Raw genomic sequence first — 461,373 nt, forward strand, 5'->3', positions numbered from 1 at the left:
CTCCATTGCTGACAAAAAAGAACCGGTCCCTCCCCGACGGGAAGAAGGAGAAGAACCAGCAAACCAAAACAAAATATTGGCACTGACATTCATCGACACACTGTTGAGTTCTCAAAGAACACGCACACACCACCACCACCCACACGAAGCAGGAGGATCCGGGGCAACCGTTCCAGCCTAGCCAGCCGCACGGAGCCGAGTCAAGACTCGAACTCTTCGGTGACCAGGATGCCAGATGATCTACGGAGCCGGTGATCGAGGCCTTGCGGTCTCGGTCCGTGTCCGTGTCGCTCTGACTCGACAAAAGTTACGCGACGGATAACAGTGCGTCAAATCCGCAGGTCGGCCACACGACGGGCTTGCGACCATGCAGGTCAGCGCGCCGCTCCGGCGCCTCGCGGGCCTTCGAGTGCTCGAACCCCGACTGTGACCCCGCGCACGCGTGGCTCACACCGAGCGCCGTACGCCGGCCATGTTCTTCTTACCCCGACGCAGCACCAGCCACTCACCGTGCAGGAAGTCGTCCGCGGAGGGAGTCCAGTCCTCGGCAGCGATCTTCTGGTTGTTGACCGACACTCCCCCCTCCTTCACCACACGACGGGCGGCGCCCTTCGACTCGCACAGCGACGTGTCGACAAGAAGGTCGACGATCGTGCGCTCCTCCCCTGCCGGCAGCTCGGCGACGTCGGTCTCCGACAGCGCGGCCGACAGTGTCCCCGCGTCCAGGTCGCGAAGCTCTCCCCGGCCGAACAGGGCGGAGCTGGCAAGTTCGACGGCCGCGGTGTTGTCCGCGCCGTGCACCAGCGTCGTCATCTCCGCCGCCAGTCGCTTCTGCGCCGCGCGGGCCTGGGGTCGTTCTGCCGTCGCCGCCTCGAGTTCCGCCAGCTCGTCACGATCGAGGAACGTGAACCAGCGCAGGTACTTCACGACGTCGGCGTCGGCCGTGTTCACGAAGTACTGGTACCAGGCGTACGGCGACGTCATCTCGGGGTCGAGCCACAGGCTTCCGCCACCGGTGGACTTACCGAACTTCGTGCCGTCCGCCGCAGTGACCAGAGGAACGGTCAGCCCGTGCACGGCGTCGCCGTCCATACGTCGGGTGAGATCGATGCCCGCGACGATGTTGCCCCACTGATCCGATCCGCCGACCTGCAAGGTGCATCCGTGCTGCCGATGCAGGTGTAGGTAGTCCTGCGCTTGCAACAACATGTAGCTGAACTCGGTGTAGGACATCCCGTCCGATTCGAGGCGCTTCTTCACCGTGTCCCGCGCCAACATCACGTTGACGGAGAAGTGCTTGCCGATGTCGCGGAGGAAGTCGATGGCCGACAGCGACGCGGTCCAGTCGAGGTTGTTCGCGATGACCGCAGCGCCGGCACCCTCGAAGTCGACGAAGCGAGAGAGCTGACCCTTGATGCGATCGGCCCACTCGGCCACCGTGTCGCTCGAGTTCATGACGCGTTCGCCGACGTCACGCGGATCACCGATGAGTCCGGTGGCTCCGCCGGCCAGCACGATCGGACGATGACCCGCACGCTGGAAACGTGACAGGACCAGCAGCGGAACGAGGTGCCCTGCGTGCAAGCTCGGTCCCGTCGGATCGAATCCCGCGTAGAGGGTGATCGGGCCGTCCGCGGTGGTCGCCGCTGTCAGTGCCTCGATGTCTGTCGACTGGGCTATCAGTCCACGCCAGGTCAGGTCCTCGATGATGCTCACACCGCTGATTCTTTCGCATGCACGCACGTCACCCGACGGCGCCCTCAGGCCTGAGTACCGGGCTCCCCGGCGGGGTCTGTCGGAGCTCGCGGGTTCCGTCTATAGGCAGACACGGCCACCGAGGGAATCCAGAAACGCCACGGACGGTCGGGAGCGGTGGACACGCCGACACGAGGACCTGACTGTACCGGTGATGCCGTCTCGTCCGACAGCGTCACCGACACTTCCGCGCTCTCGGCGAAGACACGAACACCGTTGTGGGCCAACGACAGTGCGAGAACACTCCCGACGTTGCCAGGTCCGCGCGCCATACCGAACTCCGGTGCGCGGGGCCTCCGCGTCCTGGCGACCGCGAGACCGTCGACGACCTCACCCGCGCGGATCAGGACGGCGCCGGCCGTTCCGTCAGGACCACAGACGATGTTCGCGCACAGATGCATCCCGTAGCTGAGATAGACGTACAGGCGACCGGGCGGCCCGAACATGACCGAGTTGCGCGGTGTGGGGCCTCGGAACGAGTGCGCCGCGGGGTCGGGCCAGGGTCCGCCGGGATCTCCGCCGTACGCCTCCACCTCGACGATGCGCAGCGTGACGCCGGCGCAGGTCAGACTGGCGCCGAGCAGACGCGTCGCCGCGTCGACGGGAGTCGCGGACCCGAGAAGTCGTTCGGACGGCAGTACGGGGCCGGTCATGTCGGCGATCGACGAGTCGCAGTCGCTCCCGTCACTCCGCGATCGGAGCGGGCGCGGTCGCCCGGGCCAGAATGTCCTCGTGCTCGGCGTCGGTGGCGTCACGCGCATCGTCGATGAGCAGCACCGGAATGCCGTTCTCGATGGGGTAGACACGGCGCAGCCGGGGGTTGTAGAGCAGCTCGTCCTGGATCAGCAGAAGCGGACCCTTGTCCTGCGGGCAGGCGAGAATGCTGTGCAAGCGAGCATCGACGCTCAAGAGGACTCCTCGTTCCGTCGTCGCGTCGGTCTTCCGACGCGGTCTCACCCTACTGATGCGCGGTGAAGCGCTCCGCCGCCACTGCCTTCGTCATGCGCTTGTACTCGCCGGACGTCGACGCCAGATACCAGGTCTTGACCCCCGGACCGGGCAGTCCGGCAGCGCGCAGCGTGTCGTCGAGTGGTCGGAACGCGCGGCTCAGCGGGATGTCCGCGACCACGTGCACGACGTCGGGTCGCTCGGCCGGATCCAACACCAGCAGCGCGTCCGACACCATCGATGCCGTGAGGTTCTGACCCGCCCGCACGGTCACCGCGCACACCGACCACTGGTCACCGTGCTCCCCGATGCCGTACGCCACGGCCAAGTCCACCGGCTCCGCCTCGCCGATCGCGTCGGCTATCGGCTGCGGGTAGACGGGTCCGCGTGCGGTGGTGATCACCGAGCGCTTGTGCCCGAGCAACCAGTAGTCACCGCCCTCGTCCCGGCGGAACAGCAGGTTGGTCGGAGTCCACACGTCGCCGGCACTGAAGACACCACGCATGAACGCGCCGCTGGAGTCGTCCAGTCCGGGGCGGCCGAGCAACAGGCCGGGTTCGCCGGTCTCACAGTGTCGGACGAATCCCTGCTCGTCCACGAGGTACCGACCCGAGACGGCGTCGTATGCCGCGAGTTCCACCCGTGCACTGCCCGGCAGCGGGCGACCCTTTGCCCCGATCTTCGTTCCCGCCACGTTCGCGAGGACGACGTCGCCCTCGGTGGACGCGTAGAACTCGAGTACCCGCGCAGGTGCCAGTCGTTCGAGCGTGTGCCGCCACAGGTTGGTGGGCATGCCCGATCCGATGAGGAGCCGTACGGCGTGCTGTCCTCGGTGCGGAAGGGACTCCGACGTCAGGATGTCCCGCATCATGGTCCACGTGTAGGACACGACCGTGACGCCGTAGCGCTGCACCTCGTCCGCGAAGCGCTCGGGCTCGACACCGCGCGACAGCGCGATGCGGGACCCGCCCGCCAACGCGCCGCCCACCGCCACGAGCAGTCCGGCCGAATGGTGCAGCGGCGCCAGGCAGTACACGGTGTCGCCGCGGGACAGACCTGCGGAGCTGGCCGTACCGAAGGCCGACAGAGCCCAGCGGTAGTTGGTGATGAACTTGGCATCCAGGGTGTCGTCGTTCCCGCTGAACAGCACGAAGGCGAGTTCCCGTGCGCGCCCGGGGTTGGGGACGTACCACCCCGGCAACTCCACCGTCGACGGGTCGACCTGCTCGAGATCCACGACCAGGTCGGAGTCCTCGATGTCGAGCGAGCGGGACTCGCCGCCGCCCAGGACCAGCACGTCCAGTCCGTGGTCGACGGATCCGGCCAGATTGTCGGGGTCGACGATCAGCAGTTCGACGCGCCCGAGTCGCAGCGACGCCGAGAGATCGCTGGTGGGCTGCAGCATGACGGCCACCGCACCGATGCGGGACAGTGCGGCGACGGCGGCGAGTGCGCTCGGACGTGTCTCCATCAGCACGCCGACGTGCATCGCGGGGCGTACACCGTTGACGATCAGGCCGCGCACCACGTTGTCGATGCGCTGGTCCACGGCGGCGTAGGAGTACACACGGTCGTCGAACACGAAGCACTCACCGGCACTCGCGCGCCGAGCCTGCTCACCGAGCAGACGACCGAGGGAGACCTGCGAATGAGGTTGCAGCTGGCCGAGTCTGGCGAGACGGGGCAGTGTGCGAGCGGCCTCGGACGAGATCTCACGAGACCCCTTCACGGCCCCGGCCGCCGCCGAGGCGATGCCGCGACCGAGACCCAGGCCGACCTCGGCGATGGTGGCCGCGGTGTGGACGAGACGATTTCCCACCGACACGCCGCTCTCCGAGGCCGGGTGCTCGTCGTACCCCATGGCGTGCACCTCGACCGGCCGCGGCCCCAGGCCCTCGCGCCACCGGATCCACCCCGCCGTGCTCGGCCACGTCTGCGTGGCCGCGGTGCTCCCCACCACCAGTCCGAAGTGCCCGGCGCGGAGCCCTGCTTCGTACACCTTGGCCCGCGGAGCCGCCTTGCGGATGCCGCGCACCGCGAGCGGTTGGCCGATGTCGTCGACCTCCCCCACGAACGCGAGGATCGGCATGGTCAGTTCCGCGAGCGAGACGACCTTGCCGCGGATGGAGAACCCACCCGTCATCATGCGGTTGTGCACGACGAACTGCGTCAACAGTTCCGCGACCGCCGGGCCCGACCAGGCGACCCACCCGTCCATCGCGAGGAACCGGCGCTGGGACTCGCGGGGCAGGAGCGCGTCCCGGTCGTGGAGCTGGAGCAGGAAGTCGATGCTGCGACTTGACGGTCTTGGCCGGGTCGAGCAACTGGAACCCGGTGCGGGCCATCCAGTCGGTCACCGCGAGACGCGTGAACACGTGCTCGGCGAGGAACTCGGCACCCTTGGTGGCCACGTTCGCCGGGATCCCGAGAGGGAGCGCCGCGAGGGTGTCCACCGGACTGCCGAACGTGATGATGCTGGCGATGTCGCGACTCGAGCGGTACGCGGCGGCCTGGTAACAGAACATGCCGCCCTGCGAGTACCCACCGAGGTGGACCTCGCGACCCGTCCGCTCGGCGACGATGTCGATGATCTCGCTGATCGCGACGATGTGGTCCGCCAGCGTCCGGTTCCACCCGCCCTCCTCGGTGGCCGGCGAACCGAAGTCGACCACCCAGGGGTCCATCCCCGCCTCGTGCAGGATGCCGACGCCGCCCTGGTCGCGGGTGACGTCGTAGACGTCGGCCGACATCATCATCGGCGGTACGAGCACGACGGGCGGACCCGTCTGCTCGGACTCCGGGAAGTACCGACGCAGCCGGTACATACGGTCGCGCGCGACCACCGAGAAGGGAGACGGAACGGCATCCGTCTCGAGTCCCCCGAGACGGATGACCTCGAGCCCGTTCTGCGCCGTGGCGACCACACGCCGCAACGACGTCGCGACCGACCCGGTGTCGATTCCCAGCAACTGCACTCCTCGAAGGCGGCATCGATTCGGTCGGTGTGGTCCACGACTCGTCGACCGATGAGGACACAGCGTCTCACATCACTCCGACCGCTCGGATCGGGTCGTCCCGTCAGGCCGTGATCCACGTCCTGAGCTCGCCCGCGGTGCGCTGGACCACGATGATCTGCTCCGCCACCCGCGCGGGCGCGGTACCGCCGCGGCTGTCCCGCGAGCCGATGGAACCGTCGACGGTGAGCACCGAGCGGACCTCCGGCGTGAGCGCCGGGTCGATCGTCGCGAACTCCTCGTCGGTCAGTTCGTCCAGACCCACACCGCGCGACTCCGCACGTCGCACGCAGTCGCCTGCCACCTCGTGGGCGTGCCGGAACGGCACACCGTTGCGGACGAGCCACTCGGCGATGTCCGTCGCCAGCGTGAATCCCGCCGGCGCCAGCTCGCGCAGCCGGTCGGTGTGGAAGGTGAGGGTGGACACCAACCCGGTCAGGGCGGGCAGAAGCATCTCGAGCTGGAGCACCGAGTCGAAGACGGGCTCCTTGTCCTCCTGCAGATCACGGTTGTACGCGAGGGGCTGAGCCTTGAGCGTCGCGAGCAGACCGGTGAGATTGCCGATCAGTCGCCCGGTCTTGCCGCGCGTGAGCTCCGCGACGTCCGGGTTCTTCTTCTGCGGCATGATCGAACTGCCCGTCGACCATGCGTCGGCGAGTGTCACGTAGCCGTACTCCGGGGTGCTCCACGACACGATCTCCTCGGCGAGACGCGACAGGTCCACGGCAGTCATGGCCAGGACGAACGCCGCCTCGGCGGCGAAGTCGCGCGAACTCGTCGCGTCGATCGAGTTCTCCGCGGAACCGTCGAACCCGAGCTCCGCGGCGATCTTCTCCGGGTCGAGTCCGAGCGACGAGCCCGCCAGGGCGCCCGAACCGTAGGGCGACACCGCGGCGCGGCCGTCGAAGTCCCGGAAGCGCTGCACGTCCCGCAGCAGCGGATGGGTGTGTGCGAGCAGATGATGCGCGAGCAGGACCGGCTGCGCGGCCTGCGAGTGCGTCTTGCCCGGCATCGCCGCGTCGGGATGTGCCTGCGCCTGCGCGGTGAGGGCCTCGACCACGTCCAGCACGCCCGCCGACACCCGCCGCACCGCGTCCCGCAGCCACATCCGGAACAGGGTCGCGACCTGGTCGTTGCGCGACCTGCCGGCACGCAACCTGCCGCCGAGCTCGGGACCGACCCGGTCGATCAGCCCGCGCTCGAGTGCGCCGTGCACGTCCTCGTCGGACTCTGCGGGACCGAACGCACCCGAGTCGACGTCGGCGGCGAGCTGATCGAGGGCCGGTGAGCATCGCCTCGAGATCGCCCGCCGTCAGTAGGCCGGCCGAGTTGAGCACACGTGCGTGAGCCTTGGAGGCACGGACGTCGTACGGGGCGAGCACCCAGTCGAAGTGGGTCGACTTGCTCAGCGCCGCCATGGCTTCCGCGGGACCCGACGCGAAGCGCCCACCCCACAGAGCGCCCGCGTTGGTGCCGTGAGCGGGTGACGTCACAGGTCCGACTGTCCCTGCGCCGCCACCGCGCCACGGTCACGGCTGGCGGCGATCTTGGACGACAGGCCGTGCAGCTGCACGAAGCCCTTGGCCGACGACTGATCGAAGGTGTCGCCCGCGTCGTAGGTCGCGAGGTTGAAGTCGTACAGCGACTCCCCGCTGCGACGACCGTTCACGACGACGGTGCCGGCGTGCAGCACCAAGCGGATCTCGCCGGACACGTGCTCCTGGGTGTGCTGGACGAAGGTGTCGAGTGCACCCTTGAGCGGCGAGAACCACAGGCCGTCGTAGACCTGCTCGGCCCACTTCTGGTCCGTGTGCCGCTTGTAGCGGCCGAGCTCGCGTTCGAGGGTGACGTGCTCGAGCTCCTCGTGGGCACGGATCAGGACCATGGCGCCGGGAGCCTCGTAGACCTCGCGGCTCTTGATGCCGACGAGCCGGTCCTCGACCACGTCGAGGCGGCCGACACCCTGCTTGCCCGCACGGGTGTTCAGTTCCTGGATCGCCTGCAGCACCGACACCGGGCGGCCGTCGATGGCGGTCGGACGTCCCTTGTCGAATGTGATGACCAGCTCGTCCGGCGCGTTGAAGTTGGCCGTCGGATCCTCGGTGTAGTCGTAGACGTCCTTGGTCGGGGCGTTCCACAGATCCTCGAGGAACCCGGTCTCCACGGCGCGACCCCACACGTTCTGGTCGATCGAGAACGGCGACTTCTTGGTGACGTTGATGGGGATGCTGTTCTCCTCGGCGAAGGCGATGGCCTTCTCGCGGGTCCAGGCGTAGTCGCGCACGGGGGCCAGCACCTCGAGCTCGGGCGCGAGCGTGTTGAAGCCGACCTCGAAGCGGACCTGGTCGTTGCCCTTGCCGGTGCAGCCGTGAGCCACGACGGTGCCGCCGTGCGAGCGCGCATTCTCGACGAGGTGCTTGACGATGAGGGGACGGCTGATGGCCGACACCAGCGGGTAGCGGTCCATGTAGAGGGCGTTCGACTGGATGGTCGGCAGGCAGTACTCGTCCGCGAACTCGTCCCGAGCGTCGACGACGACGGCTTCGACAGCGCCGCAGTCGAGTGCGCGCTGCCGGATGACCTCCATGTCCTCGCCACCCTGGCCGAGGTCGATCGCCACGGCGACCACCTCCTTGCCGGTCTCGCGGCCGATCCAGCTGATGGCGACAGAGGTGTCGAGACCGCCGGAGTAGGCGAGGATGACGCGTTCGGCCATGGGGTGTGTGCTCCTTCGTGTGATTCGGACGTTCTGGGATTCGGACTGGTGGTTCAGCGCGCGAGATTCTCGATGCGGTCGGCGAGCTCGCGTCCGGACAGCGGATCGCGGGCAATCACGAAGATGGTGTCATCCCCCGCGACCGTTCCCACAATCTCGGGCAGTGCCGCCCGGTCCAGTGCACTGGCGAGATAGTGCGCGGCTCCGGGCGGCGTGCGGAGAACGGCCATCGTGGAGCTGGCGTCGGTGGAGACGAGCAACTCGCCGAGCAGCCGGGAGAGCCGATCGGTGCCGCCCGCGACCCCTCGGACCGGGCTGCCGTCCTCGGGAACGACGTAGACGCCCGCACCGCCGTCGGCGGCGCGAAGTTTGACGGCGCCCAACTCGTCGAGATCGCGGGAGAGAGTGGCCTGGGTGGCCTCGATCCCCTCCGCCGCGAGCAGCGACTGGAGTTCCTGCTGCGATCGGACCTGGTGGGTGGAGAGCAGGGCCACGACGCGCGCCTGGCGCCCGGCGCGCGTCGACGACGTCACCGGGCCCTGCGACTCGGCGATCACGGCGTCCGTCGTCCCGATGCCGCCTGCTCGAGTAGCCACACCAGGACGGCCTTCTGTGCGTGCAACCGGTTCTCGGCTTCGTCCCACACGACGCTGCGAGGGCCGTCGAGCACCGTGTCGCTGATCTCCTCGCCGCGGTGGGCCGGGAGGCAGTGCAGGACGAGTGCCTCCGAGTCGGCACGGTCGAGCAGCGACTCGTTGATCTGGAACGGGCGGAGGGGTCCGACGCGGTCCAGGCCGTCGTTCTCCTGTCCCATCGATGTCCACGTGTCGGTGACCAGCACGTCGGCTCCGGTCGCGGCGGCGATCGGATCGTTCGTGACGGTCACGCTCGCTCCCGTCCGCTCACCGCGCTCCTGCGTGGCAGCCAGCACCGACGGGTCCGGCACGAAGCCCTCCGGGGCGGCGATCGTGACGTCGACGCCGGCGGTGACGGCGCCGAGCATGAGGGAGTGCGCCATGTTGTTGGCACCGTCGCCGAAGTACGAGAGGCGCAGACCTCTCAACGATCCCTTGCGCTCGGCGAGCGTCTGGAGATCGGCCAGCACCTGGCAGGGGTGGAAATCGTCGGACAGCGCGTTGACGATGGGCACGCTCGCCCCCGTCGCCATCTGCTCGAGGCGCTTCTGCCCGAACGTGCGCCATACGACGGCGTCGACGTAGCGGGACAGCACGCGCCCGGTGTCCTGCAGCGTCTCCTCGCGTCCGAGCTGCGTGCTGCGGCCGTCGACGACCACTGCGTGGCCGCCGAGCTGCGCGATGCCCATCTCGAACGAGAAGCGGGTGCGCGTCGAGTTCTTCTCGAAGATGACGCCGACGCCGCGCGGACCCTCCAGCGGGCGCCGCGAGAACGGTGCCTTCTTGAGTTCGGCTGCGAGAGCGAGGATCTCGGCCTGCTCCTCGGGGGAGAGATCGTCGTCTCGAAGGAAGTGCCGCAGTGTCACGAGGTCGCCTCTGCTGTCGGCCGCGCCTCGTCGAGGACCGCGGGAAGTGCACGGACGAACGATGCTGCCTGCTCGTCCGTGATGATCAGGGGCGGCGCCAGACGCAGGACGTTCGCCTGCGCCGCGTTCACCAGGAAGCCTGCGTGGCGGGCCGCGGTCTCGACATCGGCCGCCACCGGCTCGGTGAGGACGATGCCCAGCAGAAGGCCCGCACCCCGTACGTGATCGACGAGGGGATGTCCGAGCGCCTCGATGTCGTGTCGCAGGATCTTGCCCAGCCGGTCGGCGTGCGAGAGCAGATCCTCGGACGCGAGAGTGCGCAGCACCGCCAGGGCCGCCGCCGAACACACCGGGTTGCCACCGAACGTGGTCCCGTGCTTGCCCGGGGTGAGCATGGCGGCTGCCGGGCCGATGCCGATGCAGGCGCCGATGGGCAGTCCCCCGCCCAGCCCCTTCGCCAGGGTGATGACGTCCGGGACGATGCCGAACCGCTGATGGGCGTAGAACCACCCCGTACGGCCGATGCCCGTCTGGACCTCGTCGAGGATCAGCAGGGCGCCGTGGCGCGCAGTGATCTCGCGCGCTGCGGGCAGATAGCCCTCCGGCGGGACGACGACTCCGCCCTCACCCATGATCGGTTCGAGGAAGACGGCGGCCGTGTTCTCGTCGACCGCCGCCTCGAGCGCGGCGATGTCGCCGTAGGGAACGTGCGACACACCGGCGGGCATGGGCTCGAACGGAGCCCGCTTGTCCGCCTGCCCCGTGAGCGCGAGGGCTCCCATGGTCCGACCGTGGAACGCGTTCTCCGCCGCGATGATGTTCGGTCGACCCGTGAGACGCGCGATCTTGAAGGCGGCCTCGTTCGCCTCGGTGCCGGAGTTGCAGAGGAACACCCGAGCATCGCCGCCGGCCGCGTGACCGAGGTGCTCGAGGAGGTGCTCCGCCAGTTCGATCGACGGCGGCGCCGCGTAGAGGTTGGACGTGTGGCCCAGCGTCGTCAGCTGGGCGGAGACCGCCTCGACGACGGCAGGATGTCCGTGGCCGAGGATGTTGACCGCGATCCCGGCGAGGAGATCGAGGTACTCCTTGCCGTCGGCGTCCGTCACCACGGCTCCCGAACCGCCGACCAGCGCCACGCGCGGCACGCCGTAGTTGTTCATCAGCGCATTCGAGAAGCGTTGCTGCAGTTGCTCCGTGCTGGTCATGCCCGTCCTCTCGTACTGCCGTCGTGCACCATCGTGCCGATGCCCTCGCCGGTGAACAGTTCCAGGAGCACGGAGTGCTCGAGTCGACCGTCGATGACATGGGCGCTGGGAACTCCCCCGCGCACCGCGCGCAGACACGCCTCCATCTTGGGGACCATGCCGGCGTCCAGGCCGGGCAGCAGTTCGGCGAGGACGTCCGCCTCGATCTCCGAGACGAGCGACCCGCGGTCCGGCCAGTTCGTGTAGAGCCCCTCGACGTCGGTGAGGACGACGAGCTTCTGCGCGCCGAGCGCCTCCGCGAGGGCCGCGGCCGCGGTGTCCGCGTTGATGTTGTGCACGACGCCGTCCGCGTCGGGAGCGATAGTCGAGACGACCGGGATGCGCCCGGCCTCGATGAGGTCGTGCACCGCAGCGGGATTCACCGTCGTCACGTCGCCCACCAGACCGATGTCGGTGGCGACACCGTCGACGGTCACGGTGCGTCGAGTCGCCGTGAACAGGTGCGCGTCCTCGCCGGAGATGCCGACAGCGTAGGGGCCGTGCGCGTTGATCAGTCCGACCAGCTCGCGACCGACCTGCCCGAACAGGACCATGCGCACGACGTCCATCACTTCGGGCGTCGTCACGCGGAAGCCGCCGCGGAACTCCCCCACCAGTCCGAGTCGAGTGAGCATGGCGGTGATCTGGGGACCGCCGCCGTGCACGACCACCGGGTGGATACCGACGGTGCGCAGGAACGCCATGTCGGCCGCGAACGCGGCCTTGAGTCGATCGTCGATCATGGCGTTGCCGCCGTACTTGACCACGACGACCTTGCCCGTCCACTGCTGGAGCCACGGGAGGGCGCCGGCGAGGATGCGTGCGGTGTCGTGTGCGGACACGGGCTCGGACGACGTCATGACGAGTACGCCGAGTTCTCTTCGACGTAGGCGTGCGACAGATCCGTGGTCCTGATCGACGCCGACGCGGAGCCGACACCGAGGTCCACCTCGACCGTGATGTCGACGGCCGAGAGATCGACCTCACGAGCGCCGGGCACACCCATGCTGTCGACGCACACGGGATTGCCGTTGAACGACACGACGATGCGATCGGGATCGAGCGCGACCGGCGCGATGCCCACAGCGGCGAGAACGCGGCCCCAGTTGGGATCGGAGCCGAACAGCGCCGTCTTGACGAGGGAATCGCGTGCGATGGTTCGCGCAGCCATGAGTGCGTCCTGTTCGGACTCGGCACCACCGACCCTGACGATGATCCGCTTGGTCACGCCCTCCGCATCGGCCATCAGCTGATCCGCGAGGTCGTCGCACACCGCGAGGACAGCGGCGTCGAGTTCCTCCTGTGTCGCCTCGATGCCGCTGGCACCGGACGCGAGGAGCAGCACCGTGTCGTTCGTGGATGTCGCGCCGTCCACGTCGAGTCGGTCGAAGGACTGTGCCGTCGCGTGCCGGAGAGCGCGATCGAGCTGATCGGCGCTCGCCACGGCGTCCGTGGTGACGACACACAGCATCGTCGCCAGCGAGGGCGCCAGCATGCCGGCGCCCTTGGCCATGCCGCCCACGTTCCAGCCGTTCTCGTGGTGGATCGCGGCCTGCTTCGGCCGGGTGTCGGTCGTCATGATCGCGTAGGCCGCATCGGTGCCGCCCGAAATGCCTCCGGCGAGCTCGTGCACCACCTCGGTGACACCGCCGAGCACCTTGTCCATGGGCAACCGGTCGCCGATCAGTCCGGTCGAACACACGGCGATCTCGCCGGCGCCCGTCTCGGTTCCCCAGTCGCTGAGGGTCGATGCGAGGTGCTCGGCGGTACGGTGCGTGTCCTGGAATCCGGGCGCGCCGGTGCAGGCGTTGGCGCCGCCCGAGTTCAGGACGACGGCGCGGAGCCGACCGGAGGTCAGCACCTGCTGCGACCACAGGACGGGCGCAGCCTTGATCTTGTTCAGGGTGAAGACACCGGCCGCTGCCAGATCGGGGCCCTCGTTGACCACGAGGGCGACGTCGAGGCCCCCCTTGGCCCGGAGACCGGCCTCGACCCCGGCGGCCCGGAATCCCGCTGCCGACGTCACACCCTGTGTGCGGACGAGAACCCCGGGAGCGCGCGTGGGGGCGCCGGGAGAGGACTGGCTGTGGTCGGTCATGGTGCTGTTCCCACCGTGGAGAGTCCGGCGCTCTCGGGGAGTCCGAGAGCGATGTTCATCGATTGCACCGCGGCACCGGCGGTGCCCTTCGTCAGATTGTCGATGGCGGCGAGGACCACCAGCAAGCCCGCGTCCTCGTCGACCGCCACCTGCAGGTGGACCGCGTTGGACCCGAGCACCGACCCCGTCTGCGGCAGCTGCCCCTCCGGGAGAAGGTGGAGGAAAGGTTCGTCGGCGCAGTACTTCTCGTAGACCGCACGCGCCTCGGAGGCCGACACTGTCGTCGGAGCGGTGCACGTCGCCAGGATGCCGCGCGGCATCGGAGCCAGCACAGGAGTGAACGACACGATCACGTCGGTGCCGGCGATGGCGGAGAGGTTCTGCGTGATCTCCGGCGTGTGGCGATGCGCGCCGGCGATGCCGTAGGCACGGACCGACCCCATGACCTCGGAACCCAGCAGGTCCGGCTTCGCCGCGCGACCGGCGCCGGAGGTGCCGCTCACGGCCACCACGGTCACGCGGGGCTCGACCATGCCGGCAGCGAACGCGGGCGCCAGAGCCAGCGACGAGGCGGTGGGATAACACCCCGGGACCGCGATGCGCGTCGCTCCGACCAGGGCGTCCCGACCACCGGGCAACTCGGGCATGCCGTAGGGCCAGTGTCCGGCGTGCTCCCCGCCGTACCAGCGATCCCAGGCGGCGGCGTCGGTCAACCGGAAGTCGGCACCGCAGTCGATGATCAGCGTGGAGTCCGACAGCTGTTCGGCGAGGGCGGCTGACTTCCCGTGCGGGAGCCCGAGGAACACGACGTCGTGCCCCTCCAGGGCCGCGGCGTCCGTGTCCACCAGCACGCGGTCCGCGAGCGGAACGAGATGCGGATGGTGTTGCCCCAGCGTGGTTCCGGCGTTTCCACCGGCCGTCAGGGCGCCGATGGTCATCCGGCCGTCGAGCACTGCCGGGTGTCCGAGCAGCAGACGCAGGATCTCGCCACCCGCGTAGCCACTGGCGCCCGCGACGGCCACCCGGGTGCCCGTCGATGTCGATGCACTGTCCATACGATGATTATGCATGACGGTGCAAGCTCATTCAAAAGCGGCGCACCGTCAGTGTCGGAGCTCGGCTCCCACCGCCGTCGCCGCTGCCGCGACGGCGGCATCGCGAGCGGCACTCGCCTCGTCCTCGGTCAACGTACGGTCGGCCGCTCGGAACCGCAGGGCGAAGGCCAGCGACTTCCGGCCGGAACCGACCTGATCGCCGGAGAACACGTCGAAGACACGAATGTCCTCGAGGAGTGGGCCCGCCCCCGACATCAGAGCCGACTGCACGGCGGCGGCCGGGACGGACTCGTCGACGACGACCGCGACGTCCTGCAGCACGGCGGGGAACGGCGAGATGGACGGCGACGGCAGCGGCTCGCGGGTGGGAACGCGATCGAGGTCGATCTCCACCGCGCAGGTCCGCGGCGGCAGACCGGCGCGCTCGAGGACACCGGGATGCAGCTCACCCGCGTGCCCGACCACGACACCGTCGACAACGACTTCGGCACACCGGCCCGGATGCCACGGAAGGTATTGGGCGGACCGGAGTTCCACCTCGACACCGGACGCGCTCGCGATGGTCCTCGCTGCGCTGAAGGCATCGGTGGCGTCGGCAGGACGGCCGGCGCCCCACGGCCCGGGTGCCGTCACCGCACCGGTCAGCACGACGGCGGCGTGCAGCGGCTGCACCGGCAACGACTGCTTCAGAGCGTCGATCTCGTCCTCGGTGGGACGACGGTCGACGGCGAGCGCATCGATCGGGCGCGTGCCCTCGCCCGGTTCGACGACCTGCGCGACGGCGAACAGCGCCAGATCCCGCTGTCCGCGCGAGACGTTGCGCTGGGCGATCTCCAGGAGACCCGGGACGAGAGTGGTCGCCAGTTCGGGTCGGTCCGCCTCCAACGGATTGAGCACCCGCGTGGTCACCCGGCGCGGATCGTCCGCGTCGAGTCCCCAGACGTCGAAGACCCCGGCCGGCAGGAACACGGGAGCGAGGACCTCGACGTGCCCCGTGTAGGCCAGTGCCCGACCCACCGCCCGGCGACGACGCTGGGCGGCGGTGAGTCCGCGGCCCGCGGGAGCGTGCGGCAGGACGGACGGAATGGACTCCAGTCCCTCGAGTCGCAGCACCTCCTCGACCAGGTCGGCGGCCTGACGAAGGTCGGGACGCCACGTCGGCGGCGTCACGACTGCCACCCCGCGCCCGGCCTCGGACACGTCCACGACGACCTCGCACCCGACCTGGGTGAGGCGGCGCACCGCGGTTCCGCTCGGATAGGTCACACCCGCCACCCGGTCCGGCAGGTCGAGATCCATGGTCACGGTGTCGGACACCGTCGGTGCACCGATGTCGGTGAGCAGCGGCTCCACCCGGCCGCCCGCGATCGAGGCCAGCAGTGCGGCGGCACGGTCGAGCGCGCGCACCGGGAGAGCGGAGTCCACCACTCGTTCGTAGCGACGGCTGGCCTCACTGGGCAGCCGGTGACGGCGCGCGGTGCGGAACACGGCGAGCGGGCTCCAGATGGCCGCCTCGAGCAGGATGTCGGTGGTCTCGTCGCCCACCTCGGTGGACGCGCCACCCATGACACCGGCCAACGACACCACGCCGGACTCGTCCGCGATGACGACGTCCTCCGGGTCGAGGGTGCGCACGGTGTCGTCGAGGGTGCGGAGCGTCTCCCCCGCCTCGGCCCGGCGGACCACCAACCCGCCCGAGAGCGCGGAGGCGTCGAACGCGTGGAGCGGTTGGCCCAGTTCGAGCATGACGTAGTTGGTGACGTCGACCGCGGGCGAGATGGGTCGCACCCCGGACAGCAGCAGCCGCCGCTGGATCGTCCAGGGGGTCACCGCCGCCGGATCGATGCCCACGACGCGGCGCGCGGCGAAACGGGTGGCACCCGACTCGGAACGGACGTCGACGGGCCACGCCTCGCCCTCGGAGGCGGCCGCGGACACGACGGGCTGCGGGGCGTCGGCGGGATCGACGAAGTCCACGTCGAAACCGCACGCCAGTTCGCGGCCGAGACCGCGCACGCTCAGGGCGTATCCGCGATCGGGCGTCACATTGACGTCGAACACGGTGTCGTCCATGCCCAGAACGGCGAGTGCGTCGTCGCCGGGCTCGGCCGTGCCGGCAGGCAGCACGAGAATGCCGGAGTGATCCGAACCGATACCGAGCTCGGACACCGAGCAGATCATGCCGTCGGACGTGCGCCCGTACGTGGACCGCGCGGCGATGGCGAACCCGCCGGGCAGAACGCTGCCGGGAAGTGCGGCCACGATGAGGTCGCCCTCCGCGAAGTTCCGTGCACCGCACACGATTCCGCGGGGCTCCGCCTCGCCCACCTCGACCAGGCAGAAGCGGATCGGCTTCTTGAACTCGGTCAACTCCTCGATGGACTGCACACGGCCGACGACCAACGGGCCCGTGATCTCCGGAAGAGGGATGACGTCCTCGATCTCGAAGCCGACGGACACGAACCCCGCGTCGAGCTCGTCAGCAGTGACGCTCCACTCGGGAGCGGCCTTCCGGACGACCTCGGTCAACCAGGACTGGGGCACTCGCACGACTTCTCCACTCTCTCTGTCTGAATGCTTGTCTGCAGGGGCCGAGCGTCAGCCGGCCACGCCGAAGGGCAGGCTGAACCGCACGTCGCCCTCGACGATGTCGCGCATGTCGGGAATGTCGTTGCGGAACTGCAGCGTTCGCTCGAGGCCCATACCGAAGGCGAACCCGCTGTAGATCTCCGGGTCGACGCCACAGGCGCGCAGCACGTTCGGATTCACCATGCCGCAGCCACCCCACTCGACCCAGCCCGCTCCACCCTTCTTGCGGGGGAACCACACGTCCACCTCCGCGGACGGCTCGGTGAACGGGAAGTAGTTGGGGCGCATACGGGTCCGCGTCTCCGGGCCGAACAGCGCACGCGCGAACGCGTCGAGCGTGCCGCGGAGATTGGCGAGCGTGAGCCCCTTGTCCACGGCGAGTCCCTCGACCTGATGAAAGACGGGCGTGTGCGTCGCGTCGAGTTCGTCCGTACGGAACGTACGCCCGGGGCACACCACGTAGATCGGCAGGTCGCGCTCGAGCATCGACCGCACCTGCACCGGCGAGGTGTGCGTGCGCAGCACCTGACGAGACCCCTCGGGCGCGACGTGGAACGTGTCCTGCATCGTCCGCGCGGGATGGTCTGGCAGGAAGTTGAGCGCGTCGAAGTTGAAGTGCTCGGTCTCCACCTCCGGGCCCTCGGCCACCTCCCACCCCATCGCCACGAAGACGTCGGCGACCTGATCGGCGATGACGGTGATGGGATGGCGGGCACCCACCGGGCGGCGGACGGACGGCAGGGTCACGTCGATCGCCTCGGCGACGAGCACGGCCGCGTCACGTTCGGCGAGCAGCACCTCACGACGATCGTCGAACGCGATCCGCACGCGGTCACGCGCCACCTTGACCCGCTTGCCGGCGTCGGCCCGCTCGGTCTTCGGCAGCGAGCCCAACGCGCGCTGTGCGAGCGCGAGGGGCGCCTTGTTCCCGATGTGGTGGATCTTGGCCTCGGACAGAGCGTCGATGTCGGACGCGGCGGCGAAGGCGGACTCGGCCTCGGTGACGGCTGCGTCCAGCGCCGCGTCGGTCAGCGCCTCCGCGTCGGCAGCGGCCTGATCGGCCTGCGCTTCACCCTCGTTGCGCTCCACGTCCACACACTCCATCGTCTCGATCGGCGAGCACCTCTGTCGCGGTGCTCCTCGCGGTCGCCGGGCAGAACCCGGCGGGGAAAGCCTAGGCGGTGCCCCCGCGGCGCTGCACCCGCGCACCGGCGTACAGACACACGGCGGCCGCGGTGGCGAGGTTGAGACTCTCGGCGCGGCCGTGGATGGGAATGCGCACCCGGTGATCCGCAGCAGCCGCGACCTCGCGGGACAGCCCGTGCGCCTCGTTGCCGAACACCCAGGCGGTGGGCCCGGCCAGCGCGTCGTCGGCGTCGTCGAGGTCCAGTTCACCGTCGACGGTCGTCGCCAGCAGACTGGCGCCGGTCGCACGGACCGCGTCGAGTACCGCCGTCACCGAACGCTCCCGTGCGACGGGGAGATGGAAGAGACTTCCGGCGGACGCGCGGACGCTCTTGCCGTTCAGCGGATCGACACTGTCCCCGGCGAAGATCACAGCGCCGGCGCCGGCGGCGTCCGAGACGCGCAGGATGGTGCCCGCGTTGCCCGGCTCGGAGATGTCGACGACGACCGTCACGAGTGACGGGTTCGCGGCCAACGCCTCGGCCAGGGAGACGACGACGGACGTGCACACGGCCACGATTCCCGGCGGCGTCACGGTGTCCGACAGCGATTTCGCCGCGCGCTCGGTCATCAGCTGCGGCTGCGCACCGGCCGCGGCCGACGCCTCGAGCAGTCCGCGGTGCTCGTCGAACCAGCGCTCGGTGGCGAACACCTCGCGCACGACACCGGCGGCGACCGCCTCGGTCACCGCGTTCTCGCCCTCCGCGAGGAAGAGGCCGGTTCGCCGACGTTCGACGCCGCGCTGCAGCTTGACAGCCGAAACGACCCGCGGAGTCCGCTCGGTGAGCGGCGCCGCGGGTCGTGACGGAGTGTCGTCGAAGCGCCTGATCAGGCTGCTTCTCCGGCCGGTGCGTTGATGTCGGCAGGCAGTGCCGCCTTGGCGATCTCGACGAGTGCGGTGAACGCCGCAGCGTCGGAGACCGCGAGCTCGGCGAGGATCTTGCGGTCGACCTCGACCTCGGCGATCTTCAGACCCTGCACGAAACGGTTGTACGTGATGTCGTTCGCCCGAGCTGCCGCGTTGATACGCGTGATCCACAGCTTGCGGAAGTCACCCTTGCGAGCGCGGCGATCGCGGTACGCGTAGGTGAGCGAGTGGAGCTGCTGCTCCTTCGCCTTGGTGTAGAGACGCGAACGCTGCCCGCGGTATCCGCTGGACGCCTCGAGAATCGAACGACGCTTCTTCTGGGCGTTGACCGCCCTTTTCACGCGTGCCACTGGTGAATCCTGTCGTAGTGGGGCCTAGGGCCCGAGTGGGAAAGAGATCAGAGACCGAGAAGCCGCTTGACGCGGGGAACGTCGTTGGGGCTGACGACGGCCTTGCCGTCGAGGCGACGCGTCACGCGCGAGGACTTGTGCTCGAGCAGGTGGCGGCGGCCGGCCTTCTGGCGCAGGATCTTTCCGCTACCGGACACCTTGAATCGCTTCGCGGTGCCGCTGTGAGTCTTCGACTTGGGCATGAGTCCTCAGTTCTGTTACTTCGGTCGGTGGTGCTGGTGGATCCGAACGCTCAGGCGCTCGGTGTGGCTGGTGCCTGCGGCGTCGCCGGCGTCTGCGGAGCAGCGGGTGCCGGCGGTGTCGCCTCGGCGGCGGGTGCAGCAGTCGGCGCGGAGGCCGGCGGCGGCACGGTGGCGCGCGGTGCGTTGGACGCCTCCGCTGCCTTCGCCCTGGTCTTGGCGCCCTTGTGCGGAGCCAGGACCATCGTCATGTTGCGGCCGTCCTGCTTGGCCGAGGTCTCGACGAAGCCGTGCTCGGCGACGTCGGCGCCCAGGCGCTGCAGGAGGCGGTAACCGAGTTCGGGCCGCGACTGCTCGCGTCCACGGAACATGATGGTCACCTTGACCTTGGACCCGGCCTCGAGGAAGCGGACGACATGGCCCTTCTTCGTCTCGTAGTCGTGGTCGTCGATCTTGGGACGAAGCTTCTGCTCCTTGATGACCGTGAGCGTCTGGTTCTTGCGCGACTCACGAGCCTTCTGCGCGGCTTCGTACTTGAACTTGCCGTAGTCCATGATCTTGCAGACCGGCGGACGGGCGTCGGGTGCGACCTCGACGAGGTCGAGATCGGCTTCGACAGCCAGGCGGAGTGCATCTTCAACACGCACGATCCCCACCTGTTCACCGCCAGGTCCGACGAGTCGGACTTCGGGAACTCGGATGCGATCGTTGATGCGGGTCTCAGTGCTGATGGGGCCTCCTCGGTAGTGCGGTGACGGATGGTGGTGCTCGACCCGATGCGGTGCGCCGTCCTACGCGCTCCACACCGGCGCTCGTGCTCTCCGTCTACCTCGACACCGTGGCCACCCGATTTGTTCCCGCGGGAACCTTCCGAACGACGAAAACCCCGTCGCTCACGATCGAGATCGCGAGCAGCGGGGTCCGGTACCGACCGGTCGACGGATGTCACCATCCGCGGGCCACCTCGTCTCGTCGACGAAGCGCACCACTTCCCGATGTGGCTGGGAAGGACCGGAACCACTGCCCGGCGAACCGTGCGGTGGTGGGAGTCGGACTCCACTTGCTGCCTCCGGGTTCCGCATCCGTGCCCGGCACTCACGCGCCGACACGGACACACCTGAAGGCGGTCGTGGAAAAAGAATAACACCAGGTGCCCTCGCGGACCGAATCCGTCCGGTCACGCACCGGGCGGGGACGTCGGTGTCGGCGCATCGTGGCATCGTCTGATGTCATGACGACCCCCGATGATGCCGTTCAGGCCGGTGCTCCCCAGGTGGAGGGCGATGCGCCGCAGCTCGAGCCGGACGTGCGTGAACTGGCCGACGTCCCTGCGATCGAGGTCATCAGCCGCGCCGCGGTGATGCTCATGAGCTCCGCCGCCGAGAAGCTGGGACTCTCCGACGCGGATCCGTCCGACAGCCCCCACCTCGACCTCGACGAGGCGAGACGCGTGATCACCGCACTCGCCGGACTGGTCACGGCCTCCGTGGAGTACCTGGGGCCGCACGCCGGCCCCATCCGCGAAGGGCTGCAGGCACTGCAGAAGGCGTTCCGCGAGCAGTCGGCACACCCGGACGCGCCCGGCGCCGGGCCCGGCGAGAAGTACACCGGGCCCGTCCACTGACCGTCACGCGACGGCCCGGTCAGGAGACCGCGACAGGCTTGCGCTTGCGGGTCCGCTTGACCGGGACCGGTGGGGTCGAGGCGGCGTCGAGAGACTCCTGCAGGAACTTGCCGGTGTAGCTCTCGGGCACGGCGGCGATCTGCTCGGGAGTGCCCTCGGCCACCATCGTTCCGCCGCCGGATCCGCCCTCGGGTCCCATGTCGATGACCCAGTCGGACGTCTTGATGACGTCCAGGTTGTGCTCGATGACGATGACGGTGTTGCCCTTGTCCACCAGACCGTTGATCACCAGCAACAGCTTGCGGATGTCCTCGAAGTGCAGACCCGTGGTCGGCTCGTCGAGGATGTACACCGTGCGTCCCATGGAGCGCTTCTGCAGCTCTGCGGCCAGCTTCACACGCTGCGCCTCGCCGCCGGACAGCGTGGTGGCCGGCTGCCCCAGACGGACATAGCCCAGGCCCACCTCGTTCAGCGTCTTGAGGTACCGGTGGATCGAGGTGATCGGTTCGAAGAAGTCGGCCGCCTCCTCGATGGGCATGTTCAGCACCTCGGCGATGGTCTTGCCCTTGTAGTGGACCTCGAGCGTCTCCCGGTTGTACCGGGCACCGTGGCACACCTCGCACGGCACGTAGACGTCCGGCAGGAAGTTCATCTCGATCTTCAGGGTGCCGTCACCCGAGCACGCCTCGCACCGGCCGCCCTTCACGTTGAAGGTGAACCGACCCGGCTGGTAGCCGCGGATCTTGGCCTCGGTCGTCGCGGCGAACAGTGTCCTTATCTTGTCGAACACCCCGGTGTAGGTAGCCGCGTTGGACCGCGGCGTACGGCCGATGGGTGACTGGTCGACCCGGACCAGCTTGTCCAGCTGGTCGAGGCCGTTGACGCGGGTGTGCCGACCGGGTACCTGACGAGCGCCGTTGAGCTTGTTCGCCATCACCGTCGCCAGGATGTCGTTGACCAGCGTGGACTTGCCCGATCCCGACACGCCCGTCACGGAGGTGAGCACTCCCAGCGGGAAGCTGACGTCGATGTCCTGCAGGTTGTGCTCCCGGGCACCGATCACGGAGATCTTGCGCTTGGGATCGATCGGGCGACGTACCGCCGGGACCTCGATGGCCGAGCGACCCGAGAGGTACGCCCCGGTGAGGCTCTCCGCGTTGGTGAGAAGCGTCTCGTAGGTTCCGCTGTGCACGACACGTCCGCCGCGTTCACCGGCGAGCGGGCCGATGTCGACGACCCAGTCGGACGTGCGAATGGTGTCCTCGTCGTGCTCGACGACGATGAGCGTGTTGCCGAGGTTGCGCAGCCGCGTGAGCGTGTCGATGAGCCGGCGGTTGTCCCGCTGGTGGAGGCCGATGGACGGCTCGTCCAGCACGTACAGAACTCCGACGAGACCACTGCCGATCTGCGTCGCGAGGCGGATGCGCTGCGCCTCGCCGCCCGACAGCGTTCCTGCCGCGCGCGACAGCGTGAGGTACTCGAGTCCCACATCCAGCAGGAAGCCGAGGCGGGCCTGGATCTCCTTGAGCACCTGGCCGGCGATGGCCTCCTCACGCGGACCGAGCGTCAGCGTGTTGAGGAAGTTCGAGCACTCCGAGATGGACAGTGCACACACGTCGGCGATGGACTTGTCCCCGAAATCGCCCGCGGCGATGGTCACGGACAGGATCTCGGGGCGCAGGCGGGCACCCTCGCACACCGGGCAGTCGACCTCCCGCATGTAGCCGTCGTAGCGCTCTTTCATCTGCTCCGACTCGGTCTGATCCATCCGACGGTGCAGGAAGGGCATGACGCCCTCGAACTCGGCGTAGTAGGACCGGGTGCGTCCGTACCGGTTCTTGTAGCGGACGTGCACCTGATGCTCGCTGCCCTCGAGGACGGCACGCTTCACCTTGGCCGGCAGCTTCCGCCACGGGGTGTCGATGTCGAAGCCCATGGCGTCGGCGAGCCCGGACAGCAGCCGGCCGAAGTACTCGGACGTCTGGCCCATGGACCACGGCGCGATGGCGCCGTCCGCCAGGCTCAGATCGGGGTCCGGAACCACCAGTTCGGGGTCGACCTCCTTGCGGATGCCGAGTCCCGCACACTCGGGGCACGCGCCGTAGGGCGAGTTGAACGAGAACGCGCGGGGTTCGAGTTCGTCGACGGACAGCGGGTGCCCGTTGGGGCACGCCAGACGCTCGGAGAACCGGCGCTCACGGTCGGCGGCGTTCTCCTCGCGGTCGACGAAGTCGAGCACCAGGATGCCGTCGGCGAGGCGCAGCGCGGTCTCCACCGAGTCGGTGAGCCGCTGCTTGGACGACGCCTTGACGGTCAGGCGGTCGACCACCACCTCGATGTCGTGCTTGTCCTGCTTCTTCAGCTTGGGCGGATCGGTGAGCTGGTGCACGGTGCCGTCGACGCGGATACGAGAGTAACCCTGCGTGTTGAGCTGCTCGAAGAGATCGACGAACTCGCCCTTGCGGGTGCGCACGACAGGAGCGAGCACCTGGAAACGCAGGCCCTCCTCCATCGCGAGCACCTGGTCGACGATCTGCTGGGGCGACTGCTTGGCGATGCGCTCACCGCACTGCGGGCAGTGCGCCGTGCCGGCGCGTGCGTAGAGCAGGCGCAGGTAGTCGTAGACCTCGGTGATGGTGCCGACCGTGGACCGCGGGTTGCGGTTGGTCGACTTCTGATCGATCGAGACCGCGGGCGAGAGGCCCTCGATGAAGTCGACGTCCGGCTTGTCCATCTGGCCCAGGAACTGGCGCGCGTAGGCCGAGAGCGACTCGACGTAGCGGCGCTGACCCTCGGCGAAGATGGTGTCGAACGCCAGGCTCGACTTGCCCGACCCGGACAGACCGGTGAACACGATGAGACTGTCCCGGGGCAGATCGATGTCGACGCCCTTGAGATTGTGTTCGCGTGCGCCCTGCACTACCAGGCGATCCGCCACGGTTGTCCTCTCCTTCGTCACGGCCCACGGCCGTGCAACGTGCTGCGTCGACTCTCTCGTCGACCGCGTGAACTGCCCACTCTTCGTCGGACATGTCGTGTTCGGACACGACAGGCTTCGACGACCATATGCCCGAGGTCCGACAGACTCGACCGGCCGACGGGCTCCGCGCCCGGCTCACGACCGGTCGTCGTGGGTAATCTCACGCTCATGACCGAGAATGCACCGACGATCTCCGACGACTACACCGGCGAGGTGTCCGTGGGGACGGGCTCGCAGCGCCGGACCCTGTCGCACGCCACGATCGTGAAGACCTCGGTGGGCCCGATGGACAACAACGCCTACCTCGTCATCTGTTCCCGGACGGGCCGATCGCTGCTCGTCGACGCCGCGAACGACGCTCCGACGCTGTGCGCCGTCGTCGACCACGTGGCACCCGAGGTCTCGCTGATCGTCACGACGCACCAGCACTTCGACCACTGGCAGGCACTCGAGGACGTCGCATCGGCGACGGGCGCCCCGTCGGCGGCACATCCGCTCGATGCGGAACCGCTCCCCGTCGCCCCCACCCGCCTGCTCGACGACGGCGACTCCGTGCAGGTCGGCGACGTCACCCTCGACGTGATCCACCTCCGCGGCCACACTCCCGGGTCGATCGCGCTGGCGCTCACGGACCCCGAGAGCGGCGTCGTGCACCTGTTCACCGGCGACTCGCTCTTCCCCGGCGGCGTCGGCAAGACCGACGGAGAGGCGAACTTCGTGTCGCTGCTGGAAGACGTGGAATCGCGGATCTTCGGTCGCTACGACGATCGAACGGTCGTCTACCCGGGCCACGGCAAGGACACGACGCTGGGCTCGGAACGTCCTCACCTTCACGAATGGCGGACCCGCGGCTGGTGATCCGTCACCACGATCCGGTCCCCCGCCCGCCCCGCGATTCAATCGCCGGGGCGGGGGGTATGGATACAGTTCGAGAGCGTCACATGCATGTCATGGGCGTGAACAACCGCACTCGTGCAGCCAGAGCAGTCCCCCACACCACAGCCGCAACGCAGGAGGCTCAGTGATTGTCCGCCGGATCGCCCGACCGATGCTCGCATCCATCTTCATCGCAGGAGGCGTGGATGCGCTGCGCAACCCCGCCGGAAGGGCTCAGGCCGCGAAGCCTCTGATCGAGAAGAGCCAGGACGCCCTTCCCGACGAGGTGACGCAGAACGTTCCCTCCGACCCCGAGACGCTGGTCAAGATCAACGCCGCGGTGCAGATCGGCGGCGGATTCCTTCTCGCGACCGGTCGGGCGCCGCGCCTCGCGTCCACCGTGCTCGCGGGCAGCCTCGTCCCGACGACCCTCGCGGGTCACTCCTTCTGGAACGAGACGGACCCGCAGGCGAAGGCGCTGCAGCGCACCCAGTTCATCAAGAACGTCAGCCTCCTCGGCGGCCTGCTCATCGCCGCCGTCGACACCGAGGGCAAGCCGTCCGTCGCCTGGCGCGGTCGCAAGGCGGCCAAGTCGGCCAAGGTCGCCGTCGCCGGCGCCCTCCCGCTGGTGTCCTCCTCGGACAGCTCCGAGACGCTCGCCCACGCCGGCGAGCGCGCCAAGGAGCTCGCGGGCGTCGCCGCCGAGCGCGCACAGCCGCTCGTCGAGATCGCCTCGCAGCGTGGCGCCGAGCTGGCGGACGTCGCCCAGGATCGCGGCGGCAAGCTCGCCGAGCTGGCCAAGGAGCGCAGTGCCAAGTGGGCCGATCTGGCCGCTGCACGCGCATCCGAGTTCGCCGACGTCGCCCAGGATCGCGGCAGCAAGTACGCCGAGATAGCCGCGTCCCGCGGTGCCGAGCTGGCCGAGAAGGCCAAGGCCGACGGCAGCGACCTGGCGGACAAGTACGGCAAGAAGGCTCGCAAGCAGGCCAAGAAGTCCGGCAAGGACGCGCGCAAGCAGTTCGACGCCGCACGCAAGGAGTACAAGAAGCAGTACAAGTCCACCAGCAAGGACGCACAGAAGCAGCTGCAGTCGTCGCTGAAGGACGCCGAGAAGCGCGCCAAGGAGGCACGGGCCCGCGTCGAGGGCACGGTGCACCAGTACCTCTGACCTTTTCCCACAGCACACGGCCGGTGTTCCCGAGAGATCGGGGGCACCGGCCGTTGCCGTCGGGAGCCCGTAGACTTTTCTGGCGCTTCCGTGCGCCGACGAGAGGTGCACGACCACCCTCGTCACCCCGCCCCACTCGCGTACAGGAGACCATGTGCCGGATCAGGGCACCCCGACAGATCTGCACGACGCCGACCTCGATCAGGAACAACAGCGCGTCACCCTGCTCTACGACCGCCTCGACGCTCTGCGGACCTATGCACGGTCCCGGCTGAGCGCCGTCCTGCTCCAGACGGGCGGGACACCGCAGGCGCGCAGCGAACGCGAGTCCTACTCGGCTCTCTACAACGACGACATCGCGAAGTACGACGCGTCCGAGAACGGTCTGTGCTTCGGCCGGATCGACGTCGAGGACGACGCGCCGCGCTACATCGGTCGTGTCGGCATCCTCGACGAGGACGACGACTACCAGTCGTTGCTCTACGACTGGCGCGCCCCGCTGGCCCGCCCGTTCTACCTGGCCACGCCCGCCGCCCCCGAGGGCGTCGTACGCCGTCGCCACATCCGGACGCGCAGTCGTCGCGTCACCGGGGTGGCGGACGAGTACCTGGACCTGCGGACGGCGCAGGACGCCGGCGTCGCCACCGGGTCGGACGGTGTGGCCGGAGAGAGCGCTCTGCTGTCCGCGCTCAACGCCGCGCGCACGGGACAGATGAACGACATCGTCGAGACGATCCAGCGCGAGCAGGACGACATCATCCGGTCCACGCATCGCAGCGTCCTGGTGGTGCAGGGTGGTCCCGGTACCGGCAAGACGGCGGTGGCCCTGCACCGCGCCGCCTACCTGCTGTACACGTACCGCAAGCAGCTGGACAAGAGCGGCGTGCTGATCATCGGACCGAACAGCACCTTCCTCGACTACATCGGCCAGGTGCTGCCCTCCCTGGGCGAGACGGGGGTGCTGCTGTCGACCATCGGGGATCTGTACCCGGGTGTCGACGCGAGCCGCGAGGACTCCGCGCGCGCGGCGGAACTCAAGGGCTCCCTCGACATCGTCGACGTCCTGATCGCCGCCGTGCGCGACCGTCAGGAACTTCCGTCGGAGCCGGTGTCGGTCGACTTCGACACCTACACATTGCGGATCGACCGCAAGATGGTCACGCGCGCACGGGGACGAGCGCGGTCCTCGCGTCGACCCCACAACCTCGCTCGACCGATCTTCGTGTCCACCATGATCGATCTGCTCGCCGACCAGTTCGCCGCCATCGTGGGCGGTGACGTGCTCGACGGGTCGAATCTGCTGAGCCGTGACGACATAGCCGATATCCGCGACGAGATGCGGGAGAGCCCCGAACTGATGGGTGCGATCGGCGCGCTGTGGCCGGAGCTGTCCGCCCAGGACGTTCTCGCCGGGCTGCTGGCCTCGGCCGAACGGCTGCGGACGGCCGCACCGGGGTGGGACCCCGAGGACCGTGCCGCCCTCGAACGGTCGGACGACGGACGCTTCAGCGGTGCCGACGCTCCCCTGCTCGACGAGCTCGCCGAGCTCCTGGGTATCGACGACGCTGCGGAACGCGAACGGGAACAGCGTCGCTGGCGCGCCCAGATCGAGGACGCCCAGGGCGCTCTCGACATCCTGACCGGATCGGCACCGCAGGATCTCGAGGACGAACTCGATCCGGAGATCCTCATGGCGTACGACCTCATCGACGCCGACAGACTCGCCCAGCGTCAGGGGCACGGACGCCGGTTGACGGCGGCCGAACGCGCGGCCGGCGACCGCACGTGGACCTACGGCCACGTCATCGTCGACGAGGCGCAGGAACTCTCGCAGATGGCGTGGCGGATGGTCATGCGCCGCATACCCAATCGATGGATGACCCTCGTGGGCGACGTGGCCCAGACGGGCGACACGGCGGGTGCCTCGTCCTGGCAGGACGTCCTGGGCCCCTATGTGGCGCAACGGTGGAAGCTGACCGAACTCACCGTGAACTACCGCACCCCCGCGGCGATCATGGAGATCGCCCGGCGAGTTCTCTCGACGCTCGACCCGGCCGCATCGATCCCGCGGTCGGTGCGGGACAACGGTGAGACGCCGTGGGCGCATCGAGTCACGGAGGACGATCTGGTGTCGGCGGTCGAACGCCACGTCGCCGCGCATCCGCGCCCGGGGATGTCGGCGGTGCTGGCACCCGCGGACATCGCCGCGCGGCTCGCACACCTGGGGGCCGACGACGTCCGGGTGTGCACGGTGCGCGACGCGAAGGGACTCGAGTTCGACTCGGTGCTCATCGTGGAACCCGCACGGATCGTGGACGACTCGGCCCGCGGCCTGAACGATCTGTACGTCGCGCTCACGCGCGCGACACAGCGGCTGGGAATCGTCCACACATCGCCGCTACCGGACGTGATGGGACCCATCGCCCCCGTGACGCAGTGATGCCGTCACGGCACGAACGGATCGTGCCGTGACGGCATCCAGCGGTGGTTCGAGCGTCAGTGCGTGGTGTGCACGATCAACACGTCGCAGCGCGCCTTGCGAGCCGCATCGGACGGAACCGAGCCGAGCAGGCGGCCGGTGAGCGAGTTCAGTCCACGGTTCCCCACCACGAGCAGATCCGCCTTCACCTCGCCGACGAGCTCGAGCAGCGAGTCGACGGGGTTGCCCACCACGGGACGCTCCTCGATCGACGAGGCGCCGGCCGCCACCGCACGCTCCCGCGCGACACGCAGAATCTCCTGTGTCGGAGCGGATCCCGTGATCTGGTACGCGTCGTCCTTCAGTGCGTCCGCGTCCTGCGAGGACGCCTTCGAGTCCGCCGGGTAGTACGCACACGCGATGTAGAGCGTCGCGGCGGAATCGCCCGACAGCGCTGCCGCCTTCTCCACGGCCCGCAGTGACGAATCGGAGCCATCGGTTCCGACGACGACGTTGCGGTAAGCGCTCATACATTCCTCCAGTGGTCATGTCCCGACGATCATCGAGTGTCGATTCGAGACATTAGTCGCAGCGGCGACCGCCCGACGCGGCTTCCGGTCGAAAGCACGTGTCTCTCCCCTCGCATACATTGAAGTAATGCCACGACCCCGATTCCGGTTGCCCGGACGCGCCTCGACGCTCGGACGACCGGTGATCGTCGTCGTCGCGGTGCTCGTCGTCCTCGCCCTCGCCGTGGCGTCGTTCGCACTTCTGCGCGACTCGAACGGTTCCGCGTCGTCGGTGCGGACCGAGGACGCCGTCCGCACACTGCCGGAGAGTCCGGGCAGCAGTGCCACCGTCGACATCGACACGACGCTGTACCTGCCGGACACGGACGGGCCCGTACCGGCGGTGTTGTTGGCCCACGGCTTCGGCGGCGACAAGAACTCGGTGGCCGCCCAGGCACGGGATCTCGCGTCGCGAGGGCTCGTCGTCCTCGCGTACAGCGCGCGCGGCTTCGGCCTCAGCACCGGCAGCATCGGCCTCAACGATCCCGATCGTGAGGTGGCCGACGCTCGCGGGCTGATCGACTACCTGGCCACTCGCCCCGAGGTGCAACTCGATTCCCCGGGTGACCCTCGGGTCGGCGTCGCCGGTGGTTCCTACGGCGGCGCGCTCGCGCTCATGGCGGCCGGAACCGATCCTCGCATCGACGCGGACGCCGCCTCGATCACGTGGAACGACCTGAACCAGTCCCTCTTTCCCAACTACTCGGTGGCCGAGCCGTCGTCGCAGGCACCGACACCCGCCGTGTCCGAGGGCAGCGACGCCGGCGTCCTGAAGCGCGGCTGGGCCGGCATCTTCTTCGGCGCCGGTGCGGCCCCCGTTCCCGGTGGAGCCGGCGACGCTCCGACATCGACCGCCCCCGCTGGAGCATGCGGCCGGTTCGCCCTCCAGGTGTGTCTCGCGTACGCGGAGTCCGCGGTGAGCGGACAACCGTCCGAGGCCACCAGCGAACTGCTGCGTGCGCGCTCGCCCCGGTCGTTCGCCTCCTCGATCACCGCACCCACCCTGCTCGTGCAGGGCCAGCGCGACACCCTCTTCGGACTCGACCAGGCCGACGCCACCGCGCGGCAGATCGCGGCGGCCGGTGGCTCGGTCCAGGTGCGGTGGTTCGACGGCGGCCACGATGCCGGCGGGACCGACTCCACCGCGGACGGTGCGGTCGCGGACTTCCTGGTGCAGCATCTGATCGGGGACGGGACCGACTCCCCGCGCGCCGATTCGGCGTTCACGTACGCGTTGGCGGGCGATCCGACCGACCAGGGCGATCGGGCTCGCGAGCTCACCGCCGCCGCATATCCGGGGCTCTCGGACGCCACTCCGACCGAACGCCAGGACTTCCCGCTCACCTCGGCCACCGGCAACGACACTCAGACCGTCGTCCGGCCGCCCGGTGGGTCCCCGGCTGCTCTCACGTCTCTGCCCGGGGTCGGCTCCGCCTCGGTCCTCGGCGGCGCCGCGGCCGGGCTCGGCGGGGCCGCGAGCGCACTCCTGACGGGCGACATCCCGGGACAGACCGCGTCGTTCGTCACGGAGCCGCTCGACTCGTCGTACACGATCGTCGGTACGTCGTCGGTGTCCGTCACCGTCGGTCCGACCACCTCGCCGAGCGGCACCGTGCTCTTCGCCAAGCTGTACGACGTGTCCGACGACGGTCGACGCACTCTGCCCAACGGCCTGGTGTCCGCGGTGCGGGTCCCCCCGTCCGACCAGCCCTCCGCGGTGAACGTCACGTTGCCGGGCATGGCATACCAGGTCGCCGCCGGGAATCGCGTCGAGGTGGCGTTCTCCACCACCGACCAGGCCTACGCCGTCCCGCTCGAGCCCGCGGCGGTGTCGGTCACACTCTCCGACGCCACGCTCGCGCTGCCCGAGGTACCCGCCGAGAACGCGGAGTCGACGTTCCCGTGGGTCCCCGTCGTGGGCATCGCGGGGCTCGCCGTGCTGGTCGCCGCCCTCGTCGCTCTCGCATCGTTCATCTCCCGGCGTCGCACCGTCGCCGAGGTGGACGAGTCGCTGGTGGACGTCCCGCTGGTGATCACCGATCTCGCGAAGAGCTACTCCAACGGCTTCCGCGCGGTGGACGGCGTGTCGTTCCGCGTCGGCGCGGGGCAGGTGCTCGGGCTCCTCGGCCCCAACGGCGCCGGCAAGACCACCACGCTGCGCATGCTGATGGGCCTCATCACGCCCTCCAGCGGCGAGATCCGGGTCTTCGGGCACCTGGTCTCTCCGGGGGCGCCGGTCCTGTCCCGACTCGGTTCCTTCGTCGAGGGGTCCGGATTCCTTCCCCATCTCTCGGGGATGGAGAACCTGGACCTGTACTGGAAGGCGACCGGCCGACCGGCGGAGGACGCCCATCTCGAGGAGGCACTCGAGATCGCCGACCTCGGCACGGCGATCCACCGCAAGGTCCGGTCGTACAGCCAGGGCATGCGGCAACGGCTCGCCATCGCGCAGGCGATGCTCGGACTCCCGGACCTCATGGTCCTGGACGAACCCACCAACGGGCTCGACCCGCCCCAGATCCGCACCATGCGTGACGTCCTCATCCGCTACGCACAGACGGGACGCACGGTCCTGGTCAGCAGCCACCTGCTGGCGGAGGTCGAGCAGACCTGCACGCACGTCGTCGTCATGAACAAGGGCGTCGTCATCAGCTCCGGGACGGTCGACGATCTGATCGGCGCGAGCGGTCCGCTGGAGTTCCGTGTCGATCGGCCCGCCGATGCCGTCTCGGTGCTGCGAGGCATCGACGGCATGGGCGAGGTCGTCGAGGCGGAACCGGAGGGCGCGATCAAGGCGCAGCTCGGAGTGCTCGATCCCGCGATGGTGGTGCGGACGTTGGTGGGCGCCGGTATCGGCGTCTCCTCCGCGTCGCGATCGACACGACTCGAGGACGTCTTCCTCGACCTCGTGCACGACGACACCGACCGACTCCGTCATGCGGCGGAAGCATCCTCGGGGAACGGAACGACCACATGAGCGCCGACAGTCGACCGACGACCACCACCGCGGCGCATCCGGACGGCCGGGTCGCGGGGTACACCCCCGCGGGCACGCTGTCGCTACGGACCGAGCTGACGCGGCAGTTCACGCGGCGGAGAACCCAGTTGTCCCTGGGCTTCCTCGCGTTGCTGCCCGTCATCATGGCCATCGCGTTCACGGTGGGCGGGTCGGACTCCGACACCGCCAGCGGGAGCCTCATCGACCTGGGCACGCAGAGCGGGGTGAACTTTCTCGTCTTCGCCCTGTTCGTGTCGGTGGGATTCCTGCTGATCGTGGTGGTGGCGCTGTTCTTCGGCGACGCGATCGCCAGCGAGGCATCGTGGTCGAGTTTGCGCTACCTGCTCGCGGTTCCTGTTCCGCGAGGTCGGCTGCTGCGACAGAAGGCCCTGGTGTCGGCGATCCTGTCGCTCGCCGCGCTGCTCACGCTCGTGGGGGTGTCGCTCATCCTGGGCAGCGTGCTGTACGGCCTGGGGTCGCTGGTGTCACCCTTCGGCGATGCCCTGTCGTTCGGGCTGTCGATCGGGAGGCTCGCGATCGGCGTCGTCTTCATCGCGATCAATCTGACGTGGGTGGCCGGGCTGGCACTCGCCCTGTCGGTGTCCACCGACGCGCCCCTGGGCGCGGTCGGCGGCACGGTGATGGTGTCGATCGTGGCCCAGATCCTCGATCAGATCACGGCACTGGGATCACTGCGCAACCTGTTGCCCGGCCACTACTCGACGTCGTGGACGGGCGTGCTGTCACCGACGCTGTCGTGGAACGACCTGCTCGACGGCGCCTTCTCCTCGCTCGCGTACGCCACGATCTTCGGCATCATCGCGTGGCGACGATTCGCGACGAAGGACATCACGAGCTGACGACGAGGCCCGGCACCGTGTCCGTCGGTGCCGGGCCTTCTCGTGTGCGAGGACGGGTCAGGACAGGCCCGCGGCGTCCATCCCGCGCAGCTCCTTCTTGAGGTCCTGGATCTCGTCGCGCAGACGGCCTGCCAGCTCGAACTGAAGTTCGCGCGCCGCGTTCATCATCTGATCGGTGAGCTGCTTGACCAGGTCTGCCAGCTCGGCGCGCGGCATGGTCGAGACGTCGCGCCCCTCCACGACACCGCTGCTGCCGGCTCGTCCCGCCTCGCCGGGCGCCCGCCGGCCACGGCTCGCGTTGCGGCCCGATCCACCGATGTCCACGGTGGCCTCGGTGTCCTCCGCCTCCTCGTACACCTGGTCGAGGATGTCGGCGATCTTCTTGCGCAGCGGCTGCGGATCCACACCCATCTTCTCGTTGTAGGCGATCTGCTTGGCGCGGCGACGCTCGGTCTCCTCCATGGCGTACTGCATCGAGTCGGTGATCTTGTCGGCGTACATGTGCACCTGGCCGGACACGTTTCGGGCCGCACGGCCGATGGTCTGCACCAGGCTGGTCCCGCTGCGCAGGAAGCCCTCCTTGTCGGCGTCCAGGATCGCGACGAGGGAGACCTCCGGGAGGTCCAGACCCTCACGGAGCAGGTTGATGCCGATGAGCACGTCGTACTCGCCGAGCCGGAGCTGACGTAGCAGCTCGACGCGTCGGAGAGTGTCGATGTCGGAGTGCAGGTAGCGCACCCGGATACCGAGCTCGAGGAGGTAGTCGGTGAGATCCTCCGCCATCTTCTTGGTCAGCGTGGTGACCAGGATGCGCTCGTCCTTCTCGGTGCGCTGGCGGATCTCGTGCACGAGGTCGTCGATCTGGCCCTTGGTGGGCTTGACGACGATCTCGGGGTCGACCAAGCCGGTCGGGCGGATGACCTGCTCGACGACCTCACCGCCGCTCTGTCCCAGCTCGTACTTGCCGGGGGTGGCCGACAGGTACACCGTCTGCCCGATGCGCTGCGTGAACTCCTCCCACGTCAGGGGGCGATTGTCGGTGGCCGACGGCAGCCGGAAGCCGAACTCCACGAGGTTGCGCTTGCGCGACATGTCCCCCTCGTACATGGCACCGATCTGGGGCACCGTCACGTGGGACTCGTCGATGACGAGCAGGAAGTCGTCCGGGAAGTAGTCGATGAGTGTGGCCGGCGCAGTCCCGGCAGGTCGCCCGTCGATGTGGCGCGAGTAGTTCTCGATGCCGGAGCAGAAGCCGACCTGCTTGATCATCTCGAGGTCGTACTGCGTACGCATGCGCAACCGCTGGGCCTCGAGCAGCTTGCCCTTGCCCTCCAGATCGGCGAGCCGCTCCTCAAGCTCGGCCTCGATGTCCCGCACCGCACGCTCCATGCGCTCGGGCCCGGCGACGTAGTGGGTCGCCGGGAAGATGCGCACGCTGTCGACCTGGCGCACCACGTCGCCGGTGAGGGGGTGCAGGAAGTACAGCGCCTCGATCTCGTCACCGAAGAACTCGATACGGACGGCGAGTTCCTCGTAGGACGGGATGATCTCGACCGTGTCGCCGCGCACACGGAACGATCCGCGGGTGAACGCCATGTCGTTGCGGGTGTACTGCACGTCGACGAGCAGCCGGAGGAACTTGTCGCGCGGGACCTCCTGCCCCACCTCGAGATGCACCGACCGGTCCACGTAGGACTGCGGTGTGCCGAGACCGTAGATGCACGACACCGAGGCGACCACCACGACGTCGCGACGGGACAGCAGATTCGCCGTCGCCGAGTGACGGAGCCGCTCGACGTCGTCGTTGACCGACGAGTCCTTCTCGATGTAGGTGTCGGTCTGGGCGATGTAGGCCTCGGGCTGGTAGTAGTCGTAGTACGAGACGAAGTACTCGACGGAGTTGTTGGGCAACATCTCTCGCAGTTCGTTGGCCAACTGCGCAGCCAACGTCTTGTTGGGCGCCATGAGCAACGTGGGCCGTTGCACCTGCTCGATCAACCACGCGGTGGTGGCCGACTTTCCGGTGCCGGTGGCGCCCAGGAGCACGATGTCCTTCTCGCCCGCCTGGACCCGCTTGGTCAGCTCCGCGATGGCCGTCGGCTGATCGCCCGCAGGGCTGTACTCGCTGACCACCTCGAAGGGACGATCGCTGCGCTCGATGTCGCCCACGGGACGGAACTCGGAGTGCGCCAGGACGGGTTGTTCAGCTGCAAAAGCCATACCACCAGAGTAGGCCCGACCACCGACACAGTCGCCGTTCGGCGGGTCACACGACCCGGCCGCGGGTACACCGACCGTCGCTGTCGGACCTGCGCGTCACAATGGGCCCATGCTGCTCGCACGCGTCGTCGAGACCTCGGCCACGGTGGCCGCCACCCGGTCCCGCAAGGCCAAGGTCGTGGCGCTCGCCGCGCTGCTGTCCGAGTGCGCTCCCGAGGAGGTCGCCCTGGTGACGCTCTACGCGTCCGGCACTCTGCGTCAACGCCGTACCGGCCTGGGTTGGCGCAGCGTCGCCACTCTTCCCCCGGCCGCCGACGCACCGACGCTGACGGTCGCCGCCGTCGACGCGGCGTTCGACGCCGTCTCGACGATGGCGGGTCCGGGATCGCAGGCAGCACGCGCGGCGGCGGTGTCCGCTCTGTTCGGCGGCGCCACCGACACGGAACAGACTTGGCTGCGCGGCGTGGTCACCGGTGAGGTCCGCCAGGGTGCGCTCGACGCGCTGGTCCAGGAAGCCGTGGCGGCCGCGGCCGACGTCCCGCTCCCCGAGGTGCGCCGGGCCGCGATGCTGTCGGGATCCACGGTGACGGCCGCGACGGCCGCGTTCACCGGCGGGTCTGCGGCACTCGCGGAGCTGGGACTGACCGTGGGCAGAGCAGTGCTCCCCATGTTGGCCTCCAGCGCCCCCACCGTGGCCGAGGGTGTGGCGAAGGCGGCCGGTGGCGCCGCCGGCGCCGTGGCGCTCGACACCAAGCTGGACGGCATCCGTGTGCAGGTCCACCGTCGCGGTGGAGACGTCTCGATCAGCACCCGCAGTCTCGACGACATCACCGCACGCCTGCCCGAGGTCGTCGAGTTCGTGCGCGCCCTGCCGCTCACCTCCGTGGTGCTCGACGGCGAGGCACTGGCCCTGGACGAACAGGGACGTCCGCGGGCCTTCCAGGAGACGGCGTCCCGCACAGCGCAGTCGACGGGTGTGGCCGTGACGCCTTTCTTCTTCGACATCCTGCACCTGGACGGTGAGGACCTGCTGGACCGTGCGCTGCACGAGCGGCTGGCCGTTCTCGACGCTCTGATCCCGGAGGGCAACCGTGTGCCGCGGCTGGTGACGGCCGACCTCGAGGCCGCGGACTCGTTCGCGGCGTCGGCGGTCGCGTCCGGTCACGAGGGTGTGGTCGTCAAGAACCTCGATGCGCCGTACGACGCGGGACGGCGCGGCGCCGCCTGGGTCAAGGTGAAGCCGGTGCACACGCTCGACCTGGTGGTGCTCGCAGTCGAGTGGGGATCCGGTCGCCGGTCCGGTCTGCTGTCCAACATCCACCTGGGCGCAGTGGATCCTGCCGGCGGGTTCGTGATGCTGGGCAAGACCTTCAAGGGCATGACCGACGAGATGCTCGCCTGGCAGACGGAGCGGTTCCTGGCTCTCGAGACGGGACGGACCTCGCACGTGGTGCACGTGCGGCCCGAGCAGGTCGTCGAGATCGCGGTCGACGGACTGCAGCGTTCCTCGCGCTATCCGGGCGGCATCGCACTCCGATTCGCGCGCGTGGTCCGCTACCGCGACGACAAGGTGGCTGCGGACGCCGACACGCTCGACGGCGTGCGCAGCATGTTCGCGCCGCCCGCTCCGTGACGGTGCGCGGTACGGTGCGGACCATGACGGGTCTGGCACACGTGCACCCACCGAAGGTCGAGGTGTTCGACGTCGCGGGACGCACCAACACCGATCCGAAAGGTGTCGTCCGCCCGGTCGACGTGTACGAGACGACCGACTGGGGGCTCTACATGGCCCGTCCGTCGGACCATCCGTCCTTCGACTACCTGGAGTCGTGGATCGTCCCCAGCCTGGGTATCCGCGCGTCGATCTTCCACTACCTGCCCACGCATGTCCGCGACCAGAATCACTACGTCGACATCGGCGAGTTCGTCCGCGACGGGAACGTGTGGCACTCGGTCGACCACTACCTCGACATCGTCGTCCGTACCGGCCGCGACGCCGAGCTCCTGGACGTCGACGAGTTGCTCGTCGCGCACAGCACCGGGGTGCTCGACGCGCGGACGACGGAGGCCGCCATCCGTCGGGCGTCCGACGCCGTGGACGGAATCGCGGCGGCGAACCACGACGTCGACGGATGGCTCGCCGCTCTCGGCATGACGACCCACTGGGCGGATCGCTGAGGAGCGATCAGTCGGCTTTCCACCCCGTCCGAGCCGCCCATTCCACGACCTCGGGATACACAGTGTCGAAGTACGGCGCCTTCTCCCCCACGTACGCCTCGATGGCCTCCACGTACTCGCCGTGTTCCGCGGCTCGCGAGGCAGCACGGGTCTTCACGTCGAGGTACGCCTCCCGAGCGCCGGGGTCGGCGCGAAGCCGGTCTCGGAACATGAGCGCGAAGACCTGTCCGGGGTACCCGTCGACCCGGAGGTGGATGTTCACCGGTCTGCCCGGGTCGGCTGCGCCGTGCAGACGCTTCTCCCACAGTGCAGGATCGGCTTCCCCCGGCACCGCCGACGGCTTCGGGTCGTCGGCCGTGATGTGTTCGATGCGCGGAAAGGTGGCCGCCGTCAACGGATCGCGCAGTGCGTCCGCGGTGGCGAGATCCGCCACCGTCACCTGGATGTCGAGGACGTCCTTCGCCGGGAAGTCGGGAACCGCGGTGGATCCGATGTGGTCGATCCGTAGCGCTCGGTTGCCGCAGGAGAGGCGCACACGATCGATCACGCGCTGTGCCTCGGCGGGCCACATCGGGTCGGCCGGCACCACGCGGGGGGCGGTCCGGGCCACGGTCTCCGAGCGGAGGTTGGCCGCGAAGAGCTCGAGACGATCGGCCCAGAGTTCACGGACGGTGGCCTCCAACGCCTCCGGTGTCCCGGAATTGTCGAGCCACACGTCGGCGGCGGCGCGGCGCTGCTCGTCCGTCGCCTGGGCTGCGATGCGGGCGCGGGCGTCGTCCTCGTTCAGTCCACGCGAGGCCACCAGCCGTCGCACCCTCTCCTCCGCCTCGACGTGGACGACCACGACGAGGTGAAAGGCTGCGGCGGTGCGAGATTCGACGAGCAACGGGATGTCGTGCACCAGGACGCAGTCCGGCGGAGCGCTGTTCACGAGTTCGGTCGTGCGCTGCCCGATCAAGGGGTGCAGGATGCCGTTCAGAGCGAGGCGGGATTCCTCGTCCCCGAAGGCCTTGGCCGCCAACGCCGGTCGATTCAGGCTGCCGTCGTCAGCCAGGATGTCCCCGCCGAAGCGCTCGACGAGGGCGGCCAGTCCGGGCGTGCCCGGTTCCACGACCTCGCGCGCGATCTTGTCGGCGTCCACCACCACGGCGCCGAGGTCGGCGAGGGTGCGTGACACCGTCGACTTCCCCGCGCCCATTCCACCGGTCAATCCGATTCTCAACACGCACCCAGTGTCGCCGAGTCCGGCGCGCAGCGCATCAACACGCCGCGAATCACCAGTCTCAAATGCACCATGTTTCCCAACCTGTCGGTTATCTTCGAGGCGCACAACAGGCTTTCGTATTTTCTCCGGAAGGCTCCGCGAGACGGTACTCGACAGGTAAAGGACGGGCATGAACACCATTGCGGGAGAGGGAGTCGGTCGGATGCAGTCCGGACGGCACCGCCTGGGCATGTCCGACGGCGTCCACTGCATCCTGATCCCTCAGGTCGCCGATGCGCTGGCGGAACATCGCCGCAACTGGTTCACCTCGCTCATCAGCCCTGCTCGCCACAGCTTCGCGTCCATGCGCAAGCGCGGCGTGCAGATGGGCACCGGCTGGAGTGCAGCCGCAGCGAGCTGACCCACCGCACCACCGACCACACGAGAGAAGGCCCGATCCTGCGCGGATCGGGCCTTCTCTCGTGTGTGGAGCCGGTCGGGTGCCGGTGCCACGAACGGGAGAAGCCCCGAACCTGTGCGGTTCGGGGCTTCTCTCGTTCAGCGGTCGATCAGCGGATCATGCTCCGCCGGGTCGGCGAATCAGGCTCCGCCGGGTCGGCGAATCAGGCTCCGCCGGACAGCTTCTCGCGCAGAGCGGCGAGCTGAGCGTCACTGGCGAGCGATCCGCCGGTGGACTCGGGAGCTGCTGCCGCCGGTGCACCCTGTGCGGACGGGGTACCGGTCTCCGAGGAGTAGCCGGCCGCTGCGTTGGCAGCTTCCTGCGCCTCGTCGGCTGCGGTCTTCTCCATCTGCGCGGTGTGCATCTTGTGGCGACGCTCCGCCTCGGCGTAGCGGCCTTCCCACTCCTCGCGCTGCTTGTCGAAGCCCTCGAGCCATTCGTTGGTCTCGGGATCGAAGCCCTCGGGGAAGACGTAGTTGCCCTGCTCGTCGTACGAGTCGGCCATGCCGTACTTGGACGGATCGAACTCGGCGCTGTAGTCCTCGTTGGCCTGCTTCAGCGACAGCGAGATGCGGCGACGCTCGAGGTCGATGTCGATGACCTTGACGAGCGCGTCGTCGCCCACGGTGACGACCTGGTCCGGGACCTCCACGTGGCGCTCGGCCAGCTCGGAGATGTGGACCAGGCCCTCGATGCCCTCTTCGACGCGCACGAACGCACCGAAGGGAACCAGCTTGGTGACCTTGCCCGGGACGATCTGACCGATCGCGTGGGTACGGGCGAACTGACGCCACGGGTCTTCCTGCGTCGCCTTGAGCGACAGGGAGACACGTTCGCGGTCCAGGTCGACGTCGAGAACCTCGACCGTGACCTCGGTGCCGACCTCGACGACCTCGGACGGGTGGTCGATGTGCTTCCAGGACAGCTCGGACACGTGGACCAGGCCATCGACTCCGCCGAGATCGACGAACGCGCCGAAGTTGACGATGGAGGACACGACGCCCTTGCGGACCTGGCCCTTCTGGAGCTGGTGCAGGAACTCGCTGCGCACCTCGGACTGCGTCTGCTCGAGCCATGCACGGCGCGAGAGGACGACGTTGTTGCGGTTCTTGTCGAGCTCGATGATCTTGGCCTCGATCTCCTTGCCGACGTACGGCTGGAGATCGCGGACACGACGCATCTCGACGAGCGACGCGGGAAGGAAGCCACGGAGACCGATGTCGAGGATGAGTCCACCCTTGACGACCTCGATGACGGTGCCCTTGACGGCCTCGTCCTTCTCCTTGAGCTCCTCGATGGTGCCCCAGGCGCGCTCGTACTGTGCGCGCTTCTTCGACAGGATCAGACGACCCTCTTTGTCCTCCTTGGTGAGGACGAGAGCTTCGACCTCATCGCCCACGGAGACGACCTCGTTGGGGTCGACGTCGTGCTTGATGGAGAGCTCGCGAGAGGGGATGACGCCTTCGGTCTTGTAACCGATGTCGAGCAGGACCTCGTCACGGTCGACCTTGACGATCGTGCCCTCGACGATGTCGCCATCGTTGAAGTACTTGATCGTCGCGTCGATCGCGGCGAGAAAATCCTCGGCGGAGCCGATGTCGTTGACGGCTACCTGCGGCGAGGTGACGGTGGATGAGGCCATGTGGTGAGTTGCTCCGGACGGGTTGGGGTCGGTGGATGGATGTTCGGTCGGACAGACTCGTTCTTCCTGCGGACAGGACACGCGTGCTGCCGTATCTTGAGCGCTGGGAGACGAGACACGACGCAGTCCCCCCGGACACGCCACGGACCCTCGCCGACGAGCGGGAATCCGACCACGTGCACGCGAAGACAGACATTCGCGTATCGAAGACTACTCGGTGCCCCGCGCACCGAGCAAACCCGGTTACCGTGTTGCGCGTGTCCACAGAAACCCCCGGCGATCTCGGTGTTCCGGCACGTCCGACCGGGTCCACGCCCGGCCACGCTCCGGCCGCCGACGCGGCCCCCGCGGAGCCGCTGCCCGGTCGCCGCCGCGTCGACTCCCGATCCTCCGAGCGGGCGTCCCGGTCCTGGTGGGACCAGGATTCCGACGAGTACCACCGCACCCACGGCGACTTCCTCGGCGTGACGAGCGAGGCCGGCGAGTTCGTGTGGTGCCCCGAGGGTCTGCACGAGGGTGACGTGCACCTGCTCGGTGACGTCGAGGGGCGCGACGTGCTCGAGATCGGATGCGGATCCGCACCCTGCTCGCGCTGGTTGGCCAGTCACGGTGCCCGCGCGACGGGCCTCGACATCTCGGCCGGAATGCTGGCGCACGGCGCTGCGGCGATCGCGGCCCGCGAGGCATCGTCCCCCGGCAGTGCGTCACCCGCACTGATCCAGGCCTCCGCGGAGAACCTGCCGTTCGCCGACGCGTCCTTCGACGTGGTGTGCTCGGCCTTCGGCGCGATCCCGTTCGTCGCCGACTCCGCCGGAGTCATGCGTGAGGTCCGGCGCGTGTTGCGCCCCGGCGGACGGTGGGTGTTCTCGGTCAACCACCCGATGCGGTGGATCTTCCCGGACGATCCGGGCCCGGCCGGGTTGACCGCCACCATCCCCTACTTCGACCGCACGCCGTACGCCGAGTTCGATCCTGACGGCACCGCCACCTACGTCGAGCACCATCGCACGGTGGGCGACCGCGTTCGCGAGATCGTCGCCGCCGGGCTGACTCTGGTCGACATAGTCGAACCCGACTGGCCGGAGTGGCTCGATCGCGAGTGGGGTCAGTGGTCGCCGTTGCGTGGAGAGCTCTTCCCCGGCACCGCGATCTTCTGCTGCACCGCCTGACCTGTCAGAGACCACGCACCACGTGGGCGTCGACCGTCTCGAGGAACTCGCTCGTGGACGCGAGTCCCCCGATGTCCGCGGTACCGACTCCCGAGGCGATCGTCGCCTCGACCGCTGCGCGGATCCGCTCACCCACCCGTGCGTGATCGGCGGGCCCGGGTCCCGCCGCGAGGTGCTCGAGCATCGCGGCCACCGACAGCAGCAGCGCCGTCGGGTTGGCGCGGTTGCGGCCCGCGATGTCGGGGGCCGCGCCGTGGGCGGCCTGAGCCATCACCTTGGTGTCCGAGGCATTGATCGACGGTGCCGTCCCGAGCGACCCCGCCAACTCGCCGGTGAGGTCGGACAAGATGTCTCCGAACATGTTCTCGGCCACCAGGACGTCGAAGGTCTCCCCCGACCGCACGAGCTTCGCCGTGAGGGCGTCGATGTGCTCGTGGTCCACCTCGACGTCCGGGTGCCGCTCGGCCACCTCCATGCACACGTCCTTGAACAGCCCCGTCGTCAATCGCAACACGTTCGTCTTGTGCACCACGGTCACGTGACGCCGACGAGTCTCCGCGAGGGCGAACGCCTTCTCGGCGATGCGTTCGCACGCTCGACGGGTGAACACCGCCACGGCCAGGGCGACGTCGGGAGTGGGCATGAACTCCCCGGATCCGACGGCCATGTTGCGGTCGGCGTAGAAGCCCTCGGTGTTCTCCCGGACGACGACCAGGTCCATGTCCGGACTCGTCGCCCGCACGCCCGGCAACGCGCGTGCCGGCCGGATGTTCGCGTACAGATCGAACTCCTTGCGGATGCGACCACCCGGCGTCAGCTGCCCCCGCGTCTCCTCGGGGTAGGACGCGCTGTCGTGCGGTCCGAGGATCCAGGCGTCCAACTCTGCCAACGCGCTCAGGGTGCGCGGCGGTACCGCGTCGCCGAACTCGTCGAGTGCCGCACGACCGAAGGGCAGCTCCACCCACTCGACGGGCGTGGCACCCAGGGCCTGCACGGCCGCATCGACTATCTGTACGGTCCCGGGCATGATCTCGGTGCCGATGCCGTCGCCGTGCAGGACACCGATGCGGTGCGGTGCGCGGCGCGAACCGGCACCGGAGTCGTCGGACCGTGAGGCCCCGGGATGCGCTGCACTCGTCATGGCCGCCATCATTACCCATCATGGTGCAGTCGGTGGAACTCCTCCTGGACGAGCGCAGCGACGATGCGATCCGGCGCGAGTGGAACTACCTCGCCGAGCTGGGCCTGCCGAGTCAGGCTCGGCACGCGGGGGCGTCCAACCGTCCGCACGTCACCATCGCGGTCGCGTCGAGGATCGACGACGTCGCCGAGCGCCGGCTCGCCGCTCTGATCGCCGACGGACGAGACGCCGGGTCGTGGCGGTTCCCCGAGTCGGTACGCCTCGGCGGGTTGGTGGTCTTCGGCGGATCGCGGGCGGTCCTGGCCCGCTCCGTCGTGCCGACCGCGGCTCTCCTGGATCTGCACGCGCGGGTGTACGAGGCGCTCGCCGACTCGCCCGGCATTCCCCCGCATCTCGAACCCGGGCACTGGACTCCGCACGTGACCCTGGCGATGCGCGCGCGTCCCGAGGACATCGGTTCCGCAGCATCGCATCTCGTGACCGATCTTCAGGACGTCGACGCCGAGGTGTCGGCCGTCCGTCGCTGGGACGGCGACGCGAGAGCCGACTGGCTCATCGGGTGACCGGCGGCGCGGCCACCGAGGCGGCTCGGCGCCTCGTCGTGACCACCACCCCGACGATGATGAGCGCGGTACCGAGCACCGCGTTCGCGGTGACCGACTCGTCGAGCACGAGGGCGCCGAGCGCGATGCCGACGACGGGACTGAGGTACGTCACGGTCGACGCGGCGGACGGTCCCCATCCCGTCACGACGTTGGTGTTCCACAGGAAGGCCAGCCCGGTGCCGGCACAGCCGAGCGCGAGCATCGACGCGACGACGGGCACGTCGAGACGCACCGCGTCGCTCGCCACCACGGGTGCCGCGACCAGCATCATCATCGCGGCGAGACCGATCTGCATCGTCGCCACCGCCAACGACGGCACACCCAGCGGGATGACGAACCGACGCAGGTACACCAGCGCGACACCGTAGGACGCGGTGGCGCCGAGGCACGCCAGCTGCGCACGCGGGCTGCCACTCAGACCGCTCTCCCACGGCGCGAACACCACGACGATGCCGGCGAAACCGATCAGGAGGCCCGCGGCGCGCAGCAGAGTCGGCCGTTCGGCGGGAAGAACGGCGAAGGCCAGCACCGTCGTCATGAGCGGCGTCGTCGCGTTGACGATGGATGCCGTGGCCGAGTCGATCTCCTGCTCCGCCCACGCGAACAGCAGCCACGGGAGGATGCACTGCACCACCGCGAGGAACGTCGAGTGGAGCCACACGACTCCTCGCCGCGGGAGTCGAACATGCATGGGACGCAACAGGATCAGCAGTGTGGCCGCACCGAGGACGAGTCGCGCCAGCACCACCTGGACGAAGCTCAGCCCCTCGAGGCCCACCTTCATGAACAGGAAGCTCGCGCCCCACACCGCTGCGGTGGCCAGGAACTGCAGTACGAGCACGATCAGAAACGGTAGTCGCCGTGGCGGGTCACCTCGGCATGGGTGTCGGGTGTCCGATCCGCGAGTGCGAGGGCGGCCAGGACAGTGAGGAGGAGCAGGACTGTCGCGAGAACGAGGAAGAAAGTCATGCGAGAAATACGCCGTCGCAGCGGATTCCACCAACAGTGGCAGTAATGACATATTTCGTCGTTTTCCTGCCATACTGGGCGACATGCTGACGAAGGTGGTCGTCCCGCTCCTGCCGTTGACCGAGGCGTTCGAACTGGGTGTCGCGTGCGAGGTCTTCGGATTCGACCGGTCGGACGACGGACTGCCGGTCTACGACTTCTCGCTGATCGCGGCCGTCCCCGACCCGATCCGCACTCGGTTCGGCTACTCCATCGACGTCCCGTACGACCTCGATCGACTCGACGACGCGGATCTGATCATCATGTCCGCGGGTGGTACCGCGACGGCGCCGGACGGCACGTTCGCCTGCGGCACCGGTGACGGCCACGACCTCGAGCCGCTGGCCGAGAAGTTGCGCGCTGCCGTGGCGAGAGGCGCGCGCGTCGCGAGCCTGTGCACCGGCGCCTTCGTTCTCGGCGAGGCGGGACTGCTGGACGGACGTCGATGCACGACCCACTGGCGCCATGCGGCGCGCCTGGCCGAGCGCTTTCCCGGCGCCACGGTCGACTCGAACGTGCTCTACGTCCAGGACGGCAACGTCTACACCAGCGCGGGAACCGCTGCCGGGATCGACCTGTGCCTGCACATCGTGCGGTCCACACAGGGCGCCGCGGTGGCCAACGGCATCGCACGACGCATGGTGGTGCCCCCGCACCGTGACGGCGGCCAGGCCCAGTACGTCGCGGTGCCCGTCCCCACCTGCGACTCGGACACCCTCGCCCCGCTCATCGACTGGATCGCCGAGAACCTGCGCGAGGACCTCACCGTGGACGTCCTGGCAGCACGCGTCTCGATGTCGCCCCGCACCTTCGCTCGCCGATTCCAGGCGGAGACGGGCACGACCCCGGCACGCTGGATCAGCGATCAGCGCGTTCTCGAGGCGCAGCGACTCCTCGAGTCAAGTGACCTGTCGGTGGACGCCGTCGCGGACACCGTGGGATTCGGTTCCGCGGCGGTGTTGCGCCAGCACTTCCTGCGGCTACGCCGCACCACACCGCAGTCCTACCGGCGCACCTTCCGGGCGGCGCCCGTCTCGGTCTGATCGAATTCGGGAATGACGGCGCGGGTCCGCCTGTTGACGGTGGACAGAACACCATGCCGGAGCCCACGCGAGGTGGGTCGGCACTCACGACGAAAGGATCCTCGTGGCAACGCAGACCCTCACCCAGCAGAACTTCGACGAGACCGTCACCGGTAACGACGTCGTTCTGGTCGACTTCTGGGCCGACTGGTGCGGACCGTGCAAGCAGTTCGCCCCGACGTTCGAGAAGTCCTCGGAGCAGCACCCCGACGTCGTGTTCGGCAAGGTCGACACCGAGGCGGAGCAGGGACTCGCCGCCGCCGCGAACATCCGCTCGATTCCCACGCTCATGGCGTTCCGCGAGGGCGTCCTCGTCTTCGCGCAGCCCGGCGCACTTCCGCAGGCGGCGCTCGAGGACCTGGTCGGCCAGATCAAGGGCCTGGACATGGACGACGTCCGCAAGCAGATCGCGGAGCAGCAGGCCGCGGCCGAGTGACCACCGCGGGCTGACACCCGCACCACGACGGCGGGCGACGGAAGAGATTCCGTCGCCCGCCGTCGTCGTCGTGTGGTCGCCTCAGTGTGCGGCGTCGTCCCAGGTGCGACCCGTTCCCACGGAGACGTCGAGCGGCACCGACAGCTCGATGGCGTGCGCCATCTTGTCTCGGACCAACGCCTCGACCTCGGCGCGTTCGGACTCGACGACCTCGAGCACCAGTTCGTCGTGCACCTGGAGGAGCATCCGCGAGGTGAGCCCGGCCTCGACCAGTCCGAGCTGGACGTCGATCATCGCGACCTTGATGATGTCGGCCGCGGTGCCCTGGATGGGGGCGTTGAGGGCCGCGCGCTCGGCGACCTCGCGGCGCTGACGATTGTCGCTCGTGAGATCCGGCAGGTAGCGGCGACGTCCGTAGAGAGTCGAGGTGTAACCGACCTTGCGCGCCGCCTCCACGACCTCGTGCAGATAGTCGCGCACCCCACCGAACCGGGAGAAGTACGCCTCCATCTGCTCCTTGGCCTCCTCGGTGGAGATCTTGAGCTGCTGGGAGAGGCCGTATGCACTGAGCCCGTACGCCAGTCCGTACGACATCGCCTTGACCCGGCGGCGCAACTCCGGAGTCACCTCGTCGATGGGCACCCCGAAAGCGCGCGACCCGACGAAACTGTGCAGATCCTCGCCGGTGTTGAAGGCCTCGATGAGCCCCTCGTCCTTGGAGACGTGCGCCATGATCCGCATCTCGATCTGGCTGTAGTCCGCCGTCATCAGCGAGTCGTAACCCTCGCCGACGACGAAGCCCTCCCTGATGCGACGGCCCGCGGACGTCTTGACCGGAATGTTCTGCAGGTTGGGCTCGGTGGAGGACAGCCGACCCGTCGCGGCGATGGTCTGGTTGAACGTGGTGTGGATGCGCCCGTCGTCGCTGACCGACTTGAGCAGACCGTCGACCGTCACCTTGAGCCTCGTGGCGTCCCGGTGATCGAGTAGGTGCCGGAGGAAGGGATGCTCGGTCTTCTCGAACATCGACTGCAGCGCTTCGGCATCGGTGGTGTAGCCGGTCTTGGTGCGCTTGGTCTTGGGCATGTCGAGCTCGTCGAACAGGACCACCTGCAACTGCTTGGGTGACCCGAGGTTGATCTGCTTGCCGATCACCGCGTAGGCCGCCTCGGCGGCGACGCTCACCTCCCCGGCGAACTGGCTCTGCAGGTCGTGCAGATGATCGAGATCGATCGCGATGCCGGTGTTCTCGACGGTGGCGAGCACGCCGAGCAGCGGCAGCTCCATGTCCGAGAGCAGCGGCGCGGACTCGATCTCGTCGAGCTCACGGTCCAGCGCGTCCGCGAGATCCAGCACCGCCTGCGCTCGCAGGATCTCCCCCTCGGCCACCGCTGCCTGCGTCTCGTCCTCGCTGTCGAGCAGGGACAGCTGGGCGTCGCCGGCGTCCTCGATGCGCAGCTCGCGCTTGAGGTACCGCAGCGACAGGTCGTCGAGCGCGAAGCTCCGCTGCCCCGGGCGGACCAGGTAGGCCGCGAGTGCGGTGTCGCTGGTCAGCCCCGCGACGGGCCATCCGCGACCGCGCAGCGCATGCAACGCCCACTTGGCCTCGTGGAGAGCCTTGGGCCGCGACTCGTTCGCGAACCAGGCCGCGAGTGCCTGCTCGTCCTCGGCGGTGAGCCCGATGGTCTCGACGTAGGCGCCCTCCCCGTCCGCCGACGCGAACGCGACGGCCGACGCGTCACCGTCGAACGGGGACCGCGTCCCCACGACGGAGAGCCCGGTGCGGACACCGTCCTGCGTGTGCGCCTCGAGCCACTCGGCGAGCTCGCCCGGTTCGAGCGCGCGGCCCCGCACCTCGAAGCCCTCCTCCGCCTCCGGCTCGGTCGACGAGAGGGTGGCGAAGAGCCGATCGCGCAACACACGGAACTCGAGATCGTCGAACAGCGCGTGCACGCGCTCGCGGTCCCACGGCGCCAGCTGCAGCTGATCCGGTGTGTACGGCAGAGGGACGTCGCGCACCATCTCGGTGAGTTGACGATTGAGGACGACGCTGGAGAGATTGGCGCGCAGCGCGTCGCCGACCTTGCCGCGCACGGTGTCGACCTTGTCGACCAGGTCCTCGAGGCTGCCGTACTCCCGGATCCACTTGGTGGCGGTCTTCTCACCTACCCCCGGGATGCCGGGAAGATTGTCGCTGGGGTCTCCGCGCAGCGCCGCGAAGTCCGGATACTGGGCCGGGGTGAGTCCGTACTTGCTCTCGACCTCCGCCGGCGTGAACCGCGTCAGGTCGGAGACGCCCTTGCGCGGGTAGAGGACGGTCACCTGGTCGTTGACCAACTGCAGCGAGTCCCGGTCGCCGGTGACCACCAGCACCCGGTACCCCGCCGCGACCGCCTGCGTGGTGAGGGTGGCGATGATGTCGTCCGCCTCGAAGCCCGGCTCCGCCATCACCGGGATGCCCAGTGCTCCGAGGACGTCCTTGGTGATGTCGATCTGGCCCGCGAACTCGTCGGGGGTCTTGATGCGGTTGGCCTTGTACTCCGGGAACTTGTCCGCTCGGAAGGTCTGGCGAGAGACGTCGAAGGCCGCGCCGACGTGCGTGGGCGACTCGTCCCGCAGCAGATTGATGAGCATGGAGGTGAACCCGTACACCGCGTTGGTGGTCTGCCCGCTGGTGGTCTTGAAGTTCTCGGCGGGCAGGGCGTAGAAGGCGCGGTACGCCACCGAGTGACCGTCGATCAGCATCAGGAGGGGCGAGGACTCGGTTACTGGACTCACGCAGGTCAGTCTAGGGAGGCGTACCGACACGGGCGTGGTCGGCGGTCGACCGCTTCGAAACAAGACTGAAACATCGAAGAAATCGAAGCGGCCGTTCTCGATACCCGGAGCCCGATAGAGTCCGACAATTGCAAGCAGAGCCGAGATTCCTCGGCGTTAGTCGACCGTCCGAGAGGACCCCCGTGCCCCCCTCGAGTCCTCGACGGCCCGGACGAACGACGGCCACCGCCGCCCTCGTCCGCGCGCTCGTCGTCGTACTCCTCGGCCTCATCGCCGCAGCCACCTTCGGTGGAACGGCCCTGGCCCAGGAACCCACTCCGTCCCCCACTCCGAGCTCGAGCTCCCCACCCGCGAGCGGCTCCGAGTCCGACTCCGCTCCACCCGCCGACGCGGTGAACGTCAGCGGCAGCCTGAACAACGCCGGTGAACGCCTCGTCGGCGTCGACGTCGTGGCCCTCGACTCCGGAGAGTCCGAGGTGGCTCGCACCACGTCGGAAACCGGTGGGCGATGGACACTTCCGGTCTCACCCGGCAGTTACACGTTCCGCGTCGACCCCGAGACCCTGCCCGACGGTGTCTCCGTGCAGGGCGACGTCGAACGCACCGTGGAGGCAGGTCGCGCCAACACCGTCATCTTCAGTTTCGGTGAGGAACGCAGCGCCACGGTCGTCCCGTTCTACGAGAAGTTCCTGCGCACCACCATCGACGGGCTGCGCTTCGGACTGGTCATCGCGCTCGCCGCGATCGGTCTGAGCCTCATCTTCGGCACCACCGGGCTCACCAACTTCGCCCACGGCGAGTTGGTCACGCTCGGCGCCGTCGCGGCATGGGTCTTCAACCAGAAGCTCGGGATCCAGCTGATCCCGGCGACCGTCCTGGCGGTGATCGTCGGTGTGGCGGTCGGCTGGGCGAACAACGCCGGACTCTGGAGACCGCTGCGCAGACGCAAGACCGGCCTCATCGGCCAACTCGTCGTCTCGATCGGTCTCGCGATCGCCCTGCGGTACCTGATCCTCATCTTCTTCTCCGACCGCGCCGAGCCCTACAAGGACTATCAGGCGCAGGTGCAGCGTGAGTGGGGGCCGTTCGCCATCACCGACGTCAACCTCGCCTGCATCGTCATCAGCGTCGTGGTGCTCGTGCTCGTCGCGCTCATGCTGCAGAAGACCCGTATCGGCAAGGCCATGCGCGCCGTCGCCGACAACCGCGATCTCGCCGCGTCGTCCGGCATCAACGTCGAGCGCGTCGTGACCTTCGTCTGGTGCATGGGCGGCGGTCTCGCCGCTCTGGGCGGCGTGCTGTTCGGGCTCTCCGAGCTCGGCGGACGCGTCCAGTGGGAGATGGGCTTCAAGCTCCTCCTGCTCATGTTCGCCGGCATCACCCTCGGTGGCCTCGGTACGGCGTACGGCGCCCTGCTCGGCTGTGTCATCGTCGGTCTGCTGGTGCAGTGGTCGACGCTCGTGATCAACCCCGACCTCAAATACATCGGAGGATTGCTCGTCTTGATCGTCATCCTCATCGTCCGGCCGCAAGGCATCCTGGGCTCGCGGCAAAGGATCGGCTGACCATGGACATCATCGGAGCAATCCAGGTATCGCTGGCCCAGCTCGTCGGGCCCTCCGCGATCTTCTACGCACTTCTCGCCATCGGACTGAACCTGCACTTCGGCTACGCAGGACTGCTCAACTTCGGTCAGATCGGCTTCGCCCTGCTGGGCGGATACGGCGTCGGCATCATGACCATCACGTACGAACAGCCGCTGTGGCTCGGCATCCTCGTCGGACTCGCGGCAGCCGGTCTCCTCGCGCTCGTGCTCGGTATCCCCACCCTGCGACTGCGGGCGGACTATCTCGCCATCGTCACCATCGCGGCGTCGGAGATCCTGCGACTGGTCTTCCGGTCCACCGCGTCGAACGGTGTCACCGGATCGACCAACGGCCTCTTCGGTTTCGCCGATCCGTTCACCAACCTCAGCCCGTTCGACTCGGGCAAGCAGTACTCGTTCGTCGGCGTGAAGTTCTACGGCGACGACCTGTGGGCCATGGTGGTCGGATGGTCACTGGTGCTGATCCTGTGCGGACTCGTGTACCTGCTCACGCACAGCCCCTGGGGACGCGTCCTCAAGGCGGTGCGCGAGGACGAGGACGCCGCCCGCTCGCTGGGCAAGAACGTCTTCGTCTACAAGATGCAGGCCCTCGTCCTCGGTGGCGTCATCGGCGGTATGGGCGGCGTGTTCAACGCTCTGCAGACCAAGTCGATCAACCCCGACTTCTACTCGACGGCGCAGACCTTCTTCGCCTTCGGCGCACTGATCCTCGGCGGTGCGGCCACGGTCTTCGGTCCGGTCGTCGGAGCCATGCTCTTCTGGTTCTTCCTGTCGATCCCCGACGTGCTGCTGCGTCAGGCCGCCGCCGGCGACGACCCGCTCATTCCGATGACCGAACAGCAGGTCGGCGCCACACGATTCGTCCTCCTCGGCATCCTCATCGCGGTGCTGATGATCTTCCGCCCGCAGGGACTGCTGGGCAACAAGCGGGAGGTACAGCTCGATGCCAAGTAACACCATCGCGGCACGCAAGCCGCTCAGCGCCGAGGTGCGCGCGGCGTTGTTCGCCGACGTCGCGAACACCCCCGGCGTCGCCAAGCCCGACCCGACCATGGTGGTCGACGGCGTGTCCCGGACCTTCGGTGGCCTCAAGGCCGTCGACGTGGCACACCTCGAGATCCAGCGTGGCTGCATCACCGGTCTGATCGGCCCGAACGGCGCCGGCAAGACGACCTTGTTCAACCTGCTCACCGGGTTCGACCAGCCGGACACCGGGTCCTGGTCGATGGACGGCAAGTCGCTGGGCAGGATGACGCCGCACCAGGTGGCGCGCCACGGCGTGGTGCGCACGTTCCAGCTGACGAAGGCACTGTCGAAGCTGACCGTGCTGGACAACGTCCGGCTCGGTGCCACGGGACAGAAGGGTGAGCGGATCTTCAACACGCTCATGCCGTGGACGTGGAAGGCGCAGGAGCGGGAGGTGACCGAGCGTGCGCGGGAACTGCTCGCGCGATTCAAACTCGACGCGAAGTCCGAGGACCTCGCGGGATCCCTCTCCGGCGGACAGCGCAAGCTGCTCGAGATGGCGCGAGCGCTCATGACCGATCCCGCCGTCGTCATGCTCGACGAGCCCATGGCCGGCGTGAATCCCGCACTGACGCAGAGCCTTCTGGGCCACATCAAGTCGCTGCGCGACGACGGCATGACCGTCGTCTTCGTCGAGCACGACATGGACGTCATCCGCGACATCAGTGACTGGGTCGTGGTCATGGCTCAGGGCAGCGTCATCGCCGAGTCCGCGCCCGCGCAGTTGGCGGACAACGAGGCCGTCGTCGACGCGTACCTGGGAAGCCACCACGATCAGGCGCTCGAGTTCGACGCCGACGGAAATCCTGTGGGCGCCACGGCAGAACTGGCCGAGGCGCTCGAGCAGGCCGAGGTCGAGACACTCGAGTCGGGCGGAGATCTCTCCGCGGCCGAACCCGAGATCGGGACGGACAAGAGGACCACGACATGACCGAATCCGGAGCGACCACATCCGGGGGAACCGGGCTCACCGCAGCAGAATTCGCGGCGACACCGGACGAACACCGCCGCCTGGCCACCGACGCGCTCGTGCGTGCCGACGACCTGGTGGCCGGATACATCCCCGGCGTGAACATCCTGAAGGACTGCAACTTCTATCTGAACGACGGCGAGATCGTCGGCATCATCGGCCCCAACGGTGCCGGCAAGTCGACGTTGCTCAAGGCACTCTTCGGTCTCATCCCGATCCGCAGCGGATCCGTCACGCTGCGCGGCGACACCATCACCTCCGCCGAGGCACACGTGCTCGTGACGAAGGGCGTCGGTTACGTTCCGCAGACCCAGAACGTGTTTCCCTCGCTCACCATCGAGGAGAACCTCGAGATGGGGATCTACCTGCGGCCGAAGAAGTTCCAGGAACGGTTCGACTTCGTGAGCGAGCTTTTTCCCGCTGCTGTCGGAGCGTCGCAAGATCAAGGCGGGCGCACTGTCCGGTGGCGAGCGGCAGATGGTCGCCATGGGCCGCGCGCTGATGATGGAACCGTCCGTGCTGCTGCTCGACGAGCCGTCGGCCGGACTGTCTCCGATGTTCCAGGACGAGGTCTTCATCCGCTGCAAGAAGATCAACGCGGCAGGCGTCTCCATCATCATGGTGGAGCAGAATGCTCGCCGGTGCCTCCAGATCTGTGACCGCGGCTACGTGCTGGATCAGGGCAAGAATGCGTACACCGACACCGGCACGAACCTGATGAACGACCCCAAGGTCATCGAGCTGTACCTCGGCACGTTGGCGGGGAGCAAAGAGAAGAAGTAGTACCCGCGCACACCGACAGGGGCGCTCCGAGTTCGCTCGGGGCGCCCTTCTCGCTGTCTGCGGCCCCTCACCCTCGGCGAGTACGTCCGAAGTGCCGTGCAACGAGCCGTATTCACAGCACTGTCGACGTACTCGCGGACGGGGAGCCCCGAGCACGACAGCAGAACGGGCCCGACTCCGGTGGAGTCGGGCCCGTTCCGGGTTACTGCAGATCAGCCGCCGACGACGATGTAGTCCTCGGTGGTGAGCTTGTTGTCCGGTCCGAAGACCAGCTTGCCGTACGAGCCGACGGACGGCTCACCGCCGTCGGTGAACGCGAGCTCACCGGTGACACCGTCGTAGTCGATGTCGGTTCCGGCCTTCACCAGCGGCAGGCACTCCTGGAACGTGGTGCACTTCGTTCCGTCCTTGGTGACGGAGTTGATGTTCGCCGCGATGTCGACACCCGCGGTGGACTTCGCCTGCTCCGCGGCCAGGGCGGAGATCACGACGGCGTCGTAGGACTCACCGGCGTAGTTGAAGTCGACCAGAGCCGGGTTGACGGCCTTGAGACGGTCCTGGAAACCGGCGCCCACGTCGGTGAGCGGCGTGGTGCCACGCATGGTGTCGAGCAGGCCGGGTCCGACCGACTCGCCGAGGGCGTTGCCCATGTTGCCGTCGACGCCGTAGACGGCGGTGCCGTCCGACGGTCCGATGCCGATCTCGTGCATACGGGTGATGATCTTCGCCGACTCCTCGAAGCCGATGATGGCGACGGCGTCCGGGTTGAAGTTCTTCACCTGGTCCACCTCGGCGTTGAACGACTGCGCGTTGGGGTCGTAGATGATCTTCTGGATCTGGTCGGACGCGATGCCGGCGTCCTCGAGGTTGGTGACAGTGTTGCTCGCCAGGCCCGTACCGTACGGGTCGTTGAGCGCGAGGATGGAGACGCGCTGGCCGCCGTCCTCGGCGATGAGCTGCGAGAGCGCCTGTGCCTGAAGCACATCGGTCGGTGCCGTGCGGAAGTACTGGCCCTTGTCCGCGTAGCAGACGAACTGGTCGGAGGTGTTGGCCGGCGAGATCTGCACGACGCCGGCGCTGGCGATCTTGTCGATGACCTTGAGGGACACCGAGGACGACGCTGCACCCAGGATGACACTGACGCCGGCCGCGAGCTCGCGGTCGACGGTGCTGTTCGCGGTGTCCGTGGTGGTGTCGCCCGAGTCGCCGGGGATGAGCTCCATCGGCTGGTCGAGAACGCCACCGGCGCCGTTGACGTCGTTGACTGCGAGCTGCACGCCGGCGACCTCGGGCGGGCCGAGGAAGGCGAGGCTACCGGTCTCGGGAAGCAGTGTGCCGAGCTTGAGCGGAGTGGTCACCGGCGTCGCGCCGGCAGTTGCCTGCTCGGGTGTGCAGTCGGTGTCCACGGTGGCCTCCGCAGCTGCGGAAGAGCCGCCGGCAGCGCTGGTTTCGCTGCCGGAACTCGAATCGTCGCTCGAGGAACAGCCGAACAGGGCGAGCGAAGCGACGCTCACCACCGCAGCCGTCCGAACGATGGTTCGTCTTGCCATCTGTCGTCTCCTAGAAATATGTGCGTCACGCACCCGATACCGTGACGCTCGTGAAGGAGAACCTATCGCTCCCCGACGGTTCGCGACCCGTGGAACAAGCCCTGTGACCTTACTGTGACGTCTACGCAGCCAGTTTTAACGCAGCCGTAGCCTGGCACAGTCTTCGAGGCCGGATCACGGCACTCGGTGTCACGCGACGGGGGCGTCTCCGAGCGTCTCGATGACGACGGAGGCGACCGCTTTCATGGTGGTGCGTCGGTCCATCGCGGCCCGCTGGATCCACGTGAAGGCCTCCGGCTCGGAGAGCGACTGGGACGTCATCAGCAGACCCTTGGCGCGCTCGATGAGTTTGCGCGTGTCGAGGCGGTCGTGGAGATCCGCGATCTCGGTCTCCAGCGCGGAGATCTCGGTGAACCGGCTGGCGGCCAGTTCCACGGCGGGCACCAGGTCCGCCTTCGTGAAGGGCTTCACCAGATACGCCATGGCGCCGGCGTCGCGGGCCCTCTCGACGAGTTCGCGCTGGCTGAAGGCCGTCAGGATCACGACCGGAGCCAACCGAGCCGCGGCGATCTCGGAGGCCGCGTCGATACCGTCTCGACGCGGCATCTTCACGTCCATGATCACCAGATCCGGAACCAGGGCGCGGACGAGGTCCACCGCTTCCTGACCGTCCGCGGCCTCGCCGACGACGTCGTACCCCTCCTCGCGCAACATCTCCACGAGGTCCAGCCGAATGAGTGACTCGTCCTCCGCGACCACCACACGACGTGGCTGTGACGGTGCCGGTGTGTTCACGCTGACTCGCCCTCCCTCGATGCACTGCTCCCCCGCGGCGGCGCCGTTCTCGACGCTGCGCCCGGGCCGTCGTCAGGGTACCGGTGCACCGCATCCGGCACCGATCTTCTACACTCGGTGACCGCACCAGCTCGCCCCGCGAGCGGTTCGCCCTCGTATCCCAATTGGCAGAGGAAACGGATTCAAAACCCGTGCAGTGTGAGTTCGAGTCTCACCGAGGGCACCAGTACATCTCCCCCGCAGCCGCTCAGGCCATCGATCGAACGTCCAGCGAGAGCGCGAATCCCGGATCGGCCGCCCCCGTCGTCAGGCGCAGCACGTGGCGCCCCACCCGTCGGCATGCGAAGGAGATCGGGAACGCCACAGCCTGCTGCTCCCCCTCGAGGTGACCGGCGACGGGCAGTTCGAACACGTGCAGAGGCTCGTCCTCGCCGTCCGTGATCTCCACCCGTACCCGCTCACCCGACACGTCGTCGGGGCCACGCTGCAGCAGGACCACCAGGTAGGCCTCGACGGGCTGCGCGAGGGACGGGACCACACACCAGTCCCAGATGCCGCCGAGCACGTCGAGCTTCTGGTCCGACTGGCGCGCGTAGTCGGCGAAGAAGGCACTCGTGACGATCATCGGACGACCCCGGCGGTGGGCACCGTGATCTGATGGGACGACAGAACCGCCGCATCATCGAAAGGCTCCGTCGTGTCCGTTCTGCTCTCCGCCGCCGTCGTCGCGGCGGGTGTCGGTTCCGCTGCGGTGGCCGGCGTCCTGCTGGCCTTCTCCATCGCCGTGATGCCGGCGCTGGGCGTACAGCCCGCGTCCGCCGCCACGGCGGTGATGACGCGCGTGAACGTGGTCATCGTCGCTCCCGTCTTCATGGTCCTGCTGTTCGGTACCGCGGCGGCATCGGTCCTCGCCGCCGTCACCGCGTTCCTCGAGCCTGGCACACCCGCCGTTCTCGTCGCAGCGGCGGCGGCGCTCTACGTCGCGGGCTGCCTCGGCGTGACCGTCGCCGTCAACGTGCCGCTCAACGATCGGCTCGCTGCCGCGGAGGACGTGTGGCCCGAGTACCTCACTCGGTGGACCCGGTGGAACCACGTCCGCGTGGTCGCAGGACTGGGTGCGTCGGTGCTGTTCGTCGTCGCCGGTGTCGCAGCATGACGGTGGTGCACGGCTTCGCCCCGCTCGTCGGCGACTCGCCGCACACGCTGGTGCTCGGTTCCATGCCGGGGGTCGCGTCGCTGACGGCCGAGCAGTACTACGCCCATCCGCGGAATGCGTTCTGGCCCATCATGACTCACATCTTCCACCTACCCGGGGATGTCGGTTACGCGGAGCGCGTGCGCGCACTCACGGCCGCGGGCGTCGCGGTGTGGGACGTTCTCGAACTGTGCACTCGCGAGGGCAGTCTCGACTCGGCCATCGAGAGCGACACGGTGGTGCCGAACGACATCGACGCGCTGCTCACGGCCCACCCCACCCTGGACCGCATCGTGTTCAACGGCGCCGCGGCGGCGCGGCTGTTCGCTCGCCACGTGGCGCTGTCCCGGCCCGTCGAGACGTTCCGTCTGCCGTCCACCAGCCCTGCCCATGCCGCCCTGAGCGCGGCGGCGAAGGTCGACGCCTGGCGCATCGTCGCGAGGGAAGACCGGTGACCGCGACGGCCTCGAGTCTGCGCTTCGCGCTCCTCGTCACCGCTGCGAGCGGGTTCCTCGATGCCTACACCTACGTCAGCCGAGGCGGCGTCTTCGCCAACGCGCAGACGGGCAACGTGATCTTCCTGGCGATCGAGGTGTCGCGGACGCACTGGCGGGACGCGGCCCAACACCTGTGGCCGATCCTCGCGTTCGTGGTCGGTGTCTCGATCGCCAACGTCATCAAGACGGGACGCGCCGAACGCCGAGTGCACCGGCCGATCCGGTGGTCCATCGCGGCGCAGGCAGCCATCCTCGCCGTGGTGGGCTTCGTACCCGCCACGGTGCCGAATGCGCTGGTCACCGTGCCGATCTCGTTCATCGCCGCGCTGCAGATCGCCCTGTTCCGGAACATCGGCGATCTCAACTACATCGCGATCGCGATGACCGGAAATCTGATGCGCGTGACCGAGGCCGGCTTCGCTGCGATCGTCGACCGCGACTCCGCCGGCCGACGGGCGTTCGGTGTCTACAGCGCCGTGATCGCCGTGTTCGTCCTCGGCGCACTGGCCGGCGCCGCCGCGACCGGGTCCGTCGGCGTCCGCGCCGCGTGGATACCGGCCGCGGTGTTGGCGGCGACGCTCGCGATCTTCGTCATCGACGAGCGCACGCCCTGAACACCCCGGTCAGTCGTGGCTCACCGGTGACCCCGATGCGACCATGCCCCGCGCCAACTCGAGTCGACGTCGGACGGCCGTGATCAACTCGTCGTCCGTCAGCGCGGCGGCGCTGGCGGCCAACTCGATCGACGCGTCGACTTCTCGAGGCTCGAGGTAGCGCGCGACGACGAGCGCCTCCACCGGATTCCGACCGAAGTGCCGTGCGACCGCGATCACGCGATCCGCACTCGGCGTGTTCTTCCCCAGTTTCCATCTCGAGACCGACGCGGGGTCCACCCCTGCAGCCCGCGCGATCTCCACTTGTGATGCTCTGTCTGTGACGCGGTTCAGATACTCCCACCACGTCTCCCCCACCCCGGACGTCTGATCCATGGCGCGAACACTACTGACACGGACGCAAGTTCACGCGCAGTGTGTCGATTGCCCGCCCGCCAGTGCATGTGTACCTTTCGTCTCGTGCGCGCAACGAGCGCGACACGATCGATCACCGGGGGGAATCGATGGCGAATCTCGAGCTGGACCGCGACGGGCTGGAACGACTACGGCGCTTCGCTCACATCACGACCGACGGGCAACTGGCCGAACGCATCGGGGTCGACCCGGCCACGGTCTCCCGCATTCTCAGCGGGAAGTGCGCGCCCGGAACGAAATTCATCGCCGGCCTGCTCTCGGAGTTCGGGACCGACCGCTTCGACGACGTCTTCGTGGTGACCGACGACCGCGTCATCGTGCCGGGAAATGGCGGATGAGCCCTTCCTGCACCACGGTCGCCACCAATTCTCCTCCGCGCGAGAAGAATCGGCCGGTGGCCAGTCCGCGGGACCCCGCGGCGACCGGCGACTCGGTGGCGTAGAGCATCCACTCGTCGAAGCGGAACGGACGGTGGAACCAGATGGAATGGTTCACCGTCGCGGCCACGATACGGTCGAAACCCCAGGACAGGCCGTGTGTGGTGATGATCGAGTCGAGCACCGTCGTGTCCGACGCGTATCCCATCGTGGCGACGTGCAGAGCGGGATCGTCGGGCAACGGTCCGTCGGACTTCATCCATACCCTGTTGTGGTTCGACCGTTCTCCGGTGCCCTTCATGATCCAGGCCGGATCATTGGCGTACCGCATGTCGATCGGCTTCAGCGCGTCCACGAACATCTTCAGACGGTCCTCGTACCCGTCGAAGTGGTTGCCCAGCGGCGGCAGCGATTCCGGGTACTCCACCTCGGGCCACTCGACGCTGTGCTCGAGGCCGCCGCGCGAGTCCTGGTAGGCGGCGAGCATGACGAACAGCTCCTCGTCACCCTGGTAAGCCGTCACCTGACGGTTGGCGAAGGCGCGGCCGTCACGATGACGTTCCACGCGGAAAGTGATGTCTCGCTTGACATCTCCGCCGCGAATGAAGTGTGCGTTGATGGCGTGGATCGGCCTCGCCCCGCTGACGGTGCGGCCGGCCGCGACCAGCGCCTGGGCGACCAGCTGTCCGCCGAACGTTCTGCTCCCGACCTCTGCCGGGTGCCGGCCGACGTAGGTGTTCTCGTCGACCTCCGTGAGGTCGAGGATGTCCAGCAACACGTCGAGGTCGCGTGAGCGCCCCGCCGTGGCGAACGGCGCGTCCCCCCGACGCGCCGATTCCGGTCTGTCGACCGTTCCCCCCAGTTCGGTCACTTACCGGTCCTCTTCTCCGATTCGGTGCACGTGGATCAAGTTGGTGGAGCCTACAGTGCCGGGAGGCGCACCGGCGACGATCACGACCTGGTCGCCGCGGTGATAACGGTCGAGCTCGAGCAACGACTTGTCGACCTCACGCACCATGCCGTCGGTGGTGTCGACGAACGGCACCAGGAACGTCTCGGTGCCCCAGGTCAGAGCGAGCTGACTGCGCACCTCGGGGATGGACGTGAAGGCCAGCAGCGGCAGCCGCGAATGCAGACGCGCCATGCGCCGCACGGTGTCACCGGACTGCGTGAAGGCGACGAGAGCGCGTGCGTCGAGCCGCTCTCCGATGTCGCGAGCCGCGTAGGAGATGACGCCGCGCTTGGTGCGCGGAGTGTGGGTGAGCGCCGGAACCGCGTCGCCCTCCATCTCGACGGTCTCCACGATGCGTGCCATCGTGCGCACCGTCTCCATGACGAACTTGCCGACGGAGGTCTCGCCGGACAGCATGACGGCGTCGGTGCCGTCGAGCACCGCGTTCGCGACGTCGGACGCCTCCGCGCGGGTGGGACGCGAGTTCTCGATCATCGACTCGAGCATCTGCGTGGCGACGATGACAGGCTTGGCGTTGGCGCGCGCGATCTGGATGGCGCGCTTCTGCACCAGCGGCACCTGCTCGAGCGGGAGCTCGACACCGAGGTCACCACGCGCGACCATCACCGCGTCGAACGCGAGGACGATGGCCTCGAGGTTGTCGACCGCTTCCGGCTTCTCGATCTTGGCGATGACGGGGACCCGGCGGCCCACCCGGTCCATGATCGCGTGCACCAGCTCGACGTCGGCCGGCGACCGCACGAACGACAGTGCGATGAAGTCGACTCCCAGGGCCAGAGCGAACTCGAGATCCTCGGTGTCCTTGTCCGACATGGCGGGAACCGACACGTCCATGCCGGGGAGGGACACGCCCTTGTTGTTGCTGACGGGGCCGCCCTCGGTCACGCGGCAGAGGACGTCGTTGCCCTCGACACCGGTGACGACCAGACCGACCTTGCCGTCGTCGACGAGGAGGCGATCGCCTTCCTTGGCGTCCTGCGCGAGTTCCTTGTAGGTCGTGGAGACCCGATCGTGGGTGCCCTCGCACTCCTCGACCGTGATGCGGATCAGCTCACCGTTGGCCCAGGTGGTCTTGCCCTCCTTGAACCGGCCGAGCCGGATCTTCGGACCCTGCAGGTCGGCGAGGATGCCCACGGCCTTCCCGGTGGCGTTCGACGCCGCACGCACCCGCTTGTAGTTCGCCTCGTGGTCGGGGTAGTCGCCGTGGCTGAAATTCAGCCGAGCCACATCCATTCCGCTCTCGACGAGTTCCTTGATTCTCTCGTCGGTGGCAGTCGCCGGTCCCAGGGTGCATACGATCTTCGTCCGTCGGGTCACGGGCGCAAGCCTAGTCCCCGCCGGACCCGATTCCTATCGACGACGCCGCTCTATGTCCTGACAATTGGGCTACTGGCCAGTAGTTAACCGGGAGGTCGTTCAGGGTTTGAGAAGTCGGCCGTTCCCGTCGCGGACCTTGCTCACGAGCATCACGATGCCGTCGGCGAGGCACCACAGCCAGACGGCCGCGTAGAGCGGGATACCGATCAACGCGCCGATGATCGTCACGGTCAGCAGGACGCTCACGATGAACGACACGAGCTGCGCGACGCCGAGCACCGTCGAGCCGATGTAGAACCGGCCGATGCCGAGCGGCAGACCGAAGAGCAGCGGGGCCAACTGGAGAACGCCTGCCGTCACCTTCGACTTGTCGCCGAACGGTTCACCCGTCCCCATGTCTCGACCGAACGGCGCCATCGGATCGACGCCGTGGCCGCCCGCGAACGGTGGCTGCCCGTACTGCGGCTGCTGACCGTACTGGGGCTGCCCGTACTGCGGCTGGGCGTACTGCGGCTGGGCGTACTGGGGCTGACCGTACTGGGGCTGGGCGTACGGGGTGTCCGCGGCCGGCCGTGCGGACCAGTCCGTCGACTCGGGCTCACGATTCCAGGAGCCGTACTCGCCGACCGGGTAGCCGAAGGCAGCCGTGTCACCGGCCGACGGTTCGGGGTACGTCCCGGGCGACGGGTAGGACGGGTAGGCGCCGGAACCCGGACCCTCGCCGAAACTGGCGTTGGTGTTCCACCCCGGACCGGGAGTGCTCCCGGTGACGTCGTCGGACCCCACGGGGTCCGAGCCGGTCGACTTCTTCGTCAGGTCAGGCTTGTCCGGATCGGTCACGTCCCTCGTCCTCACTCGTCGTCGGGGTGGTCACCTCGTCGGTGGATCGGTCCTCGTCCTTCGCCGGAGCATCGGCGTCCGCCTCGTCCGTCACCTCGCCGTCAGGCTCGACCTCGTCGGTCCGGGTGCGCAGCGTGGCCGGTTCCTCACGACCCTTGGGCGCGAGGACGACGTACGCCAGCGCGAGCAGGAAGACGATGCCGGAGGTGAACGAGTTGACGCGGATGCCGCCGATCAGCGTCGCGAAGTCGCTGCGCATCAGCTCGATGACGAAGCGTCCGGCGCAGTAGCCCGCGACGTACAGGGCGAAGATGCGGCCGTGTCCGAGGCGGAAGCGACGGTCGACCAGCACCAGGAGCACGACGACAACGACGTTCCACAACAGTTCGTACAGGAACGTCGGATGCACGACCCGCTCGACGATTCCGGTGGAGACGCCGGCGAGGGAGTCGACCCGACCGTTGGCGTCGACGCGTTCGTAGATCTCGAGGCCCCACGGCAGGGTGGTGTCGCGTCCGTAGAGCTCCTGGTTGAAGTAGTTGCCGATGCGGCCGATGGCCTGCGCGAGGAGGATGCCCGGCGCGACGGCGTCGCCGAAGGCCGGGAGCGGTATCCCGCGTCGCCTGCAGGCGATCCACGCGCCGACACCACCCAGGAAGACGGCGCCCCAGATGCCGAGACCGCCCTGCCAGATCTTGAGGGCGTCGATCGGATTGCCACCCTCGCCGAAGTACGTCGGCGCGTCGGTGATGACGTGGTAGAGCCGACCGCCGATGAGACCGAACGGCACGGCCCACACGGCGACGTCGAGGACGGTCCCCTTGTCGCCGCCGCGGGCGACCCAGCGGCGGTCACCCCACACGATCGCGACGACGATGCCGACGATGATGAAGAAGGCGTACGCCCGCAGTGCGAGCGGCCCGACGTACCAGACGCCCTGCGGCGGACTGGGGATGTAGGCGAGCACGGCGGTGTTCGCCGCGAGCATCACGACGCGGCCTTCGCCGACCGCACGCCCTCGGCGAGTTCTGCGGTGAGCGCGGAAACGGCGCCGACACCCTGGTCGACGGCGGAGACGAGCGCGGATCCGACGATGACGGCGTCGGCGTACGCGGCGATCTCCGCGGCCTGGGCACCGGAACGCACCCCGAGGCCGATGCCGATGGGGATGTCGGAGTGCACGCGGATGCGGGACACCAGTGCGGGCGCGGCAGAGGACACCGCATCGCGGGCACCCGTCACGCCCATGGTCGACGCGGCGTAGACGAAACCGCTGCTCGACTGCACGGTGCGCGAGAGACGCTCCTCCGTCGACGACGGTGCGACGAGGAAGATGCGATCGAGCCCGTGCTCCTCGGAGGCGCCGAGCCAGTCGCCGGCCTCGTCGGGGATCAGGTCCGGCGTGATCATGCCGAGGCCGCCCGCCGACGCGAGATTCGCGGCGAACTCGGTCACGCCGTACTTCATGACCGGGTTCCAGTACGTCATGACGACGGCCTTGCCACCGGCGTCGGCGATGGCCTCGACCACGGTGAAGACGTCGCGGACGCGGGCGCCGTTGGCCAGGGCGCGCCCTGCGGCGGCCGCGATGGTGGGGCCGTCCATGACGGGATCGGAGTACGGGACGCCGACCTCGATGATGTCGCAGCCGCTGTCGACGAGCGCGCGCACGGCGTCGATCGACTCGGGCACCGTCGGGAACCCGGCGGGCAGGTAGCCGACGAGGGCCGCGCGGTGCTCACCGCGGGTGTGGTCGAAGACCGGGCCCAACCGCGACGGACCGGAGTGCACCGGGATGGGGGTGGGGGTGCTCACGTCACGTTGCCCTTCTCGTCCAGGATGCCGAACCACTTCGCGGCGGTGTCGACGTCCTTGTCTCCGCGACCGGAGAGGTTGACCAGGATCATGGCGCCGTCACCGAGTTCACGGCCGAGCTTCACGGCACCCGCGATGGCGTGCGCGGACTCGATCGCCGGGATGATGCCCTCGGTCTTGCACAGCAGAGTGAAGGCCTCCATGGCCTCCGTGTCGGTGATGGGTCGGTACTCGGCTCGCCCGATGTCGTTGAGGTACGAGTGCTCCGGTCCGACGCCCGGGTAGTCGAGCCCGGCGGAGATGGAGTGCGAGTCGATGGTCTGACCGTCCTCGTCCTGCAGCAGGTACGAGAAGGCGCCGTGGAGGGCGCCGGGCGAGCCCGCACCGATGGTCGCGGCGTGGCGACCCGTCTCGATGCCGTCGCCGGCTGCCTCGTACCCGATCAGCCGGACGTCCGCGTCGTCGATGAAGGCGTGGAAGATGCCGATGGCGTTCGACCCGCCGCCGACGCACGCGGCGATGGCGTCGGGAAGCCGGCCGTGATCGTGCAGCATCTGCGCGCGTGCCTCCATGCCGATGATGCGCTGGAAATCGCGGACCATCATGGGGAACGGGTGCGGTCCGGCGACGGTGCCGAAGCAGTAGTAGGTCTCGTCCGCGTTGGTCACCCAGTCGCGCAGCGCCTCGTTGATGGCGTCCTTGAGTGTGCGCGAGCCGGACGTCACCGCGACGACGTCGGAACCGAGGAGCTTCATCCGGGCGACGTTGAGGGCCTGACGCTCGGTGTCCACCTCGCCCATGTAGACGAGGCACTCGAGGCCGAGCAGCGCACAGGCCGTGGCCGTGGCGACGCCGTGCTGGCCGGCGCCGGTCTCGGCGATGACGCGGGTCTTGCCCATCCGCTTGGCGAGCAGCACCTGGCCCAGCACATTGTTGATCTTGTGCGAACCGGTGTGGTTGAGGTCCTCGCGCTTGAGGAAGATGCGGGCCCCACCGGCCTGCTTCGACAGATTCGCCGCCTCGAAGATCGGCGACGGGCGACCGGTGTAGTCGCGCTGCAGACGATCGAGCTGGTCGAGGAAGTCTCGATCTCCGCGCGCCTTGGCGTACTCGGTGGTGACTTCCTCGATGACGCCCATGAGCGCCTCGGGCACGTAGCGGCCGCCGTACTTACCGAAGTGTCCGCCGAGGTCGGGGTCGTGATCGGTGCGATCGGTGATGCCGTCGCTCGAGTTCGGAAGATAGCTGGTAGTCACGGTGTCGAGTCTGCCCGATGACACACCGGGACGACGAGCCGGGTGGAGCCTGAAATCAGCGCGCAGGCTTCGGGCAGGAGGGGTGCGTTCCGGCCGCGACCAGGTCACGCACCGCGGACCGCGGGTCGCCGCTGGTGACCAGTCCCTCACCGACGAGAACCGCGTCGGCACCCGCTCCGGCGTAGGCCAGGAGATCGGCGGTGCCGCGGACGCCGGACTCGGCGACCCGGATGATGTCCGACGGCAGGCCGGGCGCGATGCGGGAGAAGGTGTCCGGGTCGACGTCGAGTGTCTTGAGGTTGCGGGCGTTGACGCCGATGACCTTGGCGCCGGCCTCGAGCGCGCGGTCCGCTTCCTCCTCGGTGTGCACCTCGACCAGCGGGGTCATGCCGAGCGACTCGGTGCGGTCGAGCAGGGACGCGAGGGCGTCCTGCTCCAGAGCCGCGACGATCAGCAGGATCATGTCGGCGCCGTGGGCGCGAGCCTCGTGGATCTGGTAAGGCCCGACGATGAAGTCCTTGCGCAGCACGGGGATCTCGACGGCGCGACGCACGGCGTCGAGATCGTCCAGCGATCCGCGGAAGCGGCGCTCCTCGGTGAGCACGCTGATGACGCGCGCTCCGCCCGACTCGTAGGCACCCGCGAGCACGGCGGGGTCCGGAATGTCGGCCAGCGCACCCTTGGAAGGGCTGGCGCGCTTGACCTCTGCGATGACGGCGATGCCCGGCTCGATGAGCGCGGCGGCGGCGTCGAGAGCCGGCCGCGCGGCGGCGGCGGCCTTCTTGACGGAGGCGAAGTCCACCACGGATTCACGGGCCTGCGTGTCGGCCCGTACACCGTCGAGGATCGAATCGAGAACGGTCATCGGTGTCCCCCGCGTCCTTCCGCCAGAGTGGTGAATGTCTGCTCGACATCGCAGTGGATGTGTGGCGCTGCTCATCCGGTGCGCTCAGAGTAGAGGCCGGAGTAACACCACCGACTAGCGGGTCTCACCGCCGCGGGGTCGGTCGTCGACACCGGTGGCGTCGTCGGTCACGGTCGGGTCGGCACCGGAGTCCAGCGCGTCCCAGATGGCCCGCTCGCTCGGTTCCTCGTCGGCGTCCACGGCGGCAGACCGAACGTCCTGTTCGGCGCGCTCACGGCGCACCGCGGGACTGTCGTACCGGGCCGACAGGCCGGCCTTGGAGCGGGACGTGCGCGCGACCACGACGGCGGCGGCCAGCGCGAGCAGACCGCCCAGGAGCGCGAGTGCGGCGGGCGCGCGGCTCGCCTCCGCGGAGAGGACCTCGGCACGACCGGGTAGTTCCGCCAGCGCGCCGGCGCGCTCCGGATCCACGCCCGAGACGATCAACTGCACCGCGGGAACGGCGGCTCCGACACCGACGAGCGCGACGAGCACCGCGAGCAGCACCGTCCACCGTCCGCGGATCGCGAACAGAGCCGCCACCGCAGCGATGGCCGCGATGGCCAACGGCGTGGTCGCCGCGGCCCACGTACCCCCGACGAGCGAGGACGTCTGCTGCTCCCCCAGCCCGTCCGAGCTGACGACCCGGACCCAGGTCATCCGCGACGACGCCCACAGCGCCAGCGCCGCGAGAGCCAGGAGCAGCGCGGCGAGACCGACGCCCCCGCGTTTCACTCGGCGCCTCCGACGGTGGTCACCGTCTCCGCTGCGGCCACCGCGCTGAGCACCGCCATCGCCTTGTTGCGCGCCTCGGTGTCCTCGTACTCGGCGACCGAGTCGGCCACCACGCCGGCACCCGCCTGGACGTACGCGGTGCCGTTCTTGATGAGGGCGGAGCGGATGCAGATCGCCGTGTCGGCGTCCCCGTCGAAGTCGAGGTATCCGACGATGCCGCCGTAGACGCCGCGGCGGGTCGGTTCGAGTTCCTCGATGAGCTCCATCGCCCGCACCTTGGGAGCGCCCGACAGCGTGCCCGCCGGGAAGCAGGCGCGGACGGCGTCGAGTGCGTGCCTGCCCTCGTCGAGCCGACCCGTCACCGTCGACACCAGGTGCATGACGTGGCTGTAGCGCTCGACGTGGCGGTACTCGGTGACCTTGACCGTGCCCGGCTCGCAGACCCGCCCGAGATCGTTGCGTCCGAGGTCCACCAGCATGAGGTGCTCGGAGTTCTCCTTCTCGTCCACGAGGAGGTCCTTCTCGAGCAAGAGGTCGTCCTCCTCGGTGGCGCCGCGCCACCGGGTCCCGGCGATCGGGTGCGTCGTCGCGACACCGTCGGCGACCGTCACGAGGGACTCGGGGCTCGACCCGACGATCGAGAACGCGGTCTCGCCGTCCGCGCCGGGGACGTGCATCAGGTACATGTACGGGCTGGGATTGGAGCGTCGGAGCATGCGATAGACGTCGAGCGGCGTCGCGGTGGTCTCCATCTCGAAACGCTGGGACAGCACCACCTGGAACGCCTCGCCCGCCTCGATCTCCTCGACCAGGCGGTGCACGTCGGCGCCGAACCCCTCGGAGGTCCGCTGGCGCCGGAACTGCGGCTCGGGTCGCGAGAACGACGCCACCGTGGACTCCGCGGCGGACGACAGTGCGAGGGTCATGCGGTCGAGCCGTGCCACCGCGTCGTCGTACGCCTCGTCGACCCGCTCGTCGGTGCCGTTCCAGTTCACCGCGTTGGCGATGAGGGTGATCGCACCCTCGTGGTGGTCCACCGCGGCCAGATCGGTCGCGAGGAGCATCACCATCTCGGGGATCTGCAGATCGTCCTCGGTGAGTTCGGGCAGTCGCTCGATGTGGCGCACCGCGTCGTAGCCGAGATACCCCACCATCCCGCCGGTGAGCGGGGGCAGGTCCGGCAACCGTTCGGAGCGGAGCAGCTCGATGGTGGCTCCGAGTGCGTCCAGCGGATGGCCACCCGACGGGGCACCCGCCGGCGTCTCCCCCATCCACGCGGCCTCGCCGTCCACGACCGTGAGCGCACTGGGGCTGCCCGCACCGATGAACGACCACCGGGACCACGACCGCCCGTTCTCGGCGGATTCGAGCAGGAACGTGCCGGGCCGGTCCCCGGCGAGCTTGCGGTACGCCGACAGCGGAGTCTCGGAGTCCGCGAGAACCTTGCGGACGACAGGGACCACGCGATGGACGGCGGCCAGTTGGCGGAACTGCTCCCGGGTGGTGGTTCCGGGTGCCGGGTCCTTCTGCGAATCCATGGGTGTCATCTTCCCGGGTGCCGTCCCGCCGGGTTCGGGAGGTGCCGAACGCGGTGGTCGCACGGGCGGTGGGACACTCGACGAGTCGGAAACCGAACTGGTCGGTCGTGATCCGGCACGAGGAGAGGAACGCGCACCCGATGACCGCGACACCGCCGTCCGAGACGCAGCCGGATGAGATGCGCTGGCTCACACCGGCACAGCAGGACGCCTGGCGCGTGCTGGTCGCCTTCGTGACCCGGTTGCCCGCCGCGCTGGACACCCAGTTGCAGCGTGACTCCGGACTGACGCACTTCGACTACTTCGTGATGGCGACGCTGTCCGAGGCTCCGGATCGTCGGCTGCGCCTACGTGACCTCGCGGACTTCGCCAACGCGTCGCTGTCCCGGCTGTCGCACGTGATGACCAAGCTCGAGCGCGCCGGATGGGCCCGGCGGGAGAGCATCAGCGGCGGCCGCGGCTCCCACGCCGTTCTCACGGACGAGGGGTACGCGAAGGTGGTCGCCACGGCTCCCGGCCACGTCTCCACGGTGCGGTCACTCGTGTTCGACGGGCTGGACGACGAGCAGGTCGAGACGATGCGAGCGCTCGCCGAGGTCATGGTCACCAACCTCGACGCCGGCATCGCCCGCGACGGCGGTGGCTGACCGCCGGTACTCACGCGGTCGGGGGCTCGCTCAGCAACACGTCGGCGTCGAAGCACGAGTGATCACCGGTGTGGCACGCGCCGCCGGTCTGATCGACCGTCAGCAGGATCGTGTCACCGTCGCAGTCGAGGCGGACCTCGTGGACGTACTGTGCGTGTCCGGACGACTCGCCCTTGACCCAGTACTCCTGCCGTGACCGCGACCAGTACGTGCCCTTGCGCGTCGCGAGCGTCATGGCCAGGGCCGTGTCGTCCATCCACGCGACCATGAGCACGTCACCGGTGCCGCGTTCCTGCGCGACGGCGCACACCAGTCCGTCGTCGGTGCGCTTGAGACGGTCGGCGATCGCCGGATCGAGAACGGGGGCGCTCATCGAACCTCCACACCGTCCGCGCGCAGAGCGCCCTTGACGTCGCCGATGGTCATCTCGCCGAAGTGGAAGACGCTGGCCGCGAGAACGGCATCGGCACCCGCGGCCACGGCGGGCGCGAAGTGCTCGACGGCGCCGGCGCCGCCACTGGCGATGACCGGGACCCGGACGGCCGCGCGGACAGCGGTGATCATGGCGATGTCGAAGCCGGCCTTCGTGCCGTCCGCGTCCATCGAGTTGAGCAGGATCTCGCCCACCCCGAGTTCGGCCCCGCGGTGTGCCCACTCCACGGCGTCGACGCCGGTACCGCGGCGGCCGCCGTGCGTGGTCACCTCCCAACCGGACGCCGTCGGCGCCTCGCCCTCGGGCACCGTCCGGGCGTCGACCGACAGCACGATGCACTGCGATCCGAATCGAGAGCTCAACTCGCGCAACAACTCCGGTCGCGCGAGCGCTGCCGTGTTGACGGACACCTTGTCGGCGCCCGCTCGCAGGAGCGTGTCCACGTCCTGCACGGTGCGGACACCGCCGCCCACGGTGAGCGGAATGAACACCTGCTCCGCGGTGCGGGTCACCACGTCGAGCATCGTGGCGCGACCACCGGACGACGCGGTGACGTCGAGGAAAGTCAGCTCGTCGGCACCTTCGGCGTCGTACTTCGCGGCGAGCTCGACCGGGTCACCCGCATCGCGCAGATCGGCGAAGTTGACACCCTTGACGACGCGACCGGCATCGACGTCCAGGCACGGGATGACGCGTACGGCGACACTCATCTCCGGACTCCTTCCCGCGCGCGCGATGTCGGTGTGTACGTGGACGGCTCGCCGACTCCGGCGAGCACCTGCAGCAGTTCCTCGTGCACGCCGGGGGCTGCGGCGAGCACCGACGTCGAGGTCACCGTCCACGGCTCCCCCGCCAGATCGGTGACGATTCCGCCGGCGGCGCGGACCAGCATCGCTCCGGCGGCGTTGTCCCACGCATGGTGGCCGAACACGATCGACGCACCGAGTGTTCCCGCCGCGGTGTACGCGAGGTCCAGTCCGGTCGACCCGTGCATCCGGATGCGAGACGAGACGCGGCTGATGTCCGAGAGCACCTGTACCCGATAAGCGCCGGGCAACCGGCCGCGGCTGTCGATGTTGAACGCACCGAATCCGACGATGGAGGAGGCGAGTGCGGAGGTGGGCAGCGCGGGGAGCGCCTCCCCGTCCCGGTGCACGGGTCCGCCCTCCACCGCCCAGAAGCGTTGGCCGATCAGCGGAAGCCACGTCAGACCGATGACCGGGCGCCCGTCGACGAGCAGCGACAGCAGGGTGCCCGCCGTGGGCAGCCCGAACGAGTAGTTGAAGGTCCCGTCGATCGGATCGAGCACCCACACGGTGCCGGACTCGACGGGTGGCCCGCCGAACTCCTCGCCGTGCACGGGGATCTGGGTCTGCTCCTGCAGTTCCTCGACCAGCCGACGTTCGAGCTCGAGGTCGACCGCGGTGGCGAAGTCGTCCGGCCCCTTGGCCACGGCGCTGGGCGCGCCGGTGCCCGCGACGAACCGCTCGTGGGTGCCGTCGAGCAGGGTGCGCGCGGTGGCCGCGAGAGCGTCCAGGTCCACGGCGGTCACGTCGCCGACGATGCGCTGTCCGCGACGGCGGCGAGGGCCTCCGGCAGCGTGAAGCGGCCGGCGTAGAGGGCCTTGCCGACGATGGAACCCTCGACGCCCTTGTCGGTCAGCGTGGCGATGGCGACCAGATCCGCGACGGTGGACACTCCGCCGGACGCGATGACCGGCGCGTCGGTGACAGCGCAGACCTGTTCGAGCAGTTCGAGATTGGGGCCGGTCAGAGTGCCGTCCCGCGTGACGTCGGTGACCACGTATCGCGAGCACCCGTCGCGGTCGAGCCGCTCCAGCACCTCCCACAGATCGCCGCCGTCACTCACCCAGCCGCGACCGCGCAGGCGGTGCTCACCGTCGACGATGCGCACGTCCAGTCCCACGGCGACACGATCGCCGTACTCACCGATGGCGCGGCGGCACCACTCCGGATCCTCGAGTGCGGCGGTGCCGAGGTTGACGCGCGCGCAGCCCGTCGCGAGCGCTGCCCGCAGGCTCTCGTCGTCGCGGATGCCACCGGACAGCTCGACCTTCACGTCGAGTTCCCCCACCACGCTCGCGAGGAGGTCGCGGTTCGAACCGCGGCCGAAGGCGGCGTCCAGATCTACCAGATGCACCCACTCGGCGCCGTCGTTCTGCCAGGCCAGCGCGGCGTCGCGCGGAGAGCCGTAGGCGGTCTCGCTGCCTGCCTCTCCCTGCACGAGACGAACAGCTTGACCATCGGCGACATCGACTGCGGGGAGAAGTACCAGGCTCACGTTCGACGAGGTTACCGGCACGATCCGCGGCGACACCGGGCAGGGCGGCGCGTCAGTCGGACGGCTCGGACCCGTCGGGCTCCTCGCCGAAGGATCGGCGAACGGACGCCTTCGCCACCAGCGACGCGCAGACGCCCGTGGCGACGAGTCCGACGGCCACCACCAGCAGCCCCACCGGACCACTCGGCTGCAGCAGCCAGAGGACGAGGGTGGTCGCAGCGAGCATCAGGGTCGCCGCACCGAGGACGAGCCCGGTGTGGCGACCCAGTGAGAACTCGCGGGGCTCGCTCATCCGAGGGTGCGGAGCCAGTTCTCGAGCAGCGTGGCGCCGGCGTCGCCGGACTTCTCCGGGTGGAACTGTGTCGCGGACAGAGGGCCGTTCTCCACCGCCGCGAGGAACTCGCCGCCGTGATCGGCCCACGTGAGAACCGGAGCGGCAAGCGACTCGCTCGGTGCCATCTCCCAGTCCTGCACGCCGTACGAGTGCACGAAGTAGAAGCGCGTGTCGGGGTCCATGCCCGCGAACAGCACCGAGTCCTCGCCCGGGCGCACCGTGTTCCAGCCCATGTGCGGGAGCACCTCGGCCTGCAGCTTCTCCACGGTGCCGGGCCACTGGCCGCAGCCGGTGGCGGGCACGTCGAACTCGACGCCGCGGTCGAACATGATCTGCATGCCGACGCAGATGCCGAGCACGGGGCGGCCCCCGGCGAGCCGCTTGTCGACGAGCTCGTCGCCGCGCACCGACAGCAGACCGTCCATGCATGCGCCGAACGCGCCGACACCGGGCACGACCAGTCCGTCGGCCTGCAGCGCGACGCGGTGATCGGACGTCACCGTGACGTCGGCGCCCACACGTTCGAGTGCGCGCTGCGCCGAGTGCAGATTCCCCGAACCGTAATCCAGCAACGCGACAGACTTGCCAGCTCTTCCCGGCCGGCCTCCGGCCTTCCCGCCGATCTCCGGCCGGCCTCCGGCCTTCCCGCTGCTCACAAGCTTCCCTTCGTCGACGGCACTCCCGTGACCCGCGGATCGGGCTCGACGGCCGCGCGGAGGGCGCGAGCGACGGCCTTGAACTCGGCCTCGGTGACGTGGTGCTGGTCGCGTCCGTACAGCACCCGGACGTGCAGGGCGATACGCGCGTTGGACGCGATGGATTCGAAGACGTGGCGGTTGATCACCGTGGCGTACGGGGTTCCCGGGTAGCCGCCGATGATCGCGTGCAGCATGTGCTCCGGTTCCCCGGTGTGCACGCAGTACGGCCGACCGGACACGTCGACCGAGGCGTGTGCCAGCGTCTCGTCCATCGGAATGAACGCGTCACCGAAACGGCGAATTCCCTTCTTGTCGCCGAGTGCCTGGCCCAGCGCCTGTCCGAGGACGATAGCGGTGTCCTCGACCGTGTGATGCGCCTCGATCTCGATGTCGCCCTTCGCGTGCACCGTGAGGTCGAAACTCGCGTGCGTCCCGAGCGCGGTGAGCATGTGGTCGAAGAACGGCACACCGGTGGACACGTCGACGATGCCGGTGCCGTCGAGATTCAGCTCCACCGTGATGGACGACTCCTTGGTGGTCCGCTCGATGCGCGCGATGCGGTTCGGGGTCATGATGCTGCTCACTGGTCGGATCCTCTGTTGGGGTTCAGGTGGCGGGGGCGGACGAGTGGACGACGTCCTCGGACAGGTCGGCGCTGACCTCGAGGAACCGATCGTTCTCGGCCTCGGTGCCGATGGTGACGCGGAGATGCCCCGCGATGCCGACGTCGCGGATGAGTACACCCTGATCGAGGTACCGCGACCACACCGCGGGCGCATCGTCGAACAGGCCGAACAGCACGAAGTTGGCGCTGCTGGGCACCACTCGGTAGCCCAGGACGGCGAGCCGGGCGACGACGCGATCACGCTCGGCCGCCAGCTCGGCCACCGAGGCCAGCGTGTCGTCGGCATGGCGCAGTGCGGCGCGCGCAGCAGCCTGCGTGAGCACCGACAGGTGGTACGGCAGCCGCACCAGGAGCAGTGCGTCCACGACAGCCGGAGCGGCCACCAGGTACCCGAGTCGCCCACCCGCGAACGCGAAGGCCTTGCTCATGGTCCGGCTGACGACGACTCGGCTGGGGAACTTGTCGATGAGGTCGACCGCGCTGGGCGCCGCCGAGAACTCGCCGTACGCCTCGTCGACGACGAGGATCCCGGTGGTCGCGGAAGCGAGACGCCGGAGGTCGTCGAGCGAGAGACTGTGTCCCGTCGGGTTGTTGGGGCTGGTGACGAACACGACGTCCGGCGTCATCGACTCGATCGCGGCCACGGCCGCGTCGACGTCCAGCGAGAAGTCGTCACGCCGATGCAGATCGAGGAACTCGGTCTGGGTGCCCGCCGAGATGATGGGGTGCATCGAGTACGACGGCACGAATCCCAGCGCCGTGCGTCCCGGCCCCCCGAATGCCTGCAGCAGTTGCTGCAGGATCTCGTTCGATCCGTTCGCGGCCCACAGGTTGTCGACGGTGACGGGCACCCCCGTACGGGCCGCCACGTACGCGGCGAGATCCGTGCGCAGTGCGACGGCGTCCCGATCGGGATAACGGTGCAGCGACGCTGCCGCCTCCCGCACGGAGCGGGCGACGTCCTCCACGAGCGCTGCCGACGGTGGGTGCGGGTTCTCGTTGGTGTTGAGCTGCACCGGCACCTCGAGCTGCGGCGCACCGTACGGAGACTTCCCGACGAGCGAGTCGCGCAGCGGCAGGTCCGACAGTGCGGTCCCGGCGCCGGGGGCGGCCGTCACGATCGGCTCTCGAACCGCACGCGGACGGCATCACCGTGCGCCGGCAGATCCTCCGCGTTCGCGAGGGCGACGACGTGCTTCGCGACGCCGTCGAGAGCGTCGCGCGAGTAGTCGACGATGTGGATGCCGCGCAGGAACGTCTGCACCGACAACCCGGACGAGTGACGGGCGCATCCGGCCGTCGGCAGGACGTGGTTGGACCCGGCGCAGTAGTCGCCGAGGCTCACCGGCGACCACGGTCCGACGAACACCGCTCCGGCGCTGCGGATGCGGCCCGCCACCTCGGAGGCGTTCTCGGTCTGGATCTCGAGGTGCTCCGCGGCGTAGGCGTCGACCGTGCGGATGCCGTCGGCCAGCGTGTCCACCAGCACGATGCCCGACTGCTCACCGGACAGCGCCGTCGCGACGCGTTCGGAGTGCTTGGTGGTGAGCGTGCGCTCGGCGACCTCGCGCGTGACGGCGTCGGCCAGGGCGACCGAGGTGGTGACGAGCACGCTCGCCGCCAGCACGTCGTGTTCGGCCTGCGAGATCAGATCGGCGGCGACGTGCACCGGGTCGGCGGTGTCGTCGGCCAGGATGGCGATCTCGGTGGGCCCGGCCTCGGAGTCGATGCCCACCGCTCCACGGCACAACCGCTTCGCCGCGGTGACGTAGATGTTGCCCGGGCCGGTGATCATGTCCACGGGCTCGAGCGGCGCTCCGTCGGTGTCCACGCCGCCGTAGGTGAGCAGTGCGACGCCCTGGGCACCGCCGACCGCCCAGACCTCGTCCACGCCGAGCAACGCTGCCGCCGCCAGGATGGTGGGGTGCGGGAGGCCGCCGTAGTCCGCCTGCGGCGGCGAGGCGACGACGAGGCTGCCGACGCCGGCGACCTGCGCGGGGACAACGTTCATGACGACGGACGACGGGTACACGGCGTTGCCGCCCGGTACGTACAGTCCGACTCGCTCGACCGGGACCCACTTCTCGGTGACGGTTCCACCGGGGACGACGGTGGTCACGGTCTCGGACCGACGCTGATCCTCGTGCACGATGCGCGACCGCTCGATGGACACCTCGAGTGCCGCCCGCACGTCAGGATCGAGCTGGTCCAGAGCCTTCTCGAGCTCGGCGGCCGGGACTCGCACGGAGTCGGGACGCACGCGGTCGAACGTCTCGCTGTACTCGAGCGCCGCGTCGGCGCCGCGCTCACGCACCGCCTCGACCACCGGGGTGACCAGATGCAGCACCGAGTTCACGTCCACTCCACCCCGTGGGAGAACCGCGCGCAGCTCGGCGGTGGACGGAGAGCTGCCGCGTAGATCCACGCGTCGCAACTCGGTGCGGGCAGTCATGGGTGATCCTCTCGGGTCGAGCAAGGGCGCGCCGGTCGGCGCACGTCGATTATCGCTCGAGCCCCGACCGGCGCCCCGAGGGGGACGATCCAGCTGGTCCCACCGACCGGCCTCCGGCCTGCCCGCACCATGGTCTCAGGAGTAGCGGGCTGCCAGCTTCTCCAGCGTCTTCGTGATGCCGTTCGCGTTCTGTGCCGTCTGCTTGGTCACCTCGAGCATCTTCGGGATCTTCGCCGTTCCGTAGACGAACGATTCCGTCACCTCGGTGGACGAGGGGCCCACCGCGACGAACTCCCAGCGCCACTTGTGGCCCAGCGGGTGCTGCCACTCGATCACCTTGGTGTCCCCGGTATCGGTGAACTCCGTGACGGTGCTGGTGATGCGGTAGGGCACGCCGAACTGCTTCATGCCCACCGAGAACTTCGCTCCGCGCGAGAGCGTCGTCGGACCCTTCACCGTGTCCTTCACCGTTCCGGAGCCGTCCAGCTCGCCGTGCCGGTGCGGATCCGCCACCTGAGCGAAGAGGTCGTCGGCAGGGGCGTTCACGGTCACGCGGCGGGCGATGACCCGATCGCCGCGGTCCACAGTGCTCACAGATGTCATGTGCGGTCCTGTGCCCGGATCCCGCTCACGCGAAACGTCACTCGAAGTCGAGCCCCAGGTCGAGCACCGTCACGGAGTGGGTGAGCGCGCCGACCGCGAGGAAGTCCACACCGGTGCCCGCGTACTCGGCGGCCGAGTCCAGGGACAGCCCGCCGGACGATTCGAGCTTCGTCGCGGGAGCTGCTCGATCCCTACGTTGCACCGCCATCTGCGTCTGCCACAGCGGGAAGTTGTCGAGCAGCACCAGGTCGACGCCCTCGGCCAGCACGTCGTCGAGCTGCTCGAGAGTGTCCACCTCGACCTCGCACGCGATGTCCGGCGCCGCGGCTCGGACGGCGCGCAGAGCCGCCACCACCGAGCCCGCGGCGACCACGTGGTTGTCCTTGATCAGTGCCGCGTCGCCGAGGCCCATGCGGTGGTTCTGCCCGCCGCCGGCACGCACGGCGTACTTCTGCAGTGCACGTAGCCCGGGCAAGGTCTTGCGACTGTCCCGTACGACGCATCCCGTGCCGGACACCGCGTCGACCCACGCCGCGGTCGCGGTCGCGATGCCGGACAGGTGGCAGAGAATGTTGAGCATCGTCCGCTCCGCGGTGAGCAGGGCCCTGGTCGGTGCCTCCACCGACAGCACCACGTCACCCGGCTCGACCCGGGTGCCGTCGGCGATCCGGGAGAGCACGACGTGGTCGCCGATCACCTCGTCGAGCACCGCCAGCGCGGCGTCGAGGCCCGCCACGACGCCGTGTGCCCGCGAGACGACCGCGGCGCGGGTGCGCGCGCCCTCGGGCACCGTGGCGAGGCTCGTCACATCGGGCCCGTATCGGAGGTCCTCCTCCAGCGCGCGGCGCACGACGAGGAGGATCTCGTCCCGATCGACGGGGTCGAGAGCAGCGGCGGGTGTGGTCATGAGACTCCTATCGGGCCGACCTGGTCGGCGCTGCGGGCATTCCGCACGATCGCGAGGCTGCCGTCGTCGGCCAGCCGGAAGACGGTGCTGCGGCGCTGTGCGTCGTCGGACCGGGGGTGATCGGCGCGGGTGTGCGCACCCCGCGTCTCGGTGCGGGCGAGAGCTGCCGAGGCGGTCGCGGACGCCAGCAGTGTCAGTGCGGCGTCCTCGACGTCGTGGGTCGACGTGAGCTCGCGCGGGACAGCGGCTCCCACGATCGCCGCTGCCTCGCGCAGACCCGTGTCGTCGCGGACGACGCCGACGTGACGGGTCATCGCGGACTGGAGGACGTCCCTGTCGAGTCGGGGCGCCCGGTGTCGCGCAGACGGATCGCCGGACGTCAGGGAGCGGACGGACACCCGGTCTCGGGCGCTGCGAGCCACTCGGGTCCCCAGCACCACGCCCTCGAGCAGCGAGTTCGACGCGAGACGGTTCGCTCCGTGCAGTCCTGTGCGGGCCACCTCGCCCGCGGCGTGGAGCCCGGCGACGCAGGTGCGGCCGTACTCGTCGGTGACGACACCGCCGCATGCATAGTGCGCTGCGGGGGCCACCGGGATCGGCTGCTCCGTCGGGTCCACGTCCTGAGCGAGGCAGGCCGCGGTGACGGTGGGAAAACGCAGGGCCATGTCGGGCACGGACCGCGCGTCGAGAAAGACGTGATCGGCGCCGCTCTCGGCCAGCCGAGCAGCGATCGCCCGGGACACGACGTCGCGGGGAGCGAGATCACCCAGCGGGTGCACGCCCGCCATGATCGAGCGGCCGTCCGCGTCGACGAGACGCGCGCCCTCACCGCGGACCGCCTCGCTGACCAACGGGAGCCGCCCGCGGCCGCCGGGGCGGAACAGCACGGTCGGGTGGAACTGCACGAACTCGACGTCCGCCACGTCCGCGCCCGCCCGCAGTGCGAGAGCGAGGCCGTCGGCCGTGGCGCCGGACGGGTTCGTGCTGGCCGAGTACAGCATTCCGGTGCCACCGGTGGCGATCAGCACGGCGGGTGCGTGCACCACGCCGAGGTTCGCGTGGAGATCGTCCGGCGAGAGCGAGACGAGCACGCCCGCCACACCGCGGTCGCCGACCAGGACGTCGAGCACGGTCGCGCCGTTGACCGTCGCGGGCGCCGCGGACGACAGAGCGCGCTGGATCTCCCGCCCCGTGGCGTCGCCGCCCGCGTGCACGATGCGGCCGACCGAGTGGCCGCCCTCACGGGTGCGGGCCATGGAGCCGTCCGCGCCGCTGTCGAACCGAGCACCGATGCCGGTGAGCACACTCAGCGGCGTCGGCGCCGGCCCCGACGATCGAGCGCACCGCGGCCTCGTCGCACAGACCGGCGCCCGCGACGATCGTGTCGCGCACGTGGGCCTCGATGTCCTCGCCGATCGCGACGGCCATGCCGCCCTGGGCGTACTGCGTCGCCGTACCCGCCGCGTCCTTGCTCAGCACCAGCACGCTCAGCCCGGACCGGGTCGCCTCGATCGCCGCGGCGAGACCGGCGACTCCCCCGCCGACCACGACGAGATCGGCCGCGGCCTCCCAGCCCGGAGCGACACTTCCGCCCGGAGCGGCAGCGACACGTGCGCCCGGAGTGGCCGCAGTGGTCACTCGCCGCCGCCGGGCGAGCCGATGGCGATCATCCGCTCGACGGACGCGCGTGCGCGTTCGGCCGTCGCGACGTCGACGTGCACCTCGTCCTTGCCCTCCGTGAGGCACCGGAGCAGCGCCGCGGGGGTGATCATCTTCATGTACGGGCAGGACGCGCGGTCGTTCACGGCCTGGAAGTCGACACCGGGCGCCGCCTTGCGCAGCTGGTGCAGCATGCCGATCTCGGTGGCGACGAGAACCTGCTTCGCACCCGTGGTGCGCGCCGCGTCGAGCATGCCGCCGGTCGAGAGGATCTTGACGCGGTCCTCGGGCACGAATCCCTCGCCGGCGAGGTAGAGCGCGGACGTCGCGCAGCCGCACTCGGGGTGGACGTAGAGCTCGGCCTCGGGGTACGCCTGCGACCGTGCGGTGAGCTCGTCGCCGTTGATGCCGGCGTGGACGTGGCACTCACCGGCCCAGATGTGCATGTTGGTGCGACCGGTCTGCCGACGGACGTGGGCCCCGAGGAACTGGTCCGGCAGGAAGAGCACCTCGCGGTCCGGGTCGATGGACTGCACGACCTCGACCGCGTTGGACGAGGTGCAGCAGATGTCCGTCAGTCCCTTCACCTCGGCGGTGGTGTTCACGTACGACACGACGACGGCGTCCGGGTGCTCGGCCTTCCACTCGCGCAGCTGGGCCGCGTCGATGGAGTCGGCGAGAGAGCAGCCCGCCCGCTCGTCGGGAATGAGGACCGTCTTGGACGGCGCGAGGATCTTGGCCGTCTCGGCCATGAAGTGCACGCCGCAGAAGACGATGGTCTCCTCCTGCGCCTCGGCGGCGATGCGCGAGAGCGCGAGCGAGTCGCCGACGTGGTGGGCGATGTCCTGGATGGCGGGCAGCTGATAGTTGTGCGCCAGGATCGTCGCGTTCTTCGCCTCTGCCAGGCGCAGGATCTCCTCGGCCCACTCCGGGCCGGCATCGACGCCGGCGTAACCCGTCGGTCCGTCGAAGACCGCGGAGTTCCCGCCGAATCGCGTGGTGGTGATCGCCATGTCGTGCTCCTCGCGTGCGTCCAGCGCTCGCGTGCGCCGGTGCCGATCCGCCGGAATGGACCCGACGGGGTTTTCGACTTATGATCGAAAACGTGATTCATCGTAGCACCGCCGCCGACGGACCGACCGGAAGTGCCCCCGATCCGGCCACCCGACCGGTGCACGAAGTGCTGTCCGTCGTCTTCCAGGTGCGCGAGCTGCAGCCCCGCGAGCCTGCCGAACTGTGCGTGCTGCTGTGGCAGCGCGCACTCGCCCCGGCGCGCGGAACCTGGTCACTCCCCGGCGGGCTCCTCCGGAACGACGAGAACCTGACCGACTCCGCGCGACGTCAGCTGGCGGAGAAGGTCGACGTGCGCGAGGTACGCCACCTCGAGCAGCTGTCCGTCTTCTCCGATCCCGGGCGCGTCCCCGGCGATCGCCGCATCGCCTCGACGTTCCTCGGTCTGGTCCCCATCGTCGGGGACCCGCGACTTCCCGTCGACACCGCGTGGCACCCGGTCGCGACGCTCCCCGAGACCGCGTTCGATCACGGCACGATGGTGGCGCACGCCCGCGCGAGACTGGCGGCCAAACTGTCGTACACCAACATCGCCTTCGCGCTCGCGCCCGTCGAGTTCAGCCTGTCGACCTTGCGCGACATCTATTGCGCTGCACTGGGTTACCAGGTCGACACCACCAATCTCCAACGGGTGCTCACCAGGCGGGGCGTCATCGAGTCCACCGGCCACACCGCTCCCCCGGGCCCGTCCGGAGGACGTCCCGCCGCGCTGTACCGCTTCCGGGACAGCGCACTACGTGTGACCGACGAGTTCGCCGCGCTCCGACCACCTACGTGAGAGTGCCGTAGCCGACGACGGCATCGCCGCCGTCCGCCTTGGCGGAATACATCGCTCGATCGGCACAGATGAGGAGCACCTCCACGTCGTGCGAGGTGACGACCCGCTCCTCGCGAGCGACCCCGATGCTCAGACTCGACTCGTGGTCCGACCGCGCCGTGTAGGCGCTGCGCAGCCGCCGCGCCCGGTCGAGCACCTCGTCCATCGGCAGCGCGGTCACGACGGCGAATTCCTCCCCGCCGGTGCGGGCCGTGATCGACGGAGACGGGAACATCTCGTCGATGGTGTCCGCCGTCCGACGGATGACGAGGTCACCGTGGTGGTGTCCGAAGCGGTCGTTGATCGACTTGAAGCGGTCGATGTCGATGACCACCGCGACGAGACCGTTCCGGGTGCCGAGCAGTTCGCCCGCCGCGACGGTGAGTCCCCGCCGGTTGCGCAGGCCGGTCAGCGGATCCACGTACGCGGCGGTGACGTCGCCGCGTTGCAGGAACTGCAGGCGGTAGATGGAGATCGGTGCGAGGAAGAGAACCATCACGATGAGCAATCCGTAGGTGACGGCGAGCGAGGTGCGCGCCGCTCCGAGCACGGACTCCGAGCCGATCGCTCGGACGAACAACCCGACGCACACCACCACGGTGAGGGAATGGTGGACGGCGAACACCCGCGGCGTGTGGAACGTCGCCACGTAACTGCTCGCGACGCCGAACAGGATCGCGCAGGGCAGCACGGCGAGCGGGTCGGACAGCGAGAGAAGCACCACGGAGAGTCCGACGTCTGCGTACACGACGAAGGCCGTCGACATCCGGCGTGAGGGCCACGGTCCGCGGATCCAGGCGAGCCCGACGCCGGCGGTCCCCACCGCGTTCACGAGCACGATCGTCAGTGCTGCTCCCGTCGGCGCGGTCGGCGGGGCGAGTCCGGCGACGACGTACAGGACGGAGAACAGGAGGCAGGACAGACCGATGAGGACGCGGGTCGAGCCGAGCGCGGTGTTCGTCTCGAAGTAGTGGACGGTCCACGCGTAATCGACGGGTCTGGTCAACCACCGCCGAATGGTGTTCGCCACGTCCTGGAGACCCTCGCCGTTCGAAGAGGTCGGCCCCCGCCCGCGGCCCGTCGTGGGCCGCCCTGAGAGCGCTCATTCAAGCAGACGAATCCGGCGTCCGAGACCCGAACGGATCACTCCTCGGGGGACTCGTCCCGACCCAGATCGTCCGACGGCGACAGCGCCGTGACGAGAACGAGCGTGACCGCCGCAGCCAGAGGTTGCGCGAGCAGAGCCAGCCACGTCGAGACACCGGGGGCGAGTGCGACGACATCGCCGCGAAGGGCGCCGTCGGCACTCGGATACCGCACCGCGCCCACGGCGAGGCCGGCACCGATCGCCGCGGCGGACGCCAGCGCCGACGCCACCACGATGTCGAGGACCAGACGCGGTCCTCGCTCGGCCACGCGAGCCCAGACGGCGACCGTGGTCAGCACCCCGGCCGCGGCGGTCACGCAGAGGAACAGAGCCAGTGCGTCGAAGCGATGATCGCTCTCGCCGGTCAACACGATCGCGCGGCCGTCACCGACGGCGGCGACGTGCTCCACGGGCGCGAGCAGAGCCCACAGGATCCCGAGGACGGCACCGACCACCGCGGTCGCGAGCACGATCCGGATCGAACGCCGGGTGAACGCGCCGCGCGACGGCCGACCCGCATCGCCGATCCCGGGTGCGGTCGAGGCGAACCCCGTCGTGTCGACATCACTCACGTCGGCCAGCCTAGGCTGTCGCTGCGTGGCCGACGGGCCCGCGACACGAGTCGGGAGAGGTGCGGAATGCAGTTGCGCAGAGACGACGTCGTCGACGGCGCACTGACCATTCTCGACGACTACGGTCTCGCCGACCTCACGATGCGCCGACTGGCAGGCTCGCTCGGTGTCGCGCCGGGCGCGCTGTACTGGCACGTCGCGAACAAGCAGGCGCTGCTCGGCGCGGTGTCCGATCGCATCCTGAGCCGCCTGGACACCGTGCCCGCTGCCGTCACCTCCGATGTGCTGGACGCCGTGCGCGGCCGCGCTCACGGACTTCGAGACGCTCTCCTGGCTCACCGGGACGGCGCCGAGGTGGTCGCCTGCAGCCTGGCCGCCCGCACGGTGACGCACCCCGTGCGGACCACGGTCGTCGACGATCTCCGCGCCACCGGGCTGACCCCGGAGGACGCCGGACACGCCGCGGACGCCCTGCTCTACTACGTGCTGGGTGCGACGAGCGACGAACAGTCCCGGCTGCAGATGGAGTCCGCGGGTGCGCTGGCCGCGGATCGACACCTCGACGACGGTGACCTCGATCGAGATGCCACCGCTCGGTTCGATTTCGGCCTCGAACTCTTCGTCGACGGCGTTCGGAGCCGCGTCCGTACGCTGAACGAGTGACCTCCTCGACCTCTCCCGTCACCGTCCTCGGAGCCGGTATCGCCGGTGCCGCGTGCGTTCGCGTGCTCCGCGACGCCGGTGTCCCGTTCGTGCTGCGTGACCGGGGCCGCGCCGTCGGCGGTCGGATGTCGTCCCCCGAGTTGCACGGACGCCGAGTCGATGTGGGCGCCGGCTACTTCACCGTCCGCGACGACGGGTTCCGGGACGTCGTGTCCGACTGGGCCTCTCGCGGTCTCGTGCACGAGTGGACAGACACCTTCACGGTGGTGCGGGCCGGGGCGGAGCCGGAACAGAAATCGGGACCCACGCGGTGGGGAACGCCGGCGGGCCTGCGATCTCTGGTCAAGGACCTGCTGTCCGGCATCCCTGTCGACGCCACCGAGGCTCGGGCGTTGCCCGACGGACACGTGGTCCTGGCCATGCCCGACCCGCAGGCCTCCCGCCTGATGACCGTGCCCGACGCCGTCGACTACGACCCCGTCGTCGCGGTGGTCCTCGGGCTCACCGACGACGACGCCGCCGGACTCCCCTTCCCCGACGCCGCCTTCGTGTCCGACGACGCGGACGTCGAGTTCCTCGCGCGCGACGGCGCACGCCGGGGCGACGGAGCCGCGGTCCTGGTCGCCCACACGTCCGCGCAGCGCGCCCGGCGACACCTCGACGATCCCGCCGGTGCGATCCCCGCCGTCGTCGACGCCGTCGCCGCGCTCACGGGCATCGGCACTCCGATCTGGACGCACGCCCACCGCTGGACCTTCGCCAAGCCCGCCTCCCAGCACGACGCGAGCCACGACATCGTCTCGCACGGAGACCGTCTGGTCGGCTTCGCCGGGGATCAGTGGTGCCCGGAGGGCTCGCCCCGCGTCGAGAGCGCCTGGCGATCGGGCACCGACCTCGGGCACGCGCTGATCGCACGACTGGGCTGAGCCCGGGCGGCCGACGCTCCGGCCTGCGACGGACCTCGCCGACAGGTGTCCTTCGCCGCTGCCGGGATAGGGTTCCGAGCATGTCCGTCGACCATGCACACGAACCATCGATCCAGGTATGGCCCGGCAGCGCGTATCCCCTGGGCGCCACCTACGACGGCGCCGGAACCAATTTCGCGCTCTTCTCCGAGGTCGCCGAGGCCGTCGATCTCTGCCTCATCGACGCCGACGGTCACGAGACCCGCGTCCGCCTCGAAGAGGTCGACGGGTACGTCTGGCACGCCTACATCCCCCAGGTCCAGCCCGGCCAACGGTACGGCTACCGCGTGCACGGCCCGTGGAATCCCGGAGCGGGACAGCGGTGCGACGCGAGCAAGCTGCTGCTCGACCCCTACGGCAAGGCGTTCGTCGGATCGTTCGACGGTGACCGCTCGCTCTTCAGTTACGACATCGACATCCCCGAACGTCCCGTGCCCGCAGCGCAGGAGAGCGACGACGCCGTGCATCCCGGCGAGGCGCACGTCGCCGGCCCCGCGGGATCGGCCACCGCATCGCGCACCGTCGACGCGACCCGCGCCAACGTCGCGACTGCCAGAACCGTTGCACCCGAGCCTGATCCAGAGCCCGAGCCCGAGCCCGAGAACCACTTCCCCCAGCACGACTCGCTGGGACACACGATGACGACGGTCGTCGTCAATCCGTTCTTCGACTGGCAGAACGACCGCTCGCCGCGTCGCCCCTACAACGAGACCGTCATCTACGAGGCCCACGTCAAGGGCATGACGATGACCCACCCGGACATCCCGGAGGATCTGCGCGGTACGTACGCCGGTCTCGGCCATCCGGCCGTGATCAGCCACCTGGAGAAGCTCGGCGTCACCGCCATCGAACTGATGCCGGTGCATCAGTTCATGCAGGATCAGACATTGGTGGACAAGGGACTTCGCAACTACTGGGGCTACAACTCGTTCGGTTTCATGGCCCCGCACAACGAGTACGCGTCCTCCCCCATGGCCGGTTCGGCCGTGTCGGAGTTCAAGACGATGGTGCGCTCGTTCCACGAAGCCGGCATCGAGGTGATCCTCGACGTGGTCTACAACCACACCGCCGAGGGCAACCACATGGGTCCGACCATCGCGTTCCGCGGCATCGACAACGCCGCGTACTACCGGTTGGTCGACGACGACCCGTACTTCTACATGGACTACACGGGCACGGGTAACAGCCTGAACGTCCGTCACCCGCACACCCTGCAGCTGATCATGGACTCCCTGCGCTACTGGGTCACCGAGATGCACGTCGACGGCTTCCGCTTCGACCTCGCATCGACCCTGGCCCGCGAACTGCACGACGTGGACAAGCTGAGCGCGTTCTTCGACCTGGTCCAGCAGGACCCGGTGGTGAGCCAGGTCAAGCTGATCGCCGAGCCGTGGGACGTCGGTGAGGGCGGCTACCAGGTCGGCAACTTCCCCGGTCTCTGGACCGAGTGGAACGGCATGTACCGCGACACCGTCCGCGACTACTGGCGCGGTGAGCCGGCGACACTCGGCGAGTTCGCGTCGCGGCTCACCGGATCCTCCGACCTCTACGAGGCGACGGGTCGCCGCCCCGGTGCGAGCATCAACTTCGTCATCGCGCACGACGGCTTCACGATGCACGATCTGGTGTCCTACAACGACAAGCACAACGAGGCCAACGGCGAGGACAACAACGACGGCGAGAGCCACAACCGGTCCTGGAACTGCGGTGTCGAGGGGCCGACGGACGACCCCGAGGTGCTGTCGCTGCGCGCCCGTCAGATCCGCAACATGCTGGCGACGCTCATGCTCAGCCAGGGCACGCCGATGCTCGCGCACGGCGACGAGATGGGCCGGACCCAGCAGGGCAACAACAACGTCTACTGCCAGGACTCCGAACTGGCCTGGATGGACTGGTCGCTGGCGGAGACGAACGCCGATCTGGTCGAGTTCACGTCCCGCGTGATCGCACTCCGCAACGACCACCCGGTGTTCCGTCGACGACGCTTCTTCGAAGGCCGGCCGATCCGCAAGGCGGAGCAGACGCGCGACATCGCGTGGCTCACCCCGACCGGCGAGGAGATGACCGAGGAGGACTGGGACAGCGGCTTCGGCAAGTCGCTGGCGGTGTTCCTCAACGGCGAGAACATCCCCGAGCCCGACAACCGGGGCAACCGGGTCGTCGACGACACGTTCTACCTGTGCTTCAACGCCCATCACGAGCCGATCGACTTCACCACACTGGACGGCAAGTACGCCGACGAGTGGACCGTCGCGCTCGACACCGCCTCGGCCACCGGAGCCGACGATCGAGTCATCGTCGCCGGCACCGCTGTCGAGGTGCAAGCACGGTCACTGTTGGTGCTACGGAAAACGGGGTAAGGAAGCGACATGAGCCACGCGATCACCTCGACCTATCGATTCCAGCTACGGGGTGATCGCTTCACTCTCCGCGATGCCGCGTCGCTGGTTCCCTATCTCGCCGAACTCGGTGTCTCCCACGTCTATCTGTCGCCGATCCTGACGGCGGCCGAGGGCTCCACCCACGGGTACGACGTCACCGATCCGCGCACCGTCTCCGAGGCACTCGGTGGTCGAGCCGCTCTCGAGGACCTCGTCGCCGAGTGCCGGTCCCACGGCCTGGGCGTCGTGGTCGACATCGTGCCCAACCACCTCGGTGTGGCCACGGCGCGGGAGAACCCGTTCTGGTGGGACGTGCTGAGACACGGACGCGCATCGCAGTACGCCTCGTGGTTCGACATCGACTGGGCCGGTGCGGAGCGCATCGCGCTCCCCGTGCTGGGCGACGATGCCGACGTGAACGAACTCTCGGTCGACCGGTCGGGAGACGAGGCCACGCTGGCCTACTACGAGAACCGCTTCCCGGTGGACCCTGCGACCGACGACGGCGGGGACGACGCGAAAGCACTGCACGACAAGCAGTCCTACGAACTGGTCGGATGGCGCTCCGGGCGCATCGGGTACCGCCGGTTCTTCTCCGTCAGCGACCTGGCCGGTCTCCGTCAGGAGGACCCCGCGGTCTTCGCCGCGACGCACGCCGAGGTCGGCAGCTGGTTCCGCGACGGTCTCGTCGACGGTGTGCGCGTCGACCATCCGGACGGGCTCACCGCACCGGCCGAGTATCTCGCTCGCTTGCGGGGCGTCGTCGGACCCGACTCGTGGCTCGTCGTCGAGAAGATCCTCACCGCCGAGGAGCCGCTCGACGTCACCCTTCCCGTCGACGGAACCACCGGGTACGACGCTCTCGCCGATCTCGGTGGGGTGTTCCTCGACCCGTCGGGCGAGGAGCCGCTGACGCGACTGTCGTCGGACGTCACCGGCCACGCGGGGGACGCACACTGGGTGCACGAGGCCGAGCGGACCATCAAGGCCGACACGGCGAGCACACAGCTCGCTCCCGAGGTGCGGCGCCTGGTAGCGGCGATCGCCCGCGACACCGGAACGTCGTTCGACGCCGACCTCGCCCGCGAGGCCGTGACCGAGATCGTCGCCCGCATGCCGGTGTACCGCTCCGACTACGCGCCGCTGGCCGGCATGCTGCCCCGCCTGCTCGGCGACGTCGCCGCGGATCGCCCCGAACTGGTTCCCGCCCTCGATGTCGTCGCGGCCGCCGTGGCCGCACGCGGCGAGGCGTCGGGACGTCTGCAGCAGGTCGCGGGCGCCGTGATGGCGAAGAGCGTCGAGGACTGCATGTTCTACCGCACGTCGCGGCTGGTCTCGCTCCAGGAGGTCGGCGGTGACCCGTCCCGCTTCGGTCGGTCGGTGCCGGAGTTCCACCTCCGCCTGTCCGAGCGGGCCCGGCTGTGGCCTGCCGCGATGACGACCCTCTCGACACACGACACCAAGCGCGGCGAGGACGTTCGGGCGCGCATCGGCGTGCTGTCCCAGGTGCCCGACCTGTGGCGCGCATGCCTGAGCGACTGGGAGGAGCAGGCTCCGTCGCCCAACGGGTCCACCGGACTCTTCCTGTGGCAGAACATCGTCGGCACCTGGCCGACCGACGGCGTGGTCACGGACGAGTACCGCGAGCGACTGCACGCCTACGCCGAGAAGGCCATCCGCGAGGCGGGCTCGTACACCGGCTGGAACGACGTGGACGAGGACTTCGAGACTGCCGTCCACACGTGGATCGACGGCATCGTCGACGGAGCGGTGGGTCCCTCGCTCACGACGTTCGTCCAGCAGATCGCTCCGCACGCGTGGAGCGATTCGCTCGGACAGAAGCTCCTCCACCTGGCGGGTCCCGGCATCCCGGACATCTACCAGGGCACGGAGCTGTGGGAGGACTCTCTCGTCGACCCCGACAACCGCCGGGACGTGGACTACGACGCCCGCAAGGCTCTGCTGGACATCGACGGGACGCCGGCGCTCGACGCGAGCGGCGCCGCCAAGTTCCACGTGACCCGGTGTGCCGCACGGCTGCGTCGCGACCGTCCGGACAGCTTCGTGGGCGGGTCCTACGTTCCGGTGTTCGCGACCGGCGCCGCCGCCGACCACGTCGTGGCGTTCGGTCGTGGACCTGCCGACGGTGATGCCGACGTCGTCGCCGTCGCCACGCGGTGGTCGATGCGCCTCGGCGAGGCAGGATGGGGTGACACCTCGCTGGCGTTGCCGGACGGTGAGTGGACCGACCTCGTGAATGGTGGGTCGTTCAGCGGAACGGTCACCGTGTCCTCACTGCTCTCCGCGCTCCCGGTCGCGCTCCTCGTCCGACGGTGACCTGATCTCGAGGTGAACCGGTCACGCGCGCAGACCACCCCTCCTCGGGGCTGCGTGCGTGACCGGAAGTCGGGCCCGCTCAGGCCTTGCGGGGCGGGAGCGGAACGAAGTAGCTGGTGCGCTGCTGGTACTCGCGATATCCGGGCCGCTCCGCCATGTGCTGCTCGAGCAGCCGCGCACCCGTAGCGAACACGAGGAAGTACGTCATGGCGACCGGCGAGAGCACGGTCAGCACACCGGGCCAGTGCGCCGCGGAGACAAGGAAGATGCCCCACCAGACACAGGCGTCACCGAAGTAGTTGGGGTGGCGCGTGTACCGCCACAAGCCCCGGTCCATGATGGTGCCCTTGCGGGACGCGTCCGCCTTGAAGGCGTCCATCTGACGATCCCCCACCGTCTCGAAGACGATGCCCAGGACCCACAGAGCGACGCCCACCGCAGTGACGACGCCGAACGATCCGTCGGACACGGCGGCGACCTGCACCGGCAGCGACACGAACCACAGCGCGACACCCTGCGTGAGATAGATCTTGCGGATCGCGTACACAGCGGGGCTGCCCGACGCGTTCGACAGCATCTTCTCGTACCGCGGGTCCTCGCCCTTGCCCCGCGAGCGGCGGAACATCGAGACCGCGAGACGGGTGCCCCAGGCTCCGACGAGCACCAGCATCAGCACTCGCCGCCACCCGTCGCCGGACCCGGCCAGTGCTGCGGCGATCGCCACCGCGACGAAGCCTGCTCCCCAGCTCACGTCGACCACGTTGTGCCGACCGATGCGGAAGCCGACGACCGCGGTGACGGTGAGGACAACGACCACCGCCAGCAGGGAGACCGCCGACACGACGGCCAGATCGGACCAGGAGAAGTCCGTCATCCGTGTGTCCGGACCAGCGGCATCGAGGACACGCCGCGGTCGTCCGGGCGGACGGACAGGATCTGGTCGACACCCATCCGGCCGTCGCGGAACGCCATTCCGCCGCCCACGAGGTACAGGCGCCACACCCGCGCCACCTCGTCTCCGACGAGTGCGACCAGATCGTCCCAGCGGCTCTCGAAGGTCGCGTACCAGGCGTCGACGGTGCGGACGTAATGCTCGCGCAGGGCGTGCACGTCGCGGACCTCGAGACCCGACTCCTCGATCATGGCGACCGTCGCACCCACGGGCCGCATGTACATGTCGGGGGCGATGAACGACTCGATGAAGGCACCGCCGCCCGGGTTGTCCCCCGCCTTGCGCGACATCTGCTGCACCAGCACCCGGCCGCCGGGCACCACGTTGTCGTGCAGCGCCTTCGCGTAGATCGGATAGTTCTTCTCGCCGACGTGCTCGCCCATCTCGATGGACGCGACGGCGTCGAAGGGGCCGTCGGGCACCTCGCGGTAGTCCTGGATGCGAATCTCCACCCGGTCCTGCAGGCCGCGGTCCGCGATGCGCTTGTCGATGAAGGCCTTCTGCTCGCGGGAGATGGTGACGCCGACGACCTGCGCGTCGAAGTGTTCCGCCGCGTGCAGGCTCAGCGACCCCCATCCGCACCCGACGTCGAGGAACCGCATTCCGGGGCGGCCGAGGCCGATCTTGCGGCACACGAGGTCGAGCTTGTCGCGCTGCGCGTCCTTGAGGCCGTAGTCGGGCGAGTCCGACGTCCAGTAGCCGCTCGAGTACGCCATCTGCGGGTCGAGCACCATCTCGTAGAACTCGTTCGACAGGTCGTAGTGGTGGCTGATCGCCGCGCGATCGCGCACCAGCGAGTGCAGCCGACCCTTGATGACCGCCTGCGAGGCGGGGGCGGGAAGAGGGCGGGCCTGCTTCACCCCGACGACACCGAGCGACGCCGCGGTGCGGACGAGCTCGACGATCGCCTTCGGGCTGGGCCGCACGGCCGTCAGCCGACGGGTGCGCACCACGTCCCACACGTGCGTCAGCGCCTCGTCGAGGTCACCTTCCACGTCGAGTTCACCGGTGACGTACGCCTGAGCAGCACCCAGTTCCCCCGGGCTCCACAGCAACCGTCGCAGGACGTTCGGGCTGTACAGCGTCACCTTCGGCGCGTCGGTGGGGCCGGCGGTCGAGCCGTCCCACGCAGTCAGGTGCACCGGCAGCGCGCCGCCGACGAAGGGGGCGATCAGGTCTTCGAGCCGTGCGGCCACGGTGGGGGTGCCGGTCATCGGTCGCTCCTTCGTTCGAGCAGGATCTGCTGGACATCGATGTAGCCGGAGCCGAAACCGGCCTCGGAATAGCAGAGGTAGAAGTGCCACATGCGGGCGAACACGTCGTCGAAGCCCAGCATCCGGGCCTCCTCGGCGTGCGCGTGGAAGCGCTCGTCCCACAGGCGCAGGGTGCGGGCGTAGTGATCGCCGATGGACAGACGCTCACGCACGCGCAGCGTCGTCTCCTTCTCGGTGATGCTCTCGATCGCGCGGATCGACGGGAGGAACCCGCCGGGGAAGATGTACTTGTGTACCCACGTGTACGTGTTGCGCGTGGCCAGCATGCGCTCGTGCGGCATGGTGATGGCCTGGATCGCCACCTTGCCTCCGGGGGCGAGCAACGAGTCGATGGTGCGGAAGTACTCGCCCCAGTACTGGTGTCCCACGGCCTCGATCATCTCGACGGACACGATCGCGTCGTACTCGCCGTCGACCAGTCGGTAGTCCAGGAGATCGACCTGGACCCGGTCGGCGTGGCCGGCGGCGTCGATGCGCTTGCACGCGAGTTCCAGTTGCTCGGTGGACAGGGTCACCGACCGCACCGTGGCACCGCGTTCGGCGGCGCGGATGGCGAGTTCGCCCCAGCCCGTGCCGACCTCCAAGACGCGTGTTCCCGCGGTCACCCCGGCGCGATCGAGCAGTCGATCGATCTTGGACCGCTGCGCGGCGGCGACGTCGTCCCATCCGGGCTGCGGGGTCAGCGACGGGAACAGCGCGCTCGAGTAGGTCATGGTCTCGTCCAGGAACAGTTCGAACATCTCGTTCGACAGGTCGTAGTGGCGCGAGATGTTCGAGCGCGTGTTGCTCGTGGTGTTGGTCTCGGAGACCGGCTGCTTGGGGATGTACAGGCCGCGCAGGCGTTGCAACCACTTCGGGATGAGGGTCGCCATGCGTTCGGCGAAGACACCGAGTGCCGCCGTGAGGTCGGGCGCGTCCCAGTCGCCGGCCATGTAGGCCTCACCGAATCCGATGAGCCCACTCTCCCCCACGCGCGCCGCGAAGTCGCGTGGGCGGTGGATCGTCATCACCGGGGCGGTGGGATCGTTCGCGCCACCTCCGATGACGACGCCGTTCGGCATCTCGACCCGGATCGCGAGATGTTCTGCCGCCCTGCGGAAGAGAGCGTCGGCGACGGGCGCGGCGAGGCGCGCCTTGACGGTGACCGGCGCCGTCGCGATGGAGGGCCAACGTTCGGCGTCGACGGTCGATGCCACGGCGTACTGAGTCATCCTGGTGCCTTCTGATCGAGGGGGTACTGCCGAGCCGAGCGGAGTGGAGAGCGGACCGTGCCGGTCCACCACGGCGGGTACGTCGCCGCGCACCGGCGGACGCGTAACCGTGCGGAGCCCACGCGCCCACAACCCGATTCCCTGACGCCGGATGCGCGCGGTGACCACGTGCGGGGCGAGGGGGGCTCGTGCGAGAACGCCCAGGACGCGGCCCGTCGTCGCGGGGCGTCCGGTGCCGGACATGACCGCGACGAACGGGGGGTGCCCGTCCCGGAGCAGCGTGATCGACAGGGCGAGGGAGCCGTCGGGCTCCGGGAGCCGCATCGCGTACTCCCCGCTGACGTCGTTGAACGGCGAGACGTAAAACTCCTTGGGTGTGCGCGCCGCCCCGCGCGCGTCCGTGTCCAGCAGGTAGCGGTGACGTTCGCCGTAGGTGTTGTGCACCTCGGCGACCACGTGCTCGACGCGGCCGGTGCCATCGTGCAGCCAGTAGACCGTCAGGGGGTTGAAGACGTACCCGAGAACACGAGCGTTGGTCAGCATCGTGATCCGCCCCGCGACGGGTACCCGGCCGTGTGCCCGGAGGAAGTCGTCGAGGTTGGCCCGCAGCGTCGCCGACGGATCGCCCACATGGTCGGCGGCGTCGATCTTCGCGAACGGCGCGAGCGGACCGGGCAGCGACGGGAGTGCGTCGATGTCGACGAACCACGAGTAGCTGCGATACGTGAACTCGTTCTCGATCGGCTCGCGCCGCACGTGCCTGATGGAGGTCTCGTAGATCATGGCGGTGCGAGTACCGGCAGCGGCGCGGGTGTCGACGGCGGTCATGCCCAGACCCCGCCCAGACGTTCCGCCGCGCGCAGGCCCGAGGCCGCACCGTCCTCGTGGAAGCCCCACCCGTGGTAGGCGCCCGCGAAGGCGACCAGGTCGGTGTCGAGCTCCCCGAGTCGCGCCTGCGCGGCGACCGACTCGGACGTGTAGAGGGGATGCTCGTACCGCATCGTCTCGAGCACGGCGGACGGGTCGAGTGCGGCACCCTCGGCCGTGGGATCGTCCTCGTCGCCCAACGTCACGAGGTACCGGGAGCCGGTGTCGGGCAGCCGCTGCAGCCGTGACATGTCATAGGTGACCACCACTCCGCCCGGCGCCGCATCGCACGCCGGCATGCGGTAGTTCCACGAGGCGCGGGCACGCCGCAGACGCGGGAGCACGCTCTCGTCGGTGTGGAGCCGAGCAACGTTGGGCGAGTACGGCATGGCACCGAGAACGAGGTGCTCCGTCGAGGTGGGCTCGGCGAGCATCTTCAGCGCCTGCTGGGGATGCGTCGCGACGACGACGGCATCGACCGTCTCCGTGTGCCCGGAGGCGTCCTCGATCTCGACCGACCGGTCGCCCCGACGGATGGCGGCCACCGGTGTGCCCGAACGGATGTCGGCGATCGTCTCGGCGACACGCTCGACGTAGCGGGCGGATCCACCGGTCACGGTGCGCCAGGTCGGCGAACCTCCGACGCCGAGCATCCCGTGATGCTCGAGGAACGAGAAGAGGTACCGGGCCGGGTAGTCGAGGGCCCGAGACGGCTCGCACGACCACACGGCGGACACGAGGGGCGTCATGAAGTGCGATTCGAAGTACTGCGAGAACTCGTGCCGGGCAAGCACATCGGCGACCGTCGCATCGTCGTCGCCGGACGCGAGCAGCGCACGGGCGACACGGTGAAAGCGGGTGACCTCGAGCAGCATCCGCAGGTAGCGACCGCGGACCACGCTGCCGGGGCCGGGGATCAGCCCGGAGAGGCCCTGCCCACCCGAGTACTCGAGCCCGCATCCGTCGCAGCGGATCGACATGCTCATGTCCGATTCCTGTGTCGGAATGTCCAATTCGCGAAACAGTCGCTGCAGTGTCGGGTATGTCCGGTCGTTGTGGACGATGAAGCCCGTGTCCACGGGCAGATCACCCTGCGGGGTGGACACGACGTGGGTGTCCGCGTGACCGCCGAGACGGCCGTCGGCCTCGTACAGCGTGACGCGAGCAGTCTTCGACAGCACGTACGCTGCCGTGAGGCCGGCGACGCCGGCGCCGACCACGGCGATGCGCCGGTCGGTGTGAGCATCGTGAGCCATGTGTCTTCTCCCTACGTGATGCGATCGGCCGGCCGCTGTGCGTCGGACCGCTCGCAGTGTCACTCGGGTTTCGTAGACGACACCTCGCGCGATTGGTCGACGACGAACTCCCGTACCCGCCGCGACCATGTCCGCGGTGATCGAAGCATGAAGTGACCCGCTCCCGCCATCGGAACGAACAAAGCGTCGACACCGCGCGCGGCGGCGCGTTCGGTCGCGGCGCGGGACGCGACGGGGTCGGTCCACCACGCTAAGACTTGTATGGATCCTCGGGACCGCCGATATCCGCCCTTTCGTCGGGAAGGCTGAGCCCGAATGGTCTTTCGAGTTTGTAGATTCGTCGGGCGTTTGACCAAATCCACCGGCTCGACAGCAACATTAATTTGGGGCCCACAAGATATAAGGCTCCAACCACGCCGGCTCGGGACTTTACGGACAGAGGAGTCGAAGTCTTGAAGGTGTGCGTACACTATTGACTGACAGCATCGCAGATACTTCAACAACCGCGGAGTTTGAATGGAAATCTCGTCGAAAACCCGGAATATTCGCTCATGCTTCCTTGAGTGCCTATATGAAATACCGAACTTTCAAAGACCATACAGCTGGGGAAACGATCAATTAGAAGACTACTGGAATGATGTTGCGCTCGGGGGTAGCGACTTTTTCTTCGGCACGACCGTGACCTGGGTGAGCGCGAAGCGTGAACTATTTCGGAACACGTTCTCACTTATAGATGGGCAACAACGCATTACTACAAGCGCAATCGCGCTGTCAGTAATCCGCGACTTTTTTAGCCAAATCGAGAAGGGTCTTGATTTGACAGAAGGTGCGGAGCACAAGCAAGCGGTCAGGGAGCAAGTCTCCACCACACAAAACTATTTGGTAGCAAAGGACGACGACTCAAAAGAATACGCCGTGCTTTCCCACACCGAAGAGAAGTTCTGGGAAGTCATACAAAAACCGGGATCAATACCATCCGGCGTCGATTGGGGCAGCAATGGATTCTTGGTCGGCGCTGCACGCAGCTTTTTCGAGGAGAGAATTCAACACCAACTGATCGAAGACGACGCGACTGATACAAAAGTGGAAAAACTCAAAGCGCTCAGAAACAACATTCTGCAAGCGCGGGTGATTCAGGTAGAACTAAGCTCTGAAGAAGATGCCTTCCTAATCTTCGAAACCTTGAATACCCGAGGAGCCGATCTACTTCTATCAGACCTAGTCAAAAACATGCTCGTACGTGGGATATCTGAAGATCCCACTGACCGAGTCGCGGTCACTAAGCGGTGGCTGACCGTAGTAGACGATGTCACCGCCAAAGGCATCAATTCCGACGCCATGAACAGATTTATCTGGCAATCCTGGAACTCGCGTAGAGACGCAGTCAAGGAGCCTGAGTTGTACAAACAACTTAAAGTCTTGGTTAACAACACTCAGTTGACACACGCAGAATATCTTGCGGAACTGGAATTTGACTCCCGCGTTTACACCAACCTGGAAGCCGATTACAAGCAGTTTCCGCCGAAGATGTCCAGGGTACGCAACGCATTGTCGATACCGGAGGTGCAAGACGCAATCAATGGCCTGAATATCTTCAAGGTAACTGTTGCTAACTCTGCGATAATCGCCCTAGTAAGAAAATTCGATAATACAAACTTGATTACAGAGCGACAAGTAAAGCGTACTATTCGAGCTATCGAGAGTTTCCATTTTCAGTTCAATGCAATGGCCAATAGTGGTTCAACAGGAGGGACGCGCGGACGTTACAACCGGTTTTCCGTCTCTCTAGAGAAAGCCTCGACCAAAGTGGAAGTAACCGCCGCAATCGACGACTTCGTTGCGCGGCTAAGGGGTAGCTTACCAAGTCGAAATACGGTGGTTGATGCATTCAGCGGTTTGGCGTACGCACCAAAGCTTAAATTGACCAATGCTCAGCGTAATAGTGGTTCAACGGATTTAATTCGGTACATCCTAGTCACAATCGCGCAAAGAATGGGCCAACTTCCTCCCGCGCAGCACGCATCAAACTGGACAATTGAGCACATCGCGCCGCAAAGTACGGCGACTTCATCGTTCGAGGATCCGCTGTACTCCATCGGTAATTTAACGCTCCTAAGCGAACAGGCTAACTCAAGCCTAGGAGACGAGGCGTTTCGCAAGAAGAAAAGTGTCCTGAAAAGATCGGCTGTTCCCAAGGACGCGACGTTAGAATCTTGGACACGTAAGGCGGCGGGATTTGAGCCAAACGCCAATGATGTCGTTAAGCGCGCTAAAGCACTAGCGGAACTCGCAGTCACCGAAACCTGGAAAATTCTGTAATTTATCGATCAAGCAAGGACGGTAATGCCTTTCGCTACTCACGCTGAAAGTGGTCGACGAACTCCCGTACCCGCCGCGACCATGTCCGCGGTGATCGAAGCATGAAGTGACCCGCTCCCGCCATCGGAACGAACAAGGCGTCGACACCGCGCGCGGCGGCGCGTTCGGTCGCGGCGCGGGACGCGACGGGGTCGGTCCACCGGTCGACGGTGCCGTGCAGGACCAACAGGCGCTGATCGGCGCGCAGGGTGTCGGTCTCCCTGCCATCGGGCCACCACGGCGCCAGCGCGACGAGAGCCACCACGTCGGGGTGCCCCGCGATCGCTGCTGCCGTGCGACCGCCCATGGAGTGACCGAGCACGGTGATGGGAGTTCCCGGTCCGTACGTGTCGCGGATCTGCTCGCACGCCCACCACGCGTCCGCGACGGGACTGCGGTCGGCGCCGTTCCAGCCGCGATACCGGTACTGCAACTGGGTCACCGCGACCGATGGCCCCGTCGCGCGCCGGAGCATGCGAGTGAAGGGGACCATGCGCAGGGCCGACAGCTGCCACGGACGGGCACGGTCGTGGCTGGTCACTTTGCCGCCGTGCAGAACCAGCACCGCGGAGTCTGCGGGCCCGGACCGGAGCCCGTGCAGAGTCGGGGCCGCGACGTCGTCAACACTCATGGTTCTTGATTCGGGGCGCTCCGGCCGCTGGATGCCTGGCAGTGGCGAACGTCGCGCCCTCACTGCCGGACGTCAGGGGGGTGACACGACGACGGCCGGACACCTGATGGTGTCCGGCCGTTCGGTGGAGCTGCCGGGAATCGAACCCGGGTCCTGTGTCGGTTTGCCAGGGCTTCTCCGTGCGCAGTCTGCTAAGTCTCTACTCGGATCTCCAGATCTCGCAGACAAGCCTGGATGACGATCCCAGCCACTGTTTGATGTCCCACATCACTCCGTGACCGAGTGACCAGGTGAGCCCTCTAGCTGATGCCAGTACCCGACCCGAGGGCAAGATCGGACTGACAGACACGCAGTCGCTACTTAGGCAGCGAGTGCGTAGTCGCGCTGATTGGAATCGGCGCTTATATTTTTGCGATGACGCTTGCGGTGGTCTCTCGCCTGCACCGGCACGCTTCCCCTGACTAGACGCACACAGTCGAAACCGTTCAGCCCCTTTCCTCCGCTGTGGCGAAGTCTCGTCCCACCGGTCTTCCCGGTGGACACATCAGTCTAACGTCATCCGACGCGGGTTTCATCCCGTTTGTCACCGGTGTCGGCCGCGCGTTCGGCCTTGCCCGTGATGTTCTCGAGCATGCCGCGGAAGATCACACCGTGGAACGGCATGATGGCGAACCAGTACAGCCGTCCGCCCAGCCCCCGCGGGAAGAAGATCGCGCGCTGCTCGTAGCGGGAGCGGGTCCCGCCGTCGCGCGGAAGGACGCGCAGTTCCAGCCAGGCACCGCCCGGCGCCTTCATCTCGGCGCGCAGACGCAGCAGCGACCCGCGCTCGATCTCCTCGACGCGCCACCAGTCGAGCGCCTCGCCGTTGACCAACCGACGCGGATCCCGACGGCCGCGCTTGAGTCCCACGCCCCCGACGATCTTGTCCATCCAGCCGCGGATGACCCAGGCAGCGGGGAACGAGTACCACCCGTTCTCACCACCGATACCCTCGACGACGTCCCACAGCAGTTCCGGTGGCGCGTTGCAGTCCTGCGCGCGTTCGTCGACGTACACCACCTCGCCGGCCCAGTCCGGGTCCGACGGCAGCGGATCCGATGGGGCGCCGGCATCGGTCGCGTTGGACCACGTGGTCTCCACCTCCCCGTCCTCGATGCGCCGCAGCGCGAGGTGCACGGAATCGGCGAAGGTGGTCAATCCACCCTCCGGCGGTGGGACGACCGTGTCGATGTCCTGTTCGTGGGCGATGGCGTCGTACTGCAGTGACTCGATGAGGGGCATGGCCAGTCCGCGTGGGATGGGCGTGACCAACCCGATCCAGTGACCCGCGAGTCGGGGCGTCAGCACCGGCAACACCAGCATGCGACGCTTGCGCAGACCCGCCACACTCGCGTACTCGTTCATCATCTCGCCGTACTGCAGGACGTCCGGCCCACCGATGTCCCAGGTACGGGACGTCTCGAACGGAGCGGTCGCCGACTCGATCAGGTAGTGCAGCACGTCGCGGACGGCGATCGGCTGGATCTGGTTGTGCACCCACTTGGGGGTCGTCATGACGGGCAGTCGATTGGTGAGGTGCCGAATCATCTCGAACGACGCGGATCCGGAGCCGATGACGACACCCGCCTGCAGCACCACGGTGAAGACGCCGGACTCGATGAGGATCCGGCCCACCTCGGCCCGCGATTCGAGGTGCGGGGACAACGCGCCGGTCACCGGGTGGAGGCCGCCGAGATACACGATGCGCTGCACTCCGGCGGCCTTCGCCGCTTCGGCCACGTTCTCCGCACTTCGACGCTCCGCCTCGGCGAAGTGGTCGGATCCCCCCATGGAGTGGACGAGGTAGTAGACGACGTCGACGTCCCGGAACGCATCGTCCAGCGACTCGCGATCACTCAGATCGCCCTGCACCACCTCGACGTCCGCAGCCCACGGCACGTCGCGAAGCTTCTGAGGCGACCGGGCGAGGACGCGAACCCGGTAGCCGGCCTCCGTCAGTCGCGGGGCGAGTCGACCGCCGATGTAGCCCGTCGCTCCGGTGACCACGACACGGGCGCCTGCTTCGGTGTTCATGCATTCCATTCGTAGCAGAGGAGCACCTCGAGTGTGGCGCCCACCCGGAGCGCGACCACCGCCAGGTGGTCAGGCACCCGCGGTGATCAGCCCGACCGCGCCCAGGGCGATGACCATGCCGACGATCTGCACCTTGGCCACCCGCTCCCCCAGCATCACCATGGCCAGCAGCACGGTCGCGGCGGGATACAGCGAGGCGATCACGCTGACGAGGGACAGCAGCCCACCCTGGAAGGCATAGAGCAACGCGGCGTTGGCGGCGACGTCCAGAAGAGCGATCCAGGCGGCCAGCTTCAGAACGCCGCCACGGGGGAACGAGAACATGCCGGTGCCGAGGGCGACCGCCCACACGAGGGCGGTGGCGGTGACCCGGTTTGCCAGCAACGGCCACAGACCCGCGTCGTCCTCCCCGGCCCGGTCGAGAAAGATGAACGTCAACGCGAATGCCAGACCGGAACCGACGGTCAGCCATGCCACCCGGGGCGTGAATCGCAGAGTCCGTCCGCCGGCCACGTCACCTGCGGCGTCGTCGGGTGACTCCTTGCTGACCATGAGCACGGCCACCAGCGCCAACGCGATGCCGATGTATGCCAGGACGCCGGGTCGCTCGCCCAGGACGAGCCCGACGCCGACCGGTACACCGGCCACCAGAACGGCCGTGATCGGCGACACGACGGCCATCGGCCCGGCGGCGAGTGCCAGGTAGAACCACCACACGGCGACACCGCCGGCCAGTCCGGACAACGCACCCCACACCACGGACGACGCGGTGAGAGTGCCTCCGACGAACGGCATCACCGCCGCCACGACGAGTACCGAGACCGGGTACGAGACGATCACCACGCGCAGCGCGGCGACGCGTCGGGACGCGACTCCTCCGACGAAGTCGCTGACGCCGTACCCGAGCGCCGCGATCAGCGCGAGGACGATCGCGGTCAGCGCATTCCCTTTATGCGACGACCGAGTTCACGGGTGACCTCGCGTTCCGCCGTTCGGCGAGCCAGGTCCTGACGCTTGTCGTAGTCCTGCTTGCCCTTCGCCAGGGCCAGCTCGACCTTCACCTTGCCCTCGTTGAAGTACATGGAGAGCGGTACCAGCGTCATGTTGCCCTCACGCGTCTTGCCGATGAGGACCTCGATCTCCCGCTTGTGCAGCAGGAGCTTGCGGTTGCGCCGCGGCGCGTGGTTGGTCCAGCTTCCCGCCATGTACTCGGGAATGTGCAGGCCGCGCAGCCACACCTCGCCGTCGTCGACGGTGGCGAAGGCATCGGCCAGCGACGCCTTCCCGTCACGCAGGCTCTTGACCTCGGTGCCGACGAGGGCGACTCCGGCCTCGTAGACGTCGAGGATCGTGTAGTTGTGTCGCGCTTTGCGATTGGTCGCAATCGCCTTGCGACCTTTCTCCTTCACAGCTGGAACTCCTTCGGGCGCGGGTGGACGTGACTTCTGACAACCATAAGGACTCCGTCCACCCGTTTGTTCCGGGTGCCGGGTGCGCTACTGCCGGACGTACAGGCGCAGGGTGATGTAGGAGGTGATCGTGGCCATGCCGACGCCGACCAGAAGCAGGATCGGCGAGACCAACAAGACGTCGCTCGTCGTCACCCGAGCCAGGATGTTGGCCTGGTACAGGTCGTCCAGCACCGAGTCGATGAACGCCGCCTTGGCGGTGAACAGTCCGGCGATGGCGAGCACCGCACCCACCAGCGATGCCGCGATGGCCTCGAGCAGGAAGGGCAGCTGCGTGTACCACCGCGTGGCGCCGACCAGGCGCATGATGCCCACCTCGGTCCGACGGGTGAACGCGGCGATCTGCACCATGTTGGCGATCAGCAGGACCGCCGCGACGGCCTGGACCACAGCCACCGCGAACGCGGCGTTGCGGACGCCCGCGAGGACGCTGAACAGCCGGTCGACCAGTTCGCGTTGGTTGAGCACGCTCTGCACACCCGGCCGCGCCCCGAACTCGTCGTTGATCACGCCGAACCGCTCGGGATCGCTGAGCTTCACCTTGAACGACGCGGGGAAGCTCTCGGGTGACACCAGGGACGCCAGCTCCGGCTGATCCTTGAAGACGCGATCGGTGGCGTCGGCGACGGCGTCCTCCCGGTTGAGGTACTGCACCGACACCACGGACGGCGTCGATTCGAGGTCCGTGCGGAGGCCGGCGCAGATGCCCGAGGTGCAGTCCGGGTCGGTGGTCGAGATGTCGTCGGTCAGGAAGATCTGGACCTCGACGCGATCCAGGAAGATCTGCTGCGTCTTCCCCGCCATCTGCACGACCAGCAGGCCACCACCGAACAGACCGAGGGAGATGGCGGTGGTCAGCACCATCGCGATGGTCATCGTGATGTTGCGGCGCAGTCCGGTGAGAACTTCGCCGAGAAGGAAACTAGCGCGCACGGTTCACACACTTTCTTCGAGAGGTCGTTGCGCCGAGGCGCGAGGAGGGGACGGAGCCGAGAGCGGGATCTAACGACCCACGCCGTACACCCCTCGTGCCTCGTCGCGGACCACCCGGCCGTTGTCGAGCTCGACGACGCGGCGACGCATCGAGTCGACGATGTGGTTGTCGTGAGTGGCCATGAGGATGGTGGTGCCCGTGCGGTTGATGCGCTCGAGCAGCAACATGATGTCCTGGCTGGTGTCGGGGTCCAGGTTGCCGGTGGGCTCGTCCGCGAGCAGCACGAGCGGCCGGTTCACGAAGGCGCGGGCCACGGCGACTCGCTGTTGCTCGCCGCCGGACAGCTCGGACGGCAGACGATCCGCCTTGCCGGACAGGCCGACCAGCTCGAGCACCTCCGGCACCGTCCGCTCGATCACCCCGCGCGGCTTGCCGATCACCTCGAGGGCGAACGCGACGTTCTCCGACACCGACTTGTTCTGCAGCAGGCGGAAGTCCTGGAAGACGCATCCCATGCTCTGCCGCAGCTTCGGCACGCGCCGCCCGGCGAGCTTGTTCACGTGGAAGTCCGCCACCGTGATGTCGCCCGAGGTCGGCATCTCCTCGCGCAAGAGCAGGCGCATGAAGGTCGACTTGCCCGAGCCCGACGGCCCGATGAGGAAGACGAACTCGCCCTTCTCCACCTTCACCGACACCTTGTCCAGCGCGGGTCGAGTCGAGGACTTGTAGGACTTCGAGACGTTCTCCACGCTGATCACGGGTCGCCAGTGTAGCCGCGCGTCCCGACGGTGCCGCTACAGCGACGCGCGGGTCAGTTCGTTCCGCTCGGCAACGGCAGACCGGGGATGGTCGGCAGCTGGAACCCGGGCGCGCGTGTCGTCGTGCCGGTGGTGGTCGTGGGCGCCGGCGCGGTCGTCGTTACACCGTCCTGCGGCGAGGCCGGATCGGTCGTGGTCGGCACGGGCGTCGTGGTCGACCGGAACGTGTTGGTCGTCGGGGCGTAGGTCTCCGCCGGGGGCGGCGCCTCGGACGACGACGGTGCGGGCGGAACGTACACCGGCGAGTTCTCGTTGAGGGTCGGGTCGAAGCGCACGTTGTTCCACAGCACCAGTACTGCCAGGAAGGCGAGCACCATCACCACGGTGGTCGTGCGGAAACGGCCGAGGATGCGCGCCGGTATGCGCGACATCCACCCGGGGCGGAACGTCGATCGCGGAGCGTCCGGGTGCTCGGTCGCCGGGCTCTCGGGTTCGTTCGAGGTCACTGTTCGCCTCCCACGGGACGGTCGGCGGAGAGTTCGGGCGAGACGGTGATGCCGTCGTTGCGCAGTGTCAGAGCGATGCGCGCCCGGAGCTCGCGTCCCACCTCGAACTGCTTGCCCGGCAGGGTGCGGGCGACGAGGCGCAGGTTGACCTGGTCCACCTCGATGCTCTCGACACCCATGACGGTGGGCTCGTCGAGCAGCAACTCGGTGAGCCGACCGTCGCGATAGGCCTCCTCGCCCACCGACTTCAACAGCTCGGTGACGCGGGACAGGTCCGCGGACGGCGGCACCGGTACGTCGATGACCGCGCGCGCCCAGTCCTTCGACAGGTTGACCGCCTTGACGATCTGCCCGTTGGGCACGGTGATCACCTCGCCCTCGGCCGACCGCACCCGCGTGACGCGCAGCGTCACGTCCTCGACGGTGCCGATCGCGTCGCCCGCGGTGCCGGTGATCGCGAGTTGGACCACGTCGCCGTACCCGTACTGACGCTCGGTGATGATGAAGAACCCGGACAGGATGTCCTGGACGATGCGCTGGGCACCGAAACCGAGCGCGGCACCGAGCACGGTCGCCGGAGCCACGAGGCTGGTGATCGGGAAGCCGAGGCGCTGCAGGACCCGGATGGCGACCAGCACGTAGATGAGTGCCACGACCACCCAGGTGACGACCTGCGCCACCGAGTGGCGGTGTTTCGCCGCCTCGGTGCGCACGAGCGCGTCGGTCTGCTGGTAGGTCCGGTCGATGCGGCCGGTGATCTTGCCGCCGGCCCACCCCACCGCCCGCGCCGCGAGCATGCCGCCGAGGATCCACAGGATCATCTCGAGGAAGTTGTTCTGGAGCCAGAAGACGAAATCGGGAGGCAGTGGCCAGAAGGCGCTCACCTGTTACTCCTGCTCTGCACGCATACGCCAGCGGATGCCCGACTCGATGAAGCCGTCGATGTCACCGTCGAGCACCGAGGACGGGTTGTTGACCTCGTACTCGGTCCGCAGATCCTTCACCATCTGGTACGGGTGCAGGACGTACGAGCGCATCTGGTTACCCCAGGAGCTGCCGCCGTCGCCCTTGAGGGCGTCCATCTCGGCGCGCTCCTCCTTGCGCTTGACCTCGAGCAGCTTGGCCTGCAGCACGCGCATGGCGGACACCTTGTTCTGCAGCTGCGACTTCTCGTTCTGGCAGGTGACGACGATGCCGGTCGGAATGTGTGTGAGCCGCACGGCGGAGTCGGTGGTGTTGACGGACTGACCACCCGGTCCCGACGAGCGGTACACGTCGACACGGATGTCGTTCTCGGGGATCTCGATGTGATCGGTGGTCTCGACGACCGGCAGCACCTCGACCTCGGCGAAGGACGTCTGGCGGCGACCCTGGTTGTCGAAGGGGCTGATGCGCACGAGACGATGCGTGCCCTGCTCGATCGACAGAGTTCCGTAACTGTAGGGCGCCTTCACCGCGAAGGTGGCGCTCTTGATGCCGGCCTCCTCGGCGTACGAGGTGTCGTAGACCTCCACGCCGTATCCGTGCTTCTCGGCCCAGCGGATGTACATGCGCATCAGCATCTCGGCCCAGTCCGCGGCGTCGATCCCGCCGGCGCCGGACCGGATGTTGACCAGCGCGTCACGCTTGTCGTACTCACCCGACAGCAGGGTCCGCACCTCGAGCAGCTCGACGTCGGTGTGCAGGGAGACGCGCTCGGCGTCCGCCTCCGCGAGCGCCTCGGCGGCGGCCTCGCCCTCTTCCGCCTCGGCGAGCTCGTACAGCACCGGAAGATCGTCGAGCCGCTGGCGCAGCGCCTCGACCCGCCGCAACTCGGTCTGCGCGTGCGACAACGCGCTGGTCACCTGCTGGGCGTGGTCCTGGTCGTTCCACAGCTCGGGGTCGGCAGCCTGGTGTTCGAGCTCGTCGATCCGGCGACGGAGTTCCTCGATGTCGAGCACCGACTCCACGGTCTTGAGGGTGGTGTCGAGTTCGGCGATGTCAGCGGATACGTCAGGATGCACGCGCCCGAGGTTACCGGCAACGACCGACGGGCCCGCACCGCAGTAACGTCCTGTGCCGTGACCGACCTCGCCGACGATCTCACCCTCGCCCTCCGTCTCGCGGACGCGGCCGACGCCATCACCACGGCGCGATTCCTGGCCGTGGACCTGCGCATCGAGGACAAGCCGGATCTCACACCCGTCTCGGACGCGGATCTGGCCGTCGAGACCGAGATCCGGCGGCTGCTCGGCGAGGTCCGACCGGGCGATGCGGTGTTGGGCGAGGAGTTCGGCGGCGACGCCGTCCTCTCCGGGCGTCAGTGGGTGCTCGATCCCATCGACGGCACCAAGAGCTTCGTCCGCGGTGTGCCGATCTGGGCGACGCTGGTCGCGCTGCTCTCCGACGGCGTGCCGGTCGTGGGAGTGGTCAGCGCTCCCGCTCTCGCGCGGCGATGGTGGGCGGCCGACGGGCTGGGAGCGTTCGCACGCTTCGGTGCCGGCGAGCCGCGACGGTTGTCGGTGTCGTCGGTGGCGTCTCCGTCCTCGGCGAGCCTGGGATTCTCCAGCCTCAGCGGGTGGAAGGACGCCGGTCTGCGAGAGAACTTCCTGGATCTGACCGACGAGGTGTGGCGCGTCCGCGGCTACGGCGACTTCCTCTCGTACTGCCTGGTCGCCGAGGGATCGATCGATGTGGCCGCCGAGCCCGAAGTATCACTGTGGGACCTGGCTCCGCTCGACGTGCTGGTACGGGAGGCGGGCGGCCGTTTCACCGCTCTCGACGGTGCGGCGGGGCCGCACGGAGGCAGTGCGGTGGCGTCGAACGCGCTTCTGCACGACGCCGTCCTCGGGCGCCTGACGCGCCGACCTTACTCGACGGTAGACACCGAACTTACTGGCGAGTAAGATAGGTCCCGTCCACGACCGAACACCGAGAACAGCTGGGTGATCATGACGAAGAACGACAGCGCCCCCACGACCAAGACCGATGCGTCTCGGCGCCCGGTGCGCGACACGTCAGCGGTCGGGCTCAACCCGATCCGACGCGACGCCATCGGAACCGCGATGCGCGTGCTCACCAAGCTCTCCGGCTCCGACCTGGCCGAGAAGTACAACCTGCGCCAGACGATCGACCGTGTCACGTACGAGAGCACGAAGACCGGCTTCAAGACGCTCGGTGCCGCCACCCGGACCTTCTCCAAGGTGTCCGGCGGAGGCAAGCCCGAGCGTCTGCCCGAGTCCTCCACCAAGGGACTCGACTACTTCGACCTGACTCCCGACGACGAGCAGAAGATGATCGTCGAGACGGTGCTCGAGTTCGCCGAGGAGATCATGCGCCCGGCAGCGCACGACGCCGACGAGGCCGCGGCATCGCCGGACGACCTCGTCGCTCGCGCCGCCGAACTGGGCATCACCCTCATCAACGTCCCCGAGAACCTCGAGGGCGCGGCCAGTGAGCGCGGCGCCGTCACCAACGCCCTCGTCGCCGAGGCGCTCGCGTACGGAGACATGGGCCTGGCCCTGCCGATCCTCGCCCCCAGCGGCGTGGCGGTGGCGCTCACGCAGTGGGGCACCGAGACTCAGCAGAAGACGTACCTGCCGTCCTTCACGGGTGAGAAGGTGCCCAGTGCGGCTCTAGTCGTGAACGAGCCGCGCGCGCTCTTCGACCCGTTCGCGCTGCAGACCAAGGCGGTCCGCTCCCCCAGCGGCTACAAGCTCACGGGCGTCAAGAGCCTCGTGCCGTCGGCCGCCGCCTGCGAGCTGTTCATCGTCGCCGCCGAACTCGACGGCCGTCCCGCGCTCTTCATCGTCGAGTCGGACAGCGCCGGGTTGAGTGTCGAGGCGGACCCCAGCATGGGTCTGCGTGCAGCGGGCATCGGTCGACTGCATCTCGACGGCGTCGCCGTACCCGAGGCCAACCTGTTGGGCGACGGCGACGCGGACGCCCACGTGTCCGACTACACCGACGCCATCCGGCTCGCGCGTCTCGGCTGGGCGTCCATGGCCGCCGGCACGTCGAAGGCCGTCCTGGACTACGTGGTCCCCTACGTCAACGACCGCACCGCGTTCGGCGAGCCGATCAGCAACCGTCAGGCCGTCGCCTTCATGGTAGCCAACATCGCGATCGAGCTCGACGGTCTGCGCCTGGTCATCCAGCGTGGTGCGTCCCGTGCGGAGCAGGGACTGTCCTTCGCACGCGAGGCCTCGCTCGCCCGACGACTCGCGACGGACAAGGGCATGCAGATCGGCCTCGACGGTGTCCAGCTTCTCGGCGGACACGGTTTCACCAAGGAGCACCCGGTCGAGCGCTGGTACCGCGATCTCCGCGCCGTCGGCGTTGCCGAGGGCATCGTCCTGATCTGATCCGACACCCCACCTTTCGATTGGAACTCTCATGATCAATCTCGAACTTCCTCGCAAGCTCAGGGCGTCGGCCAACCAGGCTCACCAGGTCGCGGCCGAGATCATGCGCCCCGTGTCGCGCAAGTACGACCTGGCGGAGCACGCCTACCCGGTCGAGCTCGACACCATGGCCGCCATGATCGAGGGCATGAGCGACGCCGGCGGTGAGATCGGCGGCGCCAAGGGCGGCCGTGAGGCCAAGGGCGACGCTCCGAAGCCGAGCAAGACCGCGAATGCCAACGGCGGCAACATGTCCGCTCTGGTCAACGTCATCGAGACCTGCTGGGGCGACGTGGGTCTGACCCTGTCCATCCCCTACCAGGGCCTCGGCAACTCCGCCATCGCCGCCGTCGCCACCGACGAGCAGCTCGAGCGCTTCGGCAAGGTGTGGGCCTCGATGGCCATCACCGAGCCCTCGTTCGGTTCCGACTCGGCCGCCGTGAGCACCACCGCGGTACTCGACGGTGACGAGTGGGTCCTGAACGGCGAGAAGATCTACGTCACGGCCGGCGAGCGCTCCACGCACATCGTCGTGTGGGCCACCGTCGACAAGACCAAGGGCCGCGCCGCGATCAAGTCCTTCGTCGTCCCGCGGGACGCGCCGGGCCTGTCCGTCGCACGCCTCGAGCACAAGCTGGGAATCAAGGCGTCCGACACCGCAGCCCTGCTCCTCGACAACTGCCGCATCCCGAAGGACAACCTCCTGGGTTCCCCGGACGTCGACACGGACAAGGGCTTCGCCGGCGTCATGCAGACGTTCGACAACACCCGTCCTCTGGTCGCCGGCATGGCCATCGGAGTCGCCCGTGCAGCGCTCGAGGAGCTCCGGTCGATCCTGACCGACGCCGGAGTGGTCATCGATTACGACGCTGCCACCTACAGCCAGTCGGCCGCTGCTGCGGAGTACATCCGGCTCGAGGCCGACTGGGAGGCTGCTTACCTGCTCGCTCTCCGCGCTGCGTGGATGGCGGACAACAAGGAGCCCAACTCGCTGCAGGCGTCGATGTCCAAGGCGAAGGCAGGCCGTAGCGCCACCGACATCACGCTCAAGGCGGTGGAACTGGCCGGCACGCTCGGCTTCTCCGAGCACCTGCTGCTCGAGAAGTGGTCACGCGACTCGAAGATCCTCGACATCTTCGAGGGCACCCAGCAGATCCAGCAGCTGATCGTGGCTCGCCGCGTGCTCGGGAAGACGTCCGCCGAGCTGAAGTGACGGTCACACGACCCTGAGAAAGGCCCGGCACATGTGCCGGGCCTTTCTGCTGTTCTGGCAAGCTGGAACGGACGAAGCACGGCGAACACGAGGGAGACTGCCATGTCGGACTGGGCGAAGAAGATCGAGGACAAAGCCAAGGGCCTCGTCGCGGAGGCCGAGGTGGGCCTCACCCACCTCGAGGGTGCGGACGCCGTCGATCTGGACGGGACGGACGACTCGGGGGACCGTACGGACGCCGGCGGGGACGTCGACGAGAACGACGCGCCCAGCACGGGCATGACGTCGGCGGATCCAGACATCTCTCACTGAGCACGAGGCACCGACGTCGCTCTGATCCGATCGAGTCGACGCCGGTGCCCGCGGCAACGCGAAAGGCCCGACAGTCTGAGACTGTCGGGCCTTTCGTGGTGGTAGCGGGGACAGGATTTGAACCTGCGACCTCTGGGTTATGAGCCCAGCGAGCTACCGAGCTGCTCCACCCCGCGTCAGCATCGAGAACCTTTCGGCTCCGTCTGCGGTGCAAGCTGTACTGCGTTCTTGCTGAACAAGAAGTTACCGGACGGCGTCGGTGAATTGCAAATCGCCTGCTGAGCAACGAGATCGAGCCTCGGAGGGTGACCGCGGTCTCTTTTCACCCGTGTTCCCCCTCACATAACGATGGGGTCACGAAGAGGACACGAGACGGTTGTCATCCGTCATGACCTGCAGAGATGTCACGAACCCACCATCTCGCCCGTTTCCGACCTCACCAGAGGGCCGGGTGACGGCTCGTGATTGTTTCGTTACCGTCGCGCTCGGCCCGAAACAAGGGCCAGGCCGACCCGCCGCTGGATTCTTCTGCCCCGCGGGATCGGAGACCCGACTCGATGGGGGCAGGGATTCGAGCGAATGCAGGCGTCACTCGCCTGCGCGCTCACGTCGACCAGCGCTGAGAGGATCTACCCCGCATGACCACTGCACGTAACTTCACCACCCGCGCGCTCGGATGGGCCGCCGTCACCGGCGCCGTCGTCGCCGCACCGCTCGTCCTGAGCACCGGAACCGCCTCCGCAGCACCCGCCCACAACTGGGACGGCGTCGCACAGTGCGAGAGCGGCGGCAACTGGGGCATCAACACCGGCAACGGCTACTACGGTGGCCTGCAGTTCTCGCAGAGCACCTGGGCGGCCAACGGCGGCTCCGGCACCGCGTCCAGCGCCTCCAAGGCCGAGCAGATCCGCGTCGCCGAGAACGTTCTCGCGACCCAGGGCGTCGGCGCATGGCCCACCTGCGGCCAGTACCTCTCGTCGGGCACCACGTCGGTCGCCGAGGCGCCCGCACCGGCACCCGCTCCCGCGCCTGCTGCACCCGCCGCACCGGCACCCGTGCAGTCCGTCGTCGAGCAGGGCGCAGCACTGGCCCAGCAGTACGGCGTCGGCCAGCAGTACCAGGACTTCGTGGCCGCCAACTCCGGCGTCCTCGCGGGACTCGCTCGCTAGAGCATCCTCTCGAACGTCCGAAGCGGGCGCACCCGATCACCGGGTGCGCCCGCTTCGTCGTGTGCGGTGGGTGCGTGCTGTCGCGCCACCACGCACCGGCACTGCACGGGGTGTGCACACCCCCTCCGCGCACCGCACACCCCCAGCAGCCGACTAGAAAGGGTGTGCGGCCACCACAACAGGTGTGCGCTCGGCCGGATCGGGCGGCGCGCCCTCGCCGAGCCGCCGCGCACCGGCACTGCACGGGGAGCACATACCCCCTCCGCGCACCGCACACCCCCAACAGCCGACTGGAAAGAGTGCGCGGCGACCACAACAGGGTGCGCGCGCAGCCAAGCCGCCACACAGCGACGCCCCGCCCTCGTGAATCGAGGGCGGGGCGTCGCGTGGTGCAGAGCCGACTAACCGCCGGTGCTGTTGTACTGGTCGATCGCGCGCTGCAGGTTGTCGAACGCGGTACCGAGCTGGGCGAAGTCACCCGACTGCTGCGCGGTCCGCACTGCTGCCAGCGCACTGTTGAGGTTGTTCACCGCCGCCGTCCGGTCGACGGGCGCAGCGGGTGCGGCCGACGTGGACGGAGGCGTGGTGGCAGACCCCTCGGTGGGTGCCGGGGTGGTGCCGGTCGACGAGCCGTTGTCCGGCTGCGGCTCTGTCGCCTCACCGCCCGGCGCGGTCGCCACGCTGCCCGTACCCGAGCCGAACACCTGGTCCAGTGCCTCGGCCAGCGTCGCCGCGTACCCGACGCGGACACCCCCGCCCGCACCCGGCTCGCGATAGCTCACGAGTACGCGGGACAACTGCGGGAACGTTGAGGTGTTCGTCGTGTTGCGCTCGGTGTACAGCGGCTCGACGTACAGGATTCCGCCGTTGGCGATGGGCAGTGTCAGCAGGTTGCCGTACTGGATCCTGTTGGACTGCTGCAGCAGCGTTCGGTCCGACGCCACACGGGTGTCCGACGTCATCGAGTTCTGCGCCTGCTGCGGACCCTGAGTCTGCGTGTCGGTGGGCAACTGCAGCACCGTGAACTCGCCGTAACCCTCCGGATCGGAGCGCACGGAGATGTACGCGGACAACAGCTCTCGGTTGAAGCCCACCATCGCACTGGTCAACCTGAACGACGGCTGGCCCGTGTCCGGATCACCGATCAGGACGTAGTACGGCGGCTGGTTGAGGTTGGTGCCACCCTCGACGGTCGGGTCGCTGGGGACCGACCAGAACGCGTTGTTGGTGAAGAACTCGCCGGGATCGTTGACGTGGTACTTGGCGAGCATCTCGCGCTGGACCTTGAACAGGTCCTCGGGGTAGCGGAAGTGCTGACGCAGTTCGTCGGAGATCGCCGACTCGGGCTGGACCGCACCCGGGAACGCGCCCATCCACGCGGCGAGGACGGGATCGTTGTCATCCACCTGGTACAGGTTCACCGACCCGTCGTAGGCGTCGACGGTGGCCTTGACCGAGTTGCGGATGTAGGACACCTCGTCACGCGGAAGCAGTCGACCGGTGTTGGCGTCGATGCTGTCCTGCACCAGTCCCTCGAGCGAACTGCGCTGCGCGTAGGGGTACTGGTCCAGCGTGGTGTACGCGTCGACGATCCAGACGATCTTTCCACCGACCACGGCCGGGTAGGAGTTGCCGTCCGCGGTCAGCCACGGTGCGACCTTCTGCACGCGCTCACGAGGATCGCGGTTGAAGATGATCTTCGAGTCGTCGCCGATGGCGCCCGAGAAGAGGATGTTGCGTTCGGTGTACTTCGCCGCGAACGCCAACCGGTTGAACCAGTTGCCGATGCCGACGCCACCCGAACCGGTGTAGGTGTAGCGCGAGGTGTCGGTGTCGTACTCGCGGCCGTCCGAGCCTTCGCTGCCACCAACGATGGCGTAGTCGGGGTTGGACGACGCGATGACCTCGCCGTAGTAGATGCGGGGCTGCTCCACCGGAATGACCTGGTCGTCCGCGGCCTGCGACGCGAGGTCGCTGACGGTGTAGATCGGGTACCCGGAGTTGCTGTTCGACTCGGTGCTCGTCGCGTCCTGCACGGCGGCGTTCACGCGGTTGGCCGGGGCCGCCACGAAACCGTTGCCGTGCGTGTACACCGTGTGGCGGTTGATCCAGTCGGTCTGGTTACCGGTGAGGCTGTTGGGGGACAGCTCACGCGCCGCGACGATGTAGTCCTGGAGCTGCCCGTCGATCTCGTAGCGGTCGACGTCCAACGTGGACGGGAACCCGTAGAAGTTCTTGAGCTGCTGCTGCTGGGTGAAGGTGCGCGAGAGCACGTTCGGATCGAGCAGACGGGTGTTGGCGATGGTGGTCTGGTCCGCGGGGACGTCCCGAGGCGATGCGGAACCGACGCCCGTGTAGTCCTCGTAGGTCACGGTGTCGTCCGTGATGCCGTAGGCGGCTCGGGTGGCCTCGATGTTCCGTTCGATGTACGCCCGCTCCTTGTCTGCAGCGTTGGGTCGCACCGAGAACTGCTCGACGACCAACGGCCAGACGGCGCCGACGAGAATCGACGACAGGACGAGAAGCGCAGTGGCGAGTGCCGGGATCCGCAGATCGCGCAGGAAGATCGCCGCGAAGAAGGCACCCGCACAGATGACAGCGATGGCCAGCAGGATGAGCTTCGCGGGCAGGACGGCGTTGATGTCGGTGAAGCCGGGGCCCGTGAACGTGGGCTCCTTACGGCTGCTCGACAAGAGTGCGTAACGATCGAACCAGTACGCCACCGCCTTGAGGACGACGAAGGTGCCGGCGAGCACGGCCAACTGGATGCGCGCCGACTTGGTCAGCGCACCCTCGCGGCCGCTGAGGCGCAGGCCGCCGAAGATGTAGTGCGTGACCAGTGCCGCGAAGAAGGCGATGACGACGGCGACGAAGAGCCAGTTGAGGATCGACCGGTAGAACGGCAGATCGAAGGCGTAGAAGCCGACGTCCAGGTTGAACTGCGGATCCTGCACGCCGAAGGATCCACCGTGCAGGAACATCTGCACCGTGACCCAGTTGCCTTGTGCGACAAGGCCGGAGAGCAGGCCGATGACGACCGGGATGCCGATACTGAACACGCGCAGACGCGACATGACGGTGGTGCGGTAGCGAGCGATGGGATCGTTCGGTCCGGCCGTGGGTACGAAGACCGGACGCGACCGGTAGGCGACGGTGAGAGCACCGAACACCGTGCCGCCCACCAGCAGAGCGACGACGAGGAACGTGATCACGCGAGTGAGGAGCACCGTCGTGAAGACGTTGCGGAAGCCGACCTCCCCGAACCACAACCAGTCCGTGTACGTGTCCACCAACCGGGGACCGATGAGCAACAGCGCGGCCAGAACCAACGCCAGGACCAGTAACGTACGGCTCCGTCTCGACAACGACGGTAAACCGGTTGGGGGCCTCATGCCCACGTGCCACACTCCAAGATCTCGCGCGCCGTCGCCTCGTGACACCACCGTGACGACACCACATGTCCGTTTTCGACCACTGTACGGACACCCTCGAACGCGGAGTGTCCCGCCGTGGCGACGTCCACGACTCTAGCCCTCGATGCGAGGATGGAGCGGTGAGTGACAACGAGGATGCATCGTGACCGGGAGCGAGTGGTTCGATCCCGAATCCGGGGACGCCCGCGCCGAACGCGCCCTCGCCCGCTGCGTGCGCGAGGTCGTCGACTACGTGGACGCCGGCGGGTGGGACCAGGGGCCTCAGTTGTTCGCGTTGGTCCCGACCGAGGATCTGGCGGCCGCGGAGCCTAGCCTGCTCGACCAGCTCGAGGACGGCGCCGACCTGACCCCTGTCGCCCAGGAGCGGCTGCCCGCCGACGTCGCGGGCGGATCGCACGCGCTCGACGAGTTCCTCGGCACGACCACCTGGCCGGCCTCGGTCGCCGGGTGCGCACTGGTCGAGGAGATCGTCGTTCTGCCGCCCGAGGCCGAATCGGATCTCGACAGCGCCCTCGCTCCGCTCCTGGCGGATCGCGACGCGGCGGACCAGGCCGCGCGCCTCACGGCCGAGGAGCACCCCGACCGGCGCGACGGGCGGCTCATCGTCGCCGTACTTCGGGACGGTCCGTCCATCGCCCTGCTGCAGCTGCGTCCCGAGAACGAGGACGACAGCAGTTTCGACGAGGCGCCGGATCTACTGACCTACGAGAACCTGGCGCCGAACGTCGTCGCGGCGCTGCACGCCACGCTCGACGCGGATCCCGAGGACGAGGACTACTGACGTTCGCACCCGGATCGTCACGAGCAGGACGGGGCGTCTCCCCCACCGGCCAGAGCGTCGAGCGACCCGATCGCATCGTCCAGGCTCGTGACCTTCACCAGGCGTAGCCCCTCCGGCGTCCGCGGCGCCGCCTCGGCGCAGTTGTCCGCGGGAACGAGGAAGATCGTCGCGCCGGCCTCGCGTGCGGCGACCAACTTGTACGGGATGCCGCCGATGGGACCCACAGCGCCGTCGGCGTCGATCGTTCCCGTGCCGGCGACGAAGGCACCGCCGCTGAGGTCGCCGGGACTGAGCTTGTCCACCACCGCCAGCGAGAACATCAGTCCGGCGGACGGGCCGCCGACGTCGGCGAGATTGAACTCCACGGTGAACGGCACGTCCGGTGTCTCCTCCGGGGTGATGCCGAGATAGCCGCGCTCGGCGTCGTCCGGACGGGCGGCGACGGTGACGTTCTCCGTCGTCGTCGCGCCGTCCCGCGTGACGTCCACCGAGATGGTCCAGCCGGGATTCACGGCACCGACAGCCTTCTGGACGTCGGCCACAGTGGACACGGGCGCGCCGTCGATCGCGGTCACTCGGTCACCCTCCTCGAGGACGCCCGCCGCGGGGCTGTCGTCGCCGATCTGCGCGACCGTGAGCACCGTGGGCAGTCCGAGGTGATCCAGGGCTGCGAGTTCCGCACTGTCCTCGGATTCCGCGAAGTCGGCCTGGTTGGCGTTCTCGACCTCTTCTCGGCTGCGATCGGGCGGGTAGATCTCGTCGCGCGGGACCAGCCCCTGCCTGCCGCTGAGCCAGAGGCCGAGGGCGTCGAACACCGTCAACTCGTCCCGCACCGCCACGGTCGTCATGTTCAGGTGGCCGGACGGCCGATCGACGTCGGTGCCCTGGACGTCGACGACGGGCTTGCCGTCCACCTCACCGAGGGTGTCGAACGTCGGTCCGGGCCCGAGGGCCGCGAACGGAACGGTGACCGCAGATCCCAGAACTCCGAGGACGACCACCGGCAACAGAGCGACCAGGAGCGTCGCGATCCTTCGATTCACGTCACCACAGTAGAGAACGACACCGTCAGCGCTGTCGGGGAGACGCGTCGACGTCGCCCGTGGCGTCGCTGTGTTCGCGCTCGGCGCACGCGGCATCGCCGCCGAACCCGTGTTCGGCTTGTACCGTTGAACCATGACCAACACGCCTTTCGGATTCTCCAATTCCGACGACGACCCGGACAAGAACGAGGGGTCGAGCGGCGGCTCCGGCACGCCCGGAGGTGGTGCCGGCGGATTCGGTTTCGGCGCCGAGGGTTTCGATCCGGCGGCGCTCGGCCAGATGTTCACGCAGATGGGTCAGATGTTCAGCGGGATGGGTTCCGGTGCCACGTCCGGACCGGTGAACTACGACCTGGCGAAGAAGCTGGCCCTCCAGCAGATCGGGTCCACCACCCCCGTGCGGGAGGGATCGAAGTCCGCCGTCGTCGACGCGGCGCACCTGGCGGAGCAGTGGCTGAACGAGGCCACCATCCTCCCGGCCGGCGCGGTGCGCACCGAGGCGTGGACTCCGCAGGAATGGTTGGACAACACGCTCGACACGTGGAAGCGGTTGTGCGATCCCGTCGCCGAGCAGATCTCCGGCATGTGGACCTCCGCGTTGCCGCCGGAGGCGCAACAGATGGTCGGTCCGATGATCGGCATGCTCGGTCAGATGGGCGGCATGGCGTTCGGCTCCCAGCTGGGCCAGGCATTGGGCCAGCTGGCCAAGGAGGTCCTCACCTCGACCGACATCGGCCTGCCGCTCGGCCCCTCGGACACTGCGGCGCTGCTTCCCGACGCCGTCGCGGTGTTCAGCGAGGGCACCGAGCTGCCCGAGCGCGAGGTGCTGGTGTTCCTGGCCGCGCGAGAGGTCGCCCACCACCGTCTCTACTCGCACGTGCCGTGGCTGCGTCAGCGCGTTCTGGCCACCGTCGAGGAGTACGCGCGCGGCATTCGGATGGACTTCGGTGCCATCGAGGAGGCGGCCCGCGGTATCGATCCGTCCGCGCTCACCGACCCGAGCCAGCTGGAGAAGATCCTGCAGCAGGGTGCGTTCGAGCCGCAGACGACCCCGGAGCAGAAGGCGGCCCTGGAGCGCCTCGAGACACTGCTGGCCCTCGTCGAGGGGTGGGTGGACACGGTGGTGACCACCGCTCTGGGCGAGCGGCTGCCGGGAGCGTCCGCGCTGTCGGAGACGATGCGGCGCCGTCGCGCGTCCGGCGGCCCGGCCGAGCAGACCTTCGCGACGCTCATCGGCCTCGAATTGCGGCCGCGCAAGGTGCGTGAAGCAGCCGATCTGTGGCGTCGACTGACCGACGCTGCGGGTATCGACGGCCGCGACGGTGTGTGGGCCCACCCCGATCTGCTGCCCGACACCGCGGACCTCGACGACTCGTCGTCCTTCATCGATCGCATCGTGGGCGGGGACACCGGGTCCTTCGACGACCCCATCGCGCAGCTCGAGGAGTTCGAGCGCAAGCGCGCGGCCGAGAAGAAGGCCGAGGGAGACGACGAGGGCCCCGCCCCCGTCTGATTCCGCCGACCTGGGACTTCCCGGCGCCCGCGTGACTGCGTCGCAGCTCTGAGCGTCGTACGCCTGTGGACAAACGGCCCGAGACACCCCCGTCCGCAGTGTGGGGCGTGCCATCGTCTGCGGATGACGGAGACACGCCACGCGAGCTCGCCCGAGATCGCCCGCACGCGCGCCGACCGGGACGGCCTCCCGCACCTGGCCGAGTCGGTCACGCTCCTCGTGCGCCGAGACGGTCGGCTGCAGGTCGGCTGGCATCCCGAGCGCCGGGTGGTCCTCACCCCGCCGGACGGCGTGACGCCGGCCGTCATGGCCTCGGTGCTGCGTCTCCTGGACGGACGACGGTCGATACCCGACGTGTACTGGCGTGCAGCCGAACTCGGCGTGGACGCGGCAGTGCTCACCGCGGTGCAGGCCGAACTCGAACGACTGGGCGTGCTCGGACGTCGTCGTCCGCGGTCGTCCGCCGTCCGCACGGTCCTCGTTCTGGGACGCGGTCCCCTGTCGGATGCGGTGTCCATCGGGTTGTCCCCGACGGGCCGCGTCCAGCGCCGGCACGTGTCGCTCCCCCACAGACACGCGGACGTCGACTGCGTGGTCGTGGCGGACACCGTGCTCTGTGCCCCCGAGGTCTCCCGGGTGCTCATGGACGACGGCATCCCGCACCTTCCCGTGCGGCTGCGCGACGGCGTCGGCGTGGTGGGTCCGCTCGTCCTGCCCGGACACACGCCCTGCCTCGAGTGCGTCGAGCTGACGCGGTGCGACTACGACCGGGAATGGCCGCACCTCGCCGCGCAGCTACTCGGCACCGTCGGGTCCGCGAGCGGCGCCACCATCGCCGCCACCGCGGCGTTCGCGGTCGCACAGGTCACCGAGTTCCTCGACGCACACGCGGACTCGCCCGCACCGATGACCGTCGGGCACAGCCTGGAGGTGGACCTCGTCGCCGCGGCCACCCGCCGTCGACGATGGCCGCGTCACCTGTTGTGCACCTGCGCTCGTCGGTGACGGACGGTGTGACGTGTCACGGATGCGCGGCCGGGTCTCGGCCGTCGCGGCGCGTCGGCCGATCGTCAGACATGATGGAGTCATGCCCGACATCCCCCGCAGCAGTTCCGCCCGGACAGCCAAGCTGGCCAGCATCCCCCTCGGGATGGCAGGCCGCGCAGCGATGGGCTTCGGACGCAAACTCGCGGGCGGAAATCGTGCGGAGATCGACGCCGAACTCAGCGCCAAGGCCGCCCAGCAGATGTTCGCCGTCCTCGGCGAACTCAAGGGCGGAGCGATGAAGTTGGGGCAGGCTCTCAGCGTCATGGAGGCGGCCGTACCCGAGGAGATGGCAGAGCCCTACCGCGAGGCGCTGACCAAGCTGCAGGCCGAGGCGCCCCCGATGCCGATCGCGACGGTCCACCGGGTGATGGATCAACAGCTCGGCACCGGGTGGCGCTCGCGCATCTCCGACTTCGACGACACGGCCACCGCGTCGGCCTCCATCGGGCAGGTGCACAGAGCGACCTGGTCCGACGGTCGCGACGTGGCGGTCAAGATCCAGTACCCGGGTGCGGACGAGGCACTGAAGGCCGACCTCAAGACGCTGTCGCGTTTCGTCGGCATCCTCGGCACCATCGTGCCGGGTACCGACGTGAAGGCCGTCCTCGACGAGATGTCGGCGCGCACGGAGGAGGAACTCGACTACCGGATCGAAGGCGAGAACCAGCGTGCGTTCGCCGCGGTCTACGACGGGGACGAGAGATTCGCCGTGCCTCGTGTCGTGGCGAGTGCTCCCAAGGTGGTCATCACGGAGTGGATGGAAGGAACGTCACTCTCCTCCGTCATCGCCACCGGAACCGCGGAGCAGCGCAACACCGCCGGCGAGAACCTGGCCCGCTTCCACTTCGAATCGGCGGAGCGCGTCCGCCGCATCCACGGCGATCCGCACCCCGGCAACTTCAAATTGCTCGCCGACGGCAGGCTCGGCGTCATCGACTTCGGTGCGTGCCTCACTCTCCCCGACGGTCTGCCCCCGGAACTCGGTCGGATGGTGCGACTCTCGCGCGACGAGGAGTTCGACGAGCTGACGGAACTGCTGCGCGAGACGGGATTCGTGATTCCCGGCCGCGAGGTCACCGAGCAGGAGATCGCCGACTATCTCCGCCCCTTCACCGATCCGATCAAGACCGAGTCGTTCCACTTCACTCGAAAGTGGCTGCAGGGCACGGCAGGCAAGGCCGCGGACTTCAACGGTCCGCAGTTCCGTACGGCCCGGTCCCTCAATCTGCCGCCGCGGTACGCGGTGATCTTCCGCGTTCTCCTGGGATCGGTGGGCATCTGCGCCCAGCTCGACGCGAATGCTCCGTACATGGCGATTCTCACCGAGTGGATGCCCGGGTTCGCCGAGTAGCCGGGCGACACCCGCACCGACCGTCAAGCACAGACGACGGACGGTGCGGGTGTGACCGGGTACTTGCGGGGACGGCCGCGAGACCGCTTGCGCGCGATGACGACTCCCTGATCGAAGATCTCGCCGCCCCACACTCCCCACGGCTCGGCACGATCGAGCGCCGCGTCGAGGCACCCCGACCTGATGGGGCAGTGTGCGCACAGCTGCTTGGCGCGTTCGAGACGGTCGGGCGACTCGGCGAACCAGAGATCCGGATCGGCTCGGCGGCACGGCAACTGATCTGCGACGAAGTCGTCGATGGCGGCCACGGACCGGTCGGTCGTGGTGTCGTCGGTGCGGCATGTCGTCCGGGTGGTGGCGGGTGACACGTCGTTCTCCTCTTCTGCTGCGTTTCACGGTGGTGTCGAACTCGACAGATCTGGCGAGATCCGTGAACGGCGTCGAGGGGTGTCCCACGACGAAGGCCACGGTTCGCAGGTGCGAATCCGTGGCCTTCGACGAAGGAATGCTGTGCGGTGCCTATCGAGTGATGTCCCGATCGACTCCGGTGCCCACGGATGCGCGATGCGCCCAGTGCTCGCGGTGACGGCGCGGCAAGGGTGCCACTCCGAAACCGGTCGTGCTCAGTGCGATTGCTTCGGCGACTGCGCCTGCGCCGGCTTTGTCCATGCCGGTGCTGCAGACGGCAGACTTCTGCTGCAGAAGCGCTGCGGTGGTGTAGATCTCCACGGGTGACACCTCCTTCGGCGGCGAGTCGGAATCGAGCAGGTCACGCACCGGAAACCCTCACGGGGCGCGCGGTACGAAATACACAGTAAACGGCTGCCTCAGACCGCACAACCCTTTTTCGACCTGCGGAGATGCGCTCACTCGGTGGCGGAGAGACGGGCGTCGACGAGCGCCAGGACGTCGGCTCCGAACCGCTCGAGCTTCTTCGCCCCGATACCCGGGATCGCGACGAGCCCGCGATCGTCGCGTGGCCGTTGCTCCGCGATGGCGGTCAGCGTGTTGTCGCTGAAGACCACGTAGGCAGGAACCTTGAGCGCCTTCGACGTCTCCGACCGCCAGGTCCGCAGGGATTCGAGCAGAGCGATGTCGACGTCGGACGGGCAGTTCTCACACCGGCCGAGCATGGTGGCCACCGTGCCGATGACGGGCTTGCCGCACACACGGCAGACCGGCCGCTTCTTGTGGACGGTGGGTGCGGCGATGCGCGATGCGGGCGACGACTCGGGAACCAGGTCGACCAGGAACCGCGAACGCCGACGCGACTTGCGACCGCCCTCGTTACGGGCCAGCGCCCAGGACAGTTCGAGGTGCTCCCTGGCGCGCGTCACACCCACGTACAACAGGCGACGCTCCTCCTCCACCGCGGCCTCGTCGGGCGACGAGTTGTTGTCTCCCAGAGCGTGACTGATGGGCAGCGTGCCGTCGGTGAGACCGACGAGGAAGACCGCGTCCCATTCGAGTCCCTTGGCGGCGTGCAGTGACGCCAGCGTCACCCCCTCCACCACCGGAGGGTGCCGAGCCTCCGCGCGCATCGCGAACTCACGCACCAGTCCCTCGAGATCGAGATCGGGTACCTGGACGACGAGATCCTCGGTCAGCGCGACGAGAGCCCGCAACGCAGCCCACTTCTCCCGCGCCTGAGCACCGTTGGGTTCCGTCGCCGACAGTCCCAGTGGAGCCAGCACCGCCTCCACGAGCCGCGGCAGGCCGGCCCCGCTGCGTGCGTCGGACGGCAGGTCGTCCCGGGCGGCGCTCGATCGAACGGCGGCGACGGCCGACCGGACGTCCTGCCGCTGGAAGAAGCTCTCGCCGCCGCGGATCTGATACGGAATTGCCAGATCCGTCAGCGCCTTCTCGTGCGCCTCGGAATGAGCGTTGATGCGATAGAGCACAGCGATCTCGGACGGCGCCGTGCCGGTACGGATCAACCGTTGAACGGTGCGCGCGACTCCCGCTGCCTCGGACACCTCGTCGTCGTACTCCACGAAGGTGGGGTCCGGTCCCGCCGCGCGCTGTCCGATGAGCTGGAGCCGTGTCCCCGCGATGCGCCCCTTCGCCGCGCCGATGACCTTGTTGGCGAGCCCGACGACCTCCGGCGTGGACCGGTAGTCGCGCTCCAGGCGCACCACCGTCGCCTCCGGGAACCGCCGCGAGAAGTCGAGCAGGAACCGCGGTGTGGCCCCGGTGAAGGAGTAGATGGTCTGGTTGGCGTCGCCGACCACCGTCAGGTCGTCCCGATCGCCCAGCCAGGCGTCCAACACACGCTGCTGCAGTGGAGTGACGTCCTGGTACTCGTCGACGACGAAGCACCGGTACCGCTCGCGGAACTCCTGTGCGACGGACGGGCTGTTCTCGAGCGCCGCCGCCGTGTGCAGCAGCAGATCGTCGAAGTCGAGGAGCACAGCATCGGGATCGCGGTTCTTGAGTTCCTCGTAACCCTCGTAGACCGCGGCGACACGATCCGCGTCGGTCGGCGTGTCGCGGTGCAGCCGTGCGGCGGCGGCCGGATAGTCCTCGGGCGCGATCAGCGAGGCCTTGGCCCACTCGATCTCACCCGCCAGGTCGCGGACACTGTCGGTGGACGTCGAGACGCCGGCAGCGGAGGCGGCCTGCCCGACGACGCCGAACTTGCGATCCAGCAGACGCCAGTCCGTGTTTCCCACGACCTGCGGCCAGAAGTACTTGAGCTGCCGCATCGCGGCGGCATGGAACGTGCGCGCCTGCACCTGCCCGTCGGACGACTGCCCCCGGATACCGAGGACGCGGAGCCGTTCGCGCATCTCCCCCGCAGCCCGCGCGGTGAACGTGACGGCGAGGACCTGACTCGGCTTGACGTGCCCGTCCGCGACGAGGTGGGCGATGCGACGGGTGATCGTCCTGGTCTTGCCGGTTCCTGCACCCGCGAGCACACACACGGGGCCTCGCGGAGCGAGCACGGCGGCCGACTGTTCGGGGTCGAGACCCTCCACCGCATCCCTGTCGTTCACGTGGCCATCATGTCAGCCCGCACCGACACCGCCGGCGCGCCCACCGCCCGATCGGAACAACCGTCGATGACTCCGCGTTGAGAGTTGCGTGACCACAGCACAGCAGAAAGACACAGCCCACGTGCCCGCAGTGACGATGTACTCGACGACCTGGTGCGGCTACTGCCGACGTCTCAAGACGCAGCTCGACGAGAACGGCATCGCCTACACGGAGATCGACATCGAGAAGGATCCCGCGTCCGCCGAGTTCGTCGGGAGCGTCAACAACGGAAACCACGTCGTGCCGACTCTGAAGTACGCCGACGGTTCCACTGCGACCAACCCCAGCCTCGCGCAGGTCAAGAAGGCCATCGGCCTGAACTGAGGCGTGGGCGCTCGCGTTCGTCAGGACTCGAGCGCCGCCCACGACTCCACCATCGCGCGGGCGATGGAGATGCTTCCCGGAAGCAGGAGCGGAGCGTCCTCCGAGGCGCTCCAGTCCCCGGCGGCGAGGGCGGTGCGCACCTCGTCACGGGTGAACCATCGCGCCTCCGCGATCTCACCGTCGTTGAACGACAGCGGTTGTGAGGCGTTCGCGCGCGCCGCGAACCCGATCATCACCGAGCGCGGGAACGGCCAGGGTTGACTGCCGAGATAGGTGATGTCAAACACGTCGAGACCGACCTCCTCGCCCACCTCGCGGCTCACGCACGTCTCGAGCGACTCCCCCGCCTCCACGAAACCGGCGAGCACCGACATCCGACGCTCCGGCCACATCGGCTGGCGTGCGAGGAGGACGCGGTCCGCCCCGTCGTGCACGAGGACGATGATCGCCGGGTCGGACCGAGGCCACTCCTCGTGGCCCGTGAGGGTGCTGGTGCGGGACCACCCCGCCGACGAGAGCACGGTCGGTGATCCGTCGCGCGCACTGAACGCCGCTGACCGGTGCCAGTTCAACAACGCCACCGCCGTCACGACCAGCCCCGCCGACGACTCCGTGAGGACGTCGCCGAACGACCGCAGATCCGTCACCTCGCCGGTGAGTGCGGAGACGGAGACCGCCCAGACGTGGTGGTCGTCGACGACTCCCAGGAACACCGCGTCCTCCGGCGGCGAGTCCGCCGTGTCGACGGCCGGTACGAGCGCCACTCGACCGTCCTCGACCGGCACGCGACCCTGACTGTCCACGCGCAACAGCCGTGCGGTGGGCCACCCTGCGGCGAGTGCCGCGTAATCGCGACGCAATTCCTCGGCGCGGTCGATCGGGGAACGCGAGAGCATGGGCTCGGACAGAAGTCGGAAGGACACGTCACGACCCTACTGACCGGGTCCGACGGCGGCAGATCCGGTGCACCGCAGTGCGGCTGGTCAGTTGGAGACGCGTCGGATGTAGAGCAGTCTGTCGTCCGCCTCGATCGCATCGACCTCGGGCGAACCGACCCGCACCAGGCGACCGTCACGGACCACACCGAGCACGATGTCCGACAGGTGGCGGGGCGATCCGCCGACCTCGTCGCGTTCGACCTCGCGCTCGGCGATCGCGAAGCCCGCCTCGGGGGTCAGCAGATCCTCCATCATCTCCACGACGCTCGGCGTGGTCGTCGCGATACCCAGCAGTCGCCCGGCGGTCTCCGAGGAGACCACCACGGAATCGGCGCCCGACTGGCGCAGGAGATGCACGTTCTCCGCCTCGCGCACCGCGGCCACGATCTTCGCCTTGGGCGCGATCTCCCGCGCCGTGAGCGTCACCAGCACGGCGGTGTCGTCCCGGTTGGTCGCGACGATGATCGACGCGGCGTACTGAGCACCGGTCAGGCGCAGGACGTCCGACCGGGTGGCCGAGCCCTGCACGGTCACCAGGCCCAGGTTGCTCGCCGCGTCCAGGGACGACTGATCGGTGTCGACGACCACGATGTCCGAGGCCGACACCCCGTCTCCGAGCATCGCGGCGATCGCGGTGCGACCCTTCGTGCCGTACCCGACGACCACGGTGTGATTGCGCACGTTGCGCCTCCATCGCTGAATCTTGAACGCCTGGCGCGAACGTTCGGTGAGCACTGACAGGGTGGTGCCGACGAGCAGGATCAGGAAGAAGACGCGCAGCGGCGTGATGACCAGGATGTTCACCAGGCGCGCGGACGGGGTGATGGGCGCGATGTCGCCGTAGCCGGTGGTCGACAGCGACACGGTCGTGTAATAGAAAGCGTCGAGGAAGGACAGCTGATTGTCCTGGTTGTCGGCGTACCCGTCCCGGTCCACGTAGACGACCATGGCGGCCACGAAGAGCGTGGCGAGCGCGATGATGATGCGCTGGTAGATCGCCCGCCAGGGGCTCTGCTCGAACTCCGGGATCCGCAGGACACCCACCAGTGCGAAGTCGGGGCGATCCGTGAGTCCGGTGTCGGTGTTCAGCAGCCGATTCCGCAACCGTCCTGCCATGAATGTGGTCCTCGTCCGTCGCTCGTGGTCGTCGATCCGCCTCGTCGGCTGCCGTGACTGTATCGGAGCATCGAGCCGCCGACCCCCATCAGTCGCTGCAGAACTCCGGTGCTCCACCGTCCTGTTGGCAACGAGCAGACGATGGTGCAGGCTGCGACCATGACGCTCCGCACCCTGCCGCTGCTCGATTCCGTTCGACTCCCGTCGCGCCGACGGGCGGCGGACAGGGCGGCGCAGCGACTCGCGGTCCTCCTCGGCGGAGCCGGTGTCCTGCACTTCGTCACACCGGCGCCGTTCGATTCCCAGGTGCCGCACGTGCTCCCCGGATCACCGCGGACGTACACGTACGTGTCGGGAGTGGCGGAGCTCGGACTGGCGGCCGGACTGATCGTTCCCCGCACTCGTCGCCTGACCGGCGCCGCGGCCGCCGCCTTCTTCGTGGCCGTGTTCCCGGCCAACCTGCAGATGGCCGCGTCGTGGTTGCAGAGCGAGAAGACCTCGACCGCGATGAAGGTGGGGGTCGTGGCTCGACTGCCGCTGCAGATCCCGCTGATCACGCAGTCCTGGAAGGTGTACCGCGACGCGCGCTGATCACGTCGCCGGGTCCGCGCCCGCCGTGGAGATGATCTCCGCCAACCGTTCCGCGTCCGGGAGATCCGTCGGAGAGACGGTGATTCCCGATCGCACGTAGTGGAAGGCCGCCCGCACCGTGGTGAGGGGCACCGGCTCGGAGCGGGTCGCCGACATCAGCTCCGCCCAGGCGAGCCGGTAGGCGGCGAGCTGGATCGCCACAGCACGTTCCTCGGCCGGTGTCGGCTGCGCGCCGGTCTTCCAGTCCACCACCGTCCAGCCACCGTCGGAGTCCGCGAACACGGCGTCCATCCGTCCCCGCAACACGACTCCACCGACCGACGTCTCGAACGGGACCTCCACCTCGACGGGACTGCGCAACGCCCACGGTGACGCGTCGAACGCACGCTGCAGCTCCTCGAGGTCCGTGTCGGCGGCCGAGGCGCCGTCCGCCGCGCCGGGCAGCTCGTCCAGGTCGAGCAGGCGGGTCGCCCCGAAGCGTCGTTCGACCCAGGCGTGGAACGCGGTGCCGCGACGCGCCAAGGGGTTGGGCGCGAACGGGACCGGTCGCCGCAGCGTCGATGCCAGGGCGTCCGGATCCGCGACGAGGTGGACCACCTGGCTCACCGACATGGTGTCGGGCACGACGACGTCGGTTTCCGGCCGCGACACCGCATCACGTTCGGCGAGAAGCAGTTCGACGTCACGCGCCCACCCGTCGGGATCGTCGTCGTCCGGATTCTCGGACGACGATTCCTCGACCGATGCCGACTCGACGAGTGCGGCGCGCACGGCTGCAGACCCCATGATCACGTCCTCACGGCGGGCACCCAGCGGATCGGCCGGCCAGAGTGCCGTCAGTTCGACTGTCGCGTAGGGGTTGTCGGCTCCGTCCGGCGGAGTGGGTTCCCAGTGCTGCACGGTCCCGATCTCCGCGCCGCCGATCGCCGAGGTGGTCTCGACGAGGCCGTGCAGTTCGGCGAGGAACGACGAGGGACCCTTCGGCGACGAGGCGCCGGGAGCCCAGTGGTGCGCCGAGACCAGCAACACCCGCTCGGTGCGCGTGAGGGCGACGTAGAACAACCGTCGGTCCTCGTCGAGTCGGCGACGTGCGAGCGCAGCCTTGTGTTCGGCGACGGCGTCGGCGATGTCGCCGCGGTGAGTCGCGCCCTCGAGATCGAGAACGGGGACGCCCCCGGCGTCGTCACCCGGAATCGCCCTGTCACCGCGCAGGGACGGCGGTAGCTCGGCCACCGAGCCCAACCAGGACGCGGACGACCTGGTGGACGGGAACACGCTCTCGCAGACGTGCGGTACCGCCACGACCTCCCACTCCAGACCCTTCGCGGAGTGCACGGTGAGCACCTGCACCCGGTGCGGGTCGACGTCGACCTCGCCGGGCGCGAGGCCGTCCTCCACGGACTCGGCGGCGGACAGGAAGGACAGCAGTCCGGTGAGAGTCGCCGTTTGCTGATCGCCGTACTCGGCGACCACCTCGGCGAAGGCGTCGAGATGCTCGCGCCCGCCCGCGTCCCCCGACGGACGACGCGCCCCCGCCTCCACGTCGATCCCGAGCACTCGCTCGACGTCGGCGACCAGATCGGGAAGTGGCTGACCGAGCCGGTGGCGCAGTGACTGCAGTTCCCCGCCGAGGGCGAGGATGCGCCGATGTCCCGCCTCGGAGTAGCGCGACGGGTCGCCCGGATCCGCCAGGGCGTCCACCAGCCCGGACTGTTCCGATCGCTCCCCGGGCATGCCGTCCTCGAGCGCGCGCCCCAACTCCTCGGCGTCGGTGACCGTGCCCGTCCGCCCGCGGCCGGTGTGCGCCGCGATCTCCCGCGCTCGCCTCCACAGGGCACGCAGATCGGCGGCACCCAGTTGCCAGCGCGAGCCGGTGAGAACGCGCATGGCGGCGCTGCCGGCCAGCGGGTCGCTCACCAGCCGCAGCATCGCCACGAGGTCGGCGACCTCGGGCGTCCGGAGCAGCCCACCGAGTCCGACGACCTCGACCGGCAGGCCTGCGCCGCGCAGAACCTCGGCCATCGGCCCCGCATCGGCGTTGCGCCGCACCAGGACCGCCGCGGTGGGCGGAGTGCGCCCGTCCTCCCGCGCCGTGCGGTACTCCCGCGCGATCGCCTCGGCGATCCACCGGCGCTCGTCGTCCACCGTGGTGGTCAGCGCGAGCCGGACATCGCCGGGCACCGCACCGGGACGCGCGCGCAACTCGTCCACCGCGACACCGCGCATGCGCAACGGGGCAGCCACCGCATTGGCCAGCACGAGCGCCTCGGGCGGGTTGCGCCAGCTGGTCGACAACTGACGCACCGGGGCCGGGTAGCGCGCCGAGCGTGGGAAGTCGGTACCGAACCGGGGCAGGTTGGCGGCGGACGCACCGCGCCAGCCGTAGATCGACTGCATCGGGTCGCCGACGGCCGTCACCGTCAGAGTGGAGTCACGGCCACCCCCGAACAGCGAGGACAGCAGGACGCGCTGCGCGTGACCGGTGTCCTGGTACTCGTCCAGCAGCACCAGCCGGCACCGCGTGCGCTCGTCGCGGCCCACGTCCGGGTGGTCCGCCGCGACACGGGCGGCCAGGGACATCTGCCGCCCGAAGTCGAGCAGTCCGTCACGGGTCATGACCTCGTGGAGCCGCGCCACCAGGGGCAGCAGATCGAGCCGGTGTTCCTGCACCTGCAGTATGCCCAGCAGGTCCTTGGTGGGACCGCCGCTCTTCTGCTTCGGGCCCGGTGGCAGATGGTGGATCAGCTTCTCGAGCTCTGTGTGGGCCTCTCCCAGGTCGCCCGGTTCGACCAGGTGCTCGGCGAGCTGACCGGACAGGGCGAGCACGGATTCCGTGATCGACGCCGGTGCCCGGTCCAGTGGGACGTCGCCGTCCCATGCGGCCACCACGCGGTGGGCCAGCTGCCACAGCTCGGTCTCCGACACGAGGGTCGTGGACGGTTCGAGCGGCAGCACCATGCCGTGGCGTTGGAGTAGTCGGCCCGCGTACGAGTGGTACGTGCTCACCTCGGGCTCGCCCGACAGGACGGTGCGCCGCAGCTCACCGGACGCATCGAGACGCCGCAGCAGGTCGGACCCGGCCAATCGGGCCAGCCGTTGGCGAATGCGCGTGGTGAGCTGCTGGGCGGCCTTGCGCGTGAAGGTCAGGCCCAGCACCTCCTCCGGCCGGACCAGACCGTTGGCCACCATCCAGACCACTCGCGCCGCCATGGTCTCCGTCTTGCCGGCGCCGGCGCCGGCGACGACCAGCAACGGACCGCGCGGAGCCGCGATGATCTCCGACTGCTCGTCGGTGGGCGGGAACTGGCCGAGAGCGACGGCGACCTCGGCGGGGCTCACTCGGGCCACGTCTCTCATCCTTCGGTCACCTGCCTGCCTCTGTCCTGTGCCGGGCAGGACGACGCTATCGGGCAGTGCCGACAGCCGTCGTTGACGCGAGCCTCGAACACCGGGCCCCGCGTGGCACGCGCCGCGTCGACGACGACGGTGCGCCACTGCTCGAGGGTTTCCCCCGTGAGTGCTGCCTGCGCTCGTTCGGTGGCACCGGTCCTGGTGTGCGGCTTGGCGACGTAGACCAACCGCCCGCCGCCGGGACTGCCGGCCGGTTCGCCCTCGACCGCACCGGCGGCGAGTGCCACCTGATACGTCGCGAGCTGCGCGTGCTCGGCCGTCGCCGCGGCCGTCGCCGCGTTCTTACCGGTCTTGACGTCGACGACCACGGGTCGTCCGTCGGGGTCACGTTCGAGCCGATCGATCCGTCCGCGCAGCGCGACGGCGGGCTCGTCCGGCGTGCGCGGTTCCAACACCCCGTCCACCGGCACCTCGACACCGGCCTCCGTCAGCTCGCCGCGTGAGCGTGACATCCACTCCTGGAACGTCTCGATCATGGTGGCGGTACGTGCGAGCTCCTTGCGCGAGAACCACGCAGACCCGAGATCGACTGCCACCCAAGCTTTCTCCAGCTCTCTGCGCACCTCGTCCGGCGGCACCCGACCGGCCACTGCCTGCACCAGCGTGTGCACCAGCGTTCCGGTGACCGCGTGCACGGTGTCGCCGTCGGTGCCCCCGTTGCGTTCGAGAGCCCACCGCAGCGGGCACGCGGTGAGCACCTCGACCGTGGACGGCGACAACGACACCGGCCCGTCCGCCGGATCCCACAGCGGCATCTCGGTACTGGTTCCGGACAGCCCGTACCACTCGTCCGGGTGGGCGCCGCGCACCCCTTCCCTCGCCAGTCGCGCCAGGTGCCGTGCGGCGCGCGCATGGCGGTCGGGGTCGTTCTCCGCGACACGACGGTCGCACACGACCGCACGCAGCTCGGCGACCAGAGCGGGCAACGCGAGCACCCGGCCGAGAGGCGCGGTGGGGCCGGCGCCGGAGTCGCTCTCCTCGACGTCCGAGTACCGCACGGCATCGGACGCGAGCAGGTCGTCCACGAACCTCGACCGCACGGTGTCCGCGCCACCGGTCACCGAGTCGACGGCGGTGACGAGCAGGCTCGACCGTGCGCGGCTGCACGCCACCAGGAACAGGCGACGTTCCTCCGCGAGCAACGGTGCGGTCCGCGAGACCCGATCGTCCAACTCGCGATCGCCGTCGGAGACACCCGCGGCGAGATCCACCAGGGCCTCGACCCCGAGCAGCGATCCGCGCGGGCGCAGCGCGGGCCACAGTCCCTCCTGTACGCCCGCCACCGCGACGACGTCCCACTCGCGCCCGACCGCGGCATGGGCACTCAGAATCCGCACCGCGTCGGGAACGATCGCGGGACGCCGCCCGTCGCCCACGGGAACCTCCTGGTCGGTGACGTACTCGACGAACCCCTCCAGGGTGCCGCGCGGGAGTGCGTCGACGTACGCGGCCGCGGCGTCGAACAGCGCGACGACGCTGTCCAGATCCCGATCTGCCTGCACGCCGAGAGGCCCACCCCGGGCGGACGACGCCACCCACCGGCGTTCGAGCCTGGTGGCACGCCACCCGGCCCAGAGTGCGTCCTCGACGCGACGACCGGCCGGGCCCACCGCCTTCGCGATGGCCGTGACCACGGCACGGACGCGGGTGAGCGGTGCCTTCTCGACGTCGGACAGACGTGCGACGAGCGGGTCGACCGAGGAGCCGATCATCGCGGCGCGCAGCAGCACGGACGAGTCCCGCTCGCCGCCCTCGGCCACATCGCCCCGCCGTAGCCCGCGACGCAGTCTGCGGACGGCGAGCGGATCCGCCCCTCCGATGGGACCTTCGAGCAATGCCAACGCAGCGTCGTCGGAGAACACCGCCGCCGACCGCTCGGGCGCGCACCGGGCAGCGGCGACCGCACGCATCGCGAGCAGCAGGGCAGCCGCACCACGGTGCCGATGCAGGGGCACGGCCGTGGCGGACGACACCACCGGCACCCCCGCGGCGTGCAGCGCGCGACGCAGGGACGGCAGCGACCGCGGAACGGAGCGGACGACGACGGCCATCTCCGACCAGGGCACGCCGTCGGCGAGATGCGCGCGGCGGAACGTGTCGGCGATGGCGGTGGCCTCCTTCGCCGTCGAGGACGCGACGACCACCCGCACCGGCGGAACCGCGCGGGTCTCCTCCTCGGCCGACGGGTGTTCGTCCTCCGCCCTGTCGTCGCGGAACTGCGTGCCGACACGGTGTGCGACCCGACCGGACAGGTGCGCGGTGATCGCCCGCTGCACCGAGCCGACACCGGAGTCCGAACGGTGGTTGCGGGACAACACGACACGACGACCACCGTGCCCGTCGTCCAGATCGGTGAGGAAGTGCGCGTCCGCGCCGCGGAAGGAGAAGACCGCCTGATCGGGATCGCCGGCGACGACGGTGGACGACGCACCGGCGGAGAGCAGCCGCACCAGCTGGGCCGCCTGCGGATCGAGGTGCTGGGCATCGTCCACCAGCACGTGGCGGATGCGGCGACGTTCGGAGACGAGCAGGTCCGGATCCGTCGCGAACGCCGTGAGCGCTGCACCCACGAGCTCGGCCGCGTCCAGCCCGGGCGACGTGGCCTCCGGAGTCTCGACGCCGACCGATCCTCGAAGCAACATCGCCTGTTCGTACTGTGCGGCGAACTTGCCCGCAGCTACCCACTCGGGCCGAGAGTGCTTCCGCCCCCACGCGATCAGGTCCTCCGGACCGAGCCCGCGTTCCGCGGCGCGCAGGACGAGATCACGGAGCTCGGACGCGAAGCCCACCAGTCCGAGCGCCGGGCGCACGCGCTCCGGCCACCGGGCGGCGCCGTCCGCGATCTCACCGCGGAGCATCTCGCGGATCACGGAGTCCTGCTCCGCGTTGGTGAGGAGACGCGGCGGCGGATTGCCGTAGGCGGACGCCTGCAACCGCAGCACGGCGAAGGCGTACGAGTGCACCGTGCGTACGAGTGGCTCGCGTGTCGCGCGGGGCTCGGAGGACACGCCCAACAGCCCGGCGGTGATCTGCTCGCGCATGTCGACGGCCGCCTGACGCGAGTGCGTGAGCACCAGGACCGACTCCGGATCGCTTCCCGGCGCCGTCATCCGCGCCACCGCCACATCGGCCACGAGCGCGGTCTTCCCGGTGCCCGGACCGCCCAGAACCTGCCACGGCCGGGAGTCGCCGGGCTCACTCGGCGCGACCAGCGGCGCACACTCCTGCGGCCACGTGCGCACCTGCGCGACACGGTGCGTCCGGCGCACCAGCCGGATACCGCCACGGGTGACAGCCGCGTCTCCGGTGGTGCCCGCGCCGTCGTCGTTCATGAGGCGCATTGCATCATGGGAGTCCGACACACCCCCAGTTCCCACACAGCCCCCTCTCCGAGACCGACTCGGTTCCGCCACCGCGTCGACACTCGACCGCTCAGGAGACCCCATGCCGACGACCTCCGAATCCCCCGCCCCCACGACGGATGCCGACGACGTCGCCGTGTACGGCCCGGCGTCCGGACCGGTGGTCCTGGCGATCCACGGCATGACCGGCCACGGCAGGCGCTGGCAACGGTGGAGCGAGCACCTGCCCGAGGCCCGCGTCGTCGCTCCGGACCTGGTGGGTCACGGCAGGGCACCGTGGACTCCGCCGTGGTCGATCGAGCGCCAGGTCGATCGGCTGGCCGCCGTCCTACGGGCCCACTCGGCCGGGCCCGTCGTCGTGGTCGGCCACTCCTACGGGGGCGCGCTCGCGATCCATCTCGCGAGGTCGTTCCCGTCGCTCGTCGCGGGACTGGTGCTGCTCGATCCCGCCATCGGCCTGTCGCCGGACTCGATGCTGGAGACGGCGCAGTCGACGGTGCTGTACGACGACTACACCGATGCCGCGGAGGCACGCTCGGAGAAGCTCCACGGCGCGTGGTCCGACGTCCACCCGGCTCTCGTCGACGAGGAGATCGCCGAACACCTGGTGGACACCGACGACGGGCGAGTGCGATGGCGGACGTCGACGGCCGCCGTCGTCGCGTCGTGGGGCGAGCTCGCGCGCCCGTTCGTGCTGCCGCCCAGTGACATTCCGGTCACCGTCGTGCGCGCCGCGCGGGTGGACCCGCCGTACCTCACACCGGAGTTCCGGGACGCACTCGTCCGCTCGTCGCCGGACGTGCGGATCGTCGACCTGGACTGCGACCACATGGTGCCGCAGGCGAAGGGTCCCGAATCGGCCGCTCTGGTCGACGAGATGATCCGACGCGTGACGACGTCGTGAGCCGCATCACCGACGAACAGGTCGAGGCCGTGCGCGCCGTCGTGGCCGCAGTCCCCCCGGGCAGTGTCACCACGTACGGCGACATCGCCCGGGTCGTCGGACTGCCCAGCCCACGCATCGTCGCGTGGATCATGCGGACGGACTCCTCCGATCTGCCGTGGCACCGGGTCATCCGTGCCGACGGCCGCCCGGCTCCCCACCTCGTGACACGTCAGCTCGCGGCGCTGGCCGAGGAGGGGGTGTCGTCCGTCGACGGCCGCATCGCTCTGGCCTCGGTCCGGTACCGCCACGAGCCCTGATCGAGTGTCAGACCATCGCTTCGGGGACGGCGTGCGACGGAACGCTCTCGCGGGGCCCGGCATCGACTCCCGCTCCCACCAGTTCCGCCAGGACGGCGACCGCGTCCTCGATCTCCTCGGGGCTGCGGGAGAACGGGATGCGTTGGCACTCGTCGAAGGCGTATCCCGTCCCGAAGCGTGACCCCGGGGGCGAGCAGCAGTCCGCGCCCGCGGGCCGATTCCACCAGGTCCGTCGACCGGACACCCGGTGGCAATGTGCACCACAGCGACAGTCCGCCGCGCGGCCGGTGGAAGGTCCAGCCCGGCAGCGACCGCGTCACGGCCGCCATCGCCGCGTCGCGACCCGCCCGCAGCTGATCGGCGCGGTGCGTCACCACCGCGTCGTACTCGCCGAACAGTTCCACGGCCGTGTACTGATCCATCATCGACACCGAGAGCTGCCGCCTCGCGTAGGTCGTGGCCACGCGCGCCAGGTGCACCGGGTCCGCGCGCACCCACCCCACCCGCAGCCCGCCCCAGACGGTCTTGCTCAACGATCCGACCGTGATGCAGGCGCGGTCCGGGACCGGTGCGCCGAACGGCTCGACGTCGGCGTCGCCGTCGAGACGGAGGTCGGCCGACGCCTCGTCCACCACGGTCACCACGGCGTGCCGATGCAGCGTGGCCGCGAGCCGACGCCGGGACGTCTCGGGCAACACCGCTCCGGACGGGTTGGAGTGGTCGGGCATCAGGTAGGCCAGTACCGGATCATGTTGCCGCGCAGCCCTGTCCATGTTCTCCACGAACGTGTCGGGATCATCCGGATCGATGGCCACCGGAACGCACTTGCCACCCACGGCTCGCACCATGTCGATGGCACCCGGGTAGGTCGGGTGTTCGGTCAGCACACGATTGCCCTGTTCGACGAAGGTGTCGATCACGGCGTGCAACGCATCGCTGGCGCCCGCGGTCACGAGAATCTGGTCGGCGGTGGTGGGAAGGCCGCGGGCGGAGTAGTACCGGGCGATCGCCTCGCGCAGTCGGCCCACACCGGTGGGCACGTAGCCGACGTGCAGGCCCGTCGTGCTCAGCGCGCGGGCAGCAGCGTCGTAAGCGGGTCCCAGCAGGGCCGAGGCCGGCGGTGCGGCGTTGACGAACTCGAGCACGCCCGGTTGGGTGCCGCGCAGGATGCCGCCCCACGGCTGACTGTCCCCGCGCGGAACGACGAAGGTGCCCGCCCCGTGCACCGACACCGCGATGCCGTGCTCACGGAGTTCGCGATAGGCCGACGCGACCGTCACCCGGCTGACCCCCAGCACCGACGCGAGGACGCGTTCCGCGGGCAGGCGGGCATCGGCGGCCACCGCGCCTTCCTCGACGAGACGGTGCAGTTCCTGCGCGAGTCCGAGGTACAGGGACCGACTGTCCCTCGCGACGGCGGTCATGTCGATCGCGGCAGCGAGTGCGCGCGCCGACAACCCGTCGCGCAGCCGTGCGGGAGTGGATGCCATGCCGCCACTATGCCACAGTCCACTCGAGTCCAGTGGACTGCTCTATCAGGCCTTTCGCCGGTCGAGACTCTGTCCATGATCGTCATCGGAACACTTCTGGCCCTGTCCACTCTCAGCATCGGGTTCGGCGCCGTCGCCGTCGCGGGCGGCGGTCGCCACTCTCTCGAGGGCCCACCGCGCAGTCGGCCCGTGTCCACCACCGGTCGATGAGGCTGCCGCGTCGCCTCCACTACTGTGGATCACATGTCGGGACGCACAGCGCGCACGGACGCGCTGATACTCGCCGGCGGACGCAGCTCACGGATGCAGGGAATGACCAAGCCTGCCGCGCTCGTGGACGGAGTCACCCTCGTCGATCGGGTGCTGGGAGCGACGTCGTTCTGCACGGTCACCGTCCTCGTCGGACCGGACGACGTGACTGCCGACCCGCCGGGACCGAGGCGTGTCCGCCGCACCCGCGAGGACCCGCCGTTCGGAGGCCCGGTACGTGCGTTGGCGGCCGGGCTGGCCGTCACCGTCGACAACGGTGACGGTCCGCGGGAGAACGACGTCGTGTTGACCCTGTCCGCCGACCTGCCGTACATCACCGAGCCTGCACTCCGACTGCTCGTGCGAGAACTGCTGCGAGACACGACAGTCGAAGCAGTGTTCGGAACCGACTCGACCGGTCGCACCCAGTACCTCGTGGGCGCCTGGCGTCGCGACGCCCTCGTTCGAGGCGTCACCGCCGCGCTCGCACGCTGTCCGGCGGACGCCGAGCGCGGCCCGTCCATCCGCGACGCCCTGCCGGACGTCGTGGGCACCGTGGCGCTCACCGGCATCGACGACGTGGACACGCCCACCGAACTCGCGGCCGTCCGCACCGCGTCGAGACGCCCCTCCGTCGAGGTGGCGCGCGTCCTCGTGGGGAGCAGACTCACCGCGATCACACCTCGTACCGCGTCCCTGGCCGACAGCCTCGGCGGCACGCTCGCGGAGCCGCTGATCGCCGCACGCCCGTTTCCGAGCTTCGTCACGTCCGCGATGGACGGCTACGCCGTGCGCGGCGACGGACCCTGGCACGTCGACGACGCCGTGGTGGTCGCCGGCGCCACCGACGACGTCGTCCTCGACACCGGCCACGCGGTGCGCATCGCCACCGGCGCAGCGGTTCCGGCGGAGGCGGGCGTGGTACGCGACGAGTTCGTCGTTCTCGACGACGACGGTCTGCTCCACCGGTCGGATGGCGCACCCGTGCGCGACGACGCCCGCAGTGTCGCCGAGGACTGGGACGGCGGAAGCGAACTCGCGCCGGCGGGCACCGTCATCTCCCCCGCCGTCGTGTCGGCCGCGCTCTCTGCCGGCGTGATCCGGGCGTCGACGCGCCCCGCCCCGACCGTCCGACTCGTCCTCACGGGCGACGAGATCGGCGACGACACCGCGCCGGTGGCCGGGCGCATCCGCGACACCATCGGGCCGGTCATGCCGACGTACCTACGGTCGTGCGGGTTCGCACTCGCCGACGTCGCGCACTGCGCCGACACCGACGATGCCTTCGACGCGGCGATCCACGGCGGTGCGGACTCCGCACCGCCGGACGTCGTCGTCATCATCGGCGCGACCGGCGGCGGCGCCGCGGATCGACTGGACGACGCACTTCGACGTGCCGGAGCACACCGTGTCGTCGACGGACTCGCCTGTCGCCCCGGCGGTTCCGCCTCCGTCTCGGAGCTGCCCGATCATCGCGTGGTCCTGGGTGTTCCCGGCAATCCGTATGCCGCCGTCACCACGGTGATGCTGCTCGGGCCCGCCATCGCCGCGGCCTTGACCGGACGGTCCGTCCCGATACCGCTGACCGGAACACTGGCCACCGAGGTCGATGCCGGTGACGTCACTCGAGCCCTGCCCGCGTCCTACCTCGGTGCGGGTACCTGGCGGTGCGAGAGCTCCGTGCGTACAGCACATCTCGCGGCGCTGGTGGGCCGTGACGGCATCGCCGTCGTCACTGCGGGCCGGAGTCCGGGCGCTCCCGTCGAGATCGTGCCGCTGCCGCAGAGATGACGTCGGCACCCTCGCGGTAGCGATCGACGAGCAGCTGCACCACTCCCCCGTGCAGCCCCAGCGGTTCGGTGACACCGTCCGCTCCAGCGGACTGCAACCTCGTGTGAAAGAGGCCGGGCGCCAACAGGTACGAGGCGACGAAGACCTTCTCCCCGGTGGCCTTCAGAGTGGGGACCAGGTCCGCCGCGCGCGGCTCGCCCGTGGCGACGTAGGCGACGGTGACCGCCGATCCGGTGACGGCGGCGAGCTGATCCGCCGCGGTGTGCACGTCGTCGAGGGCCCGCACGTCGGAGGAGCCCGCCGCGGCGAGGACGATGCGATCGCCGGTCGTCCATCCGATCTGCTCGAGCCTGTCACGCAGTACCCGCGCGAGGTCGAGATCCGGGCCCAGTGCGCGGGTGACGTGGACGTCGTCGTGACCGCTCTCGGCGATTTCGCGGGGCACGTCCGCATGCACGTGATAGCCCGAGGCCAGGAAGGCGGGCACGACCACGACGGGACCGTCGACATCGCGCAGAACCTCCGACGGAGTGGGTCCGAGCACGTCGACGAAGGCGACCCGCACCGGGCCCACGTGCGAAGCCACGGCGTCGGCCAGCGCGGCGATCACCTCGACGCCCGCGGGGTTGCGCGTGCCGTGTGCGACGAGGACGAGTCGAGGATCGCTCACGACGCCTCCCCCGTCCGGCCGAGGCCGCCGCCCGGAACACTCGACACGGCGTCGATCAGGTCGTCCGCGCTGTCGTCGACGGCGAGGCGGTATCCCCGCTTGACGACGGTCTGAATCGCTCTGGGTGCGCCGAGCGCGGACCGCACTCGCGCCATGGCCGTCTCGACGGCATGGGTGTCGCCGCCCCCACCCGGCAGAGCGGCGAGCAGGTCCTCGCGGGAGACCACCTGTCCGGGACGGCGAGCGAGAGTCTTCAGCACGGCCATGCCCGCGGGTGACAGAGCCTTGGGTGTGCCGTCGACGACGACGCACGCGCCGAGAACGCGCAACTCGTGACCGCCGGCCCGGACGATGCCCGCTCGACGCGGAAGTTCGTCGGCGACGTGGCGCACGAGAGCTCCGACACGCGCCCGCGCGGGCGCCGTCGTGGGAACACCCAGTACGTCGAGCGGAGCAGAGGTCACGGGCCCGACGCACACGGCGAGCACCCGATCGCGGAACGACTGCAGCATCGGTTCCAGCACACCGTTCTCCTTGGCGCGCATCAACATCGAGGCCACGGCGGGGGCACTGGTGAAGGTCACCGCATCGAGGTCACCACATAGCACGGCCTCGATCATGCGGTCCATCGGTGCCGAGTCGTCGGGTTGCACCCAGCGGTAGACCGGAACCGGGATGACCGTCGCGCCGGCCTGCCGCAGCACCTCGCAGAAGTCCGGAACCGGCTCCCACTCGGTGGTGGCGCCGTGCAGTTGCACCGCGACGCGGACGCCGTCCACGCCCTCCGCCAACAGATGTTCCAGCACCTCCGCGGACGACTCGGACTCCGGTGACCACTCCTCGCGCAGACCTGCTGCACGGATGGCTCCCTTGGCCTTCGGTCCACGGGCGAGGATGCGGGTGCCCTCGAGAGCGCGAGTGAGCTCCTCGGCGTCACCCCACCCGTCGGCGGCCTCCATCCAGCCACGGAAACCGATGCCCGTGGTGGCCACGGTGACAGCCGGCGGAGACTCGATGATCTCGCGGGTACGACGACCGAGCTCCGCATCGTCCGACAGCGGAATGATCCTGATCGCCGGGGCGTGCACGACGTTCGCTCCGCGCCGTACCAGCAGCGAGGCCAGTTCGTCGGCGCGTCGAGCCGCGGTGACGCCCACGGTGAACCCCGCGAGGGGAGCGTCGGACGAGGTCGGCTGATCGATCACGGGGATGTCGTCTCCGTTCCACTTCTCGGCCGGACGGATGTGCCCGAGGTCTGGGTCGATGCGCCCGAGGGCTGGGCGGACACTGCGACGACGCCGTCGATCACGGTGACCTCGTGTACCGCCAAGGTCGTGTCCGGGTCGTCGAGGCAACGGCCGTCCACCAGCGAGAATACCTGCTTGAGCAACGGCGACGCGACGGTCGGCTCGCCGCCGCGGTCCCCGACCAGTCCGCGCGACATCACGGCGGCCCGTCCGAAGGGGTCGATGTTGCTCACGGCGAACAGCTCCTCGTCGCTGGTGCGGAACAACGCCACCTGCGCCCCGGAGGGCAGCAACACGGCGACTCCCCGACCCGGAGTGAGTTCCGAGAGTGCGAGCGCGGTGATCCACTCGTCGGTGTCGCCGCTGGTCACGGTCGTGGAATGGCGAGGTGCTGAGTCGATGACAGTCATGATGGTCCTCCCTGGGGACAGTTCTACGGGGCTGGTGTTACTCGGCCGTTACGGCGACATGACGGGCCACATCTCGGCCGGCCTCCGGCCTTCCCGGCCACATCTCGGCCGGCCTCCGGCCTTCCCGGCCACTCACCCGACCGGAACGGACGGCATCCCCATCAGGACCGGAACCTTGCGGGCACCGGACTCGTCGAACGAGACGGTGGGGTCGGACTCCTCCGGGGCGTTGACGAACGAGACGAAGCGCGCGAGCTTGGTCTCGTCCTCCAACACACCCCGCCACTCGTCCCGGTAGCCCTCGACGTGCGACGCCATCGCTGCCTCGAGGTCCGCGGCGATACCCAGGCTGTCCTCGCACACGACGGCGCGCAGGTGGTCGAGTCCGCCCTCGAGACTCTCGACCCACGGCGCCGTGCGCTGCAGGCGGTCCGCCGTGCGCACGTAGAACATGAGGTACCGGTCGATGTACCGGACGAGGGTGGTGTCGTCCAGCCCCGACGCGAGGAGTTGCGCGTGCTTGGGCGACTGCCCACCGTTGCCGCCGACGTACAGGTTCCACCCACTCTCGGTGGCGATGATGCCGACGTCCTTGCCGCGCGCCTCGGCGCATTCGCGGGCGCAGCCGGACACACCGAACTTGATCTTGTGCGGGGACCGCAGACCCCGGTAGCGCTTCTCGAGGTCGACGGCCATGCCCACGGAGTCCTGCACGCCGTAGCGGCACCACGCGGACCCAACGCAACTCTTCACGGTGCGCAACGACTTCCCGTAGGCCTGACCCGACTCCATGCCGGCGTCGACCAGTCGCTTCCAGATGGCGGGGAGCTGCTCCACGCGCGCGCCGAACAGGTCGATGCGCTGACCACCCGTCACCTTGGTGTACAGACCGAAGTCGCGTGCCACCTCACCGATGACGATCAATTGTTCGGGAGTGCACTCCCCACCCGGCATCCGCGGCACGACGGAGTAGGTGCCGTTCTTCTGGATGTTGGCGAGGAAGTGATCGTTGGTGTCCTGCAGGGCAGCCTGCTCACCGTCGAGGATGTGTTCCGAGGACGTGGACGCCAGGATCGAGGCCACGACCGGCTTGCAGATGTCGCAACCGGCGCCGCGGCCGTGAGCGGCGACGAGACCGGAGAACGTGCGGATGCCCGCGCCGGCGACGATCTCGAACAACTCGCGCCTCGACTGGGAGAAGTGCTCGCACAGGGCCTTCGACATGACCACGCCCGACGCGGCGAGCAACTGCTTGATCGTGGGAAGACAGCCACCGCATGTGGTGCCGGCGTCGGTGCAGGACTTGACCGAGGCGATGTCGCAGGCGCCCCGCAGCGATGGCCGAGCAGATGGTCCCCTTGTCCACACCGTTGCACGAGCACACCTCGGCATCGTCGGGAAGCGCTCCGGCGCCGAGCTTCTCGCCGCTCGGCGAGATCAGTGCAGCCGGATCGCCCGGGAGTTCGCGGCCGACGAGCGGGCGCAGCGTCGCGTACGCCGACGCGTCCCCCACCAGGATGCCGCCGAGCAGAGTCCTCGCGTCGTCCGACAGCACGAGCTTGGCGTAGGTGCCCTTCGCGGCATCGTTGAGCACCACCTCGAGTGCGCCCTCGGTGGCGCCCATCGCGTCTCCGAAACTGGCGACGTCGACACCGAGCAGTTTGAGCTTGGTCGAGAGGTCCGCGCCCGGGAACTCGGCGGTACCGCCGACGAGCCGATCGGCGACGACCTCCGCGCTGGAGTACCCCGGAGCGACGAGGCCGTAGCACCGGCCCTCGATGGCCGCACACTCGCCGATGGCGTAGATCGCGGGATCCTCGGTACGGCAACCGATGTCGGTGAGGATGCCACCACGCTCGCCGACCGGGAGGCCGCTTGTACGGGCGAGAGCGTCCTGCGGGCGGACACCCGCCGAGAACACCAGCAGGGCGGCGTCGATGACGCTGCCGTCCGCCAGAGTGACGTCGATGCCGTGATCGTTCTCGGCGATGGCCGAGGTGCCGACACCGGCGTGGACGGTGACACCGAGCTCGGTGACGAGCTTCGCCAGGACCGCACCGCCGCCCTCGTCGACCTGCAGCGGCATCAGTCGCGGCGCGAATTCCACCACGTGCGGCGTCATGCCCATCTGCTTCAGGGCGTTCGCGGCCTCGAGACCGAGCAGGCCGCCGCCGACGACCACTCCCACTGCGCCGGGGCCGGCCGCGTCGGCGCAGGTGCGGATGCGATCCAGGTCGTCGATCGTGCGATAGACGAAGCAGCGATCGAGGTCGTGCCCTGCGATGGGCGGGACGAACGGGTAGGACCCCGTGGCCATGACCAGCGCGTCGTACGGCACCACCGCACCGTCCGAGGTGGTGACCACCCGAGCGTCGCGGTCGATCGACTCGGCCCGCACGCCGGTACGCAGGGTCACCGCGGTGTCCCCGACATAGTCGTTGCCCGCCAACGCGAGTTCCTTGTGGTCCCAGGCGCCGACGTAGGACGAGAGCCCGACGCGGTCGTAGGCGGGGAGGGCCTCCTCGCAGAGGACGGTGACGGACCACTCGCCGGCCGTGTCGCGTGCGCGCAGCGCCTCGACGAACCGGTGGCCCACCATTCCGTGTCCCACCACCACGGCTGTGCGGTGAGCGGTCTGGTCGGTCATGACAATCTCCTCGGGAAACGGTGAACGGGTGGTGTGACTCGGGTCGGTCATGCGGTGACCGGGAAGGCCGGAGGCCGGCCGTTGTCGGGAACCGGGAAGGCCGGAGGCCGGTCGTTGTCGGGGACGGGATCCGCTCGGTGCAGCCAGTCGCAGAGGCCGTCGACGACGCCCACGCAGCTACCGCAACCGGTGGTGGCGCGGGTCTTCTCGGCCATGGCCTCGGGGGTGTGGGCACCGCCGCGCCACGCGCTGACCAAGTGCTTCTTGGTGACGGTGTTACAGCGGCAGATCACGGCTGCGTCGGGCATGGTCGACGGGTTGGCGCTCTCGGTGGGGCCACCGACGAGGTGCCCGAGCAGCAGGGTCATACGGTCGACGGGGACCAGCGATCCGCCGTCGAAATACTGGCTGAGCGTTCCGACGACTTCCGGGTTGCCGAGCATCACCGCGCCGACCAGGCGGTCCTTGCGGACGACGACCTTCGCGTACCGGCCGCGGGTGGGGTCGCTCATGACCAGGACCTCGGACTCGGTGTCGTTCGGGTCGACGTCGATCTCGCCCATCGAGGCGAGGTCGACGTCGTGCGCCTTGAGGCGGGTGATCTGCGCGGTGCCGTGGTACTCGGCGCGGGACGCGCTGCCGCACAGCTGGTCCGCGACCACCCCGGCCATTTCCCAGGCGGGCTGGACCAGGCCGTAGACCTCACCGCGGTGCTGGGCGCACTCGCCGATCGCGCGGATGTGCGGGTCGGAGGTGCGCAGGTCGTCGTCGACGACGACAGCGCGGTCGACGTCGAGCCCGGCCGCGACGGCGAGGTCGATGTTCGGACGGATCCCGGCCGCGACGACGACCAGGTCGGCGGGCAACGCGCTGCCGTCGGACAACACGAGTTCGCGCGTGCCGTCGGGCGCGGTACGCAGAGCCTCGGCCCGAGCGCCCAGCGCCACGTCCATCCCCAGCTCTCGCAACACTCGGGTCAGCACGGCGCCGCCACCGGCGTCCATCTGCTTCTCCATCGGATACGCGCGGGGGTGGACGATGGTGACGTCCGATCCGCGCATGAGGGCGCCGCGTGCGGCTTCGATGCCGAGAAGCCCGGCGCCGATCACGACGACGCGGGAACCGGGTCCCGTTGCTGCGGTGATGGCGTCGCAGTCGGCGAGAGTGCGAAACGCCACCACACCGTCCGCGGGGTGACCGTCCGCATCGGTCATGCCGGGCGCGGGCGGCAGGAAGGACCGCGAGCCGGTGGCGAGGACGAGCGTGTCGTAGGTGTCCGTGGACCCGTCCGAGCGCGTGATCGTGCGGCGCTCGCGATCGATCGACGTGACCGCGACCCCGATGTGCGTCTCCAGACCGTTGCGCTCGCACCAGTTCTCGGGCTTGATTCGAGTGTCCCTCGGGGTCAGGTGCCCGGCGACCACGTTGGAGAGCAGGATGCGGTTGTACGCGGCGTGATTCTCGTCGCCGTAGACGACCACCTGGACGCGGGCCGCATCCGAGTCGCGTCGGTGGATCTCCTCCTGCAACCGGGCACCGGCGAGGCCGTTCCCGACCACGACGACGCGATGAGGTGCACTCATGCCGTCTCCCCGTCCGTCGCGCCGACCAGGTGCGCGGCGATGCGCACCGCGCAGACCTTGAACTCGGGCATCCGGCTGGTGGGATCGAGTGCCGGGTTGGTCACGAGGTTGGCGCGCGCCGCATCGGCGAAGTGGAACGGCAGGAACACCGTGTCGAGCCGCATCGACGCGTCGCACCGCACGCGGGCGACGACCGTTCCGCGGCGCGAGACGACGTCCGCGTCGTCGCCGTCCTCGAGCCCCGCGCGACCGGCGGTGTCCGGGTGGACCTGGACGAACATCGGGCCTGCCGCCTCCGACAGGGACGGCACGCGCCGGGTCTGCGCACCGGACTGGTAGTGCGTGAGCACCCGCCCCGTCGTCGCGAGGAGAGGAAAGTCGGCGTCGGTGGGTTCTGCGGGCCCGACCTGGTCGACCGTGACGAAACGCGCTCGCCCGGTGGGTGTCTCGAAACGATCCAGGAACAGTCTCGGTGTGCCGCCGTGCGTCTCCGACGGTACCGGCCAGTGCAGCGCCTCCCCGGCGTCGAGACGCTCGTAGGTCACGCCCGAGTAGTCGGCGATGCCACCGCGGGACGCTCGGCGCAACTCCTCGAACACCGTCCGTGCGTCGCGGGGGAAGCGGTCGGCGGGCTGGCCCAGGCGAACGGCGAGATCGGCGAGGATGTCGAGCTCCCCGCGCGCGCCCTCGGGAGCGTCCACGGCCCTGCGCCGGCGCAGGATGCGGCCCTCGAGGGAGGTCATGGTGCCCTCCTCCTCGGCCCACTGCAGCGTCGGCAGCACCACGTCGGCCATCGCGGCAGTCTCGGAGAGCACGAAATCGGTGACGACGAGCATCTCGAGTGAGGCGAGCCGATCGACGACGTGACCGGCCCGCGGGGCCGAGACGGCGATGTTCGAGCCGTGCACCATGAGCGCGCGGGGACCACCGGGGGTGCCGAGGGCGTCGAGCAGTTCATAGGCGCTCAGTCCCGCACCCGGGAGTGCGGACTCCTCGATACCCCAGAGGGCGGAGATGTGTTCACGCGCTGCGGGATCGGTGATCTTGCGGTATCCGGGAAGCTGGTCCGCCTTCTGCCCGTGCTCGCGTCCGCCCTGTCCGTTGCCCTGGCCGGTGATGCAGCCGTATCCGGTTCCGTGTCGTCCGCACAGCCCCAGCACGAGAGAGAGTCCGATGACGGCCGAGACCGTGTCGGTTCCGGACGCGTGCTGTTCGGCTCCACGGGCGGTGAGCACGTAGGCGCCCGTACCCGCGTCCCGTGACTGCGCCAGCAACCGCACCGTCTCCCGCAGGCGAGCGACGGGAACGCCGGTGACGCGCTCGGTCCGCTCCGGCCACCACTGCGCCGCCGCCGTCCAGAACTCGTCGAAACCCTCGGTGCGTGAGTCGATGTAGTCGCGATCGGCGTACCCCTCGACCACTGCCAGGTGCACCAGGCCCAGTGCGAGGGCCAGGTCGGTGCCCGGCGACAGTTGCAGGTGCACTCCGCCGGCGGACACCGCCCGGTCCACCGTCGCGGTGCGCCGTGGGTCGGCGACGATGAGCCCGCCCGCGTCGGCGGCGGTCCGGAGATGCTGCACGAAGGGGGGCATCGTCTCCGCGACGTTGCCGCCCAGCACCAGCACGGCCCGCGCGGAACCGATGTCCGCCAACGGGAACGGCAGTCCTCGGTCGATTCCGAACGACTTGTTGCCGGCGGCCGCGGCCGACGACATGCAGAACCGCCCGTTGTAGTCGATGTTCGACGTGCCCAGCGCGACACGGGCGAACTTGCCGAGCATGTAGGACTTCTCGTTGGTCAGCCCGCCCGCCCCGAAGATCCCGACCGCGTCGGCGCCGTGCTCGGCCCGGACGCGTCGAAGCGTCGTGGCCACCGCGTCGAGTGCGGCGTCCCAGGTCGTCGGGACGAGTTCCCCGTCGACACGCACCAGTGGTGTGGTGAGCCTGCCGGGCACTCGCAGCACCTCGGCGGCGGTCCACCCCTTCTGGCAGAGACCACCCTTGTTGGTCGGGAACTGGCGGGCCTCGATCCCGGCGCTCGCTGCATCCGTGCCGGTGACGGTCATCGCGCACTGCAGCCCGCAGTACGGGCAGTGCGTCGCCGTTCCTGCTCGGGTGGCCGGTGGCCGAAGGGTCTCCGGCACGGATGCAGCGACGGTCATACGGTGACCACGTCCTGCTCGTTCGCGGTACGCGCGCCGGATCGGCGGAGGTACACGGCCCACGTGGCCGCGGCGCAGAGGACGTAGAAGACGAGGAAGACCCAGAAGGCGGACGTCGCCGACTTCTCCGCGCCCGAGTACGACGCGCGCAGGACCAGGTTGATGCCCACTCCACCGAGCGCGCCGATCGCACCGGCGATACCGATGAGCGCACCGGACATCCGGCGGGACCACGCTGCCTGCTCGGTGGCCGACATCCCCACCAGCAACGTCGACTTCGACGCGAAGATCGCCGGGATCATCTTGTAGACGGAGCCGTTACCGAGCCCCGAGAGCACGAACAGCAGGATGAAGCCGACGACGTAGAACACCATCATCGATCCGGTCGCCGCTCCGGCCGTGGCGTCGTCCGTCATCGACGTCGCGACGAGGATGCCGGCGGAGAAGATCATCGCGACGAAGGTGTACATCGTGATGCGGCCGCCGCCGACGCGGTCGGCGAACTTGCCGCCGATCGGTCGGGACAGGGAACCGAGGAGCGGGCCGATGAACGCGATCTGAGCGGCGTGCAGGGAGGCCTGTGCCTGCATGGCCGGGGTGACCGCACCCCCGTCGGCCAGACCGGCGAGGAAGTTGATCTGCAGGATCTGCCCGAACGCGAAGCTGTAACCGATGAACGACCCGAACGTACCGATGTAGAGGAACGCGATCCACCACGAGTCGGAGAAGCGCAGCACGTCGATCATGGAGCGGCCGTTGGTCTTCTGGTTGTCCAGGTTGTCCATGTACAGGGCCGCGCCCACGGCGGCGACCGCGATCAGGACGAGGTAGACGGCGCACACGATCTCGGGTGCGGTGTTGCCCACCGTCGCGATGACGAGGAGCCCGATGAGTTGGATGACGGGGACACCGATGTTGCCGCCGCCTGCGTTCAGTCCGAGAGCCCACCCCTTCTCACGCTGGGGATAGAAGGCGTTGATGTTGGTCATCGAGGAGGCGAAGTTGCCGCCGCCCAGTCCCGCGAACGCGGCCACGACGAGATACGTCGTGTACGAGGCGGGATTCATCATGAAGTACAGCGTCAGAACGGTCGGGATCAGCAGCACGAGGGCGCTGAAGATCGTCCAGTTACGGCCGCCGAACTTCGCGGTGGCGAACGTGTACGGGATCCGCAGGATGGCGCCGACCAATGTCGGCACGGCCACCAGGAAGAACTTCCCGGCCGGGTCGATGCCGTACTGCGCCATCGGCATGAAGAGCACCATCACGGACCAGATGGACCAGATGGAGAAGCCGACGTGCTCCGCGACGACGGACCAGATCAGGTTGCGGCGGGCGATGTGCTTGCCGCCGGCCTCCCAGGCCTCGACGTCCTCCGCGTCCCAGTTCGTGATGTGGTGCTTACGAGCGACTGCACCGGGGGCACCGGTGGGCGCCGTGGCAGCGCCGGTATCCGACAAGCTGGTCACGAGTGGCCTCCTGATCTCTGGGGAAGCCCAAAGATAGGAAAACCATGTTGCGGGGGCGCTGCACGCTGTGACCCGTGCGTGAACTTGACCTCACGTCCGTGTTTCCGGGTTGGTGAGGGTCTGCTTCGTGAGGGTCAGGGTCGCGACCGAGCCTGGCGGACGGGCCCGTCCTCGAGGACGCGCGGACGGCAGGCGGCCTTGGCGGCGACCAGCAGCACGGCGATGCCGCACGTGAGGAACGCGAACGACCACTCCCAGCCCCCGGTGTTCTCGTGCAGCACACCGAAGAGAATGGGGCCGGCGCAGGCGATGGTGTACCCGACTCCCTGCGTGAAGCCGGACAGGGATGCCGAGCCGACGGCCGTGCGCGTGCGCAGATTGATGAGCGTGAGCGACATCGGGAACGTCGTCGGACCTGCACCGACCAGGATCAGCCACAGCACCGTGCCCGTCGCGGGCGCCCACAGCAGGCCCGCGAAGCCTGCGAGATAGCAGACCGCGCAGCCGATGACGATGGGATAGGGGTCGACCATCCGACTGGTGAAGGACGGCGCGAGCAGGGAACCTGCGAGACCGACCGCGGCGAACACCCCGAGCGAGGCACCGGCGGCACCCTCGCTGATGCCGGCCTCGACCAGGAGGGAGGGCAGCCACGTCAGCATCGAGTACGTGACCATGGACGTCATCGCGAACATGCCGGCCATCCCCCAGCCGAGCGAGGTGCGCCAGACCGGGACGGGCGGCGCCACCGGCTGGGCCGACGGCTCGGTGAGCGGCCCGTCGAGCTCGGCCTCCACGGCGGCGTCCTGCGCCGGAGCCTCCGCACCGCGCACCGCGGGGGCGGCGGGGCGAGTGCGTCGCGTCAGCACGATGGCGGTCCACGGCACCACGGCGGCGACGGCGGCCACACCCCACATCGCGAGCGACCAGCGCCACCCGACCGCGTCGGCGACGGGGACCGCCGTGAGCGACGGGACGATCGTGCCCAGCTGCAGGAGGCAGATGTAGACGGTGCTCATCATGGCGAGCCGGTCGGAGAAGTAGCGCTTGACCAGCGGCGGGATGACCACGTTGCCGATACCCATACCGGCCAGGGCGACCGCCGAGAGCAGCGCCAGCGACCCGAGCCCGGGGGCGAACGCCCGCGCGAAGATGCCGACACCGGTCAGAGCCGCCGCGGCGAGTGCCGTCCGCTCGAGTCCGAGACGAGTCGCGATGACCGGGGTGAGCACGCCGAACAGCGCGAACATCGCGGTCGGGAGCATCCCGAGGAGCCCGATGGCGCCGGCGCCGAACCCGAGGTCGTCGCCGATCCGGGGAAACAGCGGCGACACCGAGGTGACCGCTGCCCGAAGTGTGAACGCGGACAGGATGAGTGCCGCGAACACCAACAGCCGTCCCTGCAGTGTCGAGCGTGACCCGGGCTCGGCAGTGGTGGCGGTCGCAGTCATGGGACGAATCATAGGATGATCCGACCTGTCTGGCAAAGGACTACTAGACTGGCCGAGACCGACACCACACGAGAGAAAGACACTGACGTGCAACCCGTACGCCGACAGAGCCTCATCGGGCAGGTCACCGACCAGTTACGAGGCGAGATCGAGTCCGGGACGTGGGCCGTCGGTACGCGGATACCCACAGAACCGGAGTTGACCGAGCTGACCGGCACGGGACGCAACACCGTTCGCGAGGCCGTCCAGGCGCTGGTGCACGCGGGCATGCTCGAGCGGCGCCAGGGATCGGGCACCTACGTGCTCGCGTCGTCGGAGATGCCGTCGGCCCTCGGCAAGTACTTCTCGACCGCGCGGCGACGCGACGTCCTGGAGCTGCGGCGGGCGCTCGACATCACCGCGGCCACACTGGCCGCCGAGCGGCGGACCGACGAGGACGTCCGGATGCTCGAGGACACCCTGGCGCATCGGACCGCACTGTGGGACGTCGACCGCACCCGGGCCCTGCATCTCGACGTGTCCCTGCACCGTGCCATCGTCGCGGCCAGCCACAACAGCATCTACCTGGAGGTCTACGACTTCCTGCTCCCCAGTATCGAGGAGACCATCCTCGACCACGACGCCGATTCCGACCGTGCGTTCCACGAGGAGCACGCGGCCCTGGTCCGAGCGGTCGTGTCCGGGGACGCCGACGCGGCGGCCACCGCCGCACGCTGCTTCTTCACCGAGCTCGCCGCGGACGGTGCCGATGATCGGGACACCGGCGCACTGCCGACCGACTAGAGGATCAGGCGCACCAGATCGGCGGTACGGGCCAGACCGGGAAACGCCTCGGCGGTCGAGCGCGGATGCAGAGCGTGCACCGCGAGGCGGAACATCACCGCCCGCAACAACATCTGCGGCCACTCGGGGAGATCCTCCCAGCGGCCGATGAGCCCGTCGTCCGCGCCGCCCCAGGAGAGCGCGTCGACGACCACCACGGCCGCGGCCCACGACGCGGGGCGCCAGTACGGGGTGATGTCGGTGATACCGGGAGCCTGCACGCCGTCGAACAGCACCGTGCCGAACAGATCTCCGTGCACCAACTGGTCGGGCTCGCGCACCGGCCGACGCAGGGTGGCCAGCTGACCGATCACCTCGACACTGCGCACACCGTCCGGCGACGTCGGCTCCACCGCTCCCCCGGCACGCGCGGAGCGGAACGGAACCTGTTCCCACGCAGCACGATCAGCGGCGACGAACACGTCCACGTCACTCCACGGCGCGACCGGCGTCTGGGTCAGGAACCGCGGCTTCTCGAGCTGCGACGTCGCGACGTGCAGCCGGGTCGCCAGCGAGACGACCTCGTCGTGGCGGGGTTCGGGAACCCCCTCGATGTACGTGTCCGCGCGCCATCCGGACACGACGTAGCGGCCGTCGGTCGACCGCACCGGTCGCGCGAGCCGAACCCCCTCCACCGCAAGGGTTTCGCGCACCTTCGCCGACCAGGCACCGCGGGCGTGATCGGCCACCGGGGACAGGACGACGTCACCGAGGCGCCAACCGCCGTCCCAGTCCGCTCCCAGAGCCACCGGCGCGACGTCTCGGAGCCCGAACGTGCCGATGACGTGCTGGGGAGGTTCCGCCGATGTCATGACGGCCACCGTACCGCCGCCGCGGTGCGAGTCCGCAGACCCCGGTGAGCGCGTGTCCCGGCACGCGTGACCGAACCCGGTGTCAGTACGTCGGGACGGTGGGGTCGACGTCGCGCGCCCACGCCTCGAGTCCGCCGCGCAGGTGGTGGACGTCGGCCATGCCGGCGGACCGCAGGACCGCGAGTGCCTCGGCCGAGCGGACACCCGTCTTGCAGTAGAGCACCACCGGCCGGTCCGTCGGCAGCGACGCGACCGCGTCACCGGCCAACACCGTCGGCAGAGGCATCAGCGTTGCGCCGTCGAGGTGCACGATGTCCCACTCGACCGGATCCCGCACGTCGATCAGTGCCACCGGGGCACCGCCGTCCAGCAGCGCGCGCACGGCCGCCGGATCGAGGTCGCCGTCCACCGAGTCCACCGACGGCAGGGGCGAGGCCACACCGCAGGACACCTCGTAGTCCTCCTCCACCTCGGACACCCGCACGCGACCGGGGTCCCGGCGCAGGGTGACCGTGCGGAAGGTCATGGTGCGCGCGTCGTAGACCAGCAGACGCCCGAGCAGCGTGTCGCCCATGCCCGTCACCAGCTTGACGGCCTCGGTCGCCATGATCGAGCCCACGACCCCGCAGAGCACGCCCAGCACGCCGGCCTCCGAACACGACGGCACAGTGCCCGGCGCGGGCGGATCCGGGTAGAGGTCCCGGTAGTCGACGCCGAGACCGCCGGGTGCGGCGTCCCAGAACACGGACACCTGCCCGTCGAAGCGATAGATGGATCCCCACACGTACGGGATGCCGGCGACGGCGGCCGCGTCGTTGACGAGGTACCGCGTCGCGAAGTTGTCGGTGCCGTCCACCACCAGGTCGTACTGGCGGAAGAGGTTCACCGCGTTGCGGGGCTCGAGCCGGACCTGGTGCAGCCGGACCTCGATGGTGGAGTCCACAGCCCGGATCGACTCGCGGGCGCTGACCGACTTCGGCCGACCGATGTCGGCCTCGCCGTGGATGATCTGTCGCTGCAGGTTGGAGGCGTCCACGTCGTCGAACTCGACGATGCCGAGGGTGCCCACGCCCGCCGAGGCAAGATACAGCAGCACGGGCGAACCCAAGCCGCCGGCACCGATCACCAGGATTCTCGCGTTGCGCAGACGCCGCTGGCCCAGCACTCCGACGTCGGGTAGCAGCAGGTGTCTGCTGTACCGAGCGACCTGCTCGCGGCTCAGCTCCGGGCCCGGTTCCACCACCGGGTCGACGATCGTCATGCTCCTCGTACCTCCCCGGTCAGGCCCTGGGGTACGGCCAGGGGTTGAAGCGACAGGTCTTGCCGTCCATCGGCACCACGCCCGCAGGATCGAGTACCGCGATGTCGTCGTTCGCCGTGCCGAAGGTCTGCTGCATCATGATCGGGGCCAGGCCACCGTCGGTCTCGCAGGGCTGGTGCGCCTGGTACCCGATCGCGTGGCCCACCTCGTGGTTGATCTGGTACTGCCGATACGACCCGATGTCGCCCTGGAACGCCACGGCGCCGCGAACCCAGCGCGGCTCGTTGAGCACCACCCTGCCGATACCGGGGTTGTAGCAGGACACCTCGAGCTGGATGTCGTACCCACACGCGTCGCGGATGGTCATCTGCGACGTCAGCGAGACCCGGAAGTCCGGATCACCGGTGTCGACGCGGCGGAACGCGAAACGCTGATCGTTCGTCCAGCTCTTGGGATTGGCGAGAGTCTGGTCGACGAGGCGACCGAACGACTCGTCGCCTCCGAAGCCCGTCGTGTCCACGCCGTCCTCGATCTCGACGGTGTAGGTGAACGTGCGTTCGGTGCCCTGGCCCACCTGGTCGGTGACTCCCGGCACCACGCGCCACGTGCCTGCGCCCTGCACCCGCGAACTGACCGCCGTCGGGCAGCTGACCACTGGACACCGTCTCGGCGAAGTTCCCGTCGGCCTGCGGCGGGACACCGATGATGCCGGTGTCGTCGGTCGTGTTGCTCAGCGCGGGGAATCCGGGTGCCGAGTCCGTCGTGGACGCGGTTCCGGGATCGCGTATCGCGTCGACGACCACGAGCACCGTCACGACCGCGAGGATCGGGATCGCGTAGGCGCGCCAACCGTAGGTCGACGTGAACCGCCCCAGCCGGCTCTGCTTCCGGGCGCTGCGCTCCGGCCGTGCGGCGCGTGTGCGTCCGGGATCGACCGCGGTGGGATCCCACTGGGCGCGCAGAGGCTGATGCGAGCGTCGCGCACGGTCGTCACGCGTCGCAGGCTCTCTCTGCGGTTGCCGTCGGTCACTCACCGATCCAGGTTCTCACACGCGTCTGCGGCCTCCGGTCGGCGCGCCGGGGTATCGTCGTCACGATCCGGAAGAACTTTCATGCCGCGTAGTTCCGATGTCTGAGTGATCCTCGTCCACCGGTGTCGCGGCGGATGGGACACACGAAACACATGACAGACGTCGCCGACCGAAGCTCCTCCGTGGGCGGGACCGGGAGTGGCCGGCGCAGTGCTCGACTGCCCCGTGATGCACGCCGCGCCCAACTCCTCGCCGCTGCCGGGGAGATCTTCGTCGCCCGCGGGTACCACGCCGCGGGGATGGACGAGATCGCGGAATGCGCGGGCGTCAGCAAACCTGTTCTGTACCAGCACTTCCCCGGCAAGCTCGACCTCTACGTCGCGGTGCTGCAGAACTACGTCGACAGCCTCATCTCGGGTCTGCGCCAGGCGCTGCGGTCGACGACGGACAACCACAAGCGCGTCCGGGCCGCCGTGCTCGCGTTCTACGATTTCGTCGACAACGACAGCCAGGGATTCCGCCTGGTGTTCGAGTCGGACCTCATGGGCGACCCTCAGGTCCAGAGCCGCGTCGATCAGGCCACCGAGGCCTGCGTCGACGCCGTGTTCGACCTCGTCAGCCACGACTCCGGACTCGACCCGCACCGCGCCCGCATCCTCGCCGTCGGCCTCGTGGGCGCGAGCCAGTTCACCGCCCGCTACTGGCTCGAGGCGGATCGCCCCATCACCAAGGAGGAAGCGGTGGACACCACCGTCACCCTCGCCTGGGGTGGACTCTCGCACGTCCCCCTGCAGTCCCAGTAGGCGACGCACCCCGGTCTCACGAACCACGACGGCCCCGCACCAGCAGGTGCGGGGCCGTTCCTCGTGCGCGGTGGGCGCGTCGGTCAGGCGGTGCCGGACGACGCGAAACCGACCCGACGACTGTCGGACGGACCGATCTCCACGTACGCGAGCTTGCCCGCGGGCACCAGGAACTTGCGGCCCTTCTCGTCCACCAACGACAGCACACCCTCGCCGCCGAAGGCCTTCGAGACCAGGGTCTCCACCTCGTCGGGCGTCTGCGCGCTGTTGATGACCAATTCCCGTGGGCTGTCCGAAATTCCGATCTTGACCTCCACGGCCGACCTCCGAAACGTTGTCGCGAACCTGCTGTCCACTTCAGGTTAGAGCAGCAGCGGCCGCCGGTGAGTGCGTGACGCACACGCCCACAGCGAACACCGACACGAGTCAGACGAGGCCGAGAATCGCCATCCGCTCGGAATGCCGGACCTGCATGCGGTCGAACAGCGCCACGATGCCGTTGAAATCGCCCGACGCCGTCATGACCAGTTCGGTCAGCTCCTCGCGCTGCGCCAGGACGAACTGCGCCTGGGTGATGGCCTCCCCGAGCAGGCGGCGTCCCCAGAGCATCAACCGGTCCTTGTCCGCGGCACTCGCCGCGACACGCGCCACCACCTCGGTGACGACGAACTCCGAGTGGCCCGTCTCGGCGAGCACCTCGCGCACGGTGGCGGCGATGTCGTCCGGGAGGCTGTGCGCGATCTCGCGGTAGAAATCGGCGGCGAGGCCGTCGGCGACGTAGGTCTTGACGAGCACCTCCATCCACGTCGAGGGCAGCGTCGAGGCATGGTAGGCGTCGAGAGCGGCGGCGAAAGGCTCGGTGACCGACAGGACGTCTCGCCCGCGCTCCGCGAGGGCCGCCTCGAGCACCTCGAAGTGGTTCATCTCGGCGGCCGCCATGCTCGCCATGGCGATGCGGTCGCCGAGCGTCGGAGCCATCCGAGCGTCGTCGACCAACCGGTAGAACGCCGAGATCTCGCCGTACGCGAGAACGCCCAGGAGACTGATGATTCCGGGGTGATCACCCGGCACGGTTCCCCCGGTCGCAAGGCCCTCGTCGGACCCGGACGGGACGTTCGGAGTGGACCCGCCGTGCTGTGGATCCGAATCTGTTCGCATGGCTGCCGAGACTACCGTCGACACGGCTCGCGCGAGCGGAACCGCGGCGTCGGGTGCCGACCAGGTAGAATAGGTCGCGAGCACGCCCCCACCCGGTGCCGGCAGCAGGGACCGTGACGGTCCGCACGCCGGCCCGACGCACCGTGGTCACCTCCGTCGGAGACGATCGCGGCGAGCACCGGGAGCCGTGCTCACGACATTGTGCGCGCACCTGATTCGTGTCTGCCGCCGATCGTGTCGCCGCAACCGCGGTCGACCCCGATCGCGCCTGTCGACGAATCGAGGGCTTCGACATCGGCCGCGGAGCGGCCTGGCCCTCGTCGTGCGTGCGAGGCGAGAGACGAGAAAGGCCGAAACACTGAGCAAGATCACTGTGGACCACGAGACCGACGACGTGGCGGAGACCACCGTCTCGGCCACCCTGGACACCACCCACACTCCCCCGACCTTCGCCGAGCTGGGCGTTCACCCCGAGATCGTCCGTGGGTTGACCGACATCGGCATCGAGCGCACGTTCGCGATCCAGGAACTCACGCTTCCCCTGGCACTCGCGGGCGACGACCTCATCGGCCAGGCCCGCACCGGCATGGGCAAGACGTTCGGCTTCGGCGTCCCGCTGCTGCACCGTCTCGCCACCGGTCCGGCCGACGGCTCGGGCACCACGGTCCTGGACGGCACCCCGCGTGCGCTGATCATCGTTCCCACGCGCGAGCTGTGCGTCCAGGTCACCTCCGACCTGGAGAACGCGTCGAAGCACCTGCACTCGGCCAACGGTCGCGTGAAGGTCATGTCGATCTACGGCGGACGGCCCTACGAGGCCCAGATCGAGACCCTGCGGACCGGCGTCGACGTCGTCGTCGGCACCCCCGGACGACTTCTCGACCTGGCCAAGCAGGGCCACCTCGTCCTGGGCAAGGTCGGCGTCCTGGTGCTCGACGAGGCCGACGAGATGCTGGACCTGGGCTTCCTCCCCGACATCGAGCGCCTCATGAGCATGGTGCCGGAGAAGCGTCAGACCATGCTGTTCTCGGCGACCATGCCCGGGCCGATCATCACGCTCGCCCGCACGTTCCTCACTCGGCCGACGCACATCCGCGCCGAGGAGGCCGAGTCCTCCGCGATCCACGAGCGCACCGCCCAGCACGTCTACCGGGCACACGCACTGGACAAGGCGGAGATGGTCGCGCGGGTGCTGCAGGCCGAGGGCCGCGGCGCCACGATGATCTTCACGCGCACCAAGCGCACTGCCCAGAAGGTCGCCGACGATCTGGCCGAGCGCGGATTCTCCGTCGGCGCCGTCCACGGTGATCTCGGGCAGGTCGCCCGCGAGAAGTCGCTCGCGGCGTTCCGCTCCGGCAAGATCGACGTGCTCGTCGCCACCGACGTCGCGGCGCGCGGTATCGACATCGACGACGTCACCCACGTCATCAACTACCAGTGCCCCGAGGACGAGAAGACGTACGTCCACCGCATCGGACGTACGGGTCGTGCGGGCCGCACCGGTATCGCCGTCACGCTGGTCGATTGGGACGACATCCCCCGCTGGCAGCTGATCGACAAGGCTCTCGGCCTGGACATCCCGGACCCGGTGGAGACGTACTCCAGCTCCGAGCACCTGTACGCGGAGCTGAACATCCCGCACGGCACCACGGGCAGCATCTCGAAGCGCCGGGCCGAGACTCCCGCCGCAGAGAAGACAGAAGCACGCTCGAGCCGGGGTGGGAACTCCGACCAGCCGTCCGACGGTGAAGCGGCCACGTCGTCGCGCCGCAGCCGGTCGCGCCGTCGCACCCGCGGCGGAGGCCACGCCGACGCTGCCGCCACCGCGGACAGTTCGGCCACGACAGGTCCCGCCGAGGCGTCCGGTGACGGATCCGCGTCGGACAAGCCCCGTCGTCGCCGTCGACGCCGGTCGTCCGCCGGGTCCGCGGCGCACGCCGGTGAGAACGGCGCGTCGGCGGAGGCCTCGTCGTCCGCCGGTACGTCCGACTGACCGTCACGTACCTGACGTGCTCGCTCCCGAACGGCGCACCCGCGTCGACGTGATCGCCGCTGTGGTGATCGTCGTGGTCGTCCTGGTGGGCGCCTCGGTGATCTGGTTCCGCAGCGACGCTCGCGGCACCACGTCCGTGGTCGCCGACGTGCCTCTCACCGCCCCGGCGTCGGCATTGTCGGTGCCCGAGTCGTTCTCGGAGATCTGGCGCGCCGACGACACCGGAACCGGGGCACCGACCACCGTCGGCGGAGCCGTCGTCGTCTCCACCGGCGACGCGGTGACCGGACTCGATCCCGCCACCGGCTCGCCGTCCTGGTCCTACACGCGTGACCGGGCCCTCTGCTCGGTCGTGGGGGCGTGGGACGCGGCGGTGGCGGTGTTCCGGGACGGCCGGGGATGCGGCCAGGTCACCGAGCTCGACGGGTCCACCGGAGCGCGCGAGGACCAGCGCACCAACGACGCCGACGACCCGGTCCGGTTGTCGTTCGACGGCACGTACGTGACCGAACTCGGCGCCACGCGCCTCGAACTCTGGCGCTCCGACCTCGTGCGCACACTCGAGTACGGGCGTGTCGACGCCCCGGTCAACCCGCGCAGCCAACCCCGCACCGGATGCGACCTCGTGTCGAGCGCGTCCGCGAGCACCCGCCTCGCCGTGCTGGAACGGTGTCCCGGTGAGGAAGGCCTGCGCCTGACGTCGATGAACCCCGCACCGAAGGACAACACGGTGCCCGACGTGTACGGCTCGACCATCCTGGCCGACGTCCCCGCGGACGCAGCGGCAGCACGCGTCCTCGCGGTGGTCGGGGATCGCCTCGCGGTCTACCTCCCCCCGGCCGGGAGCGAGGTCGCCCGGGTGGCACTCTTCGACGGGTCCGCCAACTTCGTCTCCGCGCAGGCCGTGACCGCCGACGTCACCACACCGTCCGCCGACGCCCTCGCATCCGACATCGTGCGTACCGGTTCCGTCGTCTCCTGGTGGACGGGCGCCGACACCGTCGGCTTCACGCAGTCCGATCTGTCACAGCGCTGGGTTCTCGCCGGAACTCTCGGCGCGGGTGCTGTGATGGCCGGTCAGCTCCTCGTCCCGGTTCCCGGCGGTATCGCGGTGGTGGATCCGGAGAACGGCGTCGCCTCCCGCACGATCGCGGTGGACCGCGGCGAGTACACCGGACCGGTCGCACTGTCCGTCCTCGGCACCAGCGTATTCGAGCGCCGCGGTGCCGAGACCGTCGCCCTGGGGTGATCGTCGGCCTGGCCTGAGCGTCGGCCGGATCGCATTCGATGATCCACTGGCGGCCAGTACACCTGGCGTGTCACGATGTCGGTCACTGTAAAGCACACTTGACAGCGAGGCGACGACGATGCACGACGGCACGGATGGACACGACATCACCGATTCTCGATCACGTTGGGGGCGAACGACATTTGACGACGGACGCTATCCCGCCCTGTGGGCGGCGGCACCGTTCGGAGCGGTTGCCGCACTCGCGATCGCCGCGGCCCTCGTCCTCACCGACAGTGCCGGACCGCGTCCCGCCGTAGGCGCTGTCGCGGCGTTCGTGGTGTGTCTCTGGCCCTGCGTCGGTCTGGCATGGGTCGTTCTCGTCGACCGGAACACCCTCCGCGGGGCGCCCGCCGATCCCGAGCACTCCGTGGAGTCCGCGTGGTACGACCGCGCGGCCGGTGGCGCGTTCACCGATCTGCTGCTGATCACCGGCCTCGGTACCGCGGGGCTCGCGATCTCCGGCACCGACGTCTCCGCCGTGCCGGCGCTCGGTCTCGTCCTCGTCGTCGCCATGGGATCGTTCGGTCTGCGCTACCAGCTCGCGCGACGGCGGGTCTGAGCACCAAGTGCGCAACACCCTTCCCGATCTCCGGCGTGAGCGCGGATGGTCGCAACAGCACCTGGCCGATCGACTGGGGGTCTCGCGTCAGACCGTCATCTCGCTCGAACGAGGTCGGTTCGACCCGTCACTCCCCCTCGCCTTCCGCATCGCCCGCGTCTTCGAACGCCGCATCGAGGAGATCTTCGACGACGGTGACGATCAGGCGTCCGCGTCGTAGGTGGCCAGCGGTGCGCCCTCGGTCCAGTGCGCGGCCAGGTTGTCGGCGAGGTCGCGGTACGCCTGAGCGCCCTTGTTCTTACGTCCCGCGATCACCGAGGTGCCGGACGCCGACGCCTCCGCGAACCGCACGGTGCGCGGGATCGGCGGCGCGAGCACAGGGATGTCGTACCGACCGGACACGTCCGCGAGGACGTCACGGCTGTGCGTGGTGCGGGCGTCGTACAGGGTCGCGAGAGCGCCCAGGAGAGTCAGATCGGGGTTGGTGATCTGCTGGACCTCACTGACCGTGCGCAACAGCTGACCCACGCCGCGGTGAGCGAGCGTCTCGCACTGCAGCGGGATCAGCACGCTCGTCGCGGCCGTCAGCCCGTTCAGGGTGAGCACGCCCAGTGAGGGCGGGCAGTCCAGCACGATGACGTCGTAGTTCTCGAGGAGGGGCGCGAGGGCGCGTTTGAGGGTGTACTCGCGGCCTGGACGCATGAGCAACAGCGCCTCGGCGCCGGCCAGGTCGATGGTCGCCGGGAGCAGGTCCACACCCTCGTCCGTGCCGAGCACGGCGTCGCCCACGGGAACCCCGGCGGTGAGGACCTCGTGGATCGAGGTCTCCAGCTTGTCGGGGTTGTGCCCCAGCGAGAAGGTCAGACTTCCCTGCGGGTCGAGGTCCACCACGAGTACTCGTCGGCCCAGAGCGACGAGCGCCGCTCCCAGCGATGCCACGGTGGTCGTCTTGGCGACACCACCCTTCTGGTTGGCCACTGCCAGGATCGTCGTCACAGCACGATCTTGGCATCACTCGGTGTGTCGAGCGACGTTCGGCCCGGCGTGGCGTGATGCCGCACCGGGCCGAACGGGGTGGAACGGAGGCCGAGCTCAGTGCAGCATCGCACCGCGCGCGACGGCGTCACCCTGGTCTGCACGCTGAAACTTCTTGCGCGGCAACAGAAGCGCGGGCACGAAGGTGAACGCGACGATGATCGTGGCCACCAGGAAGGTGCCGCCGAACGCGTCGGCTGCCTGCGCCAGTCCGGCCTGCACGGCATTCGGCCCGATCTGCTCGGCGATCGCCGGGTCACGCTGTGCCGCGATGGCGGGTCCCGCAGCCGCCCGGTCGAGCAGCTGGTTGGTGAGCACCACCGAGATCACGGCCGTACCGATCGACCCGGCCGACTGCTGGATGATGTTCATCAGCGACGAACCGCGGGCGACGGACGCGTCGTCCAACGTCTGGAGCGCGGCGGTCATGATCGGCATCATCGTCGCGCCGAGTCCCAACCCCATGACGAACAGGGCGCCGAGCAGGACGACGTACGAGGTCGAGGATCCCACCTGCGTGAAGACGGCCATGCCCAGCGTCACGAACACCATGCCGGTGATCACGATCTTGCCCGGCCCGATCTTGTCGGCGAGCTGTCCGGCGATGGGCATCGACACCATCGCCCCGAGTCCCTGCGGGGCGAGCAGCAGGCCGGCCATGAGCGTGGTCTCCCCGCGGACCTGCAGGAAGTAGCTCGGGAAGATCAGGCCCGCGCCGAAGAACGCGATGGCGAACAGGCTCATCGCGATCACCGCGACGGACAGGTGACGGTTGGCGAACAGCCGCAGGTCGATCAGCGGGTGCTCGGTCCGCAGGGCGTGGCGCACGAACGCCGCGACCAGGACGAGCCCGACGACGGCGGAGACCAGTACGCGAGCCGACATCACCGTTCCGGTCTCGGGGATCGAGGAGACGCCGAACAGGAAGAGCGCGAGGCCCGGCGACAGCAGCAGCATGCCGACGAAGTCGAAGGACTGCGAGGGCTCGGGTGCGTCCTTCGGGAGGATGACCCACGCGGCCACGAGCGCCACGGCGCCGATGGGCACGTTGATCAGGAAGATCCAGTGCCAGCTCGCCGCGTCGATGAGCCACCCGCCGAGGATCGGGCCCGCGATCGGACCGAGCAGCATCGGTACACCCAGGACGGCCATGACACGACCGATGCGCTCGGGACCGGCGGCGCGGGTCAGGATCGTCATGCCGAGCGGCATGAGCATGCCGCCGCCGAAGCCCTGCAGGACGCGGAACACGATCAGCGACGTGATGTCCCACGCGACGCTGCACAGCATGGATCCGGCGACGAACAGGATCAGCGCCAGGATGTAGAGGCGTTTGGTACCGAACCGGTCCGCGGCCCAGCCGGTCAGCGGGATGACGGTCGCGAGAGCGAGGGTGTAGCCGGTCATGGTCCAGGCGACGTTGGCGTAGGACGTCTGGAACTCGAAGGCGAAGGTCGGCAGCGCCACGCTCACGACGGTCACGTCGAGGATCGACATGATGGCGCCGATGACGATGACGGCGGCGATCTTGAGGACGGCCGCGTCCAGCCCCTGACCGGTGTCGACACCACCCTGCGCGGGGGTGTTCGGGGACCCCTGCGCGCCCTGCTCGGTGCTCTGATCGGTCATGCGGAGTCTCCTGGCTGATCTGTATCCGCCGGCATCGAGGCCGGGTGTCGCGTGATCGGACCAAGGAAGTAAACACCCCACCGGCGGCGATCACCAGCGGATTTCGCGAGACCTCCGTCACCGGGACGACCTCCGTCATCGACGCGGCGCGACCCGGGAGCATGATCGAGCCATGGCAGACCCCGACCCCCGTGACCCGGCACCCGCATCGTCCGGAGGGTCCGGGACGTCGCCGCGGCGCTCCGATGCCAGACTGGTGTTGATCCGTCACGGTCAGACGGAGTGGGCGGCGAGCGGTCGACACACCGGACGGACGGACATCGCTCTCACCGCCGACGGGGAGGACCAGGCCCGCGCCGCCGGGGACCGCATCGCGGCGCTCGGGCTCGAACGTCCCCTGGTGGTCAGCAGCCCCCGATCGCGGGCGCTGCGGACGGCGGAGCTGGCCGGACTCACCGTCGATCGGGTGTGGGACGCGCTGGTCGAGTGGGACTACGGCGACTACGAGGGCCTGACCACTCCGCAGATCCGGGAGACCGCGCCGCACTGGACCGTCTGGACGCATCCGTCACCGTCCGGCGAGACCATCGACGCCGTGTCCGCACGGGCCGATCTCGTCCTGTCCGTCGTCGTTCCCACCCTCGCCGAGCGCGACGTCGTGCTCGTCGGGCACGGCCACTTCTCCAGGTCGGTCATCGCGCGGTGGGTCGAGCAACCGGTGACCGAGGGAAAGCGCTTCGCGCTGGCGCCCGCCGGCTTCACCGTGCTGGGGTACGAGCACGAGTACCGGCAGATCCACACCCACAACGTGGATCCTCGCCTCGGTTCCTGAGCTGCCCGGCGTCGGTCGGAGAGCCGCTCAGGCGTCGTCGGTCTCGACGTAGTCGTCGGCGAGCCACCGCGTGGCGGGGCCGCTGAACAGACAGACCAGGACGCCGATGACGACGATGCCGAGCAACGAGCCCAGCACGGGCCGCCCGGAATCGGTGAGGAGCGACCAGACCACCGGGAGCAACAACAGCTGCGCGACGATCGCGATGGCGCGGCCCCAGCGGTGCCCGAGGATCAGGGCGATGCCACCGGTGAGCACGGCGCCCCCGAGTGCGGCGAACCAGATCGCGGTGCCGAAACCGTTGATGACGCTCTCGTCGGCGCCGGCGGCGCCGCGGATCACCAGGACGAGTGCCACCACGACCGCCGTGGCGCCCTGCACGGACACCAACAGGCCCGCGGCGCGCACCGGTGCCGGAACACCGGAATCGGGCAGCTTCGGACGCACCAGGCCACCCTAGAGCACACGCGCGAGGTGGCCGACGGTCACGCGCCGGTGGTCGTGAGCCGCCGCCGCTCGCGTCTACTCTGAGTGATCGTGCGAGCCATCCTCATCGTCAACCCGAACGCCACGTCCACCACGGCTGCCGGCCGAGACCTGGTGGCGCATGCGCTCGCGAGCAGGGTGTCGCTCAGAGTGCTCCACACCACGCACCGTGGACACGCGAGCGAACTCGCGACCGAGGCCCGCCGGGCCGGTATCGATCTGGTGATCGTGCACGGCGGCGACGGAACGGTGAACGAGGTGGTGAACGGACTTCTCGGTGTTCCTGCCCCGACCTCCATGCAGTCGGTCACCGTGGGACCCGTGCCGCTGCTGGCGGTCGTCCCGGGCGGATCCGCCAACGTGTTCGCTCGCTCGCTGGGCATCGCGCGGGACCCGGTCGAGGCCACCAACCAGCTCATCGATCTGCTGGAGTCGGGAACGAGCAGGCGTATCGGCCTGGGGCACTGCGACAAGACATGGTTCCTGTTCAACGCCGGCCTCGGATGGGACGCGGACGTGTGCGACGCGATCGATCGAGGCCGCAAGGGCGGCGAGGCGGTCACGCCCTCGCGCTACGTCCGGACCGCGGTCACCACGTTCTTCCGCCGCAAGCGTCGCGACCCGCACCTCACCGTGGAGACCGACACCGGCGAGGCCGTGACGGGCGTTCACTTCGCGTTCGTGACCAACTCCGATCCGTGGACGTTCCTCGACGCACGTCCGGTCCGAACGAACCCCGGCACCTCGTTCGACAGCGGACTCGGCATATTCGCAATGCGATCCACGAAGGTGTTCACGACGTTGCGAGTGGTCGTGCAAATGCTGTCCGGAACGTCCGGTCCGCATTCACGGGCGCTTCTCCGAGAGGACGACGTGAAATGGATTCGCGTGCGTTCGGTGGAACCGACCGGCCTGCAGGTCGACGGCGACTACCTGGGAGAACGCACCGAGGTCGAATTCGCGTCCGCACCGGATGCCCTCGCCGTCGTGGCGCCTTTACCTGGCGATACCCCGTAGGCCAAGCTACTGTGTTTCACATCTCCCGATCCGGGTACCAGACGTCGGGTGTGAAACCAAATCGGGTCCAGTGAGCTTGGCCACCCGCACCGCGTCATCTCTTGACTTCTGCTTGGTTCGTGAAAGCATTCACAAGTAACAGTGCGGAAACATTGGTTGCCGCGCTCGCGAACTGCAGGACAACAAGCCCACGATCCGGACGTGAGTCCAGGATCAGTTATTCGACAGCGCCGTCGTGCGCTCAGTGAGGAGTAAGAGGATGGATTGGCGCCACAAGGCTATCTGTCGCGACGAGGACCCGGAACTGTTCTTCCCGGTGGGAAACAGCGGCCCGGCACTCGCACAGATCGCTGATGCCAAGGTCGTGTGCAACCGGTGCCCCGTCACCGCGGACTGCCTGTCCTGGGCTCTCGAGTCCGGACAGGACGCGGGCGTCTGGGGCGGCATGAGCGAGGACGAGCGTCGCGCGCTGAAACGTCGTAACGCGCGTACCCGCGCACGCTCGTCGGTCTGACACAGTTCGCAAGACGCACGCAGGCCCGGCACCGCATGGTGTCGGGCCTTTTGTGTGTCCGACGGGCAGCCAGTGTCAGCCGCGTGGTTCTCGGCGTCCGAGCGGGACGAGGAGCTCGGCAGCGGTGCCCCCGTCCGGCCCGGCCGCGACGCTGATGGTGCCGCCCAACTCCACCGTGACGAGTGTCGAGACGATCTGCAGTCCCAGCCGGTCGGACGCCGACGCGTCGAAGTCGTCGGAGACTCCACGGCCGTCGTCGCGCACGGTGACCTCCAGCATGCGTGAGGACCGTCGGGACTCGATGGTCACACGGCCTCGCGCACCCGGATCGAACCCGTGCTCGAGCGAGTTCTGGACCAGCTCGGTGAGCACCATGACCAGCGGGGTCGCCCGTTCGGCCGGGAACACGCCCAGGCTGCCCTCGCGACCGACGGTGACGTCCGCGGACAGCGAGCCGATGTCGACCATGACGGGAACCAGGCGGTCGACCACCTCGTCCAGGTCGACGACCTCGTCCACCGACGTCGACAGCACGTCGTGGACGAGGGCGATGGAGGTGACCCGGCGGACCGACTCGCTCAGCGCGACCTTGGCCTCCTCGTTGTCGGTCCGGCGAGCTTGCAGACGCAGGAGAGCAGCGACGGTCTGCAGGTTGTTCTTGACCCGGTGATGGATCTCGCGGATGGTCGCGTCCTTGCTCAGCAGCGCGCGATCGCGACGCTTCACCTCGGTGACGTCCCGGACCAGCACCAGAGCGCCCACGGACGTGCCGGCCGGGCGCAACGGAACCGTGCGCAGCAGCACGGTGGCACCGCGAGCGTCCACCTCCATCCGTCGTCCCCCGGCGGACGTGACGGCCGCTCCGATGGTGGCGGCGATCTCCTCCGCGTCGAAGGGATCGGTGACGAGCGACCGGGTCGACGCAGCGAGGTCGTGGCCGGGGAGATCTGCCGTCAACCCCATCCGGTGGTAGGCGGACACCGCGTTGGGGCTCGCGTAGGTGACCATGCCGGCGGTGTCGAGGCGGATGAACCCGTCGCCGACGCGTGGGCTCGAGTTGACGTCCGCCTTCTCGGACGGCGAGGGGAACGACCCCTCCGCGATCATGTCGGAGAGGTGGTGGGCGCAGTCGCGGTACGCGGCCTCCAGCAAGCTCGGCGGTCGGCCGGAGACAGGCGCGGAGTCACGCGTCAGCACGGCGACCACGCGGCCGTCGACGCGCACGGGAACGGCGTCGTGGGGCGGACCCTGATCGTCGGGGAGGCGACCACCGCCCGCGCACGATCGACGCCGTGCGCAGGCACTCCGCGACCTCGGGATGTTCGGTCTCCCCGACCACCGCACCGACCGTGTCCGACGGGATCACCGTGGGGGCCGTCGTCGGACGACACTGCGCGACGCACACCACCGTCGCCGTGTCCGACGACGTCACCGCACGCGATCCGGGATGGTCGACGGGCACCCAGAGCAGCAGGTCCGCGAAGGAGATGTCCGCGAGGATCTGCCACTCCCCCACGACGCGTTGCAGATGATCGACCGCCGTACCCGGCAGGTCGGTGTGCTCGGCGAGCATCTCGGACAGCGTGGACACGACGAATCACCCTGTCCCGGTGCGGCGTCGGCTGATCAGAGTGGTGACCGGATCAGGAGATGACGGCGATCAGGTCGCCCTGCTGGATGACGTCGCCCACGGCGACTCCGATGGACGTCACGGTGCCCGCGGACTCGGCGAGCACGGGAATCTCCATCTTCATCGACTCGAGCACCACCACGGCGTCGCCCTCGTTCACGTGATCACCCTCGGCGACGACGATCTGGAACACCGTCGACACCATCTCGGCTCGGACGTCCTCGGCCATCACGGTCCCCCTGTTCCGTTCCGCTCGTCTGCACGCGCGTGTCGACTCGTTCGGTGAACGGACCACGCCGGAGGCACGGCCGCTCGTCGTACAGCCAACCACACGTGAGAAACTGGGTGGAACAGGAAGGAGATCCACCATGGGCAAGCGAGGACGCAAGAAGCGCAGCCGTAAGGGAAATGCAGCCAACCACGGCAAGCGCCCCAACAGCTGATCACGAGCACCACACGACGAAGGGCCGGGACGCACAAGCGTCCCGGCCCTTCGTCGTGTAGGCGGTCAGTCCTCGGTGGCGGTGATGGTCACCGACCGCCGGATCTCCAGCGTCAGGCGCTCCCGCAGGCCTTCCGGAGCCCGCTCGCCGCCGCACTTGCGGCCGACCAGAGACTTGATCTTCTCCTCGATGCCGTACTGCGCGAGGCACGAACCGCAACTGTCGAGGTGACGCTGCACGCGCTGCCTGCTGGCCTCGTCGCACTCGTTGTCGAGCAACGTCCACACGTCGGCGATGACGGCCGAGCAGTCCAGGTCCTCGAACTCGTTGCCGCTCATCGTGCTACCTCCTCGGTCGCCGCGGCGGACCGGTTGAATCCACGGTCGCGAGCGACCTCCGCCAGTTCGTTGCGCAGTTGCTTGCGGCCGCGGTGCAACCGCGACATCACGGTGCCGATGGGCGTGCCCATGATCTCGGCGATCTCCTTGTACGGGAAGCCCTCGACGTCGGCGTAGTACACCGCCATGCGGAACTCCTCGGGCAGCGCCTGCAGCGCCGCCTTGATGTCGTCGTCGGGCAGGGCGTCCAGCGCCTCGACCTCGGCCGACCGTAGACCGGTGGACGAGTGCTCAGCGGTGGCCGCGAGCTGCCAGTCGGTGATCTCGTCCGTCGGGTACTGCGCCGGCTGGCGCTGCTTCTTCCGGTACGAGTTGATGTAGGTGTTGGTCAGGATCCGGTAGAGCCACGCCTTGAGGTTCGTGCCCTCGCGGAAGCTCTTGAACGCCGTGTACGCCTTGACGTACGTCTCCTGGACCAGGTCCTCGGCATCGGACGGGTTCCGCGTCATCCGCAGGGCCGCGCCGTACAGCTGGTCGAGCAGCGGGAGCGCGTCACGCTCGAACCGCGCCGTCAGATCCGCAGCGTTCTCCCGCGAGCGGATGCCGTCCTCTGTCTCGAGGATCGCAGGATCGACGGCGCCCGTCGTGGTGCCGGTCTCGGTCTGTGGCTGATCCGTCACGCTGGCCCCTCTCGTGTGCCCCGCGGCGACCGCCCCGTCCTCCGAGGTGTCGACCTCGGACGTCCGGGAACCGGTGAGCTCACCGTGGTCGTCCGGACTCCACTTTACCGATGGGATCACCACCACATTCGTCAGCGTCGCCGAGAGCCTCTCGGCTCCGGAGCGCTCCGGTGCAACGACGTTCACACGCCCTCCTCCGTCGAGCGGCGGCGCACAGTGCGCGCCGTCCTGATGCTGCGTGCAACAGCCGTGGCCGCCGTCGTGTTCCCCCCGCTGCCGGACCGTCTCCGCGAGTACGGCCAGAATGTCGTGTATCAGCAGCCGATCACGACGTTCTCGACGTACTCGCGGGGCGGGTGATCACGGTGGGAAAGGGACCACGACGCCATGGCCGGATCGGCTACTCCCGCGACGACGATGCTGACGCGGCTCGGAATCGAGTTCACCGTCCACACCTACGAGCACGACCGCGGCACCGAGCAGTACGGCGACGAGGCGGTCGGCGCGCTGTCCGCCGGACTCGGTGTGTCGGCGGATCGGGTGTTCAAGACCCTGGTCGTGTCGACGGGCTCCTCGTTGGCGGTCGCGGTTCTTCCCGTGCCGGACATGCTCGCCCTGAAGTCCGTCGCCGCCGCCCTCGGGGCGAGCAAGGTGTCGATGGCCGATCCCGCAGCCGTGCGCCGGTCGACGGGCTACGTCCTGGGGGGCGTCTCCCCGCTCGGTCAGCGCACGCCCCTGCCCACGGTCGTCGACACGTCGGCACTCGGGCACTCGACCCTCTTCTGCAGCGGCGGTCGGCGCGGCCTGGAGATCGAACTCTCCGCACAGGATCTCGTCCGGGCCACCGCCGCGACCGTCGCGGACATCCGACGCGCGTCCGCCAGTGAGAGACTGTGACCGTGACGTCCTGGATCGCGCCCCTCGCCCCGCAGCCCGTCCGTGCGACCGTCGACCTCCCGGGGTCGAAGTCGATCACCAATCGCGCCCTGATCCTCGCGGCGCTCGCGGACGGACCGTCGACGGTGACCGGCGCTCTGCGCAGCCGTGACACCGATCTGATGATCGATGCGCTGCGCACCCTGGGTGCCGTCGTGGAGTCCCCCGACGACGGCGGGACGACGGTGCGGGTCACCCCCGGACCCGGCCGCGGCGGCGACGTGGACTGCGGGCTGGCGGGCACCGTCATGCGCTTCGTTCCCCCCGTCGCCGCAATGGCCACCGGTCGCTCGCGCTTCGACGGCGACGAGCACGCCCGCTCGCGCCCGCAGCAGACCATTCTCGACGCGCTCCGCGCCCTCGGTGTTCCCGTGAGCGGGGACCGGTTGCCGTTCGTCGTCGACGGCACGGGCCGGGTCCGCGGGGGCACGGTCCGACTGGACGCGTCCGGGTCGTCCCAGTTCGTGTCGGGGCTCCTGCTCTCGGCGGCGCGGTTCGACGAGGGCCTCGTCGTCGAGCACGTCGGTCCCCCGGTGCCGTCGATGCCTCACATCGACATGACGGTGGAGATGCTGCGCGAGAGCGGGATCGAGGTGGAGACTCCCGAGGACTCGGGCGTTCCGAACCGGTGGCGCGTGCATCCCGGCGCCGTGGCTCCGGTAGACCGTGTCGTGGAACCGGACCTGTCCAACGCGACCCCGTTCCTCGCCGCGGCGGCCGTCACGGGCGGTGAGGTGACCGTGCCCCGGTGGCCTGCCCGGACGACGCAGCCCGGTGACGCGTTCCGCGACATCCTCACGTCGATGGGGGCCGAGGTGCTGCTCACTACCGAGTCGCTCACGGCGCGGGGGCCCGAGAAGCTCGAGGGCGTCGACGTGGACCTGCACGACATCGGCGAGCTGACCCCCACGGTCGCGGCGATGGCGGCCCTGGCCGGGTCCCCCTCGCGCCTGCGCGGGATCGCCCATCTGCGCGGGCACGAGACGGATCGGCTCGCCGCACTCACGGCGGAACTCGGTGCTCTGGGCTGCGGTGTCGAGGAGACCGAGGACGGCCTGATCATCGAGCCGGCGCCGCTGCACGGCGGACCCTGGCGGGCGTACGCCGACCATCGCATGGCCACGGCGGGCGCCGTGATCGGTCTGGTCGTCCCGAGCGTCGAGGTCGACGACATCGACTCCACCGCCAAGACGCTGCCGGGGTTCGCGACCCTCTGGAGCGCCATGCTGGCCGGAGGTGGTGCACGCTGATCCGGCGGGTGTACGACGAGTCGGACGTCCGCGTCCGGCCGGGCAAGGGCACGCGCCCACGAACGAAGACGCGGCCCACCCACGCCGATGCCTCGGACGCGATGGTGGTGTCGGTGGATCGCGGCCGGTGGGGTTGCGTGATCGACAACGATCCCGAGCGCCTCGTGGTCGCCATGCGAGCGCGCGAGCTGGGCCGGACCCCAATCGTCGTCGGTGACGCGGTGGGCATCGTCGGCGACGTCTCGGGACGCGTCGACGCCCTGGCCCGCATCGTCCGCGTGGACGAACGACGAACGGTGCTGCGGCGCACCGCCGACGACACGGATCCGTACGAGCGTGTCGTGGTGGCCAACGCGGACCAGCTGCTGATCGTGGTGGCGTTGGCCGACCCGCCACCCCGCTCGGGCTTCGTCGAGCGCGCGATGGTGGCAGCGTTCGTGGGTGGTCTCCGACCCGTGCTGTGTCTGACGAAGGACGACCTGGCGTCGTCCGACGAGTTCGCCGCCGTCTTCGCCGACCTCGACGTGCCGGTGGTGCTGGTGGGCCGGGACCGTCCGCTGGACGAGCTCCTGGCGATGATCACCGGGAAGTCGTCCGCGCTGATCGGCCACTCGGGGGTGGGCAAGTCGACCTTGGTGAACCGGCTGGTGCCGGAGGCACATCGCGCCGTCGGCATCGTCTCCGGCGTCGGCAAGGGACGGCACACGTCGACTCAGTCGGTGTCGCTGCATCTTCCGGGTGGAGGCTGGGTCATCGACACTCCCGGTATCAGGTCCTTCGGGCTGGCCCACATCTCGCCGGAGGATGTCGTCGCGGCGTTCTCGGACCTCGCCGTCACCATCGAGGACTGCCCGCGCGGCTGCACACACCTCGGGCCGCCGGCCGACCCGGAGTGCGCTCTGGACACCCTGACAGGACAGCAGGCGAACCGCGTCGCCGCGGTTCGCCTGCTGTTGGTGGCCGTGATGTCGAACGACTCCTACTGACGGAGCTCCGACCGATCGATCAGCGCGAGAGCAGCTTTCGCAGTCCCGTGCCGCCCTTACCCTGCTTGATCGCGCTCAGTAGACCGGAACGACGTCCGGTCACCGGGTCGACCGTCGAGGTGACGTTGCCCCCGAACTTGCGCTCGGATGCCGTCTCCGGTGCGTCGTCCGCCGTGGCCTTGAGGTACTTGTCGGGGAGCGACAGCTTCGCGATGGTGCGCCAGGACTTGCCGTACTGGGCGAGGAAAGGCCCTGTGGTGTACGGCAGGTCGTACTTCTCGCACAGTTCGCGGACCCGCACACTGATCGCGGCGAGCCGGTTGCTCGGCAGATCGGGGAACACGTGGTGCTCGATCTGGTAGCAGAGGTTGCCTGACATGAAGGCGAGGGTCGGTCCGGCGTGGAAGTTGGCGCTGCCCAACATCTGTCGGAGGTACCACTGCCCCTGCGTCTCGTCCTGGAGGTCGTGGCGCGTGAACTTCTCCGCACCGTCCGGGAAGTGACCACAGAAGATGACGGCGTTCGTCCAGATGTTACGGATGACGTTCGCCATGATGTTGGCGGTCAACGTCTTCCGGTAGGACGCGGCGGGCGACAGCGACGTGATGGCCGGCGTGATCGCATAGTCCTTCAGCATCTGGCGGCCGACCTTGTCGCCGACCTCCTTCAGCTTGCGTCGCGTCTCCTCCTTGGGCACACGGCCTTTCACGGCCTTGCCCAGCTCGAGATGCTGTACCGCCACGCCGTACTCGAACAGGAGCATCAGCAGCGTGTTGTACACGAGGTTGCCGGCATTGAACGGGACCCACTTGCGGTCACGCGTGACGCGGATGAGGCCGTAGCCCACGTCGTCGTCCATGCCCAGCACGTTGGTGTACTTGTGGTGGATGTAGTTGTGGGTCTGCTTCCAGTGCTCGGACGGACCGGTGTTGTCCCATTCCCACGAGGTGGAATGGATCTCCGGGTCGTTCATCCAGTCCCACTGGCCGTGCATGACGTTGTGGCCGAGCTCCATGTTCTCGACGATCTTCGAGACACCGAGCATCGCGCTACCGGCCCACCACGCGGCGCGGTGGTTGCTGGCGAGCATCGTGGTGCGGCCGAGGGCCTCGAGGGAGCGCTGGAAACGGATGGTGTTGCGGATGTACCGCGCATCCTTCTCGCCGCGCGACTCTTCGATCTCCCGACGCAACGCGTCGAGTTCATGGCCCAGCGCCTCGACGTCGGCCTCGGTGAGGTGGGCATATTCCTTGACGTCGGAAATCGCCATGTGGTCACTCCTCGGCAGGTGGTCGATGCCCGTGTGGGCCTGACCGTGGTTACCCTACCGGAAGTTACGCACCCGTAGGTTACGCCGTCGTATCTGTGACCCGCTTCACTGCCTGACGCGCCTCGAGCCGCGCCTCGTGCAGGGCCGACCGCAGTCCGCGCTTGCGACCGGTGACCGGATCGAACCGCACCCGGTCCACGACGGAGGAGCCGGAGCTCTGGAAACGGCGCTCCGAACTGGTCTCCGGCGCATCGTCCGACGTGCGACGAAGCAGCTGGTCGGGCAGCGACAGCTTGAAGATGGTGCGCAGCGCCTTCCAGTACTGGGTCGCCAGGTTGCCGGTGGTGTACGGCAGGTCGTACTTGTCGCACAGGGCGCGCACCCGGACGGCCACCTCGGCGTACCGGTTGCTCGGCAGGTCCGGGAACAGGTGATGCTCGATCTGGTAGCAGAGGTTGCCGCTCATGAACGCCATCGTGGGGCCGGCCGTGAAGTTGGCGCTGCCGAGCATCTGCCGGAGGTACCACTCCTCGTGGGTCTCCGTCTCGAACTGGCCCATCGTGAACTTCTCGGCGCCGTCCGGGAAGTGACCGCAGAAGATCACGGCGTACGCCCACAGGTTCCGCACCACGTTGGCGGTGAGGTTCGCCCCGAGTGCACGACGCCACGCCGGACCCGCGAGCAGCGGGAAGAGCACGAAATCCTTGCCGACCTGCGACGCGACCTTCCGAGCGAACTCCTTGTTCGGCTCCGAGAGCAGCTGCGTCGCGGGAACACCGGCCTCGAGCTTCGCCGCGTCCAGGTCGTGCAGAGCGATGCCCCACTCGAACGTCAGTGCCAGCACCAGGTTGCCCAGGGGCTGCACCAGGTTGCGTGGCCGCCACTTCTCGTCGCGGGTCATCCGGAGGATCCCGAAGCCCACGTCGTGGTCCATGCCGACGATGTTGGTGTACGTGTGATGCGAGTAGTTGTGCGCACGCTTCCAGTGCGCGGACGGACCGGTCTGGTCCCACTCCCACGAGGTGGAGTGGATCTCCGGATCGTTCATCCAGTCCCACTGACCGTGAGAGACGTTGTGGCCCAACTCCATGTTCTCGATGATCTTGCTGGCCGCCAGCAGACCTGCGCCCACCAGCGCGGCCGAGCGCCAGCGGGAACCCATGATCGCGAGCCGTCCGCCGACCTCGAGCGCGCGCTGCAGCGCGATGGTGCGGCGGATGTACTCCGCGTCTTTGCGTCCTCGGGTGTCCTCGACGTCCCGACGGATGGCATCGAGTTCACGACCGAGGGACTCGATGTCCTCGTCGGTCAGATGTGCGAACTCCAAGATGTCCGTGATGGCCATGCTGGTCTACTCCCCGGATCGCGGTATGCCGTTCCTCGCACCGATTCGGTATCGGCGGGCAGGCCTTTCCGAGAATAGCGGACGAGCCTGTGCGCAGGGTGTGTGTGCGATCACCCCTGCGGCGCGACCCGGGGCCGACGAAGTCAGAGTTCGAGCGTGCAGTCCCCGGCAGCCGCGGAGATGCACGTCTGGATCCGCTCGCCGTGCGCATGCTCCTTGCCCGAGCGCAGATCTCGGACGTGACCGTCGGTCAGCGGCACCACGCACGTCTGGCAGATACCCATGCGGCAGCCGAAAGGCATTCGCACACCGGCCTTCTCACCGGCCTCCAACAACGTGGTGGCGCCGTCCACCGCCACCGTGCGGTCGGAGACGGAGAACGTGACCGTGCCGCCGTCGCTCGGCGCGCCGGTGCGCACGATCTCGAAACGCTCGGTGTGCAGGTTCTCCGAGATGCCTGCCTCCCGCCACACCCTCTCGATGTCGTCGAGCATCGCCGCCGGACCGCACGCCCACGTCTGCCGCTCGCGCCAGTCCGGGTAGTGCTCGTCGAGCGAGCCCAGATCGAACTTGCCGTCCGAGCGGGTGTGCTGCACGTGGGACACGACCGAGTCGTACTTCGCGTCGAGCGCCGCCAACTCCGAGGCGAACATCACGTCGTCCGCCGTGGGAGCCGAGTGCACGTGCACCACGTCGGGCATGTGGCCGCGCGAGTCGAGACTGCGCAGCATGCCGATCACCGGTGTGATGCCGCTGCCGGCCGTGACGAACAGGATCTTGGCGGGTGGCGGCTCCGGAAGGGCGAAGTTCCCCTTCGGCGCGGCGAGCCGCACGATCGTGCCCGACGGCACACCGCCGACGAGATGCGAGGACAGGAAACCTTCCGGCATCGCCTTGACGGCGATGGAGATCTGCTTGTCCTTCCAGTCGGGCGGCGACGTCAGGGAGTACGACCGCCAGTGCCACCGACCGTCGACGTGGAGGCCGATGCCGATGTACTGCCCCGGCCGGTAGTCGAAGTCGAAGCCCCATCCGGGCTTGATGACGATGGTCGCGGCGTCGCCGGTCACCTTCTCGATCCGCACGATGCGGCCGCGCAATTCGCGCGCGGACCACAGCGGATTGGCCAGGTGCAGGTAGTCGTCGGGAATCAACGGCGTGGTGATGCGCGCGAACGCACCGCGCACCACGTTCAGCGACGGCCGCCGCGGGGACGACACACTCGCGGCCGGGGCTTCGAGCCAGTCCTTGATTCCCATGTCACATCTCCTCGGTCGAGCGGCCACCACGGACGCAGTCGACGACTGCGACGAAACAGGGCGGTGTCGGAGCGGTTCCGGTGTCAGAGCAGTTCCGGTGTCAGAGCAGTTCCGGTGTCAGAGCAGTTCCAGGAGAAACGGTATCTCCTGCGGTGCGTACCAGGCGAGTTCATGATCCTCGACGTCGCCCAGCACGAACTCGGCGTCAGGATCCCCCAGGTCGGCCGCGTCCACCGCGGCGACAGCGGCGCTCACGGCGGACTCGGCCGCCGCGAGATCGACGTGGACCGCCGCCACCTCCGTCAGGGAGAGCGGCGCCGGCAGGCGGACCACGGCGTCGTCGAGATCGGGACGCAGGGTCACCGGATCGACGTCGGCGGCGATGACGACGCGGCGGAAGCTCGGAGTGGCGTCGGCGACCTCGTCGGCGTCCCCGTCATCGTCTGAGTCGAGTTCCGGCTCACCGCCGATCAGGCGCAGCGACGCCCGCGCGGCCTCCCGCAGCGCGACGTCGGCCAACTCGTCGTCGTCACCGGAGACGTACGCCTCCCGCAACGTCGGCGTCACGGCGAAGGCCGTCCGACTGATCGGCGAGAACTCACCCTCGTCCACCAGTGTCTGCAACATCCGCATGGTCGCCGGAACGAACACCCTCACCTGCGCCTCATTCCCTCACCGTCGTCAGCGGACGTTCTTGTCGTCGCGCGCCGCGTCGACCAGTTCCTCGAGTGCCTCGTGCAGCAACGTGGTGATCACGTCGATGTCCGGCATCGCTGCCCGGTCCGCGTTCACACCGTAGTAGACGTTGCCGTCGTACGACGTCAGGCCGATGCTGAGCGCCTGATTGCGCACGAGCGGCGGCACCGGATACATCTCGAGCATGCGTGCACCGCCCGCGTAGAGCGGGAACTGGGGGCCGGGGGCGTTGGTGACGATGATGTTGAACATGCGCTGCGACAGGCTCGACCCGACGCGCGCACCCATCGCGTGCAGCGTGGCCGGCGCGAACCCGGACAGCGTGATGAGGGTCGACGCCGTCACACCGCGACTCTGTCCCAGGTGAGCCTCCGTCGCGTGCGACACGTGGGACAACCGCACCACGGCGTTCGGTTCGCCCACGGGCAGATCGATGAGGAAGGACTCGACCTCGTTGGGCGGCACGTCGCCCTCGTCGCCCGTCCCCGTGGCGGCCGCGTGCACCGACAGGGGCACCATCGCGCGCACCGTCGTGTACGGGCCGATGGGCTCACCGCGCGAGAGCAACCAGTTCCGCAGAGCACCGGACACGACCGTCAGCACGACGTCGTTGACCGTCCCCCCGAACTTCGACCGCACCATCCGGTAGTCGTCGAGATCGGTCTTGGCCACCGAGTACCGGCGGTTGCGGGAGATGGTCGTGTTCAGTGGACTCGTCGGTGCCGTCTGCGCCGCGGTGCGGACCACCGCCGCGAACTTGCCCACGGCGCGTACCGCCTCGCCGGCGGCGCGGGTGACGTCACCGACGGCTCCGCGCACCGCCTCCACGCCCTCCCCCGGCCGCGACACCATCTCGGCGAGCGCCCCGGCGACCAGCGCCTTCTCCGACGGTTCCCGCGCGGGCATCCACAGCTCCTCGGCCATCGGAGTCGGAGCCTTGGTGGCGTCCAGGATGACCTGACTGATCTCGAGCGCCTTGTCGCCGTCCACGATCGACGAGTGCGACTTGGTGAAGATCGCGAACCGGTTCCGTGCCAGACCCTCGACCAGGTACATCTCCCACAGCGGACGCGTGCGATCGAGAGGGCGTGAGGTGAGTCGCGCGACCAGGTCGTGCAGCTGTTCGGTGGATCCCGGCTTGGGCAGCGCGGAACGCCGGATGTGGTACGTGATGTCGAAGTCGCGGTCGTCGACCCACACGGGGCGAGCCAGGCCGAAGGCCACCTCGCGCACCTTCTGGCGATAGCGCGGAACGAGAGCGAGCCGGCTCTCGACGAGGGTGAGCAGTTCGTCGTAACTGAAGCCCCCGCGCGGGAGCCGGAAGATGGCGAGCGACCCCACGTGCATGGGAGTCGTACTGGCCTCCAGGAAGTAGAAGGACGCGTCCTGAGTGGTGAGTCTGGTGGCCAACGCGCGAATCCCCTCGGTCGAGTGTGACGGGTCCCAGTCTCGCACGACAGATGAGACCGACCACGCTCACGATCGTCCTGGTGGTCCGCGCCGTGTCGGTTCCCCGTCGTCCTCGTCGGAATTCACCGACCCTGACGGGCTGCGGTGTGACGACGCCCCGCGTCTGCCTCGACGGGCCGGAACCGCGTCCGTGCGTGCGACACTCGCCGCACACCGGCCGTGGCCGCACAGGTACGAGCATGGAGGGGAACGCATGACATCGGAGGTCGTTCACGTGGCGCGGTTGCCGAGATCCGAGCCACCCGAGGTCGGCTCGACTCCCACGCGTGCACGCCCGACGACCCGGTCCGCGGGCCGAGCGCTCTCGTCGCCGCGCCCCGGCCCGCACTCGGGACGATCGACCTCGCGACCGACCCGGCCCGTCGTCGGACCGTCGGAGGCCGACGCGCGCACCGCCGCCGCGGCGCGGCACGTCGCCGATCGCGTCCTGCGTCTGACACTCGAGGTGGTGGACCGCCGCCGACCCGCGGCGTCCCTGCGCGCGGTGCTGTCACCGGCCATGGTCGGAATGGCGACGGCCCTGTCGACGGCGGCCGTGCCGGGCCGAACACTCGGTGTCGCCGTCGTCCGGACCGTGCACGTGCGCGCCGCCGGTCCGGTGCCCGACGGCGCCGGGCACGGCGACGTCGAGGTCTTCGGCACCTACTCGCGTGGTGACCGCGTGTTCGCCGTCGCGGCACGACTGACGGCACGGCGCAACACCACCGGTCCGGCCTGGGTGCTCACGAGCCTGCGCCTGTCCTGAGGCGGCGGTCGCCGCCTCCGGACGAGCAGATCACTTGCGCCGCTTGGCCTTCGGTGCGCGCTTGACCGGCTTGACCCCGGCCCGAGCCGCCTCGCGGCGCTCGCGTCGAGTGCCGGAGCTCGACTCGCCCGTCGGCGACCCCGACCCGGCGCGGCGGACCGAGGTGCCGCCCGTCTCGTCGGGACCGGAGTACGTAAGGCGACCGGTCGACTCGTCGTCCAGCCCCTTGGCGCGCAGCGCGGCAGGTGCGGCGGGCCGCGGTTCGGGCGCCGGTTCCGCAGTGGGTTCGGGTCGACGCTGCGCCGGCGCCGCGGGGGCGGCCTGCGCTGCGGGGGCGGCCTGCGCTGCCGGCGCCGGTCGGGCTGCGACGGGCGACTGCAGTCCCGCGCCCACCTGCAGGCCCGCGGAGGCCGCGGGACTCGGCGCCGCCGCCTCGACCTGCAGGTTGAAGAGGAACCCGACGGACTCCTCCTTCAACCCGTCGAGCATGCCGGTGAACATGTCGTAGCCCTCGCGCTGGTACTCGACGAGGGGATCGCGCTGCGCCATCGCGCGCAGACCGATGCCCTCCTTGAGGTAGTCCATCTCGTAGAGGTGCTCACGCCACTTGCGGTCGAGCACGGACAGCAGCACCCGTCGTTCGAGCTCGCGCATACCGCCCTCGCCCGCGATCTCGTTGATCTCCGCCTCACGCGTGGCGTAGGCCGCGCGGGCGTCCTCGAGCAGCGCCTCGCGCAGGTCGTCCCGCGACAGGTCGCCCTTCTCGCCGAACTCGTTCTCCGCTGCGAGGTCGGTGTGCTGCACGCCCACCGGGTAGAGCGTCTTCAGCGCGGTCCACAGCTGTTCGAGGTCCCAGTCCTCGACGTAGCCCTCCGAGGTGGCGCCGTCGACGTACGCGGTGACCACGTCGGTGATCATCTGCTCGACCTGGCCCTCCATGTCCTCTCCGCGGAGGATGCGGCGACGCTCCTCGTAGATGACGGTGCGCTGCTGGTTCATCACCTCGTCGTACTTGAGGACGTTCTTGCGGATCTCGAAGTTCTGCTGCTCGACCTGCGTCTGCGCGCTCTTGATGGCCTTGGAGACCATCTTGGCCTCGATCGGGACGTCGTCCGGGAGGTTGAGTCGCGTCATGATCGACTCGAGAGCGGCACCGTTGAATCGGCGCATCAGCTCGTCGCCGAGCGACAGGTAGAACCGGCTCTCCCCCGGGTCGCCCTGACGACCCGAGCGTCCTCGCAACTGGTTGTCGATACGGCGTGAGTCGTGCCGCTCGGTACCGAGGACGTAGAGACCGCCCGCGTCGCGGACCTTGTCCGCGTCCTCGCGGACCTGGTCCTTGACCTTCTCCAGCGTGGGCTCCCACGCCGCCTCGTACTCCTCCGGCGACTCGACGGGATCGAGCCCCTGCCCGCGCAGCGCGAGGTCCGCGATGATGTCCGGGTTGCCGCCGAGCACCACGTCGGTTCCTCGACCCGCCATGTTGGTGGCCACCGTCACCGCGCCGGACCGGCCGGCCTCGGCGATGATGGTCGCCTCCTGCTCGTGGAACTTGGCGTTGAGCACGTTGTGCGCGACACCGCGCTTGGTGAACTGCTTGGACAGGTACTCCGAGCGCTCGACACTGGTGGTACCGATCAGAACCGGCTGACCCTTCTCGTGCCGCTCGACGACGTCGTCGACGACGGCACTGAACTTGGCTTCCTCGCTCTTGTAGATGAGGTCGCCGTTGTCCACACGCACCATCGGGCGGTTGGTGGGAATGGGGATGACACCGAGCGAGTACGTCTGGTGCAGCTCGGCCGCCTCGGTCTCGGCGGTACCGGTCATGCCGGAGAGCTTGTCGTACAGACGGAAGTAGTTCTGCAGCGTGATCGTGGCGAGGGTCTGGTTCTCGGCCTTGATCTCCACCTTCTCCTTGGCCTCGATGGCCTGGTGCATGCCCTCGTTGTAGCGGCGCCCCACCAGGATGCGGCCGGTGAACTCGTCGACGATGATGACGTCGCCGTCTCGGACGATGTAGTCCTTGTCGCGCTGGTAGAGCTCCTTCGCCTTGATGGCGTTGTTCAGGTAGCTCACCAGCGGCGAGTTGGCGGCCTCGTACAGGTTGTCGATGCCCAGCTGGTCCTCGACGAACTCGACGCCCGCCTCGTGCACACCCACCGTGCGCTTCTTGATGTCCACCTCGTAGTGGACGTCCTTCTTCATCATGGGGGCGATGCGGGCGAACTCCGGGTACCACTTCGACGACGCGTCCGCGGGGCCCGAGATGATCAGCGGGGTACGGGCCTCGTCGATGAGGATCGAGTCCACCTCGTCCACCACGGCGAAGTTGTGTCCGCGCTGGACCAGGTCGTCCAGCGAGTGCGTCATGTTGTCGCGGAGGTAGTCGAAACCGAACTCGTTGTTGGTGCCGTACGTGATGTCGGCCGCGTAGGCGGCGCGCCGCTCGGCGGGCGTCATGCCCGAGAGGATCACGTCCACGCTCAGTCCGAGGAAGCGGTGAACGCGGCCCATCCACTCCGAGTCACGCTTGGCCAGGTAGTCGTTGACCGTGACGACGTGGACGCCGTCACCGGACAGCGCGTTCAGGTACGCCGGGAGGACGCAGGTGAGGGTCTTGCCCTCACCGGTCTTCATCTCGGCGACGTTGCCGAAGTGCAGCGCGGCGCCGCCCATGACCTGGACGTCGAAGTGGCGCTGGGACAGCACCCGCTTGGACGCCTCGCGGGCGACCGCGAACGCCTCGGGCAGCAGTTCGTCGAGGCTCTCGCCGTCCTGGTGCCGCTTCGTGAACTCGTCTGTCTTCGCACGCAGTTCGGCGTCCGTCAGGGACTCGACGTCCGGCGACAGGGACGACACGTGGTCGGCGATGTGCTTCAGCCGCTTGACCATGCGACCTTCACCGACACGGAGCAACTTGGACAACGACAACGTCGGCACGGGCTATTCGTCCTCAATATCGGGTACGTGGGGCGTGAACCGAGCCCGTCCACACGGGGGGGCGCAGTTCGATGCGAAGAGACCTCGTCGGTCTCCCGGCGGAACCATCGTAGGCGTCGAGCCTGACAGCGCGCTGTGAGGCACACCGGATGTTCCGCGCACGACACCGGGCGCCCGCCGGAGCGGACGCCCGATGTGGTCGGCGCGGCGGTGCGAGCGTCAGGACAGACGCAGCAGTCCGTAGTCGAACGCGTGGCGGCGATAGACGACCGACGGCCGGTCGGACTCCTTGTCGTGGAACAGGAAGAAGTCGTGGCCCACGAGCTCCATCTCGTACAGGGCGTCGTCGACGGTCATCGGCACGGCCGGGTGTTCCTTGACGCGCACCACGGTGCCCGGGCCCTCGGTGGCGTGGTCGTCGACGGCGGGCGCCTCCTCGACGGGGGCAGTGACGGCCTCCTCGACGAGCGCGGCGGTCGCCTCGGCCACCGACACGGGCCGCTTCTCCCCGTAGTGGACCTTGCGGCGGTCCTTCGTCCGTCGGAGTCGGCTCTCGAGCTTGGTGGTCGCCGACTCGAGGGCGGCGTAGAAACTGTCCGCGCAGGCCTCGGCACGCGCGACGGGGCCCTTGCCCCGCACGGTGATCTCGACTCGCTGGCAACTCTTGGACTGACGACGGTTGCGTTCGTGGAACAGCTCGACGTCGAACAGATGGATGGTGGGATCGAAGCGCTCGAGGCGAGCGAGCTTCTCGGAGACGTACAGGCGGAAGTGGTCGGGTATCTCGACGTTGCGACCCTTGACCACGACCTCGGCGGCGGGTTCGGCGCTCGAGCTGTCGTCGGCCGGGACGGCACTGGGTGCATCGTCGAAGTAGACGGAATCCGCAGTGGAGTCGGTCGAGTCGAGGGCGGTGGAGTCGTTCTGCTCCGGACCATGGGCGTGAGCTTCGCGGGGATGCGCGTGCACCCGGTGGGTGCTCGTGTGTGCAGTCGTCACTGGTGACGTTGTCGTCATACGTACCTCCCGATAGAGGCCGCGCCGAGATCGCTTCTGGCGCAGCGGAAGAACGGTGACACCGGAGCGCGGACCGCCCGGCGCCTTCGGTGGTGAGGCATCACCTCCAGACCCGGTAGCGAGGATCGATCGTGGCCCTGACCGTAGTCGCTCCCCGGGTGGTCTGCCACTGTTCACGGGATATTCACGGGACCTTTTCAGGCTCCCTTTCCGGCACCGGGACAGGCACTGCGACGTCAGCGCACGGCGGCGAGAACGAGCACCGCGTCGACACCGACACCGGACCGTCGCAGTGCCGCCACCGACTCCGCGGCGGTGGTTCCGGTGGTCACCACGTCGTCGACGAGCAGCACCGGTCCGCGACCGATCGCGGCGATGCCCCCACTCCGGACACGGACCCGCCCCCGCAGGTTGTCCGCACGCTCGTCGGCGGTGAGACCGACGGAGTCACGCACCTGCGCGTCCACCCGCAGCACCGACACGACGCGCACGTCCTCCGGTGCGAGCACCCGCGCGACACGGCGGCAGGTACGCAGGATCGGATCACCACCGCGCGCCCGTGCCGCGCGGCGTCGGGACGGGGCCGGGACCAGCACGAGGGGCGACAGCTCGGGTGGATCGATCTCCCCGGCGTCGCGCAGGCGCGTCACGGCGGCGGCGAGGGCGACCCCGAGCGGTGCCGCGAGATCCCGCCGACCGCGTTCCTTCATCGCCAGGATCGACGCACGGTGCGGGCCGGCGTACGGGCCGAGCGCCCAGCACGGCACCCCGGGATCGACACGCGGCCGCACCGACCCCGGCGCGGCGTCGAGCGCGCCGGCGCAGGCGGGGCACCACGAGGCGTCGACACGGGCGCAGCCGCCGCACTCGCGGGGCAGGATGAGGTCCAGCAGGGTCGTCGGCACCGGGACACTGTGTCGCGGGGCTCCGACAGAGTTCGCCGCTCGTCAGCCCGGCAGGACGGGCACGGACTTCGTGCCGGTCAGGCCGGGCACCTCGCGCCAGTAGCGGTCACTCGCCGGGTCGCTGTCGTCGATCTGGAACACGGCGCGCGAATCGGCCACGTAGGTGCTCGACGCTGAGGCGTCGACGGACACGACGGGAGCGGTGAGGTTGCGGCTGGGCAGCCCGTCGAGACGTGAGCCGTCGACGGCCACCTGCACGATCGGGATGTCGGTCGCCGCTCGGGCCACGACCACCGTGTCGCCGGTGCTCCAGTCCAGGGACAGCGCCGCGCTCGCCAGACCGTTGGCCACCGCCTCGGGCTCGCGGAGTGCGTAGGTGCCGTCGGCGCGCCGCACCACCACCGCCACGTAGACGGCGCCGTCCACGATGAGAGCCGCTCGCACCCCGTCGCGGGAGAGCCGCAGTTCGGTGATCTGGCCGCCGAGCTCGGCGATGTCGGCGGAATCGACGTCCACCACCGACACCTGTCCGGTGGCCGGGTCGCGGACGGCGCGCTTGACCACGGTGCCGTCCACGACGGCCCACACGGCGTCGCGGTCGGGACCCCAGGTGGGCCGGGTGATCGAGCCACCCTCCGCGACCGGGAAGGCGTTGCCGCCGTAGGAGCCGATGAGCAGCGCGTCGGGCGGCTGCGGCGCCGCACGACCGGTGTCCGACACGGCCGCCACGAGCGTTCCGTCGCTGGACAACGAGATGGACCGCATGTTGTTGACGGTGCCGAAGTAGCCGGGAACCGGTGTCACGCCGTCGGTTCCGATGCGGACGAGCCCGCCGTTGCGCAGTGCGTGCAGGCCCACGTCGGCACCCGTCACCGCCAACGGATCGAATTCTGCGACCTCGGCGGTGGTCCAGCCGTCCGGATAGTTCGGGTCCAACGGCGCGCCGTCCGAAAGCAGGACGTAGGGACCCGACACCTCGGCCTCGGCCAGTGTCCAGATGATCTGCGCGGCAAGTAGTTCGCGGGTCGCGCGGTCCAGCGCACCGGCGCCCCGGAAGTCGATGCGGACACCGCCGAGACCGATGCCGACGGCCGAGGTACGCCCGTCGGCTTTCGTGATGGGACCGGCCGTGGTGACACCGTTGAACACGTTGCGCACCGCCGGCTCCAGCGACAGTCGCGGACCCGCCTGCAGCAGTGCTGTCAGGGTCTCTGTCATCCGGTCCTGCGTGGTGTTCACCCAACGCTGATCGGGCACCAGTTCGGTGCCGGTGGGATCGACGAAGTACAGCGACTTGCGCTGGTAAGAGGTGAGGAACTGGGTGCGGTCCATGACGACTCCGGACGGCAGCTCGTCGATCCGCCACTCGCCGTCCTCGCGGTCCAGCGTCACCTGGGTCTCGAACGATCCCTGCTCGGCGCGGTACTGCCCACCCTGATCGAGCTGCCCCACCCGGTTGGCTCGGATCGTGTACTGCGCGGCGTCACTCGACCGAGAGTCCTCGAGGACGTCCACCTTGTCCACGACGATCGCGCTGGCGCCGTCGTTCCACTCCGAGGCGGCGTTCGCCGTCAGGAACTGACGTGCACCCGCGTGGTCGTCCGCCGGATCGGTGCTGGCCTTGACGAAGTCGCGGACGAGAAGATTGGGTTCACGACCCGCGGCGGGAACGGGGAGTTCCTGCTCGACGGGCCCGCGCGCGACGGTGCCGATGGCCTGCGGCGCAGACGACGCGGGCAACGACGCGCATCCGGACGCGACGAGCGCGAGCGCGGCCACGCACGCCACGAGGGCGGCTCGTCGCCGCGGCACGGTGCGGTCTCTCACGGTCGCTGCTCCCCCGCTGCGGCGCCGACACTCGTCGGGCGCGCCGCCGGAAGCGGCTGTCCCTGTGCGTACCTGCGGCCCGCGGGTCGCAGCGGCAGGGGGCTGGACACGACCTTGCGACCACGCACGCGCGGCAGCGTGAAGCGGAACCAGGCGCCCTGGCCCGGTTCGCCCCAGGCCTCGAGCTTGCCGTCGTGCAGGCGGGCGTCCTCGAGACTGATGGCGAGCCCCAGGCCCGTACCGCCCGAACGTCGGACGCGGGACGGATCCGACCGCCAGAAGCGGTTGAACACGAGCTTCTCCTCACCGGGGCGCAGTCCCACACCCTGGTCCCGCACGACGAAGGCGGCGGCGTCGTCGTCCGCGCGCAGGCGCAGCAGGACGGGCTTGCCCTCCCCGTGGTCGAGAGCGTTCGCCAACAGGTTGCGCAGCACGCGTTCGACACGGCGCGGGTCCACCTCGGCGTTGACCGGCTCGTCGGGCATGTCGACGATCAGCTCGGTGCCCGTCTCGCGGGCGAGGTGCCGCACGGTGGACACCGCGGCGCGGGCGCACATACGGAGATCGAGTTGCTCGGACGCCAGTTCGGCGACGCCCGCGTCGTGGCGGGAGATCTCGAGCAGATCGTTGAGCAGTGTCTCGAAACGGTCCAGCTCGGCGACCAGCAACTCGGACGAGCGCTTGAGCAGCGGATCGAGACTCTCGCTGGCGTCGTGGATGAGCTCGGCGGCCATGCGGACGGTGGTGAGCGGCGTCCGCAGCTCGTGCGAGACGTCGGACGTGAACTGGCGCTGCAGGTTTCCGAACTCCTCGAGCTGGGTGATCTGCTTCGACAGGCTCTCGGCCATCTCGTTGAACGACATGGCGAGCCGGGCGATGTCGTCCTCGCCGCGCACCGGCATACGTTCCTTGAGCCGGCCGTCCGCGAAGCGCACCGCGATGCGCGACGCCGATCTGATGGGGACCACCACCTGCCGGGCGACCAGCATCGAGATGGCCGCGAGCAGCACCAGCAGGACCGCACCGCCGATGAGCAGGGTTCCGCGCACGAGGGCGAGGCTGCGGTCCTCTCCCGCGAGGGGGAACACCAGGTACAGCTCGAGGGTGGAGAGGTCCGACGCGGTGGGACTGCCGACGATGAGGGCCGGACCCGAGTAGCCGTCCGGTTCCGACACGGTCGCGTACTGGTAGCTCACCTGGCCGGCCTGGACGAACGAGCGCAACGTCTGCGGGATCTGGTCGGCGGGACCGGTGAACAGCTCGTCGCGGGCTCCGTCGCCGGGGACGATGAGCACGGGGTCGAACGTGCCGGCGGACGTGCTGTCCGCGCCGCTCTCGGTGTCCCGGCTCGTCAGACCGGACCGAGCGAGCTCCAGACGGTTCGAGATCGACGTCGAGTCGTCGCCCGCCAACTGGCTCTCGACGGACGCACGCGCGCGATCGAGCTCCTTCGTGGCGGCGTCGATCTTGGTGTCGAGAAGTCGATCCGTGATCTGACTCGTGAGCACGACGCCGAGGATCGTGATCACGATGAGGGAGAGCGTCAGCGTCGACACGACGACGCGCAACTGCAGCGACCGACGCCACGCGTGACCGGCGGCAGCCCACATGGACCGGGACCATCGCACCAGAGGCGAGAAGGTTCCGTTGATGCGTCGACGGGAGCGGGACGTGAAGATCACCGACCGTCCCGCAGTCGATCGGCTCCGATCACGGCGGGCCGGCCTTGTACCCGACACCGCGCACGGTGAGAACCACCTCGGGGTTCTCCGGATCCGTCTCCACCTTGGCGCGCAGTCGCTGGACGTGCACGTTCACGAGGCGGGTGTCGGCGGCGTGCCGGTATCCCCACACCTGTTCGAGCAGCACCTCGCGGGTGAAGACCTGACGAGGCTTGCGGGCCAGCGCCACCAACAGGTCGAACTCGAGCGGCGTCAGCGAGATGAGCGAGCCGTCGCGGGTGACCTTGTGCGCCGGAACATCGATGACGACGTCGCCGATCGACAGGAGCTCGGCCGGCTCCTCCTCGGTGCGTCGCAAGCGCGCGCGGACGCGGGCCACGAGCTCCTTCGGCTTGAAGGGCTTCATGATGTAGTCGTCGGCGCCGGACTCGAGTCCCAGCACGACGTCGACCGTGTCGGTCTTGGCGGTGAGCATCACGATCGGCACACCGGAGTCCGCCCGCAGCACGCGGCAGACGTCGATGCCGTTCATACCGGGGAGCATCAGGTCGAGCAGCACCAGATCCGGTCGGTTCTCCCGGACGGCGGACAGCGCCTGGGTGCCGTCTCCCACCACGAACGGCTCGAATCCCTCACCGCGCAACACGATGGTGAGCATCTCGGCAAGAGCCGTATCGTCGTCGACGACCAGAATTCGTGGCTTCATGACGACTATCGTGTCATCCCGTCGTACTTCGCAGTCTGATTGAGAAGTTCGGCGGCGAGTCTCGTCACGTCGACCTGCTCACCGTCCGCCTGCGCGCCGTCCACGACGAACCACGGCGACATCCACGACGAGGCCGCGAGTCCCGCGTAGACCGCCGCGGTACGGGCCTGGAGACCACCGTCGCGCTCGTACGCGTCGCGGGCCCGCGACGGATCCTCCTGCTCCCGACCACGCGCGCGATGCTTCGCGACCTCGACCGGAACGTCGAGGAGAATCTGGGCGGAGGGACGCGGCAGGACGAGGCGATCGAACTCGAGCGCGCGCACCCACTCGACCATCGCACCGTCCGCGTCCTGGTGGACCCGCGCGGCAGAGTACGCCGCGTTGGACGCGACGTAGCGATCGAGCAGAACCACGTCGTGCCGGTGCAGCATCCGACGGAGGTCGGACACCGCACCGGCACGATCGAGGGCGAACAGCACTGCCATCGAGTTCACCCCGGCGGCGAGATCGCCGTGCTCACCGGCCAGCGCCTCGGCGGCCAGGTCGGCGTGGATCGACTCCCCGTAGCGGGGGAAGCCGACGCGGACGGCGTCCACGCCGGCGGCCTCCCACGCGTGCGTGAGGCGGGACGAGAGCGTGAACTTGCCTGCTCCGTCGACGCCCTCGATCGCGATGAGAGTGCCCATCGACTCCACTCCTGCCTGTCGAGTCCTACGGGACCGAGTGTCAGTACCGGTAGTGCTCGGGCTTGTACGGGCCCTCGACGTCGACACCGATGTACTCGGCCTGCTCCTTGCTGAGCTTGGTCAGCGTGCCACCGAGAGCCTCGACGTGGATCTTGGCGACCTTCTCGTCGAGGTGCTTCGGCAGGCGGTAGACCTCGTTGTCGTACTCGTCCGGCTTGGTCCACAGCTCGATCTGCGCGATGACCTGGTTGGAGAAGCTGTTGCTCATGACGAACGACGGGTGACCGGTGGCGTTGCCGAGGTTCAGCAGACGACCCTCCGAGAGGACGACGATCGACTTGCCGCTGGAGAAGATCCACTGATCGACCTGCGGCTTGATGTTGATGCGTGTCGAACCGGACCGCTCGAGACCGGCCATGTCGATCTCGTTGTCGAAGTGGCCGATGTTGCCGAGGATGGCCTTGTCCTTCATCGACCGCATGTGGTCGAGCGTGATGATGTCCTTGTTGCCCGTCGCGGTGATGACGATGTCGGCCTTGCCGATCGCCTCGTCCACCGTGACGACGTCGAACCCGTCCATGAGCGCCTGGAGCGCGTTGATCGGGTCGACCTCGGTGACCTGGACGCGCGCGCCCTGACCGGCCAGCGACTCGGCGCTGCCCTTGCCCACGTCGCCGTAGCCGCAGATCAGGACCTTCTTGCCACCGATCAGCACGTCGGTGCCGCGGTTGATGCCGTCGATCAGCGAGTGGCGGGTGCCGTAGGTGTTGTCGAACTTGCTCTTGGTGACCGAGTCGTTGACGTTGATCGCCGGGAAGGTCAGCTCGCCGGCCGCGGCGAACTGGTACAGGCGCAGCACGCCGGTGGTGGTCTCCTCGGTGACACCCTTGACCGACTCGGCGATGCTCGTCCACTTGGTGGCGTCCTGCGCGAGCGACTCGCGGAGCAGTCCGAGGAAGACCTTGTACTCGTCGGAGTCGCGATCCTCGTCGACGGGCGGCACGACGCCGGCCTTCTCGAACTGCGCACCGCGCAGCACCAGCATCGTGGCGTCTCCGCCGTCGTCGAGGATCATGTTGGCGTGGCGGGGAGTGCCGTCCTCGGCGACCGGCCAGGTCAGCATCTTCTCGGCGGCCCACCAGTACTCGGCCAGCGATTCGCCCTTCCAGGCGAACACCGGGATTCCCTGCGGATCCTCGGGCGTGCCGTGGGGTCCGACGACGATCGCGGCGGCGGCGTGGTCCTGGGTGGAGAAGATGTTGCACGATGCCCACCGCACCTCGGCTCCGAGCGAGACCAGCGTCTCGATCAGGACGGCGGTCTGGACCGTCATGTGCAGCGACCCGGAGATCCGTGCACCCTTCAGCGGCTGCACGTCGGCGTACTCGCGACGCAGGGACATGAGGCCGGGCATCTCGTGCTCCGCGAGGCCGATCTCCTTGCGGCCGTACTCAGCCAGCGAGAGATCCGCGACCTTGAACTCGATGCCACCGCGGATGTCCGCCTGCAGCGCCTCGGTGCTCGAAATGTCGGGGGATGTCGATGTCGTCATTGTGTGATGCCACTCCTGTCGGCTGATGATCGGCTTCCAGGCTATCGGCTCACGGCTGCCCGCGGGTGGGTCGGGGCCACGACGTGTCCGGTTCCGTCGTCTCGCGCCGACGGGTCAGGCGGCGGCGGCGCGTTCGGGAACGGTCGCCCAGCGCCGTTCCAGTCGAGCGCGGGCGCTCGGCTGCAGGTTCGCGCGGGTGACGTCGCCGTCGTAGTGCGCGACGACCCTGTGGTCCATCACGCGACGCCACAGGGGCGGGACGGCCGCGAGGACGACCATCGTCGCGTAGCCGGCCGGCAGTTGCGGCGCCTCGTCGAAGGTGCGCAACGTCTGGAACCGGCGGCCCGGGTTCGCATGATGGTCGCTGTGCCGCTGCAGGTGGTACAGGAAGATATTGGTGACGATCCGATCGCTGTTCCAGCTGTGCCGCGGCGCGCACCGCTCGTACCGGCCCGTGGGTGTCCGTCCCCGGAGCAGCCCGTAGTGCTCGATGTAGTTGACGGACTCGAGGGTCATCACGCCGACCACCGCCTGGAGCACGAGGAACGGCAGGATGCCGACGCCGAAGACGGCGACCAGGACACCGAAGAGTGCAGCGGACATCGCCCACGCGTTGAGCACGTTGTTGCGGATCGTCCACACGCCGCTGCCCTTGCGCTCGAGACGCTGCTTCTCCAGCTCCCAGGAGGACACGAGGCCGCCGCTGACACTGCGGGACAGGAACCGGTAGAGGGACTCGCCCATGCGCGCGCTGGCCGGGTCGGCGGGCGTCGCGACACGCGCATGGTGTCCGCGGTTGTGTTCGACGTGGAAGTGGCCGTACAGGCTCTGCGCCAGAGCGATCTTGGCCAGCCAGCGCTCGCTGCTCTCCACCCGATGACCGAGCTCGTGCGCCGCGTTGATCCCGATGCCGGCGACGAGACCGACACTGACCGCGTACCCGATCTTGTCGACGGCGGACAGGGTGCCGAAGGTGACGAGGTAGCACGCGACACCGAGCCCCGCGTACTGCACCGGAAGGAACAGGAACGTGCACCACCGATAGAAACGGTCGTGCTGCAGGTCCTGCACCTGCGCGTCGGACGGATTGTTGCCGTCCTCCCCCGCCAGCGCGTCGACCACGGGGATGACCAGGAAGAACAGCATCGCGCCGCTCCACCAGAAGGCCGACACCCCCGTGTGCAGAACCAGTTGGGACGGCAGCAGTGCCGAGGCGGGCGCCAGCATCCCCAGTAGCCAGAGCAGCTTCTTCGGGTCGTGCCACCGCCGCGCCATACGTCAACTCCTCGACATCGAGTGGACTCCGTGGCGGACTCGTGCCCACCGCAGAAACAAACTTCCGGTCTCGAATTCGAGTGTAGAGCAAGTAGCGCGACGGTCCGACGATCCGAATGGTGAGATCGGTCCGTTATCGGCGCGAAATATGGTGACTAGTGGGTGTCGTCCGCATGCTGCCGGGCTCCGAGCACCGAGTGGCGGCGGCTGTAGCCGAAGTACACCACGACTCCGAGCGCCATCCAGACGACGAACCGCAGCCACGTCTCCACCGACAGGTTCAGCATCAGCCACACGCAGGCCAGCACGGCGAGGATCGGCACCAGCGGAACCAGGGGGACGCGGAAGCCGCGCTTCAGGTCGGGGCGGGTTCGACGCAGGACGACGACACCGATGGAGACCAGGGCGAAGGCGAACAGGGTGCCGATGTTGACCATCTCCTCGAGCGTCCCGATGGGGAAGAACGCCGCGAGAAGGCCGACCACGATGCCGACGAGCACGGTGATGCGCACCGGGGTGCCGCGGCTCCCCGTCTTCGCGAGACGGCGCGGCATCAGACCGTCGCGCGACATCGCGAAGAGCACGCGCGACTGTCCCAGCATGAGCACCATGACCACGGTCGTGAGTCCGGCCAGCGCACCGAAGGAGATCACCTTCGACGCCCAGGTGATGCCGTTCAGTTCGAAGGCCGTGGCCAGGGTCGCGCCCTCGCCACCGAGTTCGGTGTACTTCACCATTCCGGTCAGCACCAGGGTGACCGCGACGTACAGGATCGTGACGATCAGGAGCGAGCCCAGGATTCCGCGCGGCAGGGCCTTCTGCGGATCGGACGCCTCCTCGGCCGTGGTGGCCACCACGTCGAAGCCGATGAACGCGAAGAACACGAGACTCGCGGCGGCCAGGAGTCCGTACCAGCCGAAGTTGCTGCCCTCGGCGCCGGTGACGAAGGAGAACAGCGACTGGGTGAGGCCCGACTCCTTCTCGGCGGGGACGGCGGGCGGGATGTAGGGCGAGTAGTTCGCCGCCTTGATGTAGAACGCTCCGACCACGACGATGAGCAGCACGACGCCCACCTTGATCGCGGTGATGACGAGCGAGACGCGCGAGGAGATCTTCACGCCCGTCGCGAGCAGGACGGTGAGCACCGCGACGATGACCAGGGCACCCCAGTCGACGTCGAGTCCGCCGATGGACACCACGGGCGACGACGTCCCGAGCACCTCACCGAGGTACAGGGACCAGCCCTTCGCCACGACGGCCGACGCGAGGGCGAACTCCAGGATCAGGTCCCAGCCGATGATCCACGCGACGAACTCGCCGAAAGTGGCGTACGAGAACGTGTACGCGCTGCCGGCGACCGGCACCGTCGAGGCGAACTCGGCGTAGCAGAGCGCGGCGAGTCCGCACGCGATCGCGGCGAACACGAAGGCGAGCGAGACGGACGGGCCCGCGACGTTCCCCGCGGTGCGCGCCGTCAGGGTGAAGATGCCCGCACCCACGGCGACCGCGACACCGAAGACGGTGAGATCCCACGATGACAGGCTCTTGCGAAGTTTCGTGTCCGGCTCGTCCGTGTCGCGCATCGACTGCTCGATGGACTTCGTTCTGCGCAGACCGGTGTTGCGCGAACCGGGTGCGTCCTTGCCGTCGATGGTCACCGTCGAAACTCCTCACGTCCTCCGGGCGGCCGTCGACCGCCCGAGGTCATCGTCACACGAACAGTGAACTAGGCGGGACGTATCCGCCAGCGTGTCGGGGCCGTCAGATCCCGCCGACGCCCGCCACGAACACGCGAGCCGAGTCGGTGAGAGCGCACAGCTGCGGGTCCGGATCGGACGCGGCGATCCAGACGGCACTTCCCCGCTCCACGACCAGGGTGGACTCATCCGAGGAGACCTGTACCCGACCGTCGACACACAGGACGATGCGCGGCGCGGCGTCACCGTCGTGCGCGAGCGTCCACGGCTCACCGTCGCTGGACGCCGCGGACAATTCGACACCGACGAGTGCGAACTCCGGTGCCGGCGTGGGATAGCGCACCACGTGCGGACGGCTGGTGTCGGCGACGAGGACCGGTGAGTCGAGCGGCTCGAAGTCGAGCACCCGCAACAGTTCCGGGACGTCGACGTGCTTGGGCGTGAGTCCCCCACGCAACACGTTGTCCGAGTTGGCCATGATCTCCACCGCAGTTCCGCGCAGGTACGCGTGGAGGTTTCCGGCGTCCAGGTACAGAGCTTCGCCCGGCTGCAGTGTGACCCGGTTGAGCAGCAACGCCGCGAGCACGCCCGCATCGCCGGGGTAGTACTCCCCCAATTCCAGTGCGGTGCGCAGTTCCGGCACGAAGGTGCGGTCCCCGGTCTGCTCGGCACGTTCGAGCGCGCGGACGCACGCGTCCAGAACGGCCGGCAGCACGGAGTCCAACGCCCGCTGCGGCAGAGTGATCCACGAGGTGAAGAGGGTGCGCAGGCCGCTCGAATCCGGTTGCGCGGCAAGCATCTCGGTGTAGGGACGCAGCTCGTCCGCATCGAGCCGACCGAACAGCTCCACCGTCTCGGCGGGACTGCGGAACCCGGCGAGCGCGTCGAACTCCGTCAGGGCGACCACGAGCTCGGGCTTGTGGCTGGCGTCCTTGTAGTTCCGGACGGAGGCGTCGAGGGGCACGCCCGCGGCGTTCTCCCGTCGGAAACCCTCGCGCGCCTGGTCCGAGGACGGGTGAGCCTGCAGCGACAGCGGCTCCTCGGCCGCCAGGAACTTCACGAGGAACGGCAGGCGCGGACCGTGCCGCTCCACCACACCGGTTCCGAGCAGTCCGGTCGGGTCGGAGTCGATGGCCTCGAGCAGCGAGACCCGACCGCGCGGCGTGACGAGATGCGCCGGGTCGCCCGGATGAGCACCGAACCACAACTCCGCCTCGGGATGCCGGGTGGGTGCGGGCACGCCGCGCAGTTCGGCGAGAGCCGTGCGCGAACCCCACGCGTAGGACCGTGCTGTTCCGTCGAGGAGATTCACCGACCACCACCTGCCGTCGTCATCGCTGCGAACCCGGACACGGCTGGGGTCACTCCCTGCCTCCCGAGGCCTGAGAATTCGAGAGTTGGAGATAGGCCGCCGCGGCCTCGATCCGCACCGCCAGGACGAGCGCCCTGCGCAGCGACGCCCCGACCGGCGTCGTGGGACCGGGCACCGCGGCGGGCGCGGGCGCCTCCAGATCCGTGCGGGGACCACCGTCGTCGTCGGCGCGCACCACGTCGACCTCACCCAGGACGGCCACCCGCCGGCGGACCAGACTGTCGTCGGGGTCGGTCGACACGGTGAACACCCGAACGGGATCGGCCGAGGGCGGACCGTCGAGTTGGTCGTCGTGGAACAGCGGGTCGTAGTCGACACTGCCGCTCTCGGCGGAGTCCCCACCGATCGCGCCGAGGTCGTGGATCACACCGACGGCATCGGAGAGTTCGGTGGCCGCCGCCACGACGCCCGCGGCCCGCAGCAGGGACGCGGCTCCGTGCCGGGCCACCTCGGTCGCCACCACGCCGTCACCGGTCATGAGGACCCGACGACCCGCCATCCGGGACGCCAGACCTTTCGCGGGATTCTGGAACACCTCGACGGACGCGTGGTGCCGCATGGCCTCCGCGTCCACCGCGTCGGCCACCGCGTCGAGGTCACCGACCGACGACGCCGGGTCCACCGCAGCGAGTACCGCGGCCATCACCGCGACGTGCCGGGCGTAGGAGTTGCGATCGAGGACACGGACTCGCGGCGGGAAGGACACCACCCGGCCGGCACCGGCGTCCGCGACAGGACCCTCGTCCGGTACGGCCACCACGACCTCGGCGCGCCGACGTACCCCGGCGGCGACGGACTCCGCGATGGCCGGATCGCCGGCGTCGTCGCCGGCCACGACCACGACGTCCAGGGGTCCGACCCACGGCGGGGTCGCGGGGAGCGAGACGACCGGCACGCCGGCGGTCGGAGCGAGGACCGCGGCGACCAGCGCCGACGCCCTCCGGGCGGGACCGGACGCGGCGACGAGCACGACACTGCGGGGACGCAGACCGTCCAGCGGCGCCAGCAGGCCCTCGCGGACGGCGGACGCGGTGGCGCGGATCTGTGCGCCGGCCAGCGCGGCGGAGTGCAGTGCGCCCAACGAGTCCGCAGCCAGTATCGCGCTCGCGTCGTCGAGATCGACGTACGCCGAAGGAGCAGTCATGGGCACCTCACCCGCCTCTCTCGTTCCGTATCCCCCACTATGTCAGTCCGCAACCGTCACGCGCGGACGATGCTCAGGATCTCCGTCGTCAGGCGGTCCACGTCCTCGGGGGTGCGTGCCTCGACATTGAGTCGGAGCAGGGGCTCGGTGTTGGAGGCGCGGAGGTTGAACCACGCGCTGTCACCGAGATCGACCGTCACACCGTCCAGTTCGTCGGTGGAGACGGTGCGATCGGCGAACGCCGCGACCACCGCGGCGGTGCGCTCACGAGCGTCGGCCACCGTCGAGTTGATCTCGCCCGATGCCGCGTACACCTCGTACTTGCGCATCAGGGCGGACAACGGCTCGTCCTGTGTCCCGAGCGCGGCGAGCACGTGCAGCGCTGCGAGCATGCCCGAATCAGCGCCCCAGAAGTCGCGGAAGTAGTAGTGCGCCGAGTGCTCGCCGCCGAACACCGCGCCGGTCTCGGCCATCAGTGCCTTGATGAACGAGTGGCCGACCCGGGTGCGCACGGCGGTACCGCCGAGCAGCTCCACCAACTCGGGCACCGACCGTGAGGTGATGAGGTTGTGGATGATGGTCGAGGAGGGGTGCTTGCCCAGCTCCCGCTCGGCCACCAGCGCGGTGATCGCGGACGGTGAGACGGGCTCGCCGCGTTCGTCCACCACGAAGCAGCGGTCCGCGTCGCCGTCGAACGCGAGGCCGATGTCCGCGCCCGTCTCGGTGACGAACTTCTGCAGATCGACGAGGTTCGCCGGCTCCAGCGGGTTCGCCTCGTGGTTGGGGAACGTGCCGTCGAGTTCGAAGTACAGGGGGTGCACGGTCACCGACGTCGGGTCCAGGACCGCGGGCACCGTGTGCCCGCCCATGCCGTTGCCGGCGTCCACCGCGACCGACAGCGGACGGATGTCGCTGATGTCCACGAGGTCGCGCACGAACGTGGCGTAGTCCGCGAGCACGTCCTGCTCGCTGATCGTGCCCGGCGCACCGTCGAACGTCGGGACGCCGTCGATGATCTCGGCCGAGATGGTGGCGAGTCCCGAGTCCTGGCCGACGGGCTTCGCGCCGGCCCGGCACAGCTTGATCCCGTTGTACTTCGCCGGGTTGTGGCTGGCGGTGAACATCGCACCGGGGCAGTCGAGCCGACCGGAGGCGAAGTAGAGCTGGTCGGTCGACGCGAGGCCGATGAGAACGACGTCGAGACCCTGTGAGGTCACCCCTCGCGCGAAGGCGGCCGACAGTGCGGGAGACGAGTCGCGCATGTCGTGCCCGACCACGACGCGCTGCGAGACGCCCTCGCCGCGTACGAGTCTCGCGAAGGCGGCCCCCACGTCGGCGACGAAGTCCTCATCGATCTGCTCTCCGACGACACCACGCACGTCGTACGCCTTGATGACGCTGTGAACCAGGTCAGCTGGTCGGGCCACTGCACACTCCTGCATCTGGGACGAACCGGACGGATCACGCACGACGACGAGTCGGCGAGACCATGCTGGGAGCCTAGTGCCCGGGGGCGACGCGCGAGCAGTCCTGCAGCCCGACGCCGCGCGCAGGAACAGTCGTTCAGCTGGTGGGGTCGGGAAGAACGCGCAGATGTCCGCGTCGACCCGTGCGTGTCGGCGCGGCGGCCGGTACGTCGGCGGAGGTGCGCGTGTCGAACGACGAACCACGTCGACCGAGGGACGGAGCGGGACGCTCACGCGCACCGGCCTCGCGGACGGCCTCGGCGAGTGCGGTCAGATCGTCGTCGTCGGGGCTGGACGTGGAGAACCCACCCTCGTAGCGCACCATCTCCCACCCCTTGGGGGCGGTGATCGACGAACCGTGCACCTCGCACAGATCCCAGGAATGGGGCTCGTCCACGGTGGCGAGAGGTCCGACGACGGCGGTCGAGTCGGAGTACACGTACGTCAACGTCGCGACGGCCGGTCTCTTGCATCCCGGTCGGCAGCATCCCCGCACAGCTCTCACAGGTCGAACCCTAGCGCGTGTCCTCCGGCGTGCCTCGCAGGACACGGTCGTAGCATGGGCGCGTGTCGTTCACCGGATCCTCTCAACCCCGCGGCCGCGCCGGCGGCCGTCCCGGACGGGAACATCGGGCGTCCAGCTCGCGGTCCGCGGCGCGGCGGGGTCGCGGAATGCGCGGCACCCTGTTCCCCGACACGGTGCCCGCACGCAGGTCTCGCGCCGAGAAGTTCGATGCGGCGGTGCTGGACGCGTTCGCCGAGATCGATCGCAAGTGGCACGACCGGCTGACGAAACTGGACATCGCCGTCGACGACGTGCCGAAGATCCGTGCGGTGGACCCGGAATCGGTGAACTGGCCACCCGAGGTCGTGGCCGAGGGCCCGGTGCCGTTGTCGAGACTCGTTCCGGCGGGAGTGGACACGCGCGGAGCGACGACGCGGGCTCGGATCGTGCTGTTCCGTCGGCCCCTCGAGCGGAGAGCTCACGACTCGCTGGAGCTGACGGACCTGGTGCACGACGTGTTGGTGGAGCAGGTGGCGACCTACCTGGGGGTCACGCCCGAGGTGGTCGACCCCGACACCGAGGACGACTGACACCCCGGCGCCTGCAGCGCGTCGTTCGGCGGCTGCGGTGACGCGACGCGTCAGATGATGCCGCGCTTGAGGCGGCGACGTTCGCGCTCGGACAGCCCACCCCAGATCCCGAACCGCTCGTCGTGCGCCAAGGCGTACTCGAGGCAGTCGTCCTTCACCTCGCACCCGAGGCAGATGCGCTTGGCCTCGCGCGTCGAGCCGCCCTTCTCCGGGAAGAATGCCTCGGGATCGGTCTGAGCGCACAGAGCGCGCTCCTGCCACTGATCCTCGAGCGGATCCATGTCGCCCGGCACCAGACTCAGATGCAGTGCGGGCGCAGGCATTCCGAGGCTCGTGAGCGGCGGGTCGACGTCGTCGACCGAGACGTCCTCCGGGTCGATCCCGTCCACGGGGTCCGCCGGGGCGTCCTCCGTCACGGCATCCACGTGCAGTACGTCGTCGAGTTCCCCGACGGGGGACTCCTGTCGACCGAGGTCGTGGTGTTGTTCCGGCATCACGTCCGCCTCCTCACCTGTTCGAGCGCAGTTGTTGTCGGTCACTTGTGTCGATGATCGACCGCGAAGCCGGATCGAAGAGCGAAGCCTCGTGTCACCATGGGACGTGACGCTGCGGAACGCAGCGCGCGAACTCGTGTCGACTCATGGGAACACGTGTTCGAACGGTGGTTCGCTACAAGCGATTCCGCTGTTCGAACCGTTAATGACATGACTGTGATTAGACACGCCGCGGTGTGTCGCGGTCAAGCGGACCGCTCGATTTGCAATACCATCCGATCTCCGGTTTTCCCGGAAGGCGAGACTTCCCCGGTGTTTCGCGTCGGACACGCCGTGGTTCGCGCCCACCGGCCCGATCGCGCCGACGGCGACCGCCTAGGGTCGAGGGTCATGAAGGTGACTGTGGTGGTGGGCGGCGTCGGTGGCGCGCGGTTCCTCCAGGGGGTTCGAGAACTGCTGGGGCCGGACGGCGACGTCACGGCCGTGGTGAACGTCGGCGACGACGTCTGGATGCACGGCCTGCGCATCACACCCGACCTCGACACCTGCATGTACACGCTCGGCGACGGCATCGACACCGAGCGCGGCTGGGGTCGACGCGACGAGACGTGGAGCGTCAAGGAGGAACTCGCGGCGTACGGGGCCCACCCGGACTGGTTCGGGCTCGGGGACCGCGACATCGCGACGCATCTGATCCGGACGCGCATGCTCCGCACCGGGTACCCGCTGTCCGCAGTCGTGGAGGCCCTGTGCGACAGGTGGTCTCCGGGTGTCCGCCTGCTGCCCGTCACGGACGACCGCAGCGAGACCCACGTGGTGATCACCGATCCCGACGACGGCACCGACAAGGCCGTTCATTTCCAGGAGTGGTGGGTGCGCTACCGCGCTGCTGTGACGACTCACAGTTTCGCGTACGTCGGAGCGGACAAGGCGACCCCGGCGGACGGCGTCGTCGAGGCGATCGAGACCGCGGACGCGGTACTGCTCGCACCGTCCAACCCGGTGGTCAGCATCGGCGCCGTCCTGGCGGTGCCCGGCATCCGCTCCGCACTGCGCACCACACCCGCGAAGGTCGTCGGGCTCTCCCCCGTCATCGACGGCAAGCCGTTGCGCGGCATGGCCGACGAGTGCCTGTCCGTCATCGGTGTGGAGACGACGGCCGAGGCCATCGGCCGCCACTACGGTGCCCGCTCGGCGGCGGGCATCCTCGACGCCTGGCTGATCCACGAGACCGACACCGCCGACGTTCCCGGCGTGGACGTGCGCGCGGTACCTCTGCTCATGACCGAGCCCGCGGTGACCGCACGGATGGCGCGCGCCGCGCTCGAGGCAGCGGGCGTCCTGTGACCCGATCCGACGGTCCCGGCGATCATGCACCGGGCGGTTCGATCGAGGTGATTCCCGTCGCGGGACTCCCCGAGTTCCGGCCGGGCGACGACCTGGTGGCAGCAGTCGCCACGGCAGCACCGTGGCTCGCCGACGGCGATGTCCTGGTGGTCACGAGCAAGATCGTCTCCAAGGTCGAGGGACGCCTCGTGACCGCGCCGACCGACCCGGAGGCGCGGGACGCACTGCGCCGCATGCTCGTCGAGCAGGAGGCCGTGCGCGTACTCGCCCAGCGCGGTCGCACGCTCATCACCGAGAACCGCCTCGGCATCGTGCAGGCCGCGTCCGGCATCGACGGATCCAACGTGTCGACGGACGAGTTGGCCCTGCTCCCCGAGGATCCCGACGCGTCCGCCCGGGCACTGCGCGACGGTGTACGCCGTTCGCTGGGCGTGGCCGTCGCCGTCGTCGTCACCGACACGATGGGCCGCGCGTGGCGGAACGGCCAGACGGACAACGCGATCGGATCGGCCGGGTTGCCCGTCCTGCACGCGTACGCCGGTGGTCGCGACGCGCAGGGCAACGAGCTGATGGTCACCGAGGTCGCGCTCGCGGACGAGCTGGCGTCCGCTGGGGATCTGGTGAAGGGCAAGCTCGGCTCGGTTCCCGTCGCCGTGGTCCGGGGTCTGCACTACGCCGACGACGGCTCCTCCGCCCGCGATCTGGTGCGTCCGGGCGAGGACGACCTCTTCTGGTTGGGAACGCAGGAGGCTCTGCGACGAGGTGCACTCGGCGCGGTACCCGCCCGTCGCTCGGTACGCGAGTTCGACTCGGCCCCGGTCGATCCCGCTGTCGTCGAGGCCGCCGTGGCGGACGCCGTCACCGCGCCGGCTCCCCATCACTCTCACCCGATGCGCTACGTCGCCGTCCGGACACCGGCGGTGCGCACCGCACTGCTCGATGCGATGGCAACGCGGTGGCGCGCCGATCTCGAGCGAGACGGACGGACCGCGGACTCGATCGAGGCCCGTCTGGCACGCGGTGATCTGCTGCGCACCGCGCCGGAACTGATTCTGGCGTTCGCGGTGCTCGACGACGCGCACGACTATCCGGACGCGGAACGGCAGTCCGCGGAGACCGTCATGTTCACGGTGGCGGCGGGCGCGTCGGTGCAGGCGTTCCTGGTGTCGCTCGCGGCGCGCGGCCTCGGCAGTTGCTGGGTCGGGTCGACCATCTTCGCCGCCGACACCGTGCGCGAGACGCTCGATCTACCCGCCGACTGGCATCCCGTCGGGGCCGTCGCCGTCGGACACCCGCTCACTCCCCCGTCGCCCCGCGCGCCGACGCCGCCCGGCTCCGCGTTCCGAGAACTGTGAGGAACCGTCCGTGAGCGCCGAGAGCCTCCACGAATCCGCGAGAGAACTGCTCCGTTCCTGGTCGACGACCGAGCCGCACGACGACTCGATGCGCCACACGATGCTGGCGTTCCTCGACAGTGCGCCGCGTGGCTGTCTCCGCGAGAACGTGGCCGGTCACGTCACCGCGTCGGCGCTGGTGCTCGATCGGAGTGGGTGCCACGTGCTCCTGACGCTGCACCCGCGGGTCGGACGATGGCTCCAACTGGGCGGACACTGCGAGGTCGACGACGAGACCGTCCGGGACGCGGCACTCCGCGAGGCGCGTGAGGAGAGCGGCATCGACGACCTGGTTCTCGAGCCGGAGCTGCTCTCCGTTCACACGCACCCGATCACGTGTTCGCTCGGCGAGCCGACGCGCCACCTCGACCTGCGCTTCGTCGTACGCGCCGCGGACGGTGCACACATCGTCCGCAGCGCGGAGTCGAACGACCTGCGGTGGTGGCCCGTCGACGACCTCCCCGACGGGGAGGCGGGCGCCGAACGAGACGCGTTGCAGGACATGATCTCCCGCGCGGCGGCTCGCTGAGCCTCGGGCGCCCTGGATTCTCGGACGCCCTGGATTCTCGGACGCCCTGGATCCTCAGACGTCGGTCGAGAAGCGCACTCCACCGTCGGGCAGCGTCACTCCGGGCCACACCCGGGCGCCGCGGAGCAGCTCGCACCGCGCGCCGATGTTGGCTCCGTCGCCGATGACGGCGTCGCGCACGAGTGCCCGCGGTCCGATGCGCGCACCGAATCCGAGGATCGATCGTTCGACCACCGCGCCGGCCTCGACCACGGCACCGTCGAAGAGGACGGCACCGTCGAGACGGGCGCCCGCTCCCACCTCGGCGCCGCGTCCGACGACCGTGCCGCCGATCAGCAGCGCGCCGGGCGCGACGCCCGCGCCGGGATGGACCAGCGACTCGCCCCGCGTCCCCGTCAGCGCAGGCGACGGTGCGATTCCGCGCACGAGGTCGGCGGAGCCCTTCACGAAGTCCTCCGGCGTACCCATGTCGCGCCAGTAGGCGGCGTCGACGTGTCCGAAGACTCGCTTGTCCTCGGCCAGCAGTGCGGGGAACACCTCACGCTCGACGGACACCGGACGATCGGACGGGATCTTCTCGATGATCTCCCGCTTGAACACGTAGCAGCCGGCGTTGATCTGGTCCGTCGGCGGATCCTGGGTCTTCTCGAGAAACGCGGTGACGCGGCCGGACTCGTCGGTGGGCACGCAGCCGAACGCACGCGGGTCACCGACGCGGACGAGGTGCAGGGTGACGTCCGCCTCGGTGGTGCGGTGGGTGTCGAGCACGCCGCGCAGATCGGTACCGCCCAGCACGTCACCGTTGAAGACCATGACGTTGTCGGCGCGGAGCCGGGGCAGGACGTTGCGGATACCGCCGCCGGTGCCCATCGGCTCCTCCTCGAACACGTACTCGAGCTCGAGGCCGAGTGCGCTGCCGTCACCGAAGTGCTGCTCGAACACCTCCGACTTGAAGGACGTGCCGAGTACGACGTGGTCGATCCCGGCGTCCTTGATGCGCGCCAGGAGATGGGTGAGGAACGGCAGACCTGCCGTGGGCAGCATCGGCTTGGGGGCGGAGAGCGTGAGCGGACGCAGTCGCGTGCCCTTTCCTCCGACCAGAACTACGGCATCGGTCGCCGGAGCAGTCATCGCGTATCGCCTTTCTCAGAAACTTCTCACGTGCTCGAACCTGACCCCACCGTGTCGTCGCGTTGCCGCAGTGCGGCAGTCACGACCACCCTGGACCGCAACGCCAGTCCGGCGCGCAACGTCCACCGGAGAGGAGCTTGCCATCTCCGCGGGTGTCTATCAGCTTGGAAGCGATAGGCGCTGCGGTGGTGCGCCGGCAGCATCGACTCCGGATGACGCCCCGCGGCATGACCTTTGGCGTGCGTCACGACGGCCGTGGGCACGTAGATGTTGGTCCAGCCCGCTCGTCCGAGGCGATCTCCGAGATCGACGTCCTCCATGTACATGAAATACCGGGAATCGAACCCGTCCACCGAGTCGAACGCGGCACGGCGCAGCAACAGACACGAGCCGGACAGCCACCCGACCGACCGCTCGCTGACCTCGTCGTTGTCCTGCCGGTAGCGCTGCGTCCACGGATTCGACGGCCACACCGAACCGAGCAGTGCGTGCAGCGACCCGGACGTGAGATCGGGAACGCGGCGGGCTGACGGGTAGCGCGAACCGTCCGGCTCGAGGATGAGGGGCCCGAGCGACCCGGCCCGCGGATGCCGTTCGGCGGCCGCCAGCAGCTCGTCGATCGACCCGGGGCCGAACTGGACGTCGGGATTGACGACCATGACGAACTCGGTGGCCGGATCCACCTCGGCGACAGCGCGATTGGCGGCGCCGCCGTAGCCGATGTTCGCTCCGGTGCGCAGCAGTCGGACGTTGTCGTATGCGGCCTCGGCCGCCTCGGGCGCGCCGTCGGTGGACCCGTTGTCCGCGAGAATCACCGACACCGGCCGCGTCGTCGCATCCCGCAGGGACTCGAGGAATGCGTCGAGGTGCTCGCCGGGCGAATAGGTCACCGTCACGACGGCCAGGGGGGCACTCACGCCGGTCACCCTACTGGGCGGCTCCGGGCGGGTCCGCGACCGCCCGAGCCGCCAGCGCGGCCGTCAGGGCGTCGCGCCAGGGCCGCAGCGGGGTCAGCCCGGCACCCTTCCAGGCCGCGGGCGAGAGCACCGAGTAGGCGGGACGCGGCGCCGGCCGCACGTAGCGATCACTGCCGCACGGGTGAACACGGTCGGGATCGGCGCCCACGGTCTCGAAGGTCGCCCGAGCGAGATCGAACCAGGACGCCGTGCCGGCGTTGGTGGCGTGCAGAATTTGCGGCAGCGCTCGCGGCGACGTCGCCGCCTCGAGGAGCGCGTCCGCGAGATCACCCGAGTACGTCGGCGAACCCACCTGGTCGTTCACGACGTCGAGGGTCTCCCGCTCGGCCTCGAGCCGGAGCATCGTGGCGACGAAGTCGGAGCCGGTGCCGGTGTAGACCCACGCGGTCCGCACGATCGTCGCGGACGGCAACGCCTCCAGGACCGCCCGTTCCCCTGCCAGCTTGGTGCGCCCGTAGGCCGTCGCCGGCGCGGTGGGATCGTCGGGTTCGTACGGGGTCCGCGCGTCTCCGGCGAACACGTAGTCGGTCGAGACGTGCACGAGACCTGCACCGACCTCGGCGCACCGCTCGGCGAGCAGGCGCGGTCCCACCTCGTTCAGCAGTGCGGCGCGGTCCTCCTCGGTCTCCGCCGCGTCGACCGCCGTGTGCGCTGCGCAGTTGATCACCACGGTGCCCGGCACCACGGCGGCGGCGATCGACTCCGGATCCGTGATGTCGAGGTCGGCTGATCCGAAGCCGAGCACGCGGGCCCCGCAGTACCCGTCCCGCGCGCGGTCGACGAGTCGGCGACCGAGCTGACCTCCGGCTCCGGTCACCACGATCGTCCTGTCCGAACTCTGCTCTGCGTCGGTGGTCACAGCGACAGAGTGTGGCACGCCGTGGCGGGTTGCGCGGAGCACGGCGACCCTGCCGTTAGCCTGGGGATCGTGACGGATTCTGTGACGGGCCCCGGGACACCGCGCGATCCGTACAGACCTCGGACACAGCGCGGTGCGCAGCGGCGACCCGATTCTCGCGAGTCGGAACCGGGTGCGCGGCGCGCCTCCACCCGCTCCGACCGGGGGCGTCGACCTCCGACCAGCCACCGCCCCTCGCGGACACCGGGGCACTCCAACGCCGGCCGGATAGCCGTCGCTCTGTTCTCCGCCGGCGCGTTGCTGGTGACGGGTGTGGCATGGCAGAGCATCGACTCGCTGCGCAGCAACCTCGCGACGGTGTCGAACCTCGATCTCGGCGACGGGGCCGACGGTGCGGTCGACATCCTGCTCGTGGGCACCGACAGCAGGACCGACGCGCACGGCAACGCGCTCTCGCAGAACGAGCTCGACTCGCTCCGCGCCGGCGACGAGGTGGCCAACAACACCGACACCATCATTCTGATCCGCGTTCCCAACGACGGATCGTCCGCGTCGGCGATCTCCATCCCGCGCGACGCGTACGTGAACGTGCCCGGCATCGGCGACAGCAAGATCAACGCCGCGTACGGAGCCACCAAGGAGGAGAAGCGCCTCGAACTCGTCGAGAGCGGGGTGCCCGACGCCGAAGCCGACAGCGAGTCGACGCTCGCGGGCCGCAAGGCGCTCATCGACTCCGTCGCGGGCCTCACCGGCGTGACGGTCGATCACTACGCCGAGGTCGGGCTGCTCGGCTTCGTCCTGCTCACCGATGCCGTCGGCGGCGTCGACGTGTGTCTGAACGCGCCGGTCGACGAGCCCCTCTCCGGCGCGCGCTTCGCGGCCGGGCAGCAGACGCTCTCGGGTGCCGACGCCCTCAGCTTCGTGCGCCAGCGCCACGATCTCCCCCGTGGCGATCTCGACCGCATCGTCCGTCAGCAGGTGTTCATGGCGTCGCTGGTCCGCAAGGTGCTCAGCGCCCGCACGCTCAGCAACCCCGGCACGTTGGGGCAGCTCGGGTCGGCCGTGCAGCGCTCCGTCACCATCGACGACGACTGGGACGTCCTCGACTTCGCCACGAAGTTGCAGGACGTCGCCGGCGGCGCGGTCACCTTCGACACCATTCCCGTCGCGGACATCAACGGCGTCACCGATTACGGCGAGTCGATCGTCGCGGTCGACCCCGTCGAGGTCCAGACGTGGGTGCGCGGCCTCATCGGCGACGCAGCGCCGTCCGAGAGCGTGACGCCGACACCCTCCGTTCCCGACATCGACGCCTCGAGTGTCACCGTGGACGTCGCGAACGACAGCGGCGTCGACGGTCTGGCGTCCTCGGTCTCCGACACTCTGTCGGGCGAGGGCTTCGTTCCGGGCGAGGTCGGCAACAACGAGGGTGCGAGCGTCGACCGGACCACCGTGTACGCCGCGTCGTCGGACGGTGACGCCGCGGCGGCCGTCGCCGCGCGGGTGGGCACCGACCGGACCGAGACCGACGACTCGCTGCCGTCCGGGACCGTGCGCGTCGTGCTGGCCTCCGACTACTCCGCTCCCGCGGCGGCGGGCTCACTTCCGGCCGGTGTCTCGCCCGCAGGCGACACCGCCACCCCGGCTCCCGCGGCCGCGGACCCGATCGACGCCGGGTCCACGGGCCCCCAGTGCGTCAACTGATCGGGCCCGTTCGGAAGAATGTCGTCGATGACCTCAGGTGGCACGACGCTCACGGACGCGCTTCTCGGACCCATCCTCGCGGCGGACGCGGCGGGACCGCGCATCACCTACTACGACGACTCGACCGGTGAGCGTATCGAGTTGTCCGCGCTGACTCTCGCCAACTGGGCCGCGAAGACGGCCAACTTCCTCCGCGACGAGCTCGGTGTGTCGCCCGGCGACGTCGTCAGCGTCGTGCTCCCCGCGCACTGGCAGACCGCCTCGGTGCTGCTCGGCGCGTGGTGGGCCGGCGCCGAGGTGACTCTCCGGCCCGATCCGGACGCGGCGGTCGCCCTGGTGACCGCCTCGGGTGTGGAGACCGCCGACGCCGGTGAGGTGGCCGCACTGTCGCTCGACCCGTTCGGTCGGCCCGTCGACGACCTCCCCCTCGGAGTCACCGACTACGCGACGTCGGTTCGCGTGCACGGCGATCAGTTCGTTCCCGTCGGCGCCGGTCCGGCCCTGGAGGGTCGCTCCGTCCAGGACGTCCTGACCGATGCACAGGGCCGCGCCGCAGCGCGCGGACTGTCGGCGACGGACCGGGTTCTCGCGACCGGGTCGTGGGACGACGCCGACGGACTGCTCGACGGTCTCGTCGCGGTGCTCGCGGCCGGCGCGTCACTGGTTCAGGTGACCGCGCTGGACCCGGCGGCACTCGATCGCCGCGTCGCCACGGAGAAGGTCACGACGGTCCTCGAGTGAGATAGCCCCCGTCGCCGAGTCCGGCCTCCACCTCGAAGCGGTTGGCGGCGCCCGGCCGGCGCATCTCCTCCACCAGGTACCGGATCGCGAACGAGAACCCGTGGCGGGCCCACTGGTCGGCGTGCACGGACTCGTGGCGCAGCATCGCCCGCCGTCGACGGGGATCGACGAGCGCGTGTCCGGTGAGGAACGCTCCGCCGAAACACGTTCCGCCGCGGGCGTATCCGCCTCGCATCGCCTCGCACACGATCAAGTTCGACGACGCGTCGTACGAGATCCGCGAGCGCCACAGACGAGCCCAGGTGAGCGCCGTGGCCGTCACGACGAGCGACTGGATGCTGCCGCGCGACACCCGTCGCAGCGGGCTCGACCCCCGCGGACCGGAGGACGTCACACCGAGCTCCCACCCGACGCCGCCCACACGAGAGCCAGTCCACCGGCGCAGGCCAGGACGGAGGCGATCACGGTGGTCCCCGCGTTCGCCGCGGCCGCCCGGTGCCGACCCTCCTGCACGAGTCGGACCGTCTGCACGCTCGCGGTGCTGAACGTGGTGTACCCGCCGCAGAACCCGGTGCCGGCGACGGCCTGCCACTCGGCGGGCCGGCCGGCGAACAGCACGAGCCCGGCCAGGATGCCGAGGAGGAACGACCCACTGACGTTGACGATCAGAGTCCCCAGGGGGAACGGCCGACCGAACCGAGCCGTCACCTCGCCGTCGACGACGAAGCGGACCACCGCCCCGAGCGCACCCGCGAGCAGCACCGCGGCGACCGTCATGTGCGTGGCCTCCGATGGAGGGTGCCACCGGTCACGATGCCCGCCCAGGCACAGATCAGTCCCGCCACGACTCCGACGGCGGCGTAGGTCAGTGCAGTCGTCGGTGCGCCGTCCCGGACGAGCTCGACCGTCTCGAGGGCGAACGTGCTGTAGGTCGTGAACGCGCCACAGAAACCGGTGCCCGCCACCAGGCGCACCCACCGACGCCGCCCGACGTCCGGTCCCGAGCGCGCCAACGCTTCCAGCAGCAGACCGAGGACGAACGCACCGCTCAGGTTGATCAGGAACGTGGCCCACGGCCATCCCGTTCCGGAGTGCGGCACCCAGGACTCCAACGAGTAGCGGGCACCCGTCCCCGCGGCACCGCCGACGACGACCGCGGCCAGGGCAGCGGGCGTGCGGTGCAGAGGACGGACCGAGTCCGCGGACGCGGTCATTCCAGCAGACTGCGACGCAGCGCCTCGTCCTTGTCCAGCACCATCTGCTCGAGTCCGCGCTGGAACTCGGCCATCCGTCCACGCAGCTGCGGATCGGCGGCACCGAGAATGCGCACGGCGAGCAGACCGGCGTTGCGTGCGCCGCCGATGGAGACCGTCGCGACGGGCACCCCCGCCGGCATCTGGACGATCGACAGGAGCGAGTCCATCCCGTCGAGGTACTTGAGGGGAACCGGGACACCGATGACGGGGAGCGGCGTCGCGGAGGCCACCATGCCCGGCAGGTGAGCGGCACCGCCGGCGCCGGCGATGATCACCTCGATTCCGCGGTCCGCCGCGTCCCGCGCGTAGTCGAGCATGCGCTGCGGCGTCCGGTGCGCGGAGACCACGCCCACCTCGAAGCGGACGCCGAACTCGGCGACCGCCAGGGCGGCGGCCTCCATCACCGGCCAGTCCGAGTCGCTGCCCATGATGATGCCGACCCGGACGGCCGTGCTGTTGCTGTTCTCATCCATGATGCGGATCCCATCCGTCGGTCCAGACGCCGTGCGAGAGCCAGTGCGCGGCACGCTCGGCACGCTCCCGGACCTCGGCGACGTGCTCGGCATCGGACGCGGAGCCGTTCCGCGGGCCCACGATGTTGACGTGGCCGATCTTGCGGTCCTTGCGCTCACCCTTGTCGTAGAGGTGCACCTTGGCGTCGGGCATCCGCGCGAACAGGTGATGCACCCGCTCGTCCATGGTCGAGGACGGCTGCTCCTCGGCGCCGAGGACGTTGGCCATGACGGACACCGGCGCGAGAGGCGCGCAGTCACCGAGGGGATAGTCGAGTACCGCGCGCAGGTGCTGCTCGAACTGCGAGGTCCGGGCACCGTCCTGCGTCCAGTGGCCCGAGTTGTGCGGGCGCATGGCGAGTTCGTTGATCGACAGGGTGCCGTCGACCTTCTCGAACAGCTCCACGGCCATGACTCCCACCACACCCAGCTCGGACGCGATGCGGAGCGCGATGTGCTCGGCGTCCGCAGCCAGGTCCTCGGACAGGCCGGGAGCGGGTGCGATGACGACGGCGCACTGTCCGGACCGCTGCACGGTCTCGACGACGGGCCAGGTCGCTCCCTGCCCGAACGGGGACCGCGCGACCATCGCCGAGAGTTCGCGCGCCATGTCGACACGCTGTTCCGCCATCAGCGGCACTCCGGCGGCGAGCTGGTCGGACACCACGGTGCGCGCCTCGTCGGCGTCGTCGGGCATCCAGACGCCGCGACCGTCGTAGCCGCCGCGCACGGCCTTGATCACGATGCGCCAGTCGTGGGCGTCACCGAAGGTGACGACGTCCTCGACGGAGGCCACCTCCGTGAAATCCGGTACCGGTAGTCCCAGTTCCCGCAGGCGAACGCGCATCCGCAGCTTGTCCTGCGCGAAGATCAGCGCCTCGGGAGGCGGCTGGACGTTGACGCCCTCGGCGACGAGGACGTCGAGATGCTCGGTGGGGACGTGTTCGTGATCGAACGTCAGCGCGTCGGCACCGGCGGCGACCGCACGCAGTGCCGCGAGATCGGTGTGCTCGCCGAGCACCACGTCGGCGCTCACCCGAGCCGCCGGATCGTTCTCCCCGGCCGCGAGCACGCGCAGGGTCTGACCCAGCTCGATCGCGGCCTGGTGGGTCATCCGTGCGAGCTGTCCTCCGCCGACCATCGCGACGACGGGCAGGGACGAGGTGCGCTGCCGCGGCGGGTCGGTGCGCGGGGTCTGCTGGGGGATGTCCGAATTCACGGTGTCTCCTGCTGTCACGTCGCTCATCGTGTCACGAGTCCGATTAGTGTTTGGTCACTGCTCTTCGTAAAGTGGGTCACCGTGCCTCTGATCGACCGTGTGGTTGCCGGTATCCCGCAGCCGTTCCGAAGCATCGCCCTCCGCCACTCCGAACTGATCAAGTTCGCGATCGTCGGCGCGACCACGATGGTGTTCGACCTCGCGATCTTCTACTCACTGAGCCTCACCGTGCTCGAGTCGAAGCCCGTCGTCGCCAAGATCTTCTCCGGCGTGATGGCGACGATTCTCAGCTACATCCTCAACCGCGAGTGGTCGTTCAAGAACCGTGGTGGCCGCGAGCGTCATCACGAGGCACTGTTGTTCTTCACCATCAGTGGCATCGGCGTCATCCTCGCCGCCGCTCCGCTCTGGATCGCGAACAACGTCTTCGACATCCGCGAGGGACAGACCACCCTCACCGCGTTGATCATCATCGACTTCGTCCTCAACTACGTCATCGGCAATCTGCTGCAGATGGTCTTCCGATTCTGGGCACTGCGTCGCTTCGCGTTCCCGGACGAGAACGGCCGCGGGATCATCGCGAATCCGCTGATCGAGGACGAGCCGGACCCCGATCTCGATCCCGACGTCGACCCGGACGACGAGCAGACGCAGTTCATGGGTCACAGCTGACGCGACGCGTCAGGCCCCCCTCTCCTCACTCACCCGGCGACGGGCCCGCTGGTGCGCTGCCGCTCAGCGGCGACAATACGTCGACTATTGTCATCTTCGGATACACATGGTTTAGTTCTGTCATCCCACTCGTCAGAACCATCCCAGCACCGAGGCGGTAGTCGTCATGAGCGTTCGCGACACGATCATCACGAGAACACAGGCACTGGTCCCGATGGAGCGTCAGATCCAGGGACTGCATCTGTGGCAGCGCGCGAAGAGGCTCGTGGTGAGCGACGGGCAGCCACACTTCCGTGAGTCCGCGATCCCCGACGTGGCGGAGCTGGATCTGACCGAGATCGATGTCAGCAACCCGTTCCTGTGGCGGCAGGGATCGTGGGAGGCCTATTTCCGGAGACTGCGAGACGAGTCGCCCGTGCACTTCCGGGCCGACAGCGCGTTCGGGCCGTTCTGGTCCGTCACGCGCTACGACGACATCGTCGCAGTCGACCGGGATTTCGAGACGTTCTCGGCGGAACCGCAGATCATCCTGGGCACACCGCCGGAGGGTCTCGACATCGAGATGTTCATCGCGATGGACCCGCCGCGCCACGATCAGCAGCGCGCCGCGGTGCAAGGCGTCGTCGCACCTCGGAATCTGGAGGAGATGGAGGGTCTCATCCGCTCGCGGGTCGCGGAGGTCCTCGACGAGCTCCCGGTGGGCGAGCCCTTCGACTGGGTCGACCGGGTCAGCATCGAGTTGACCTCGCGGATGCTCGCGACGCTGCTCGACTTCCCGTACGAGGAACGTCGGAAGTTGGTCGAGTGGACCGATCTGGTGGCCGCGAGCGCGTCGGCCACCGGCGGGTCCACCGACACGGACGCGGCGTATCGGGCCGCGGCGGAAGCAGCGCGCAGTTTCAGTGCGCTGTGGCACGACAAGGCGGCGCGCCTCGCAGCCGGCGAGAAGCCCGGGTACGACCTCATCACCCTCATGCAGCTCTCCGAGGACACGAAGGACCTGATCGACCGCCCGATGGAGTTCCTGGGCAACATCGTCCTGCTCGTCGTCGGCGGCAACGACACCACCCGCAATTCGATGACGGGCGGACTGCTGGCCCTGAACCAGTTCCCGGAGCAGTTCGATCGCCTGCGCGCCGATCCGGGCCTGGTACCGAAGATGGTCCACGAGATCCTGCGGTGGCAGACGCCCCTCGCCTACATGCGCCGCATCGCGACTCGAGACACCGTCCTGAACGGTCAGTTCGTCCGCGAGGGCGACAAGGTCGTCATGTGGTACGCCTCGGCCAACCGCGACGAGCGCACGTTCGACGACCCGGACAGCTTCGTGATCGACCGGCGCAACGCACGGCATCACCTCGCGTTCGGCATCGGCACCCACCGCTGCATGGGAAGTCGGCTCGCGGAGATGCAGCTGCGGATCCTCTGGGAGGAGCTGCTGACGCGCTTCGACGACATCGAGGTCCTCGCGGAGCCGACGCGCGTGCAGTCCAACTTCGTTCGTGGCTACAGCTCCATGATGGTGACGACGACACCGAAGGGCGGGGAGCGTCGACGGCACGGCACCTACCGCACCGACAGGAAGGCCGCCGGCGCCGCTCCCGTGGTGGACACGTCCACCGTCACGACCCCTCGGCAGCGCCGCGACGGCGACGGAGCAGAGCGGACGCAGCTCGATGTGCGGGTCGCGCACCGGCGTACCGCGGCGGAGGGCGTCGTCGAACTCGTCCTCACCGATGCCGCCGGCGGATCGCTGCCGTCCTGGACGCCCGGCGCGCACGTCGAACTGATGCTGCGCCCCGACCTGGTCAGGCACTACTCACTCTGTGGAGACACCGCCGACGAGTCCTCGTGGACGATCGCGGTCCTGCGCGAGCCGGACGGCCGCGGCGGCTCGGCGCACGTGCACGACCACCTGCCGGAGGGAGCCACTCTGCGAGCACGAGGGCCGCTCAACCACTTCGCACTCGATCCCGCACCGAGCTACCTCTTCATCGCCGGCGGCATCGGCATCACACCGATCCGCGCCATGATCGCCGCTGCCCGAGCCGACGGCGCCGAGTGGAACCTGGTGTACACCGGTCGATCTCGTTCGTCCATGGCGTTCCTCGACGAGTTCGACGGCGACGACCGCGTGACGGTCTGGGCCAAGGACGAACGCGGCGAGCGTGTCGATCTCGACACCGTGCTGGGTGAGCCCCGGCCCGAGACCCTGATCTACTGCTGCGGGCCCGGCCCGCTCCTCGATGCCGTGGAGAACGCGTGCGCGGCGTGGCCGGACGGGAGCCTGCACCTGGAGCGTTTCGCGGCCGAGACCGTCGAGGCACCCGACGACGCGCTCGACTCGTTCGAGGTCGAGTGCGCGCGCTCGGGGGTGACCGTCACCGTGCCCGACGGCACGTCGATCTTCGACGCCGTCGAGAAGGCCGGCGCCGACGTCATCGGGTCGTGCATGGAAGGCATCTGCGGGACGTGCGAGGCCGACGTCCTGAGCGGCACTCCCGACCACCGCGACTCCGTGCTGTCGCGTCGCGAACGCGAACGCGGGGACACGGTCATGATGTGTGTCTCGCGATCGCTCTCGTCGAAGCTGGTGCTCGACCTGTAGTGCGCCGGGCCGGTGGGACCGAGCCGAGTCCGCTCAGGCGAACCCGCGGACCACCCGGTCGATGCGATCCACCGCCTCGTCCACGTCCACGGACGGTTGCACCAGATGGCTCAGCGTCAGTCGAACCACGCAGTCCACCAACGCGTCCGGCGCTCTCTCGCCCACCAACGCACCGACGGCACTGTTCGCGTGGCCCAACACGGCGTCGGGGTGGACCGTGACCAGGGCGAGCAGACCCGAATCGTGCCCCGGCCGCAGAACGGCTGCGAGAGCGACATTGGCCCGACCGTGTTCGAGCACGCCCCGAACAGCAGCGGAGATGCCGTCCTCGAAGCTGTCGGGATGTGCTGCCAGCCCGGTGCGCACCTGCTCCAGGAATCGCTCGACCTCGCGGTCCACGACGGCGCGACCGAGGTCGTCCTTGGTGCCCACCTCCTTGTAGAGGCTCTGCCGGGGCACCCCGGAACGCTTCGCGACCTCGGTCATGCTCAGGCCGTCCCACCCGCGGTCGGCGATGATCTCCACCCCGGCGTCGAGCACCCGCTCGAGTCGCAGAGTCCGCAGTTCGGAATAGAAGTCGGGCGCAGTCACGTCGCGAGCCTAGGTGAGCCGAGCCGGTCAGCGCGGTTCGGACATCCCGGCCGGGATCACCTGGTCCACGCGTGCCGCGGGCAGGAACACCGCGAAGAGCGCGGGACGTCGGCGCTGCAGTTCGAGTCGTCCCCCGTCCGCCTCGACCAGCGCGCGGGCGAGGGCGAGGCCCACCCCGGTGGATCCGGCGCCGGAGAAACCGCGGTCGAAGATGTGCGGCGCGAGTTCGTCGCTGACGCCGGTTCCCTCGTCGGAGACCTCCACGACCACGGGCGGCCGTGGTCCGTCCTGCGCGGGTGCACGCGACTCCCCCACGAGGGCGCACCGTGACGACGCAGCGCCCGCCGCCGTGGTCCAGCGCGTTGTGCAGCAGCACCGACACCGCCTCGCGGAGCCGGGAACCCGTGACCAGGGCGGTGACCGACGAGTCGCCGCGCAGCTCGAGGTCGCGCCCGGCATCGGCGAACGGCCCGCGCCAGTCGTCGATGACGGGTTCGAGTTCGCCGCGCACGCGCACGGTCGAGGCGTCGGCCGCGCCGTCACTGCGGGACGACCGCACGAGGTCGTCGATCGCGGTGGTGAGCCGGTCCACCTGGGCCATCGCCTCGTTGGCCTCGGTGACCACCTCGGGATCGGGGTGTCCGGACAGCTCGTCGAGACGCAGGCGCACCGCGGTGAGACGGCTGCGCAACTGGTGGGAGACGTCCGCGACGAGGGAGTGTTCGCGTTGCAGGCGCCCCACGATCTCCACCGATGCGGAGTCCAGCACGTCGGACACCCGGTCGAGTTCGGGAATGCCGTGGCGGGTGGGGTCCTTGCGGAAATCGCCCTCGGCCAGCCGGGCGGCCCGCCCCGCGACGTGCTGCAGGGGCGTGGAGAGTCGACGGGACGTGAGGACGGCGACGACGGTGCCGGCCGCGATCGAGGCCAGGACGACGAGCGCCACCGCGCCGACGGCCTGCTTCTGGGCGGTGCGCATCTCGTCGGACGGCACTTCGAGGAGCAGCGACCCGGAGGTGCCCATCGAGAGGGACTCCTCGATCGGATCCTCGACGGACGGTGCGCCGATGTCCATCCGGGACGCCGGGTTCTCGGGGGTGGGGTAGACGACGACGAGGCGCCCGCCCATGGGCACGACGAGACGCAGCGAGGCGGTGTCGAGGCCGCCGTCCACGCGGCCGTCCCCGCCCTCCTGATCGATGATCTCGGACGCCATGCGCTCGAGCCGGGTGCGCAGGTCGCCGCGAGTGAAGTCCTCGACCCACAGCCAGGCGGTGTAGGTCAACGGGATGCCGAGCAGCATGCCGGTGAGGATGACGACCGCGAGGATCGACTGCAGGATCCGACGCCTCATGCGGTGGCCCGGTCAGTCCGTGTTGATCCGGAAGCCGACGCCGCGCACGGTCGCGATGCGTCGTTCGGCCACCGAGCCCTCGTCGCCGATCTTGCGGCGCAGCCAGGACATGTGCATGTCCAGCGTCTTCGAGCCGCGCAGCTCGGCGTCGCCCCACACCTCGCGCAGAATGGTCTCGCGCGAGACCACCTGACCGGCATGGTCGAGCAGGATCTTGAGAAGTTCGTACTCCTTGTTGGCCAGGGGGATCTCGTGGCCGTCGAGCAGGACGCGCCGTGCGGCGGGTTCGAGGCGCAGGCCGCCCACCTCGATGGTGCCGTCCTCGGAGGCCGCGCCGCGGCGCCGGAGCAGGGCCCGGACCCGCGCCATGAGCTCGGCGACGCGGAAGGGCTTGCTCACGTAGTCGTCGGCTCCCGCGTCGAGACCGACGACGAAGTCGACCTCGTCGGTGCGTGCGGTGAGCATCAGGACGGCGAGGTCGGACCTGGTGGCGCGGATCTGCCGGCACACCTCGAGGCCGTCCATCCCGGGGAGCCCGAGATCGAGGATCAGGAGATCGAACGAGCCTTCCAGGGCGCGCGCGAGCGCTGCCGGACCGGTCTGCTCGACCGTCACCGTGTACCCCTCTCGTCCGAGTGCGCGGGACAGCGGGGTCGCGATGGCTTCATCGTCTTCGGCGAGCAGGACTTCGGTCACCGGACCACCCTACGTAGTGCGCGCCGGACCGAGATCGTCTCCGTCGTCCCAGCCGTGATTCTGGGAGTCGAAGACCTGGTGGTACAGCAGGGAGTGGACCCGCTCGACGTCGGGGATGTCGTCGAACTCGAGGGGGTCGTCGGAGCTCGCCACGATCACCAGGGTGCCGGTCTTCAGGAGCCGATCGAGAAGACCGTGACGGAACTGCACGTTGGACACCCGGCGTACCGGGATGTCGATGCCCGAGTGCGACAGCACACCCTGGCGGACGAGGACGCGTCGGTCGGTCACGACGAAATGTGTGGACCGCCACCGCAGTACGGGGACAGCGGTGCGCCAGGCGATCAGCCCGAGCCACACCACCGCGACGGCGATCAGCGCGGCGGACCGCGCCGTGGACTCCAGCGACCGTCCGATCAGACCCACGAGGAAGCCCGCGAGAAGTGTCGCGACGAGGAACGTCAGCACCGGCAGCACGAGCATCTTCCAGTGCGGGTGCCGATGCAGGATCAGGTCCTCCTCGTGCCCCAGTGCGTCCTGCGGAAACGACATGCGATTCTCCTGAGGGGAAGGGGCGGTCAGGCGTCGAGCGCGCGGAGGTGAGTGACGTCGCCCGCCGAGACGGCGACCGGCGTGGTGTCCCCCGACTCGGGCACGATCACCACCCGACCGTGCTCGTCGATGTCGGTCGCGACGCCCACCAGCTCGGTGTCGCCCGGCATCGTGACCCGCACGCGGCGGCCGAGAGTATCGCACCGGGAGCGGTACAGCTCCGCGATCGGCGCGGTGTCCCACCCCGACTCCCGCCACTCGTCCAGTGCCGAACCCATGGCCCGCAGGAAGGCGCGCACCACGGTGCCGCGATCGATCACCGCCGCGCCGGCCAGTTGCAGGGACGTCGCCGTCGGGACGGGCAGCTCCGCCTCGGTGAGGCTGACGTTGATGCCGACTCCGGACACCGCCGTCACGACGGGATGGGTCGAGGCCACCTCCACCAGGATGCCCGCCACCTTGCCTCCGGCGTAGCCGGACGACTCGTCGCCGCGGATGAGGACGTCGTTGGGCCACTTGAGCACCGCGTCGACCTCGGTGACGGTGCGCAGCACGTCGACCACCGCGACACCGGTGAGCAGCGGGAGCCACCCCACCGATCCGGGCGGCACGCCGGGCAGCTTGACCAGCGCCGACACGATGACCTGCGACCGCGCGGGAGCGGTGAACGACCGCGAGTGCCGTCCGCGGCCCGCGTCCTGGACGTCGGCGATCAGCGCGGTGCGGTCACCGGCGGTGTCGGCGACGGCCAGCAGGTCCGCGTTGGTCGATCCGGTCCGCGCCACGACGTCGACACGCGACCACGATCCGCGGGGTCCCTCGACGAGTGCGCGGGTGAGCGCACGCCCGTCGAGCGGCGGTCTGTCCAGGTTCTCCCACATGGGGCCGAGCATAGAGACGCGGCCGACGCACCACCCCTGCCACGTCCGGCGGCGCGGCGTCGATACAGTGCTGGTCTATGACGAGTGTTCAGGATGCGTCCGCGCAGGAATCAGTGGCTCGAGAAGAGACGGGGGCTGCCGCACCCGACATCCACACCACTGCCGGAAAGCTGGCCGAGCTCGCCGCCCGCCAGGCCCAGGCCGAGAAGCCCATGGGCGAGGCGGCCGTGGAGAAGGTGCACGCCAAGGGCAAGCTCACCGCCCGCGAACGCATCACCGCCCTCCTCGACGAGGGCTCGTTCGTCGAACTCGACGCCCTCGCCCGCCACCGCTCCGTCAACTTCGGCCTCGCCGACAACCGCCCCTTCGGCGACGGCGTCGTCACCGGCTACGGCACCGTCGACGGCCGCGACGTGTGCGTGTTCTCCCAGGACGCCACCGTCTTCGGCGGCAGCCTCGGCGAGATCTACGGCGAGAAGATCGTCAAGGTCATGGACCTCGCCCTCAAGACCGGACGCCCCCTCGTCGGCATCAACGAGGGCGCCGGCGCCCGTATCCAGGAAGGCGTCGTCTCCCTCGGCCTCTACGGCGAGATCTTCCACCGCAACGTCCGCATGTCCGGCGTCGTCCCCCAGATCTCGCTGATCATGGGACCGGCCGCGGGCGGGCACGTCTACTCCCCCGCCCTCACCGACTTCGTCGTCATGGTCGACAAGACCTCCCAGATGTTCGTCACCGGACCCGACGTCATCAAGACCGTCACCGGCGAGAACGTCACCATGGAGGACCTCGGCGGCGCCCACACCCACATGGAGAAGTCCGGCGTCGCCCACTACGTCGCCTCCGGCGAGCAGGACGCCCTCGACTACGTCCGCGAACTCCTGGGCTACCTCCCCTCGAACAACCAGGCCACCGCGCCCCGCCTTGCCCCCTCGGACCCCATCGACGGGGCCATCGCCGACTCCCTCACCGCCGAGGATCTGGAACTCGACACCCTGATCCCGGACTCGCCGAACACCCCGTACGACATGCACGAGGTCATCCGCCGCATCCTCGACGACGACGAGTTCCTCGAGGTGCAGGAAGGGCGGGCCCGCAACATCATCGTCGGGTTCGGCCGCGTCGACGGGCGCAGCGTCGGCATCGTCGCCAACCAGCCCACCGCGTTCGCCGGCACCCTCGACATCGACGCCTCCGAGAAGGCCGCCCGGTTCGTGCGCACCTGCGACTGCTTCAACATCCCGATCATCACCCTCGTCGACGTCCCCGGCTTCCTGCCGGGCACCGATCAGGAGTTCAACGGCATCATCCGCCGCGGCGCGAAACTGCTCTACGCCTACGGCGAGGCCACCGTCGGCAAGATCACCGTCATCACCCGCAAGGCCTACGGCGGCGCGTACGACGTGATGGGGTCCAAGCACATGGGCGCCGATCTCAACCTCGCGTGGCCCACCGCGCAGATCGCCGTCATGGGAGCCTCCGGCGCCGTCGGCTTCGTCTACCGCAAGCGCCTCCTCGAGGCCGCGAAGAACGGTGACGACGTCGACGCACTGCGCCTCGAGCTGCAGAACGAGTACGAGGACACCCTCGTCAACCCGTACGTCGCCGCCGAACGCGGCTACGTCGACGCGGTGATCCCCCCGAGCCACACCCGCGGACAGATCGTCACCGCACTGCGCCTGCTCGAACGCAAGATGGTCACCCTGCCTCCGAAGAAGCACGGCAACATCCCGCTCTAGACCTCACCAGAACGAGTGCTCGAGTGACCACCGGTCGAGCTCCGCGGACACCGTCTCGCGGAGCCGGCCGGTGTCTCCCGCGTACTCGGGGTGGATGCCGAACACGGTGACCGTCACCTTGTCGCCGTACTCCACCGCCCACGCGGCGATCGCCGGTCCCTGTCGACGCCGGGCGGCCGCGTCGCGGCCCTGCATGATCGCGCGGATGCCGAACGACTCCGCGACCTGATCACCGAGTTCGAGGGCGCTCTGCGGCGCGGCGCCCAGGTTCGACACAGTGGTGTCCGGCCCGGCGATGGACGTCATCATCCGCCCGAGCACCCGGTCCGGAAGCAACCTGGCCACCGCCTGCAGGTGGTCGGTGACCGCGTCGTCCGTGGTCGCGTACTTCGCGAACGCCGCCTTGCTCAGCGCGCGGATCTCGCCGAGCCCCACCTCGGGTCCGATCGGCCCGGGCACCCGGATCCACACGCCCCCGGACGCATTCGCTCTGTCGTCGCCGTCGGCGCGGTTGCTCACCGCGATGCAGATGCGCGTGCCCTCGGGACCCGTCGGATGGCCGGACGCACGCAGAACCCCGCCCATGACGGCCGTGAAGAGGCTGTTCGGCGTACCACCGTGCTCGGCCGCGCGGGCGATCCACTCACGGCGATCGAGATCCACCACGGCGAGGGTGGTGTCGGACTCGGTCGGAGTGGGTTGGTCCGCGCGAGCCGCGACCGGCGCGGCGGTCGGGGCAGTCTCGTCGGATCGCGTGATCGCCGTCCGCAGCGCCGTCGCGCCCGCCGTCGCCGCCGCCTTCCCGATCACCGCGAGAGCCCGCGCCACCGCCGGAATCTGCGCCCCCGCGTCACGGAGATCGCCCCGCACGCCGGCCCACCCGGCGACGTCACGCCCGGTGGGCAGTGCCGAGCGCGTCGGCCCCCGGCGAGCCGCATCGAGCGCCGCGTACACGGCCTGGCCATCGGCGATCATGTGCGAGACCAGCAGTGCCAGAACGGTTCTCCCGGTATCGGTGTGCGCGCACTCGAGCGTGAAACCGCGTCCGGCAGACGGGTCGAGATCGGCCGCACGGAGCCGCGCATCGACCCAGTCCCCCACCGCGTCATCCGCGATGGTGCCCGGTTCGGTGTACACCGTGGCGGGGCGCTCGGCCCGCACCCATCGGTCGTGGCCGAACGGCACGGAGGTGGGGACCACCCGGCGGTCGAACGATCCCGACGCGAGCCGGTCGGCGAGCGTCGCGACGGCGTCCGCACCCGGGTCGGCCGGGAAGATCCACAGGTACTGGATCGGCGCCGTCCATCCGAAGAGTCGCTCCGCCAACGCGTACGACTCGTCGGCACCCGCCACGCGGTCTGCCGGGCGGACCTGAGCAGTGGTCACGTCACCAGAACTCATGCGGCACATCCCATCCGGTGAGCTCCGCGGACAGGGCTGTCGTCAGCGCCTGCGCGGAACCCACGCGTGTCTCGTCGAACCCGGCCACGGCGAAGGTCGCCGCACCGTCCGTCTCCAGGTACCAGGACTGCACACCCTCGCCGAAGCGTTGCGTGCCGGCGGGGTCGACGTGATGCGCCGTTCCCCGGAAGGCGACGTCCGTGGCGGTACGGCCGCCGACCCGGCGGAGACCGTCGAAGGACCCGAGATTCGACGCGACCACGTCGGGCATACCGGACCCGCCGCCCGTCACCACGGACGTCACGACGGACAGCGGGAGTACCTGGAGCAGCGGTTGCAGATGAATCATCGTCGGCCGGCGTCCGGCGGACAGCGCCGCGAACGCGTCCCGGCACAGCGCGCGGACACCGCCCAGATCGGAGCCCGGAACCACGCGCTCGGCGAGTGAGATCGACACGCCCCCGGTGGCATTGCTGCGCTGATCGTCGTCCCCCCGGCGCAGACTCATCGGGATGCCGACCTTTACGGGCAGCCCGTCGTCTGCGTAGCCGGTGGCGACGAGAGCACCGGCGAGTACCGCGACGAACAACGAGTTCCGTGTCCCGCCGTGACGCTGCGCGACGGCGTCCCACTCCGCCAGCGGCACCGTGATCGTCGCCCAGGACGGACGAGCCAGCGGTGCACGGGTGTGTGCGGGAGCGCGCGGGGTGACGGAGGCCGGACGTGCGACGCCGGAGCCGGTCGAGCGGAGATCGGACACCATCGCGACGGCGGTCCGTGCCACGCCGGCCACGGCTCCGACCACCTGACGTGCTGCGTCGCCGACGTCCCCGACGAGTGCGGCCGGCCCGGTCGGCGCGGCGCCGATGTCGTCGCGCACCCCGGCCGTGTCGGCGACGGCGGCCACAGCGGCCGCCGTCATCGCTCGGCCGTCCGCGACGAGGTGCAGGCAGGTGAGAGACAGCGCCGATCCACCGGTGGTCGTCCGGGTGGACCGCAGCGCCCAGCAGCGACCCTCCTCGGCGTCGAGGTCGACGGTCTCGAGATCGCGCGTCGCCCAGTCGAGGACCTCGTCCGGTGTCACAGACTCGTCGTCGAGCCGAACGGCGGGATCCCGGTCGGACCGGACCCAGCCCGGGCGGGCGACGGGAATCGACGGTCGCACGATGCGTCGATGCAGTGCTCCGCGCGCGAGTCCCACCGCCATCGCCGTCACGTCGGCGTCCGGCACCGCGTCGTCGAAGCGCCACACGAGTTGCAGGACCACGTCCCACCCGAACGCCTCGGAGAGGAACCAGTAGGTGAAGTCCTGATCCTGAAGCCGCGCCGTCATGCGACCACCGCGTCCGTCGGTGCGGGGCGGGCCGACTCCACGAGGTCGGACGCGCGGCGGACCGCCTCCGCGGGACTCGTCATGGCGGCGGCCACGGCGGCTGCGCCCGCGGCCGCCTCGGGCGTCAGAGCGAGGCGCAACGCCTTCTCCAACGACTGCGCCGTGATGTCGGAGGCGGACATCGCGGCGCCGCACGACAGGGCGACGACCCGCCGACCCCAGAAGGGCTGATCGGACGACACCGAGCACACCACCGTCGGCCGTCCGGCCCGCAGTCCCGCCGCGGTGGTCCCCGCGCCGCCGTGGTGCACGACGGCGCGGCACCGGGGGAAGACCGCGGCGTGGTCGACGGCGCCGGTCACACGGACGTGATCACCGAGCGCGTCGGCGGAGTCGACGTCGTTCCAGCCGGCGCACAACAGAACCCGTTCGCCCACGCGCGCCGCGGCATCCGCGACGGCGGCCAGGACGGCCGCCGGGTTCGTCACCGGCATGGATCCGAAGCCGACGTAGACGGGCGGGGGGCCGTCGTCGATCCACTCGTCCAGGGACGGGTCGGACCGCTGCGGATCCATCCGTGCCCGCAGCTCCGGGCACACCTCGAGGAAACCTGTGAGGGGACGCGTGCCGTCCCAGTCGACGGCGAGTTCGGGGCAGAACACCCGGTCGTAGGCCTGGATCTCGACGGTCCGGCGACGGGCCATGCGACTGGGAAGCGGTGACGACACCGTGGGGATGCCCAGGGAGCGGCGCAGCGTGTTCTCGCGCCGCCGGGTCGCCGTCCACAGGACATGGTCCAGCACGGTCCAGGCAAGTCCGACGACCGCAGCCGGCGCACCGTCGATGCCGGGCACCGGTGAGTACCGCGGGTTGGCGCGCACCGGCGCGTGATGCAGCGCGACGAGACCGATCCCGCGCGCCTCGGCGAGGGGCAGCGCGATCTGTTCGGTGGTGATGCCGGTGAGCAGCACGTCCGGCGCCGTGGTGTCGACGACGTCGCGCAGTTCCGTCACCATCTGGTCCCACCCGAAGTTCCACAGTGCGGCGAGCGCCCGCGCACGGTCGGCGACCGACCCGCGGGACAGGCCGTGACGGACCAGGTCCGAGTTCATGTGCTCGCGGGTGTCGTACCCGAACGGCACCGTCTCGAGTCCGACCCCGCGGGCCAGGTGCACGAGGTTGGGCGGAACTGCCATGACCACGTGGTGGCCCCGGCCCGCCAGATCCGAACCCAGGACGACGGCAGGTTGTACGTCGCCTCGCGTTCCGCTGACGGCCATGACGATGCGCACGACTCGATTCCCCCTCGGACATACCTGATGTGGAGTGCGCCGGAAATGGCGTCTCGTCCGCTTGTGTCACTTGTTCGTACCATTCGACGCACGGGACGGCATGTCGTGGTGCCGATCCGAGAACTGGACCACGGACAGACCTCGAGGTCGGGAACGCACGCTGGTCACAAGCAGTGCCGCAGTCGACTTGTCAAGGCTGACAGCAGAATACGCCGAACAAGGAGGTCGGGTCGGCGCAGCGGCGTGGGATGTCACGACGGGCCCGATCGCAACTCGGACAGCGAGACACTCGTCACCCTGGCGTGTCGGTGTGGCGTAGGACGTCACGATTGGCGGAGTCCCACCATGTCTGCAATGGTCGTTCCACGAACAGTTCGCGGAGGTCATCAGTTGCGGACGCTCGGCGCGCGGGGGTCGCGGAGCAACGCTCGAGGGGGTGAGACATGCAGGTCACGTTGGCATTTCAGGGAAGTAGAGGCGACGTGCAGCCCGGCGTCGTCCTGGCCACCGAGCTGGAACGACGTGGACACCGGGTGGTGCTCGCCGTTCCGCCGAACCTCGTCGCCTTCGCCGCGTCCGCCGGCCTCGATGCTCGCCCGTGCGGTGTGGACACCGCGGAGCTGCTCACCTCGCCCCTCGTGACCCGAGACATGGCCTCGCGCAACCCGCGCCGCCGGTTGGCAGCCGTCACGGCCGTCACCGTCGCGGGAGGTCGCGCCGCGCGAGCCGCACTGACCGACCTGGCCGCCGGCAGCGATGTCCTCGTGGGGTCGTCCGTCGGTCAGGAGAGCGCATACGACGTCGCCGAGGTGCACTCGATTGCCTACGCACCCCTGCACTTCTGCCCGGTTCGCAGCAATGGCGTCGCCTCCGTCGTCCCGGTACCGTCGGCCTTCCCGGGGTTCGTGCACCGCGCGGCGTGGTGGGCGCTCGACACCACACTGTGGCGCGCCTCCCGTGGTGCGCACACCACCCTCCGAGCAGAACTCGGACTTCCGCCCATGACATCCAGTGTCGCTGGGGCGCTGGCGCGTTCCGGCGTCACCGAGATCCAGGCGTACGACGCGGCGCTGGTTCCCCGGGCTCACGGAGGAATGGGGCCCGGCGCGACCTCTCACCGGTTTCCTGCATCCCGACGCCCGCACTCGCGCCGCGGTGCAGCGAGCTGTCCCGGTCACCGACGGTCTCGATTCCTGGCTCCGCGCGGGCACACCACCGGTGTACATCGGGTTCGGCAGCATGACGGTCCCCGGCGGCGCGGCTCTTCTCGACGAACTCGTCGCTGCCGTTCGGCGTGCCGGGAGACGCGTTCTGCTCGTCGGCGGCTGGGACGACCGGCTGCTGCGCGAGAACGCCCCCGGTTCCAGCGAGTTCGGGCACGATGTCCTCTCGGTGTCGGCCGTCGACCACACCGCGGTGCTCCCGCAGTGCGAGGCCGTCGTCCACCACGGCGGCGCCGGGTCCACCGCCGCCGGTCTGCGCGCCGGTCGACCCACTCTCGTGTGTCACGTCGGTGCCGATCAACCCCTGTGGGGACGACGCGTCGTCGCCTCGCGAGTCGGCGCGAGCGTCGCCGCACGATCGGTGTCCTCCGCCTCGCTCGATGCCGCTCTGACCCGGGTGCTCCACCCACGGACACGTTCTGCTGCAGAGCGTCTCGCGGATTCCCTCGTCTCGCCCACCGATGCGGTCCGGCGGTGCGCCGACCTCGTCGAGGCGGCAGCGCAGCGCCGCAGGGCCCCGCTGCACCCGACCGCCTCGCGAACGGAGACCTCCCGATGAACCGACTGTCCCTGTCCGTCGTCGTCCCGGCATTCGACGAGGAGGAGTGTATCGGTGCGTGCCTGGACCTGCTGTGCACCCAGCTCGACTGCATCACCGAGATCATCGTCGTGGACAACAACTCCGCGGACGGCACCCGTGACATCGTGCGACGACATGCCACGGACCACCCCGAGATCCGCGTGGTGACCGAGAAGCAGCAGGGTCTCGTCTTCGCCCGGAACGCCGGTATGGATGCGGCGTCCGGGGATCTCGTCGCCCGGATCGATGCCGACACCCGCGTGCCCGATGACTGGGCGGCAACGATTCTCGACTTCTTCGCCGCCGACGTCGACCAGCACTGGGCCGCCGCGTGCGGACGCGGTGAGGCGTACGAGCTGCCCTACGGCGACGCGGCCGCCCGCATCAAGGCGCGGTGGTCACCGCTCGCCCGGCGGTCGCCGTCCACGCCGGAGGTCCGCGACGTTCCGGTCCTCTACGGCTCCAACATGATCCTGCGCCGCGAGACGTGGAAGCTGATCCGCGAGGACGTCTCGCTGCGCCGCGACGTCTTCGAGGACGTCGACATGGGGCTCTGCGTCCAGGAGTCGGGCGGGCGGAACGCCTTTCTGCCCTCCCTCACCGTGGGAGTGTCGCCGCGCCGAATGGAATCGGGAATGCGGTCCTTCGTCCGCTACATGGCGTGCCTCCCCCGAACCCTGCGACTGCATCGACGCCACGCGCTCGCGGCGGCAGCGCTCGTGCTGTACGTGCCGGGGGTGTCCGCGCTCCACGCCTGCCGACTCGTGATGATCCGCGCCTACGACAGCGACAGCGGATCCTTCTCCGCGCGACATCTCCTGCGCCCCCGCACCGATCGCGGAATGCCCTGAGCGCACCGCTCCACTTCCCGACCCTGCGATCTCGACCCGAACGGACGTGAGACCGAAGATGGAATTCACCGAGCTCGCCGATCACCCGCTCCCCCGGGGCGTGGTGACCGAGTGGATCCCCACTGTCACCGCGACCGACCGCTGGTATCGGGACGACCGACCACTGGCCTACACGCACGAGGAACATTGCCGTCACAGCCTCGCCAAGGCTGCCACGGGATCCTCGGACGAGATCGGCGCCGCCTGGATCGGGGCGGTGTTCGAGATCCACGACCGGTACGACGCCGAGGCGCTGCGTCGTGCTCTGCGCGCGTGGACCTCTCGCCACGAGACCTTCCGCTCGACGGTCACGACGGACGGCGTCGACGCCGACGGCGGCGCCCGTCTCGCCCGCTCCACCGTCCCGGAGGATGCGGTGGACGTGGTTCCGCGTGTACTCGGGCGTCGGCGCACGGGATCCGACGTGCACGCCGACGTCTCGGACTTCTTCGCCCGCACCCTGTCGCCGTTCCGGTGGCCGCACTGCGTGGTCGCCACGGTCGAGGACATGGCCCCGAGTTCGTCGACCGAGGAGGACGACGAGACTGACCGGTTCCTGCTCGTCTTCGGAGCCGACCACTCCGTCATGGACGCGTACTCGATGCTGTTGGCCGTCAGCGAACTCCGCCGGCTGTACGAGTTCGAGATCCACGCGCGCGATCCACGGCTGGCGGCGATCGGCAGTCATCTCGACTTCAGCGTCGTCGACCGGGAGACCGGTGACTGCCTGACCCCCGACCACGAGGTGGTCCGCACCTGGTCGTCCTTCCTCTCCGACGGCAGCTTCCCCCCGTTCCCCCTCCCGGTCGGCGCCGACGACGAGCACGGTCCCGAGCGGCAGAGCAGTCTCTCCCGGTACCTGTTGAGTGCGGCGGACACCGACGCGCTCGCCGCACACACCCGCGCGCGGGGTGCGTCCATGACCGCGGCCGTGGTCGGTGCGCTGGCACTGACCTCCCGCGACCTCGCGGGTGAACACCGACTGCGTGTGACCATGCCCATGCACACGCGCTTCGAGCCCCAGTACGCCGAATCGGTCGGCTGGTACGTGGGAGTGGTGCCGGTCGACGTCCACGTCGACCCCGCCTCGGACGTGGACGACGCCGTGCGCCGCGCTGCCGCCGGCCTGGACGCCGTCAAGGGCTATGCGCGCCAGCCGTACTCCCGTGTCGCGCGGCTGCTGAACGTGGACTCGGTGCCGCAGTTCGTGGTGTCCTACCTCGATCTGCGCCACACCCCCGATGCCGAGTCGTGGCCGCTGTGGAACACGCGCACACTCCGCAGTGCCACCGCCTCCCGCGACGAGGTCTACTTCTGGATCCTCCGCACGCCGCTCGGCCTCAGCATCGCGGCCCGGTTCCCCGGCCACGAGGAGGCGGTCCGCAACGTGCACGCCTACCTCGCCCGATTCCAGGAGGTGTTGCGCGAGTCCGCCGGCGCCGTCGTCGAGAGCGGGGCGGACAGGACGGTGCACGCATGATCATCACGGCGATGCGCAACTGGAAACCCGCACCCGGCGAACTGCTCGAGTGGCATCCGGTCGACGACGCACGGCCGCTCGTCGAGTCCGCACCGGTCGATCCCACCCCGCCGTCGTTCCTGCAGGAGAACCATGTTCGCGGTGTGCGCGCGGTGGCGGACCGGGGAGGCACGCACACCGCGTACCTCGGCTCCGCGACCGAGGTCGCCGGAGATCTCGACGTCGCCGCGTTGACCCTCGCCTTCGAGCAGTTCCTCCTGCGCCACGAGGGACTGCAGACGTGGTTCGAGACGGACGGCGGCGCGGTCGTGCGGCGCCGCGTTCCCCCGGCGGCCGCGCGCCTGCGGGCCGTCTCCGCGGGCGAGTGCTCGGCGCCCGACCAGTTCCTCGACTACGTGCGCGATCGGCTCTCGCGGGACGCCACACCCCTGAGTTGGCCCGCCGTGGCGTTCGGGGCGGTGGCGCGACCGGGGGGATTCACGCTCTACTACGGAGCGGACCACGCGTTCTCCGACGGCGCCTCGCAGGTCCTGGTCCTGGCGGAGCTGATCGATCTCTATCGCGCGGCGCAGTCGAACCGTGCACCCACCGACATCTCGGCGTGGACCGGGAGCTTCCTCGAGCACGTCGCGATCGAGAACGAGAAGGCCGAGGCCGTCGACGCCGACTCCCCCGAGCTGGCCGAGTGGATCGACGTCGTGCGAGCCCACGGCGGCGCGATGCCGTCCTTCCCGCTCGACCTCGGACTCGCACCGGGTGAGACCGCTCCCGTCGAACCGATCGAGATGGACCTGCTGGGCGCGGACGACACCGCGGACTTCGACGCCGCGTGCCGGGAGGCGGGTGGGAAGTTCGTCACGGGCCTGTTCGCCGCGGTCGCGATCACCGATCACGAGCTCGCGGGCCGAGACGACTACGCCGGCATCACCGTGCTCGGTACCCGCCACCTCGGGGACTTCGCCCTGTCCCAGGGCTGGTTCTGCAATTTCGCGCCCGTGACGTTCCCCGTGGCGGGCGCCGGCGACTTCCGCACCCTCGTCGGTCGGGCGAGCGAGGCCTACGCCCGCACGAAGGCCACCGCGGCAGCGCCGATCGGGAAGGTGCTGCAGCTGCTCTTCGAGTCCGGTGTCGGCGGCGCCGGACTGGCATCGAGCCCGCACCTGTTGTCCTACATCGATTTCCGCTGGTTCCCCGGCCACGGCTCCGAGGCCGACGACGACGCGATCCTGTTCACCGGCGAGGGCCGCACCGCGAACGCGTCCATGTGGTTCAACCGGGACGATCGCCACTTCTATCTCGGGTCGCAGACTCCCGCGACGCCCGAGGCTCAGCGGCAGGTGGCGCGATACCACCAGCACCTGCGGGAGGTCCTGCAGACGGTCGCGCGGGACGGGAACCGCGTCGTCGGTGGTGGCGCGTGCACGTGATCGGAGTGGACGCCTGGGCCCCGCGCCCCGGCGTCGTCCTGCAGTGGCTCGTGCGTTCCGACGCCGAACCCGTTCCGTCGACGGTCCCGCCGTCGTTCAACCAGAGTGCGCACCTCGCCGACGTCGACGACGGAAGCACCTGGCTCGCAGCATCGTTCGACGTCCCGGGGCCGCTGGACACCGATGCCCTGGAGCGTTCTCTCGAGCGGTTGGTCGCACGCCACGGTTCGCTCCGGACCGGGTTCGTGCGGTCCGACGCCGGTCCGTCACGCGTGAACCATCCGCAGGGTGCGCTCACCCTCCGACGACGACCGGACATCGCGGTCCCCTCCGTCCCGGAGGCCCACCGCGTCGTGCGCGGCGCGCTCGACGCCGCGTGCGCTCCCTTCTCCGCACCGGCCTACACCTTCCTCGCCATCGATCGTCCGGACGTCTCCACGGTGGTGTGCGGGTTCGATCACGCGCACGTCGACGCGTATTCGCTGGCGGTCGTCATCGACGACGTCCGTCGGGGCTATCTCGGCGAGCCGGAGACCGCGCCGGATCCGGGTGACTTCGTCGACTACTGCGCAGCCGAGTCCGCGGGCACGCCGATCGACCTCGCGGACGACCGGCTCCGCACGTGGGTCGACTTCCTGCACGCGGGCGCCGGCGCTCCGCCACAGTTCCCTCTCGATCTCGGAGTCCCGCACGGGCGCACGGACCGCTGTGCGGTCCGCGTCGACACCCTGCTCACCGCACGGGAGGCCGACGCGGCCGAGACCGGGTGCCGGGCCGACGGGGCCAGCCTCTACGCCGGTGTGCTCGCGGCCATGGCGCACGCGGTACGCGACCTCGGTGGTGGCGCCACGGTTCCCCTGCTGTTCCCGCTGCACACCCGTCGATCCGCGGCATGGCGGTCGTCCGTCGGCTGGTTCGTCACCAACGCGCCGCTCGAGGTCGTCACCGAGAGCGACCTGAGGGCCACGATCCGCTCGACCGGTCCGGCGGTGCGACGCGCGGTCGCGCTGGGCGAGGTGCCCATCGCCCGCGTGGTCGAGGCCGCGGGCGGACTCCGGCGCCCGCGCAAGGACGTCTTCATGGTGTCCTACGTCGACTACCGGTCGGCCCCCGGACACGACCTGCTGCGCAGCATCGACGCCCACCACATCTCCAACGTCACCGTCTCCGACGACGCGCAGTTCTGGATCTCCCGCACCGCGGACGGTCTCGCACTGCGGAGCCGGTTCCCCGACAACCCGACCGCCCGCACCACGATCGAGGCCTTCGTGGCCGCCGTCACGGACCACCTCGCACTCGTCGCCCAGCCGTGCGAGGCCGCCCTACGGTTCGCGGTGGACACCCGGACCGCGGCCGACGCGCCGGTCACCGTCCCCTAGAGTTCGGGGAACACCTGCACCTGGAGGAGACGCTTCGTGACATCAGCCGACGACCGGACCGAGTCCGGTACGGACGAGACCGCTCCCTCGGCGCCCTTCCTGCGCGTCGAGTCGGGCAACCCGACCGACGAGGAGATCGCCGCCCTCGTGGCCGTCCTGTCCGCCGCCACGGCCGACGCCGGGCCGACCGAGATCCCCGTGCTCGATCACTGGGGTCGCCCGTCCACCATGCACCGCGCGGGCACGGCCTTCTCGCCCTACTCGTTCACCACCGGGGTCACCGGACCGCGGTGACGGTCCGGTTCGTACTCGCGTCGCGCTCGCCCGCCCGCCTGGCCGTGTTGCGGGCAGCCGGGGTGGATCCGATCGTCCGGGTCTCGGACGTCGACGAGGACGCGGTCGCCGCAGCACTGCCCTCCGACTCCCCGCACGAGGTGGTGGTCACCGAGCTGGCCGCGGCCAAGGCGGCCGTGATCGCAGAGGCTCTCGCCCACGATCCGGAGCTGTCGACCGGCACCGTCGTCGTCGTGGGCTGCGACTCCATGCTGTCGATCGGCGGCGACCTCGTGGGCAAACCACGAGACGTCGCCGTCGCTCTCGCGAACGCTGGGCGGCGATGGCCGGTGCGAGCGGTGACCTGCTCACCGGTCACTGCGTCCTACGGCTCGACGACGGCCGGGTGACCGCACGCGGCGCGGCCCACTGCGGGACCACGGTGCACTTCTCCTCGCCGACCGAGCGGGACCTCGAGGCCTACCTTCGCTCGGGCGAGCCACTCGCCGTCGCGGGCGCGTTCACCCTCGACGGTCTCGGTGGCTGGTTCGTCGACGGCATCGAGGGTGACCCGTCGTCCGTCATCGGTATCGGGCTGCCGCTGGTACGCCGGTTGCTCGCCGAGGTGGGTGTCGGCATCGCCGATCTGTGGGAGAGCGCCGCGGCGCATCGTGACGGGATCGACGACACCAGCGTCTGACGCCGTCCCGACGCGCGCCCTAGGATCGTGTGGTCACGCACAATCAGTTCGACCCCCCGTCTGACAACCTCAGGAGACGCACGTGTCCGTCGCGCCAGATCCCCACCCCGCCTTCGCGTCGTTCGCGCACCCCGAACGACTCGTCACGACGCAGTGGCTCTCCGCCAACATCGGCACACCCGGACTCAAGGTCGTCGAGTCCGACGAGGACGTGCTCCTCTACGACGTCGGCCACATCCCCGGCGCGGTCAAGATCGACTGGCATCTCGACCTGAACGACCCCGTCACGCGCGACTACGTCGACGGCGAGAAGTTCGCCGACCTGATGAACCGCAAGGGCATCTCGCGCGACGACACCGTCGTCATCTACGGCGACAAGAGCAACTGGTGGGCCGCCTACGCGCTGTGGGTCTTCACCCTGTTCGGCCACGAGGACGTGCGCCTGCTGGACGGTGGACGCGACGCCTGGCTCGCCGAGAACCGCGACACCACACTCGACGTCCCCGACATCTCCGGGGCGGACTACCCCGTCGTCGAGCGCGACGACGCCGCCATCCGTGCGTTCAAGGACGACGTCCTCGCACACCTCGGATCCGGCCCGCTGGTCGATGTGCGGTCCCCCGCCGAGTACACCGGCGAGCGCACCCACATGCCCGACTACCCCGACGAGGGCGCGCTGCGCGGTGGACACATCCCGACAGCGCTGAGCATCCCGTGGGCGAAGGCCGCGGCACCCGACGGCCGGTTCAAGTCCCGCACCGAGCTCGACGAGGTCTACGGGGACGTGTCCTCCGACGCCGACGTCATCGCGTACTGCCGCATCGGCGAGCGGTCGTCGCACACGTGGTTCGTGCTGACGCATCTGCTCGGCTACGAGAACGTCCGGAACTACGACGGTTCCTGGACCGAGTGGGGCAACGCCGTGCGCACACCGATCGCGCGCGGCGAGGAGCCCGGAGCCCTGCAGTGAGCGGAACACTGCCCGCGCCGCTGGCCGAGATCGTCGACGACTTCGCGGCCGTCGAGGGCCAGGACAAGATCACGATGCTGCTCGAGTTCAGCAAGGAGCTGCCGGCGTTGCCCGCAGGTCTCGAGCAGGCCGCGATGGAGCCCGTCCCGGAGTGCCAGTCACCGCTGTTCCTGTCGGTGGACTCGTCCGACCGGTCTGCGGTGCGCCTGTACTTCAGCGCCCCGCCGGAGGCACCGACCACGCGCGGCTTCGCGTCGATCCTGGCGCAGGGGCTCGACGGTCTTCCCGCCGACGACATCCTCGACGTCCCGGACGACTTCTACACCGAGCTGGGACTCGCGGCGGCCGTGAGTCCGCTACGGCTGCGCGGGATGTCGGCGATGCTCAGCCGCGTCAAACAGCACCTGCGGTCCTGACTCGCCGCTTTGTTCGGACAATGTCGCTCTCGGCGGTAGACTGAGGTACCGAGAGCGGCGTCCGGACGGGGCGCCGCGCCGGTCTGGAAGGACAGCCGAATCGTGGAGTTCACCGAACTGGTCGACTACCCGATTCCGGCAGGCACCCTCACCGAATGGATCCCGAGCGTCGGTCCGCACGCATCGACGCCGGAGGACGCGGGGTGGCTGCCCGACGATCGGCCCACCTCCTACGTGCACGAGGCGCACCTGCGTCGCACCCTGGCCCGGCCGTCCGCCGGTCGCGAGTCGTGGCTCGGCACCGCGTTCGACATCGCGGGCCCGCTCGACACCGCCGCGTTCCGGCGCGCGGTGCTGGCGTGGATCGACCGGCACGAGGGCATGCGGTCAAACGCCACCGTCGACCCCGACACGGGCCTGCTCTCGCGCGTGACGGCCCCGGTCGGTGCCACCGACATCTGGGTCATCCAGCAGGACGCGTGCACGCAGGCCGGCGAGGTGTACCAGCATCTTCAGCACCTGTTCGACGAGTACACGTCGCCGCTGGTGTGGCCGTCGTACGCGTTCGTCACTCTCGAACCCACCGGACACTCCGGCGGCGACGCGGCACCGGACCACTTCACCGTGTTCTTCGCCGCCGATCACTCGATCATCGACGGGCTGTCCATCGTGCTCATCGCGCACGAACTCACCCGCCTCTACGAGCAGGAGACCACCGGCGCCCCGGCAGGGCTCTTCCCCACCGGCAGTTACCTCGATTTCGGCGAACTCGAGCGCACCCTCTGCAGCGGGGTCGACCGGACGCACGACGCCGCCGTGGAGTGGGCGAACTTCCTCGCCGAGGACGGGGGACGATTCCCGTCCTTCCCGCTCGACATCGGACCCGTCCCGGAGGTGCCGATCCCGCAGGCCGGACTGTCCGCGTGGGTCCTCTCGCCCGAGGAGGCGGACGCGTTCACCGTGGCGTGCCGCCGCGCCGGTCCGGGCTTCTCCGCCGGCCTCATGGCCTCGATGGGCGCTGCGGCGGCTGCCGTGTCCGGTGCCGGGCGCTTCCGCACAGTCACCCCGATGCACACCCGTCACGACCCGTCGTGGGCCGCGTCCCTCGGCTGGTTCGTCGGCGTGGCTCCCCTCGCGTTCGACGTCGCGGACGGCGAGTCGTTCGGAGACGTCGTTGTGCGCGCCGGAGCCGAGATCGCACGCACTCGTCCGATCTCGCGCGTCCCCCTCGATCTCGTCGCCGAGGCGATCGACCTGCACGACACCCCGCGTTTCGTCGTCTCCTTCATGGACGTGCGCTTCGCACCCGACGCGCGGACGTGGCCCGACGTCAACGCGCGCGCACTGCGGAGCAGGAAGTACGACCACGACGTCTACCTGTGGGTGCATCGCACTCCGCAGGGCGTCAACATCTCGGCCCGGTTCCCCAGCAGCGAGGTCGCCACCGCTGCCGTCCACCGGTTCGTGGCAGAACTGCGGACCGTGCTCAGCGACGTCGTGACCACCGGGACACACCTCGTGCGGGCCCGGAGTGAGCTCACCCCTACACTCCGAAACTAGGATGACCAACCGATGGCGCGGGCGAAGGCCCGTGCTCGTCCGCCGGAGCGACACCACGCGACGGCCCACCCGACCTCACAGGAGGCTTCGTGCCCAGCCACGCCACTGCCCGCATCAGCAAGGTTCTCGTCGCGAACCGCGGTGAGATAGCGGTACGTGTGATCCGCGCAGCGGCCGACGCCGGCTACACCTCCGTCGCGGTCTACGCCGAACCCGACGCCGACGCGCCCTTCGTCCGCCTCGCCGACGAAGCCTTCGCCCTCGGCGGTCAGACCTCCGCCGAGTCCTACCTCGCGATCAACAAGATCATCGACGCCGCCGCCAAGTCCGGCGCCGACGCGATCCACCCCGGCTACGGCTTCCTCTCCGAGAACGCCGACTTCGCCCAGGCCGTCCTCGACGCCGGCCTGATCTGGATCGGACCGTCCCCGCAGTCCATCCGCGACCTCGGCGACAAGGTCACCGCCCGCCACATCGCCACCCGCGCGAAGGCCCCCTCCGTGCCCGGCACGTCCGAACCCGTCAAGGACGCCGACGAGATCCTCGCCTTCGCCGACGAGCACGGCCTCCCCATCGCCATCAAGGCCGCCTTCGGCGGCGGCGGACGCGGCATGAAGGTCGCCCGCACCCGCGAGGAGATCCCCGAGCTCTTCGACTCCGCCACCCGCGAAGCCGTGTCCGCCTTCGGCCGCGGCGAGTGCTTCGTCGAGCGCTACCTCGACAAGCCCCGCCACGTCGAAGCGCAGGTCATCGCCGACCAGCACGGCAACGTCGTCGTCGCCGGCACCCGCGACTGCTCCCTGCAGCGCCGCTTCCAGAAGCTCGTCGAGGAAGCCCCCGCACCGTTCCTCACCGACGACCAGCGCGCCGAGATCCACGCCTCCGCCAAGGCCATCTGCAAGGAAGCCGGCTACTACGGCGCCGGCACCGTCGAGTACCTCGTCGGCCAGGACGGACTCGTCTCCTTCCTCGAGGTCAACACCCGCCTGCAGGTCGAACACCCCGTCACCGAGGAGACCTCCGGCATCGACCTGGTGCTGCAGCAGTTCCGCATCGCCAACGGCGACGAACTCTCCATCACCGAGGACCCGGCACCGCGCGGACACTCCTTCGAGTTCCGCATCAACGGTGAGGACGCCGGCCGCGGCTTCCTTCCCGCCCCCGGACCGGTCACCACCTTCGTCGCCCCCGAGGGCCCCGGCGTGCGCGTCGACTCCGGTGTCGAGTCCGGCTCCGTCATCGGCGGCCAGTTCGACTCCATGCTCGCCAAGCTCATCGTCACCGGCGCCACCCGCGAGGAAGCCCTCGCCCGCTCCCGCCGCGCCCTCGCCGAGTTCCGCGTCGAGGGCCTCGCCACCGTCATCCCGTTCCACCGCGCCGTCGTCTCCGACCCCGCCTTCATCGGCGACGGTCAGTCCTTCGACGTTCACACCCGGTGGATCGAGACCGAGTGGGACAACACCGTCGAACCGTTCACCGCCGGCGCCCCCATCGAGGACGACGAGAACGGACCCCGACAGAACGTTGTCGTCGAGGTCGGTGGGCGCCGTGTCGAGGTGTCCCTGCCCGGCCAGTTCTCGCTCGGCGGCAACGCTGCTGCCGGTGGCAACGTCATTCGTCGCAAGCCCAAGGCGCGCACCCGCGGCGGCGCCGGCGGCGCAGCCGCGTCCGGTGACGCCGTCACCGCACCCATGCAGGGCACCGTCGTCAAGGTCGCCGTCACCGAGGGCCAGGAAGTCGTCGCCGGAGACCTCATCGCCGTCCTCGAGGCCATGAAGATGGAGAACCCCGTCACCGCCCACAAGGACGGCGTCGTCACCGGACTCGCCGTGGAGCCCGGCTCCGCCATCACCCAGGGAACTGTTCTCGCAGAACTGAAGTGAGCCGGCCGGACGCCCGCCCCCGTTACGCTCCTCTCATGGCCGACGACAGTCCGCACGTGAGAACCGATCGACGAGGGCGGGCGTTCCCGTCTCCCGGCTCGTACGGGCACGCGTCGTGACAGCGGTCCGGGCCGCTCTCTTCGACGTGTTCGGCACCGTCGTCGACTGGCGCGGGGGTATCGCCGAGGAGGTGCGGCGCTGGCTGGAGGAGTACGCCCCCGAACGCGACGACATCGATCCGGGCGACTTCGCGGACCGGTGGCGTGCGAGGTACCAGCCCTCGATGCAACCGATCCGGACCGGTGAGCGCCCCTTCACCAAGCTCGACGCGCTGCACCGCGAGAGTCTCGTGGAACTGCTGGCGGAGTACGTGCTCCCCACCGAGGCGGTCGACGATCTGACTCTGGCGTGGCACCGGTTGCCGCCGTGGCCGGACTCGGTCGCCGGTATCGCAGCCGTCCGCGAGTCCGTCATCGTGGCACCCCTGTCCAACGGCAACGTGTCGTTGCTCCTCGACATGGCCAAGCGTGCCGGCATCCCCTGGGACGCGGTGCTCGGCGCGGAGGTGGTGCAGGCCTACAAGCCGACTCCCGAGTCGTATCTGCGGACGGCGGAGTTGCTCGATCTCGCTCCCGGCCAGTGCCTGATGGTCGCGACACACAACGATGATCTCGCCGCCGCCCGTGGGTGCGGACTACAGACCGCCTTCGTGCGCCGCCCGCACGAGCACGGACCGCAGCAGACCGAGTCCGAACCCACCGACGACTGGGAGTTCGTCGTCGACGACCTCGAGGAACTGGGCAGGCTTCTCCGGTCCGGTCAGGCGAGCAGTCGTTCGTAGACGCCGACCTCGGACCCGAGTTCCCAGGCGCCGATGCCCTCGAAGGAGGACAGCACGCGCTCGTGATTCCAGTCCTCGTCGACGTGGATCTCGTGCGGATTGCCCTCGATCTCGTGCTGCGGGTAGTGGACGATCGGGATCGACAGGTACGCCGCCCGCGTCGCGGCCGCACAGCACTTGGCCCACAGCGCCATCGCGTCGGCCTCGGTCATGTGCTCCGCCACGTCGCCGATGATCACCACGTCCGCCGTCGGCAGATCCACCGTGCGCGCGTCACCGAGGATGATCTCGTCGTAGTACTCGTGGAGGCGGTAGGTCTCCACGTACGGCTCCCAGATCTCGACACCGGTGATGCGGGAGAGCTGCGGCCCTGCAAGCAGTTTCGCGTAGGTCCCCACCCCCGGTCCGATGTCGAGCACGGAGACGGGTCGCTCGGACCCCAGGGCGTGGACACGGTCGCGGGTCCAGGACTTACCTTCGGACGAACTCATCGGCATGACTGTCCTGTGCCCAGCCGGGCCTCGGCGTAATCGTCAGGGGCTCGGGCGGTCGTGATCGCGACCCGTCGCGAGGTCCCCGCACTCGACGGTGATCACGTCGGGGTTGCCGCGGAGGAAGGTGCGGGCGCCCTGATCCCCCGTCGCGGCCTCCGCGACCTCCGCCCACCACCGGCGCGCGAGCACCACGGGGTGACCGGGAGTGTCGTCGAAGGTGGCCCGCGCGATTCCAGTGCTCGCGGCGTGGTCGAGAACCCGCCCCACCACCTCGGCGCCGATGTCGGGGGTGTCCACCAGGTGCAGCACCGCGAGGTCGGCGTCGGTCGTCTCACATGTCTGCAGGCCCACCCGCACCGAGCTGCCCATGCCGGTGCGCCACTCGTCGTTCATCACGGCCTGCGCGCCGGGAGGCATCTCCGGCGCCGCGGCACCCACGACGACCAGGACCTCGTCGCACCCGCCATCGCGCAGCGCCCGCACCGCCAGGTCCAACCAGAGCCCGTCGTGCGCCAGGATCTTGGGGGCGCCGTACCGGGTGCCCGCACCCGCCGCGAGCACCACGCCGACCGTCGTCATGCGACCACCCTGCACGGGCTGCGTCCCCGGCGCCAGTGCGCGTCGAGCACCTCCCGGGCGCCACGACCCACTTTTCGCACCCACGCGCGGGAACCCGCGCCCAGCGCCCGCGAGTGGAACACCCCGCGCACCCCCCGCTCCGCTCGACGACGAATGGCGCGGGATCCCGCCCCGTCCGCCGCCGAGAGGACCAGAAACTCCACCTCCCGGGCGCCACGACCCACTTTTCGCACCCACGCGCGGGAACCCGCCCCCAGCGCCCGCGAGTGGAACACCCCGCGCACCCCCCGCCCCCTACTCCAGCCGCGCCTCGAGCTCGGCGATGCGGTCGAGCAGCACCTTCTCCCGCGCCGCGGCGTCGCGCTCGTACAGCGCACCCATCCGGCTCACGTAGTCCTGGTCGTAGCGCGGGATGATGCTGCGGGTGCAGTTCCAGTCGATCGCCTCGACGGAGATCACGACGCTGCGCTCGCACCGCGACTCGACGGTGCCGCCGGGCACCTGCCGAAGTCGCTCGAGCAACGCCGGGTCCGCACTTCCCTCGACCACCGTCGCGCGCCCGTAGATCTTCACGCGCTGGCGGCGCGGGTAGTCCACGACGATCAGCGCCACGCGGTCGTTCGCGTCGAGATTGCCGGCCGTCACGTACTGGTTGTTCCCGGCGAAGTCGGCGAACGCGAGTGTGTGGTCGTCGAGCACCTGCAGGAACCCGGCCGGCCCGCTGCGGTACTGGACGTAGGGCCATCCGGTCTCGGTGACTGTCGACAGGTAGAACTGGTCCGCGGCGCGGATGATCACCTTCTCGCGGCCGTCGAGTGCGTCGGGTCCGTCGTCGCCGCGTTCCGTCTGCGCACCGTAGGCCGTGTAGCTGCCCTTCGCGCGCTGCCGCGCCAGCGCCGAGGGTCCGAACACCAGGTGGTGATAGTGGTTGCTCATCGCCCCTCACTCTTCACCACCTGTTGGCGGATCACCCAACGACCAGCGCGGACCGGTGCCCCGACTTTGTGCGGTCTCGACTGGCGGGGTGGCCCCGCATGGCGGAGTCTGATCGCACCGCACTCCGGTCACTCGCCGCCCTGCACCGTCGCAGGGCACCGCCTCAGGCCTTTTCGGCCCTCGCCTGGAACCAGGTCCACTCATGACTGTTCGCTCCGCCGTCACGCGGCGTCACCCCGTCGATGAGGTTCTCCCCGCCCACAAGCTGGCGGCCTACGGGTTCCAACACGTCGTCGCGTTCTACGCGGGAGCTGTGCTGGTTCCGATCATCATCGGTGGGGCCATCGGCCTCACCAACGAGCAGTTGATCCACCTGATCAACGCCGACCTGTTCACGTGTGGCATCGCCTCGATCATCCAGGCGGTCGGCTTTCGAAAGATCGGTGTGAAGCTGCCGCTCCTGCAGGGCGTCACCTTCGCCGGTGTCAGCCCGGTCATCGCGATCGCGATGGCGAACGGCGGCGGAACCGAGGGGCTGCTGTACGTGTACGGCGCCGTCATCGTGGCGGGCCTGTTCACGTTTCTCATCGCCCCCTGGTTCAGCAGGCTGCTGAGGTTCTTCCCACCGGTGGTGACAGGGACGGTGATCGCCATCATCGGTATCGCCCTGCTGCCGGTGGCCGTCAACGACGCCGTCACGAATCCTGCGACCCACGAACAGGATCCGACGAACGGCCGCTGGATGGCCTACGCGATCGGCACGCTGGTGATCATCGTGCTGATCCAGCGATTTTTCCGCGGCTTCACCGCCACCATCGCCGTGCTGCTGGGACTCGTCATCGGCAGCGCCACCGCGTACGTGTTGGGCGACATGACGTTCGACGGTGTCTCCGAGGCGTCGTGGGTAGGGTTCACGCAGCCGTTCCTGTTCGGCGCGCCCAAGTTCAGTGTCATCGCCATCATCTCGATGATCGTGGTCCTGATGATCACGGCGGTCGAGTCGACGGGCAGCGTCTTCGCGACGGGTGAGATCGTCGGCAAGCGGATCACGAAGGACGACATCGCCGCCACCCTGCGTGCCGACGGCGTGGCCACGGTGATCGGCGGCTCCTTCAACTCGTTCCCGTACACGGCCTTTTCGGAGAACGTCGGCCTGGTGCGCCTGACGCGCGTGCGCAGCCGCTGGGTGGTCGCCGCCGCCGGTGCCATCATGATCGTCCTGGGCCTGCTGCCGAAGACGGCGGCGGTGGTCGCGTCCATTCCGTCACCCGTCCTGGGCGGCGCCGCGCTGGCGCTCTTCGCCACCGTGGCGGTCGTGGGCATCCAGACCCTGTCGAAGGTGGACTTCACTGACCACCGCAACCTCATCATCGTCGCGACGAGTCTCGGTCTGGCCCTGCTGGTCACGATCCAGCCGACCGTCTCGGAGGGTGTTCCGAGCTGGCTCGAGCTGCTGTTCTCGAGCGGCATCGTGCTGGGTGCGTTCACCGCGATCGCCCTCAACATCCTGTTCTTCCACGTGGGTGGCTCGCGCGGGGCGACGGTGGCGGGCTCCCCCGGCGACTCGATCACCCTCGACGCCGTCAACGAGATGAGCCTCGACGAGTTCTCGACGACGTTCGGCGACGTGGTGCAGGGGTCGGACTGGGTGGTGCGTCGCGCGTACGAGCAGCGGCCCTACGCGGATGCTCATGCACTGCGGGAGGCGTTCCAAGATTCCCTGCTCGCAGGCACCACGGAGGAGCAGGTCGAGCTGATCAGCGCCTTCCCCGATCTGGGCAGCGAGGACGACACCGGCACCGCGTTCGCCAAGGACCACGTCTCGCTCGCGCACCTCGGTGACGAGGAGCATCGCTCGGTTGTCGACCTCGCTACCGCCTACCGCGATCACTTCGGCTTCCCCCTCGTCATCTGCGCGGCCGAGACCGAGCACTACGACCGGGTGCTCGCCAACGGGTGGTCGCGGATGGAGAACTCACCGGGTGCGGAGCGGTCGTTCGCCATGATCGAGGTCGCGAAGATCGCGAACCACCGGTTCGACCACCTGGTCGCCGATGCGAATCCCATCGCCGCGGCGCGTTTCGGCAGACTGAACGACCTGTCCTGATCCCCACCACAGAAGGGAACGCTCGTGTTCCTGCACGAAGCACTCGGGCTCGACGGATTCAATCGGCTGTCCGATCGCGCCGCGATGCACGCCTTGTTCGAGTGCTGCTCGTCGTCCATCTGGGCGCGCCGGGTGGCCGTCGGTCGCCCCTTCGACAGCGCCGAGGCCCTCCTGGAACGCGCCGACAGCGAGTTGGCGGAACTGTCCGAGACGGAGATCGACCGCGCACTCGACGGTCATCCACGTATCGGTGCCTCGGTGACCGCCGGCTCGTCGTCGCAGCGCGAGCAAGCGGCCGTGAGCGAGGCGGACCAGGGCGTCAAGGACGCGCTCGCGGCGGGGAATCGGACCTACGAGGAGAAGTTCGGCCACGTCTACCTGGTGTGTGCGACGGGCCGCCCTGCGACGGAGCTTCTCGCTATCCTCACCGAGAGGCTCGACAACGATCCGGAGACGGAGAGGCGCGTGATGAGAACCGAACTGGCGAAGATCAATCGAATCAGGTTGACCCGCATGCTGACCGAGCGGACCGAACTGTGAGCGTCAGCACCCACGTCCTCGACGCGGTACACGGGACACCGGCGACGGGGGTGGGTCTCGCGGTGGTCGACGAGCACGGCGACGTGGTCACCACCGGCATCACCGACGAGGAGGGACGCGCCAAGGAACTGCTTCCGGACGACGCGGTGGCCGGTGTCTACACACTCGTGTTCGACACCGCCGCGTACTTCGAGCAGTCCGGGACGCAGACCTTCTACCCCGAGGTGTCCATCACCTTCATCGTCCTCGATGTCGATGCGCACCACCATGTTCCGCTGCTGCTGTCCCCGTTCGCGTACTCCACCTATCGAGGAAGCTGACCCCATGACCGATCTGACCGGGAACATCGTCCTGGGAGCCAACCAGTACGGCAAGGCCGAGAACCGAGTGGTGCGCATCTACCGCGACACCGCCCGCCACGAGATCCGGGACATCTCCGTGTCCTCGGCACTGCGGGGCGACTTCTCCGCCGCCCATCTCGTCGGTGACCAGGGCGCGGTCCTGCCGACGGACACCCAGAAGCAGACCGCGTACGCCTACGCGAAGGAGAAGGGCCTGCTGCATCTCGAGTCGTACGGCCTGGATCTGGCACGGCATTTCGTCGACGACGTCGAGCCGGTGACCGAGGCGCGGATCGAACTCGAGGAATACGCGTGGGAGCGTGTCACCGTGGACGGCCGCCCCCACGATCACACCTGGGTGCGCAAGGGCCAGGAGACGCGGGTCGCCTCGGTCACCGTGGGCGGCTCCGGAGCGGAGCAGAAGACCTGGGTCACCGCGGGTTTCAAGGATCTGATCATCCTGAAGTCGACGGGCTCCGAGTTCGCCGGCTTCCTCGAGGACTCCTACACCGTGCTCGCCCCGACTCATGACCGCGTCATGGCCACCTCGCTCGAGGCCCGGTGGCGCTACACCACCACCGACGTCGACTGGGACGAGGTGTACGCCGGCGTCAAGGCAGTGATGATCGAGCAGTTCGCCACACTCCAGTCGCTCGCGTTGCAACAGACACTCTTCGCGATGGGACGCGCTGCGCTGGAGGCATTCCCGTTCATCGCGGAGATCCGGATGAGCGCGCCGAACAAGCATCACTTCCTGTACGACCTCGACCGTTTCGGCGTCGAGAACAACGGCGAGGTCTTCCACGCCGACGACCGTCCCTACGGGGTCATCCAGGCGACCGTCGAACGCGAGGACGCCCCCGACGCGGGATCCGCCTGGCGGGGTTACAGCGTCGTCGGCTGAGGCCCGAGCACGGCCAACGCGACGAAGACGTCGGTGCGGTCCTCCGTCGTCCCCAGGTCTCGGTCCGTCAGCGCCTCCACCCGTCCGATGCGGTACCGCACCGTGTTGACGTGCACGTGGAGGGCGTCCGCCGTGCGGCTCCAGGAACCGTCGTGGTGCAGGTACGCCCGCAGCGTGTCCAGCAGTCCCGCGTCGGTGCGGCTGTCGTGGTCGAGTACCGCGCCGAGCACCCGCCGGGCATAGGCAGCGCGCAGTCCGTCCGGCACCACCGAGAGCAGGACGGCGGCCGACCCGGTGTCCGCGCTGGTCCGCACGGCGATCCGGTCGGCCGATGCCGCCGCCACCTCACGCGCATGCTGTGCCGACCGCACACATCCGACGAGGGCCGCGGCCTCTGTAGCCGTACCCACGCCCACGGCGATCCGTCCGGTCACGGTGTCCTCGAGTCGACGCAGCGCAAGGGCGAGATCGGCGGCCATGCGGGTGGACGTCCGACCGGAAGGTAGCCCGACGACGCCGATCACGAGGTCCCCGCCGGTGACTCCCACACTCACCGCACCGTCGACCGATTCCCGCACCGCGTCGGTGAGCACCGCGGCCAGGACCTCGACAGGCATATCCGCGGTGGCGGCCAGCGCGACGACGTCTCCTGTCACGTCGACGCCGATCTGTCGAATGCGTTCCAGCGCCTGCTCTCCGGATCCGTCGACGAGGAGTTCGGCCGCGCGGTCGGCCATGGTGCGCAGCACCCGCGCGCCGTCGTCCACGCGCACGCGATCGAGGGCCGCGATGCTCGCCAGCTGACCGAGCGCATCGAGAACCTGCCCGTCCAGGCACTCGTGGTCACCGTCCACGACGAGGTACCACGCAGTCGCACGGTGACCGAAACTCGATCCGACGGGCAGCACGGACCGCACCGTGTTCTCGGTGAGCACGCGGCACGGAAGACTCTGCGCCGCAGTGCGGACGAGAGCGTCCACCACCTCCGTGGCCAACGGCTCGGCGGACACCACGGGCCGGCCCACCGCGGTGATGATCCGGCAGGTCACGCCCGTGTCCCGCGCCGTCTCGTGCGTGAGGTCCGCGAGCGCGCGTCCGTCGGTGACCGCGGTGAGCAATCGGTGCTGGCGGGCCAGACTGGCGGAGAGCCGCGCCACCCGATCGCCGGTCACCCGGCTGGTGACGGCCGCGATGACGTCCGCGAACGCGACCGCCGAGGGCACCGCGAGCAGCGGTAGCGAGTACTTCTCGCACGCATTCACCACGTCGTCGGGGACGGAACCGAACACTTCGTCGCCCGCCGCGAGCGCCACAGCGCCCGCCGCGACGACCGACGCCACGAAGGCATCGCTGTCCTCCGGCGCGCGGCGCCACACCATGCCGGTGACGACCAGCTCGCCGCCCACGATGTAGCGCGACGGGTCCGGCAGATCGGTCGCGAAGGCCCACCGCACGGTCCGACCGAGTTGGTCGTCGGTGCCGACGAGGCGCCGCAGCGCGAGTTCCGGTACGTCGAGCACGTCCTGGATCAGCACACCCGTTCACCCGCCCGCATCGTCGTTGGAGGATCCGACAGTAGGCGGCGCTCGTTTCGGCCACGTTTCGTCGGCGCGCGCCCTGCGCGGGTGGCCGACACGGTGTTGACTCGGTGACACAGCGAGGACAGGAGTACGACGTGCCGGACCGCATTCTCATCACGGGCGCCCACGTGATCACCGTGGATCCCGCCCGCTCCGAGTGGGCGGCGGGCTGGGTCCTGATCGAGGACGGGCTCATCGCGGCGCTCGGCGACGGGACACCGCCGCCGCGTCCCGACGGTCCGGAGGTCGCCGTCATCGACGGCCGCGGTTGCGTCCTGACTCCCGGCCTCGTGAACACGCACCACCATCTCTATCAGTGGATCACCCGCGGTCTGGCTGCGGACTCGACGCTCTTCGAGTGGTTGACGACGCTGTATCCCGTGTGGGCCGGCATCGACGCCGACTCGGTCCGCGTCGCAGCGACGGGTGGGCTCGCTCGGTTGGCCGCGACCGGATGCACCACCACCACCGACCACCTCTACGTCTTCCCCCACGACGGCGGCGACGTGTTGGGCGCAGAGATCGACGCCGCGAGGACGGTCGGTCTGCGGTTCCACCCGACGCGGGGATCGATGGACCTGGGACACAGTCAGGGTGGTCTGCCGCCGGACAGCGTCGTGGAGTCGCTCGATGCGATCCTGGCCGCGAGCAGCGCCGCGGTCGACCGCTGGCACGACCCGTCCTTCGGATCGATGCTGCGCATCGCTCTCGCACCGTGCTCGCCGTTCTCCGTCACCGGCGACCTCCTTCGCGAATCGGCGACGCTGGCGCGCGAGCTGGGCGTCCGGTTGCACACACACCTCGCCGAGACCCTGGACGAGGAGGAGTTCTGCCGCAGCAACTTCGGCATGACTCCCGTGCAGTACATGGAATCGGTCGGCTGGGTCGGCGACGACGTCTGGTACGCGCACGCCGTGCATCTCGACGACGCCGCGATCGCGACCATGGCGGCCACCGGAACCGGGGCAGCCCACTGCCCCACGTCCAACGCGCGGCTGGGCGCCGGTATCGCCCGAGCGCGCGATCTGATCGACGCTCGGGTTCCCCTGGGGCTCGGCGTCGACGGTGCCGCCAGCAACGAGTCCTGCAGCATGCTCGAGGAGGCGCATCACGCAGCACTGTTCGCACGGGCGCGCGGCGGACCCCGGGCCATGACCGTGCGCGAGAGCCTCGACCTCGCGACACTCGGCGGTGCCCGAGTCCTCGGGCGCGAGAACGAGATCGGCTCGCTGGAGGTGGGCAAGCTCGCCGATCTGGCGCTGTGGCGCATCGACGGCGCCGCCCACGCCGGCATCACCGACCCCGTCGCCGCGTTGGTACTGGGCGACCGGCCGCCCCTCGAACGGCTCCTCGTGCACGGGCGGGTGGTGGTCGAGAACGGGGTGGTCATGACCGTCGACGAGGAGACGGTGGCCCGGGACGTGGCGGCGGCGCACACGGCGCTGCTCACGAAGGCCGGGCGGTGATTCCGTGGACCTGAACACCGTGCGCGAGGTCGTCCGGGCTCGTACGCGGGGCGATCTCTCGGTCATCGACGGCGGCACCGCCGTGGTGGCAGGTGGGACGTGGGTCTTCTCGGAACCGCAGGTGGGGGTGCACCGACTGGTCGATCTGACGGACCTCGGCTGGGAACCCGTCGTCGTCGGTGAGGGGCTGGAGATCGCCGCGACGTGCACCGTGGACACGCTGCGTCGGATGTCGTGGCCGCCGCGGTGGCCGGACCTCGAGTCGCTGGTGGCCCTCTGCTCCGACGCGTTGCTCGCGTCGTTCAAGGTGCAGCAGTTCGCCACGGTCGGTGGGAACATCGCCCTCGGACTTCCCGCGGGATCCATGACCTCGCTCTGTTCGGCGCTCGACGGCGTCGCGGTGATCTGGACCCCCGACGGTCACGAACGGCGCGTGCCCGTCGCGGCGCTGGTCACCGGACCCCAGCGCACGTCGCTCGCACCGGGCGAGGTGATACGCAGCATCGAGATCGACGACGCCGTTCTGCGCTCCCGATTCGCTTGCCGCAGAATGTCCTTGGCACCTCGCGGGCGCTCCGGCGCCGTCGTGATCGGTCGCCGGGACGCCGACGGATCGTGCGTCCTCACCGTCACCGCGTCGACGCGCCGCCCGCACCAGCTGCGACTCGAGGCAGTGCCGCACGCCGAGGACGTGGCCGCGCTGCTGAACGCCGCGATACCCGCCGACCAGTGGTACGACGACGTGCACGGAGCACCGGACTGGCGACGCCACGTGAGCGGCGTGCTGGCACAGCAGATCTGCGAGGAGCTGTCATGAGAGTGGGAGTCAACGGGGAGACCGTGGAGATGTCCCCGCGACCGGGCCAGTGCCTGCGCACGGCCCTGCGCGACGTCGGACTCTTCGAGGTGAAGAAGGGGTGCGACGCGGGCGACTGCGGCGCGTGCTCGGTGCTGCTGGACGGCGCCGCCGTCCAGTCGTGCATCGTTCCGGCCTACCGCGCCGAAGGTCGGGAGGTCACCACGGTGGCCGGGCTGGGCACGCCGGACGACCTGCATCCGATGCAGCAGCGATTCGTCGACGCCGCCGGATTCCAGTGCGGTTTCTGCACGGCCGGCATGATCGTCACCGCCGCCGCCCTCACCGACGAGCAGACCGAGGATCTGGACACCTCACTCAAGGGAAACCTGTGTCGCTGCACCGGGTATCGGGCGATCACCGACGCGGTCACGGGTGTGCGCACCATCGAGAAGTCCACCGAGGGACCGGCGTGCGGACGCTCCGTCGCCGCACCGGCCAGCGCTCGCGTCGTCACGGGAACGGAGCCCTACACGCTCGACGTCGCGATGCCGGGTCTACTGCATCTGTCGGTGCTGGGGAGCCCCCACGCCCGTGCGCGCATCGTCTCGATCGACACGTCGGCCGCGCTGGCCGTCGAGGGTGTGGTCGCGGTGCTCACCCACGAGGACGCGCCGCCCGTCGCCTTCTCCACCGCACGCCACGAGTCACGGGACGACGATCCCGACGACACTCTCGTTCTGGATCGCGAGCTCCGCTACGTCGGGCAGCGGGTGGCAGCGGTGATCGCCGAGTCGGTGGCCGCCGCGGAGGAGGGCAGACGGCGCCTCGTCGTCGAGTACGAGGTGCTGCCCGCCGTGCTGCATCCCGCGGACGCGCTCGCACCGGGAGCCCCGATCGTCCACGCCGGCAAGGGTCCCGAGGCCAGGATCGCGGACGTCGAGCGCAACGTCGTGGCCGAGGTGAGCGGTACGACCGGCGACGTCGAGGCAGGCCTGGCGGCCGCGGACGCCGTGGTGACCGGAACGTGGCGCACCGCCCGCGTGCAGCACACTCACCTCGAGACGCACGGTGCGATCGCCTGGTTTGCCGAGGACGGGCGCCTGACCGTCCGCACGAGCTCGCAGGTCCCGTTCCTCGTACGGGACGAGCTGTGTCACATCTTCGACCTCGATCCGGACACCGTGCGGGTGTTCACGACGCGGGTCGGTGGCGGGTTCGGCGCCAAACAGGAGATGCTCACCGAGGATCTCGTGACGCTCGCCGCTCTGACGGTGCGTCGACCGGTACAGCTCGAGTTCTCCCGTGCCGACCAGTTCACCGTCGCGCCCTGTCGGCATCCCATGGAGGTGTCGGTCACCGCAGCCGCCACGGCCGACGGCACGCTCACCGCGCTGACCCTCGACGTGCTGAGCGATGCAGGCGCCTATGGCAACCACAGTCCCGGTGTGCTGCACCATTCCACCGACTCGATCGCCCTCTACCGCTGCGCGGCCAAGCGCGTCGAGGCGAGAGCGGTGTACACGAACACGATTCCGTCCGGCGCGTTCCGCGGATACGGCGTCGGGCAGACCGGTTTCGCCGTCGAGTCGGCGCTCGACGAGTTGGCGCACCGATTGCACATCGATCCGATCGAGTTCCGGCGTCGCAACGTCGTCGTGCCGGGTGATCCGTTCGTCGCCGCGCACGTCCTCGACGGCGACCTCCTGTTCGGCAGTTACGGACTCGACCAGTGCCTCGATCTCGTGGACGAGGCACTCGCCGAGCCCGGATCGCCGGCGCCCGACGGATGGCAGGTGGGCGTCGGCGTGGCCATCGGTATGAATGCCACCGTGCCGCCGCGCGGCCACGTCTCCGACGCGTCGATCACCGCTCTGCCCGGAGCGCGCTACCTGGTGCGCGTCGGCACCGCCGAGTTCGGTAACGGCACCACGACGGTGCACGGTCAGATCGCGGCGTCGATCCTGAACACGACCGTCGACCGCATCGAGATCGCACAGTCGGACACCGACGTCACCTCCCACGACACGGGCGCCTTCGGGTCGGCGGGCACGGTGGTCGCCGGCAAGGCTGTCGCACTCGCCGCGGAGTCGTTGCGCGAGCGCATCATCGGTGCCGCATCGAGCCTGACCGGATCGCTGCCGACGCAGGGCGTGCTCGGTCCGGAGGGCGTCACGGTGGACGGCGCACTGTGCTCCCTCGACGAGATCGTCGCGGCCCACGACGGACCGTTGGCGGCGGACGGGTACCACGGCGGATCGCCTCGCTCGGTGGTGTTCAACGTCCACGGGTTTCGGGTCGCGGTCGACCCCGGGAGCGGCCGCGTCGCGATCCTGGACTCGGTGCAGGCCGTCGACGCCGGCACGGTGATGAATCCGGTGCAGTGCCGTGGGCAGGTGGAAGGTGGTGTGGCGCAAGCGCTGGGCGCGGCACTGTACGAGGAGATGCGGCTCGACGAGACGGGGCACGTGACCACAGCGTCGCTACGGAACTACCACATCCCGCAACTCGCCGACGTTCCGACGACCCGAGTGTTGTTCGCGGACACCTATGACGCGCTCGGGCCGCTGGGTGCCAAGTCGATGAGCGAGTCTCCGTACAACCCCGTCGCACCGGCGTTGGCCAATGCCGTCACGGACGCCGTCGGCGTACGGCCGCACGCACTGCCGATGTCGGCGGACCGCGTCTGGAGAATGCTGCAGCGCGATCAGGAGTCGTAGAAGGTCTGCAGAATGATGGTGCTGCGGGTCTGCACGTTGGCAGTGGTCCGGATCTGCTGCAGGAGTCGCTCGAGATCCCGCGGTGACGCGACGCGGACCAGCAGCACATAGCTGTCCTCCCCCGCCACGGAATGGCACGCCTGCACCTCGGGCAGCGGCCGTAGACGCGCGGGCGCGTCGTCGGGCGCCGTCGGATCCAAGGGGGTGATGGCCACGAACGCCGACAGTGGCTGGCCGATGGCCTCCCGATCGACGCGCGCGGTGTATCCGAGGATCACCCCGGACGACTCGAGCCTGCGCACTCGTGACTGCACGGCCGAGACCGAGAGGCCCGCCCGCTCCGCGAGGTGAGCGAGAGTCGCACGGCCGTCGGTGATCAGTTCCTCCACCAGCACGCGATCGGTGGCGTCCAGATCGTCCGAGCGGACGGACTTGCCTCGTGCACCGGTCATGGGCGCTACCCTGCCACGTCCCGATCGGGCAGCGTCAGGCGAACAGTGGTGGCATGGCGAAGACCATGACCGTCGACCACGCGACGTGCGTCAGGATCGGCGCGAGAATGCCGCCGGACGCCCGGCGTTCGAGTCCCAGCACGAAACCGAGGGTGATGGCGGCGAAGCCGAGCATCGGGTTGCCCGTGGCCAGAGTGGCAATGGTGTAGACGATCGTCGAGATGACGACCGGCCGCTTCACGCCGATGGCCGAGAACAGAGCGCCGCGGAAGAAGATCTCCTCGGCGACCCCGTTGAACAACGTGATGAAGACGATGAGCGCGAGCGGTCCGACGCGCGCGTGATCGAGGACGTTGGCCGTGAAGTCCCGCAGCGGCGGGATCTCCCGCACGACCAGTGCGCCGAGGATGAACACGCCACCCGCGGCCAGACCGATCGCGATCGGCGTGATGATCGGCCGCCGCAGGGTCCCGCGGAAGTTGATGCGACCGAGGTGCAGTGGCCCGGACAGGAACCCGCCGACGATCCACACCAATGCCAGCGCGATGGTCAGCGTGTAGAACATGGGGTCGCCGGGCTCGGTCGACAGCGACACTCCCAGCAGCGTCGCGCCCACGACGAGCACGACCGCCACGATGATGCGCCGCCGTAGGAAGGCGCGATCGGTCTCGTGATGGTCGCGGTCGACCTTGTCCACCAGCGCGTTGCGCACGATGGATTCGGCCCTCATCTGCCAGGACACCATGAAGTACTCCTCCGGCTCGTCGAACCTGTCGGTCGTGTCGGAACTTGCGGTCTGTGAACGAGAGACCGACTAGAACTTCAGAAGAGACCGTACCCGGGACGAGACCGCGGCAACCACGTCCAGATTGGTCCGGACGACCGGAGCGACGGGCCACGAGTAGAGCACCGCGCCGATGCCGAGTGCCTCGGCGAGCTTCCACCCGTCCTCGCTCAGCAGTTCGGCGCCGCGGCGGCGAATGCTGCGGACGTCGCCGCCGGTCCACTCCGCGTCCGAGGACACCAGGCGCAGCGAGTCGGGCGTCGTGGCCAGGCCGCGGGTGGCGCTCGCGCCGAGCAGGCTTCGGCGCATGGCGTCGTCGACGTCGGTGAGACCGCCCTCAGGCTCGGGGACGAACTCCGAGATGCGGTTCTCCGAGGCGGTCATCGAGTTCACGAGAGACTGCACCAGGTCGTCGGCGAGCAGTCCCGGAACCGGGATCAGTCGGCCGATCACGAGAGCCGCGAGCTTGGTCGGGATGCCCGGGGTGGGCACACCCAGACGATGCAGCTCGGCAGCGCGGACGTAGGCGAAGACGAGGTCCTTGTACGGAAGGATCTCGGGGCCCGCGATGTCGTACGCGTCGGCGGGCACGTCGGGTGACGCGCACGCGAGGAGATAGTGCACGACGTCGTCGACGGCGATCGGCTGCACCGGCTTGCTCAACCAGCTCGGGAGCGGCAGCACAGGCAGCCGGTCCGCGAGGTACCGGATCATCTCGAAGGACGTCGATCCGGCGCCGATGACGATGGCGGCGCGCAGCCACACCACCTCGATGCCGTCGATGGTGAGCGCCTCGCCCACCTCGGCGCGGCTCGCGAGGTGCTCGGACAGCTTCTCGCCCTCGGGGACGAAGCCACCGAGGTAGACGATGCGGCGGACACCCGCGGCGCGTGCCGCCTCGGCGAAGTGCCGGGCGGACGCGAGGTCGGTGGCCCGGTAGCCGGATTCCCCGATGGCGTGCACCAGGTAGTACGCGACGTCGATGTCCTCCGCGGACAGCGCCTCGGCGCACGAGTCGGCGTCGGTCACATCGAGTCGCACCGCCCGCACGTCGTCGTGCCAGTCGAAGGCGGTCAGCCTCTCCGGCGTGCGCGAGCCCACGACGACGCTCTCGTCGGCCGACACGAGCGCGTCGACGAGGCGAGAACCGATGTAGCCGCTGGCCCCGGTCACGAAAGCAGTCATGTTCTCGACATTACGGGTGCGGTGCGCTCGCATACCGCCGCGTGAGGGGCGTCACCGTGCACACTGTGCTCATGGCCGACGTGGATCGACACCGAGCACCCGACAACGATCTGTCGGTGCGCACCGTCCGGCTGCCCGTACCGTCACTCGGCAACATGCTCGGACTCGCACGCGGCACCGTGCTCTGGTCGCTCGACACCGTCGCGTTCGTCGCCCAGCTGCCCCGGCGCATCGACGACCTGTTCGTGCGTGTCGACGAGGTGATCGCCGCCATCGAGCGCATCACCGACCAGGCTCAGACCGTCATCGGCAAGGTCTCGGCCACCACCGAGGACGCGCAGGGCGTCATCGTCGGGGCGGAGTCGGCCTCGTCCAAGGCGCTGGCGATGATCTCGGAGCTCGAACCGATCACCGAGCGCGCGATTCCGCTGGGCCGCACCTTCGTGGACAACTTCTCCGAGGCCGAGGTTCAGGCGGCCGTGAAGCTCGTGGACCAGCTGCCGGAGCTGGTGCAGCGGATGGAGGGCATCATGCCGATCCTCGCCACGCTCGACACGGTGTCCCCCGAGATTCACGAACTGCTCGAGGTGACCAAGGACGTGCGCAAGGCCGTCATCGGCATCCCGGGTTTCAAGTTCTTCCGCAATCGCGGCGAGGAACGCCTGCACGACTGATCGTCGCGCCGCCACACCTCGCGAGTACGTCCAGAGTGCTGTGATCCCGGCCTTCTCAGCGACCTCATCGACGTACTCGCGGGGGGTGGGGACGCGCATCCGGCGACCGTGTCAGGGGGTCCGTGCACTATGGAGAGGTGAAGAACCCTCCCACTCCGGCACCGGAGGACGTGCTCGCGCGATTCACGGCTCCGACGCGGGCGTGGTTCGACGGCGCCTTCCCCGCGCCCACCGCCGCTCAGCTCGGCGCGTGGGACTCCATCTCCAGCGGCGCGCACACCCTCGTCGTCGCTCCCACCGGCTCCGGCAAGACTCTGTCCGCGTTCCTGTGGGCGCTGGACAAGCTGGTGAGCCGTGATCCCGAGGACACGGCACCCGGCACCCGCGTGCTGTACGTCTCGCCGCTGAAGGCGCTCGCGGTGGACGTCGAGCGCAACCTGCGCGCTCCCCTGGTCGGCATCACGCAGACGGCCAAGCTGCAGGGCGTCGCGCCGCCGGAGATCTCGGTGGGCGTGCGCTCCGGCGACACCAGCCCCGCCGATCGTCGTCTGATGCTCAAGACGCCGCCGGACATCCTCATCACGACACCCGAGTCGTTGTTCCTGATGCTGACGTCCGCGGCACGCGAATCCCTCGAGCATGTCGACACCGTCATCGTCGACGAGGTGCATGCCGTCGCCGGCACCAAACGCGGCGCGCACCTGGCGCTGTCGCTGGAGCGGCTCGACGCGAGGTTGGACAAGCCCGCTCAGCGCATCGGGCTCTCCGCCACCGTCCGTCCACACGAGGAGGTGGGACGCTTCCTCACCGGGTCCGCACCCATCAGCATCGTGTGCCCGCCGTCGCCGAAGACGTTCGACCTCTCGGTGCGCGTTCCGGTGGAGGACATGACGGAACTCGGCACCACCGAGCCGCAGGAGGGGTCGGCCTCCGCCGCTCCGCAGCAGGGGTCCATCTGGCCGCATGTCGAAGCGCAGATCGTCGACCTCGTCCTGGAGCACCGGTCGTCCATCGTCTTCGCCAACTCCCGACGGCTCTCGGAGCGACTCACCGCGCGCCTCAACGAGATCTACGCCGAACGCCTCGGTGACGGTGCACCCGTCGACCACGCACCGCCGTCGCAGATCGGCGCCTCCGGTGACGTCGTCCACGGTGCCGAGCCGCTGCTGGCCCGCGCGCATCACGGCAGCGTGAGCAAGGATCAGCGCGCGCTCATCGAGGACGACCTGAAGTCCGGCCGACTGAAATGCGTCGTCGCCACCAGCAGTCTCGAGCTCGGGATCGACATGGGCGCAGTCGATCTGGTGGTGCAGGTCGAGGCGCCGCCGTCCGTGGCCAGCGGTCTGCAGCGTGTCGGTCGCGCCGGCCACCAGGTCGGCGAGATCTCCCGCGGCGTGCTGTTCCCGAAGCACCGCACCGACCTGATCCACTGTGCTGTCACCGTGCAGCGGATGACAGACGGGCACATCGAGGCGCTGAAGGTGCCGGCCAATCCGCTCGACATCCTGGCCCAGCACACCGTGGCGGCGTGCGCGCTCGAACCCATCGACGCCGACGAGTGGTTCGACATGGTCAGGCGCACCGGCAATTTCGGGTCGCTGCCCCGGTCCGCCTACGAGTCCACGCTGGACCTGCTGTCGGGAAAGTACCCGTCCGACGAGTTCGCCGAGCTGCGGCCACGTTTGGTCTGGGACCGCGACGGCGGGTCGCTCACCGGTCGCCCCGGCGCCCAGCGCCTGGCGGTCACCTCGGGCGGCGCCATCCCCGACCGCGGACTGTTCGGCGTCTTCATGGTCGGCGAGAAGGCCAGCCGCGTCGGCGAACTGGACGAGGAGATGGTCTACGAGTCGCGCGTCGGAGACGTCTTCGCCCTCGGTGCCACCAGTTGGCGCATCGAGGAGATCACCCACGATCGAGTTCTCGTCAGCCCGGCCTACGGGCAGCCCGGCCGACTGCCGTTCTGGCACGGCGACGGACTCGGTCGCCCGGCCGAACTGGGCGAGGCACTGGGCGCGTTCCTGCGCGAGTCGTCGGACGACGACGCGCTGCGCGGCCGGCTGCAGGAGAGCGGGCTCGACGTCAACGCGGTGAACAACCTGTCCGCGCTGCTCACCGAGCAGCGCACGGCGACGGGCCACATGCCCACCGATCGCACGTTGGTCGTCGAACGGTTCCGCGACGAGCTGGGCGACTGGCGTCTGGTGCTGCACTCCCCGTACGGCCAGCAGGTGCACGCACCGTGGGCCCTGGCCATCGGCGCGCGCCTCATCGAGCGGTACGGCATCGACTCGCAGCCCACGGCATCGGACGACGGCATCATCGTGCGCCTCCCGGACACCGACGACGAGCCGCCGGGCCCGGACCTGTTCGTCTTCGAGAAGGACGAGATCACCGACATCGTCACCGAGCAGGTCGGTGGCTCCGCCCTCTTCGCGTCGCGGTTCCGTGAATGTGCCGCGCGCGCACTGCTTCTGCCCCGCCGCAATCCGGGCAAGCGAGCGCCGCTCTGGCAGCAGCGTCAACGCGCCGCGCAGCTTCTCGACGTGGCCAAGAAGTACCCCACGTTCCCCATCCTGCTCGAGACGGTGCGCGAGTGCCTGCAGGACGTGTACGACCTGCCCGCACTCGAGGACCTGTGTGTGCGGATCGCACGCCGCCAGATCCGCATCGTCGACGTCGAGACCGACTCCCCGTCACCGTTCGCCACCTCGTTGCTCTTCAGCTACGTCGGCCAGTTCATGTACGAGGGCGACTCACCGCTCGCCGAGCGTCGTGCTGCTGCACTGTCTCTCGACGCCTCGCTGCTGGCGGAGCTGCTCGGACGCGTCGAACTGCGCGACCTGCTCGACGGCGACGTCGTCACCGACACCGAGCTCGAACTGCAGCGCCTCGTCGACGACCGCAAGGCACGTGACGCGGAGGGCGTGGCCGATCTGCTGCGCCTGCTCGGCCCGCTCACGACGGCGGAGATAGAGGCACGCATCGAGTCGCCCGGCTCCGCAGCGCAGTGGGCGGGCGAGCTCACCGCGGCGCGCCGCGCCCTCGAGGTCTCGTTCGCCGGGTCGCAGTGGTGGGTCGCCATCGAGGACGCCAGCAGACTCCGTGATGCGCTGGGTGTCCCGTTGCCCATCGGCACCCCGGCGGCGTTCATCGAGCCGGTCGAGGATCCGCTCGGGGATCTCGTGAGCCGCTACGCGCGCACCCACGGTCCGTTCTCGGTCGCGGACGTCGCCGGCCGCTTCGGCATCGGGTCGGCGGTCGCCCGCGACGTGCTGCTACGCCTCGTCGCCCAGAAGCGGGTGGTGGAAGGTGAATTCCGGCCCGGCGGTTCGGGCAGTGAGTGGTGTGACGCCGAGGTGCTGCGCAGGCTCCGCCGGCGTTCGCTCGCCGCCGCACGCCAGGACGTCGAACCCGTGTCCACCGGTGTCCTGGGCCGCTTCCTGCCGCGCTGGCAGCACGTCGGCGGCACCCTGCGCGGACTCGACGGCGTGGCGACGGTCGTCGACCAGCTCGCCGGTGTCCCGGCTCCTGCCTCGGCCTGGGAATCGCTGATCCTGCCCCAGCGTGTCCGGGACTACTCCCCCGCGATGCTCGACGAGCTCACCGCCACCGGCGAAGTGGTGTGGTCCGGCCACGGCGCGATCTCCTCGAAGGACGGGTGGATCTGCCTCCATCCCGCCGACGCCGCCCCGGTGACGCTGCCGCCCGCCAAGGACGACGAACTGACGGATTTGCAGCAGACCGTGCTGCAGGTGCTCTCGGGCGGCGGCGCGTACTTCTTCCGACAGCTGTCCGACACCGTCGGGCAGCTGCACCAGACCGAGTCCGGCGCCCCGGCCGACGACACGACTCTGGTTGCGGCACTGTGGGATCTGGTGTGGACCGGTCACCTCACCAACGACACGTTCGCCCCGCTGCGAGCGCTGCTGCACGGCACCACCCGTTCCGCGCCGAGCCACCGCCCCGCGCGACGCTCGCCGCGGGCGCGGTCCTACCAGCGGTTCGCGCGACCCTCATTACCGACGCGCACGGGACCACCCTCCGCGGGTGGCCGGTGGGCCCTACTTCCGGAGGCCGAGTCGGACCCCACCATCCGGGCACATGCCACCTCGGACATCCTGCTCGAGCGCTACGGCGTCGTCACCCGAGGGTCCGTCATGAACGAGGGCGTGCCCGGCGGCTTCGGCGGTGTCTACAAGGTGCTCACCGGCTTCGAGGACAGCGGCCGGGCGCGACGCGGCTATTTCGTCGACTCGCTCGGCGGCGCCCAGTTCTCCACCTCGGACGTCGTCGACCGACTGCGCAGCGAGTCGGAACGTCCTGTCGGAGCCGTCGCACTTGCCGCGACCGATCCCGCCAACCCGTACGGCGCCGCACTGCCCTGGCCCAAGAGTCCTGTGGACGCGGCATCCGGGCACCGCCCCGGACGCAAGGCCGGTGCCCTCGTCGTCATGGTGGACGGCGAACTCGTGCTGTACGTCGAGCGGGGCGGCAAGACGGTGCTCACCTTCACCGAGGAGCGCGACGTGCTGGTCACCGCGGCGTCGGCTCTCGTGTCGTTGGTGACCACCAGGTCCGTCGACAAGCTGGTGATCGAACGCACCGACGGGAGCGACATCCACGGCTCCGTCTTCGCGACGATCCTCACCGAGGCGGGCTTCTCGGCGACGCCGCGTGGCCTCCGGATCAGGGCCTGATCCATGCCCGAAGGCGACACCGTCTGGCGCACGGCCAACAGTCTGCGCGACGCACTCGACGGCAAGGTTCTCACCACGTGTGATGTGCGCGTGCCGCGCTACGCCACGGTCGACTTCACCGGCGAGACAGTGGAATCGGTTCTCTCGGCGGGAAAACACCTCGTCATCGAGGTCGGCGGCAAGGTCATCCACTCCCACCTGAAGATGGAAGGCGCCTGGCACGTCTACCAGCCGGACACACCGTGGCGACGGCCCGCCTACCAAGCGCGCATCGTGCTCGGGACGAGTGACAGGGTCGCAGTCGGATTCGAACTCGGTGTCGTCGAGATACTGGATACCGTCGAGGAAGCGGTCGGATATCTCGGGCCGGATCTGCTGGGGCCCCTGTGGGATCCGGCGGAGGCCCTTGCGAATCTCGAAGCGGAGCCCGACAGGCCGATCGGTCTCGCTCTGCTCGACCAACGCGTCATCGCCGGTCTCGGGAACGTCTACCGCAACGAGATCCTGTTCCTGCGCGGCGTCGATCCCCACACTCCCGTTGCCGAGGCGGGCAATCTGGCCAAGATGATCGATCTGTCACACCGGACGATCACGGCCAACAAGAACCGCAACGCGCGCACCTTCACCGGTGATCTCCGTGCGGGCCGGCACTTCTGGGTCTACGGCCGCGAAAACAAGCCGTGCCGCCGATGCGGAACGCGCATCCGCGAGGGGCTGCTCGGCGACAACCCGCTCGAAGAGCGGCAGATCTACTGGTGCCCGAGGTGCCAACCCGCTCCGTGAACCGACTGTCCGGTCACGGCTCGTGGGACACCTCCGGTGCACCCAGCCGCGCGGAGGCGTCGAGCATCGTCTCGGTCCGATCCCGGTGCGAGGTGGCCGGAGACGTGGTGTCCGGCCAGTCCTCGATCTCGGCCAGCGCCCAGTCGCTCCACTCGACGATGTGCGAGAAGTGTCCGACCATGAAGCGATTGGCGAGAGCCATCAGGTGCTGACGCTCGGGAAACGTCGCGACGGTGGTGTCTCGCAGCGTGACGGCGTGCCGCCCGAAGAGTCGGCGGGTGGCGTCGGCCTGTTCCCGCATCGTCCGTAGGTTGCCGCGCAGGTCCTCGATGGAACCCTGCTCGGCGAACAGCACCCGCATCATGCCCTCGAACTCGAGAGCCGACGGGCGAGACTTCTCCGCCAACCATGCCGTCAGGGCTGCGCGCCCCTCGTCGGTGATCGAGTAGACGGTGCGGGGACGCGCGCCCACCGCATCGGCCCTCGCTGTCACGAGCCCACGCTCGAGCAACTTCTTCGGCGCGTTGTAATGCTGCCGTCCCGCCCGAGGCCACAGTTCGCCGACACCACGACCGAACAGTTCCGAGATGTCGTACGCGGTGAGGTCCCGCGACACCAACATGCCGAGCACGACGTACGACGTCGTGGTGAGGTCGCCCTGAGCCACCGGTTCCACCTCTGGATTTCTCCCCCGGTAACGAGCCTACTTGCCGGTGTCCTCCGCCACCTCTTCGATGTCGTCGGCTGTGTCCTCGGCGCCGGATGACGGCCCGGACTGCTGCGGGTACAGGGCTTTCGCCAGCGACCCGGCCAGCGCCGCTGCCGGCGCACTCCCGTCCGTTCCGGGCGCCATGTTCGCCCAGACCACCATCGTCAGGTCGTTGACCGGGTCGTACCCCATGAAGGAGTTGTACCCGGGCATCTCGCCGATGTGGCCGAACATCGGTCCCATCTGCGCGAGCCCGTAGCCGTACCCGGCAGAGGACGGGTTGTCGGGGTCGGTCGGCTGCACACTGTCCATCCGCAACGTCTGGGTGTCCGCGTCGAGCAGGTCGCCCTTGACCAGCGCCCGGACCCACGTGGCCAGATCGTTCGCCGTCGAGATGCCCTGACCGGCCGAGCTCGTCCACGACGGGTTGTCGTTCGTGGTGTCCCTCGGCTGAACCGAGCCGGCGTCGATCGCAGCGATCCGCTCCGGAGACAGCGCTTCCTTGCCCTCACCGAGCGTCTCGACGTTGCCGCTGTAGCTGTACCCGCGGGTGAACGGCGCCGGGATGCTCGTGTCGGTGGTGGTGGGATACGACGTCCCCACCAGCGCCAGTGGACCGAAGAGCCTGTCCTGGAAGATCTGGGCAATGGGCTTGCCGTCGAGCTTCTCGGCGATCAGTCCGAGCAGCACCGTGTTGGTGTTGGAGTAGCTGTAACCCTCTCCCGGTGGGAAGTTCGGCGGATTGCTCAGCCCCAGTGCGACAAGCTCCTCGGCGGTCCACACCCGGCCGGGATCGGTGTCGAGTGCCTCGTTGAGCTCCACGGTCTGGGTGTAGCTGTAGAGTCCACTGCGCATGTCGAGCAACTGCCCGATCGTGATGGCATCACCGTTCGGCACATCCGGCCGGAACGTGCTCACCGGATCGTCGACGGACAGCAACCCCTCTTGGACCATCTGCAGGATGACCGTGCCCGTCCACGTCTTCGTGTTCGACCCGATCCGCACCTTGGTGTCGAGAGTCGGGGCCTCCGACCGATCGGCCGCCACCGAACCCCAGGTCTTGACGTACTCACCGTCCGGCGTGGTGATCAGCACGACCATGCCGATCTCCCGCGACGTCGTGGCGACGTCCTCGACCATCGCGTCGAGAGCTGCGGGATCGAGTGGCAGGAGAGCCGATTCGGTCGCTGACGACGTGACCGGTGCCGGCGCCTCACCGCTGCCGGACGAGCAGCCCGCGACGAAGATCAAGGCAGAGGCCGTCGCGATACCGACGGAACGGGAGACAGTGCGAACAGTCATGAGCGTGTGAACCTTCCGAGTCCCTGCTTGTCGAGGTATTCGACCGTGAACGAGCCGGGAGCACCGTTCACGATCTCGAACGTGACCCCTGTCGGACCGACCGCGTTCTCGCCGGACGTCTCGAAGAAGTAGGTGTCACCGTCGTAGTGGGTCAGTGGGTACGTCAGCTGACCGTCCTTGCCGACGGTGAGCGTGAGCCGGTCACCGTCCGCCGAGACCCGCGCCGGACCGTGGAACGGGCTGTCGAACGTTCCGACGTACTCGGTCGCGGGACGAGCAGGGGTCACCGAGGCCGGCGGTGTCGCGTAGTCGATCGGCGACGCCTCCTCCTCTGCGATCCCGTCGAAGATCCCGGCGATCAACGGTGCCCAGTCGACGGTCTGCCGACCGTTCCTCACCTGGTCCATGAACTGCGCGGCAACAGTTTCCGAGCCCCCGACCGGTGCCGAGTTGGACAGGACGACGATGCCCAGCTGTTCACTCGGCAACATGAACACGGTGGTGCTCGCCCCGAGGGCGAACGCTCCGGAATGCGACAGCTCGACGCGCCCCTTGTCGTCCGTGCCCACGTTGAATCCCAACCCGTAGAACGAGTCTCGCGCGCCCTCCGTCCCGGACGCGCCCGACAGGGAGTGCGAGGTGTGCGTGTACTGCAATGCGTCCGCGTCGACGATGCGACGACCCTCGAACTCTCCCCCGCCGAGTTCCATGCGGATCCACTTCGTCATGTCGTCGACGGACGAACTCGCTCCGCCGGCAGGTGACTGGTTGTCGGGCTCGCGGACGTACTTCGCTTCCCACTCGGTGGTCGAACCCTCGGCCAGCACGTGGTTCACCGCATGGTTGGGCGAGTTCGCCCAGTCCTCGAATCGTGACGAGGTGTCGGCCATGCCGAGGGGCTCGTAGATGCGACGCCGAGACAGCTCGGGCCAGTCGGTGCCCTGCGCCTTTGCCGCGGCGTTGCCGGCGGCGGTGAACCCGAAGTTCGTGTACGCGTAGCTGTCCCGGAACGATCCCAGCGGGAGCTGGTCGAGGCGGCCCATGATGTCGTCGTAGTCGTAGCCGAAGTCCTCGAGCACGTCACCGGCGTGATCGGGCAGACCCGATCGGTGCGAGAGCAGATCGACGAACGTCGCGTGCTCGCTCACGTACGGATCCGCCACCGCGAACTCCGGCTCGTACCGTCGGACAGGATCGGCCCAGTCGACCGCTCCGTCTCCGACCGAGGCAGCGATGACGCTCGACGCGACCGGCTTGGACACCGACGCGAGCTGGAACCGGGTGTGGGTGTCGACAGGCTCGTCGGTACCGACCTTCCGGACACCGAATCCCCGCGAGTACAGAACCTCGTCCTGGTACACGACGGCAGCCGCGACTCCCGGCGTCCCGGTCCGCGCCATCATCTCCTCGACGTACCGGTCGAGATCGCCGACGGCCGCGTCGACGTCCGCGCGGTCGATCTGGGCGGCTGGGACGGCCGGCGGGCTGTCTGCGAGTGGCTCCGGCGATGCCTCCTCCGAGCTGCACCCCGCTGCCACCAAGGCCAGCGTCACTACCGTCGCAGCAATTCTCGCGGCCATCTCGTCATCCCCGTTCGACGTGCCGAGTCCCCGTCCCACGAACATGGGCTGGAGACCGATCGGTTCGAGACCCTACGCCGATACCGCACTGTGCACCATGCAACTTGCACCATCAGCAGAAGCCGGGTGTACCGGCGGCACTATCCGGGTATCAGCCCCGCATCGCGACGGAAGGACACGACACATGTCGAAGGACGAATTCACCAAGGGCGACAAGGTCGAGTGGAAGACGCACGGCACCACGACCGAAGGCGAGGTGGTCGAGAAGATCACCTCCGAGACCGAAGCCGGTGGGCGGAAGGTCAAGGCGTCGAAGGACGACCCGCAGTACCGAGTGGAGAGTGACAAGTCCGGCAAGGACGCGGTGCACAAGCCCTCCGCGCTCGATCCCAAGGACTGACCCACTCACGCCTGCTCGTCGACGCCGGCTCTCCTCCGTTTCACCTGGTAGAGGTCGGTGTCGGCGCGTGCGAGAACGTCCGACGCCGGCTCGCCGGGGAACGCGGACGACGCGCAACCGACGCTGACGTGGGGGAAGGCAGCGGCGGTCGCATCGACGAAGGCACGGCTCACGGTCGGCGACGCCCCGTGTACGAGTGCCGCGAACTCGTCGCCGCCCAGTCTCGCGATCACCGTCCCCGGTGGCGCCAGATCGGACCACGAGCGGGCAAGTGAGATCAACAATCGGTCGCCCGCGGGATGACCAGATGTGTCGTTGATGGCTTTGAAGCCGTCGACGTCCAGCGCGACGACGGTGATCGACGACGTCGTCACCGCGGTGACGGCCATCTCCCATCCCGCCCGGTTCCGTACGCCGGTGAGCGGGTCCGTGTGGGACGCGTCGATGAGCGCCCTGGTCACCGATCCGAACGCCTCGGCCGCTCCGACGATCGCGACCACGAAGACCAGGTAGCTGATGGGATACAGCGTCGCGGGGGATGCCGCCGCGGCACCACACACGGCCACCACCAGCACGACCACGAGAACGAGTGCCACCGTCCGTCCATGGAAGGCCCGGATGTACATGGCCAGGAACATCACCGCGATGAGGCACATGAACTGCGACGCGGCGAGGACGTGAAAGGCCATGACGGCGGGCGTCGCGATCATGGCGGCGCCCACCGCGATGCCGAGAGCGGTGCGTCCGCGCGGTCGGACCGCCAGGACGAGCAGCGCTGCCACGCCGAGGACGACAGCCACCACGCCGCCCGCCACCGGTGACGTCACCCGGTCGCCGTGCGGCAGCAGCGAGACGGTCACCCCCACCGCATAGAGGCAGGTGGTCACCAGCAGATACTGGCGCAGCAGGCGGGTGCGGAGTTGGGCGGTTCCGTGCCGAACACCAGGTGGCTGGACGCCGTCGACGGACCGCATGCCGACACGATGCCAGGTTCGGCGGGAGTCGGAAAACCGGAGAGGGCTACCGCGCGTCGTGCGCCGCGGCCAGGCGTCGCACGGCCTCCTGCAGCTCGGCCTCGGTCGACGTCGCGAAGCAGACGCGCAACGCGGTACCGAGTTCGTCGCCATCGGCCGGATCGAAGGCGCGACCGGGAACGTACGCGACGCCGCGGTCCAGCGCTGCCGGCAGCAGCGCCGACGTGTCCGTGCCGTCGGTGAACTGCACCCACAGGAACATCCCGCCGCGGGCCGCATCGACCTCGATCGCCGAACCGAGTTCGCTGCTTAGTGCTCCGACCAACACCTCCGCCCGTGCCGAGTAGACCGCACGCACGTCGTCCAGGTGCTGTCGCAGCCACGTCTCGTCCGCGAGCAGGTCCGCCGCGACCAGCTGCGTCAACGACGACCCGCACAGATCGGCGCTCTGCTTGATCCGCTCCACGGCGTCGCACACCGGTCGGGGCGCGGTGAGCCACCCGACGCGCAGGGACGGTGCCAGGATCTTGGACGCCGAGCCCAGACGGATCACCCGATCGGACGCGATGGGGCCCGGCGGGGGTGCGTCGAACCACACGTCGCCGTAGGGATCGTCGTCGACGACCCAGAAGCCGTACCGTTCCGCGAGGTCGACGAGGGCGCGGCGACGCCCGACCGACAGCACTCCCCCGCGAGGATTGTGGAAGTTGCTGACGGTGTGCACGGCGCGAGGACGCACTCCTGATTCGAGCAGTCGCTCGAGGGCATCGGTGTCGGTGCCGTCCGCATCGACCGGGACCGACTCGATACGGGCACCGACGGCCTGGAACGCTTGCAGCGCACCGGGATACACCGGTCGATCGACCACGACCACGTCGCCGGGATCGACCAGCACGGACGCGAGCAGGCTGAGCGCCTGCTGGGAGCCGTGCGTCACCACCACCGAGGTGGACGGCACCTCGTCGTGGACCAGCGCCGACTCCCGTGCGGCGATCACGTCGCGGAGCCGCCGCACCCCCGTGGTCTCCGCGTACTGCAGGGCGGCGGTGGAGCCACTCAGTATCCGATGCGTGACGTCACGAATGGTGCTGTGCGGCATGACGTCCGGCGACGGAAGACCGCCGGCGAGGGACAGTATGTCCGGCCGGGCGGTCAGCGTCAGCAGGTCACGGATCGCTGATCCGGTGATCGCCGAGGCGCGGACGGACAGGGGTGGCAGAACAGAGGACGACATGGATTCTCCGAGCATCGTGGGACACGAGGCGTCGCGGCGCGCTCACCGGGGTGGGCTCGGAGTCGGTCGTGACGAGAACGGTGCCGCGGGTGGGGCACCGTTCTCGTAGCGTAGCGCGGTGACTCACACAGTGGAACCGCTGTCTCACAGTGTGGGATCACGGTCGAGCGAGGGTGTCAGTCCAGATCGTCGTGGCGCATGAGCTGGCGCGCCGCCTCGGTGATCGACCCCGTGAGAGACGGGTAGACCGAGAAGGTGGCGGCGAGATCGTTCACCGTCAAATTGTTCTGCACAGCGATGGCGATGGGGAGAATCAGCTCGGACGCGGTGGGAGCGACGACCACTCCGCCGATGACCACACCCGTCGCGGGACGGCAGAAGATCTTGACGAAGCCGCGACGCAGGCCGGACATCTTGGCGCGGGGGTTCGTGTTCAGCGGCAGCATGACCGTGCGCGCGGGGACGTCCCCGTTGTCGATGGCGGACTGGCCGACACCCACCGTGGCGATCTCGGGTCGCGTGAACACGGCGGAGGCGACCGTCTTGAGCTTGATGGGGCTGACGCCCTCGCCCAGCGCGTGGTACATCGCGATGCGGCCCTGCATGGCGGCGACGGAGGCCAGTGGCAGCAGGCCCGTGCAGTCGCCCGCCGCGTAGATGCCGGGCACGCGGGTACGCGAGACCCGGTCCACGCGAAGGTAACCGCCGCGGTCGAGCTCGATGCCGACGCTCTCGAGGCCGAGGTTCTGCGTGTTCGGGACGGAGCCGACCGTCATCAGCGCATGCGAGCCCTCGACGGTCTTGCCGTCGGACATCGTCACGACGATGCCGTCGGCGGTGCGGGTCACCGAGTCCGCGCGTGCGTTCTTGATCAACGTGACACCACGCTCGGACAGGACGTCCTCGAGCACGAGTGCCGCGTCGGCGTCCTCACCGGGAAGGACGCGGTCGCGACTGGACACGACGGTGACCTTGACGCCCATCTCGGTGTACGCGGAGACGAACTCGGCTCCGGTCACGCCGGACCCGACCACGATGAGGTGGGTGGGCAGGGAGTCGAGGTCGTAGAGCTGACGCCAGGTCAGAATGCGCTCACCGTCGGGCTCGGCACCGGGCAGGATGCGCGGGCTCGCACCGGTCGCGATGAGCACGACCTCGGCGTCGATCTCCTGCGTCGACCCGTCCGCCAGGGTGGCCTCCACCTGGTGGGCGGCCAGGCCGGGCTGCGTGTCCACCACCTTCGCCGTTCCCGACAGCACGGTCACGCCGACCGTCTGCAGACGGGCGCGGATATCGGAGGATTGAGCCTGCGCAAGGGATTTCACGCGGTTGTGGATCTGCGGCAGGTCGATGGTGGCCGAGGTCGGGTCGAGCTCGATACCGAGGTCGGACGCGCGACGCATGTCGGTGCGGATGCCGGTCGAGGCGATGAAGGTCTTGGACGGAACACAGTCCCAGAGGACGCAGGCGCCGCCCACTCCGTCGGAGTCGATGAGCGTCACCGTCCCGCCGTGCTGGGAGGCGACCAGAGCGGCCTCGTATCCGGCCGGTCCGCCTCCGATGATCACGATGCGGGTCATTCGTCCTCCGTTGCGGGTTTTCGGGAGAGTCCTGGCGAGTGAGGGTTGCTCACAGCATCAAACCTATTCCACGGGGTGCCGCGGCTGCACGTCAGGCCGAGCCCATATCGGTGGGCACCTCGATCCGCGCGAATCGGGTACGACGGTTTAGGCTGACCGCCGTGCCGATCTATGCCGCTTACGGCTCCAACATGCACCCCGAGCAGATGCTCGAGCGGTGCCCCCACTCCCCTGCGGCCGGAACCGGGTGGTTGCCGGGGTGGCGTCTGACCTTCGGCGGCGGCGACATCGGCTGGGAGGGCGCGCTCGCGACCGTCGTGGAGGACCCCGACTCGAAGGTGTTCGTCGTGCTCTACGACGTCTCACCGGAGGACGAGGAGAGCCTCGACCGGTGGGAGGGTTCCGAGCTCGGCATCCACCGCAAGATCCGCCTCCGCGTCGAGACGGACGACGAACCCGTCCTGGCGTGGCTCTACGTGCTCGACGCCTACGAGGGTGGGCTGCCCTCGGCGCGCTATCTCGGCGTCATGGCCGAGGCCGCGGAGATCGCCGGCGCCCCGGCCGACTACGTGCGCGACCTGCGCACCCGCAACAGCCGCAACGTCGGCCCCGGGACCTCGTCGCTCTGATCCTCGGGCAGCTTTGATTCTCAGGCGACGGGGTCGTCTCCCAGTCCCAACGCCAGTGCCGTCATCGTGCGGACACCGACGGCCAGCGCACGCTCGTCCAGGTCGAACGTCGGCTGATGGATGTCGAGCTGGGGTCCGACGCCCGACCACACGCCGAGACGCGCCATCGCGCCCGGCACGTGCTCCAGGTACCACGAGAAGTCCTCGCCGCCGCCGGACTGTGCGGTGTCGGCCAGGGCGTCCGGGCCCAGCGAGCGGATGGCCGCCTCGAAGCGCCGGGTGGCGTGTTCGTCGTTGACCACCGGCGGCACGCCGCGGCGGTAGTGCACCTCGTACTTCACGCCGGTGGGCGCGAGCACGCCGGCGACGATCTCCTGCACCAGCGGCTCGAGCAGTGCCCACGTCTCGTGGTCGCCCGTCCGGACCGTGCCCGTGAGCATCCCCTTCTGCGGGATGGCGTTCGGGGCCTGACCTGCGACGACGGCGCCCCACACCATGACGGTGCTGGTGCGCGGGTCGACGCGGCGGCTCAGCAGTCCCGGCAGACCGGTGATGACCGTGCCCAGCGCGTACACCAGGTCGGACGTCAGGTGCGGACGGGAGGTGTGTCCGCCGGCCGAGTCCAACCGCAGTTCCACGGTGTCCGCCGCGGAGGTGATCGCGCCCACGCGGATGCCGACGCGTCCGACCTCGAGACGGGGATCGCAGTGCAGCGCGTAGATCTGCGACACGCTCTCCAGCGCGCCCGCGGCCACCATGTCGAGAGCGCCCCCGGGCATGACTTCCTCGGCGGGCTGGAAGATCAGCCGGACGCCGTGCGGCAGCGAGTCGAGCGAGGCCAGCGCCAGCCCGGTCGCCAGCAGAACCGTCGTGTGGGCGTCGTGTCCGCACGCATGGGACACACCCGGGACCGTCGACGAGTACTCGGCGCCGGTGAACTCCGTCAGGGGCAGCGCGTCCATGTCGGCCCGGAGAGCGACGCGCGGACCGGCGGGGCCGATGTCGCAGATGACGCCGCTGCCACCGGGAAGCACCACCGGGGACAGTCCCGCGGCGGTGAGGGTCTCGGCGACGAACTTGGTCGTCTCGAATTCCTGCCTGGCCAGCTCGGGGTGCATGTGGATCCGTCGACGCCACGTCACGAGATCCGCCCCGTGTGCTGCGATCCAGGCGTCGGCCGGATTCATCGTCGTACCGTCCTCTCGTGTGTGCCCTCGACGAGTCGAGAGCGTTGCTGTGGGTCGGTGGCCGCCGCGACGGCCACCCGAGCGAGGGCGCGGGCCCCGTCGACGACGGCGCGGTCGGCCGACTCGGTGATGCACGCCGTGGTGAAACCTGGCTGGTGAGTGACCGCACCGCCGGAATCGAGACCGATCACCGGATGGATGCCCGGGATCCGCGCGGTGACGTTGCCCATGTCCGTGCTGCCGAACGGGCGCGAGGTCTCGAACTCCTCGGGAACCAGTGCGCGACCGAGAGTGCTTGCGACACGACGGTATTCGGCCACCAGCCAAGGATCGGGAGTGAGTTCGGTGTAGGTCGGGGACACGGTGACGATCTCGTGGGTGCACCCGGTGGCCACCGCTCCGGCCTCGAAGCATCCCCGCGCGCGGCGATCGAGATCGGCGAGTGCCTCCGCAGTGTCCGCGCGCAGGTAGTAGAACATCTCCGCCGATCCGGGGACGATGTTCGGGGCGGTGCCGGCGTGACCGACGATGCCGTGGATCTGCTGACCCGGGCGCAGATGCTGGCGCAACAGGCCGACACCGACCTGCGCGACGGTGACGGCGTCGCCCGCGTTGATGCCCCACTCGGGCGCCGCGGAGGCGTGCGCTTCACGCCCTGCGTATCGAACGGCGATGTCCGACAGCGCGAGTGAGCGCGCGGCGGCGATGTCGAGCGGACCGGGGTGCACCATCATCGCCAGCGAGACGTCGTCGAACACCCCGGCGTCGAGCATGAGGACCTTGCCGCCGCCGGACTCCTCGGCCGGGGTGCCGAACACCCGGACGGTCAGCCCCAGCTCGTCGGCGACCGACGCGAGGGCCAGCCCCGCACCGACTGCCGACGCCGCGATGATGTTGTGTCCACAGGCGTGGCCGATCTCCGGCAGTGCGTCGTATTCGGCGCACACGGCGACCACCAGCTCGCCCGAACCGTAGGTCGCGTCGAACGCCGTCGGCAGGCCCGCGACGCCCCGCCGCACCTCGAATCCGCCACCTGCGAGCAGATCGGCCGTCGCCGCCGACGCGAAGTGCTCCTCGAAGGCCAGCTCCGGACGCGCGTGCACGGCGTGCGACAGGGCGACGAGATCGCCGGTCGCGGCGTCGAGAACGGAATCGAGGGTCGAGGACACGGGACTCAGTGTGTCACTGCCCCAGTGAGAAGGTGCTCTCCGCCGTGGGGACGGACAGCGCGGCGAGGGTGCGCACGTGGATGCTGTCCTTGATGGACGTGAGGTTGGCGCCGCGGGTGGACACCCGTTCGGCCGCCTGCGCCACCGCGGTGGACAGCAGCTCGTCCTCGCCGGCGACGGCCTGCACGATGCCGAACTCGAGGGCGTCCGCGCCGCCGTAGCGACGGCCGGTGGTCATCGCGTCGATCATCGTCCGACTCGGCAGGCGCTCGGCCAGCAGCGTCGACATGCCCTCGGTGAACGGCATGCCGAGGTTCACCTCGGGAAGGCAGAAGAAGCCCCGGTCCGCGCGCATGACGGACGTGTCGTGGCACAGGGCGAGCATCGCGCCGGCGCCGAAGGCATGGCCCTGTACGGCGGCGACCGTGGCCATCGGAAAGCGCAGCAGCCGGGTGTAGACGGTGTGCACCAGGTCGAGGTACTCCGGAATGGAGTCCGCGTGGCTGAACAGGTAGTCGGTGTCCAGGCCGTTCGAGTAGAACTTGCCGCCGCCGACGGTCACCAACGCGGCCGGACCCTCCGACGCCTCGGCCTCGTCGAGGAGCGTGTGCACCTGCTCGATCCACTCCGGGTGGAAGCGGTTCTCCGGGTTGACGCCGTCGGCGTGGGCGAGGCTGAGGACGAAGACGTCTCCGTGGCGATCGAGTGAAGGCATGGACGGATGGTACTCGTCGGTAACCAGACCCCGATCGACGCCGGCGACGCTCGGTTGCGCGGGACCGATTTCCGGAGGACCGTGCAGTCATGGCTCTCGCGGCGATCCTCCAGCTCGGTGTGATCGTGCTGCTCGCGGCCCTCTCCGCGATGCTGTTGTTCGTCGGCGCGTTCGGATCGGGCGCCGTGATCGCCTCGGCCGCGTCTGTGTGGTTCTGGCGTCTCTACCGAGCCCACACCTGACACTCCGCCGTCTCGCCTGCCGCAGCGAACACCCGCCCGCGGCGATAGGGTCGGACGTGTGAGCACTCCCCCCGTACCGGCCGACTCGGAGAACGCACTCGTCGATCCCGAGACCGATCCCACCGGAGCCGCGGAGGCGGCCGCCGCCGCCCTGGCCCGGATCACCGGCATCGCCGAGCATCCCGTGGCAGTGGTCCTCGGATCCGGGTGGCAGAAGGCCGCGGAGCAGTTCGGCACACCCCAGCACATCGTTCCCATGTCCTCGCTGCCCGGCTTCGCCGCACCCAAGGCGCTGGGCCACTCCAACGCCATGTGGTCCGTGGACGTCGAGGGCACGCAGGTCCTGATCCTGCTCGGGCGCACCCACGCGTACGAGGGACATCATCTCGGCCGCGTGGTCCATCCCGTCCGCACGGCGGCCGCCGCCGGCGCTCGCACCATCGTCCTGACCAACGCGGCGGGCGGCATCCGTGAGGGCATGGCTGTCGGCGATCCCGTGCTGATCTCCGACCACCTCAACCTGACGGCGCGGTCACCGCTGATCGGCGCCCAGTTCGTCGATCTGGTCGACGCGTACTCGGCCGACCTGCGCGAGGTGGCCCGAGGAATCGACCCGAGCCTGACCGACGGCGTCTACGCCGGACTGCCCGGCCCGCACTACGAGACGCCCGCCGAGATCCGCATGCTCCGCACGCTGGGCGCCGACCTCGTCGGCATGTCCACGGTGCACGAGACCATCGCGGCTCGGGGTGCGGATGCCCGTGTCCTCGGTATCTCGCTGGTGACCAACCTCGCGGCCGGGATGACCGGAGAGCATCTGGACGGCGACGAGGTGATCGCCGCCGGCGCCGCCTCGGCCGAGCGGATGGGAACTCTGCTGCGACGGCTGGTCCCGCAACTGTGACAGAACTCGACGCCGTCGTCCGGCAGTGGATCGAGGACGATCCGGACCCCGCGACGCAGGCGGAACTGCGCGATCTCGACGCGAGTGATCTGGCCTCGCGGTTCGCCGGTGCGCTCACGTTCGGCACCGCGGGTCTGCGCGGACCCGTGCAGGCCGGGCCCGGTGGCATGAATGTCGCCGTCGTCACGAGGGCCACACACGGTGTGGCGCAGTATCTCTCGCGTCATCACGCGGCCGGCTCCGAGGTGGTGGTGGGCCGGGACGCCCGGCACGGCTCCGCGGAGTTCGCCGTCGCCGCGGCCGAGGTCCTGGCCGCGGCGGGCTTCCGCGTCACCCTGCTCCCGGATCCGGCGCCGACCCCGGTGCTCGCGTTCGCCACGAGGTCACGCGGCGCCGTCGCCGGCATTCAGATCACCGCTTCGCACAATCCCGCGGCAGACAACGGCTACAAGGTCTACCTCGACGGCGGCGCCCAGTTGGTGTCGCCCGCCGACCGGGAGATCGAGGAGTTCATCCGGCAGGCGCCGGGTGCGTCCTCGATCGCACGCACCGCCGTCACGCCCACCGCGGACCCCGTGATCGAGCAGTACCTCGACCGGGTGGCACAGCGCGTTCCCGAGCGGCCGTCGCACTCCACCCTCCGTGTGGCACTCACTCCGATGCACGGGGTCGGCGGGCCCGTGGCCGTGGAGGCGTTGCGCCGCAGCGGTGTCACCGACGTCCACATCGTGACGTCGCAGTTCGACGCCGACCCGGACTTTCCCACCGTCACCTTTCCCAACCCCGAGGAGCCGGGCGCGGCGGACCAGGTGCTGGCGCTTGCCGCCGAGGTCGACGCGGCACTGGCCATCGCTCTGGACCCGGACGCGGACCGGTGCGCGATCGGCGTGCGCGGGCCGAACGGTGTCCGCATGCTCACCGGCGACGAGACGGGAGCGGTGATCGCAGACCACGTCCTGCGGTCGGCGCCGCCGGGATCACTCGTGGCCAGCACCATCGTGTCGTCGAGCCTGCTCTCGGCGCTCGCGCCCGCCCGCGGCGCCCGCTACCGGCGCACGCTCACCGGCTTCAAGTGGCTCGTGCGCGCCGGCGACGGCCTGGTGTACGCCTACGAGGAGGCGATCGGACACTGCGTCGACCCGGACGCGGTGCGAGACAAGGACGGCATCTCGGCTGCCGTGCTGCTCGCACACATCGCGGCCGACCTGGCCGAGGAGGGACGTACGATCCTCGACGTCCTCGACGATCTCGACCGCGAGTTCGGAGCGCGCGTGGGCACCCAGGTGTCGCGGCGCGTCACCGACCTCTCGGAGATCGGCGACATGATGACGCGCCTGCGTTCCGCCCCACCGACGACGTTGGCGGGTGCGACGGTGACCTTACGCGACCTGAACACCCCCGACGCCGAACTCCGCACCGATGCAGTGGAACTGACCGGCGAACGGTTCCGCGTCATCGTTCGGCCGTCGGGAACCGAACCGAAGCTGAAGGCCTACCTGGAAGTGGTCGAACCGGTGGCGACGGCGGAGGATCTGGCGCCGGCCAGGACACGCGCGGCCGACACGCTCGAGTCCCTGGCCGACTTCGCCCGCTCGCTCTAGCGGGGACCGAACTGGCGGTCCCCGGCGTCACCGAGGCCCGGCACGATGTACGCGTTCTCGTTCAGACCCTCGTCGATGCTGGCGGCGACGAGGCGCACGGGCAGTCCCGACGACGCGAGTGCCTGCACTCCCTCGGGGGCGGCCACGACGCAGATGCACGTGACGTCGTCCGCGCCGCGCTGCACCAGCAGCTCGATGGTATGGACCATCGACCCGCCCGTGGCGAGCATCGGGTCGAGGACGTACACCGGGTAACCGGCCAGGTCGTCGGGCAGCGATTCCATGTACGGCACCGGCTGATGTGTCTTCTCGTCGCGCGCGATGCCGACGAAGCCCATCCGCGACTGCGGGATCAGCGAGCTGGCCTTCTCCACCATGCCCAGGCCCGCGCGCAACACCGGCACCAGCAGCGGCGGCGACTTCAGGCGCGTCCCGGTGGTCACCGCGACCGGCGTCGTGACGTCGAACTCGACCACGGGCGCGTCGCGCAGCGCCTCGTAGACCAGCATCTGCGTCAGCTGGCGCAGTGCGGATCGGAACGCGGGGTTGTCCGTCGACTGGTCGCGCATCTGGGTCAGCAGCGCGGACGCGAGGGGGTGGTCGAGTACGCGGGTGTCCATGTCGGGCGTGGTGTTCACCGGGATCACCCTAGTCGGCGATCGGCGCCCGCTCCCGGTCGAACGGATCCGCGTGATCGGGGAACCGCGAGCCGCTCCGCACCGTCTGACTTCGAGACGGTGCGAGCACGCGAGTGAACGGTGGACTGCAGTGGCCGAGAGCGGTACGACATTCGACGTCCGAGTGGACGGTCTGCACGACGGTGCCGGCCGTCTGACCGACGCCGCACTCCTCGTGCGGGACGCGTCCACGGTGGCACGGGGTGCAACGGGCTCCGCGGCGACGCTCGGCCTCGTCGGAGCCGACTTCGGAGTCGCGTTCGCCGGTGCCGCGGCGCGCTACGCCGACGGCCTCGGCGCGCTGTCCGACCTGTTCGAGCACCTCGGGTCGTCCGTGCAGTCCGCAGCGCGGTCCTACGACGACGGCGACACCTCGCTGTCCGACGTGCTGATCGGCACCGGTGCACCGCGATGATCGATCTGCTGGCCGCGCCCCTCGAGACTCTGATCCGCTCTCTCGGCACCGGCCGTCCGTTCCCCGACACCGATTCCCTCGACTCGGGCATCGCGTCACTGTCCGACGCCTCGCGACAGGTGACCGACGGAGTCACCGCTCTCTCGGACGCGTGGTCCGGACCCGCGTCCGAGGCCGCTCTCGACCTCACCGTGCGCGGCGCCGCCGCGGCCGGGTCGATGATCGAGCACGCCGGCGCGCTGCAGTCACTCGCCGCCGAGGCGCAGGCGAGCGTCGCGCGTGGGGTCGCCGAGCTGCAGACCATCATGGCCGCTTTCCTCACGGGCGCAGCGGCACTCGCGCCCGCGGCCCTCACTCCCCCGGGACAGACCGCACTCATCGCCCACGCGACGCACCACCTCGACAATGCTCTCGCCGTCCACGCTCGGGTGCGAGCAGAGCTCGATGCCCTGGCCGCCCGCGTCGGCGCACTCGTCGTGCCGGAGGTTCCCGCGCTTCCGTCTCTGCCCGCGTCGCCGGACGCGGCTCTCCGCGGGCTGTTCGCGCCGACGGCTCCGGAGCAGCCGGTCGATCCGGCGTCGCCCGGCGTCGACGAGACCGGCACGCTCGTGACGCTTCCCGACGGCAGCACCGCCATGGCGCCCAACGAGCGCGCGGCCGGAGCCGTCCGCTTCGCGCTCGCCCAGCAGGGCACGCCGTACGTGTGGGGCGGCACCACCCCCGGCCAGGGCCTGGACTGCAGCGGACTCACACAGAGCGCGTACGGCACCGCCGGAGTGGACCTGCCGCGGCTCGCGGCCGACCAGGCGGTGGGCAGCCCGGTGAGCGCCGAGGACCTGATGCCGGGCGACCTCGCCGTGTGGGACGGTCACGTCGCGATGGTGGTGGGGAACGGTCAGATGGTGGAGGCGGGCGACCCGGTCAGCGTCAGTGCCGTCCGGACGTCGAACGTCGGCATGAGCTTCCACGGCTTCTACCGGCCGACCGCATGACCGGCGGACACGCCACCTCGCGCGCCGGACGCATCGTGGTGCTGCCGTCCGGCGAGATCGTGGACCTGGAGCTCGAACGTAGGGAGCTCGCCTTCGGGGGTTCCGCGGTAGCTGCCGCGGTGCGGATGCTGCACGGGCTCGCACATCCGGTGGCGCCGGTGCCCACGGCGGGCCCTGCCGACGACGAGCTCGTCGAGATCGGCTCGTCCGGTTCGGCACGACGCGTGTCCGCCCTGCTGCACCGGACTCTCGACGACCTGGCTCGCGTGCGCGGTCGCAACGACAGGGACGACGCGCTCGTCCGGGCCGAGGTGGACGCGCACGGACATCTGGTCGGCCTCACCGTCGAGGACGACGTCCGAGAGATGCGCTGTCATCGGGTCGAGGCGGCGATCGTCCACGCGGTGAACACAGCCGTTCTGGCCGTCGTTCTCGAGCGTGCCGACATCCACGCCGCCCTGCGTCTGGGGCTCGACACGGCGTCCAGTGAGGACGCCCGGCGGCTGGGATAGGCTCGCGGCCATGGCTGGAGACATCGTCCCGATCGAACTCGGTGTGACTGCCGGCGACCTCGTCACCCTGTGGGCGCCCGAGTGGCGTGAGGACGGCGAGGAGTGGGAGGCCTTCCTCGGTCGCGAGGACGATCTCTACGCGTTCCCGTCGGTGGCCGAGATGGCGGCGTTCATCCGCACCGACACCGACAACGACCTCGTCGACCATCCCCAGTGGCGCACCGTCGTCGCGCTCTCCGCAGCGCACATCGAGCCGGACGACGACCACGTCTACGACCTCGTGGGCGTTCCGGAGCTCGCCGCGGGGGATCCGGACGAGGACTCCATCATCGAGCTGGCCCGCTCCCTCGAGATGGCACGCACCCTCGGCGAGGTCTGCGAACTGGATGCCGTCACTCGCTTCTTCTCTGCCAATGCACTTCTCGGAGTGCTGTCCCGCGGTGCCGACGCCTTCGTCGGGCGTGAGGGCTCGCAGCTCTGGAACCGTATCGGTGCCGTCGTGGCGAAGGGGTGGGACGCCGTCCTCGACGCCATCGACACCGTCCTGACCACTCCCGACGTCGATGCCGAGGCGACCGCCGTGGCCGATGCGGAGATCACGGCCGCAGCCGAGAACATCGTGGACGCAGAGGATCTGGACGACGAGGACATCGACACCGACGACGACACCGCGTCGGACGACTCCGATGTAGTCGTGGTCCCCGTCGACACCGACGACGAGGACGAGACCTACTGGGGCTCGGTGGGTATCGATCCGGTGCGCATCATCACCTCCGAGGACACCTACTACACACTGCGCTGCTACCTCGACGACGAGCCGCTGTTCCTGGGACGTTCGGGCGCGATCTTCGTGTTCGGAAGTGAGCGCGCGCTCGCCCGCTACCTGGCCGACGATCACGACCACGACCTCACGACGGTCAGCACGTACGACGACGTGCGCACCGCGGCCGTCGACGGTTCTCTCGACGTGCAGGTGACCGACGAGAACGTGTACGTGCTGCCCGGGCTCGCCGACGACCTGGCCCGCGGACCGGAATCCGTCGACGCCGATCAGCTCGATCTCGCCGTCGAACTGTTCACCGACGCAGCCGACTACGCCAAGGACGCGTCCGTCGAGGAGGCACTGGCGCCGGCCACTCCCCTCGGCTGGCTCATCTCCTACATCCTCGAGCCGGTGGACGGACGCATGGCCCCGAGCGCTCCGTTCGACGCCGAGGCGGAGTCGTGGCGCGCCCTGGAGCGCGAGTTCGAGACCCGGTTGCGTCCGACCACCTGACCGTCGGCGTGCCGATCAGGCGCGCAGGATCTTCGCCATCGGTCGCCCCTTGGCGAGCTCGTCGACGAGCTTGTCGAGTCGACGGATGTTCTGCATCAGCGGATCCTCCACCGACTCCACCCGCACCCCACACACCGACCCTGTGATGAGCGGCGCGTTCGGGTTCAGCTGCGCGGCCTCGAAGAAATCGAGGAACGTCGTGTCCGCCGAGAGGTGCTGCGCCAACTCGGCGTCGTCGAAGCCTGTGAGCCAGCGGACGACCTCGTCGAGCTCGTCCTTCGTCCGACCCTTGCGCTCCACCTTGGTGACGTAGTGCGGGTACACGGACGACACGGGGGTGGTGAAGATGCGGTGCACGGGTGGGAGTGTAGCTGCGGGGTGGGCTTAATCGGTGTTAACGCACCGTCACCTCATGTCGGTCGCGCTTCCGTTGCGAAGTCTCCACCGGCGTCGATCAGTGATTGCCGGTCGCTGCGCGCGCGTACCCCGGCTCGCTGTCGGCACTTCCTTGGGACCGTTCGGCTTAGTCCACTCCGTTTGATCGATTATCGTGTTAAAGTGAAGCATAGGCGGTCAAATCCGGCTGCTAACTGAGCTTGCAGGAGCGCGGCGTGGATAGAGCTAAGCCTTCCGACTACGCGATCGATCGGTTTGGTCGAGTCGCACCGATAGTGCAGAACGCTGTCATCGAGACGGTTCTTGCGGCACAAGCAGCGGCACTCAGGGTGCATGTCGAACACGGACTGCCAGAGCGAGACCCCTACGGAACTGCGTTGCGAGGTCACCTGAACCGCGGACTGCTCACGAGGTTGAAGGACGTTCCGGGCATCGCAGCTCGCAAGCCAGCCGGCCAACGCGCTCGATACGACCTGCCGATTGTGGAAGAAACTGGCGTAGCGCTGTATTGGTGGCGGGTGCCCGGAGACGGGCGGACACGTCTTCTCGATGCAAAGCTACCGAGGGTTTCGCACCTGCAACAGCACCTCATGACGTTCGCTCCTACCGTCGTCGAACCTCAGATGACGATCGAGCATGCAGCGATGACCGAGGAGGAGCTCGACAAGCACTTCACCGAGGACGAAGAGTTCAGCAGGCAAATGACAGAGGCAGAAGGACGCACAGTCACGCTCTGGGTTTCTGCCTCGCCAGACGGCCTGTTCGACTTCGGCTGGGGAGATGCGGAATTGGTAGATGCAGAAACCGGACAGCTCGCTTGGCCCCGCCACCACTCGTTGAAGAACGTTGCAGCGGTCTCACTCGTCCCCGCTCTGGAAGTGAGGGCGGACGGCAAGACCGGAGTCGATCGGTTCGACAATGATGATGAGCAGGGTGACGGGTTCGACTTGTCTGTGCGTGCTCCCGGTGAGCCAGTCACTTCCGAGAAGCAGAACGAAGATGACCAGAACACCGGTAGTGGGGACAGTTGAAAGACCGCGATACACGCCAGCTGAGTCTCCTGCCCGACAACGATTTAGCGGCAGATCATTTGGGCATCGGCACCTTTGATTCGGCGAGACTGACGCAGGCTCGCCGCCTCGCGGGAGTCACCAAAAAGTTCGTTGCCGATGAGGTCGGGGTCTCTCCCGTCGCGGTCGGTCAATGGGAGTCCGGCACTGCGAATCCGCGACCGGACAATGTCGAGGCTCTCGCGCGCATCCTGGACGTTCCGATCGCATTTCTGGCTACCGGCCGGCCGTATGCACGGCTAGATGCAGCGCACGCTCATTTCCGGAGTCTGCGCCGGACACCGGTCAGCCAACGTGACAAGGCGACATCGTTCGCGGAGCAGGTCTGGGAACTGACCCACGCCCTGGAGAAGCGGGTCAGATTTCCTGCAGTCGACCTCCCGGGGTTTTCGGCGGGCGAAGTAACCCACACGGAGGAGTTTCCTACCGACCCCGTCTCGGCCGCACAGGCGCTTCGTCACCATTGGGGTTTGGGTACGGGTCGTCTCGGACGCGTGGTTCGCACGATGGAGCAACACGGGATCATCGTCACGTTGGTGCCCTTCGCGGGCACGGCAACCAAGACGATCGATGCATTCTCGACGTCGAAATTACCTCGACCTATTGTCGTGCTCACACCGGACCGAGCTGACGATGTCTACCGTCACCGCTTCAGCGCCGCTCACGAGCTTGGACACCTAGTAATGCACAGCGATTGCTTACCAGGCGACCCCGAGCAAGAGCGTGAAGCCGACGTATTTGCTGCCGAGTTCCTGACTCCGCGCTCCGAGATCACGCCATTACTGCCCCCTCGTCTCGACTTCAAGAAACTAGGCGATTTGAGTATCCAGTGGGGCGTGTCGATCGATTCGCTCCTACGCCGATGCAAAGAAGTGGGAGCCGTGTCCGAGGCAACATACCGGCGCTCTCATCAGCGACTCGCCACACTCCGCGCATCGGGCCTGTTCGGCAATGAACCAGTCCAGGGGTATCCGGGCGAGGTTCCGGCCCTTCTACCCTCAGCCTTCGAGATGGCGGAGGAAAACGGTCTGACTTTGAAGCAGCTCGCGTCAGAGTTGCGGGTCAACCTACCCCGGATTCGGCTTCTCCTGGGGTTTGGCGACACCAGACCAGAATTGATTCTCGTTTGATGTGACCTGCCCACATCCTCATATCAGACATGGCGCATTGGTCAGAGGCCGATTCTGCTGACCGCGTTCCCGAGCAGCGGGGCGTTCTCGCGTGCGTAGAGTTCAAGCATGGCCGGGGTAGTGTGACCGGTTTGTCGCATGATGGCGTGCGCGTGTGCGCCATTGCGAAAGGCCTGGGTGACGAACCCGGATCGGAGCGAGTGCCCACCGAACTGGGACACAGCGGTGGGGTCGTAACCGGCGCGATCGGCGCGGCGGCGGATGGTCTTGTGAATCGCAGCCCCCCGACAGCGGAGTCGTTCCGAGGTTGCCGTTCTTGGCAATGGCTCGAAACAGCGGTGCTCGTGCGACGGTGCGGGGCACTCCCCCGCGGTACACATGCTCGTCGAACGGGTCGCCACCGCGGAGCCCTCGAATGACGGAGGGTCGGCCCCCAGCGTCGAGGGCTGACACGACCTGGGCCCACCGCACGTACGCACAAGGTGGGCAGGTGGCGCGGGAGTCGGTGCTCGGCAACGCCCGGACGACGCCGCGGCCTTCTTGGTCGGTCTTCGTCTTCCGCAGCCGGATGTGCAAGCCGTCCTCGCGGTGCAGGCTGACGTCGCGGCATTCAAGATCGGCGAGCTCGGAACTGCGGAATGCGCCGGATAACCCGATGAGTAGCAGCGCGGTGTCGCGGCGCTCGTATACCTCGTCTGCCCAACCCTCGCACTGGACGCGTGCGGTGTCGACGAGGTGCAGGATGTCGGACTCCAGCAACGGCGCTCGTTGGGTGCGGGGTCGGTCGTCGGCGGTGGCGTACTGACGGCGGATACCCGCCAGCGCGAACGTCGCTAGATGGTGTTTCGTAGGTGAGGTGTGCCCGGTGGTTTGGGGGTAATGGTTTATTGCTGACGCCCATGCCGACAGAGTGCTGGCGGCGTAGGCCCTCTCCCCGCCGCAGTGACGGTGTCGGCGGCGTCAACGAGGTAAGCGGCGACCGTGACGGGGTGCGCCGGCGGCGCATCGTGCCTGTTGCGGGTGCACCTGTCGGTGAACCGTCTACACCCGGATCCAAAGGCGCAGCGGGTTCCGGCCGACCGGGACGACTCCACCGCAGCGGTGATGCGTGCGGACACCGCCGCAGGGATCGCTGGCACTGCCGTGCCCTCCGACGGACCCGAGACGGCCGTCAGATAGCGCACGGCGGCCGTTTCAGCAGGTCTGGACTCCTTCGCTGCCTAGACCCCTCGTCGGACACGGCCGCAAACCAAAACTGTGCTGAACTGGCTTTTCAGGGGCGATGGTGCGTTAACTGAAATTATCGACGCCGATGCCCTACGGGCGGCGTGGAGACCCCCTTCCGCCCAATGAGCCGCTACCCCAACAACACCCGATACCCCGGCTTCACGACGTCGTCGATCAACGCCAACCTCTGATCGAACGGCAGGAACGACGACTTGAGCGCATTGATCGTGAACCGCTCGAGGTCCGACCAGCCGTAGCCGAATGCCGTGGCGAGCCGGTACATCTCCTTGCTCATCGAGGTGTCGCTCATCAGCCGGTTGTCCGTGTTCACGGTGACGCGGAACCGTAAGCGGGCCAGAATGTCGAAGGGGTGCTCCTCGATGCTGGCCACGGCGCCCGTCTGGACGTTGGAGCTGGGGCACAGTTCCAGCGGAATCCGCTTGTCCCGCACGTAGTTCGCGAGCTGGCCGAGTTCGCGGGCGCCGTCGGCGTTCGTGGTGATGTCGTCGACGATGCGCACACCGTGGCCCAACCGGTCCGTGCCACAGAACGCGATCGCTTCGTGGATGGAAGGCAGGCCGAACGCCTCGCCGGCGTGAATGGTGAAGTGCGCGTTGTTCGCACGCATGTACTCGAACGCGTCGAGGTGCCGGCTCGGGGGGAAGCCCGCTTCCTTGCCTGCGATGTCGAAGCCCGCGACACCCTGGTCGCGGTACCGCACCGCCAGTTCGGCGATCTCGCGGGAACGGGCGGCGTGCCGCATCGCGGTGAGGAGGCATCCGATGACGATGGGTCGACCGGCCGCACGGGCGGCGCTCTCGCCCTGGCGGAACCCTTCCAGGGTGTGCTCGACCACCTCGTCCAGTGTCAGCCCCTTCTCCAGGTGCTGCTCGGGCGCGTAGCGCACCTCGGCGTAGACGACACCGTCGGCGGCCAGATCCTCGGCGCACTCGCGCGCCACGCGCTGCAGGCCCTCGGCCGTCTGCATGACGGCGACGGTGTGCGCGAACGTCTCGAGATACAGCTCCAGGGAGCCGCTGTCGGCGGCGTCGCGGAACCACCGGCCGAGGCTCTCCGCATCCGACGCGGGAAGCCCGTCGTACCCGCACTCGCTCGCCAGTTCCAGCACGGTCGACGGCCGGAGCCCGCCGTCGAGATGGTCGTGCAACAACGCCTTCGGCGCGCGGGCGATGTTCTGCATGTCCAGGGGTGCCGGACCGCTCAGTCGTGCCGCGCTGTCCGGAGCAACCGTCAGATCGTCATCCATGTCCCGACTGTAGTGTTCGCGGCCGCGCCTCGCGCCCCTCGCCTACAGCGGGTCGAGGATGCGTTTGAGGAACTGTTGCGTCCGCTCCTGCGCCGGGTGCGTCAGCACATCGGTGGGGGTGCCTCGCTCGACCACGACTCCCCCGTCGACGAACAGCACCTGGTCGGCCACCTGCTGCGCGAACCGGATCTCGTGGGTGACCACGACCATGGTCCAGCCCTCGCTCGCGAGGTTCTTCATGACCGACAGCACCTCGCCGACGAGCTCGGGATCGAGCGCCGAGGTGGGCTCGTCGAACAGCATGAGCTCGGGTGCCAGGGCGAGTGCGCGGGCAATCCCGACGCGTTGCTGCTGGCCACCCGACAGCTGGAACGGGTACTGGTCCTCCTTGCCGGTGAGACCGACCTGCGCGAGCAGTTCCCTGCCCGCCGCCTCGGCCTCCGCCCGCGGGTGCTTCTGCACGATCACGGGACCCTCGACGACGTTCTGCAGCACCGTCTTGTGCGGGAACAGGTTGTGGCTCTGGAACACCATGCCGCTCTGTGCACGCAGCGCTGCCGTCGCCGACCGGACGCGGCCACGCGGAGCCGACGCCAGCTCACCGAAGTCCGCGGACACGTCGCCGATGCGCACGGTGCCGGAGTCCACCGGGTCGAGCGCGTTGAGCCCGCGCAGCAGCGTGGTCTTGCCGGAGCCCGACGGACCCACGACGACGGTGACCGTGCCGCGGTCGGCGGTGAAGTCGACTCCCTGCAGAACGTGGTTGTCGCCGAACGACTTCCGCAGTCCCGTCGCCTCGATCAAGGGCTTCTCGGTCATCGCGCCACGTACCTGTCCAGTCGGGTCTCGAGTCTGCCCTGCACGGAGGACAGGACGATGCAGATGATCCAGTAGTACACCGCGGCCACCGAGTAGAGCGCGAAGAAGTCGAAGGTGGGGGCCGCCGCGAGCTGCGCCACTCGGAGCAGCTCGGTGACCAGGATCGTGGACGCCAGCGATGTGTCCTTCACCAACGAGATCAACGTGTTGGACAACGGCGGCACCGCGGTGCGCAGCGCCTGCGGCAGGACGATGCGCTGCAGCGTGGTGCGGTACCCCATGCCGATGGTCTCGGCCGCCTCCCACTGGCCCTTGGGCACGCCGAGAATGGCCGCCCGCACGATCTCGGCCGCGTACCCACCGACATTGATGCTGAACGCCACCACCGCCGCCGGGAACGGCGAGATGACCACCCCGAACTGCGGCAACGCGTAGAACACGATGAACAGCTGCAGCAGCAACGGAGTGCCGCGGACGATCGAGACGTAGAAGCGCGCGAGCAGCGACAGGGGTCGGATCGAGGAGATCCGGGCCAGTGCCACGGCCAGCGCGATCGCGAGACCGATGACGAAGCTGACCGCGGTGAGCGGCAACGTCGTGGTGACGGTGGCCTTCAGCATCGGCACCAGGTTGCGGGTGATCAGTTCCTGAGTCGACTCGGTGGCCCCTGCCTCGGCGGTGGGAGCGGTGGCCGCGGCGGTCTGCGGATCCGGCACCGCGACATCGGAGCCGAAGTAACGCTCCGAGGCCGCCGCCAGCGTGCCGTCGTCCTGCAGTTCCTCCAGCGCGGTGTTCACCTGCCCCATCAGGCCGCTGTCCTTGCGGGCGGCGAAGGCCTGCAGGCTGGTGTCCCCGGTCTGGGCGACGACGGCGACACCCGTGTCCCCGGTCTGCGCGAAGTACTCGGCGATGGCGAGCGAGTCGTTGACGGTGGCGTCGACACGGCCGTCCTTGACCAGCGTCACCGCCTGGACGAATCCCTCGACGGCCTGCACCTGAGCGCCGGCGTCGGTGGCCACCTCGGCCCAGTTGCTCGTCGACGACTGCGCCGTGGTCCGGCCGGCCAGATCCGCCAGCGAGGTGATCGACGTGTCCCCGGCCCGCGCGACGATCTCGCCCTCGGAGACGGTGTACGGCCGCGAGAGGTCGTACTTGGCCTGCCGTTCGTCGTTGACGGTCACCTGATTTGCGATGAGGTCGAACCGGCCGGACTCGAGACCGGCGAAGATCGAGTCGAACGGCGTCTGGACGAACTCGACGCGGACGCCGAGTTTCTCCCCGACCGCGCGGACGACGTCGATGTCGTACCCCGTCAGGTCACCGTCGGACCCCTGGAAACTGAAGGGGCTGTACGTGCCCTCCGTGCCGACCACGAGCACACCGTTGTCGGTGACCGTGTCGATCAACGGCTCGTCCGAGGACGACCCGCACGCGCCCAGCAGGATCGCGAGCATCACCCCCACCAGCGTGACGAGGGACCACCGAGCGCGCGTCACGCTACGTACCGATCCGATCCAGGATCAGCGGCGAGACGGCAGGAGCGTCGTCGCCGACGGCCCATCCGTCCGTCAGTGCCTCGAGCGCACCGTCGAACCGTTCCGGGGTGTCCGTGTGCAGCGTGAAGACCACACTCCCGGCGGACACCCGCTCTCCCGGTCTGACATGCATGCGCACCCCTGCTCCTGCCTGGACCTGCTGGCCCTGCCGCTCGCGCCCGGCACCCAGCCGCCAGGCAGCGATACCCACCGCCATGGCGTCCACACGGGTGACCACGCCGTCGCGGTCGGCCACGACGTCGTGAGTATGTCGTGCCACGGGCAGCGGCGCATCGGGATCGCCACCCTGTCCGGCGATCATCGCCCGCCACCGGTCCATGGCCGTGCCGTCGCGCAGTTTGTCGGCCGGATCGACACCGTCGAGTCCGGCGGCCGCGACCATCTCGCGCGCCAGCGCGAGAGTCAGCTCGACGACGTCCGCGGGGCCGCCGCCGGCCAGGACGTCGAGGGATTCCTGCACCTCGAGAGCGTTGCCGGCGGTGAGGCCGAGCGGGGTGGACATGTCGGTGACCAGGGCGACCGTGTTGACGCCCGAATCGGTGCCGAGCTCGACCATCGTCGCGGCGAGCTCGCGCGCCTGATCCAGCGACTTCATGAACGCACCCGATCCGCACTTCACGTCCAGGACCAGTGCGCCCGTCCCCTCGGCGATCTTCTTGCTCATGATCGACGCGGCGATCATCGGGATCGACTCGACGGTGCCGGTGACGTCACGCAGGGCGTACAGCTTCTTGTCCGCCGGGGCCAGATCCGCACCCGCAGCGCAGATCACCGCGCCGACAGCGGGGTCGTCGAGGAGTCGGGTCATCTCGTCGGCCGTGAGATCGGCCCGCCAGCCCGGAATGGACTCCAGCTTGTCCAGCGTGCCGCCGGTGTAGCCGAGACCGCGTCCCGACAGCTGCGGCACCGCCGCACCGCACGCCGCGACGAGGGGTGCGAGCGGGAGCGTGATCTTGTCCCCGATACCGCCCGTGGAGTGCTTGTCGACGGTGGGACGCGAGATGGACGAGAAGTCCATGCGGCTGCCCGACGCGATCATCGCGTCGGTCCACTGACGGATCTCCACGCGTGTCATGCCGCGCAGCAGAATGGCCATCGTGAGGGCCGACATCTGCTCGTCCGCCACGTCGCCACGGGTGTACGCGTCGACCATCCACGAGATCTGGTCCGAAGAAAGAGTGTGGCCATCGCGTTTGGTGGCTATCACCGATACGGCATCAGGCATCGGTCACCGCCTTTTCGGCGGTGTTCGAGACCTGCCCGGCGGCGAGATCGTCGGGGCCGAACGCCTCGGGGAGGAGGTCGCTCAGTGGACGCACACCCGACGCCGTGTCGATCAGCAGATCGCCTCCGCCGAACTCGAACAGAAGCTGCCGACAACGGCCGCACGGCAGCAGGATCGAGCCTCGACTGTCGCAGCACGAGAACGCGATCAGGCGTCCGCCGCCGCTCGCATTCAGCGCCGACACCAGTCCGCACTCGGCGCAGAGCCCGAGACCGTATGAGACATTTTCCACATTGCATCCGGCGACGATGCGTCCGTCGTCCACTGTCGCAGCGGCCCCCACGGGGTAGTTCGAATAGGGCGCGTAGGCGTGGGTCATAGCCTCACGAGCACTGTCGCGCAAGGATTTCCAGTCGACTTCCGGCATGAGGGCGATCCTGTCACGTCGAGGCTGCCACTGCAGGCAACTCCGAGCGACCCACCAGGTCATTGGACAGGCAAACCTAACTTCCGGTCGGCAGGGAAACGCCAGGCCCAACGCGAATTAGTGCGTGTCCGAGCATGGGATTAGAGTTCGAAGAAGTCGTTTCACACACACGATCGAGCTGGATTTCTCCGGTATCTCTCCGGGCGTCTTCGCTCGTCGCGTCCATCAATGATGTTGGAGGCACTGCACTCGATGGCTAGCACGACCGAAGCCGCCCCGACGCGGGAGCGCACGCGGTCTCTGTACCGCGGAGACCCTGGCATGTGGTCCTGGGTTCTGCACCGGATCACCGGTGTCGTCACGTTCTTCTTCCTGTTCGTGCACGTCCTGGACACGGCGCTCGTCCGCGTCGATCCCCAGGCGTACAACGACGTGATCGACACGTACAAGACGCCGATCGTCGGCCTGATGGAGCTCGGCCTGGTGGCCGCGGTGCTCTACCACGCACTCAACGGCATCCGAGTCATGCTCGTCGACTTCTGGTCGAAGGGAACCCAGTACCAGCGCCTCATGCTGTGGGTCATCCTGGGCATCTGGTTCGTCGTCATGATCCCGGGCGCGGCACGCATCCTCTACAACACCTTCACCGGGGGGCACTGAGCCATGGCGACCACCGACGCAGGTGCCAAGCAGGCACGCACGCTGGGAACGTCTCACGACCGTCCCGCCAGCCTCGACAATCCGCGCTCACCGCGCCGGAAGAACCGCGGCAACTTCGAGCTCTACGCATGGCTGTTCATGCGCTTCTCCGGACTCGCGCTCGTCGTCCTCGTCCTCGGCCACATGTCCATCATGTTGCTGCTCGACGACGGCGTTCACCGCATCAACTTCGCCTTCGTGGCCGGCCGCTGGTCGAGCCCGTTCTGGCAGGTGTGGGACCTGACGATGCTCTGGTTGGCGCAGCTGCACGGCGGCAACGGTCTGCGGACCGTCATCGCCGACTACTCGCGCAAGGACTCCACGCGGTTCTGGCTCACCACGCTTCTGGTGCTCTCGATGATCCTCATCATGGGTCTGGGCACGTACGTCATCTTCACGTTCGACCCCAACATCACCGCCAGCTAGGGGAGAGTGCACATGCAGGAACATCGTTACGACGTACTGATCGTCGGTGCCGGTGGTGCAGGTATGCGCGCGGCGATCGAGGCCGGTCCGCGCGCCCGCACCGCGGTGCTCACGAAGCTCTACCCCACTCGCAGCCACACCGGCGCGGCGCAGGGCGGCATGTGTGCTGCCCTCGCCAACGTCGAGGAGGACAACTGGGAGTGGCACACCTTCGACACGATCAAGGGCGGCGACTACCTGGTCGACCAGGACGCCGCCGAGATCATGGCGAAGGAGGCCATCGACGCGGTCCTCGACCTCGAGAAGATGGGCCTGCCGTTCAACCGCACGCCCGAGGGCAAGATCGACCAGCGCCGCTTCGGCGGGCACACCCGTGACCACGGCAAGGCGCCCGTGCGCCGTGCGTGTTACGCCGCCGACCGCACCGGTCACATGATCCTCCAGACGCTGTACCAGCAGTGCGTCAAGCACGACGTGGAGTTCTTCAACGAGTTCTACGCACTGGACATCGCGCTGACGGAGACCGACGAGGGCCCCGTGGCCACTGGCGTCATCGCCTACGAGCTGGCCACGCGGCGAGCTGCACGTGTTCCACGCGAAGTCGATCGTGTTCGCCACCGGTGGTTCGGGTCGTATCTACAAGACCACCTCGAACGCCCACACCCTCACCGGTGACGGCATGAGCATCATCTTCCGCAAGGGCCTGCCGCTCGAGGACATGGAGTTCCACCAGTTCCACCCGACCGGCCTCGCCGGACTGGGCATCCTCATCTCCGAGGCCGTGCGCGGTGAGGGCGGAATCCTCCGCAACGCGGACGGTGAACGCTTCATGGAGCGCTACGCCCCCACCATCAAGGACCTCGCGCCGCGCGACATCGTCGCCCGTTCGATGGTGCTCGAGGTGCTCGAAGGTCGCGGTGCCGGACCGAACAAGGACTACGTCTACATCGACGTGACCCACCTCGGCGCCGACGTCCTCGAGGAGAAGCTCCCGGACATCACGGAGTTCTCCCGCACGTACCTGGGCGTCGACCCGGTCACCGAGCTGGTGCCCGTGTACCCGACGTGCCACTACGTCATGGGCGGCATCCCCACCAAGATCCGCGGTGAGGTGCTCCGCAACAACGACGACGTCGTTCCCGGCCTCTTCGCCGCCGGCGAGTGCGCCTGCGTGTCCGTGCACGGCTCCAACCGTCTCGGCACCAACTCGCTGCTCGACATCAACGTGTTCGGCCGTCGCGCCGGCATCGCTGCCGCCGAGCACGCCAACAGCGTCGACTTCACCCCGCTGCCCGAGGCTCCGCAGAAGATGGTCGAGGAATGGCTCGAACTCATCCTCTCGGATCACGGCAACGAGAAGGTCGCGACCATCCGCACCGAGCTGCAGCAGTCGATGGACAACAACGCGTCCGTCTTCCGTACCGAGGACACCCTCAAGCAGGCCCTGAGCGACATCCAGGGACTGAAGGAGCGCTACGGCCGGATCACCGTGCAGGACAAGGGCAAGCGCTACAACAGCGACCTGCTCGAGGCCGTCGAGCTCGGCTTCCTGCTGGAGATGGCGGAGGTCACCGTCGCCGGTGCTCTCAACCGCAAGGAGACTCGCGGCGGACACGCCCGCGAGGACTACCCGGAGCGCGACGACGTCAACTTCATGCGCCACACCATGGCGTACAAGGTGGGCGAGGGTCTGCTCTCCGATATCCGCCTCGACTACAAGCCCGTGGTGCAGACCCGCTACGAGCCGATGGAGCGTAAGTACTGATGAGCGCACCCGCTATCGACAAGTCCGAAGACAAGGGCGGTCTGCCTGCGGTTCCGGACGAAGCAGTGATGGTCACACTGAAGATCGCTCGCTTCAACCCGGAGGACGACAAGGGTTCGCACTGGGACAGCTTCCAGGTCCCCACCCTGCCGACCGACCGTCTTCTCAACCTGATGCTGTACGTGAAGAACTACCTGGACGGCACGTTCTCGTTCCGCCGCTCGTGCGCGCACGGCGTGTGCGGCAGCGACGCGGTCCGTGTCAACGGTGTCAACCGTCTGGCCTGCAAGGTCCTGATGCGCGACATGCTCCCGAAGGACTCCTCGAAGTCCCTCACCATCACGATCGAGCCCATCCGCGGTCTGCCCGTGGAGAAGGACCTCATCGTGAACATGGAGCCGTTCTTCGACGCGTTCCGTGCCGTCAAGCCCTACCTGATGACGTCCGGCAACGAGCCCACGCGTGAGCGCATCCAGTCGGCCGCCGACCGCGCGCGGTTCGACGACACCACCAAGTGCATTCTGTGCGCGTGCTGCACCACCTCGTGCCCCGTGTACTGGAACGACGGCAGCTACTTCGGTCCCGCCGCCATCGTCAACGCACACCGCTTCATCTTCGACAGCCGTGACGAAGGCGCTCCCGAGCGCCTGGACATCCTCAACGACGTCGAGGGTGTGTGGCGCTGCCGCACCACCTTCAACTGCACCGACGCGTGCCCCCGTGGCATTCAGGTGACGAAGGCGATCCAGGAAGTCAAGCGCGCACTGCTCTTCGCACGCTGATCCTCGCGGACCACGAGAGCCCGCTGCTGCACTGCAGGAGCGGGCTCTCGTGCGCTTCGGACTAGACGAACGCCGAGTACCCCGTCACTCCCCTGCCGACGATGAGGTTGTTCATCTGCGACGTGCCCTCGTACGAGTACAGCGCCTCGGCATCGGTGAAGTAACGGATCACGTCGTAGTCGAGCACGATGCCGTTGCCGCCCATGATCTCTCGGGCCCAGCCCACCACCTCACGCAGTCGCGTGGTGGTGTAGCTCTTGGACAGTGCCGCGTGCTCGTCGTGCTGCACCCCGGAGTCCTGCAGCTGCGACACCCGCAGTGCCATCCCGAGGCACGCGGTGATGTTGCCGGCCATGCGCGCGATCAGGTCCGAGATCAACTGGAACGACGCGATGGGCGCCCCGAACTGCTCGCGCTCCTGTGCGTAGGCCACCGCCTTCTCGAAGGCACCGATCATCACTCCGACCGCGCCCCACGCGACGCCGCCGCGGGTGAGAGACAGGACCTTGGCGGTGTCGGCGAACGAGTTCGCGTGCTCGAGTTTGTTCGCGGTGGGCACCCGGCAGTCCTCGAAGTACAGATCTGCGTTCTCGACCGCGCGCAGCGAGTACTTGCGCTCGATCTTCTCCGCACGGAACCCCTCGGGGAAGCCGTCGTCCCCCTTCTCGAGGACGAAGCCCTTCACCTCACCGTCCGCCTCGTCCTTCGCGTAGACGATGATCAGGTCGGCGAAGGTGGCGTTGCCGATCCACCGCTTGCTGCCGTTCAGGATCCACTGGTCGCCGTCGAGCCGCGCCGTGGTCTCCAACCCGCCGGCGACGTCGGAACCGCCGTGCGGCTCGGACAGGCCGAAGGCGCCGATCTTCTCCATGCGGCGCATGGCCGGGAGCCACCGCTCCTTCTGCTCGTCCGAGCCCAGGATGGCGATGCTGCTCATCGCGAGCCCGCTGTGGACGGTGAACATGGTGCCCGTGGACGGATCGACCCGCGAGAACTCCATGCCCAGCCACCCGGTGAAGACCTTGCGTGCGGGCGCCCGACCGTCGAACTCGTACTCCAGACCGACGATCCCGAGATCGGCCAGGCGCGGGAGCAGATGGACCGGTGACTCCGCCTTCTCCCAGAACTCGTTCGCGCGCGGGGCGACCTCGTCCTCGAGGAAGCGACGCACAACCCCGACCGTCTCCGACTCCTCGTCCGTCAGAATGCCCTGGTAGCCGAACATGTCCGCGGCGAGGAACCCCTTCGAGAGAGGTCCCAGCGGTTCGTGCTTGCTCATGTGCGACTCCTGTGTCGGTCGTCCGGCGAGTGGTCGGGTGACGCCTGTGTCTGTCACCGTGCTGCACGGATACCCCGACTGTCCCCAGATCAGTCGAACCCGTCGAACGGATCTCGAGGTGTTCTCGAGGTATCCGGAGTCCCCGCTGTGCGGTCTCGACGAGGTGGGGCCATAGTTGAGCGGTGACAGAACCCGGGGGCAGCTCGACGACCGAACCCACCATCGGCCGCGGGCTGGTCCTCCTGCTGGCCGTCACCTGCGGTGTCCTGGTCGCGAATCTGTACTACGCGCAACCGCTGCTCGACACGATCGCCCGCTCCTTCGACATCGAGGAGGGCACGGCGGGGATCCTCGTCACCACCGCGCAGATCGGCTACGCCATCGGTCTGGCGTTCCTCGTCCCGCTCGGCGACCTGATCGAACGGCGGCGCCTCATCGTCACCGCCGCCCTGATCTGCGCCGTCGCGGACGGCATCGCCGTGGTGTCCCCCGGCTTCCCGATGCTCGCCGCCGCCCTCGTCCTCGCCGGGGTGGGAGCGTCCGCCGCCATGGTCATCGTCCCGCTCGCCTCGGCCCTCGCCGCGGAGGAGGATCGCGGACGCACCGTGGGCACCGTCATGAGCGGCCTGCTCACCGGAATCCTGCTCGCCCGCACCGTCAGTGGGTTCCTGTCCGAACTGGGCGGCTGGCGGTTGGTCTACGGGGTGGCCGCCGTGGCCATCGCCCTGCTCGCGGTGGTGCTGCGGAAGTACGTCCCGGTGTCGACCCCGGTGGTGACCGACACCTACCGCGGCATTCTCGGCTCCATCCTGACGCTCGTACGCGAACTCCGGGAGCTCCGGTTGCGCATGGCTCTGGGCGCGCTCCTCATGGCCGCGTTCTCGGTGCTGTGGACCGGGCTCGCGTTCCTGCTCGCGGCTCCGCCGTTCTCCTACGGTGACGCCGTCATCGGCCTGTTCGGCATCGCCGGGGTCGCCGGTGCGTTGATGGCACCCATCGCCGGGCGCATGACCGACAAGGGACACGGACGGCGCGCGACGACGCTGTGCCTGACCATCCTGCTGGCCAGCTGGGCGCTGCTCTTCCTCGGATCGGGCAGCTCCGCCGTGTGGGCCGTCGTCGTCCTGATCGTCGGCATCATGGCTCTCGACCTGGGCACCCAGGGCGCGCACATCAGCAATCAGAACGTCGTGTTCGTCCTGGATCCGCCGGCGCGAAACCGTCTCAACACCGCGTACATGGTGAGCTACTTCGGCGGCGGCGTCCTCGGTTCCGTCGCTGCGTCCGTCAGCTATTCCGTCGGTGGGTGGGCGGTGCTGTGCCTCACCGGGGCAGCGATCTCCCTCGCCGCACTCGCCATCTGGCTCCTCGGCCGGAGCGCGTCATCGGGGAGTGTTGTGCGGAGTGACCACGTGCACGGGTGACGGCTCGTCCCGAACACCGTCCAGGGCACCGGCGGCCTGCATGAGCAACCGGCACGCCGACCGCGCGTCGGCACGCAGATCATGGTGCAGCACAGCCGAGATGGAGCGCTCGGCCAGCAGCCGACGGTTGTCCGCGTCGAGGTCGTGGGCGATGAACACCCGGCACCGACGACCCACCCGCTCGAAGGCCCGCACGGTGGCGACGTTGCCGCCGCCGATGGAGTAGACCGCCTCGATGTCGGGGTGCTGCGTCAACGCCTCGACCACCAGGTCCTCGACCGTGTCGTCGAGTCCGCTGCTGCGGGCGATGTCGAACACGGCCCGCGGCACCCCGGACGCCGTGCGGCGCAGGGCCCGACGGAACCCGATCTCCCGTTCACCCTCGTTGCGGAACGTGTCGTGGCTCAAGGTGACCAGCACGCTCGACGTCGACTCCCCCAGCCACTGATCGACGAGGTACGCCGCGGTGGCGCCCGCGGCGCCGTCGTCGATGCCCACGTACGCGGTGCGCGCGCTCGACGGCACGTCGCTGACGTAGGTCACCACCGGGATGCCGGCTGCCACGACGGCGTCGAGCGCGTCGGACACCTGCGGATCGTCCGGCGCCTTGACGATCAGTCCGTGCGAGCCGCGCGCGCGGATGCCGTCGAGCGTCTCGAGCATCGCGGGCACCGACTCCGTCTCCCGGAAGTGGAACCGCGACCGGACCACGGCCGGTGACAGCATCGGCAACTCGGCCTCGAGGGCGGACCGCACCTGGGAACAGAACCGCTCGGGTGCCTGCATGACCACGTCGACGAAGAACTTGCGCCCCGACAACCGCAACTGGGTGCGCTGCTTGTCGAGGTCGGCGATGGCCTGGCGCACCTCCGCTCGGGTGTCCTCCCGGACACCGGGCCGCTCGTGCAGCACCCGGTCCACGGTCGCCTCGCTCAGGCCCGACTGCTGCGCGATCTCCCGCACTTTGTATCGATGTCCCACAGCGGTGTCCTCTCGAGGTGTTTTTGATGCGTTCAGAGTGTTGATCACCGGCGCCGGGACCGCAAGACTTCCCGGTGTGGGCACTCTTCTGGACGACACCGTCGTTCTCGTCAGCGGCGGCACGTCCGGTGTGGGCGCCGCCGTCGTGCGAGCGAGCCTCGCCGCGGGCGCACGCGTGGCCTTCAGCGGCCGACGTGACGAGGTGGGCACCGCGTTCGAACGCGAGCTGCGTGCCGACGGCCACGACGCGACCTTCGTGCGCGCCGACATCGGCGACCCCATCGAGGCGATCGCGAGCGTCGAGCGCACCGTCGAGCACTACGGCCGCGTCGATGCCGTGTGCAACGCGGCCGGACTCACCTCCCGAGGGTCACTGCTCGACACCACCCCCGAGCTGTTCGACCAGCACATGGCCGTCAACCTGCGGGGACCGTTCTTCGTCATGCAGGCCGCCGTCCGAGACATGCTCTCGCGCTCGGCTCCCGGCACCATCGTGAACATCGGCTCCGTGAGCGGCCGCGGCGGGCAGTCCTACCTCGCCCCGTACGTGGCGGCGAAGGCCGGCCTGTCGGGGCTGACCAAGAACGCGGCACACGCTCACCGGTTCGACCGGATCCGCATCAACGCACTCGACATCGGCTGGACCGAGACCGAGGGCGAAGCCGTGACGCAGAGGACGTTCCACGACGCGCCGGACGACTGGGCCGCCGACGCGGCCGCGCGCATGCCGATGGGCAAGCTCGGACAGCCCGACGAGATCGCCGACATGGTGGTGTTCCTGCTGTCGCCGCGCAGCGGCGTCGTCACCGGCTCGGTCATCGAATGGGATCAACAGGTAGTAGGAGGGCAGGACTGATGGGCAACGACGTTCGGAACCAGCGAATCGGAGTCGTCGGACTGGGACGCATCGGTGCGTTCCACACCGAGACTCTCGCCGGACTCGACGGGGTCTCGAGCCTCGTGGTCACCGACGGACGGCCGGAGGTCACCGACGCCGTCGCCGCGAAGTACGGCGCGGAGAAGGTCGACGGGGTCGACGCGATGCTCACCGCCGGCGTGGACGGCATCGTCGTCGCGGCGGCCACGCCCGCGCACGCCTCGCTGCTGCTGGCCGCGGTGGACGCCGGGATCCCCGTCTTCTGCGAGAAGCCGTTGGCCTTCACCGCCACCGAGAGCAAGGCCGTGGTCGACGGCATCGCGACCTCCGACGTGCCCGTCCAGATCGGGTTCAACCGGCGGTTCGATCCGGCCGTCGCGGCCGCCGAACGTGCCGTGCGCAGTGGGGATCTCGGGTTCCTGCACACCGTGCGGTCCACCACTCTCGACCCCGCTCCCCCGCCGATGGCGTACATCGCGGAGTCCGGCGGCATCTTCCGCGACTGCAGCGTCCACGACTTCGACGTCGTGCGCTGGATCGTCGGCCGCGAGGTCGTGTCCGTGTTCGCCACCGGCTCGAACCAGGGCGATCCCGCGTTCGCCGCCGCCGGCGACGTCGACTCCGCCACCGTGCTCCTGACGTTCGAGGGAGGCGCCGTCGGTGTCGTGTCGAACTCCCGCTACAACGGCCGCGGCTACGACTGCCGCCTCGAGGTCCACGGCCGGGACGACACGGTCGTCGCCGGCTGGGATCCCCACACCCCGGTCCGGAACATGGAAGCGCCCCAGCTCTTCCCGAACGGCGAGCTGTTCCCGTCGGACACGCCCCACGGGTTCTTCATGGACCGGTTCGCCGCCTCCTACCGCGCCGAGCTGTCCGCGTTCCTGGAGGTCTGCGCCGGCACCCGCCCGTCCCCCTGCACCGCGCAGGACGCCCTCGAGGTCGCCTGGATCGCCGAGGCCGCCACCGAATCCCTGCGCCGCGGCGCACCCGTCACCCTGGAAGAGGTCCGCTCATGACCGCCGCACCCGTACGTATCGCCGGAGCACCCATCTCGTGGGGCGTCTGCGAGGTCCCCGGCTGGGGATACCAGATGGACAACGACCGCGTGCTCCGCGAGATGCGCGGCGCCGGACTCACCGCGACGGAGAACGGTCCCGAGGGCTTTCTCCCGGCCGATCCGGCATCCCTGGCCGCAGTGCTCGCCGGTCACGACCTCACCTCCGTCGGGGGCTTCGCTCCCGTTCTGCTGCACGAGGAGTCGCACGATCCGGTGCCGACCATCGCCTCGCTGCTCGACGGCTTCGTGGCCGCGAACGCCGACGTCATCGTCCTCGCCGCGTCCACCGGCCAGGAGGGCTACGACGCCCGTCCGACGCTCACCGCCGATCAGTGGACCGTGTTGCTGCGCAACCTCGATCGTCTCGCCGCCGCCTCCGCCGAGCGGGGAATCCTCGCCGTCGTGCATCCCCACGTCGGCACCATGATCGAGCAGCGCGACGAGGTGCACCGCGTGCTCGACGGCTCCTCCATCCCGCTGTGCCTGGACACCGGGCACCTCATGATCGGCGGCACCGATCCGGCCGAACTGGCCACCGCGGCGGCCGATCGCATCGCGCACGCTCACCTCAAGGACGTCGACGCCGCCCTCGCAGCACGGGTCCAGGCCGGCGAGCTCACCTACACCGACGCGGTCCGCGCCGGCATGTACACGCCGCTCGGAACCGGGGACGTGGGCATCGGCGGCGTCGTCGACTCGCTCCTCGACGCCGGATACACCGGCTGGTTCGTGCTCGAGCAGGACACCATCCTGTCCGAGGAGCCGGGCGAGGTGGGCGGCCCGGTGACGGACGTCGTCGCCAGCGTGCAGCACCTCCACGACATCGTCGCCGCCCGAACGGCCGCGGTGTGACGGCACCTCTGCGCATCGGGGTCCTCGGCGCGTCGCGCATCGCGGAGCAGGCGATCATCGGACCGGCTCACGCGCTCGGTCATCGACTGGTGGTCGTCGCGGCACGCGATCGCGGCCGCGCCGAGGCCTTCGCACAGCGGTACGGCGTCGAGCGCGTCGCCGACGACTACGACGCGGTGATCGACGATCCCGAGGTGGACGCCGTCTACAACCCGCTCGCCAACGCCCTGCACGCCGAGTGGAACATGCGCGCGCTGCGCGCCGGCAAGGCCGTCCTGACGGAGAAGCCGTTCGCACGCAACGCCGCCGAGGCGCGGGCAGTGCGCGATGTGGCTCGCGAGACGGGCGCAGTGATCGTCGAGGGGTTCCACTACCTCTTCCACCCGGTGACGCGGCGGCTGCTGGACATCGCCGCGAACGGCACCCTCGGTCGCCTCACGCGGGTCGAGGTCGTCATGGCCATGCCCGCACCCGCCGACGACGATCCGCGATGGTCGCTCGACCTCGCGGGCGGTTCCGTCATGGACCTGGGCTGCTACGGGCTCCACGTGCACCGCCTGCTCGCCGACGTCGCCGGCGGGCCTCCCCGCGTGGTCTCCGCCGTCGCCACCGAACGTGACCCCGGCGTCGACGCGACGTCGACCATCGAACTCGCGTTCCCCGACGGCGCCACCGGCACCGTGACGAACTCGATGGAGCACGCCGAGCACGAGTTCACGGTGCTGCTGACCTTTTCCGAGGGAACGGCGTTCGCGCACAACCACATCAAGCCGAACACCGACGACCGCGTCTCCGTCACGGATGCGTCGGGGACGACGGTGGAGCACCTCGGCACCCGCCCGTCGTACGAGTACCAGCTCGAGGCCTTCGCGGCGCACGTGCAGAGCGGCGCTCCGATCCCCCTCGACGCCGACGACGCGGTGGCCACCATGGAGCTCGTCGATGCCGCGTACACGGCGGCAGGTCTCCCTCTCCGCTAGACCCCGAGAACGACGGCCCCGCACCCCTTGGCGAAAACCTGGGGTGCGGGGCCGTCATCGTCGGTGCAGTTCTGCTCACGAGCACTCGCGCGCGCGGTCCGGGTGCCGACACGACACGGGCCCCGCACCTCGTGTGAGGTGCGGGGCCCGGGAGTCGTGCGTCAGCGGCGCAGTTCGTGGGTGAGCGTCTCGAGCTCGTCGCCGCCGGCCATCTCCTTGGTGAGATCGTCGAGGCTGATCTCGTCGTAGGAGCAGTCGAGCTTCTGGCGGCCACGGTTGAGCAGCACGAAGTGGTCACCGACCATGTACGCGTGGTGCGGGTTGTGCGTGATGAACACGACGCCGAAGCCCTGCTCCTTGGCTGCCGAGATGTAGCGCAGCACCATGCCGGACTGCTTGACGCCCAGCGCGGCGGTCGGCTCGTCGAGGATGAGGACACGGGCGCCGAAGAAGATGGCGCGGGCGATGGCCACACACTGGCGCTGACCGCCGGAGAGCGAGCCGATGGGGGCGTCCACGTCGGGCAGGTCGATGCCCATCTTGTGGAGTTCCTCCTTGGTCGTCGCGCGCATCGCGGCGGCGTCGAGGGTGCGGAAGACGCCCTTCTTCCGGAGCTCCTGGCCCAGGAAGAAGTTGCGCCACACCGGCATCAGGGACACGACGGCGAGGTCCTGGTAGACCGTCGCGATGCCCTTGTCGAGCGCGTCCTTGGGTGAGGAGAACTTGACCTCCTCGCCGTCGACGAGCAGCTGGCCCTCGGTCTGCTGGTGCAGGCCGGCCATGATCTTGATGAGGGTCGACTTGCCGGCACCGTTGTCGCCGAGCACACCGGTGACCTCGCCGGCGCCGACGCGCAGGTTGATCCCGCCGAGGGCGATGATGTTGCCGTAGCTCTTGCCGACGTTCTTCAGCTCGATCAGCGGGGTCTTGCCGCCACTGTTCGATTCGAGGGGAGTCTCGATGGTTGCACTCATGTCAGGTGTCACCTTTTCGCAGCGTAGGAACGGAAGCTGTTGTTGGCGATGACGGCGAAGAGCAGCATCGCACCGAGGAAGAACTTGAACCAGTCCGGGTTCCAGCCGGCGTAGACGATGCCCTGGTTGGTCATACCGAAGATGAAGGCGCCGATGGCCGCACCGATGGCGGTACCGAAACCTCCGGTGAGCAGGCAGCCACCGATGACCGCGGCGATGATGTAGAGGAACTCGTTGCCGACACCCTGGCCGGACTGGACGGTGTTGAAGGCGAAGAGCAGGTGCATGCCGACGAACCAGGCGCAGAAGCCGACGAACATGAACATGCCGATCTTGACCTTGGTCACCGGCACACCGATGGCGCGAGCCGAGTCCTGGTTGCCGCCGACCGCGAAGATCCAGTTGCCGACGCGCGTCTTCATCAGCACGTAGGTGGTGATGAGCGTGAAGACGAGCCACCACAGGACGGTGATGCGGACCGAGACACCGAAGACCGAGAACGACGAGGCGAAGACCTTCTTCGCGGACTCGAACCCGTCCATGTCGGAGATGGACTGCGTCGCGACCTGGCCGGTGACGAGCTTGGTCACCGCGAGGTTGATGCCCGTCAACATCAGGAACGAGGACAGGGTGATGAGGAACGACGGGATCTTCGTCTTCATCACCAGGTACCCGTTGAGGAATCCCACCCCCAGTGCCAGCACCAGGGCGAGGACCGAGCCGATCCACACGTTGAGGTGGAGGTTGTAGGCCAGCATGGACGCGGCGATCGAGGAGAACGTCACCGCCACACCGGTCGACAGGTCGAACTCGCCGCCGATCATGAGGACCGACACGCCGCACGCCATGATGCCGATGGTCGACGAGGCGTACAGCACGGTGGCCAGGGCCTCGGGGCTCCGGAACGGCGGGGCGACGATGGCGAAGAACACGAAGATGATGACGGCGCCGAAGAGGGCACCGATCTCCGGACGGACCAGCAGACGCTGGAACGGCTTCTGCTTCTTCACCCGCTCGTCGGTCACGACGGTATGCGTGGCGAGATCGAGATCTGCCTGAGTGGACATGGACTTCCTTACCTGACGGGGGATTCTCTGCGCTGGCGGAGCATTCGTTCGGATGACACCCCGTGAGGGAGGCGAGCGGGCGAACGTTCCGTGTGATGTCGATGTAATACGCATCACAGCCATAAGTCAACACTTTGTTCGGACATTAGGACTGCAGCCGGACATACCCGCTAGAGCGTGACCCACCTTCCCGACTCCACCGACTCCGTCATCGCGTCCAGCACCGAGGCGCTGCGGACAGCATCCCGCACGGTCGCGCCGACGGAGGCGTTCTCGGCGATCGACTGCAGGAAGCGCGCCGCCTCGACCACCTTCAGGTCGTCGTACCCCATCGCGGACGCGGACCCCGGCTGGAAGACGCCGTACTCGCCCGCTCCCGGACCGACGAAGAGCGTCGACTGCGGCTGGTCCTGATACAGCGGCTGATCCTCGCCGGCCGCCCGCAGGCCCAGCTGCAGCTCCCCCATCCGACGGAAGTCCCACGAGACCGAGCCCTTGGTCCCGTGGATCTCGAACCCGTAGGAGTTCTGGTCACCCACCGCCACGCGGCTGGCCTCGAGGACACACCGGGCGCCGGTCGCCATGCGCAGCTGCGCGGACACGAAGTCCTCGTTCTCCACCGGGCCCTGCTCACCGCCCGAGGCGCGCATGTGGCCGCTGGTCACCCCCGTCGGCTTGGCACGCTGCGGGATGAAGACGGCGGTGTCCGCCACCAGTGAGGCGATGTCGCCGAGCAGGTACCAGATCAGATCCGCGCCGTGGGACGCCAGATCGCCGAGCACGCCGCTACCGCCACGCTCACGCTCGAAACGCCAGCTCAGTGCGCCGTCCGGGTGGGCCGCGTAGTCACTGAAGAACCGGAAGCGTGCATGTGTCACGTCGCCCAGTTCGCCGGACGCGATGATGCCGCGCGCCTGCTCCACGGCCGGTGCATTGCGGTAGTTGAAGCCCACTGCCGTCTGCACGCCTGCCTTCTCCGCGGCGATCGCCACTGCGCGGGCATCGTCCGCCGACAGTCCCACGGGCTTCTCGATCCAGAGGTGCTTCCCGGCCTCGGCCACCGCGACGCCCATCTCCCGGTGCAGGAAGTTCGGCGACGTCACCGACACGGCACCGATGGACGGGTCGGCCACGACGTCGCGCCACGACTCGGTGGACGAGCCGAAGCCGAACTGCTCGGCAGCCTCGGCGGCGCGGCCGGGCACCTCGTCGGCCACGGTCGCGAGAACGGGCAGGGGTCGGAGCGCGGGGTAGTGGTGACGCACGCGGCTGTAGGCCTGCGTGTGGACGCGGCCCATCCAGCCGAAGCCGACGACGGCGACAGGCAGAGTGGTGAGGCGAGGGTCGGACATGGGTGCACTCCAGACAAGGGGGTTGTTGGACCGTTCCAAACGGTAGACTGTCCGCAGTCTGCCCGTCGCTCGATCGCGCTGTCAACGCTCTTCCGTTCACCGCGTCCGTCCCGCTAGGCTGTGTTTGGCACGGTCCAACTCGGCGGGGCCGCCTCACCGGACGGAGCGAGCCGTGACGAACATCGAGCGGCCACCCACGATCCGCACCGTGGCCGAACGCGCCGGCGTGTCCAAGTCGCTCGTCTCCCTGGTCCTGCACGACTCCCCCAACGTCAGCGACGAGAAGCGCGCGGCCGTGCAAGCCGCCATCGACGAGCTGGGCTACCGGCCGAACCTGTCGGCCCGCAACCTGTCCCGGCAACGGACGGACATCGTCGGGGTCCTCATCAACGACCTCCGCAACCCGTGGTTCGTGGACTGCCTCGAGGGCATGGCCCCGGTGCTCGAGGCACACGGGCTGACCATGATGCTCGGCGACGGTCGAGCCGACCGGAGCGGAGACGACACCGTCGTCCGCAAGTTCACCGAACTGCGACTCGACGCGCTCGTCCTGGTCGGCACCCGGTCACCCACTCCCCTGGTCGCCGATGCCGCGACGTCCATGCCGACGGTGATCGTCGCGAGCCGCGACCTCGAACTCCCCCGCGCGGACGTCGTGGCCAACGACGACACCGCGGGATCCGCGCTGGCGGTGGCGCATCTCGCGGAACTGGGTCACCGCCGGATCGCCCACGTGGGCGGGTCGTTCGGCGCGGTGTCCGCCTTGCGCGCCGACAGCTACCGCGCCGCGATGGCGTCGCGCGGTCTGGACACCGACGGCCTCGTCGAACCGTGCGACCTCACCGAGGACGGCGGATACGACGCCGCCCGGAGACTCCTCGCCCGCACCCCCCGCCCGACCGCCGTGTACGCGGTGAACGACATCGCCGCGGTCGGTGTCATGACGGCCTGTCAGGAAGCGGGACTGGCCGTGCCGCAGGACATCTCGATCGTCGGATACGACAACACCTCCATCGCACAACTGCGCCACGTCTCCCTGACGTCGGTGGACAACGCCAGCGCGTCGGTCGGTCACCGGGCCGCAGCGGCGGTGATCGACCGGATCGCTCGTCCGACGGCAGCCGGCACCCTCGACCTCATCGCGCCGACACTGCAGGTGCGCGGAAGCACGGCACCGCCGGCCGACACGTAGCTCCCCACGCGGCCTCCGAGGTGACTTAGGGTACCCCTACCTCCGTGGTCACCGGAGGCATCGCGAGCAGCAGGGGTACCGCATGCGCAGCACGACATCACGACGATTCGCCACGGCCGTCGCCGTTCTGACACTCCTCACGGCGGCCGGGTGCAGCAGTGATCAGGCGTCCGACGCGGTGCCCGACAGCGACGCCCCGACGGGCACAGTGACCATCGAGCACGCACTGGGCTCCACCGCGATCGACCGCGCCGAACTCGGGTCCGACCCGCGCATCGTCGCCCTCACCGCTCCGGCCGTGGACGCCGCGCTCGCCCTGGGGGTGCAGCCGGTGGCCTTCGCCTCGGACACGACCGGGGCACCGGACGGCCGCTATCCCTGGCAGTCGGAGCTGGCGGCGGACGTACCGCTCATTCCCGTCCCCGTCGAGGGCACCCTCCCCATCGAGGAGATCGCCTCGTACGCACCGGATCTCATCCTCGCCGACTTCGCCGCGTCGACACCGACCCAGTACGAGCAGTTGACCGCACTGGCCCCGACCATTCCCGTCATCGGCGACACGGTCTCGCCCTACGACGCGCTGACGCGCGCGCTGGGCACGGCGCTCGGCCGCGAGGACGACGCCGACGCGGTGATCGCGCGGACGCGGACCGCCCTCGCCGATGCCGCCGCGGAGCTGCCCGGACTGGCGGGGAGGACGGCGCTGCTGTCGCAGTACATCCCGGCCACCCAGCAAGTCGTCGTGGTGGCCGATCCCGACGACGGCGCCTCGGCGTTCTACCAGGAACTGGGGATGACGCTGCCGGCCGTCGACCTGCCCGCCACGGCCGGCAACCGGCTCGTCGTCGGGCCCGAACGCGTCGACGTCCTGAACTCCGACCTGGTGATCATCCTCGTGAACGGCGGTACCGCCGCCGATCTCGAGGCACTGCCCGGCTGGGCTGACCTACCCTCGGTGCGCTCGGGCGGCATGCTGATCACGGACTACGCGACCATCATCGCGCTGAACACACCGTCACCGGCGTCGCTGACGTACGCGCTGGAGAAGGTTCGGCCGACACTCCGGTCGATCGCAGGCTGACGCCTCCGGGTCAGCGGTCGACGAGGGTCGTGTCGAAGTAGTACCGCGACGCGCGGTACACGTGCGACCCGTACTCGACCACCTTGCCGGAGTCGTCGAACGCCGTCCGGTGCATGGTGAGCAGCGGCGCCTTCGGCTTCTCGTCCAGCAGGTGCGCCTCGTCGCGATCGGCCGCCTTCGCCCCGATGCGCTGACGAGCGAGGCGGATGTGGACTCCCTTGGTGCGAAGCGACTGGTACAGGCCGTGCGCTTCGAGCTCGGCGGGCTCCGGCGCCACGTCGACGGGCATGTAGTTGATCATCAGCGCGAGCGGTTCACCCTTGGTCAGTCGCAGACGCCGCACGGTGACCACCTCGGACTCCGGCCCGATGTTGAGCTCGCGCGCCACGTCCTCGGTGGGCAGCCCGACCGAGTACTCGAGCAACTTCGTCGTCGGGTCCTGGCCGGCGCGCGCCAGGTCGTCGAAGAGGCTGGTGAGCTCCACCGGTCGATGCACCGGGCTCTGCACCACCTGTGTGCCGACGCCACGCTTGCGCACCAGCAGCCCCTTGTCCACCAGTTCCTGGATGGCCCGACGCGTGGTCGGCCTCGACAGGTTCAGGCGCTTCGCGAGGGCGAGCTCGTTCTCGAAGCGGTCACCCGGGGCCAGACTGCCGCCGAGGATCGCGCCCTCGATGGCCTGCGCGAGTTGGTAGTAGAGCGGAACGGGACTCGACCTGTCGAGCTCCACGGCGAGCGGTTGACTCACGTACCAGCTCCGATCCGAAACTAGGCGGGTGTGCGGGCGGGCTGCCCGAGAACAGAGTGTAAGTGACCGTGCGCAATATGACGGCAAGTTAGAATGTCAGGACAAACTATTGACAGGTTGGTGTGGCGCGGAGCACAGTGATACCGGCCCCCACGCACACGCCCCGAGTATCGATGGAGCAGACCTTGACCACAGTGAACAACACCGGCCCCACCGGTGATGCACGTTTCGACGTGCTCGCCATCGGACGCAGCGGAGTCGACATCTATCCCCTGCAGGTCGGTGTGGGCCTCGAGGACGTCGAGACGTTCGGCAAGTTCCTCGGTGGCAGCGCCGCCAACGTCACCGTCGCCGCCGCGCGACTCGGGCGCCGCACCGCGCTGATCTCCGGCGCGGGCGACGATCCGTTCGGCCGCTTCGTGCGCGCCGAGCTCGCCCGCCTCGGCGTCGACAACCGCTACGTCGTGGTCGACGGCCAGTACGCCACCCCGGTCACGTTCTGCGAGATCTTCCCGCCGGACGACTTCCCGCTGTACTTCTACCGCAAGCCCACCGCGCCGGACCTGCAGGTGCGTCCTGAGGACATCGACACCGGAGCCGTCCGGAGCGCCGCTCTGTACTGGTCGACGGTCACCGGTCTGTCCGAGGAGCCCTCGCGCAGTGCACACTTCACCGCCTGGGAGGCGCGTGGACGCGCTCCGCTGACGGTGCTCGACCTCGACTACCGGCCCATGTTCTGGGAGAGCCCCGCCGCCGCGACCGAGCAGGTCCAGCGCGCACTGCGACACGTCACGGTGGCCGTCGGCAACCGCGAGGAGTGCGAGGTCGCCGTCGGCGAGACCGAGCCGGACCGGGCCGCCGACGCGCTGCTCGACATGGGGGTGGAACTGGCGATCGTCAAGCAGGGCCCCAAGGGCGTACTGGGCAAGACGCGCACCGAGCGCGTGGAGGTGCCACCGAACTTCGTCGACGTCGTCAACGGACTCGGTGCCGGCGACAGCTTCGGTGGATCGCTGTGCCACGGACTGCTGTCCGGCTGGCCACTCGAGAAGATCCTCCGCCACGCCAACGCGGCCGGCGCCATCGTCGCGTCGCGCCTCGAATGCTCCACCGCCATGCCCACCGCCGACGAGGTCGCCGCCCTCGCCGAGTCCGCGGTCACCGCACCGGGTTCCGATCTCGCCGATTCCGAGGAAGCACATGTCTGAGACCATCACCGCGACCTGCACCACGTACGCCGACGTCACCGAGATCCGGGCGCACGACCCGGGCGCGATCGACCGCGCCTGGGCCTCTCGCGTCACCCGTGAGACGGTGCGCGGAGACGGGCGGCTCATGATCGTGGCCGCCGATCACCCCGCCCGCGGTGCCCTGTCGGTCGGCTCGAACCCGACGGCCATGAACAGTCGCACCGAACTGCTCGACCGACTGCGTACCGCGCTGGCCGACCCGGGAGTCGACGGTGTCCTCGCGACGTCCGAGATTCTCGACGACCTCGTCCTGCTCGGCGCCCTCGATGACAAGGTCGTCATCTCCTCGATGAACCGCGGCGGACTCGCCGGCGCGTCGTTCGAGCTCGACGACCGGATGACCGGCGCGACCGCGGCGTCCACCGCGAAGGCGCGGATGAACGGCGCCAAGATGCTGACCCGCATCGACCTCGACGATCCCGGCACGCTCGGCACCCTCACCGCCTGCGCGCAGGCCATCGACGAACTCGCGGCCGAGGGCCTCATGGCCATGGTCGAGCCGTTCCTGTCGTCGCGCCGCGACGGCAAGGTGGTCAACGATCTGCGTGCCGACGCCGTCATCAAGTCCATCCACATCGCCCAGGGCCTCGGCGCCTCGTCGGCGTACACCTGGATGAAGCTGCCCGTGGTCGACGAGATGGAGCGCGTCATGGACGCCACCACGCTCCCGACGCTGCTCCTCGGCGGCGACCCGCAGACCGCGCCCGACGAGACCTTCGCCAGTTGGGCACGCGCACTGAAGATCCCCGCCGTCCGCGGCCTCATCGTGGGCCGCACACTGCTCTACCCGAAGGACGGCGACGTCGCCACCGCGGTGGCGACCGCAGTCGACATGGTGCGGGGCGGGGCGGACGAGTGAACAGCGAGTTCTACATTCCCGCCGTCCCCGGCGCCGGAGTCACCGTCACCCCGGAGAGCGCGGGATGGACCGAGTCCAGTCTGCGCACAGTGCTTCTCGCACCCGGCGAGTCCGTCGATCTCACCTCCGACGACGACGAGATCATGGTGGTCCCTCTGCAGGGATCCGCGACCGTCACGTGCGGCGAGGAGTCGTTCGCACTGACGGGGCGCGCGTCGGTCTTCGACGGGCCCTCCGACTTCGCGTACGTCGGCCGTGACAGCAGCTACACCCTGCGCAGCGAGCAGGGTGGACGTTTCGCGCTGTGCGGCGCACGCGCCTCGCGGGCCCTGCCGTTCCGGTACGTTCCCGCCGCCGACGTCGCCGTCGAACTGCGCGGCGCGGGCAACTGCAGCCGTCAGGTGCACAACTTCGGCACCGCCGACACCTTCGAGGCCGACTCGCTCATCGCGTGCGAGGTCATCACCCCCGGCGGCAACTGGTCGTCCTACCCCGGCCACAAGCACGACGAGGAGACCGAGACCGAATCGGCACTCGAGGAGATCTACTACTTCGAGATCGACAGTGGCCGTGACGGTTCCGCCGGTTTCGGGTACCACCGCGTGTACGGCACACCCGAGCGTCCCATCGAGGTGCTCGAAGAGGTGCGCACGGGTGACGTCGTCCTGGTCCCGCACGGGTATCACGGGCCGTCCGTCGCGGCGCCCGGCTACCACATGTACTACCTCAACGTCATGGCCGGACCGGGCAGCGAGCGCGCCTGGAAGATCGTCGACGATCCCGACCACACCTGGATCCGCAGCACGTGGGACGGCCAGGACGTCGATCCACGCCTCCCCCTCACCCCCCGACCTCCGCTGGACTCAGCGCACCGTGGAAAAGGAGCCTGACGATGGTGTCCACCGCACCGATGTCACAGAGCAAGACCGAGAACGCCGAGCCGATGGTGCACCTCACGGTGTCCCAGGCCATCGTCCGCTTCCTCGCCAACCAGTACGTCGAGCGTGACGGGGTCCGGACAAAGTTCTTCGCGGGCTGCTTCGGCATCTTCGGCCACGGCAACGTCGCCGGTCTCGGACAGGCGTTGCTGCAGGCCGAGATCGACGCCGTCGAGGCGGGCACCGAGCCGGAGCTCCCCTACGTCCTCGGCCGCAACGAGCAGGCCATGGTGCACAGCGCCGTCGGCTTCGCTCGCCAGAAGGACCGTCTCCAGACCTGGGCCGTCAGCGCCAGTGTCGGACCGGGCTCGACCAACATGCTCACCGGCGCGGCGTTGGCCACCATCAACCGGTTGCCCGTCCTGCTTCTCCCGGCGGACACCTTCGCCACCCGCGCCTCCTCGCCGGTGCTGCAGGAGCTCGAGCTCCCGTCCAGCGGCGACGTCACCGTCAACGACGCGTTCAAGCCGCTCTCGCGCTACTTCGATCGAGTGTGGCGCGCCGAGCAACTGCCCGCGGCTCTGCTCGGCGCCATGCGCGTCCTCACCGACCCGGTGGAGACCGGCGCCGCCACGGTCGCCGTCCCGCAGGACGTCCAGGCCGAGGCACACGACTGGCCCGAGTCGTTCTTCGCGCCGCGCACCTGGCACGTCGCCCGCCCGCTGCCCGAGCGGTCCGTCGTCGCCCGCGCCGCCGAGATCATCCGCTCGGCGAAGGCGCCGCTGATCGTCGCCGGCGGCGGCGTCATCTACTCCGGTGCCACCGAGGCGCTCGCGTCGTTCGCGGAGAAGACCGGAATCCCCGTCGGCCAGAGCCAGGCAGGCAAGGGCTCCCTCGTGTACGACCACCCGCAGTCGGTCGGAGCGATCGGGTCCACCGGCACCACGGCCGCCAACGCCCTCGCGACCGAGGCCGACGTGGTCATCGGGATCGGCACGCGCTACAGCGATTTCACCAGCGCGTCGCGCACGGCCTTCTCCAACCCCGACGTGCGGTTCGTCAACATCAACGTCGCGTCCATCGACTCGGTCAAGCAGGGCGGTCTCTCCGTGGTCGCCGACGCCCGCGAGGCGCTCGAGGCACTGACCGACGCGCTCGCGGACCACGAGGTGAGCGCCGAGTACCGTGCGCGCGCCACCGAACTCGCCGCCGAGTGGGATCGCACGGTCGCCTCGGTCTACGCCGTGGACGACGACAACCTCGGCATGAACCAGAACCAGGTCATCGGTCTCACCAACTCGCTGTCCGACCCACGCGACATCGTCGTGTGCGCCGCCGGCTCGATGCCCGGAGACCTCCACAAGCTCTGGCGCACACGCGATGCCAAGGGCTACCACGTCGAGTACGGGTTCTCCTGCATGGGCTACGAGGTGGCCGGCGGCATCGGCGTCAAGATGGCGGCACCGGATCGCGACGTCTTCGTCATGGTCGGCGACGGCAGCTACCTCATGATGGCCACCGAGCTGGTCACCGCGGTCCAGGAGGGCGTGAAGGTCATCCTGGTGCTGGTGCAGAACCACGGCTTCGCCTCCATCGGATCACTGTCGGAGTCGCTCGGCTCCCAGCGCTTCGGCACCGCGTACCGCTATCGGTCCGAGTCCGGTCGACTCGACGGCGGTGTGCTGCCCGTCGATCTGGCGGCCAACGCCCAGAGTCTCGGCGCCGACGTCATCCGCGTGAACACCGCCGGCGAGTTCGCCGACGCCGTCAAGGTGGCCAAGGCGGCGGACCGCTGCACGGTCATCCACGTCGAGACCGATCCGCTGATCGCCGCTCCGGACAGCGAGTCCTGGTGGGACGTCCCGGTCAGCGCCACCTCGACGCTCGAGAGCACGCAGACGGCGTACGAGACGTACGAGGCGTGGAAGAAGGTCCAGCGGCCGTACCTCCGGCCGTCCGCCGACTGACTTCTCGATCCGGACACACCCGGTCACCCGGGGCGGCGTGCGCGAGCGCGCCGCCTAGGGTGACCGGTGATGAACATTCACGACCGCACCGGACGCGGCCGACGGACAGCCGCGGCGATCGCGACGGCGGTCGTGCTCGTGGGTACGCCGGCACTCCTTCCGAGTCTCGCCGGGGCGCAGCCCGCACCGCCTCCGACGTCCACTCCGTTCCGGACGCCCGACACCGACGCCTGTCCCCACCGTGACGTGCCACCACCGGCCATCGACGCGTCCGAGGTCCCCGCTCCCGGCGACGCGGAACCGCAGCCCGTACCCGTCCCGGCCGAGACGGTCGGCGGCGAGGAACTGGCGGCGTGCGGTGTGATCACCGCTGCCGGTGCGCCCGCTCTTCCCGCAGACATCTCGGCGGCGGGATGGGTGCTCACCGATCTCGACTCCGGCGCGGTGATCGCGGCGAAGGATCCGCACGGCCGGTACCGGCCGGCGAGCACGATCAAGGTCCTGCTGGCGCTCGTCGCGCTCGACGAGCTCGATCTCGATCGCACCGTGGTGGCCACCGCGGAGGACGCGGCCGCCGAGGGCAGCGCGGTGGGCATCGGTACCGGCGGCGTGTACTCGGTGCGCCAGCTGATGCAGGGGCTGGTGATGGCGTCGGGCAACGATGCCGCGCACGCCCTCGCCGTCCAGCTCGGCGGCGTCGACACCGCCGTGGAGAAGATGAACGCGAAGGCCCGTGAGCTCGGTGCCCTGGACACGCGCACGGCGTCGCCGTCGGGTCTCGACGGACCGGGCATGGCCTGCTCACCCTACGATCTGGCGCTCATCTTCCGGGCCGCGATGGACGATCCGACCTTCGCCGAACTCGTTGCCACCGAATCGGTTCCGTTCCCGGGCTATCCCAAGGACGCGTCGAAGCCGGACAACCCCTCACGGCCCGACATGCCCGGCGTGCCGGTGAACCCCGATCTGCCGCTCAACGAGGACCGGCCGGGCTTCACCCTTGCCAGCGACAATGCGCTGCTGTTCAACTACCCGGATGCACTGGGCGGCAAGAACGGCTACACCGACGACGCACGCCAGACCTTCGTCGGCGCGGCCGAACGCGGTGGCCGCCGGTTGGCCGTGTCGCTCATGAATGCCGACGTGCTGCCCATCCGGCCCTGGGAGCAGGCCGCCCGCCTGCTCGACTACGGCTTCACGCAGCCTGCCGATACGGTGGTGGGCACCTTGGTGACCGGGAGCCCGGACGCGGCGGCGGCGCCGACCTCGTCGACCCCCGCCTCGACCGCGCCGACCGATCGGCGGACCGAGGCGAGCAGTGGCGGCGCCTATGCCGGAGTGGACGACGAGAGCGAGGTGGCGATCAGGGTCGGTGCGGGAGTTCTGGGTCTGATCGTCGTGATCGGGCTCCTCCTGTGGGCACGCACGCTGCACCGCAGACGGTCCTGACCACGCTGCACGTCAGCGTCGGCGCCGGCCGCGCCATCCGCCCAGGCCGAGCACGGTGAGCACGCCGGCGCCGACGAGAGCTGCCGCACCGGCGGGTGAGACCCCTTCGCGGACCACCACCTGCGGTGCGATCACCGCACTGTCGGGCACGGCGGGTGCCGCGAGGGACAGGTTCTCCGTGGCCGTCGCCGCCCACGCCGTCGAGAACAAGAGGAAGCGTGACGTCGTGAAGGCGAACACGAGGATGCCGATGATCGGTCCGAACGTGGCACCGGCCGGACCGGACGTGACGCTCTCGAGGTAGACCGCGCCGACCTGCTTGAAGATCTCGAACACCACGGCCGCCAACAGCGCGGCGCGTGCCGCGCTGCGCACGGTCACGGGCTCACGGGGCAGCCGGGCGATGACCCACACGAACAGTGCCCACGTCGCGGCGATGGCCAGGGCGAACGACGCGATCTGCACGGCGACGCCGACACCGGGAACATCGTCCAGATCGACGGCCTTCAGGAGTGCGGGGACCACCGACCCGCTGGCCACCGCCGACAGGCCGAGCGAGATCACCAGGGCCAGACCCAGACCGAGCAACGCTCCGAGATCCTTGGCCTTGGTGGCCAGGAAGCTGCCCGCCTCGTGCGGCGTCTCCCACATCGCGGTGAGCGCCTCCCGCAGATTGGCCGTCCATCCGAGGCCTGCGTAGAGCGCACCCAGGAGACCGATGATGCCCACGCTGGTGCGCGACTCGATGGCACTCGAGACCAGTTCGTTGATGGTGCCCGCGAAACTCCCGGGAACGTTCTCGGCGATCTGGGACTGCAGTTCCGTCAACAGGTCCGGCCGGGAGGCCAGAACGAAGCCCACCACGGCGAACGCGACCATCAGCAGCGGGAAGAGGGCCAGAACGCTGAAGTAGGTGATACCCGCGGCGTAGTAGTCGCCCTTCTGCTGCTGGTACACCGAGCCGGCCCGCGCGAGGTGATCGAACCACGGCCACCGCCGTCGACGTTCCTCGATGATCGCCGCGAAGTCCGGCATGGCGCTCAGCCTTTCGGTGGAAGGAATCCGACCCTGTCGTACACCTGTGCCAACGTCCTGGACGCGATCGAGCGTGCGTGCTCGGCCCCGTCCCGAAGAATCCGGTCGAGTTCGGCCGGGTCGTTCATGTACTCCGTGAACGCCGTGCGCACCGGGGCGGAGAACGCCGACACCGCATCCGCGGTGTCGCTCTTGAGATCACCGTATCCCTTTCCGACGTATCCCTCGACGAGCGTCGCGACGGGCGTGCCGGTGAGGGCGGACTGGATGGTGAGCAGATTGCTGACACCGGGCTTCTCCGCCGTGTCGTAGCGGATCTCACGCTCGTTGTCGGTGACCGCCGAGCGAATCTTCTTGGCCGACACGGCGGGGTCGTCCAGGATGTCGATCCGGCCCGACACGCCGGAGCCGGACTTGCTCATCTTCGCCGTCGGCTCCTGCAGGTCGTAGATCTTCGCGATACCGGTGACGATGTGCGCCTCCGGCACGACGAACGTCTTCTTGTAGCGCGAGTTGAAGCGTTGGGCGAGATCGCGGGTCAGCTCGAGGTGCTGGCGCTGGTCCTCCCCCACGGGCACTCGCTGCGGGCGGTAGAGCAGGATGTCCGCGGCCTGCAGCACGGGGTAGGTGAACAGGCCCACACTCGCCTGATCGCTGCCCTGGCGTGCCGACTTGTCCTTGAACTGCGTCATGCGGCCGGCCTCGCCGAATCCGGTGATGCAGTTGAGAACCCATGCGAGTTGGGCATGTTCGGGTACATGGGACTGCACGAACAGCGTGGAGCGCGCGGGGTCGATGCCGACGGCCAGCAACTGCGCTGCGGCGCGGCGAGTCCGGGCGCGCAACTCCTTCGGATCCTGCGGCACCGTGATGGCGTGCAGGTCCGGAATGAAGTAGAAGGCGTCGTACTCGTCCTGCAGTTCGACCCATTGCCGCACCGCGCCCAGGTAGTTGCCCAGGTGGAAGGAATCCGCCGTGGGCTGGATGCCGGAGAGCACTCGGTGCCGAGGTGCGACTCCTGCGCTGTCGGTCGCGGTGTCGGTCGTCATGATCTACAGATTCAATCACCTCTGGTCGTAGGGTCTGCGCCATGACCACTGACAGGACGTCCGACACCGCCGTGACCATCGGCTCGGCGCCGGGGATCGAGGTGGAGGTGCTGCCGTACGGTGCGACCCTGCTGCGCCTGACCGTCACGGGCGGGGACGGTGTGCGCCGCGACGTGTCGGTCGGCGTCGCCGGCGAAGCCGAGTTGCGCGCGGGCACGGACTACCTCGGGGCGACCGTGGGGCGCTACGCCAATCGCATCGCGCACGGGCGATTCGACCTCGACGGTGAGCGGGTGGAGGTGTCGCGCAACGACGGCGACAACCACCTGCACGGCGGAGTCGACGGCTTCGACTCCCGCACCTGGACGGTGGAGCGGGTCACCGCTGACGAGGTGGAACTGTCCCTGGTGAGTCCCGACGGCGACCAGGGCTACCCCGGCGAGGTGCGGGCACGCGCCGTCTACTCGGTCCAGGGAGACACGATGCGCATCGAGTACCTCGCGCAGACCTCACGTACGACAGTGGTGAACCTGACCAGCCATGCCTACATCGATCTCGACGGACACGGTGTCGACGACCTCGAACTGCAGGTGGACGCGGCCTCGTTCGTGCCCGTGGACTCCGCGGGAATTCCCACGAACGGTGTCGTCCCGGTCGACGGCACGGCACTCGACCTGCGGCTCCCGCGCCGCATCGGCGACGTCGTCCGGTCCGACGATCCTCATGTGGCGGCCACGCGAGGGGTGGACCACAACTTCGTCCTCGACGGACCCGAGGACGGCGGGGAGTTGCGCCGCGCCGCGCGTGTCACGTCGCATCGCAGCGACACGACGCTCGAGGTGTGGACGAATCGGCCCGGGCTGCAGGTCTACACCGGCAACTTCCTCGACGGCATCACCGTGTCCCGACGCGGTACCGCGCTGTGTCAGGGCGACGGACTCGCGCTCGAGCCCCAGTTCTTCCCCGACAGCCCGAACCGGCCGGCGTTCCCGTCGGCCGTCCTGCGCCCGGGCGAGACGTCTCGCTGCGTGATCGAGTACAGGTTCGCCGCACGATAGTCGGCCCACCTCCAGCCTTCCCGCGGTGTGGTCGTCCGGCCCTCCCGCGTCACGACCGCCACATGATGCCATTGATGTGAGCGTTCACATCTCGTTTCGGCAATGTTCGCGAACCTCTTGACGCAGACGAATGTTAACGCTCACACTCTGTGTCACGCGTCACACGGAGTGATGCCTACAGAGGAGACCACGATGACGTCGAAGAGAGTCGTTGCAGCGAGCACGTTCCTGGTGAGCAGTGCGCTGATCCTGAGTGCCTGCGGCGGCGGAGGCGACTCCGCGAGCGGCGGAGGCGGGACCGTCCTGGGTTTCTCGCAGGTCGGAGCCGAGAGCGGCTGGCGCACCGCCAACACCACGTCGATCCAGGGCGCGGCGAGCGAGGCCGGAATCGATCTCAAGTTCTCCGACGCACAGCAGAAGCAGGAGAACCAGATCAAGGCCATCCGCACCTACATCCAGCAGAAGGTGGACGTGATCGCCTTCAGCCCGGTCGTCGAGACAGGCTGGGAGCCGGTGCTGCAGGAAGCGAAGCGCGCGAACATCCCCGTGATCCTCACCGACCGCTCGGTCGACACGACGGACGAGTCGCTGTACGCCACGTTCCTCGGATCCGACTTCGTCGCCGAGGGCGTCAAGGCCGGCGACTGGCTCGTCGAGAACAGCGCGACGTCGGACGTCAACGCCGACGGACGCATCAACGTGGTCGAGCTCGAGGGCACGACGGGTGCCGCACCGGCCATCGATCGCGCCGAGGGCTTCCGCGAGGCCATCGCCGCACAACCGACCATCGCCATCTCCAAGTCCCAGACCGGTGACTTCACCCGCGACGGCGGCAAGCAGGTCATGGAGTCGTTCCTGAACTCCGACAAGGCCATCGACGTGGTCTACGCCCACAACGACGACATGGGCCTCGGCGCCATCGAGGCCATCGAGGCGGCCGGCCTCGTCCCCGGCAAGGACATCAAGATCATCACCGTCGACGCGGTCAAGGACGGCATGCAGGCGCTGGCCGACGGCAAGATCGACTACATCGTCGAGTGCAACCCGCTGCTCGGACCGCAACTGATGGACCTGACGAAGAAGGTCGTCGCCGGCGACGAGGTACCCAAGCGCGTGGTCACCGAGGAGACCACCTTCACCCGCGAGCAGGCCGCCTCCGTGCTCGCCGACCGCCAGTACTGACATGAGCACCGAGATGATCGTCCCCCCGCCGACCACGACGGCGACGGAACCGATCGTGGAGATGACGGACATCTCCATCACCTTCGGCGCCGTCCGTGCCCTCGACGGCGTCTCCCTGCGGCTCTACCCGGGCGAGGTCCACTCGCTGATGGGCGAGAACGGTGCCGGCAAGTCGACGTTGATCAAGGCGCTCACCGGCGTCTACCCGATCGACAGCGGCACCGTCACCGTCGACGGGACCGTGCACGAGTTCGCGAGTCCGGCGGCCGCTCAGGCCGCCGGCATCAGCACGGTGTACCAGGAGGTCAACCTCCTGCCCAACCTCACCGTGGCCGAGAACATGCTGCTCGGGCGCGAGCCGCGGCGGCTCGACCGACTGCTCGGCAGCACCGGCGGCGCGGTGCGCACCGTTCTCGACGCCGTGGGCGGTATCGACACCCGGGCGATGAACCGCCGCGCACGTGCGACGCTCGATCGACTGGGCCTCGCGGTCGATCCCGCGTCGGTGCTCGGCGATCACCCCATCGCCGTGCAGCAGTTGATCGCGATCGCTCGTGCGGTGGACGTCGACGCCCGCGTGCTCATCCTCGACGAGCCCACCTCCAGCCTCGACAAGGACGAGGTGGAGACCCTGTACGGGGTCATCGAGCGGCTGCGGGACGCGGGTACGGCCGTCGTCTTCGTCTCCCACTTCCTCGACCAGGTCTATCGCATCTCGGATCGCATGACGATCCTGCGCAACGGACGCCTGGTGGAGGAGCGGTCGGTGGCGGACACCCCGCAACTGACCCTGGTGGAACTGATGATCGGCCGGGAGCTCGACACCCTGCGCGAGTTGGACGACCGCGAGCCCACGGTGGTCGATCCCACCACCGAACCCGTCATGGAGGTGCTCGGCCTCGGCCGCAAGGGCGCCCTCGAGGCTACGGATCTCCGGCTGTACGCCGGGCAGGTCGTCGGCGTCGCGGGGCTGCTGGGATCGGGCCGCACCGAACTGGCGAGGTTGCTCGGCGGGGCGGACCGCGCAGATTCCGGCACCATCGAGATCCACTCCACCCGTCGACGTTTCCGCACACCACGCAACGCGATCGATCGACGGGTCGCGCTCACCAGCGAGGACCGCAAGGCGGACGGCGTCGTGGGCGACCTGACGGTGGCCGACAACATGATGCTCGCGCTCCAGGCCACTCGTGGGTGGATGCGCCCGATCCCCCGCGCCACCCGCACCGCCCTGGTGGAGAAGTACATCACTGCACTCGACATCCGCCCCGCGGACCCGAACGCGTTGATGCGCAACCTCTCCGGCGGCAACCAACAGAAAGTGCTGCTCGCGCGCTGGCTCGTCACGGAACCGGAGATCCTGATCCTGGACGAGCCCACCCGCGGAATCGACATCGGCGCCAAGGCGCAGATCCAGGCTCTCGTGGCAGATCTCGCCGAACGCGGGATGTCGGTCGTGTTCATCTCGGCCGAGCTCGAGGAGATCCTGCGCCTCAGCGACCGCGTCGTCGTGATGCGCGATCACCACCTGATCGACGAGCGCGTCAACCGCGGAGTCTCCGTCGACGACGTCCTCGCGACCATCGCGGCGGGAACCCGCGCAGACGACAGGAGTTCCGAGGCATGACCGACACTCTGGGAGTACGACCGACGTCGACTCCCCCGCCACGGCCGGCGTCCGACGCCCCGGCCGGTCGCCGGACCCCGGGATGGATGTCTCACCCGGTCGTCTGGCCGCTGCTCGCCCTGATCGCGCTGATCGTCGTCAACGTCGTCGCGACACCGGACTTCCTCGACATCAGGATCGAGAACGGTGGCCTGTTCGGCAACGTCGTCGACATCGCGCGGAACTCCGCACCGCTCATCCTCGTCGCGGTGGGCATGACGCTCGTGGTCGCGACCCGCGGCATCGACCTGTCGGTCGGCGCCGTCGCCGTCATCGCGGCGGCCGTGGCCTGCACCCGTATCGCGGCCGCCCCGGACGAGGGCGCCGTCACCACCGTCGTCATGGCCGTCGTGTGGGCACTGGGAGCCAGCGTGCTGCTGGGCCTGTGGAACGGACTGCTGGTGTCGGTGTTCGGGATTCAGCCGATCATCGCGACCCTGGTCCTCATGGTGGCCGGCCGCGGCCTGGCCATGCTCATCACGGACGGTCAGATCACCACCGTGCAGGACGGGGCCTTCAGCTCGCTCGCCTCGGGGATCGTCCTCGGACTCCCCGTGGCGTTGCTGATCGCGCTCGCCGTCGTCGTGGTGACCGCCCTGCTGACCCGCCGTACCGCCCTCGGCATGCTCGTCGAAGCGGTCGGCATCAATCCCGAGGCCAGTCGCCTCGCGGGAGTGAGCGCCCGCACGATCGTGTGGACGGTCTACGTCTTCGCGGCGACATGCTCCGGCATCGCCGGTCTCATCATCGCCGCCAACACCAACTCGGTGAACGCCAACAGCCTCGGTCTGTGGATCGAGCTCGACGCGATCCTCGCCGTGGTGATCGGCGGCACGGCACTCACGGGCGGACGCTTCTCGCTCGCCGGCACCGTGGTCGGTGCGCTGCTCATCGGCACCCTGACCCGCACCATCCCGAATCTCGGCATCCCCTCCGAGGCCAACTACCTCTTCAAGGCTCTGGTCGTCATCGTCGTCTGCCTCCTGCAGTCACCGCGTGCCCGAGCGTCACTGCTGGGCCTTCGACACAGGAGACCGACGACTCGAAAGGCGGCCCGGTCATGACCGATCTGCTGACACGCCCCCCGGCCACCTCCACCGCGCCGTCCCGCTGGGACCGCATCCGGCGCTATTCGCCGCCGAGCAGGTTCCTGCCGGTCATCGCCACCTTCGCCTTGCTCGTCGGCCTGTTCGGCGTCGGCGAGATGCGCTACCCCGGCTTCGCCGACCCGCAGCTGTTCCTCTCCCTGTTCGTCGACAACGCGTTCCTGATCGTCCTCGCCGTGGGCATGACCTTCGTCATCCTGACCGGCGGTATCGATCTCTCGGTCGGCTCCGTCGTGGCGCTGTCGACCATGATCGCAGCGCGCACACTGCAACTCGGCTGGTCCCCGGTCCTCGTCATCGCGGCCGTGCTGCTGTGCGGCACGCTGCTCGGCACCACGATGGGCGTGTTGGTGCACTACCTCCAGATCCAGCCGTTCGTCGCCACGCTCGCCGGCATGTTCCTCGCCCGTGGTCTCTGCTACATGATCGGCGTCGAGTCCATCCCCATCACCGACGAGACGTTCAGCTCCATCGCGTTCGCCGTGATCGAGCTCCCGGGCGGCTACACCATCACGTGGAGCGTCGTCATCGCACTCGTGACCGTCGCGGTGGCGGCCTACGTCCTCGCATGCACCCGTTTCGGCCGGTCGGTCTACGGCATCGGCGGCAACGAGGCGTCGGCCGTGCTGATGGGACTGCGTGTGGCGGCGGTGAAGGTGGGTGTCTACTCGATCAGCGGTTTCTGCGCCGCGCTCGGCGGACTCCTGTTCGCGTTCTACGCCCTGTCGGGTTACAGCCTGCACGCGGTCGGCATGGAGCTCGACGCGATCGCCGCCGTCGTCATCGGTGGGACGCTGCTCACGGGTGGCCGAGGCTACGTTCTCGGCTCGGTCGTCGGTGTCCTCATCCTCGGTGCCATCCAGACGTTCATCGCGTTCGACGGGACCCTGAGTTCGTGGTGGACCCGGATCACGGTCGGAACACTGCTGCTCGTCTTCGTCGTCGCTCAGCGTCTGACCACGGTGCCGCGGGCCCGCTTCCGTCCGAGGCGAGCATGACCACCACGACCGGCACGGACGGTCGACCTCCCGTCATGGCCGACGTCGCCCGGCTCGCCGGCGTGTCCCATCAGACGGTCTCCCGAGTCATCAACGGACAGAACAACCTTCGTCCGGAGACTCGGGAACGGGTCCAGCGTGCCATCGACCAGCTCGGGTACCGGCCCAACCGGGCCGCCCGCGCCCTGGTGACGAAGCGGTCGGCCACCATCGGCATCATCGGCTCCAAGCTCGGATTCTGGGGCCCGAGCACCACCCACCGCACCGTCCAGAGCGCCGCCCGCGAGGCCGGTTTCTCGGTCAGCGCGGTCAGTCTCACGACCCTCTCGCGCGACGAGCTCGTCGACGCGATGCACCACCTGCACGACCAGGGCGTCGAGGGCATCGTCCTCATCGCCGCGACCGACGACGCGGTGGCCGCGGCGCGCTCCGAGGAGGCGGTGGTGCCCGTCGTCGTCGTGGAGGGCGATCCGCTGACCTCGCGCTGGACGGTCGGCATCGACCAGGTCGGCGGCGCCCGCCTGGCCACCCGTCACCTCGTCGATTCCGGACATCGACGCATCGCCCACCTCGCGGGTCCGCTGGGTTGGGCCGAGGCTCGCGCGCGCGAACAGGGGTGGCGGGAGGTCCTCGACGAGGCGGGGCTGCCGTGGACCCCTCCGCTCCGTGGTGACTGGTCCGCGCGCAGTGGGTTCGAGCGCGGCTCCCGGTTGGCGGCCGATCCCGACGTCACGGCGGTGTTCTGCGCCAACGATCAGATGGCGCTGGGCCTGCTGCGTGCGTTCCACGAGCACGGCCGTCGGGTGCCGGAGGACGTGAGCGTCGTGGGCTTCGACGACATCCCCGAAGCCGCCTATCTCATCCCTCCGCTGACGACGATCCGACAGAACTTCACCGAGGTGGGCCGACGCGCCATCGAGATCCTGCGAGCGGCGATCGACGGGACCGGCGGTCCCGAGACGCAGATCGCTCCGGAACTCGTCGTGCGCGCGAGCACCACCCGAGCCACAGGAGAACAGCCATGACGACGCCCGATCACGAGACCTACACCATCGGAGTCGATTTCGGCACGCTGTCCGGACGGGCCGTCGTCGTGCGGGTCTCCGACGGTGCCGAGCTGGGTACGGCCGTGCACGAGTACCGACACGGAGTCCTGGAGTCGACGCTGCCCGGTGGCTCCGTGCGACTCGGCGACGCCTGGGCCCTTCAGGTTCCCGACGACTACCGCGACGTGCTCCGCACCGCCGTTCCCGCAGCCCTGCGCGATGCCGGTGTCCCGCCCGACCGGGTGGTCGGCATCGGGACCGACTTCACGGCGTGCACGATGGTGCCCACGCTCGCCGACGGCACCCCGCTCGACGAGGTCGCCCAGTTCGCCGATCGGCCGCACGCCTACGTGAAGCTGTGGAAACACCATGCGGCGCAGGGCCAGGCCGATCGCATCAACGCCCTCGCCGCGGAGCGCGGCGAGGCGTGGCTCCCCCGCTACGGCGGATTGATCTCGTCCGAGTGGGAGTTCGCCAAGGCGTTGCAGATCCACGAGGAGGACCCCGAGGTCTACGACGCCATGGAGCGGTGGGTCGAGGCGGCGGACTGGATCGTCTGGCAGCTGTGCGGACGCTACGTCCGCAACGCCTGCACGGCGGGTTACAAGGGCATTCTCCAGGACGGCGAGTACCCGTCGGCCGAGTTCCTCACCGCCCTGGCACCCGGGTTCGCCGCGTTCGTCACCGACAAGCTCGACCAGCCGATCGGCGAACTGGGTTCTCGTGCAGGATCTCTGACCGCCGAGGCGGCCGCGTGGACCGGACTGCCCGAGGGAATCGCCGTGGCCGTCGGCAACGTCGACGCGCACGTCACGGCGCCGGCGGCCCGCGCCGTGGAACCCGGGCGCATGGTGGCGATCATGGGCACCTCCACCTGTCACGTCATGAGCGCCGACGTACTGCGGGAGGTTCCGGGGATGTGCGGCGTCGTCGACGGCGGCATCGTCGCGGGGTCCTACGGGTACGAGGCCGGGCAGTCCGGAGTCGGCGACATCTTCGGATGGTTCACGCGCACCGGGGTTCCTGCCGACTACCGCGACGCCGCCGCCGAGGCCGGCGAGTCGGTCCACGAGTACCTGACCCGGCTGGCGTCCGAGCAGGAGGTCGGCGAACACGGGTTGGTGGCCCTCGACTGGCACAGCGGCAACCGATCCGTCCTGGTCGACCACCGACTGTCGGGACTGTTGCTGGGTACGACTCTCGCCACCAGGCCCGAGGACATCTATCGGGCACTGCTCGAGGCCACGGCCTTCGGCACGCGGGTCATCGTCGAGACCTTCCGCGCCAGCGGTGTTCCGGTCGAGGAGTTCGTCGTCGCCGGCGGACTGGCGAAGAACCCACTGCTGATGCAGATCTACGCCGACGTGCTGCGCATGCCGCTCTCGGTCATCGGGTCCGACCAGGGTCCGGCGCTGGGATCGGCGATCCACGCGGCAGTCGCGGCCGGCTGCTACGCCGACGTGCCCGTGGCCTCGAAGGCGATGGGCCGCGTGCACCGCGGCGCGTACCAACCCGACGAGGGCCGGTCGCAGGCCTACGACGCTCTGTTCCGCATCTACTCCGATCTTCACGACCACTTCGGACGTCAGGTGTCCACCATGCGCGACCTGCGGGCCCTCCGCGGCGACGTGCTCGACCGGAAGGCGGTTCGACGATGACCGTTCTCGACAGCGCTCGCGGCACCGTGGAGGCGGTCCGCGCCGAGGTGTGCGCGCTGCACGCCGAACTGGTGCGGTACGGACTGGTGGTGTGGACCGCCGGCAACGTGTCCGCTCGGGTCCCCGGCCACGACCTCTTCGTGATCAAGCCGAGCGGCGTCTCCTACGACGACCTCACCCCCGAGAACATGGTGCTGTGCGATCTGCACGGCACCGTGGTCGAGGGCGATCATGCCCCGTCCTCCGACACCGCGGCCCAGGCCTACGTCTACCGCCACCTCGATCACGTCGGCGCCGTGGTGCACACCCACTCCCCCTACGCGGTGGCGTGGGCCGCCCGCGGCGAGCCGATCCCGGTGGTCACCACGATGTGCGCCGACGAGTTCGGCGGCGACATCCCCGTCGGACCGTTCGCCGCGATCGGTGACGACTCGATCGGACGCGGCATCGTCGACACGCTGCGTGGCAGCAGGTCGCCCGCCGTGCTGATGCAGAACCACGGCGTCTTCGCGGTGGGCCCGACGGCGCGGTCCGCCGTCAAGGCAGCGGTGATGTGCGAGGACGTCGCACGGTCGGTGCATCTCGCACACCAGCTCGGCCGGCCTCTGCCCATCCCACCGGACGCCGTCGACGCGCTGCACGACCGCTACCAGAACGTGTACGGCCAACGCTGAACCGCCGCAGCACCACTCGCTCCTCACCCGTCTTCGCCCGCACTCGTTCCACCGCCTCTGCGGTGACCAGGAGGTTCCCATGTCAATCGTCGAAACCAGGTCCGCCCCGTCCCCCTCGCCCGCACCGTCCGGTGTCGCCCGACCCGAGGTCTGGTTCCTCACGGGCAGCCAGAGTCTGTACGGTCCCGAGACTCTCGAGCAGGTGGCGGTGCAGTCCCGCACGATCGCCGAGAAACTCGACGATGCACTGGGTGTGACGGTGGTCTGGAAGCCGGTGCTCCTCGACGCGTCGTCCATCCTGAACCGGATGCGCGAGGCCAACACGACCGACGACTGCATCGGGGTGATCACCTGGATGCACACCTTCTCCCCCGCCAAGATGTGGATCGCCGGCCTCGACGCCCTCGACGTGCCCCTCCTGCATCTGCACACGCAGGCCGGGATGTCGCTGCCGTGGTCGACCATCGACATGGAGTTCATGAACCTCAACCAGGCCGCGCACGGCGACCGGGAGTTCGGTCACATCCAGTCCCGCGTCGGTGTGCTGCGGACCACCGTCGCCGGACACGTCGACGATCCCGCCGTCGTCCGGCGCGTCGAACAGTGGACGTGTGCGGCGCGCGGTCGCGCCGACATGCGGTTGCTCCGGCTGGCGCGCTTCGGCGACAACATGCGCGACGTGGCCGTCACCGAGGGCGACAAGGTGGAGGCTCAGCTGCGGTTCGGTGTCTCCGTTAACACCTACGGTGTCAACGATCTCGTCGAGGTCGTCTCCGCGGTGGACGAGGCCGCGGTGTCCGCCCTGGTCGACGAGTACGTCGAGACCTACGACGTCGCATCCGCGTTGCGGCCGGGCGGCGATCGACACGAGTCGCTGCGCTACGGCGCACGGGTCGAGGCGGGCATGCGACAGTTCCTGACCGAGGGCGGATTCGGCGCCTTCACCACGAACTTCGAGGACCTCGGCGGCCTGCGTCAGCTCCCCGGACTCGCGGTCCAGAGGCTGATGGCCGACGGGTGGGGCTTCGGCGGCGAGGGCGACTGGAAGACCTCGATGTTGTTGCGCGCCATGAAGACCATGGCCATCGGGCAGCCCGGCGGCACGTCGTTCATGGAGGACTACACGTACCACCTCGTGCCCGGCGAGGAGAAGATCCTGGGGGCACACATGCTCGAGGTGTGCCCGTCCATCACCACGGCGACCCCGACTCTCGAGATCCATCCGTTGTCGATCGGCGGGCGCGAAGATCCCGTACGACTGCGCTTCACGGCGGATCCCGGCGCCGGCATCGTCGTGGGCATCTCCGACGTCGGCGAACGGTTCCGCCTCACCGCCAACGTCATCGAGGTCGTCGAGCCGGACGAGGCGCTGCCCTCCCTGCCGGTGGCCTGCGCCGTGTGGAAACCGCAGCCCTCGCTGTCGGTGTCCGCGGAGTCGTGGCTCACAGCCGGCGCACCGCATCACACGGTGCTGAGCACCGCGCTCGATCTGCCGGTACTGGAAGCGTTCTCGGACATGATCGCGGTGGAGCTGCTCACGATCGAGGAGGGCACCACCACACGAGACTTCCAGCGCACGTTGCGCTGGAACGCGGCGTACCACCGACTGGCCGCCGCGTTGTGAGCCGACCGGTCAGCGGTAGACGACGGTGACCGGTGCGTGGTCGGACCACCGCTGGTCGTAGGTGTCGGCCCGCTCGACCACGGCGTCCTTCGCACGGTCCGCGAAGTCCCGGGTGGCCATCTGGTAGTCGATGCGCCACCCGGCGTCGTTGTCGAAGGCCTTGCCGCGGTACGACCACCAGCTGTAGGGCCCGTCGACGTCCGGGTGGAGCGCTCGCATCACGTCGACCCACGCTCCCGACTCACCGACGAGAGCGTCGAGCCAGGCGCGCTCGCTCGCCAGGAAGCCGGACTTGGTGCGGTTGCCCTTCCAGTTCTTCAGATCCCGTTCGGTGTGCGCGATGTTCCAGTCGCCGCAGACCACGTGATGCTCGCCCGAGGACGCGAGCGCCGCGAGACGGTGCTCGAACGCGGCCATGAACCGTTCCTTGAAGTCCTGCTTCTCGGTGCCCACCTCACCGGACGGCAGGTAGAGACTGGCGACGGTGACGGCCGGATCTGCTCCGACGGCCGGGAAGCAGGCCTCGATCCAGCGCCCCGCGTCGTCGAACTCGGCGCTCCCGAACCCGACGACGAAACTGTCCGCAGGAACCCGCGACAGGATGGCGACACCGTTGCGGCCCTTCGCGGACGGCTCGGCGGACACGAGATGCCAGCCCTCGCCCAGCGCGGGAGCGAGGCAGGCGAGCAGCTCCTCGTCCGTCGCCCGCGTCTCCTGCAGGCAGACGATGTCCGCCGCGGACTGCTCGAGCCACTCGAGCATGCCCTTGCGCACCGCGGCGCGCACTCCGTTGACGTTGACCGACGTGATGGTGTGAGACACCGCAGCACCGTATCCGACAGGGCGGACAGGACCGTCAGGCGGCGAGACGAGCGTCGGTGCGACGCTGCATCGCCACCGACGTGGCCAGAACGGCGATGCCGGCGATCGCGAGACCGGCACCCACCACGGCCGGCGCCGTGTAGCCGAAGCCCGCGGCGATGACGGCGCCGCCGAGGGCGGCCCCCAGCGCGTTCGCGAAGTTGAACGCCGCGTGGTTGAGCGAGGCGGCGAGGGTCTGCGCATCGGCGGCCACGTCCATCAGTCGCGTCTGCAGTCCGGGCACGATGGCGGATCCCGATGCGGCGATGAGGAACACGACGATCAGAGCGGTCACCGGGTTGTGCGCCGCGGCGACGAACACCGCCAGGCTCACCGCGACGGACGTCATCGCCAGGAAGAGCCCGGGGACGAGCATGCGGTCCGCGATCCATCCGCCGGCCATGTTGCCGACCACCATGCCGAGGCCGTAGATCATCAGCGCCAGGGGCACCGCGGCCTTGGACAGACCGGCCACGTCCGTCAATGTCGTGGCGATGTAGGTGTACACGGCGAACATGCCGCCGAAGCCCACCATGCCCACGAAGAGGGTCATCCACACCTGCGTGCGCCGGAAGGCGCCCAGCTCGGTCCGCGGGTTCGTGGTGGGCATCGAGTCCAGTCGCGGCAGCCACACCGCGAGGGCGGTGACGGTGAGGGCACCGATGACGGCGACGATGCCGAACGCGCTGCGCCAGCCGAACGCCTGGCCTATCCACGTGGCCGCCGGCACACCGACGACATTGGCGACGGACAGTCCCATCATCACCATGGCCACCGACTTGGCACGCGCACCGGGATCGGCGAGGTGGGCGGCCACCAGCGCTGCCACACCGAAGTACGCGCCGTGCGGCAGTCCGGCGACGAAGCGGGAGGCCATCAGCTCGTGGAAGCTGGGCGCGAACACCGTGCCCAGGTTGCCGAGAGTGAACGCCACCATGAGGGCGAGAAGCAACGTCCGCCGCGGCACCCGCGCCGCGAGCGCGGCGATGACGGGCGCACCCACCACGACACCGACGGCGTAGGCGGAGATGAGGTGGCCGGCGCTGGGCTCGGACACCCCCATCGTGGTCGCCATCTCCGGGAGCAGGCCCATCGAGACGAACTCCGTGGTGCCGATGCCGAAACCGCCGAGCGCGAGCGCCAGCATCGCGACGCGTCGGCGGCGCACCCGCAGCCGATCCGCCGCGGGGTCCGCGGCAGCAGCGGGAAGGACGTCGAACGCGACGGAGGGGGGTGTCACGAGCTCACTTTCGGGTCTGCGCCCGTCGTCGATCGTTCATGATCGATTCAGAAGCGCTCGGGTGGTCAAGGACGACGGGCGCCCCGAGAGGCGCCCGATCACCTCACCAGTCTGACCGTCGGCAGGATCATTCGCCAATCGAACGATCGTGAGTTCGGCCACCCTCGTGTCGTCGACACCCGACCCGCTACCATTCCCGCCAAGGTCATGAGTGCCAGCATCGAGCCCCGGCTTGCTGGCCGGCAACCCTCCAACCGCGGTGGGGTGCCCCGGGTGATGACCGGGTTACTCGGCCCGCACGGGCCGAGAGCAAGCGCGGGCCCGTCTCCTCGGGCCCACCGACCGACGATCTCGGAGGTACCCATGTTCTCCCACCGACTGTGTTGTAGCCGGCGATAGGCCCCGACCCTTCTCTCCACGAAGATCGGCTCGCCTACTGCGCTCTGCACACGGTGAGGTGCCTCTCGTGCTGCGGGCGTGGCGGCTGCCGACGTGGACCCCACTCGAGCACTCCACTCGAGCACCACCCCCACGAGGAGCACGACACCCATGACCGATCACACTTCCGACACCGGTGCCACCGAGGGCGACGTCGTCGACGCAGCCGGAGCACCCGTCGAGGATCCGGCACTGAACTGGAGCTTCGAGACGCGGCAGGTGCACGTCGGACAGGTTCCCGACGTCACCACCCACGCGCGCGCCCTGCCGATCTACCAGACGACGTCCTACACGTTCGACAACACCGACCACGCCGCCGCGCTGTTCGGGCTCGCCGAGCCGGGCAACATCTACACCCGCATCATGAACCCGACGCAGGACGTCGTCGAGCAGCGCATCGCGTCGCTCGAGGGCGGCGTCGCCGCACTGCTCGTCTCGTCCGGCCAGGCCGCCGAGACGCTGGCGATCCTGAACATCGCCGAGACCGGCGACCACGTCGTCTCCAGCCCCCGTCTGTACGGCGGCACGTACAACCTCTTCCACTACACGCTGCCCAAGCTGGGCATCACCGTGTCCTTCGTCGACGATCCGGACGACCTCGACCAGTGGGAGAAGGCCGTCCGCCCCGAGACCAAGGCGTTCTACGGCGAGACCATCTCCAACCCGAAGAACGACATCTTCGACATCCGCGGAGTGTCCGACGTGGCACACCGCCACGGCATCCCGTTGATCGTCGACAACACCGTGGCGACGCCGTATCTGATCCAGCCTCTGAAGCACGGTGCGGACATCGTGGTGCACTCGGCCACCAAGTACCTCGGCGGCCACGGCACCGCGATCGCCGGCGTCATCGTGGACGGCGGTGGCTTCGACTGGACACAGGGTCGCTTCACCAACTTCACCACCCCCGATCCCAGCTACCACGGTGTGGTGTTCGCCGATCTCGGCGCTCCGGCCTTCGCACTCAAGGCCCGCGTGCAACTGCTGCGCGACATCGGCGCGGCGGTCTCCCCGTTCAACGCGTTCCTCATCGGCCAGGGCATCGAGACACTGTCCCTGCGCCTCGAGCGACACGTGCAGAACGCGACGGCGGTCGCACAGTTCCTCGAGCAGCGCGAGGAGGTGACCAGCGTGAACTACGCCGGGTTGCCGTCCTCCCCGTGGTACGAGCGCGGACAGGAACTCGCCCCGCGCGGAGCGGGTGCCATCGTGGCGTTCGAACTCGCGGGCGGTGTCGACGCGGGCAAGCGTTTCGTGGATGCGCTGGAGCTGCACAGCCATGTCGCTAATATCGGAGACGTGCGTTCACTGGTGATCCATCCCGCGTCGACGACGCACTCGCAGTTGACGCCCGAGGAGCAGCTGGCCTCCGGAGTCACTCCGGGCCTGGTGCGACTCGCAGTCGGTATCGAGGGAATCGACGACATCCTGGCCGATCTGGAGAAGGGTTTCCGGGCCGCATCTTGACACTCGATCTCCACTCGCCTGCCCGTCCGTCGGCATTTCCGCCGGCGGACGGGCAGGTGGGCACCGTGCACATCGGCGACGTTCCCCTCGAGAGCGGACGCGTGGTTCCCGACGCGACGGTCGCCGTGCAGCGGTGGGGCGAGGTCTCGCCCGCGCGGGACAACGTCGTTCTCGTCCAGCACGCGCTCACCGGGGACTCGCACGTCACCGGACCGGCCGGACCGGATCACCCGTCGCCCGGGTGGTGGACCGGCATGGTGGGTCCCGGCGCACCCCTCGACACCGATCGCTGGTGCGTGGTGGCGACGAACGTGCTCGGCGGGTGCCGAGGTACCACGGGTCCCGCGTCGCTCGATCCGGACGGTGTCGCGTGGGGATCCCGATTCCCGGCCATCTCCATCCGCGACCAGGTGGCGGCGGAGCGCATGGTCGCCGACGCCCTCGGCATCGACCGCTTCGCGGCGGTCGTCGGCGGCTCCATGGGCGGTATGCGCACTCTCGAGTGGCTGGTCTCCTACCCGGACCGTGTCGCCTCGGCACTGGTACTCGCCGTCGGTGCGCGCGCGTCCGCGGACCAGATCGGCACCCAGACCACGCAGATCGCCGCCATCACCGCCGACCCCGACTGGCAGGGCGGTGACTATCACGCCTCCGGTCGCGCTCCGCGTGCCGGACTCGCCGTCGCTCGGCGCATCGCGCACCTCACCTACCGCACCGAGCACGAACTCGACGCCCGGTTCGGCAACGAGCCCCAGATCGGCGAGGACCCGCTGAACGGCGGGCGCTACGCGATCGCGAGCTACCTCGAGCATCAGGCGACCAAGCTCGTCGACCGCTTCGACGCCGGGACCTACGTGCTGCTGTCGGAGGCCATGAACCGGCACGACGTGGGCCGCGGGCGAGGCGGGCTCGAGGCGGCCCTGGGGTCGGTCCGCACGCCCACCATCGTGGGCGGCGTCGACTCCGACCGGCTGTACCCCCTGCGGCAGCAGCAGGAGATCGCCGATCTGATCCCCGGGTGCGACGGGTTGCGCATCATCTCCTCGCGCGACGGCCACGACGGCTTCCTCACCGAGCCCGACGCGGTGTCCACGATGCTCGTGGCCACCATGGCGTTGGCCTCCGACGCACTCGCGGCGAAGGACTGACCCTCACGCTCCCCTGAGCTTGGCAACTCTCACAAAGAAACCTGAAGTCCTTGAGGACGAGGGAAATCAAGTTTCTGGTTTGTTAGTGTTCGACATCGTGTGGTCTGCACCGCAGCGCTCGACGCTGCGGTGACCGAAGGGCCCACCGTGGGGATGCGAGCGAGCCGGGGGAACAGCATGTCGGACGATCACCCGGGCTCGGGCGCGGGAGCGGACGACTACACGGAGGTCTTCGATCTCACCCGCGCGCAGCGGGACATGTGGTTGCTGCAGGAACTCGACCCCGAGGTCACCTTCGCCGTCGCGCACTACATGGACATCCGCGGCCCGCTCGACGTCGACCTTCTCGAGCAGGCCATGCGCCTCGCCACTCTCGACACCGGCTCGATGCTCACCCGACTCGTCACGAGTGACGCGCAAGACGAGCGCGTCGACTCCGACTCGCTCCGCCAGCGGCTCGACCTCTCGCTCCTCGACATCGACCTCGATCGCATCGACGTCAGCGACGACGAGTTTCCCGAGGAGGCGGCGGCCGAGATCATGACGGAGTTCACCCGTCCCCTCGACATGTATCGGGACGCGCTGGGCTACACCGCCGTCATCACCCTGGCCGAGGACCACCACTACTGGTACGCCCGCGGCCATCACGTGGCCATCGACGGCTACGGAGCCTCGGTCGCCGCCGCTCGCACCGCCGAGATCTACACCGCGCTGGTACGCGGCGAGGATCCACCGCCGTCGCGAGCACGGCATCCCCGAGCCTTCGCCGAGGCCGAGGCGCGCTACCGGGCGTCGTCGCGGTACGAGCGCGATCGAGCCCACTGGGCCGGTCTGCGCGACGTCCTCGGCGAGCCGGTCTCGATGTCCGGGCGGGTCGCGCCGCCGTCCGCGTTCAACCACCGCTGCGACACGCTGCTCGGTACCTCGGCGGACCGGACGGTTCACGACGCGGCGGAGCGTCACGGATCCACCGTCGCGGTCGTCGTCGCCGCCGCGTTCGCCGCGTTCCTCGCGCGTGTCACCGACACACCCGACGTCGTCCTGACGATGCCGATGGCCGCCCGCGTGACGTCGTGGATGCGCGAATCGGCGTCCATGGCCGCCAACGCGGTACCCGTGCCCGCGCACTGCGGCGGCGGCGTCGACATCGGCTCGGTGGTCCGCGAGGTCGGGAACCGCGTCAGCGAATCACTCCGTCACCAGCTGCTTCCCGCCTCGGAGATCGCCCACCTGCTCGGTGCCCCCGGCGTCACCCTCGGTCCCACCATCAACCTCATGATGTTCGGCGAACGTGTGGTGCTGGGCGACATCCCGGCCGATCTCGAACTACTGACCTCCGGACCGACCGCGGACATGGCCGTGACGGTGCACGAGAGCACCACCACGGGTCGCCTGCGGGTGGACCTCGAGGGCAACCCCGCCCTGTACACGGCCGACGAACTGGTCGTCCACAGCGAACGGTTCGCCCGCTTCCTCGTCGACTTCGCCGAGGCCGACGTCGACACACCGCTGCGCGCGCTGTCCCTCGTGACCGACGAGGACCGCGCCGCCGTCCTGCCGGCACTCGATCCGCTGGTGCCGCCGTTCGCCACGTTCGCCGACATCCTCACGCACGGGCTGGTGCTGGGCGAGAAGGTGCCCGCCGTCGTCGACGGCGACATCGCACTCTCCTATCCCGAGCTCGACCGCCGCTCGGACGCCCTGGCCCGCGAGTTGCTGGATCTGGGTGTCGGTCCCGACGTCATGGTCGTGTCCGCGCTCCCCCGCTCCCACGCGTCCGTCACCTCGGCCTGGTCCATCGCGAAAGCGGGCGGCGCGTACGTGCCGGTCGACCCCGCCCTGCCTGCCGACCGGATCACCACCATCATCGGCGACAGCGGCGCACTGGTCGGCATCACGACGAGCGCACTGGTGAATTCGCTTCCCGCGCTGGTCGAATGGGTCCTCGTCGACGAGGACAGAGCACCGCTCACCGGCGAGGGCCTCGTCGGAGCACGGCGCCCCGGACCGGACGACCTCGCCTACGTGATCTACACCTCCGGCAGCACGGGGACGCCGAAGGGCGTCGCGGTGACGCACCGGGGCTTCGCCGCGATGACGTACGCGGCCGTCTCGGCGCACCGCCTGCCGCGCGGCGCGCGGGTGATGCACTTCGTGTCACCGGGATTCGACGCCTCCGTCCTCGAGATGGTGCTGGCCTTCGGGTCCGGCGGGACGCTGGTCGTCGTGCCGACCGACGTGCACGGGGGCGAGGAGCTGGCCGAGGTGCTCGACTCCCAGCGCATCGACGCCGGTTTCATCACGCCCTCGGCCCTCGCCACCGTTCCTGTGGCGCCGGGCGCGCGTCCGCGTGCCATCGGAGTCGGCGGGGACGTCGTCCCGGTCGCGCTGGTGGACGAGTGGGCGCCCGGACGCCGGATGGTCAACGTGTACGGGCCGACCGAGAGCACGGTGGCGGTGACGTTCGGTCCCCTGGTCGCCGAACACGAGGTGGAGCTGGGGTCGCCCTACCCGGGTATCCGCGCCTTCGTCCTCGACAGCTCGCTCGCACTGACACCGCCCGGCTGTGTGGGTGAGCTCTACCTCGGCGGTACCGGCATCGCTCGCGGGTACCTCGGCCGTACCGCCCTCACGTCCGAACGTTTCGTCGCCGATCCGTTCGGACACTCCGACAGGCTCTACCGCACAGGCGATCTGGTGAAGTGGACCTCCCGCGGCACCCTGGTCTACCTCGGGCGCCGGGACAGCCAGGTGAAGGTGCGCGGATTCCGGATCGAGCTCGGCGAGATCGAGGAGGCGCTGCGCGCGCTGCCCGACGTCGCGGACGCCGCCGTGGTGGTCCGCGGTGACGGCACCCTCCGCACCGTCGAGGGCTACGTGCGCATGACGCACGCGGGCGCCGTCGCCGACACGCTGCTCGACGATCTCGCTCTTCTGCTCCCCCACTACATGGTGCCGAACCGGCTCACGATCCTGGACGAGATGCCGTTGACGCCGAACGGCAAGATCGACAGGCGACGCCTCCCCGAACCGCGTGCCCGTGAGAGCCGTCCCGCACGCGCTCCGGAATCGGAGAACGAACTCCTGGTGGCCAGCGTCCTCGCCGACGTCCTCGGCCTCGACGACGTGGCCGCCACCGACGACTTCTTCGAACTGGGCGGCAACTCCCTGCTCGCGACGAGGGTCGCCGCCCGGATCTCCGCGGTGGGGGGCCATGCCCTCGGGGTTCGCGAGGTGTTCCGGCATCCCGTGGTCGAAGCGCTCGCACTGCACCTGGACGACGGCACCCCGTCCACCGGCGATCAGGACGGGCCCGTGCCCGTCGACCGTTCCGTGCCGATCCCCGCCTCGCCGTCCCAGCGCAGCATGTGGTGGATCGAGCAGTACCGGCCGTCGGCGACCTATCACGTGCCGCTCGCTCTCCGCGTCACCGGTACGTTCTCGGTCGAGGCGGCGCGGGCCGCGCTTCTCGACGTCCTCGATCGTCACGAGAGCCTGCGCACACTCTTCGACCGCGACGACGCCGTCGACGGCCCCGTGCAGCGTGTCCTCGACATCGACACGGCCACAGCTCTGTTCGATGTCGACGTGCTCGACGCGCCGGACACGGACGCCGTCCTCCCGGCACTGACGGACGTCGCCTCCCGCCCCTTCGATCTCGCCGTCGACCTGCCCTTGCGCGCCCGGATCGTCCGCGTCGCCGGCACGTCCGGACCGGCGGCCGATCACGTCCTGGCTCTCGTCCTCCACCACGTGTGTGTCGACGGGTGGTCGCTCGGCGTGCTGGCCACGGACCTCGTCGTCGCGTACTCCGCGCGGCTCGAGGGTCGCACCCCGGCGTGGTCCCCGCTGCCCGTGCAGTACGCCGACGCCTCGGAATGGAAGCGGCTGGCACTCGGATCCGCGGACGATCCGGAGTCGGCTCTCGCGACGTCCGCGGCCTGGTGGGCCGACGCGCTCGCGGATCTCCCCGACGTCCCCACTCCCGGTGCCGATCGCCCGCGTCGCGCGGAACCGTCCGGACAGGGCGCGACGGTGTCCGTCGTCCTCGACGGCGATCGTGGAGTGCACGTCGATGCCCTCGCCCGCCGAGTCGGCCTGTCCCACTTCATGATCGTGCACGCCGCACTGGTCCTGGTGCTGAGTCGCTCCGGAGCAGGCGACGACGTCACCATCGGCACCGCCGTCGCCGGACGCGATCACCCGGACCTCGACGGGGTCGTCGGCATGTTCGTCAATTCCGTGGTGCTGCGCACCGTGGTCGACGGCGCGGCGACCGTCGCCGACCATCTCGACGCCGTGCGGGCGGCCGACCTGGACGCGTTGGCCCGAGCGGACATGCCCTTCGACACCCTCGTCGATCTCCTCGACCCACCGCGCACTCCGGGCCGCCACCCGCTGTTCGACGTCATGCTCACCACCCGCAGCACGCCGGACACGTCGGGCGCGGTGGGCGATGCACGGGTGACCGCCCACGGGATCGACGTCGCGCGGGCGAAGTACGACCTGGAACTGGTGCTCGACGAGTCACCCGGGCATGCCGGCCCGCGGTCGAGCATCGATCTCACCTATGCCACCGACCTGTTCGACGAGCGCACCGCGCGGGCAGTCCTCGATCGACTGCTGGCCGTGCTCGACGCGATCGCCGCCGACCCCGATGCGCTCGTCGCCGACATCGACGTCCTGCTGCCTCCCGAGCGCGCGGCGACGGTACCGATGCGGGAACGAGCGCGAGCTCGGTCGACGGACTCGACCTCCGCGCTCGACGCTCTCGTGGCGCATCAGGCCGCGGTCACTCCGGACGCGGTGGCCGTGGTCGAAGGCGACCGGCGGACCACCTACGCAGAGCTCGAGGCACTCGTCGCCCGCGGCGCCGCACGCCTCGTCGACAACGGCGTCTCCGCCGACACGCGTGTGATCGGCCTGCTGCGACGCTCGACCGAGTCGGTGGCCGCGATCCTCGCCGTCTCACGCGCCGGCGGTGCCATCGTGCCCGTCGATCCCGACTACCCGGCGGACAGGCGCTCGTTCATGGTGCGGGACAGCAAGACGCTGCACGCCGTCTGCTCCGATCCCTCGGACGTCCCGAGCGACGGCTTCCTGTGGTCCACGACCGACTCACTGTTCGCCGAGGAGAACGTCCCGACGTGTCCCGACGACGGTGGCTGGGTGGTTCCGCTCGGCTGCACGGCGTACGTCACCTACACGTCGGGAACGACCGGACGCCCCAAGGGCGTCCAGGTCACACGTCAGGGATACGCGAACATCACCAGCGAACTGGTGCACGCCTACGGGGCGGACACCGACGCCCGCGTGCTCGCCTTCGCCTCTCCCAGTTTCGACGCCTCGATGCTGGAACTGGGCCTCGCCTTCGGATCCGGAGGCGCGCTGGTGGTGGCGCCCCCCGGAGTCGTGGGCGGTACGGAACTGGCGACGCTGCTGCGCCGCCACGACGTGACGCACTGCTTTCTCACCCCCTCCGTCCTGTCGACGCTCTCCGCCGACGACCTCGTCCCCGGCGACCCGGTGCTACTGTCCGCACTCGGCGTCGGCGGCGAGAACTTCGGCTCGGAACTGCTCGATGCGGTCGCGCCCGGACGCACCGTCATCAACATCTACGGGCCCACCGAGACCGCGATCTGCACCCACGCCAGGACGCTGCACGAGGGTGACGACGTCGCACTCGGGCGCCCCGTCGCCGGGATGCGGGCAACCGTGCTCGACGCCTCGCTGCAACCGGTGCTGCCCGGAGTCGAGGGCGAACTGCACCTCGCCGGAGTACAACTCGCACGGGGTTACCTCGACCGGCCGGGCCTCACGGCGACACGCTTCGTCGCCGACCCGTTCGGCCCGCCGGGAAGCCGGACCTACCGCACCGGCGACCTGGCCCGGTGGACCTTCGCGGCCGATCCCGACAGCACCGAACCGGTCGTCCGCATCACCGGTCGCAGCGACTTCCAGGTCAAGATCCGTGGTCTGCGGATCGAGCTCGGCGAGATCGACGCCGTGCTCGCGTCGGCACCGGGTGTCGGTGGAGCCGTCACGCTGACGACGCCCGGACCGACCGGCGAGACCCTGCTCGTCTCCTTCGTCCATCCCGTCGTCGACGAGTCGGCCGCCCTGCGATCGAGCGATCTGCTCCGCCTCGCCCGCACTCGACTGCCGCGTCACATGGTGCCCACCGCGATCGTCGTCGTGGACGCGTTTCCGCTGACACCGGTGGGCAAGCTCGACCGTGCGGCGTTGCCGATGCCGTCCGCCCTCGTCGACGAGGACGACCGCGCTCCCGGAACCGCCGCGGAGGCAGCCCTCGCGGGTGTGCTCGCGCAGGTCCTGGGAGTCGAGCGGGTCGGTGTCACAGCGGACTTCTTCGCGCTCGGCGGAACGTCGCTGACCGCGACGCGCTACGCCGCACGCATCACCGAGGTCACCGGTGTGCCCGTCGCCGTGCGCACCATCTTCGATCGACCCACGGTCGCCGAGCTCGCCGAACTGCCCGAGTTCACCGACCTGACAACAGATCCGGGCACCCTCCCATCGGCCGCCGCGGTGACACCCGCGGAGCGACCCGATCCCGTCCCGCTGACGCCGGCGCAGCTGTCGATGTGGTTCTCGTCGAAGGTGGCGAGCACCGCCACGGCGTACACGATCGTGGCCGGACTGCTCGTGGAGGGTCCGCTCGACGTCGACGCCGTCGGTGCAGCCGTGAACGACGTGGTCGCGCGGCACGAATCGCTGCGCACCGTGTATCCCACGGTCGCGGGCGAGCCGGTGCAGGTGGTCCTCGACGCCGCTCCCGTCTCCGTCGAGCTGGTCACTCCCTCCGACTCCGACCTCGATCCGTCGGCGCCCGAGGTGCAGGCGGCACTCGACGACGTCGCCCGGCGACGGTTCGATCTCGCGATCGAGGCTCCCGTCCGTGCCGTCGTGGTGCGCCTGTCGGAGCACAGCCACGTCGTCGGCGTCGCGGTCCATCACATCGCCGCCGACGGCGAATCGGTGGCGCCGCTCACCACCGACCTGCTGCTGGCCTACGAGGCTCGCCGCACGGGAGTCGCACCGGTGTGGCCGACGGAGCCGGTGCAGTACATCGATCACGCGCTGGCACTCACACTCTCGGTGGGCAGCGCCGACCACACCCGCGCCGTCGACTTCTGGCGCTCCGCCCTGGACGGTGCTCCCCCCGTGCACTCGGTACCTCTGGACAGCCCGCGCCCCGACCGGCCCACCGGCCGCGCCGACGTCGTCGACGCGGTCCTGAGTCCGCAGGTCCGCGAACGCGTGCTGGCCTGTGCGGCCGATCACCGCGGTACCGAGTTCATGGTGGTGCACGCAGCACTGGCCGCCGTGCTGGCCGCGCACACCCCCGGGGTCGACCCGCTGCTCGGAACGGCGGACGTCGTCGTCGGCACCCCCTACGCGGACCGCGCCGGAGCCGAGTCGATGGTCGGCATGGCGGTGAACACCCTCGCGCTGCGGGTGCCGGTGTCGTTGGCATCCACCTTCGACGAGGTCGTCGAGCTGGTGCGGGACCGGGATCTCGCGGCGCTCGACCATGCCGCGGTTCCGTTCGAGACGCTGGTGTCGACACTGCAGCCCGAGCGTCATCCGGCACGCCACCCGATCGTCCAGATCATGCTCTCGGTCCACGCCGCTCCGCCGCTGCACCTCGACCTCGGCGGGCGCACCGTCTCCGCGCTCCGCCTGCCCGTGGAGCGATCCGCCTTCGATCTCGTCGTGACCGTCCGCGCCCGGACGGACGGTGGTGCCGACGTGTCGGTCACCTATGCCCGAGACCTGTTCCTGCCCAGCACCGCTCGTCACCTGGCCGACGCCGTGGTGGACACCTTGGACCGCGCCACGTCCGATCCCGCACTGTCGATCGCGAGCCTCACGGGCCCGTCCCGCCTCCCGTCCGAGACGGAGCTCCTGGACGTGCTGGTCGAGCGTGTCGCGCGCAACTCCCCGGAGCGCGTGGCCGTAGTCGCTCCCGAGGGCACCCGCACCTACGGTGAACTCCTCACCGCTGCAGACGCTCTCGCCGACCGACTCCGCGCAGCCGGCGCCGAGCCCGGACGTACCGTGGCGCTCGCGATGAGCCGGTCCGCGTCCTCGGTGACGGCGTTCTGGGCCGTCGCGAGGACCGGTGCGACGATCCTCCCTCTCGATCCGACGTATCCCGAGGAACGTCTGAGCTACATCCTCGACGACGCGAAACCCGTCCTGGCATTGCGAGCGGCCTCGGATCCCGTGGTCGCGCCGGACGCCGTCAGGTGGTGGACCCTCGACACCGACGGAACGCCCGATCACCCCTCCACGCCCGACGCGGCCCTGCCGGCCGCGGTCCGGCGCAGCCTCGACGACGTCGCTTACCTCGTCTACACCTCGGGAACGACCGGGCGCCCGAAACCCGTCGGCGTCACCCATCGCGGCATCGAGAGCCTCGCCGTCGCCCTCGGAACCGCGTTCGACACCGACCGGACGTCTCGCGTCCTGCACGCGGCGTCACCGGGGTTCGACGCGGCGATCCTCGAGATGTTGCTGACGGTGATCCGCGGATCGACGTCCGTGGTCGCGCCGCCCGCCGCCTACGCCGGCAGGGCGCTCGAGGCCCTGATCGAGCGTGAGCGCGTGGACGTGCTGTTCCTGACGCCTGCCGCGCTGGCGACCCTGGATCCTCACACCGTGTCCGGCGTGCGGTCGGTGGGCACCGGCGGCGAGGCGCTTCCCGCGGCTCTGCTCGAGGCGTGGGCCCCGGGTCGCCGCATGGTCAACGCCTACGGCCCCAGCGAGACCACGGTGGCGGCGACGACGGGCGTCCAGCGCGCCGGCCGCGCACCCCACATCGGACTCGCCGTGCCCGGGACCGCCCTGCGCGTGCTCGACACGTCACTTGCCGAGGTCGCCGACGGCGACGTGGGTGAGCTGTACGTCTCCGGACCCGGAGTGGCACAGGGCTATCCGGGACGCCCGGGGCTCACGGCGGCACGCTTCGTGGCCGACCCGTCCGGCCGCCCGGGCGGCCGGACGTACCGCACCGGCGACCTGGTGCGGGTCGCATCCGACGGCATGGTCGAGATGACGGGCCGATCGGACACCCAGAGGAAGATCCGCGGTGTCCGCATCGAACCCGCCGAGGTGGAGGCCGTGCTGGCCGCACATCCGGCCGTGACGTCGGTGGCCGTCGTCGTCGAGGAGAACTCCGTCGGCGCGGCGCTCGCGGCACACGTCACGGTGCACGGCACCGTCGACTCCGCCGCCCTGCGGAGCTTCGCCGCCGAGAAGCTCCCCCGTGCCCTCGTCCCCGCGACGGTCACCGTGCATTCGTCGTTGCCGCGCACCCCGCACGGCAAGGTCGACCGACGCGCACTGCTCATCCCCCTGGGCCGGCTCGAACCGCTGGCTCCAGATCATCTGAGCGCCGCACCTGCCCGGGCGACCACCGCCACGGCGATCGCGCCCGCCCGGTCGTTGCTCGACACCGTCCGGAGCGTCTTCGCCGACGTGCTCGGGGTGGACGCCGTCGACCCGGACGACGACTTCTTCGCTCTCGGCGGGAACTCCCTCGCCGCGGTGCGGGTCATGGACGTCCTACGTGAGCGCCTCCGTGCCGACATCGCTACCGACGTCGACCCCGATTCCATCGACGTCACCTGGTTCTTCGACGCAGCCACCCCGGCTGCGTTGTCCGCTCGCTTACAGGAGCTGATCATGCTCGACGACAATCACGGCACCCGAGGCGACGGCGGCAGCCACGCGAACGGTTCCTCCACGAACGGCTCGGGCACGAATGGGTCCGCAGCCAACGGAACCGCGACGAGGACCGGATCACACGCGGCACCCCCGCCCGTCGCCGAGCCGTCCGCTCGCACCCCGAAGCCACCGGTCCGCCGCACCAGCACCGACGCGGTGCTGCCGTTGCGTGCCGGCGACGACGGTGTGACTCCCCTCATCTGCGTGCATCCGGCGATCGGGCTCTCCTGGAGCTACACCGGACTGCTGCCACACCTCGATCCGTCGATCCCGGTGCTGGGTCTGCAGGCCCGCGGCATCGGCATCCCCGCACCCGAGCCCGCGTCGGTCGCGGAGATCGCGCGCGACTACGTCAACACCGTGCGCGCCCAGTTCCCCACCGGCCCCTACCGACTCCTCGGGTGGTCACTCGGCGGTCTCATCGCCCACGCGATGGCCGTGGAGATCGAGAAGCTCGGCGACGAGGTCGAACTGTTCGTCATGGACGCGTATCCCCTCGCCGGCAGCGACCGCCCGCGCACCGAGATGTCCGTGGCGTCGCTGATGCGTGAGTTCCTTCCTCTCGAGGTGACCGTCGACGACGACATCGATCTCGACGAGGCCATCGCCATGATCCGCGGCGCGGGGGGACCGACCGCCCATCTCGACGAGGGGCAGATGCGACGGCTGTACGAGCGCTACCAGCTTTTCGTCGACCTCGGCCACGACCACACCCCGGCCCGGTTCTCGGGCGATCTCCAGTTCTTCTCCGCGACCGTCGATTCCGATCCCACCCTCACGCCGTGGGCATGGCGGCGCTACATCGCCGGGTCGATCACCGACTACCCCGTCGACGTCCCGCACAACGCGATGGGCACGCCGGACGCGCTGGCCGCCGTCGCACGTCGCCTCGGCGGTGTGCGTCCGGCGCTGCTCGCCGGTGCCCGGTGACCGCCGGACTCTCCGGAGGAGCGACTCTCGCCGTCGACGTCCGATCGTTGGTCAAGGACTACACGGGACGACGTAACACGCACCGGGCCCTCGACGGCGTCGACCTCACGGCCGCTGCGGGACAGGTCACCGCGGTGCTCGGCCCCAACGGCGCAGGCAAGACCACCACCGTGCGGATCGTCGCGACACTGATTCGGCCCACGTCGGGTTCCGTCCACGTCGCGGGCGTGGACGCCGTGAAGGACCCGCGCACTGTGCGTGGGCTCATCGGGCTGTCCGGCCAGTACGCCGCCGTCGACGGTCGGCTCACCGGCTACGAGAACCTCCGTATGCTCGGGCGGCTCTACGGGCTCAGCAGCCGAGACGCACGCGCGCGGGCGCGCGAGCTCCTCACCCGGTTCCGCCTCGACGACACGGGAACCCGCTCGGTCTCCACATTCTCCGGCGGTATGCGCCGTCGTCTCGATCTGGCGGGCGCGCTGGTGGCGCGGCCACCCCTCATCGTGCTCGACGAACCCACCACCGGTCTCGACCCCCGCAGTCGGAACGACATGTGGGACATCGTCACCGACCTCAAGGCGGACGGAACGGCAGTGCTGCTCACCACCCAGTATCTCGAGGAGGCCGACCGACTGGCCGACGCGATCGTCGTCGTCGACGGCGGTGTCGTCGTGGCCAGGGGCACCCCGTCCGATCTGAAGTCGCGCGTCCGTCCGCCGTCCGTCGAGGTGCGCCTCGCCGACCCTCGTGACCTGCGCCTGGCAGCGGATCTGCTCCCGCGGATGAACTTCCGCGTGCACCGCGCCTCTGCGTCTGCCGGGTGGTTCACGGTGGATGCGCCGTGGGGCAGCGAATCCATGGTCGACGTGCTGAGTCGCCTGCACGGCACCGGTATCCGTGTCGGCGACGCGCGGGTGAACGTGCCCGATCTCAACGACGTCTTCTTCCAGTCGACCGGTAGCGCGTCCCCCGCCGCCGCCCTCGCGACGGCCACCGCATGACCGCCGAACTGGTCGGTCCCCGCGGAGTCCGGGAGCAGAACGCCTCGAGCTTCCTCGTCGACTGCGTGACCATGACCCAGCGCAACCTGCTGACCATCCTGCGGGTCCCACAGTTGTTGCTCGGAGCGACGATTCAGCCCCTCATGTTCGTCCTGCTCTTCAGCTACGTCTTCGGCGGAGCACTGGGCGGTGCCACCTACCGCGAGTTCCTCATGGGCGGCATCTTCACGCAGACCGTCGTGTTCAGCGCCGCGTTCACCGCCATCGGGCTCGCGACCGACAGCAAGGAGGGCATCGTCGACCGGTTCCACTCGCTGCCGAATGTCGCGTCTGTCCATCGTGCTGGGGCGCACTCTCTCCGACATGCTCGTGTCGGTGGTGAGCATCGCCGTGATGATCGGCGCGGGCTACGCCGTCGGGTGGCGTATCCGCGGGAGCGCTCTCGACGCGCTGGGCGCCGTACTGCTGCTGATGTTCTTCGGCTTCGCCATGTCGTGGATCGGCGCCGTGGTCGGATCCGTCGCCAGCACTGCCGAGAGTGCCCAGAGCGCGCTCATGATCATTCTGTTCCCGATCACGTTCATCTCGTCCGCGTTCGTGCCGTCCTCGACGCTGCCGGGTCCGCTCCGCGCTGTCGCACAGTGGAATCCGATCACCTCGGTGGCCCGGTCGACGCGCGAGTCGTTCGGCAATCCCACCGCGCCGTCCGTCGCGATCCGCGAGCCGATCAACTGGGCGTCGACACACCCGATGCTGTACTCCGTGATCGTCTCGCTGCTGATCCTCGCGATCTTCGTCCCGTTGACGTTACGGGTGACCCGCTCACGCGAGGGCTAGTCCGTCCCGAGCGGATCGATCGAGACGGCGAGCCACACCACCGCGCTGCCCACAGCAGCCAGGGAGAAAGTGTCGAAGGCGCGCGACCGCACGGCCAGGATCCCGACACGCTCACTTCCGAGGCACAACCGGCACGCGGCGGCGATCAGGGTCGCGACACCGAACACGAACGCACCGCGGCGCCACCGGTCGGCGAGCACCAGGACCACGGCGACGACGATCACCAGCACGACGGCGACCACCGGAATGCTGCGCCGGAGCATGTCCCGCGCCGGCCTCCGCCGCGTCGGCTTTCTCACGAACGGCCGGCCTCCGGCCTTCCCGCTCATGACGAGACCGACTCCGATGCGGCCAGCATGCGCTCCGCGCGCTCGACGACGTTGCTCAGCAGGAACGCGCGCGTGAGGGGTCCGACGCCGCCGGGATTCGGGGACAGGAAGCCGGCGACCTCGTCGACACCGTCGGCCACGTCGCCCTTCAGCCCGTCGTCGGTGCGTGAGACGCCGACGTCGATGACCGCGGCACCGGGCTTGACCATGTCCGGGGTGATCAGTCCGACGACGCCGGCACCGGCGACGACGATGTCCGCGCGCCGCACCTCGGTGGCCAGGTCACGGGTACCGGTGTGGCACAGCGTCACGGTGGCGTTCTCGGAGCGCCGGGTGAGGATGAGCCCGAGAGGCCGGCCGACGGTCACGCCGCGTCCGACGACGACCACATGAGCACCGGCGATGGGGACGTCGTAGCGACGCAGCAGGTGCACGATGCCGCGGGGAGTGCACGGGAGGGTGGAGTCCTCGCCCAGGACCAGTCGGCCGAGGTTGACGGGATGCAGGCCGTCGGCGTCCTTCTCGGGGTTCACGCGTTCGAGGGCGCGGTTCTCGTCCAGGTGCTTCGGCAGCGGGAGCTGCACGATGTAGCCGGTGCAGGCCGGGTCGGCGTTCAGCCCGTCGATGACGGCGTCGAGCTCGTCGCTGGACACGTCCGCCGGGAGGTCGCGCCGGATGGAGGCGATGCCCACCTTGGCGCAGTCGTTGTGCTTGCCTCGCACGTAGGCAGCGGAGCCCGGATCGTCACCGACCAGCACCGTCCCCAAGCCGGGGGTGATCCCACGCTCGCGCAGTGCGGTGACCCGCGCGGTGAGGTCGACGAAGATCTCGTCGCGGGTGAGTTTGCCGTCCAGTCGCGTTGCGGTCACACCGCACAGTTTCCCACGCTCGGGCAGGCGGGTGGGACGTGGCAGTCTGATCAGGTGTTCCGTCTGATGTTCCACGAACCGCGTATCCCGCAGAACACGGGAAACGCCATCCGCCTCGTCGCCGGTACGGGGTGTGAGCTGCACCTGATCGAACCGCTCGGCTTCGACCTGTCCGAGCCCAAGCTGCGGCGCGCCGGTCTCGACTACCACGATCTGGCGTCGGTCACGGTGCACCCGAACCTCGAGGCGGCGTGGGACACCCTCGCGCCCGAGCGGGTCTTCGCCTTCACCGCCCATGCCACCACGTCCTACGCGTCGGTGTCCTACCGGCCCGGCGACGTGCTGCTGTTCGGGCCCGAGCCCACCGGCCTCGCACCGGAGGTTCTCGCCGACCCCCATGTCACCGATCGCCTGCGCATTCCGATGCTCGCCGGGCGCCGCTCGATGAACATCACCAACGCCGCATCCGTCGTCGTCTACGAGGCGTGGCGTCAGTGCGACTTCGAGGGCAGCGTCTGAGCTTCCCGGACTGTCGAATGGCGTTTGTGCTCCGGTCGAGGGCGCGCGGAGCGGGATCCCGCCGGATCGGCGCGCGAGAGGAGCAGAACGCCCACCCATCGGTGGATCAGCGGAAGTCTCGGGAGCGCAGCAGCACTCGCAGGTCCAGCGTCTCGAGCTTGTCGGCCACCAGCGTCACGACGCCCTCGGCGTTCTGCACGATGCCCCGGATGAACAGGGCCTGTGACAACTGCGCCGCCGAGCGGTATTTCTGCCACAGTCCCACCGAGCAGACCACGTTGATCATCCCCGTCTCGTCCTCGAGGTTGATGAACGTGACGCCCGCCGCGGTGGCCGGACGTTGGCGGTGGGTGACCGCGCCGGCCACGAGCACCCGATCTCCGTCGGCCACCGACAGCAGGCGGTCGGCAGGGACCACGTCCATCTCGTCGAGCCGCTCGCGCAGGAACTGGGTGGGGTAGCTGTCGGGCGAGACACCGGTGGCCCAGATGTCCGCGGCGGCCAACTCCCACGCACTCATTCCCGGGAGCGACGGCGCGCGGGTGGACGCACCCAGCGCCGGGAGTCGATCGGGGCGTTCGGCTGCGGCGGCCCCGGCTGCCCACAGCGCCTCTCGACGTGTCACACCGAAACACGCCAGGGCGCCGGCGGTGGCCAGCGACTCTGCTTGCGTGACGGAGAGTTCGACACGTCCGGTGAGATCGAGCAGAGACGTGAACTGCCCGCCGGACTCCCGCGCCGCCACGATCTTCTCGGCCAACGCCGTCCCGATGGACCGCACGTCCGACAATCCCAGGCGCACCTCGAGGCCGTTGTTCTCCACGGTGGCGTGGGCGAGACTGGCACGGACGTCCGGCCCGTGCACCAGGACACCGTGCCGTCGAGCGTCGGCCACCAACGATTGCGGCGAGTAGAAACCCATCGGCTGAGCGCGGAGCAGCCCGGCACAGAACGCCGCCGGGTGATGCAGCTTGAACCACGACGAGTAGAAGACCAGCGACGCGAAGCTCTGCGAATGACTCTCGGGGAAGCCGAAATTGGCGAAGGCGTAGAGCTTGTCGAAGATGCGGTCGGCCTTCGCGCCGGTGATGCCGTGTAGGTCGCGCATCCCGTCGTAGAAGCGTTGCCGCATGCGGTCCATCTTCTCCGGACTGCGCTTGGACCCCATGGCTCGACGCAGTTGGTCCGCCTCGGTGGCCGAGAACCCGGCGACGTCGACGGCCATCTGCATCAGCTGCTCCTGGAACAGCGGTACGCCGAGAGTGCGTTCGAGTGCCCGCTCGAGCGACGGGTGATCGAAGGTGACGGGCTCGAGTCCGTTGCGGCGCCGGACGTACGGGTGCACCGAATGTCCCTGGATGGGTCCGGGTCTGATGAGGGCCACCTCGACGACGAGGTCGTAGAACTCCCGCGGCTTGAGGCGAGGAAGCGTCGCCATCTGGGCCCGCGACTCCACCTGGAACACCCCGACCGAATCCGCGCGCTGCAGCATCTCGTACACCGCGGCCTCGCCGAGGTCGAGTTCGGCGAGATCGACGTGCAGTCCCTTGTGCTCCTTCACCAGGTCGATCATGTAGTGCAGCGCCGAGAGCATGCCGAGCCCGAGCATGTCGAACTTCACCAGACCCACTGCGGCACAGTCGTCCTTGTCCCACTGCAGCACGGTGCGGTTCTCCATGCGCGCCCACTCGACGGGGCACACGTCGGCGATCGGCCGATCGCAGATCACCATGCCGCCGGAGTGGATGCCGAGATGCCGTGGGAAGTTCTCGATCTGCGCGGCGAGTTCGAGCACCGGGAGCGGGATGCTGGTCTCGCGGGCCTCGGCGGACAGGTCTCGCCCCGGCACCCCCGACCAGCGGGTGATCTGCTTGCTCCACGCGTCCTGCTGACCCTGCGATGCCCCCAGCGCCTTCGCCATGTCGCGTACCGACGACTTCCCGCGGTAGGTGATGACGTTGGCCACCTGTGCCGCGTAGTCGCGGCCGTACTTGGCGTAGACGTGCTGGATGGCCTCTTCCCGACGGTCGGACTCGATGTCCACGTCGATGTCCGGCGGGCCGTCGCGCTCGACGGAGAGGAACCGCTCGAACAGCAGACCGTTGCGCACCGGGTCGACGTTGGTGATGCCGATCGCGTAGCAGACAGCGGAGTTGGCCGCGGATCCTCGCCCCTGACACAGGATGTCGGCCCTCTTGCAGAAGTCGACTATGTCGTGGACCACCAGGAAGTAGCCGGGGAAGTCGAGTTCGGTGATGACGGCGAGTTCGCGGTCGATCTGGGCGTAGGCCGCAGGTTCGTCCTCGCGTCGACCGTAGCGTCGCTCGGCACCGCGCATCGTCAACTCGTGGAGCCACGTGATCTCGGTGTGGCCCTCCGGCACGTCGAACGGCGGCAGCTGCGGCGCGATGAGGTGCAGGTCGAACGCGCACTCCTCCCCCAGCGCCGCGGCGTGGGACACGGCGGTGGGATACGCCGAGAACAGCTGCGCCATTTCTGCGCCGGAGCGCAGGTGCGTCCCACCCAGCGGCGGAAGCCAGCCCGACGCGTCGTCGAGGCTGCGCCGCGCACGGACCGCTGCCATGGCCATCGCGAGTCGGCGCCGACTCGGCCGCGCGAAGTGCGCCGACGTCGTCGCGATGACGGGCAGCGAGAGACGCGCGGCGATGTCCGCCAGGGCGTCGTTGCGGTCGTCGTCCTCCGCGATTCCCTGACGGGTCAGCTCCACCGTGACCCGGTCCCGACCGAACCTATCGACGAGTTCGCGTAGTGCCTGCTCTGCCGCCGCCGGCCCGCTCTCGGTCAGCGCACGTCGCACACTGCCCTTCCGGCACCCCGTCAGGATCTGCCAGTGCCCTCCTGCTGCGTCGGCCAAAGCATCGATGTCGTAGCGCGGACGCCCCTTTTCGCCCCCGGCGAGATGCGCGGTGGCGATCTCCCGGGAGAGCCGTCGGTAACCTTCCTGCCCGCGAGCGAGTACCAGCAGATGAGTTCCGTCCGGATCGGCTGCGCCGGTGCGTGATTCGGTCGGCATGCCCGGGTCACCGAGCGACAACTCGGACCCGAAGACGGTCTTCATCTCCAACTCGCGTGCCGCCTCCGCGAACCGCACGACGCCGTACATGCCGTCGTGATCGGTCAGCGCGATGGCGTCCAGACCCAGCCGTACGGCCTCCTCGACCATTTCCTCCGGCTGGGAGGCTCCGTCGAGAAAGCTGAAGGACGAGTGGGCGTGCAGTTCCGCGTAGGGAACGGTGTCACGCGGCCGCACCACCGCACCCTCGTAGGGATCACGCTTGCGCGACCACGCCGGACTGTCACCGCCGTCGCCCATCGCGAGCGGATCGATGACGCGGGGCTTTCCCGAGAGCAGACGCTCCATCTCGGTCCACGTGGGCGGCCCGTCGTTCCAGCCCATGACGCACCCCCACTCTTCGAACGTATGTTCCCATTGGACCATCACCTCCACTCCGACGGCAAGTCGACGGAAACCGTGGTCTCGCCCGGAACCACACCCCCACGGGGACACCCGGTACGAAAGGTGCCGAATGGTCCGCTTCCGTTGCACACTTCCTCTGGAAGCGACCATCGACGACGAAGAGGACATGCCGTGCGAATGCTCACCCGAACCCTTCTCGGCACTGCAGCAGCGATTCCCCTGGCCCTCGCCACTCCCGGTCTCGCTGCCGCGGCGGAACCCACCGACGTCACCTACTCGTTCGCTGTCGACGGCACGTCCGTCACCAACACCATCACCTCTGCTGCCGACGGCACCCTCAGCTGTGCCACGTCGTTGGCACCCGCACCGGACGGCGTTCTGCCGCCGCTGGAAGACATTCTCGGACCCGGGCAGACCCTCTACGACGGCGGTGACATCGAGCCCGGCACGTCGACCCAGACGGTGTCCGACGTTCCTCCCGGCTCGTACGTCGTGCTGGCGACGTGCGCACTCCAGGACGGCGACGCGACCGAGGCGATGTGGGTGTCCGACTACCCCGGTTTCACTGAGTACATGGCCACGGTGTTGCCCTGGACCGTGTACACGGTCCAGCAGGCGTCGACGGTGATCACGGTGCCCGAGGCAACACCGGAACCGGCTTTCCCGTCGCTCGACGACCTCGCGGACGCCTTCGGCAGCTGACCTGTCGACCGTTCGACGTCGGGTTTGGGGAACGGACGAATCGGGCACATCACGGCGATGTCGACTGCCGAACACGCGCCCACCGCCACCGTCTTCGCGCCGTCCCCGCTGCTCACCATCACCCTGGACGCAGCGCCGAACGGCGACACCGAACTCCACGTGCACGCCGGCGGCCAAGGCCACTGGATCGCCCGCATGGCCACCAACCTCGGCATGGACGTGACGCTGACCGGCGCGTTCGGCGGCGAGAGCGGCGGCGTACTGCGGGATCTGATCCACCGTGAGGGAATCACCGTGCGTGCCGTGGACATCGGTCACGAGTCCGGGTCCTACATTCACGACCGGCGGGACGGCGACCGCACCGAGGTGGCGACGATCGATCCCCCGCACCTCGCCCGGCACGCGCTGGACGACCTCTACGGGATCACCCTCGAGTCCGGAGCCTCGTCCGACATCGTGCTGCTGGGGGGCCCGCACACCGAGTCGGTGGTACCCGCAGACTTCTATCGACGGCTCACGACAGATCTGCGATCGCTGTCGAAGCCCGTCGTCGCAGATCTGTCCGGACCGACCGCGACGGCGGCTCTGCAGGGCGGGCTCACCGTGCTCAAGATGAGCCACGAAGACCTCATCGAGGACGGGCGCGCGGAGTCGGACGACCCGGACGTCCTCATCGAGGCGATGCGCGCCCTGCATGACGAGGGTGCCGACATCGTGGTTCTCTCCCGCGCGGCGGACCCGGCGCTCGCCCTCGTCGACGGCACGGTGCTCGAGGTGGTCACTCCCGACCTGGAACAGACGGACCACCATGGTGCGGGCGACTCCATGAGCGCCGGCATCGCCACCGGACTCGCCCGCGGCATGTCCATCGAGGATGCACTCGCCCTCGGCGGCGCCGCCGGCACCGCCAACGTGACCCGCCGCGGACTGGGTACAGGACAGCTGGGGCTCGTCGAGACCATCATGTCGACGGTCGAGGTACGCCCCTTCTCATCCTGACCGGCTGCACCCACTCGCAGGAGGCACACGTGCGCGTGCTCATCACGAACGACGACGGAATCGACAGCCACGGGATCGCCGTGCTCGCTCGGGTCGCCCTCGAGGCCGGTCACGACGTCATGGTGGCGGCGCCGCACGAGGAGCGCAGCGGTGCGAGTGCGTCGCTGTCTGCGCTGCAGAACCGCGACCAGCTCGTACTCTCCCGCGCCTCGATCGCCGATCTCGATGTCGACGCGTTCGCCGTGCAGGCCTCGCCCGCCATGATCGCGTTCGTCGCGACGCGCGGAGCCTTCGGTCCACGGCCGGACATCCTGCTGTCCGGCATCAATCACGGTCCGAACACCGGCTCCGCCGTCCTGCACTCCGGCACCGTGGGGGCGGCCCTCACCGCGTCCACCCACGGGGTTCCGGCGATGGCCCTGTCCCTCGCCGGCCTCGACACGGCGTCTCTCGCCGCGCCTGGCGACATCCACGACCGGATCGACCGTGAGGTCGCCTCGGGCGCTCCGAGCTGGGACACCGCCCACCTCGTGGCCCGGCGCGCACTCGACTGGTTCGTCGATCACGGTGCGGCGGACTGGGTCCTCAACGTCAACATCCCGCCGGTCGCACCGTCGGAACTCCGCGGCATCCGCCAGGCCGACCTCGCGGCCTTCGGCGCCGTCCAGGCGGAGATCGGCGACACCGACGACGAGTTCGTCACCGTCCGCTTCGATGCCATCCACGCGCGGGACGACGACGACAGCGACGCCGGCCTCGTCGCCCGCGGATGGGCGACGACCACTGCACTGCGACCCCCGTCGAGGGTGGACGTCGACCTGGCCGGGTTGGAGTGATCGCGTCCGTCGTGTCCGAGTGAGGAGGAGGCGACCGTCACTCCCGCGCCCGCTCTCAGAGCTTCCCCATGACAGTTCACTACAGTCACAGACGACCGTCGATGCTCGACCTGACCGAGATGGGGATTTTCTGTGACTCGCTGGGCTTCGTTCGTGGTGTCGCGGGCACGGTGGGTCCTGACCGCCGCGATCGTCATCGTGCTGGCAGGTGCCACGTGGGGACTCGGGGTCTTCGGCAGCCTCAGCCAGGGCGGATACGAGGATCCCGGCAGCGAGGCCGTCCAGGTCGCCCGACAGATCCAGGGCCTGGGAACCGCCGCACCGGACATCATCGTCATCTACTCCGCGCCCGACGGCCGCACGCTCGACGACATCGGGGCGGACGTCACGCCGGTGCTCGACGCGTTCCGGGCCGAGGTGGGTCCGAACGACATCACCTCCTACTGGACGGCCGGGCCGGTGCAGAAACCGTTCCTCGAGAGCAAGGACGGCACGAAGGGACTCGCAACCGTCACCCTGGGCGACGCCAGCGGCATCACCGTCGCATCGTTCTCGGAGTTGCTGCCGAAGCTCGAGGTCGCCGGCATCGACACGCAGTTCGCGGGCGCCTCCGTCGCGGGGGTCTCCTTCAACACCCAGCTCCAGGAAGATCTGGTCCGCGCCGAGATCATCGCGATCCCGATCACGCTGATTCTTCTGGTCATCATCTTCGGCGGCGTCGTGGCCGCCGCCGTCCCGGTCATCGTGGGCGCGCTCTCGGTGGCCGGCGCGCTGACCGTCCTGCGCCTCTTCACCACGTTCACCGAGATCAGTTCGTTCGCCGTCAACGTCGCCAGCCTGCTGGGTCTCGGCCTCGCCATCGACTACGGACTCTTCATCGTCAGCAGGTTCCGCGAGGAACTCAGGGGCGGAGCCACGTCCCACGAGGCCGCACGACGCACGATGCTGACCGCCGGGCGCACCATCGTCTTCTCCGGTCTGCTGCTGATCTGCGCCTTCGCAGGGATGCTCGTCTTCCCGCAGGCCATCATCAGATCCCTCGGCTTCGGTGCGATGGCGGCTGTCGGATGTGCGGCTCTGCTGTCGTTGACGGCTGTGCCGGCCGTCCTGGCCATGCTGGGTGACCGCATCAATGCCATCACCTGGTCCAGGACCGCCTCGGATCGCGGAGATGCACGCGCACAAAGGTTCTGGGGCGGGGTCGTCACGAAGGTGATGAAGCGCCCCATCGCTGTCGCCACCCTGATCATCGTCGGCCTGCTGGTCGTTGCCGCACCGCTGGTCAAGGCCCAGTTGGGCGAGGTGTCCTACACCGCGCTGCCCGCCGACGATCCCGCGCGTATCGCGTTCGAAACCCTCGCCTCGGACTTCAGCAGCACCGGCGACAGCGCCACCATCGTGTTGGACGGAGAGTCGGCGCGGCCGGACGGCCCCGCCATCAATGCGGTCACGACGGCTGCGCGCGCGGTGAGCGGGATCGCCAACGTTCAGTTCGGCACGGCCAGCGGCGACTTCGTGGTCATCAACGCGACGTTTTCCTCGGACGTGTCCCAGGAAGCGCAACAGGATGTGGTGCAACAACTCCGCGCGATCCCGGCACCCGACGGAACCGACCTGACGGTGGGCGGAGCGGCGGCCCTGGTCCTCGACGGCAACAACGCCATCGTGAACTGGCTGCCGGTGATGCTCACCATCATGGTGGTGTCGACGCTGATCCTGCTGTTCCTGGCGTTCGGCTCGGTGGTGCTGCCGATCAAGGCTGTTGCCATGGCGGGACTGAGCATGGCCGCGACGTTCGGGGCTCTGACGTTCATCTTCCAGGAGGGTCACGGGGCGGGCCTGCTCGGCGTCACACCGGCACCGCTCGAGGCGACGTTCGTGGTTCTCATCCTCGCGGTCGTGTTCGGGCTGTCCACCGATTACGAGGTGTTCCTGATGTCCCGCATGGTGGAGGCGCGCACGGCCGGTGCCACCACCGAGGAGGCGGTGCTGATCGGCGCCCAGCGGACCGGACGCATCGTGACCGCGGCGGCGTTGATCCTGATCATCGTGACGGGGGCGTTCTCGATGTCCGGACTGTCCATCATGCGATTCCTGGGTGTCGGCATGATTCTGGCGTTGATCATCGACGCCACGATCATCCGTATGCTGCTGGTCCCGTCGCTGGTCAAGCTCATGGGCGAGGCCAACTGGTGGGCACCCGCGTGGATGAAGAAGGTGCACGAAAAAGTCGGCATCGGTCACTGATACCGCCGCTACTTACTCCGCGGTAAGGTCCGCGCATGAGTACTTACGTGGTCACCGGTGGCACAGGATTCCTCGGCCGGGCCGTGGTGCGCCGGCTGGTCGAACGCGACGCCAAGGCTGTGGTCCACGTTCTCGTGCGACCGACCTCGGAACACCGCCTGAGCGGCGTCGCGGAGTCGTCCGGTCACCGCGTTCGCCCGCTGATCGGCGATCTCGAGCGACCCGGTCTCGGCATCGACGACTCGGCACTGTCCGCTCTGACAGCGGTCGACCACGTGATCCATCTCGGCGCGATCTACGACCTGACCGCCGGCGAGGACCAGGAATCGACCAACGTGCAGGGAACGGCCGCAGTCGCCGAACTCGCCCGGTCACTCGGCGCCACCCTGCATCACGTGTCGTCCATCGCGGTGGCCGGAGACCATCGAGGGGTGTTCACCGAGAACGACTTCGACCTCGGTCAGAACTTTCCGACGGCGTACCACCGCACGAAGTTCGAGGCGGAGAAGGTGGTCCGCGAGACTCCGGGCCTCACCTGGCGGGTCTACCGACCGGCAGCGGTGGTCGGTGACTCGACCACCGGCGAGATCGACAAGATCGACGGCCCGTACTACCTCTTCCGGCTCATCTCCCTCCTCGCCGAGTTGCCCTCGGCCCTGCCGGTGACGGTGCCCGCACTCGGCGCGACCAACATCGTCCCGGTCGACCACGTCGCCGACGCGCTGGTCGCCCTCCTGCACGCCCCGGATCTCGACGGCCGCGTGTTCCACCTCGTCAACCCGCGTCCGCAACCGATGCGGGAGATCTACTCCGCTCTCGCCGACGCGGCCGGCGCACCCCGCGCCGTGGGAAGCATTCCCGGCTCCGTCGTCACGCCGCTGCTCCGCTCGACCAATCGTCATGTCGTCGCCGCCCGCGACGCGGTGTTCGAGAACTACGACATCCCGCCCGTCATGGCCGAGCACCTCACGCTGCCCACCCGATTCGACTCGACCCTCACCCGTGCCGCACTGAACGAGGCGATGGGCGAGAACGCGGCCCGCGTACCGGAGTTCCGCACGTACGCACCCGCACTGTGGTCGTACTGGCGTGCGCATCTCGACCCGTACCGAGCGCGACGCGACGATCCGGCCGGGCCACTGGTCGACCGACACGTCGTCATCACCGGCGGTTCCTCGGGTATCGGCAAGGCCTCTGCCTTCGCTGCGGCCCGCAAGGGCGCGCGCGTCATCATCGTCGCCCGCGACGAGGCCAAGCTGGCGGCCGTCGTGGAGGAGATCCGGGCGAACGGCGGCGACGCGCACGGCTACGTCTGCGACATCACCGACGACGCGTCCGTCGCCGAGACCGTGGCCGCGATCCTGCGCGACCACGACCACGTCGACATGCTCGTCAACAACGCGGGCAGATCGATCCGGCGCTCACTCACCCTGTCGACCGACCGTCTGCACGATTTCGAGCGGACCATGGCCGTCAACTACTTCGGGGCACTCCGCCTGATTCTCGCGCTGCTCCCCCACATGCGCGAGCGGAAGTACGGCCACATCGTCAACATCAGCAGCGCCTCGGTGCAGAGCCACCCGCCACGCTTCGCCGCGTACGTGGCGAGCAAATCGGCGCTCGACGCCTTCACCTCGGTCGCCGCGTCGGAGACCCTGGCGGACGGTGTCTCGTTCACCACCGTGCACATGCCCCTCGTGGACACCCCGATGATCGCCCCCACCGGCAACAAGAACGTCAACAAGGTCGAGACGCCGGAGAAGGCCGCCGCGATGGTGATGCGGGCACTGATCGAGAAGCCCAAGCGCATCGACGTTCCCACCGGAACCGCCGCGGAGTGGGGCAACCTGCTGATGCCTCGCTCGAAGGACCGCGTGCTGGCGTCGTACTACAAGGCGTATCCGGACAGTGCCGCCGCCAAGGGAATCACCGACACCAGCTCGTGGTCGTCCGGTCCCCGTGCACCGAAGAAGAACCGACGCGAGTTCCGGATGCCCCGGGTCGTGCGGCGGGCCGGACGATGGGTTCCCGGCGCCCACTGGTGATGTCACAGATGCCGGCTCTCTCTCGTCCTACTCTCGAACGGGTTCCACCGAGGACTCGCACGAGGGAAGGATGACGCCATGCGGATCGCAGTGGCAGGCGGAACGGGCGCAGCGGGGCGGCACGTGGTGGAGCAGGTGCGGGCGCGAGGACACACTCCCGTGGTACTCGCGAGATCGGCCGGAATCGATCTCGTGCGGCCGACGCCGGAGCTCGACCGGGCACTGACGGACGTCGACGCGGTGATCGACGCCGCGAACGTCACGACGATGTCGGCGCGCGCGTCCGAGAAGTTCTTCGGCGCCGTCACGTCGACGTTGCTGGCCGCCGGTGAGCGCGCGGGAATCCGTCACCACGTGGCGTTGTCCATCGTGGGGTGCGATCGTGTCGACTACGGCTACTACGCCGGTAAACGTCTGCAGGAGAAGCTCGTACGCGAGTCGACGCTGCCATGGACGATCCTCCGTGCGACGCAGTTCCACGAGTTCACCGATCAGGCTCTCGCGATGACTTCGGGTCCGGTCGCGATGGTCCCGACGATGCGGAGTCAGCCGGTCAGCACCGCCGAGGTCGCCGCCCACATCGTCGACCTGGCGGTGGGGACACCGCTCACCTCGGTCGTGGAGTACGCCGGTCCGCGCCCGGAGTACCAACCCGATCTTGCCCGGAGGCTGCTGCGCGCGCGTGGATCGAAGCGTCTCGTCCTCCCCCTGCGGCTGCCGGGCGCCGGGGGTCGCGGCATGGCGAACGGTGGGCTCCTTCCCGGACCGGACGCTGCGCACGGTGACGAGACGTTCGATCAGTGGCTCGCGCGCGTGGGTGCCTCGACCCGGTGAGTGTCACCGACGACTTCGTCCGCGTCCGCCCACGGCTGGTCCGCATCGCCTACGCCGTCCTCGGTTCGCACGCCGACGCCGAGGACGTCGTGTCCGACTGCTGGCCGAAACTGGTCGCGGCCGATGCGACGTCACCCGTTCTCGACGTCGAGGCGTGGGCCGTGGTCGCTGTCTCGCGCGCAGCACTGGACGTGCTGCGGTCGGCCCGCGTGCGACGAGAGACGTACGTGGGACCGTGGTTGCCCGAGCCGTTGGTCGGACCGGCCGACTCGCCGCCCGACCGGGTGACGCTCGACGAGAGCGTGCGCTTCGCGCTCATGGTGGTGCTCGAGACGCTGTCCCCGGCCGAACGCACGACATGGGTCCTGCACGACGTGTTCGACGTCCCGTTCGACGAGATCGCGCGGATCGTGGGCCGCACTCCGAATGCCGTGCGGCAGCTCGCGTCTCGTGCACGACGGCACGTGACGGAGGGGGCTCCACGTTTCGCGGTGTCGCCCGAGCTGCATGCCGGCGCCGTGCGTGACTTCACCCGTGCCGCCGGTACGGGAGTGCTCGCCGATCTGCTGACGACGTTGGACCCCGACGTCGTTCTCGTCAGCGACGGGGGCGGAGTCGTCTCGGCGGCACGGCGTCCCGTGATCGGCGCCGACCACGTCGCGAGATTCCTCCTCGGCATCGCGGCGAAGGCGGGAGACGGTCTGCGGGTGCGTCCGTGCCGTGTGAACGGCAGAACGGGACTCGCCCTCGTGGCGGGCGACGGGTTGGTCGGCGTCGTCTCGTTCGAGGTGTCGTCGACGGGCCTGGTGTCGCGGATCGACATGATCCGGTCACCAGCCAAGCTCGCGCTCGTCGACCCCTCGGTCTGGCAGGACCGACCCGACAGCTAGCGGCCGATCGAGTCGAGGGACGCGAGCGTGCGCACCACCGCGCTCGCCGCCTCGACACCCTTCTTCTCGAGGTGCTCCGCGAAGAAGCTCGTGTGGTCGGCATGCTCGTGGAAGTGGTGCGGGGTCAGCACCACCGAGAACACGGGCACATCGGTGTCGAGCTGCACCCGCATGAGTCCGTCGATGACGGCCGTCTCGACGAAGTCGTGCCGGTAGATACCGCCGTCCACCACCAGCGCCGCCGCGACGACGGCCGAGTACCGGCCCGTGAGCGCGAGTCGCTTGGCGTGCAGGGGGATCTCGAACGCACCGGGCACCTCGAAGGTGTCCACGTCACGCCCGAACTCCCGCACGAAACCCTGGCGCACCCGGTCCACCAGTTCGCGATGCCAGGTGGCCTGGACGAAGGCCACCGAGGGAGTCGCGTCCGTCGTCATCGAACGGGCGCCAGCACGGTCAGCACCGGCGCCGCGGTGACGATCGAACCGAGTTCACTGCGACCCTCGGGCGTCGCCCGGAACGCGCGGTAGGCGGCGTCGGCCTCGACGCTGGCCCAGCTCTCGACGATGACGACGTGCGCCGGATCCTTCACGTCCGCCGTCACCTCGACACCGAGGCATCCCTCGAACGCGCGGGTGGCGACGAGGGTCTCGTCGATGATGCGGTGCGACTCCTCGAGGCGGGCGGGATCGAGACGCAGTTCGAGCAGAGCGGTGATGGCCACGGGACGTCCGTTCGGTCGGGGATCGCTGTCGATGCCAGTTCACCACGCGTGTGGTCAGCCCCAGTTGGCGGCATCCGTCAGGCAGAACGGATGGCCGGCCGGATCGAGGAGAACGCGCCACGTCTCGCCCGGCTGCGGCTCGGCGAGCGTCGCCCCCAGCTCGATCGCACGGGCCTCGGCCACCGGGATGTCCTCGACCGCGATGTCGAAGTGGAACTGCTTGCTCCCGTCGGGGTTCGGCCAGGCGGGTGGCCGATAGCCGTCCACGCGGCCGAAGCCCAGCGCCGGGCCCCCGTTCGCGGGAGAGAGCATGGCGTAGTTCTCGCCGTCACCCATCGTCTGGGTCAGACCGAGGAACGCCGCCCAGAATTCGGCCACCGGAGGAACCTCGGCACAGTCCAGGGTCGTCATCGCCAGTCGCGTCGTCGTCATGACCTCAGCCTCCCTCACGATCGGCACCGTGACTTGAACAAACGCGCCAGCCCGAGCGGTACGGTTCGCTCCGTGACGGAGGATCCGTTGACCCGAGCAGGCCGACGCGCGCAGTCGGCGATCCTGCACCCCGCGCGTGCGGAGGGTCGGATCACCGTCGGCCGCTCCCGCCCTCCCGACGACCTCTCGACCCTCGTCGACTACTTCTGGTGGGTGGAGTGGCACTGCCCCGAACCGCACGTGCAGGAGGTCGTCCCGCGCCCGGTGGTCCATCTGACGGCGGAATCTCGGGAGGGCGCTCCGCGGCTGCTGGTGCACGGCGTGATGCGACGTCGCTTCCAGCGCACCCTCGTCGGCGACGGGCGCACGGTCGCCGCAGCGTTCCGTCCCGCAGGTTTCCGCCCCGTTCTCGGCCGGCCCGTGAGCTCGATGACCGATCGGGTCGGGACCGTCGCGGACGTGCTGGGCACCGACGATCGCCGACTCGCCGGTCTCCTCCTCGACCCGGACGCGGACGTCACCACGTGTGTGGACCGACTGTCCTCGTGGCTGATCGAGCGGACCGCGACGGCCGACCCCGTGGCCGCCGACATCGCGGACCTCGTGGAGCTGGCCGAGACGGACACGACGGTCATCCGGGCGCAGCAGCTCGCGGATCGTGCGGGAGTGAGCCTGCGGACGCTGCAGAGACAGTTCGCCGACCATGTCGGCGTCGGGCCCAAGTGGGTGGTGCAGCGGTGCCGACTCCTGGACGTCGCGGGTGCCGCGCACACCGACGGCACGGTGGACTGGGCGGCGCTCGCCGCCGACCTCGGATACGCGGATCAGAGCCATTTGATCCGGGCGTTCACCGCCCTGGTGGGTGGTCCCCCCGCGCGCTACCGAGCGGACACCTGAGTCACCCGTCCCGCGTGTGCGCCTCCCGCGCCTCGTCGACGAGGCGGTGGATACGGCGTGCGACCTCGTCCAGCTGATCGACGATGTCGCGCCGAAGTTGGTCCACCGCATCCTGATCCAGCGGCACCGCGGGCGCACGATCGGGGTCACCGATCTCGATGAGCAACTCGATGTTGGTGCGCAAGGCGGTGAGCGGCGCCAGCAGCTCGGTACCCGCGTCGACGATGAGGTGGTTCTGTGCGAGCCGCGAGCGTTGCAGGGCCGCCAGCATGTCGTTGAACCGATCGGCGAGATGCGCCAGCTCGTCGTCACCCACCACGGCCACCGGACTGAGGTCGCCGGTCTCGGTGATCCGCCGCGTGGCGCGGGTGAGTCTTCCGACCGGGCGCAGGCCCGTCCGCGCCACCAGGTACCCCGACAGCCCTGCCAGTACCACCAGTGCGCCGCCCACCGTGACGAAGATGAGGAGCAGTCCACTCATCACCCCGTCGAGCGACCGGTAGGACTCTCCGACCAGCACCGTCGACCCGCTCGGCGCCTTCTCGATGGCCACCGCGTAGCCGTTCAGGTCGGTGACGACGCGGTCCGACTCCCCCGCGACCACCGACGCGACCACCGGTTCCAACACGCCGTCGGGAGAGGCGAACGGAGTGAAACTTCCGGACGCGGAGTACACGTCACCGTCCTCGCTGACGATGCCCACCTGCAGATAGCGTCCCGCGCGAGGTCCGGCAGCGAAACCGAAGGCCGCGGGCGAGAGTCCGGAGGAGTCACTGGCGATCAACTTGTCGGCGTCCCGGCCCACCCGATCGGCGAGCTGCGCACGCAGAGCGTCCTCGGTGACCATGTAGATCACGAAGGAGCAGATCGCGACGGCCAGCGCCGCCACGCTCACCGTGAGAAGTCGGATGCGACTCCGCAGCGACAGCGTCGCCGCGCGGGGCCGGGTGACGGTCATGACACGACGGTAACCGGCGGATCGTTCGGCGGCTGTGCGGTCCTATCGACCGCGTGCGAACCGGTCCCGCACGGCTCGGCCCCAGATCGGGAGGAAGCCGACGGTCATGTAGGCCAACGGTCCCACCGTCCCGCCCCACTTGACGATGCTGAGCGCACTCGACACGGTCGCGGTCGTGTCGGTGATGCGGCGGGTGTCGCGGTGGAGGTAGAGGTTGACGACGTTCTCGGTGATGTCCGCGGTGGCCGCGACGGCCGGGGCGGCGACGAGCACCGCGCGCAACGACCGCGACATGGGAACCAGCTCGGCGAGCCGCACGGCGCCCAGCCGCAGCGCCGCCGCGTAGAGCACCGGGTGGTGGAAGTTGGCGTGGTATCCGTTGGTCAGCTCCCGCGCGGCGCGTGGACTCATCCCGTCGACGACCGACCGGTAGCGCGCACCCGACGGACACACCTGCAGTTGCGCGTAGGCGGCCCCGCCCTGGCCGGTGACCCTGATGAGGCTGAGCTCGGACACGGCGTACATCAGGGCCCGAGCAGCGAGTTCGCCGTCGGTCCGGGTCACGGTGAACTGCTGGGTGGGTGCCGTCATGCGCCGACGGTAACGACAGTGGCCGCCAGGGACGGCGAGGACGTCGTCGGTTCTGGACGCCTCACAGGGCGCGGGGAGTTTCCTGGTGCTCGGCGAGGAACGGGCCGACCGCGGCGTCGAACTCGGCGAACCGATCCCGATGCACACTGTGGCCGCTGTCCACGGCGACGACCCGGCTGCGCGGCACCAGCGCCGTCATCGCCTCGAGGCGCGCGCGGTCGACCATGCCGGTGGGACCACCGACGACCAACAGCACATCACTCTCCATGTGCGCCAGCGCCTCCCACCACAGCGGATCGGGGGCGCGGAACTGGGTGAGTGCGGACGAGGTCATCGACCGATCGAAGGCCAGCACGGCGCGGGGGTGTCGGATCACGCTGGTCGTGGCGTGCAGCAGTTCGCGCGCGGACGGGAACTTCGTCGTGATCGACGGGGTCTCGTCACCAGGACGGATGGGGAGTGGAGCCTCCTCGACCACGAGCTTGCGCACCGTCGTCGGACGGCGTTGGGCGACGAGCGTCGCGGCGTGGCCTCCCAGGGAGTGGCCGACGAGGTCGACGCGAGTCAGCGAGAGATGATCCAGGAGCGCCTCGAGGTCGTCGCCGAACTCACCGAACAGGTAACTCCGTGCGCGTCCGCTGCGGCCGTGCCCGCGGAGGTCCGGGACGACGACACGGCGGCCCCGCCGAACCAGTGTGCGCGCGAACGCGTCCCAGGTGTGGCCGTCGCCGCCCATGCCGTGCACCAGCACGACGGGCGACCCCAGCACGTCGTCACCACCGGAATCTCGATAGTGCAGCCGCACGCCCTCGGCGTCCACCACACCGTCCGTCATGATCATCGAGCCATCCTCCCAGAGGCGCCGACCCTCACTCGTGGAGCATGGGCACCGATGTCTGCTCCTCTCGCCCGAGCAGCACACCGCGCGTGAGCGCGGAGGTGCCGAACCGGCGCTGCACTCCGTCGAGCGCCTCGTCCAGGGCCGTCCGGTCTATGGTCGGATGCTCGTCCTCCGGCGTCTCGAACGGCAGCTCGAGCTGCATCGCGGCGCCGTCCTCGAGATTCGACACCGCCACGCCGACAAGGGTGAGGCCCTGCATCGTGATGGTCGACATCGATGCGCCCAGCAGCGATCGGGCCGCGGTGAGCACGACGTGGGTGTCGGCCGTCGCACGGCTCAGCGTCGTGGATCGCGTCGCTCGCGTGAAGTCGTCGAAACGCAGGCGCAGCGTGATCGTGCGACCTGCCCGGTGACCCTTCCGCATGCGGTGAGTGACACGGTCGACCAGTCCGACGAGGGCTGCGTCGATGTCCGCCGGGGTCTTGTGACGACGCCCCAGAGCATGTTGGGCACCCACCGACCGCCGGCTCGTGCCGGTGCTCACCCGGCGCGCGTCGACACCGTTCGACAGGGCGTGCAGGTGCCGACCCGCGGCCGATCCGAGGACGGCGGCCAGCGCGCCCTCGCGGTGCGCGGCGAGGTCACCGATGGTGCGGATGCCCTGCGCGTGCAGCTTGTCGGCGGTGATCCTGCCGACGCCCCACATGCGCTCCACCGGAAGCGGATGCAGGAACTCGAGCTCACGATCCGGCGGAACCTCCAGCAGGCCGTCGGGCTTGGCGACGGCACTGGCGATCTTGGCGAGGAACTTGGTACGCGCCACCCCGACGGTGATGGGGAGACCGACGTCCTCCGCCACCGTGCGACGCAGGTCCCGAGCGATGTCCGACGGCGATCCGGACAGCCGCGCCAACCCGGTGACGTCGAGGAAGGCCTCGTCGATGGAGATGCCCTCGACCAGCGGGGTGACGTTCTCGAACACCTCGAAGACGTCCTTGCTCGCCTGCGAGTAGGCGGCCATCCGGGGCGGCACCACCACCGCCTGCGGGCACAGAGCGCGCGCCTGCCGGCCACCCATGGCCGTCTTCACGCCGAAGGCCTTGGCCTCGTAGCTCGCCGCCAGAACCACACCACCGCCGACGATGACGGGTCGCCCGCGCAGCGACGGGTCGTCCCGCTGCTCCACCGAGGAGTAGAAGGAGTCGAGGTCCGCATGCAGGATCGTGGCCTCGCCCGTGCGTTCCCGTGCGCGTTCCGCCGTCATTCGTAGATCCCTTCCACGAACCATCGTCCGCCGTCGTGCAGGACCAGCAGGGCACGGGTGTCCTCCAGCAGCACCTGCGCCCGTGCCACCTGGCGGGCCGTGGAGGTGGCGCCGAGATCCCACCACCGCTCGTCCGCCGCCCACGGTCCCGCCCAGCCGTGCAGCACCCAGCTCCGCGATCCCCAGTCGACCCGGCCGGGCACGCGATCGAACATGCCGCGCTCGGTGACCTGCACCGCCACTCCCGACTCGTCGGTCACGGCGATCTCCGGACGCGTCGGCATCAGCGCCGAGGGCGACGGGGACGGCAACCGGCCGGGCCACGGAGCGGAGGGATCAGCATCGGGCACCGGCTCGTCGCCCCACGGCAGCATCGTCACGCGCTCACCCGGCCCCCGACCACCGCTGAGCACACCCACCTGGACGGCGTCGCCGCCCAGCAGACCCTGCACCCGCACCAGGGCACGGCGGGCCCGCTCGTCCTCGTCGCCGACTCCGCCCCACAGTCCCAGCTGCAGCGCACCCGCCGACACCACCTCCACCGGCTCGAGACGCAGCAGGACGATGCCGGCGGTCGGCTTGTTCTCACTGCGGCCGGTGAGCCAGCCGTCGAGCTGCCATCGCACGCGATCCGCGGTGCCCTCGGGAGTGAGCGGTTCCGCGCATCGCCACGTGCGGGAGAGGTGTTCACCGTTGGCCGTGGTGGCCTGCACCAGCAACCGGGTGCAGGCCACGGCCGCGGCCGACAGCGTCACGTGCAGTCTCTCGGCCAGGGCGCGACCCGCGAACGCCGCCGCGTCGACGCGATCGATCGGAGGGTCGCAGCGGTACTCGACCTCGAGATCGGGAGGAAGCACGCGCGCCGAGGGCGGCCGCTCCGGCTCACCTCGCGCGCTGCGGTGCGCGAGGACCGCGTCGGTGCCGAAGCGGGAGGCCACGTCCACCGGTGACAGTGCCCCGAAGTCCCCCACCGTGCGCAGACCCAGCCGCACCAGCAGATCCACCAGGTCCACCCGCTCCGGCGCCGCGAGAGACGGTTCCGCCGACAGCTCGGCCACCGGGAGCGGAGCCAGGAACTGCGCGCCGCTCCCCCGCGGCACGATCGCGCCGTGCCGAGCCGCGACGACGGCCGTCGACACCTCGTCGGCGATCCCCACCTGGCACTCGACACCGACCGCCGCGACGGTGTCCACCAGCCGCTCCGCCGCGGCCTCCTCCGAACCGAAGTACCGCGCCGCACCGCGCGCCGACAGCAGCAACAGGCCGGGCCGCAGCACCTCGATACCGGGCACCACCTCGTCCACCGCCGAGGCGACCGGCTCGAACAGTCGCGCGTCACGATCCGGATCCGCCCGCGCCACATACAGTTCCGGACAGCGGGCCTGCGACTCACGGCGTCGGCCGCCGCGACGGACCCCCTCGGCGCGTGCCGTCGCGGAGCAGGCGACGACACGATTGGCGGAGACCACCGCCACCGGCGACGAGGCCGGGATCTCCGCCGCGGCGGCAGCGGCCACGGCCGGCCAGTCGGGGCACCACAGAGCCAGCACCCGGCTCCGACGGTCGGTGCTCACGACGGCAGCGCTTCCAGCACCGGATCCTGATGCGACACGGCGGAGTCGGCCGATCCCCACTCGACCCCGTCGCCCGTGGACGTCAGGGTCAACCGGCCGGTCCGCGGCCGGACGGCACGGCCCTGCACCTCGACGCCCAGATGCACGGCGCGCACCCGGCCGTGACCCGTACGGGCCCCCGAGCCGAGCCCGCCGTACCCGCGGATGCGGGCGTCCAACCGGAGTTCGGCGCCGTCCCAGCGTCCGTCGGTGACGATCAGCGTGGCGCCCTTGTTGCGCGCCCGAGCGACCACCGCCCGCGCTCGCGACGGCGGCACCGACATGCCGCCCAGCCCCAGCACCACCAGATCGATGCCGTCGAGCAGCACGGCGGCGACCTCCACCGGGTCCGGCCCGGGATCCGGGACCAGCGCCACCCGCTGCAGATGCGCCCCCATCTCCGACGCCGCCAACAGTCCCAGCCGCGGCAGACCGATGACGGCGGCGTGCCGTCCCGATCCGGTGACCGACGCCAGGATCCCGAGGAGCAACGATCCGGCGCCGGACACCGAGACCACCGTGCCGCGGGCCAACCCACCCTCGGGGAGCAGCGCCGACAACGCCTCCGGGACCGGGAGAACCGGGCGGACCCGGGCCGGCGCGGGATCCGGGGCAGGCGCGGTGGCCGTGAGGGTGACCGGTGCGGCAGGAGCGGGGGCATCGGCCACACGCGCAGGTGAGGACCGGATACGACGCCGCAGGAACTCGATCCGCTCGGTGCGGGACAGCCCTTCGAGGCCTTCGAGATCAACGGAAACAGGCATACTCACTCCCCGGTCGGGACGGTCGAGACTGCGTTGGAGACCCGGGGGAAGACCGAGAATTCGAACATACTTTCGAACGCTCACATCAGTAAAGCCGCTGCCCGTTCGAACGTCAAGACGCCCGGAAACGTCCTGGTGACAGCCCTGCCCGGCACTCGATCGGCTCGTCCGATAACCTCGAACACCGTGACTGATCACCAGCAGCCCAGCGGAGCGGTGGCCGGCTCGGGGCGCACGCGACCGGTCATCGGACCCGACTACCTCCTCGCCGGTCGCTACCGACTCGACTCCAAGCTCGGCGGCGGCGGAATGGGCGCGGTGTGGCTCGCGAGCGACACGTTGCTCAGCCGCAAGGTGGCCGTCAAACAGGCCACCTCGACCGTGGACCTCACCCCCGAGGCCGCCCGCGAGATCCGCGAACGCGCCATGCGCGAGGGGCGGATGGCGGCCCAGCTGAACAACCCGCACGCCATCGCCATGCACGACGTCGCACTCGACAGCGGCGAGCCCTGGCTCATCATGGAGTACCTCCCCGCCCGCAGCCTCGCGATGGCCCTCAACATCGCCGAGTCGCTGCCCCCGGACGAGGTCATCCAGATCGGTGCCCAGATCGCCGACGCCCTCACCGCCGCCCACGCCGCCGGCATCGTGCACCGCGACATCAAGCCGGGCAACATCCTGGTCGCCGATCGCGGCAGCGCGCTGGGCATGGTCAAGATCAGCGACTTCGGCATCTCGCGCGCCAAGACGGACACGCACGAGGAGAACAGCGCCGTCATCACCGGCACCCCCGCGTACTTCGCACCCGAGGTGGCGCGCGGCGCGGACCCCACCGAGGCCAGCGACGTCTTCTCGCTCGGCGCCACGCTGTACACCGCGACCGAGGGACAACCACCCTTCGGCATCGACGCCGACTCCATCGCCCTGCTGCACCGCGTCGCCGGGGGGCGCATCATCCCGCCGCGCAAGAGCGGACCGATGACGGCCACGTTGCTGCACATGCTCGAACCCGACCCTGCGCGCCGCCCCACCATGGCCGAGGTCCGCACCCGCTTCGTCACCCTCGCCGTGGGCAAGAACGGCAACGCCGGATCGGTGATCAACCACCCGCTGCGCGCGGCCGACGGTCAGGTCCCGTTCTGGGCGCTGCGCGGCTCCCGAGTCCCGGGCACCTCCCGGCGAGGCGAACGCATCCACGGCCGCACCATGACGGGGCTCCCGGCAGCGGACACCGCCACCCCTCTGGATCGGGTTCCGCGTCCGACGGCGGCGTCCACCACGCCGGCACCCGGGCCGGCTCCGCGCCCGACGTACTCCCCGCCCGCGTTCGAGACGAAGGAACCCAAGTCCTTCAGCGCCCCCGCCGGGCTGCCGCTCTACCTCGCGATCGGCGGCGCGGTGCTGCTCCTGCTCATCGTCCTGCTCCTGGTGCTCTGACCCGCTCCCGACCCCGGCGAATACGGCCGTACTGTCGCGAACATCCACCACAGGACGACAGTTCGGACGTACTCGCGAGATCGAGGTGGGTCAGGGGACGTCGACGGTCGCGACGAGCCCCCGGTGATCCGATCCCACGATGTCGACGGGCTCGAGGGAGCGCACCTGCGCGTCCCGCACCACGACGTGGTCGATCCCGACCACCGGTGGGTACCACGTGTCCATCGGGTAGGTCGGGATGACCCCGGCACCGACAGCGTCCGCCGCGTCCACGTATCCGCCGGTGAGCAGATCGCGGAACCGCTTGTGAGCGTGCGTGGAATTGAAGTCACCACCGATGATCACCGCTCCCGGCGACGCCTGCGCCAACTCCTCACCGAGCATGTCGAGCTCCGACGCCCACACCGGGGTGGGTGTCGGCCAGGGCGGCACCGGATGCACCGCGTAGACCCGGAGGGGCTGCGCCGCACCGACATCGAGATCCGCCGTCACGCTTGCGAGCAGGTAACCGGGCAGTTCCCGGCCGTTCGACAGCGGGAACCGGCTGTAGATCGCGGCGCCCGCGCCGCCCTGATACGGCGCCACGAACCGGTAGGGCAACGCGGCGGAGAGCCCGGCCGCGTCGAACGCCCCCACCGACTCCTCGGTGAGCTCCTGCACGGTCAGGACGTCGATGCGGCGCTCCCGCACCGACGCCACCAGTGCCTGCGGATCCGCCTCTCCCAGCTTGACGTTCGCCTGCATCACGCGCAGCGACTCACCGGGGGCGGCATCGGCGACTCCCGCGGCGCCCGGTACGTACAGCGGCACCACGACCACTGCGGCCAGCCCCAGGAGAACGGCCGACGCCGCGGCGATCCACCACCGCCGCGCGAGCAGGCACACCAGGACTCCGACGACGGTCACGCACAACAGGATCGGCGCCGCGGAGGCGGGACCCACGACCACCATGCTGCTGGTCTCGAGCATCGACGAGACGACGGCCACCAGGCCCGCGGCCACCCCACCGAGACCGACGACGACGGCCGCGACCGCACGGGCCCTCATTCGATGCGCCGTCGGTGTGCCCAGCGGGTGAGGGCGTTCCTGTTGGACTGCTGCGTCTTCCGCAACACGTTCGAGGCATGGGTCTCGACGGTCTTGATCGAGATGAAGAGCGTCTCGGCGATCTCGCGGTAGGTGTAGCCGCGGGCGAGCAGACGCAGCACCTCCATCTCGCGCGGCGTCAGGGAGTCGAGCTCCGGATCGAGCGGCGGTTCCGGTGCCGCCGAGCGACCGGTGAACGAGTCGAGGACGAACCCCGCCAACCGCGGTCCGAACACGGCGTCACCGCCCGCGACGCGGCGCACCGCGTCGGCGAGATCGGACCCCGAGATGGTCTTGGTGACGTAACCCCGAGCACCGGCGCGGATCACGGCGATGACGTCCTCGGCGGCGTCGGACACGCTGAGCGCCAGGCACACCGGGCCCGCCGCGATGGACTGCAGAACGGCGACCCCACCGCCGTCGGGCATGTGCACGTCGAGCAGGACGACGTCGGGACGGATCTCGTCGATACCGCGGACCGCGTCCGCGACGCCCCCGGCCTCACCGACCACCTCGATGTCGGTCTCGCGCCCCAGTTCCGCGCGCACCCCCGACCGGAACACTCCGTGATCGTCGACCAGGAAGACTCGCAGGGTCACGCGGACCGTTCCTCTCTCGCGGTGTCGGGCACGGAGTCCGCGTGCCCGGTGGTACCCGTGCCGCGCACCCGCGGCACACAGATGTGGATCTCGGAACCCTGCCCGGGTGCGGACCGCACCCGCACCGAGCCGCCGCGGCGTTCGATGCGTGCCCGCACACTGCGCGCCAGGCCCTGTCGATCCTGCGGCACGCTGTCCGGATCGAATCCGCACCCGCGGTCGCGGACGAAGACCTCGACGGTGTCGCAGCCCGCCTCGGCGTACAGGTCGAGGGAGGTCACCCCGGAGTGCTTGGCGGCGTTGACGAGTGCCTCGCGCGTGGCTCCGAGCAGAGCAGTGGCGACCTCACGGTTCAACCCCGAACTCTCGACCGGCTCGTCCAGAGCCACGTCGCCCACGGTCACGGGATCCACGGTCACACCGTAGTGGTCCTCGACCTCACCGGCGATGGTGGCCAACGCGCGGACGAGAGACGCGTGGTCGTCCCGGTCTCCCCCGAACAGCCACTTGCGCAGCTCTCGTTCCTGACTGCGCGCGAGGCGCATCACCTCGGCGGAGTCGGTGGACTGCTTCTGGATCAGGGCGAGGGTCTGCAGCACGGAGTCGTGCAGGTGCGACGCGATCTCCTCGCGTTCGTCGTTCCGGATGCGTGCCGCGCGCTCGTCACCGAGGGCGCGCCACAACCGCATCCAGAGCGGGACGGTGAGCAGTACCGCCCCGACCAGCGTCACGACGACGGCGAGCAGGGACGACTGCAGCGCCCGCACGTCCACTCGGGCGACGAGCACGACACAGAGCCCGATGATCACGAGCGTGACTCCGGCGACGATGCGCGCCCACCCGAGTACCGACGTGCGTGCGTGCCGAGGCCGGGTGTCCGCCGTCCGGGTCCCGGCCGCGTCGAACTCCCGCCACACCAGCGCGGCGCCGAGCGCGACGACGACGACAGGGGCGATGATCGTGGACGAGCTGCCCGTCAGCCCCGACCCCAGCGCGACGGCGCCGCCGATCCCGAGGGCGATCAGCCCGTACGCGCGACGTTTCTCCGAGCGGTCCGGCCTGCGGACGTCGGTACCCGCGGAGGTGAAGATCCACAGCAGTCCGTAGGCGACGGCACCGGCGCCGGCCGCGGCGCACAGCACCGCGAAGACGACCCGCACCCGGAACACGTCGACGTCCAAGTGATCGGCGACACCGCCCGCGACACCGCCGACGACACGTCCGGCGGCACGGCGACGGAGCGCCGGCGTCGGCAACGGCGGACGGCCGGGGGGCTCCCGCGTGTGCGGAGGCTGTGCGGGCAGGGTGGACACGCCTCGATACTGGCACGGCTCACGGCTCCGCGGTATCGGGGTTCTCCCCCATCTCGGTCGAGTCGCACGACGCGTGGACACCGGCGAAATCAGGGTTCGCCCCGATGTGCCGGGACGCCTCGGCAGCCCAGGATGTATCCATGACCCACGCCACCGCGTCCGCCCAGCTGTCCGAGATCTGGCGAACCCGACCCGTGCGCCTGCCCGATCAGGGCCCCGGTGCCGGTGTCGCCGCCGGAATCGGGCACCGCTTCCGCGTCGACCCCGTTCTCGTCCGTGTCGCGTTCGCCGTCTCCACCCTGTTCGGTGGATCCGGCCTGGTCCTGTATCTCGCTGCCTGGCTGGTGCTTCCGCGCCGCGGCGACGTCGTGTCGCCGGCGGAGTCGCTGCTCGGCCGCGGCCGCACGTCGGACTCCCACACGACGGCCGTGGTGCTGTCCGTCGCTCTCGTCATCTCGGTCCTCACGGTCGGACCACTCGGAATGGGATCGGGGCTGGTGTCCACGATCGCCATGCTGGGGGCCCTGTACCTGCTGTTCCGTCGGACTCCGAACGCGCCGACACCGGCCGAGCTCGCCGGCGCTCCCCTCTCCGCGCACGATCCGACCGCACAGCAGTGGAACGCCTACTCGACGCTCCCCGACCAGTACGTTCCGGAACCCGCCGCCCACCCTGCGCCCGTCTCGTTGTCGAAGGACGACCCGGACACACCGTCCACTCCGCCGCCGCCGAGCTGGGATCCTCTGGGAGTCGCCCCGTTCGCCTGGGACCTCCCCGAACCGGGTCGGCCCGTTCTCCCGGTCCCCGCACCGACGCGGAAGTCGCACCTGACGTCCACGGTGATCGGCCTCGCCATCATCGCCTCCGCCGTGACCATCGGCATCGGCGCCGCCACGGGCGCCGCCGTCGTGACCGCTCCCCGTGTCGGCGCGGTGGCGCTGACCGTCGTCGGCATCGGACTGATCATCGGCGCGTTCCTGCGGCGCGGCTACGGCTTGCTCGTTCTCGCGGCCCCGCTCGCCGGGTTCGTCCTCGTGTCGTCCCTGGTCGACGTGCAGGACCTGCGCGGTGTCGAGTCGCCGAACATGGGCAACGTGACGATCGCGCCCACGTCGATGGCCGCGCTGGCGCCCGCGTACGAGTCCGGTGTGGGGAACTTCGTCCTCGACCTGCGCGGGCTCGACCTCACCGAGGACCGCACCGTGACCGTGGAGAAGGCCGTCGGCAACACCGAGATCCTGCTGTCACCGACCATGAACGTCGTCACCGACTGCAGTAGCGCCGTCGGCAACGCGAACTGCATCGGCGCCGGCGGGGTCGACGGCGGATCCGACGGGACGGCAGGACCGACCCTGACCATCGAGGCCAGCACTGCGCTGGGAAATCTGGAGGTGCACCGTGACCGATGAGACCGGACACGACACGAGCGGTACCGATCGCCGCGGACCCTCACCGGTCCTGCTGATCGCCGGTGTGGCGGCACTGCTGCTGGCGATCCCGACGCTCGTCGGCGCGGACCCCACCGCGATCGTCGCCGGCGCCGCGTCGGGCTGGACCCTGGTGATCGCCGCGATCGTCGTCGGCGTGGTCCTCGTCCTGGCACCCGTCAGGCGACGGAAGTCCCGCTCGCAGTAGGGCTCTCGCCGTTCGACCGCAGGCGGTCCGCCGCCGGGCTCACTCCCATTCGATGGTGCCCGGCGGCTTGCTCGTCACGTCGAGCACCACCCGGTTCACCTCGCGCACCTCGTTGGTGACCCGGGTGGAGATCCGTTCGAGCACGTCGTACGGCAGCCGGGTCCAGTCCGCGGTCATCGCGTCCTCGCTCGACACCGGACGCAGGACGATGGGATGGCCGTAGGTCCGGCCGTCGCCCTGCACACCCACACTGCGGACGTCGGCGAGCAGCACCACGGGGCACTGCCAGATCTGGGAGTCCAGACCCGCCATCGTCAGCTCCTCGCGGGCGATGGCGTCGGCGTGGCGCAGCGTCGCCAGGCGATCGGGCGTCACGGATCCGATGATGCGGATGGCCAGGCCCGGGCCGGGGAACGGTTGCCGCGCCACGATCTCCTCGGGCAGGCCGAGCTCCCGGCCGACGGCGCGGACCTCGTCCTTGAACAGCAGCCTGAGCGGCTCCACGAGCGAGAACTGCAGATCCTCGGGCAGACCGCCGACGTTGTGATGGCTCTTGATGTTGGCGGTACCGCTGCCGCCGCCGGACTCGACCACGTCCGGGTAGAGCGTGCCCTGGACGAGGAAGTCGATCGACTCCCCGTGCGCCGCACTGTCACCCAGTTCCGCGCTCACCGCACCCTCGAACGATCGGATGAACTCGCGGCCGATGATCTTGCGCTTGGTCTCCGGATCCGAGACGCCGTCGAGCTCGCGCAGGAAGGTGTCCACGGCGTCCACCGTCACCAACCGGGCGCCGGTGGCGGCGACGAAGTCCTGCTGGACCTGCTCGCGCTCTCCCGCTCGCAGCAGTCCGTGATCGACGAACACACACGTCAGGCGGTCACCGATCGCGCGCTGCACCAACGCCGCGGCGACCGCCGAGTCGACACCGCCGGAGAGACCGCAGATGGCCCGGCCGTCGCCCACCTGCTCGCGCACCTGCTCGACCAGCGCGTCCGCGATGTTCGCCGCCGTCCACGTCGGCGCGATGCCGGCGATGTCGTGCAGGAAACGGGACAGCACCTGCTGACCGTGCGGGGAGTGCAGGACCTCCGGGTGATACTGCACCCCGGCGAGGCGTCGCGCCCGGTTCTCGAAGCCGGCGACGGGGGCGCCGGCACTGGTCGCCACGACCTCGAAGCCCTCGGGAGCTTCGGTGACGGCGTCGCCGTGACTCATCCACACGGGCTGCGTCGACGGCAGCCCGTCGTGCAGCGTTCCGCCGGAGACGTCGATGTCGGTGCGCCCGTACTCGCGGGTGCCCGTGTGGGTGACGGTGCCTCCCAGCGCGCCCGCCATTGCCTGGAACCCGTAGCAGATACCGAAGACCGGGACGTCCAGGTCGAACAGCGCCGGATCGAGCTGCGGCGCACCTTCGGCGTAGACGCTCGACGGACCACCGGACAGCACGATCGCCGCGGGCTTCTTCGCCGCGATCTCGTCGACCGTCATCGTGTGCGACACGACCTCGGAGAACACCCGTGCCTCACGGACGCGCCGCGCGATCAACTGGGCGTACTGCGCGCCGAAGTCGACGACGAGCACCGGATTCGCGTTCTCGAGGGGCGGGACGGGATCCTGCTGCGGGGAGTCGGTCACGCGCACAGTCTAGAGAGCGCGTCCGCCCTCATGCCGCGCCGGTGCTGCCCGCGTGGCTGGCGACCCGCGTCGAGGACGGCGGCGTACTCGTCGGCGTCCGGATCTCGACGATGGGCAGCACGAGCGCCGCCGGTGCGTGCGCGGGAACCACCGGGCTGCGGGGTGCGATGGGCTCGATGCGCTCGTACGGCAGTCCCTGCGCGGGCCGAAGGTCCTTCTCCCCCTTGTTCGGCCACAGCGACGCGGCCCGCTCGGCCTGCGCGCTGATGGTCAGCGAGGGATTGACGCCCAGGTTGGCGGACACCGACGAGCCGTCGACGATGCTCAGCGTCGGGTAGTTGTGCACGCGGTGGTACGGATCGATGACGCCGTTCTCGACGTCCTCGGAGATGACGCAGCCGCCGAGGAAGTGGGCGGTGAGCGGGATGTTGAAGACTTCTCCCCACGTCCCGCCGGCGATCCCGTCGATCTTCTTCGCGATGCGCCGGGTGGCCTCGTTGCCCATCGGGATCCACGTGGGGTTCGGCTCGCCGTGTCCCTGCCGGCTGCTGACGTGGCGACGCCCGAACGGACCACGCTTGGTGAAGGTGGTGATGGAGTTGTCGAGGTTCTGCATCACCAGCGCGATGATGGTGCGCTCGCTCCAGTGCCGCGTGTTCATCATGCGCAGGAACCGGACGGGGTTCTTGACCACCTCGGCGAGGAACTTGAGCCACCGCGGGGTGCGGCCGCCGCCGTCCGTCATGAGCGTCTGCAGCAGGCCCATCGCGTTGGAGCCCTTGCCGTAGCGGCACGGTTCGATGTGCGTGTCCGCACTGGGGTGGAACGACGACGTGATCGCGACACCGCGGGTGAGGTCGATCGACGGGTCGTAGGTCAGCTTGCCCGCGCCGACGATGGACTCCGAGTTGGTGCGCGTCAGGCGCCCGACCGTGGGCGAGAGGTTCGGCAGTGAACCCGTGTCGCGGAACTTGTGCATGAGCTGCTGGGTGCCCCACGTGCCGGCGGCGAGGACGACGTGCCCCGCGGTGTAGGTGGCACGGCCCTTACGCAGGCGGGCACCGGTCCGCTCGGTGGACACGACCCACGAGCCGTCCGGTCGCGGTGTCAGGTCGGTGACGGTGGTCATCGGCACGATGTCCGCGCCGGCCTTCTCCGCGAGGCCGAGGTAGTTCTTGAGCAGCGTGTTCTTGGCGTTGTGGCGGCAGCCCGTCATGCACTCGCCGCACTCGATGCAGCCGGTGCGGTCCGGGCCCATGCCGCCGAAGTACGGATCGGGCACCGTCTTGCCGGGCTCGTCGCCGAAGAACACGCCGACGGGCGTCTGGATGAAGGTGTGGCCGACGCCCATGTCCTCCGCGACGGACTTCATGACGTGGTCCGCCGGGGTCATGTGCGGGTTCTGCACGACACCGAGCATCTTCTGCGCCTGCTCGTAGAACGGCGTCAGCTCGGAGTGCCAGTCGGTGATGTGCGACCACTGCTGGTCCTGGAAGAACGTCCGCGGCGGCTGGTAGAGCGTGTTGGCGTAGTTCAGCGACCCGCCGCCGACACCGGCGCCGGCGAGGATGAGGCAGTCACGCAGCAGGTGGACGCGCTGGATGCCGAAACAGCCCAGCTTCGGCGCCCAGAGGAACTTCTTCAGGTCCCAGCTGGTCGCCGCGAAGTCGTCGTCCTCGAACCGACGCCCGGCCTCGAGAACGCCGACCGAGTACCCCTTCTCGACGAGCCGCAGCGCCGTGACACTGCCACCGAAGCCGGACCCCACGACGAGGACGTCGTAGTGCGGGGTGGCGCTCGTCGTGGTTGCGTCGCTCATCGAGACCTCCTGATAGACCCGGACGTGATCGGCACCACGATACCGTACGTGTGAATCCGGGTGACAGGAACTGGTCGCGACTATCCGCGGATGTTGAGGCCCACCTTCTGGAACTCCTTGAGATCGGAGTAGCCCGACTTGGCCATCGACCGTCGCAGGCCGCCGACCAGGTCCAGCGAACCGAACGGGTCCGTCGACGGACCGGACAGGACGCGGTCCAGCGACGGACGGTCCTCGCCGAACGACACGGGCAGGAACGCACCGCGCGGCATCGACGGGTGCGCCGCTGCCGACGGCCAGTACCAGCCGCGGCCGGGAGCCTCGTCGGCCAGGGCGAGCGGTGCGCCGAGCACAGCGGCGTCCGCACCGCAGGCGATGGCCTTCGCGAGATGACCCGATGTCGAGATCCCGCCGTCGGCGAGCACGTGCACGTACCGGCCGCCGGTCTCGTCCAGGTAGTCACGACGGGCGGCGGCGGCGTCGGCGATCGCGGTGGCCATCGGGACACCGATACCGAGGACCTCGCCCGTGGTGGTGGCACCCTCGGTGGATCCGTAGCCGACGATGACACCCGCGGCGCCGGTCCGCATCAGGTGCAGGGCGGTGCGGTGGTCGCTCACGCCGCCGGCCACGACGGGAACGTCGAGCTCGGCGATGAACGTCTTCATGTTGAGCGGTTCCTCGCTCGGGTGTCCCACGTGCTCCGCGGAGATGATCGTGCCCTGCACGACCAACAGGTCGATGCCCGCGGCCACCAGTGCCGGAGTCAGCGACCGTGCGTTCTGGGGACTGACGCGCACGGCGACCGTGACACCGGCCTCCCGCACCTGCGCGACGGCGGCGGCCAGCAGATCCGGCTGCAGGGGTGCGGCGTGAAGCTTCTGCAGCATCTTCACCGGCGCGTCCGCGTCGACGTCCGATTCCGCGAGCTCGACGAGCTGATCGATCACCGACTCCACGTCGGCGTGGCGGCTCCACAGGCCCTCACCGTTGATGACGCCGAGGCCACCGCGCTTGCCCAGCTCGATCGCGAACGACGGAGACACCAACGCGTCGGTCGGGTGCGCGACGATCGGGATGTCGAAGCGGTAGGCGTCCAGTTGCCATGCCGTCGACACCTCCTTCGACGACCGGGTACGCCGGGACGGGACGATGTCCACGTCCTCGAGCTCGTACGTCCGTCGAGCCGTGCGGCCCATGCCAATTTCCACCAGGTCGCGCACGCGCGTCCTCTCTCGTAAGCCTCCCGGACCTCGTGGGTCGGGTGGCGCTCGACTCCGGCCGGAATCGAGTCAGCGGGCAGTGTAGTTCGGTGCCTCGACGGTCATGGTGATGTCGTGCGGGTGGCTCTCCTTGAGTCCGGCAGAGGTGATCTGCACGAACTGCGCCTCCTGCAGCTCCTCCACCGAGTTCGACCCCGTGTAGCCCATCGCGGCCCGCAGTCCGCCCGTGAGCTGATGGATGACCTGGGACAGCGGGCCTCGGAAGGGCACACGCCCCTCGATGCCCTCGGGCACGAGCTTGTCCTCTGCCAGCACGTCGTCCTGGAAGTAGCGGTCCTTGGAGAAGGACTTCGTCGCGCCGCGTCCCTGCATGGCGCCCAGCGAACCCATGCCGCGGTAGCTCTTGAACTGCTTGCCGCCCACCAGGATCAGCTCACCGGGTGACTCGGCGGTGCCCGCGAGCAGGGATCCGAGCATTGCGGTGGAGGCGCCGGCGGCGAGAGCCTTGGCGATGTCACCCGAGAACTGCAGTCCGCCGTCGGCGATGACGGGCACACCGGCGGCCTTGCACACCGCGACCGCCTCGAGGATGGCCGTGATCTGCGGGGCACCGACGCCGGCGACGACGCGGGTGGTGCAGATGGAACCGGGACCCACGCCCACCTTCACGGCGTCCGCACCCGCCTCGACCAGGGCGCGCGCTCCCGAGCGGGTGGCGATGTTGCCGCCGACGACCTGGACACGCTCGCCCACCTCGGCCTTGATCTTGCTGACCATCTCGAGGACCTGGGAGTTGTGCCCGTGCGCCGTGTCGACGACGAGCACGTCGCACCCTGCCTCCGCGAGAAGCATCGCGCGGGACCAGGAGTCGTCGCCGACGCCGACGGCGGCACCGACCAGCAGGCGACCGTCGCGGTCCTTGGTGGCGTAGGGGTGCTGCTCGGTCTTGACGAAGTCCTTGACGGTGATCAGACCGGTGAGCCGGCCGTGTCCGTCGACGATGGGCAGCTTCTCGATCTTGTGACGACGCAGCAGCCCCAGCGCGGCGTCGGCCGTGACACCCTCGCGCGCGGTGACCAGCGGAGCCTTGGTCATGACCTCCGCGACGGTGCGGTTCTGGTCGACCTCGAACCGCATGTCGCGGTTGGTGATGATGCCGACCAGTTCGCCGCGCTCGTCGGTGACGGGCAGGCCGGAGATGCGGAACTTGGCGCACAGCGCGTCGACCTCGGCGAGCGTGTCCGACGGCGAGCACGTCACCGGATCCGTGACCATGCCGGCCTCGGACCGCTTGACCACCTCGACCTGCGCCGCCTGATCGGCCGCGGACAGGTTGCGGTGCAGGACGCCCATACCGCCGGCGCGAGCCATGGCGATGGCCATGCGTGCCTCGGTGACGGTGTCCATGGCGCTGGACACCAGGGGGACGCGCAGCCGGATCTCGCGGGTGAGCTGGCTGGACGTGTCCACCTTGCTCGGAATGAGATCCGATGCGGCGGGTATGAGGAGAACGTCGTCGAAGGTGAGGCCCAGCATGGCAACCTTGTTCGGGTCGTCGCCACCGGTGCGGACACGGGTCGCCTCGACGCGGGCGGTCGAGTCCTCTGCGGCGGTCACGGGCCTGTCGGGGGTACTCATACGGATCGGGCCCTCCTGAGCTGCGGTCGATCGATGTGCGAGCCGGGGACTTCCCTCGTCCGCTCGCGGTACATCGTATCGGTCCCCCGCCCGGCGCAGGTCACCCCGTGCGCCGGAGGCCGCCGGACCCCCGCGGAGCCGTGTAGCGCTGGCGCAGACCGGCACTTGCTGCGTACCGTGGACGTGTGCGCGATCAACTGCCTCCAGGTCTGCCGCCGGATCCCTTCGCCGGCGATCCAGCCGACCCCTCGGCCGCCCTCGACGCCATCGAGCCCGGACAGCCCCTCGATCCCCAGGAACGCCTGGCGGTCGAGGAGGATCTCGCGGATCTCGCCGTCTACGAGGCACTGCTCGCCCACCGCGGCGTGCGAGGCCTCGTCGTGTGCTGCGAGGACTGCCAGCAGGACCACTACCACGACTGGGACATGCTGCGCGCGAACCTGCTGCAGCTTCTCGTCGACGGCACGGTGCGTCCCCACGAGCCCGCGTACGACCCGATTCCCGACGCGTACGTCACGTGGGACTACTGCCGCGGATACGCGGACGCGTCCATGAACGACGCGCTCCAGGGCGACGGGTACGACTCCTAGGGCGTCGGCGCGCGACACCACTTCACGACGAAGGCCCGCAGACAGTGTCTGCGGGCCTTCGTCGTGCACGTGGTCGGTGACTCGAGGTCAGTTGGGCACCACGGACGTGTCCGGGGTGACCGCCGCCGTCGTCGACGGCACGGGCATCGGTGCCCGCAGGATCTCCGGCGGGACGGTGACCGTGGTGGTGGGCGCCTGCGGGAAGAACGGCAGGTCCGTCGGCAGCGGAATCCCCGGCAGTTGGATGTCCGTCGGCAGCTGCGGGATCTCCGTCGGGAGCGGGATTTGCGGGAGCTGCAGGCTCGGATCGACGGGGATCTCCGGGATGACGTCCTGCGGCACGGTCGGCACCGTGGTGAACGGCGTGGTCGGCAACGCCGGCGGCGGAACGACGGCCGGCGCTGTCAGCTTCGCCAACTCGTCCGACAGGCGCGTCCACCACATCTGCAGCTGGGCACGCTCGTCCTCGTCGCGGATGCTCTCCGTGCGCTGTGCGGCCTCGGCCAGACGAGTCTTGGCCGTCTCCGCGTCACCACGAGCGAGCAGATCCTCGACCTCCTGCAGCGCCGACGTGGTGTCGACCTGCGCGACCGTCGAATCGGCCTGCTGGGTGAAGACGACCTCCTTCACCTTCCACAGGGGATCGCCCGGCATCGCGCTGTACGAGAACGCCGTGACACCACCCGCGAGGAACGCGACGGCGGCCGCGGCACCGGCGACGGGGCGCAGGAAACGCATCCGGCTCCGCGTGCGCTGACGGTGCAGCGCGTCCTCGGCCAGCGCGAGATCGATCGCCGCGGCGACCTGATCGAGATCGGGACTCTCGGGGAGCGGGTCGGCGAGGATGTCGGAACGCCATTCGGCCAGCAGACTGGCCAGGCGATACTCGTCGGAGTCGACGGTCGCGACGGGACCGTCGCTCGCGATCGCATCGATGAGCGCGTCGTCACGGCGCACGGCCATGATGTCGACGGGGCCGGACGACTCGAGGTCGTCGACGGCTCGGGGATCGACGCCACCTGCGCCGGAGGCGTCGGGGCGGCCGGTGGCTCCGTGTCCGGAGGCGCCGTGCCGAGAATCTCCAGCGCTGCCGCGCCACGAGTCCCTAGCCATACTTGTCACCTGCTCCCACTACTTCGTTCTTCAGCTTCGCTATTGCCCGGTGCTGCGCCACACGAACGGCGCCTGCGGTACTACCCACGGCGGCGGCCGTCTCCTCTGCCGACAACCCGACCACCAACCGGAGCACCAGGATCTCGCGGTGCTTCTCCGACAGCGTCGACAGCAGTTCGTTCATGCGGCGTCCTGCCTCCGAATCCAGCGCCCGTTGCTCGGGGCCGTCCTCGATGGACATGACATCCGGTACATCGGCCATCGGTTCGGATTTGTTACGCGAGGAGCTGCGATGGGCGTCCGCGACCTTGTGCGATGCGATCCCGTACACGAACGCCATGAAGGGGCGGCCCTGGTCCTCGTAGCGCGGCAGCGCTGTCATGACCGCGAGGCACACCTCCTGGGCGACGTCGTCAGCAGACAGCTGACCCCTCTCACCTGCACCGACGCGCGCGCGGCAGTACCGGACCACGATCGGCCTGATGGTTTCGAGGACGACGGAGAGAGCCCTTCGGTCGCCGCGAGCAGCTGCGGCGACGGCCGAGTCCAGCCCCTCACCCGTGGCAATCATCGTCAGAGTGTTTCCCACCTCACATCGGGCCCGCTCCGGAATCGAGCGCGCTTCCTCCCGGTCCCCGACGGCCCGGTGCGGAACCTCTCAAGGATAGTCGCCGCCCGACGCGGCTCGACCGAACCGTACGGTTCGGTCACGAGAATTGCCCACCGCGTGATCGGATCGCAACCTCGAACACCCGTCGGACAGCGCCGGCGTCGCGGTCACCGCACGCTTCGGACAGGCAGGCGGAGGCCCACGCGAGCGGGAGCAGGTCGGCGGCGACGGCGTCGTCGCGCACCGAGCGCGCTGCCGTCACGGCGACGGAGTGGTCACCCGCCACCAGCAGGGCCGCGGCGTGCACCACACGGGACTTGACGAGGTGCCGCGGCGACCGGAACTCCCGTGCCGCCCGAACGGATGCCTCCGCCGCGTCGAGGGCGCGCCGCGCGTCACCCGACGCCATCGCCACCTCCGCCCGGACCCACATCACGCGGAGTGACACTCGCTGGTGCCCCGGCCGGGTGGCGAGCACCGACTCCGCCCGGGCGAGGAGGACGTCGGCCCGCGCGAGGCGGCGGGGACCGATGGCATCGGCGGCGAGACCGACGAGGGCGTCCACGGCGGCGTCGACGTCGATCGCCCGGCGCGGACCTGTCCCACGGGAGAAGCCGCTGTCGACGAGCGCCGCGCCGTCACGCACCGCGGCGTCGGTGTGGCGGCCGAGTTGGCGCAGCAGCGACCCCTCGAGGCTCGCGCTCAGGGACCGCACGGCCGGATCGGCGTCGCGCCGCAGCGACCGCGCCCGGGTGAGCGAGGCGGCGTACCACCCGCGGGCCCCGGCGTCGACGGCCTCCGACCACCGTGTCAGGGAGTCCGGACCGGGCACGGGAGGACACGAGGACTGCACGGGAAACAGAATAGTCTTCGGGCGTTATCCAGGAATTTACACACGAAATGTCACGACATTTCCGGGCACAGTGTGTCGGTGTCTTGTCGACGATGTGACAGGGACATTACGAGGACTCCCCTACCGGCTCGACACCAGAGAAAAGTGTCGTCCGAGTTAATTAATGCCTGCTCGGAGTATGCAGATCACCACGATCGAGACTGTTGACGGTGAAACTCGCCCGGCTCTACGGTTGCGACAGATCGTGAACTGCACCAGAAGAATTCACGACCGTGCGTGAGAGTCCTAGGAGTACACAATGCCCCAGCCCAATCACCTTCCCGGACCCAATGCCGATATCTGGGATTGGCAGATGCACGGATCGTGCCGCGGCGAGGACTCGTCGATGTTCTTCCATCCCGATGGTGAACGAGGACGAGCGCGAGCGCAACGCGAGATGAAGGCCAAGGAGATGTGCCGCGCGTGCCCCGTCCTCGCCCAGTGCCGGAGCCACGCGCTCGCCGTGAGCGAGCCGTACGGCATCTGGGGCGGCATGTCCGAGACCGAGCGCGAGGTCTTCGCGCGGCGCAACCGTCGCCGTCTGGCCTCCTGACCCCACGAACGAGCGAGGCCCCACCGGACAGTGTCCGATGGGGCCTCGCTCGTCGAGAGGGTGGTCAGTGGTTGTGGCCGTGACCGTGGCCGCCCTCGTCCTCGACGACCTCGGGCTTGTCGACGACGGTCGACTCGGTCGTGAGGATCATCTTCGCGACGGACGCGGCGTTCACCACGGCCGACCGAGTGACCTTGACCGGGTCGATGACGCCGTCGGCGACCAGGTCGCCGTACGTCAGCGTGGCGGCGTTGAAGCCGGTGCCGTCGTCCGCGTCGACGAGCTTGCCGACGACGACGGAACCGTCGATTCCGGCGTTGCTCGCGATCCAGTACATCGGGGCCCGCAGCGCGAGGCGCACGGCCTCGACGCCGATGGCCTCGTCGCCCGTCAGACCGAGGTGGTCCTTCAGGCCGCGGCTGGCGTGCACGAGTGCGGCGCCTCCACCGGAGACGATGCCTTCCTCGACAGCTGCCTTGGCGGCGTTGACGGCGTCCTCCACGCGGAACTTGCGCTCCTTGAGGTCGGTCTCGGTGGCGGCACCGACCTTGATGACCGCGACTCCGCCGGCCAGCTTCGCCAGACGCTCCTCGAGCTTCTCGCGGTCCCAGTCGGACTCGGTCGCCTCGATCTCGCGACGGAGCTGTCCGACGCGGTCGGCGATGGCCTCCGCGGTGCCCGCACCCTCGACGATGGTGGTCTCGTCCTTGGTGACGACGACGCGGCGTGCGCTGCCGAGCAGGTCGAGGCCCGCATCCTTGAGGCTGAGGCCGATGTCGGAGTTGATGACGGTGGCACCGGTGACGATCGCGAGGTCCTCGAGGAACGCCTTGCGGCGGTCTCCGAAGAACGGCGCCTTCACCGCGACGGCCTTGACCGTCTTGCGGATCGAGTTCACGACGAGCGTGGACAGTGCCTCGCCCTCGATGTCCTCGGCGATGATGAGAACCGGTTTGCCCGACTCCGCGATCTTCTCCAGGAGCGGCAGGAAATCGGGAAGGGACGAGATCTTCTCGCGGTACAGCAGGATCTGCGCGTCCTCGAACACCGCTTCCTGACTGTCCGGATCGGTGACGAAGTACGGCGAGAGGTAGCCCTTGCCGAACTGCACGCCCTCGGTGATGACGAGTTCGGAGACGAGCGAGCTCGACTCCTCGACCGTCACGACACCGTCGGCGCCGACGCGGGTGAGCGCCTCGCCGACCATCTGGCCGATGACCTCGTCGCGGGACGACACGGTGGCGACCTGCGCGATGGACTTCTCGCCCTGCACGGGAACCGCGGCGGCGAGCAGTGCCTCGGACACGTGCTCGACGGCCTTGGTGATGCCGGCGCCGAGCGCGATGGGGTTGGCACCGGCGGCGACGTTCTTGAGCCCCTGCTTGACCAGGGCCTGTGCCAGTACCGTCGCCGTCGTCGTACCGTCACCGGCGACGTCGTTGGTCTTGGTGGCGACGCTCTTGACGAGCTGTGCGCCGAGGTTCTCGAAGGGATCCTCGAGGTCGATCTCACGGGCGATGGACACGCCGTCGTTGGTGACGGTGGGACCACCGAAGGCTTTGGCCAGCACCACGTGCCGGCCGCGGGGCCCGAGGGTGACCTTGACGGCGTCGGCGAGCTTGTCGACGCCCCTCTCGAGGCTGCGTCGTGCGACCTCGTTGAATTCGATTTGCTTGGACATGTGGCCTACCAACTCCTCATCAGTACGGCGTGACGCATTCCGCCCCGGGTCCTCGAGACAAGGACACCGGGGCGGAGGGCGTGGGGCTTACTTGGAGATGACTGCCAGCACGTCGCGTGCGGACAGGATCAGGTACTCCTCGCCGGCGTACTTGATCTCGGTGCCGCCGTACTTGCTGTAGATGACGGTGTCACCCTCTTTGACGTCGACAGGGATGCGATTTCCCTTGTCGGTCACTCGGCCTTCACCCACGGCCACCACGGTGCCCTCCTGGGGCTTCTCCTTGGCGGTGTCGGGGATGACCAGGCCGGAGGCGGTCGTCGTCTCGGCCTCGACGGCCTGGACGAGGATCTTGTCCTCGAGCGGCTTGATGTTCACGCCTGCCACGATGAGCCCTCCACTTTCACGATTGTCGGTCCGGGGCTGGTCCCCGGCACGGATTGTGCTGGTGTTCGTCCTGCTGGGTACTGCTCTGGTTCACGACGCACGATTGCGGTGGCCCGTCGTCGCGGGTGCCGGGTCACTGAACCTGTCGTCGACTAGCACTCTATACACGCGAGTGCCAGCACTCAACCTTCACGAGTGCACATTCTCGTGTCGCGTCGAGGACGCCATCGCCTCGCGGACCAGAGGCGCGACCTCGCGGCCCAGAAGTTCGATGGAGCGCAGCACCGTCTCGTGGGGCAGCGTGCCGACGCTGATGCGTCAGACGGATGCGCTCGGTCCCGCCGCGATCGCCGCGAGCACGACGGCGGGCGCGGACGCGGCGAAGTCCTCGCGGTGATGCTCACCGACGCCGTACACGTCCAGTCCCACCTCGTCGGCGAGCTGGGCCTCCTCGACCACCTCGCGCAGTCGTCGACCGTGGCCGCGCACCTCCTGGACTCCCTCCTCCGGGTAGGTCTCGGCGAAGGTGGTGATGCCGATCTCGACGCTCGCAGACACGGTGACGCGCCCCTTTCTCACTTTCGTGACGTCTCGTCATTGCACTGGTCAGGAAGGGGTTCGGTGTCCCTCCGCGGCCGGAACCAGCGCGGGATGTGCACTATTTCCGGCGGAGTTCGGTAACATTCGTATAACGGCAGCGTAGGAACGACCGCCCGAGGAGGTGCATGCACGTGTCGGACACACAGCAGGAGAGTGTGGTCCCCGAACCCACCATCGGGGTCTCGGCAGGATCCGAGGTGGTGTGCTGCGCCGTCCTCACCACCGCTCCCGACGGCACCGAGACCTTCGACTACCGCACCGTGACCGCCGAGGGCGCCCGCTCCGACATCGGTGACCTGGTCGCCACCTCGCTCGATCTCGCGTCCCACCACCTCGTCGACGACGACACCCGCCCCGCCACGTCGGGCGGACGTATCGCCGTGGCGCATCGCGGCGGCCTCGGGTCGCGGTCCATTCTGTCGGCGACCCGTCGTCATCACGTGACGGACGACCATCTGGTGACCGACACCGACGCTCTGCTGTGCTGGCTCCGGCACACCGGCGAGGTGGCGCGGTACGGCCACGTCCTGCTCGTCGACGTCGGCGCCTCGGGCACCACCACGACGGTGATCGATCAGGTCGACGGCACCGTGCGCGCGGTCCGGCGCACCGACGAGGTCAGCGGAGCCGTCCTCGACGCGCACCTCCTCGCCCTGACCGCCGAGAGGCTGCCCGCGGTCACCACCTCGGATCGCCCGGTGGTCGCGGCACGTCTGCGCACGGCCAAGGAGCAACTGTCCTTCCACGAGTCCGTCACCGTGGATCTGCCCGGAGCCGAGACGCTCACCGTGACTCGCGCCGAGATGGTCGTCGCCATCGCCGCACCGTTGGCTGCGCTGCGCGAGCTGGTTCTCGAGGTGCTCGACGAGGCCGGCCCGACCGCACGCCCCGAGGCGGCCGCCGTGGTCGGCGGCGGCGCCCACGTGCCCGCCGTGGTCGAGACCATCACCCACGCCGCCGACGTGCCCGCGGTGCCGACGCCCGAACCCGATGCCGCCGTGGCCAAGGGCGCAGCCCTGCTGGCCCGCGACCTCGGCCACTCGGTGCTGCCCGCGTCCACCCGGCCGCCCACCTCGATCGCCGGGGGCCTGCGAACGGTCGGGCTGCTCGCCGCGGCGTGCGCGGCCATGGCCGTCGTGCTCGCGTACGGCGTCCAGGCCCTGACCCCGTCGAGCGAGCCGGCCGTCACCACGGTGGCCACCTCGGAACTCCCGAACTCGACCACGGAGGAGACGGCCACCAGCGCGTCGGCACCCGAGGCGGCGCCGCCCGCTCTGACCGGTGGCTGGGAGGACGACGCGCCGGAGCCCACGGCCGCGGAACCGTGGCCGACGACCGACTACACCTACACCCCCGAGGTGCGTCCCTACCCGACTCGCTCGTCGTCACCGTCGGCCACGGCGACGACGACCGTGGCGCCGCCGACGTCCACCACCCCGACACTCCGCCCGGCTCCCGATCTTCCGGTCATCGTCCTGCCGGACGTTCCCGGAATCCCGCCGTGGTGGACGGACCTGACCAGTGTGCTGCCGACCCCGCCGGTGACGACGCCGGAGAGCACGCCCGAGTCCGGATCGACACCGGTGTCGCCCGCGCCCGGTGCCGTGGTGCCGGAGTCCGTGCTCCCCGAGGGCCTCGTTCCCGTACCGACCACGTCCGCTCCGGCGGTCACACCGTCGACTGCACCACCCGCCTGACGGGCCGTCAGACGACCTGGCTGACCGAGACGGGCAGGCCCGGATCGGTCGCCGCCGTCAGTGGTGACGGCTCGGCTCCGGATGCAGCGATGTGCGCCCCGAGCGTGGCGATCATGACGCCGTTGTCGGTGCATCGACGCGGAGTGGGCACGCGCAACGTCACCCCGGCCGCGGCGCACCGCTCCTCGGCGAGCGATCGGACACGCGAGTTCGCAGTGGCACCGCCGCCCAGGACGAGGGTGCCGATCCCCCGGTCGGTCACAGCGCGCAGCGCCTTCATCGTCAGGACATCGGCGACGGCCTCCTGGAACGACGCGGCCACGTCGGCCACCACGATCGGACGGCCGGCGCGCTGCGCCGACTCGACGTGGCGAGCCACCGCGGTCTTGAGGCCGGAGAACGAGAAGTCGTAGCGGGAGTCGCGTGGTCCGGTCATGCCGCGAGGAAACGCGACGGCGCGCGGATCACCCTCTGCGGCGAGCGCGTCGAGCACGGGACCGCCGGGATACCCGAGTCCGAGGAGCCGGGCGACCTTGTCGAAGGCCTCTCCCGCCGCATCGTCGACGGTGCTGCCCAGTTCGACGATCGGTTCGGCCAGGGAGGACACCTCGAGCAGATTCGTGTGTCCGCCCGAGACCAGCAGCGCGACACACTCCGGCATCGGGCCGTGCTCGAGGGTGTCCACCGCGACGTGACCACCGAGATGGTTGACCGCGTAGAACGGCACGTTCCACGCCGCCGCGTAGGCCTTCGCCGCCGCGACACCGACGAGGAGCGCTCCGGCGAGGCCCGGTCCGATGGTGACGGCGACGGCGTCCGGGCGACGGATACCCGCCTGCGCCAACGCTCGTCGCATCGTGGGCACGATGGCCTCGAGGTGTGCGCGCGATGCGATCTCGGGGACGACACCACCGAAGCGGGCGTGCTCGTCGACACTGGACGCGACCTCGTCGGCGAGCATCTCGCACGTGCCGGTGCCCGACGCGTCTCCGGTGTAGCGGACGATGCCGACACCGGTCTCGTCGCACGAACTCTCGATCCCCATGACGATCACGGGTGACCACCTCTCGTAGTCGGGGCGGGCCTGGTCATGGTGTACGCGTCCGCACCGCTGGGCTGGTAGTAGCGGCGGCGCGTCCCGACGATGTCGAAGCCCGCACGGCGGTACAACTCGATGGCCGGCTCGTTGTCGGTGCGCACCTCGAGGAACACCGGACCGCCGTGCAGGTCCGCCTCGTGCAGCAACGCGTCGAGCAGTGCCCTGCCGATACCGCGACGCTGCGCGGCGGGATCGACGCCGATGGTGTGGACCTCGGACTCGGTGTCCTCGCCCTTGCCCAGCAACGCGATCCCGGCGTACCCGACGGCCCGACCGTCGTCCTCTCGCACGACGAAGTACCGCACGTGCGGGCCGCGCAGTTCCTCGACGAAGGCCGATGCGGGCCAGGGCCCGTCGGTGGGGAACAGCACGGCCTCGAGCTCCGCGCACCGGTCCGCGTCCTCGACGCGCATCGGTTCGACCGTGCCGATCATGCGCGGGTCTTCGCCGCTCGATCGGCCGTCGCGACCGCGTCGGGACGCCGGAGATACTGCGGCACCAGTGCCGTCGGCTCCGCGCCGGAGCGCAGCGCCTGCGCGGCCACGGCGACGAGGCATTCCGGAGACGGACTCTCGACCGGTTCCACGGGCAGGTCCACCAGATCGACGTGCAGTGCCGATCCGGCCACCACCGTCGACTCCCCCACGACGATGTCCGCGGCGGGCGAGACGAACGGTCCGGCGATGCGCTCGGCGCCGCGGAACCGTGCCCAGTACACCTCCCGGCGACGCGCATCCGTGACGACGAGGACCTCGCGATCACCGGGCACGGCCCCGGCGATGGCATCGAGACTGCCGACACCGTGCACCGGGATGCCGAGGGCGTCACCGAAGGCGGCTCCCGTCGCCATGCCCACGCGCAGGCCGGTGAACGGCCCCGGTCCGGTGCCGACGACGACAGCGGACAGGTCGTCCGCGGTGATGCCGGCGTCGGCGAGGCACTCGAGGATGTGTGGGGTGAGAACTTCGGCGTGCTTACGGGCGTCGACGGTGACGCGCGTCGCGAGCGGCTGCGGGCCGGTGTCGTCGAGCCGCACCACCCCGGCCGTCACGGCGGGAGTGGAGGTGTCCACGGCGAGTATCAGCACGGGGATCCAGATTACCCGTGCTCACCCGATCCACTGCCACGTGGCGGTGCGGACGTCGGACTCCGGCTCGCGCCGCAGCCGGATCAGCAGGTGCCGGTCGGCGAGGGCCTCCGCGATGCCCTCGCCCCACTCCACGACGACGACGGAGTCCGCCAGCTCGGTGTCGAGGTCGAGGGCGTCGAGCTCGTCCATCGCCGAGGCGCCGGTTCCGAGCCCCAGCCGGTAGGCGTCGACGTGCACGAGCCCGGGGCCGGTGTCCCCGCCGGCGCGGTGGGTGCGCGCGATCATGAACGTCGGCGAGCTCACGCGGCCGAGCACGCCGAGTCCGCGGGCGAGACCCTTCGTCAGCGTCGTCTTACCTGCGCCGAGGGGTCCGTCGAGCACCACGACGTCGCCCGCTTCGAGCTCCGCGGCGAGGCGCTCGCCCAGGAGCTCGGTGTCCTCGGCCGTCGAGAGGACGGCCTCCCCCTCGACCGGCACCGCGTCAGCCAACGGTTCGCCTCGTCGGTTCGGCGCGGACCCGTCCGTCGCGTGCACGCTGTACCAGACGGTCCAGGGCGTCGTTCACCTCGTCGGGGAACTCGAGCTGCACCAGGTGACCGGCGCGGCGGACCCGGACCATCTCGGCGTGCGGGAGCGCGTCGGCCAGCTGCTCCGACTTGTCGAACGGGATGACCCAGTCGTCGTCGCCGCACAGCACCAGGGTCGCCGTGTCCGCGATGACGGGCAGCGCCTCCAGTTCGTCGTGCAGCTCGAGCGCCTGGAGAAAGTTGACCATCGTCACCACCGAGGTGTCGTGGATCATCTGCTCGGCGAACGCCTCGAGGGCGGGACTGACCGCGGTGCCGAACGACGCCGCGCGCAGCACCGGGGCGATGACCCCGCGCACGACACCGCGGCCGAACTGGACCGCACCCGGAGCGGTCCGCACCGCGAGCCGGAACGCGTCGACGGCCGGATTCTGGAGGTTCCGTCCGAGACCGGTACGCGCGAGACCCGCTGCGGTGGTGGACATCAGCGCGACTCCGACGACCCGCTCGGCCACCGCGTCGGGGAACTGGCGAGTGGCCGCGAGCACCGACATGCCGCCCATCGAGTGGCCCACCAGCACCAGCGGCCCACGCGGTGCGACGGCCCGGATCACGTCGGCGAGATCGATGCCGAGGCGGGCGATGTCGCACTCGTCCGGCGAGACGTCGCCGGATCGGCCGTGACCGCGCTGGTCGTAGAACACCATCCGCACGTCGTCGCCCCACCGGCGGGCGAGCTCGCGGCGCTGGTAGTGCCAGCACTCCATGCGCAGGCAGTACCCGTGCACGAACACCACGGTCAGCGGCGCCTCGAGTGGACCGACCTCGCGCACCGCCAGCGGCACTCCGTCTCCGCTCGCGACGACGCACCCGCGATCGAACTCCATCGACTCGAAGTCCTCGCGCCGACCGGCGTCGGGCACCGGCGGGCCCACCCGGCGCCGCACCGCCGTGATGCCGGCCACGGCAGCCACGGCCGCGATACTCGCTGCGCCCCCGGCCATTCCGGCGAGACGGGCGCTGATCACGAGACCCCTCCGGCGAACGTCCGTCGTACTCGACCGCGGATACCGGTCACCACCTCGTAGTTGATCGTGTCGAGCGTCTCCGCCCAGTCCTGGGCCGTGGGCTCCCCGTGGTCGCCCGGTCCGAAGAGGTACGCGGTGTCCCCCTCGGCGACGTCGGGACGGCCGGGCCCGAGGTCGACGACGATCTGGTCCATGCACACCCGGCCCACCGCCGGATACCGAACGCCGTGGATCGACACCTCGTATCGGTTCTTCAGCGCACGCGTGATGCCGTCGGCGTAGCCCACGGGCAGCAACGCCACCGTCGTGTCGACGGGAGCGATCCACTCGTGGCCGTAGGAGACGCCATCGCCGGCAGCCACCCGCTTGAGCAGGATCACCGTGGCGCGCAGCGTCATCACGGGGCGCAGTCCGAACCATCCGAGATCGGGTGCCGGGGACAGGCCGTACAGCGCGATGCCCGGTCGGACCATGTCGTAGGCCAGGTCGGGGCGGATAAGGGCACCGGCGGAATTGGCGATGTGCCGTACCTCGGGTGCCACGCCCGCTCGGGCCATCGCGTCCGCGGCGGCGTCGAAGCGCTCCTTCTGCCGGTCGTTGATCGGATCGCCGGGTACGTCCGCATCGACCAGGTGGGAGAACAGGCCGCGCACGCGCAGCGCGCCACCACGCTGCTCCGCCACCAGGGCGTCGACGGCCGCGTCGAACTCGTCCGCACCCACCCCGTTGCGATTCATGCCGGTGTCGACCTTGAGGGACACCACGGCGGGACGGCCGACACGGCGTGCGGCGTCGGCGACCTCCGCTATCTGACGGGGCGAGGACACGCCGATCTCGACGTCCGAGTCGATCAGTCCCGTGAAGTCGGTGCCGGGGGCGTGCAACCAGCACAGCACCGGCGCCGTGAGACCCGCGGTGCGCAGTCCGAGCGCCTCCGCAGCCGTGGCGACACCGAGTTCGCGAGCACCGGCCGCGAGCGCCGCCCGAGCGACCTCCACTCCGCCGTGGTTGTAGCCGTCCGCCTTGACGACGGCCATCACCGCAGCATCGCCGGCGTGCTCGATCAGGATGCGGGTGTTGTGCGCGACGGCGTCCAGATCGATCAGCGCCTCGGCCTGCGGGCGAGAAGTCGGAGCCGGTGCGACCGGACTCGTCGGCACCTCCTGCGCGCTGTTCACCGGCGTCATTCTGCCATCGACAACCCGCACCGACGTGCGGTGGCGGGTGTCAGGCCTGTGCGCGGAGGTCGCCGACCGCGTCCGCAACGGCGCGGAGCAGCGGTGAGGCGGAGATGGGAGCAGCGGTACGCCGACCTCGATCGGTGGCGGCGAGCGCGGCCGCCCGCGAGTGCGCGCGAGCGCCCATGACGGCGGCGGTGCGGGCCGGCACGCCCGCCGCGAGGAGCGCTCCGATCATGCCGGACAGCACGTCGCCGGACCCGGCCGTCGAGGACCAGGACGACCCCGCGTCGTCGACGGAGACGGCGCCGTCGGGATCCGCGATCACCGTCGCTCGCCCCTTGAGCAGCACCGTCACGTTCCAGTCGGCCGCGAGGGCGCGGACGGACCGGACACGATCGGGTCCGGGCGCGGACCCGGTGAGTCGCTCGAACTCTCCCGCGTGCGGTGTCAGCACGGTCGCCGACGACCGTCCGCGCACCAGCTCGGGTCGCCGCGACAGCACGGTCAGTCCGTCGGCGTCGACGAGGACCGGGACGTCGGACTCCAGGACGGAGCGCAGCCGGTCGGCCGCGTCGTCGTCGGTGCCGAAGCCAGGCCCGACCACCCAGGCCTGTACACGTCCTGCCTCGTCGACCGAACGGGCGGTGACCACCTCCGGGTAGTGATGCACCACCTCGGCGCCGCCCTGCCCGACGTAGCGGACCATGCCGGACGTCGCCGCCACCGCAGCGCCCGTGCACAGCACGCCCGCGCCGGGATACTTCTCGCTGCCCGCCATGATTCCGGTGACGCCCTGGGAGTACTTGTCGTCCGCAGGTCCGGGTACCGGCCACGCGCGGCCCACCTCGCCGTCGTCGGGAGACGTGATCGTCGCGGTGTCCGGAACGAGGCCGATGTCGATCAGGTGCAGCTCGCCGCACCACGCGCTCGCGAGCACGTGCACCGGCTTGTAGGCGCCGAACGCCACCGTCACGGCGGCACGGACGGCGGGACCGTCGACGTCGCCCGTGTCCGGGTCGACACCCGACGGCAGGTCCGCAGTCACGACGGGGGCGGTGAGTCCGTCGACGATCGCGGCCGCGTCCGGTCGGAGCGATCCCCGCGCGGACAGGCCGACGATGCCGTCGATCACCAGATCGGGGTCGCCGGCCCGCGTCACCACACGTCCCGTGGCGGCCCGGAACGCCGCCAGTGCGGCGGGGTGGGCGCGATCGGGGCGGAGCAGCAGTGCCTCCACGGCGACACCGCGTCGGCGTAGTTCGGCGCCGGCGAACAGCGCGTCACCGCCGTTGTCCCCGGATCCGGCGAGAACGAGCACCCGTCTGCCGACCACCCCGCCGGTGCGGGCCCGGAGTTCACGAGCGACGACCGTCGCCAGTCCGTGGGCCGCGCGGCGCATCGCCGCGTACTCGGGCAGTCGGGCCAGCAGCGGGGCTTCCGCCGCTCGCACCTCGTCGGCGGTGTGGAAGTGACGCATGCGTCCCACGGTAGCGCCGACCGGCCACGATGCACGGCAGGTCTACCGTGGGAATCATGGCTCGCCTGACAACACTCGCGGCGACGATCGGAGTCACTGCCGCACTGGCACTGTCGCTCACATCGTGCACCGAGGACGCCCCCACCGCCGAACGTCCGACCGGGCCGAACGTCGTCACGGTCGCCGCGATGGCCTACTCCCCTGCCAGCGTCACCATCTCGCCCGGCGACACCGTCACGTGGTTCTTCGACGACACCGGTGTCGCGCACAACGTGATCGGCATCGACGCGGCGTCCCGTCTGCTGCACAGCCCGATGATCTCGTCGGGTCAGTTCAGTCAGACGTTCGACGACCCCGGCACGTACCCGTACTTCTGCTCGGTGCACCCGAACATGACGGGCACCGTCATCGTCCGAGAGAGCTGATCACTCGACGGTGACCGACTTCGCGAGGTTGCGCGGCTTGTCCACGTCGTAGCCGCGCGCCTGCGCGACCTCGGCGGCGAACACCTGCAGCGGCACCGTCGACAACAGCGGCTGCAGCAGTGACGGCGCTGCCGGGATCTCGATGAGGTGATCGGCGAACGGCCGCACCGTCTCGTCGCCCTCCTCGGCGATCACGACGGTCCGGGCGCCGCGCGCCTGGATCTCACGGATGTTGCTGAGCATCTTCGAGTGCAGCACCGCTCGGCCCTTCGGCGACGGCATCACGATGATCACGGGCAGGTCGTCCTCGATGAGGGCGATCGGACCGTGCTTGAGCTCGCCGGCGGCGAAACCCTCGGCGTGCATGTACGCGAGCTCCTTGAGCTTGAGCGCACCTTCGAGGGCGACCGGGTAACCGACGTGGCGACCCAGGAACAGCACCGTCGGTGACGACGCCAACTCGCGAGCCAGGGCGCGAACGGGCTCGACCGTCTCGAGCACCTTCCTCACCAGCTCCGGCATGGCCTCGAGATCCGCGTACTCCCGTGCGACCTCGTCCGGATACTTGGTACCGCGAGCCTGCGCCAACGCCAGACCGACCAGGTAGTTGGCCGTCACCTGGGCGAGGAACGCCTTGGTCGACGCGACACCGATCTCCGGTCCCGCCCGCGTGTAGAGCACCGCGTCGGCCTCGCGCGGGATCTGGGAACCGTTGGTGTTGCAGACGGCCAGGACTCGGGCCTTCTGCTCCTTCGCGTGCCGGACCGCCTCCAGCGTGTCGGCGGTCTCGCCCGACTGAGAGATGGCCACCACGAGTGTCGAGCGGTCGAGAACGGGGTCGCGGTAACGGAACTCGCTGGCCAGCTCCACCTCCACGGGGAGGCGCGTCCAGTGCTCGATCGCGTATTTCGCCAGCAGCCCCGAGTGGTACGCGCTGCCGCACGCGACGACGAACACCTTGTCGACGTCGCGCAGCTCCTGATCCGACAGTCGCTGCTCGTCGAGAACGATGCGACCGTCGGTGAAGTGTCCGAGGAGGGTGTCCGCGACCGCCGCGGGCTGCTCCTGGATCTCCTTCAACATGAAGTAGTCGTGACCACCCTTCTCGGCGGCGGCGAGGTCCCAGTCGATGCGGAACGGACGCCCCTCGGCCTCGGACCCGTCGAAGTTCATGACGTCGTAGCCGTCGGCGGTGATCACCACGACCTGGTCCTGCCCGAGCTCGACCGCGTCGCGCGTGTGCTCGATGAAGGCGGCGACATCGGACCCGACGAACATCTCGCCCTCGCCGACGCCGACGACCAACGGGGTGGAGCGACGGGCCGCGACGATGGTGTCGGGGTGATCGACGTGGGTGAACACGAGCGTGAAGGCGCCTTCGAGGCGCTGCAGCACCGCGAGGGCGCTCTGGACGAAGTCTCCGGCCGTGGGGCCCTCGTCGTAGGCGGCGGCGACCAGATGGACGGCCACCTCGGTGTCGGTGTCCGACTCGAACTCGACGCCTGCGTTCTCGAGTTCGGCGCGCAGCGGCGCGAAGTTCTCGATGATGCCGTTGTGCACGACGGCGACGCGGTCGGCGCGGTCGCGGTGCGGGTGGGCGTTGCGATCGGTGGGCCGTCCGTGGGTGGCCCACCGGGTGTGGCCGATCCCGCTGGTGCCGACGAAGGTGTCCCGCCCGAGTTCGTCCAGTTCGGCCTCGAGGTTCGCCAGTTTTCCGGCCTTGCGCTCGACGGCCATTCCCCCGGACCCGTCCAGGACGGCGATGCCGGCCGAGTCGTATCCGCGGTACTCCATCCGGCGCAACGCCTCCACCACCACCGGTAGCGCTCGACGATGTCCGACGTACCCGACGATTCCGCACATGGGACGACAGCCTACTTCGGCGCGGACGGCGCTCCGGCCGCCCGCACGTCGACGGCATGGCGAACTGCCGCGTCGACTACGGTCAGTGCTGTGCCGAAGACGCAGAAGTTGGTCGCCGACCTGACCAAGCGGGGTCCCCATCGCGTGCTGCGCGGTGACCTCGCTCTCGCGGGCCTGCCCGGTGTGATCTACACGCCCAGTGAGGGCACGGGACTGCCGGCGATCGCCTTCGCGCACGGCTGGATGACCGGCGCCTCGCACTACGACTCCACGCTGCGGCACCTCGCGTCGTGGGGCATCGTCGTCGTCGCGCCGAACACGCAGCGCGGACCGGTGCCCTCCCACAGTGCCCTGGCGCAGGATCTCCTCGTCGCGCTCGACGTGTGCACCGGCATCCGTCTCGGCACCGGCGACATCAGCGTGCACCCCGCCAAGCTCGGCCTGGTGGGCCATTCCATGGGCGCGGGCGCCGCGGTGATCGCCGCGGCTCAGCGATCGGACGTCGCCGCTCTCGGTGCGCTCTATCCGGCGCCCACCTCTCCGCGCGCCCTGTCGCCCGGCATCGCCGACGCGGTCACGGCGCCCGCTCTGGTTCTCGGCAGTCCCTCCGAACTGAACTCCCTCACCGCCGAGCCCGTCGCGCTCGCCGATGCGCTCGGTGGCCCCACCCTGCTCCGCGTGATCGACAAGTCGGAAGGTGACGGCATGGTCGAGGGCCGGAAGCTGCTCAGCTTCCTCGGCGTCGGCAACGCCCAGCCGAAGACTCGGCGCTCGGTGCAGGCACTGCTCACCGGCTTCCTCCTGCACCGCCTCGCGGGCGACGACACGTACTCCGACTTCTCCGATCCCGACGCCGTCGTCAAGGGCACCGAGGTGGTCGACCCGAACGCGCCGACCGCGGACGCCCCCAAGAAGGTCAGCGCGATCCGTCAGCTGAGCCACCTCGCCGGTCGCTGAGGCGCCGCCGGCGGAGCCTCGTCGCCGGCCACCGCCTCTGTGGGCGATCGCAGGATCACTCCGGCGCGACGCGGCGCCACCCGCGCGGCCTCCGAGCGCTTCCGAGCCTCCTCGTCGATGGCCGCGAGGCGGGTCCGCACACGTCGCGTCGCCCGCCGGTGCTCCCGCACGACGGCGTCGATGATGTCCGCGGTGTTCTGCGAGTTCACAGCGGACCGGCTTCCGCGATCTCGGGTCGCGCCGGCTCGCCGACCGTCGCTGCCTCACCGATCGGGTCCGTGACCGGTTGCGGCGCAGCGGGTTCCGTGACACCGCCGGATTCCGCAGCAGTGGGAATGCAGTCCGGTGGTGCGACGACCGGTGGTGCGACGACCGGGGCCTCGACGACCGGGGCCTCGACGACCGGGAGCCCTTGATCCGCTGCCTCCTGTTCGACTGCCTCCCGATGCGGCTCGTCCCGTTCTGCTGTGTCCGGGGTCTCGGACGACGACTCTGCAGGCTGTTCCGATTGCGGCGCCGCCTCGTCCATCACCTCGGTGAGGACGGGCAGTCCGAGAGGCCCGGCAGCGAGAGCGAAGTGATGGGACTCCCCCGCCGCGTCGTGGGTGCGGATGTCCACGGCCCCGTCCGCGCCGACGGCGACACTCACCCCGCGACCGTCGAGCTCCGCCTCGAGGTGACCGCGCTTGACGTCCTCGGCAGGCGCAGTCAGCGCCGCCTCCGGTGAGATCTGCGTCTCGGCGGGCGGTGGGTCGCACGGCGCCGCGGTCGACATCACCTCGGTCATGGCGTCCCGCACCGCCCGCCCGATCACGTCGGCGAGCGGTGAGCGATCCTCGACGGGAGCGACAGGCAGCGTCGCGGGCGGCTCCGCGACCACAGGAGAGGGCGCGACGGCGAGCGACGGCGGCTCGGGTGCAGCGGCCGGCGCCGTCACCGACGCCGGCGCGGTCGCTGCAGCCGGCACGGTGCCTTCCGCCGGCACACACTCGCACGCGTCGTCCTCGACGAACCGGTGACCACTCGGCCACGGCGAGCCGTCGATGTCCGCCGCAGCGGCGCAGAGTGCCGCGTAGATCTCGGACACGGCGGTCTCCGTCGAGGTGCACAGTTCCTCGAATGCGGCCACACGCTCGGTCATCGCCGGCACGAACACGGTGTCCAACCACTCTCGGCATCGGGCTGCGACCGGTTCGAGGACCTCGGCCTGCCGCCGGCCGGGATCCGACGCGGACAGCAGCATCGCCTCGAGGCCCGGGAACACCGAGGCCAGCGTCCGCACCGCGTCGGGTGCGGATGCACCTCCGGCTCCGGCGATGGTGGCCGCGACCTGCGCTGCATCGCGACCGCCCACGTGGTCGGTGCGGAACGCGGAGGCGGCGATCGACTTGTCCTCGACGATCGCGTGCAACCCCGCCGACGCGGAGGCCATCGCTGAACCGATCGCCTCGAGCTGATCGGCGTGGCCGGCCGACCTCGCGCACTGCCGTCGAAGAAGGTCGAGCGCGGCGTCGGCGGCATCTCCCGACCAGGCCTGCCCCAACGACTCCGCTGCGTCGGACTGACGCCCGATCTCCGCGCGCGCCTCGGCCGCCGCGGCGCCGAGCCGGTCGGCGTCAGCCCGGAGAGCCTCGGTGTCGAGTCCGCGTTGCTCGTCGTAGCGAGCGCAGAGCGCGACGTGGGTCGTGGTCATCGGCGCGCCGCTCGCTCCGACCAGCGGGAGGAACGTCGCGAAGAACGTCAGGCCCTCGCTCCCGAGATCCAGCAGACCGTCGATCGTCGGCGGCACCGGTGCGGTCACCGGTCACCTCGCCGTGCCGGCACACCCGGCGCCGCGACGCGCAGGGCGGTGACATCGTCGAGCGACACCGAGCCGTCGATCAACGCCCGCAGGGCGGCCGAGGTCGCAGCGGTGGCGTCCGACCAGGACCTCAGGCCCTCCGACAGCCGCCCGAGGCTGTCCTGCAGGGCGGCCGCCTCCGCCCAATGGTTCCGGCCCGCCGACTCGACACCGAACAGACCACCCACACCGCTCTCGGCGGACCTTCGTACGGCTGTCGCGGACTCCTCGAGGGCCGCGATCGCCGCTCGGGCTGCCCCCTCGTCCAGCGTCGTTCCGCGTCGCGACGTTCCACTGGCCATGTCGTCCCTTCCGAAGTGATGCTCGAGAGCGCGATCCCCACAGATCAGACGCACCGCCGCTCCCCCGCGTTCCCGCGAAACGGCAGCCGTCGGTGGGCACGGCCGGTCGGACCGGTAACCTCCGATTTCACAGGTGAGTAACACACACTTCGGCGATCAGGGAGCCCCATGCGCATCGGTATGCAATTGAACTACTCGGGCGGGTTCAGCGAGACGGTCGAGGAGGTCGGGGCCCTGGAGAGGGCGGGAATGGACATCGCGTTCATTCCCGAGGCGTACTCGTTCGACGCGGTGAGCCAGATCGGCTTCCTCGCGGCGAAGACCTCGACGATCCAGCTGGCGTCGGGCATCTTCCAGATCTACACCCGCACGCCGTCGCTGCTCGCGATGACTGCCGCCGGTCTCGACTACGTCTCCGGCGGACGATTCGTGATGGGTATCGGCGCGTCCGGCCCCCAGGTGATCGAGGGATTCCACGGCGTCAAGTACGACGCCCCGCTCGGCCGCACCCGCGAGATCATCGAGATCTGCCGCCAGGTGTGGCGCCGCGAGAAGGTGCAGTTCGAGGGCAAGTACTACCAGATTCCTCTGCCCGCCGATCAGGGCACGGGTCTGGGCAAGCCCCTCAAGCTCATCAATCATCCTGTGCGAGCCGACATTCCGATCGTCATCGCGTCACTCGGACCCAAGAACGTCGCGCTCACCGCCGAGCTGGCCCAGGGCTGGGAGCCCATCTTCTTCCATCCGGAGAAGGCCGAGTCGGTGTGGGGCGAGTCGCTCGCGGCCGGTAAGGCGAAGCGCGACCCGTCTCTGGGTGAGCTGGACGTCTACGCCAGCCCCGCCGTGGCCATCGGCGACGACGCCGACCAGTTCCTTCCGTGGATCAAGCCCCAGCTCGCGCTCTACATCGGTGGCATGGGCGCCAAGGGCAAGAATTTCTACAACGACCTCGCGGTGCGGTACGGGTACGAGGCGGAGGCAGAGAAGATCCAGGACCTCTACCTGGCCGGCAAGAAGGAGGAGGCCACGGCCGCCGTTCCCGACGAGCTGGTCCGGTCGATCTCGCTGATCGGCACCGAGAGCTACGTCAAGGAGCGCCTCGCCGCCTTCGAGTCCGCGGGTGTGACCACACTGAACATCCACCCCATCGCAGCCGACACCGCTGGCCGCGTGAGTCAGGTGGAGCAGCTCAAGGCCCTCATCGGCTGACGGGCCGAGACGTCAGCCGACGGCGCCGACCACATCCGCGATGTGGTCGGCGAGCCGGCGGGCGGTGTCTGCAGTGTCCGCTTCCACCATCACGCGGACAAGCTGCTCGGTTCCCGAGGGACGCAACAACACTCGCCCCTCTCGTCCGAGTTCGTCCTCTGCACGGGTCACCGCGTCCTGCACGAGCGGAGCCGACGTCGCGGCGGACTTGTCCTGCACGGGCACGTTGATCAGCACCTGGGGCAGCGTGCGCATGACGGACGCGAGGTCCTCGAGGGTGCGTCCCGTCTCGGCCATCCTGGCCATGATCTGCAGGCCCGTCAGCACACCGTCACCGGTGGTGCCGAAGTCGGGCAGGACGATGTGCCCCGACTGCTCACCGCCGAGTCCGTAATTGCCGGCGCGCAGTTCTTCGAGAACGTAGCGATCGCCGACAGCGGTGGTGCGCACCGTGATTCCGGCGTCACGCATCGCGATGTGCAGTCCGAGATTGCTCATGACGGTGGCGACCAGCGTGTCGTCGGGAAGCTCGCCGCGCTGGTGCATCGCGATCGCGAGGATCGCCATGATCGCGTCCCCGTCGACCACGGCGCCGCTCGCGTCCACTGCGAGACAACGGTCCGCGTCGCCGTCGTGGGCGAGTCCGAGGTCTGCGCCCTGCTCGACGACGGCCTTCTGCACCACGTCGAGGTGAGTGGACCCGCATCCGTCGTTGATGTTGAGGCCGTCCGGGTCTGCGTTGATGGCGATCACGGTCGCTCCCGCGGCGCGGTAGGCGTCCGGCGCGGCGGTCGAGGCGGCTCCGTGAGCGCAGTCCACGACGACGGTGATGCCGTCGAGGCGTCGGGTGACGATGGTCGCGAGATGGCTCTCGTAGCGGGCGAGAGCGTCCGGGGCCTGTCGCACGCGGCCGATGGCGGCACCGACGGGGCCCGTGGCGGGCGCGTCGAGCAACGCTTCGATGCGGTCTTCCTGGTCGTCGTCCAACTTGTGGCCGCCGGCCGCGAAGAACTTGATGCCGTTGTCGGGCATCGCGTTGTGCGATGCGGAGATCATGACGCCGAGCTGCGCGTCGTAGTCGTCGGTCAAGTAGGCCAGGGCCGGGGTGGGGACGACACCGACCGTGAGGACGTCGACTCCGGCGGAGGACAGTCCGGCCACGATCGCGGCTTCGAGCATCTCGCCGCTCGCGCGCGGGTCCCGTCCGACCACGGCCAGGGGGCGGGTGGTCGACGAGGCGACCTCGCCGAGCACCGCTGCGGCGGCACGGCCGAGTCGTAGTGCGAGGTCTGCCGTCACCTCCTCGTTCGCCAGTCCCCGAACTCCGTCGGTACCGAACAACCGGGCCATGACAGTTACCTCTTCCGAGCAGGTGGAGCGAATGCAGGTGCCGTGACATGAAGCAGGCGCCCGCGGCGGTCCGAGGACCAGCCGGAGCGCCTGCTTCTCCAGAAGTGCTGAGATCAGCGCTTCGAGTACTGCGATGCCTTACGAGCCTTCTTCAGGCCGTACTTCTTGCGCTCCACGGCACGCGGGTCACGCGTGAGGAAGCCGGCCTTCTTGAGGGCGGGGCGATCGTCCGGGGTGACCTCGATGAGGGCACGGGCGATGGCGAGACGCAGGGCGCCTGCCTGGCCGGACGGGCCGCCACCGTGCAGGAGGGCGACGATGTCGAAGCCGTCCGCACGCTCGACGGTGACGAACGGGGACTTGATGAGCTGCTGGTGCACCTTGTTGGGGAAGTAGTCCTCGAGGGTGCGGCCGTTGAGCTTGAAGTCGCCCGAGCCGGGGGTCATGCGCACGCGCACGACGGCTTCCTTACGACGACCGACCGTGGTGACGGGGCGATCGATGTAGATGGCGGGACGAGCGGCGGCCTCGATGTCGGCGACGACCTCGGGCTCCTCGACGGAGACGAACTCGTCGGCGATCTCGACGGAGTCACCGATGGGGACGGTCTCTTCGGCCGTCTCGGTCACGACGTTCTCTTCGGGAGCGGTCACTGGGACACCTGCTTGATCTCGTACGGGACGGGCTGCTGAGCCGTGTGGGGGTGATCGGGACCTGCGTAGACCTTGAGCTTGCCGGCGATCTGGTTGCCGAGCTTGGTCTTGGGGATCATGCCCTTGATGGCCTTCTCCACGACGCGGTCGGGGTTCTTGTCCAGAACCTCACCGATGCTGCGCGCACGGAGACCGCCCGGGAAGCCCGAGTGGTGGTAGTGGAACTTGTCGGTCCGCTTGTTGCCGCTGATCGCGACCTTCTCAGCGTTGATGACGATGACGAAGTCTCCGCCGTCGAGGTTGGGGGAATACGTGGGCTTGTGCTTGCCACGCAGCAGAGTTGCTGCCTGGACTGCGAGGCGGCCGAGAACGACGTCGGTGGCGTCGATCACGTGCCAGGTCCGGGTGACATCCCCGGCCTTTTGGCTGTACGTGGACACAGAACTTCCTTGTCTCATCGCTGATGGTGCTGGCCAGGCGCGTGGTCGATCGTCTCGGCGGCCAGTGGAGACCCGAGGGACCGGTATCGGTCGTGCATGACGACTCGATGTACCGAACGCCAACGGTGTACCTTACCGGCCCACGTACTGGCAGGTCAAAACCCCTCGACCGTCATCGCCGACGAGAGGTGCACTCGATGCAGCGGCGAGCAGTCGGCAGCGCCTCGAGGCGGGGGTCGGAGATCGCCCCGCCGCACACCTCGCACTGTCCGTAGGTGCCGCGCTCGATCCGCATCTCCGCGTCGTCGAGTTCGCGCAGTTCCTCTCGCGCCTCTCTCGACATCGATGCGATGGCGGCGCGCTCGAACGCGATGGTCGACCCCTCGGGATCGTGCTCGTCGTCGTCCGTGGTCCACCGGGACCCTTCGACGATGGCCTGGTGCTGTCGTGCGAGCGACACGATGCGGGCCTCGGTGAGCGCACGTTCCGCCGCGACCCGGCTGCGGGCGATCGCCCGAGCCGCGTGGTCGCGGTCGCTCGGGTCGGTGACGGGCTGATCCGGCTGTGTCATGACGACGTCCAGTATCCGCCCCGCGCCGACCGGAGTCGTACGGACCGTCGGAGATGGGCAACCGGACACCCCCCACGCCCCGGTTGCCCACCTCGTCCGTGATCAGGCGAACATTCCCCGGTTCGCCGCCTCGCGTGCCTGCATGTCGGCGTTGCCCTGACCGACGGCACTGCCGACCGCCTCGAGAACCTGATTGAGCTCCAGGGCCGCCGAGTCCCACTGGCGCTGCTTGTCCTGGTACGACTCCGACGCCGTGCCTTCCCATTCCGCCACCAGCGGCGAGATGATCTGGCGCAGTTCGTCGAGCTTGCTGTTGAGAGTGGCCTGCTTCGCGTCGATCTGAGCAGTGACCTGGTCGATGGCACCGAACACGTATCTCATGGTGAACGTCCTTCCTGACGTGAGTGATGGGCAGATCGGATGATCGGCGGGTCAGAGGTTGAGCGAACCGCCCGCGGCGGTGACGGTGCGCGTGTTGTCGTCGTCGGCAGCGCCGTAGGCGGTCCCGCTCGACTTGATGGCGTCCCCGATCGAACCCAGCGCGAGTTGCAACTTGTTCGCGCTGCCGTCCCAGCTGGTCATGACGTTCTGGAACGCGATCGCCGCCGCGCCTTCCCAACTCCCTCCGACGGCCTGGACGTCGCCACGCAGCTGGTCCAGCAGCGCCTTGATCTCGAGCGTCAGCTGGTCCACCTTCCCTGCGGTGACGTGCATCGTCTCGACGGTGGTCTTCATCTGCGACATGGTCTCTCGATCCCCCCTCGGTGTGGTCCGGGCCGGTACCCGGAACTTCCCCTGCACCTCCTTCGACGCGACAACTCGGCGAACGGTTCCGTCTCCGCCACCGCGTCACCCGACGACGAGGGACGCGAGGACCGCGGTGCAGACCTCCGCCATCACGGGGTCCGCGGCCTCGGTGCTCTGACAGCCGAGACTCGTCTGCTCCCCCGGTGACACGATCACCGTCCACGCCACCGTCGAGCCGTCGGACGCCTTCTCGGTGTAGACGAGCGCGGGACGATCGGATACGTCCGACCGTCGATCGAGCCCGCCGAGTCGATCGGGTGCGGCGTCGACCCCGGCCGACAGGGTGGCCTGCACGTCGGGGAGTCCGACGCCCACACCGAGTTCGCGGACCACCAGCACCAGTCGCATGCCGGCGGGTGCGTCGGGACGGATCTCGACCCGCTCCGTACCCGGCTCGACATGCCACCCCACCGGCACGATCAGGTGTGTTCCGGCGACCGAGAAGTCGGTACCGGCGGGGGCGCTCGTCGTCGTCGCGGCGGCCGGCTCGGTGGTGGGCGCGGTGGGTCGAGTGGGCCCGGCCGGGACCATGGACGGTTCTGCGGCTCGTGGTCGCTCCGTCGCAGGCGCGGGCGACTGTCCGCTGGTCAGTGCCGCGACGCCGATGCTGACGCACACCACCGCGGTCGCCACCGCTGCCACCAGGACCGGCCGTCGGGTCGTGCGCCGACGGTCCACGGCCGCCGCGGCGGCTCGTTCGGCCAGCCACGCGCCCGTCCTACCGGGCGTGAGCTCGGCCGGTACGGACGTTGTGACGGGCGGAACCGGGAGGGAACTCGCGCCCGCGCTCGGGACCACGGCTGCCGCCATCTCCTCGTCGTCAACCGTCACCACCGTCAGATCGCTCATCTCGTCGAGTACGGCTCGCCGCAAGGTGTCACTCGTGCCGTGCACGACGAGTCGGCAGGCCGGCGCGGCAGCGAGAGCTCCGTCCACCGCGGCACGAGTGCGCGACACCGTCAGCTCGTCGTCCCCTCCGATCGCGGGGTCGGTCAGAACACAGTCCACGACGTCGCTGCTGATGGCCGTACTCACCACGGTCGAGACCGTGGTGCGGTGCGGTGTGCGGTCGAGAACCACTGTTCGGCAGCGTGATCCACCGCACGGGCAGGGCCGGGCCGACTGCGCCGCGTCCCGCGCGACGAGCGCCGACGACACGAGGAGGACGTCACGCGCGAGGGGTCGCGCGGCCGCGGTGAGGACGCTGCAGCGCACGGCTCCCCAGTGCGGTGGGTGCACCAGCACCAGGTCGTGGTCCCCACCGTGCACACCCGCATCGCGCAGAGCGTCGGTGAACATCTCGGACACCATCGTCGACACCTCGACCTCGCGTCCGTCGGCGAGGGTGACGACGCGGTCGTCGATGTGGCCGAGGACGTCCACGGACGCGGAACCGTCTGCGGGAGTTCTCGACAGCACCCCGAACCGTGAACACCACACCGCGTCCACGGTCGTGACGAGCCCGACGGGCGACGTCACCGCTCGTCCGGCGCGGTCTCGCACAGCGCGGTCTGCACCAGTGTCGCCGTTCCGCGCCCGACCAGCACACCGCGTCCGGGTGGGAGTTCGGACGGACGGACGGAGCCGAGCAGGACGCCCTCCTCTCGGCTTCCGCTCATGACCAGTCCCGGTGATGCCAGGTCCTTGAGCCTCGCGAGGACCGGTTCGTACAGTGCCCGAGCGGATCCGCCGCACCGACGTGCGACGACGAGATGCAGACCGACGTCCCGCGCCTGCGACAGCAGTTCCAGCAACTCGGTCAGCGGGTTTCCGTGCGGCGTGACGACGAGGTCGTAGTCGTCGACGACCACGACGATCTCGGGACCGGTCCACCAGGATCTCGCAGCGAGTTCGCGACGAGTGGTGTCCGGTCCCGGACGGCGGGCACGCAGGTAGGTCGCGAGTTCGGCGACCATCGTCGTGGCCTGCTCGGCCGTGGACGCGTGACCGGCGAGCCGATCGGACGGGATGTCGCCCAGCAGGGTTCGTCGGTAGTCGACGGCGAGGATTCTCAGCGACGTGGCGTCGTTGGCCTGCGCGAGCGAACGGCAGATCGATCGCAGCAGACTGGTCTTCCCGCAGCCCGAGTCGCCGAGGACGAGAAGGTGCGGATGCTCGGCCAGATCCAGAACGACCGGCGCGAGATCGTTCTCGTCGACACCCACCGGCACGGTGGCGACGAATGTCCCCGAGGCGGACGGTGGCCACCACGCCGACACGGACGACAGAAGGTCGTCGCGCTCGAGTCGACGCGGCAACAGTCGCACCGGGGGCGTCGGTGCGTCACCCCGCCACCGGTGGACCGACTCGGCGATCGCGCGGTCGGTCCCGTGTCCGAGATCGTCCGTGTCGGCGATGCCGTCGACACGCGGGAGCGCGACGAGCAGATGCAACCCGTCCGGGGTGATGCCTCGACCGGGCCGACGCGTCGGGACGTGCATCGCCCGTGCTCGGCCGATGTCCGAGTCCGACGGATCACCCATGCGCAGTTCGACTCTCGTGGTGACGGCATCCTTCACCGCGGGACGGAGCTCGGCCCACCGACTCGCGGCGAGGACGACGTGCACCCCGTAGGAGAGTCCGCTCGACACCAGCTGGTGCAGGGACGGTTCGAGGGCCTCGAACTCGGCTCGGATGGTGCTCCACCCGTCGACGACCAGAACGATGTCCGGCACCGGCGGTGCACTGTCTCCACCCGACTCTCGCCTGCGCCGCGCGTCGGCCATCGACCGGATCTCGCCGGTGCGGAACAACTCCTCGCGGCGTCGAACGGTTCCGACCACGTCGGCGACGATGCGTCGAACGGCGTCCGCCTCCGAGCGGACCGCGACGGATCCGACGTGAGGAAGGCCTACCAGCCGTCCGACGGATCCACCGCCGAAGTCCAGGACGTGGAACTGCACGTGGTGCGGGGAGTACCGCAGAGCCAGATCGAGGACGAGCGTGCAGAGCGCGGTGGACTTGCCGGACTGCGGTCCCCCGACGATCGCCACGTGCCCGGACGCACCGGTGAGGTCGAGTTCGAGTGCATCGCGTCGCTGGTCGTACGGCCGGTCGACCAGTGCGACCACGGCGCGCAGTGACCCCGCCGCGTCGGGCCGGTCACCGCCGAGCGCCGTGTCCGGTGACACCGAGTCGAGTGTGACGGGCCGGTCCAACGGCGGTAGCCACACCCGGTGTGCGGGACGCCCGTGACCGCGCACTCGCGCGACGACGGCGGAGAGGATGGTGCCGCCGTCCGACGACTCGGACGGAGACGGCGATTCGCCCGCCGGTTCGAGGGCGGTCTCGTCGAGCAGCGGGACCGGCGCCGCCGTGAAGAGACGGGGCCCGGTCGAGCCTGCGCCGACCGAGAGCGCTGCGGGCTCGTCGCTCCGCAGACGGGGACCCGAGACGTACATCGCGGTGAAGCGCACCAGCTCGCTGGAGTCCGTTCTGAGGAACCCCACTCCCGGACCCCCGGTCACGTGATGCGCGTCGGCGACACCCAGAACCGATCGAGATTCGGAGGCCGAGAACGTCTTCAGCCCGATGCGGTAGGAGAGATGACTGTCGAGTCCGCGCAGCCGACCCTCGTCGAGCCGCTGGCTCGCCAGCAACAGATGGATATGCAGCGAGCGCCCGAGTCGCCCGATCGCGACGAAGAGCTCGGCGAACTCCGGGAACCGGGTCAGCAGTTCGGAGAACTCGTCGACGACGACGAAGAGCGCCGGTAGAGGCGCGAGTGCGGCACCACCCTCGCGCGCACGGGTGTAATCGGAGACGTTCGCGTAATTGCCGGCGGCCCTGAGCAGTTCCTGCCGTCGAGTCATCTCGCCCGCGAGCGCGTCGCGCATCCGCTCGACCATCTGCGCTTCCTCGGACAGATTGGTGATGACGGCCGCGACGTGAGGCGCCGATTCCAGTCCGAGAAACGTGGCCCCACCCTTGAAGTCGACGAGGACGAGATTCAGGACGTCGGGCGGGTGCGTCGCGACGAGTCCGAGCACCAGCGTCCGCAACAGTTCCGACTTTCCCGATCCCGTGGCGCCGATACAGAGTCCGTGCGGTCCCATACCCCCCTCGGCGGCCTCCTTCAGGTCGAGCTCGACGACGCGACCGTCGTCGTCGAGTCCGAACGGGACGCGCAGTCGCGACCGCCCGGAACGGGAGGACCAGGCGACGCCGGGGTCGAGACTGTCGGGAGACGTCATGCCGGGCAGGTGTTCCCATGCTCGGACGCGCGGGCCACCCTCCGCCCGCACGACGGTGTCGCCCGTCCGGAATCGAGCGAGTCCCCGCGCCACCACGGCGGCGGTGACCACGTCCACACCGTCCGCGGTACCGAACATCTCGACTCCGGCCGCGCTCCGTGCGCCGAGCGCAGTCCTGTCCGCGCCGTCGCCGACGACCAGGACGAGTGTGCGATCCGCGGTGCCGTCCCGGCCCGCACCGGACACGGTCAGGACCGTCACGTCCCCGCCCCTCGTCACGGTCTCCCATGTCTCGGCATCCTCGACACCGTCCTCGGCACCGCGATCCACGACCACGATGCGATGGGGCCGCGCACCGGTCGACGAGTCTGCCGCCGGGACGGCGAGGTCCCGCGCTGCCTCCGCCGGCGATCCGAAGGTCAGCCGCCGTCGCCCGCCACCGTCCGACGCGGTCTCGTCCCCGTGGTGCGGCAACCACTTCGTCCAGTCCCACGTCGCCGCGATGCAGTCGTCCACGACGACCACCACACTGATGTCGTCCGGACTGTGGAAAGTGCACGCCTGCAACACCATCGAGCGCACGAGCGCTCTCGCCGCCTCGACGGGGCCGTCGACACCGATCACGGAGAACGCGCGCAACGAGACCGCGGTGGGAAGGTCCGACACGATGGCATGGGTCCGGACGAACGAGCGCAGGAGGGCGGCCGACACCGGCTCGAGACCCTCGGGCGGACCCGTGTCGGGTGTGACGAGGCGAGTGGCGAGTCGTTGGTCGCCCACGCCCACCCGCAGATGGACGAAGTCGTCGTCTGTCGACCGCCTCTCCCACATGCGTGAGGTTCCGGCGAACGAGGACAGCGTCGACGGATCAGGATGGGAGAAGGCCAGTGCCTCGTGCTGCGCCGACGCCGTCGACCGGACCCGCTCGCGCATCGTACCGAGGTACGTCAGATAGTCCTTGCGCGATTCGTCGAGTTCGGCCGTCCGTGGCCCGCCTCCGCGGCCCCCACCGGCGAACATCCCCAGCATGGACACCACCATCATGGCCGGGAACAGCAGCGTCATCGGGTTGGCGGCCGCGCCCGTCGTGATCATGAGGGCAACCATGCCGACCATCGCGACCACCATGACCAGAGGCAGCATCTTCAGGAGCGGGTTCCCCGGGACCACCCGCGGAATCTCCGGTGGCGGCTCCATCTCGACGGTGCCGCCCGGCACCCGCGGCGCCTCCTCGCGCGGCGATCGACCCTGGACCACCCGCGTGTCCACCGCCGTCGCGTACTCGCCCTCACGTCCGACCACCACGTCCACCCCCCCAGTGGCTCGCCGCCCCGTTCGGCGAGTCGGGTCAGACCGTAGCGCCGGACGCCGACGACCGTGAGGGAAGACGACGAGGGTTGTGGACGAACCCTCGTGCCTGTGCATATCGCGAGGCGATGTCACCGAACTGACCTATAGTGCTCGCACGACCCGCGGTGCGACCGCGGGGAGAGAGTTCGGGGGGACTTTCGATGACCATCGCGCCGACCGCTGCGCCGCTGTCCACGACGCGCGAATCCGCGGTACGCCGGATCGAGCCGGCCGTGCTGCGCATCACCGTGATCACGGGGGACGTCGAGGTGGACGTCTCGGTTCCCGGCGGAGTCGCCGTCGCCGCGACGGTGCCCGCTCTGACGGCGCTGATCGACGAGCGCGCGGACTCGGATCGTTCGCCGGGCCCACGGTCGCTCTCGACGATGGTGGGAGTGCCGCTCGACGCGCGTCTCTCGTTGCTGGACAACGGTGTTCGGGACGGCGACGTGCTGGTTCTCCACCGCGGACGAGAGTCCTCACCGCCGGTCTTCGACGATCTGACGGAGGCGGTGGCCGTTCTCTGCAACGGCCACTCGTGGACCCGGTCCGACTCGGTCGTCGCAGCCACCGTCGTGTCGACGGCGGCACTGGCGACCGCGGGATGGACCGCGACGAGAACGAGCGGAGTCCCTGCGGCAGCGAGTCTCGCCGTCCTCGCGCTGCTCACCGTCGTGGCCGCGTGTGTGTGCACCGCGGCGCGCGTCCCCTCGGCCCTGAGCTTCGGTCTCAGGTCGACCGGGTGTCTCCTCGCGTTCGCCGCGGGCACGATGCTCGTTCCCGGCCAGGATGCCGCGGCCGACGCAGTGCTCGGATTCGCGCTGAGCGCGGCGGCGTCCGTCGTCACCTCGATGGTCGCCGGCCGCGAGGGACGCGCCACGTTCACCGCGGTGTCGACCGTGAGCCTCGTGGGCGCCGTCGCCGCTGCTGTCGAGGCGCTGAGTGACGTGCCCACCGTGACGATCGCGGCGGTCACCGCCGGCGTGTGCACCCTGGCGCTCACCCGCGCCCCGCGACTGTCGGCCGCACGAGCCGGAATACGCCTTCCCCCGGTACCACTCGCCGATGCCGGCGCTCGTCTCGACCACCCGGGACACGAGGGACCGCCGACGCGGCCGTCGGAAGCCGCCCTCGTCGCCGCACACGAGTCCGCTCTCGCCGACGTCGACGTCGTCGCGGAACGTGCTCGCACAGCTCAGCAGTACCTGACCGGCTACACGACGGGGTTGTCCCTGCTCGCCTCGATGGGGGCGATCGTCGTGGCCACGCACGACATCGCCGCGACCGTCGATCCGGGCAGACTCGCTGCCGCTGCCGCGATCGCCTCCGTCCTGTGCTGCCGGGGCCGCGTGGGTGTCGATCGTCTGCGCTGCGCCGTCGCTGTCACCGCGGGTGTCGCGGTCGTCCTCGTCGTCCTCGCAGTCGGTGCGTCCACACGTGCCGACCTGTGGCCGTGGTGGACCGGGGCTGCGGTGGCGGTCGGCGTCCTCGCGATCCTGATCGGTGTCGTCGCGCCGGGTCGGCGATTCTCCCCCGTCGCGCGCCGGGCGGCCGAACTGGCCGAACTGGCCGTCGTGGTCTCGATCGTTCCTCTCGTCTGTCTCGTCGTCGGGGCCTACTCGGCAGCGCGCGGCCTGTGACGGCTCAGCGACGACCAGGGGTGACCGCATGTCTCGTCGCAGCAATGGTCGTTCTGGCCCTGCCCACGGCGGGTACGGCAACCGCAGACACACCGTTGATCGATCCCGGACTGCTCCCCGAGCAGGCTGCCGCGGCCCCGTCCGAACCGACCGAGCAGCGCACCCGGTGCGCGGCCGTCTCCGAGGCGCCCGTGACGGCGGTGGTACCCGCGGCTCAGAGGACGCTCCGGTTCTCGGACGTGTGGGGCCTCACCCGAGGCGCAGGTCAGATCATCGCCGTCATCGACACCGGGGTCGCACCACATCCGCTCCTCCCGACTCTGCGAGCCGGCGGCGACTACGTCTCGACGGGCGACGGGCTCGAGGACTGCGATGCACACGGCACCGTCGTCGCCGGACTCATCGCTGCTCGGTCGGTCGCGGGATCCGGCTTCGCCGGCGGAGCGCCGGACGCCACGATCCTCTCGATTCGTCAGTCCAGTGCAGCCTTCGCCGCGACGTCCTCCGAGCGGGAGGCCGACGAGAACGGTTCCACCTCGGCGGGGTACGGCGACGTCGAGTCGATGGCTGCGGCGATCCGCACCGCTGTCGACGCGGGCGCGGACGTCGTCAACATCTCGGAGGTCGCCTGTGCGAGCGCTGGATCGTCGATGGGCGACGGCGCACTGGGAGCCGCCGTGCGGTACGCCGCGGTGGACAGGGATGCCGTGATCGTCACGGCTGCAGGGAATCTGGACGGCCGTCGGTGCCGGACGCAGAACGACCTCATCCGCGGCATCGACGGACGAGACACGGCGTTGCCGGTGACTCTCGCGTCGCCGGCGTGGTTCGACGAGTACGTCCTCACCGTGGGATCGCTGGACCCGGACGGGCGGCCGTCGTCGTTCAGCTTGAACGGGCCGTGGGTCGACGTCGCGGCTCCGGGTACCGAGGTCACGTCCCTCGGTGCCACGGGTACCGGTCTGGCCGACGGCACCCTCGACGACGAGGGGCGCCGAACAGCCTTCACGGGAACGAGTTTCGCCACACCGTTCGTCTCCGCGACGGCCGCCCTGGTGCGGGCGCGTCATCCGGAGCTGTCCGCGGCAGATGTCATCGACCGCATCGTGACGACGGCGCACTCACCGGCAGGTGACTGGGACTCGGCTGTCGGCCACGGCAGTCTGGATCCGGTGGCGGCGGTGACGGGCAGCGCGGTCGCACGGGGTGACGACGCGTCCGTGCGACTGTCCCCGCGCACGACACCGCCGGTCACCGACCGTCGCGACGCACTACTCGCCCTGGCGTCCTCCGTCGGGATCCTGCTGCTCGTGTCCGGCGCACTGGCGGTACGCGCGGTGGTCCGGCGTCAGGACCCGTCGTGACCCACACGGGCCGCATCGACGGTCAGCGCCGGACCGGTCGGCAGCAGTCCCACGACGGGCCACGGCGCCGGTGCCGGATCGCCGAGTCCGAGTGCCTCCGCGTCCTGCGTGAACGGGACGCCGAAGCGGGTTCCCGTGTCGGCGACGTAGAAGGCGGAATCGCGGCGCGGGTCGTCGGCGGCCTGCCCGGTGGTGGCGACGTACAGCCCGGACCCCGGTGCCACGAAGAAGGTGTCCAGCGCATCCCCTGCACCGTCCGCCCCGGCCAGCGTCACGGCGCGCGCGTCGGCAGTCGCACCGATCGTCATCCTCGTCTGCGCCCCGCGCCCCGTCGACTCGTCCGGCCCGACCCACTCCACGCAGGTGGCGTCGCCGCCCGTCACGATGATCGGTGGTCGCTCCGGAAACGTGTCGACCGCCAGAGGTGCAGCGGTTCTCGGAGCCCGAGCGATCACATCGGGCGGGACGGCGTCGACACCCACCCGGCCGGCCGAATCGGAGAAGCGCAGCAGCTGCGCGGTGGCCGCTCCGATCGCCTGCACGCCGTCCTGCAGAACGACGTAGTGCTCGCTGCGATCCCCGAGATCGACCGTCACCACGGATCCGACGGGCCGACCCCCGATCGGGTACGGGGCAGCAGCGCCCGACCCGATCACCGTGGGGGTCACGATCTCCGGCGCTTCGGGCACCGCGTCGAAGAGCCCCGCCGACACCGGAGTGGGTACCGCGTCCTCCAGGCCGAGGGCTCGGGTCACGGCGGTGTTCTGCAGGTCCACCCGTGCGCGCACCTGTCCGTGCACCAGGTAGTCGACGCCGTCCCGACGCCACACCAGCGCGTCGTCGGGGTCGAGTGCGCGACGCGGTGCGACGGACTGCGTCCCCACCGGTTCGACGGTCACATCGGTCGTGCCGCTGTCCGACTCCTCGCACACGGACCAGACCATCGCACCGGTCGTGACCGGAAGCGCCTGCGGCGCACCGCCGATACCGATCGCGGCGCCTCGGGCGCGTCGAGCGATCTCGTCCGGACCGACCGCGGTGGGCTCGTCCGGCCGACCGGCGAACAACCGGGCGGACGCCAGATCGGACGCGGGGTGGAGCGTGTCGTCCTCGACGACGTACAGAGCGCCGCTCTCGTCGTCCAGCACGATCACGGCATCACCGATACGTGCGGCCGGTCGGACGAAGGCGAGCGCGGCGCAACCGGCGAGGATCAGGACCGCCACGACGACGCCGACCGCGGAGGCCCGCGCCGTCGATCGCAGCGGTTCGTGCCGCATCGACGTGTCGCCCAGGACCAGTGCGTGATCGAGCCGTCTCACAGAGAACCGATGCGCACCGATCTGCCATCGCGTGGTCGGTGTTCCTGCCATCGATATCCCCTGCCCTCGGTGCCGCGGCGACGCGGCCCGGCCCCCCGCCGGACACGCCGGACCCGATGGAGGGGTCCCGCGTGAGGGCACAGTACATCGACCGCAGAGAAGGAGCCATGGTGTCCGAGACTCGCCCGGGGATGACGGCCGCACGCGACGTCGTGGTGTCGCAGGCAGTGGCGCTCGGCGTGGCCGTCGCGCTCACGACGTCGGGAGTGCCTGCGCGATGGGCGATCACGGCCGCAGTGGTCGTCGTGATCGGACTCTGCCTACCCCGGGACGGGCGTCCTGTCGTGGGTCACCTCTCGGCGTGGCCACGGCTTCTCGCGCATCGACCGGTACCCGCGCGCACGGTGCTGTCGTTCGATCGTCCCGGCGGTCCGATCGGTGTGGTGTGGAACGGATCCGACCTGACGATCGTCGCGGAACTCCACGTCGAACCGGCTGCGGCCGGATGGTCGACGGTCGGCTCACGCGGTGCGACACCCGATGCCGTGGTGCCGCTCCTCGACCTCGTCGACCGACTGTCGCAGGGCACGGACGCGCCCACCCACCTAGGTGTCACCTCCGTCGGCACGCGTCCGGCACGGGGTCGCCGCGCCGCGGACTCCTACCTGTCCATGGCCGGACCGCTCGCGTCGGTGGCGCGGCGGCAAACCTTCCTCTCCCTCTCGACCGACGTCCACGAGGGTGAGACGGCCGCGGCGCGTCGGGGCGGAACTGCTGCGGGGTCGGTGCAGATGCTCGCCACGACCATGGCCCGACTGCAGCACGTCCTGCGCACCCACGGTCTCGTGGGCAGCCTTCTCACCGCCGATCAGATCCGTGCGGCGGATCTTCTGGTGACGAGTGGGGTTCCCCTGCGTCACGTCCGTCCGCAGTGGCGCTTCGCCCGGCTCGGCGGATCGACCTGGTGCTCACGGCGGCTCGCACCGTCCGCCTGGACCGCGGCGGCGGTCGACTCGATCGGCGATCACGACGCGGACGTCACGAGTCTCGCCGTCCGGGCGGCCCTCTCGACCACCACCGAAGCGACGGCGACCTACGGCTACCTGTCGGCCGAATCGCCGCAGCGCCGATCGATCCGGGTCGCGGGATCCAGCACGCTCGACGGCCTGCATCGACAGGGCCTGGAGGACGTCCTCGTGTCGACCGCCCGGCCGGCGACGCCCACGCACCCCGTCGAGGGAGCGCAGTGGAGCACCCTCGTGCTGCCGGTCGCGGGATGCGGTCAGGTCGTCGGTGTCGACTCCGACGGAACCACCGTCACCGCACGTGTGTTCGGGAAGGACGTCGACACCGTCGACGTCCACGGCGAGCTGTACGTGGTCCACCAGATCGTCTTCCGCGCCGTGGCCGTCGGTGCGGTGGTCCTGGTGATGACCGACCGACCCCATGCATGGCGCCATCTCGCCGTCGCGGTGGCGGATTCGGGCACCCTCTCGGTGGTGACTCCCGTGTCGGACGTCGAGTCCGGCACCGCGGTGGATCTGGTGGTCGCCGATCATGCCGGAGACAGACCGACTCCGGTACCGGGAACGGTGCTGCGGGTAAACCCTGCCTCGTCGACCGGCGGGACCGACATCGTGATCGACCAGTCCCTGGACGTCACCGACGAGGTGTCCCTGACGATGGCGTCGCGGAGCATCACCCTGCGGCTCGTCACCACCGCGGCCGAGACCGAGGCCATCGGTCGACCGCGGGGTCTCCCACGACCGGGCTCAGCCGCGCGGGTAGGGCTGACCGGCGCCCTCTGACCACCACAGCAACTGATCGATCATCCGCTGTGCGCCATCGATCGCGGCACCGTCGGACGTTTCACCGTGCGCGTCGAACGCCTTCTTCACTCGGGCGAACAGCACGGCGTCGCGCACGGGGGCCATGTGCAACTCCGCGACCACCTGACGCAGCTGCTCCACGGCGCGCACTCCCCCGGCCGTGCCGCCGTAGGAGACGAAACCCACCGGCTTGCCACGCCATTCGAGCTTCACCGAGTCCAGTGCCAACTTCAGCGATGCCGGGTAACCGTGGTTGTACTCGGGAGTGACGAGCACGAAGGCATCGCAGCCGTCCACCCAGCGCATCAGCTCGTCGACACCGGGGCCACCCGAGAGATCCATCGGCAGAACGACATCCGCGAGGTCGAGTACCCGGACCTCGAATCGCCCGTCCGCCGAGGCGCGGCGCACGAACCACTGAGCCACTGTGGGGCCGACACGCCCCGTCCGGACCGAGCCGATGATCACGCCGAGAACAGGAGCCATGTCTGAAGAGGCTAGCCGCAGCAGGCACCGGGCAACGACCGCGTTGCCCGGGTCGTGCGACTGCGATCGGCCAGCTCCGTATCGGCCGGGTAGTCGACGCGCACCAGCGACAGTCCGTGAGCAGGGGCCACGGTGATCGAGCTGGACCTGGCATCGCTGGACAACAGGCCGCGTACCCACGTGAGGTCCCGGCGTCCTTCGCCCACCGCCAGCATCGCCCCGACCAGGGAACGCACCATCGACCAGCAGAACGCGTCCGCGCTCACGTGCGCGGTGAGATCGTCGCCGTCCCGCACCCAGTCGAAGCGCTGCAGCTCCCGCACGGTGGTGGCGCCGTCACGGCGCTTGCAGAACGCGACGAAATCGTGGAGGCCGACGAGAGTGGAGGACGCCTCCTGCATCGCCGCCACGTCGGGTGTGCGGGTCCACGGCACCACGAAACCCGCTCGGAGGGGCGGAGTTCCGTAGGGCGCGGTGGACAGTCGGTACTCGTAGTGCCGCCGCAGTGCGGAGAACCGGGCGTCGAAATCGTCGGACACCAACGTCACACGCAGGACGCGGACGTCCGTCGGCAGAAAACGCGCGAGTCGCCGCACCAGCAACGCCGGGTCGGGTGCGCGGTCGGGATCGCGAGGATCGATGCGGGCCAACGCGGTTCGCGGCACGTCGACGTGGGCGACCTGGCCCTCGGCGTGCACGCCGGCATCCGTCCGCCCGGCCACGGTGAGCTCGAGTGGGGTACCGAAAATGGCGGACAGTCGCTCCTCGAGCACACCGCACACGGTCCGTTGGTCGCGCTGTCGAGCCCAGCCGGCGAAGGCAGTGCCGTCGTAGGCGACATCGAGACGCAAACGGGCGAGCCCGCCACCCCCGGAAGGGGTGACGGGCTCGCCCAGAGAGTCCGAGGACACTCTTACTTCTTGTCTGCCTCATCGGCGTTGGCCGCGTGAGCGTCCTCTGCCTCGACACCCTCGATGACGGCGTCTGCATTCTCGACCTGAGCGTCGGTTGCCTCGGCCTCGACGGCCTCGACGACGTTCTGATCGGATGCAGCCTCGTCAGCGGCGGTCTCGTCGTTCGTGGCGGCAGGCGCGGCCTGCGATGCTTGGACACGACGAGCACGGTCCGCCTCGTTGGACACCGTCTGCTCGCGAACGAGCTCGATGATGGCCTGAGGAGCGTTGTCACCCTTGCGGGGGACGGTCTTGATGATGCGGGTGTAGCCGCCTGCGCGCTCGGCGAAGTGCGGGCCGATCTCTGCGAACAGAGTGTGAACGACGTCCTTGTTGCGGATGTCCTTCATGACCTCACGACGGTGAGCCAGCGAGCCGGCCTTCGCGTGCGTGATGATCTTCTCGGCGTAGGGGCGGAGGCGCTTGGCCTTCGACTCCGTGGTGGTGATCCGTCCGTGCTCGAACAGCGCCGTCGCCAGGTTGGCGAGAATCGCCTTCTGGTGCGACGCCGATCCGCCGAGACGGCGACCCTTGGTGGGCTTGGGCATGTCAATCTCTCCTGATCAAGAGCTCGGGACGCGAGTGCGTCAGAGCTGTTCGGTCTCGGCGTAGTCCTGCTCGGCGCCGTCGGCATCGCTCACGGCGGTGTCGGTGTCGCTCCAGGTACCGGTGGCGGCGTCGTATCCGGCGACAGTGCTCGGATCGAACGTCGCGGGGCTGTCCTTGAGCGAGAGGCCGAGCGAGTGCAGCTTGACCTTGACCTCGTCGATGGACTTCTGTCCGAAGTTACGGATGTCCAGCAGATCCGACTCGGTACGGCCGACCAGCTCGCCGACGGTGTGAACACCCTCGCGCTTGAGGCAGTTGTAGGACCGGACGGTGAGGTCCAGATCCTCGATCGGCAGACCGAAGGATGCGATGTGATCGGCCTCGGCGGGCGAGGGTCCGATCTCGATGCCTTCTGCTTCGACGTTGAGCTCACGGGCAAGCCCGAACAGCTCGACCAGGGTCTTGCCCGCCGAGGCGAGCGCGTCCCGCGCGGTGATGGAGTTCTTGGTCTCCACGTCGAGAACGAGCCGATCGAAGTCGGTGCGCTGCTCGACGCGGGTGGCCTCCACCTTGTAGGTCACCTTCAGCACGGGCGAGTAGATCGAGTCGACCGGGATACGGCCGATCTCGGCGCCCGACGCCTTGTTCTGAACAGCCGGAACGTATCCGCGGCCACGCTCGACGACGAGCTCGATCTCGAGCTTGCCCTTGTCGTTCAGGGTCGCGATGTGCAGATCCGGGTTGTTCACGGTGACGCCGGCCGGAGGAACGATGTCGCCTGCAGTGACAGTGCCGGGGCCCTGCTTGCGGACGTACATGGTGACCGGCTCGTCCTCTTCCGAGGACACGACGAGACCCTTGAGGTTCAGGATGATGTCGGTGACATCCTCCTTCACGCCGGGGACCGTGGTGAATTCGTGCAGAACGCCGTCGATACGGATGCTGGTGACAGCAGCGCCGGGGATCGACGAGAGAAGCGTGCGGCGAAGCGAGTTGCCGAGGGTGTACCCGAAGCCAGGCTCGAGGGGCTCGATGACGAACTTCGAGCGGTTGTCAGCGATGACCTCTTCGGTCAGCGTGGGTCGCTGAGAAATGAGCATTGATGTCCTCCTGGGAAGAGCGTCCGCTATTTGACGCTCGGGATGTGGCCTACGGCCCCGTGCGCCTTGTGCGTATCCGGAGATACGCAAAAGGCGCACGGGGCGCGAAGCGCCCTACTTCGAGTAGTACTCGACGATGAGCTGCTCGGTCAGCGGGATGTCGATCTGCGAACGCTCCGGCTCCTGGTGGACCAGGATGCGGAGACGGTTCGGAACGACCTGCAGCCAACCGGCAACGGGACGATCGCCGTAGGTCTCACGGGCGATCTGGAAAGGCAGCGTGCTCAGCGACTTCTCGCGGACGTCGATGATGTCGTACTGCGAGACGCGGTAGCTGGGGATGTCGACCTTCTTGTTGTTGACCAAGAAGTGGCCGTGCGTGACCAACTGGCGTGCCTGACGACGCGTGCGAGCGAGGCCCGCACGGTAGACGACGTTGTCGAGACGCGTCTCGAGGATGCGGAGCAGGTTCTCACCCGTCTTGCCCTTGAGGCGGTTCGCTTCCTTGTAGTACAGCGAGAACTGCTTCTCCATGACGCCGTAGGTGAAGCGTGCCTTCTGCTTCTCCTGCAGCTGGAGCAGGTACTCGCTCTCCTTGATACGCGCGCGGCCGTGCTGGCCGGGCGGGTACGGGCGACGCTCGAAGGCCTGGTCGCCTCCGACGAGGTCGACGCGCAGTCGACGCGACTTGCGGGTGATGGGTCCGGTATAACGAGCCATGTTCTGTTACTTCCTTCCCGCTAGACGCGACGGCGCTTGGGCGGACGGCAGCCGTTGTGCGGCTGGGGGGTGACATCGGAGATGGTGCCGACCTCGAGGCCTGCCGCCTGGAGCGAACGGATCGCGGTCTCGCGGCCGGAGCCGGGACCCTTCACGAAGACGTCGACCTTCTTGACGCCGTGCTCCTGCGCCTTGCGCGCGGCACTCTCGGCAGCGAGCTGAGCGGCGAACGGAGTCGACTTGCGCGAGCCCTTGAAGCCCACGTGGCCCGAGGACGCCCACGAGATGACGTTGCCCGACGGGTCGGTGATCGACACGATCGTGTTGTTGAACGTGCTCTTGATGTGAGCGCTGCCGTGCGGGACGTTCTTCTTGTCCCTGCGGCGCGTCTTCTGGGTCTTCTTCGGACCGGAGGTGCGTGACTTCGGGGGCATTACTTCGCCTTCTTCTTGCCGGCAATGGTGCGCTTCGGTCCCTTACGGGTGCGCGCATTGGTCTTCGTGCGCTGTCCACGGACGGGCAGACCACGACGGTGGCGAAGGCCCTGGTAGCAGCCGATCTCGATCTTGCGACGGATGTCGGCCTGCACCTCGCGGCGCAGGTCGCCCTCGACCTTGAGCGACTCCTCGATGTACTCGCGGAGCTTGGTCAGGTCCTCGTCGGTGAGGTCCTTGCTCCGGAGATCGGGGCTGACGCCCGTGGCGGAGAGAATCTCCTGCGAACGGGTACGGCCGATGCCGTAGATGTAGGTGAGTGCGATCTCCATGCGCTTCTCGCGCGGAAGATCCACACCGGCTAGACGTGCCATGTGGCGTTTTCCTTCATTCGTGCGGAGGTCTGCTCCCAGTCCGTCCCCATACATGTGGTGCTCGGGGCCCCGGCCTCCGCGGCCGGGGGTGTACTACCCGCGTGTGGGCAGCTGGTGCTGGGAGGTCTTCTTCTGGCATGTGGAGCCAAGTAGATCTTCGAGAGGGGGGTTGATCAGCCCTGACGCTGCTTGTGGCGCAGGTTGTCGCAGATCACCATGACCCGGCCGTTACGGCGGATCACTTTGCACTTCTCGCAGATCGGCTTGACGCTCGGCTTGACCTTCACGTCTTTTCGATCTCCTGGTCGCGTCCGAGGATCACGCGCGAACGCGTCGAACCTCGGACATGGTTGATCCCCGGCTCGCGAGGAACCGGGGACTCTTGACTACTTGTAGCGGTAGACGATCCGCCCGCGTGTCAGGTCGTAAGGAGACAGCTCGACCACGACGCGATCCTCGGGGAGGATGCGGATGTAGTGCTGCCGCATCTTGCCGCTGATGTGAGCGAGCACCTTGTGACCGTTCTCCAGCTCGATGCGAAACATCGCATTGGGCAGGGGTTCGACTACTCGGCCCTCGACCTCGATTGCGCCGTCCTTCTTTGCCATATCCTCCGCGATCCTGGTTTGCACACCTGATTGACGTCTCGTAACCACACTTCGTGCAGGCACGCGTGAACGCACCGACGTTCCATGTTACCTGGTCGGAGCGAGCAGGCCAAACCAGCCGTCCACAGGCGCGGAGCACCCTCAGCCCGAATGGCCCCGATAGGTGCCGAAGGACCAGTGCACTCCCTCGGGATCGAGGCAGGTGAAACCCTGGCCGCCGTAGTCCTCGTCGCGCAGGGGTTCCACGATACGGGCGCCGGCCTCGCGCGCGCGATCGTGCAGTCGCGTCAGTTCGTCCTGTCCCACGGCAACGTAGACGGCGCCGACTCCGGGCGGCAGGCCCGCGATGGTGCTGTCCGGTCGCGCCGAGCCGAGCATGACTGCTCCGCCGCCGGGGCGGACGAGCTCGGCGTGGTCGACGCGCTCCCCCTCGCCGTACACGGCGGCCTCGGTGAAGCCGAGGACGTCGACGATAAAGGCGATCGCGGCACGCGCGTCGTCGTAGCGGAGTGCGGGCCAGACGACGGTCGGGGTGGTCTCGGTGTGCTGTGTCTCGGTCATGCCGTCGATCCTGTCGCCGCGGAGGTGCGCTCGTCTTGTACGGATGCGAACACCTCGTTCGCACGCCACACCGAGGGCGCCGATCCCGCCAGCGCGCGCCAGTCCCGTGCCATGTGTGCCTGGTCGAAGTAGCCGCAGACCGACGCCACCTCGGCGAGCCGGGGCGGTTCGGCCACCCGCAGCATCGCGTGCGCTCGGGCGAACCGCCCCAGCCGGACCGCGTCCCGCGGCGTGACGGCGTACTCGAAGGCGAACGCGGTCTCGAGGCGTCGACGGCTCCATCCGACCTCCGCGGCGACCTGCTCCACCGACATCGCGGTGGGACCGGTGGTCCGCGCCCACGCCCGCTCCAGCCGGGCATCCGGTTGCGGGGCCCGGCCCAGTCGCGCGCACAGCGTGCGGTCCAGCAGCGCGAATGCCTCACGCCATCCGGTCGCTGCGTGCACGCCGTCGAGAAGCCGAGCGGCATCGCGCCCGAGCAGGTCCTCCAACGGCACGATGTACTGGCGCAACTCGGCGGGCGGGACGTGGAGCAGCGCGCGGCACCCCGCCGGCGTCACCGTGATCTGGACACCGTGCTGCTCGCCGTCGTGCTCGATCACGACGGGTTCGGTCCCCAGACCCGACGCGAGGGCACCGAACTCCCCCGGCCGCTGATCCGCCATCGCGGTGCGGGAGATCGTGAGCGGTGGCCCGATCGGCAGAATGATCGTCAGGTCGACGGACGGCATGCCGACGTGCGAGCCCGGCGCGAAGCCGGAGAGGCGGTACCCCTCGTAGCGACGCACGAGGCCGCGGAGTGGCCGCGACGGCACCGCGGTCGCGCCGTCCGACACGGCTGTCATGGGCACACGGTAGAACGGTACGAGCGAGGCCGCACGGCATTCGTGCACACGCTGCGGACGAGGAGGACCGATCGATGGCCGAGGATCCAGGACGCGTCGAGAAGGCGTTGGTGTCGATCCTCGACAACGGGAGCCGACTGCAGGGCCCCGCCGTCGAGAAGTACGTCTGGCGAATTCGCCGCGCGCATCCCACCGAGCCGCCGGCGCAGATCATCGGTCGCCTGGAGAAGACGTTCCTGAACGCCGTGACGGGAAGCGGCGGGGCTGCCGGGGCCACCGCCGCGGTGCCCGGCATCGGCACCGTCGCGTCGGTCGCTGCCGTCGGCACCGAGACGGCCTTCTTCGTCGAGGCCTCCGCACTGCTCACCCTGTCGGTGGCCGCTGTTCACGGCATCGCCGTGCACGACCACGAACAGCGGCGTGCGCTGGTGCTGGCGGTCGCTCTCGGTGAGTCCGGCCGGGAGATCGTCGGCAGGACACTGGGCCGCGGCAACGTCGGCCGCGTGCTCACCGCCGGGATCCCCGGCGCGAACCTCGGCAGTCTGAACAAGCGGCTCGTCCGCAAGTTCGTCGCCAAGTACGCCGCGAAGCGAGGGGCGGTCATGCTCGGCACGCTGCTGCCCGCGGGCATCGGAGCCGTCATCGGCGGAGCCGGCAACCGCGCCTTGGGCAAAGGCGTCGTCACCAATGCACGCGACGCCTTCGGGCCGCCGCCGGCGCGGTGGCAGGACGCACCGGGCGTCGTCGAGCCGGACGCCTGACGCGTGCACGTCACCACCGAGACGAGCCCCGGACACGCGCTCGAGGCGCGTGACCTCACCAAGACGTACGGAACCGCGGTCGCCGCCGCGCGGATCGGGTTCGTCGTACCGCGCGGATCGGTGACCGGGTTGTTCGGACCCGTCGGTTCCGGCACGTCGACCACGCTGCGAATGCTCCTCGGGCTCGTACAGCCCGACGAGGGTGCGGCGCTGGTGGAGGGCCTGCCGTACGCGGCACTCGTCGAGCCGGGCCGCGCCGTCGGTGCCGTGCTCGGCGGCGGCGGCGCGCACCCCCGCCGCACGGCGCGCGCACACCTGCGCACTCTCGCGCCCGTCCTCGGTGTCGCCGACTCCCGTGTGGAGGAGGTGCTCGCACTCGTCGGTCTGCACGACGTCGCCGGTCGCCGCGTCGGCGAGTTCTCTCTCGGGATGCGGCAGCGCCTCGCGCTCGCGGCGGCACTGCTCGGCACACCTCGCATCCTCGTGCTGGACGAGCCGACCGACGGTCTCGACCCCGGCGGCATCGTGTGGCTCCGCGACTTCCTGCGCGGATTCGCTCGTGCGGGCGGCTCCGTTCTGGTGTCCGGCCACGTCGTTCGCGAGCTCGAGGCGGTCGTCGACCACGTCGTGATCCTCGACCGCGGCTCGGTCGTCTTCCACGGCAGTATCGGTGAGCTCCGCGGTACCCGTCCCGCCCGAATCCTGGTGCACAGTTCGAACCCCGCCGCCCTGGCACTGGGCCTCGCCGCGTCCGGCCACACCGACGCCGTGCTGGGTCCCGACGGCCGACTCGTGGTCACCGGTGTCGGCGAGGCCGTGATCCGGTCGACGGCGCACGCGTCCGGGGTGACCGTCCACGGAACCGTGGTGTCCGCCGTGGACCTCGAGCAGATCTACCTGTCCCTCACGACCCCAGTCGGTCCGCATCCCGCCCTCACCGGAGCTCGGCGATGAGCCCCACGGCAGGCGGTCTGCTCCGAGCGGAGATCCGCCGGGTCGGATCGTTGCGGTCGTGGTGGGCACTGGGTCTACCGCCCGTGCTGATCGGCGGATTCGCCAGCGCCGTGTACGCCGCCATCGCGTCGTCGGACGCGCTCACCGGCGTCGACGACGCCAATCGCGTCGCCGCTCTCATCGGGTTGTACGTCACCGTGGGCGTGTCGGTGCTGTTCGCCGCCGTGTTCGGCGCGGTGCACGCCGCGACCGACCTGCGCCACGGCGCCGCGTCCACGACCTTCCTCGCCGCGCCGCGTCGCGGTCAGGTGGTGGCCGCCAGGATTCTCGTCTCGGCCGCCGTCGGTGCCGCGTACGCCGTGGTGTCCGTCCTCGTCAGCGTGGCGTCGCTCGCACTGTTCGGGGGCAACACAGTGGTGGACGACGGACTGGTGATCGCGGTCTGTCTTCTCGGCATCGTCGTCTCCGCGCTGTGGTGTGTCCTCGGCTGCGGCCTCGGGCTGCTCACCGGCTCCCCTGCCATCGCGGCGATCGTCGTGGTCGCGTGGCTACCGATCGGAGAGCTCGTCGTGATCGCGGTGCTCAGCGGCATCGGCGCGGAGGCGGTCGCCGCCCTGCTCCCCGGAGCCACCACCGTCGCGATCATGGCAGCGGACAAGGGGACGGACGGCGACATGCTGCTTCCGTTCTCCGCTGCCGTCATCGGACTGCTGCTGTGGACCATCGGCATCGCCGGAGCCGGGTGGCTGCGCACCACTCGCCGAGACGTGACGTGAGCACTCCCGATTCGCGAGGGTGGATCCGCAGGCTGGCGTCGGACTGCTTCGCTCATCGCCGCGTCGCGGTGGGCGCACTCGCGGTGACCTTCGTGGCCGCTGCCATCGACATCATGTTCCCCCTCCTCACCCGCGCCGCCGTCGACGGCGCGTCGGCCAGCCGCACCGACCACATCGCCACCATCGCCGCGGCCATCGCGGGACTGGCCGTCGTCCGCTTCGCGTGCCAGTTCGGGCGGCGCCTCCTCGCCGGCGCCCTGTCCATCGACGTGCAACACGGACTACGCCAGCGCCTGCTCGCGTCGCTGCACCGCCTCGACGGCGAGCGGCAGGACGAGGTGCAGGTCGGTCAGGTGGTGTCGCGCTCGATCACCGACCTGCAGCTGGTGCAGGGTCTGCTCGCCATGGTCCCGTTGTCGGCGGGCGCCCTGCTGCAGTTCGTCCTGGCTCTCGGCGTGATGGCGTATCTGTCGCCGCTGCTCACCCTGGTGGCGCTCGCCGTCGTACCGGCCATCAGCGTGCTGGTGGTCCGCATGCGCCCCACGCTGTACGCGGCCACCTGGTCGGCCCAGCAGCAGGCCGCGGAACTGGCCGGGCACGTGGAGGAGACGGTCACCGGTGTGCGCGTGGTCAAGGGCTTCGGCCAGGAATCGCGTGCCGTGGACACGCTGGAGCGCATCGGCCGGCGGCTGTACGCCGAGCGCCTGCGCGCCGCCGTCGTGAACTCCCGATTCGCCCCCGGCATAGCGGCGCTGCCGCAGCTCGGTCTGGTGGGTGTGGTGGCCCTGGGTGGGTGGTCGGCTCTGTCCGGTTCCATCACCGTCGGCACGTTCCTGGCCTTCGCGAGTTACGTCGCCACGATGGCCGCCGTGACCCGGACACTGACGTCCGTCGTGGTCATGGCCCAGCTGTCCCGTGCCGCGGTCGAACGGGTGTACGGCGTCATCGACACCCGGCCGGCGCACGAGGAACCCGAGAATCCGGTACCGATCCCGGACGGACCACTGGGCCTGCGTCTGCGCGACGTCCGATTCGGTTTCGACCCCGACGCCCCCGTGCTGGACGGACTGGACCTCACGGTCGCGCCGGGCGAGACGGTGGCGGTGGTGGGCCCCTCCGGCAGCGGCAAGTCGACCCTGTCCATGCTGCTGCCGCGGTTCTACCGACCGTCGTCGGGCAGCATCGTGCTCACGTCCGAGAACGGCGACGTCGACATCGCCGACCTGTCCGCCGACGACCTCCGCGCGGCGGTGTCGGTCGCGTTCGACGATCCGTTCCTGTTCTCCTCCAGCGTCGCGCGCAACATCGCCCTCGGTGCCCCCGACGCGTCGGAGGCGAGTGTCCGCGACGCGGCCACGCGCGCCATGGCCGACGACTTCGTCCGCGACCTGTCCGACGGTTACGACACCACGGTGGGTGAGCGCGGGCTCTCGCTGTCCGGTGGCCAACGCCAACGCATCGCGCTCGCGCGGGTCCTGCTGTCCTCCCCGCGCGTCCTGGTCCTCGACGACGCCACCTCGGCCGTCGATGCCCGCACGGAGGCAGCGATCTTCGACCGGCTGCGTTCCGGTCCACGCCGGACGACGGTGGTGCTCGCGCACCGCCGGTCGACGCTCGCGCTGGCCGATCGCGTCGCCGTCCTGGACCGGGGGCGCATCGTCGACATCGGCACCGAGGCCGAACTCGACGAGCGTTGCCCCCTGTTCCGCGCGCTGATGTCCGGCGCAGGCGAGAAGTCCGAGCCGGCGCAGGACGACGTGTCCGCCGACTCGCTGTGGCCGGACGACGGCGACTCCACCGAGTTCGCGTCCTCACCCGCCTCCCGCGCGAGCGCGGACGGCGCGGCTGCCGGCGGCCCTCCCGGCCCGGGCGGTCACATGGCGTCGTCACTCGGCGGCGCCGTGCCCACCGAGGCCATGACCGAGATCCTGACCCGACTCGCCCCGGCCGACGAGGACCCGCGCGTCGACACCGCGACGGCTCGGCGGGACGAGTCGACGTTCACCCTGCGGCGCACCCTCGCCCCCGTCGCCGGACTGCTCGCGGTGGTCATGGTCTGCCTGGCGTTCGACTCGGCCGTCACCATCGCCTTCCCGTCGATCGTGCGGTTCGCCGTCGACCACGGTGTCGCCGAGAGGTCCACCGGAATCCTCGCGGCGGTGTCGGGCATCGCGCTGGCGCTGGTGATCGTCGACTGGCTCGTGGTCCGCACCATGACGGTGGTGACCGCGCGGGCCGGTGAGCGCGTGCTCTTCGGGCTCCGCGTCCGCAGCTACGCGCACCTGCAGCGTCTCGGCCTCGACTACTACGAGCGAGAACTGTCCGGCCGGATCATGACCCGCATGACGACCGACGTGGACGCGTTGTCGGCGTTCATGCAGACGGGTCTCTCGACGGCCGTCGTCAGCCTCCTGACGATCGTCGGCGTGTCGGCCGCCTTGATCCTCACCGACGGCGTCCTCGCCGCGGTGGCCCTGTCGGTCGTCCCGATCCTGGTGGTGGCGACGCTGGTGTTCCGCCGCATCTCCGCTCGCGCGTACTCGACGTCACGCGAGCGCATCTCGGCCGTCAACGCGGAGTTCCAGGAGAACGTCACCGGACTACGGGTCACGCAGGCGTACCGGCATCAGACGGCTGCGGCACGCTCGTTCCTCGCCCGCTCCGAGTCGTACCGCCGCAGCCGGATGCGGTCGCAACGGGCCATCTCGGTGTTCTTCCCGTTCATCGCGTTCCTGTCGGACCTCGCCCTCGCCGCCGTGGTCCTCGTCGGTGCGTACCGCGTGGCCGACGGGCGCACCTCGGCCGGCGCCCTCGTCGCCTTCGTGCTGTACCTGGGTCTGCTCTTCGGCCCCATCCAACAGTTGTCCCAGGTGTTCGACGGCTATCAGCAGGCGTCCGTGGGTCTCACTCGCATCGGTGACCTGTTGCGCACCCGCAGCTCGATCGAGCAGGCCGGGTCGTCGACGCCGGTCTCGGTCCCACCGCGACTGCGCGGCGACATCGCGCTGAAGGACGTCACCTTCCGCTACGCCGGGGCTCCGCGGGATGCGCTGACGTCGGTCGACCTGCACGTTCCGGCGGGATCGACGGTGGCACTGGTGGGTCGCACCGGCGCCGGCAAGTCGACCATCGTGAAGTTGATGGCGCGGTTCTACGACCCGACCACCGGGGACGTCGTCGTGGACGACGTGCCCGTGCGGTCGTACCCGCTCGGCGACTACCGCCGACGTCTGGGAGTCGTTCCGCAGGAGGCGCATCTCTTCAGCGGCACCATCGCTTCCAACATCGCTTTCGGGCGTCCGGACGCGACGCGCGCCGACATCGAGAGCGCGGCCCGCGCCGTGGGGGCACTGCCCGCCATCGCCACACTCCCTCTCGGCATGGCGACGCCCGTCGGAGAACGTGGCCGCGGCCTCGCGGCGGGAACCCGGCAGTTACTGGCGCTGGCGCGCGCCGAGCTGGTCGATCCCGACATCCTGTTGCTCGACGAGGCGACGGCGACCCTGGACCCGGCGACGGAACGAGCCGTCCTGGACGCCGGCCGCACCGTGACCACCCGTCGGACATCGGTGATCGTGGCGCACCGCCTCGCGACCGCCGCGCGGGCCGATCTCGTCGTGGTGGTCGACGACGGGCGCATCGTGGAGAGCGGAACCCACGAGAACCTGGTGCGCTCGGACGGTTTCTACGCCGAACTCTGGGAAACCACCGAGGGACGTACCACGGCTGCGAGTGGCGCGGGTCACGCACCCGGCGACGGCACGACCACGCCACACACCGGTGAAGCCGATCACAAGGGTGATCCGGACACACGGCCGCGGACCGAAAGGTCTAACCTTGATCGTGCCGTGCGCTGAGCGAGAACGAAGAAGGAAACGAGGCGAACACCTGCCGTGAGCAGCAGCTCTACAACACAGTTCGGACAGAATCAGTGGTTGGTCGACGAAATGTACCAGCGTTTCAAGACCGATCCGTCGTCGGTCGACGAGAGCTGGCACGAGTTCCTCGCCGACTACACGCCCGAGCAGAACGGTAGCGGCGATCCCGCCACCGACACCGAGACCACCACAGCCGCACCCGCTTCCGCGAAGGCAGCTGCGCCGAAGGCGGACAAGCCTGCTGCGCCGAAGGCGGAGAAGCCTGCCGCGCCGAAGGCCGACAAGCCGGCCGCCGCGAAGACCGACAAGCCGGCACCGAAGGCGGAGACCAAGCCCGTGACCACAGCTGCCCCCGCGAAGTCGACCGCCGCCGCCGGGCCGGCAGAGAAGAAGTTCGCGGCCGTGCCGCCCGCACAGCCGGAGTCGGACGCGCCGAAGGAGGACACGACCAAGGTGCTCCGCGGCGCCTCGGCCGCGGTCGCCAAGAACATGGCCGCCTCGTTGCAGATCCCGACGGCCACCAGCGTGCGCGCCATCCCCGCGAAGCTGATGATCGACAACCGTCTCGTGATCAACAACCACCTCGCGCGCACCCGCGGTGGCAAGATCTCGTTCACTCACCTGCTCGGCTACGCCATCGTGCAGGCGGTCAAGTCGTTCCCCAACATGAACCGGCACTTCGCCGAGATCGACGGCAAGCCCAACGCGGTCACCCCCGCGCACACCAACCTCGGCCTCGCCATCGACCTGCCGGGCAAGGACGGTTCGCGGTCACTCGTCGTCGCCGCGATCAAGGGGTGCGAGGAGTTCACGTTCAACCAGTTCCACACTGCCTACGAGGACATCGTCCGTCGTGCGCGCGACGGCAAGCTCACCGCCGCCGACTTCAGCGGCGTCACGATCTCGCTGACCAACCCGGGCACCATCGGCACCGTGCACTCGGTTCCACGTCTGATGAACGGTCAGGGCACCATCATCGGCGCCGGCGCCATGGAGTACCCCGCAGAGTTCCAGGGCTCCAGCGAGGAGCGCATCGCCGAGATGGGCGTCGGCAAGCTGATGACGCTCACCTCGACGTACGACCACCGCCTCATCCAGGGCGCGGAGTCGGGCGACTTCCTTCGCACGATCCACAACCTGCTGATCAGCGACGAGTTCTACGACCAGATCTTCCACGGTCTGGCCATCCCCTACGAGCCGATCCGCTGGCGTCGCGACCTGCCCACCGGCGGCGTCGACAAGAACACGCGCGTCCTCGAGCTCATCGCGGCCTACCGGAACCGTGGCCACCTCATGGCCGACACGGATCCGTTGATGTTCACCAAGGACAAGTTCCGGATGCACCCGGACCTCGACGTGATCAGCCACGACCTGACGTTGTGGGACCTCGACCGCGAGTTCCAGGTCGGCGGCTTCCACGGCCAGGACAAGATGAAGCTGCGCGACGTGCTCAGCGTGCTGCGCGACTCCTACTGCCGTCACGCCGCCATCGAGTACACGCACATCCTCGAGACCGACCAGGTGGCGTGGCTCCAGGAGCGCGTCGAGGCCAAGCACGTCAAGCCGACGGTCGCCCAGCAGAAGTACATCCTCAGCAAGCTCAACGCGGCCGAGGCGTTCGAGACGTTCCTGCAGACGAAGTACGTCGGACAGAAGCGCTTCTCGCTCGAGGGCGCGGAGTCCGTCATCCCGATGATGGACTCGGTCATCGACCAGTCCGCCGAGCACGCCCTCGACGAGGTCGTCATCGGCATGCCGCACCGTGGACGCCTGAACGTGCTCGCCAACATCGTCGGCAAGCCGTACTCGAAGATCTTCACCGAGTTCGAGGGCAACATGAACCCGGCCGCCGCACACGGGTCGGGCGACGTGAAGTACCACCTCGGTGCCGAGGGCAACTACATCCAGATGTTCGGCGAGAACGACATCAAGGTGTCGCTCACGGCCAACCCCTCGCACCTCGAGGCGGTCGACCCGGTCCTCGAGGGCCTGGTCCGCGCCAAGCAGGACATGCTGAACAAGGGCGACTCGTCCGACGGCTTCTCCGTCCTGCCGCTCATGCTGCACGGCGACGCGGCCTTCGCGGGCCAGGGCGTGGTGGCGGAGACGCTGAACCTCGCGATGCTGCGCGGGTACCGCACCGGCGGCACCGTGCACATCGTCGTCAACAACCAGGTCGGCTTCACGACGGCGCCGGAGCACTCGCGCTCCAGCGAGTACTGCACCGACGTCGCGAAGATGATCGGCGCACCGATCTTCCACGTGAACGGCGACGACCCGGAGGCGTGCGCCTGGGTGGCTCGACTGGCGGTCGACTTCCGTCAGAAGTTCCACAAGGACGTCGTCATCGACATGATCTGCTACCGCCGTCGCGGCCACAACGAGGGTGACGATCCCTCGATGACGCAGCCGGCGATGTACGACGTGATCGACACCAAGCGCAGCGTCCGCAAGAGCTACACCGAGTCGCTCATCGGTCGTGGCGACATCAGCCTCAAGGAGGCCGAGGACGCACTCCGCGACTACCAGGGCCAGCTCGAACGCGTCTTCAACGAGGTGCGCGAACTCGAGAAGTACACCCCGGAGCCGAGCGAGTCCGTCGAGCTCGACCAGCAGCTGCCCGCCAAGCTCACCACCGCGGTCGACAAGTCGGTTCTGCACCGTATCGGCGACGCGTTCGTCAACGTCCCGGACGGTTTCACCGTGCACCCGCGCGTGCAGCCCGTCCTCGACAAGCGTCGCGAGATGGCCTACGAGGGCAAGGTCGACTGGGCGTTCGGCGAGCTGCTCGCACTCGGCACGCTGATCGACGAGGGCAAGCTCGTGCGCATGTCCGGGCAGGACACCCGTCGCGGCACGTTCACGCAGCGGCACTCGGTCATCATCGATCGCAAGACCGGTGAGGAGTACACGCCGCTGCACAACCTCGGCAGCGACGATCCGGGCAAGTTCCTGGTCTACGACTCCGCGCTGAGCGAGTACGCGGCGGTCGGCTTCGAGTACGGCTACTCCGTGGGCAACCCGGACGCGCTGGTGCTGTGGGAGGCGCAGTTCGGCGACTTCGTCAACGGTGCCCAGTCCATCATCGACGAGTTCATCTCGTCCGGTGAGGCCAAGTGGGGACAGCTCTCCGACGTCGTGTTGCTGCTGCCGCACGGCCACGAGGGCCAGGGCCCCGACCACACCTCGGGACGCATCGAGCGGTTCCTGCAGCTGTGCGCCGAGGGATCGATGACGGTCGCGGTGCCGTCCACGCCGGCGAACTACTTCCACCTGCTGCGTCGTCACGCACGTGACGGCATCCAGCGGCCCCTGGTCGTGTTCACCCCGAAGTCGATGCTGCGCAACAAGGCTGCGGTCAGCAACATCGAGGACTTCACCGACGGCAAGTTCCACTCCGTCTTCGACGAGCCCACCTACGACTCGGGCGACGGTGACCGCAAGAAGGTCGAGCGGGTGCTCATGGTCAGCGGCAAGCTGTACTACGAGCTGCTCGCCTTCAAGCAGAAGAACAAGCGGGACGACGTCGCCATCGTGCGGGTCGAGCAGCTCTACCCGATCCCGAGCCGCCGCATCGCGGAGGCGCTGGACGGCTACCCCAACGCCACCGAGTACCGGTGGGTCCAGGAGGAGCCGGCCAACCAGGGTGCGTGGCCGACGTTCGGTCTCGCGTTCCCGGAGCTGCTGCCCGAGCGTCTGTCCGGCATCAAGCGCGTCTCGCGGCGTCCGATGTCCGCACCGTCGTCGGGTTCGAGCAAGGTCCACGCGGTCGAGCAGGCCGAGATCATCGACACGGCCTTCAACGGGTGACCGTTCACCTGTGACGCTGCCACTGAGCCGGGTCGAGTTCACTCCACGGAGGGGATTCGACCCGGCTTCGTGGTATCTGCAGGTACCCGTGGTCGCCGAGATCGTGCGCACCGGGCTCGACTTCGACAGTCCCGTGACCGTGATCGTCGGGGAGAACGGAACCGGGAAGTCGACGCTGATGGAGGCGCTGGCCGCGTGCTGGGCCTTCGGTCTCGGTGCGGCCGACGCGATGTGGTCACCCAGCGGCGGGGCGCAGGACACCGACCTGCACAAGCACCTGACGTGCCACGGTGCCCGACCGCGGCCGCAGGGCGGGTGTTTCCTGCGCGCCGAGACGATGCACGGATTGTTCGAGTCCGCGGACGCACGGCGAGTCCGCGACACCGACGTCGTCTACAACGCGCTGTCCCACGGACAGTCGTTTCTGCGCTATGTCGCGGATCGCCCTGTCGCAGTCGGACTCTGGTTGATGGACGAGCCCGAGGCGGCCTTGTCGTTCCAGTCGTGTCTGGCGTTGATCTCGGTGATGAAGGAACTGGTCGAGGAGGGCTCACAGATCGTGATGGCGACGCACTCGCCGGTGCTCGCCGCCATGCCGGGTGCACGCCTGCTCGAACTCGGCGAGGACGGTCTGTCGTCCACGACGTGGGAGGAGGCGCAGGTCGTCCAGGACTGGTCGGCGTTCTTCGACGCCCCCGCCCGGTTCCTGCGCCACCTCTGACACGCCTAGGCGGTCGGGGCCTCCGGCAACGTGACGACCTGGCCGGCGAACGACAGGCCGGCACCGAAACCGAGCAGCAGGGCGGTGTCGCCCTTCTTCGCCTTGCCGGTGCGCAGCACCTCCTCCACCGCGAGCGGGATCGAAGCGGCCGAGGTGTTGCCGGCCTCGGCGATGTCGTGTGCCACCGGGATGTCCTCGGCGAGCTCGAGGCTCTTCGCCAGCAGATCGGTGATGCGGGAGTTCGCCTGGTGCGGCACGAAGACGTCCAGCTCGGAGGCCTTGACGCCTGCCTTGTCGAGGGCCTCGCGCGCCACCTTGGCCATCTCGAACGCCGCCCAGCGGAAGACCGCGATACCGGTCATCGCGATCCACGGACGATCGGCGTTCGGATCCTCCTTCAGGTCCGCGAAGTACTGCAGCCAGTCCTTGTCCTGCTTGATGGCGTCGGCCTGCGAGCCGTCCGAACCCCAGACGACCGGTCCGATGCCGGGCTCCTCGGTGCGGCCGACGACCATGGCGCCGGCACCGTCGCCGAAGATCATGCGCGTGCCGCGATCGTCGGGTCGCGTCGTGACGCTCAGGTGCTCGGTGCCGATGACCAACACCTTGTCCGACGTGCCCGCGCGGACCATGTCCGAGGCGAGTGCGAGGCCGTAGCAGAAGCCCGCGCAGCCCGCGCCGAGGTCGAAGGCGCCGGGGCCACCGGTGCCGAGTGCGTCCGCGATGATCGACGCGGCGGGCGGTGTGAGCAGCAGGTGAGTGGACGTCGCGATGATGACGCAGCCGATCTCGGCGGCATCCACGCCGGAGTTCTCGAGGGCGCGGCGTCCGGCCTCGATCGACATGGAGACCACGTTCTCGTTCTCCCCGGCGAAACGGCGGGACTCGATGCCCGTACGGGTACGGATCCACTCGTCGCTCGAGTCGATGGTCTTGCAGATCTCCTCGTTGGTGACGACACGCTCGGGCCGGTAGGCCCCGATACCCAGGATTCCCGAGTGTCGCGTCTCGGTCGGGATACTGATCTGCGCGCCCATCGAAGGCCGTCCTCTCGTGCTGCCGACCGCCGCTCGTGCGCCGGTGTACGCCCTCACGTTACTGGTGCGGACCCGTCGATCGAAGGGGGTGTCGCTCGAGGTGTCATCCCGCGTCGGCACTCGCCCACGACAACTCGGTCGTGTCCGCCGTCGGCAGCGCCACGGCAGGCAGCGCGTGCACCAGCAGTTCGATCAGCTCGTCCCGGCTGAGGTCCTCCTGGTTCAGCCAGGTGATGGTGACCTCCTCGCAGAACGCCACCCAGCCGCGGACGGCCAGCGCGATCCGCGGGGTGCGCTCGACACCGAGCAGCGGGAGCTGCGACACCGTCCGTTCGACCATGACGTCGCGGGTGCGCTCGAAGACGGCCCGCATGTCGGGATCCCCGCTCGCGGTGCCGCGCAGCAGCGAGACGTAGCTGGAGCGGTGCTCGGTGACGTAGTCGACGTAGGACGCGAGTGCCACGGCGAGCGTCGTCAACGGGTCGAGCCCGACGGGCGGCTCGGTGGCGTCGAGCATCTGTCGGCTGGTGTGCTCGACGATCGCGACGTGGAAGTCGTGCTTGGACGAGAAATAGTGGAAGAGCAGCCCACGCGACACGCCCGCCTGGTCGGCGATGTCCTCGACCGAGATGGCGTCCAGCGTGCGCTCCGAGAGCATCTCGACCCCCAGGTCGATGAGCTGGGCCCGCCGCTGTTCCGGACTGAGCCGCGTTCGCTTCACGCTGTCCATGCGCTCCATACTACTGAACGTTCGTCAGTAACTGTTGACCTGCGCTCAATAAGGACCTAGTCTGGGTTCATGAGTCTTCCAGTCACAGATACCGACGCTGTCGCTGCACGCTACGTCGACACCATCATCATCGGCAGCGGTTTCGCAGGACTGGGCGCCGCGATCAAGCTGAGCCAGCAGGGAAGCACCGATTTCCTGGTCCTCGAGCGCGGCAGCGACGTCGGTGGCACGTGGCGCGACAACACCTACCCCGGTGCCGCCTGCGACGTGCCCTCGCACCTCTACTCGTACTCGTTCGCGCTGAATCCGGACTGGACCCGCTCGTTCTCCCGTCAGCCGGAGATTCAGAAGTACATCGAGAGCGTCGCGCGGCAGTACCGCGTGTACGACCGCCACGTCTTCGACTGCCACGTCGAGTCGGCCCGCTGGAACACCGCCACCTCGCAGTGGGACATCGTGACCACCCGGGGGAACTTCACGGCCAAGAAGGTCGTGTCCGCCGTCGGCGCCCTGTGCGAGCCGAACCTCCCGGACATCGCCGGCATCACCGATTTCCAGGGCGAGATCTTCCACTCGGCCCGCTGGAACCACGACGCGAGCCTCGAGGGCAAGCGCGTCGCCGTCATCGGTACCGGCGCCTCCGCGATCCAGATCGTCCCGGCCATCGCGCCGACGGTCGCCCATCTCGACGTCTACCAGCGCACCGCCCCGTGGGTCCTCCCGCGCTTCGACCGCGAGTACACCCGCATCGAGAAGCTGGCGTTCAAGTACCTCCCCGGCTACCAGCGTCTGTCACGCACCGGCATCTACGCCGCACGTGAGACCCAGGTCGTCGGCCTCACCCGCGTCCCCAAGCTCATGAAGGCGTTCGAGTTCATCGCGCGCCGACAGATCGCGAAGGGCATCCGCGACACCGAGCTGCGCCGCAAGGTGACGCCGAACTTCCGCATCGGCTGCAAGCGCATGCTGATCTCCAACAACTACTACCCGGCACTGGATCGACCGAACGTCGACCTGGTGACCGACGGTATCCGTGAGGTGCGGGCGCACTCCATCGTGACGGCCGACGGAACCGAGCGTGAGATCGACGCCCTGGTGGTCGCCACCGGATTCCACGTGACCGACTCCCCCACCTTCCAGGGCATCTTCGGCAAGGACGGCCGCTCGCTCGCCGAGGTCTTCGACGAGCGCGGACAGCAGGGATACAAGGGCGCCACGGTCGCGGGCTTCCCCAACCTGTTCTTCCTGGTCGGACCCAACACGGGCTTGGGGCACACCTCGATGGTGTTCATGATCGAGTCGCAGCTGAACTACGTGATCGACGCGCTCAACACGATCGACAAGCACGATCTCGGTGTCGTCGAGGTGCGCCGCGAGGTGCAGGACGAGTTCAACGCCGACCTGCAGACCAAGCTGAACAAGACGGTGTGGCTCAACGGCGGGTGCGCGAGCTGGTACCTCGACAAGCACGGCAACAACACGACGCTGTGGCCGGACTTCACCTTCGAGTTCCGCCGCATCACCCGCAATTTCGACCTCGAGGCATACGACGCCCTCGCGGCCGGCGACGTCACGAGGCCTGTGAGCGCCGTCGACGGCACCCCCACCCCTGCGACGACCGACAACGACGACGAGAAGGCGATCTCCCGATGAGCGAGTTCCGTGGACGAGTGGCCGTGGTGACCGGAGCCGGATCGGGGATCGGCCGTGCGCTGGCTCTCGAACTGGCTTCGCGCGGAGCACGACTCGCGCTGTCCGACGTCGACTCGGTCGGCCTGGCCGCCACCGTGGCGGCCGTGGAGCAGCGCGGCGGAGAGGTCCGCAGCGACCACCTCGACGTCAGCGAACGCGGCAGCGTGCTCGACTACGCGGAGACCGTGCGTCGGCACTTCGGTGTGGTGAACCAGATCTACAACAACGCCGGCATCGCCTTCCACGGCGACGTCGAGAAGACCGAGTTCAAGGATCTCGAGCGCGTGATCGACGTCGACTTCTGGGGCGTCGTCAACGGTACGAAGGCATTCCTCCCGCATCTCGTCGAGTCGGGAGACGGTCACGTGGTCAACGTGTCCAGCCTGTTCGGCCTCCTGTCGATCCCGTCCCAGTCCGCGTACAACGCAGCCAAGTTCGCCGTGCGCGGCTTCACCGAGGCGTTGCGCCAGGAGATGCTGATCGCCCGCCACCCGGTGCACGTCACATGTGTCCACCCGGGCGGCATCAAGACGGCGATCGCCCGCAACGCGACCGTCGCCGAGGGCCAGGACCAGAAGTCGGTGGCCGAGTTCTTCGACCGTCGCCTCGCGAAGACCACCCCGGAGCAGGCCGCCCTGGTGATCCTGCGCGGAGTGGAGAAGAACAAGGCCCGCGTGCTCATCGGCAACGACGCCCGCGCGCTCGACGCCCTCGCCCGCATCACGGGATCGCGGTACCAGGACATCATCGTCAGGCTGTCCTCGCGCGTCCTGCCGCGGACGACCACCCAGCGGTAAGGCTGACGGTAGGTTCGGGCGATGCGACCGATGACTCTGCCATTGCCCGTGGTGTCGCGGGTTCTGAAGCCCGTGTTCCGGGTGATTCTGAATCCGCGCCTCCCGGTTCCGGTGCAGCGCACACTGCTCGAGGTCGCGGCCCGGTCCCTACCGCTGCCGGAGGGCACGGTGATCCGCAGCGAGACCGTGGGCGGTGTCCCGGTCGAACGGGTCACCGTCGGTGCCACCGTCCGCCGCACCGCCGTGTTGTATCTGCACGGCGGTGCGTACACGCTGGGGTCGCCGCTGACGCACCGCGTCGTCACGTCGTCGCTCGCCCGCGACACTGGCGCCGTCGTGGTGGCGGCGCACTACCGTCTGGCTCCGGAGCATCCCTGCCCGGCCGCGCTCGAGGACGCACTGGCCGTGTTCGACGGGCTGGTCGCCGACGGTGTCGCGGCCGATCACATTGCCGTGGTCGGTGATTCGGCCGGCGGCGGTCTGGCCGCGGCGACGACACAGGCGCTCGTCGACCGTGGCACACCACCGTCGTGCGTCGCGATGATCTCCCCGTGGGCCGATCCGGCGGACCAGGACTTCCCGGCGCCGCGCGACTTCCTGCTCGACGCTCGCTGGTTGCGGAACTCGGCGCGGCAGTATCTGGGCGACGGCGACCCGACCGATCCGCGCTACGCCCCCGTGCGTGGCACGTTGACCGGCTTCCCCTCGACGTTGATCCAATACTCCGCCGACGAGATCCTGCGGCCCCAGATCCTTCGCTTCGTCGACGCATTGACCGAGGCCGGTGTCTCCGTGCGGTGCACCGAACTCACGGATCTGTGGCACGTCGCCCACCTGCAGGCCACCCTGCTGGCCGAGGCGGCGACAGCGGTCAGGGAGATCGGCGCCTTCGTCCGCGACGCGACCGCCCACTCAGAACGACTGCGTCCCTAGCCAACTCGCGGCGACCGCGCCCGGATCCTCGCCGCCGCGGACACGGTCGACCATCTCCGCGAGATCCGCGGTGGTGAGTTCACCGGCGATGATCTGCAGCGGACGGTCCAGTGTCTCGTCCACGGAGCCCTTGCGGACGAGAGGGACGAGGACGTCGGCGGTGAGGCCGTCTCGATCGTCGGCGAGCACCACGTCGGTCGCATCGACCACGGCGACCCGGTCCGTGGCCCGGACGATCGTCACCTCGGTGGGGCCGGCAGGAGCGAACGCACAGTCGTAACTCTCGGCGAGGGCCCGTGTCACCGCGGACGCATCGACGGCCGGGTCGACGGCGGCGGAGAGGCGGGAACACTGCGGAGACAGAGCCGACAGAGTGGCTTCGGGGAGAGCCGATCCCGCGGCCGCGGTGACGGACACCGTCGGCCCGTTCTCGGCGAGACCCTGGTCGGTGACCGCCAGCCACTCCGGCAGTGCACGCGCCAGATCGGCGTAGACGTCCTCGGGCGCCCGCGCGGCGGACGACGGATCCAGTTGCGCCAGAAACGATCCGGTGAAGCCGGGGACGAGCTCGACCGAGGCGTCGTCGAGGCCGGCGAGCGCGCCGGGGAGACCGTCGACCGTGTCCACCCGAGCGGCCGCTCCCCCGCGTGACAGCGCGTCGGCGTACAGGTGCGCCAGCACCGTCTGCACCGGAGTTCCGGTGTCGGCGACCACCAGCGGCTGCGGGCGCGTCGTCCCCTCGGGGCCGCCGGTACTCGAACACCCGGCCACCACCGAGGCCGCGAGCAACGCCGCGACGGCCGACCTGCAGACCTGCATCGACCATCCTCTCGAACCCGGTACCGGCGTTCCGGCGCCGAAAGCGGGCCGGTGTCGGGGCCTATCGTTACACTCGAACAGTGAACACGACACGTCGCACCACCTCACGTTCCGTGCGCGTCGCCGCCACCGCTCTGGTGGCCGCTGCAGCACTCACCCTGTCCGCCTGCGGCGGCGACTCCGATCCACTGAGCAGCGGCGGTGAGGGTGGTAGCGGAGGCGATCCGAACACCATCGTCGTCGGTTCCGCGAACTTCACCGAGTCCGAGATCATCGCCAACATCTACGCCGACGCGTTGAAGGCCAACGGCTTCGACGCCAGCACACGCCTGTCCATCGGCAGCCGTGAGGCCTACATCCCGGCCGTGCGCGACGGCTCCATCGACCTCATCCCGGACTACACCGGAAACCTGTTGCTGTACTTGGACCCCGAGGCCACGGCCACGGCGCCCGACGAGGTGAACACCGCCCTCACGGCGGCACTGAGCGACGACCTCCTGGCATCCACGCCGGCCCCCGGCGAGGACAAGGACGCCGTCGTCGTCACGCGGGACACCGCGACGCGCTGGAACCTGACCAACATCGCCGATCTCGCGCCGTACGCGGGTGAGGTCAAGTTCGGTGGGCCGCCCGAGTTCGCCGAGCGTCCCGTCGGCCTGCCCGGCCTGCGCGACAAGTACGGCGTCGACATCCCGGCCGCCAACTTCGTCCCGATCTCCGACGGCGGCGGCCCGGCCACCGTGGCCGCCCTCGCTGCGGGGGACATCACCGCGGCGAACCTGTTCACCACCACGCCCGCGATCGTCGAGAACGACTTCGTGGCACTGGGCGACCCGGACAACAACTTCCCGGCGCAGAACGTGGTCCCGGTCTACAACTCGTCGAAGAAGTCGGACAAGCTCACCGCCGTCCTCGACGCCGTGTCGGCCAAGCTCACGACGGTGGAGTTGCTGGCGCTGAACCAGGAGGTGTCGGGCGACGCGAAGACCGAGCCCGCCGCCGCCGCGAACGCCTGGGTCGTCGAGCAGGGTCTGGACAAGCCGGTCTCGTGATCTCGTTCGAGGGAGTCACCAAGCAGTACCCGGACGGAACGCTCGCGGTCGACTCTCTCGATCTCCGGATCGAGGACCGGTCGTTCACCGTCTTCGTCGGCCCGTCGGGCTGCGGCAAGACGACCTCGATGCGAATGATCAACCGGATGATCGAGCCCACGTCGGGCACGATCAGCGTCGACGGTCGAGACATCTCGACCGTCGACGCCGTCAAACTCCGGCTGGGTATCGGTTACGTCATCCAGAGCGCCGGCCTGCTGCCTCACCGCACCGTCGTCGACAACGTCGCCACCGTTCCGGTGCTGACGGGTCGTTCACGCAAGGAGGCCCGTCGCGACGCGATGGAGGTCCTCGAGCGCGTCGGCCTCGATCTGTCGCTGGCCACCCGGTACCCCGCTCAGCTGTCGGGCGGCCAGCAGCAGCGCGTCGGGGTCGCGCGTGCCCTGGCGGCAGATCCTCCGATCCTGCTGATGGACGAGCCGTTCAGCGCCGTCGATCCGGTGGTGCGCGAAGACCTGCAGACCGAGATGCTCAGGCTGCAGGCCGATCTGAAGAAGACCATCGTGTTCGTCACGCACGACATCGACGAGGCCATCAAACTCGGCGATCGCATCGCCGTGTTCGGCACCGGCGGAACGTTGCAGCAGTACGACACCCCCGACGTGGTGCTGTCGGCTCCCGCGACCGACTTCGTCGCGTCCTTCGTCGGTCGGGACCGCGGCTACCGTGGACTGTCGTTCCGCCACGGTGACGGGGTGTCCCTGCATCCCATCACGACGGCGTCGGAACAGGACGCGGCGTCGATCCGTCTCGACCAGGGCCAGTGGCTTCTCGTCGTCTCCGCCGAGGGCCGTCCGCGAGGCTGGATGGACGTCACCGGCCTCGAGGCGCTCAAGTCCGGCGCGAGCATCGCGGACAGCACCTCCGCGGGCGGTTCGCTGTACCCGCCGTCGGGCGATCTGCGACAGGCGCTGGACGCGGCCATCTCGTCGCCGTCCGGCGTCGGCGTGGCGGTCGACGCGAACGGCGCCGTCCTGGGCGGTATCGACGCCACCGAGGTGGTGGCGTTGCTGGCGGACCAGCGTCGAGCCGAGGACCGCGAGCGCGGCCGCCAGTACTTCGAGAAGCCCTGATGCGCTGGCTGATCGACAACATCGACATCGTCCTCGAGCTGACGCGGACCCACCTGTACCTGTCGCTGGTGCCGCTGCTCGTCGGACTGGTCGTCGCGGTGCCCGTGGGCGCGGCCGTGCGCACGGTGGGCTGGCTGCGGCGTCTGACCCTGGTGGTGGCGAGCGTCGCGTTCACGATCCCCTCGCTCGCACTGTTCGTCACCATCCCGCTCATCGCGGGACTGCGTGTCCTCGATCCGTTGAACGTGGTCATCGCGCTCACGGTGTACTCCACGGCGCTGCTCGTCCGCGCAGTGCCCGAGGCACTCGACTCGGTGTCCCCCGCCGTCGTCGACGCGGCCACCGCGGTCGGCTTCGGACGGTTCCGCCGCGCCGCGACCGTCGAACTGCCGCTGGCACTTCCCGTGCTCGTTGCGAACGTCCGCGTCGTCGCGGTCACCAACATCTCGATGGTGTCGGTCGGGTCGGTCATCGGCATCGGTGGTCTCGGACAGCTCTTCACCCAGGGTTACCAGCGCGACTACCCCGACCAGATCCTGGCGGGCATCATCGCGATCGTCGTGTTGGCCCTGGTCTTCGACGCGCTGCTGTTCCTGCTCGGGCGTGCGTTGACGCCGTGGACCCGCGCCGGTGCGCCCTCGACGCGCCGGCGACGAGTGACGGAGGCCCGCGCATGAGCATCTTCTCCGACGCGATCGGCTACATCCTCGACGGCGCCAACTGGTCCGGCGGCACCGGCATCGCGACGCGTCTCACCGAGCACGTCTGGTACAGCTTCCTCGCCGTACTGTTCTCCGTCGTCGTGGCGGTTCCGCTGGGACTGCTGATCGGGCACCTGCGCCGCGGCGAGGTGGCCCTGGTCGGCCTGGTGAACAGTCTGCGCTCGCTGCCGACGCTCGGCGTGCTGACGTTCCTCGTCCTGCTGCTCGGGCTGGGCCTGGTGCCACCACTGATCGCCCTCGTGCTCCTGGGCATTCCGCCCATCCTCGCCGGGACGTATGCGGGTGTGGCCAATGTCGACGCCACCGTCGTGGACGCGGCACGGGCGATGGGCATGACCGAACGCCAGGTGCTGCTGCGGGTGGAGATTCCCAACGCGCTGCCGCTGCTGCTCGGGGGCATCCGCAACGCCACCCTGCAGGTCATCGCCACCGCCACCGTCGCCGCCTTCGTCAACCTGGGCGGCTTCGGGCGGTACATCTTCGACGGTCTGGCGCTCTACAGCTACGACCGAGTGGTGGTCGGCGCGATCCTGGTGGCCGTGCTGGCTCTCGTGGCGGACGGCCTGCTGGCCCTCGCCGTGTGGGTCTCGGCGCCCGGGACGGGGCGGCTGCGCCGCGCGCCCCGTCTCTGAGACCTCTCAGGCGACGCCGTCCGCCTTCGCAGCCGCGGCCACTGCCGCCGCGACGGCCGGAGCGACCCGCGGGTCGAGTGGGCTGGGCACGATCATGTCGACGCTCAGATCGTCGCCGACCACGGACAGGATCGCGTCCGCGGCGGCGAGCTTCATGTTCTCGGTGATGCGCCGCGCGCCCGCATCGAGAGCACCGCGGAACACACCGGGGAACGCGAGCACGTTGTTGATCTGATTGGCGAAGTCGCTGCGTCCGGTGGCGACGATGCCGGCGTACTTCTTCGCGTCCTCCGGATGGATCTCCGGGTTCGGGTTGGAGAGGGCGAAGACGATGCTGTCGTCTGCCATCGAGGCGATGAGTTCGTGCCCGATCTTCCCCGCGGAGACCCCGAGGAACACGTCCGCATCGGTCAGGGCGTCGGCAGCCGTCCCGGAGAGGCCGCGCGGGTTGGTACGCGAAGCGAGGTCGACCTTCACGGGATTGAGGTCGGCGCGATCCGCACCGACGATGCCCTTCGAGTCGAGCACCACCACGTCCGAGATGCCCGCGGCGAGCAGGACGTTCGCGCACGCGACGCCCGCGGCTCCCGCACCGGAGATGACGACACGCAGACCCGCGAGCTCGCGCTTCTGCACTGCCACAGCGCCTTTCAGCGCAGCCAGGACGACAATGGCCGTACCGTGCTGGTCGTCGTGCATGACCGGGCAGTCGAGTGCCTCGACGACGCGCTTCTCGATCTCGAAGCACCGGGGTGCCGAGATGTCCTCGAGGTTCACGGCTCCGAAGCTGGGCCGCAGGCGGATCAGCGTCTCGACGATCTCGTCGACGTCGTTGGTGTCGAGCACGAGCGGAATCGAGTTGAGGCCGGCGAACTTCTTGAACAGTGCCGCCTTGCCCTCCATGACGGGCAGCGAGGCGCGCGGGCCGATGTCGCCCAGACCCAATACCGCGGAGCCGTCGCTGACCACCACCACGAGTCGCTCGGTCCAGGTGTACTTGTTCACCAGCTCCTGATCGGCGGCGATCGCACTGCTCACCTTGGCCACCCCGGGGGTGTACGCGATGGAGAGGTCGCGCTTGGTCTCGAGCGGCGCGGTGAGCTCGACGGACAGCTTACCGCCCACGTGGCTGAGGAAGATCTCGTCGTCCGTGATGGTCGTGAGGTCGTCGCGGGCAGGCCGGAGGCCGGTCGTGTGTCGGGTCGGATCTGTTGCGGCGGTCACTGGGCGCTCCTTCATCGTCCGCACGGAGGGTGCGGATCACAGGCGTGAGGGGAAGTCGAGATGCGCGCCCGGGGGATGAGAACCGAGGGCAGGCGACATCTCGATGCGTGCGCGGCGGGTGAGCCGACTTCGCGCGCCACCGACGAGCGGTGACCGGGGTCGATCACCACGGGGTGGCGGTGATCGCGAGTGGAGCCAGTGTGCCACCGCCGGTTCCTCGGGAGCAAACAGGTGCCGGTTAGCCTCACCCTTGTCTCGTCAGCCCCACCATTGCGTCCACAGCAGGGCTCCCGCGACCACCAGCACGCCCAGTGAGCCGAGGAACGACACCCCACGCGAGCGATGGTCGGCGATCCGCTGGAGCAGGAGCGCCGCGACGACGGCGGCGACGTGCCACGCGATGGACGCGGTGCCGGGGCCGGGGAATCCCCGATCACCGCCGACGACGGCGGCGGCGATGACGAGCGCCGTGAGGACGACGAGACCCGCGGTGATCGATCCGCTGAGCGCCTTCACCGGCGGCCTCCGGGTACGACGAGCGGCACGCCCGTCGCCCGGCTCACCAACGCGTCGAACTGGTCCTCGGCGGTGGTGCGGGCCGCGATCGGCGTCGTCTTGTTGGTGCCGTGGTAGTCGGAGGATCCGGTCACGACGAGATCGTGCTCGCGCGCGATGTCGCGCAGGACGTCCGCGTCCTCGGGGCTGTGGTCGGGGTGATCGACCTCGAGTCCGCCGAGTCGCCCACCGGCGGCGAGCTCGAGAATGTGGTCGGTGTGCAGGAGCCGACCTCGCGTGCGCGCGCGGGCGTGGGCGATGACGGGCACTCCCCCGGCGTCGGCGATCAACTCGACGGCGAGGTCGAGTGGGGTGTCCGCCTTCTCGACGTAGTACGTCCCACCGGTCCGCAGCAGGTCGGTGAACGCGTCGTCCACGGTCTCGACGACTCCGGCCGCGACCAGTGCACGGGCGAGGTGCGGGCGGCCCGCCGACGGACCTGCCGCGGCCAGGATGGTGTCGGCGTCGACGTCGTAGCCGTCGGCCGCCATACGGTCGATCATGCTGCGCAGACGCACTTCCCGCTCCCCACGCAACCGGCTGCGCTCCTCGGCGAAGGCGACGTGCCCGGGGTCGAAGAGGTACGCGAGCAGATGCACCGTCACCGGGTCACCGTCGGCTCCGCGGCCCTGGCACGACATCTCCATGCCACGGACCAGGGTGGGCGCACCGGGCGTCGCGGTCACCGCGGCCACGGCCTCGTCCCAGCCGTGAGTGGTGTCGTGGTCGGTCAACGCGATCACGTCGAGGCCCGCGGCGGTCGCCGTGGCGATCAGCTCGGTGGGCGTCTCGGTTCCGTCCGACGACGTGGAATGGGTGTGGAGATCGATCAGCACGCGCCCAGTCTGTCAGGTGCGCGAGCGCTCAGGTGGGCGGGCGCAGCGACGCCGCCGAGCGCCGCGGGTCGGCGATGTCGATGCCCGCCTCGGTCCACGCGTCGCGCAACGCATCGGCTCCGCGCAGGCGCACCCACGCGGCCTCGGTGCCGGTGATCGGGACTGCCCGCAGGAACCGCACCGGATCGTACGGTTCGGGCAGCTCGAGGTCGGCCACCCCGGACTCGGCCGTCAGCAGCACCGCCGTGAACGGAGCGCCGGGCCAGAGAGGCTCGCCGGCGTCCAGGAGGGCGTCGGGCACCAGCACGATGCCCTCCACCGCGGGCGACGCGGCGAAGACGGCGAGCGTGCGCCAGACCTCGGCGACGGACTCGTCGACTCCGCGCAGGGCCAGGATCAGCTCGGCGCGCGGGCCTCGCTGCGAGTCGGTGACCATGTCGGACGGGTCGGCCATCGGATGCCGCGAGCACCCGAGAGTGGTGAACCGCACGACTCCCTCGACGTCGGCAGCGAACAGCAACACCTCCAGCGGCTCGAGGCCCAGGAAGGTCACGGACGCGCTGGACGGGTCGTCCTGACCGAGCACCGTCTGCAGATGGGTTCGCACCTGCGCTGTCACGTCGCTCCCACTCACACCGTCCATCCAACCCCACGACGTCCGTACCGGCTCCGACGGGACCGGCGTGCCGGTACGGTCCTGCGTGTGGTGACTGTGCTGACCGTGTCCGACGAGGTGGTCGAAGGCCTGTGGAACGCCCGCACACTCCCGTTCGACGTCGACCTGGTCCTCGGTGCGGGCGACCTGCCGTTCGAGTACCTCGAGCACCTCGCCGAGGCCGCCGACGCCCCGTGCGTCTTCGTCCCCGGCAACCACGACGCCGACCTCACCGGGTACTCGGCCGGTCGAGCCGGCTGGATGCGTGCCGGGCTGCCGTCGAGCTGGCCCGGTCCGGACGGCGCCGTCAACGCCGATCGACGGATCGTCAGCGCCGCCGGTCTGCGGATCGCGGGGCTGGGCGGGTCCATCCGCTACCGCGACGGACCCAACCAGTGGACGGAACGGCAGCAGAAGCGGCGCTCCGGCTCCCTGATCCGGACCCACACCTGGCACCCGCTGCTGCGACGCGGAGCGGACGCACACGGGGTCGACGTCCTGCTGACCCACAGCCCACCGTTCGGTGTCGGCGACGCCGAGGACGCACCACACCGCGGTTTCCGGTGTCTCGATCCGCTCACCGAGCGGTTGCGGCCTCAGCTCCTCGTCCACGGACACATCCACCCGCACGGCACGAGGCCGGCCGACCGACAGCTGCACGGAGCCACGGTGATCAACACCGTCGGCTACGCCCTGATCGACATCACCCCGGGCGGCGACACCGCGCCCATCATCGAGAGGCGACGTCATGGCTCGTGACACCGGATTCCCCGCTGCCGACGCGCAGAACGACTTCTCCCGCCAGCGCCGGCGCGCGGACGTGGCGCGGTTGGTCGGCTGGCTGCGCCGTCAACCGGACGACATCAACACGGTCCTGCCGTTCGACGAAGTGGTCGCCGCCCTGGGCAAGGTGCGGGAGCGCCGCGTCGGACTCGAGGTCATCCGGGTCGACTCGATCGTGGGCAGCGTGGATCGCACCCGCGACTTCGACCGGTACTTCCGCCCGACGTCGACCCGGACACGCGAACGCTGGCAGCGCCTCGCCACCGCCTGGCGCCGCGGCGAACCGATGCCGCCCATCGAGGTGTATCGCGTCGGCGGCATGCACTTCGTCATCGACGGGCACCATCGCGTGTCCATCGCCTGCGCGATGCACAGTCTCACCATCGAGGCCTACGTCACCGAGATCATCACCCGCATCTCCCCCGACGGCATCTCCACGAGGGGCGATCTCCTGGTGAAAGATCACCGGCGCATCTTCCTCAGCCGCGTCCCCCTCACCGGGAAGTCGCGCGAGGCGATCGAGTTCACGGATCCGTGGCAGTACGCAGAACTCTCGGATGCGGTGGAGGCCTGGGGTTTCCGGCTGATGCAGGAGCTCGGCGAGTTCGTCGACCGGCGCACCGTCGCCCGCCGCTGGTTCGGTGAGGAGTTCCTGCCGGTCGTCCGGATGGTGCGGTCCGTCGGGGGCATGTTGACCCGCCACACCGACGCCGAGGCCTACATGTGGGTGGCGCGCGAGCGTTACCGCCTGGTGCGCAGTCACATCTGGAACGACGAGATCATCGCGCAGCTCAAGGAGGCCGCCCCGAACTGAGACGGGCGCCGACCGAGACGGCGACGGCCCCCACCGTGCGGTGGGGGCCGTCGTCGCGTTCGAGCGGTCAGAGCGTCAGGTTGGCACCCGACTCGACGTCGAACACCGACACGCGCTTCTGGTCGAACCACAGCTCGATGGACTCACCCATGCGAGCGGCGGACTCGGCCGAGAGTCGAGCGACCAACTGGCCGCCGTCCGCGCCGGAGTCCGCGGCCAGCTCGTCGAGTTCGCGCGAGGTGACCTTGGGGCCCTCGGCGGAGAAGTAGATGTACTTGTCCGACCCCATCGACTCCAGCACCTCGACTCGCGCTGAGAACGTGCTGCCGTTGATCTTCTGGTACGACTCGACGAGCGAGGCGTCCTCGAGATGCTCGGGGCGGATGCCGACGACGACGTCCCCCTTCGCGTTCTTCGAGGCGATCTTCTGCCGCGCCTCGTCGCTCAACCGGATCTCGCCGAGCGAGGTGGTGACCCCGCCGTCCGTCAGACGACCCGACACGAAGTTCATGGACGGCGACCCGATGAAGCCCGCCACGAACAGGTTTCGCGGGTGATCGTAGAGCTCCTGCGGCGAGCCGATCTGCTGCACCAGCCCGCCGCGGAGCACGACGACGCGGTCGCCGAGCGTCATGGCCTCGGTCTGGTCGTGCGTCACGTACACCGTGGTGGTCTCGAGACGCTTCTGCAGCTGGGCGATCTCGGTCCGCATCTGCACGCGCAGCTTGGCGTCGAGGTTCGACAGCGGCTCGTCCATGAGGAACGCCTTGGGGCTGCGGACGATCGCGCGTCCCATCGCGACGCGCTGACGCTGACCACCGGAGAGGTTGGACGGCTTGCGGTCGAGGTGCTGGCCCAGGTCGAGGATGCGGGCGGCGTCGTCGACCTTCTTCGCGATGTCCTCCTTGCTCATCTTGGCGAGTGTGAGGGGGAAGGCGATGTTGTCGCGCACCGTCATGTGGGGGTAGAGCGCGTACGACTGGAACACCATCGCGATGTCGCGATCCTTCGGTGCCCGCTCGTTCACGCGCTCACCGGCGATGCGCAGCTCGCCGCTCGAGATATCCTCGAGGCCGGCGATCATGTTGAGCGTGGTGGACTTTCCGCAGCCGGAGGGTCCGACCAGGATGATGAACTCGCCGTCGGCGATGGTGATGTCGACGTCGCTCACCGCCGCGGCACCGTCCGGGTACAGCTTGGTCACTTTGTCGAGAACGATTTCGGCCATGGACTTATCCCTTCACTGCGCCGGACGTCAGGCCCGCCACGATACGACGTTGGAAGAACAGGACGAAGATGATGATCGGGATGGTGATGACCACGGCCGCAGCCGCGATCGAGCCCGTCGGTTCCTCGAACTGCGAACTACCGGTGAACTGTGAGATCGCTGCCGGCACCGTGACCGAACGCTCGGTGGCCGTCAACGAGATGGCGAGCAGCAGGTCGTTCCACGCGAAGATGAAGACGAGGATCGCCGCGGTGACGATGCCCGGTGCCGCGAGCGGTGCGATGACCTTGCGGAACGCCTGTCCCGGGGTGGCACCGTCCATCTTGGCGGCCTTCTCCAGCTCCCAGGGGATCTCACGGAAGAACGCCGACAGCGTGTAGATGGCGAGCGGGAGCGCGAACGTGATGTACGGGATGATCAGGCCCGGCCAGGTGTCGAACAGGCCCAGTGCACGCTCGATGTCGAACAGCGGTGTGACGAGCGAGATCTGGGGGAACATCGCGATGAGCAGCGCGGCGCCGACGAGGAGCTTCTTGCCGGGGAAGTCGAGACGAGCGACGGCGTAGGCCGCCATCGTGCCGATGACCACCGCGATGAGCGTGGTGATGAGACCGATGCCGATGGAGTTGATCAGGGCGCTGGTGAACTGGGACGTCTGGAAGATGCCCTTGTAGTTGTCCAACGTCCACGTCGTCGGGATGAACTTGCCGTCGGCGATGTTCGCCACCGGCTTGAACGACAGGCTGATGATCCACACGAGCGGGATCAGTGCGTACAGCAGGACGAGAAGGTTGACGATGGACCAGCCGGCCTTCGTCTTCGTGGTGGCTGCCATGGGTCAGCGTCCTTCCGCGTCGGAGCCGGGTGCGGAGGCCCCGAACAGTTTGATGAAGACGAAGGCGATGATGGCCACGCAGAAGAAGATCAGCACGCTGATGGCCGACCCGATACCGAGGTTGAACGCCCCGAAGAGGTTGTCGTACCCGAGGATCGACACCGAACCGGTGCTGTTGCTGCCCTTCGTCAGAACGTAGATGTTGTCGAAGATGCGGAACGCGTCGAGCGTGCGGAACAGCAGCGCCACGAGGATGGCCGGCTTCATCAACGGGATGATGATGCGGATCAGTCGGGTCCACGCGCCGGCGCCGTCCACCTGGGCCGCCTTGAGCAGATCGTCGGGAACGAGCGCGAGACCGGCGAGCAGCAGCAGTGCCATGAACGGCGTCGTCTTCCACACCTCGGCGAGCACGACGATGGCGAGCGACGGAAGCTGCTGCGTCAGAGGCGCACTGCCCTCGGGAAGCAGGTTGGCCAGGTAGCCGGTCTGCGGTGTCCACGCGTAGTACCAGCTGTACGCGGCGGCGACGGTGACGATGCCGTACGGGATCAGCACGACGGTGCGGACGACGCCGCGCCCGAAGATGGTGCGGTGCATGACCAGCGCGACCGCGAGGCCGAGGACGAACTCGATGATCACCGAGATGACGGTGATGCCCACGGTCACCGCGAACGCCGTCCACCAGTAGCCGTCGGTGAGGACGGAGACGTAGTTGGACAGGCCGACGAATTCCTTGTCGTCCGGGAATGCCAGGTTGTACTTCTGCAGACTCAGCCAGAAGGCGTAGATGATGGGATACGCGGTGACGGCGATCATCAGGATCGCGGCGGGAGCGACCAGCAGGAGCCCCAGTCGGCGCTCCGCCTTCTTGCCCTCGGACACCGCCTCGGCCGCCTTGGCGTGCTTCTGCGGGCGTCGGGGCTCGTCGGTGACGGTCATGGGATCAGCCCTTCGGAGTTCACGGCCTGGCGGACCAGATCGGCGAGCCTGTCGACGTCTCCCACGGGATCGATGTCCTGCGGGGGGTTGAGCGCGTCGGTCAGGAGGATCGAGATGGACTGGTACGCGGGCGACACCGGTCGGACCGCGGCACTCTCGATCGAGCCGAGAACGCCCTCCCATGCCGGGTAGGCGGCCTGGAACTCGGGATCGTCGTAGAGCGAGCGGATCACCGGCGGCACACCGCCGTCGACGGCGTTGTTGCGCTGGTTCTGCTCGTCGGTCAGGCACGCGACGGCGGCCCACGCCTCGTCGGGATGCTCGGTGGTCTTGGCGACACCGATGTTGAACCCGCCGATGGTGACCTTGGCGGGCTCACCGGGGTTCACCGAGGGGTACGGCGCACTGCGGAACACCTCGTTCACCGCTGCGTCCTGCTGGTCGGCGGGAACGGTGGACAGGTCGAGGAAGGACACGCCGCCCGCGGCGGCGTTCTCCTTGAGTCCGGGGAGCACGAACGGGTAGTTCACCTCGGCGAACATGGTGCCCGCCTCGACGCCGAGACGTGCTGTGCCCTCGTCACTCTGGGAGACCGAGGGGTCGGCGCCCGGAGCGGTCGCGACGCTCTTGATGATCGAGAGCGCCTTCTCGGTGGCCGCGCGGTGCTCGGGGGTGTCGTTCAGTGTCACGGTGGTGCCGTCCTCGCCGACGACGGATCCGCCGGCACTCTCGAGGAGGGTGTTGAACCAGACCATGAAGCCCTCGTACTGCTTCGCCTGCACACCGATGGCCGCGGGCTTGCCGGAGGCGGCGTTCTCGCCGGCGGTGGCGATGAGGTCGTCCCACGTCGCCGGGGGCTGGCCGTTCGGCACCATGTCCGGGCGGTACCAGAGCAACTGGGTGTTGGAGTTCAGCGGGACCGCGTACAGCTTGTCCTTCTGCTCTGTCTCGGGGTCGAGCCACTCGGCGGTGGCGAGCGGGCCCTCGAGCACCGATCCGTCACGCAGCTTCGCCTCGAGATCGTCCGGAACCGGCAGTGCCCAACCGGCTTCGGCGAACTCGGCGGTCCAGACCACGTCGAGTGTCATCAGATCGAGCGTGCGGTCGTTGCCCGCCAGACGGCGAGCGAGCTGCAGGCGCTGATCGTTGGCGCTCTTGGGGAGCGTGCGCTGCTCCACCCGGTACGCGCCGCCCGACTGCTCGGTGCACGCCTGCGCCGCCGCCGCGTACTGCTCCGCGCCGTCGGCGGCGGTGTAGAAGCTCAACACGATTCCGTCGTCGGAGGATCCACACCCCGCCAACAGACTTCCGGCCACCACCGCGGCGGCCCCTGTCGCTGCGAGTTTCCTCGCCCTGTACCTCTTCGGCACGACCGCCTCCTCTGCCGCAAGAGAAGGCGCCACAGTCGGCCCGACTCCGCAGCGTGTGCTTCGTTGGACACGCATTCCCTGCGAAGTGGAACCTAGTCGAAAGCTGAGAGGAAAACGGTGGCTTGTTGCAATCCCGTGATGCTTTCGGTACCGACGGGTCGGTGGTGAGAGGTCAGATGGCGAGACGCGCCAGCAGATCGCGCGCCTTCTCGGCCGTCTTCGGCTCGCACAGCACGTCGTACCGCCCCGCGACCAACTGCATCGTCGACGCGAAGTCGCGCTGCCCCTTGGTCGCCGCGTAGGGAATGGTGGCCGAGATCAGTCCGAAGACGATGCCGCCCAGCACACCGACGAGGAGCGCGCTCAGGTAGTTGGTGTTCGTGATGATTCCGAGAACGAGTCCGAGGAAGACACCGAGCCAGGCGCCCGAGATGATGCCGCCGCCAATCACTTTGGCCCAGGTGAGGCGACCGATGACACGCTCGACCTGCATGAGGTCGACACCCACGATGGTGACGTCCTGGACCGAGAACTCCTGATCGGAGAGGTAGTCGACCGCGCGCTGCGCCTCGGCGTAGGTGGGATAGGAACCAATGGGCCAGCCCGACGGCGGGGTGGGGAGGCCCTGTCCGGGGCGGCCGGACTGCGACATGGGGTTCGTCATGACTCCATTGTGCCTGCTGGCGGGTCGGTCGTGGGGTCCGGTGCGGGCCGCGCACCGCTGCGCACCATGCCGGCCGCGTCGGCGGCCTCGACGAGGGCCCGAGCCATTCGATGACCCGCCTCGTCGACCATCTCGTCCCCCACCATGACGGCCCCGCGCGCTCCCCCGTCGACGGAGAGGTACCGACGGTAGGTCTCGACGATGTCGTGGGCGCGGTCGACGTCGGCCTGGCGCGGCGAGAACGTCTCGTTGGCGATGTCGATCTGCGAGGGGTGCAGCACCCACTTGCCGTCGTAGCCCAGAGCCGCGGAATGCCGGGCGGCGCGGGTGAACCCGTCGGTGTCGCGGACCTGAACCCAGGGTCCGTCGATCGCCTGGAGCCCGTGGGCCCGCGCCGACAGCAGGATCGTCATCAGCACGTGGTGGTAGGCGTCGCCGCGCTCGTAGCCGGGCGGCTGCTCACCCACCGTGAGGGTGCGCATGCCGACGTCGGCCATGAAGTCACCCGGCCCGAACACCAGGGTCTGCACCCGCGGCGAGGCCGTCGCGACGGCGTCGATGTGGAGCAGACCCACGGCGTCCTCGATCTGCGGCTCGATCCCGATGCGGCCGACCGGTAGGTCCGACTCGCGTTCGAGTTGTGTCAGAAGCAGATCGAGCGCCTGCACCTCACCGGCCGAGCGCACCTTGGGCAGGACGAGGGCGTCGAGGTGGGCACCCGCCCGTCCGACCACCTCGAGCACGTCGCGGAACGTGGCCTCCGTCGTCCAGTCGTTGACCCGCACGAGCCGGAGCTGCGTGCCCCACCCGGCCCATCCGAGCGCGTCGGCGACGTCGATGCGCGCCTGCGCCTTGGCGGCCGGCGCGACCGCGTCCTCGAGATCCAGGAAGACGGCGTCGGCGGGCAGGCTCAGAGCCTTGCGCATCATCTTCGGACTGCTGCCCGGCACGGCGAGCACGGAGCGTCGGAGGCGGGCGCGCGGCACTGTGGTGGTCACCACGGCACACTATCGGCCCGCACCGCGTGCGAGGCCCCCGTCTACTGTTGCGCCCATGGCAGCAGTGAACAAGGTGTTCGCCGCCAGGCTCGCGGGCCTCGTGGTGCTCGGACCCGACGGTGAGAGCATCGGCCGTGTCCGCGACATCGTCGTGACCGTGCGCGTCGGCCGCCAGCAAACCCCGCGTCCTCGGCCTCGTGGTCGATCTGGCCACGAGGCGCAAGATCTTCGTTCCGATGCTGCGCGTGACGGCCGTCGAACCGACGTCGGTGACGCTGACCACCGGCAACGTCAGTATGCGCCGCTTCGTCCAGCGACCGGGCGAGGTGCTGGCCCTGGCCCAGGTCCTGGACTCGCGGGTCCGGACCGACGATCCGGACGCCGAGGACCTGCACGGCGTGGACTGCGTCGTCGTCGACCTCGGTATCGAGCAGACCCGCACGCGGGACTGGGTCATCGCGCGCGTCGCCGTGCGCCCCCACCGCACCCGGCTGGGTCGCCGCGGCAGCATCCACGTGCTCGACTGGCAGAACGTGCAGGGCCTCACCTGGTCCGATCTGTCCCTGCCGGGTCAGGGTGTGTCACAGCTTCTCGCCCAGTTCGAGGGACTCCGGCCCGCCGACGTGGCCGACGCGATCCGCGACCTCCCGGAGAAGCGGCGACTCGAGGTCGCCTTCGCCCTGGACGACCAGCGCCTCGCGGACGTCATCCAGGAGATGCCCGACGACGATCAGATCGACCTGGTGCAGGCGCTCGCCCCCGCCCGTGCCGCCGACGTGCTCGAGGCCATGGACCCCGACGACGCAGCCGACCTGCTCGGCGAGTTGCCGGAGCCGGAGGCCGAATCGCTGCTGCGCCTGATGGATCCGCAGGACTCCGAACCGGTGCGACGTCTCCTCGAGCACTCCCCCGACACGGCGGGTGGTCTGATGACACCGGAACCGGTGGTGCTGAGCGCGTCCGCGACGGTCGCCGAGGCGCTCGCTCGTGCGCGCAACCCCGACCTCACGCCCGCCCTCGCGTCACTGGTCTTCGTCGTGCGACCGCCGACGGCCACGCCCACGGGCCGCTACCTCGGCTGCGTCCATCTCCAGCAGTTGCTGCGCGAACCGCCCGCCAGTCTGGTCGGCGGCGTGATCGACACGACACTGTCGACGCTCTCCCCGGACGACAGTCTCGCCGCCGTCACGCGATACTTCGCGGCGTACAACCTGGTCTGCGGACCGGTCGTGGACGCCGAGGAGCATCTGATCGGCGCCGTGACCGTGGACGACGTCCTGGACCACCTTCTTCCCGACGACTGGCGCGAACAGGAGCACGTGGGACATGAGTGAGAAGTCGGCGGCGACCGCCAGACAGCGCCTCGACACTCCACGCGGATCCCGACGGTTCAAGCTCGACATCGACGTCGACTCGGTCGGCCGGACCGGCGAGAACGTCGCGCGATTCCTCGGTACGGGGCGATACCTGGCGATCCAGACGGGGATCGTCATCGTGTGGATCCTGCTCAACGTCTTCGCGGTGAGCCTGCAGTGGGACCCCTACCCCTTCATCCTGCTCAATCTGGCGTTCTCGACGCAGGCCGCCTATGCGGCCCCGTTGATCCTGCTCGCTCAGAACCGGCAGGACGACCGCGACCGGGTGTCGCTCGAGGAAGATCGCTCGCGCGCCGCGCAGACCAAGGCGGACACCGAGTTCCTCGCTCGTGAGCTCGCCGCGCTCCGGATCGCGGTCGGCGAGGTCGCCACGCGCGACTACCTCCGCCGCGAACTCGACGACCTGCGCGCGGCGCTGCTCGATCCCGCGCAGGCGGCGGCCGAGGAACAGAAGGCGCGCAAGAAGTCTCGCAAGAAGTCGGTCGACGAGGACTCCACCTCGTTCGCCGCCGCCCCTTCCGTCGAGGAAACAACTCGTTTCGACCACAGCGAGGACACGCGACGGTAACCTCGGTCACACTGCGCGTCGGGTCTCGGTGAGTGCGCAGCCGAGTGTTCGTGGGGGTTTGTCGTATGCGCGTCGGTCGAGACTCTCGACTCGGAGGTGCACTGAGTGCCTCGATTCTTCTCCTCAGCGCGGTCACGCTGGCCGCCGGCTCGGTGACGCCGAGTTCCGCGCACGGTTCCGTCGCGATGGCGTCTGCTGAATCGGTTGCGGCGCCGACACTCCCACCACGGGAGCGCGCTGTCGGCCTGGTCGAGCCCGCCGATCGGCAACCGGTCGCGTTCCGGTCCCCGAAACCAGCCGTCGCCGCGCCCGCGGGCGCCCCGGCCGCTGCTGCGGCGCCGCTGTCCGCCGTGCTCGTCGGCGCACTCGGCATTCCCGAACTCGTCCTGCAGGCCTACCGCTCCGCCGAGGCCCAGCTCGCCACCTCGACACCGGGCTGTCACCTGCCGTGGCACCTGCTCGCCGCCATCGGGCGCATCGAGTCCGGCCACGCGGGCGGCGGCCGTACCGATGCCGCCGGCACCACGATCACGTCCGTGCTGGGCCCGGTGCTCGACGGACGGTCGGCCGCGGACGCGGTCATCACCGACACCGACGGCGGCGCGCTCGACGGGGACGCGGGGCACGACCGTGCGGTCGGGCCGATGCAGTTCATCCCCGCCACCTGGGCCGGCTACGCCTCGGACGGCAACGGCGACGGTCGCAGCGATCCGAACAACGTCTTCGACGCGGCTCTCGCCGCGGGCAAGTACCTGTGCTCGGGCGGCCTTGACATGACGAATCCGGCGCAGGCGACCACCGCCGTCCTGCGCTACAACAACTCCGCCGCGTACACCGCCAACGTGCTGGCCTGGTCCGCCGCGTACTCCGGCGGCGGCACCCCTGTCGTCGGCCGGATCGGCGAGGCGGCGCCCTCCCCCGCGGACGCGCTGGCCGTCGCCGCGGCGGCCGCCGCCGGCGGCGAGGTCACGGATCCCTCGACCGCGGTTCCGACGACCACCGCCACGACCACCGCGATGCCGGACACCTCGCTCACTCCGGTGACACCACCGCCGGCGTTCGGCATCCCCGGACTGCCGCCGCTCCCGGTCATCGAGCTCCCCACGATCCCGTGTCTCCTGTGCCCTCCTGCACCAATGGCACCACCCGCCCCACCTGAGCAGGACACGTCCGTCACGACACCGTGACTGGTCGTGGCTCACATCACGGGCCGGTAACGGATCGGCAACGGATCGGGTAGCCTCGCTCCGACAGCAAAGGTCGGAAGCGCCCCGGAACGGGGCGGGAACAGTCGTCGCGGATCACGAGTCTCGCGGGGGCGAGGAGGTTGTGTATCCGTGGGTCGGCACCGCAAACGATCGTCTTCCACTCTGCGACGGAACACGGTCATCGCGCTGACCGGTCTGATCCCCGCGGGAGCGATCACCGTGGCCAGTGGCTACGGCGCCAGCGCCGACATCCCGTTCCTCCGAACGCACACCACGGCCAGCGAGTCCGCCCTCGAGCCCACCGACGTGGCCCCGGCAGTGGACGTCGCGCCCTCACCCACCACGCAGTCCGCGCCCGAGCCCGTGGCACCGCCCGCGCCGGAGCCCGCTCCCGCCCCCGCGCTGCCCGAGTCCCTCGCGGCCGGCCCGCTCGGCGTCCCGGGCATCAACGTCGCCGCCTACAGGAGCGCCGAGACCCTCCTGGCGCAGACCACCCCCGGCTGCTCGATGAACTGGGCACTCCTCGCCGGTATCGGCCGGGTCGAGTCCACCCACGCGAACGACGGCAAGGCGGGTGCCGACGGAACGCTGTTCGAGCCGATCCTCGGGCCGGTCCTGGACGGCAGCCTCGCCGGCAACAACGTGATCATGGACACCGACGGCGGCGAGCTCGACGGCAACGCCACGTACGACCGCGCCGTGGGGCCGATGCAGTTCCTGCCGGCGACGTGGAAGCACTACGCCACGGACGGGAACGGGGACGGCAGGGCCGACCCGCAGAACCTGTTCGACAGCGCCGCCACCACCGGGAAGTACCTGTGCGACGGCGGCCTGAACATGGCGGATCCGATCCAGGCCACACAGGCGATCCTGCGCTACAACAACTCGATGGCCTACGTGGCCAACGTGGTCGCGTGGTCGGTCGCCTACTCCACCGGCATCGCCCCCTCCGAAGCGGACCTGCCCCGAATTCACTGACGCGGTACCGCATACCATGGAGAGATGCCCGTAGCCACCGAATCGGACGTTCGCAGCGCCCTCGCGCGCGTGAACGATCCCGAGATTCGCAAACCCATCACCGAACTCGGCATGGTCAAGAGTGTCGCGCTCGGTAACGACGGATCCGTGGATGTCGGCATCTATCTGACCACCGCCGGGTGCCCGATGAAGACGGAGATCTCCGACCGGGTACGCAAGGCCGTGGCCGACGTCGCCGGTGTCGGCGAGATCCGCGTCGAGCTCGACGTCATGAACGACGAGCAGCGCACCGAACTGCGCAAGTCGTTGCGAGGAGATTCCGCCGAGCCGGTCATCCCGTTCGCTCAGCCCGGCTCCCTCACCCGCGTATACGCGGTGGCGTCGGGGAAGGGCGGTGTCGGCAAGTCGTCCGTCACCGTCAACCTGGCCGCCGCGATGGCCGCCAAGGGACTGTCGGTGGGCGTCCTCGACGCCGACATCTACGGCCACTCGGTGCCCCGCATGCTCGGTACCGACGCTCGCCCCACACAGGTCGAGCGCATGATCATGCCGCCCGTGGCGCACGACGTGAAGATGATCTCGATCGCGCAGTTCACGCAGGGCAACACGCCCGTCGTCTGGCGCGGTCCCATGCTGCACCGCGCCCTGCAGCAGTTCCTCGCCGACGTGTTCTGGGGCGACCTGGACATTCTTCTGCTGGACCTGCCGCCGGGCACCGGCGACGTCGCCATCTCGGTGGCCCAGCTCATCCCCGGCGCCGAGATCCTCGTCGTGACCACCCCGCAGCAGGCCGCAGCCGAGGTCGCGGAACGTGCCGGAGCCATCGCCCTGCAGACGCGTCAGCGAGTCGTCGGGGTGGTGGAGAACATGTCGTGGCTCGAGCTGCCCGACGGATCGCGGATGGACATCTTCGGTTCCGGCGGCGGCCAGGCCGTGTCGGAGCGACTCACCACCGCGGTCGGCGCGAAGGTCCCTCTGCTGGGCCAGATCCCGCTCGACACCGCGGTGCGCGAGGGCGGCGACTCGGGCGTTCCGATCGTGCTCAGCGATCCGGAGTCGCCCGCGGCCAAGGCCATGATCGAGGTGGCCGAGAAGCTGTCGGTCCGCAGTCGCGGCCTCGCGGGCATGAGCCTGGGTATCGACACCACCCGGCACCTCTGACGGCCGGACGGACCTAGGTCGCGTCGGGGTCGATCGGGGGACGGTCCCCGGTCGGCAACGGCGCCGACCCGCTGGACTTCGTCATGTTCGGCGTCCCGGACTGCGGGGTCGACGACTGTGTCCCGGACTGCGGCTTCTCGTCGAACTTCCCGGTGAAGATCGAGTCGTCGCCGTCGAGCAGGTGCTTGGTGATGACCGCGCGCGGGGTCATGCCGCGGAGTTGGTTCAGGTCGGCCAGGGGCTTGCGAAGATCGTCGAAGTCCGTCCCCAGCTCGTCCTTGAGTTGTTGGCTGGCCCCACTGGCGTAGTCACGGACCTGCCGGAGCGACCGGGTGGTCCACGTGATGGCCCCGGGCAGACGCTCGGGACCGAGGATGACGAGTGCGGCGACGAGAAGAACCATCATCTCGCCCCAGCCGATGTTCGAGAACACGTCTACACCTTACGCATCCGACACCGGAGTGACCGTCACGTCGACGGTCCGCCCCGAGCGGACGAGTTGCACCTGCACCGGCGTACCGATCTCCTGCTCCTGGACGGCGACCGTCAGCTCGTCGGCACCGGAGACGGTGCGGTCGCCGACGCGGACGATGACGTCGCCCTCCGCGATACCCGCCTGCTGAGCGGGGCCACCGGCGGTGACGTTGGCGATCTGCGCACCGCTGAGCGCGTCGTTGACGACGGACCGCGCGTTGACGCCGATGTCGGGATGATTCATCGCGCCGGTCCGGATGAGGGACTGCGCGACCTCGGTGACGTCGTCGATGGGGATGGCGAAGCCCAGTCCCACCGATCCCCCGCTCTCACTGCGGATCGCGGAGTTGATGCCGATGACGCGACCCTCGGCGTCGATCAGGGGACCCCCGGAGTTACCGGGGTTGATCGCCGCGTCGGTCTGGACCGCGTCGATGACGGCGTCGGTGTCCGTGCCCTCCCCGGACAGTCGCACGGGACGATCGAGCGCACTGACGATGCCGCGGGTGACCGTCTTGCTCAGTCCCAGTGGAGATCCGACGGCGACGACGTCGTCGCCGACCGCCACGTCCGACGAGCGGCCCAGTCGGGCGACGCTGAGGTCCGCGACGTCCGTCTTCAGAACTGCCAGATCGGTCTTGGTGTCACGGCCGACGATCTGCGCGGGCACCTTGGTGCCGTCGGAGAACGTCACGTTGAGCGTCGCGCCCGGGTTGGTCGCGGCCATCGAGATGACGTGGTTGTTGGTGACGATGTAGCCGGCTCCGTCGATGACGACTCCCGAGCCGGTGCCGGCGTTGCCGCCGAACGTCTCCTGGACCGACACCACGGACGGCAGGACGGCCTCGGCGACCCTGGCCACCTGGCCCTGCGGGAGTTCGCTGCCGCCTTGTTCCAGGGTCACGCGCGAGCTGGTCAGCGAGCCGCCCAGATCGGCCGCGACACTGCCGACGACGCCGCCGAGCAGGCCGATGACCAGTGCGACACCCGCGAGCGAGGCGAGAGCGCCGGCGGAGACTCGGCGGCCGAACAGTACTTCCCTCGCACCCAGTCTCGTGCCGGGCGTCAGCGGCGCGGGTTCCGGTTCGTCGAGCGCGGGCGAGACCGTCGTGACAGCCGACGAGGGCACGCGCCACGGGTTCTGAGGTTCGGGTTCCTGCTCGACCTCGGGAGCCTCGGGCTCGCGCACCAGGGATTCGGCGACACCGGGCGGCCGACCGAAGGCCTCGGTGAGGACGGGATCGGGCGCCGCGACGCGGATCGACGAACTGTCCCGTCGCCGGGTCTGCGCGTCACCGAAGGAATCGCGGATGCCGTGGGGGCGACCGAACGCCCGCACCACGTGCGCGTCGATGGTGGGCCGGTAGAGCGGACGCGGAGGAAGCCGCGGCGCATCGTCGTCGGGTGCTCCCCCGTCCGCCGAAGAAGCCGTGGGGTCCGGTCGGTACTCGTCGGCTGGAGTCACCTCTGCACGCTACCGGCGCCGGAAACGTGACCCGACGACCGACCCCAGGCCATGACGCAGGCCGGAGCCGATGCCGGGTTCGGATCGGCCGGGCTCGGGAGACGTGCAGTGCGGGATCTGGTGCAGGAGACCCAGGAGTGAGGACGGCATGGACATCTCCGGCGAGCCCTGGAGGGCGACACGGGCCTGCTGCTGCGCCTGGACCTCGTCGGCGCAGGAAGCGCATTCCGACACGTGCCGCGCGGCGCGCAGATAGGCGTTCATGCGCAGTTCGCCGTCGACGTAGGCGGCCACCGCCTCACTGGCGAGGTGGTCGGTGGGGCTGAACTGCCGAGGATCACGAAACCGAGTCATGCTGCCTCCACTTCATGCCGTGCCGATGTGCGGATCGTCCCGGGGTGAAACGCACGGCACCGGCCGGAAGTTCCCGGCCCGCATCCGTTCCCCACAGAACGGTACTCGCGCCGGCGGCTACTCGGCCGAGGTCAGCGACTCGCGGGTGCGCCGACTGGCGGCGAGGTGGTCGCGCAGCGCCTGGCGGCCACGGTGGATACGGCTACGGACGGTGCCGAGCTTGACCCCCAGGGTCGCGCCGATCTCCTCGTAGGACAGACCCTCGATGTCGCACAGCACGATGGCTGCACGGAACTCGGGAGCGAGCGAGTCGAGCGCCGCCTGCAGATCCGGGTCGAGCCGGGCGTCGTGGTAGATCTGCTCGGGATCGGGGGTGTCGGACGGCACCCGGTCGTAGTCCTCCGGCAGCGCCTCCATGCGGATGCGGTTGCGGCGACGCACCATGTCCAGGAACAGGTTCGTCGTGATGCGGTGCAGCCAGCCCTCGAAGGTGCCGGGCTGGTAGTTCTGCAGCGAGCGGAACACGCGGATGAAGGTGTCCTGCGTGAGGTCCTCGGCATCCTGCGCGTTGCCGGACAGCCGGTAGGCGAGGCGGTAGACGCGGTCACCGTGCTCGCGGACGAGTTCGTCCCAGGACGGCATCGACGTCGCGTCTCCGGTCGCGTCGAACACCGCGGTGCCGGACAGCTCCTCGGGACCGTCGACGGTCTGTTCGGACTCGGCGGCGGGGCGGGAGGTCGGGGACGTGAGGGCAGCGTGTTCGCGCGGGCTGGTGATCATGTGGATCGTTCAATCCTCCTACTCGGGCGATCATCGCGGCGTGGTGTCGACGTGCGATGTGGTGTTACCCGTGTTCGGCGCGACCGAAGCGTGAGGACGATCCGACGAACCCGCGTAGGGAAACTATGTCGCGGGCAGGTGTGCTACCCGTGTGAGAAGGCTGAGTGTGGGCTGAGAGTCTGGACGCGAGGAATTCGTGGGCGGGTTAGGGTCCCTTCGTGACTGCCGACGCCGCCAAGATGCTGCACTACGCCGAAGCCTCCGTCGTGGAGGACGAGATCCTGCAGGCCGCGCGCGAGCGCGCCGTGGATCTGGGCGCCGCGCCGATACCGGCGTCCGTCGGTGCCGTGCTCAGCATGGTCGCGCAGTTGTCCGGAGCGCGCACGGTGGTGGAGGTCGGAACCGGCGCAGGCGTCAGCGGGCTGTGGCTGCTGGACGGGATGCGGCCCGACGGGGTCCTCACCACCATCGACACCGAACCGGAGCATCAGCGCGCCGCCAAGGAGGCGTTCCGTTCCGGCGGCATCGGGGCATCGCGGACCCGGTTGATCAACGGCCGCGCCCTCGACGTGCTCCCCCGCCTGGCCGACGCGTCCTACGACCTGGTGTTCGTCGACGCGACGCCGCGGGACCACGTCGGATTCGTGACGGAGGGCGTGCGGATGCTCCGCCCCGGTGGCGCCCTGATCCTGCACAACGCGTTGCTGGGTGGACGCGTCGCGGACGCCTCGTCACGCGACGAGGCCACCGTCGCCGTCCGCGCGGCCGCCCGCGCCATCGCGGAGAACGACAGCCTGACAGCGGTCGTCCTTCCCCTCGGCGACGGCCTGCTGTGCGCCTCGCGCGTGCCGGAGTGACCTAGATCCAGACACCCTTGCCGACGGCGACCACGCCGTTGGCGCTCACGTTGAACCGCTCGCTGTCCCGCTCGCGGTCGACGCCGATGATCTCGCCGTCGTTCACCACCACGTTCTTGTCCAGGATGGCGTTGCGGACGACCGCATTACGACCGATGCGCACTCCGGGCATGATGACGCTGCCTTCCACGGTGGCGCCCGCGTCGATGATCACCGACGAGCTCAGCACCGAGTTGCGCACCGTCGCGCCGGACAGGATCGATCCCGCTCCGACGATCGACTCCTGCGCCAGACCGCCCTGCACGAACTTGGCGGGCGGCAGGTTGTCCGCGGCGCCACGGATCGGCCACCGCTTGTTGTAGAGGTTGAAGATCGGGTGGACCGACACCAGGTCCATGTGCGCGTCGTAGAACGCGTCCAGGGTGCCGACGTCGCGCCAGTAGCCCTTGTCCCGCTCGGTCGCACCCGGGACGACGTTGTCCTTGAAGTCGTAGACCGATGCCTTCCCGGCCGCGACGAGCGCGGGAATGATGTTGCCGCCCATGTCGTGATCGGAATCCGAGTCCTCGGCGTCGGCACGGATGGCATCGACGAGCACCTTGGTGGTGAAGACGTAGTTGCCCATCGACGCGAACGTCATGGTGGGGTCGTCCGGCGTTCCGGGCGGGTCCGACGGCTTCTCGAGGAACTCGGTGATGTTGCCCGAGGCGTCGCTGTCGATGCAGCCGAATGCCGTTGCCTCGGCGCGCGGTACGCGGATGCCGGCCACCGTGACACCGGCACCGGAATCGATGTGCTGCTGCACCATCTGCTCGGGGTCCATGCGGTACACGTGGTCCGCACCGAACACGACGATGTACTCGGGATCCTCGTCGTACACGAGGTTCATGGACTGGAAGATGGCGTCGGCACTGCCGGTGTACCAGCGGGGGCCGAGCCGCTGCTGCGCGGGCACGGGGGTGATGTACTCACCCGCGAAACCCGACAGCCGCCAGGTCTGGGAGATGTGCCGGTCGAGCGAGTGCGACTTGTACTGGGTCAGAACGCACAACCGCAGATAGCCGGCGTTGACGAGATTGCTCAGCACGAAGTCGATCAGGCGGTACGCACCACCGAACGGGACCGCGGGCTTCGCGCGATCGGCTGTCATCGGATACAGGCGTTTGCCCTCACCTCCGGCGAGCACGATTCCGAGTACATGCGGCTGGGTCCTCACAACAGCCAACCTATCCGGTTGTGACGAGCAATCGCTACGTATAGGCCGAATGCACACCGACGCGTTACGTTCCTCTCATGCGAGTGGCGATGATGACGAAGGAATATCCCCCCGAGATCTACGGCGGCGCGGGCGTTCACGTGACGCAGCTGGTCGACCGTCTCCGCGCACTGTGCGAGGTCGACGTGCACTGCATCGGCGCGCCGCGCGAGACCGCCGTCGTGCACTCGCCGGACCCGGCCCTGGTCGACGCGAACCCGGCCTTGACCACGCTCTCCACGGGACTGCGGATGGCGAACGCCGCCGGCGGCGCCGACGTGGTGCACTCGCACACCTGGTACACCGGCCTCGCCGGCCACCTCGCGGCCGAGCTGTACGGGATCCCGCACGTGCTCACCGCGCACTCGCTGGAACCGCGCCGCCCCTGGAAGGCCGAGCAGCTGGGCGGCGGCTACCGCATCTCGTCGTGGTCCGAGCGCAACGCCATGGAGTACGCCGACGCCGTCGTCGCGGTCAGCGACGGCATGAAGGCCGACGTGCTGGACTGCTACCCACGCATCGATCCGGACCGAGTTCACGTGGTGCGCAACGGCATCGACACCGAGGTGTGGCACGCCGGCGGCCCCGCGGACGGCGCGCCGTCCGCGCTCGAGGCGATCGGCGTGCGCACCGACGCCCCCATCGTCGCGTTCGTCGGCCGCATCACCCGGCAGAAGGGCGTGGGGCACCTCATCGCCGCGGCCCACTCGTTCGATCCGTCCATTCAGCTGGTGCTGTGCGCGGGTGCGCCCGACACCCCGGAGATCGCGGTCGAGACCGAGCGCGCCGTCACCGCCCTGTCCGAGAGCCGCGGCAACGTGTTCTGGGTCCGCGAGATGCTGCCGACCGAGCAGATCCGCCAGATCCTCTCGGCGGCCGCCGTGTTCGTGTGCCCGTCGGTGTACGAGCCCCTCGGCATCGTCAACCTGGAGGCGATGGCCTGCGAGACGGCCGTCGTCGCGTCCGACGTGGGCGGCATCCCCGAGGTCGTGGCCGACGGCCGTACCGGGGCTCTCGTGCACTACGACGCCGCGGACACCGCCACGTTCGAGGCGGACCTGGCCGCCGCGGTCAACGACCTCGTCGCCGACGAGAGTCGAGCAGCGCGGCAGGGTGTCGCCGGTCGCGAGCGCGCCGTCGCCGAGTTCTCCTGGGAGTCGATCGCGCAGCAGACGATGGAGGTCTACGCCGCGGCCCGCGCGTAGACACCGAGGGTCACCGACACGGTGACCTCGCGCGCGGGCGGCATCTCGTCGACCCGCGCGCGCAGATCCGCCGCCGGGATGTGGCGCGCCGACGGCCCCATGCTCACGACGTCGACGATCTCGTCCCGCGAGAGCGTGGTCGAGTAGGTGATCGGGACCCGGCGCACCCGCTCGAACCGGCCGCCGAGCGTGTCGCCCAACCTCTGCGTCTTGTTCTCGTCCACCCGGACGAGACCCAGATCGTCGACCAACTCGACGAGATGGCGCTCGGTGGGGGTGAGCACCACCAGCACCCCGGCCGGTGCGAGCACGCGCGCGAGTTCCTCGGCGTTGCGCGGCGAGAACACCGACAGGGCCGCGTCGATCACGCCGGAGCGGACCGGGATGCTCTGCCAGACGTCGGCGACCACCGCGGAGGCCCGAGGGTGCGATTTTGCGGCGCGGCGCGCAGCCGCCTTGGACACGTCGAGACCGACGCCGACGGCATCGGGGACGCCCGCGTCCAGCACGCGGGCGAGGTAGTGCCCGGTGCCCACTCCGACGTCGAGCACGCGGCGCCGGTCCCCCACGGCGTCGGCCACGGCGTCCATCAGCGGGTCGTAGTGCCCGCGGTCGAGGAACTCGGCGCGCGCAGCGACCATCTCGGTGGAGTCGCCGACGATCTTGCCGCCGGACCCTGAGAGCAGGCTGACGTATCCCTGGCGCGCGACGTCGAACGTGTGCCCACGGTCGCACAGCAGCGCGGCAGATCCCGAGTCCGGATCGTCGGCCTCGAGGTCCGACCCGCAGTGTGGGCACGCGAGCAGGGCCACCGCATCGTCGTTCACGGTTCCTCCGCTCGTCGTGGTGGGTCGCTCGTTCGGTCGGGACGAGAACAGCCCCACCGGTCAGGGTCGGCCGGTGGGGCTGTTCTCACGGTGATGACAGGTGTGGTGTCAGCTGGTGACGCCCTTGAGCTCGTCGCCCAGAGCGGCTGCCTCGTCGGGAGTCAGTTCGACGACCAAGCGTCCTCCGCCTTCGAGTGGAACCCTCATGACGATTCCTCGTCCCTCTTTGGTCGCCTCGAGCGGACCGTCCCCGGTCCGGGGCTTCATGGCCGCCATTCTCTGCTCCCTCCAGATCTGCGCTGCCCTGCATCGCGCGCTGCATCAATTCGGTCGCGCCTCGCCGGGGTCCGACGGGGCTCGTGCACTTATTGTTCCCTATCCTCTGGATCCGTGGGCAACGGACACCCTCGAACGAGCGGGACACGGGTGTGTACTAGCGCGCGGGAACCCAGCATCCGGCGAGGTGATCGTCGACCATTCCGGTCGCCTGCATCAGCGCGTACGCCGTGGTGGGGCCGACGAACGCGAAGCCGGACTTCTTGAGAGTGCGCGCGAGAGCGGTGGACTCGGGTGTCACCGCGGGAACGTCCTGCAGGCTCGTGGGGCGACCGCGGCGCGGCGGTGCGAACGACCACAGGAGCGCGTCGAGATCGAGGTCCTGATCGACGATGGCCCGCGCATTGCGCACCGCCGCAACGATTTTCGCGCGATTGCGGACGATTCCCGCGTCCCCCATGAGGCGTTCGACGTCGTCGTCTCCCCACCGTGCGACGACGGTCGGATCGAAGTGCGCGAACGCCGCTCGAAAGGCGTCCCGCTTGCGCAGAATCGTGATCCACGAGAGCCCCGACTGGAACGCCTCGAGGGTGATCCGCTCGTAGAGCGCGTCGCGGCCGTGGACGATGACGCCCCATTCCTCGTCGTGGTACCGGGCGTACAGCGGATCGGTCGTCGGGTCACCGGCCCAGAGGCAGCGGGCCCGTCCGTCCGAACCGATCCGGAGACCGGACTCAGACGTCGTCACCGGGCGCGTCCTCCACGACGGCTTCCGACGGCTCGGCCTCGCGCAGGCGTAGCCGCAAGCTGTCGATCTCGACCGCGAGTCGATCGAGGGCCCAGTCGACCTCGCGGGCGTCGTACCCGCGCAGCGTGAGGGAGAAGCGCAGCGCGCGCACGTCGCGCCCGGAGATGCCACGAGCGGGCAGCGCGGTGGCCGTGGTCCCCTCCGGCAACGGTTCCATCTCCTCCCCGCGGCCGAAGACGACGGACGCGAGGAGGAACAGGGCCGCGGCTACGACCGCGATCACGACGACGTACAGCAGGATCGTCACCATGACGCGAATCCTGTCACGACGAGGCGACAGGATCCGCGGCGGTGGTGCGCCTCTGCGCCCCCGGACTTCTCAGCCCCCCGACTTCTCAGCCCCCCGACTTCTCGACTCCCGACTTGCCCGCCCACGGCCGCACCGTGCGCATGGGCGGCCGGTCGGCCAGCGAGACGTCGGTGATCGAGGGCACGAAGGTCTCCCCGTCGAGGACGAACTGCGTGAGACCGGCTCCCGAGTCGGCGATGCCGGCGCGCGCCAGCATGGTTCCGACGATCTGACGGCTCATGGCCCCCAGCTCCACGAGCGGCCGGTTGCGGTGACGCCGGACTCCGAGGTTCACCTGCCCGATCGCGTCCATGCCCAACCGGTCGTACGTGTCCATCAGCAGACCGATCTCCACGCCGTACCCGGGCGCGAAGGGCACCGAGGACAGCAGTTCGCGGGTGCCCGCGTACTCCCCGCCCAGCGGCTGGATGACCCTTCCGAGCTCCGGACGCAGCGCGGCCAACAGCGGTCTGGCCACCAGTTCGGTCACGCGCCCACCACCGTGTGCTTCGGTCGACCCGCTCAGCGGCCGGCGGTAGTAGCCCTTGACCAGATGGATGCCGTCCCCCATGAGCAACGGCCCGAGGAGCTTGGGCACGAACTGCGGGTCGGGATCGATCAGGTCCGAGTCCACGAACGCGATGACGTCGCCCGTCGTGGCCGCGATCGCGCGCCACAA

At 69.3% G+C, this 461,373-nt stretch carries 407 protein-coding genes, 2 tRNA genes, 1 other RNA gene, 15 pseudogenes and 1 riboswitch (1 of these 426 running past the window's edge); of the genes and pseudogenes, 175 read left to right on the forward strand and 250 right to left on the reverse strand.

The window, feature by feature from the left end; genetic code table 11:
* Nucleotides 1-447 precede the first annotated feature (447 nt).
* The 18 genes and pseudogenes from tyrS to infC all read right to left on the reverse strand — a co-directional run bounded on the left by tyrS (nt 448) and on the right by infC (nt 20,293).
* On the reverse strand, nt 448-1,716 hold the full coding sequence (gene tyrS / locus QE449_RS12715) for a tyrosine--tRNA ligase (RefSeq protein ID WP_307108918.1): 1,269 nt from the start codon (nt 1,714-1,716) through the stop codon (nt 448-450).
* Between the two features lie 44 nt (nt 1,717-1,760).
* On the reverse strand, nt 1,761-2,408 hold the full coding sequence (locus QE449_RS12720) for a DNA-3-methyladenine glycosylase (RefSeq protein ID WP_222638611.1): 648 nt from the start codon (nt 2,406-2,408) through the stop codon (nt 1,761-1,763).
* Nucleotides 2,409-2,439: 31 nt separating this feature from the next.
* On the reverse strand, nt 2,440-2,664 hold the full coding sequence (locus QE449_RS12725; RefSeq protein WP_027506733.1) for a Trm112 family protein: 225 nt from the start codon (nt 2,662-2,664) through the stop codon (nt 2,440-2,442).
* A gap of 49 nt (nt 2,665-2,713) precedes the next feature.
* Nucleotides 2,714-5,672 (reverse strand): annotated as a pseudogene (locus tag QE449_RS12730) (AMP-binding protein).
* A 109-nt stretch (nt 5,673-5,781) separates the two neighbouring features.
* Nucleotides 5,782-7,210: pseudogene (gene argH / locus QE449_RS12735) on the reverse strand (argininosuccinate lyase).
* Nucleotides 7,207-8,433 (reverse strand): argininosuccinate synthase, encoded by a 1,227-nt coding sequence (locus QE449_RS12740; protein ID WP_222638613.1) that lies wholly within the window; start codon nt 8,431-8,433, stop codon nt 7,207-7,209. Before QE449_RS12740 ends, argH begins: the two are co-directional and overlap by 4 nt.
* 53 nt (nt 8,434-8,486) lie before the next feature.
* On the reverse strand, nt 8,487-8,990 hold the full coding sequence (locus tag QE449_RS12745; RefSeq protein ID WP_373428390.1) for an arginine repressor: 504 nt from the start codon (nt 8,988-8,990) through the stop codon (nt 8,487-8,489).
* A complete protein-coding gene (gene argF, locus QE449_RS12750; protein WP_027506738.1) occupies nt 8,987-9,934 on the reverse strand; it encodes an ornithine carbamoyltransferase in 948 nt (315 codons plus the stop codon). Before argF ends, QE449_RS12745 begins: the two co-directional genes overlap by 4 nt.
* On the reverse strand, nt 9,931-11,139 hold the full coding sequence (locus QE449_RS12755) for an acetylornithine transaminase (RefSeq protein WP_056447982.1): 1,209 nt from the start codon (nt 11,137-11,139) through the stop codon (nt 9,931-9,933). Before QE449_RS12755 ends, argF begins: the two co-directional genes overlap by 4 nt.
* The gene (gene argB / locus QE449_RS12760; protein WP_027506740.1) at nt 11,136-12,038 is read right to left on the reverse strand and encodes an acetylglutamate kinase; all 903 of its coding nucleotides are present in this window, start codon (nt 12,036-12,038) and stop codon (nt 11,136-11,138) included. Before argB ends, QE449_RS12755 begins: the two co-directional genes overlap by 4 nt.
* Nucleotides 12,035-13,276, reverse strand: coding sequence for a bifunctional glutamate N-acetyltransferase/amino-acid acetyltransferase ArgJ (argJ, locus tag QE449_RS12765; RefSeq protein WP_307108919.1), 1,242 nt, complete (start codon nt 13,274-13,276; stop codon nt 12,035-12,037). The genes argB and argJ overlap by 4 nt, the downstream gene beginning before the upstream one ends.
* Nucleotides 13,273-14,331: an N-acetyl-gamma-glutamyl-phosphate reductase gene (gene argC / locus QE449_RS12770; protein ID WP_307108920.1), complete on the reverse strand. Its 1,059-nt coding sequence runs from the start codon at nt 14,329-14,331 to the stop codon at nt 13,273-13,275. Before argC ends, argJ begins: the two co-directional genes overlap by 4 nt.
* Before the next feature lie 48 nt (nt 14,332-14,379).
* The gene (pheT, locus tag QE449_RS12775; RefSeq protein ID WP_307108921.1) at nt 14,380-16,881 is read right to left on the reverse strand and encodes a phenylalanine--tRNA ligase subunit beta; all 2,502 of its coding nucleotides are present in this window, start codon (nt 16,879-16,881) and stop codon (nt 14,380-14,382) included.
* Nucleotides 16,882-16,929: 48 nt separating this feature from the next.
* On the reverse strand, nt 16,930-18,009 hold the full coding sequence (gene pheS / locus QE449_RS12780) for a phenylalanine--tRNA ligase subunit alpha (RefSeq protein WP_027506744.1): 1,080 nt from the start codon (nt 18,007-18,009) through the stop codon (nt 16,930-16,932).
* An 85-nt stretch (nt 18,010-18,094) separates the two neighbouring features.
* Entirely contained in the window at nt 18,095-18,934 is an 840-nt protein-coding gene (locus QE449_RS12785) for an RNA methyltransferase (RefSeq protein ID WP_037186780.1), read from the reverse strand.
* Nucleotides 18,934-19,323, reverse strand: coding sequence for a 50S ribosomal protein L20 (gene rplT / locus QE449_RS12790; protein WP_027506746.1), 390 nt, complete (start codon nt 19,321-19,323; stop codon nt 18,934-18,936). The genes QE449_RS12785 and rplT overlap by 1 nt, the downstream gene beginning before the upstream one ends.
* Nucleotides 19,324-19,370: 47 nt before the next feature.
* The gene (gene rpmI / locus QE449_RS12795; protein ID WP_027506747.1) at nt 19,371-19,565 is read right to left on the reverse strand and encodes a 50S ribosomal protein L35; all 195 of its coding nucleotides are present in this window, start codon (nt 19,563-19,565) and stop codon (nt 19,371-19,373) included.
* Between the two features lie 50 nt (nt 19,566-19,615).
* Nucleotides 19,616-20,293 (reverse strand): translation initiation factor IF-3, encoded by a 678-nt coding sequence (gene infC / locus QE449_RS12800; protein WP_082544654.1) that lies wholly within the window; start codon nt 20,291-20,293, stop codon nt 19,616-19,618.
* Nucleotides 20,294-20,793: 500 nt separating this feature from the next.
* Here infC and QE449_RS12805 point away from each other — a divergent pair, with 500 nt between their 5' ends.
* Nucleotides 20,794-21,186, forward strand: coding sequence for a DUF1844 domain-containing protein (locus QE449_RS12805; RefSeq protein WP_231476444.1), 393 nt, complete (start codon nt 20,794-20,796; stop codon nt 21,184-21,186).
* Nucleotides 21,187-21,205: 19 nt separating this feature from the next.
* Here QE449_RS12805 and uvrA read toward each other — a convergent pair whose 3' ends face one another.
* Nucleotides 21,206-24,124, reverse strand: a complete 2,919-nt coding sequence (uvrA, locus tag QE449_RS12810) for an excinuclease ABC subunit UvrA (RefSeq protein ID WP_307108922.1) — start codon at nt 24,122-24,124, stop codon at nt 21,206-21,208.
* A gap of 210 nt (nt 24,125-24,334) precedes the next feature.
* On the opposite strand from uvrA, the gene QE449_RS12815 reads away from it, so the two are divergent.
* The 3 genes from QE449_RS12815 (at nt 24,335) to QE449_RS12825 (ending at nt 28,650) form a co-directional block, all read left to right on the forward strand.
* A complete protein-coding gene (locus QE449_RS12815) occupies nt 24,335-25,024 on the forward strand; it encodes an MBL fold metallo-hydrolase (protein WP_307108923.1) in 690 nt (229 codons plus the stop codon).
* 163 nt (nt 25,025-25,187) lie between these two features.
* Complete coding sequence (locus tag QE449_RS12820; protein WP_222628646.1) at nt 25,188-26,210, forward strand: DoxX family protein; 1,023 nt, start codon at nt 25,188-25,190, stop codon at nt 26,208-26,210.
* A 154-nt stretch (nt 26,211-26,364) separates the two neighbouring features.
* On the forward strand, nt 26,365-28,650 hold the full coding sequence (locus QE449_RS12825; RefSeq protein ID WP_222638620.1) for an ATP-binding domain-containing protein: 2,286 nt from the start codon (nt 26,365-26,367) through the stop codon (nt 28,648-28,650).
* A gap of 56 nt (nt 28,651-28,706) precedes the next feature.
* Here the strand turns inward: QE449_RS12825 and QE449_RS12830 are convergent, their stop codons facing one another.
* A complete protein-coding gene (locus QE449_RS12830; RefSeq protein WP_027506754.1) occupies nt 28,707-29,159 on the reverse strand; it encodes a universal stress protein in 453 nt (150 codons plus the stop codon).
* A gap of 127 nt (nt 29,160-29,286) precedes the next feature.
* Here QE449_RS12830 and QE449_RS12835 point away from each other — a divergent pair, with 127 nt between their 5' ends.
* Nucleotides 29,287-32,175: an alpha/beta fold hydrolase gene (locus QE449_RS12835; RefSeq protein WP_307093181.1), complete on the forward strand. Its 2,889-nt coding sequence runs from the start codon at nt 29,287-29,289 to the stop codon at nt 32,173-32,175.
* A complete protein-coding gene (locus QE449_RS12840; protein WP_027506755.1) occupies nt 32,172-33,056 on the forward strand; it encodes an ABC transporter permease in 885 nt (294 codons plus the stop codon). The genes QE449_RS12835 and QE449_RS12840 overlap by 4 nt, the downstream gene beginning before the upstream one ends.
* A 57-nt stretch (nt 33,057-33,113) precedes the next feature.
* Here the strand turns inward: QE449_RS12840 and uvrB are convergent, their stop codons facing one another.
* Entirely contained in the window at nt 33,114-35,276 is a 2,163-nt protein-coding gene (gene uvrB, locus QE449_RS12845) for an excinuclease ABC subunit UvrB (protein ID WP_027506756.1), read from the reverse strand.
* 109 nt (nt 35,277-35,385) lie between these two features.
* Between uvrB and QE449_RS12850 the strand changes: the two genes are divergently transcribed.
* Nucleotides 35,386-36,909 carry an ATP-dependent DNA ligase gene (locus QE449_RS12850; protein WP_307093183.1) on the forward strand — a complete coding sequence of 508 codons (1,524 nt, stop codon included), beginning with the start codon at nt 35,386-35,388 and terminating at the stop codon, nt 36,907-36,909.
* A 23-nt stretch (nt 36,910-36,932) separates the two neighbouring features.
* Entirely contained in the window at nt 36,933-37,454 is a 522-nt protein-coding gene (locus QE449_RS12855; RefSeq protein WP_307093185.1) for a DUF402 domain-containing protein, read from the forward strand.
* Nucleotides 37,455-37,461: 7 nt separating this feature from the next.
* On the opposite strand, the gene coaE is transcribed toward QE449_RS12855, so the two are convergent.
* Complete coding sequence (coaE, locus tag QE449_RS12860; RefSeq protein WP_307093187.1) at nt 37,462-38,679, reverse strand: dephospho-CoA kinase; 1,218 nt, start codon at nt 38,677-38,679, stop codon at nt 37,462-37,464.
* Nucleotides 38,680-38,848: 169 nt separating this feature from the next.
* Between coaE and QE449_RS12865 the strand changes: the two genes are divergently transcribed.
* Nucleotides 38,849-39,079 (forward strand): hypothetical protein, encoded by a 231-nt coding sequence (locus tag QE449_RS12865; protein WP_081821417.1) that lies wholly within the window; start codon nt 38,849-38,851, stop codon nt 39,077-39,079.
* A gap of 202 nt (nt 39,080-39,281) precedes the next feature.
* Here QE449_RS12865 and rpsA read toward each other — a convergent pair whose 3' ends face one another.
* On the reverse strand, nt 39,282-40,760 hold the full coding sequence (rpsA, locus tag QE449_RS12870) for a 30S ribosomal protein S1 (RefSeq protein WP_027506761.1): 1,479 nt from the start codon (nt 40,758-40,760) through the stop codon (nt 39,282-39,284).
* A 356-nt stretch (nt 40,761-41,116) separates the two neighbouring features.
* On the opposite strand from rpsA, the gene QE449_RS12875 reads away from it, so the two are divergent.
* On the forward strand, nt 41,117-41,929 hold the full coding sequence (locus QE449_RS12875) for a class I SAM-dependent methyltransferase (protein ID WP_037186791.1): 813 nt from the start codon (nt 41,117-41,119) through the stop codon (nt 41,927-41,929).
* Nucleotides 41,930-41,933: 4 nt separating this feature from the next.
* On the opposite strand, the gene QE449_RS12880 is transcribed toward QE449_RS12875, so the two are convergent.
* Nucleotides 41,934-43,070: an isocitrate/isopropylmalate dehydrogenase family protein gene (locus QE449_RS12880; protein ID WP_307108924.1), complete on the reverse strand. Its 1,137-nt coding sequence runs from the start codon at nt 43,068-43,070 to the stop codon at nt 41,934-41,936.
* A gap of 20 nt (nt 43,071-43,090) precedes the next feature.
* On the opposite strand from QE449_RS12880, the gene QE449_RS12885 reads away from it, so the two are divergent.
* Nucleotides 43,091-43,633 carry a 2'-5' RNA ligase family protein gene (locus tag QE449_RS12885; RefSeq protein ID WP_027506763.1) on the forward strand — a complete coding sequence of 181 codons (543 nt, stop codon included), beginning with the start codon at nt 43,091-43,093 and terminating at the stop codon, nt 43,631-43,633.
* Here QE449_RS12885 and QE449_RS12890 read toward each other — a convergent pair.
* Entirely contained in the window at nt 43,623-44,516 is an 894-nt protein-coding gene (locus tag QE449_RS12890) for a DMT family transporter (RefSeq protein WP_268788575.1), read from the reverse strand. The two genes, QE449_RS12885 and QE449_RS12890, sit on opposite strands and share 11 nt — an antisense overlap.
* Nucleotides 44,517-44,518: 2 nt before the next feature.
* Nucleotides 44,519-44,644 (reverse strand): hypothetical protein, encoded by a 126-nt coding sequence (locus tag QE449_RS12895; RefSeq protein WP_261769712.1) that lies wholly within the window; start codon nt 44,642-44,644, stop codon nt 44,519-44,521.
* Nucleotides 44,645-44,727: 83 nt separating this feature from the next.
* Between QE449_RS12895 and QE449_RS12900 the strand changes: the two genes are divergently transcribed.
* Together QE449_RS12900 and trxA are read left to right on the forward strand one after the other, a co-directional pair.
* A complete protein-coding gene (locus QE449_RS12900; protein WP_027506765.1) occupies nt 44,728-45,726 on the forward strand; it encodes a GlxA family transcriptional regulator in 999 nt (332 codons plus the stop codon).
* Between the two features lie 103 nt (nt 45,727-45,829).
* The gene (trxA, locus tag QE449_RS12905) at nt 45,830-46,201 is read left to right on the forward strand and encodes a thioredoxin (RefSeq protein ID WP_027506766.1); all 372 of its coding nucleotides are present in this window, start codon (nt 45,830-45,832) and stop codon (nt 46,199-46,201) included.
* An 81-nt stretch (nt 46,202-46,282) separates the two neighbouring features.
* Here trxA and polA read toward each other — a convergent pair whose 3' ends face one another.
* Nucleotides 46,283-48,946, reverse strand: coding sequence for a DNA polymerase I (gene polA, locus QE449_RS12910; protein WP_056447950.1), 2,664 nt, complete (start codon nt 48,944-48,946; stop codon nt 46,283-46,285).
* 215 nt (nt 48,947-49,161) lie between these two features.
* Here polA and QE449_RS12915 point away from each other — a divergent pair, with 215 nt between their 5' ends.
* The 4 genes and pseudogenes from QE449_RS12915 to QE449_RS12930 all read left to right on the forward strand — a co-directional run bounded on the left by QE449_RS12915 (nt 49,162) and on the right by QE449_RS12930 (nt 53,364).
* Nucleotides 49,162-50,544: a branched-chain amino acid ABC transporter permease gene (locus QE449_RS12915; protein WP_027506768.1), complete on the forward strand. Its 1,383-nt coding sequence runs from the start codon at nt 49,162-49,164 to the stop codon at nt 50,542-50,544.
* Between the two features lie 2 nt (nt 50,545-50,546).
* Nucleotides 50,547-51,539, forward strand: coding sequence for a branched-chain amino acid ABC transporter permease (locus QE449_RS12920; protein ID WP_027506769.1), 993 nt, complete (start codon nt 50,547-50,549; stop codon nt 51,537-51,539).
* Nucleotides 51,529-52,542: an ABC transporter ATP-binding protein gene (locus QE449_RS12925; RefSeq protein WP_027506770.1), complete on the forward strand. Its 1,014-nt coding sequence runs from the start codon at nt 51,529-51,531 to the stop codon at nt 52,540-52,542. The genes QE449_RS12920 and QE449_RS12925 overlap by 11 nt, the downstream gene beginning before the upstream one ends.
* A pseudogene (locus tag QE449_RS12930) lies at nt 52,539-53,364 on the forward strand (ABC transporter ATP-binding protein). Before QE449_RS12925 ends, QE449_RS12930 begins: the two are co-directional and overlap by 4 nt.
* Nucleotides 53,365-53,576: 212 nt before the next feature.
* Here QE449_RS12930 and QE449_RS12935 read toward each other — a convergent pair.
* On the reverse strand, nt 53,577-54,914 hold the full coding sequence (locus QE449_RS12935) for an ABC transporter substrate-binding protein (protein ID WP_027506772.1): 1,338 nt from the start codon (nt 54,912-54,914) through the stop codon (nt 53,577-53,579).
* A gap of 189 nt (nt 54,915-55,103) precedes the next feature.
* Entirely contained in the window at nt 55,104-55,709 is a 606-nt protein-coding gene (locus QE449_RS12940) for an ANTAR domain-containing response regulator (protein ID WP_027506773.1), read from the reverse strand.
* Nucleotides 55,710-55,858: 149 nt separating this feature from the next.
* On the opposite strand from QE449_RS12940, the gene QE449_RS12945 reads away from it, so the two are divergent.
* Nucleotides 55,859-55,935, forward strand: a tRNA-Leu gene (locus tag QE449_RS12945).
* A 21-nt stretch (nt 55,936-55,956) separates the two neighbouring features.
* Here the strand turns inward: QE449_RS12945 and QE449_RS12950 are convergent.
* The gene (locus tag QE449_RS12950; protein WP_056447944.1) at nt 55,957-56,334 is read right to left on the reverse strand and encodes a hypothetical protein; all 378 of its coding nucleotides are present in this window, start codon (nt 56,332-56,334) and stop codon (nt 55,957-55,959) included.
* 72 nt (nt 56,335-56,406) lie between these two features.
* Here QE449_RS12950 and QE449_RS12955 point away from each other — a divergent pair, with 72 nt between their 5' ends.
* The 3 genes from QE449_RS12955 to QE449_RS12965 are packed head-to-tail and all read left to right on the forward strand — an operon-like array spanning nt 56,407 to nt 58,015.
* Nucleotides 56,407-56,865 carry an anthrone oxygenase family protein gene (locus QE449_RS12955; protein WP_037186651.1) on the forward strand — a complete coding sequence of 153 codons (459 nt, stop codon included), beginning with the start codon at nt 56,407-56,409 and terminating at the stop codon, nt 56,863-56,865.
* On the forward strand, nt 56,862-57,359 hold the full coding sequence (locus QE449_RS12960) for a DNA-deoxyinosine glycosylase (protein ID WP_307093196.1): 498 nt from the start codon (nt 56,862-56,864) through the stop codon (nt 57,357-57,359). Before QE449_RS12955 ends, QE449_RS12960 begins: the two co-directional genes overlap by 4 nt.
* Entirely contained in the window at nt 57,356-58,015 is a 660-nt protein-coding gene (locus QE449_RS12965; protein ID WP_056447941.1) for a YoaK family protein, read from the forward strand. Before QE449_RS12960 ends, QE449_RS12965 begins: the two co-directional genes overlap by 4 nt.
* Nucleotides 58,016-58,024: 9 nt before the next feature.
* On the opposite strand, the gene QE449_RS12970 is transcribed toward QE449_RS12965, so the two are convergent.
* Entirely contained in the window at nt 58,025-58,390 is a 366-nt protein-coding gene (locus tag QE449_RS12970) for a helix-turn-helix transcriptional regulator (RefSeq protein ID WP_082544652.1), read from the reverse strand.
* 128 nt (nt 58,391-58,518) lie between these two features.
* Between QE449_RS12970 and QE449_RS12975 the strand changes: the two genes are divergently transcribed.
* On the forward strand, nt 58,519-58,767 hold the full coding sequence (locus QE449_RS12975; protein ID WP_027506778.1) for a helix-turn-helix transcriptional regulator: 249 nt from the start codon (nt 58,519-58,521) through the stop codon (nt 58,765-58,767).
* Here QE449_RS12975 and QE449_RS12980 read toward each other — a convergent pair.
* From QE449_RS12980 to QE449_RS13020, 9 genes are all read right to left on the reverse strand, one after another.
* Nucleotides 58,742-59,584: an acyl-CoA thioesterase II gene (locus tag QE449_RS12980; protein ID WP_307097483.1), complete on the reverse strand. Its 843-nt coding sequence runs from the start codon at nt 59,582-59,584 to the stop codon at nt 58,742-58,744. The two genes, QE449_RS12975 and QE449_RS12980, sit on opposite strands and share 26 nt — an antisense overlap.
* Nucleotides 59,585-59,677: 93 nt before the next feature.
* Nucleotides 59,678-61,096 (reverse strand): pyruvate kinase, encoded by a 1,419-nt coding sequence (gene pyk / locus QE449_RS12985; RefSeq protein ID WP_027506780.1) that lies wholly within the window; start codon nt 61,094-61,096, stop codon nt 59,678-59,680.
* A 99-nt stretch (nt 61,097-61,195) separates the two neighbouring features.
* Nucleotides 61,196-61,936 carry a TM2 domain-containing protein gene (locus tag QE449_RS12990; protein WP_307093200.1) on the reverse strand — a complete coding sequence of 247 codons (741 nt, stop codon included), beginning with the start codon at nt 61,934-61,936 and terminating at the stop codon, nt 61,196-61,198.
* Complete coding sequence (gene lgt, locus QE449_RS12995; RefSeq protein WP_056448086.1) at nt 61,914-62,924, reverse strand: prolipoprotein diacylglyceryl transferase; 1,011 nt, start codon at nt 62,922-62,924, stop codon at nt 61,914-61,916. The genes QE449_RS12990 and lgt overlap by 23 nt, the downstream gene beginning before the upstream one ends.
* Nucleotides 62,924-63,727: a tryptophan synthase subunit alpha gene (trpA, locus tag QE449_RS13000; protein WP_056448083.1), complete on the reverse strand. Its 804-nt coding sequence runs from the start codon at nt 63,725-63,727 to the stop codon at nt 62,924-62,926. The genes lgt and trpA overlap by 1 nt, the downstream gene beginning before the upstream one ends.
* Nucleotides 63,728-63,747: 20 nt before the next feature.
* Nucleotides 63,748-65,007, reverse strand: coding sequence for a tryptophan synthase subunit beta (gene trpB / locus QE449_RS13005; protein ID WP_373428295.1), 1,260 nt, complete (start codon nt 65,005-65,007; stop codon nt 63,748-63,750).
* Nucleotides 65,008-65,062: 55 nt separating this feature from the next.
* Nucleotides 65,063-65,872: an indole-3-glycerol phosphate synthase TrpC gene (gene trpC / locus QE449_RS13010; RefSeq protein WP_027506784.1), complete on the reverse strand. Its 810-nt coding sequence runs from the start codon at nt 65,870-65,872 to the stop codon at nt 65,063-65,065.
* 114 nt (nt 65,873-65,986) lie between these two features.
* Nucleotides 65,987-66,646: a TIGR02234 family membrane protein gene (locus QE449_RS13015; protein ID WP_222627037.1), complete on the reverse strand. Its 660-nt coding sequence runs from the start codon at nt 66,644-66,646 to the stop codon at nt 65,987-65,989.
* Nucleotides 66,643-68,184, reverse strand: a complete 1,542-nt coding sequence (locus QE449_RS13020) for an anthranilate synthase component I (RefSeq protein WP_307108925.1) — start codon at nt 68,182-68,184, stop codon at nt 66,643-66,645. Before QE449_RS13020 ends, QE449_RS13015 begins: the two co-directional genes overlap by 4 nt.
* Before the next feature lie 140 nt (nt 68,185-68,324).
* On the opposite strand from QE449_RS13020, the gene QE449_RS13025 reads away from it, so the two are divergent.
* Nucleotides 68,325-68,831, forward strand: a complete 507-nt coding sequence (locus QE449_RS13025; RefSeq protein ID WP_307093205.1) for a MarR family winged helix-turn-helix transcriptional regulator — start codon at nt 68,325-68,327, stop codon at nt 68,829-68,831.
* A 10-nt stretch (nt 68,832-68,841) separates the two neighbouring features.
* Here the strand turns inward: QE449_RS13025 and hisI are convergent, their stop codons facing one another.
* The 13 genes and pseudogenes from hisI to nadA form a co-directional block, all read right to left on the reverse strand.
* The gene (gene hisI / locus QE449_RS13030; RefSeq protein ID WP_056447928.1) at nt 68,842-69,204 is read right to left on the reverse strand and encodes a phosphoribosyl-AMP cyclohydrolase; all 363 of its coding nucleotides are present in this window, start codon (nt 69,202-69,204) and stop codon (nt 68,842-68,844) included.
* Nucleotides 69,201-69,974: an imidazole glycerol phosphate synthase subunit HisF gene (gene hisF, locus QE449_RS13035; protein WP_027506789.1), complete on the reverse strand. Its 774-nt coding sequence runs from the start codon at nt 69,972-69,974 to the stop codon at nt 69,201-69,203. The genes hisI and hisF overlap by 4 nt, the downstream gene beginning before the upstream one ends.
* Entirely contained in the window at nt 69,971-70,816 is an 846-nt protein-coding gene (locus tag QE449_RS13040) for an inositol monophosphatase family protein (protein ID WP_307093208.1), read from the reverse strand. The genes hisF and QE449_RS13040 overlap by 4 nt, the downstream gene beginning before the upstream one ends.
* Nucleotides 70,813-71,565, reverse strand: coding sequence for a bifunctional 1-(5-phosphoribosyl)-5-((5-phosphoribosylamino)methylideneamino)imidazole-4-carboxamide isomerase/phosphoribosylanthranilate isomerase PriA (gene priA, locus QE449_RS13045; RefSeq protein WP_037186668.1), 753 nt, complete (start codon nt 71,563-71,565; stop codon nt 70,813-70,815). Before priA ends, QE449_RS13040 begins: the two co-directional genes overlap by 4 nt.
* A gap of 52 nt (nt 71,566-71,617) precedes the next feature.
* On the reverse strand, nt 71,618-71,857 hold the full coding sequence (locus QE449_RS13050) for a hypothetical protein (protein WP_027506792.1): 240 nt from the start codon (nt 71,855-71,857) through the stop codon (nt 71,618-71,620).
* A complete protein-coding gene (hisH, locus tag QE449_RS13055) occupies nt 71,854-72,471 on the reverse strand; it encodes an imidazole glycerol phosphate synthase subunit HisH (RefSeq protein ID WP_261776191.1) in 618 nt (205 codons plus the stop codon). Before hisH ends, QE449_RS13050 begins: the two co-directional genes overlap by 4 nt.
* Before the next feature lie 80 nt (nt 72,472-72,551).
* The gene (hisB, locus tag QE449_RS13060; RefSeq protein ID WP_307097488.1) at nt 72,552-73,169 is read right to left on the reverse strand and encodes an imidazoleglycerol-phosphate dehydratase HisB; all 618 of its coding nucleotides are present in this window, start codon (nt 73,167-73,169) and stop codon (nt 72,552-72,554) included.
* Between the two features lie 34 nt (nt 73,170-73,203).
* On the reverse strand, nt 73,204-74,340 hold the full coding sequence (locus QE449_RS13065) for a histidinol-phosphate transaminase (protein WP_307108926.1): 1,137 nt from the start codon (nt 74,338-74,340) through the stop codon (nt 73,204-73,206).
* On the reverse strand, nt 74,337-75,674 hold the full coding sequence (hisD, locus tag QE449_RS13070; protein ID WP_222650455.1) for a histidinol dehydrogenase: 1,338 nt from the start codon (nt 75,672-75,674) through the stop codon (nt 74,337-74,339). Before hisD ends, QE449_RS13065 begins: the two co-directional genes overlap by 4 nt.
* A 135-nt stretch (nt 75,675-75,809) precedes the next feature.
* Entirely contained in the window at nt 75,810-76,277 is a 468-nt protein-coding gene (locus QE449_RS13075) for an SRPBCC family protein (RefSeq protein ID WP_027506797.1), read from the reverse strand.
* A gap of 37 nt (nt 76,278-76,314) precedes the next feature.
* Entirely contained in the window at nt 76,315-77,184 is an 870-nt protein-coding gene (gene nadC, locus QE449_RS13080; RefSeq protein WP_056447907.1) for a carboxylating nicotinate-nucleotide diphosphorylase, read from the reverse strand.
* Nucleotides 77,181-78,732: pseudogene (locus QE449_RS13085) on the reverse strand (L-aspartate oxidase). The gene nadC and the pseudogene QE449_RS13085 overlap by 4 nt, the downstream one beginning before the upstream one ends.
* 86 nt (nt 78,733-78,818) lie before the next feature.
* Complete coding sequence (gene nadA / locus QE449_RS13090) at nt 78,819-79,856, reverse strand: quinolinate synthase NadA (RefSeq protein WP_056447901.1); 1,038 nt, start codon at nt 79,854-79,856, stop codon at nt 78,819-78,821.
* A 167-nt stretch (nt 79,857-80,023) separates the two neighbouring features.
* Between nadA and QE449_RS13095 the strand changes: the two genes are divergently transcribed.
* Entirely contained in the window at nt 80,024-80,692 is a 669-nt protein-coding gene (locus QE449_RS13095) for an NUDIX domain-containing protein (RefSeq protein ID WP_222628480.1), read from the forward strand.
* Here the strand turns inward: QE449_RS13095 and QE449_RS13100 are convergent.
* Together QE449_RS13100 and QE449_RS13105 are read right to left on the reverse strand one after the other, a co-directional pair.
* Nucleotides 80,685-81,761, reverse strand: a complete 1,077-nt coding sequence (locus QE449_RS13100; RefSeq protein WP_307093221.1) for a GGDEF domain-containing protein — start codon at nt 81,759-81,761, stop codon at nt 80,685-80,687. The genes QE449_RS13095 and QE449_RS13100 overlap by 8 nt on opposite strands.
* Nucleotides 81,762-81,874: 113 nt before the next feature.
* Nucleotides 81,875-82,450 (reverse strand): DUF2567 domain-containing protein, encoded by a 576-nt coding sequence (locus QE449_RS13105; protein WP_222647060.1) that lies wholly within the window; start codon nt 82,448-82,450, stop codon nt 81,875-81,877.
* A 66-nt stretch (nt 82,451-82,516) separates the two neighbouring features.
* Here QE449_RS13105 and QE449_RS13110 point away from each other — a divergent pair, with 66 nt between their 5' ends.
* From QE449_RS13110 to treY, 4 genes are all read left to right on the forward strand, one after another.
* Nucleotides 82,517-83,113: a TetR/AcrR family transcriptional regulator C-terminal domain-containing protein gene (locus QE449_RS13110; RefSeq protein WP_307108927.1), complete on the forward strand. Its 597-nt coding sequence runs from the start codon at nt 82,517-82,519 to the stop codon at nt 83,111-83,113.
* Nucleotides 83,110-84,039 carry an NAD(P)/FAD-dependent oxidoreductase gene (locus QE449_RS13115; RefSeq protein WP_307108928.1) on the forward strand — a complete coding sequence of 310 codons (930 nt, stop codon included), beginning with the start codon at nt 83,110-83,112 and terminating at the stop codon, nt 84,037-84,039. Before QE449_RS13110 ends, QE449_RS13115 begins: the two co-directional genes overlap by 4 nt.
* A gap of 80 nt (nt 84,040-84,119) precedes the next feature.
* Nucleotides 84,120-86,438, forward strand: a complete 2,319-nt coding sequence (glgX, locus tag QE449_RS13120) for a glycogen debranching protein GlgX (protein WP_307108929.1) — start codon at nt 84,120-84,122, stop codon at nt 86,436-86,438.
* A 9-nt stretch (nt 86,439-86,447) separates the two neighbouring features.
* The gene (gene treY / locus QE449_RS13125; protein WP_307108930.1) at nt 86,448-88,796 is read left to right on the forward strand and encodes a malto-oligosyltrehalose synthase; all 2,349 of its coding nucleotides are present in this window, start codon (nt 86,448-86,450) and stop codon (nt 88,794-88,796) included.
* Between the two features lie 79 nt (nt 88,797-88,875).
* Here treY and QE449_RS13130 read toward each other — a convergent pair whose 3' ends face one another.
* The 5 genes and pseudogenes from QE449_RS13130 to QE449_RS13150 form a co-directional block, all read right to left on the reverse strand.
* Complete coding sequence (locus QE449_RS13130) at nt 88,876-89,670, reverse strand: DUF1295 domain-containing protein (RefSeq protein ID WP_222638644.1); 795 nt, start codon at nt 89,668-89,670, stop codon at nt 88,876-88,878.
* A complete protein-coding gene (locus QE449_RS13135; RefSeq protein ID WP_307108931.1) occupies nt 89,667-90,962 on the reverse strand; it encodes a cyclopropane-fatty-acyl-phospholipid synthase family protein in 1,296 nt (431 codons plus the stop codon). Before QE449_RS13135 ends, QE449_RS13130 begins: the two co-directional genes overlap by 4 nt.
* Nucleotides 90,959-92,233 carry a cyclopropane-fatty-acyl-phospholipid synthase family protein gene (locus tag QE449_RS13140; protein ID WP_307109722.1) on the reverse strand — a complete coding sequence of 425 codons (1,275 nt, stop codon included), beginning with the start codon at nt 92,231-92,233 and terminating at the stop codon, nt 90,959-90,961. Before QE449_RS13140 ends, QE449_RS13135 begins: the two co-directional genes overlap by 4 nt.
* 108 nt (nt 92,234-92,341) lie before the next feature.
* Nucleotides 92,342-93,061 (reverse strand): annotated as a pseudogene (locus QE449_RS13145) (DUF1365 domain-containing protein); the annotation flags it as partial.
* Nucleotides 93,058-94,356, reverse strand: a complete 1,299-nt coding sequence (locus QE449_RS13150; RefSeq protein WP_222647052.1) for an NAD(P)/FAD-dependent oxidoreductase — start codon at nt 94,354-94,356, stop codon at nt 93,058-93,060. The gene QE449_RS13150 and the pseudogene QE449_RS13145, both read right to left, overlap by 4 nt.
* A 516-nt stretch (nt 94,357-94,872) precedes the next feature.
* Here QE449_RS13150 and QE449_RS13155 point away from each other — a divergent pair.
* Nucleotides 94,873-96,675 carry a DUF262 domain-containing protein gene (locus tag QE449_RS13155; protein WP_307108932.1) on the forward strand — a complete coding sequence of 601 codons (1,803 nt, stop codon included), beginning with the start codon at nt 94,873-94,875 and terminating at the stop codon, nt 96,673-96,675.
* 34 nt (nt 96,676-96,709) lie between these two features.
* Here the strand turns inward: QE449_RS13155 and QE449_RS13160 are convergent, their stop codons facing one another.
* The 10 genes from QE449_RS13160 to prfB all read right to left on the reverse strand — a co-directional run bounded on the left by QE449_RS13160 (nt 96,710) and on the right by prfB (nt 105,088).
* Complete coding sequence (locus QE449_RS13160) at nt 96,710-97,345, reverse strand: S9 family peptidase (protein ID WP_307108933.1); 636 nt, start codon at nt 97,343-97,345, stop codon at nt 96,710-96,712.
* A gap of 122 nt (nt 97,346-97,467) precedes the next feature.
* Nucleotides 97,468-97,838: a transfer-messenger RNA gene (ssrA, locus tag QE449_RS13165) on the reverse strand.
* A gap of 62 nt (nt 97,839-97,900) precedes the next feature.
* Nucleotides 97,901-99,418, reverse strand: coding sequence for an SDR family oxidoreductase (locus tag QE449_RS13170; protein ID WP_051613594.1), 1,518 nt, complete (start codon nt 99,416-99,418; stop codon nt 97,901-97,903).
* A 69-nt stretch (nt 99,419-99,487) separates the two neighbouring features.
* Nucleotides 99,488-100,357 (reverse strand): DMT family transporter, encoded by an 870-nt coding sequence (locus QE449_RS13175; RefSeq protein ID WP_155957108.1) that lies wholly within the window; start codon nt 100,355-100,357, stop codon nt 99,488-99,490.
* Complete coding sequence (gene smpB / locus QE449_RS13180; RefSeq protein WP_027506811.1) at nt 100,354-100,827, reverse strand: SsrA-binding protein SmpB; 474 nt, start codon at nt 100,825-100,827, stop codon at nt 100,354-100,356. Before smpB ends, QE449_RS13175 begins: the two co-directional genes overlap by 4 nt.
* A gap of 87 nt (nt 100,828-100,914) precedes the next feature.
* Complete coding sequence (ftsX, locus tag QE449_RS13185) at nt 100,915-101,820, reverse strand: permease-like cell division protein FtsX (RefSeq protein WP_027506812.1); 906 nt, start codon at nt 101,818-101,820, stop codon at nt 100,915-100,917.
* Between the two features lie 69 nt (nt 101,821-101,889).
* Complete coding sequence (gene ftsE / locus QE449_RS13190) at nt 101,890-102,579, reverse strand: cell division ATP-binding protein FtsE (RefSeq protein ID WP_027506813.1); 690 nt, start codon at nt 102,577-102,579, stop codon at nt 101,890-101,892.
* A 53-nt stretch (nt 102,580-102,632) separates the two neighbouring features.
* Nucleotides 102,633-103,085, reverse strand: a complete 453-nt coding sequence (locus QE449_RS13195) for a hypothetical protein (protein WP_027506814.1) — start codon at nt 103,083-103,085, stop codon at nt 102,633-102,635.
* Nucleotides 103,082-103,906, reverse strand: a complete 825-nt coding sequence (locus QE449_RS13200; protein ID WP_081821432.1) for a mechanosensitive ion channel family protein — start codon at nt 103,904-103,906, stop codon at nt 103,082-103,084. Before QE449_RS13200 ends, QE449_RS13195 begins: the two co-directional genes overlap by 4 nt.
* Nucleotides 103,907-103,972: 66 nt before the next feature.
* Nucleotides 103,973-105,088: a peptide chain release factor 2 gene (gene prfB / locus QE449_RS13205; protein WP_027506816.1), complete on the reverse strand. Its 1,116-nt coding sequence runs from the start codon at nt 105,086-105,088 to the stop codon at nt 103,973-103,975.
* Between the two features lie 57 nt (nt 105,089-105,145).
* Between prfB and QE449_RS13210 the strand changes: the two genes are divergently transcribed.
* The 4 genes from QE449_RS13210 (at nt 105,146) to QE449_RS13225 (ending at nt 108,992) form a co-directional block, all read left to right on the forward strand.
* A complete protein-coding gene (locus QE449_RS13210) occupies nt 105,146-105,970 on the forward strand; it encodes an inositol monophosphatase family protein (protein ID WP_051613595.1) in 825 nt (274 codons plus the stop codon).
* A gap of 39 nt (nt 105,971-106,009) precedes the next feature.
* Nucleotides 106,010-107,428 (forward strand): acyl-CoA dehydrogenase family protein, encoded by a 1,419-nt coding sequence (locus QE449_RS13215; protein ID WP_027506817.1) that lies wholly within the window; start codon nt 106,010-106,012, stop codon nt 107,426-107,428.
* 31 nt (nt 107,429-107,459) lie between these two features.
* Complete coding sequence (locus QE449_RS13220) at nt 107,460-108,680, forward strand: acyl-CoA dehydrogenase family protein (protein WP_056447862.1); 1,221 nt, start codon at nt 107,460-107,462, stop codon at nt 108,678-108,680.
* Nucleotides 108,681-108,782: 102 nt separating this feature from the next.
* Nucleotides 108,783-108,992 carry a hypothetical protein gene (locus tag QE449_RS13225; protein WP_307108934.1) on the forward strand — a complete coding sequence of 70 codons (210 nt, stop codon included), beginning with the start codon at nt 108,783-108,785 and terminating at the stop codon, nt 108,990-108,992.
* 99 nt (nt 108,993-109,091) lie between these two features.
* Here QE449_RS13225 and QE449_RS13230 read toward each other — a convergent pair.
* A tRNA-Met gene (locus QE449_RS13230) sits at nt 109,092-109,168 on the reverse strand.
* Nucleotides 109,169-109,630: 462 nt separating this feature from the next.
* Here QE449_RS13230 and QE449_RS13235 point away from each other — a divergent pair.
* Nucleotides 109,631-110,161 carry a transglycosylase family protein gene (locus QE449_RS13235; RefSeq protein WP_222628530.1) on the forward strand — a complete coding sequence of 177 codons (531 nt, stop codon included), beginning with the start codon at nt 109,631-109,633 and terminating at the stop codon, nt 110,159-110,161.
* A 401-nt stretch (nt 110,162-110,562) separates the two neighbouring features.
* Here QE449_RS13235 and QE449_RS13240 read toward each other — a convergent pair whose 3' ends face one another.
* The gene (locus tag QE449_RS13240; protein WP_307108935.1) at nt 110,563-113,559 is read right to left on the reverse strand and encodes a UPF0182 family protein; all 2,997 of its coding nucleotides are present in this window, start codon (nt 113,557-113,559) and stop codon (nt 110,563-110,565) included.
* Between the two features lie 178 nt (nt 113,560-113,737).
* On the opposite strand from QE449_RS13240, the gene QE449_RS13245 reads away from it, so the two are divergent.
* The gene (locus tag QE449_RS13245; protein ID WP_307108936.1) at nt 113,738-114,376 is read left to right on the forward strand and encodes a PPA1309 family protein; all 639 of its coding nucleotides are present in this window, start codon (nt 113,738-113,740) and stop codon (nt 114,374-114,376) included.
* Between the two features lie 17 nt (nt 114,377-114,393).
* On the opposite strand, the gene QE449_RS13250 is transcribed toward QE449_RS13245, so the two are convergent.
* Nucleotides 114,394-115,419, reverse strand: a complete 1,026-nt coding sequence (locus QE449_RS13250) for a PDZ domain-containing protein (RefSeq protein WP_307108937.1) — start codon at nt 115,417-115,419, stop codon at nt 114,394-114,396.
* A gap of 133 nt (nt 115,420-115,552) precedes the next feature.
* On the opposite strand from QE449_RS13250, the gene QE449_RS13255 reads away from it, so the two are divergent.
* From QE449_RS13255 to QE449_RS13265, 3 genes are all read left to right on the forward strand, one after another.
* Nucleotides 115,553-116,932 (forward strand): zinc-dependent metalloprotease, encoded by a 1,380-nt coding sequence (locus QE449_RS13255; RefSeq protein ID WP_027506823.1) that lies wholly within the window; start codon nt 115,553-115,555, stop codon nt 116,930-116,932.
* 123 nt (nt 116,933-117,055) lie between these two features.
* Nucleotides 117,056-117,937 (forward strand): hypothetical protein, encoded by an 882-nt coding sequence (locus tag QE449_RS13260; protein ID WP_222627077.1) that lies wholly within the window; start codon nt 117,056-117,058, stop codon nt 117,935-117,937.
* An 82-nt stretch (nt 117,938-118,019) separates the two neighbouring features.
* Nucleotides 118,020-119,330, forward strand: a complete 1,311-nt coding sequence (locus QE449_RS13265; protein WP_027506825.1) for an AarF/ABC1/UbiB kinase family protein — start codon at nt 118,020-118,022, stop codon at nt 119,328-119,330.
* Nucleotides 119,331-119,353: 23 nt separating this feature from the next.
* Here the strand turns inward: QE449_RS13265 and QE449_RS13270 are convergent, their stop codons facing one another.
* The 3 genes from QE449_RS13270 to QE449_RS13280 all read right to left on the reverse strand — a co-directional run bounded on the left by QE449_RS13270 (nt 119,354) and on the right by QE449_RS13280 (nt 122,326).
* Entirely contained in the window at nt 119,354-119,698 is a 345-nt protein-coding gene (locus QE449_RS13270) for a WhiB family transcriptional regulator (RefSeq protein ID WP_373428296.1), read from the reverse strand.
* A 151-nt stretch (nt 119,699-119,849) separates the two neighbouring features.
* On the reverse strand, nt 119,850-120,107 hold the full coding sequence (locus QE449_RS13275) for a hypothetical protein (RefSeq protein WP_307108938.1): 258 nt from the start codon (nt 120,105-120,107) through the stop codon (nt 119,850-119,852).
* A gap of 89 nt (nt 120,108-120,196) precedes the next feature.
* Entirely contained in the window at nt 120,197-122,326 is a 2,130-nt protein-coding gene (locus QE449_RS13280; protein WP_056695803.1) for an ATP-dependent DNA helicase UvrD2, read from the reverse strand.
* Between the two features lie 136 nt (nt 122,327-122,462).
* Between QE449_RS13280 and QE449_RS13285 the strand changes: the two genes are divergently transcribed.
* The gene (locus QE449_RS13285) at nt 122,463-122,690 is read left to right on the forward strand and encodes a mycoredoxin (RefSeq protein WP_037186837.1); all 228 of its coding nucleotides are present in this window, start codon (nt 122,463-122,465) and stop codon (nt 122,688-122,690) included.
* A gap of 20 nt (nt 122,691-122,710) precedes the next feature.
* On the opposite strand, the gene nudC is transcribed toward QE449_RS13285, so the two are convergent.
* A complete protein-coding gene (gene nudC / locus QE449_RS13290) occupies nt 122,711-123,586 on the reverse strand; it encodes an NAD(+) diphosphatase (protein ID WP_307109724.1) in 876 nt (291 codons plus the stop codon).
* 87 nt (nt 123,587-123,673) lie between these two features.
* The gene (locus tag QE449_RS13295; RefSeq protein WP_027506830.1) at nt 123,674-124,744 is read right to left on the reverse strand and encodes a TrkA family potassium uptake protein; all 1,071 of its coding nucleotides are present in this window, start codon (nt 124,742-124,744) and stop codon (nt 123,674-123,676) included.
* Nucleotides 124,745-124,903: 159 nt separating this feature from the next.
* Between QE449_RS13295 and QE449_RS13300 the strand changes: the two genes are divergently transcribed.
* The gene (locus QE449_RS13300; protein WP_051613612.1) at nt 124,904-125,335 is read left to right on the forward strand and encodes a hypothetical protein; all 432 of its coding nucleotides are present in this window, start codon (nt 124,904-124,906) and stop codon (nt 125,333-125,335) included.
* Here the strand turns inward: QE449_RS13300 and QE449_RS13305 are convergent, their stop codons facing one another.
* Together QE449_RS13305 and QE449_RS13310 are read right to left on the reverse strand one after the other, a co-directional pair.
* Nucleotides 125,336-128,692, reverse strand: coding sequence for an ATP-dependent DNA helicase (locus QE449_RS13305; RefSeq protein WP_307108939.1), 3,357 nt, complete (start codon nt 128,690-128,692; stop codon nt 125,336-125,338). It lies immediately after the preceding gene.
* Nucleotides 128,689-132,078: an ATP-dependent DNA helicase gene (locus QE449_RS13310; protein ID WP_307108940.1), complete on the reverse strand. Its 3,390-nt coding sequence runs from the start codon at nt 132,076-132,078 to the stop codon at nt 128,689-128,691. The genes QE449_RS13305 and QE449_RS13310 overlap by 4 nt, the downstream gene beginning before the upstream one ends.
* Nucleotides 132,079-132,190: 112 nt before the next feature.
* Here QE449_RS13310 and QE449_RS13315 point away from each other — a divergent pair, with 112 nt between their 5' ends.
* Complete coding sequence (locus tag QE449_RS13315; protein ID WP_056447840.1) at nt 132,191-133,012, forward strand: alpha/beta fold hydrolase; 822 nt, start codon at nt 132,191-132,193, stop codon at nt 133,010-133,012.
* Nucleotides 133,009-133,311 carry an MGMT family protein gene (locus QE449_RS13320; RefSeq protein WP_027506835.1) on the forward strand — a complete coding sequence of 101 codons (303 nt, stop codon included), beginning with the start codon at nt 133,009-133,011 and terminating at the stop codon, nt 133,309-133,311. The genes QE449_RS13315 and QE449_RS13320 overlap by 4 nt, the downstream gene beginning before the upstream one ends.
* Here QE449_RS13320 and QE449_RS13325 read toward each other — a convergent pair.
* Nucleotides 133,224-134,801 (reverse strand): PLP-dependent aminotransferase family protein, encoded by a 1,578-nt coding sequence (locus QE449_RS13325; protein ID WP_307108941.1) that lies wholly within the window; start codon nt 134,799-134,801, stop codon nt 133,224-133,226. The genes QE449_RS13320 and QE449_RS13325 overlap by 88 nt on opposite strands.
* Nucleotides 134,802-134,876: 75 nt before the next feature.
* Between QE449_RS13325 and QE449_RS13330 the strand changes: the two genes are divergently transcribed.
* Entirely contained in the window at nt 134,877-135,011 is a 135-nt protein-coding gene (locus QE449_RS13330) for a hypothetical protein (RefSeq protein WP_261769634.1), read from the forward strand.
* A gap of 33 nt (nt 135,012-135,044) precedes the next feature.
* Nucleotides 135,045-136,841 carry an NTP transferase domain-containing protein gene (locus tag QE449_RS13335; protein WP_307108942.1) on the forward strand — a complete coding sequence of 599 codons (1,797 nt, stop codon included), beginning with the start codon at nt 135,045-135,047 and terminating at the stop codon, nt 136,839-136,841.
* Here the strand turns inward: QE449_RS13335 and QE449_RS13340 are convergent.
* The 8 genes and pseudogenes from QE449_RS13340 to QE449_RS13375 all read right to left on the reverse strand — a co-directional run bounded on the left by QE449_RS13340 (nt 136,783) and on the right by QE449_RS13375 (nt 148,480).
* Nucleotides 136,783-137,511 (reverse strand): sirohydrochlorin chelatase, encoded by a 729-nt coding sequence (locus QE449_RS13340; RefSeq protein ID WP_081821423.1) that lies wholly within the window; start codon nt 137,509-137,511, stop codon nt 136,783-136,785. The two genes, QE449_RS13335 and QE449_RS13340, sit on opposite strands and share 59 nt — an antisense overlap.
* On the reverse strand, nt 137,508-138,713 hold the full coding sequence (locus QE449_RS13345; protein WP_373428391.1) for a uroporphyrinogen-III synthase: 1,206 nt from the start codon (nt 138,711-138,713) through the stop codon (nt 137,508-137,510). Before QE449_RS13345 ends, QE449_RS13340 begins: the two co-directional genes overlap by 4 nt.
* A complete protein-coding gene (gene nirD, locus QE449_RS13350) occupies nt 138,713-139,168 on the reverse strand; it encodes a nitrite reductase small subunit NirD (protein WP_307108944.1) in 456 nt (151 codons plus the stop codon). The genes QE449_RS13345 and nirD overlap by 1 nt, the downstream gene beginning before the upstream one ends.
* Before the next feature lie 132 nt (nt 139,169-139,300).
* A pseudogene (gene nirB / locus QE449_RS13355) lies at nt 139,301-141,815 on the reverse strand (nitrite reductase large subunit NirB).
* Nucleotides 141,816-141,862: 47 nt separating this feature from the next.
* On the reverse strand, nt 141,863-143,398 hold the full coding sequence (locus QE449_RS13360) for an FAD-dependent oxidoreductase (RefSeq protein ID WP_307108945.1): 1,536 nt from the start codon (nt 143,396-143,398) through the stop codon (nt 141,863-141,865).
* Entirely contained in the window at nt 143,395-145,560 is a 2,166-nt protein-coding gene (locus tag QE449_RS13365; protein ID WP_222638665.1) for a molybdopterin oxidoreductase family protein, read from the reverse strand. Before QE449_RS13365 ends, QE449_RS13360 begins: the two co-directional genes overlap by 4 nt.
* Complete coding sequence (locus tag QE449_RS13370; RefSeq protein ID WP_373425225.1) at nt 145,557-147,029, reverse strand: nitrate/nitrite transporter; 1,473 nt, start codon at nt 147,027-147,029, stop codon at nt 145,557-145,559. Before QE449_RS13370 ends, QE449_RS13365 begins: the two co-directional genes overlap by 4 nt.
* Before the next feature lie 134 nt (nt 147,030-147,163).
* Nucleotides 147,164-148,480 (reverse strand): MFS transporter, encoded by a 1,317-nt coding sequence (locus QE449_RS13375; RefSeq protein WP_307108946.1) that lies wholly within the window; start codon nt 148,478-148,480, stop codon nt 147,164-147,166.
* A gap of 87 nt (nt 148,481-148,567) precedes the next feature.
* Here QE449_RS13375 and QE449_RS13380 point away from each other — a divergent pair, with 87 nt between their 5' ends.
* The gene (locus QE449_RS13380) at nt 148,568-149,263 is read left to right on the forward strand and encodes a FadR/GntR family transcriptional regulator (RefSeq protein ID WP_222638666.1); all 696 of its coding nucleotides are present in this window, start codon (nt 148,568-148,570) and stop codon (nt 149,261-149,263) included.
* Here QE449_RS13380 and QE449_RS13385 read toward each other — a convergent pair.
* The 3 genes and pseudogenes from QE449_RS13385 to QE449_RS13395 form a co-directional block, all read right to left on the reverse strand.
* Nucleotides 149,260-150,114 carry a TIGR02569 family protein gene (locus QE449_RS13385; protein ID WP_027506841.1) on the reverse strand — a complete coding sequence of 285 codons (855 nt, stop codon included), beginning with the start codon at nt 150,112-150,114 and terminating at the stop codon, nt 149,260-149,262. The genes QE449_RS13380 and QE449_RS13385 overlap by 4 nt on opposite strands.
* Nucleotides 150,115-150,196: 82 nt before the next feature.
* A complete protein-coding gene (gene moeB / locus QE449_RS13390; protein ID WP_307108947.1) occupies nt 150,197-151,375 on the reverse strand; it encodes a molybdopterin-synthase adenylyltransferase MoeB in 1,179 nt (392 codons plus the stop codon).
* A gap of 19 nt (nt 151,376-151,394) precedes the next feature.
* Nucleotides 151,395-152,409 (reverse strand): annotated as a pseudogene (locus QE449_RS13395) (DUF3152 domain-containing protein).
* A 149-nt stretch (nt 152,410-152,558) separates the two neighbouring features.
* Here QE449_RS13395 and QE449_RS13400 point away from each other — a divergent pair.
* A complete protein-coding gene (locus QE449_RS13400) occupies nt 152,559-153,209 on the forward strand; it encodes a TetR/AcrR family transcriptional regulator (RefSeq protein ID WP_027506843.1) in 651 nt (216 codons plus the stop codon).
* Between the two features lie 83 nt (nt 153,210-153,292).
* Here QE449_RS13400 and QE449_RS13405 read toward each other — a convergent pair whose 3' ends face one another.
* Together QE449_RS13405 and QE449_RS13410 are read right to left on the reverse strand one after the other, a co-directional pair.
* On the reverse strand, nt 153,293-153,526 hold the full coding sequence (locus QE449_RS13405; protein ID WP_027506844.1) for a DUF3107 domain-containing protein: 234 nt from the start codon (nt 153,524-153,526) through the stop codon (nt 153,293-153,295).
* A gap of 109 nt (nt 153,527-153,635) precedes the next feature.
* Entirely contained in the window at nt 153,636-154,367 is a 732-nt protein-coding gene (locus QE449_RS13410) for a ferritin-like fold-containing protein (RefSeq protein WP_051613614.1), read from the reverse strand.
* Between the two features lie 322 nt (nt 154,368-154,689).
* On the opposite strand from QE449_RS13410, the gene QE449_RS13415 reads away from it, so the two are divergent.
* The 4 genes from QE449_RS13415 (at nt 154,690) to QE449_RS13430 (ending at nt 158,430) form a co-directional block, all read left to right on the forward strand.
* Nucleotides 154,690-156,360, forward strand: coding sequence for a DEAD/DEAH box helicase (locus QE449_RS13415; RefSeq protein WP_307108948.1), 1,671 nt, complete (start codon nt 154,690-154,692; stop codon nt 156,358-156,360).
* Between the two features lie 16 nt (nt 156,361-156,376).
* Nucleotides 156,377-157,609, forward strand: coding sequence for a hypothetical protein (locus QE449_RS13420; RefSeq protein WP_222638668.1), 1,233 nt, complete (start codon nt 156,377-156,379; stop codon nt 157,607-157,609).
* A 118-nt stretch (nt 157,610-157,727) separates the two neighbouring features.
* Nucleotides 157,728-158,210, forward strand: coding sequence for a hypothetical protein (locus QE449_RS13425; protein ID WP_222628441.1), 483 nt, complete (start codon nt 157,728-157,730; stop codon nt 158,208-158,210).
* A gap of 7 nt (nt 158,211-158,217) precedes the next feature.
* Nucleotides 158,218-158,430 (forward strand): helix-turn-helix transcriptional regulator, encoded by a 213-nt coding sequence (locus QE449_RS13430; protein WP_222628439.1) that lies wholly within the window; start codon nt 158,218-158,220, stop codon nt 158,428-158,430.
* On the opposite strand, the gene QE449_RS13435 is transcribed toward QE449_RS13430, so the two are convergent.
* Both QE449_RS13435 and QE449_RS13440 read right to left on the reverse strand, forming a co-directional pair.
* Nucleotides 158,412-159,206, reverse strand: a complete 795-nt coding sequence (locus QE449_RS13435) for a ParA family protein (RefSeq protein WP_222627106.1) — start codon at nt 159,204-159,206, stop codon at nt 158,412-158,414. The two genes, QE449_RS13430 and QE449_RS13435, sit on opposite strands and share 19 nt — an antisense overlap.
* A 96-nt stretch (nt 159,207-159,302) precedes the next feature.
* Nucleotides 159,303-160,874 (reverse strand): DHA2 family efflux MFS transporter permease subunit, encoded by a 1,572-nt coding sequence (locus QE449_RS13440; protein WP_307108949.1) that lies wholly within the window; start codon nt 160,872-160,874, stop codon nt 159,303-159,305.
* A gap of 172 nt (nt 160,875-161,046) precedes the next feature.
* Here QE449_RS13440 and QE449_RS13445 point away from each other — a divergent pair, with 172 nt between their 5' ends.
* A complete protein-coding gene (locus QE449_RS13445) occupies nt 161,047-161,706 on the forward strand; it encodes an acid phosphatase (RefSeq protein ID WP_081821426.1) in 660 nt (219 codons plus the stop codon).
* A 27-nt stretch (nt 161,707-161,733) separates the two neighbouring features.
* Here the strand turns inward: QE449_RS13445 and QE449_RS13450 are convergent, their stop codons facing one another.
* Nucleotides 161,734-162,156 (reverse strand): hypothetical protein, encoded by a 423-nt coding sequence (locus QE449_RS13450; RefSeq protein ID WP_027506850.1) that lies wholly within the window; start codon nt 162,154-162,156, stop codon nt 161,734-161,736.
* Between the two features lie 87 nt (nt 162,157-162,243).
* Between QE449_RS13450 and QE449_RS13455 the strand changes: the two genes are divergently transcribed.
* Both QE449_RS13455 and QE449_RS13460 read left to right on the forward strand, forming a co-directional pair.
* Nucleotides 162,244-163,209, forward strand: coding sequence for a diacylglycerol kinase family protein (locus tag QE449_RS13455; protein WP_027506851.1), 966 nt, complete (start codon nt 162,244-162,246; stop codon nt 163,207-163,209).
* A gap of 259 nt (nt 163,210-163,468) precedes the next feature.
* On the forward strand, nt 163,469-163,723 hold the full coding sequence (locus tag QE449_RS13460) for a WhiB family transcriptional regulator (protein ID WP_307108950.1): 255 nt from the start codon (nt 163,469-163,471) through the stop codon (nt 163,721-163,723).
* Between the two features lie 75 nt (nt 163,724-163,798).
* Here the strand turns inward: QE449_RS13460 and QE449_RS13465 are convergent.
* Nucleotides 163,799-165,314, reverse strand: a pseudogene (locus QE449_RS13465) (sensor histidine kinase).
* 52 nt (nt 165,315-165,366) lie between these two features.
* A complete protein-coding gene (locus QE449_RS13470; RefSeq protein ID WP_027506854.1) occupies nt 165,367-165,582 on the reverse strand; it encodes a biotin/lipoyl-binding carrier protein in 216 nt (71 codons plus the stop codon).
* A gap of 139 nt (nt 165,583-165,721) precedes the next feature.
* On the opposite strand from QE449_RS13470, the gene QE449_RS21450 reads away from it, so the two are divergent.
* Nucleotides 165,722-165,796, forward strand: a complete 75-nt coding sequence (locus QE449_RS21450) for a 50S ribosomal protein bL37 (RefSeq protein ID WP_110293457.1) — start codon at nt 165,722-165,724, stop codon at nt 165,794-165,796.
* A 65-nt stretch (nt 165,797-165,861) separates the two neighbouring features.
* Here the strand turns inward: QE449_RS21450 and rsrA are convergent, their stop codons facing one another.
* Both rsrA and QE449_RS13480 read right to left on the reverse strand, forming a co-directional pair.
* Nucleotides 165,862-166,134 (reverse strand): mycothiol system anti-sigma-R factor, encoded by a 273-nt coding sequence (gene rsrA / locus QE449_RS13475; RefSeq protein ID WP_027506855.1) that lies wholly within the window; start codon nt 166,132-166,134, stop codon nt 165,862-165,864.
* Nucleotides 166,131-166,757 (reverse strand): sigma-70 family RNA polymerase sigma factor, encoded by a 627-nt coding sequence (locus QE449_RS13480; RefSeq protein ID WP_037186858.1) that lies wholly within the window; start codon nt 166,755-166,757, stop codon nt 166,131-166,133. The genes rsrA and QE449_RS13480 overlap by 4 nt, the downstream gene beginning before the upstream one ends.
* 288 nt (nt 166,758-167,045) lie before the next feature.
* Here QE449_RS13480 and QE449_RS13485 point away from each other — a divergent pair, with 288 nt between their 5' ends.
* The 4 genes from QE449_RS13485 to rsgA are packed head-to-tail and all read left to right on the forward strand — an operon-like array spanning nt 167,046 to nt 169,986.
* On the forward strand, nt 167,046-167,174 hold the full coding sequence (locus QE449_RS13485) for a hypothetical protein (RefSeq protein ID WP_261776164.1): 129 nt from the start codon (nt 167,046-167,048) through the stop codon (nt 167,172-167,174).
* Between the two features lie 27 nt (nt 167,175-167,201).
* Nucleotides 167,202-167,711, forward strand: coding sequence for an aminoacyl-tRNA deacylase (locus tag QE449_RS13490; RefSeq protein WP_307108951.1), 510 nt, complete (start codon nt 167,202-167,204; stop codon nt 167,709-167,711).
* A 2-nt stretch (nt 167,712-167,713) separates the two neighbouring features.
* On the forward strand, nt 167,714-169,000 hold the full coding sequence (gene aroA, locus QE449_RS13495; RefSeq protein ID WP_307108952.1) for a 3-phosphoshikimate 1-carboxyvinyltransferase: 1,287 nt from the start codon (nt 167,714-167,716) through the stop codon (nt 168,998-169,000).
* 8 nt (nt 169,001-169,008) lie between these two features.
* Entirely contained in the window at nt 169,009-169,986 is a 978-nt protein-coding gene (gene rsgA, locus QE449_RS13500) for a ribosome small subunit-dependent GTPase A (protein ID WP_155957112.1), read from the forward strand.
* A 19-nt stretch (nt 169,987-170,005) separates the two neighbouring features.
* Here rsgA and QE449_RS13505 read toward each other — a convergent pair whose 3' ends face one another.
* The 5 genes from QE449_RS13505 to QE449_RS13525 form a co-directional block, all read right to left on the reverse strand.
* Nucleotides 170,006-171,256, reverse strand: coding sequence for a fatty acid desaturase (locus QE449_RS13505; protein WP_027506859.1), 1,251 nt, complete (start codon nt 171,254-171,256; stop codon nt 170,006-170,008).
* Nucleotides 171,257-171,335: 79 nt separating this feature from the next.
* Nucleotides 171,336-172,601, reverse strand: a complete 1,266-nt coding sequence (locus tag QE449_RS13510; RefSeq protein WP_056447798.1) for a fatty acid desaturase — start codon at nt 172,599-172,601, stop codon at nt 171,336-171,338.
* A 143-nt stretch (nt 172,602-172,744) separates the two neighbouring features.
* Entirely contained in the window at nt 172,745-173,860 is a 1,116-nt protein-coding gene (locus tag QE449_RS13515; protein WP_027506861.1) for a ferredoxin reductase, read from the reverse strand.
* Between the two features lie 117 nt (nt 173,861-173,977).
* A complete protein-coding gene (locus tag QE449_RS13520) occupies nt 173,978-174,493 on the reverse strand; it encodes a hypothetical protein (protein ID WP_197027843.1) in 516 nt (171 codons plus the stop codon).
* Nucleotides 174,494-174,541: 48 nt separating this feature from the next.
* Nucleotides 174,542-175,966 (reverse strand): wax ester/triacylglycerol synthase family O-acyltransferase, encoded by a 1,425-nt coding sequence (locus QE449_RS13525; protein ID WP_027506863.1) that lies wholly within the window; start codon nt 175,964-175,966, stop codon nt 174,542-174,544.
* A gap of 253 nt (nt 175,967-176,219) precedes the next feature.
* Here QE449_RS13525 and QE449_RS13530 point away from each other — a divergent pair, with 253 nt between their 5' ends.
* Entirely contained in the window at nt 176,220-176,771 is a 552-nt protein-coding gene (locus QE449_RS13530) for an Rv3235 family protein (protein ID WP_307108953.1), read from the forward strand.
* 30 nt (nt 176,772-176,801) lie between these two features.
* Here QE449_RS13530 and secA read toward each other — a convergent pair whose 3' ends face one another.
* The 14 genes from secA to QE449_RS13600 all read right to left on the reverse strand — a co-directional run bounded on the left by secA (nt 176,802) and on the right by QE449_RS13600 (nt 195,551).
* Nucleotides 176,802-179,714, reverse strand: coding sequence for a preprotein translocase subunit SecA (secA, locus tag QE449_RS13535; RefSeq protein ID WP_307108954.1), 2,913 nt, complete (start codon nt 179,712-179,714; stop codon nt 176,802-176,804).
* A 219-nt stretch (nt 179,715-179,933) separates the two neighbouring features.
* Nucleotides 179,934-180,521: a ribosome hibernation-promoting factor, HPF/YfiA family gene (gene hpf, locus QE449_RS13540; protein ID WP_027506865.1), complete on the reverse strand. Its 588-nt coding sequence runs from the start codon at nt 180,519-180,521 to the stop codon at nt 179,934-179,936.
* Nucleotides 180,522-180,967: 446 nt separating this feature from the next.
* Nucleotides 180,968-181,636 carry a ComF family protein gene (locus QE449_RS13545; RefSeq protein WP_307108955.1) on the reverse strand — a complete coding sequence of 223 codons (669 nt, stop codon included), beginning with the start codon at nt 181,634-181,636 and terminating at the stop codon, nt 180,968-180,970.
* A 42-nt stretch (nt 181,637-181,678) separates the two neighbouring features.
* Nucleotides 181,679-183,463, reverse strand: a complete 1,785-nt coding sequence (gene lpqB, locus QE449_RS13550) for an MtrAB system accessory lipoprotein LpqB (protein WP_373428298.1) — start codon at nt 183,461-183,463, stop codon at nt 181,679-181,681.
* The gene (gene mtrB, locus QE449_RS13555) at nt 183,460-185,145 is read right to left on the reverse strand and encodes an MtrAB system histidine kinase MtrB (protein ID WP_307108956.1); all 1,686 of its coding nucleotides are present in this window, start codon (nt 185,143-185,145) and stop codon (nt 183,460-183,462) included. Before mtrB ends, lpqB begins: the two co-directional genes overlap by 4 nt.
* 28 nt (nt 185,146-185,173) lie before the next feature.
* Entirely contained in the window at nt 185,174-185,851 is a 678-nt protein-coding gene (gene mtrA, locus QE449_RS13560; protein ID WP_027506869.1) for an MtrAB system response regulator MtrA, read from the reverse strand.
* Nucleotides 185,852-185,856: 5 nt separating this feature from the next.
* Nucleotides 185,857-186,540, reverse strand: coding sequence for a dTMP kinase (locus QE449_RS13565; RefSeq protein WP_307108957.1), 684 nt, complete (start codon nt 186,538-186,540; stop codon nt 185,857-185,859).
* 40 nt (nt 186,541-186,580) lie between these two features.
* Nucleotides 186,581-188,092, reverse strand: coding sequence for an adenosylhomocysteinase (gene ahcY / locus QE449_RS13570; RefSeq protein WP_037186733.1), 1,512 nt, complete (start codon nt 188,090-188,092; stop codon nt 186,581-186,583).
* A gap of 114 nt (nt 188,093-188,206) precedes the next feature.
* Nucleotides 188,207-189,367 carry an alkane 1-monooxygenase gene (locus tag QE449_RS13575; protein ID WP_307108958.1) on the reverse strand — a complete coding sequence of 387 codons (1,161 nt, stop codon included), beginning with the start codon at nt 189,365-189,367 and terminating at the stop codon, nt 188,207-188,209.
* A gap of 155 nt (nt 189,368-189,522) precedes the next feature.
* Nucleotides 189,523-190,950 carry an amino acid permease gene (locus tag QE449_RS13580; protein WP_307109726.1) on the reverse strand — a complete coding sequence of 476 codons (1,428 nt, stop codon included), beginning with the start codon at nt 190,948-190,950 and terminating at the stop codon, nt 189,523-189,525.
* Nucleotides 190,951-191,128: 178 nt separating this feature from the next.
* Nucleotides 191,129-192,376 (reverse strand): mannose-6-phosphate isomerase, class I, encoded by a 1,248-nt coding sequence (manA, locus tag QE449_RS13585; RefSeq protein WP_307108959.1) that lies wholly within the window; start codon nt 192,374-192,376, stop codon nt 191,129-191,131.
* Nucleotides 192,377-192,425: 49 nt separating this feature from the next.
* The gene (locus QE449_RS13590) at nt 192,426-193,580 is read right to left on the reverse strand and encodes a tobH protein (protein ID WP_307108960.1); all 1,155 of its coding nucleotides are present in this window, start codon (nt 193,578-193,580) and stop codon (nt 192,426-192,428) included.
* 56 nt (nt 193,581-193,636) lie between these two features.
* Entirely contained in the window at nt 193,637-195,007 is a 1,371-nt protein-coding gene (locus QE449_RS13595; protein ID WP_056448043.1) for a phosphomannomutase/phosphoglucomutase, read from the reverse strand.
* 136 nt (nt 195,008-195,143) lie between these two features.
* Nucleotides 195,144-195,551 (reverse strand): DUF3499 domain-containing protein, encoded by a 408-nt coding sequence (locus QE449_RS13600; RefSeq protein ID WP_200933827.1) that lies wholly within the window; start codon nt 195,549-195,551, stop codon nt 195,144-195,146.
* Between the two features lie 167 nt (nt 195,552-195,718).
* On the opposite strand from QE449_RS13600, the gene QE449_RS13605 reads away from it, so the two are divergent.
* Nucleotides 195,719-196,141 (forward strand): metallopeptidase family protein, encoded by a 423-nt coding sequence (locus QE449_RS13605; RefSeq protein WP_051613606.1) that lies wholly within the window; start codon nt 195,719-195,721, stop codon nt 196,139-196,141.
* Nucleotides 196,142-196,191: 50 nt separating this feature from the next.
* Here the strand turns inward: QE449_RS13605 and QE449_RS13610 are convergent, their stop codons facing one another.
* Nucleotides 196,192-196,422 (reverse strand): WhiB family transcriptional regulator, encoded by a 231-nt coding sequence (locus QE449_RS13610; RefSeq protein ID WP_197027846.1) that lies wholly within the window; start codon nt 196,420-196,422, stop codon nt 196,192-196,194.
* 603 nt (nt 196,423-197,025) lie between these two features.
* Between QE449_RS13610 and cofD the strand changes: the two genes are divergently transcribed.
* The 3 genes from cofD to QE449_RS13625 are packed head-to-tail and all read left to right on the forward strand — an operon-like array spanning nt 197,026 to nt 199,905.
* Nucleotides 197,026-197,982 carry a 2-phospho-L-lactate transferase gene (cofD, locus tag QE449_RS13615; protein WP_027506879.1) on the forward strand — a complete coding sequence of 319 codons (957 nt, stop codon included), beginning with the start codon at nt 197,026-197,028 and terminating at the stop codon, nt 197,980-197,982.
* Nucleotides 197,979-199,337, forward strand: coding sequence for a coenzyme F420-0:L-glutamate ligase (locus QE449_RS13620; protein ID WP_307108961.1), 1,359 nt, complete (start codon nt 197,979-197,981; stop codon nt 199,335-199,337). The genes cofD and QE449_RS13620 overlap by 4 nt, the downstream gene beginning before the upstream one ends.
* A gap of 10 nt (nt 199,338-199,347) precedes the next feature.
* On the forward strand, nt 199,348-199,905 hold the full coding sequence (locus QE449_RS13625) for an NUDIX hydrolase (RefSeq protein WP_056447758.1): 558 nt from the start codon (nt 199,348-199,350) through the stop codon (nt 199,903-199,905).
* Nucleotides 199,906-199,959: 54 nt separating this feature from the next.
* Here the strand turns inward: QE449_RS13625 and QE449_RS13630 are convergent, their stop codons facing one another.
* From QE449_RS13630 to rfbD, 3 genes are read right to left on the reverse strand one after another with little or no spacing between them, the layout of a single operon-like run.
* On the reverse strand, nt 199,960-201,036 hold the full coding sequence (locus QE449_RS13630) for a sugar phosphate nucleotidyltransferase (protein WP_027506882.1): 1,077 nt from the start codon (nt 201,034-201,036) through the stop codon (nt 199,960-199,962).
* A 26-nt stretch (nt 201,037-201,062) separates the two neighbouring features.
* Nucleotides 201,063-201,953, reverse strand: coding sequence for a glycosyltransferase family 2 protein (locus QE449_RS13635; RefSeq protein ID WP_307108962.1), 891 nt, complete (start codon nt 201,951-201,953; stop codon nt 201,063-201,065).
* 10 nt (nt 201,954-201,963) lie between these two features.
* Nucleotides 201,964-202,872 (reverse strand): dTDP-4-dehydrorhamnose reductase, encoded by a 909-nt coding sequence (gene rfbD / locus QE449_RS13640; protein WP_307108963.1) that lies wholly within the window; start codon nt 202,870-202,872, stop codon nt 201,964-201,966.
* A 267-nt stretch (nt 202,873-203,139) separates the two neighbouring features.
* Between rfbD and QE449_RS13645 the strand changes: the two genes are divergently transcribed.
* Both QE449_RS13645 and QE449_RS13650 read left to right on the forward strand, forming a co-directional pair.
* Complete coding sequence (locus tag QE449_RS13645; RefSeq protein ID WP_307109727.1) at nt 203,140-204,576, forward strand: LCP family protein; 1,437 nt, start codon at nt 203,140-203,142, stop codon at nt 204,574-204,576.
* Between the two features lie 27 nt (nt 204,577-204,603).
* The gene (locus QE449_RS13650; RefSeq protein WP_307108964.1) at nt 204,604-205,317 is read left to right on the forward strand and encodes a TIGR03089 family protein; all 714 of its coding nucleotides are present in this window, start codon (nt 204,604-204,606) and stop codon (nt 205,315-205,317) included.
* Here QE449_RS13650 and QE449_RS13655 read toward each other — a convergent pair.
* From QE449_RS13655 to QE449_RS13675, 5 genes are read right to left on the reverse strand one after another with little or no spacing between them, the layout of a single operon-like run.
* Nucleotides 205,298-205,711, reverse strand: a complete 414-nt coding sequence (locus tag QE449_RS13655) for a hypothetical protein (RefSeq protein WP_231476447.1) — start codon at nt 205,709-205,711, stop codon at nt 205,298-205,300. The two genes, QE449_RS13650 and QE449_RS13655, sit on opposite strands and share 20 nt — an antisense overlap.
* Complete coding sequence (crcB, locus tag QE449_RS13660) at nt 205,708-206,094, reverse strand: fluoride efflux transporter CrcB (protein WP_027506888.1); 387 nt, start codon at nt 206,092-206,094, stop codon at nt 205,708-205,710. The genes QE449_RS13655 and crcB (QE449_RS13660) overlap by 4 nt, the downstream gene beginning before the upstream one ends.
* Nucleotides 206,091-206,531, reverse strand: coding sequence for a fluoride efflux transporter CrcB (gene crcB, locus QE449_RS13665; RefSeq protein ID WP_056447753.1), 441 nt, complete (start codon nt 206,529-206,531; stop codon nt 206,091-206,093). The genes crcB (QE449_RS13660) and crcB (QE449_RS13665) overlap by 4 nt, the downstream gene beginning before the upstream one ends.
* Nucleotides 206,528-207,046 carry a 5-(carboxyamino)imidazole ribonucleotide mutase gene (purE, locus tag QE449_RS13670; RefSeq protein ID WP_027506889.1) on the reverse strand — a complete coding sequence of 173 codons (519 nt, stop codon included), beginning with the start codon at nt 207,044-207,046 and terminating at the stop codon, nt 206,528-206,530. Before purE ends, crcB (QE449_RS13665) begins: the two co-directional genes overlap by 4 nt.
* On the reverse strand, nt 207,039-208,331 hold the full coding sequence (locus QE449_RS13675; protein ID WP_222650407.1) for a 5-(carboxyamino)imidazole ribonucleotide synthase: 1,293 nt from the start codon (nt 208,329-208,331) through the stop codon (nt 207,039-207,041). The genes purE and QE449_RS13675 overlap by 8 nt, the downstream gene beginning before the upstream one ends.
* A 54-nt stretch (nt 208,332-208,385) precedes the next feature.
* Between QE449_RS13675 and QE449_RS13680 the strand changes: the two genes are divergently transcribed.
* Both QE449_RS13680 and QE449_RS13685 read left to right on the forward strand, forming a co-directional pair.
* Complete coding sequence (locus QE449_RS13680) at nt 208,386-208,976, forward strand: GtrA family protein (protein ID WP_037186749.1); 591 nt, start codon at nt 208,386-208,388, stop codon at nt 208,974-208,976.
* A gap of 166 nt (nt 208,977-209,142) precedes the next feature.
* A complete protein-coding gene (locus QE449_RS13685) occupies nt 209,143-211,584 on the forward strand; it encodes a cytochrome P450/oxidoreductase (protein ID WP_307108965.1) in 2,442 nt (813 codons plus the stop codon).
* A 33-nt stretch (nt 211,585-211,617) separates the two neighbouring features.
* On the opposite strand, the gene QE449_RS13690 is transcribed toward QE449_RS13685, so the two are convergent.
* From QE449_RS13690 to QE449_RS13710, 5 genes and pseudogenes are all read right to left on the reverse strand, one after another.
* Entirely contained in the window at nt 211,618-212,175 is a 558-nt protein-coding gene (locus QE449_RS13690; RefSeq protein ID WP_027506893.1) for a TetR family transcriptional regulator, read from the reverse strand.
* A gap of 27 nt (nt 212,176-212,202) precedes the next feature.
* Nucleotides 212,203-213,529 (reverse strand): annotated as a pseudogene (locus QE449_RS13695) (ATP-binding protein).
* 12 nt (nt 213,530-213,541) lie between these two features.
* A complete protein-coding gene (locus QE449_RS13700) occupies nt 213,542-214,225 on the reverse strand; it encodes a response regulator transcription factor (RefSeq protein ID WP_222638688.1) in 684 nt (227 codons plus the stop codon).
* 9 nt (nt 214,226-214,234) lie between these two features.
* The gene (locus QE449_RS13705) at nt 214,235-214,777 is read right to left on the reverse strand and encodes a PH domain-containing protein (RefSeq protein WP_222647010.1); all 543 of its coding nucleotides are present in this window, start codon (nt 214,775-214,777) and stop codon (nt 214,235-214,237) included.
* 26 nt (nt 214,778-214,803) lie between these two features.
* Nucleotides 214,804-215,658 (reverse strand): biotin--[acetyl-CoA-carboxylase] ligase, encoded by an 855-nt coding sequence (locus QE449_RS13710; protein WP_056448034.1) that lies wholly within the window; start codon nt 215,656-215,658, stop codon nt 214,804-214,806.
* A gap of 77 nt (nt 215,659-215,735) precedes the next feature.
* Between QE449_RS13710 and QE449_RS13715 the strand changes: the two genes are divergently transcribed.
* Entirely contained in the window at nt 215,736-217,397 is a 1,662-nt protein-coding gene (locus tag QE449_RS13715) for an acyl-CoA carboxylase subunit beta (protein ID WP_261769639.1), read from the forward strand.
* Between the two features lie 3 nt (nt 217,398-217,400).
* On the opposite strand, the gene QE449_RS13720 is transcribed toward QE449_RS13715, so the two are convergent.
* The 3 genes from QE449_RS13720 to QE449_RS13730 are packed head-to-tail and all read right to left on the reverse strand — an operon-like array spanning nt 217,401 to nt 221,423.
* The gene (locus QE449_RS13720) at nt 217,401-218,798 is read right to left on the reverse strand and encodes a hypothetical protein (protein WP_027506899.1); all 1,398 of its coding nucleotides are present in this window, start codon (nt 218,796-218,798) and stop codon (nt 217,401-217,403) included.
* A complete protein-coding gene (locus tag QE449_RS13725; protein WP_307108966.1) occupies nt 218,785-220,131 on the reverse strand; it encodes a hypothetical protein in 1,347 nt (448 codons plus the stop codon). The genes QE449_RS13720 and QE449_RS13725 overlap by 14 nt, the downstream gene beginning before the upstream one ends.
* A complete protein-coding gene (locus QE449_RS13730; protein ID WP_307108967.1) occupies nt 220,128-221,423 on the reverse strand; it encodes a glycosyltransferase in 1,296 nt (431 codons plus the stop codon). The genes QE449_RS13725 and QE449_RS13730 overlap by 4 nt, the downstream gene beginning before the upstream one ends.
* 443 nt (nt 221,424-221,866) lie before the next feature.
* Between QE449_RS13730 and QE449_RS21455 the strand changes: the two are divergent.
* From QE449_RS21455 to QE449_RS13790, 13 genes and pseudogenes are all read left to right on the forward strand, one after another.
* Nucleotides 221,867-222,025: pseudogene (locus QE449_RS21455) on the forward strand (glycosyltransferase); the annotation flags it as partial.
* A 553-nt stretch (nt 222,026-222,578) separates the two neighbouring features.
* Complete coding sequence (locus QE449_RS13735; RefSeq protein WP_307108968.1) at nt 222,579-223,205, forward strand: glycosyltransferase; 627 nt, start codon at nt 222,579-222,581, stop codon at nt 223,203-223,205.
* On the forward strand, nt 223,202-224,077 hold the full coding sequence (locus QE449_RS13740; RefSeq protein WP_307093341.1) for a glycosyltransferase family 2 protein: 876 nt from the start codon (nt 223,202-223,204) through the stop codon (nt 224,075-224,077). Before QE449_RS13735 ends, QE449_RS13740 begins: the two co-directional genes overlap by 4 nt.
* A 58-nt stretch (nt 224,078-224,135) precedes the next feature.
* Nucleotides 224,136-225,596, forward strand: a complete 1,461-nt coding sequence (locus QE449_RS13745) for a condensation domain-containing protein (protein WP_307108969.1) — start codon at nt 224,136-224,138, stop codon at nt 225,594-225,596.
* Nucleotides 225,593-227,023: a condensation domain-containing protein gene (locus QE449_RS13750; RefSeq protein WP_307108970.1), complete on the forward strand. Its 1,431-nt coding sequence runs from the start codon at nt 225,593-225,595 to the stop codon at nt 227,021-227,023. Before QE449_RS13745 ends, QE449_RS13750 begins: the two co-directional genes overlap by 4 nt.
* On the forward strand, nt 227,014-228,402 hold the full coding sequence (locus QE449_RS13755) for a condensation domain-containing protein (RefSeq protein WP_307108971.1): 1,389 nt from the start codon (nt 227,014-227,016) through the stop codon (nt 228,400-228,402). Before QE449_RS13750 ends, QE449_RS13755 begins: the two co-directional genes overlap by 10 nt.
* A gap of 36 nt (nt 228,403-228,438) precedes the next feature.
* On the forward strand, nt 228,439-228,696 hold the full coding sequence (locus QE449_RS13760) for an acyl-CoA carboxylase subunit epsilon (RefSeq protein WP_027506905.1): 258 nt from the start codon (nt 228,439-228,441) through the stop codon (nt 228,694-228,696).
* Nucleotides 228,693-229,375 (forward strand): annotated as a pseudogene (locus QE449_RS13765) (nucleoside triphosphate pyrophosphatase). The gene QE449_RS13760 and the pseudogene QE449_RS13765 overlap by 4 nt, the downstream one beginning before the upstream one ends.
* An 82-nt stretch (nt 229,376-229,457) precedes the next feature.
* Nucleotides 229,458-230,345, forward strand: a complete 888-nt coding sequence (locus tag QE449_RS13770; protein WP_222627152.1) for a sulfurtransferase — start codon at nt 229,458-229,460, stop codon at nt 230,343-230,345.
* On the forward strand, nt 230,342-230,761 hold the full coding sequence (locus tag QE449_RS13775; protein ID WP_037186768.1) for a SufE family protein: 420 nt from the start codon (nt 230,342-230,344) through the stop codon (nt 230,759-230,761). The genes QE449_RS13770 and QE449_RS13775 overlap by 4 nt, the downstream gene beginning before the upstream one ends.
* A 102-nt stretch (nt 230,762-230,863) precedes the next feature.
* Complete coding sequence (locus QE449_RS13780; RefSeq protein WP_307108972.1) at nt 230,864-232,321, forward strand: condensation domain-containing protein; 1,458 nt, start codon at nt 230,864-230,866, stop codon at nt 232,319-232,321.
* 89 nt (nt 232,322-232,410) lie between these two features.
* Nucleotides 232,411-234,204: an acetyl/propionyl/methylcrotonyl-CoA carboxylase subunit alpha gene (locus tag QE449_RS13785; RefSeq protein WP_307108973.1), complete on the forward strand. Its 1,794-nt coding sequence runs from the start codon at nt 232,411-232,413 to the stop codon at nt 234,202-234,204.
* Between the two features lie 115 nt (nt 234,205-234,319).
* Complete coding sequence (locus QE449_RS13790; protein WP_307108974.1) at nt 234,320-235,045, forward strand: haloacid dehalogenase type II; 726 nt, start codon at nt 234,320-234,322, stop codon at nt 235,043-235,045.
* Here QE449_RS13790 and QE449_RS13795 read toward each other — a convergent pair.
* From QE449_RS13795 to QE449_RS13805, 3 genes are all read right to left on the reverse strand, one after another.
* The gene (locus tag QE449_RS13795; RefSeq protein ID WP_307108975.1) at nt 235,024-235,536 is read right to left on the reverse strand and encodes a bifunctional 2-polyprenyl-6-hydroxyphenol methylase/3-demethylubiquinol 3-O-methyltransferase UbiG; all 513 of its coding nucleotides are present in this window, start codon (nt 235,534-235,536) and stop codon (nt 235,024-235,026) included. The two genes, QE449_RS13790 and QE449_RS13795, sit on opposite strands and share 22 nt — an antisense overlap.
* A 42-nt stretch (nt 235,537-235,578) precedes the next feature.
* Nucleotides 235,579-236,118, reverse strand: coding sequence for a nucleotidyltransferase family protein (locus QE449_RS13800; RefSeq protein ID WP_307108976.1), 540 nt, complete (start codon nt 236,116-236,118; stop codon nt 235,579-235,581).
* A gap of 294 nt (nt 236,119-236,412) precedes the next feature.
* Entirely contained in the window at nt 236,413-237,054 is a 642-nt protein-coding gene (locus QE449_RS13805) for a pyridoxamine 5'-phosphate oxidase family protein (protein WP_056447722.1), read from the reverse strand.
* A gap of 202 nt (nt 237,055-237,256) precedes the next feature.
* Between QE449_RS13805 and QE449_RS13810 the strand changes: the two genes are divergently transcribed.
* From QE449_RS13810 to pucL, 4 genes are read left to right on the forward strand one after another with little or no spacing between them, the layout of a single operon-like run.
* The gene (locus QE449_RS13810) at nt 237,257-239,161 is read left to right on the forward strand and encodes a solute carrier family 23 protein (protein ID WP_307108977.1); all 1,905 of its coding nucleotides are present in this window, start codon (nt 237,257-237,259) and stop codon (nt 239,159-239,161) included.
* Nucleotides 239,162-239,191: 30 nt separating this feature from the next.
* Complete coding sequence (gene uraD / locus QE449_RS13815) at nt 239,192-239,701, forward strand: 2-oxo-4-hydroxy-4-carboxy-5-ureidoimidazoline decarboxylase (protein ID WP_027503684.1); 510 nt, start codon at nt 239,192-239,194, stop codon at nt 239,699-239,701.
* On the forward strand, nt 239,698-240,021 hold the full coding sequence (uraH, locus tag QE449_RS13820; RefSeq protein WP_307108978.1) for a hydroxyisourate hydrolase: 324 nt from the start codon (nt 239,698-239,700) through the stop codon (nt 240,019-240,021). The genes uraD and uraH overlap by 4 nt, the downstream gene beginning before the upstream one ends.
* A 4-nt stretch (nt 240,022-240,025) precedes the next feature.
* Nucleotides 240,026-240,946, forward strand: coding sequence for a factor-independent urate hydroxylase (pucL, locus tag QE449_RS13825; protein ID WP_307108979.1), 921 nt, complete (start codon nt 240,026-240,028; stop codon nt 240,944-240,946).
* Here the strand turns inward: pucL and QE449_RS13830 are convergent.
* Entirely contained in the window at nt 240,928-242,481 is a 1,554-nt protein-coding gene (locus QE449_RS13830; RefSeq protein WP_307108980.1) for a PucR family transcriptional regulator, read from the reverse strand. The genes pucL and QE449_RS13830 overlap by 19 nt on opposite strands.
* A 113-nt stretch (nt 242,482-242,594) precedes the next feature.
* Here QE449_RS13830 and QE449_RS13835 point away from each other — a divergent pair, with 113 nt between their 5' ends.
* Genes QE449_RS13835 through QE449_RS13845 form a run of 3 tightly spaced genes read left to right on the forward strand, consistent with a single transcriptional unit; the run spans nt 242,595 to nt 247,508 of the window.
* On the forward strand, nt 242,595-243,992 hold the full coding sequence (locus tag QE449_RS13835; protein WP_307108981.1) for an 8-oxoguanine deaminase: 1,398 nt from the start codon (nt 242,595-242,597) through the stop codon (nt 243,990-243,992).
* Nucleotides 243,993-243,996: 4 nt separating this feature from the next.
* Nucleotides 243,997-244,809 (forward strand): xanthine dehydrogenase family protein subunit M, encoded by an 813-nt coding sequence (locus QE449_RS13840; RefSeq protein ID WP_222627170.1) that lies wholly within the window; start codon nt 243,997-243,999, stop codon nt 244,807-244,809.
* Nucleotides 244,806-247,508 carry a molybdopterin-dependent oxidoreductase gene (locus tag QE449_RS13845; RefSeq protein ID WP_307108982.1) on the forward strand — a complete coding sequence of 901 codons (2,703 nt, stop codon included), beginning with the start codon at nt 244,806-244,808 and terminating at the stop codon, nt 247,506-247,508. The genes QE449_RS13840 and QE449_RS13845 overlap by 4 nt, the downstream gene beginning before the upstream one ends.
* Here QE449_RS13845 and QE449_RS13850 read toward each other — a convergent pair.
* The 3 genes from QE449_RS13850 to QE449_RS13860 form a co-directional block, all read right to left on the reverse strand.
* Nucleotides 247,496-247,960 (reverse strand): Lrp/AsnC family transcriptional regulator, encoded by a 465-nt coding sequence (locus QE449_RS13850; RefSeq protein ID WP_027503691.1) that lies wholly within the window; start codon nt 247,958-247,960, stop codon nt 247,496-247,498. The genes QE449_RS13845 and QE449_RS13850 overlap by 13 nt on opposite strands.
* Nucleotides 247,961-247,994: 34 nt before the next feature.
* Nucleotides 247,995-248,705: a CPBP family intramembrane glutamic endopeptidase gene (locus QE449_RS13855; protein WP_056447710.1), complete on the reverse strand. Its 711-nt coding sequence runs from the start codon at nt 248,703-248,705 to the stop codon at nt 247,995-247,997.
* A gap of 69 nt (nt 248,706-248,774) precedes the next feature.
* Nucleotides 248,775-249,929, reverse strand: a complete 1,155-nt coding sequence (locus tag QE449_RS13860; RefSeq protein WP_056447708.1) for an NAD(P)H-binding protein — start codon at nt 249,927-249,929, stop codon at nt 248,775-248,777.
* Between the two features lie 71 nt (nt 249,930-250,000).
* Between QE449_RS13860 and QE449_RS13865 the strand changes: the two genes are divergently transcribed.
* The 3 genes from QE449_RS13865 to QE449_RS13875 all read left to right on the forward strand — a co-directional run bounded on the left by QE449_RS13865 (nt 250,001) and on the right by QE449_RS13875 (nt 256,083).
* Nucleotides 250,001-250,603 (forward strand): hypothetical protein, encoded by a 603-nt coding sequence (locus QE449_RS13865; protein ID WP_082042889.1) that lies wholly within the window; start codon nt 250,001-250,003, stop codon nt 250,601-250,603.
* A gap of 137 nt (nt 250,604-250,740) precedes the next feature.
* Nucleotides 250,741-255,300 carry an ATP-dependent helicase gene (locus QE449_RS13870; RefSeq protein WP_307108983.1) on the forward strand — a complete coding sequence of 1,520 codons (4,560 nt, stop codon included), beginning with the start codon at nt 250,741-250,743 and terminating at the stop codon, nt 255,298-255,300.
* Nucleotides 255,301-255,303: 3 nt separating this feature from the next.
* A complete protein-coding gene (locus tag QE449_RS13875) occupies nt 255,304-256,083 on the forward strand; it encodes a DNA-formamidopyrimidine glycosylase family protein (RefSeq protein ID WP_056069272.1) in 780 nt (259 codons plus the stop codon).
* A gap of 13 nt (nt 256,084-256,096) precedes the next feature.
* Here QE449_RS13875 and QE449_RS13880 read toward each other — a convergent pair whose 3' ends face one another.
* From QE449_RS13880 to QE449_RS13890, 3 genes are read right to left on the reverse strand one after another with little or no spacing between them, the layout of a single operon-like run.
* Nucleotides 256,097-256,750 (reverse strand): PadR family transcriptional regulator, encoded by a 654-nt coding sequence (locus QE449_RS13880; RefSeq protein WP_222627177.1) that lies wholly within the window; start codon nt 256,748-256,750, stop codon nt 256,097-256,099.
* A gap of 36 nt (nt 256,751-256,786) precedes the next feature.
* Nucleotides 256,787-258,094 carry a serine hydrolase gene (locus QE449_RS13885; protein WP_307108984.1) on the reverse strand — a complete coding sequence of 436 codons (1,308 nt, stop codon included), beginning with the start codon at nt 258,092-258,094 and terminating at the stop codon, nt 256,787-256,789.
* Nucleotides 258,091-259,674: a serine hydrolase gene (locus QE449_RS13890; RefSeq protein WP_307108985.1), complete on the reverse strand. Its 1,584-nt coding sequence runs from the start codon at nt 259,672-259,674 to the stop codon at nt 258,091-258,093. The genes QE449_RS13885 and QE449_RS13890 overlap by 4 nt, the downstream gene beginning before the upstream one ends.
* Before the next feature lie 184 nt (nt 259,675-259,858).
* On the opposite strand from QE449_RS13890, the gene QE449_RS13895 reads away from it, so the two are divergent.
* The gene (locus QE449_RS13895) at nt 259,859-260,074 is read left to right on the forward strand and encodes a DUF2945 domain-containing protein (RefSeq protein WP_307108986.1); all 216 of its coding nucleotides are present in this window, start codon (nt 259,859-259,861) and stop codon (nt 260,072-260,074) included.
* 5 nt (nt 260,075-260,079) lie between these two features.
* On the opposite strand, the gene QE449_RS13900 is transcribed toward QE449_RS13895, so the two are convergent.
* From QE449_RS13900 to QE449_RS13910, 3 genes are all read right to left on the reverse strand, one after another.
* Nucleotides 260,080-261,048 carry a diguanylate cyclase gene (locus QE449_RS13900; protein ID WP_307108987.1) on the reverse strand — a complete coding sequence of 323 codons (969 nt, stop codon included), beginning with the start codon at nt 261,046-261,048 and terminating at the stop codon, nt 260,080-260,082.
* A 46-nt stretch (nt 261,049-261,094) separates the two neighbouring features.
* Nucleotides 261,095-262,282 carry a PLP-dependent aminotransferase family protein gene (locus QE449_RS13905; RefSeq protein WP_307108988.1) on the reverse strand — a complete coding sequence of 396 codons (1,188 nt, stop codon included), beginning with the start codon at nt 262,280-262,282 and terminating at the stop codon, nt 261,095-261,097.
* 176 nt (nt 262,283-262,458) lie between these two features.
* Nucleotides 262,459-263,862 carry an NAD(P)H-quinone dehydrogenase gene (locus tag QE449_RS13910; protein ID WP_027503701.1) on the reverse strand — a complete coding sequence of 468 codons (1,404 nt, stop codon included), beginning with the start codon at nt 263,860-263,862 and terminating at the stop codon, nt 262,459-262,461.
* Between the two features lie 161 nt (nt 263,863-264,023).
* On the opposite strand from QE449_RS13910, the gene QE449_RS13915 reads away from it, so the two are divergent.
* A complete protein-coding gene (locus tag QE449_RS13915; RefSeq protein WP_027503702.1) occupies nt 264,024-264,491 on the forward strand; it encodes a gamma-glutamylcyclotransferase in 468 nt (155 codons plus the stop codon).
* Between the two features lie 20 nt (nt 264,492-264,511).
* Here QE449_RS13915 and QE449_RS13920 read toward each other — a convergent pair whose 3' ends face one another.
* Genes QE449_RS13920 through QE449_RS13930 form a run of 3 tightly spaced genes read right to left on the reverse strand, consistent with a single transcriptional unit; the run spans nt 264,512 to nt 267,562 of the window.
* The gene (locus QE449_RS13920; RefSeq protein ID WP_307108989.1) at nt 264,512-265,678 is read right to left on the reverse strand and encodes a M20 family metallopeptidase; all 1,167 of its coding nucleotides are present in this window, start codon (nt 265,676-265,678) and stop codon (nt 264,512-264,514) included.
* On the reverse strand, nt 265,675-266,847 hold the full coding sequence (locus tag QE449_RS13925) for a M20 family metallopeptidase (protein ID WP_307108990.1): 1,173 nt from the start codon (nt 266,845-266,847) through the stop codon (nt 265,675-265,677). Before QE449_RS13925 ends, QE449_RS13920 begins: the two co-directional genes overlap by 4 nt.
* A gap of 13 nt (nt 266,848-266,860) precedes the next feature.
* Nucleotides 266,861-267,562 (reverse strand): enoyl-CoA hydratase/isomerase family protein, encoded by a 702-nt coding sequence (locus QE449_RS13930; RefSeq protein ID WP_222627188.1) that lies wholly within the window; start codon nt 267,560-267,562, stop codon nt 266,861-266,863.
* A gap of 89 nt (nt 267,563-267,651) precedes the next feature.
* On the opposite strand from QE449_RS13930, the gene QE449_RS13935 reads away from it, so the two are divergent.
* Genes QE449_RS13935 through QE449_RS13945 form a run of 3 tightly spaced genes read left to right on the forward strand, consistent with a single transcriptional unit; the run spans nt 267,652 to nt 270,309 of the window.
* Nucleotides 267,652-267,804, forward strand: a complete 153-nt coding sequence (locus tag QE449_RS13935; RefSeq protein WP_197027699.1) for a hypothetical protein — start codon at nt 267,652-267,654, stop codon at nt 267,802-267,804.
* A gap of 16 nt (nt 267,805-267,820) precedes the next feature.
* Nucleotides 267,821-268,708, forward strand: coding sequence for a purine-nucleoside phosphorylase (locus tag QE449_RS13940; protein ID WP_373428392.1), 888 nt, complete (start codon nt 267,821-267,823; stop codon nt 268,706-268,708).
* Nucleotides 268,705-270,309, forward strand: coding sequence for a phospho-sugar mutase (locus QE449_RS13945; protein ID WP_307108992.1), 1,605 nt, complete (start codon nt 268,705-268,707; stop codon nt 270,307-270,309). Before QE449_RS13940 ends, QE449_RS13945 begins: the two co-directional genes overlap by 4 nt.
* Here the strand turns inward: QE449_RS13945 and upp are convergent.
* Nucleotides 270,306-270,929, reverse strand: coding sequence for a uracil phosphoribosyltransferase (gene upp / locus QE449_RS13950; RefSeq protein ID WP_027503708.1), 624 nt, complete (start codon nt 270,927-270,929; stop codon nt 270,306-270,308). The two genes, QE449_RS13945 and upp, sit on opposite strands and share 4 nt — an antisense overlap.
* Nucleotides 270,930-271,077: 148 nt before the next feature.
* Here upp and QE449_RS13955 point away from each other — a divergent pair, with 148 nt between their 5' ends.
* Genes QE449_RS13955 through QE449_RS13970 form a run of 4 tightly spaced genes read left to right on the forward strand, consistent with a single transcriptional unit; the run spans nt 271,078 to nt 274,181 of the window.
* Entirely contained in the window at nt 271,078-271,401 is a 324-nt protein-coding gene (locus tag QE449_RS13955; protein WP_027503709.1) for a type VII secretion target, read from the forward strand.
* Nucleotides 271,398-272,393 (forward strand): C40 family peptidase, encoded by a 996-nt coding sequence (locus tag QE449_RS13960; protein WP_027503710.1) that lies wholly within the window; start codon nt 271,398-271,400, stop codon nt 272,391-272,393. Before QE449_RS13955 ends, QE449_RS13960 begins: the two co-directional genes overlap by 4 nt.
* Nucleotides 272,390-272,905 (forward strand): hypothetical protein, encoded by a 516-nt coding sequence (locus QE449_RS13965; protein ID WP_307108993.1) that lies wholly within the window; start codon nt 272,390-272,392, stop codon nt 272,903-272,905. The genes QE449_RS13960 and QE449_RS13965 overlap by 4 nt, the downstream gene beginning before the upstream one ends.
* Nucleotides 272,906-272,915: 10 nt before the next feature.
* Complete coding sequence (locus tag QE449_RS13970; protein WP_027503712.1) at nt 272,916-274,181, forward strand: hypothetical protein; 1,266 nt, start codon at nt 272,916-272,918, stop codon at nt 274,179-274,181.
* 15 nt (nt 274,182-274,196) lie between these two features.
* On the opposite strand, the gene QE449_RS13975 is transcribed toward QE449_RS13970, so the two are convergent.
* Nucleotides 274,197-274,538 (reverse strand): DUF2200 domain-containing protein, encoded by a 342-nt coding sequence (locus tag QE449_RS13975; RefSeq protein WP_027503713.1) that lies wholly within the window; start codon nt 274,536-274,538, stop codon nt 274,197-274,199.
* 254 nt (nt 274,539-274,792) lie between these two features.
* Here QE449_RS13975 and QE449_RS13980 point away from each other — a divergent pair, with 254 nt between their 5' ends.
* The gene (locus tag QE449_RS13980) at nt 274,793-275,608 is read left to right on the forward strand and encodes a hypothetical protein (RefSeq protein WP_307108994.1); all 816 of its coding nucleotides are present in this window, start codon (nt 274,793-274,795) and stop codon (nt 275,606-275,608) included.
* The gene (locus tag QE449_RS13985; RefSeq protein WP_307108995.1) at nt 275,605-276,777 is read left to right on the forward strand and encodes an XRE family transcriptional regulator; all 1,173 of its coding nucleotides are present in this window, start codon (nt 275,605-275,607) and stop codon (nt 276,775-276,777) included. The genes QE449_RS13980 and QE449_RS13985 overlap by 4 nt, the downstream gene beginning before the upstream one ends.
* Before the next feature lie 41 nt (nt 276,778-276,818).
* Here the strand turns inward: QE449_RS13985 and QE449_RS13990 are convergent.
* The 6 genes and pseudogenes from QE449_RS13990 to QE449_RS14015 all read right to left on the reverse strand — a co-directional run bounded on the left by QE449_RS13990 (nt 276,819) and on the right by QE449_RS14015 (nt 283,298).
* A pseudogene (locus tag QE449_RS13990) lies at nt 276,819-277,961 on the reverse strand (site-specific integrase).
* A 173-nt stretch (nt 277,962-278,134) separates the two neighbouring features.
* The gene (locus tag QE449_RS13995; RefSeq protein ID WP_037184105.1) at nt 278,135-279,205 is read right to left on the reverse strand and encodes an adenosine deaminase; all 1,071 of its coding nucleotides are present in this window, start codon (nt 279,203-279,205) and stop codon (nt 278,135-278,137) included.
* 108 nt (nt 279,206-279,313) lie between these two features.
* A complete protein-coding gene (locus QE449_RS14000) occupies nt 279,314-280,090 on the reverse strand; it encodes an amino acid ABC transporter ATP-binding protein (RefSeq protein WP_056447689.1) in 777 nt (258 codons plus the stop codon).
* Complete coding sequence (locus tag QE449_RS14005) at nt 280,087-281,544, reverse strand: ABC transporter permease subunit (RefSeq protein ID WP_307109728.1); 1,458 nt, start codon at nt 281,542-281,544, stop codon at nt 280,087-280,089. The genes QE449_RS14000 and QE449_RS14005 overlap by 4 nt, the downstream gene beginning before the upstream one ends.
* Before the next feature lie 43 nt (nt 281,545-281,587).
* Entirely contained in the window at nt 281,588-282,871 is a 1,284-nt protein-coding gene (locus tag QE449_RS14010; protein ID WP_307108996.1) for a thymidine phosphorylase, read from the reverse strand.
* The gene (locus tag QE449_RS14015; protein WP_027503722.1) at nt 282,864-283,298 is read right to left on the reverse strand and encodes a cytidine deaminase; all 435 of its coding nucleotides are present in this window, start codon (nt 283,296-283,298) and stop codon (nt 282,864-282,866) included. The genes QE449_RS14010 and QE449_RS14015 overlap by 8 nt, the downstream gene beginning before the upstream one ends.
* Before the next feature lie 252 nt (nt 283,299-283,550).
* On the opposite strand from QE449_RS14015, the gene sdhC reads away from it, so the two are divergent.
* From sdhC to QE449_RS14035, 4 genes and pseudogenes are all read left to right on the forward strand, one after another.
* On the forward strand, nt 283,551-283,958 hold the full coding sequence (gene sdhC / locus QE449_RS14020; protein ID WP_081821085.1) for a succinate dehydrogenase, cytochrome b556 subunit: 408 nt from the start codon (nt 283,551-283,553) through the stop codon (nt 283,956-283,958).
* Nucleotides 283,959-283,961: 3 nt separating this feature from the next.
* On the forward strand, nt 283,962-284,423 hold the full coding sequence (locus QE449_RS14025) for a succinate dehydrogenase hydrophobic membrane anchor subunit (protein WP_027503724.1): 462 nt from the start codon (nt 283,962-283,964) through the stop codon (nt 284,421-284,423).
* A 12-nt stretch (nt 284,424-284,435) separates the two neighbouring features.
* A pseudogene (gene sdhA / locus QE449_RS14030) lies at nt 284,436-286,188 on the forward strand (succinate dehydrogenase flavoprotein subunit).
* Nucleotides 286,188-286,970: a succinate dehydrogenase iron-sulfur subunit gene (locus tag QE449_RS14035; RefSeq protein WP_027503726.1), complete on the forward strand. Its 783-nt coding sequence runs from the start codon at nt 286,188-286,190 to the stop codon at nt 286,968-286,970. The pseudogene sdhA and the gene QE449_RS14035 overlap by 1 nt, the downstream one beginning before the upstream one ends.
* Nucleotides 286,971-287,031: 61 nt before the next feature.
* Here QE449_RS14035 and QE449_RS14040 read toward each other — a convergent pair whose 3' ends face one another.
* The gene (locus QE449_RS14040; protein WP_307108997.1) at nt 287,032-288,249 is read right to left on the reverse strand and encodes an acyl-CoA dehydrogenase family protein; all 1,218 of its coding nucleotides are present in this window, start codon (nt 288,247-288,249) and stop codon (nt 287,032-287,034) included.
* Nucleotides 288,250-288,431: 182 nt separating this feature from the next.
* Here QE449_RS14040 and QE449_RS14045 point away from each other — a divergent pair, with 182 nt between their 5' ends.
* A complete protein-coding gene (locus QE449_RS14045) occupies nt 288,432-289,673 on the forward strand; it encodes an MFS transporter (protein WP_307108998.1) in 1,242 nt (413 codons plus the stop codon).
* Here QE449_RS14045 and QE449_RS14050 read toward each other — a convergent pair.
* Complete coding sequence (locus QE449_RS14050; RefSeq protein ID WP_027503728.1) at nt 289,632-290,654, reverse strand: LacI family DNA-binding transcriptional regulator; 1,023 nt, start codon at nt 290,652-290,654, stop codon at nt 289,632-289,634. The genes QE449_RS14045 and QE449_RS14050 overlap by 42 nt on opposite strands.
* A 76-nt stretch (nt 290,655-290,730) precedes the next feature.
* On the opposite strand from QE449_RS14050, the gene QE449_RS14055 reads away from it, so the two are divergent.
* From QE449_RS14055 to QE449_RS14070, 4 genes are read left to right on the forward strand one after another with little or no spacing between them, the layout of a single operon-like run.
* Nucleotides 290,731-291,510 carry an SDR family oxidoreductase gene (locus QE449_RS14055; RefSeq protein WP_027503729.1) on the forward strand — a complete coding sequence of 260 codons (780 nt, stop codon included), beginning with the start codon at nt 290,731-290,733 and terminating at the stop codon, nt 291,508-291,510.
* Nucleotides 291,510-292,550 (forward strand): Gfo/Idh/MocA family oxidoreductase, encoded by a 1,041-nt coding sequence (locus tag QE449_RS14060; protein ID WP_307108999.1) that lies wholly within the window; start codon nt 291,510-291,512, stop codon nt 292,548-292,550. The genes QE449_RS14055 and QE449_RS14060 overlap by 1 nt, the downstream gene beginning before the upstream one ends.
* Nucleotides 292,547-293,443, forward strand: coding sequence for a sugar phosphate isomerase/epimerase (locus QE449_RS14065; RefSeq protein ID WP_027503731.1), 897 nt, complete (start codon nt 292,547-292,549; stop codon nt 293,441-293,443). Before QE449_RS14060 ends, QE449_RS14065 begins: the two co-directional genes overlap by 4 nt.
* Nucleotides 293,440-294,423 carry a Gfo/Idh/MocA family protein gene (locus QE449_RS14070; protein ID WP_307109000.1) on the forward strand — a complete coding sequence of 328 codons (984 nt, stop codon included), beginning with the start codon at nt 293,440-293,442 and terminating at the stop codon, nt 294,421-294,423. Before QE449_RS14065 ends, QE449_RS14070 begins: the two co-directional genes overlap by 4 nt.
* 161 nt (nt 294,424-294,584) lie before the next feature.
* Here the strand turns inward: QE449_RS14070 and QE449_RS14075 are convergent, their stop codons facing one another.
* From QE449_RS14075 to QE449_RS14085, 3 genes are all read right to left on the reverse strand, one after another.
* Nucleotides 294,585-295,397, reverse strand: coding sequence for an ATP-binding cassette domain-containing protein (locus QE449_RS14075; RefSeq protein ID WP_027503733.1), 813 nt, complete (start codon nt 295,395-295,397; stop codon nt 294,585-294,587).
* Nucleotides 295,398-295,405: 8 nt separating this feature from the next.
* Entirely contained in the window at nt 295,406-296,464 is a 1,059-nt protein-coding gene (locus QE449_RS14080) for an ABC transporter permease (protein ID WP_027503734.1), read from the reverse strand.
* A gap of 170 nt (nt 296,465-296,634) precedes the next feature.
* Nucleotides 296,635-297,816, reverse strand: a complete 1,182-nt coding sequence (locus QE449_RS14085; protein ID WP_056447675.1) for a Gfo/Idh/MocA family protein — start codon at nt 297,814-297,816, stop codon at nt 296,635-296,637.
* Nucleotides 297,817-297,988: 172 nt separating this feature from the next.
* Here QE449_RS14085 and QE449_RS14090 point away from each other — a divergent pair, with 172 nt between their 5' ends.
* Nucleotides 297,989-299,008 carry a LacI family DNA-binding transcriptional regulator gene (locus QE449_RS14090; protein ID WP_307109001.1) on the forward strand — a complete coding sequence of 340 codons (1,020 nt, stop codon included), beginning with the start codon at nt 297,989-297,991 and terminating at the stop codon, nt 299,006-299,008.
* Nucleotides 299,009-299,090: 82 nt separating this feature from the next.
* Nucleotides 299,091-300,089: an ABC transporter substrate-binding protein gene (locus QE449_RS14095; protein WP_307109002.1), complete on the forward strand. Its 999-nt coding sequence runs from the start codon at nt 299,091-299,093 to the stop codon at nt 300,087-300,089.
* A 10-nt stretch (nt 300,090-300,099) separates the two neighbouring features.
* Here QE449_RS14095 and QE449_RS14100 read toward each other — a convergent pair whose 3' ends face one another.
* Entirely contained in the window at nt 300,100-300,837 is a 738-nt protein-coding gene (locus QE449_RS14100; RefSeq protein WP_027503738.1) for a GntR family transcriptional regulator, read from the reverse strand.
* A 173-nt stretch (nt 300,838-301,010) separates the two neighbouring features.
* On the opposite strand from QE449_RS14100, the gene iolC reads away from it, so the two are divergent.
* The 5 genes from iolC to QE449_RS14125 all read left to right on the forward strand — a co-directional run bounded on the left by iolC (nt 301,011) and on the right by QE449_RS14125 (nt 307,240).
* Nucleotides 301,011-302,045 (forward strand): 5-dehydro-2-deoxygluconokinase, encoded by a 1,035-nt coding sequence (gene iolC, locus QE449_RS14105; protein WP_373428299.1) that lies wholly within the window; start codon nt 301,011-301,013, stop codon nt 302,043-302,045.
* On the forward strand, nt 302,038-302,946 hold the full coding sequence (locus QE449_RS14110) for a hypothetical protein (RefSeq protein WP_027503740.1): 909 nt from the start codon (nt 302,038-302,040) through the stop codon (nt 302,944-302,946). The genes iolC and QE449_RS14110 overlap by 8 nt, the downstream gene beginning before the upstream one ends.
* Nucleotides 302,943-303,836, forward strand: a complete 894-nt coding sequence (iolB, locus tag QE449_RS14115) for a 5-deoxy-glucuronate isomerase (protein ID WP_027503741.1) — start codon at nt 302,943-302,945, stop codon at nt 303,834-303,836. Before QE449_RS14110 ends, iolB begins: the two co-directional genes overlap by 4 nt.
* Nucleotides 303,837-303,838: 2 nt before the next feature.
* On the forward strand, nt 303,839-305,791 hold the full coding sequence (gene iolD, locus QE449_RS14120; protein ID WP_222638737.1) for a 3D-(3,5/4)-trihydroxycyclohexane-1,2-dione acylhydrolase (decyclizing): 1,953 nt from the start codon (nt 303,839-303,841) through the stop codon (nt 305,789-305,791).
* Nucleotides 305,792-305,860: 69 nt separating this feature from the next.
* A complete protein-coding gene (locus QE449_RS14125) occupies nt 305,861-307,240 on the forward strand; it encodes a D-alanyl-D-alanine carboxypeptidase family protein (RefSeq protein WP_037183807.1) in 1,380 nt (459 codons plus the stop codon).
* Nucleotides 307,241-307,252: 12 nt separating this feature from the next.
* Here the strand turns inward: QE449_RS14125 and yhjD are convergent, their stop codons facing one another.
* On the reverse strand, nt 307,253-308,275 hold the full coding sequence (yhjD, locus tag QE449_RS14130) for an inner membrane protein YhjD (RefSeq protein ID WP_222650343.1): 1,023 nt from the start codon (nt 308,273-308,275) through the stop codon (nt 307,253-307,255).
* A 5-nt stretch (nt 308,276-308,280) separates the two neighbouring features.
* Nucleotides 308,281-309,324, reverse strand: a complete 1,044-nt coding sequence (gene trpS / locus QE449_RS14135; RefSeq protein ID WP_056447663.1) for a tryptophan--tRNA ligase — start codon at nt 309,322-309,324, stop codon at nt 308,281-308,283.
* A 41-nt stretch (nt 309,325-309,365) separates the two neighbouring features.
* On the opposite strand from trpS, the gene QE449_RS14140 reads away from it, so the two are divergent.
* The 9 genes from QE449_RS14140 to araA all read left to right on the forward strand — a co-directional run bounded on the left by QE449_RS14140 (nt 309,366) and on the right by araA (nt 320,336).
* Nucleotides 309,366-310,382: an aldose epimerase family protein gene (locus tag QE449_RS14140; RefSeq protein WP_307109004.1), complete on the forward strand. Its 1,017-nt coding sequence runs from the start codon at nt 309,366-309,368 to the stop codon at nt 310,380-310,382.
* A gap of 192 nt (nt 310,383-310,574) precedes the next feature.
* Nucleotides 310,575-311,564: an ABC transporter substrate-binding protein gene (locus QE449_RS14145; protein ID WP_027503747.1), complete on the forward strand. Its 990-nt coding sequence runs from the start codon at nt 310,575-310,577 to the stop codon at nt 311,562-311,564.
* Between the two features lies 1 nt (nt 311,565).
* Nucleotides 311,566-313,191 carry a sugar ABC transporter ATP-binding protein gene (locus tag QE449_RS14150; protein ID WP_307109005.1) on the forward strand — a complete coding sequence of 542 codons (1,626 nt, stop codon included), beginning with the start codon at nt 311,566-311,568 and terminating at the stop codon, nt 313,189-313,191.
* The gene (locus QE449_RS14155) at nt 313,188-314,294 is read left to right on the forward strand and encodes an ABC transporter permease (RefSeq protein ID WP_285188664.1); all 1,107 of its coding nucleotides are present in this window, start codon (nt 313,188-313,190) and stop codon (nt 314,292-314,294) included. The genes QE449_RS14150 and QE449_RS14155 overlap by 4 nt, the downstream gene beginning before the upstream one ends.
* Complete coding sequence (gene yjfF / locus QE449_RS14160) at nt 314,291-315,334, forward strand: galactofuranose ABC transporter, permease protein YjfF (RefSeq protein ID WP_037183810.1); 1,044 nt, start codon at nt 314,291-314,293, stop codon at nt 315,332-315,334. Before QE449_RS14155 ends, yjfF begins: the two co-directional genes overlap by 4 nt.
* Nucleotides 315,331-316,359 (forward strand): LacI family DNA-binding transcriptional regulator, encoded by a 1,029-nt coding sequence (locus QE449_RS14165; RefSeq protein WP_027503751.1) that lies wholly within the window; start codon nt 315,331-315,333, stop codon nt 316,357-316,359. The genes yjfF and QE449_RS14165 overlap by 4 nt, the downstream gene beginning before the upstream one ends.
* Nucleotides 316,356-318,038, forward strand: coding sequence for a ribulokinase (gene araB, locus QE449_RS14170; RefSeq protein ID WP_307109006.1), 1,683 nt, complete (start codon nt 316,356-316,358; stop codon nt 318,036-318,038). The genes QE449_RS14165 and araB overlap by 4 nt, the downstream gene beginning before the upstream one ends.
* The gene (locus QE449_RS14175; protein WP_222627238.1) at nt 318,035-318,712 is read left to right on the forward strand and encodes an L-ribulose-5-phosphate 4-epimerase; all 678 of its coding nucleotides are present in this window, start codon (nt 318,035-318,037) and stop codon (nt 318,710-318,712) included. Before araB ends, QE449_RS14175 begins: the two co-directional genes overlap by 4 nt.
* Before the next feature lie 79 nt (nt 318,713-318,791).
* A complete protein-coding gene (gene araA / locus QE449_RS14180) occupies nt 318,792-320,336 on the forward strand; it encodes an L-arabinose isomerase (protein WP_051612913.1) in 1,545 nt (514 codons plus the stop codon).
* 9 nt (nt 320,337-320,345) lie between these two features.
* On the opposite strand, the gene QE449_RS14185 is transcribed toward araA, so the two are convergent.
* Nucleotides 320,346-321,098 carry an exodeoxyribonuclease III gene (locus tag QE449_RS14185; protein ID WP_373428393.1) on the reverse strand — a complete coding sequence of 251 codons (753 nt, stop codon included), beginning with the start codon at nt 321,096-321,098 and terminating at the stop codon, nt 320,346-320,348.
* Nucleotides 321,099-321,192: 94 nt separating this feature from the next.
* The gene (locus QE449_RS14190; RefSeq protein ID WP_027503756.1) at nt 321,193-322,344 is read right to left on the reverse strand and encodes an MFS transporter; all 1,152 of its coding nucleotides are present in this window, start codon (nt 322,342-322,344) and stop codon (nt 321,193-321,195) included.
* Nucleotides 322,345-322,640: 296 nt separating this feature from the next.
* Nucleotides 322,641-322,759, forward strand: a riboswitch (SAM riboswitch).
* 227 nt (nt 322,760-322,986) lie between these two features.
* On the opposite strand from QE449_RS14190, the gene QE449_RS14195 reads away from it, so the two are divergent.
* From QE449_RS14195 to QE449_RS14215, 5 genes and pseudogenes are all read left to right on the forward strand, one after another.
* A complete protein-coding gene (locus QE449_RS14195; RefSeq protein WP_081821014.1) occupies nt 322,987-324,342 on the forward strand; it encodes a bifunctional o-acetylhomoserine/o-acetylserine sulfhydrylase in 1,356 nt (451 codons plus the stop codon).
* 56 nt (nt 324,343-324,398) lie between these two features.
* Nucleotides 324,399-325,490, forward strand: a complete 1,092-nt coding sequence (locus QE449_RS14200) for a homoserine O-acetyltransferase (RefSeq protein WP_222627242.1) — start codon at nt 324,399-324,401, stop codon at nt 325,488-325,490.
* 177 nt (nt 325,491-325,667) lie between these two features.
* Complete coding sequence (locus QE449_RS14205) at nt 325,668-336,173, forward strand: non-ribosomal peptide synthetase (RefSeq protein WP_307109008.1); 10,506 nt, start codon at nt 325,668-325,670, stop codon at nt 336,171-336,173.
* Entirely contained in the window at nt 336,170-337,174 is a 1,005-nt protein-coding gene (locus tag QE449_RS14210; RefSeq protein WP_056447647.1) for an ATP-binding cassette domain-containing protein, read from the forward strand. Before QE449_RS14205 ends, QE449_RS14210 begins: the two co-directional genes overlap by 4 nt.
* Before the next feature lie 71 nt (nt 337,175-337,245).
* Nucleotides 337,246-338,011, forward strand: a pseudogene (locus QE449_RS14215) (ABC transporter permease).
* Here the strand turns inward: QE449_RS14215 and QE449_RS14220 are convergent.
* Both QE449_RS14220 and QE449_RS14225 read right to left on the reverse strand, forming a co-directional pair.
* On the reverse strand, nt 338,008-338,274 hold the full coding sequence (locus tag QE449_RS14220; RefSeq protein WP_027503762.1) for a DUF3017 domain-containing protein: 267 nt from the start codon (nt 338,272-338,274) through the stop codon (nt 338,008-338,010). The pseudogene QE449_RS14215 and the gene QE449_RS14220 overlap by 4 nt on opposite strands.
* A gap of 62 nt (nt 338,275-338,336) precedes the next feature.
* Entirely contained in the window at nt 338,337-339,209 is an 873-nt protein-coding gene (locus QE449_RS14225; RefSeq protein ID WP_027503763.1) for a bifunctional methylenetetrahydrofolate dehydrogenase/methenyltetrahydrofolate cyclohydrolase, read from the reverse strand.
* Nucleotides 339,210-339,263: 54 nt separating this feature from the next.
* On the opposite strand from QE449_RS14225, the gene QE449_RS14230 reads away from it, so the two are divergent.
* Nucleotides 339,264-339,728 carry a tRNA (cytidine(34)-2'-O)-methyltransferase gene (locus tag QE449_RS14230; protein ID WP_285188645.1) on the forward strand — a complete coding sequence of 155 codons (465 nt, stop codon included), beginning with the start codon at nt 339,264-339,266 and terminating at the stop codon, nt 339,726-339,728.
* A gap of 106 nt (nt 339,729-339,834) precedes the next feature.
* Here the strand turns inward: QE449_RS14230 and QE449_RS14235 are convergent, their stop codons facing one another.
* Complete coding sequence (locus tag QE449_RS14235; RefSeq protein ID WP_307109009.1) at nt 339,835-343,146, reverse strand: error-prone DNA polymerase; 3,312 nt, start codon at nt 343,144-343,146, stop codon at nt 339,835-339,837.
* Nucleotides 343,147-343,344: 198 nt separating this feature from the next.
* Between QE449_RS14235 and QE449_RS14240 the strand changes: the two genes are divergently transcribed.
* The 7 genes from QE449_RS14240 to sigJ all read left to right on the forward strand — a co-directional run bounded on the left by QE449_RS14240 (nt 343,345) and on the right by sigJ (nt 351,720).
* Entirely contained in the window at nt 343,345-343,869 is a 525-nt protein-coding gene (locus tag QE449_RS14240) for a hypothetical protein (protein WP_307109010.1), read from the forward strand.
* A 57-nt stretch (nt 343,870-343,926) separates the two neighbouring features.
* Nucleotides 343,927-344,868 carry a 1-phosphofructokinase family hexose kinase gene (locus tag QE449_RS14245; protein WP_307109011.1) on the forward strand — a complete coding sequence of 314 codons (942 nt, stop codon included), beginning with the start codon at nt 343,927-343,929 and terminating at the stop codon, nt 344,866-344,868.
* A gap of 29 nt (nt 344,869-344,897) precedes the next feature.
* The gene (gene surE, locus QE449_RS14250) at nt 344,898-345,704 is read left to right on the forward strand and encodes a 5'/3'-nucleotidase SurE (RefSeq protein ID WP_307109012.1); all 807 of its coding nucleotides are present in this window, start codon (nt 344,898-344,900) and stop codon (nt 345,702-345,704) included.
* Nucleotides 345,705-345,836: 132 nt separating this feature from the next.
* Entirely contained in the window at nt 345,837-347,951 is a 2,115-nt protein-coding gene (locus QE449_RS14255) for an MMPL family transporter (RefSeq protein WP_307109013.1), read from the forward strand.
* 35 nt (nt 347,952-347,986) lie between these two features.
* Complete coding sequence (locus tag QE449_RS14260) at nt 347,987-349,996, forward strand: SDR family oxidoreductase (RefSeq protein ID WP_307109014.1); 2,010 nt, start codon at nt 347,987-347,989, stop codon at nt 349,994-349,996.
* A gap of 78 nt (nt 349,997-350,074) precedes the next feature.
* Nucleotides 350,075-350,830, forward strand: coding sequence for an SDR family oxidoreductase (locus tag QE449_RS14265; RefSeq protein WP_222627292.1), 756 nt, complete (start codon nt 350,075-350,077; stop codon nt 350,828-350,830).
* Nucleotides 350,827-351,720 (forward strand): RNA polymerase sigma factor SigJ, encoded by an 894-nt coding sequence (sigJ, locus tag QE449_RS14270; RefSeq protein WP_222627294.1) that lies wholly within the window; start codon nt 350,827-350,829, stop codon nt 351,718-351,720. The genes QE449_RS14265 and sigJ overlap by 4 nt, the downstream gene beginning before the upstream one ends.
* On the opposite strand, the gene QE449_RS14275 is transcribed toward sigJ, so the two are convergent.
* Genes QE449_RS14275 through QE449_RS14285 form a run of 3 tightly spaced genes read right to left on the reverse strand, consistent with a single transcriptional unit; the run spans nt 351,717 to nt 352,876 of the window.
* Nucleotides 351,717-352,157 carry a 6,7-dimethyl-8-ribityllumazine synthase gene (locus tag QE449_RS14275; protein WP_027503771.1) on the reverse strand — a complete coding sequence of 147 codons (441 nt, stop codon included), beginning with the start codon at nt 352,155-352,157 and terminating at the stop codon, nt 351,717-351,719. The genes sigJ and QE449_RS14275 overlap by 4 nt on opposite strands.
* A complete protein-coding gene (locus QE449_RS14280) occupies nt 352,154-352,444 on the reverse strand; it encodes a putative quinol monooxygenase (RefSeq protein WP_027503772.1) in 291 nt (96 codons plus the stop codon). The genes QE449_RS14275 and QE449_RS14280 overlap by 4 nt, the downstream gene beginning before the upstream one ends.
* Before the next feature lie 54 nt (nt 352,445-352,498).
* On the reverse strand, nt 352,499-352,876 hold the full coding sequence (locus tag QE449_RS14285; protein WP_222638768.1) for a VOC family protein: 378 nt from the start codon (nt 352,874-352,876) through the stop codon (nt 352,499-352,501).
* Between the two features lie 72 nt (nt 352,877-352,948).
* Here QE449_RS14285 and QE449_RS14290 point away from each other — a divergent pair, with 72 nt between their 5' ends.
* A complete protein-coding gene (locus tag QE449_RS14290; protein WP_307109015.1) occupies nt 352,949-353,773 on the forward strand; it encodes a helix-turn-helix domain-containing protein in 825 nt (274 codons plus the stop codon).
* Between the two features lies 1 nt (nt 353,774).
* On the opposite strand, the gene QE449_RS14295 is transcribed toward QE449_RS14290, so the two are convergent.
* From QE449_RS14295 to QE449_RS14320, 6 genes are all read right to left on the reverse strand, one after another.
* A complete protein-coding gene (locus QE449_RS14295; RefSeq protein ID WP_027503775.1) occupies nt 353,775-354,731 on the reverse strand; it encodes a sensor histidine kinase in 957 nt (318 codons plus the stop codon).
* A 42-nt stretch (nt 354,732-354,773) separates the two neighbouring features.
* The gene (locus QE449_RS14300; RefSeq protein WP_051612916.1) at nt 354,774-355,322 is read right to left on the reverse strand and encodes a hypothetical protein; all 549 of its coding nucleotides are present in this window, start codon (nt 355,320-355,322) and stop codon (nt 354,774-354,776) included.
* A 61-nt stretch (nt 355,323-355,383) separates the two neighbouring features.
* Entirely contained in the window at nt 355,384-356,163 is a 780-nt protein-coding gene (locus tag QE449_RS14305) for an alpha/beta fold hydrolase (RefSeq protein ID WP_027503776.1), read from the reverse strand.
* A 28-nt stretch (nt 356,164-356,191) separates the two neighbouring features.
* Nucleotides 356,192-357,427, reverse strand: a complete 1,236-nt coding sequence (dinB, locus tag QE449_RS14310) for a DNA polymerase IV (RefSeq protein ID WP_307109016.1) — start codon at nt 357,425-357,427, stop codon at nt 356,192-356,194.
* A complete protein-coding gene (locus QE449_RS14315) occupies nt 357,424-359,001 on the reverse strand; it encodes a DNA polymerase Y family protein (RefSeq protein WP_027503778.1) in 1,578 nt (525 codons plus the stop codon). Before QE449_RS14315 ends, dinB begins: the two co-directional genes overlap by 4 nt.
* Entirely contained in the window at nt 358,998-359,804 is an 807-nt protein-coding gene (locus tag QE449_RS14320) for a hypothetical protein (protein WP_056442476.1), read from the reverse strand. The genes QE449_RS14315 and QE449_RS14320 overlap by 4 nt, the downstream gene beginning before the upstream one ends.
* A gap of 186 nt (nt 359,805-359,990) precedes the next feature.
* On the opposite strand from QE449_RS14320, the gene QE449_RS14325 reads away from it, so the two are divergent.
* On the forward strand, nt 359,991-361,241 hold the full coding sequence (locus tag QE449_RS14325) for a serine/threonine-protein kinase (protein WP_231476091.1): 1,251 nt from the start codon (nt 359,991-359,993) through the stop codon (nt 361,239-361,241).
* A 90-nt stretch (nt 361,242-361,331) separates the two neighbouring features.
* Here the strand turns inward: QE449_RS14325 and QE449_RS14330 are convergent, their stop codons facing one another.
* The 3 genes from QE449_RS14330 to QE449_RS14340 are packed head-to-tail and all read right to left on the reverse strand — an operon-like array spanning nt 361,332 to nt 364,239.
* The gene (locus tag QE449_RS14330; protein WP_307109017.1) at nt 361,332-362,288 is read right to left on the reverse strand and encodes an endonuclease/exonuclease/phosphatase family protein; all 957 of its coding nucleotides are present in this window, start codon (nt 362,286-362,288) and stop codon (nt 361,332-361,334) included.
* A complete protein-coding gene (locus tag QE449_RS14335) occupies nt 362,285-362,920 on the reverse strand; it encodes a response regulator transcription factor (RefSeq protein ID WP_056442618.1) in 636 nt (211 codons plus the stop codon). Before QE449_RS14335 ends, QE449_RS14330 begins: the two co-directional genes overlap by 4 nt.
* A gap of 2 nt (nt 362,921-362,922) precedes the next feature.
* Nucleotides 362,923-364,239 (reverse strand): sensor histidine kinase, encoded by a 1,317-nt coding sequence (locus tag QE449_RS14340; RefSeq protein ID WP_373428300.1) that lies wholly within the window; start codon nt 364,237-364,239, stop codon nt 362,923-362,925.
* A gap of 140 nt (nt 364,240-364,379) precedes the next feature.
* On the opposite strand from QE449_RS14340, the gene QE449_RS14345 reads away from it, so the two are divergent.
* Both QE449_RS14345 and QE449_RS14350 read left to right on the forward strand, forming a co-directional pair.
* On the forward strand, nt 364,380-365,648 hold the full coding sequence (locus tag QE449_RS14345; RefSeq protein ID WP_307109018.1) for a PspC domain-containing protein: 1,269 nt from the start codon (nt 364,380-364,382) through the stop codon (nt 365,646-365,648).
* Complete coding sequence (locus QE449_RS14350) at nt 365,638-365,874, forward strand: hypothetical protein (protein WP_056442488.1); 237 nt, start codon at nt 365,638-365,640, stop codon at nt 365,872-365,874. The genes QE449_RS14345 and QE449_RS14350 overlap by 11 nt, the downstream gene beginning before the upstream one ends.
* 39 nt (nt 365,875-365,913) lie before the next feature.
* On the opposite strand, the gene guaA is transcribed toward QE449_RS14350, so the two are convergent.
* From guaA to guaB, 4 genes are all read right to left on the reverse strand, one after another.
* The gene (gene guaA / locus QE449_RS14355; RefSeq protein WP_056442621.1) at nt 365,914-367,512 is read right to left on the reverse strand and encodes a glutamine-hydrolyzing GMP synthase; all 1,599 of its coding nucleotides are present in this window, start codon (nt 367,510-367,512) and stop codon (nt 365,914-365,916) included.
* A 28-nt stretch (nt 367,513-367,540) separates the two neighbouring features.
* Nucleotides 367,541-369,331: an FAD-dependent oxidoreductase gene (locus QE449_RS14360; RefSeq protein ID WP_307109019.1), complete on the reverse strand. Its 1,791-nt coding sequence runs from the start codon at nt 369,329-369,331 to the stop codon at nt 367,541-367,543.
* A gap of 80 nt (nt 369,332-369,411) precedes the next feature.
* Nucleotides 369,412-370,554: a GuaB3 family IMP dehydrogenase-related protein gene (locus QE449_RS14365; protein ID WP_027503786.1), complete on the reverse strand. Its 1,143-nt coding sequence runs from the start codon at nt 370,552-370,554 to the stop codon at nt 369,412-369,414.
* 69 nt (nt 370,555-370,623) lie between these two features.
* Nucleotides 370,624-372,090, reverse strand: a complete 1,467-nt coding sequence (guaB, locus tag QE449_RS14370) for an IMP dehydrogenase (RefSeq protein ID WP_027503787.1) — start codon at nt 372,088-372,090, stop codon at nt 370,624-370,626.
* A gap of 287 nt (nt 372,091-372,377) precedes the next feature.
* Here guaB and QE449_RS14375 point away from each other — a divergent pair, with 287 nt between their 5' ends.
* A complete protein-coding gene (locus QE449_RS14375) occupies nt 372,378-372,782 on the forward strand; it encodes a DUF5319 domain-containing protein (RefSeq protein ID WP_027503788.1) in 405 nt (134 codons plus the stop codon).
* A gap of 87 nt (nt 372,783-372,869) precedes the next feature.
* Here the strand turns inward: QE449_RS14375 and QE449_RS14380 are convergent, their stop codons facing one another.
* The 3 genes from QE449_RS14380 to QE449_RS14390 form a co-directional block, all read right to left on the reverse strand.
* Nucleotides 372,870-373,895 carry an anti-sigma-D factor RsdA gene (locus QE449_RS14380; protein ID WP_307109020.1) on the reverse strand — a complete coding sequence of 342 codons (1,026 nt, stop codon included), beginning with the start codon at nt 373,893-373,895 and terminating at the stop codon, nt 372,870-372,872.
* Nucleotides 373,888-374,466 (reverse strand): sigma-70 family RNA polymerase sigma factor, encoded by a 579-nt coding sequence (locus QE449_RS14385; RefSeq protein WP_027503789.1) that lies wholly within the window; start codon nt 374,464-374,466, stop codon nt 373,888-373,890. The genes QE449_RS14380 and QE449_RS14385 overlap by 8 nt, the downstream gene beginning before the upstream one ends.
* Before the next feature lie 136 nt (nt 374,467-374,602).
* Nucleotides 374,603-375,358: a hypothetical protein gene (locus QE449_RS14390; protein WP_307109021.1), complete on the reverse strand. Its 756-nt coding sequence runs from the start codon at nt 375,356-375,358 to the stop codon at nt 374,603-374,605.
* A gap of 298 nt (nt 375,359-375,656) precedes the next feature.
* On the opposite strand from QE449_RS14390, the gene QE449_RS14395 reads away from it, so the two are divergent.
* Nucleotides 375,657-375,950, forward strand: a complete 294-nt coding sequence (locus QE449_RS14395; RefSeq protein ID WP_037183820.1) for a WhiB family transcriptional regulator — start codon at nt 375,657-375,659, stop codon at nt 375,948-375,950.
* A gap of 64 nt (nt 375,951-376,014) precedes the next feature.
* On the opposite strand, the gene groL is transcribed toward QE449_RS14395, so the two are convergent.
* The 3 genes from groL to QE449_RS21460 form a co-directional block, all read right to left on the reverse strand.
* Nucleotides 376,015-377,631, reverse strand: coding sequence for a chaperonin GroEL (groL, locus tag QE449_RS14400; RefSeq protein ID WP_027503791.1), 1,617 nt, complete (start codon nt 377,629-377,631; stop codon nt 376,015-376,017).
* Between the two features lie 87 nt (nt 377,632-377,718).
* Complete coding sequence (gene groES / locus QE449_RS14405; RefSeq protein WP_027503792.1) at nt 377,719-378,018, reverse strand: co-chaperone GroES; 300 nt, start codon at nt 378,016-378,018, stop codon at nt 377,719-377,721.
* A gap of 318 nt (nt 378,019-378,336) precedes the next feature.
* On the reverse strand, nt 378,337-378,576 hold the full coding sequence (locus tag QE449_RS21460; protein WP_373425229.1) for an LLM class flavin-dependent oxidoreductase: 240 nt from the start codon (nt 378,574-378,576) through the stop codon (nt 378,337-378,339).
* 173 nt (nt 378,577-378,749) lie between these two features.
* Here QE449_RS21460 and QE449_RS14415 point away from each other — a divergent pair, with 173 nt between their 5' ends.
* Complete coding sequence (locus QE449_RS14415; protein ID WP_222627316.1) at nt 378,750-380,315, forward strand: Hsp70 family protein; 1,566 nt, start codon at nt 378,750-378,752, stop codon at nt 380,313-380,315.
* A gap of 7 nt (nt 380,316-380,322) precedes the next feature.
* Here QE449_RS14415 and tsaD read toward each other — a convergent pair whose 3' ends face one another.
* From tsaD to QE449_RS14450, 7 genes are read right to left on the reverse strand one after another with little or no spacing between them, the layout of a single operon-like run.
* Nucleotides 380,323-381,369, reverse strand: coding sequence for a tRNA (adenosine(37)-N6)-threonylcarbamoyltransferase complex transferase subunit TsaD (tsaD, locus tag QE449_RS14420; RefSeq protein ID WP_307109022.1), 1,047 nt, complete (start codon nt 381,367-381,369; stop codon nt 380,323-380,325).
* The gene (rimI, locus tag QE449_RS14425) at nt 381,366-381,848 is read right to left on the reverse strand and encodes a ribosomal protein S18-alanine N-acetyltransferase (RefSeq protein ID WP_027503796.1); all 483 of its coding nucleotides are present in this window, start codon (nt 381,846-381,848) and stop codon (nt 381,366-381,368) included. Before rimI ends, tsaD begins: the two co-directional genes overlap by 4 nt.
* Nucleotides 381,845-382,501 carry a tRNA (adenosine(37)-N6)-threonylcarbamoyltransferase complex dimerization subunit type 1 TsaB gene (gene tsaB, locus QE449_RS14430; RefSeq protein WP_307109023.1) on the reverse strand — a complete coding sequence of 219 codons (657 nt, stop codon included), beginning with the start codon at nt 382,499-382,501 and terminating at the stop codon, nt 381,845-381,847. The genes rimI and tsaB overlap by 4 nt, the downstream gene beginning before the upstream one ends.
* A 21-nt stretch (nt 382,502-382,522) precedes the next feature.
* Nucleotides 382,523-382,993 carry a tRNA (adenosine(37)-N6)-threonylcarbamoyltransferase complex ATPase subunit type 1 TsaE gene (tsaE, locus tag QE449_RS14435; RefSeq protein ID WP_051613037.1) on the reverse strand — a complete coding sequence of 157 codons (471 nt, stop codon included), beginning with the start codon at nt 382,991-382,993 and terminating at the stop codon, nt 382,523-382,525.
* Nucleotides 382,986-384,035, reverse strand: a complete 1,050-nt coding sequence (locus QE449_RS14440; RefSeq protein ID WP_027503799.1) for an alpha/beta fold hydrolase — start codon at nt 384,033-384,035, stop codon at nt 382,986-382,988. The genes tsaE and QE449_RS14440 overlap by 8 nt, the downstream gene beginning before the upstream one ends.
* Before the next feature lie 20 nt (nt 384,036-384,055).
* Entirely contained in the window at nt 384,056-385,246 is a 1,191-nt protein-coding gene (alr, locus tag QE449_RS14445) for an alanine racemase (protein ID WP_222650309.1), read from the reverse strand.
* A gap of 40 nt (nt 385,247-385,286) precedes the next feature.
* Nucleotides 385,287-386,717, reverse strand: a complete 1,431-nt coding sequence (locus tag QE449_RS14450) for an NAD(P)H-hydrate dehydratase (protein ID WP_307109025.1) — start codon at nt 386,715-386,717, stop codon at nt 385,287-385,289.
* Nucleotides 386,718-386,773: 56 nt separating this feature from the next.
* Here QE449_RS14450 and QE449_RS14455 point away from each other — a divergent pair, with 56 nt between their 5' ends.
* Entirely contained in the window at nt 386,774-387,142 is a 369-nt protein-coding gene (locus QE449_RS14455) for a plastocyanin/azurin family copper-binding protein (RefSeq protein WP_037184149.1), read from the forward strand.
* On the opposite strand, the gene glmS is transcribed toward QE449_RS14455, so the two are convergent.
* Entirely contained in the window at nt 387,143-389,005 is a 1,863-nt protein-coding gene (gene glmS / locus QE449_RS14460) for a glutamine--fructose-6-phosphate transaminase (isomerizing) (protein ID WP_222627330.1), read from the reverse strand.
* Nucleotides 389,006-389,095: 90 nt separating this feature from the next.
* On the opposite strand from glmS, the gene QE449_RS14465 reads away from it, so the two are divergent.
* Nucleotides 389,096-389,962, forward strand: a complete 867-nt coding sequence (locus tag QE449_RS14465) for a dienelactone hydrolase family protein (RefSeq protein WP_027503804.1) — start codon at nt 389,096-389,098, stop codon at nt 389,960-389,962.
* Here QE449_RS14465 and QE449_RS14470 read toward each other — a convergent pair.
* The 3 genes from QE449_RS14470 to QE449_RS14480 are packed head-to-tail and all read right to left on the reverse strand — an operon-like array spanning nt 389,935 to nt 392,104.
* The gene (locus QE449_RS14470; RefSeq protein WP_056442520.1) at nt 389,935-390,171 is read right to left on the reverse strand and encodes a hypothetical protein; all 237 of its coding nucleotides are present in this window, start codon (nt 390,169-390,171) and stop codon (nt 389,935-389,937) included. The genes QE449_RS14465 and QE449_RS14470 overlap by 28 nt on opposite strands.
* Nucleotides 390,168-391,763, reverse strand: a complete 1,596-nt coding sequence (locus QE449_RS14475; protein ID WP_307109026.1) for a hypothetical protein — start codon at nt 391,761-391,763, stop codon at nt 390,168-390,170. Before QE449_RS14475 ends, QE449_RS14470 begins: the two co-directional genes overlap by 4 nt.
* Nucleotides 391,760-392,104: a hypothetical protein gene (locus tag QE449_RS14480; RefSeq protein WP_307109027.1), complete on the reverse strand. Its 345-nt coding sequence runs from the start codon at nt 392,102-392,104 to the stop codon at nt 391,760-391,762. Before QE449_RS14480 ends, QE449_RS14475 begins: the two co-directional genes overlap by 4 nt.
* A gap of 168 nt (nt 392,105-392,272) precedes the next feature.
* On the opposite strand from QE449_RS14480, the gene QE449_RS14485 reads away from it, so the two are divergent.
* Entirely contained in the window at nt 392,273-393,313 is a 1,041-nt protein-coding gene (locus QE449_RS14485) for an LLM class F420-dependent oxidoreductase (protein WP_285188575.1), read from the forward strand.
* 12 nt (nt 393,314-393,325) lie between these two features.
* Here the strand turns inward: QE449_RS14485 and glmM are convergent, their stop codons facing one another.
* From glmM to eccCa, 8 genes are all read right to left on the reverse strand, one after another.
* Entirely contained in the window at nt 393,326-394,663 is a 1,338-nt protein-coding gene (glmM, locus tag QE449_RS14490) for a phosphoglucosamine mutase (RefSeq protein WP_307109028.1), read from the reverse strand.
* Between the two features lie 113 nt (nt 394,664-394,776).
* The gene (rpsI, locus tag QE449_RS14495) at nt 394,777-395,262 is read right to left on the reverse strand and encodes a 30S ribosomal protein S9 (protein WP_371831715.1); all 486 of its coding nucleotides are present in this window, start codon (nt 395,260-395,262) and stop codon (nt 394,777-394,779) included.
* 50 nt (nt 395,263-395,312) lie between these two features.
* Nucleotides 395,313-395,756: a 50S ribosomal protein L13 gene (gene rplM, locus QE449_RS14500; protein ID WP_027503810.1), complete on the reverse strand. Its 444-nt coding sequence runs from the start codon at nt 395,754-395,756 to the stop codon at nt 395,313-395,315.
* A 172-nt stretch (nt 395,757-395,928) separates the two neighbouring features.
* Entirely contained in the window at nt 395,929-396,327 is a 399-nt protein-coding gene (locus tag QE449_RS14505; protein ID WP_222650302.1) for a TraR/DksA C4-type zinc finger protein, read from the reverse strand.
* Between the two features lie 102 nt (nt 396,328-396,429).
* The gene (locus QE449_RS14510) at nt 396,430-396,708 is read right to left on the reverse strand and encodes a WXG100 family type VII secretion target (protein WP_027503812.1); all 279 of its coding nucleotides are present in this window, start codon (nt 396,706-396,708) and stop codon (nt 396,430-396,432) included.
* A gap of 51 nt (nt 396,709-396,759) precedes the next feature.
* Nucleotides 396,760-397,062: a WXG100 family type VII secretion target gene (locus QE449_RS14515; RefSeq protein ID WP_162246747.1), complete on the reverse strand. Its 303-nt coding sequence runs from the start codon at nt 397,060-397,062 to the stop codon at nt 396,760-396,762.
* Between the two features lie 114 nt (nt 397,063-397,176).
* Nucleotides 397,177-398,613, reverse strand: a complete 1,437-nt coding sequence (locus tag QE449_RS14520; protein WP_307109029.1) for a type VII secretion-associated protein — start codon at nt 398,611-398,613, stop codon at nt 397,177-397,179.
* Nucleotides 398,610-402,524 (reverse strand): type VII secretion protein EccCa, encoded by a 3,915-nt coding sequence (eccCa, locus tag QE449_RS14525; protein WP_307109730.1) that lies wholly within the window; start codon nt 402,522-402,524, stop codon nt 398,610-398,612. The genes QE449_RS14520 and eccCa overlap by 4 nt, the downstream gene beginning before the upstream one ends.
* Nucleotides 402,525-402,838: 314 nt before the next feature.
* On the opposite strand from eccCa, the gene eccD reads away from it, so the two are divergent.
* Both eccD and mycP read left to right on the forward strand, forming a co-directional pair.
* A complete protein-coding gene (eccD, locus tag QE449_RS14530) occupies nt 402,839-404,317 on the forward strand; it encodes a type VII secretion integral membrane protein EccD (RefSeq protein WP_222627346.1) in 1,479 nt (492 codons plus the stop codon).
* Nucleotides 404,318-404,361: 44 nt separating this feature from the next.
* Nucleotides 404,362-405,681, forward strand: coding sequence for a type VII secretion-associated serine protease mycosin (gene mycP / locus QE449_RS14535; protein ID WP_307109030.1), 1,320 nt, complete (start codon nt 404,362-404,364; stop codon nt 405,679-405,681).
* Here mycP and eccB read toward each other — a convergent pair.
* Complete coding sequence (gene eccB / locus QE449_RS14540) at nt 405,666-407,054, reverse strand: type VII secretion protein EccB (protein WP_307109031.1); 1,389 nt, start codon at nt 407,052-407,054, stop codon at nt 405,666-405,668. The two genes, mycP and eccB, sit on opposite strands and share 16 nt — an antisense overlap.
* A gap of 116 nt (nt 407,055-407,170) precedes the next feature.
* Between eccB and QE449_RS14545 the strand changes: the two genes are divergently transcribed.
* Nucleotides 407,171-408,811 (forward strand): type VII secretion protein EccE, encoded by a 1,641-nt coding sequence (locus QE449_RS14545; RefSeq protein WP_307109032.1) that lies wholly within the window; start codon nt 407,171-407,173, stop codon nt 408,809-408,811.
* Here QE449_RS14545 and QE449_RS14550 read toward each other — a convergent pair.
* From QE449_RS14550 to QE449_RS14600, 11 genes are all read right to left on the reverse strand, one after another.
* Nucleotides 408,776-409,318 (reverse strand): NADPH-dependent FMN reductase, encoded by a 543-nt coding sequence (locus tag QE449_RS14550; RefSeq protein ID WP_307109033.1) that lies wholly within the window; start codon nt 409,316-409,318, stop codon nt 408,776-408,778. The genes QE449_RS14545 and QE449_RS14550 overlap by 36 nt on opposite strands.
* An 11-nt stretch (nt 409,319-409,329) precedes the next feature.
* Complete coding sequence (gene truA, locus QE449_RS14555) at nt 409,330-410,169, reverse strand: tRNA pseudouridine(38-40) synthase TruA (protein ID WP_307109731.1); 840 nt, start codon at nt 410,167-410,169, stop codon at nt 409,330-409,332.
* 62 nt (nt 410,170-410,231) lie between these two features.
* Nucleotides 410,232-410,819 carry a 50S ribosomal protein L17 gene (gene rplQ / locus QE449_RS14560; protein WP_027503821.1) on the reverse strand — a complete coding sequence of 196 codons (588 nt, stop codon included), beginning with the start codon at nt 410,817-410,819 and terminating at the stop codon, nt 410,232-410,234.
* Nucleotides 410,820-410,858: 39 nt separating this feature from the next.
* Nucleotides 410,859-411,920 (reverse strand): DNA-directed RNA polymerase subunit alpha, encoded by a 1,062-nt coding sequence (locus QE449_RS14565; protein ID WP_027503822.1) that lies wholly within the window; start codon nt 411,918-411,920, stop codon nt 410,859-410,861.
* Nucleotides 411,921-412,034: 114 nt separating this feature from the next.
* Nucleotides 412,035-412,640, reverse strand: a complete 606-nt coding sequence (rpsD, locus tag QE449_RS14570) for a 30S ribosomal protein S4 (RefSeq protein WP_027503823.1) — start codon at nt 412,638-412,640, stop codon at nt 412,035-412,037.
* Nucleotides 412,641-412,660: 20 nt separating this feature from the next.
* Nucleotides 412,661-413,074 (reverse strand): 30S ribosomal protein S11, encoded by a 414-nt coding sequence (rpsK, locus tag QE449_RS14575; RefSeq protein ID WP_027503824.1) that lies wholly within the window; start codon nt 413,072-413,074, stop codon nt 412,661-412,663.
* Entirely contained in the window at nt 413,074-413,448 is a 375-nt protein-coding gene (rpsM, locus tag QE449_RS14580) for a 30S ribosomal protein S13 (protein ID WP_027503825.1), read from the reverse strand. The genes rpsK and rpsM overlap by 1 nt, the downstream gene beginning before the upstream one ends.
* 173 nt (nt 413,449-413,621) lie before the next feature.
* Complete coding sequence (gene rpmJ, locus QE449_RS14585; protein ID WP_009679193.1) at nt 413,622-413,735, reverse strand: 50S ribosomal protein L36; 114 nt, start codon at nt 413,733-413,735, stop codon at nt 413,622-413,624.
* A gap of 99 nt (nt 413,736-413,834) precedes the next feature.
* Nucleotides 413,835-414,056, reverse strand: coding sequence for a translation initiation factor IF-1 (gene infA, locus QE449_RS14590; protein ID WP_005140011.1), 222 nt, complete (start codon nt 414,054-414,056; stop codon nt 413,835-413,837).
* A 141-nt stretch (nt 414,057-414,197) separates the two neighbouring features.
* Complete coding sequence (locus QE449_RS14595) at nt 414,198-414,617, reverse strand: glyoxalase/bleomycin resistance/extradiol dioxygenase family protein (RefSeq protein ID WP_056442557.1); 420 nt, start codon at nt 414,615-414,617, stop codon at nt 414,198-414,200.
* Nucleotides 414,614-415,462, reverse strand: a complete 849-nt coding sequence (locus QE449_RS14600; RefSeq protein ID WP_307109034.1) for an AraC family transcriptional regulator — start codon at nt 415,460-415,462, stop codon at nt 414,614-414,616. Before QE449_RS14600 ends, QE449_RS14595 begins: the two co-directional genes overlap by 4 nt.
* A gap of 74 nt (nt 415,463-415,536) precedes the next feature.
* On the opposite strand from QE449_RS14600, the gene QE449_RS14605 reads away from it, so the two are divergent.
* The 6 genes from QE449_RS14605 to QE449_RS14630 are packed head-to-tail and all read left to right on the forward strand — an operon-like array spanning nt 415,537 to nt 426,362.
* Nucleotides 415,537-416,223 (forward strand): hypothetical protein, encoded by a 687-nt coding sequence (locus tag QE449_RS14605; RefSeq protein WP_222638143.1) that lies wholly within the window; start codon nt 415,537-415,539, stop codon nt 416,221-416,223.
* 3 nt (nt 416,224-416,226) lie between these two features.
* On the forward strand, nt 416,227-417,177 hold the full coding sequence (locus QE449_RS14610) for an ATP-binding cassette domain-containing protein (RefSeq protein WP_222627359.1): 951 nt from the start codon (nt 416,227-416,229) through the stop codon (nt 417,175-417,177).
* A complete protein-coding gene (locus QE449_RS14615; RefSeq protein ID WP_037183839.1) occupies nt 417,174-417,953 on the forward strand; it encodes an ABC transporter permease in 780 nt (259 codons plus the stop codon). Before QE449_RS14610 ends, QE449_RS14615 begins: the two co-directional genes overlap by 4 nt.
* The gene (locus tag QE449_RS14620; RefSeq protein WP_307109035.1) at nt 417,950-421,810 is read left to right on the forward strand and encodes an ABC transporter ATP-binding protein; all 3,861 of its coding nucleotides are present in this window, start codon (nt 417,950-417,952) and stop codon (nt 421,808-421,810) included. Before QE449_RS14615 ends, QE449_RS14620 begins: the two co-directional genes overlap by 4 nt.
* A gap of 36 nt (nt 421,811-421,846) precedes the next feature.
* A complete protein-coding gene (locus QE449_RS14625) occupies nt 421,847-425,641 on the forward strand; it encodes a multifunctional oxoglutarate decarboxylase/oxoglutarate dehydrogenase thiamine pyrophosphate-binding subunit/dihydrolipoyllysine-residue succinyltransferase subunit (RefSeq protein WP_307109036.1) in 3,795 nt (1,264 codons plus the stop codon).
* A gap of 10 nt (nt 425,642-425,651) precedes the next feature.
* Nucleotides 425,652-426,362: an AAA family ATPase gene (locus QE449_RS14630; RefSeq protein WP_307109037.1), complete on the forward strand. Its 711-nt coding sequence runs from the start codon at nt 425,652-425,654 to the stop codon at nt 426,360-426,362.
* A 5-nt stretch (nt 426,363-426,367) separates the two neighbouring features.
* On the opposite strand, the gene QE449_RS14635 is transcribed toward QE449_RS14630, so the two are convergent.
* A complete protein-coding gene (locus tag QE449_RS14635; protein WP_027503832.1) occupies nt 426,368-427,399 on the reverse strand; it encodes a beta-ketoacyl-ACP synthase III in 1,032 nt (343 codons plus the stop codon).
* A 103-nt stretch (nt 427,400-427,502) separates the two neighbouring features.
* The gene (locus QE449_RS14640) at nt 427,503-428,129 is read right to left on the reverse strand and encodes a TetR/AcrR family transcriptional regulator (RefSeq protein ID WP_307109038.1); all 627 of its coding nucleotides are present in this window, start codon (nt 428,127-428,129) and stop codon (nt 427,503-427,505) included.
* Between the two features lie 69 nt (nt 428,130-428,198).
* Between QE449_RS14640 and QE449_RS14645 the strand changes: the two genes are divergently transcribed.
* Genes QE449_RS14645 through QE449_RS14655 form a run of 3 tightly spaced genes read left to right on the forward strand, consistent with a single transcriptional unit; the run spans nt 428,199 to nt 431,551 of the window.
* Nucleotides 428,199-429,782 (forward strand): NAD(P)/FAD-dependent oxidoreductase, encoded by a 1,584-nt coding sequence (locus QE449_RS14645; protein ID WP_027503834.1) that lies wholly within the window; start codon nt 428,199-428,201, stop codon nt 429,780-429,782.
* The gene (locus tag QE449_RS14650; protein WP_222638150.1) at nt 429,779-430,618 is read left to right on the forward strand and encodes an SDR family oxidoreductase; all 840 of its coding nucleotides are present in this window, start codon (nt 429,779-429,781) and stop codon (nt 430,616-430,618) included. Before QE449_RS14645 ends, QE449_RS14650 begins: the two co-directional genes overlap by 4 nt.
* Nucleotides 430,619-430,639: 21 nt before the next feature.
* Nucleotides 430,640-431,551: an alpha/beta hydrolase gene (locus tag QE449_RS14655; protein WP_307109039.1), complete on the forward strand. Its 912-nt coding sequence runs from the start codon at nt 430,640-430,642 to the stop codon at nt 431,549-431,551.
* Here the strand turns inward: QE449_RS14655 and QE449_RS14660 are convergent.
* Entirely contained in the window at nt 431,531-432,370 is an 840-nt protein-coding gene (locus QE449_RS14660) for a glycine betaine ABC transporter substrate-binding protein (RefSeq protein ID WP_307109040.1), read from the reverse strand. The two genes, QE449_RS14655 and QE449_RS14660, sit on opposite strands and share 21 nt — an antisense overlap.
* A gap of 80 nt (nt 432,371-432,450) precedes the next feature.
* Between QE449_RS14660 and QE449_RS14665 the strand changes: the two genes are divergently transcribed.
* Genes QE449_RS14665 through QE449_RS14680 form a run of 4 tightly spaced genes read left to right on the forward strand, consistent with a single transcriptional unit; the run spans nt 432,451 to nt 435,909 of the window.
* Nucleotides 432,451-433,422: an ABC transporter substrate-binding protein gene (locus QE449_RS14665; protein WP_027503838.1), complete on the forward strand. Its 972-nt coding sequence runs from the start codon at nt 432,451-432,453 to the stop codon at nt 433,420-433,422.
* Nucleotides 433,419-434,555 (forward strand): ABC transporter ATP-binding protein, encoded by a 1,137-nt coding sequence (locus QE449_RS14670; protein WP_027503839.1) that lies wholly within the window; start codon nt 433,419-433,421, stop codon nt 434,553-434,555. Before QE449_RS14665 ends, QE449_RS14670 begins: the two co-directional genes overlap by 4 nt.
* On the forward strand, nt 434,555-435,232 hold the full coding sequence (locus QE449_RS14675; RefSeq protein ID WP_056442575.1) for an ABC transporter permease: 678 nt from the start codon (nt 434,555-434,557) through the stop codon (nt 435,230-435,232). The genes QE449_RS14670 and QE449_RS14675 overlap by 1 nt, the downstream gene beginning before the upstream one ends.
* A complete protein-coding gene (locus QE449_RS14680; RefSeq protein ID WP_027503841.1) occupies nt 435,229-435,909 on the forward strand; it encodes an ABC transporter permease in 681 nt (226 codons plus the stop codon). Before QE449_RS14675 ends, QE449_RS14680 begins: the two co-directional genes overlap by 4 nt.
* 6 nt (nt 435,910-435,915) lie before the next feature.
* On the opposite strand, the gene QE449_RS14685 is transcribed toward QE449_RS14680, so the two are convergent.
* The 4 genes from QE449_RS14685 to QE449_RS14700 all read right to left on the reverse strand — a co-directional run bounded on the left by QE449_RS14685 (nt 435,916) and on the right by QE449_RS14700 (nt 439,167).
* Entirely contained in the window at nt 435,916-437,148 is a 1,233-nt protein-coding gene (locus QE449_RS14685) for an NADP-dependent malic enzyme (protein ID WP_373428301.1), read from the reverse strand.
* A gap of 243 nt (nt 437,149-437,391) precedes the next feature.
* Nucleotides 437,392-437,649, reverse strand: a complete 258-nt coding sequence (locus QE449_RS14690; protein ID WP_027503843.1) for a hypothetical protein — start codon at nt 437,647-437,649, stop codon at nt 437,392-437,394.
* On the reverse strand, nt 437,646-438,524 hold the full coding sequence (locus tag QE449_RS14695) for a PHP domain-containing protein (RefSeq protein WP_307109042.1): 879 nt from the start codon (nt 438,522-438,524) through the stop codon (nt 437,646-437,648). Before QE449_RS14695 ends, QE449_RS14690 begins: the two co-directional genes overlap by 4 nt.
* A 28-nt stretch (nt 438,525-438,552) precedes the next feature.
* Nucleotides 438,553-439,167 carry a suppressor of fused domain protein gene (locus QE449_RS14700; protein WP_222627377.1) on the reverse strand — a complete coding sequence of 205 codons (615 nt, stop codon included), beginning with the start codon at nt 439,165-439,167 and terminating at the stop codon, nt 438,553-438,555.
* A gap of 60 nt (nt 439,168-439,227) precedes the next feature.
* Between QE449_RS14700 and QE449_RS14705 the strand changes: the two genes are divergently transcribed.
* The gene (locus tag QE449_RS14705) at nt 439,228-439,938 is read left to right on the forward strand and encodes a metallophosphoesterase (protein WP_027503846.1); all 711 of its coding nucleotides are present in this window, start codon (nt 439,228-439,230) and stop codon (nt 439,936-439,938) included.
* Nucleotides 439,928-440,776, forward strand: a complete 849-nt coding sequence (locus tag QE449_RS14710) for a chromosome partitioning protein ParB (RefSeq protein ID WP_307109043.1) — start codon at nt 439,928-439,930, stop codon at nt 440,774-440,776. Before QE449_RS14705 ends, QE449_RS14710 begins: the two co-directional genes overlap by 11 nt.
* 67 nt (nt 440,777-440,843) lie before the next feature.
* On the opposite strand, the gene QE449_RS14715 is transcribed toward QE449_RS14710, so the two are convergent.
* The 6 genes from QE449_RS14715 to QE449_RS14740 all read right to left on the reverse strand — a co-directional run bounded on the left by QE449_RS14715 (nt 440,844) and on the right by QE449_RS14740 (nt 446,813).
* On the reverse strand, nt 440,844-442,004 hold the full coding sequence (locus tag QE449_RS14715; protein ID WP_056442586.1) for an ABC transporter ATP-binding protein: 1,161 nt from the start codon (nt 442,002-442,004) through the stop codon (nt 440,844-440,846).
* A 4-nt stretch (nt 442,005-442,008) separates the two neighbouring features.
* Complete coding sequence (locus tag QE449_RS14720) at nt 442,009-442,839, reverse strand: carbohydrate ABC transporter permease (RefSeq protein WP_027503849.1); 831 nt, start codon at nt 442,837-442,839, stop codon at nt 442,009-442,011.
* A 3-nt stretch (nt 442,840-442,842) separates the two neighbouring features.
* Nucleotides 442,843-443,781, reverse strand: a complete 939-nt coding sequence (locus QE449_RS14725) for a carbohydrate ABC transporter permease (protein WP_027503850.1) — start codon at nt 443,779-443,781, stop codon at nt 442,843-442,845.
* Complete coding sequence (locus QE449_RS14730; protein ID WP_231476097.1) at nt 443,778-445,151, reverse strand: extracellular solute-binding protein; 1,374 nt, start codon at nt 445,149-445,151, stop codon at nt 443,778-443,780. The genes QE449_RS14725 and QE449_RS14730 overlap by 4 nt, the downstream gene beginning before the upstream one ends.
* Before the next feature lie 172 nt (nt 445,152-445,323).
* The gene (locus QE449_RS14735; protein WP_027503852.1) at nt 445,324-445,815 is read right to left on the reverse strand and encodes a general stress protein; all 492 of its coding nucleotides are present in this window, start codon (nt 445,813-445,815) and stop codon (nt 445,324-445,326) included.
* Complete coding sequence (locus QE449_RS14740) at nt 445,812-446,813, reverse strand: CoA ester lyase (RefSeq protein WP_307109044.1); 1,002 nt, start codon at nt 446,811-446,813, stop codon at nt 445,812-445,814. Before QE449_RS14740 ends, QE449_RS14735 begins: the two co-directional genes overlap by 4 nt.
* A 55-nt stretch (nt 446,814-446,868) precedes the next feature.
* On the opposite strand from QE449_RS14740, the pseudogene QE449_RS14745 reads away from it, so the two are divergent.
* From QE449_RS14745 to QE449_RS14765, 5 genes and pseudogenes are all read left to right on the forward strand, one after another.
* A pseudogene (locus QE449_RS14745) lies at nt 446,869-448,147 on the forward strand (magnesium transporter MgtE N-terminal domain-containing protein).
* Nucleotides 448,140-448,757 (forward strand): DUF1003 domain-containing protein, encoded by a 618-nt coding sequence (locus tag QE449_RS14750; protein WP_081821023.1) that lies wholly within the window; start codon nt 448,140-448,142, stop codon nt 448,755-448,757. The pseudogene QE449_RS14745 and the gene QE449_RS14750 overlap by 8 nt, the downstream one beginning before the upstream one ends.
* Before the next feature lie 65 nt (nt 448,758-448,822).
* On the forward strand, nt 448,823-449,944 hold the full coding sequence (locus tag QE449_RS14755) for a lytic transglycosylase domain-containing protein (RefSeq protein WP_307109045.1): 1,122 nt from the start codon (nt 448,823-448,825) through the stop codon (nt 449,942-449,944).
* 150 nt (nt 449,945-450,094) lie between these two features.
* Entirely contained in the window at nt 450,095-450,943 is an 849-nt protein-coding gene (locus QE449_RS14760) for a lytic transglycosylase domain-containing protein (protein WP_307109046.1), read from the forward strand.
* 24 nt (nt 450,944-450,967) lie between these two features.
* The gene (locus QE449_RS14765; RefSeq protein ID WP_027503855.1) at nt 450,968-452,104 is read left to right on the forward strand and encodes an Mrp/NBP35 family ATP-binding protein; all 1,137 of its coding nucleotides are present in this window, start codon (nt 450,968-450,970) and stop codon (nt 452,102-452,104) included.
* A 13-nt stretch (nt 452,105-452,117) separates the two neighbouring features.
* On the opposite strand, the gene tatB is transcribed toward QE449_RS14765, so the two are convergent.
* The 4 genes from tatB to sigE form a co-directional block, all read right to left on the reverse strand.
* Nucleotides 452,118-452,537, reverse strand: coding sequence for a Sec-independent protein translocase protein TatB (gene tatB / locus QE449_RS14770; RefSeq protein WP_027503856.1), 420 nt, complete (start codon nt 452,535-452,537; stop codon nt 452,118-452,120).
* Nucleotides 452,538-452,546: 9 nt separating this feature from the next.
* Nucleotides 452,547-454,043, reverse strand: a complete 1,497-nt coding sequence (locus QE449_RS14775; RefSeq protein WP_222638157.1) for a trypsin-like peptidase domain-containing protein — start codon at nt 454,041-454,043, stop codon at nt 452,547-452,549.
* 9 nt (nt 454,044-454,052) lie between these two features.
* Nucleotides 454,053-454,397, reverse strand: coding sequence for a hypothetical protein (locus QE449_RS14780; protein WP_056442598.1), 345 nt, complete (start codon nt 454,395-454,397; stop codon nt 454,053-454,055).
* A gap of 117 nt (nt 454,398-454,514) precedes the next feature.
* The gene (gene sigE / locus QE449_RS14785; protein ID WP_204866810.1) at nt 454,515-455,177 is read right to left on the reverse strand and encodes an RNA polymerase sigma factor SigE; all 663 of its coding nucleotides are present in this window, start codon (nt 455,175-455,177) and stop codon (nt 454,515-454,517) included.
* 239 nt (nt 455,178-455,416) lie between these two features.
* Between sigE and QE449_RS14790 the strand changes: the two genes are divergently transcribed.
* Nucleotides 455,417-456,034, forward strand: coding sequence for an O-methyltransferase (locus tag QE449_RS14790; RefSeq protein ID WP_027503859.1), 618 nt, complete (start codon nt 455,417-455,419; stop codon nt 456,032-456,034).
* Nucleotide 456,035: 1 nt separating this feature from the next.
* Here QE449_RS14790 and glgC read toward each other — a convergent pair whose 3' ends face one another.
* Complete coding sequence (glgC, locus tag QE449_RS14795; protein ID WP_027503860.1) at nt 456,036-457,250, reverse strand: glucose-1-phosphate adenylyltransferase; 1,215 nt, start codon at nt 457,248-457,250, stop codon at nt 456,036-456,038.
* Between the two features lie 77 nt (nt 457,251-457,327).
* On the opposite strand from glgC, the gene glgA reads away from it, so the two are divergent.
* Entirely contained in the window at nt 457,328-458,494 is a 1,167-nt protein-coding gene (gene glgA, locus QE449_RS14800) for a glycogen synthase (RefSeq protein WP_056442603.1), read from the forward strand.
* Here glgA and QE449_RS14805 read toward each other — a convergent pair.
* The 5 genes from QE449_RS14805 to QE449_RS14825 all read right to left on the reverse strand — a co-directional run.
* Nucleotides 458,473-459,321, reverse strand: a complete 849-nt coding sequence (locus QE449_RS14805; protein ID WP_307109047.1) for a methyltransferase domain-containing protein — start codon at nt 459,319-459,321, stop codon at nt 458,473-458,475. The two genes, glgA and QE449_RS14805, sit on opposite strands and share 22 nt — an antisense overlap.
* Nucleotides 459,322-459,429: 108 nt before the next feature.
* The gene (locus tag QE449_RS14810; RefSeq protein ID WP_003406247.1) at nt 459,430-459,597 is read right to left on the reverse strand and encodes a DUF3117 domain-containing protein; all 168 of its coding nucleotides are present in this window, start codon (nt 459,595-459,597) and stop codon (nt 459,430-459,432) included.
* A 157-nt stretch (nt 459,598-459,754) separates the two neighbouring features.
* Nucleotides 459,755-460,318, reverse strand: coding sequence for a DNA-3-methyladenine glycosylase I (locus QE449_RS14815; protein ID WP_027503863.1), 564 nt, complete (start codon nt 460,316-460,318; stop codon nt 459,755-459,757).
* Between the two features lie 13 nt (nt 460,319-460,331).
* Nucleotides 460,332-460,655, reverse strand: a complete 324-nt coding sequence (locus tag QE449_RS14820; RefSeq protein ID WP_222638160.1) for a DivIVA domain-containing protein — start codon at nt 460,653-460,655, stop codon at nt 460,332-460,334.
* An 85-nt stretch (nt 460,656-460,740) separates the two neighbouring features.
* Nucleotides 460,741-461,373 carry the 3' portion of a glucosyl-3-phosphoglycerate synthase gene (locus QE449_RS14825; RefSeq protein WP_307109048.1) on the reverse strand. Its footprint extends 315 nt past the window's final position, so only the last 633 of its 948 coding nucleotides appear in the window; its start codon lies off the right edge, out of view; the stop codon is at nt 460,741-460,743.

The sequence above is a fragment of the Rhodococcus sp. SORGH_AS_0303 genome, assembly GCF_030819335.1.
In the GTDB taxonomy this organism is placed as follows: Bacteria; Actinomycetota; Actinomycetes; order Mycobacteriales; family Mycobacteriaceae; genus Rhodococcoides.

What these genes read in the sequence shown, in the direction of transcription:
- QE449_RS12720 (WP_222638611.1), bottom strand. Translation starts at nt 2,408, where the DNA reads ATGACCGGCCCCGTACTGCCGTCCGAACGACTTCTCGGGTCCGCGACT.
- QE449_RS12740 (WP_222638613.1), bottom strand. Translation starts at nt 8,433, where the DNA reads ATGGCCGAACGCGTCATCCTCGCCTACTCCGGCGGTCTCGACACCTCT.
- QE449_RS12755 (WP_056447982.1), bottom strand. Translation starts at nt 11,139, where the DNA reads ATGACCAGCACGGAGCAACTGCAGCAACGCTTCTCGAATGCGCTGATG.
- argB (WP_027506740.1), bottom strand. Translation starts at nt 12,038, where the DNA reads ATGACGTCGTCCGAGCCCGTGTCCGCACACGACACCGCACGCATCCTC.
- argJ (WP_307108919.1), bottom strand. Translation starts at nt 13,276, where the DNA reads ATGACCGACCACAGCCAGTCCTCTCCCGGCGCCCCCACGCGCGCTCCC.
- argC (WP_307108920.1), bottom strand. Translation starts at nt 14,331, where the DNA reads ATGGACAGTGCATCGACATCGACGGGCACCCGGGTGGCCGTCGCGGGC.
- rpmI (WP_027506747.1), bottom strand. Translation starts at nt 19,565, where the DNA reads ATGCCCAAGTCGAAGACTCACAGCGGCACCGCGAAGCGATTCAAGGTG.
- QE449_RS12805 (WP_231476444.1), top strand. Translation starts at nt 20,794, where the DNA reads ATGACGACCCCCGATGATGCCGTTCAGGCCGGTGCTCCCCAGGTGGAG.
- QE449_RS12815 (WP_307108923.1), top strand. Translation starts at nt 24,335, where the DNA reads ATGACCGAGAATGCACCGACGATCTCCGACGACTACACCGGCGAGGTG.
- QE449_RS12830 (WP_027506754.1), bottom strand. Translation starts at nt 29,159, where the DNA reads ATGAGCGCTTACCGCAACGTCGTCGTCGGAACCGATGGCTCCGATTCG.
- QE449_RS12835 (WP_307093181.1), top strand. Translation starts at nt 29,287, where the DNA reads ATGCCACGACCCCGATTCCGGTTGCCCGGACGCGCCTCGACGCTCGGA.
- QE449_RS12840 (WP_027506755.1), top strand. Translation starts at nt 32,172, where the DNA reads ATGAGCGCCGACAGTCGACCGACGACCACCACCGCGGCGCATCCGGAC.
- uvrB (WP_027506756.1), bottom strand. Translation starts at nt 35,276, where the DNA reads ATGGCTTTTGCAGCTGAACAACCCGTCCTGGCGCACTCCGAGTTCCGT.
- QE449_RS12850 (WP_307093183.1), top strand. Translation starts at nt 35,386, where the DNA reads ATGCTGCTCGCACGCGTCGTCGAGACCTCGGCCACGGTGGCCGCCACC.
- QE449_RS12855 (WP_307093185.1), top strand. Translation starts at nt 36,933, where the DNA reads ATGACGGGTCTGGCACACGTGCACCCACCGAAGGTCGAGGTGTTCGAC.
- QE449_RS12865 (WP_081821417.1), top strand. Translation starts at nt 38,849, where the DNA reads ATGAACACCATTGCGGGAGAGGGAGTCGGTCGGATGCAGTCCGGACGG.
- rpsA (WP_027506761.1), bottom strand. Translation starts at nt 40,760, where the DNA reads ATGGCCTCATCCACCGTCACCTCGCCGCAGGTAGCCGTCAACGACATC.
- QE449_RS12880 (WP_307108924.1), bottom strand. Translation starts at nt 43,070, where the DNA reads ATGACGAGTGCAGCGCATCCCGGGGCCTCACGGTCCGACGACTCCGGT.
- QE449_RS12885 (WP_027506763.1), top strand. Translation starts at nt 43,091, where the DNA reads ATGGTGCAGTCGGTGGAACTCCTCCTGGACGAGCGCAGCGACGATGCG.
- QE449_RS12895 (WP_261769712.1), bottom strand. Translation starts at nt 44,644, where the DNA reads ATGACTTTCTTCCTCGTTCTCGCGACAGTCCTGCTCCTCCTCACTGTC.
- QE449_RS12900 (WP_027506765.1), top strand. Translation starts at nt 44,728, where the DNA reads ATGCTGACGAAGGTGGTCGTCCCGCTCCTGCCGTTGACCGAGGCGTTC.
- polA (WP_056447950.1), bottom strand. Translation starts at nt 48,946, where the DNA reads ATGCTGATCGACGGTCACTCGGTGGCGTACCGCGCCTTCTACGCCCTG.
- QE449_RS12920 (WP_027506769.1), top strand. Translation starts at nt 50,547, where the DNA reads ATGGACATCATCGGAGCAATCCAGGTATCGCTGGCCCAGCTCGTCGGG.
- QE449_RS12925 (WP_027506770.1), top strand. Translation starts at nt 51,529, where the DNA reads ATGCCAAGTAACACCATCGCGGCACGCAAGCCGCTCAGCGCCGAGGTG.
- QE449_RS12935 (WP_027506772.1), bottom strand. Translation starts at nt 54,914, where the DNA reads ATGGCAAGACGAACCATCGTTCGGACGGCTGCGGTGGTGAGCGTCGCT.
- QE449_RS12950 (WP_056447944.1), bottom strand. Translation starts at nt 56,334, where the DNA reads ATGATCGTCACGAGTGCCTTCTTCGCCGACTACGCGCGCCAGTCGGAC.
- QE449_RS12960 (WP_307093196.1), top strand. Translation starts at nt 56,862, where the DNA reads ATGACGGTGGTGCACGGCTTCGCCCCGCTCGTCGGCGACTCGCCGCAC.
- QE449_RS12970 (WP_082544652.1), bottom strand. Translation starts at nt 58,390, where the DNA reads ATGGATCAGACGTCCGGGGTGGGGGAGACGTGGTGGGAGTATCTGAAC.
- QE449_RS12975 (WP_027506778.1), top strand. Translation starts at nt 58,519, where the DNA reads ATGGCGAATCTCGAGCTGGACCGCGACGGGCTGGAACGACTACGGCGC.
- lgt (WP_056448086.1), bottom strand. Translation starts at nt 62,924, where the DNA reads ATGCTCGCGGCGAACACCGCCGTGCTCGCCTACATCCCCAGTCCGCCG.
- trpC (WP_027506784.1), bottom strand. Translation starts at nt 65,872, where the DNA reads ATGACCGTTCTCGATTCGATCCTCGACGGTGTACGGGCCGACACGCAG.
- QE449_RS13020 (WP_307108925.1), bottom strand. Translation starts at nt 68,184, where the DNA reads ATGGATTCGCAGAAGGACCCGGCACCCGGAACCACCACCCGGGAGCAG.
- QE449_RS13025 (WP_307093205.1), top strand. Translation starts at nt 68,325, where the DNA reads ATGACCGCGACACCGCCGTCCGAGACGCAGCCGGATGAGATGCGCTGG.
- hisI (WP_056447928.1), bottom strand. Translation starts at nt 69,204, where the DNA reads ATGAGCGCCCCCGTTCTCGATCCGGCGATCGCCGACCGTCTCAAGCGC.
- hisF (WP_027506789.1), bottom strand. Translation starts at nt 69,974, where the DNA reads ATGAGTGTCGCCGTACGCGTCATCCCGTGCCTGGACGTCGATGCCGGT.
- QE449_RS13050 (WP_027506792.1), bottom strand. Translation starts at nt 71,857, where the DNA reads ATGAGCGAGCCCCGCGAGTTCTCACTGGGTCGCCACACCGGGCTCGTC.
- hisB (WP_307097488.1), bottom strand. Translation starts at nt 73,169, where the DNA reads ATGACCCCGAACCGCATCGCGCGCATCGAGCGGACCACCAAGGAGTCG.
- hisD (WP_222650455.1), bottom strand. Translation starts at nt 75,674, where the DNA reads ATGACTGCCCGCACCGAGTTGCGACGCGTGGATCTACGCGGCAGCTCT.
- QE449_RS13075 (WP_027506797.1), bottom strand. Translation starts at nt 76,277, where the DNA reads ATGACATCTGTGAGCACTGTGGACCGCGGCGATCGGGTCATCGCCCGC.
- nadC (WP_056447907.1), bottom strand. Translation starts at nt 77,184, where the DNA reads ATGACCACACCCGCCGCTGCTCTCGACCCCGTCGATCGGGACGAGATC.
- nadA (WP_056447901.1), bottom strand. Translation starts at nt 79,856, where the DNA reads ATGGCGATCACCACCACGCGATTCGGCGGGAACTCCGCGGTCTTCGAC.
- QE449_RS13110 (WP_307108927.1), top strand. Translation starts at nt 82,517, where the DNA reads ATGCAGTTGCGCAGAGACGACGTCGTCGACGGCGCACTGACCATTCTC.
- glgX (WP_307108929.1), top strand. Translation starts at nt 84,120, where the DNA reads ATGTCCGTCGACCATGCACACGAACCATCGATCCAGGTATGGCCCGGC.
- treY (WP_307108930.1), top strand. Translation starts at nt 86,448, where the DNA reads ATGAGCCACGCGATCACCTCGACCTATCGATTCCAGCTACGGGGTGAT.
- QE449_RS13130 (WP_222638644.1), bottom strand. Translation starts at nt 89,670, where the DNA reads ATGACGGACTTCTCCTGGTCCGATCTGGCCGTCGTGTCGGCGGTCTCC.
- QE449_RS13135 (WP_307108931.1), bottom strand. Translation starts at nt 90,962, where the DNA reads ATGACCGGCACCCCCACCGTGGCCGCACGGCTCGAAGACCTGATCGCC.
- QE449_RS13140 (WP_307109722.1), bottom strand. Translation starts at nt 92,233, where the DNA reads ATGACTCAGTACGCCGTGGCATCGACCGTCGACGCCGAACGTTGGCCC.
- QE449_RS13150 (WP_222647052.1), bottom strand. Translation starts at nt 94,356, where the DNA reads ATGGCTCACGATGCTCACACCGACCGGCGCATCGCCGTGGTCGGCGCC.
- QE449_RS13155 (WP_307108932.1), top strand. Translation starts at nt 94,873, where the DNA reads ATGGAAATCTCGTCGAAAACCCGGAATATTCGCTCATGCTTCCTTGAG.
- QE449_RS13160 (WP_307108933.1), bottom strand. Translation starts at nt 97,345, where the DNA reads ATGAGTGTTGACGACGTCGCGGCCCCGACTCTGCACGGGCTCCGGTCC.
- QE449_RS13170 (WP_051613594.1), bottom strand. Translation starts at nt 99,418, where the DNA reads ATGAACACCGAAGCAGGCGCCCGTGTCGTGGTCACCGGAGCGACGGGC.
- QE449_RS13200 (WP_081821432.1), bottom strand. Translation starts at nt 103,906, where the DNA reads ATGATCCTGTGGATCCTCGGCGGCATGCTCGCGGCGCGGGCGGTGGGG.
- QE449_RS13220 (WP_056447862.1), top strand. Translation starts at nt 107,460, where the DNA reads ATGATCAATCTCGAACTTCCTCGCAAGCTCAGGGCGTCGGCCAACCAG.
- QE449_RS13225 (WP_307108934.1), top strand. Translation starts at nt 108,783, where the DNA reads ATGTCGGACTGGGCGAAGAAGATCGAGGACAAAGCCAAGGGCCTCGTC.
- QE449_RS13235 (WP_222628530.1), top strand. Translation starts at nt 109,631, where the DNA reads ATGACCACTGCACGTAACTTCACCACCCGCGCGCTCGGATGGGCCGCC.
- QE449_RS13255 (WP_027506823.1), top strand. Translation starts at nt 115,553, where the DNA reads ATGACCAACACGCCTTTCGGATTCTCCAATTCCGACGACGACCCGGAC.
- QE449_RS13260 (WP_222627077.1), top strand. Translation starts at nt 117,056, where the DNA reads ATGACGGAGACACGCCACGCGAGCTCGCCCGAGATCGCCCGCACGCGC.
- QE449_RS13265 (WP_027506825.1), top strand. Translation starts at nt 118,020, where the DNA reads ATGCCCGACATCCCCCGCAGCAGTTCCGCCCGGACAGCCAAGCTGGCC.
- QE449_RS13285 (WP_037186837.1), top strand. Translation starts at nt 122,463, where the DNA reads ATGTACTCGACGACCTGGTGCGGCTACTGCCGACGTCTCAAGACGCAG.
- nudC (WP_307109724.1), bottom strand. Translation starts at nt 123,586, where the DNA reads ATGCTCTCGCGTTCCCCGATCGACCGCGCCGAGGAATTGCGTCGCGAT.
- QE449_RS13295 (WP_027506830.1), bottom strand. Translation starts at nt 124,744, where the DNA reads ATGGCAGGACGGTTGCGGAATCGGCTGCTGAACACCGACACCGGACTC.
- QE449_RS13300 (WP_051613612.1), top strand. Translation starts at nt 124,904, where the DNA reads ATGACGCTCCGCACCCTGCCGCTGCTCGATTCCGTTCGACTCCCGTCG.
- QE449_RS13305 (WP_307108939.1), bottom strand. Translation starts at nt 128,692, where the DNA reads ATGAGAGACGTGGCCCGAGTGAGCCCCGCCGAGGTCGCCGTCGCTCTC.
- QE449_RS13310 (WP_307108940.1), bottom strand. Translation starts at nt 132,078, where the DNA reads ATGAACGACGACGGCGCGGGCACCACCGGAGACGCGGCTGTCACCCGT.
- QE449_RS13315 (WP_056447840.1), top strand. Translation starts at nt 132,191, where the DNA reads ATGCCGACGACCTCCGAATCCCCCGCCCCCACGACGGATGCCGACGAC.
- QE449_RS13325 (WP_307108941.1), bottom strand. Translation starts at nt 134,801, where the DNA reads ATGGCATCCACTCCCGCACGGCTGCGCGACGGGTTGTCGGCGCGCGCA.
- QE449_RS13330 (WP_261769634.1), top strand. Translation starts at nt 134,877, where the DNA reads ATGATCGTCATCGGAACACTTCTGGCCCTGTCCACTCTCAGCATCGGG.
- QE449_RS13335 (WP_307108942.1), top strand. Translation starts at nt 135,045, where the DNA reads ATGTCGGGACGCACAGCGCGCACGGACGCGCTGATACTCGCCGGCGGA.
- nirD (WP_307108944.1), bottom strand. Translation starts at nt 139,168, where the DNA reads ATGACTGTCATCGACTCAGCACCTCGCCATTCCACGACCGTGACCAGC.
- QE449_RS13360 (WP_307108945.1), bottom strand. Translation starts at nt 143,398, where the DNA reads ATGAGTGCACCTCATCGCGTCGTCGTGGTCGGGAACGGCCTCGCCGGT.
- QE449_RS13365 (WP_222638665.1), bottom strand. Translation starts at nt 145,560, where the DNA reads ATGACCGTCGCTGCATCCGTGCCGGAGACCCTTCGGCCACCGGCCACC.
- QE449_RS13375 (WP_307108946.1), bottom strand. Translation starts at nt 148,480, where the DNA reads ATGACTGCGACCGCCACCACTGCCGAGCCCGGGTCACGCTCGACACTG.
- QE449_RS13385 (WP_027506841.1), bottom strand. Translation starts at nt 150,114, where the DNA reads ATGACATCGGCGGAACCTCCCCAGCACGTCATCGGCACGTTCGGGCTC.
- moeB (WP_307108947.1), bottom strand. Translation starts at nt 151,375, where the DNA reads ATGACGATCGTCGACCCGGTGGTGGAACCGGGCCCGGAGCTGAGCCGC.
- QE449_RS13400 (WP_027506843.1), top strand. Translation starts at nt 152,559, where the DNA reads ATGACAGACGTCGCCGACCGAAGCTCCTCCGTGGGCGGGACCGGGAGT.
- QE449_RS13410 (WP_051613614.1), bottom strand. Translation starts at nt 154,367, where the DNA reads ATGCGAACAGATTCGGATCCACAGCACGGCGGGTCCACTCCGAACGTC.
- QE449_RS13425 (WP_222628441.1), top strand. Translation starts at nt 157,728, where the DNA reads ATGCACGACGGCACGGATGGACACGACATCACCGATTCTCGATCACGT.
- QE449_RS13440 (WP_307108949.1), bottom strand. Translation starts at nt 160,874, where the DNA reads ATGACCGATCAGAGCACCGAGCAGGGCGCGCAGGGGTCCCCGAACACC.
- QE449_RS13445 (WP_081821426.1), top strand. Translation starts at nt 161,047, where the DNA reads ATGGCAGACCCCGACCCCCGTGACCCGGCACCCGCATCGTCCGGAGGG.
- QE449_RS13460 (WP_307108950.1), top strand. Translation starts at nt 163,469, where the DNA reads ATGGATTGGCGCCACAAGGCTATCTGTCGCGACGAGGACCCGGAACTG.
- QE449_RS13470 (WP_027506854.1), bottom strand. Translation starts at nt 165,582, where the DNA reads ATGGCCGAGGACGTCCGAGCCGAGATGGTGTCGACGGTGTTCCAGATC.
- rsrA (WP_027506855.1), bottom strand. Translation starts at nt 166,134, where the DNA reads ATGAGCGGCAACGAGTTCGAGGACCTGGACTGCTCGGCCGTCATCGCC.
- QE449_RS13485 (WP_261776164.1), top strand. Translation starts at nt 167,046, where the DNA reads ATGCTGCGTGCAACAGCCGTGGCCGCCGTCGTGTTCCCCCCGCTGCCG.
- QE449_RS13490 (WP_307108951.1), top strand. Translation starts at nt 167,202, where the DNA reads ATGGCCGGATCGGCTACTCCCGCGACGACGATGCTGACGCGGCTCGGA.
- QE449_RS13505 (WP_027506859.1), bottom strand. Translation starts at nt 171,256, where the DNA reads ATGGCGATTTCCGACGTCAAGGAATATGCCCACCTCACCGAGGCCGAC.
- QE449_RS13510 (WP_056447798.1), bottom strand. Translation starts at nt 172,601, where the DNA reads ATGGCCATCACGGACATCTTGGAGTTCGCACATCTGACCGACGAGGAC.
- QE449_RS13515 (WP_027506861.1), bottom strand. Translation starts at nt 173,860, where the DNA reads ATGGGAATCAAGGACTGGCTCGAAGCCCCGGCCGCGAGTGTGTCGTCC.
- QE449_RS13520 (WP_197027843.1), bottom strand. Translation starts at nt 174,493, where the DNA reads ATGCGGATGTTGCAGACACTGGTGGACGAGGGTGAGTTCTCGCCGATC.
- QE449_RS13530 (WP_307108953.1), top strand. Translation starts at nt 176,220, where the DNA reads ATGACATCGGAGGTCGTTCACGTGGCGCGGTTGCCGAGATCCGAGCCA.
- mtrA (WP_027506869.1), bottom strand. Translation starts at nt 185,851, where the DNA reads ATGAAGCCACGAATTCTGGTCGTCGACGACGATACGGCTCTTGCCGAG.
- QE449_RS13565 (WP_307108957.1), bottom strand. Translation starts at nt 186,540, where the DNA reads ATGGGCACTCTCATCGCGATCGAGGGCGTCGACGGAGCAGGCAAGTTC.
- ahcY (WP_037186733.1), bottom strand. Translation starts at nt 188,092, where the DNA reads ATGACGACATCGACATCCCCCGACATTTCGAGCACCGAGGCGCTGCAG.
- QE449_RS13575 (WP_307108958.1), bottom strand. Translation starts at nt 189,367, where the DNA reads ATGGCGCGGCGGTGGCACGACCCGAAGAAGCTGCTCTGGCTACTGGGG.
- QE449_RS13580 (WP_307109726.1), bottom strand. Translation starts at nt 190,950, where the DNA reads ATGCGCGACACGGACGAGCCGGACACGAAACTTCGCAAGAGCCTGTCA.
- QE449_RS13590 (WP_307108960.1), bottom strand. Translation starts at nt 193,580, where the DNA reads ATGACTGCTCCTTCGGCGTACGTCGATCTCGACGACGCGAGCGCGATA.
- QE449_RS13605 (WP_051613606.1), top strand. Translation starts at nt 195,719, where the DNA reads ATGCGCGGCACCCTGTTCCCCGACACGGTGCCCGCACGCAGGTCTCGC.
- QE449_RS13610 (WP_197027846.1), bottom strand. Translation starts at nt 196,422, where the DNA reads ATGGATCCGCTCGAGGATCAGTGGCAGGAGCGCGCTCTGTGCGCTCAG.
- cofD (WP_027506879.1), top strand. Translation starts at nt 197,026, where the DNA reads ATGAAGGTGACTGTGGTGGTGGGCGGCGTCGGTGGCGCGCGGTTCCTC.
- QE449_RS13630 (WP_027506882.1), bottom strand. Translation starts at nt 201,036, where the DNA reads ATGACTGCTCCGGCGACCGATGCCGTAGTTCTGGTCGGAGGAAAGGGC.
- QE449_RS13650 (WP_307108964.1), top strand. Translation starts at nt 204,604, where the DNA reads ATGACCTCAGGTGGCACGACGCTCACGGACGCGCTTCTCGGACCCATC.
- crcB (WP_027506888.1), bottom strand. Translation starts at nt 206,094, where the DNA reads ATGACGGTCGCCGCGGTGCTGCTCGCGGGTGCGCTCGGGGCGGTGGTC.
- crcB (WP_056447753.1), bottom strand. Translation starts at nt 206,531, where the DNA reads ATGACCGCGTCCGCGGACTCGGTCCGTCCTCTGCACCGCACGCCCGCT.
- purE (WP_027506889.1), bottom strand. Translation starts at nt 207,046, where the DNA reads ATGGATGAGAACAGCAACAGCACGGCCGTCCGGGTCGGCATCATCATG.
- QE449_RS13675 (WP_222650407.1), bottom strand. Translation starts at nt 208,331, where the DNA reads ATGAGCGACGTGACAGCAGGAGACACCGTGAATTCGGACATCCCCCAG.
- QE449_RS13685 (WP_307108965.1), top strand. Translation starts at nt 209,143, where the DNA reads ATGAGCGTTCGCGACACGATCATCACGAGAACACAGGCACTGGTCCCG.
- QE449_RS13705 (WP_222647010.1), bottom strand. Translation starts at nt 214,777, where the DNA reads ATGTCGTTTCCGCAGGACGCACTGGGGCACGAGGAGGACCTGATCCTG.
- QE449_RS13710 (WP_056448034.1), bottom strand. Translation starts at nt 215,658, where the DNA reads ATGTGGGAGAACCTGGACAGACCGCCGCTCGACGGGCGTGCGCTCACC.
- QE449_RS13715 (WP_261769639.1), top strand. Translation starts at nt 215,736, where the DNA reads ATGACGAGTGTTCAGGATGCGTCCGCGCAGGAATCAGTGGCTCGAGAA.
- QE449_RS13720 (WP_027506899.1), bottom strand. Translation starts at nt 218,798, where the DNA reads ATGAGTTCTGGTGACGTGACCACTGCTCAGGTCCGCCCGGCAGACCGC.
- QE449_RS13725 (WP_307108966.1), bottom strand. Translation starts at nt 220,131, where the DNA reads ATGACGGCGCGGCTTCAGGATCAGGACTTCACCTACTGGTTCCTCTCC.
- QE449_RS13740 (WP_307093341.1), top strand. Translation starts at nt 223,202, where the DNA reads ATGAACCGACTGTCCCTGTCCGTCGTCGTCCCGGCATTCGACGAGGAG.
- QE449_RS13745 (WP_307108969.1), top strand. Translation starts at nt 224,136, where the DNA reads ATGGAATTCACCGAGCTCGCCGATCACCCGCTCCCCCGGGGCGTGGTG.
- QE449_RS13750 (WP_307108970.1), top strand. Translation starts at nt 225,593, where the DNA reads ATGATCATCACGGCGATGCGCAACTGGAAACCCGCACCCGGCGAACTG.
- QE449_RS13795 (WP_307108975.1), bottom strand. Translation starts at nt 235,536, where the DNA reads ATGAGTTCGTCCGAAGGTAAGTCCTGGACCCGCGACCGTGTCCACGCC.
- QE449_RS13800 (WP_307108976.1), bottom strand. Translation starts at nt 236,118, where the DNA reads ATGACGACGGTCGGCGTGGTGCTCGCGGCGGGTGCGGGCACCCGGTAC.
- QE449_RS13805 (WP_056447722.1), bottom strand. Translation starts at nt 237,054, where the DNA reads ATGAGCAACCACTATCACCACCTGGTGTTCGGACCCTCGGCGCTGGCG.
- QE449_RS13810 (WP_307108977.1), top strand. Translation starts at nt 237,257, where the DNA reads ATGACTGTTCGCTCCGCCGTCACGCGGCGTCACCCCGTCGATGAGGTT.
- pucL (WP_307108979.1), top strand. Translation starts at nt 240,026, where the DNA reads ATGACCGATCTGACCGGGAACATCGTCCTGGGAGCCAACCAGTACGGC.
- QE449_RS13845 (WP_307108982.1), top strand. Translation starts at nt 244,806, where the DNA reads ATGAGAGTGGGAGTCAACGGGGAGACCGTGGAGATGTCCCCGCGACCG.
- QE449_RS13850 (WP_027503691.1), bottom strand. Translation starts at nt 247,960, where the DNA reads ATGACCGGTGCACGAGGCAAGTCCGTCCGCTCGGACGATCTGGACGCC.
- QE449_RS13855 (WP_056447710.1), bottom strand. Translation starts at nt 248,705, where the DNA reads ATGGTGTCCTGGCAGATGAGGGCCGAATCCATCGTGCGCAACGCGCTG.
- QE449_RS13860 (WP_056447708.1), bottom strand. Translation starts at nt 249,929, where the DNA reads ATGACTGCTTTCGTGACCGGGGCCAGCGGCTACATCGGTTCTCGCCTC.
- QE449_RS13865 (WP_082042889.1), top strand. Translation starts at nt 250,001, where the DNA reads ATGGCCGACGTGGATCGACACCGAGCACCCGACAACGATCTGTCGGTG.
- QE449_RS13875 (WP_056069272.1), top strand. Translation starts at nt 255,304, where the DNA reads ATGCCCGAAGGCGACACCGTCTGGCGCACGGCCAACAGTCTGCGCGAC.
- QE449_RS13885 (WP_307108984.1), bottom strand. Translation starts at nt 258,094, where the DNA reads ATGACTGTTCGCACTGTCTCCCGTTCCGTCGGTATCGCGACGGCCTCT.
- QE449_RS13890 (WP_307108985.1), bottom strand. Translation starts at nt 259,674, where the DNA reads ATGGCCGCGAGAATTGCTGCGACGGTAGTGACGCTGGCCTTGGTGGCA.
- QE449_RS13895 (WP_307108986.1), top strand. Translation starts at nt 259,859, where the DNA reads ATGTCGAAGGACGAATTCACCAAGGGCGACAAGGTCGAGTGGAAGACG.
- QE449_RS13900 (WP_307108987.1), bottom strand. Translation starts at nt 261,048, where the DNA reads ATGCGGTCCGTCGACGGCGTCCAGCCACCTGGTGTTCGGCACGGAACC.
- QE449_RS13905 (WP_307108988.1), bottom strand. Translation starts at nt 262,282, where the DNA reads ATGTCGTCCTCTGTTCTGCCACCCCTGTCCGTCCGCGCCTCGGCGATC.
- QE449_RS13910 (WP_027503701.1), bottom strand. Translation starts at nt 263,862, where the DNA reads ATGACCCGCATCGTGATCATCGGAGGCGGACCGGCCGGATACGAGGCC.
- QE449_RS13920 (WP_307108989.1), bottom strand. Translation starts at nt 265,678, where the DNA reads ATGAATCCGGCCGACGCCTGGATCGCAGCACACGGGGCGGATCTCGTG.
- QE449_RS13930 (WP_222627188.1), bottom strand. Translation starts at nt 267,562, where the DNA reads ATGCCTTCACTCGATCGCCACGGAGACGTCTTCGTCCTCAGCCTCGCC.
- QE449_RS13935 (WP_197027699.1), top strand. Translation starts at nt 267,652, where the DNA reads ATGGCTCTCGCGGCGATCCTCCAGCTCGGTGTGATCGTGCTGCTCGCG.
- upp (WP_027503708.1), bottom strand. Translation starts at nt 270,929, where the DNA reads ATGGACACCCGCGTACTCGACCACCCCCTCGCGTCCGCGCTGCTGACC.
- QE449_RS13960 (WP_027503710.1), top strand. Translation starts at nt 271,398, where the DNA reads ATGATCGATCTGCTGGCCGCGCCCCTCGAGACTCTGATCCGCTCTCTC.
- QE449_RS13965 (WP_307108993.1), top strand. Translation starts at nt 272,390, where the DNA reads ATGACCGGCGGACACGCCACCTCGCGCGCCGGACGCATCGTGGTGCTG.
- QE449_RS13970 (WP_027503712.1), top strand. Translation starts at nt 272,916, where the DNA reads ATGGCTGGAGACATCGTCCCGATCGAACTCGGTGTGACTGCCGGCGAC.
- QE449_RS13995 (WP_037184105.1), bottom strand. Translation starts at nt 279,205, where the DNA reads ATGCAGAACATCGCCCGCGCGCCGAAGGCGTTGTTGCACGACCATCTC.
- QE449_RS14000 (WP_056447689.1), bottom strand. Translation starts at nt 280,090, where the DNA reads ATGACCGAGAAGCCCTTGATCGAGGCGACGGGACTGCGGAAGTCGTTC.
- QE449_RS14005 (WP_307109728.1), bottom strand. Translation starts at nt 281,544, where the DNA reads ATGCTCGCGATCCTGCTGGGCGCGTGCGGGTCGTCCTCGGACGAGCCG.
- QE449_RS14010 (WP_307108996.1), bottom strand. Translation starts at nt 282,871, where the DNA reads ATGCCTGATGCCGTATCGGTGATAGCCACCAAACGCGATGGCCACACT.
- QE449_RS14015 (WP_027503722.1), bottom strand. Translation starts at nt 283,298, where the DNA reads ATGCCGGAAGTCGACTGGAAATCCTTGCGCGACAGTGCTCGTGAGGCT.
- sdhC (WP_081821085.1), top strand. Translation starts at nt 283,551, where the DNA reads ATGGCTAGCACGACCGAAGCCGCCCCGACGCGGGAGCGCACGCGGTCT.
- QE449_RS14025 (WP_027503724.1), top strand. Translation starts at nt 283,962, where the DNA reads ATGGCGACCACCGACGCAGGTGCCAAGCAGGCACGCACGCTGGGAACG.
- QE449_RS14035 (WP_027503726.1), top strand. Translation starts at nt 286,188, where the DNA reads ATGAGCGCACCCGCTATCGACAAGTCCGAAGACAAGGGCGGTCTGCCT.
- QE449_RS14040 (WP_307108997.1), bottom strand. Translation starts at nt 288,249, where the DNA reads ATGAGCAAGCACGAACCGCTGGGACCTCTCTCGAAGGGGTTCCTCGCC.
- QE449_RS14060 (WP_307108999.1), top strand. Translation starts at nt 291,510, where the DNA reads ATGGGCAACGACGTTCGGAACCAGCGAATCGGAGTCGTCGGACTGGGA.
- QE449_RS14065 (WP_027503731.1), top strand. Translation starts at nt 292,547, where the DNA reads ATGACCGCCGCACCCGTACGTATCGCCGGAGCACCCATCTCGTGGGGC.
- QE449_RS14075 (WP_027503733.1), bottom strand. Translation starts at nt 295,397, where the DNA reads ATGAGTGCAACCATCGAGACTCCCCTCGAATCGAACAGTGGCGGCAAG.
- QE449_RS14080 (WP_027503734.1), bottom strand. Translation starts at nt 296,464, where the DNA reads ATGTCCACTCAGGCAGATCTCGATCTCGCCACGCATACCGTCGTGACC.
- QE449_RS14085 (WP_056447675.1), bottom strand. Translation starts at nt 297,816, where the DNA reads ATGTCCGACCCTCGCCTCACCACTCTGCCTGTCGCCGTCGTCGGCTTC.
- QE449_RS14095 (WP_307109002.1), top strand. Translation starts at nt 299,091, where the DNA reads ATGCGCAGCACGACATCACGACGATTCGCCACGGCCGTCGCCGTTCTG.
- iolC (WP_373428299.1), top strand. Translation starts at nt 301,011, where the DNA reads ATGGAGCAGACCTTGACCACAGTGAACAACACCGGCCCCACCGGTGAT.
- QE449_RS14110 (WP_027503740.1), top strand. Translation starts at nt 302,038, where the DNA reads ATGTCTGAGACCATCACCGCGACCTGCACCACGTACGCCGACGTCACC.
- iolD (WP_222638737.1), top strand. Translation starts at nt 303,839, where the DNA reads ATGGTGTCCACCGCACCGATGTCACAGAGCAAGACCGAGAACGCCGAG.
- QE449_RS14125 (WP_037183807.1), top strand. Translation starts at nt 305,861, where the DNA reads ATGAACATTCACGACCGCACCGGACGCGGCCGACGGACAGCCGCGGCG.
- yhjD (WP_222650343.1), bottom strand. Translation starts at nt 308,275, where the DNA reads ATGCCGGACTTCGCGGCGATCATCGAGGAACGTCGACGGCGGTGGCCG.
- trpS (WP_056447663.1), bottom strand. Translation starts at nt 309,324, where the DNA reads ATGACGACCGACACCGCGACCGACAGCGCAGGAGTCGCACCTCGGCAC.
- QE449_RS14140 (WP_307109004.1), top strand. Translation starts at nt 309,366, where the DNA reads ATGACCACTGACAGGACGTCCGACACCGCCGTGACCATCGGCTCGGCG.
- QE449_RS14145 (WP_027503747.1), top strand. Translation starts at nt 310,575, where the DNA reads ATGACGTCGAAGAGAGTCGTTGCAGCGAGCACGTTCCTGGTGAGCAGT.
- QE449_RS14150 (WP_307109005.1), top strand. Translation starts at nt 311,566, where the DNA reads ATGAGCACCGAGATGATCGTCCCCCCGCCGACCACGACGGCGACGGAA.
- QE449_RS14155 (WP_285188664.1), top strand. Translation starts at nt 313,188, where the DNA reads ATGACCGACACTCTGGGAGTACGACCGACGTCGACTCCCCCGCCACGG.
- yjfF (WP_037183810.1), top strand. Translation starts at nt 314,291, where the DNA reads ATGACCGATCTGCTGACACGCCCCCCGGCCACCTCCACCGCGCCGTCC.
- QE449_RS14165 (WP_027503751.1), top strand. Translation starts at nt 315,331, where the DNA reads ATGACCACCACGACCGGCACGGACGGTCGACCTCCCGTCATGGCCGAC.
- araB (WP_307109006.1), top strand. Translation starts at nt 316,356, where the DNA reads ATGACGACGCCCGATCACGAGACCTACACCATCGGAGTCGATTTCGGC.
- QE449_RS14175 (WP_222627238.1), top strand. Translation starts at nt 318,035, where the DNA reads ATGACCGTTCTCGACAGCGCTCGCGGCACCGTGGAGGCGGTCCGCGCC.
- araA (WP_051612913.1), top strand. Translation starts at nt 318,792, where the DNA reads ATGTCAATCGTCGAAACCAGGTCCGCCCCGTCCCCCTCGCCCGCACCG.
- QE449_RS14185 (WP_373428393.1), bottom strand. Translation starts at nt 321,098, where the DNA reads ATGCTCGAGTGGCTCGAGCAGTCCGCGGCGGACATCGTCTGCCTGCAG.
- QE449_RS14190 (WP_027503756.1), bottom strand. Translation starts at nt 322,344, where the DNA reads ATGCTGGCGCTCGCGCTCGGCGGTTTCGGCATCGGCACCACGGAGTTC.
- QE449_RS14195 (WP_081821014.1), top strand. Translation starts at nt 322,987, where the DNA reads ATGACCGATCACACTTCCGACACCGGTGCCACCGAGGGCGACGTCGTC.
- QE449_RS14205 (WP_307109008.1), top strand. Translation starts at nt 325,668, where the DNA reads ATGTCGGACGATCACCCGGGCTCGGGCGCGGGAGCGGACGACTACACG.
- QE449_RS14220 (WP_027503762.1), bottom strand. Translation starts at nt 338,274, where the DNA reads ATGCTCCGGCGCAGCATTCCGGTGGTCGCCGTCGTGCTGGTGATCGTC.
- QE449_RS14235 (WP_307109009.1), bottom strand. Translation starts at nt 343,146, where the DNA reads ATGGGCTGGAACGACGGGCCGCCCACGTGGACCGAGATGGAGCGTCTG.
- QE449_RS14240 (WP_307109010.1), top strand. Translation starts at nt 343,345, where the DNA reads ATGCTCACCCGAACCCTTCTCGGCACTGCAGCAGCGATTCCCCTGGCC.
- QE449_RS14245 (WP_307109011.1), top strand. Translation starts at nt 343,927, where the DNA reads ATGTCGACTGCCGAACACGCGCCCACCGCCACCGTCTTCGCGCCGTCC.
- QE449_RS14260 (WP_307109014.1), top strand. Translation starts at nt 347,987, where the DNA reads ATGAGTACTTACGTGGTCACCGGTGGCACAGGATTCCTCGGCCGGGCC.
- QE449_RS14265 (WP_222627292.1), top strand. Translation starts at nt 350,075, where the DNA reads ATGCGGATCGCAGTGGCAGGCGGAACGGGCGCAGCGGGGCGGCACGTG.
- QE449_RS14275 (WP_027503771.1), bottom strand. Translation starts at nt 352,157, where the DNA reads ATGACGACGGACGCGACTCCCTCGGTGGCCTTCGTCCAGGCCACCTGG.
- QE449_RS14285 (WP_222638768.1), bottom strand. Translation starts at nt 352,876, where the DNA reads ATGACGACGACGCGACTGGCGATGACGACCCTGGACTGTGCCGAGGTT.
- QE449_RS14295 (WP_027503775.1), bottom strand. Translation starts at nt 354,731, where the DNA reads ATGACCGTCACCCGGCCCCGCGCGGCGACGCTGTCGCTGCGGAGTCGC.
- QE449_RS14300 (WP_051612916.1), bottom strand. Translation starts at nt 355,322, where the DNA reads ATGACGGCACCCACCCAGCAGTTCACCGTGACCCGGACCGACGGCGAA.
- QE449_RS14305 (WP_027503776.1), bottom strand. Translation starts at nt 356,163, where the DNA reads ATGATCATGACGGACGGTGTGGTGGACGCCGAGGGCGTGCGGCTGCAC.
- dinB (WP_307109016.1), bottom strand. Translation starts at nt 357,427, where the DNA reads ATGACGGCGGAACGCGCACGGGAACGCACGGGCGAGGCCACGATCCTG.
- QE449_RS14320 (WP_056442476.1), bottom strand. Translation starts at nt 359,804, where the DNA reads ATGCCTGTTTCCGTTGATCTCGAAGGCCTCGAAGGGCTGTCCCGCACC.
- QE449_RS14330 (WP_307109017.1), bottom strand. Translation starts at nt 362,288, where the DNA reads ATGAGGGCCCGTGCGGTCGCGGCCGTCGTCGTCGGTCTCGGTGGGGTG.
- QE449_RS14345 (WP_307109018.1), top strand. Translation starts at nt 364,380, where the DNA reads ATGACCCACGCCACCGCGTCCGCCCAGCTGTCCGAGATCTGGCGAACC.
- QE449_RS14360 (WP_307109019.1), bottom strand. Translation starts at nt 369,331, where the DNA reads ATGAGCGACGCAACCACGACGAGCGCCACCCCGCACTACGACGTCCTC.
- guaB (WP_027503787.1), bottom strand. Translation starts at nt 372,090, where the DNA reads ATGCTGGGCCTCACCTTCGACGACGTTCTCCTCATACCCGCCGCATCG.
- QE449_RS14380 (WP_307109020.1), bottom strand. Translation starts at nt 373,895, where the DNA reads ATGGCTAGGGACTCGTGGCGCGGCAGCGCTGGAGATTCTCGGCACGGC.
- QE449_RS14385 (WP_027503789.1), bottom strand. Translation starts at nt 374,466, where the DNA reads ATGATTGCCACGGGTGAGGGGCTGGACTCGGCCGTCGCCGCAGCTGCT.
- QE449_RS14395 (WP_037183820.1), top strand. Translation starts at nt 375,657, where the DNA reads ATGCCCCAGCCCAATCACCTTCCCGGACCCAATGCCGATATCTGGGAT.
- groL (WP_027503791.1), bottom strand. Translation starts at nt 377,631, where the DNA reads ATGTCCAAGCAAATCGAATTCAACGAGGTCGCACGACGCAGCCTCGAG.
- rimI (WP_027503796.1), bottom strand. Translation starts at nt 381,848, where the DNA reads ATGATCGGCACGGTCGAACCGATGCGCGTCGAGGACGCGGACCGGTGC.
- QE449_RS14440 (WP_027503799.1), bottom strand. Translation starts at nt 384,035, where the DNA reads ATGGCCGGGGGCGCAGCGAGTATCGCGGCCGTGGCTGCCGTGGCCGGC.
- alr (WP_222650309.1), bottom strand. Translation starts at nt 385,246, where the DNA reads ATGACGCCGGTGAACAGCGCGCAGGAGGTGCCGACGAGTCCGGTCGCA.
- QE449_RS14450 (WP_307109025.1), bottom strand. Translation starts at nt 386,717, where the DNA reads ATGCGTCACTTCCACACCGCCGACGAGGTGCGAGCGGCGGAAGCCCCG.
- QE449_RS14455 (WP_037184149.1), top strand. Translation starts at nt 386,774, where the DNA reads ATGGCTCGCCTGACAACACTCGCGGCGACGATCGGAGTCACTGCCGCA.
- glmS (WP_222627330.1), bottom strand. Translation starts at nt 389,005, where the DNA reads ATGTGCGGAATCGTCGGGTACGTCGGACATCGTCGAGCGCTACCGGTG.
- QE449_RS14480 (WP_307109027.1), bottom strand. Translation starts at nt 392,104, where the DNA reads ATGGCCAGTGGAACGTCGCGACGCGGAACGACGCTGGACGAGGGGGCA.
- QE449_RS14485 (WP_285188575.1), top strand. Translation starts at nt 392,273, where the DNA reads ATGCGCATCGGTATGCAATTGAACTACTCGGGCGGGTTCAGCGAGACG.
- glmM (WP_307109028.1), bottom strand. Translation starts at nt 394,663, where the DNA reads ATGGCCCGGTTGTTCGGTACCGACGGAGTTCGGGGACTGGCGAACGAG.
- QE449_RS14505 (WP_222650302.1), bottom strand. Translation starts at nt 396,327, where the DNA reads ATGACACAGCCGGATCAGCCCGTCACCGACCCGAGCGACCGCGACCAC.
- QE449_RS14510 (WP_027503812.1), bottom strand. Translation starts at nt 396,708, where the DNA reads ATGAGATACGTGTTCGGTGCCATCGACCAGGTCACTGCTCAGATCGAC.
- QE449_RS14515 (WP_162246747.1), bottom strand. Translation starts at nt 397,062, where the DNA reads ATGAAGACCACCGTCGAGACGATGCACGTCACCGCAGGGAAGGTGGAC.
- eccCa (WP_307109730.1), bottom strand. Translation starts at nt 402,524, where the DNA reads ATGGAGCCGCCACCGGAGATTCCGCGGGTGGTCCCGGGGAACCCGCTC.
- eccD (WP_222627346.1), top strand. Translation starts at nt 402,839, where the DNA reads ATGACCATCGCGCCGACCGCTGCGCCGCTGTCCACGACGCGCGAATCC.
- mycP (WP_307109030.1), top strand. Translation starts at nt 404,362, where the DNA reads ATGGTCGTTCTGGCCCTGCCCACGGCGGGTACGGCAACCGCAGACACA.
- eccB (WP_307109031.1), bottom strand. Translation starts at nt 407,054, where the DNA reads ATGGCAGGAACACCGACCACGCGATGGCAGATCGGTGCGCATCGGTTC.
- QE449_RS14545 (WP_307109032.1), top strand. Translation starts at nt 407,171, where the DNA reads ATGGTGTCCGAGACTCGCCCGGGGATGACGGCCGCACGCGACGTCGTG.
- QE449_RS14550 (WP_307109033.1), bottom strand. Translation starts at nt 409,318, where the DNA reads ATGGCTCCTGTTCTCGGCGTGATCATCGGCTCGGTCCGGACGGGGCGT.
- rplQ (WP_027503821.1), bottom strand. Translation starts at nt 410,819, where the DNA reads ATGCCCAAGCCCACCAAGGGTCGCCGTCTCGGCGGATCGGCGTCGCAC.
- QE449_RS14565 (WP_027503822.1), bottom strand. Translation starts at nt 411,920, where the DNA reads ATGCTCATTTCTCAGCGACCCACGCTGACCGAAGAGGTCATCGCTGAC.
- rpsD (WP_027503823.1), bottom strand. Translation starts at nt 412,640, where the DNA reads ATGGCTCGTTATACCGGACCCATCACCCGCAAGTCGCGTCGACTGCGC.
- rpsK (WP_027503824.1), bottom strand. Translation starts at nt 413,074, where the DNA reads ATGCCCCCGAAGTCACGCACCTCCGGTCCGAAGAAGACCCAGAAGACG.
- rpsM (WP_027503825.1), bottom strand. Translation starts at nt 413,448, where the DNA reads ATGGCACGTCTAGCCGGTGTGGATCTTCCGCGCGAGAAGCGCATGGAG.
- infA (WP_005140011.1), bottom strand. Translation starts at nt 414,056, where the DNA reads ATGGCAAAGAAGGACGGCGCAATCGAGGTCGAGGGCCGAGTAGTCGAA.
- QE449_RS14595 (WP_056442557.1), bottom strand. Translation starts at nt 414,617, where the DNA reads ATGACCGAGACACAGCACACCGAGACCACCCCGACCGTCGTCTGGCCC.
- QE449_RS14600 (WP_307109034.1), bottom strand. Translation starts at nt 415,462, where the DNA reads ATGACAGCCGTGTCGGACGGCGCGACCGCGGTGCCGTCGCGGCCACTC.
- QE449_RS14605 (WP_222638143.1), top strand. Translation starts at nt 415,537, where the DNA reads ATGGCCGAGGATCCAGGACGCGTCGAGAAGGCGTTGGTGTCGATCCTC.
- QE449_RS14615 (WP_037183839.1), top strand. Translation starts at nt 417,174, where the DNA reads ATGAGCCCCACGGCAGGCGGTCTGCTCCGAGCGGAGATCCGCCGGGTC.
- QE449_RS14635 (WP_027503832.1), bottom strand. Translation starts at nt 427,399, where the DNA reads ATGGGCGCGCAGATCAGTATCCCGACCGAGACGCGACACTCGGGAATC.
- QE449_RS14640 (WP_307109038.1), bottom strand. Translation starts at nt 428,129, where the DNA reads ATGGACAGCGTGAAGCGAACGCGGCTCAGTCCGGAACAGCGGCGGGCC.
- QE449_RS14645 (WP_027503834.1), top strand. Translation starts at nt 428,199, where the DNA reads ATGAGTCTTCCAGTCACAGATACCGACGCTGTCGCTGCACGCTACGTC.
- QE449_RS14650 (WP_222638150.1), top strand. Translation starts at nt 429,779, where the DNA reads ATGAGCGAGTTCCGTGGACGAGTGGCCGTGGTGACCGGAGCCGGATCG.
- QE449_RS14655 (WP_307109039.1), top strand. Translation starts at nt 430,640, where the DNA reads ATGCGACCGATGACTCTGCCATTGCCCGTGGTGTCGCGGGTTCTGAAG.
- QE449_RS14660 (WP_307109040.1), bottom strand. Translation starts at nt 432,370, where the DNA reads ATGCAGGTCTGCAGGTCGGCCGTCGCGGCGTTGCTCGCGGCCTCGGTG.
- QE449_RS14675 (WP_056442575.1), top strand. Translation starts at nt 434,555, where the DNA reads ATGCGCTGGCTGATCGACAACATCGACATCGTCCTCGAGCTGACGCGG.
- QE449_RS14680 (WP_027503841.1), top strand. Translation starts at nt 435,229, where the DNA reads ATGAGCATCTTCTCCGACGCGATCGGCTACATCCTCGACGGCGCCAAC.
- QE449_RS14685 (WP_373428301.1), bottom strand. Translation starts at nt 437,148, where the DNA reads ATGAAGGAGCGCCCAGTGACCGCCGCAACAGATCCGACCCGACACACG.
- QE449_RS14700 (WP_222627377.1), bottom strand. Translation starts at nt 439,167, where the DNA reads ATGGACGGTGTGAGTGGGAGCGACGTGACAGCGCAGGTGCGAACCCAT.
- QE449_RS14710 (WP_307109043.1), top strand. Translation starts at nt 439,928, where the DNA reads ATGGCTCGTGACACCGGATTCCCCGCTGCCGACGCGCAGAACGACTTC.
- QE449_RS14715 (WP_056442586.1), bottom strand. Translation starts at nt 442,004, where the DNA reads ATGGCCGAAATCGTTCTCGACAAAGTGACCAAGCTGTACCCGGACGGT.
- QE449_RS14720 (WP_027503849.1), bottom strand. Translation starts at nt 442,839, where the DNA reads ATGGCAGCCACCACGAAGACGAAGGCCGGCTGGTCCATCGTCAACCTT.
- QE449_RS14725 (WP_027503850.1), bottom strand. Translation starts at nt 443,781, where the DNA reads ATGACCGTCACCGACGAGCCCCGACGCCCGCAGAAGCACGCCAAGGCG.
- QE449_RS14735 (WP_027503852.1), bottom strand. Translation starts at nt 445,815, where the DNA reads ATGACGAACCCCATGTCGCAGTCCGGCCGCCCCGGACAGGGCCTCCCC.
- QE449_RS14750 (WP_081821023.1), top strand. Translation starts at nt 448,140, where the DNA reads ATGAGTGAGAAGTCGGCGGCGACCGCCAGACAGCGCCTCGACACTCCA.
- QE449_RS14755 (WP_307109045.1), top strand. Translation starts at nt 448,823, where the DNA reads ATGCGCGTCGGTCGAGACTCTCGACTCGGAGGTGCACTGAGTGCCTCG.
- QE449_RS14765 (WP_027503855.1), top strand. Translation starts at nt 450,968, where the DNA reads ATGCCCGTAGCCACCGAATCGGACGTTCGCAGCGCCCTCGCGCGCGTG.
- QE449_RS14780 (WP_056442598.1), bottom strand. Translation starts at nt 454,397, where the DNA reads ATGACTCGGTTTCGTGATCCTCGGCAGTTCAGCCCCACCGACCACCTC.
- sigE (WP_204866810.1), bottom strand. Translation starts at nt 455,177, where the DNA reads ATGATCACCAGCCCGCGCGAACACGCTGCCCTCACGTCCCCGACCTCC.
- QE449_RS14790 (WP_027503859.1), top strand. Translation starts at nt 455,417, where the DNA reads ATGCTGCACTACGCCGAAGCCTCCGTCGTGGAGGACGAGATCCTGCAG.
- glgA (WP_056442603.1), top strand. Translation starts at nt 457,328, where the DNA reads ATGCGAGTGGCGATGATGACGAAGGAATATCCCCCCGAGATCTACGGC.
- QE449_RS14810 (WP_003406247.1), bottom strand. Translation starts at nt 459,597, where the DNA reads ATGGCGGCCATGAAGCCCCGGACCGGGGACGGTCCGCTCGAGGCGACC.
- QE449_RS14820 (WP_222638160.1), bottom strand. Translation starts at nt 460,655, where the DNA reads ATGGTGACGATCCTGCTGTACGTCGTCGTGATCGCGGTCGTAGCCGCG.